Genomic DNA, 461,373 nt, shown 5'->3' with positions numbered 1-461,373 from the left:
CGGCCACCTTCGATAGTCTGATCCATGGAGCAGGAGAAGAACATGATTGTTGGCGTACCCAAGGAAGTCAAAGATCACGAAAGCCGTGTAGGCATCACCCCCGCCGGAGTACGCGCACTGGTAGAGGCTGGACATAAGGTGCTGGTGCAGACTGGCGCAGGCGAACTTTCCGCGTTCCCCGATGATGAATATCAGAATGCTGGTGCAGAGATGGTTGGCAGCGCCTATGACACATGGCGACTGGCGGATATGGTCGTCAAGGTCAAGGAACCCGTCGAGAAGGAGTACCAGTACTTCCGGCCGGGTCTCGTGTTGTTCACGTACCTGCATCTCGCGCCGCTGCCCGCTTTGACAGAAGCGTTGATGGAGAAGCAGGTCACGGGAATAGCGTACGAGACCGTGCGTGATCGCGCTGGTTCGCTGCCGTTGTTGACGCCCATGAGCGAAGTCGCAGGCCGTCTGAGCGTTCAGGTGGGCGCGGAATATCTGCAGAAGACGAAGGGCGGACGTGGCCTGCTGCTGGGCGGCGTTCCGGGTGTACCTCCGGGCAACGTGGTTATCATCGGTGGCGGCATCGTCGGTATTAACGCTGCGAAGATGGCGCTCGGCCTCGGTGCGAAGGTCACGATTGTTGACCTCAGCCTGAATCGCCTGCGTGATCTGGATGACATCTTCAATGGTCGCGTCTTCACGCTGGCATCGAACAGCTACAACATCGCGAAGGCCTCTTCAGAAGCTGATCTGCTGGTGGGGGGCGTGCTCATCCCAGGTGCTGCCGCTCCGAAACTGGTGACGGCCGCCATGGTGAAAAAGATGAAGAAGGGCGCGGTCATTGTGGACGTGGCCATCGATCAGGGTGGCAGCATCGAGACGGCAAGGCCCACCACACACACGGATCCTGTGTACGAAGTGGATGGCGTGGTGCACTACTGCGTCACGAACATGCCTGCGGCTGTGCCAAACACTTCGACCCTCGCGCTGACCAACGCAACCTTTCCCTACGTACTCAAGCTGGCAAATGAGGGCGCGGAAGCCGCCATCAAGGCCGATGCAGGTCTAGCGGAGGGCGTGAACACCTACAAGGGAACACTCACGTATCAGGCGGTTGCAGAGTCGCAGGACAAATCCTGGAAAGCAGTCGCGGAACTGCTGTAGCCCGCAAATGGTTATGAGAACGGGAAAGCCTGTATCACTCCGCGTATAGCGAAAGGGTACAGGCTCTTTTCGTTTCTTTTTCTGTAACGCCTATAATCGCGAACACCGTCACAGGAGGCATGAACATGGGCACAACACGCCAGCGCAAGATTGTGATGATTGTGCTGGGTGTATTCCTTCTCCTCTTGTTTCTCGGTCTTGCCGCGCTCAATGCGTTCCGGCTGAGCTTTCTCACGCCGGATACGCTGGGCGGTATCTTTCTCTTTATCGCTGTCGCAGTTCTTGTTTTCCTGATCTTCCTTGCCATCCTCGTTTTGCTCATGCGCAACGTTCTGAAGTTGTACGCAGAGCAGCGCAGCCGTGTGTTGGGCGCACGTTTGCGAACGCGGATGCTGTTAGGTGCAGTGCTGCTCAGCTTGCTGCCGGTGGGCTGCATGTATGGCTTCAGCTACCTGTTGATGAACCGTGCTATCGAGCGCTGGTTTGCTCAGCCTTCGGACCATCTCCGGCAGGAGTCCATTGCTGTATCGCGTGATCTTTCCCGCTACATTGCTGCGAACGCACGGTCGGAGGCGGAAGAGATTGCCAGTGTCATCTCTGAAGCTGGACCTGATGTAACATCGGCGACGCTGCAACGCGCCATGCAAAGCCATGAGGTGTCGCTGCTCGGAGGATTCGCTCAGGTCTATAGCGGCGATGTGGTGGTGTCGCGTTTCCACACGCCACCCGATCCTGCGGTCCTGAGCGTGTTACAGCCACCCGATACGCTCCCTGCGGAAGACGAGGCGTTGAGTTCGCCTCTGCAGAAGCGTGACGGCGGTACGGTGAATGCCATGTTGCTGGCCGGTATCCGGCGCAACGATGAGCCAATTCTCACGGCAGGTGGCATTGATTACATCCTTGGCTCTGCGCACACGTCGTCGGGTCTCCTGGTGGTCTCAGGAGCGCCGCTGCCCAGCGGCATGACGGCGCATATCGCCACGTTGAATCGCGCGGGCCAGCAGTATTGGCAATTGTTCCGCATGCGTCAGCAGGTGCGCGCCACCTACATGATGTTGCTGATGATGATCACGGGCCTTGCGCTGTTCATCACCAGTTGGCTTGCGCTCCATCTCTCCAAGCAGGTAACGAAGCCCGTAGAAGCGCTGGCCGATGCTATGAGCGCCATTGCGCAGGGCAATTATCAGCAGCGCGTGGAAGCATCTGCCACCGAAGAGCTCGGCGACCTGGTACAGACCTTCAACACCATGGCCGACGATCTGGAGTCCAGCCGCCGCATGGTGGAGAAGACCACGCTGCAGATCTTTGAAGCCAACGTAGAAGTTGAGGCGAGGCGTCGCGAGCTGGAAACCATGCTGCAGACCATTCCTAACGGCGTGGTCATGCTGGATGTGGATCGTCGCATTCGCGTGGTGAATCGAGCCTTCAGCGAAATGCTGGACCCAGGCGGTCAACGCGCCTTCGTGGGATTGCTGCTGGACGAAGTGATTGCTCCAGAAAGTCTGGAAGTAATTGACCGCCTTTTGCGCCGCAGTCATCGCATGGGTTCTGCTTCGGCGGAGACGGAGATGCCCACGCACAACGGCATGTTGAACCTTGCCATAACCGCGGCAATCCTTGAAACCACCAGCGGAGGCACGCGTCTGCCCGCGGGCTACGTGTTGGTATTGGAAAACGCAACGGAACTTCTGCGCGCGCAGAAACAGTCTGCATGGAAAGAAGTGGCGCGCCGTGTTGCACACGAAATCAAAAACCCGCTCACTCCTATTTCATTGAATGCCGAACAGATTCGTCGCCACATCGTTCGTCTTGGCGATCTGTTGCAACAACATCAGTTGGAATCTCTTTCTGTCGGCACGATTCGCCGTTCCAGTGAAGTGATCAGCGCTTCGGTGGAGAGCATGCGCGGGCTTGTGGATCAGTTTTCATCGCTTGCCGAATTTCCCAATGCGCAACCGCGACCCGCGGACCTGAACACCATCCTTGAAAACACGCTCAGTCTGTTTGCGGGGCGACTTACCAACATCACAGTAGTGAAGTCATTACAGCCGCGTTTGCCACTCGTGATGGCCGATCCCGAAGCCATCAAGCGTGCGCTGTCCAACCTGATCGACAACGCTGCAGAAGCCATGACCGGCAGCCTGCTGCGTGAGATTCACATTGAGACGCGACGCAGTGAACAGTCGCAGGGTATGTTGGAGATTGTGGTAGCGGACACTGGTCCCGGCGTCACGGACGACATGCGCGAGCGGCTCTTCCTGCCGTATTTCTCCACCAAGCAGCGCGGCACAGGATTAGGTCTAACCATCGTGGCAAAGATCATGGCGGACCACCAGGGAACCATCCGCGCGGAAAAGAATTTGCCCACCGGAGCGCGTTTCCTGTTGGAACTTCCCATTGCCGCGCCCGTTGAGGGGAGTGGGCAGCACGACATTGCAACGACTTATGAATCCTCCGCATCGGAGTTCTCAAAGGCAGACACTAGGAATGCATCGGCATGACCCACATCCTTGTTGTTGATGATGAAGCGGAGATCCGCGAATCGCTCGAGACCATCCTGCGCGAGGAAGGCTACGTCGTCACTTCCAGCGGTACTGCCAAGGAATCGCTGGAACTGATCCGCGACGTGGAGTATGACGTGGTGTTGCTGGATATCTGGCTACCCGACGGCGATGGTTTGGAGGTGCTGGCGCGTATCCGCGAACTTGCACTCGCCGCGCCGCCGGAAGTGGTCATCATCTCCGGTCACGGAACCATTGAATCCGCAGTGCGAGCCACGAAGTTGGGCGCGTATGACTTTCTGGAAAAGCCGCTATCGCTCGATCGCACACTGCTCGTTCTGAAGAACGCAACCGAAGCACGCCGTCTTCGCCGGGACAACTCTGAGTTTCAGCAACAGCTTGCGCAGAAGGCGTATCTCACGGGCGAAAGCATTCCCATGAAGGCGCTGCGGCAGCAGATTCGCCTGATGGCTCCCACCAACGGTCGCGTGCTCATCTACGGTGAATCCGGCAGCGGTAAAGAGCGCATCGCACGCACCATGCATGCCGAGAGCTTGCGAGCGGACCGTCCCTTCATTGAACTGAATTGCGCAGCCATCCCAGAAGACTTCATTGAAAGTGAGCTCTTCGGCTATCGACACGGCGTTACTCCCGGCGGCCCTCCGGAGAAGCGCGGCACCTTCGAACGTGCGGATGGTGGCACGTTGTTTTTAGATGAAGTGGGTGACATGAGCCTGAAGACACAGGCGAAAGTGCTGCGAACACTGGATGAGCAGCGCTTCTATCCAGTGGGCGCATCGCAGCCCGTTCACGTCGATGTGCGTGTGATCGCCGCAACAAACAAGGATCTGGAAGACGAGATCGTGAAAGGAAATTTTCGCGAAGACCTTTTCTATCGTCTTAACGTCATCCCGTTTTATGTTCCTCCGCTTCGCGACCGCATGGAAGATATTCCATCGCTGGTGCAGGAATTCCTGAGCGAATTCGGCAGGGAGTATGGCCGTCCACGCATCGAGATTTCGCCCGACGCCATTGCTGCATTGAAGCAGTACGCGTGGCCGGGCAATGTTCGTGAACTGCGCAACGTGGTGGAGCGCGTGCTCATTCTAAATCCCAAGGCAATCCGCATCGAACGCAAGCATCTGCCTGCGCTGCTGTCGCGCGAGGGAACGGCGAAATCCAGAGTTGAAGATTTCGGCACACTGTTGCAGGCGCGTGAGGCTTATGAGCGTGACTACATCCTGAAAAAACTGGAAGAATGTCACGGCAACATAAGCCGCGCTGCGGAAGCACTCGGCCTGGAGCGCAGCCATCTCTATCGCAAGATGAAGGCGCTCGGCGTCACGATGAAGGAAGCGTAATGCGATAGCGAACGGTGCCTTCTTCCGCACCTTCGCCATCGAAGCGCATGCCACACTTCTCCATCACACGGATCGATTCCTGCATGGTTGGAAAGGTATGCGCAATGACGCTCTGCACGCCCTGCGCGGAAAATACCTGCAGCATCGCCAGCGTTGCTTCCGTGGCATAGCCATTGCGCTGCCACGGTTTCAGAATGGCGTACCCCGTCTCAGCTTCCTCTGCGCTGATCGGATATCCTCCCACTGTCCCAATCAAAGTCGGTTCAGGTAAGGGAAGCACTATGTAGCGACTCCATCCGATCGTTTCAGGGTGTTCCACAAACTGCTTGCGGAAGAAATCGAAGACGTGCGGTTCCCAGTTGCTGTCAGGCCACTCGGGCGGAACGCGTGCCTCAAGACGCGCAGCAAGATCGGCGTAGCTGGCAGTTTCCGCATCCAGTAGCTCGGGTGTAATAGCCACAAGGCGTAGCCGAGCCGTAAAAATGTCAGAGGTATTCAAGCGATTGTCTCCATCAAGATGGGTTGCAGACCAAGATCAGCGCATGCACCGCGAAGAAGCGGAGCGCGTGCGAAATCACTTAGCGGCAGGAGACAGTCATAGGCGCGGAGTCAGCATAGCAGAGAAGGAAGGTGCAGGGCGATGTTCAGCTAGCGGCATCGTAGGCTCTTCGTAGTCGCTCCAATGCCGTGCCCAGCTCTTTATCGTTGGTAACAGGGAAGAACTCCCATTTGTGGGTATTGCCAGCAATCGGTTTCTGCCGTCGCAGACCGATTGCGTTGGGGTTCTCAATAGCGCGTGTGGCCGGGAGCAAAGCGAAGATCGCGTCGTTGCGATACAGGCTCACCATGCCAAACATCTTGCCGCAACGCGTGCCCGGCCATGCCAGTACTTCGTTTTCCAGCATCACCGAACGGCGACGCATCTCATCGGAGACGCGCGGGAACTTAGGCCTCATTCTCTTTCTTAAGCGTCTGCGAAGCCTGCAACGATTCCAACTGACGCCGCCAATCCAACTCCTCTACAAAGCCCTTCTTTGAACGCCAGTCTTCCTTCACCTTCACAAACAGTTCCAGGAATACGCGAGTGCCCAGCAGGTCCTCGATCTCTTTGCGTGCTGCGGTGCCAATTTGCTTCAGCATGGCGCCCTGCTTGCCGATCAGGATCGCCTTCTGTCCGCTGCGCTCCACAAAGATGGCTGCCGCAATCTTCGTTACCGGCAGCTTCGGCTCTTCATCCTTCTTGGGCTTGCGCTGCGGCCCCGGCTCTTCCCACTTCTCCACTACAACAGCGGACGCGTAAGGCACTTCCTCGCCGGTGAAGAGCAGAATCTTTTCGCGGATTAGTTCCGCTGCCAGAAAGCGCATCGGCTGGTCGGTGAGCTGGTCTTCGGGGAAGTAGCGATTCGCTTCGGGTAGCTGCTCCACAATGCGACCCAGTAACGTATCCAGGCCATCCTTCTTCGCCGCTGAGATCAGTACTGTATCGGTGAAGGAAAACTTCGTAGTCCAGTGCGTGATGAGCGGAAGAAGGTCTTCACGCTTCACCAGGTCAATCTTGTTGAAGACAAGAATCACCGGGCATTCCACGTTGCGCAACATGCTCAACGCAAACGCATCTTCTGCCGCGCTCAGTGCTTTCTTGTCTTCAGAGGGAGTAGGAGACTTACCTTCCACACGCGGAGCCGGTTCATGAATGCGATGCGTCGCGTCCACCAGGAACAGCACCACGTCGCGGCTTTCCAACGCGTCGTGGACTTCCTGCATCATGCGGCGGTCAAGCTGTGTGCTGGGCTTGTGTACGCCCGGCGTATCCACCAGGACAATCTGTGCGGCGGGTAGAGCTGGGCGTGTCTTCGTTTTCGGCTGTGCCGGCTGTTCCAAAACCCCAAGAATACGTGTACGCGTGGTCTGCGCCTTATGTGTAACGATGGCCAGCTTCTCGCCAAGGAGAGCGTTGAGCAGCGTGGACTTGCCTGCGTTGGGGCGGCCGATGATGGAGACGAAACCTGCGCGAAATGCCATTCTGCTTAGTTTACGCGCTCTAGTTTTCGGTGGGGTCGTCAGGAGGCAGCAGGCTTACACGTACGCGCTTCACCAGCCGCGATGTCGCATTGACCACCTCCAGCCGCAAGCCATCCTCTTCCACCACTTCACCCGGATGCGGAATGTGTCCGGCCAGCTCCGAAACAAGGCCGCCCACGGTGCTGGCTTCCAAATCGGTGCGCAGGCGAAGTGGCTCGCGTTCGTCTTCCTCGGCATCTTTCTGCAGCAGATCGCGAAGCTTTGCAACATCCATGTTGCCGGGCACAATCCATGAGCCGTCTTCGTCCTCCAGCACCTCGGCATCTTCATCGTGCTCGTCTTCAATGTTGCCCACGATAGCTTCAATCAGGTCTTCAATGGTCACCAGGCCAGCGACTGAGCCGTATTCATCAATCACAATGCGCATGTGCTGTTTCTCGCTCTGCATCTCGCGCAACAGCTCGTTGACTTTCTTCGGCTCAGGCACAAACGCGGCAGGCCGCTGCATATCTCGCACCGTGCGGGTGTTCGCATCCACGTCGGTGATCTGCAACAGGTCATGCGCAAAGGCAATGCCAGTAATCTCATCGACGGTGTCGCGGTAGACCGGCACGCGCGAGAATGCATTTTCATTCAGCACAGCGGTGAACTCTGCCAGCGTCATGGTGTCCGGGACGGTGAACATCTCCGGTCGCGGCGTCATCACTTCGCGTACGACCAGGTCACCAAACTCCACCACACTGCGCACCAGCGCGCGGTCGCTCTCCTCCAGGATGCCTTCTTCCTCACCTGCTTCCAGCAGCGCATCCACGCCTTCGTCGGGATGGTCTTCCTCTTCCTCGTTATCCGGTTCTGCCAGTGCAACGATGGACTCCAGGAGCCCCAGCGTCAGCGTCAATGGCAGGATCAGGTAGAACAGCACCTGCAACGGAATGCGCGCAGTAGAAACCCATTCGCCACGCGTGCGCGCAAACAATACTTGCGGCAACATGCGATCAAACACGATGATGATCAGCGCAAGCTCTGCCACTGTCTCTGCATACGCAGGCCATCCTCCACCCACGCGCGCGCGATGCACACCAAGAATCAGCGCAAGCAGAGCCAGCGAACCCTGTCGAAGAATGGAAGCGGAGAGTGCAACCGAATCACGCGAAAGCCCCAACCGCGGTTCAATTCGTTCCGTCCATGCATCCAGATTTTCCTGGTATTCGCGCGCAAGGAACTTGCCCATCTCGCTGTACACGCGATCCGCGTACGACGACAGCGTAAGCACCGTCAGCAAAAGCAGGATGGAAAGCGTGAAAAGAAGTGGGCTCATCGCCACGTCCTCTTCGCTGGGCTCTTCTTTGGTGCAGCCTTCTTCGCCGTTGTCTTCTTCGCTTTTGCTGCGGTGCGTTTCTTCGGAGCAGACAGCGTGCGTTCAATCAATCCCGTGGGCAGTTTCAACTTCTCGCGCAATTCAGCTTCAAGCGCGCGCATCTCGCCCTTATCGGTTTCGTGGTCGTATCCGGCAAGATGCAGAACGCCATGCAGCATCAGCGTCCGCAGTTCATCTTCCAGCGAATGGCCATGTTCGTCGGCCTGCCGCTTCGCCGTCTCCAGCGAGATCGCGAGATCGCCAGCGTAGCCTTCTTCATTTTCAAAGGCGGGGAAGCTCAAAACGTCAGTGGGTTTGTTCTTGTGGCGGAAGCTGCGATTTAACTCTTTCAATCGCGCATCGTCCGCCAGCAGTACAGTCACTTCGCCATCCAGTTCGGCGGCTTTTTGTGCACGTTTCAGGAAACGTGAAAGTGTCGCCTTCTGCAGCGAAGGTTGTTTGCCATCAGTTCGACTCGGAGGTTCTGTAACGATCAATGCGCCTCGCGTACCTAGAGAAAAGAAACAGGAGAGGGAAGTCCCTCTCCTGTTTATGCTACCTGTTCTGATGCAAAGTTATTGCGTCTTGCGTACGGTCGGCTTCGTTTCTGTTGCCGGAACGTCGATGCCGCCTTCCAGGCCAAGCGAAAGCTGCTGCTCACGCTGATGTGTTTCGTATGCGCGAACAATGCGCTGCACAAGGTTGTGGCGCACCACATCCTTGTCTTCGAAGTGACAGAAGCCTACGCCCTCCACGCCTTCCAGCACGCCTAGAGCTTCCAGCAGACCGCTGCGTTTCGGATTCGGCAAGTCAATCTGCGTCAGGTCGCCCGTGATGACAGCCTTGCTGTTCATGCCCAGACGCGTTACGAACATCTTCATCTGTTCGTTGGTGGTGTTCTGCGCCTCGTCCATGATGATGAACGCGTTGGACAGCGTACGACCGCGCATGAAGGCTAGCGGAGCTACTTCAATGATGCCCTTCTCCAGCATCTTGTCCACGCGCTCTTTTTCCAGCAAGTCGTAGAGCGCGTCGTACAGCGGACGCAGGTACGGGTCGACTTTTTCCTGCAACGAACCGGGTAAGAAACCTAACCGTTCGCCTGCTTCCACTGCAGGACGCACCAGTACGATGCGTTCGACTTTCTTCGCCATCAACGCGCTTGCCGCCATCGCAACAGCGAGATACGTTTTACCCGTACCGGCAGGGCCAATGCCAAAGGTCATGTCGTTTTGTTCAATGGCCTCGACGTACTTCTTCTGATTGGCAGAACGCGGATTTACCATGCGCTTCACGCCATTGGCTGTACGTTGGCGGCCGCTATCCACAAGTTGTTTCAGTGTGGACGATGGATCAGCCACCGCAAGCTTTACCAGTGCATGGAGCTCAGGTCCGGCCAGCGTTACGCCGCTGCGGCGCAGAGCTTCAAAGTCCTTGAAGATGCGTTCCACCAGCGCCACGTGCTCGTCCGTTCCTTCCACAAGCAGGCCGTTCGATCGAAGGTCGATCGACACGCCCAGCTCCCTCTCCATCCACCGCAGGTTTTCGTCACGAAGCCCGAACAGGGCTTCCGTATGGGGCGTGATTTCGAGCAGGATCTTGGCCAATGTGCGCTATGCCTCCATAGGGCTGCTGTGCGTTGAATTTGCGTGCTGGAAATTAGATGCGGGAGAGACCTCGACGGACTGACTTCCACGCGCCACAGAGATGCGGCGTCGGGTGGAGCAGATCGAATTGGCGAGTATCACCAAATCAGTCGAAGTTGCGCTGAGAATAGCGCCGCGGAACAACATCGTCAAGCGAAGAAACGAGGAAAAAGAGGGCCGAAACCCGAAGGTTTCGGCCCGTCATAGTGAGGAGGTAGTGGTTTGTTAGAAGCTCAGGCGTCCTGAGAGCTGGATTTGACGTTGTGCTCCCAGACCGACCTGGTTGCCAACCGTGGAGGACAGCGTTCCGAAGTTGCTGCCTGCACCGTTTGCACCCGACAGGGCGAACGGTGTTCCAGGCTGCGCGCCGCCGGTTGCAGCGGACGGAATCACCTGTGCCAGACGAATGTTGCCGGGGTTGGCAAAGTTCGGGTGGTTCAGGATGTTGAAAGCATCCGCGACGAACTTGAACCGGAAGCGCTCCGTGAAGGCGAATTCCTTCTGGAGGCTCAGATCCAACTGCACCAGGCCGGGGCCGGTGACATCGTTACGGCGCTGATTACCGAAGCTGCCAGCAGCCGGCGTGGTGAAGGCTGCTGGGTTCAGGAACTGCGGACCCACCGTGGACACCTGATATGCACCGCGTCCGCCAACGTAGGGGTTCACGCCGGGTACGCGGTTCGGACGACGCACGTTACGGCTGTTACCGCCGCCCGGCACGTTCTGGACTGCCGTGGTCTGCACCACGTTGCCCACAAGGACGGGGTTCGCGAAGGTCTGGCCAGCATACGGCGTTCCGGCGTTGCCCACGTAGGCCACGTCAGGACGCGTGATTAGCACGTCGATCGGCACGCCCGTGCGGAAGTTGACGATGCTGCCAATCTGCCAGCCGCCAACAACCGTGTTACCGATGTTGCCCAGGTCGAACGTCTTACCCTTGCCTACCGGCACATCGAACAGCGCGGTTGCGTTCAGAGTGTCGCGGATGTCGTTGATGCCGCGGCCGTATTCAGGTGCCTGGCCATAGATCTGCAGAGGCGCCTGCGCAGTCGTGGCTTCGTTCGAACCCGACGACGTGCCCAGTTCCTTCGCCCAGGTGTACTGCAGGCCCAGCGACAGGCCGTTCGAGAAGCGGCGCTGCAGCGAGGTCTGCAACGAGTGGTACTGGTCCACACCGCCGCTGGTCTTGTAGTCGACTTCCGCAAAACGGTTGCCGAACTGACGGATTGCGGTACCCGCACCCGTTGTGGGGCTCGTCGTCACGCCGGTGATCAGGTTGGTGATGGAGCGTAGGAACAGGTTGCGTCCCGTCGATCCCACATAGCCAACCATGAACTGCATGTTGCCCGGCAGCTGCTGCTGAATGCTGGCCGTGTAGCTGGCCACCTTCTCCGGCACCTTGTAGGTGGGAGCATAGGCGCGCGGCTGATAACCCAGTGTCGGGCTGTTGATGTCGTAGTTCGCGTAGACGTCCGTCTGCGGATTGATCGGATAAACCTTGCCACTGGTCGCCGTACCGCCCGTGTTGGTAAACGTACGGGTCGCGCGGTCATTGGCTTCCGGCTGAATCTGATCTTCTGTCTGTCCGGGGCCGAAGTACCATCCACCACCAAGGCGAAGAACGGTCTTGTCATGCAGGCTGGCCGGAGCGTAGGTCAGGCCCAGGCGGGGCCCGAAGTTCTGCGTGCTGGAGTACCAATCGCCCTTGAAGCTGGGGTAGATGGTGCCTGCAACCATGTCGAAAACCACGTTCTTGTTGCGCACTTCATGCAACGGCGAATAGTACTCGTAGCGCAGACCATAGCTCAGCGTCAGGTTGGGCTTAATCTTCCACTCATCCTGTGCATAAGCGATGTAGTACGCCTGCTTCACCTGTGCGTTTCCGCTCAGGCCCGTGAACGGGCTCTTATCGCTCAGTGTGCCGTAGAACTGAATCTGATCCGGTACGTTGTTCGCGAAGTTCGTGAAGCTGTTGTAGGTGTACGTGGTGCCACCGATCTGGTCGTTGTACAGCGACAGCGGGCGGATCTCAAAACCAACCTTCGTGTTGTGGTTGCCGATCACGTAGCTGAAGTTGTCAATGTATGAGTAGCTCTGGCCCGTGTAGGGAGCGCCCGTGCCGTTAAACGACGACGACAGCGAAATCAGCGCGCCAACGTTGGTCAGACCGGCAATTGCGATACGCGAAGAGCTGAGATCCACACCACCGGTAGGACCGGCGACGCCCTTCACGCGCATCTTGATGCCGTTGTAGCCGAACTTGGTTTCGTTGAACATGCGCGGCGACAGCACCTGGTTCAACGCCAGCACGGCGTTCTGCGGTACTTCTACCTGGTTAAAGCGGCTCAGCGAAGCATCCTGCACCTGCGACGATACGCCCTGATCGCGGTTGTAGCGCGCATACAGGTTGAACCGGTCGTTGAAGTGATAGTCGAAGCGGATATGGCCGAAGTCTTCCTGGATGCGATTCTGGCCAATGCTGATAAGGCCGGATGCACCGTTGTTCGCGACGGGGAACGCGGCCAGCAGCGGCTGCAGTGCCGGGTTGGTTACCTGTGCACGCTGTGCAGCGCTCAGTGTCGTGGACGAATAGGGAACAGCCCAACCCTGACGCAGACCTTCGTAGACCGCCGCGAAGAACAGCTTGTCCTTGATGATGGGGCCGCCAACCGATCCGCCAAACTGGTTCAGGCGGAACTTCGGCGTGTTGTTGGCAGTGTTACGGCGGTTGAAGTAGTTACGCGCGTCGAAGAAGTCGTTACGCACATACTCAAACAAACTGCCGTGAAGAGCGTTGCCACCACTCTTGGTCACGAAGCTGATCTGGCCGCCCGTACCGGTACCCAGTTCCGCAGGGTAGTTCGACGAGTCAACGCGGAATTCCTGAACCGCTTCCAGTGACTGCTGCAGACGGAAGGTCGAGGTCAACTCGCCGTTCAGGTTGCCCGGAGACGTATCGATGATGCTCGTGGCTTCAATGCCGTCCAGACGGATGATGTTCTGTTCCACAGCGCGGCCGGAGAAGTGCATGTTGTCAAAGGTGCCGCTGCCCGTGTTGGTCGCACCCGGCGTCAACAGATACAGCTGCGAAATCTGGCGACCGTTGATCGGAAGGTTCTTGATTTCGCGCTCGGGAACGTTGCCGCCGATTTTCGCCGACGACGTATCCAGATCCACCACGCTGCCAGCGTTTACTGTGACAGACGTCTCTGCGCCAGCAACGCCTACGGAGAAGTTCTTCGTCACTTCCTGGCCCACGGCCAGAACCACGTTCTTCTGCTCATTGTTTGAGAAGCCGGCAGCCGTGATCAGGACGTCATAGGTTCCCGGTGGCAGGGATACTGCCACATACAGGCCGTCGCCGTTGGTGGTCACCAGGCGCTCTTGACCGGTACCAAGGTTGCGGATGCTTACCTGCGCATTGGAAACGGCAGCCCCGCTGGGATCGGTAACGGTACCTGTGAGCCTTGCCGTGGTGGTCTGTGCTCCAGCGGCTGCAGCGGAAAGACACGCAATCAGAGCGATGCGCGTGGGGACATGGAAAAACTTATCTGGCCTCATGCTTTCGAGGATTCTCTCCGCGCGTTGCCCAATGTTTACAGCAGGGTGAATGTACTGTTACAACCCGCGGATTATTGGGGAAATTTGAGCCAAATGTTCGTTCGGTAACAAAGTTTCCGCTAACTGAAACTCTGTCATTCGAACAGTCCGGAACCGGATGCGAACATAAAGATATGAGGGTCTTCCTGTTCGTCCTGATGGCCACGGTCTTTGAAGCGGTCGGCGACGCGGTCATCCGGATCGCGATTGCGGCGCCCAGGCCGTACATGCGCATTGGCTTTTATCTGCTTGGGACGGCGCTGCTGGCGCTTTATGGCACGTCGCTCAATTTGGCCCCGGTAGAGTTCGCCACCGTTACGGGTTTGTACATCGCGACTCTGTTCGTGGTCTTCCAGATTACGAATTACGTCCTGCTGCACACCGCGCCCACCCTGCCGGTAGTGGTGGGTGGATCGTTGATCGTGGCCGGTGGCTTGACGGTCTATTTATGGAAATAAGAGGGGAACCTCTTGCGTCAACGCCCAGAATCCGGTACCGTAGAAGGGTTGGAGAAACTGCGGCAGACCCGTGCTGTGGAGGCTCCCATCTTGCAGCCGGCCTGAAATGGTGACGGCGCGACCAGATTTCAGCCCTGACAAGCGGCAAACGGAAGAGAAAAGAATTCGATGGCAAATCACGTATCGTCCCTGAAGCGCTCCAAGCAGACCATTGCAAAGACTGCAGTCAATCGCTCCAACAAGACCAAGCTGCGCGGTTCGCTGCGCCAGCTGCGCGAGGCCCTCGTAAAGGGTGATGTCGAAGCTGTGAAGACACAGTACCGCGCAACCGTCTCCATCCTGGACAAGAGCGTCCAGAAGGGCGTGCTGCACGACAACACTGCATCGCGCTACAAGAGCCGCCTCAACGCTCGCGTGAAGGCTCTGGCCACCAAGGCTGCTTAAGCTCACACGAAAGTTTTCATCTCTCGCAAAAGGCACGGATGCTATCCGTGCCTTTTGCTTTTACACTCGTCCATAAGAGTGCTTCCGCATGCTTCCAACTGACGTAAACAACCAGACCTTCTCCCAGCGCGGCGAAAAAATCGCGCCGGGCAAGCTGGCTGCTGCTCAGTATGTGATCGCGTTCATTCTTCTGGTGTTGTTTGCCGGACTGTGGCGACTGCAGGTGTTGGGCGCGGAAAACTATCGCCTGCTGGCAGAGGCCAATCGAGTCCGCAAGGTTCCGATTCTCGCGCCGCGTGGCCGTCTTTTCGATCGTGAAGGCCGCCTGCTGGTCGACAACTACTCCTCCGTCACCTGTTTCCTGTTGCGCGAACAGATGCGCGATGCCGACCTGCCGCTGATCGCCGAGGGGCTGCACCTGCCCATGGACCAGCTCCAGTACATCCTGCACCACTATCAGTACGCGCCAAAATACCAGCCCATTCCGCTGAAGCAGGACATCACGCCGGACGAACAGGCTTTCATCTCCGCTCATTTCAATGAGTTACCGGAGCTGGAAACCCTGGAAGAACAGCGCCGGCTGTACCCGCGCGACGGTTTCGCTGCCCACCTGATCGGCTACGTCGGCGAAATCAGCGAAAACGACCTCAAGAATCCCAAGTACGACTTCTACGAACCCGGCGACGTAGTAGGAAAATTCGGCGTGGAAGAGGCGTATGACGCCATCCTGCGCGGCACCGACGGCTCGCGCGATGTGATTGTGAACAGTCACGGTCGCGAAATCGGCAAGCTGGGCGAAGAACTCGCCGTCCCCGGCAAAGACCTGAAGCTCACCATCGATCTGGATCTGCAGATGGTCGCGGAAAAGGTGATGGAAGGCAAAAATGGCGGCCTCGTCGCCATGGACCCGCACACCGGCGAGATCCTTGCAATGGTGTCAAGACCCACCTTCGACCCGAACCAGTTCGCGGTGCGCCTCTCCCGTTCGTACTGGAACGGCATCATCACAGACGCGAATCATCCGCTGATGAACAAGGCCATTCAGGCGCAGCTTGCGCCGGGTTCCACGTTCAAAGTCATCATGACTCTCGCAGGCCTGCAGGAGAATGCTGCGCAGGATCTGCGCGTCGTGTGCAACGGCGGCGCCACGTTCTTTGGCCACTTCTTTGGCTGCGATCGCCACCACGGTTCGGTAGACATCCGCAACGCTCTGCCGTACTCGTGCGACACGTATTACTACACGCTCGCGAACAAGCTCGGCATCGACACGATTGCGAAATACGGTCATGAAGTCGGCATCGGTCAGAAGACCGGCGTCGATCTCCCCGGCGAGGCCTCCGGCATCATGCCTTCGCCGGAATGGAAGCTGAAAGCTCAGCGCGACAAGTGGTACGCGGGCGAGACGATCTCGGTCGGCATCGGTCAGGGTGCCACCCAGGCCAGCCCCATTCAGTTGGCACGCGCACTCAGCGGCATCGCGTCCGGTGGCGTCTTCATCCGGCCCCACTCGGTCATGGCAGACCAGATCGATCCCCAGATGCAACAGGCGCTTGAAGAGACCTATCCCGGCACCGGAAAGAAGCGCATCGACATCACACCGGAGAACTGGGAAGCCATCACCGACGCCATGGCGAACGTGACGCAAAGCAGCATCGGCACCGCGGCGGAAGCACATTTGGAAGGCATCGACTTCGCCGGCAAGACTGGCACAGCCGACGTCATTAGCGGACGCAAGAAGGGAACCGCAGACAAGGCCACCTTGCCCAACGCGTGGTTCGTCGGCATGACGCCACGCCGCAACCCGGACATCGTCGTAGCCGTTCTCTGGGAGCATGGCTACTGGGGCAACAACTCGGCCAAGCTAGCCGCGCAGGTCGTCAACGCGTTCGTTGAAAAACAGCGTAAGAAGGTCGGAAACCTGCGGTTGGTGCAGGCAGCCTTACCGCAGCCACCAAATCAGGACACTGGCACGAAGGACGACAAGCCCACACAACCTTCCGCCAGCGCGAAGCCGATTGCGCCTGCTGACAAGGACAACGCAAAGCCTTCCTCGCAGCCCGTGGCGCTGAAGCCGAAAGAACAGAAGCCCGCCGCTTAGCGACTGGCCTGATCGTCGGTGCCACTTATACTGAACTCAGCCGCAGATGACCCGTTTTTCCGCTTATCGTGACTTTGACTGGACGCTCTTCGGCTTCGTGATGCTGATGAGCCTCATCAGCGTTCTGGAAATCTACTCCGCCACAATGCACACCAAATTCCACGGCTTCCACACGAAGCAGATGGTCTTTTTGGCCATCGCCGTGCCATTGATGTTCATCGTCTCGTTGATCGACTACCACCGCTTGCTCGAGATTGCACACTGGGCCTACGGTATCAGCATCGCGTCGCTGCTCGCCGTGCTTGTCGTGGGCAAAAAAGTGCTGGGAGCACGACGGTGGATTGCCCTTCCCGGCGGCATTCACTTCCAGCCATCGGAGTGGGTGAAGCTCGTGCTCATTGTGGCGGCAGCGCGTTATTTCTGGGGTCTGTCGGGCAAGGATGATCTGGACTGGAAAGACATCGGCAAAGCCTTTGCGCTCATCGGCATTCCCATGCTGCTGGTGCTCAAGCAGCCCGATCTCGGCACAACAATGACATACTCGCCCATCCTTGTGGCGGGTCTGTTCTTCGGCGGCATCTCGTGGAAAAAGGCCACCGTTCTCATCGTTACCTTCGTCGTGATGGTGGCCGGGATATGGACAAGCGGCAAGGTTCTCAAGCCGTATCAGAAGGCGCGTCTCACCAGCTTCCAGCACCCCGAAAACGATCCCAAGGGAAGCGGCTACCAGGTACGGCAATCACTCATCGCCGTGGGTTCCGGCGGCATCTGGGGCAAAGGTGCAACCAAGGGAACGCAGACCCAGGGCGACTTCCTTCCCATCCCCTACACCGACTTCATCTTCGCGGCGCTCTGCGAAGAACACGGATTTGTCGGCGCTGCGCTGGTGTTGATTCTCTACTTCCTCATCCTCATCCGCCTCGTGCAAAACGCGCAGACGGCGAAGGACCCGCCAGGAACTCTACTAGTTATGGGCGTCGCAGCGGTCATGATCTTTCAGATCGCCATCAACATCGGCATGGTCCTGGGAATGATGCCGGTCACTGGTATCCCTCTGCCGCTGCTCAGCTACGGCGGGTCCAGCATCATCTTCACGTTCCTTGCACTGGGCATCGTGATGAATGTGCGCATGACCCGCTTTGTTAACTAGAACAGTTTAGAGGGCCGGTGAACCCGCTCCCGACAACACCACCGGCACCCGCACCCACTGCATTCCCGCGGCCTTCGCTGCGGCGATGCCGGCATCGGCATCTTCAAATACCAGGCAGTCTTCCGGGGCAATCTTCAGAAGTTCCGCGGCCTTCAGGAACGGTTCAGGATCGGGCTTGCCTTTGCTGTAATCTTCCGCACCCACCAGCACATCGAAGCGATCCAGAATCCCAAGTGCGGTGAGCGTCTTCACGATGTTTTCGCGCGGCGATCCTGACACCACGGCCAGCGGAATCTTTCCGTATTGCGCGGTGATGTGTGCCAGGACTGAGGCGATCGGCTTGATGTTCGCCACGCCCAGCAGATATTGCGCTTCCTTGTCGGCAACGATGGCTTCGGGGTCCATGGTGTAACCAAAGCGTTCGTTCAGCAACTTCACCACGCCCACGGGCGGAACGCCTGCCCACTCGTAGAACAGATTTTCCGGAAACGTGCCGCCATGGGCGCGAATCGTATCCGTCCACGCTATGAAGTGTGCGGGCATGGAGTCCGCAATCGTTCCATCCAAATCGAACAGGTACGCCTTGAAATTGCCCGAGGGAAGGGCCAGTGATTCACCGGACAAATCGTTTCTCCTGCTCTTATGATATCGATGTTGTTGGCGGACCAGCTTTGCGGAGGTTGAATGACTGCCGGTGTGTTGATGCTTCTGTTATTTCAATCTGCGACACCACGGCCTTCGCCCATCACTCCACCGAAGCTGCTTAAGATCCAGAAGCCCGATTGTGGCAAGGGAGCGGCCTGCTACGGGATACATGGCGACATCACCGTTGTTGCTGATGTCCTTGAAGATGGCACGGTGGGTAAGACGGAAGCAACGGGCAGCGACCCTGTTCTTGTCGAAGCCGCGGTAGCCGCAGCGAAGACCGCGGTATTTGAGCCAGGCAAGTTCCTCAACAAACCAAAGAGCATGAACTTCGATCTGAAGTTCCACTTCTGAGGGCATGCAGATCCCTCCGCCTCGCTGTGGATGTCAACGGTGGATAGTGCCGAGGCTTGATAAACTCGGCTGTAGATGATCGACCTTGCGTTTTCCATTCTTGCGGCTGACTTCGCCAACCTTGGTGAGGACATTGCCACGGCCGAACGTGCCGGTGGCACCGTTTGCCATGTAGATGTGATGGATGGCCACTTTGTGCCCAACATCACCTTCGGACCACCCGTTGTGGCCGCTGTACGCCGTTGCACCAACCTGCCGTTGGACGTCCACCTCATGATCGAAGACCCGGATCGCTACATCCCGGATTTTGCCAAGGCGGGTGCGGATTGGATCATCGTCCATCAGGAAGTTTGCCGCCATCTGCATCGCACGCTCTCGCAGATCCGCGAACACGGCATGCAGCCCGCAGTCGTCATCAACCCAGCCACGCCGGTAGAGACGCTCATTGAAGTGCTGCCCATGGTGCATCACGTGCTGGTCATGACGGTGAATCCCGGCTTTGGCGGCCAGAGCTTCATCCCGCGCTGCGTGGAGAAGGTGCGGCATCTTGCGTCGTTGCGTGAGGAGATGAACCTCAACTTCCGCATTGAAGTCGATGGCGGTATCGCCGTCGATACCGTGGGAGAGGTCGTTCGAGCCGGTGCTGACCTGCTGGTGGCGGGTTCCGCAATCTTCGCAGGCCCCGGAAATCAGGAGCAAACGGCAAGGAACGCCGAGGAATTCCTCCGCGTGGCGCGTTCAGCGGGTGAAATCCTGGTGTAGCAACATCCCGCGGATTTCCTCGTCCAACAGGGAAACCGTCCCAACGGCGCCCGCGTGATTCGTCAGTGGGCTTTAGAATGAATTGAGCTTTATTCCGGCAGCAAGATCGGCCGCCGGACCCAGGGGTTTCAGGCATGGTTTCACTCTTCGGGAAGTCGGCATTGCCGCGTTCCTTCTTCATTCGCCGCGGCGTTGCGGTCGCTCTCTTAATGGGCGGTATCGCAGCTTCGGCATGCGCGCAGCAGTCGCTTCCTCCGGGAACCACCACTGCCACACCCGACGACCAGACGCCCACCGCTGTCCTCAGCAACAACTCCGGTAAGAAGACGCGTAAGTCCACACAGGATAAGAAGGACGAGAAGGTCGTCCAGTCCAAGGACACCGTCAAGAGCGAGAAGGCCCGCAAGCAGCAGATGAAGGTGAATCCGCTGGGCGACGTCAAGAGCTCACAGCCGGACAAGCTGCTGTATGACAAGGCGATGGTCGCTATCAATAAGGGCCGCTTTGAAGTCGCACGTCTCGATCTGCAGACACTGCTTTCCACCTACCCTGACTCGGAATACCAGATGCGCTCGAAGTTGGCGTTCGCCGACAGCTGGTATCGCGAAGGCGGCAGCGCCGCGTTAGCACAGGCGGAAACGGAATATCACGACTTCATCATCTTCTTCCCGAATGCTCCGGAAGCCGCGGAAGCTCAGATGCGCATCGGTGACATCTACTTCAAGCAGATGGACCGCCCCGACCGCGATTACACCAAGGGCATCCACGCGCAGGAAGAGTATCGCAACATGCTTGCCCAGTATCCGGATTCCTCTCTGGTTCCGGAGGCAAAGCAGCATCTTCGCGAAGTGCAGGAAGTGCTCGCTCAGCGCGAACACTCCATCGGCGAGTTCTACGCTAGCCACGAGAACTGGGTCGCCAGCATTGCGCGTCTGCAGACCGTGGTCGATACGTATCCGCTCTACAGCCACATTGACCAGGTACTCATCAGCCTCGGCGATGCCTATGAGGCACAGTCGCGCTTCATCCGCACACTGCAGCTGCCGGAAGACGCAAAGGCTCGCCTCCTGAGGACCTACGACGATCAGGCTGCCGCTGCATATTCCCGCGTGGCCACACAGTATGCAGCATCGGCCCACGTCGAAGATGCGCGCGACCGCCTCGACGCCATGAACCGGCCCATTCCTGAGCCAACGCCAGAGCAGCTTGCTGCCAGCCAGGCCCTGGAAGACAGCCGTCAGACGTACACCCTGGCCAACCGTGCCAAGGGCCTGATCTTCCGCGGACCAGACACCGTGCAGACCGCCCGCATCGGCGATCCGGCTCTGGCTGATCCCAAGGCAACGCTTGCACCGGAAGTGGCACATCGCAGCGAAGAGGCCTACAAGGCCGCGCTTGATCCCAAGGCAACCGTGCCCGCTGTTGGCGCAAATGCTCCTGGGGACAATGCAGCGCCTGCTGCGGATGCTTCCGCTACTGGAACCACTGCGGCTGGAGCAGGAAGCGCTCCGGCATCGTTGCAGGACATTCCCGCTGAGAACGCAGCGCCCACCACTGCAGGAAGCAGCTTTACCGATACCCCAACGGGCGTCGCCACACCGACCTCTACCGGTAGCCGCAGCACGGGCGTGACGATTCTCTCGCCCGGAGCCACGGACAGCACCGGCAATTCGTCCACACCTCCGGCAGCAGGCAGCGTCCCTGCAGGCACCATCTCCGGTGTAGGTCCGCGCAACAACACGGACCTTCCCGCAGTGGAGAAGGCTGCCGAGGCTCCCGATGCGGTGAATGATGTCGCAGGACAGAAGACACCCGCTGGTCAGGCTCCTGTGCTGGACAAGAACGGCAAGCCCAAGAAGGTGAAGCCGGGGATCGACAGGGACGAAGAGTCCTCCAGCACGAACAAGAAAAAGAAGGGCCTCAAGAAGCTCAATCCCTTCTAAACACCAGCGAGTCATCGCAACGAAAGAGGCAGCCTTCGGGCTGCCTCTTTTCATGCACTACACGGGTTTATCGCAACGCGCTACACTTGCAATCCATGCGACCCATTAGCCTGTTCGCCGCCGCTTGTTTTGCTGTTCTACCCCTTGCTCACGCACAGACCGCTTCCTCTCCTGCCTCCGCGCAGGGCATGGTCGCTCCTCCGCAGATCGTCTCGCCTGACGTTGCAACGGACGGCACAGTGACCTTCCGTGTCGAAGCGCCTAATGCGAAGAAAGTCACGGTCACGGTTGAAGGCATGGCCAAAGCCGTGGACATGCAGCAGAACCAGAACAACGGTGTGTGGGAAGCTTCCGTAGGCCCGCTGCGACCCGATTACTACGGCTACACCTTCGCCATTGATGGCAAGCGCACACTCGACCCGCGCAACGCTGCCATCCGCCCGAACCTTATCAGCCCCACCACAGTCGTTCACATTCCCGGAGCAACGCCGCTCCCGTGGGAGATGCAGGACATCCCGCATGGCGAAGTCACACACCTCTTCTACCGCTCAAAACTCGTCACGCCCGATGCCGATGACGACGGCTACCGCAACATCTGGGTCTACACACCGCCAGGTTACGACCCGAAGCGCAAAGAGAAGTATCCCGTCCTCTACCTGAACCACGGCTACTCCGATGACTCCAACGGATGGACGCAGGCAGGCCAGGCGAACCTCATCATGGACACACTGCTCCACGACGGCAAGATCAAGCCAATGGTTGTTGTTATGCCGCTCGGTTACGGCACCATGAGCATCGTCCACGCGGGCTGGAACCGCGTCGGTAGCATGATTTTTAAGAACCAGCAGCTCTTTGAAGACCAGCTTCTGCACGAAGTCATCCCCATGGCTGAAGCGCGTTACAACATCGCGAAAGACCGCAATCACCGCGCCATCGCAGGCCTTTCGATGGGCGGCGGCCACAGCATCTACACCGGCCTGAACCACCCGGAGACGTTTGCTTACGTGGGCGCATTCTCATCTGCCGTCGTCTCACCCGCGCTGGCAAATGAGGGCTGGCGCAGCGCGGCGAATGAAGAGGCATGGGCCAAAGGCTTCGAAGCCATCGTTCCCAACTTCAAAACGCAGCAGCCGCTGAAGCTGTATTGGGAAAGCTGCGGCACAGAAGACTCTCTCATTACCGCCAACCGCGCCTTCGGCAAGTGGGCGAAAGCCAACATCCGCACAGAGAAACCAGATGGCATCCAGGTCCGCGAAACCCCCGGCATGCACACCTGGATGGTCTGGCGCGACGACCTGGTCGACTTCACACCGCTGTTGTTCCGGTAACCTCAAGTCGCGACAAATGTGAGCCGTGGATCGGAAAGATACACGGCATCGCATAATTCAAATATTTCTGGGGCTACATCGGTTCCAATGACATCTTCACGGTGAAGAGCCTTACCCACAAGAGGGCTCTTTGCCACTGGACGGTCAGATGCATTGCCAACCATGAAACCCGGACCTGCCTCTTGGTCATTGCGGAACAAAACTGTCGCGGCTCGTCGGTTATTGGGATGGGAGTTTTCTCCCCAGTCTCCGAAGATGAAATCGAAGACCGCCTCGCCATTGTGGCTCGGGTTCCATTCAACGAAATAAGCTGCTCGAGTTCTGTCTGGGGATTGAACGTAACCCCATACTCGGGTTGTATTCTCACCGCAACATTCGCATGGGCCGAATTCTTTTCGATGTTCCTCGCTGAATTCAATGCTGAGTTCGCTGTTTGGAGCCTGAATTACTGGCATTTACAGATCCTACTCGAGCGCGACATTTGAGAACCCGGTATCCTGAAAGGAGCGCACAACAGCGCTCCTTTTCTTATGCCGAACGAACTTCCCAAAGCCTACGACCCCGCCGCCATCGAACAGAAATGGGCGGACTTCTGGGTCGCCGAAAAACTTTTCGACACCCCGCTGAACCAGCCCTCCGATGGCCGCAAGCCATTCGTCATGCTGCTGCCGCCGCCCAACGTCACGGGCCGTCTGCACATGGGCCACATGCTCAACCAGACGGAGATGGACATTCTCGCCCGCTGGCACCGCATGCTGGGCGAAGAAAGCGTCTGGGTACCCGGCACCGACCACGCCGGCATCGCCACGCAGATGATGGTTGAAAAGCAGCTCAAGGCCGAAGGCACCAACCGTAAAGAACTCGGCCGCGACGCGTTCCTCGATCGCGTGTGGCAGTGGAAGTCGCAGTACGGCGGCGCCATCACCACACAGATGAAGCGCCTCGGCGCGTCGGTCGACTGGGGACGCGAATACTTCACCATGGACGAGAACCTGTCCAACGCGGTGACAGAAGCTTTCGTGCGCCTGCATGAACAGGGCCTCATCTATCGCGGCAGCTACATCGTCAACTGGGACCCCATCCAGCAGACCGCCGTGTCCGACCTCGAAGTCGAACACAAGGAAACCGTCGGCAAGATTTATCACATCCGCTATCCCTTCGCAGACGGCAGCGGCTCCATCGTCATCGCAACCACGCGCCCTGAAACGATGCTGGGCGACGTTGCTGTTGTCGTGAATCCGGAAGACGAACGTTACAAGGCGCTCCTCGGTAAGACCATCAAGCTGCCGCTCGTAGGCCGTGAAATCCCGTTGCTCGCAGACGAATGGGCCAAGCCTGAATTCGGCACCGGCGCTGTTAAGGTAACGCCTGCGCACGATCCGAATGACTACGAGATCGGCAAGCGTCATCAGTTAGCTGAGTTAACCATCATGGACGAGACCGCGCACATCGACCTGCCCGGCTCGCCCTATCACGGCCTCGATCGTTACGAAGCGCGCAAGAAGATTCTCGAAGACCTGGAAGCACAGGGCCTGCTCGTCGAAATCAAGGACCACACACTTGCGATTGCAACATCGCAGCGCAGTGGCGCAGTCATTGAGCCGCGTTTGTCGATGCAGTGGTTCATCAAGATTCAACCGCTTGCTGACAAGGCCATCGCAGCCGTCGAAGAAGGCCACATCAAGTTCACGCCACCCATGTACGCCAAGACGTACTTCGAGTGGATGCGCAACATTCATGACTGGTGCATCTCGCGTCAGCTCTGGTGGGGCCACCGCATCCCGGCGTATCACTGCCCACAGTGCGGCACCACCTGCGTTGCACGCACACGTCCGGAACGTTGCGGCTCCTGCGATCACGCAGAACTGCAGCAGGAAACTGACGTGCTCGACACATGGTTCTCCAGCGGTCTTCTGCCGTTCACGGTCTTTGGCTGGCCGGAACCAACGGAAGACTCCGCGAAGTTCTATCCGACAGATCTTCTCGTCACTGGCTTTGACATCCTCTTCTTCTGGGTCGCCCGCATGATCATGCTGGGCACACACTTTATGCTCGACGTGCCCATGCCCGACGGCAGCAAGCGTGAACTGAAAGATGCCGTGCCCTTCCGCGATGTCTACATCCACGCACTCGTGCGCGATGCCGATCGTCAGAAGATGTCCAAGACCAAGGGCAACGTGATCGACCCCATTGAGATCATCGAGCGCTTCGGTACTGATGCGGTGCGCTTCACACTCGCATCGCAGGCATCGCCCGGTACGGACATCGCATTCAGCGAAGCGCGCACCGAAGGCTATCGCGCCTTCGCCAACAAGATCTGGAACGCTGCACGCTTCCTCTTCCTGCAGATCGACCGCGCACGCGCCGCTGGTTACAAGATGACCATGGGCGCAGCGAACCCGGTCGGCGCTCTGCCAGAGATCACGCCCATTGAAACGCGCTGGATCTTCGCGTGCCTCAATGCAGTGACCGTTGAAGTGGATAAGGCACTGAAGGACTATCGTTTCGACGAAGCCTCCAACGCCGTCTACCAGTTCTTCTGGGGCGAGTTCTGCGACTGGTATCTCGAACTCGTAAAGCTGCGTCTCGATTTCCCGGAACTAAAGGAAGGCGAACAGCCTATCCAGAACCCGGAGACAGCCATCTCGCTCGCAGGACTCGTCGGCGTCTTCGAAGCGTCGCTGCGCCTGTTGTCGCCATTCATGCCCTTCCTCACAGAAGAACTGTGGCACGCGCTGTACGAAGGCAAGCCCTACGCAAAGAGCATCGCACTCACACGCTTCCCGCAGCCCAGCGACTTCCCGGCAGACGACACCGCAGTCTCCGCCATTAGCACGCTGCAGGAACTTATCAACACCATCCGCGGCCTGCGCAAGGATTTGGGCGTTCCTGAAAAAGAAGCTGCTCCCATCCTCATCCACGGCGACCACCGCACTCTTGCACTCGCCGACGCGCATCGTGACATGCTGGCAAAACTGGCACGTGTCAGCGATGTCGACTTCGCATCAGAAACTCTCACCGGAACCGACGCACGTTCCGGCGTGGGTTTCGATGTGCGGGTCGTCTACGAACGCCAGATCGACGTCCCCGCAGAGCGCGAACGCCTTACCAAGGAAATCGCCAAGCTGACCAAGGGCCTCGAAGCAGCCAACCGCCAGTTGGGTAACGAAGGCTTCATGGCCAAGGCACCGGCAAACGTCATTGAGGGCCTGAAGAAACAACAGTCTGAAACGCAGTTGCTCTACGACAAGGCAAAGGCCGCACTCGAAGCGCTACCCGCGTAAAAGCTGTAAGTACATAGCAAGCCAATGGAATGCCGGACTTAACAATAAGTCCGGCATTCCCGTTTTATCGTTACAAAACTTAACCGAACAATTTCCATTGCGTATAGAAAACTACATAGGTATGATGGCCACGTTTGATCGCCGTCCATGTTCTCGTCGTGAAGTGTTCAAAGAGGAAAAGCAACAACTAAATCTTTAGGAAGAAACCGGTTGCCGGATAGAGACAAGTCAAAATCGACCCGACATCTGAATTTTTCGAAAACGATTGCAATTTTTCCCCAACCAAACTCACGCTGCCGCGTATATCTAGGTGCAGCCTCTTTAATCTGGTTCCTTCGGGAGTAGCCTCATGCGCTTTGGTGTAAGTGCCCGCGTCGCTTTTATCGCAGTTATGTTCGCTACCGCTCCTTGTACGGTTGTGTCTGCTCGAGCAGCATTGGCACAAACTGCCGTTGCGAAAACGGACATTGCGGACACCTGGCAGGGAACTCTCAATGTGGGAAGAGACCTGCGCACCGTCATCAAAATCAGCAAGATGGCAGACGGCAAGCTCAAGGCGCAGTTCTTCAGCATTGACCAGAACCCACGCCCCATCGATGTTACGGACGCTATCTTTCACGATGGCGAACTAACGCTCAAGGTGGACATGATCGGCGGTGTCTACACCGGAAAGATGTCGCCGGATGGCAACACCATCACAGGTGATTGGAAGCAGGGCGACAAGCCTCTGCCGCTCATCCTGACTCGCGCCACCAAGGAAACAGCATGGGCCATTCCGGAGCCGCCCAAGCCTATGCCACCTATGGCTGCAGATGCCGATCCGAACTGGGATGTCGCCACGGTGAAACCCGCTCCGCCGGATGAAAGAGGCAAAGGCTTCGGTGGTCCACCACGCCACTTCCGCACGGGCAACACCACCCTGAATGACCTCGTGATGTTTGCGTACCAGGTCAACACCAAGCAAATCATCAATGGTCCCGCCTGGATGGAGTCCGATAAGTTCGATATCACCACCGGCGAACCAGATGTTCCCGGCGCGCCGAGTGACGATCAGGTGCGCTCCATGATGCGCAAGCTGTTGGCAGATCGCTTTGGCTTGAAGTTCCACAAAGGCCAGCAACAAATGTCGGCGTATGTCATCAGTGTGGCCAAAGGCGGCCCGAAACTCACAGCCAGCAAGTCCGATCCACATGATCCCACAGCGTTCTTTTTCCCCAAGCTGGGTAGTCTGATCTTCCGCAATATCAGCATGGACGGCTTTGCTTCATGGATGCAGAACGGTGTCTTTGATCGCCCCGTGGTGAACCATACGGACATCCCGGGTCGTTTTGACGGCACACTCAAGTGGACACCGGATGAGACGCAATTCCAGATCTTCGGCGTCAAGATCGTTCCGGATGAATCGGCGGACGCGCCTCCGCCCATCACACCTGCCATGGACCAGCAGTTGGGCTTAAAGCTTAGTGCGGAAAAGACGGCGGTCGATGTAATGATCCTCGATCACGTGGAAAAGCCCGGCGACAACTAAGTCCTTCACAGTCCGCCGGAAAGGGAGTCAATGGAATCTAAAGAAAGTGTGGAACGGATCGGCTTTCTTTACGTATATCCCTGTGCAGCCTTGTAACCTAAACCTTTAGGAGTTCGTCCATGCGTCCCCTTGCTTTTGCCTTGCTTGCCTTCAGTGTGGTCAGCCTCCCGCCTGCGCGGCTACGTGCCGCCGCCGTACAGGCTGCTGCGGCAAAGACCAACATTGACGACACCTGGCAGGGCACGCTGCACGCGGAAAAAGACCTCCGCACCGTCGTCAAGATCAGCAAAGATGCAGACGGCAAGTTGAAGACGCAGTTCTTCAGCATTGACCAGGGCGGACGCCCCATTCCCGTGGACGGCACGACGTTTCAGGACGGTCAACTTGTTCTAAAGATCGATGCGATTGATGGCCTATACACCGGCACTCTGTCGCCGGACGGAACCACCATCACCGGCCAGTGGAAGCAAGGCGATAAGCCTCTGCCGTTGATTCTCGTGCGCGTTACTTCGGACACAGCATGGGCTATCCCTGAACCACCCAAGCCCGTAGCGCCCATGGCTGCAGACGCGAATCCGTCGTGGGATGTCGCTACGATTAAGCCCGCTCCGCCGGACGAAAAAGGCAAAGGCTTCGGCGGTCCGCCGCGTCACTTCCGGACCTTTAACACCACGCTCAACGACATGATCGCCTTCGCCTACAACGTGAACCCGAAGCAGATCGTGGGCGGTCCCGCATGGATGGAGACCGACAAATTCGACATCGTTACCGGTGAGCCAGATGTCCCCGGTGCTCCCACCGGAACGCAGGTAAAAGCCATGCTGCAAAAGCTGATGGCGCAACGCTTCGGCCTGAAGTTCCATGAAGGCAAGCAGCAGATGTCAGCCTACGTCCTCACCGTCGCAAAAGACGGCGTCAAGATGACGAAGACCGACGGTGATGAACATAGCGGTGGCGGTTTCCAGTTCACCAAGCTTGGTCATCTCATCATGCGCAATCAAACCATGGACGACATCTGCCACGGCTTCCAGGGTGCGGTGTTTGATCGCCCCGTGGTGAACCACACAGGATTGCAGGGCCGTTACAACGGCACGCTCACATGGACGCCCGACGAAACGCAGTTCGCTGTCTTCAATGTAAAAATTGTGCCGGACGAATCTCCGGATGCGCCGCCGCCTATCTTCACTGCTATCCAGCAGCAGAGCGGCTTGAAGCTCGACGCGGAAAAGACCGCCGTTGATGTCATGATCCTCGACCACGTCGAAAAACCAAGCGAGAACTGATTGATCCGAGCATTGTCCATTCAATCGAAGGCGCGCCCTTCCGCAGCAGCGCTGCTATTTCTCTCCGCAGTGACGGCCTCTGCCGCAGAGCATCACGGACGCGTACTCACCAACGGCCTGCCGTTGCCCGGTGTCACGGTCACGGCCACGCAGGGCGACAAGAAGCTCGTCGCCACCACCGACGCACAGGGCATCTTCCAATTCCCAACGATTGATTCGGGACAGTGGCACCTCCACATGGAGATGCAGGGCTTCCGCGCTGTCGACGCGACCGTGACCATCCCGGAGATAACGCCTGCTGCGCCGGTGGAGTTGCAGATGATGCCGCTTGCAGAAGTGCTTGCTTCCGCAAAGGCCATGCTGCCCAACGCGCCTGCGCCGGTCGTTACCGCCACAGTGGAAAAGCCCGTAGCGAAAGGAAAGGCGAAGGACGCTGGTGATACCTCGGCTCCGCCGCCACCGCCATCTGACTCGGCCGCTTCGGCAGAGCCAGATAAGAGTGCCGACGGCATGCTCATCAACGGCAGCGAGAACAACGCCGCCACCAGCAAGTATTCGCTTGCACAGGCCTTCGGTTCGCGTCGCGCCGGCAGCAAGAAGCTATATACCGGCAGCGCTGGCTTCCAGCTCAGTGCATCGCCTTTCGATGCCAAGCAGTACTCCGTGACCGGCCTACAACTGCCCAAGCCGTCGTACACGCAGTTCACCGGCCTCGCTGCCATTGGCGGCCCCATCCGCATCCCGCATCTCTTCTACAACGGGCCAAACTTCTTCGTCCTCTATCAGTGGACGCGCGATAACAACGCCAGCACCATTCCCGGTCTTGTACCCACAACGGATCAACGCAATGGCATCGTTGCCGGTACCATCGTGAATCCAGCCACTGGTCTTCCCGTCGTTGGGCCGGTGCCCATCAGCCAGCAGGCTGCGGCACTGCTCGCGCTGTATCCGTTACCCAACATCACCGGCAACACCAGTTACAACTACCAGACACAGGTCGTAAACGGCACGCACGCGGACGCAATGCAAATGCGCCTGGATAAATCCATCGGTCGCCGAGATTCGTTCTTTGGTGGATTTGCCTTCCGCAATCTGCGTTCGGACACTGCAAATCTCTTCCAGTTCCGTGACACCACCAAGACCTTTGGCATCGACACCAACGTGCACTGGCAGCATCGCTTCCCGCACCAGTTGTTCGTCGATACCAGCTATCGCTTCTCGCGTCTGCGCACGGACATCACGCCGTTCTTCGCGAACCGCGTCAACATCAGCGGCAACGCAGGCATCACGGGCAACAATCAGGACCCCACGAACTGGGGCCCGCCAGCGCTTAGCTTCTCCAGCGGCATCGCCGGGCTTACCGACGGCATCAGCGCTTTTGACCGCAATCGAACCGATGCCGTCTCCGTCGAAGCGACGTGGACGCATCGCCGTCACACCGTCACTTTCGGTGGCGACTACCGCCGGCAGCAGTTCAACCAGCTCGCACAGTCCAACCCGCGCGGCAACTTCACCTTCACCGGCGCCGCATCCGGCAATGACTTCGCAGATTTCCTCCTCGGTGTGCCCTCTGCCAGCAGAGTCGCTTACGGCAACGCGGACAAGTACTTCCGTCAGTCCGTCACTGGTCTCTTCGTCACGGACGACTGGCGCATCAAGCCGGAACTCACGCTCACCACTGGCATTCGCTGGGACTACGGCTCACCCAATACCGAGTTGAAAGGCCGCCTGGTCAATCTCGACGTCCTGCCAGGATTCACCAATGCCCAGCCCGTGCTTGGCTATAGCCCCGTTGGTCCACTCACCGGCGAACACTATCCGTCTTCGCTTGTACGTCCGGACTTCCGCAAATTCCAGCCGCGCTTTGCTTTCGCATGGCGTCCTCTGCCCGCGCAGCCACTTGTTATCCGAGGTGGCTACGGTATTTACGCGGACACGTCTGTCTATCTCAATGCGGCAGAGTCCATGTCGCAACAGTCGCCGCTGTCCACCAGCCTCAACGTCTCCCGCAGCGCCACCTGCCCGCTCACCATGGCGAATGGCTTCATTAACTGCGCCGGAACAACCTCGAACACCTTCGCCATCGATCCCAACTTCCGCACCGGCTATGCGCAGATATGGAAACTGAGTGTGCAGCAGGACCTGCCCGGCTCCATCGTGCTCACCGGAACGTATCTCGGTTCCAAGGGAACGCACGTGCCGCAGGAATTTCTGCCCAACACCTACGCGCCCGGCGGCACCGCTACATGCGCCTCCTGCCCGCGTGGCTTCGTCTACCGTACTTCGTACGCCAACGCCATCCGTCACTCGGGTGAAGTGCAGTTGCGCCGTCGTCTGCGCAGCGGATTCACCGCAACGCTGGATTACGTCTTTGCCCACTCCATCGACAACGCCGCATTCCTCGGCGGTGGCGGCACAAACGCTACGGCAGTCTCATCGGCTCTCACGGCTTACAACACGCCGCCTGAATCCGTTGCGCAGGACTGGTTGAACCTCCGTGCAGAGCGCAGCCGTTCTTCCTTCGATCAGCGTCATCTGTTGAAGTTCACGCTGCAATACACCAGCGGCATGGGCATGGGCGGCGGAACACTCATGACGGGCTGGCGCGGCAAACTGCTCAAGCAGTGGACCATCGCATCCGAGTTCGCTGCGGGCAGCGGCCTGCCACAAACGCCCATCGTTGTGTCCACGATTCCCGGCACAGGCTTTACCAACATCCTTCGCCCGAATCGCACGGGTGCAGATGTTTACGCAGCGCCCACCGGCTACCATCTCAACTCCGCCGCATACGCAACGCCGTCGAACGGCCAGTTCGGCAACGCGGGTCGCTACTCCATCGAAGGCCCCAACTCCGTCACATTGGATACCTCATTGGCACGTGTCTTCAAGTTCCGCGACCCGTACAGCTTCGAACTCCGTGTCGACAGCACCAATATCCTGAACCACGTCGTCTACACGGGCTGGGTCACCACCCTTCCCGCAACCACCTTCGGCCTGCCTGCGGCAGCGAGGGACATGCGACAATTCCAACTCAGCGGGAGGCTTCGCTTCTAACCATGAAATCTCTCGTACTCATCGCAACCCTCGCGCTCGCAACCTCGGCCGTATCGCAGCAGATTGGCACCAATCAGCCGCAGGGACAGGACGGCTCATACACGCTTAGCGTCAAGTCACAACTCGTGACTGAAGCTGTCGTTATCAAGGACAAGAGCGGCAAGTTCATCCCCAACCTCACCGCCAACGACTTCACCGTAACGGAAGACGGCACACCGCAGAAGATCCGCGTCTTCGAGCATGAATCGTTGCCCGTCGACGCCGAGCCGCTGCCCAAGCAGGACCCCAACGACGAACAGGTCAAGATCTACAAAAAGCTCGCGCGCACGTCGTTTCAGCAGTCTGCGCAGTACAAGGACAAGCGCCTCATCGCCATGTATTTCGACATGACGGCCATGCGTCCTGACGATCAGTTACGCGCATTGCAGTCTGCGGAAAAATTCATCCGCACCCAGATGACCTCTGCCGATCTCGTCTCCATCCTGCGTTATCAGGGCGGCTCCGTCGACGTTCTGCAGGACTTCTCGCAGGATCGCAACAAGATGCTCTCCATCCTCGAAACCATGATCGTGGGCGAAGGGCAGGGCAATGACGAATCCGTCAGCGACGACAGCAGCGCAGACACAGGCGCAGCCTTCGGTCAGGACTCCGGCGAGTTCAACATCTTCAACACCGACCGTCAGCTCTCCGCGTTGCAAACAGCAGCCACCATGCTCGGCGCCATGAACGAGAAGAAGATTCTTCTCTACTTCGCCAGCGGCCTTCGTCTCAATGGCAACGACAATCAGGCGCAGCTCCACGCAACCGTTGAAACTGCCGTGAAATCCGGTGTTTCCTTCTGGCCCATCGACGCACGTGGTCTCGTCGCCAGCGCACCGCTCGGTGATGCATCGCAAGCCTCACCCGGCGGTCAGGGCATGTATAGCGGCGCATCTGCAACCGCCGTCAACGATCGCTTCCAGCAGTCGCAGGACACGCTCTACGCGCTCGCTGCAGACACCGGCGGCAAATCCTTCTTTGACAACAACGATCTCAACGCAGGCATCGTTCGCGCGCAGAAGGCCATCACCGACTACTACCTCATCGGCTACTACACAACGAACACCTCGCTCAACGGCGCATTCCGCAAGATCAAGATCACCGTTGCCGATTCGCTCAATGCCTCGCTCGACTATCGCAAAGGCTACTACGCGAACAAGGAATTCGGTAAGTTCAACGGCACCGAAAAAGAGCGTCAGTTAGAAGACGCGCTCATGCTCGGCGACCCCATCACCGAACTCACCATCGCGATGGAGTTGAATTACTTCCAGCTCAATCGTGCAGAGTACTTCGTTCCGCTCACGGTCAAGATCCCCGGCCGCGAGCTCGCACTCGCAAAGAAGTTCGGCAGTGAACACACCGTCATCGACTTCGTCTGCGAAATCAAAGATGAAATCGGCGGCAACACTGTCACCAATCTGCGCGACAACGTCGACGTAAAGATCAGTGACGCTACCGCTGCAGAACTCGCCAAGCGTCCCATTGAATACAGCACTGGCTTCACGCTGCTGCCGGGTCGCTACAGCATCAAGTTCCTCGCACGCGACGACGAAACGGGCCGCATTGGCACCTACCAGAGCAGCTTCATCATTCCGAACCTGAACAAGGAAACGAAGAAGCTGCCCATCAGCTCTGTCATCCTCAGCAACCAGCGCGTCGACACCAAATCCGCACTCTTCAACACCATGAAGGGTAAGGATCAGGCCAAGGCCGACGCGGTGAATCCGCTGATGAGCGCCGAAGGCAAACTCATCCCATCGGTCACACGCGTCTTCCGCACAGACCGCGACCTTGAGATCCTGCTGCAGGCGTATCAGGGCGCACCGGCAGCACCTGCAACGGCTCCAGCCACACCCGGCGCTGCGGCTCCTGCAGCTTCAGCTCGCGGACCCCTGGTGGCATACGTCTCCATCTTCCGCGATGGCAAGAAAGCAATGGAAACGCAGGCAGTCAAGGCCGAACCCATCGCCGAAAGCCGCCTCGGAACCACACCCATCCGCATGAAGGTGCCGCTCACAAACCTTACCGCAGGCGAGTACGACATCCAGGTCACCGTCCTCGACCCTGCAGGCAACCGCATCGCCACATGGCGAGGCCCCATGGCCATCGCACGCTAAGCGAAACTGCAAACAACACAAAGGGCACGGAGACATCCGTGCCCTTTGTGTATTTCAGTGACCACAACTAGCGAAGCATCACACGGTGATGCTGAGGGAAGTGGATAAGTTAAGTAGTAAAACTAACTCTTAACAATCACCGCTTCCGGCCGCGAAGCATACTCCGCCCACGAACCGTCATACAAACTCAACTTCTCAGCCCCGGCTAACTCCAGCGCCAGCGAAACCACCGCCGCCGTCACACCCGAACCACACGTCGTCGTGCAAGGCTGCGAAAGATCAACACCCTTAGCCGCAAAGTACTCCCGCAGTTCCTCCGGCGACTTGATCTTCCCATTCACCGCCAGCTCCATAAACGGAGCATTCACAGCACCCGGCATATGCCCCGACGACAAGCCAGCACGGGGCTCCGGTGCCGTGCCATCAAACCGACCCTGCGCTCTCGCATCCAGAATCTGCTCGACGCCAGCAATCTTTCCTTGCAACTCCGCAAACGTAGTCATCACTCCCGGCTTCAACTCCGCCGCAAACGACGCACGCTCCCGCGCGACCTCACCGCTCTCCGTGGGCAAAGCGGCAGCCTTCCAGGCGTCCAGACCGCCATCCAGCAGGTGCACATCCGTCGCGCCGAAGCTGCGCAGCATCCACATCGCACGCGGGGCAGAGAACACCCCCACCTGCTCGTAGACAACGATGGTGTCGTCCTTCCCAATGCCCAGCGCCTGCATGCTCGCGCCAAAGCTCTCGGCGGAGGGCAGAGTATGCGGTAGCGCCGAGGAATGGTCGCTAAGGTCATCAATCGAAAAGAAAACAGCACCCGGCAGATGCTCCGCCACATAGCGCCCACGCGTGTCTACCGGAGGCGTCACACCCACCGGAGGCATCGTCGCATCCACCAGAACCAGCTTCTTGTCGCCCAGCCGATCCGCTACCCACTGCGTATTCACAATCAGGTTCATAAATCTCAGGTTAGCAGCCACCGGGTTGACCTTCAGCGCCATTCGGAGTCTCATAGAAACAAGGACATGGTCTCCATCCGGGCAAAAGCGCGCTGCTTCTGGTTCCTGCTGGCACTCACAGGCCTGTTCGGCATGTTCACGGTCCAATCCACCTACACGCTCAAGTTCAACCACATCCCCGGCAGGCTGAATGCCCGTGCCGGTGGCACAGTGGCGTCCATGTCGCAGCGTGAGCGCGTGGAGAAGGTCGCTGCGGAAGTCGCGCAGGCAGAGGAATCTCCTGCTCTCGACCTGACCATCGCAATGGAGGCTCCCCAGCCCCATATAACGCCGCTTCGGCAGCGCACAGATTCAGTCCCACCCGCATCACCGGGCCTCTGGCCTCCACCACTTCTCTTCCGACCACCGCCAGCACTCTCCGTCGCCTGAAGCCCTCGCGCAGCTTTGTTTGCGCGCAGTTCCTTCTTGTTTGGCACCCAACGGAGAGTTTCGCCATGACATCTGCCTGCCCCACCACATCAGAGCGCCAGCAGCGCCTCCTGCAACTCGTCGTGGATCATCGCAATTACTTTCTGCGCATCGCCCACCGCATCCTGCACAACGAGCACGACGCGGAAGACGTCCTGCAGAACGCCTTTTATTCCGCATGGAAAGCGCTCGACGGCTTCCGTGAAGACGCCCAGTGGAAGACATGGTTCACCAGCATCGTCATCAACAAAGCGCTGGCCCTACTGCGTTCGCAGAAGGTGCGTCTCGCCGCGTCCATTGATGAAGACCCGCTGCTGCTCTCGGAGTTTGAAATGCAGCGCGCCGACCACATGGAAACCCCGGAACGCGCACTCCTTCGCAACGAAGACCACAGCATCCTGCTACTGCGCATGGAGCGTCTGCCCGCAGGAACCCAGGCGGTCCTCCGCATGCGCTACTTTGACGAACTCTCGGTCGAAACCATCGCAGCCCGTCGCGGAGCCACGCCACGTAGCGTGGAAGGCCACCTGATGCGCGGCAAGAAACTTCTCCGCCGCGATGCCCACAAAACACCGCGCCAACTCCTGCGTCCCACACCCCGCGCATACGCCGCAACCGCCGCATAAAACCCACAGCCGCGTCGGTGTGGAGTAGAAACACCGGCGCGGCCTACAATAAAAGGTGCATGTCTTCCGAACAGATCGTCGAACAGACCACCGCGCCCGAAGAGCCGAAGCGCTACCAGCCCAACGAGATTGAGCCGCGCCTGCAGGCCGTCTGGGATGCTGACCCATCGCTGTACGCCGCAGACCCCATCGCCACCAGCAAAAAACCGAAGTATTACGTGCTGGAAATGCTCCCGTACCCTTCCGGCAAGCTGCACATGGGCCACGTCCGCAACTACTCCATCGGCGACGCCCTCGCACGCTACCAGTGGATGAACGGCTTCAACGTCCTGCACCCCATGGGCTGGGACAGCTTCGGTCTGCCTGCTGAAAACGCAGCCATCAAGAACAACACAGCCCCGCGCGAATGGACGCTGAGCAACATCGCGGAAATGCGCAAGCAGATGCAGCGCATGGGCCTGTCGTATGACTGGTCGCGCGAAGTCACCACCTGCCTGCCCGAGTACTATCGCTGGAACCAGTGGCTCTTCCTGGAAATGCTGAAGCGCGACCTCGCCTTCCGCCGCAAGAGCAAGGTCAACTGGTGCCCCAACTGCAACACCGTGCTCGCCAACGAGCAGGTCATCGCAGGCTGCTGCTGGCGCCATGAAGACACGCTGGTTGAACAGCGCGACCTCACGCAGTGGTTCTTCCGCATCACCAACTATGCAGACGAACTGCTCGACGGCCTCGACAATCTCGAAGGCTGGCCGGAGAAGGTGCGCGTTATGCAGCGCAACTGGATCGGCCGCAGCGAAGGTGCTGAAGTCACGTTTGCCGTCGATCAATGCACGGACAACATGACCATAACGGTCTTCACCACGCGCATTGACACCATCTTCGGCGCGTCATCCTTGCAGCTTGCACCGGATCATCCCATCGTCCAGCACTGGGCTGGTGGGGACGCGGAGCTGTCCGTCGAAGTCGACAAGATGCTCGCCGAGCAGAAGACCGCACGCGACACCGACATGCTGGGCGAACTGCCAAAGCACGGCGTCCCCACAGGCCGTTTCGTCATCAACCCCTTCACGGGCGAGAAGCTGCCGGTGTGGATCGCCAACTACGTGCTCTCCGGTTACGGCACCGGCGCAGTCATGAGCGTGCCCGCGCACGACGAACGCGACTTCGAGTTCGCAACGAAGTACGGCCTGCCCATTAAGCGAGTCATCGCGCCCAACCTCGACACCGACGACCTGCCTTTGCCCTACACCGACAAGGCAGAATCTGTGTTGATCGACAGCGGCGAATGGACCGGCGAAGCCGTGCTCGAAGCGCAGGACAAGATGTCGTCCTTCGCAGAGAAGAACGGCTTCGGCAAAAAGACCACCACCTATCGCCTGAAGGACTGGGGCGTCTCGCGCCAGCGTTACTGGGGCACACCCATCCCTGTCGTCTACTGCGACAAGTGCGGCATGCAGCCAGTGCCGGAAAATCAGTTGCCCGTACTGTTGCCAGAGAACGTTGACCTCGCAGTCGTCGATGGCTCACCGCTCTCGCGTGCAGAAGACTTCGTCAATACGACGTGTCCGAACTGCGACGGTCCCGCGCGTCGCGAGACAGACACCATGGACACCTTCGTCGATTCGTCCTGGTACTTCTATCGCTATACCGACGCGCGCAACAACACCGCGCCCTTCGCTAGCGAAGCCGCAAATTACTGGTTCCCCATCGACCAGTACATCGGCGGCGTCGAACACGCGATCCTGCACCTGATCTACTCGCGCTACTGGACGAAGGTCATGCGCGACATCGGTCTCATCAAGAACAGCGAGCCCGCAACGCGCCTGTTCACGCAGGGCATGGTCATCAAGAACGGCGCGAAGATGTCCAAGTCCAAGGGCAACGTCGTCTCGCCCGACGACATGATCGCGAAGTACGGCGCAGACGCAACGCGTATGTACGCCTTGTTCGCTGCACCGCCAGACCGCGATCTGGAGTGGCAGGAAGAAGGTGTCGCTGGCGTCTATCGCTTCCTCTCGCGCGTGCATCGCCTCACCACCAAGTACGCCGCGCTGCATCGCGCAACAGAACACACGCAGACCCTCGAAGGCCTGAGCGTCGACGGTCAGCACCTCCTGCGCACATTGCACCAAACCATCGCGAAGATCACGTTGGACTTCAGCGGTCGCTGGCACTTCAACACCTGCATCGCTTCCGTGATGATGCTGGTGAATGAAATCTCCGCCAGCGAAGCGAAGATGGACAACGGCGACATCTCGCCCGCAACCATCCGCGAAGTCTTCCGCGGCCTCGTGCTGTTGCTCGCACCGTTCGCTCCGTTCCTCTCGCAGGAACTGTGGACAGAGCTCGGTCACACCGGCATCGTCTTCCGTCAGCCCTGGCCCATCGCAGATGCAGAGCTCGCGCGCGAAGATGAAATCGAAATCCCCGTGCAGGTCAACGGCAAACTCGTCAACGTCATCAAGGTTGACGCAGCCGCTGACGCAGACACTATCAAGGCCGCGGCAAAGGCCGATGAGAAGGTGGCAGCACGCATTGCAGGCAAGACCATCGTCAAGGAGATCTTTGTCCCCGGCAAGATGGTCAACCTCGTTGTGAAGGGATAGTTCGTTTGGTTAAGGAACAGCAGCGCGCCACGCAGGGATTCGTCGCCACACTCACACAGGTGCGCAACCATCCCTCGTGGGTGCTGCTGGAAATTGCATGGCGATGGCTCTTCGGCATCCCCGCCGTCGCCATCGTCTACATACAAGCCTCCAAAGTCTTCGCGTCGGTGCCGTGGCAAGCCACCAACATTGAAGCCCTTACGGTGAACCAGCTCCTCACCGACCCCATGAAGGCTTCCGCCACCATTGCTGATTTTGTAGCAATCGTTCTGCCCGGTCTGCTGCACGTTGCATCGTGGCTCGCACCGGTGTTGCTTGTTATATGGGCCATCGTCTCCGGCATCGGACGCACCCTCGTCCTCCGTCGCATGGACTCCACGTTGCAGCCGCGCATCGGCACCATGATCGCGTTGCAACTCCTGCGCATCCTGCCGCTGGCCGCATTGTTCACCGTGTGGTTCTTCGGCGTGCAGGCGCTCGGTCGCTGGACCATCGTGAACCCCATCGCCAGTGGCGGCGAACCAATCATCATGGCCTACGTGGGCGGCGTTATCGTCCTCACGCTCGGCCTCTTTGTCGTCTCCGCACTCATCGGCTGGATCTTCAGCCTCGCACCGCTGCTTTCTGTGCTCAACGGCAGCGGCGTGGGCAGCAGCATTTCGGAGGCGATCCGCACCGGCGGCCTGCGCAGCGGACTGATCGAAATCAACCTCGTCCTCGGCATCGTGAAGATCGCGCTGATGATCCTCGGAGTCGTCTTCTCCGCCTGCCCTCTGCCATTCCAGACCGAACTCACCGACCAGTTCCTCTTTGACTGGAACTGTGCCGTAGCCGTCTGGTATTTCATCGCATCTGACTACTTCCACGTAGCGCGCCTCGCAGGCTACCTCCAGCTCATCCGCCCGCAATCCACTCAGATTTCCGAGTAACACTCCCGACATTCCGCGCATCACAGCTTCCGTCACGTTTTGTGGAGGAATTACGGCTATGTCCTTTGGTCTTTACGTCTTCGGCTACATCGTCATCATCATTGGCGCAGCCTATCTGCTGCACCTGGCGCACGTTCCGCAGCACTGGATCGCCGGCCTGGTCATCGTCCTTCTCGGCGCAGGCATCGTTACCGGCGTCGCAAATACCCGGCAGAAGGACAAATCCGAATAGCGAACTCCCGGCGAACATTCACAGGCGCGTCTGTAACCCGCGGAAGTTACAATCAGGCTTGTGGACAGTTCAACCATTGTCATTCTGGATTTTGGAGCGCAGTACACGCAGCTCATCGCCCGCCGTGTACGTGAATTTAATGTGTTCTCCGTCGTTCTGCCTTGCACCGCCTCGCTTGAGAGCATCCGCGCGCAGAATCCCATCGGCATCATCCTCTCCGGCGGCCCCAGCTCCGTGTACGACGCGGACGCGCCCAAGGCCGACGCCGCAGTCCTCAAGCTCGGCCTTCCCACGCTCGGCATCTGCTACGGCATGCAGTTCATGGCGCACCATCTCGGTGGTAAGGTAACGCCCGCAGACAAGCGTGAATACGGCGACGCCGTTGTCGACGTGAAGAAGAGCAACAAGCTCTTCGCGGGTCTTCCTGCAAAGCTCGATGTCTGGATGAGCCACGGCGACAGCGTCGTCGAACTCCCCGCGGGCTTCGTCATCGCAGGCGAAACGCACAACGCCATCTCCTCCATCGCGGACGAGAAGCGCAACATGTACGCGGTGCAGTGGCACCCGGAAGTCGCACACTCCAAGCAGGGAACTGAGCTGCTGAAGAACTTCGTGCTCAACATCTGCGGCGCAAAGGCAGACTGGACGCCGGCACACTTCATCACCTCCACCGTCGAAGCCATCAAGAAGCAAGTCGGCGACGGCCATGCCATCTGTGCGCTCTCCGGCGGTGTTGATTCCGCTGTTGCAGCCGTGCTCGTCTCGCGCGCCATCGGCGACCGCCTCACCTGCATCTTCGTCAACAACGGCGTCCTCCGCAAAAACGAGTTCGAGCAGGTGCAGAACAACATGCGCAAGAAGCTCGGCCTCAAGGTTGTTGCGGTCGACGCATCCAAGCGCTTCCTCTCGCAGCTCGGCGGCATCACCGATCCTGAAACCAAGCGCAAGATCATCGGCCGCGAATTCATCACCGTATTCGACGATGAAGCGGCACGCATCCTCGCCGACCAGGAAAAGCACGGCGAGCTGCAGCACGACGCCGCAGGCAACGAGATTGCATGGCTCGTGCAGGGTACGCTCTACCCCGACGTCATCGAATCCTCCAGCGTCAAAGGCCCGTCGCAGACCATCAAGAGCCACCACAACGTTGGTGGCCTGCCCGAGAACATGAAGCTCAAACTCATTGAGCCTCTGCGCGACCTCTTCAAAGACGAAGTGCGCCGCGTCGGTCGCGATCTAGGCATGCCTGAGGAAGTACTCGAACGTCAGCCCTTCCCCGGCCCCGGCCTCGCCGTCCGCATCGTCGGCGAAATCACACCAGAGCGCGTTGAGATCCTGCAGAACGCTGACGACATCGTCGTCAGCGAAATCAAGAAGGCTGGCCTCTACAAGCAGATCTGGCAAAGCTTCGCCGTCCTGCTGCCGGTCAAGTCCGTCGGCGTCATGGGCGACCAGCGCACCTACGCCTACACCTGCGCTGTCCGCGCTGTACACAGCGACGACGGCATGACCGCCGACTGGGTGCCGCTGCCCTACGAAGTCCTCAAGACCATCAGCAGCCGCATCGTCAACGAAGTCCGCGGCATCAACCGCGTCGTCTACGACATCACCTCAAAGCCACCCGGCACCATCGAGTGGGAATAATAGGTCGTACTCTTAAGTGTGTGTGTCCCGTCCGTGACAATGTCGCGGGCGGGATTTTCATTTGGTCGCAACCGTATTCGAGTGATGTGTTTTCACTGGACTTGCCATCCCTCGCTCGGTAGACTCCTGACTCATTCAGGAGTCCCTCCCATGAAATCTCTTGTGCTCGCAGCTGCCTTGCTCACGCCCCTCTGCGCCGCTGCTCAAACCGCGGCAAACGCCACACCCATGTCCACCATGAACACCTTCGTCAACGCCTTCAACAAGGGCGATATGGCAACCGTACATGCCGTTCATTCGGCTGACGGCGTCACCATCATCGACGAAGACGCGCCGTACATCTGGCAGGGCAAAGGGGCGCTCGACGCATGGCTCGCTATGCTGGACAACGTCGGCAAGGCAAAGAGCCAAAGCGAAAATGCAGTTGCATTGCGCAAGCCGCAGGTGCTCAACGTCTCCGGCAACCGCGCCTACGCAGTCGTTCCCGTCGAGTACACATGGAAGGAAAAGGGCGTGCCCATGCATGAACCCGCAACCATGACCATCGTCCTCCACCGCGGACCCGCAGGCTGGAAGATCGACGCATGGTCATGGAACGGCACGCCACCACAGCGCGTTGGTAAATAGCCGTTAGCGTTCCAGAACGACATGTGTGGCGGCCTCGGTCGCCACATGTTCTTTCACGCTGAATCCCAGCGAAGGCAGATCCAGTCCCGCCAACAGGTTCTCGCCACGCCCCAGCATCACAGGAGCCATCGCCAGGTGGACACTGTCCACCAGCCCCGCCTGCAGATACTGGCGAGCAGTCGAAACACCACCGCCAATGCGAACATGTTTGTCGCCTGCGGCCCGCTTCGCCTTCTCCAGCGCCGATTCAATACCATCCGTCACAAAGTAGAAGGTCGTCCCACCCTTCATCACAATCGGATCGCGCGCATGATGCGTCAGCACAAACGTAGGCACATGGTAAGGCGGCTCTTCACCCCACCAACCCTTCCAGCTATCGTCAGGCCAGGGTCCACGTACGGGGCCAAACATGTTGCGGCCCAGTATCCACGCACCATTTCCTTCCATCGCACGACGAGCAAAGATGTCATCCGCAGTATCCTCGCCGCTGACCTCTTGCCCCTGCATGGCACGAAACACCTTCGTAGGAAAGAACCACTGCATCAACTCCGGCCCACGCTTGCCCAGCGGATCATTCAAACTCTGCTCAGCACCCGCACCAAACCCATCCAGCGAAACCGAAAACCCCGCAATCCGAACTTTCCCCATGTGGCCTCTACTTGTTATTTGCGAAAAAAGTAATCGTCACATTCACCGTGTGTGTCTCCGGATGCGCAACAGAATCAAACTTTGCCGTGTACGGATCCAATGATCGCAGCGCGGAATTGTTCTGCAGGAACTTCTCTGCATAGATGGAATCCCACACAGCTCCTGCTTTCAGCTTCCAGTTTGCGTCAAAGTCTTTCCGCGCCTGTCCCGACAAACCCGTAATGTGAACACTGTCCACATGATAAACCTGACCAGGTGAAATCGTCAGCTCGTAAGCCACCGTATGATTCGCCGTGTCGGCTTTTAACGCAGGCACTATCGCGGCATCCACATACCCCTGCCGATGGTAAGCATCAAGAATCGGCTGATAACTCTCTCGCAACGCAGCAACCGATACCGTATCTCCTGCATGCACCTTGTTGCCCTTCGCAAAATCATCCGCAGAGAACAGTGCAGTTCCAGGCCATGTAATCGAAGCCACACGGTACGGTTCTCCTGGAACAACCTGCGCCGCAACAGTAACGTTCGCCGAACCAGTCGCGCCATCTGCAACAGTGCGACTTACATTGTCCAACTTCGCATCCACATAACCCGCATTGCGATAAGCGCTTAACAGTGTGTCGGAAAGATGGCTATCAATGCCTTCATTAAAAAGCGTGCCCACCAGTTGACCAATCGATTTCCGTTCACCGGGAGCCAACTCAGCGCTCACCCCAGCCAGCTTCACATTGCTCAGCACCAGTCGCGGTTCCGTCACGCGAAAGGCCACGGCTGCTGTTGGACGTTCCGGCGTAGAAGGTTTCTGAAATCCCTCTACCTTGGCATTCACACTCTTAGCTTTCAGCATCTCCTGCAGCGCATCCTGCACCTGTTGTTGCAGGTATCCTGCAGCGGGCAGTTTGTCTGCATAGAGAGGCACGCGCTGTTTCAACCCGGCTTCACGTTCTTCCGGTGTCAACCACGCAATGTTTTCGAATGAAACGGGCAGCATCGTCGCAGGATCGGCTGGCTTCAGTTTGAAGATCACATCAATGCCGCTGGCCGCCCCATTCAACGACATTTCAATATCGCCAAACGCGCCACTGTCCATAATGTGCTGCGCGGCATCGCTCATCTCTTTCTGGCCAATCTTCTGTCCAGGAGCCAAACCGCTAGCAGCCTCAAGCTGCTTCTGCGTATAGGGCGCGCCACCCTGAAATACCATGCGCTTTACGGTGTACTGGGCAGAAAGGGAAGCAGCAGCCATCAGCATGGCCGCAGGAACAGCAAATCGAAGCGAAAGCATAGCGCCGAGTCTAACTGCACCTACTGCAAAAGGAAAAGGCCATCGCCTGCGCGATGACCTCTCGTTTCCGTATTTGGGAAACCTACAATTCAGCCAACGACGAAGCACCATACTTCAGGTACCACGGCGAAGCCGCCTTCAGCGCCTCATTCACATTCTGAATGTTTTCCACGCCCGTGGTGTCCAGCCATGCTTCAAAGGCCGCCGCACCCTGCTGTGCGTAGATCTTGATGCCGTCGTACCACGTAGCACGACCGCACAGAACGCCATTGAACTTCGTGCCGCTTTCACCTGCCAGCGCCAGCGTTTCAATGAAGATCGGATTGGTCACACCCGCCGAAAGATAGATGAACGGCTTGTCCGTCACAGTCTCCGCATCGCGGAAGTACTGCAACGCCTGTGCACGCGTGTAGGCCGACTCGCCCTTGAACGCCTTCGTGCCTTCTACGAAAGTCATCTCAACCGGCACTTCCACCTTCAGCACGTCCACACCGTAGCGATCCTTGGTGAACTCTTCCATCGTCTTGGTCACAACGGACGGCTTCTTGCGCGCATACTCCAGCGTCTTCTCGCCCTTGCCGCCTTCGTCATAACCCACCGGCTCCAGGAAGAAGGGGATGTCGTGCCAGCGGCACTCATCGCCAATACGCTCAATCCACGCCTGCTTCAGGTTGTTGACGGTCGCATCTTCGTACGGCGTGTAGTACAGCAGAATCTTCACGCAGTCCGCGCCCGCTTCCTTCAAGCGACGAACACTCCACAGGTCCAGCAGATCCGGCAGACGTCCCGGTGTGGTCGCATCGTAGCCGGTCTTTTCGTATGCCAGCAGCAGACCCGCATCGTTACGCTGGCGTGCCGCAGGCAGACCATACTCCGGATCCAGCAGAATCGCCGACGCATACTTCGTCAGCGTCTTCGTTACCAGTTCCTTGAAGATGACCAGATCATCGCCCGATGCCGCCGAACCGCGTGCCGCGCCAATGGACTTCTGCAGCGATCCGCGCTGGTCCATCGCCGCTGCAGCAATCACGCCGCGTGCATCGGACACAGCCTTCAATCCCTTGATCTTTCCCGGTGTTGGCTTCGTTGCCACTGTCATCCTCCCTGTTTTGAATCGCTTCATTATTCTATCGATGCGCGAACACCGCATGAAAGGTGCAACACGGCTGCATCGCATCACGCACCGATAAACGCGCGAATACCTTAGCTCTGCAGCAGTTCTTCCTGCAACCGGATAAGTTGCCGGATGCCGTTTTCCGCAAAGTCAAGCATCTCGCCCAGTTGCGCCCGCGAATACGGCACCTTCTCCGCCGTCGCCTGCGTTTCCACCAGACCGCCCGAAGCCGTCATCACCACGTTCATATCCACTTCGGCCTGCGAGTCTTCCTCGTAAGCCAGATCCAGCAGAACCTGCCCGTCGACGATTCCTACAGACGTCGCCGCCACCAGTTCCCGCATGGGCGACTTTGTCAGCGTTCCGGCCTTCACCAGCCGGTTCAGCGCCAACGCCAGTGCCGCGCACGCTCCGGTGATCGCTGCAGTGCGCGTACCGCCGTCGGCCTGGATCACGTCGCAATCCAGCACAATCGACCGCTCACCTAGCGCCTTTAGATCCACCACGCTGCGCAGCGAACGCCCAATCAGCCGCTGAATCTCGTGCGTCCTGCCGCCAATCTTGCCGCGTTCGCTTTCGCGGGGCGTCCGGGTCAGCGTCGCCCTCGGTAACATGCTGTACTCCGCGGTAACCCAGCCCTTGCCGCTGTTCCGGAGCCATCCCGGCACGGTCGGTTCCACGGTGGCGTTACACAGAACGCGGGTGTTCCCAACCTCAATCAGCACGGAACCTTCGGCCGTGGCCACAAAATCCCCTATCAGACGCGTCGGGCGAAGCTCACCCGCCGCGCGGCCGTTGCTCCGAAAAATCACTTCGTTATTTGTACTCATCTCTTTAAGTATCGCCGATCAGCGTAATCGGAAAATTTCTTGGCTGATTCGTTCCATTTTGGGAAACGTTTCTCTCAGCGAACCACAAATAATACGTGTCCTCCGTGTACCTTTTCGGTTACTTTTCGAGCATTACTTAGGTCGCAAAGAGTACGTTAGTTGAGTAACCCAAGAACGATGCCCGAAACATTGATGCCCCTGAATACCTTCATGAGTCCCAGTCTTCCCTGCGAAGGGCAGGCCGATCCGCGAGACCTGGTCCCGGAAAAATCCCGTGGCGGAAACGTCCACAGGATCGTCTTGCCCAATCCCAATTCCTTGCCCGAAGGGGCGGACGATTCGCAGTCTTCTCCTTTTGGGTCGGACCGCAAGCTTGAGCTCCTCGTTGTCGATGATGATCTGCCCGTATTAAAGGCCTGTTGCGAAATCGCGTCAGGTATGGATTTCGTGGTTCATGCGGCAAACACGTCGGAGCAGGCGCGTGAGGTCATCCGTTTCTATCCCATTGACGTCGTGCTTATGGATTTGCGCATGCCGGGCGGGGGCCTGTCGTTACTGGAAGAGATCCGTCGAGCCCGTCCCCGCACTTCCGTCGTCATCATGACGGCATTCGCTACCGTGTCATCGGCGGTCGAAGCGATGCGCATGGGCGCCACGGATTACCTCACCAAGCCCTTCGCCATGGACGAACTGACCAGCATTCTCGACCGCGCCGGCCAGCGGCGGACATTCGAGATTGAAGGGCAGCGCGTAAAAGGCAGCCTCCGCGCCCAGGCCGGATTCGGCAATCTCGTCGGTCGTTCGCAGGAGATGGAAAAGCTCTACCGCATCATCTCCAAGGTAGCCACCGCAAACCATCCTGTTCTCATTCTTGGAGAGAGCGGCTCTGGCAAAGAGACGGTCGCGCGCGCCATCCATGCCAGCGGCCCATCGGCCACCCGCGGATTCCACGTTCTGGAGTGTGGCCAGCTGGCCCCGGCAGTGCTGGAAAGTGAACTCTTTGGTTTTGCCCGCGGCGCCTACACAGGGTTTGACCGTTCCCAGGAACCGCTGCTCGCGTCGCCTGACGGCGGCACTGTCTTTCTCGACGGCATCAGCGAAATGCCCCTGGACCTGCAATCGCGCCTCATGCGTGTCCTGCAGGATCGGCAGATCACACCTCCGGGTGCGTCCCAGCCCATCCCTCTAACGGCGCGTGTACTTGCTGGTTCCAGCCGCGATCTGGCAGCCCTCGTCGCGCAGGGCCAGTTCCGCAAAGATCTGTATTACCGGCTCAATGTCGTCGGTCTGCGTATTCCGGCCTTGCGTGAGCGCCGCGAGGACATTCCGCTGCTTTTGGAATATTTCCTCGAACGCATGCGTCGCGAACGTGCCACAACGTACCGTTTCTCGCCGGAAGCCATGGCAGTCCTCACTTCTTACGATTGGCCCGGTAATGTTCGCGAACTGGAAAGCGCAATCGAGCGTGCCTGCGCGCTCTCCAGCGGTCCTGTTCTTTACATGGGCGATCTACCCACGCAGATGCATCAGATGTCCCCGGACACTGCTGCGGCTCTCACGCGTGTGGACGAACGCCCATCAAACCCTTCGGTTCCGGTTGCGGACCGTCCCTCGAATCCCATCGTCTCCATTGCGGAGCTCGAACGGGAGGCAATCCTCCACACCATTCGCCAGCTGCACGGCGACAAACTCATGGCTGCAAAGTTACTCGGTATCGGGAAAACAACCCTGTATCGCAAACTCAAGGAATACGGCATCTCGGATATTTAGTCGGGCTCGATCGGAGGGATACTCTCCGACGTGCACTGTTGCAGATGTCGTCAACGAAACATTGTTTTTCTGTAAGAAGTTTTTAGCTGCTTTGGAATTGCTTTGCTTTTCTTGCTTCCCGCTTTCGTAACACCGTCGAGATGTGAGGCGGAAATATGGAGAAGACCGTACTGATCGTCACCGCCATGGAGGGCGCCGAGAACCTGGCTCGCGCCATATCCCGTGAAGCGGATGCAATCGTTGAAATCGCCAGGAGTCGGCGTGCCGCGTTGGCACGTCTGCGTCGAGGGCCAGTCACGGCATTGCTGTTGGATTCCGTCTTGTCCGACGCTGAGGTCGTCACTTCGGACATCGTGTGGCAGAACGCGGATGGCGCTGTGCCACTTGAGATCCCGCTCGCCAGTCTGGGAGCTATGGGAGTCGTGCGTCTTCTGCAAAGCGTTCTGGAAGGACGTCGACATGCGGAAACCGTCGGCCGAAGGCAGGCTGCGGTAGCCGTCGCAGAAGAACTCCAGTCCACCGTCACCAGCATCCTGCTGGAAAGTGACCTGCTCCTGCGTGACAAGGCGCTCTCTCCCAATCTCGCGGAGAAAGCCCGCGTTGTAAGGGAACTCGCAGACTCGCTTCGGATGAGGCTGGTAACAGGGTGCCCGGATTCCTCGCCGAGCTTGAGCTCTGCCATGTTCGCGCAGACAGCTGAATCCGTGTACGCAAGGTAGCGTTTCCCAGGTTCGCGTAAGCGAGCCTGGGCACCGCGACAAAGCGTCATCCTTACGCCTCTGCTATGCTGCCCAAGGCATCTGCACCCGCGGGGCCATCGAAACCCCGTATCCGCAGACAAAGCTTCAAGGAGAACCACCCATGTCCGAACAGGCCCCAGTTACCATCACCGTCCGCCCCAACGGCCCGCTCCGCGTGGAAGGCCACATCCGCCTCATCGACGCCGACGGCGCCGAATGGGACCTCACCGGCAAGCCCGCCGTCTCCCTCTGCCGTTGTGGCGCCAGCGAAAAGCGCCCCTTCTGCGACGGAGCCCACAACCGCGTTGGCTTCCAGTGCATGACCTCGCCCGGTAATCTCACCGGCAAGTAACCAACAAAGAAACAAGAAAATGCCCCGGACTGAGCAATCAGTCCGGGGCATTGTCATTTCCACACGACGCTTACTTTTCGGAGTACCACTTCTCCAGGTCGTCGTGCATTGACTTCAGCGCATCCACATTCAGATACACCATGTGTCCCGCCGGATAGTAGCCATACTTCACGTTGCCAAGCTGAGACTTCGGCAGCATCATCTGCGCCAGGTCATGCTCCGTGCCAAAGAACGGAGTCGCCAGGTCATACCAGCCATTCGCAGAGAACACCTTCAGGCTCGGGTTCTTACGCATCGCGTCTGACAGATCGGTCACAGTGTTCGGCTCTGCAGGAGCCTGTCCACCACCACCGCCGCCACGCAAACCAGAGGGACGGTGATGCCAATCCCAGTTACCACCCGGCGCGCGCAGATCGTACGTCGTGTCAGGGTTGTACTTCAACTCCTTCTGCATGTACTCGTGGAACGCACCCACATAAGCACCGGAAATGCCCGTGTCCGAAGGATCATAACCCGGCGTCTCACCAGCATCATCCGTGTCCGTGCCTTCAAAGCGAGCATCGTAACGGCCCAGCGTCAGACCCTTGTCGCGCAGCAGTTCCTTGCGGAAGCGCGAAGGATCAATGCGCAGCTTCACCTGCTTGCAGTACGCCACAGAGAGTCCCGTAAATCCTGCCAGCTTCGTGGCCACAGCATCGAACTCAGCCGCAGGCAGCATGTCACCCTGATCCAGCGCGGTCGCATACTCGCCACGTGTAAACTCGCGTGCCTTCTGCACGAAGTCCTGCATCGTGCCCGTGTGTGGAACCTTGTTGTGATACCAGGCAATCGCCGCAAAGCTCGGGATGTAGCGCTTCGTATCCAGGTCATAGCCCGGCGAGTTCACAAAGTAGTTCAGCACCGACGACAGCAGCGTCACGCCATTGAAAGCAATGCCGTCATTGTTCAGCGAAGCCACCAGCGCAGCCGAACGCGGCGTGCCGTAGCTCTCGCCAAACAGATACTTCGGCGAAGCCCAGCGCTGATTCACAGTGATGTAGCGCGTAATGAACTTGTTGAACGCGCGAACGTCCTGATCTACACCCTGGAAGTCCGTGGCCTTACCCTTGCCCGCTAGGCGCGAGTAGCCAGTCAAAGGCGCGTCAATAAAGACCAGATCCGACTTATCAATCAGGCTGTACTGGTTCTGCACCCACTCATACGGCGGCGCGCCCGAAGCCTCAGGGCTCTTGGTGATCACGCGGATCGGTCCCATCGAACCCATGTGCAGCCAGATCGTCGCCGAACCCGGTCCACCGTTGTAGAAGAACGTCACTGGACGCGACTTCGCCGGCACACCATCCTCGGTGTAGGCCACATACGACATCGTGCCAATCGGCTTCGAATCCTGCCCCTCACCATTGATCAGCAGAACGCCAACTGTAGCGGTGTAGTGCACAGCACGTCCGCCCGCAGTCCAATCATGATGCGTAACGGAGGTCGTCTCCGCCGGAATCGGCAACTCACCTTCAGCAGCATTGCCAGCAGGTGCAGCAGCATTCCCCGTACGAGCACGCTGCGGAGTAGCCGTAGCATTCGCAGCAGGTGCGTCAGGCTTCGGTGCAGCTGAGGCTTCCTGCGCGCAGAGCGAGAAGGGGAGCAGCAAAAACGAAAGCGCGGATAAAGCAATAAGGCGAGCGCGCGGGTCCAAAGAGAAGGTCCTCCGTTACAGAAACTGTTTATCGATAATCAGAGAGTAGACGACAACTCACGCATCCGTCGCGACAAATTCCGCAACATGCAAAAAGCGCACATGGGCGAAGCGTACAGCTCCACCCATGTGGCCCTCGGACACTGTGTCTATAAGCTGAAGACCCTACTGCGCCAGACTCGCAAGATAAGCGGAGATATCGACGATATCCTCGTCGGTCAGCTTTGCAACCACCGGTTGCATCATGCCCGAGTTCTTGCCATGCCGGGCACCCGTCTTGAAGTCATACAACTGCCGCCCTGTAGCACTCGGGCTACGTCCCGCAAGTGGCGGAATCGTATCGCCTCCACCATGCAGATCAGCACCGTGGCACGCAACGCAAGCCATCGTTCGCCCGCCCGCGCCCGTTTTCACCAGCACCTCACCCTTCTTAATGCTGCCCACTGGTACATAAGCCACAAAGCCTGACGTTGGATCACGCAACATGGTGCGATCAAAGCTTTCAGGCAATTCAATAATGCGATTGCCGATTGGTTCCTTTGCGCCACTCGGGTCAACGGCCGTCAACCGATGTGGTCCCGGCATCGTCTTGGGCACCGTATCGGTCTCAACCACCCGTACCCACTTTGCAGGACCGATGGAGTGAAAGTACTCCAATGCCTCTTTGGCATCGTCCGCAGGCAGCGCCTTTGCCACCGGAATCATTGTGATCACGCCCATGTTCACCACGGACGCATGCCGTAAGTCGCCCTTCATGTCCTCAAGCTGCTGTTGCATGTAGGCAACCGGCATCCCGTTGAGATTTTCCGTATCGGACTTGCCATAACCGTTGATCAAATGGCAGGTGCCGCACGCCCGGTACACACCAGGCTTGCCGTCAATGACTGACGTCGGAGCTTTCGGGTGCAGATCGGGGAACCAGTCCACTGCGCTCACGCCGTCGATCTCTTTCGTGGTGAATGCCTTTGTGCTGCCGGGCAGATGATGGGCTTCGCCATCATCAGGCGGAACGACAGCTGTTCCCTTCGGCGGCGTAGGCGTATAAGGCCACTGCGGCAAATCCGTGTGCTGCAACTCAGGCGGAGCCTCATAGCTCACGCGTGGAGTGCGCTGTGAACCTGCCTGGAACGCCGCAGCGGAAACACCAATCGTGAGCACTGCGAACGCAGAAAAAGTGAAGAGCCGATTTGCCATACTAGGTTGATACCATCCAGAAGTGTTCGGGGAGCTGCATCGGAATCTTCTCACACTGATCTACCTCGGCGGCCAGAGCGGGGAGACTCTGCGAATTACATCGCCCTACGCTCTTGTCCTCGCCACCATCGGCGTTCGCATATCCAGCTCATCATCGACTTGACCTTAATATCGCTAACATGGACTTCTCTGCTCGCGCTGTTCGAACTCGTCTCATCAGCGCCGCTCCTGTCATCACAGCGATCAGCTTGATGGCCGGTAACACCGGTCTTCTCTTAAGACGAGGCCTCCATCCGAACCTCGAAACCGCAGTGGGCTTTCTGTGGATTGCGTCCGACTACGCGCTTCGACAAAAATCGCGTCATCCAATCGCCGCGCCAAGATTCAACGCCGCAGGAGTCATCCTCGGAAGTCTCCTGCTCTCAGCAAGCGGCTTCCACGCAGACTATGTCGACTGGAACCGAGTAAGGACACCTCTCGGCTACATCCCCGCCGCAGCCATCGTAGGTTTCCAGAACGAATTGCGGCGCCTGGGCCAACGCCTCTCAGCATCCCGCTCCGGCATCGCCAAGTTAGTAGGAACAGCGCTGAAACATCCATACGCACTGTCCGCACTCATGTCTGCATACGGCGTCACAGAACTGATGAAGAGCGCCCTGCACGCACACGACCGTGGACTCATCGCCATCAGCGCCGCATACGGAGTAGGAACATTGTTCCTCTCATTGTTTGACTATGGGACCAAAGGCAGCAGGCTGGATGAAGCTTCCGATGAGTCGCTCACAACGCAAAGCACCAAAGCCGCGACTACATAGCAGCCAAGTCCCAGCACGAACAAAGCGCTTCTCAGTCTTTCTGACGCAAGGCAGACCATTGGCCATCAGCGCGGCCTTCGGCCTTCATGCGGCCGCCAGCTTTGTCGTCGTCGATCCATCCCGCCAACGCAGCCACAACAGGAACCGGTGTTGCCTTAGGATCGTCCTGCCAGCCACCCGCGAAGTTAAGTTCCACATAGCCATCACGCCACGTCCCACTCACTGCCAGTTCTTTTCCGAACGCGCCACTCCATGTGCCGGTGATCTTATTGGCCTCGCGATGCAGGTCCATCACGCCTTCAAAGCGCCCATAGTCGCTAGCGAACACAACGTTCCATTTCCCGGTAGCTTCGCCGCCATTCTTAATCGGAAGCGGGCTCGAGGGAGAAATGTGCAGATTCGAAAAGTAGGATTCCTCGCCGGGATAGCCCCACAGCCCAACACCGCCCCGCAGATCCTCACCTTTGAGTCCGTTGACGACAAGGCTTGGAGAGCTCGACCCATTCACAAATAACTGTGCGACCCGTCCGTGGATTTCAACCTTCACATGTGTCCATGTCTCCGGTTTCATATCGGCCCACGATTCGTAAACCCACGGCCACTGGCGACGCAGAGGATACCAATCGTAGCCGGGCTTGGCCACATACTGTACCGAGTGATTGCGCATCGCCTGGTCGTCCGATTGGGCGTTCTTGGGGCGAAGGTAAAACATGTCATATTTCGATCCGTCAGGGCGTGAACGGAAGGTGAGACCGGTGAAGCCCGGCATGCGAACACCAGGAGGCGTGGTGATCTTCACCGCAATATCGACCTCAATAACGCCGTCCTGAATCGATGAGCCATTCACGTAGGCGGAAATAACGTTGTTTTCCTGCGTCGTCAGGCGAACGGCTTTTCGACCAAGGTATTCAACCGCTTCTGCTTTGCCACCCATAACGGAAAGTCCAGCGGTATCAGCCAGCGCAAAATTCTGCGGGGCAAGCGAACCAACGCCAGAGGAATCCTGGGCACGGCAGGTGCACGTTGCAAAAACAAGTGACAAAAGAGAAAGCGTAAGAGCAAACCGGCTCTTAATACGGCGGTAAGACATAGAACCCAAAACCATGCGATGGGGTTTCATTGTTGCCTCTAAACTGACGGTAAGTGGCCTTAAACCGATGCAGGCAGGCAAGGTGCCATTGCATGTCGAAGATAAGTGACTGATTTAGAGCAGCATTACGCAACCGGAACGCAAGCGAGAGCACGCGAAGTGTGCGATCACGCACAAGCGCTGTTCAGTATCGGACAAACGTGAAGGGACTCGGCCCGCATCGGGCCGAAAGCTCCGGCTGTTTTTAACTAGAGCTTGGGGCCAACGTCGACCTTTTCGACGTTTACCTTTTGCATTTGTTTAATGAGCCCTGTGATCGCCGAGATAGATTTGGTCGCGGCCTGCGTCTGCGCCTCGACCGCTTTCAATTGCTCCTGAATTGAGCCGCCGCGTTCGATCGGCACCCACCGTGGAATCGACAGGTTACCGTTTCTGAACTTGGCCAGTCGGCACGCAAGTTCAGCCTCAAGCTGCTTGATGCTCAACCGTTGTGAAACAGTCTGAAATGTGTAGGTGCCCTTGGCGCTCAGTCCTTGTGGATTGGTCACAGTGAGATTGATCGTCACGTTGGTCCCTGCCGCTGGCAGCGCCGTGATCGTAAGGGTTGGCGTATTGGTTGCAACGGGTGTTGCTCCCATAACCGACCACGCAAATGTCAACCCATTCTGATCGGGAAACACATTCAGGTTCGTAACTGCGAGAGTCAGTTCTGTACTAGCAACAACTGCGATCATGCACGGGTCCGCAGCCGGATACGGTTGAATGTCGAGTGGCCCAAATGTCGTTGCGCCAAGCGCCTTCACGGTAACGTTGCGCGTCAGCGTCCTGCCTGCGTAACTAACAGTCAGTGTCACCGTGGTTGTTGGGAATGTATCCAGCTGCGGCAACACGACCAGCGGCACAGAAGCGCTCGTCATTCCTGCACCAATCGTGAGCATTGAATTCGGAATGATCGTTGTGTCGCTGCTTGTGATCGTAAGCGGAATCGGCATGACAGCCGGATGATCCACGGTAACAACAAGGGGGACCGGTGCAGTCGCAAGCCATGTCGCCACGACTGGGGCGGCAAAGAAGATCAGGTCCGAGAGGGGGAAAATAGTGTCCAGAGGTGGAAAATAAGTGTTTATGCCAGGCGTAACCGGGTAATGGCCATTTACCAGCGCGCTGAACTTCGGCCACGCATTTGTCCAACTGTCGTGCGTAAGGTTCTCGTAGACATTGGAGAGATGGTTCGCGCCTGCGTTCACAATGTCTACGACCGAGTAACCAAGCTGGTCGTGCAGATACATCAGGAACAGCGTGGCGCAGCCTACTTCCGGGCTGTCCAGACTAATGTCTTCATCGTTAATTTCAAGAAAATTGACCCGCGGACTGTTCAGCCAGTTCTTCGTGCAGTTCCAAGTGGCCGTGGTTAACGAAGGGAGTGCCGAGACGCCGGGAAATTCCTTGAGCAGGAATTGTTCGGCCATGAATAAAGACAAGCCTTCGCCCTTGTTGCCGGCGTTACGCAAGCGAAACCAGGGAGTGTTGGAACCATACGTTCCGAACGCCCGCATGAACATGTTGCTTACAACCGAAACGAGCAGGTACCTCGCCAGCATGATCAGGCTGCCTGCCCCGATCACGAGTTCGCCGATATTGATCGTCGCCTGGAGTGGGATAAGAAATCCCCCTTCCCAATTACCACCAACAAAGTCAGTTTGTGTTCCCGTCGCGTCCGTTGACACTGTATGGAGGATCACATTGATGGGAAAGGCCATATCAAGCGAGTGCCCTGAAAACCACGCCTGCACTATGTCGAAGTCGGCATCGCAGGTTTGCATCATCGCGGTCGCGAGATCTAGTCCGCGAGGTTCAGTGAGTAACGAGTCGTATGCAAAGTTGAAATACTGCGTCCGACCACCGTTGTTCAATCCATTGCTGATGTATGAGGACATCGAACACCTCTGTGCTACGCAGGACCTGAACTGTAGTGCATGTTTTCTTGAAAGAGCAACAAATTCTTTGGGCTAAAAATCTCTGCAGCGGAACTTGTGCACAGTCATACCCCCGCCGAATTTCAGACTCAACACTTAGCAACCAGCATGCCCGCTCAACCCTGTTGTCGGGTTGGCTTGCGGTCAACCCGGTAATACGACCGTCGCCAATTTTGGGATACCTCGCTTCACCCTCGCCATAGGGTCTCGGGCAGTGAAGCTTCTTCCCCCAGGCCGTGAGAACCGCACAGATTTCTGTCAAGCCCCTGGAGCGCTCAACCCTAACAAAGCAAAAGAAATAGAGTTGGCATGTTATTTCTGCCAAATCCATAAAATAGAAATAGGCACTGGGTTAGGGATTTCCGGGCCGATAGTTAACTCCTTTAGAAAGATGATTTTGCCTCTAACCCCAATGGGAACACGATTTTAGAGCCACCTGCGAAGTTAACCCCAATAGAAAGAAGGTTTTAGAAAAACAGGGGGGGAGGGGGTACCCTAGGGCATATGCAGGAAAAGCCAATCCGCACGCTCGAGAGTCGCATCGTTTACCAGAACAAATGGTCCCGTGTCCGAGAGGACATCATCGAGCGAGCCGATGGTCAGCGCGGCATCTACGGCGTCCTGGACAAGGATCCAGCCTGCATCGTCATCCCGTTGGAGCACACACCCGAAGGCGACTTCCTCACGCTCGTGCATCAGTACCGCTACACGGTGGAGGCCAGCTACTACGAGTTCCCGCAGGGCGGTTGGGAACAGGGTGAAGACGTGGATATCGAAGCCCTCGCTCGCGGCGAACTCCGTGAGGAGACCGGCCTCACAGCAGGGAAGATGACCCGCCTCGCCGCCAACTGGATCGCCTACGGAGCTATGCGCCAGCGCCACCACGTCTGGCTGGCACAGGACTTGACACAGGGTGAGGCGCAACTGGAGGCCGAGGAACACGGCCTGACCGTACACCGGGTCAGCGTCGACGAGTTCGAACAAATGATCTTCGACGGCCGCGTGGAAGACAACTGCACACTCGCCGCATGGGCAACGTATCTCGTGTGGAAACGCCGCAGCTAGTGGATCGTCTTCATCCGCCGTGTCATGAAGTCCTGCAACACATAACTACCTAAGCGATCCGGGCTGGTGAAGTAAGCCTTGCCCTTGCACATCGCACTTACCTTCTGCACGAACTGCATCAGGGCATAGTCCTGCGCCAGCATGAAGGTGTTGATCACGATGTTGCTACGCTTGCAGCGGTTCACCTCTTCCAGCGTCTCGGCAATCACCATGGGATCAAGGCCGAACGCGTTGCGGTAGATGCGGCCATCATCCAGCGTCAGCGCGGATGGTTTGCCATCCGTAATCATCACGATCTGCTTCATGTCCTTATTACTGCGTGCGAGGATGCGTCGCGCCAACCGCAGACCCTCGCGTGTGTTGGTGTAGTAAGGCCCAACCTTCACACGCGCCACAGCCTGTATCGGCAGCTCCTCCGCGGAGTCATGGAACAGCACCAGGTGCAGTGAGTCTCCAGGGAACTGCGTGCGGATCAGGTGCGACAACGCCATCGCAACACGCTTGGCCGGTGTGAACCGATCCTCACCATACAGGATCATGGAGTGCGAGCAATCCAGCATCACCACCGTCGCGCATGACGACTGGTACTCGCTCTGGTGGATCACCAGGTCGCTGTACTCCACATTCAGCGGTACAGACAGACCCTCACGCTGCAGGGCATTGGATAGCGTAGCGTTGACGTCCAGGTTCATCACATCCCCGAACTCATACGGCTTGGAGGAGCCACTCGACTCAATCCCGCTGGCTTCATACCGAGTGTCATGCCGACCACTGATAGAGCGTCCCATCCCACCCAGCAGGTCCCGCAGGGACTTGTAGCTGAGGAAGTCCATGCTCTTGTCGGTGACGTTGAAGCGGACCTCTCCCTGTGGCGGCGCAGGCTGCGCAATCTCCCCCGGCCCCGCCTGCCCCTGCATCTCCGTAGCCTCCCCACCCTCCCGCTGGATGTAATCCCCCTGCTGCATCCGCTCCACGAGTGAATCCAGCATTTCTTCGCGCTGTTCTTGATTCATTTCGTCGTACTGCTGCTGCATCTCTTCGTCGAGGAAGTCGCCGGTTTCCATTACCTGCTTGATGGCTTCGCGGAGATTCTCCATCGTGTGATCGCCATTGAGTTCCTGGAACTCTGACCACGGATCATGGAATCCGCTATCCAGCAGAAAGTCACCGAGAGCTTCCATCAGGTCATCCAGCCCGATGCCTCCGGCAAAGTCGCCCTGGAACTTCGTGTAGCGCGTGCGCTTCATGGACTTCGTGCCGTTCTCGACGCGCTCCGCGCGTGTGGGTGAGGTTATCCATCGGTCGCCTGCATCAGGCGGATATCGCTGCCGGTCTAGTTGAAGCCGCGCTTGCTGCGGTTGCGGTTCTGCCAGTCATCGCGCTCACGCTCGCGAACCTCTTCGTGGAAGTTCTGCGCGCGTTCCTTGCGTGCCTGCTTCTCTGCAGCGGTGAAGCTACGTTCTTCCGTACGGCTGATCCGCTTGTGCGCGGTCATGCCTTCCAGCAGGAACTCTGCAGCAGACACAAGCACTTCCGCAGACGCACGACTCGCTAGCGACAACGGCTTCAGCTTGTCGAAGAGTCCCTGAATCTGCTGCAACTCCTTCAGCGAGTCTTCTGCTGCCACTGCATCGGAGAGTTGTACCGTTCCACCAAGGTTGAACCACTGTTCAATCTGCTGTGTGTTCGCCTCTGCGAAGTAACCATCGAAGGTGCGTTGCACAGCGGTGTGAATGACATCGTGCACCACGATATCCGCGCCACGCATCTCGCCTTCGTATTCCAGCTCGATCTTCCCGGTGATGCCAGGCATTGCGGTGTAGATGTCACCAATACGCGGCACCGCAACACTTTCGCCATGCTGCAACGCGCGGCGTTCCGCATTGGACAGCGCAAGCTCCATCACGGAGATAGGAAGTCGCTGCGACACACCACTACGCTTGTCCACGCGCTTGTCCTCACGGGCAACGAACGCAATCTGCTCAACCACTTCGCGGATGTAGCGCGGGATGTGCAGGTCCAAGGCAGCACGCTTACTCCAGGCTTCCTGTTCGGTCACTGAGATGGCTTGTTCCAGCGAGTCCAGATAATGCGTGCGAATCTCGGAGCCAATGCGATCCTTCAGAGGTGTCACGATCTTGCCGCGCGCCGTGTAGTCTTCAGGATTGGCGGAGAAGGTCAGTGCAACATCCAACTGCAGACGTACGGGGTAACCCTTGATCTGCACATCACCTTCCTGCATGATGTTGAACAATGCAACCTGGATTTTTCCTGCGAGATCCGGGAGTTCATTCACCGCAAAGATGCCTCGGTTGGCGCGCGGCAGCAAGCCGTAATGCATAGTGAGTTCGCTACTCAGTAGTTCGCCCGACTTTGCGGCTTTGATGGGATCAACATCACCAATAAGGTCGGCTACCGTAACATCCGGCGTCGCTAGCTTCTCAACATAACGCTCATCAGGAGTAAGCCACGCGATCGGAGTTGCATCGCCCTTCTCGGCAATGAGGAGCTTTGCATATGCTGACAACGGAACATACGGGTTGTCGCGAATCTCCGATCCGGCAACGTAAGGCACAACAGGATCGAGAAGCGTGGTGAGCCCGCGCAGAATGCGGCTCTTCGCTTGTCCACGTAAGCCCAGAAGAATGAAGTTATGCCGTGACAACACCGCATTCACAATCTGCGGCAGCACAGTGTCTTCATAACCGACGATGCCAGGGAAGATGCTTTCCTTGGCACGCAGTTTGGCGATCAGGTTGTCGCGTAGTTCGTCTTTGACGGAGCGCGATACGCGGTCGACGGTCCACTCGCTGTTGCGAAGTTCGCCAAGTGTCTGCGGAAGATGTGACGGGATCGTGTGCTGTATGGCCATCGGAGTAAGTATAGGACTCCGATACGCGTCATTTGGTCGCAGCGATTATCTCTGCCATCGGTTAGCGATAACTACGGCGCGATGTACAACGTATTCAGACTAGCTGGATGATGTACTCATCACGATTGATCCCGAATCAGCTTATCTCTGCCAGCGGAAGCCCATGACTCCAGGGATGGTACGCAGAGTATCGAGGCCGATAGGGCGATGGATGTTGCCCGTATTTGGAGAACGCCACGTCAGCTCAACGCGCACCTGCGCCAGGTGAGTGGGTGAATCGTATTCTGAAGCCCAACTGATGACATGACACTGCGCTGCCTCTATAGCAGAACGTAATTGCTCCTCGGAGGGGCCGTCTTCCGTGCAGATCAGCGTGAGGATGCCGGTGTGGTTGCGAGGGATAGAGGCTTCAAGAGGGCGCAACGCAATCAGAATGAAAGCGGCAAGGATGGTTCCCACACTGCCCAGCACAAGCTGACCACCCCCGAAGAGAAGTCCGAGTATAGTGCTGTACCAGAGTGTGGCCGCAGTGGTAACGCCGATGGCGGTGTTCTCTTTCTTCAGGATCGCGCCCGCGCCAATGAAGCCAATGCCCGAGAGAACGCCAAGCGGAAGGCGCATCAGGTCTAGCCCAATGTAAGAGGTCGCTGAGCGATTCTCCATGGGCAGTAACAGATTGACCTGCAACATCATCAGCGTAGCCGCAATCGTGACCAACATCGTGGTGCGCATGCCAGCGGGTCGGCTGTGCTCATCGCGGTTCAGGCCGATCAGCATGCTGGCCACGGTGGCCAGTAGCAATCGGAGAGCAATCTGAGAAGGTGTGATGTGGAGTGGCATCGTGATCACGAAAGTTTAGTGCAGGGACAGATCAGTAGCCCAGCTCTAATTCATCCAACAGAGCACCCATTTCCGATGAGGCATGACGGTTGCCGGTGCGTTGGGCTGCGGCAAGGCCTTCCTGCAAGCGTTGTTTTGCTTCGTCGTTGCGATGGAGCTTGGCCAGCGTTTGGCCGCTCATCTGATATGCAGGGACATAATCCGGGTTGTGTTGAATGGTGGCGGCGAACTCTTCCAGCGCTTTTTCTGAATCATTTTGCGAAAGATGCTCCATGGCCAGGCCGTAACGGGCGAAGCTGTCGGCTGGGTTGGCTGCCAGGATTTCGGTGAGCATTGCAATCTTGTCCATGTGCCTATTGGACGCTGGAACAGCGCCGTACGGCAAGCGGTCGTACACTGATAGACGATGGAAGACAGGCACAGAACGGTAGCTGAGTCCCAAGCGGAACGCAGCGAGGTCATCTTTCCCGGTGACTCGAACTCGCTAGGCAATCTGTTTGGCGGCAGATTGATGCAGTTCATCGACCTTGTCGGTGCGGTGGCCGCGTATCGTCATGCGCGTTCCACGGCTGTGGTTACGGCGAGTATGGATCATCTGGATTTCGTAGCGCCGGTACACATTGGCGATCTGCTTATCCTGAAGGCCAGCGTGAATCGGGCGTTCAAGAGCAGTATGGAAGTGGGCGTGAAGGCGATGGTGGAAGACCCGAAGACTCGACTTCTTCGTCATGTATCCACTGCATATGTCACTTACGTCGCCGTGGATCAGACAGGAACGCCGGTTATGGTTGATCCGGTGATACCGGAGACAGAGCACCAGAAGCGGCGCTATGAAGATGCTTTACGTCGCCGCGAAAGCCGTGCGGAAGAGACGCAACGAAAGCGCGATCTGCGCAAAATTCTTACCAGCGACTGGCACGTTTAGTCAGAACAATTTTCAGACAGGAAGAATAATGGGACACATGGGACAGGGCGCGCCGCAGGGGCCGCAGGCTTTGCCAGGAATCGGCGCGGTGGTGGCAGTAGGCAGCGGCAAGGGCGGCGTGGGTAAAACCACCGTCAGTGTGAATCTGGCAATTGCGTTGGCCAAGTTGGGCAAGCGCGTCGGCTTGATTGATGCGGACATCTACGGTCCCAACGTGCCCACGATGATGGGTCAGACTCGCCAGCCATCCGTCACGGAAGATTCCATGATGGAGCCGCTGGAGAGCTTTGGTGTGAAGTTCATCTCTGTGGGACTTATCTCGCCTGGTGACAAGCCGTTGGTGATGCGCGGACCCATGCTGCATCAGATCATCCGTCAGTTTCTCCAGCAGGTGAAGTGGGGCGAACTGGATTACCTCATTGTCGATCTACCTCCCGGCACGGGGGATGTCGTCATCTCGCTGGTTCAGACAGTTCCGCTGACGGGCGCGGTCGTTGTATCGACGGGCTCAGGCGTGGCGTTGCAGGATGCACGTAAGGCATTGGAGATGTTCCATCAGGTGAACGTGGAAGTCCTTGGCCTGGTTGAGAACATGTCGCAGATGCGCCTGCCGAATGGTGAAATCATCGATGTCTTTGGTGCAGGTGGCACAGCGAGCACTGCGCGTCAGTACAACCTGCCGTTCCTCGGTTCGGTTGATCTGGATCCGGCGATTCGCGCTGGCGGTGATCGCGGCCTGCCCGTGTCACTTGGTGGTGAGGATGACGCGAAGGCCAAGGCATACTTCGACATCGCTCGCGAGGTGATGGAACGCGTTGAAGAAGTGCAGGAAGAGTCGCAGGACGTGCTGGAGATCAACTAGACACGCTGCGTTATTTGGGGCCACGAAAGAGAGTTTGGACATCCGCTTTGTGGTGAATATTCAACTCGCGAGCTCGCAGCAGCCGATACTTGGCCCGAGTTATCAAGAAGATAAGGGCTATCCCGCCGGTTTTTTTGAGCATGATCCAAAGCGCGCCCGATACTCTCTGAGCCCCATATGTGAGTGCAAGAAACTCATATATGGAGCCGGGTCGCGATAGAATAAAAAGCAATGGCGGATCTGCGCGAAACCGGCTGGGGTTTGCATGCGCGGCAGCAGGCGATTCTGGCTGCCGCCATTGAACTGTATGTGCAAACCGGAGAACCGGTAGCATCGCAGGCCCTCGCGAATATCAGCGGTTTAAGTTCGGCCACTGTACGCAATGTGATGGTGGAACTTGCTGATGCGGGCATGCTCGAACAGCCGCATACTTCCGCGGGCCGCATCCCTACTGCGCGTGCATTTCGTTTGCATGTGGAACAGATTCGCGGAGCGAATCGCATTGCGCCTCGCTGGTTGCCCGTGGAGTCGCGCACGCAGATCGATGCGCAGTTGCAGGGACTCGGCGGCATTGGTGCGTTCTTTGAACGCACACCGCAGGTGCTTGCTGCGTTGTCCAGCGGTGTGGGATTGGCACTGGCAACGGCGCAGCCCGGTGACTTGTTGGAGCATGTTCACTTTCAGCGGTTGGCGTTGAAGAAGGTGCTTGCAGTTGTTGTTACGCGCAGTGGAGCTGTGCGTGATCGCGTGTTGTTACTGGAGCGCGACCTTTCCATGAACGATCTGGAAACTGCATCGCGTTATCTGAATGAGAACTTTCGCGGTTGGGATGTAGAGCGTGTCCGTGCGGAGATTGCCGCACGTGCCGAACGTGAACGTAGCGAGTATCAGCGCTTGTTGCAGGCAGCAGAAGAACTGTGGTCGCGTGCTGTGCCGGACGACCGTTCCCTGGAACAGAGCGTCTATGTGGAAGGTGTCTCAAACCTGCTGGGCGCTGCCGATAAAGACAGTGCAAGCCTGCGTGAGATGCTGGCAGCGCTGGAAGCAAAGGAACGAGTTGTCGCGCTGCTGACGGCGTATGTGACTTCGGAAGAGCGCAGTGTGCGCGTGATCTTCAATATGGAAGAGCGCGTGCCAGAGATGCAGGGCATGGTGCTGGTGGCAGCGCCTGCAGTGGTGGATGGAACGGTACGCGGTACCGTAGGTGTGTTGGCAACGCAGCGCATGCATTACGAGAACACCATCAACGCCGTGGGGTACGTGGCGCAGATGTTCGCGCAGGCCGGAAACGACACCGGCGATCGCTCATAACGAACGCATTGCGCACCGTAAAGTCAGGCTTTGAGATGTTTTCAGATCGATATAGGAAGTGGATGGGCATGAAGGGAACAGAAGAGACAACTGCAGCAACGGATCAGGAGATGGTGAGCGCGGCGGAAGCGGAAGAGAGCAACACCGCCGTAGGAACCGAGGCTGCTAGCGTATTGCAGAGTGAATTTGATCAGATCAAGGGCGAGCGCGATCAGTATGCCGATCGCCTGGCGCGTCTGCAGGCAGAATTCGAGAATGCTCGGAAGCGCGAAGCCAAAGAGCGTGCTGAGTTTCGCGACTATGCCGTGGGCAACGCGGCAGAAGGATTTCTTGGTGTGTTGGATAACTTCCAGCTTGCCCTGAAGTCGACGGGATCGCCGGAACAGTTTCGCGCTGGTATTGAACTGATCGCCAAGCAGTTGGATGACGCCGTGCGCAACCTTGGTGTGACAGCGGTTGAAACCGTTGGCCAGCAGTTTGATCCGCGCACGATGGAAGCGCTCGGTTCCGTGGAAACGGCTGAACACCCAGATGACGCCGTGGTGGACGAAATCCGCAAGGGCTACCGCATCAAGGAGCGCCTATTGCGCCCCGCACTGGTGCGTGTGGCAAAGAATACACAGACGCATCAGGCGTAAGCATTGCTGTTGTTGCAGTAAAGGATTGAGAGGAAACTTTGGCAGGAGCCACGGTGAAAGCTGACTACTACGAGGTATTGCAGGTCACAAGGACGGCAACGGATCAGGAAATTAAAACCTCCTATCGCAAGCTGGCTATGCAGTTCCACCCAGACCGCAACCCCGGCGATAAGTCGGCGGAAGAAAAGTTCAAGGAATGCAGTGAGGCTTACGGCATCCTGAGTGATCCGCAGAAGCGCGCTGCGTATGACCGCTATGGTCACGCGGGCTTTGGCGGCGCGGCGTCGCAGGGCGGCGGATTCCCCGGTGGCTTTAGTGGCTTCGGCGGCGATCCGCAGGACCTCGGCGATATCTTCGGCGATATCTTTGGTGAGATGTTCGGCGGTGGTGGTGGCGGACGTCGTCAGTCGCGTGCGCAACGTGGCCGCGATCTGAAGTATGACCTGACCATGGAGTTTGAAGAATCAGTCTTCGGCAAAGAGCAGGAGATCAAGATCAAGCGCCAGGAAACCTGCGAAGGTTGCAGTGGCACCGGTTCTGCCAATGGCAAGCAGCCTGTGACGTGTTCGCAGTGCCGTGGCGCGGGGCAGGTGCGCTACCAGCAGGGCTTCTTCTCCGTGGCGCGTCCATGCCCCAAGTGCGAAGGCAGTGGCGTGAACGTGACCGATCCTTGCCAGACATGCCACGGCGAAAGCCGCGTCATGCGCGAGCACACCATCAACGTGAAGGTGCCCGCAGGCGTGGAAGATGGCACGCGCATTCGTTATCAGGGTGAAGGCGAAGCCGGAAAGCTTGGTGGTCCTGCAGGTGACCTGTACGTGGAACTTCGCGTGAAGGCACACAAGTTCTTCCAGCGCGATGGCGACGATCTACATTGCGTGGTGCCGGTCAGCTTTCCTCAGGCTGCGTTGGGTGACGAGCTTGAGATTGAAACGCTGGAAGGTGTTGCTGTACTGAAGGTTCCGGAAGGAACGCAGAGCGGCAAGAGCTTCCGCATCAAGGGCAAAGGCGTGCCCCACCTGAACAGCCACGGTAAGGGCGACCTGATCGTGGAAGTGCGAGTACAAACGCCAGCCAAGCTGACCAAGAAGCAAAAGGAACTGCTGAAGGAACTCAGTGAAACCATGAAGACGGACAATGCACCGCAGTCGCACGGCTTCATGGATCGTATGAAGGAGATGTTCAGCTAACCATGTTGCTGCGCGTGGGACAAATGGCGGTTGCAGTACTCGGCATGGCGCTGATCCTACACTTCGGCATCACGCGCGATCCGGGCTGGGGCGAAACCAGCATGATGCATCCCGTCATCTGGACCATCCATTGGCCGGCACTTGGGGCAGGCATTTTCTGCCTGCTCGTCACCTTCGTTCTTATGGCCTTGCTCGGGCGCGAATAACCAGTTTTTCAGGAACGTAGTGCTACAGCGATCGCGAGACCCGCGATCGCTGCTGTTTCTGCGCGCAGAATACGCGGCCCCAGCGTCACATGCTGCCATCCGCTGTCGCGAAAGAGTTGCATCTCATCGGCTGTCCATCCGCCTTCGGGACCAATCGCCAATGCGATGCTTCCGTTTGCTGGAGCGGATTCGAGAGCGACACGAATCGTGTTTTCTTCTTCTGTCTCTGCCAACAACAGTTTCACAGTAGCGTCCACTGTCGGAAGAAACAGTTTCAGCGTTACGGGATCATCGACTTCGGGGACATCGGTGCGACGTGATTGCTGTGATGCTTCACGAACGATGCGCCGCCAGCGCTCCACACGTTTTGCTGCAGCCTGTGCTAGATGCTTTTCAGTGCGTCGGGCAAGAACAGGTGTAATGCGAGCCGCACCAAGTTCCGTCGCCTTTTCAATTGCCCATTCCAGGTGATCGAACTTGAAGACGGCAAGCAGTAGATGGACAGGCAGAGCTATTTCCGCTTCCTGTTCTTCATGGAGCGTGAAAGTAACTTCGTCCTCGCGAACGCTTTTTACTTCCGCGCGGTGCAGAAAACCATCGGCAACGACATCAAAAATCTGTCCGGGCTGCGCACGCAGCACACGCGCAAGATGCGCGGCCTGATCGCGCGTGAGTGCGGCTTCTGTGCGTTCTTTGTTCCATGTATCGGCAATCCAACGGCGGCGAGTCATAACTGTTTCAGTGTAGCGAGTGATGCAGAATCTTGCGCAAACGCAAGGCGGGGAGCGCTTTCGCGCTCCCCGACTGAAGTTGCTTTGCCTTGTTGCGTTGCGGCCTTTGCCACCGCTTCGCATTGTCTTGCCGTCTTGCCTACTCTCCCTGAGTGAGAAGACTGCGCGCTGCATTCAAATGTTGCAGCTAACGAATGTATAGAAGCACGTGCGAAGAGTGTCAACAAAAAAGTTTTAAAGGTTGTAACGGGCAAGTTCCTTCGCAGCGTCTCGTGTGCATGCGTTAGACAAAATTAAGGTGGCCAATCGCAACCCGGAAGTCCCGTTGAGATGCTTCGCATCGCTCACGAAGTTGACGCGTGTTCGAATGTAACGACGTTACATGACGAGATGATGCATCGTGAAGGATTCTCGTTTTAGCCAATATCCATGCTGGTTTTGTCAGCACTCGATGACATTCAATGCAAGTCCGGCGAGAGAAGTTTCCTTGTAGCGCGACTGCATGTCGAGACCGGTTTGGTACATGGTACGGATCACCTGATCGAGAGAAACTTTGTGTTCGTCGAGTTCGTTCATGGACATACGCGCCGCGTTCACCGCCTTCACCGCTCCCATGCCGTTCCTCTCAATGCACGGGATTTGCACAAGGCCACCGATGGGATCACAGGTCATGCCGAGGTTATGTTCCATCGCAATCTCGGCGGCGTGTTCCACCTGTGCGTTGGTTCCGTTTAGCGCTGCGACGAGTCCTCCTGCTGCCATGCTGCAAGCTACACCAACTTCACCCTGGCACCCCACTTCAGCGCCTGAGATGGATGCATTTTCCTTGTACAAAATGCCAATCGCTGCGGCAGTCAGGAAGTAGCGCAAGAGCCCTTCTTCATTAGCTCCGGGGATGAAGTCCAGATAGTAGCGAGCCACGGCTGGCACCACGCCCGCCGCTCCGTTCGTTGGAGCTGTTACCACGCGTCCGCCAGCAGCATTCTCTTCATTTACTGCCATCGCGAACACGGTGACCCAATCCAAAGGTGCGAGAGGATCGGATGAACCTTTCTCACGCAGACGCACGGAAAGGCGTGGCGCACGTCGGCGTACCTGAAGGCCTCCGGGTAACGTGCCTTCGTTCACGACACCGCGTTGAATGGTGTCGTCCATGACGGCCCACAGGGCGAGAATGCCGTTGCGTACATCGGCGCTGGCATCACCGGTGCTTTCCACGCGTGGCCGCAGAATCTTCCGGTCCTCGATCATCGCGACTTCATTCGCGAAGACCAGCTCTGCAATAGTGATGTTCGCTGCGGCTGCTGACGCGAGCAGTTCTGCCGCGCTACGAAAGTTGTAGGGAATGTCTCGTGACGACTCGGGAGTAGCAGCGCCACTCGCAGAGAATCGTTCCGCCGTCACGATGAAGCCACCGCCGATGGAATAGAAAACTTCGTCGGCGAGCTTTACGCCCGCTCCGTCAAACGCACTGAAACGCACGCCGTTCGGATGCGTGACAACATTCGCATCGGGATACATCTGATCTTTGTGAAAGATCAGATCCCGCTCCCGCTGAAACGCAATGCGTCTCGTTCCACCAAACAGCAAGGCGCCTTCTGCAGCTTCTTTCAGAATGGTGATGTGGCGTTCCGGTTCGATGGTGTCCGGCATTTCGCCTGCAAGTCCGGTCAATACTGCGGCGTCGGTTCCGTGTCCAATGCCAGTCAGAGCCAATGAGCCGTACAGATCAATCTGTACGCGTTGCACGCGGTCAAACACATCCGCTCGCTGCAAGCCGCGGAGAAATGCCTGTGCTGCACGCATGGGGGCAACGGTGTGCGAACTGGAAGGGCCGATACCGATCTTGAAAAGTTCAAAGAGACTAGTCACAGCGCTATTCTAGGCGCTGCGGCTAGTCTCTTTGTGTTGCTCCGGTAGGTTGGGATTTATTTCTTGCGCTTTGTCAGTGATGTCGCGCCGGGCGTAGTGGTCTGACGGATGTAAGCAGCGTTCGCGGAGAAGCGCACGTTGTCTTTGTCATCGGTCATCAATTGGCGCAATGCAGCGGTGACATCGTCGCCAGGATAATTACTGAGGATTTCCGCGGCGGTCAGACGTGCCACTGGATCTTTGGTCTTGGTGGCTTCAATCAACGCGATCTTGGCGGGGTTGGTGCGTTCTTTGCCGATCTGGTTGATGGCAGTGATTTGAGGCGAGACCCCACCGGAACCCCTGAGGTAGTTATAGGCTCCCATTCCAATGCCAACTGGCGGCACCAGGATGGTGATGCTTTGTTGTGCCGCAATCTTCATCAGCGCCACTGGGCTATGCAGAGTCCGATTTGCCTGATGCGTGCTGCCTTTCCAGAAGTTGTAGTTGCCAGAGCGCTCGCCTTCAGCCACTGCAAGGAGTATGTCTTCCCCTGAAGGATCGTTCAGCTTCCACAGCGTGCTGGCCGTTGTGAAGACAACCTTCGGGTCCTGATCATTTAACTGGCTGCGCAGTTCATTGGAAAATACGTTCGCGCTGCCGTTCTTCATCAACTCGCCGGCTGCCACGATCGCAGCGAGTCGAACATCAATGTCGGGATCGTGCAGACAATTACCGACCAGCTTCTCCGCGCGTTGCTGACCGCCGAGCATGGAGAGTGCGGAGATAGCCGCAATGCGTGTGTCGGTGTTCTTTGTGCCGGTGACGCCGTCTTCCAACCGCGACCATGCAGCATCGCGCAGCATCTGCGGGCGGGTTTCATCGGCGGCTCCTACAACCGTGCCGTCTGCGGAGGATGATTGGGCGTGGAGCGGCTGTGTGGCAGATAGCAGTGTGAATGCAAGTAGGGCAGGAATATAAAACCTAGGCATGGAATCCTTCCGTCATTCATGGATGCGAAAACGACCATATTGGCCGCTTCGGAGACACCTAAGATGGTGTGCCGTCAGGCACGTGACCCAACAGGAAAAACATTCGTGGATTCCTTCTTCTTAAGAAAGCGCTCCACGAAACGACGCATCACCTTCACCATGGGTTTTTCCAGATAGATGTGGCTTAGCAAGCCCATGACCGTGGCTAGCAATATACCTGTCAAAACATAGAGCACGCAGGCCGTTGTGCCGAATTGTGGAAACGGCTTCCAGATCATCCGCAATGCACCGAGCGCAAAGAGATGGCAGAGGTAGAGGGAATAGGATGCGTCTCCCAACAACTCCAGCAAACGCAGGTTCCAGGTAACGCGGGTGCCGTATTCCGCGCTCAGGATTCCGTAGACCAGCAATGCCGCTTGAGGCCCCCATGCGAGTGGTCGATAGACGCTGTCCACGAACTTCGTCATCGGATACATCCAGATGAGAGCCACGATGGCAATGGCAATTCCTACCAAGGGCGACACCAGACGACGTTTCTCATAGAGCGCGCCAATCACCATGCCCGCGCCAAACTCCAGCAGCGGAAGGTCGGTGTACACGTGCAGTGGAGGACTGTTGAAGTGAATCAGTCTTCCAAGCACTACGAGCGCAATCAAGGCTGCAAGGTTCCCCAGCAGGCGCTTGGAAGGTGGCAGTAGCAATAGAACCGCGAACAGCAGATAGAAGAACACTTCGTACTGAAGCGTCCAGCCAATCGGCAGTACCGGGTTGATGTTGTGCAAGATGGGATGCCACGCCGGAAACAGAAGCAATGACTTTACAACGAACAGTGGCTTCACATATGCGAAGCGAAACGCCTTCGGCAAAACAATCGCCGTGGCGACCATGGCCAGCGTGAAGAACCAGTACGGAGGATAGATACGCGTGATGCGGTTCAGCAGAAAAGGGAACGGACGCGGACGCGACTGCGCAGAGATGTACCAGAGGATGAAGCCGGAGATGACAAAGAAGATGTCGACGCCAAACTCGCCGGAACGCGTGAGGTAATTGCGCGAGATGACCTCATCAGGGAAATGGCCAAGTGTGTGGCGCATCACCACCAGCGTGGCAGCAAACCAACGTAGGTGCTGGATGGAATAGATTTTCTGCTTCGTTTCCTGTGGGCCGATAGAAGGAGCCACAATCTCCGCGGTACTGTTTGAAACCGATAGGTCTGACAACAATTTCTCCTTCGTGTCCCAATCTGGGAAACGGCCCGACGCTATCTCGTTGCGCGTGTTCTTTCACTATAGGAATAAATGCAAACGGGATACAACTGAATAAAACGCCCCTGACGTGATGCCTCTGCGGATGCCCGTTGAGGTTTCCTTCATCGGCATCGTGCCACCGCGAGTACACTGCCAGTCGGAGACTTCCCCACACAATCATGTTGTTCAAATCGCGTAGCGCAGCCGTGTATGGCATTGATGCTCATCCCATTGATGTAGAAGTGGACTTTTCCGGTGTGATGAGCATGAAGGACGCTACCTTCAGCACGGTCGGATTGCCGGATGCTGCCGTGCGTGAGAGCCGTGATCGCGTACGTGCTGCTATCAAAAACTCCGGATTCGATCTTCCACCCACTCGCATCACGATCAATCTGGCACCGGCCGACCTGAAGAAGGAAGGTTCGGGATTTGATCTTCCCATCGCCATCGGGATTCTCGGTGCGTACGGTTCGTTGCAGATGAAGGAACTGTCCGACTTCTTATTAGTTGGCGAACTCGGGTTGGAGGGAAATCTCCGTGCTGTACCGGGTGTTCTGCCCATGGCGGTGATGGCGCGCGAACTTGGCATTCGCAACGTAATTCTGCCGGAAGCAAACGCGCGTGAAGCCGCAGTGGTGGATGGTGTGGACGTCTATCCCGTACGAACACTTGCCGAGGTCCGCGAACTGCTGAACAGCTTCGCTTTTGGCGGTCAACATGCTAAGCCGTTGAAGATTCAGCCCGCAGAAGTCCTGGACGAACTGCAGCATTTCCCCTTGGACTTCAAAGACGTTCGCGGTCAGCACACTGCGAAGCGTGCCATGGAAGTGGCTGCCGCTGGTGGACACAATCTGCTCATGATTGGGCCTCCGGGCAGCGGCAAGACCATGCTGGCGAAGCGCCTGCCATCCATTCTGGCGCCACTTACCTTTAACGAGGCGCTGGAGACCACAAAGATTCATTCGGTCGCGGGTGTACTCGAACCCAGCGAGGGTTTGGTGGCGCATCGTCCCTTCCGTTCGCCGCACCACACCATTAGCGACGCCGGATTGATCGGTGGTGGCATGGTGCCCCGTCCCGGTGAAGTTTCGCTTGCGCACAACGGCCTGCTCTTTTTAGATGAGCTGCCGGAGTTTCCGCGCAACGTGCTGGAAGTACTTCGCCAGCCGCTCGAAGACGGCACGGTGACCATCTCGCGTGCCGCCATGAGTCTCAGCTTCCCAGCGCGGTTTATGCTGCTGGCGGCGATGAATCCCTGTCCCTGCGGCTTCTTCAACGATAAGAGCCGCGAGTGTACCTGTACGCCACCCATGATTCAGAGGTATGTCAGTAAGGTCAGCGGACCTCTGCTGGACCGTATCGATATCCATATTGAGGTGCCTGCGGTGCAGTACAAGGAGCTTCGGCAGGGAAGTGAGGGGGAGACCTCAGCCCAGATCCGCGACCGCGTTCTGGCCGCCCGGGAGCGTCAGGCGGCTCGCTTTGGAAAACTGGGGGACCAGCAGACCACGAAGCGTCATCGCCCCGTCTATAGCAACGCGCAGATGTCCAGCCAGCAGATTCGGGTGTTCTGCGAGCTGTCCAGCGACGCGGAGCGGCTGCTGGAGAGGGCGATGCAGCAGCAGGGATTGAGTGCGCGTGCCCATGACCGCATCCTCAAGACCGCCCGAACCATCGCCGATCTGGAAGGAGCCCAGGACATCGCTGTAAAACATATCGCAGAAGCGATCCAATACCGGACCCTGGACCGTAGTCACTGGGCATAAGACTGACTCATCAGGACTTACAAGGAGGGACTAGCTTTTCTCCACAATTTGGAAACTTTGGCGTGATTTCTTCCGAAAATAAGTATTGATAATAAGGGTTGAAGCAATTATGGTGCTTTTGGAGCTGATTTTGACGGGTCCAGAATGGAACCCCTCGAATCTTCCTCCTGCCGACGCATCCAGGCCGGGCGTTGGTGAATCCCATACACTGGGACATGCGATTCTCAAAGCTGCGCGGATGGCCGGCGCAACGATCCCGAATCGTCCCTGAGATTCAAGCAGTGAAGGCAACGGAGCCTGAAGCGCCGCCAGAAGAGCTGCGCGGTTCTGTGCCGGAACACCTGCGGTGTGCACCTCGTCTTTTTGAAGGGGACATGCTGCACAAAATGTAAAGCTGCGGCAGCGTGCCGCGATCCATCCGTCAGCGGATCCTGAAGGACCGCGAGACTTGATTGAAGAAGGAGAATCATGCGCTCTGATCTGATTTTTGGCGCTCTTACCCACGTCCAGAACCGTTACCAGCTCTGTCAGCTCGCCAGCAAGGCGACGCGCAAGCTGCACAAGCCGAACACCCGTCTGCAGGACACCACGAACGAAGTGTTGGATCGCTTTCGCGAGACTGCCCCCAGCGATCTGAAGACTGGCCCTGAGCCGGCAGCAGTGTTGGAGACCATCGAGGAGCGCCGCGCGGCCTAACCGGCCGTGCGGTTCCCCCGCACCTTGTTTTCTCGCTCCTGCAATACAATCGCTGTACCGTAGAACTTGCAGTCCTGAACAATTACTGCACTCAAGCTTTACCCGTACCAGCCCGCATCACCCTTCCGCACCGCAACCCCCGCCTTAGATTCACCGCTTCCATACATCACGGAACGAACGTACACAGGTACCCATGACCATTACCGAACTCAAAGAAAAGAGCATTGCCGAACTCGGCAAACTCGCACGCGGCCTAGAAATTCCAGGCACCAGCGCCCTGCGCAAGCAGGACCTCATCTTCAAGATTCTCCAGGCTCAGAGCGAAAAAGAGGGCCACATCTTTGCCGAGGGCGTGCTTGAAATCCTGCCCGACGGCTACGGCTTCCTCCGCTCGCCGGATTACAACTACCTCCCAGGTCCAGACGATATCTACGTCTCTCCTTCGCAGATCCGCAAGTTCGACCTGAAGACCGGCGACACCATCTCCGGTAATGTGCGCCCCCCGCACGAGGGCGAAAAGTACTTTGCGCTGGTCAAGATCGAAGCGATCAACTTTGAGTCGCCTGAAGAAACCCGTAACAAGATTCTGTTCGACAACCTGACGCCGCTCTATGCTGATGAGCGCCTGAAGATGGAAACCGTCCGCGACAACATCAGTGGCCGCGTGATGGACCTGCTCACTCCCGTGGGCAAGGGCCAGCGTGGTCTGATCGTCGCTCCGCCGCGTACCGGTAAGACGGTGCTGTTGCAGTCCATCGCGAACTCCATCACTGCGAACCACCCGGAAGTTGTGCTCATCGTTCTGCTGATCGACGAGCGTCCGGAAGAAGTTACGGACATGCAGCGCTCCGTGAAGGGCGAGGTTATTTCCTCCACCTTCGACGAGCCAGCCGCACGCCACGTACAGGTCGCCGAGATGGTGATTGAAAAGGCCAAGCGTCTGGTCGAGCACAAGCGCGACGTGGTCATCCTGCTGGATTCCATTACGCGTCTTGCACGTGCTTACAACACCATCGTGCCGCCTTCGGGCAAGGTGCTCTCCGGTGGCGTGGACTCCAACGCTCTGCAGCGCCCCAAGCGCTTCTTCGGTGCGGCCCGCAACATTGAAGAGGGTGGTTCGCTCACCATCATGGCGACGGCCCTCGTCGATACCGGATCGCGTATGGACGAAGTCATCTTCGAAGAGTTCAAGGGTACAGGCAACATGGAAGTCATTCTCGATCGCAAGTTGGTCGACAAGCGTGTCTTCCCGGCAATCGACATCCAGCGCAGCGGAACGCGTAAGGAAGAGCTGCTCATCCCCAAGGAAGATCTGCAGCGCACGTGGATTCTGCGCAAGGTGCTGAATCCGCTGTCGCCGGTGGAAGCCATGGAATTGCTCACGGATAAGCTGGGCAAGACCCGTAACAACCAGGAGTTCCTGCACAACATGAGTTCACTGTAAGAGCCCTGAGTATGTAAGAAAGCCCGCGAGATTCGCGGGCTTTTCTTTTGTCCGCAGATTCTGAAGAACGTCTGTGCGATCCCTCAGCTCCCGTATCCTATTCATGCAACAGCCGATTGCAGTGTGGCGTCCTATACGCAGGAATGATAACTTCTTCAACTTCGCGGCACGGCTTCTTTGTTTTGTTTGTAAGTCTCCTCCCCCTCCCGTGTAGCGCACAGCGCAGCATGCCGCAGGATCACGCATTTGTCGAGGTCGACACGCTTGCATCCCTTCCGGACTCTCCGGGTTTCAGTAGCTCGCAGGTACAGGAGCCTTCATTCGTTTCGGTGGACGATATCGCCGAATGGCAAGCGTCTACTGCTGCACCAACGGTTGCAAGAAAGTATGCGCATACCATCAAGCCCGGATATACCGCGGTTCCGTGGGGTGCAAAGGAAAAGATCACTGCTTCGGTTCTGAAGATGGGAACTGTTGGTGCGGTCTTTTCCGCTGCATTCACTGGCGGACGGCAACAGTTGCTCGATGCTCGACCCCACTACGGCACTGACAGTGGAGCCTATGGTGAACGTGTGGGGGCTGACTTCGCTCGCCAGAGCACGCAGGCAATCATGAACGGCGGTATGTCGGCGATCCTGCGAGATGACCCGCGTTACTACGTTCTGGGTTCGGGACATCCTTTCAAGTCGCGCGTGATCTACGCGGCTGAGCGAGTGCTGATCACGCACAAGGATAGTGGTGGTGATACGGTGAACATCCCGCTGTTCACCGGCATTGTTGCCAGCCAGGCCCTTGCCAATGGTATTTATCCTGACCAGGATCGTGAATGGACTCGCGTGGCGACAGGTTCATTAGGCAGTATTGCAAGCCGCATGGCGACGCAGCAGTTCAAAGAATTTGGTGACGACATCCGGCAGTATCTGCGACACAAGTTCAAGAAGGATTAAATGCAGCTTGGAGAAAAGGCCGCGATGGCAACGGATAAAGAGAAGCAGTCGGACCGGCAGTTGAAGATCAAGGATCTCCTGCGTCCCCATCGACGCGCTCTCATTCTTGGACTCGCGGCGATCGCGGGCGAGAGTATTGCCGATGTTGCTCAGCCGTGGCCGTTGAAGATCGTTCTCGACAACGTGATTGCGAAAAAGCAGTCACATGGCTGGCTCTTTGCTCTCATTAAGCGCACCGTTGGAACGGAGCCACACCAAATACTTCTTTTCGTATGCGGCGCTGTCGTACTCATCGCTCTGGTGGATGCATTCTGCTCGTATTGGGAGAAGTACACCACCACCAGTGTTGGGCAATGGGTTACGCATGACCTGCGCCGCAAACTGTACGCACAAGTGCAGCGTCTTTCGCTCTCGTATCACGACACCAGCAAGACGGGCGATCTCATTAGTCGCGTCACCACAGATATCGATTCCATTCAGAGCTTCATCGTTTCTGGACTACTCAGCATTCTTGTCGATATTGCAACCATTCTTGGCATGATTGGAGTGCTGTTTTATCTAAGTTGGCAGTTAACCCTGATTGCACTCGCGGTCGTGCCAATCCTCTTTGCGATCGTCTACACCTATACGCGTCGGGTGAAGAAGGCATCACGCGAAGTGCGTAAGCAGGAAGGCAAGATGATCTCCGTAGTGCAGGAGGTGCTCGGTTCCATCCGCGTCGTGAAGGCGTTCTCGCGTGAGGAATATGAGGTGCAGCGACTGGAAGGGGAGAGCCTGGAGACGGTCGAAGCGGCGTTACGGGCACGCACTCTCAAGGCAAAACTGGTTCCCATCGTCAACATCGTAACTGCCATCGGTACCTGTCTCGTTTTGTACTTCGGTGGCAATCTTGCGTTGAATTCTGACATGACGGGTGGCAAGATCTACATCTTTATTGCTTACATCGCCAGCATGTACAAACCCATGCAGGACATCTCCAAAATTATGGATTCGTACTCCAAAGCAGACATTGGCTACGAACGGATTAAGGAGATCATTGGCAATAACAATGAGATGCGCGATGTTCCGGGAGCAAGGCCGCTGCGTGTGGTTGAAGGCCGCATCAGCCTCGACAATGTGTGTTTCTCCTATGACGGCGAACGTGAGATTTTGCACGACATTACGTTGCATGCTGATCCGGGTTGCGTCATCGCGTTGGTGGGGCCGACCGGCTCAGGCAAGACCACCATCATCAACCTGATTGCACGCTTTTACGAGGCGCAGAGCGGCACCATCCGCATTGACGGCCAGGACGTGACGAAGGTGCAACAAAGTTCACTTCGTGAACAGTTAAGTTTCGTATTGCAGGACACGGTGCTCTTCAGCGGTAGCATCTGGGACAACATCGCTTATGGGCGTCCGGAAGCTTCACATGCAGAGATCGTTGCAGCAGCAGAAGCTGCGAATGCTACGGAATTCATCGACAACCTTCCGCACAAGTACGACACCGTAGTGGGTGAGCGAGGGATTCTGCTTTCAGGGGGCCAGCGACAGCGCATCGCCATCGCCCGCGCCATGGTGCGCAACAGTCGCATTCTCATACTCGATGAACCCACTTCGGCTCTGGACGCCAATACTGAACAATTGGTATTTGAGGCGCTGGATCGCCTCATGCAAGACAAGACTGTCATCGTGATCGCGCATCGTCTGGCAACGGTCCGCAAAGCAAATAACATTTATGTCATTCAGGACGGACGCGTTGTAGAGGACGGAACACACGAACAACTTATCAAGGCGGGCGGTCTGTATCAGGAATTGAATGATCTTCAGAACAGCGAAGAACAGCAATCCGCTTTGCTCACTTAAGCATTTAGCAAAAGAAGGCCGGGCATCTCGCCCGGCTTTCTACTTAGATTTCATTACCGCGTCAAAGCTTCTTTAGTTCCGTGATGCGGCTTTCCACTAGTTCTACATACGCCTGAACTTCGTCTTCAGAAAAGTTTGCTGCACGGAAGGCATCTGTCAGTTGCTTATGCGAGAGTTGACCGAGCAGGCCACCCATCCAGCGCACATCCTGAATCGGAATATCGTTTCCAATCCAATCCATATCTTTGCGCATTGCAAATGACTTGGCAGTCGCACCCATGGTTGCCAATAGCATTCCCGTGGGCTTCTTCGGCGTTGAGAAGCTCACAGTGGAATTGGTTTTGCTTTGGATAAACCCTGATGAGCGGAAGCTGTCGACATTTCCTTTGGAACGCGAACGTGTCCACGAGACGCCATTCGATCCAAAGCTTGCTCCGATGTCGCTTACCAGGAAGATCTGCCGATTGTTCTTGGAATCCATGTAGACGGCATTGTTCACGTCTTTCAAGTCCCAGTTATTAATTACAGCCATCATTACGCGAAGGCCGTTGAACTCGCGTGAGCCATAAAAAGGAGATGTCTTCCATTCCCAGATACCAATCTTTTTCTGGCCATCTGGCTTACGTGCGAAGCGAACGTTTACGAGTGTGCCGCGATCCTTTAGGTCCTGCGAGCCGCGCTTCATCTTGATGTTCTGCACCTGCCCACCCGGAACCAGGTAGTCTTCGTTGGCGTAGTATCCCATCGCCCACAGCAGGCGCGAAGCGGCCACTTCGGGCTGTGCCTCCTCGCCTTCTTTCACACGCCACTTGGTCCCGTTGGCATCACGGACGTCTAATTTGGCATTGGTTCCATTCGAGTCCTCGCTCAGGAACACAAAGGGCGATTTTGGCTGATTGGTTTTTCCTCCAGCACCCCAATAAAGATCCAGTGCAGCAATATTGCCGGGTTCATGCCAAAGAACCGGGTTCTGAACCTTCGCCCACAGGGCGGCGTTCGATCGAACATCGCGATCATTATCTTTGTCATCGTCTTTCGTCTTGCTGTGGGCACTCTGGGCAGCAGCATCGTCCTGTGCGTGCGCCGCGAAGCCCACGGGAACGACAGAAAGGGTACAGATCAGCGCCCAATGTGAAAGGCGGTTTAAATGCATGAGAGTTCTCCCATCGGGTTTAGTAACCGGATGTACAGAAGTTAAGATGCGCGAACTGTGAGAAAAACATCTTCCCGTGCCACATTTGCATCCTCATCATGTAAGAGACTTACATCCGGTGACAGCCGGCAGGAGAGCGACTGCAACGTGAAGCTGATGGTACAGCCGGACGATGGGATCGAACCGATCCTAAACGCATTGCGCAAAGCGAAGAAGAGCATCCAGATACTCATCTTTCGCTTTGACCGCAGCGAGATTGAACGTGCGCTCGTGGAGGCCGTGGAACGCGGTGTCTCCGTGCAGGCACTCATCGCATTCACAAACCGAGGCGAAGAGAAGAACCTCCGCAAATTGGAGATGCGCCTGCTTGAAAAGGGCATCACGGTCACGCGAACTGCTGACGATCTTGTCCGTTATCACGGCAAAATGTTCATCATTGATCGCAAAGAACTCTACCTGCTTGCGTTCAACTACACGCACCTCGACATCACGTTAAGCCGTTCCTTTGCTGTTGCCATCACCACGCCGACAATTGTGGCTGAGGCAATCAAATTGTTCGAATGCGATGCGCACCGCAAGGAATATGTCTCCACTTCCAGGCACCTCGTCGTGAGTCCGGTGAATGCGCGCAAGGAACTGATGGATTTCATCAAAGGCGCGAAGAAGCAGATATTGATGTACGAGATGAAGATCAGTGATCCAGACTTCATCACGCTTCTGCAAGACAAGGTAACGCAGGGAGTTGAGGTGCGAATAATCGGCCGCGTCTCGCCGAAGGCGTATTCGCTTCCGTTCCGTCTGCTGCCCACGCGTCTCCATTCGCGACTCATCATTCGCGACGGAAAATCCGCATTTCTGGGTAGTCAGAGCCTTCGCAAGCTGGAACTCGAGGCGCGCCGTGAAATTGGCGTCATCTTTGAAAATGGTCCGGCCGTTCGGAAGATGATGCACGTGTTCGAGCAGGACTGGGCCCTGTCACAACCCATGCAGGATGCCGTGCAACCGGCCCTCGAGCTACCCGTGCGACGAGTGGCGAAAATCGTTGCCAAACACATTCATATGAAACCTGTGGTGGAACAGGTGCTGGAGAAAGTGTTGGATCGCTCCAACAGCGATGTCCCGTTTGAGCCCGATGAGGTGGTTCAAACGGTTCGTGACGCATTCCGTGAAGAGATTCACGATGCTGTTTTGCTCGCTCTTCGCGACATGGCGCAACAGGCGGCGCAATTGCAAACGGACAAGGAAAGCAAAGTACCCTAATTCGACTGCTCGACGTATCTCCATAGCGTCAGAGAAAGTCGCGCCAAGGGAAAGGTTTCTCCACCTGCGTGTGTTGCCTCAATCGTTTCGAACTGCTCCGTGGACAGTACAAGCTTCCATTGGCCTTCATGCTCCACGTGTGGAAGTGTGAACTGCACGCTCGCCTGGTGGTCGTTCACTACGCATAACAGAGTCTCGGCGCCGCCTTTTTCCGGAAGCCCGGAACGACGTGCCTGTCCGTCGATCAGCATGCCGAAGGTTTCCGGGAAATCGAGATTCCAATCCTCGCGGTGACTTTCATTTCCATCAGCGCCGATCCATACCAGTTCACGAATGCCCAGTTCGCTATCGACTCCTTCATGCAGATAACGTCCGCGGTGCAACAGTGGAGTTGCTCTCCGTAGGGCGAGGAGGCGCTGCGTAAATGCAAGCATTGGCGCGTTCTTTTCAGCGAGTGTCCAGTCAACCCAACTGATTTCATTGTCCTGGCAATAGGCGTTGTTATTGCCCTGCTGCGTGCGCGCGAATTCATCACCTGCCAGCAGCATCGGTGTCCCCTGCGCCAGCAACAGTGTCGCCATCAGGTTGCGCATCTGGCGCTGTCTGAGAGCATTCACATCGCTGTTCTGCGATGGCCCCTCTTCACCGCAATTCCACGAGAGGTTATGGTTGCTGCCGTCTCGATTATCTTCACCGTTGGCCAGATTGTGTTTGTCGTTATAGCTGACCAGATCGTTGAGCGTGAACCCATCGTGTGCGGTGATAAAGTTCACGCTGGTCCAGGGCCGCCTGCCCAAATGATCGAAAATCTCCGGCGAGCCCATCAGAGCTTTGGCAAAATCACCTGCGCCCGTGCGCCCTGTCCAGAAGGCGCGAGAGCGATCGCGAAAAGTGTCATTCCACTCTATCCATCCTGGAGGAAATTCACCCACACGATAACCGCCGGGCCCAATGTCCCACGGCTCGGCAATCAGCTTCACGGAACTGAGAACCGGATCCTGCATGACGGCTTTCAGAAAGCCTGCACCTTTGTCGAAGCCGCCCAGCTCCCTCGCAAGAATCGTGCTCAGATCGAAGCGGAACCCATCAACGTGGGTCTCTTCTACCCAATAGCGAAGGGAATCGCAGATCATTTGTAAGACCCGCGGGTGGTTCACGTTGACAGTATTTCCTGTGCCCGTGTCGTTCACGTAATAACGGGGATTTTCTGCGTGAAGGCGATAGTAGTTCGCGTTATCAATGCCCTTGAAAGAGAGCGTGGGCCCGCGTTCGTTGCCCTCCGCTGTGTGGTTATAGACCACGTCCATAATCACTTCCATGCAGCGCTCGTGATACTGCGCCACCATCGACTTGAACTCTTGAAGCGCAAAGCGTGGACGCGCGGCATAGCGCGGGTCAGGCGCGAAGAAGCCTATCGTGTTGTAGCCCCAATAATTCGTCAGGCGCAGATCGTGCAGGTGCGCCTCATTCATGAAGGTTTGGATGGGTAACAACTCGATTGAGGTCACACCCAGCGATTCAATGTAATCTGCAACCACTTGGTGGCCCAGGCCTTCGTAGGTCCCGCGTAATTCCGGAGGCAACGATGGATGCAGCTTTGTGAAACCACGTACATGCATCTCATACAGGATCGTGTCCTGCATGGCGACACGACAGGAACGAGGCTTTAACGGCGCATCGTGCCATGGAAATCGTGGATCTGTGACGAGGCACTTTGGGACAAATGCTGCACTGTCGCGTGTGTCAAAAGTCGTGTCGTCGCCGGTCTCCATGATGTAGCCGAAGATCTCCGGCCCCCATTTCAACTCGCCCAGATGAGCCGTGGCATATGGGTCCAGAAGTAGCTTGTTCGGATTGAATCGATGTCCTTCGCCCGGCGAGTAAGGTCCGAATACGCGATATCCATAGGCTGTTCCCGGACCAACGTCAGGAATATATCCATGCCATATGCCGTCGGTATATTCCGGCAGCGTGATCCGCTGCAATTCCTGTTGTCCGCTTTCATCAAAGAGGCAAAGCTCTACGCGTGTGGCGTTTTCACTGAATAGGGCGAAGTTTGTTCCACGACCGTCCCACGTGGCGCCGCGCGGCGAGGGTGAACCTTCTTGAACGCGATATGTCGTCTCTGCCAACGTCTGCTGCTTTCTCGTTCTGAACCGCTGCTCTCACAGCGTCTCTTCAGTGTAGTGGGCTTCGCGCATCCTTGTGAGCAAAGAACGAACCGCCAGTATGTCCCGGCGGTTCGCGTCTTGCTTGCAAGAGTATTAGTGCTGCGGCGGGAGAAAGCTGATGCCGTAAGGGTCAGATACCTGCACGACCTCTTCTATCACCGGCGGCATGGAGAGCCGGGAAAGTCTTTCCAGGTACTCGTCTAATCCGCCCGGGATGACGGTTGCTTGGATGCAACCCATCGCGCTGCCGCGATTTCGAAAAGTGTGGGGATTGTTGCGCAGAGTGTAGGCAGTCTCGCCTTTATCGATTGGGTGCCACGTCGCTCCATCGAAGATTTCGAATTCACCATCAATGACGGTAAAGAACTCGTCTTCCTTGGCGTGAATGTGAGGTGGCGGGCCGCCGCCAGGATTTGAATACTGGCGAATGACGCAGAATGTTCCGTTGGTTTCCTTACTGCTCACAACGACTTCGACCAATTCTCCGAAGACATAAAACTGCTTCTTTGCTGTGGACATGATGTATCGATTCACTTTCAATGCAGAGAAATTCGCACTGCAATCGCGTGCGATCATGCTTTCTTCTTTGCTGCTCTTTTTGCTGCAGGCTTCGCGTGGCTTTGGCCCTCGCGTGCCGAAATTTTCTGATCTCGATAAAGCTGTGCCAACAGCGTGCGCATTGCCCATTCCGTGGCGCGTGCCGGTTCGCCTTCTTGAAGATGTGCGCGATCGCGCATTGTTTCCCACGCGCGGCCGCTGAAGATGGATTGGAAAATGCCAAGAACGGCACGTTTTCCTGCGGCATCCAGATGCGTTGTCGCCGACCCAAGAGCACGCTCCATTGCAACGCGACGGCGTTCGTTGTCCCGCCTGCGCATCTCCTGTCCGGCATTCGATCGCAAAAGGCCGCGCATTAACGGCGCATTAGCGTCCATGCGCGCATAGACTGGCCCAATTGCGGCGAGCATGTCCGCTTCCGTGTTCGGATAGTGGCTCAGTTCCAATCGGCTGTCACTTGTCTGCCAGACGGCGTCCAGTAACTCTGGTCGCGAAGGAAAATGCCGATAGACCGTGCGTAACGCAATGCCTGCACGCCGTGCAATTTCTTCGTGCGAGAAGGCCTCTTGCGGCTGTTCCGAGATCAGGGCAAGCGCCGCTTCCACAATGCGCTGACGCGTGTCTTCCATTTGCTGTTGACGCAATGGACTGGAATAGCTGCGCGGCTCTGTATTCATGGCATTAGATTGCCATGAATACATGATTAGTGTCAATTAAATGTCGCGAATACAAAAACGATGTGCCAAATAAAAGAAGGACATGGTATTTGCCATGTCCTTCCCGTGAGCGAGATTCGTGTGCCGTTATGGTTTGGGGAGTTGCGAAGTGTTCCATCCACCGCCCAACGCTTTGACCAATAAGACCGTTGAATCCAATTGGCGGCGTTGCAGATCGATGTCGTTGCGCTGGTTCTGCAGCAACGCGGTCTGCCAGGTGATCACTTGCAGATAGGTGTCCACGCCGCCTTCGTAGCGGACATTAAACAGATCCAGTGATTGTTGTGCCGAAGCGGTGGCATCGTGCTGCTGCACGGCTTCTTTCTGCAACTCGCGTAATGCGGCAAGGTTGTCTTCTACCTGTGCAAACGCAGTCAGCGTGGTCTGTTGGTAGTCGGCCACGGTGTTGTCGTACTGAGCGCGAGCCACATCGGTAAGGGACCGTCTGCGGCCGTGGTCATAGAGTGTCTGGGCGAACGTGGGACCCACTGAAAAGAATCGCGAAGGCCACGTAAACCAGTTCACAGCGGATGTGCCTGTGAAACCAGCTACCGCAGAGATGGAAAGCGTGGGATAGAACGCGGCCTGCGCAATCCCAATTTGTTCGTTCGCTGCTGCCGTGCGACGTTCGGCAGCAGCAATGTCCGGCCTGCGTTCCAGGAGCTGCGACGGCAGCATTCCAGGTACAACGGGGAATACCGGGGGAGCAATCGTTAACGGTGTGCGGGGGATCGTCAGGTTGGCAGGCGCCTCGCCCGTCAGCACAGCAATGGCATGTTCCAGGCGTGTGCGTTGTACTTCGACATCTGTTTCCTGTACCTGTGCAGTCTGCAACTGAGTACGCGCCTGCGATACGTCACTGAGTGGCGCAGCTCCGCCTTCATAGCGGTCCTGTGTCAGTTGTAGGGCCTGCTGGAAGGCCTGCACTGTTTCGCTTAGCAATTTCTGCTGTGCATCCGCTGCGCGCAGATCCATGTAGTCCTGTGCAAGTTCTGCATGGAGAGACAACCGGAGATTCTCACGGTCTGCAGCGGTGGCCTGCGCCTGATCCCCAGCGGACTCAATCGAGCGTCGGATACGTCCCCATAGATCCACTTCGTAGTTCAACGAGAAGGGGAGTGAAAAGTTGCCGACGGCGTCGGCACCGGCGAGACTGCTGGATTGGTTGAAATAAGGCTGGTTCGTCGATTGACGTGTTGCACCGACAAAGGGCGCAACACCGACAGTGGGTGCCCTGTTCGCGCGGTAGAAGCCGACGTAAGCCTGAGCCGCGCGATAGTTTGCGTCGGCGGCCTTCAGTGATTGGTTCGCTCCATCGACTTTTGCTTCCAGCGCATCGAGTTGAGAATCGCCAAACATCGTCCACCAGTCGCCGCGCAGTTGTGCATCGGCGGGCTGTGCCACCTTCCATCCTTCCGCTTCACCAAACGAGGCGGGAGGCGTTTCCTTGAAGGCAGGGGGAGCCATGGATACCGGCTTCTGATACGTGGGACCAACGCGGCAGCCAGTCAACGTCAGCGCCGCAAGTCCAAGGCTGAGCAGTGGCAGTTTCTTCATTACTCAAGCCCCTTTGGCGCAACCGTGCTGGTTACGCGCACTTGCGCTCCGTTTACCAGTGAGTCCGCCGGGCTGAGTATGATCGCATCTTGCGCCGTGACGCCGGAAAGCACTTCTACCGTGTCGCCATAGTCGTGACCGATCTTGATGTGCTTCAGTTCTACGTGGTCATCCTTCACCACGGCCACCTGTGCTCCCTGCGCGCGGAAGAGCATCGTATTGCTTGGAATGGTGAAAGTTCCCGCGGCTCCCGGAAGATCAAAATGAACGAAGACATAGGCGCCCGGACGTAAGAGGTTGTCGCGGTTATCGATGTCGATTTCAACGTTCAGTGTGCGGCTGGTACGGTCAATCGCGCTGGAGTTGCGGACGATATTGCCTTTAATGACCTGTCCCGGGCTGCTGTCCTGCGTGATGGTTGCAACTCCGCCGTTTCGAATGCGGTCGGCATAGAGCTCAGGCACCGCTGCATACACACGCATCCTGCTCGTATCCGCCAGATGAAACAACTCACGAGGATTTGCCGAGCCGGATCCTGCGTTGATCAAGTCACCAATGTCCGTATTACGTGCCGTAATGACGCCGCTGAACGGAGCGATGATTTTCTCGTAGTTCTGGAGTTCTTCCAGTCGCTTCACGTTCGCCTTGCTAGCGTCCACCGCCGCTTGCGCTGCAATGTAGTTGCTGCGGGCCTGGTCTGCTTCCTGTTGCGAGACGGCATGTTTGGCCAGCAGGCTTTGCCAGCGGTCGCTAGTGGTTCCAGCAAGCTGCGCATTGGCTTCCTGGCGCTCCAGCTCTGCGCGCGATTGAATCAACTGCTGGTCTACTTCCGGTGTTTCAACTACAGCGAGCAAACTCCCTTGTTTCACATGCGCGCCAATGTCGAAATACCACTTTTTCAGATAGCCGTTGGTACGCGAATAGATGGGCGTTTCAATGTAGGCAGAAACGCTACCGGGAAGCGTTAGCTGGCCGCTCTTTGAGCCTGTGGATGCATGCGTCACGATCACATGCGGAATCGACTCCTGCGCTGTGGTTTCCTGCAGCTTCGATTCATGTGAGCGACGCGAATAAATGCCGTAGCCAATGGCTGCCAGAACGACCACGGCAAAAAGGATGCCGATGGAGCGCATGCTGCCAGGAGTGTCGATGTGGTGTTCCGCATGAGCTTCCGCATGCGCGCGAACCACATCAGTTTGAATATTGTTCACATCGCTGTGTGCATCGTTCTCGGTTTCTGCGTCGACGATGTGGGGTTGCTCACTCATGCATGCACCTCTGCCAGCTGCTCCTGGTTGCGATTGGGATTAGATTTCTTGCGTCCGTGAATCAATGCGAAAACGGTCGGAACAAAGACCAGAGTGGCGCAGGTAGCGCACAGCAGACCGCCGATCACGGCGCGTCCGAGCGGTGCGTTTTGTTCACCACCATCGCCCATTCCCATGGCCATGGGAACCATGCCAATGATCATGGCCAGTGCCGTCATCAATACGGGGCGGAAGCGTGTTGCACCAGCTTCAATGGCAGCGCGTAAGGCGTCGCCGTGTTCTTCCAGTTGTTGCTTGGCGAATGAAACCACGAGGATCGAGTTCGCCGTTGCCACACCCATACACATAATGGCACCCATCAGTGCAGGAACACTCAGTCGTGTATGCGTGAGGAACAGGAAGAGGATGATGCCAGCCAGTGCAGCCGGTAACGCCGTGATAATGATGAATGGATCCACCCAGCTCTGGAAGTTCACCACGATCAACAGATAGACCAACACGATGGAGAAGATAAGTCCGCCTACCAGCCCAATGTAGGAGCTGCGCATCGTCTCTACTTGACCCTTCAGGGTGATGTAGGTGCCGCGGGGCAACTCTTTGCGATCTTTTGCAAGAATCCTCTCGATGTCTCGACTTACTGCTCCCAGGTCGCGATTCTGGACGCTGCCGTAAATATCCACCACGCGACGGATGTTGTAGTGGTTCACCACGGTCATCTCAGTGCCGCGCGATACCGTGGCCATGTCACTGAGGATCGTAGGCTGTCCATTTCCTGTGCCCGCTGCGATGGAAGTGCTGCGATTGATCGGCACATTCTGCAAATCCTGTACGGTATCCATCTTGTATTGCGGAGTCTGCGCGGCCATGTTGTAGTTCACACCGTTCTTCCAGTTCAGAAAGAACATAGGTGTTACCTGGAACGAGCCGCTCAGGGTATTCAGCAAGCTTTGCGAAACGTCCCGCGGTGTGAAGCCGCCTTGCAATGCCTTGGTGCGGTCCACATTAATGTTCAGCGTGGGGCCGTTAAAAGGCTGCTGAATGCGAAGGTCTGTCATGCCCGGGACCTCACGCAGTTGCGCCAAGATCTTATCGGCTTGCAGCTTGCTCGCGGCAATGTCATTGCCTTCAATCTGAATGTCGATTGGCGCAGGAATACCAAAGTTCAAAATCTGCGTCGTGATGTCGGCGGGCAACATGTAGAACGTTGCTTGCGGGAACATCTTCGGAAGATCACGACGCAGAGCTTCAACGTACTTTGCCGTGGGGTGGTGATCTTCTTTCAGCGTGACGAAGATGTCTCCATCGCCTGCGCTGATCGTGCCGTTCGTCAAGTGCTGCGTATTCATGGACGAATACGGCATACCGATGTTGTCAAGAACACCGGACATTTCATCGGCTGGAATGGTCTTGCGAATCTGGTTCTCTACCTGATCAAACAGGTTCGCAACTTCTTCAATACGCGTACCCGTTGGGGCGCGCACGTGCAGGGTGAACTGACCGCTATCGGTATCCGGGAAGAAATCCTGCCCCAGGAAAGGAATCAGCAGCATGCAGCAGACGCAGAGACCAAGAAACGCAGGGACAAATGCTTTGCGTGCTGCAATCAGGCGACGCAACAGGCCGTCGTAGGCGTCACGAACTTTGTCAAAGCGTGCATTGAAGCCCCTCTGAAAGCGCGCGAAGAAGCCATTTGCATGTTCGCCATGCGCATGTGCCTTCAGCAGATACATCGCAAGCGTAGGAACCAGCGTACGGCTAAGGATGTAGCTGGCCAGCATGGCGAACACTACAGCTTCCGCCAGCGGTACGAACAGGAATCGCGACACGCCGCTTAGGAAGAACATCGGCAGAAACACGATGCAGATACACAACGTGGAGACAAGCGCCGGAACGGAAATCTGCGCGGCGCCCTGTTCAATTGCTTCCAGAAGCGGATAGCCGTCTTCCAGATAGCGCTCAATGTTCTCAATGGTGACAGTGGCGTCATCCACCAGAATGCCGACGGCGAGTGCCAATCCGCCCAGCGTCATCGTATTGATGGTTTCGCCAATCAGTCCCAGCACAATGACCGATGTAAGAATCGACAGCGGAATGGAAATGGCGATGATGACCGTAGACCGCCAGCTTCCCAGGAACACCAGGATCATGATGGCAGTAAGAACCGCAGCGATGATCGCTTCCCGGATTACGCCTTCCACGGCGGCGCGCACAAATACGGACTGATCGCCAAGCGGTGTTAGCTGCAGCTGCGGCGGCAGCGTGCTCTTCGCGCGTGGCAACGTTCCACGAATACCCTTTACGACATCCAGCGTGGACGAGTTGCCATTCTTCAACACGCTGATCAGAACGCCGCGCTTGCCATCCTGACGCACAACATTCGTTTGGAATTGGAAACCTTCCGCTACCGTGGCCACATCGCGGAGAAAGATAGTGTTGCCATTCGCCTGCTTGATCGGCAGGCCCTGCAGGTCTTCGGTGGTGCGGGGTGCTCCGTTCGGACGCACGTCATATTCGGTGGAACCAATCTTGATGGTTCCCGAAGGTGTTACGACATTCTGTTGCGCAAGTGCAGCCAGCAGATCACCCGGCGCAATGCCTTTGGATTGCATGGCCGACTGATCCATCGAAATCGTTATCTGACGCAGTTTGCCACCGTAGGGCAATGGCACAACGGAACCCGGCACAGTGACAAACTGCGTACGCACAAAGTTCGTAGCGTAGTCGTTCAGTTGCGCTTCGGACATGCCCTCGCCGGAAACACCAATTTGAACGATGGGAACGCTGGACGCAGAAAAGTTAATAACCTGAGGCGGCAGGATGCCCGGAGGCAATTGGCGAAGCTCATACTGCGACGCCGCTGTGACCTGTGCATTGGCAGTGTCAAGGGACGCTCCCGGCTGCAGGAAGACGCGGATGACCGAATATCCGTTGTAGCTGGTGGATTCCGTGTGCTGAATGTTGTCCACCAGCGTGGTCAACGCCTTCTCATACGGCGTGGTCAGCCGACCTTCCACTTCTTCCGGATTCAGTCCGGTATACGTGAAACCAATCGAGATCACCGGGATATTGATGTTCGGAAAAATATCCGTAGGCGTGCGCAGGATCATGATGGGCGCCGCCAGCAAAATCAGCAGCGCCAGCACGATAAAGGTGTAGGGGCGTGTTAGCGCAACCTTGACGATCCACATCCGGTGGTTATCCTCGCGGGCCGCAGATGCGGCCTTTGTACTATCAGATTCCCCGCCCACCTGATTTGCACGTGGTTTCTTCCGTGCGTAGTTATCGGAAAAACCGATAGCATGAGGCATGGAACTCCGACACCTGCGTTATCTTGTGGCCGTTGCGGAACAGCAGAGCTTCAGCCGTGCAGCGACCCACCTGCATGTTTCCCAATCCGCCATTAGCGAGCAAATGGCCGATCTGGAGGACGAGATTGGCGTTCGCCTGCTGGAACGCGGTCATCGACGGACGGATCTTACAGAACCCGGCAAGATTTTTCTGGAACACGCGCGACGGGTGCTGGAGATGAGTCGTACCGCTGTTCTTGAGGCTCAGCGTGCTGAACGCGGGCAGGTTGGGACACTGCGCATCGGGTTTTTCGCCGGCGGTGTGGGCGATGGCTTCCCAGCGCTCATTCGGAATTTCCGCGATACACATCCCGGTGTGGAACTGACTCTCATGGAGATGCACGTCACAGAGCAGTGGCGTGCCTTGCAGGACGGCCGCATTGACCTCGCCTTTACACGCGTCCCGGAGCCGCAGATGCGCCGGGAAATTCGTTTTGAAGTGATTCAACATGACCCCATGGTGGCGATTCTTCCGCTTAGCCATCCGCGCGCTTCATCAAAGCGACTGGATGTGAAGGATCTTGCCAGCGAACGCTTTGTCGTCTCGTCCCGCAGTACGTCACCCAGCGTTTACGACAAGGTCATCGAGCTTTGTATGACAGCGGGGTTCACGCCCGAGATCGCGAGCGTTTCCACGGTATGGAGCAGTGTCATTCTCATGGTGCAATCGGGTGAGGGAGTCTCAATCCTGCCGTATAACCGGCAGCAGATCGGGTTTCGGGACCTGGCGTTTGTGCCGCTCAAGGCGAAAAACGCGTTTGTGGAGCTTTGTGTCTGCTGGACCGCACGGCGCGATCGCATATTGCTCCGCAACTTCCGCGAGATGGCAAAGGAACATGTCCGCACGGGTCGCTTGTAGGCTGCGGGGTAACTGGCGTGATTCTGCGGTGCGCATGTGGGCCTCTCGTGGCGTCTACATACATAAGCTCTTTAAAGAGAGGACTTCCCCCATGCGCCTTCGTCATATTGCCACCACGGTTGCACTTTCCATGCTTTCCATCATCTGCGGCGCGAATACTCATGCGCAGACGGCAATTTACGCCCAGGCCACGGGCCAGTCGAACAACCTGACGAGCGGCGATGGCTATTTCTGGGGTCCGACCTTCGGCATCTACCACGACAGTCACAGCCTGGCGCTGGTGCACATCGGATACGACGTGCGCGGTTCCATCCTGAAGAATGGAAGCGCGCAGTTCTCCAGCGGCCTGGGCGGCATCCGCGCCTCAGTCGTCCCGCACGTCATTCCCATCAAGATTTATGGCGAGGTGCTTGGCGGAGTGGGTTTTATCAGCAATGGCTCCAGTTCCACAAACTTCCAATACCAGATCAATGGTGGTCTTGAGTACACCTTGCTGCCGCACATCGACTGGCGTGCAGTGGAAGTTGCGTATAACGGCTACTCCGGAAATTCTGTTGGTAATCCCGTCGCACTCTCCACGGGCATTGTCTTTCGGCTCTAAATCCCTGTGCGCCTTGAGGAAGCTGGCATGAGCCAGACACGAAGCGTTTTCGGAATGCCTGTGCCGGAGCTTCCCGTGATGGATGTGCCCCGCGCGCAGCGGTATTACCGGGATGTGCTTGGCTTTGAGATCGGGTGGCTCTATCCGGGCGAAGAGATTGGTGCGGTGTCACGCGATAACGTAACCATCTTCTTTCGCAAGAGACAGCCGCCGTTTGAGGCCGCGATTCATTGGATCCACGCTCTAGACATTGAAGCGTCCTATCGTGAACTGACGAACCTGGGTGCGAACATCGTCGATCCCCTCGAAGAGAAGCCCTGGGGCTTGCGGCAATTCACGGTGCAGGATCTGGATGGCAACTTCTTTCACTTTCACCAGGGGTAAGTCGTTGCAAACGCGGACTGAAGTGGTCGGCATGGTAACCTATAAGTCACCACGATGAGCACTGAGACGCAGAAATACACACGCAATAGCCCTTACGAATCGAAGATGCTGGTCAACTATGTGTTGACCGACCGGGACTCAGAGAAGGAGACCCGCCACATCGAACTGGCGTTAGAAGAGGGCATGGCCTACACGCCCGGCGACGCAGTCGGCATCCAGCCCACCAACCGCGACAGCGAAGTGGAAGCAGTTCTAAAGGTACTCAATTTCAAGGGCGACGAGAAGGTCCTCGACTTCTTCAAGAAAGAAGACACGCTGGACAATGCGCTGCGTACCAAGTTGCACATCGGCAAGCTGACGCGCGGTAGCGTGAACAGCTACGCCAAGATTGCTCCGGAATCCGTTCCGGGCCTGGACTTCCTGAAGTCGCTCGCCGGACAGGACAACAAGTCCCGCGCAGAAGAGTACGTCTGGGGTCGCGAGTTCCTCGATCTGATCACGGAGCATCCCGGCGGAATCACCGATCCGCAGCAGCTTTTCACCGTGCTGCAGCGCCTGACGCCCCGCATGTATTCCATCGCTTCTTCGCAGGCGAAGCATCCGGATGCGGTGCACACTACAGTGCGCGTGGTGCGTTATCACACGCATAGCAAGGATCGTCAGGGCTTGTGCTCCGGTCACCTCGGTGAGCGCGCCGATGAGGGCAGCACCATGCCCATCTTCCTGCATGCCAATGCAAACTTCCGTCTGCCGGAAGACACGGAAACCCCCGTCATCATGGTGGGACCCGGCACAGGTGTGGCTCCGTTCCGTTCGTTCCTGCAGCATCGCCAGGCGCACGGCCAGAAGGGCAACAACTGGCTCTTCTTCGGCGAGCAGCGTTCGGCCTCGGACTTCCTCTATAAGCAGGAGTTTGAAGGCATGCTGAAGGATGGCACGCTTACACGTCTGGATACTGCCTTCTCGCGCGATCAGACCAAGAAAATCTACGTGCAGGACCGCATGCGCGAGAACCACAAAGAACTGTGGGCATGGCTGGAGCGCGGTGCGTACTTCTACGTTTGCGGCGATGCGTCGCGCATGGCAAAGGACGTGGAACAGACCCTGCTCGACACCATTGCTGACGGCAAGGACTGCAGTCCGGAACACGCGCAGGAGTACCTGAACGACCTCAAGAAACAGAAGCGTTATCAGCTCGACGTGTACTAAGTTCGAGCATGAACACAAGAGAAGGCACCCTGTAGAGGGTGCCTTCTCTATTTCACAGCAAGAAACTAAGCAAATTAAACCAGAGATATTCGAACACACACGGCAGCCAACGACGCATCCAACGGAATCGTGAAATGTATGGGACTGCTTGTCCTTCTTCTTTCGTTAGGGGTGAATTCCAGCATGACTCAACTGCCGCTGAAGACCGTCGATCATGTTGATCTCAATCGCTATCTCGGCAAGTGGTATGAGATTGCGCGTCTGCCGAATCGCTTTGAAAAGAAATGCCAGCGTGATGTCATTGCTGAATACTCCAAAGATGGCAAGAAAATTCTCGTGCACAATTGCTGCATTCAGCAGGATGGCTCGCCAAAGGTCGCTGAAGGCAGGGCAAAAGTGGCTGATTCTGTGACGAATGCGAAGCTCAAAGTAACGTTCTTCTGGCCGTTTTATGGAAATTACTGGATCATTGGCCTCGATCCGGAGTATCGATGGGCCATCGTCGGCGAACCTACTCGCAAATACATGTGGATACTGTCACGCACGCCACACGTTGCTGATGCAGACCGCACCCACATCCTGAACCTTGTGCAGCAGGCCGGGTACGACCCCGGCCAACTGATCTATCCGCAACAGACAGGCACGCGTTAGAGGCGAACGATTAAACGCGCTCGTAATCCGCGCGCCAGTTCACAATCGCCTGTTTGATCTGCTTGCCCGAAAGTTTTTCGGCACGTGCACGTTCCGTCAGCGCAGGCAATTCCGCATCGGATGCGAAACGCAGTGCCACAAACTGGCGAATGGTTAATCCAGCAGACGACATGCCCAGCCGCTCCATGCGCAGCGATTCTTCCAATCGGATCACGCGATCCTGGACCTGCAGCGCGTACCCGCGTGCAATGCCGGCCACCATGAAAAGCACGAATGTAACGGGCACTAGCAAAATGTTTGGCGGAGTGGGCTGCTTCCACACATGAAAGATCGAAGCTATGAAGCAAAACAGGGCCAACGGAATTGTGAAGAAGTGGAACTTCGGATCAAAGCGTCCGTGGTTCTGGAAGTTCTGCGGTGCTGACATAGCTCATTCCCTTCGGGTCTGGTTGAGAACCACACACAGTCTCGCACGCAGTCTGCTCTCCGCTACCATCAAAGTGTGGCTTCTTTGAACTCTCCCCGACGCATCGGCATTCACCTCTCCACCAGCGGTGGCACCTGGACCGCGGTGCAGCGAGCAGTTGACTGCGGTGCTAACTGCTTCCAGATATTTTCTTCCTCGCCGCGTCAGTGGAAGCCTTCTGTCGTGAGCGCTGCAGATGCGGAAAAGATGCGTACGCTGCGTGTGCAACACGACATCTCTCCGTTGACGATCCATGCGTCGTACCTGATTAATCTCTGTTCGCAGAGTGAAGAGGTGCGCAAGAACTCGACTGCCGCGTTTCGTGGTGAAGTGGAGCGCGCACTCGCACTTGGTGCAGACTTCCTCGTCTTTCATCCTGGTTCGTGGAAGGGACTGACACGCGCCGAAGCGCTGCAACACGCAGCAGAGAACATCGAACGCGCTGTGGATGGTCTTAATTGCCAGAGCTCACAACTCCGCATACTCATTGAAAACACCGCGGGCAGCGAGTTCAGCATGGGTGGCAAATTGGATCAGGTAGCGGATTTGCTCCACATGCTGGACCGCTGCGCTCCAGTCGATGTTTGCCTGGACACCTGCCACATTCACGTCGCGGGATACGACATTGTGACGGCTGAAGGCTATGAAGAGACAGTCGCGCTCATTGAAGAAAGCTTCGGCACAAGGCGAGTGAAGGTGTGGCACTGCAACGACGCGAAGGCGCCGCAGGGCAGCAAGCTTGACCGCCACGAACACATTGGCGACGGCACCATTGGCCCGGAACCCTTCCGCCGCATCCTGCGCGATCCGCGTTTTGCTCATTGTGCCTTCATTGCGGAAACTCCTGTAGACGAACCCGGTGATACCCTTCGCAACGTCAGCATTCTGCGTACGCTGGCAGCGGTTTAATCTGCGTAAATTGGCGTTGCGGATTTTTCAGGGCCCTGCTTAGAATCGCCTCACTGCAAGAGAAAGGCGTGTTCGGATGCTGGCCCGATGGTCTGTGGTTGCGTTCCTTGTTTCTACTGCTGTGGTTACTGTTTCCGCTCAACGCCAACCAGGCACTTTTACTTACAGTCACACGATCCAACAGACGCTTGCGGACGGCACGCACATTACGCGTACCACGCATAGCGTGATGATTCGTGATGCGTATGGCCGCACTCGGAATGAGAACGAGATACAGATGCCGGGCCGTTCCACCCTTATGCGCAGCGTGAACATTGTGGACCCAATCACCGGAGTGACGTACTTCTACCAGGAAGGCGAGGGGCAGAGTGTGCCTCACACATACATCCGGGTTGAAATGCACCGACCTGCGCAGAATCCTGGTCTGCGAACGCTGCCTGCTACCCCGTCATCATCGGGTGTTGTCACCGGGGCTGGTGCTTTAGGGGCCGAGACTGTTAAAGCCATAATTGCGTCGGCAGGTTCCGGCGCCGCTGTTCTATCGAATCAGCCAGGAGGATCGGCAGAGATGCGCCCGGAGATCAAGAGCGAAGACCTCGGCTTCGATACCGTGCAGGGGATTTCCTGCAAGTCGCGTCGGACAAAGGAAACTTATCCGGTGAATTTCTTTGGCAACGATCGGCCCATTGTCGTTACGCGAGAGAACTGCATGTCCGTAGAAGGCGGTGGCATCCTGGTGCGGAATGTGAATGACGACCCGCGCATGGGAACCCAGACCATGCTGCTGGAGTCTGCCAGCTTTGCGGACCCTGCTGCAATCCTCTTTCAGCCGCCTCCAGGCTATACGGAACGCAAGCAAAATCAGCCGCAGTAGGCAGAATGAAAAATTTCTTCCTTCCGTGTGCCACTTTCTCTAGAAATCCCCGTCTTTAGTTATCAGACCGTCCTTCTACAGGAGTTCGAACCATGAAATTGCATCTGCTTTCCGCCTCGGTTTTGCTGGCCGCGCTTCCGGTCCTGGCTCAGGGACCCGCCGGGCCGGGCGCTCACCCATTTGCCCCCGGAGGCCCCGGTCCCATGGGGTTCGGCTTCGGACATCAGCCTGTAACCAACGCGCCGTATTCCGCTACCTTCACCACCACGGCGACTGAAAAGCTGCAGGATGGCACCACGCTTACGCACACCGCCACGCGCACGGTCTCGCGCGATTCGTTGGGTCGCACTCGTGAAGAGGTTACGTTTCCCGCGCATGGCACTGATACCCAGCCGCACACGATGATCACAATCTTTGATCCTGTCGCGAAGACCATTACGACGCTTCGTACGGAAAAGAAAATTGCCGTTGTGCGCGCCATTCCTGAGCCTCGCGGCGCAGGACGTCGCGGCCCTGGGGGACCTCCGCCAGCCGGTGACAATGCGCAGGCCCAGCCGGAAGGCGCTCCACATCGTGGACCCCGTGAGGACAAGAACGTTGCCACTACCGATCTGGGCAGCAAGACGATTGCCGGTGTCGTTGCTACGGGCAAGCGCATCACGCGCACCATTCCCGCAAACACCATGGGGAACACGGCTCCGATTGTCACCACGCATGAGGAATGGTTCTCGCAGGACCTGAAGGTGGAACTCAGCCGCTCGGACGTGAACCCATTCCGCGGATCAGACACCATGACGGTTAGCGGCCTCACCAAAGCGGAACCCGTTGCCACTTTGTTCCAGGTACCGACGGGATACACCGTGCAGGCTGCTCAGGATCATGGCTTCGGACGTCGCGGTTTCGGTGGGCCGGAAGGACAACGCCGTGGCGGCGACAATCCTCCCCCGCCGCCTCCGGCAGGGATGTAAACACTTCAACAGCAATACAAAAGGGGAGGGGCAACCGTCCCCTTTCTATTTGCCATCGGCAGTTTAAATCAGCGGCCGCCTAATGCGCCGCCTGCCCGTTTCATTACCTGCCGGACAATTGCGGAGTAGGTTTCTGCAATCTTCAGTTTCACGTCAAACTGCCGGTTATACGGTTGACGCTGAATCGGCATGTACGGTTCCAGCTTCTTCGTAATCTGATCGATGTTCAGGCCGGTGTTGCTCTGGATCACGGCGAAGATGCCTTTGTCGTCCGGCGAGAAATGCTTTGCAGCATCCCACTTCTGCAGGTTCTCGCCGCCCGTACCTGCGCGCCAGATGCTTTGACTGGTGTGCAACTCCACACCGCCTGGTTGCGGGAAGGCGTGGAACTGATCGATCAATCCTTGTTGTTCCGCATTCAGCCAGTACAGTGTGTACTCGGTCCAATCCATGGCGTAGCGCTGTAGAAGGACCTCCATCCACGGAATGCTGAACATGCCTTCCAGGCGCTTGTGTAGGGCACGGCATAGCGTGGCGGACATGGTCACAGGCGTAAGCCAGATGCCGTCCTTTTCCAGATGTGGGTCCTGCTTCAACAGCTCTGCGGAGTTACTCCAGAAGACCTTTTCGATTTCGCGCGACTGCATATGTGTCAGCGCTTTGCCGCCGGGCAACAGCGTGTCAATGGTGAAGGGGTGCGTGGCGAACGTGTCTGGATCGAAGACCAGGAAGTATTCGGTGTCAATTAGTTCGGAGCCGTACAGCTTAATGATCTGCTGCCGGTGCCAGTTACGAATCTGGTGGCGCTGGTTGTACTTCTGGAAGACACCGAAGTGTTCGCTCTCATCGACAATCTCGATGGGGAAGTCGTTCCATGCGCGCGAATACTTCTTTGCAGCTTCCACTTCGTCATGCGGAACGACGATCAGGAAGCGGTCAAAGATATCCGGCGTGGAGAAATGGCGCAGGGAAGAGAAGAGAATATCGCAGCGGGGAATATTGTCGGCGTAGTGCCGTCCCGTGGTCTTCAGCGGCATTACGGCGCTCAGCTTCATGCTGTTCCTCGTCCCAGCAGCATGCGGTACAGCCAGCCGGGTATGTAGTATTTGCGGCCTGTCATCACCAGGCCATCCACGTTGCCGCCAATGTAGCTGGCCTGTGTCAAGATCGTTTCAACCACCGGCCTGCGTGTTTTTTCCGCGGCAAGGATGAGTACGGTCAGGTCGGCGACGGTGGTCAGTTCCACACTTTCAAACCACTGATAGGCAGGCGGTGCTGTCACTACGACGTAGTCGTAGGTGGAGCGTAGTTCGTGGAAGAGATTGATCAGTCGTGACCGCGTCATGGTCATGCCAACCGTGACAACCGCATCTTTCGTCAGCGGGCGAAGCGCCAGCAAGGAACCTTCTACAGGTGTCTCGCCTTCTTCTTCCATGTGCACTAACGCTACGCGTCCCGGCGAGCGTGGTTCCAGTGCCTCCACCAGGCCGCGTGCCACCATGCCCATGCCCCCTTCGTTCTGCCCGGTTAGCAACAGGATTGTCTTGCCCTGACCGCCAGTGGGAACGGAATCTGCTGCGGCAATCAGTCGGCCGAAGGCGCGTCGCGCTGTCTGTTCTGGAGCACCGCGTCGCGCGATATCTGAAAGCACAGGCAGGTGCAGGCTACGTTCCGCTTCGTCCGGCGAGAGGAAGGTTTCGCGCATGCTGGATGCCACGATGACCACCACGATCGTGATCAGAACAGAAGCCACGACAGCCGCGGCAATGAATAGCAAACGGGAGTTAGTGCGTTTGCGCGGCACCGTGGGCGTTTCGATCACGCGTACATTCGTGGTGCCGGAGGTCATCGTCTGGTTCTGTTCGACGCGCGCCTTCTCCACCTGCTCTGCATAGTTCTTTGCGGTTTCTGCCAACAGATCGCGCTGTGACGTCAGGCGTGCCAGAGTGTCATTAACACTGATCAGATCCTTCAGCTTGCCCTGCGATTCGGCGACTTGTGTCTGCAACACGTTGTAACGGCCCTGCGCTCCGGCAAGCGTGGCCTGTGCCTGCGAAAGCTGTCCGTTGACCTGATCTTTAAAGCTGTTGTAGCCCACTCGCGTCGACACAGAAACCTGTTTCTTTTGCTGTTCAATCGACGTTTCCAACTGAGCAATCTGCGCATCCACCTGTGCAACAAAGGGGGAAGTAGGCAGATAGCGCGACATTAGGTCTGCACGCTTTGCCTGCAGTTTGAACAGGTCCGATTCCATGGTGCCGATGGTGTGTGCGGCTTCCGTATTGTCGCGGAACAGCTCCACTTCCTGCGGCACATGGGATGCGTTGTTCTGCAACACATCCACGCTACGTCGCGCATCAGCAACCGATGTCTCAGCCTCAGCCATGCGCTGTCGCAACTGGCCGTCCAACTGTACGGCGGAATCGATCTGACCCTTCACGTCCACCACGCCGTGCTGCTTTTCGTAGGCTTCAATCTGCCCGTTTGCGGCGTCGAGCTGGGCACGAATGTTGTCTCTTTGCTGGGTCAGGAACGCCACTCGGCCCGAAGTGAGAATTTCGGACCGTTCTTCGAAATACACCGCCAGCAGCGTTTTCAATACAGCGGCCGCTCGTTGTGGATCGCGATCGCGATAGGTGATTTCAATCACATCGCCGGTTTCCAGCTTCGAGACCTTCAGATGGTTTTCAAACTGGACCAGTCGCTTTTCAAAATCTTCTGGAGAGACACGATTGCCCAGTTCGCGTCGAAGCACATCGCGATGCAGTTCGGCACTTTCCAAAAGCTGCTGTTCCACATCGGCCGCGGGAGGTGCAGTGAGTGAACGCGCATTCGGAACACCACCGGACTGCAGGTCATACACGCCCCCGTTCAGTGCCAACAGTCGCGCTCGAGCCATGTAGGAGGGCGGCAGCAGTAACGCCACCAGAACGCCGATCAACAGCAGCACCGTCGCCAGCAGAAATGCGAGGCGGCGATAGTAGAACGCAATGTTCAGGAGATCGCGCAGCGATGGGGAACGCAGCCCAAGCCTGGGGGGCGGGACGCTAACCGTAGGAGTGGGGTTAAGAATTGTCGTCACTCAAAACCGCTTCGTAATTTCACCGGAAAAGCATCGAGGCAAATGGCGTCATCTCGGTTGGTAGATCCAACCTGTGCTTCTCTCGTGACCCCGCACCATTATTTAGGCAATAATAACATTTGATACCACTTTGAATGAGAGACGCGGGGGGAGACATGGTTCCGGTTTATCCACGGAAAAACAGGTGCATCCTCTTCCCTTTGGCGGCGTTGTTACTGGCTGCGTCTTCGACTTTGTGGATGCCGTTCACAGCGTTCGGTCAGACTCCGGCCCAGCCCGCCGCGGTACCTCCCGCTCATTACACGCTGGAGGAATATCGCCTCGCCCCAGGCGATGAACTTTCAATCAACTTCCCCAACAATGCGGAATTGAACCACGTTGGCCCGATCGGTCCTGATGGCCGTGTCTCCATTCCGTTGATGGGTAATGTCCTGCTCGCTGGTGACACGTCGACGCAGGCCGCTTCCGTCATTACCAACGCGCTCCGTGACGCGGGCATCGCTGCCAATGCCGTACCCGACATCACGATCATGCGCTATGGCACCACAGTCTATGTGGGAGGCCAGGTGAAGTCTCCGGGTGCCATCCAGCTAGTGTCAGGTATGGACGTTCTGCAGGCCATCATCGCTGCCGGTGGCATGACTGATATGGCTCGCACTGCTCAGGTGGCGATCATCCGCCGCACGTCGGACAATCATGCGAATGTCTTCTACGTCAGCGTAAGGAACTACACCAAAGGGCACCCGAATGGCGTCATCGCCACGTTGGAACCGCGTGATGTGGTCTTCGTCCCCCGCAGCAAGATCACGGAAGTGGACATGTGGATCGACCAATACATCAATAAGACGATCCCCTTCAGCCGCAACTTCAGCTATAGCTACGGCAACTATCCTGTGACCACGGTGACTAAGTGATCCAGCAGCAACGGGTACCTGCGTTCGTTCTACAACGCACGCAGAAGGCATTTCGCGCTCCCGTTGTTACCATCGATTCGCCGGATGAACTACCTATCCGCTGGCCGTATTTCCTAACGTTGTTCGCTGTTCTGCCACTGTTCGGCGAGGTATTTCATTACCTGAAGGTTCTGCCGCCCATGTGGGCGTTGTCGAAGGCGTTCCCGATACTCACGCTTCCGCTGTGCTTCTTCGCCATGAAGGATGGACCGGCACCGCGAGGATCACGGCAGATTCTGCTTTCGCTGCTGTATTTGTTTCTTGTTCCCAGCTTCACAGCCGTCTTCTCTTTCCAGCAAAATTTCTTCCTGGGTCTCACCTCGCAGGTGAAGCTGCTGCCCATCCTGTATTTTTTCTCCTTCACGGGATTTCTGCGGCTATTGAAACCAACATCCAGCGAGATCGCGAAGAGCTTTCTTTACTGGGGGCTGGTGCTTTTCGTAGTGTTGATCCTGCTGTGGATCTTTGTGCCGCAATCGGTTTATGAGGTGCTCCATAAGGCTGGAGACGCACCCATGTTCAGCCACGATAGTCGCGGCAACCGTATTCGTATGCCGTTTCTCTTCGGCACCATCGGTATCTTCTATTGCTTTCGCCGCTTCTTCGCAGAGAAGAAAGTTTGGTGGCTGCTTGGTACTGTTGCAGGGTTCGCTGCAGTGATGGGACTGATCCGTATGCGCGCGGCGGTATTGGGATTGTCCATGGTCTTTGCGATAAACACGCTACGCTTCTCCAAGCCGAAGACCCGCATCCTCATTCTTGCACTGCTGCCTTTTGCCGCTGCTGCGCTGTTATCGGTACCGTATGTGGCATCCACGTTCGATACCGGATCGCAAGCAGGGTTCGACATTCGTCGCGGCACGATTGAAGGAGCCATCGCTTTTCTTGGCAACGATCCCTTGCGTTGGCTGATCGGTGTGGGCACCATCACGCCGCTGGATCCCATGGGCCTTATCCGCTATTTCAACCACTCGTTCTTTCTTGCGGATATTACGTGGCTCGGCATCACATTTGAGTTTGGACTTATCGGAGCGGTACTTCTGCTGATGATCCCTGTGCGTGGCCTATGGGAATCACGCTACGTCCGCGCGTCTCGCCAAGGGGCATTTCTCGGATCGCTGCAGGATTACCTCATCTATTCCATCCTCATATCCACTGGCTATCCGCTCACCATGGCACCTGGCGAGTTCGCCATGATTCTCGCAATTGTGGTGCATGAACGTGCACGTTACGGCGCGAACGATCCAAGGTTCAGCTATCCATGAAGACTTTGTCTTTTGTGCTCTGCTCCGTTCTAGGCGCTGCTTGCTACGGGCAGCAGAGCGCGCCGCGCGTGACCAACATCACGGTGGACGCGAATAGGAATCGCCACCCGATCAGCCCGCTCATCTATGGCGTGAACTTCGGAACAACGAAACAACTGCAACTTCTGCGCGCGCCTGTGAACCGCCTCGGCGGTGAAGCAGCAGACGTCTATGACTACCAGTCTGGAGCACGAAACTCAGGCAGCCGCTGGTTCTACGAAAGCTATCCATCGAACAAAGCGGACATTCTCGCGCCGTACGGTGAAGACTTCATCGCGCTCACGCAACGTGCCGGCGCGGACAGCATGATCACCATCCCCATGATGGGATGGGTGGCAAGGCTGGGACCTAATCACACGCGTTTGTCCAGTTACTCCATTGCGAAGTACGGTCTGCAAAAATCCACGGACACACAGGGGATGACTGAGGCCGGCAACGGCATTCGTCTTGACGGTAGCGCTATACATAACGACCCCAACGACGCGATGCAGCCCGATACACCCGCGCGTGAAGCCGTATGGGTACGCTCTCTGTTGAAGAACCGCCGCCCCGGCGAAACGCGCTACTACCTCCTCGGCAACGAGCCCTCACTCTGGCATGAGAGTCATCGTGATGTACATCCCGAGGGTGTACATGCGTCGGAATTGCTCGCGAAAACATTAGCTCTGGCTGCGGCGATTCATAAGGCCGATCCCACTGCGAAAGTCGTCGGGCCGGAAGAATGGTCGCCCATCGGAACGCTCAATAGCGGTTTCGACAATCAACTTCAGTCCACAAAGGGAAGCGCTCCTAGTGATCGTGTTCGTGAAACCGGTGGTGTGAACTTACTACCGTGGCTGCTTCGTAAGTGGAAGGCCGCAGGCCACCCTGTGGATGTGGTAAGTGTGCATTACTATCCGCAGAGCAATCAGTACAGTGACGACGTAAGCGAACCCATGCAGCTACTGCGCAACCGTTCCACGCGTGGACTGTGGGACCCGAATTATCACGATGTGCCATGGATTCCCGTAAACACGGCGTTGATTCCATCGTTGCGCGCCATGGTCGATCGCGATTATTTTCGCGATACGCCTATTGCCATCACCGAATATAGCTGGGGGGCGGACAAGCACATGAATGGTGCTACTGCGCAGGCGGATGTATTGGGCATCTTCGGTCGCGAAAGCCTCTCTCTGGCTACGCGCTGGATTGCACCACCCGACGGTTCACCTACGTGCCTCGCCATGCAGATGTATCGCAACTACGACGGGCACGGTGGCAGCTTTGGCGACATCAGCATCTCTGCATTCGCACCTGATTCGGATAACGTTAGCGCATTCGCTGCAGAGCGTACCGCTGACCATGCCGTGACGATCATGGTCGTCAACAAGCAACTCCACGAAGCTGTAAGCGCCCACCTAACGTTGCGTGGCTTGTCAGCCTCGGGCTCTGTGGAGACGCACACGCTTTCGTTGGGTAAATTTTCGACTTCTTTGCCGACCGGTTACAGCAACGGTGTAATTTCATTCGTTATTCCTGCGCAAAGCATTACTCTGTTCGTTGTACATGGACATGGCAGTTAATACCCGCGAAGCTTCTAACTCCTCCGCGTCGCGCGCCGGTGCGCTTGCTCGCACGCTGGCCACGGCAAGCACGCGCCTGCTTGACCTGCCCACGCGCTACGGCTTGCATCTGCTTATCGCGCTGCGGCTAGGCATTGAAGATGTAGGGGCGTTCTACATCGTGTTCAGCGTCATGACCATGGCATCGGGATTGGGGCGGCTTGGCGTGGATCGCGCCATGACGCGGGAAGTAGCTGCTGCGTTGGGACGCGATCTCCCTGGCACTGCACGCCGGATCGCATGGCGCGGTATGCGTCTCACGCTGGTGAACTCCGCAGCAATTACTGCAGCGCTTGTGCTCCTCTCAAAGCCGATTGCTCTTTATGTTCTGCATAAGCCGGCAATGGCGATTCCGTTGGCCATTGGCGCAATCTCGATCTTCCCGCAGAACATCGCCAACGCGGCAGCCGGTGTATTGGCAGGGCTTGGCCGCGTGGCCACCAGCCAGATGATCTATCAATGGTTGTGGCCCGCGCTTTTCTGTGCCGGTGCACTCGCGCTACACCTAGATGTCGATCGCACGCTGCTCTTGATTATTGCCGCCATGCTGATAAACGCTATCTTCGGCGTGGTCCTGATGTTGCGTGTGTTGCCGGTGCGCCATGCGGAAAATCAAACGCTGGAGGTACCATCGCTCTCGCGTCTCGGCGTGCAGCTGTTCAGCGCAGAACTTCTGCAGCTTGCGATTTCATCAGCGCCACCATTCATTCTCGGCATCGCCGCGTCCACAACGGAAGTTGCTCGCTATGCTGTGGTCTGGCGCATCGTTCTTTTGTTGAACCTGTTGGTTTCCGCCATGGCTGCTGTTGCGTCGCCGCAGTTTGCAGCTGCGTCGGCCCGGGGTGATCGCGCAACGCTGCGTCGCGTCGCACAGCAGACCGTAGGCATAACGGCCGTTCTCTCAGCGCTGCCCACGTTGCTCCTTGCGATCAACCCGGTGTTCTTCCTCAGCCGTTTCGGAGCGGGATATGCGCCGGCCGCACCGGCCATGCGCATCCTTCTCTTCGGGCAGCTTTCGCTCATCCTCTGCACGGCTGTTCCGGAACTGCTTGGCATGACAGGCCATGCACGCGCCCTGTTGAAGATCAACGCCGTCTCCATCGCTGTTCTTCTAGTCGGACTAGGCACTCTCACGCCCCGTTTCACTGACGCGGGTGCTGCCGCAGGAACTGCGCTTGCCATGCTGGTGAATGCTATTGGAGTTAGCTTCTCTGCGAAGCGTGACCTCGGCCTTATGCCGCTCTGGGGCTTCCTTCAGGACAGTCGTTCGCAGATTCGGCGTCGCCTTAGCCCCGCCACTCCCGAGGATGCCCCGGTCGATGAAGAGATCGCTGGAGCCAGCAATCTATAACTAGTTCCGCTTTGGGAATACCGTGTTTACGAACTGTTTCGCACGTTGCAATCACGAGGAGTAGCAGATTTTCTAGTGCTATACTTCGTGTATCTAACACATAAGGCCTAAGTCCCTTACATGTCGGCAGAAACACCATTATCAGTGAGAAATCTGCCGTATCAGCCGGGCACCATCGACGAAGTTGCGATGCGTGTCGTACAGTATGCGGAGACAAAGGGTCCTACCCATCTGGTGATTGCTGTGAATGGGCAAGTGTTTGTGGCTGCTCATCAGCAGCCACTCTTCGCCGACGTGATTCGTCGCGCAGAAGAAGTTGTCCTGGACGGCATCTCCGTTTTTCTTGCCACGCGCGCACTGCGCGATTCTCATGCGCATCGCGTTCAGGGCGTGGAGTTGGTGACACGTATCTGCAAATGCGCCGATGCTTATTCGCAACGCGTGATGCTGCTTGGTGGTCGCCCCGGCGCAGGTGAAAAGACGAAGGCGCTCCTCGCAAAAACATGCCCCAACCTTATCGTTGATGTTCACTGCCCGCCGTTTGGCTTTGAGCGTACAGAAGAAGGTTTGGAAACTGTGCGTGAGTCGATTCGCGATTTCGCACCGGACATCCTCTTCGTCGCTTTTGGTGCGCCCAAGCAGGAGCTTTTCATGGATCAGCACATTCGCCCCATGAACGTTCCTGTTGCGATGGCAGTGGGCGGTAGCTTTGAGATGATCAGCGGTATGGTCCGTCGGGCTCCAGCGTGGATGCAGGCGATCGGGATGGAATGGCTCTTCCGCGCCATTCTGGAGCCCCGCCGCTTGTTGTGGCGTTACGTTTATACGAACACGGTCTTTATCTGGCTGTTCCTGTGCGAACGATTCTCGCGCCCTACTAACGCATAAGTCGAACGTTCATCCTTTCGGAAAGGGATTGCCAAACGCCATGCCACTCTATCGCGCACGTGCCCCACTTCGTCTCGGCCTTGCCGGTGGTGGTACAGACGTTTCGCCTTATTGCGATCTCTTCGGCGGAGCCGTTCTCAACGCCACCATCAGCCTCTTTGCGCATACTACGCTTCAGACGAACGCGGACAACTGCATCCGTTTCATCGCGCAGGATCTTGGCATTGTGGAAGAGTTTCCTGTGGATGCTCCTATTCCGGAGAACAACAAGCTCTCGCTCCATCGTGGTGTTTACAACCGTATGATCGCCGACTATCGCAATGGCCAGCGCGAGCCGCTTACGCTCATCACGCATTGCGATGCGCCTGCGGGTAGCGGTCTTGGATCGTCATCCACGATGGTGGTTTCCATGCTGCGTGCATTTGATGAAGCATGGAGCCTCGCGCTCGGCGAATACGACCTTGCGCAGCTTGCGTTTGCGATTGAGCGTATCGATATTGGTCTGCATGGCGGTCGCCAGGATCAGTACGCCGCAGCCTTTGGTGGATTCAATTTCATGGAGTTTCATGACACAACACAGGTGTTGGTTAATCCACTGCGTGTGCGTCCGGATATCATCTCGGAACTCGAAGCATCGTTGATCCTCTTCTACACAGGCAAATCGCGTTCTTCCGCGGCCATCATTGAAGAGGAATCGAAGAATGTCCGCGACAAGAATGAAGATGCCATGGACGCGATGCATCGTACGAAGCAGGAAGCCTTCCATATGAAGGCCGCGCTGCTTCGGGGGGAAGTGCACGGCATGGGCGACATCATGAAAGAAGCGTGGCGGCAGAAGAAGCGTCTCGCATCCAGCATTTCCAATGCGACTATCGACGCGCTCTATGACACGGCGCTGCGTGAAGGCGCATACTGCGGCAAGGTATCCGGTGCGGGTGGTGGCGGTTTCATGATGTTCCTTGTCGATCCTGCGCGTCGCTTGCGAGTGGAGGCTGCACTGAACGCAACCGAAGCGGGCCGCACCATGGCATGCAGTTTCATGGTCGAAGGCGCCACAGCATGGCGTGCACGCTAAAAGAACGGAGCAACGCGTGATGGAAGCCATCATCCTCGCAGGTGGAAAGGGAACGCGCCTCGCTGGTGTCGTACCTAATCTCCCCAAGCCCATGGCTCCCATCGCTGGGCATCCGTTTCTTCGCTATGTTCTCCAATCGCTGCAGCAGCAGGGATTTAGTCGCGTCATCCTCTCGATCGGTCATCTGGCTTCAGAGATCCGCAATGGCTTCGCACATTGGGACGGTGCACTGGAGATTGTTTTCTGTGAAGAACACGAACCGCTCGGCACAGGCGGAGCAATCCGCGCTGCGATGCACATGGCGCACAGTGAGTCCGTTTTCGTCCTCAACGGCGATACCTTTGCTACTGTCGATTACGCCTCGATGCAGCGACAACATCTTGCCGCGGTAAGCACGCTCAGCCTTGCACTGATGCCGGTTCCTGACACCGCACGTTATGGCTCAGTCGAAGTGGAGCAAACACGCATACTGGGATTTTCAGAGAAGGGACGTACGGGCCCGGGATATATCAACGCGGGCGTCTATCTCATGCAGCGCAATTTACTGGAAACTCTTCAACTGCCGGAGCGTTTTTCTTTTGAAGAGCAGGTGCTGATGGAGCATCTTTCTGACCTGCATCCAACAGCATTTCTTGCGAGTGGGTACTTCATCGACATTGGTATACCAGAGGACTATGCACGTGCGCAGGAAGAGCTGCCGCGTCAAATTCCACTTGGCTGACCTGTAATACAGGTCTTTTGTTATTGCGGTTCCCATGTGTCACGTAAATCCCACATAATGGATGCCATGTCCGATGGCACACAGCGCCAGTCCATGGCGGATCGCGTCAAGCACGAGTTATTGAGTCGCATTATGGATGGTCGTATGGCGCCCGGTCAGCGCATCGTCGAACTCCACATTGCCGACGAGATGAAGACCAGCCAGGGGCCCGTGCGCGAAGCACTGCGCGAACTGGAAGCGATGGATCTCATCATCACCGAACCCTACAAGGGAACGCGCGTTCGCGAGATCACTCCGAAACAGGTGGAGGATGCCTATGATGTGCGCGCGGTATTGGAACGGCTTGCCGCGGTTGCTGCTGCAAAACATTTCAAAGGCAATGTCGCGGCACTGCGTAAGCAGGCGAACGCCGTGGAATCGGCCGCGCGGCACAAGGATCAAAGTTCATACGGTCACCACGACGTACAGTTCCACCGCATGATCGTGGCTGCAGCAAACAACCGTGCGTTGTTGCGAAGCTGGGAGGCGCTGGCGTATGAAGTTCGCATCGCCACACGTCTTGGCAAGGCGCAGGTTGATCTCCTGGACGCGCAGGCCATTCATTGGCAGGTGATCGACGCCTTGGAAAAAGGCAATGGTGCCGCCGCAGGCCGTATGCTTGCGGCAAACGTCGTCACAGCCTTCCATCCTCACGATTGATTCCGCTTCAAGGATTAGCGCAATGAAACTAGGTCTTCTCACAGCCGTCTTCGGGCAACTGAACTTCGATCAGCTTTTGGAAGAGTTGAAGAAGTATCCGCAAGTGCGGACTCTCGAATTTGGCACAGGCAACTTTACGACCGACAGCCATGTTGGCCTGGATGATCTGCTTGCCTCGCCGCAACGCGCAATGGATTTCCGGCGCCGCGTGGAAGACACCGGACGCATCATTAGCGCACTCTCTTGCCACGGCAATTCCATTCATCCAGATACTGCAGTAGCTGCGCGTGAAGATAAGGTATTTCGCAAAACGGTCCAGCTTGCGCAACTGCTGGAAGTCCCCGTGGTGAATACCTTCAGCGGCTGTCCGGGCGCAGGTCCCGATGACAAAATCCCGAACTGGATCACCACTCCCTGGCCGCCGGAATACTCTGATGCACTCGATTGGCAGTGGAACGAACGCGTGATTCCTTACTGGAAAGAAGCAGCCACTTTTGCGGCGGATCGCGGCATACGTGTTGCGCTCGAAGCGCATCCGGGGTTTGTTGTGTACAACCCTGAAACGGCGTTGCGTTTGCGTGAAGCTGCAGGGAAGAGCATCGGTGTGAACTTTGATCCGAGCCATTTCTGGTGGCAGGGCATCGATATCCCCACGGCGATTGCAGACCTAGGCGAGGCCATCTTCCACTTCCATGCGAAGGACGTCTTCATCTCCCCGAACAATCGCGCCAGAAATGGTGTGCTGGACACGAAGAGCTATCGCCACATGGCGCAGCGTTCGTGGCTTTTCCGTTCAGTCGGTTGGGGGCATAGCGAACTCGAATGGAAAGCTGTTGCGTCTGCTCTACGCCTCGCGGGCTATGACTACGTGCTTTCCATCGAGCATGAGGACGCACTCGTCAGCATCCACGAAGGTCTAAGCTCCGCGATCAATATGCTCAGCCGCGTGCTACTGACAGAACCGCAGGTAGAACCGTGGTGGACGTAGAAGCTGCGGCTGTGTGAACAAAAGAGGAGGGGATGCGAAGAACCCGCATCCCCTTTCTGCTTCTGTTGTGTTTCTTTAGACCGTGCCTTCTGCCACAGCAGTCCCTTCCACTACTAGGGGCGTAGTGCCCAGTGTGGAGTCTGCCTTGTCTTCGTTGTCTTTGAAGACGGCGGTGAATAGCACAAGAACCACCAGCGACAGGCCTGCCGCCACAATCCAGATCGCATGCCAGTTGTGCGCTGTGGTGCCGTCGGCCAGTGTGGTGGCGTACTTGTCCACCACAACGCCGCTGAGCCATGCACCCACCAGCATGCCCACACCGTAGGTGATCAGCGTGATCAGGCCCTGTGCGGCGCTGCGGTAGGCCAATGGAGCCTTTCGGTCGGTGTAGATCTGGCCCGTGACGAAGAAGAAGTCATAGCAGATGCCGTGCAGCAGAATGCCAAGCCACAGCATCCACACGCCCGAACCGGGGTTACCGTAAGCGAAGGCAGCGTAGCGGAGCACCCATGCCAGCATGCCGCTCACCAGCATCCACTTTACGCCCAGGCGGCGGAAGAACCATGGAATGAGCAGCATGCATCCCAGTTCGCTCATCTGGCCGCCGGTCATAATGCCGGCTGCGTTGTGCACCTGCAGCTGGTTCAGGAAGGGGTTGGTGAAAGCGTAATAAAACTGCAGCGGAATGCAGATGAGGAAGGACGCTATCGCGAAGATCAGGAAGCTTTTATCGCGGAACATGCGGCGCACTTCCACCGGGAACAGGTTGCCCACGGAGAAGGGTTCGGTGGCCTGCGGTGGTGTGGAGGGCAGCGTTAGCGCGTAGAAGGCCATCACTACGGAGGCAACCGCGGAGATGCGCAGAGGCAGGGCAGTGGCGTCGGCGTGGAAGTAGCTGATTAGCAGGCCAGCACAGATCCAGCCAATGGTGCCCAGAACGCGGATGGGTGCGAACTCCGTCTTGGGATTGTTGATGTGGCGGAATGCGACCGTATTCGCCAGCCCCAGCGTGGGCATGAAGAGAACCGCGTAGGTCAGGATGATGCCGTACAGCGGGCCGTAGTGTGTCTGATTCGACGCCAGATACAGCAGCACGGCGCCAATGAGGTGGAGCAGTGCCAGCATGTATTGCGCGGGCATCAGGTTATCCGCAACCCATCCTGCAAGAAACGGTGAGACGAGCGCCCCAATGGCAGTGCTGCCTACAATCCACCCGGTTTGCACACCGGTGAAGTGCAGCGTCTGGCTCACCCAGGTGCTGACAGTTACGTACCATCCGCCCCAGATGAAGAACTCCAGGAACATCATTGCTGCAAGTTTTACTTTGGTCATTCGACAGATGGTCCTTGAAATGTCTTGTGAAGGTGTATGTGTCAGCTTACTGTTAAGCCGCGTTTCTGCGCTAGAGTCTTACTTGACTCCGTTGGCCGGATTCCAGGAACCCTGCAGCTTGCGTACGTACAGAATCTGGCCGGTATGGTACGCGTTATGCGTTCCGACGTGTGCGAGTGTGCTGGCGGCCTTGGCCAGGTCCGCATCGGAGGCGTGCTCCGTCCACTCCTCGAATCCGGTCATCACCTTATCCAGCCGGGAAACCATGTCTGCCCAGCTCTTGGCATCGAATTTGTTAAACGTTTCATCGTTATTGCCGCTGAATTGGGCCGGTTTCTCGCCGCGAAGCTGCTGGAGAGACCGTTCATTCCAGAAGACAAGATGCGCGGTTAGCATCCCCACGGAGTGGTTATTTTCCGGGTCGACCTTGCCAGCCGCATTTTTAGGAATCCAGCTTGCCTGTTCTGGAGACATGCCCGCTACGGCCGTGTTCACCGGAGTGAACCACTCTGCTTTGTTATGCGACGAGCGCAACTGCTCCAACAGAATGGAGCGTAGGGTGGCGGGCGCGGCGGGTGACTGCGCAGGAAGTGCGGTCGCGACCAACAGCGATGCTGCGAAAACGACGGAACGAAGCATGGAGGGCAGTATACGCAGGGCGGAACAGACTTCGATAGGTGTGTTAGCTGGTGTTTCCAGCGGCGCGCCAAACCGTAACTTCCGGGCGTAAACTGCGTCTAACAGCATAGGGCTTCGTGCGCCCGGGAGCTTCCTCTATGAAACTGAAGAATCTGGTTCTCCTTACCACTCTTGCCGCCGTTCCGGTCGTGCCCGTGGTTGCGCAAACCTCCGGTCAGCAAACGCCCACTTCCACGCAGACACCTACGTCTTCTAACCCTAGCAATACGCCGCAATCGAAGGCGCCCACGAACGGCGGCCCCACCGGCGACGGCCCAGTGACGGCAACCAAAGACGATATGGACAAGGCGCGTGCGGAAGCCGCGAAGAATAATAATCAGCCCATTCCGGAGCCGGGCGACGAACTGAAGAAAGACATCAAGAAGGGTTCGGAAGAAGATGTCAGTGCCACAGGTACGCGCGACATCGGCGGCCGCGGACTGGGTAACTGGTTTTCGACCGACTGGGAAGTTCGCAATGGCAAGTCTTACGCCGTTGAGATTGAGCGTTCCTCGCACCTCATCACAGACCCCGTCATCGTTGAGTATGTGAACCGCGTTGGCCAGAACATCGTGAAGAACTCCGATGCGAAGGTGCCGTTCACCATCAAGGTCATCGACTCCGACGAGATTAACGCCATGGCTTTGCCTGGTGGCTTTTTCTACGTGAACAGTGGCCTCATCCTCGCCGCTGACAATGAGAGCGAACTTGCTGGTGTGATGGCGCATGAGATTGCGCATGTCTGCGCCCACCATGCCGCCCGCCAGATGACGCGTCTGGAGTACATGCAGCTTTCCACGGTGCCGCTGATCTTCATGGGTGGTTATACGGCGTACGGCATCTACGAAGCATCGCAGCTTGCCATTCCGCTTGGCTTTCTGAAGTTCTCGCGTAACTTCGAGGCGGAAGCTGACTATCTCGGTATTCAGTATGCCTATCGTTCCGGCTACGATCCGCAGGGTCTCATTACCATGTTTGAAAAGCTGGACGCGTTAGAGAAGCGCAAGCCGGGCGTTTTGGCGCGGGCATTCTCTGATCATCCGCAGACGCCGGATCGTATCGACCGTTCCGAGCAGGAGATCGCAACAATTCTCCCCGCGCGTCCTGATTATCTGGTCACATCGTCGGAGTTTGACGACATCAAGGCACGCCTGGCGCGCCTCCAGAACAAGCGCAAGGTCGACGGTGGCAAGGACGGCAACAAGCCCACGCTTCGCCGTACCTCCGCCAGTAACACCGACCCAGCCAGCACGCAGGACAGCGGCAACAGTAATGACAACCGTCCGGTGCTCAATCGCCGTGATTAAAACATCTTCAATCAAACGAAAAGGCCCGCAAATCGCGGGCCTTTTCGTGGTTTAGAGGGAGCCGCAGAATGGTACCCTTATAAAGGAAACGCAAAATCTAACCTATCGATTTTCGATCCGGACGAGACGCGCCGTACCCGGTAAGGACAAGACGACGCAGCGGAGCGTCTCTTTATGTCGAACCCCTGGGTTCTTATCTTTGTCGCGGGTCTTCTTGAAACCACGTGGGCCGTTGGCTTGAAATACACACACGGTTTCACCCGCTTGTTTCCTAGCATCTTTACCCTCATCGCTCTCGCGGGCAGCATGTATCTGTTGGCACGCGCCGCGCAGACGCTTCCCATCGGGACTGCTTACGCAGTGTGGGTGGGCATTGGTGCTGTGGGTGCAGCCATTCTGGGTATCGCACTCTTTGATGAACCGGCAACAGCGCCGCGTCTGCTCTTTCTGACGATGCTGATCGGTTCCATCCTCGGCCTGAAGTACACATCGCACTAAGGACGCCGTCTCCTGCGTTTCTTCCGATAGGGCTGGATCGCCGCACGGGTGCGGTCCTGTTCTCTGCTTTTGCGCTTGTTTGTGTGGGCGATGCTCGTTGCCGGTCTACAATCAACCCCGATGCGTATTCGATCCCTTCTTGCCACGCTTCTTTTCGCGGCCATCTCCTTGGCGCAGTCCACTTTCACGAATCCCGTGCTCGATCATGGCCCCGATCCGTGGGTGATTCGTTACAAGGGTTCGTATTTCTACATGAACACCACGGGCAAGGATCTGCAGATTCGCAAGACTGCGGATACGGCTGCTTTGGACAAGGCTGCGCCTGTCGTCGTGTGGACACCCGAGCCCGGCCACGAGTGGTCGAAGGAACTGTGGGCACCGGAGCTGCATCGTTGGGGAAACAAGTGGTACATCTACTTTGCCGCGGACGCGGGGAAGAATGAAGGACATCGCATTTACGTTGTCGAAAATCCATCAGACGATCCCACGCAGGGTACATGGACGCTGAAGGGGAAGGTTGCTGACAGCACAGACAAGTGGGCCATTGATGCATCTGTCTTCGAGCATCACGGTCAGCATTACATCATCTGGTCAGGTTGGCAGGGTGATCACGACGGCGAGCAGGATATCTTCATCGCTCACATGAGTAGCCCTTGGACTATCGACAGTCCACGTACGCTCATCGGTAAACCCACATACGAATGGGAATTGCACGGAGATCTGCCGGGGCGTCACGTTAGTGTCAATGAAGGTCCGGAGTTTCTGCCGCATGGCGATAAGGTCTTCGTCACATTCTCAGCCAATGGGTGCTGGACGGACTTCTATTCGCTCGGCGAGTTGGAAGCAAAGACGAACGCAAATCTGCTGGACGCAAAGAGCTGGACGAAGATCGATCATCCTTTCTTCACAACAGACGCATCGGCACATGCGTACAGCCCAGGCCACAACGGATTCTTCAATGCGCCTAACGGTCAGAATTGGATTGTTTATCACGCCAATCCAGAACCGGGACAAGGCTGCGGTAATCATCGTTCGCCTCGCATTCAGCCCTTTACGTGGAGTGCAGACGGCACGCCGAACTTCGGCAAGCCAGCGCCCATCAACGAGCCCATGACTTCACCGAGGTGATAATCGGATGCATGTCAGTCTCACACGTCTGCGTATTCGTTCCCTGCGATTCCTCCCGGGATTCATGGTGTATGCACTACGGTCGGAGTCGCAGGTGCGCAGCGCCGCAGGCTTTCGAAAGGGTTCGCTGTTGCCGGACCGCAAGCGGACTTTCTGGACGATGACGTTGTGGGATAGTCCAGGAAGCATGCGTGCTTACATGACTTCCGGAGCGCACAAGGCAGCCATGCCAAAGTTATTGCATTGGTGCGATCAGGCTAGCGTAACGCATTGGGAGACGGATGAAGACGCATTGCCGTCATGGGAGGATGCCGTCTCTCGTATGCGAAGCCAGGGACGTCCATCCAAGGTGCTTCATCCAGCACCAGGTCACGCTGACCTTACTTTCGATACGCCACGTCTGAGTCCGTTCAAACCCATCGCGCCACGCTAGGCGAAAATCTTTGTTCTTTCGAACCAGACTGGAATCCAAATCATCATGAGCGATCTTGTTCTTGTTACCGGTGGCACTGGCTTTGTCGGTATCCACTGCATCGTTGCATTGTTGCGTCAGGGCTACCAGGTTCGCACCACGGTGCGCTCGCTCGATCGTAGTCATGAGGTCTGCGATATGTTGATACGCGCCGGTCTGGGTGATAGCCGCGTTGAATTCAGCACGGCTGACCTGACATCAGACGCTGGATGGCCTGAGGCTGTTGCAGGTTGTCGTTATGTGTTGCACGTCGCGTCGCCGTTCTTCTTCGGCAAAGATGAGAAGACGATGGATCTGACCACGCCCGCGCGCGAAGGCACACTGCGTGTACTTCGAGCAGCGCGCGATGCAGGCGTGGAGCGTGTCGTTCTTACCAGTTCTTTTGCAGCCATCGGCTACGGGCATGCGGATCGTGCCACGCCGTTTACAGAAGAAGACTGGACGAACGTAGATGGTGATGACGTCAGTCCATACATTCGAAGCAAAGCCATCGCCGAACGCGCCGCATGGGACTTCCTTGCGCGCGAAGGCGGCAATCTTCAACTTGCATCGGTTAATCCAGTCGGCATTTTTGGTCCCGCATTAGGCCCGAAACTTTCCGCATCTGTGCAGATTCTGCAACGCATGTTGAGAGGCGAATTTCCCGGTGTCCCTCGGATTGCGTTTGGTGCCGTGGATGTTCGTGACGTTGCTGACCTTGAACTGCTTGCGATGACGCGACCTGAGGCGAATGGGCAGCGTTTTCTTGCCATCAGCGGCAACGCCGTCCCGTTTATTGAATACGCAAACATCCTGCGCAAACACCTTGGAGAGCGTGGTGCCAAGCTGCCGAAACGAGAGGTGGCGGATTGGATGATTCGACTCTTTGCTCTCATCAAGCCCGACGCAAAAGACCTGATTCCGCAGCTTGGCAAACGCCGACAGGCAACGTCAGCAAGAGCACAGCAACTCCTTGGCTGGCAACCGCGTTCCATTGAAGAAGCTCTCAACTCCAGCGCAGACAGCCTCTTCGACCTCGGCCTCGTCTGACGAGTTGCGATAGGCTGGATGCGATATGCGAATGCTCGTAAGTCTGATCGCAATGCTCGCGCTCGCGCTTCCTATGGCGGCGCAACAGAAACTTGCTTTCGATGTCGCTTCCGTTCGCGAGAATAAGTCCGTTGAGGGACCGGGTGGTGAAGCCCCGCAGACAAATGTCCCGCTCGGACCTGGAAATGTTTATTCACCCACCGGTGGCCAGCTCAACATCCGCGACATGGGATTTTTGTTGCTTGTCTCTTTCGCGTATCGCATGAGCATCCCTCAACAAGATGCGTTCCGCGACATGGCTCCCAAATGGGTAACTGAAGCGCGGTTCGACATCCAGGCGCGCACTGACAAGACCGATGTCACCAAGGATGAACTTCGCCTCATGATGCGTTCGCTGCTCGCGGACCGATTCGGCCTTGTTGTCCATAATGAAATGCGCACGGCGCCAGTGTATTCAATGCAACTGGTAAAGCCCGACGCCCTTGGGCCACACTTCCGCAAACATACCGGGGCTTGTTCCAAAGACTTTGAGGGCAAGACTACCGTTGACGCCGACGCAGACGGTTATCCCGAAGTATGTGGCGGGCTGCTGCTTCTCTCCGGCAGCGCCAGCACTCATTTCCGCATCGGCGCGCGCGACATGCCGATCAATGTTTTCGCTACTTCATTAACGGGTTGGGGCGACCTTGGCCGCCCGGTTATCAACGACACCGGCGTTACCGGCAACATTGATTTCGTTCTTGACTTCGTACCGCCCTACGCACAGGCAGCCGCTGGAGCAGACGCGGATGGACAGGGCTTTCAGGAAGCGCTGCGCAAACAACTTGGCTTGAAGTTGGAATCACTGAAACAGCCCGTGGAGATAATCGTGCTCGATCATCTCGACCATCTTTCAGAGAACTAACCCCGGCAAAGTATCATGCTGCCGTGCTCATACGGACAGCATTTCTCGCAGCAGGATTCATCGCGGCCACACTGCCCGCGCTCTCGCAAACCACGCTCAAAGCCATTTCAACCGACGCATCGCTGGTTACCGGTGGCGATGTTCTTGTGGAATTGCACACACTTGCAGCGAAGCCAGCCGTTACGCTCAATGGCACAGACGTGAGCCGTGCCTTCCACTTTGAAGGGCAGGGTAATTACCTTGCACTCATCACCGGCCTGCGCAACGGCGCGAACACACTGCGTAGCGGAACCACATCGCTCACGCTGACGAACTATCCCATCGAAGGCCCAGTTTTCTCGGGCCCGCGCATGGCACCGTTCATCTGCCAGACCAACGATTTCAAACTTCCTGATGGGACGACGTTGGGGAAACCGCTGGATGAAAACTGCTCCGCGCGCACGGTTGTTCAGTACGTCTATCTGCCGAAGAACTCGCTGCAATTCAAGTCGCTGAAGGACTTCACCAAAGTCCCGCGTGATGTTGCGATTACCACCACAGCATCCGGCAACACGGTTAACTTCATCGTCCGGGTGGAGACAGGAACGATGGATCGCGGCATTTACCAGAACGCCGTTCTTCACGATCCCACCAGCGAACCGCAACCTACGCCCTTTGCTCCGCCGCGCGGATGGAATCATCATCTTGTCGCATTGCAGGGCTCAGGATGCCCGGCCGGATGGTACGTCCAAGGTTCAGCGCTCGGTGTCTCCACGCTGGATCGCGAACGGCTCGCACAGGGCGACGCGCTCTTCTCCAACACGCTGAATCACACCAGCAACTCCTGCAACGCCATCCTTGCCGGTGAAGCCACGGCTATGGGCAAGGAACACTTCATCGAAACATTCGGAGTGCCGGATTGGACGATATCCATCGGCGGCTCTGGTGGTGCATACACGTCCTTGCAAATCGCCGACGCCTTCCCTGGGTTGATCGATGGCGTGATGATTCGCGCAACGTTTCCTGACGCACTCGCCATTGCGCTTGCTGGGCTCGATGCGCATCTGCTCATGCACTACTTCCAGTCCACTGCGCCGCTCGCACTCACGGGTGTGCAGCAGGCGGCCATAGGCGGCTATCCCTCCGTTGACGCGATGATGGACGCGGCGAATCAGGCGCAACGCACTGACCCGGTTCCGCACCGCGACGACATCAAGGGCTATTTCTCTGCCATGTGGAAGGACGCAGTCCCACGGCCACTTCGCTACGACCCGGATAAGAATCCCACGGGAGCACGCCCCACCATCTTTGATTGGGCACGCAATGCCTACGGCGTCGATCCTCAGACTGGTTTCGCTCTTCGTCCTTTCGACAACACTGGTGTGCAATACGGTTTCAGCGCGCTGAATCGCGGCGTCATCACTCCTACTCAGTTCCTTGATCTCAATGAAAAGGTCGGCGGAGTCGACAACGATTCGAACTACGTCTCATCGCGGACCCAGGGCAATCTCGACGCGATCCGTCGCACCTATCAGTCGGGCCTGATGCTCAGTGGGGGGGTGGCCTTGCTTCTATCCCTATCGTGGACGACGGCACATCGAAAGAGACTGGCGGTTACCACTACGGCTGGTTTCACTTCGCTCTACGAGACCGTGTCCGTCAGGCCAACGGCAGTTCCGCGAACATGGTTTTTTGGCGCAACATCGTCACCGACGCAGCATCGGAGGACCTGCTCAATCACTGGATCACGGCATACAAAGGCGACGCGCGCCCCGGTACACAGCGCGACAAAGTCCTCCGCAACAAACCCTCTACTGGCGTCGACGGCTGCTTCACGGAGGGCCGTTTCACCCGCGACGAGCTCGTCTTTCAGGACGCTACCAGCCCCTGCCAGCGTGACTATCCTGTTTATTCCAACGCGCGCCACGAGGCCGGTGGACCGCTTGCCGGAAACGTCCTGAAATGTACGCTCAAGCCCGTTGATCTCACTGATTACAAAGCGCCATTCAGCGCAGACGACCTCGCTCGACTCAAAACCATCTTCCCCAATGGTGTCTGTGACTGGTCAAAACCCGGCATCAACCAGGTGCCGCTCATCCCGTGGCCGTCGTTCGGGCCATCTCCCAGGAACCTCGTCTACCAGCCGCCTGCCATCGAAAATCCAGCAAAAACGCTAAAATAGAGGGCAGGGAATAACAAAATTATGATGACCAACACCAGCCCGCTCTACACCGACGAGCACGCCGCCGCCGGTACCAAAGAGCCCATGCCCGCCATCGAGACGTGGCAGAACCAGTTCCGCTCCTACGAGATCCTCATCGACGACCCGGAGTTCACCAGCGTGTGCCCCCGCACCGGTCTGCCGGACTTCGGCCACATCATCATCCGCTACATGCCAAAGGACAAATGTCTGGAGCTGAAGAGTCTGAAGGAATATCTCTTCTGCTATCGCAACCTAGGCATCTTCCAGGAAAACATCTGCAACCGCATTCTTGACGATATGGTCGCGGCGTGCGAACCCATCTGGGCTGAAGTAAAGGGTGACTTCCGTCCTCGCGGTGGTATCAGCACTGTGGTCACGGCGACGTATCCGCGTCCGCATCACCAGACCACACCGTCAAAGTAGGCCATCGGGCAGTCGAAGCAACATGGCACGCATCACAACGTGTCATGAAAAAGCTAACCCTCTCCCTTGTCTTTCTTGCTGGTATCGCCACCATGATGGTGAATGCCGATGCTCAATATCATCACCGTCACGGATGCCGTGAGTGGCGCTATCACCACCATCATCGCTACTGCGCGCGCTAATGCGAGCGAGTGAAAAGAAAAATGGGCCCGCTTGTGCGGGCCCATTTCTTCTTGAACTCTTGTTGTGTGTATGGCAGGTAAGCCTTCACCTGCCGTTGCGAGTCCACACATTGGCGCAGAATGCCAGCCGTGTTCGAAATCCCAGACTCTCATAGAGAGTCTTTGCGGCAGTGTTTGCTTCAGTCACGGTGAGCGTAATTGCTTGCGTACCCTTTTGTGCCAGTTGTGTCGCCACATGCCTTAGTAGCATTTTGCCCATTCCATAGCCGCGTCGCCTTGGCGACACACAAAGCTGTGTAATGTGCGCCACGCCAACGTCCACTTTGGATACCAGCGCGATTGCCTCAAGCTGACTGCTACGCTCATCCCGAACTACAAAGCTGTTCTCTGCATCGAACACACCGCAGCCGGGAAAGCGAACGATGTTGTGGAGAAACCGCAGTGAGCCCTGCACCGTGCGGTACTGATCATTGATGTTGGAGTCTCCGTGGGCCTCGTACGCGCGATGGATCAGGTCGCCAGCAGGTTGATAGTACGGCGCTGTCCATCGCACCAGCTTCAGGTGTTGCGGCAGTTTCGGCAGTACTTCATCTTCCCGTCGAACGAGACTTCCTTCCGGGATCAGCTCTCGCAGGTCGGGCAGTTCGGCTTCCATAAACAACCGTGCATGTGCACGGAACTCATGTTCCTGAAATGGCTCCTGCAGTTCGCTGCTTTCCAACAATAGTTGCGATTCAACCCTGTCCACACCAGGCGTATGTTGCAACATGGGCAGCAAGTGATGGAGCAAAGTAACCTCCAAATCGCGAGCATCTTCACCGATGGCAAACACGTCGCCCACTACGGCCTTCTGCGTTTCATATACAGAGAAGCAATAGCCGTGTACCGCGCCGGTCGTGCGTTCTACCGCTACAAAACCCGGCAGAATGCGCGAATCCAGATAGCCCAGCAGTAGAGCGATGGACTCGGAATAATCCCACCGCAACCGTTCGTGCCACAGTCTTCCTTCTTCCGCCAGCAATTCGCGGAGGTCGCGGCCCGTGTACAGCCGCAAATCACGTATGTCGTATCGTTCCAGCACGTCTTCTCATCGCTGAGAGTAGACGGTTTTGTCTTTGTTTTGCGGGGTTTATCTGATTGGGGAACCTCTTTGGTTCCTATTGCAGGGCATCCACGCGATATACGGCCAGCCCCTGCCACACATTCACAAACATCAGCTTGTAATGTCGCCAGGGAAGCAGTTTCTGCAACGAAGCAGTATCGTCCGATCGGATCACCAGGATGTGCTCCTCATTCGGAATCCCTGTGATCACGCTCTGCTTCTCTGTCGCAGATTCTTCCTGCAGATAATGCCGCAACGGCTGATTCCGATAAAAGCACAAGCCGTAATCTGTATCGCGTCGGATATGGTGAGTCACCAGCAGTCTCACATCTGGCGCCATCTGCTGAATCTGCCGTGCCATGGGCCGTGCAGAATAGTTCTCGTCCAGCAGCCATCCATTGCGTTGTAGCAGGAAGAACAGCAGGCACAAGAGCGGTACGAGCGTTAACGGTCTCAGCCACTGCAGACCAAAGCGACGCGTCAGCAGCACAATAGCGACACCGGCCACCAGCGCAATCGAACCCGCCGACAGCAACGTCCGTGTTGCCGGAATCATGCGCTGATACACCATGTACTGCGGGCAAAGCAGCAGCACGAACGTGAGAAGGCCACACATCACACCGTGCGAAACCAGCAGCCAGCGCGGCAATCCTGTGCGGCGCACACGATACAGATAGTCGCCGGTCAGAATCGTGATCGGAGGAATCGCAGGCAGGATGTACCCCGGCAACTTTGATCCGGAGAACGAAAAGAACAGCACAGGAAAGATGGCCCACAACACGAGAAACTCGGGAAATGCATCGCCTGCACGGGTGTGTCCCAGGTAGCGTGCAGGCTTATGCCGTACGCGCCATTCTGACCACGCAATGTCAACGGAATCCCACAGTGCTCGCAGTGCCACGATCGTCCACGGCATCAGTGCCAGGACCAGCACAATCAGGTAATAAAACGGGTTCTGGTGATGCTGATAACGGTCCGACGCGAATCGCTGGAGGTTTTGCTCAAAGAGGAAGAACTTATAGAACGTAGGATTGCGTAACTGCACCGCGATGAACCATGGCAACACGATGGCCAGGAACAGACAAATGCCCGGCATCCAGATCATCCGACGCAGCACCTGCCATTCGCGTCTTAATCCAACAAACAGCAGGATGATGCTGACTGAGAGAAAGATCGCCACCGGACCCTTTGCCAGAGTGGCAATGGCGCCAAAGAAGTACAGATCAAACAGCCAGAATTTTTTCCCGGTTTCATACCATGCGTACCAACCCAGCATGCCGATACAGAACGGTGCTGCAAGCTGCATGTCGGTACTTGCACCGCGCGCAAAGGCAACAATTGCTACGGCAGATGCTGTGATCAGTGCGGCATCGAGGTGTCCGCCAGGGCGGAATCTTCGCATATGCAGGAAGATGAGGAACACCAGCGCAAACGCGCCTGTTGCGCTCGACAAACGCGCCGACCAATCGCTCTTACCGAATTCCTTGTAGAAGCTCATGGTGCGCCAGTAATACAGCGCAGGCTTCTCCAGCCACGGATGTCCGTACAGAATGGGCGTAATCGTTCCGCCCTCGGCGCACGCGAAACTCGCTTTGATATCGGGCCAACGCAGCGACCGCGGAATCACTTTCGCGTTTAATGTGTGGCAAACGGCGGAATGTTCTTCCAACATCTCCACGGCAATCTGCGCGTACCGCGGCTCATCCGCGCCTACCAGGCCGATGGCTGGCTGTGAGATGACAGCTGGTCCTATGCGAAATGGCACAAGTCCAAAGAACAACAGCAGCGCTGTCACAACGCATAGCACCACCAATTCGCGCAGCGTGCATGCAGCTTCCGTCTGCATCCATGCGCGCCAACCGAGTGGCTGCGTGGAAACATCATCCGGCGGAGTTGCCGATTCGTTCTGTATGGGTGCGTTCACCGTTTGGGATGCCGAATCTGAGGCTAACAGACAGTCCCGGCTGATGTGGCACGTTCGATCTCTTCATACATGGCAGCCAGGACACGCGCCACGGAAGCGTCGAACGATCCCTCCAGCGTGCAACCCGCGGCGTTCCTGTGGCCGCCACCGCCAAGTCGACTGGCTACAGCAGAAACATCCACGCTTGATTTCGATCGCAACGAGGTTCTGAACCCCGTAATTTCACCGTTTGTTTCCCGAAGAAATACGGCGGCTTCCACGCCCGCGATGGAGATCAGATAGTTCACGGTGCCCTCGGAATCCTCATCGGTTGCCTGGAACTCTGCCAGGTCATCCTGCGTGATCCACGACCAGGCCACACCCTGCTCGATCCGTATCCGTGACAGCGCGCGACCCAGTAACTGAATACGACACGCCGGAACGCTGTACAGCACATCTCGGGCCACGCTGTCTGCTTTCGCGCCCAGATCGATGAGCGCATGGGCCAGCGTAAAGGTATCCGCGGAAGTTCCGGGATATGTGAACGACCCCGTATCTGTCATCAGTGCTGTGTAAAGGCAGGTGGCAATCGCCGGGGTCACATCCACACCCAGTGCTATTGCCACTTCAAACACCATTGCTGCTACTGCCGACGCTTCCGGATCAATCCAGTTCAACGTACCGAAGTCGACGCCTGTCAGGTGATGATCGATGTTGAGGAGACGCATGTCATCCAGGCCGGTCAGACCAGTACGCAATGTCCCATCGCATTCCAAAATGATGGCAACGTCGTAGGCGGATGCGTCCACCTCACGCGACTGCCGAATCCGCGCAATGCCCGGTAGCGTCCGATACACCTGCGGGACTGGATCGGCCAGGACCATGTCTACGTCCTTGCCCATGCGATGCAGGATGCTTCCCATGGCTAGGGTCGATCCCACCGCGTCGCCATCCGGGCGAGCATGTGAGGTCACCAGGAAACGGCGATGCTGCCGAATCTCCTCTGCAATCTGCTGTAGAGGAGTCTCCGCCGGTCCAGGCTGCGGATCAAAGTCCTGCGACATATCATTGGAATAGCGCAACGGTGACGCCATCAGGATGGATTTGCCTCCGTGGCTCCGGCCCGTCGCCGTCCTTCACGTTTCTTCATCCGTGTCAGCAGGGTATCCATCCGGGCATTAATTTTCTCGGATCGATCAATCTGAAACGACAGGTGCGGTATATGCCGTGTCCCCATGCGGTCCAGCAACTCAGCGCGGATGTATCCATTGGCAGCGCGCAGGCCATCCAGCGCGCGCTGTTCATCCCCGTCGTCGCCGTTCACCGCCACATACACATGGCCGCTCTTACCGCCTGGTTCCAGCGTTACCTCTGTCACCGTCACCGACCCGATCCGCGGATCGGAAAGCTCGCCGTCAATGATGACGCCAATCTCTTCCCGTAGCGTCTCCTGGACGCGGTTCCGATGATGTTCTCTTGCGCGATGTTCCGGCATGGCAACCTTCCCTATTTCTGACAGTTCAGGATACCAAAGCAGGGTTGTGGAAACCTTGGCTGATAAAAAACTTGTAGCTACCGTTAACTTCCTGCATTCGCCCCGGCCATGTAGGACGTATTGAAGAGTGAGCAGGCTGTTCGAGGAGTAAGGAAAAAATCGGGTGACGGCAACCGGAGACGAGTTTCGCGCCATCGTTGAGAGCCACAGCTCCATGGTCTTTTCCGTGGCGCTGCGCCTTGTCGGCGACCGCGGTCTGGCGGAGGAAGTGGCGCAGGATGTCTTCCTGGAGCTGCATAACTGGCTTCCTCGGCTGGAAAGCGCGGACCACGTGCGCCACTGGCTTCGTCGCGTCGCTACCCACCGCTCGACAGACGCTCTCCGGCGCCGCAAGGTTCGGCCAGAGGGGCAGTCCGACGAGTGGGAAGACAAGCATGACCGACCCGGCGATTCCGGCGGATCAGATTGCGGTTCCATGGGGGTTGCTATGGAACGCATGCTGCTCAGCCTGCCCGAGGCACAACGTACCGTGCTGGTTCTTCGCTATGGCGAAGACCTAACACCGGAAGAGATCGCCCGTACCACCGGCGACCCCGTGGCCACCGTAAAGAGCCATTTGCAGCGCGGCTTGCAACTTTTACGCCGCAAAGGATCAGTTGTTTTGAAGGAGTATGTTCGTGGATAAATTCGAGCAGAACGAACAGATCGAAGTTGAGGAGCTGGAGCACGACCTGCGCGCATGCATGCGCCACGTGCCCGCACCGGAGGGATTTACGGATCGCGTCATGCAGCGTGTCGCGACCCGCGAAGCTGCGCGAAATCAGAAGAGTCGCCTAACCGTTTTTGCCTCGGCGCACAAGCGTGCCGGATGGTGGACCGCCATTGCCGCAACGCTTCTCTTTGCCATCGGTGGCGACATGGTGCATCTGCACCACGTCCGAGAAGCGCGACGCGCAGCGGAAGCACAGCAGCAGCTTGATCTTGCTTTGCAGTTGACCAACCACGCTCTGGATCAGGTGGACACCAGCATGGGGCGCACCCAGGCAGCCCGCTTTACCCAGATCGCACTGGAACTGGCGAAATAGCTTTTTAGAACTCAGGTTTTGAGGATAGGCACGATGAACGAAATTCTTTCTCCCCGGCGACTCGCGACAGCAGCTCTACTGGCGGTTTGTACTGCGGTGGCCCACGCACAGACTGCCACCACGCCTTCTCCTAAACAGCCGTATCTGTTGGCGATGCGTAGCGGATCGGGCACAACGACTCTGACGGCTTCTTTTACTGGCGAAGCCGCCCATACGTATTCCGTCACAACACACGACGACGGGTCGACGGTGGTTACAGAGCAACCTGCCACGGTCGGGTTTGATCCGCAGACGAAAGATGACCTGATGGATGGTCTTGATCGTCTGGGTGCAAATGCGAAGGAGCGCAACGAGGTCAATCTCGACAAGAACATGATGGCTCTTGCTGGCAACAATGGCCGTTACGCCGATCTCTCTTCCAAGATCGACCTCATCACCGTTCGTAACTACGAGTTTGCGCAGAAGGGCCAGTATCAGAGGAGTGATCTGGACGGTCTGCGTCGCAAGCTCGAGGGGAACGGATGGTCTCATGTCATTCGCAACGAAAGCGACGGCGAGAGTAATGACATCGTCATCAAGAGTGGTGGCGATGGTTTTATCAGCGATATGGTCATCCTCAACGCGGAATCGCGCGAAGTGAATGTTGTTCATATTCGCGGCCACTTCCGCATGGAAGACGTTAATGGCGCAATGGGCCGAGTGATGGGCATTTCGCACGGAGCAGGCGCGAGCGCGATGGGACCGCTCATGGGTATCACTGGCGGCAGCAGCCACAGCTATTCCCGCAATAAAGCTACTCCCGCCACACCGGCTACGCCGCCGACACCCGCAACTCCGGCTACACCAGCCACACCGGCAAGTCCTGCTTCGCCTCGATAAGGGTGCATTCAAGTGCAGGGTCAATAACGATGCCCAGGCTCATCCGGTGAGCCTGGGCATCGCATTTGTGTGAATGTCTTCGTGAAGCCGCAGCTAGTCTCTGAAGGAGTCTTCCGGCCGCAGGTCCGAGTGTCGCACCGCGATCCGTTCATCAAAGATGTAGCAATCACCCTTCCACTGGCTTTGTTCTGCCGGCGTCTCTTCCAGGTAACGCAGAATGCCGCCACGCAGGTGATACACCTCCGGAAAGCCTTGCTGCAGCATGTAAGCGGAAGCCTTCTCGCAACGTATTCCGCCCGTGCAGAACATCGCCACCTTCGTATGCCGCGCTGGATCAAGATGCTCCTGCACCCACTGCGCGAAATCCGAAAACTTCTCCAGCGGGGGCATGACGGCACCCTCGAAGGTACCAATCTCGGTCTCATACGTGTTGCGTGTATCCAATACAAGCACATCGGGGCTGGAGATCAATTCATTCCAACCTTCGGGCTCAACATACTTGCCGGGTCGTGCAGGATCCACTAGCTCATCCGTGCGAAAGGTGATGATCTCGCGCTTGCGCTTGAACTTCAGACGACGAAAGGGTGGCTTTTCGCTGTAAGAAAATTTCACCTCGGCGCTGTCTAAACCGGCACGCTCTGCCAACAGATTCAGAAACTTCTCCATCGTCTCTGCAGAGCCGGCCATCGTGCCGTTGATTCCTTCGGGAGCCAACAGTGTGGTGCCGCGCAGATCAGTGAGGGCAAACGTCTCATGCAGTTCGTCGCGCAGGTTCTGCGGATCGGCGAGGGCGAAGAATCGATAGAAGGCTGCGACCGTGTACATCTTGTTTCCAGTGTAAAAGCCGAGCAAGGCCATCCGGTGGCTCGCTCGAGCAAATTGCTGGGGCGGTAGGGCTATCTCCATGAAAAGTATGGGTTAAAAGAGAAGCGGATGGTGGCCGGACAGGCGAAGAGATCGCGCCGCGGCCATTGAGTACGTCGAGAAGGGCGCGCACATTGCCGCGCGCGGGCGTAAAGCCCCCTTAGGTTGTCAGCGCGCTGTGCCGCACGGGGGCGATGGTTGTGTTGTACGTTGCCACGTTTCGGTGCGTCCGAACAATTTGACCCCGACGTATCCTCTCAGTTCCAGGCGGTCGCCATCAGCCTTCATTGAGCCTCGATACGTTTTGCCTGACTTCGGATCGTAGAGAAAGCCGCCTTCCGCATGGTCTGTATCAGTGGGTTGGAATCCTCGTCCGATGAGTAGCCCGCAGAGTGGCGTCGTGCGCTTTGTGGGATCAGGATTGTTGATGTCCACGTCGGTCGGAGCTGCTTTGCTGATTGCGATCAGGCGAGCGCAAAGATCGTGTCCGCATGAGTCGATCTGGATGACGGAACCGGTTGGTTCCTTCCATGTTCCGGCAATGCCTTGAGCTATTGCCCCGAGAGCAAATAGCGGTGCGAGGAGTGGCGCCATTCGGGCGATCATTCGTGCGAGAGACATGAGAACCTTCGTGATATCAGCAATCGTGTAAGAGTTCCGAATACTTGCGATAGCGCTGTGGGATACGGGTGGATCGGGCGAGGTAGGTGATCAGGCTCGGCCATCGGCCCACGATCTCGACGAGTCTCGGTACGTTGATAACGCTTCGCGACAGATACGTTGCCAACGTGATCGGATAGCGGAGTTGAGAAGCCAACTCGTGTTGGTACTGGTCGGCGCTCTTGCCGTCAGCGTAGCTCTCAGTGGCAAGAAACGCCGAGTGGAGAGCGATGGAAATACCGTCTCCAGTAAAGGATGGGATGACTGCAGCCTGGTCTCCAACCGCCCACAATCCGTCGTTGCTTCCTGCTCGTTGATAGCCGTAGGGAAGGGCAGAAAGTGCAAGCGGGCGCTCGAAGATGATCCGCGACGCAGACAGTCTGCGTTCGAGATGGTCTGAGGACTTGAGGAGATAAGGTAGCACCCGGTTCCACTGCGGACCATGTTGGTGAAGCGTCTTCTTATTGATGAGAATTGCAAGGGTTGCGAGGTCTCCATCGACCAGTTGCAGACCGGCGTAGCCTCCGTGGAAGGTGATCAACTCGATGCACTCTCTCAGATCTTCGGTTTGTTCGGGAGAAAGCTGCAGATGAACTTTGAATGCAACTAGATCGTTCTGTTTGCCTTTTCCTCGTGCTCGACCGCGTAAATCATTCTTACCTGTCGCGAGAAAGGCTTCATTACAGGCGAGTACGCGGCCATCGGAGAGCCGAACTGCCCAGCCTGCCGGTTGTTGGAGCAGCTCTTCGACAGAAGTGCCTCGAACGACGGTCACCCCTGCAGCAGCAGCGGTTTCGCGCAAAGCTTCATCCAGCACTGAGCGACGCAACGACCACGAAGCAAAGGGCAGGGGCTGCTCTGCGATACACGTGTTCGCGGCAATTCGCAATGTATGAATGGGGCGAGCAGCAAGCTCTTTCACGCATACTCCAAGCGCGTGGAGATAGGCACAACTTTCACCACTGAGAAACTCACCGCATACCGTCTCGTGGGCCGATGCTGATTTTTCTACGAGTGTCACAGCATGCCCTGAGCGTGCCAATAGAGTCGCCGTCGCAGACCCTGCAGGGCCACCTCCAACGACGACGATCGATGCGCGATTCATGTTTTGATCCTGGAAACACAGAGCCGTCCTGGGCCATCGTTGCGGATTCGAATCGAGTCTTGTGAAATCCCTGCAGCCGTGCACATGCGTATCCAGTCTTCAGGGAGGAAACCGCGTCGTATCGAGACCGGGCCATCATGCTGGACGAAACGATGCCACCGCATGGCCCACGCGAGTGCGCGGAAACTGTAGAAGGAGAATGCGCTGCGGCGAAGATCGTTAATAAACCAACCGTCTCGTGCTTGATTCTCCATCCACTGGATGAACCGCACGATCTCATCCTCAGTCAGATGATGCGTGAAGAGGGAGCTCACAACGAGATCGATATTGTGCGGTGGTCGATAGGTGAATACGTCACCCGTGAACCATTCCACGCTTGAGTCAGTCCCTGTCTCCTCATTGCAGAAGCGCGCTGCCCGTGGGTTTAGATCAATGCCCGTCAGGCTGGCGAATTGTCCGCGAAAGGCCCTATCATTTTCGATGTGGCGCAGTAGCCCTCCGCCACCAGAGCCGACGTCAACCAAATGCAACGGGCGATCCTGTTTCCCGAAGTGTGTCCTGAGCCATTCGAGAGTGGGCTGGTAGCCATGAAGTAACTGGTTCACATCTTCGAGGCTTTGCAGGCATGATCGATAGTCTTCGTAAGTACAGGGGCCATCCATCAACTCATCGAGATCGACGCGTGTTGATAGATCTACTAAGTTAAACCGCATGGAATCTCATTGTCTCAGCAGTCAGGCCGGGCCCAAACGCCATAGCAACTCCACGATCTCCTGACCGCGCACACTGCATGAGATCTTTGAGCACGAACATGACTGTGGACGATGACATGTTGCCAAATCGACGCAGCACCTCGCGCGAGGCTGCGAGAGACTCAGGCGTTAACGATAGACCGCGTTCGACGGCGTCAAGCACCGTTTTGCCGCCGGGGTGAATCGCCCATAGCGCAATCTCATCCGCTTCAGGTAACGCGTTTCTTTCCTCGCGAAGGAAGGACTCAATCGCAGGTGGCACCTTTCCAGACAGATGCATGAGAAAGCCATTGTTACCAACTCTCCACGTGATCAGGTCGCGGCTGTCAGGGATAGAAAGTGATCGGAAGGAGTCGATGGCGAAGCCAGCTTTCTGAGAGGAGATCAAGGTCGCCGCGCATCCATCCGCAAATATCAGAAAAGCAAGCATCTCCCCAAGGTCTTTGGTCTCTTGCAGATGCAACGAACAAAGTTCAAGGTTGACCAAAAGCACGCTCTCATCTGGCGCGGATCGCACGATGCTCTGAGCCTGGCGGAGGCCATTGACCGCGGCATAGCAGCCCATAAAACCGATCATCGTTCTTGAGGCTTCGCAATCAAGTCCCAAATGTTCGATGACTGTGAAGTCGAGTCCAGGAGCATAGTGACCTGTGCAGCACGTCACGATCACGTGTTTGATGCTCTGGCGCTCGGAGGATGTCAAGTTCAAGTTGTCGAGAGCACGGCGCAACAGAATGGGAGCGCTTTGCTCGAACAGTTGCATGCGTTCGGCAGTTGAAGGGAAAGCACGTTCCCGATACCACTCGTAGGCGCTCACATCATCCGTGTGTTCACGTGCCTGAACAGAGAGCACAGAGTAACGGCTATCGATGCCTGAGCGCTCTGCCATGCGTTTGAACAGAGCCTGTTCGCGGCTCTCACGTAGGGCCTCTCCAGCGAAGGAGACAAACGCATGGTGAACGTTATGGTCTGGGACGGCTGTGGCGACGCGTTGGATATATGCGGCTCTCATGACACTGATGTATGAGACGCCACACCGGTGAAGCTTTATGTTTCTGGAATGTCATAAGTTTGTCGCTCAGCAATGATGGCAGATAAGAGCATGACTATGAATGTATGTACGAGCTGCCAGCTCCGGCTGCCGAACGCCCCGCTCACTCAACGGAGTGTGCGGGGCGCATGCGATCCTCGCGCGATCTGAAGCGATCGAGAATCTGTTTGAGGTTTGCGGCGGACTTCTTTAGGCGCGTGTCGTTTCGAAGAGGAACCAGGCGCGACGCTGGGATTGATCGATCCAGTTTTCGAGGAGGCTCGCCGTTGCAACGTCTTGCGCCTCGCCACAGAGATCGTGAACTGCTAACATCCGCGCGGCGAGTTCACGCTCATCGCCACCCAGCTCCGCGAGCATGTCCTGGGGGGTGACATACTCCGCATCGTTGTCGAGCACCCGCTGCAGACGTGCGATCTGACCGATCGACCGCACCGTGGTTCCGCCGATCTTGCGAACCCGTTCCGCAATATCGTCTGTCATGGCAAACAACTGGTCACCGTGCTCATCGAGGAGCAGGTGGTAGTCCCGAAAATGCGGTCCACTCATGTGCCAATGGAAATTCTTAGTTTTGAGATAGAGCGCAAATACGTCTGCCAGCAGAACATTCAGCGCTCCTGCGATCTCTTTCACACTTTCCGGCGCGATGCCAGACGGTGTGTGCAGGGATGCGGCTTGACGGCTCTTCAACTCATCGACGGTGGACATAGTCTCTCCTTGGTTGGATGGAACGTTTGTGTGGAAGGCAAGTTTATACCTACCGCTGTTCGAAGGCGAGTCGCTCCAGCTTGCGACTTCGGCGGCGCGGACATACTGCACGGGCCAGGAGATCTCATGTTTCAAAGTTGCGGCAGCTTGGAGAGGCCAATGCGGCTGACGCAGTGCTTCGAAGGGAGATGGGCGCGAGCAGATGAGGCTGCATGGTTCGACCTTAACGTACGAGGTTGAACGACGCGTCACTCTTTCGGGTAGCGGCACGCGCTTCAATCGGAGTAAGACACCGGCTTAGCTACAAAGCCGACTTATCGAGACCGGCGCACACCTATCAGAAAGTGAACAACCTACGATTTAGCCATCTCGTTCATTCAGTACCTCAGGCCTTCGTTGGGCTTCTCGACCGTCTTCACTGTGTAACCCTGCGGAGATCGAAATAGCGCCGCATTTGGCTCCTTACGGATCAACTCCGCCAGACCCACTGTTCGTAACGCCGCGCGTGGATCCTGCCACTGCTCCATCATGACCAGCTTGAGGTCATCCGAGATCCACGCAGTGTGTATCTTGGTGATCGGACGGTCGTTGCCACTACGCCCTGCCGGCACTACCGTTGTCACTTTTACCACCCGTACCGGAACGTTATCCAGCATCTGGACCGGGTCTTCAGACACTGTGCTGACCGGCTGCGGTCTCGCGCTGTCCCCAACTGATTGGCGCATCAGCTTTGCCGCAGAGCGCTGTGCCTCAACCGACTCCGGTGTCTTCGCCTCCCATTTCGTGACCTTGGCCACCTGGGGTTCGCCGGCACCCTGTCGCCAGGTCGTCATCGTGCCAGCAACCGGATCCATCACATAAATCTCGACTTTTTGGTCGTGGTCCGGCGCGCAACCGCACGGCTGCTCGACGCGCACACGCCCTTCGGAGTCGCGATAGATCGCATGATGGCCGAAGTGCTCAATGTTTGTGCCATCCTGGAGCGTTTTGCCTGTCTTGGCGACCTGCTGCGCGGAGAAGGGCTGTCCCTGCACCACGAAAGCCGTCAACGAGTGGTTAAGGCCACCATTCGACAGGTGCGAATATGGTTCGGGATCGCCCTGCACCTGCTGCTGCGCCCCTATGCTCACGGCACTGGCCATGCACACTGCCACCGTTCCCAGCCGCCAAGTCCGCATATGTCTATCACCCTCGGTACAGATAGTACTCGTGTGCATGGCACTTGGGTGATACTTCGGTAATGGCTGTTATGACGTCAGCATTGTGCCAAGCGGCTCTATGAAGCAATGCATTGACTGTGTAACAACTGGGTGAATTAAAAGCGCGGTCATCCAAAGGACAGCCGCGTTGTTGAAGTCGCGGCTGAGCTGTTTTGCTGGCTTGGGCGCGGTACCGCTGTCAGTCATTTACGGATAGTACGAGGGAGAATCATGCCTGATCTTCACGCGGCCCAATGGTCTTTGAAGCCTCTGCTTCGAGGCGCTACAGCGGCCTTAATCTTTGCCCTGACACTACGTTGTGGTTCCGCTCAAGAGCCTCTGCGGACATTGATTGTTGGCGTCGATCATCGACATACACAATCCTTAAATGGCGACTGGCATTACCTGGTGGAGCAGCCGCCCGCACGGGAACTGTACGACGACAAAGGCAATGTGCGTGATGGTGGTTATGCGCAAAATACTCATCCGAATATCACGTCAGGTCCTCACAACTCGGAGTATGACTTCAGCACAGCTCCGACGCTGAAGGTTCCGGGCGATTGGAACACGCAGGATCCGACACTGTTCCGTTTTGAAGGCGTTGTCTGGTACGAGCGCGATGTTCCGATGGAGCCGAAACCGGGAACGCGCACCTTTCTGCATGTTGGCGCAGCGAATTACAGATCGTTCGTCTGGGTCAATGGCAAACGCATCTGCCAGCATGAAGGCGGCTTCACGCCGTTCGATTGCGAGGTGACCGGAGCGGCGCATGCCGGCTCCAATGCCGTGGTGATTGCCGTGGATTCAACTCGCCACAGAGACGACATCCCCAGCGTGTCCTATGACTGGTTCAACTACGGCGGTATCACACGCGATGTTTCTCTGGTGACGGTGCCGGCTCACTTCATCGACGACTATGACGTTCATCTGCAACATGGCGCGACGTTCTCACCGAAGGATGCGCATACGCTCACCGGCTACGTTCATGTGCAGGATGCGCCTGCCGGAACATCCGTAACGTTGCGGATTCCTGAGGCAGGCGTGGAGAAAACACTCACAACCAACGCGGACGAACGGGCGGAGTTCACGGTCAATGCCACCGACCTAAGCTTGTGGTCACCCGCATCACCCAAACTGTATCGGGTTGTCCTTGTGTCGGGTACGGATGAGGTGACCGATGACATAGGTTTCCGCGACGTTCGCGCGGATGGTACGAAGATTCTGCTCAATGGCAAAGCGGTTTTCCTCCAGGGAGCGAATGTGCACGCGGAGGCTCCGATCCGGGGTGGACGCGTTACGACGGATGAGGACGTGAAGAACCTGTTCAGCATGCTCCAACAGATAAATGCCAACTTTGCGCGTCTCTGTCACTATCCCCACGATGAACGGATGGAACGATACGCGGATAGGGCAGGGGTTATGCTGTGGTCCGAAATTCCTCTGTGGCAGCGCATCTCTTTCGACAAGAGCGATGTGTATGACAAGGCGGTGATCATGCTGCACGAGATGATTCGACGCGATCGCAACAAGGCATCGGTCATACTCTGGTCCGTATCGAATGAAACACCGAATAATCCGGTGCGCACGAAGTTTCTCACCGATCTGGCAAACGAGGCACGCCGCACAGACCCGACTCGCCTGATTACCTCGGCATTGATCGGGCCTAAAGTGAGTGAGGATCAGGTCCGTCAGGATGATCAGTTGATGCAGGCGTTGGATGTGGTCGGTCAGAACGAATACATCGGATGGTACGAGGGACAGCCGGAAGACGCGGATCGCAAGGCGTGGACCTTCTCGGTAAACAAGCCGCTGATATTTTCAGAGTTTGGCGCAGAGGCCAAGTACGGGAATCACGGAGGCGAGCATGATCGCTGGACGGAAGAACAAGAGGCCAATGTCCTGGAACATCAGTTCAAGATGATGCAGAAGATTCCGCAGGTGAGGGGCGTCACGCCATGGGTTTTGATGGATTTCAGGTCCACCACCCGCAACATTCCGAAGCTGCAGGATGGATATAACCGCAAAGGTTTGTTCTCGGAACGCATGGAAAAGAAGAAGGCAGCCGACGTAGTTCGAAAGGCGTACACAGAACACAGCATCGGCAAAGCAGAATAGCGGTCCATGCAAAAGGGGAGCGGCTGAAGAGCCGCTCCCCTTTTGAGTTTCTTCTGTTTGGTTAGAACAGAATTCGTGCACCAAGCTGCATCTGCCGCGGGGGAAATGCAGACGAAATGGTGCCGTAGTTACTGCTGCTGGTGTTCAGATTCAGTCCGTTGAAGTTTGTCCGGTTCAGAACGTTGAACATGTCAGCCTGCAACTTGAGCCGTGCGATCTCGCCAAACGGGAACGTCTTGGAGAGGGTCGCGTCTGTCTGTGCCAGCCCCGGACCGACGACCCCACCCACGGGCGCATTGCCGTAGTGACTAGCCTGAGCCTTCGGGGTGGTCACGTAGGGTTTTGCGCTGTCGTTGCAGGTACCACCGCCGCCATTGTTCAGATAGCCGCAAAGGCCCGCGTGGGGGTTGTAGACACGTCCTTGCCCTGGCGTGTAATCAGCACGGGTTGTACCGAGCTGAATAGTGGATGTTTGCTGGATGGTGTAGTATGCGCCGCTTTGAAGTCGTGCGACACCGCTGAGTTGCCAACCACCTGCGATCTCGCGCAGCAGGAAGTTTCGGCCTTTCAACTCCGGAGCCTGCAGCGTGAAGCTTGCGACGAACGCTTGACGGCGGTCGTTTGAAAGCGGGCCGTAGTTGTATTGGAGATCACGCCATTTTTCCAGCGTGATGTTGTTGCCCGAGGAGTCTCCCAACGCCTTGGAATACGTGTAGGAGAGTGTCGTTGTGAGCGCCCCGCTACGCTTGGAAGCAAACAACTGCAGAGAGTTGTAGTTGTAATTGGAGTCGAAGCGGTTGGAGCTGATTGCATTGAATCCGAGGTAAGGATTGAACGCGGCGATCGACGAATTTGGTGACGCGGAATTTTGATTGGCAAAGACTGGCGCCAAGTCAGGAATGTTGATGTTTGGCTGGCGCAACTGGTGATGTGCCACGCTTCCTACGTAGCTTGCTTCGATCAGAACCTTGGCCGGCAATTGCCGTTGAACACCCAGGCTGTACTGCCATGTGTAGGGAGACTTGCCCTTGGGATCTACGGCACTGATGCCCGCCTGCAATCCCGTACTGCTTGCGGAAAGCGAGTTCAGTGTTGCGAGGTTGCCAACGCCGAATTGCGTGTTCTGGAGGAATGGCGGCAGGTTGAGCTGGCTAAAAACCAGGTTGCCTTGTGGACGATAGAAGAAGAGGCCAGCGCCGCCTCGGATTGATGTCTTGTCATCCGCAGCATAGGCAAAGCCGAAGCGCGGTCCGACGGCTCCATTCATCTTGTAGAATCCGCGAGGCGCACCTGCTGGAATCAGACCGAAAAGAGAAGTGTTTACATTTGGCACCCGCTTCTGCTGATCCTGGGGTACGCCATCGCCGACGCGGATAAGACCGTTGTATGGATTGCCTACGCCGGGGTTGGCCAGCGTACCGCCGGGAGTCACTGCTACGGCGTTCGCGGTGTTATATACCGCAGGATCAAAGTTGGTCAGGTTGTTTCCCTGAGCGTAGAAGGGCTGGAGCCACTGGTATCGAAGCCCAAGGTCAAGGCTCAGATTCCTCGTGACGCGCCATTGATCCTGTACGTAGCCTTCAATCTGATTGAAGCGGAAATGGCCCACCGGATCTGCACTGTTCTCTGAATACGATTGGAAGTTACCCAGGAAGGCATCAGACAGGGAATAGCAGGTCGTGTTGAAGGCCGCCTGGCCGCAGTTGCTGGAACGGGCGGCGGCGGTTCCGTTCTGGTTGAAGGTTACTGTTCCGGTGTAGTTGGAGCGGCCATTCTGATCCACGCGGTCGCGGATATAGACGACACCGAACTTCATATTGTGATCGCCCTTCACATACGTGACATTGTCTGCAACCTGAATGTCAGTGGATGGTGACATGAGCGAGAAGTTGGGGCCCTGGAAACCCGCATAGTTGGTGATGTTCCCGATCGGAATACCGTTTGGATACGGGCCCACTCCCGGATAAAGCTTGTTGAAGGCGAACCCATAGGTCTCTCGCTTCCAGTTATCGCCATATGGCGGGATGCGCTGCGCAGCCCAACTGGCGTTCGCCTGCACCTGATTGATCAGGTTCTGGCGAATGGTCCAAGTTTCGCTGATGAGGTAGCTCTGTCCCGGGCGGTTACGCGTCGTTGGAGTGGTGTTGAGAATGCCACCATTGGCAAACGTGCCAAAGGGATCGATCAGGGTGTTCTGATCATGAATCCAGCGGGCAAACAATGAGTGCTTCTGGTTGATGACGTAGTCCAGCCGCACAAGGTCCTGGTGGAAGTTCAGAGGGTTGGAAGGGGCCAGCGTCAGATTGTTCGATGGAATGCCACCATCACGATAGCTCAACCCGCCTGCAGTGATCGTTTTGTATATATTCGCAATCGCTTTGCCGTCGACCGTCATCAGCGACGAGATGTTGTTGTTCGGTATCGGCGTAGTTGTACCTGGGTAATACAACTGGCCAAAGCTACCGCTGACGGCCGAACAGACGCCTGCACCATTGAACGCTCCGGGATTTCCAGCGGCGTCCTTAGATGCAGAGCAGAGAGCACTGAAATCTCCGTTCAACATTGCCGTTGTTGGCACTGTAAAGGTGCTCGCGGTGGCTTGCGCGCGTAGCCGCTTCCATTCTTCTCCTACGAAGAAGAAAAGCTTGTCTCGAAGGATAGGGCCGCCGACGAAGAAGCCGAAGTCGTTGTAGATCAGCTGCGTTTTCTTGCGAGCAATATAGTTCGTGGCGTCCAGGTAGTTGTTGCGATGGAACTCAAAAGCGCCACCATGAAACGCGTTCGTTCCGCTCTTTGTGACGATGTTGAACGTCGGTCCCTGGGTTCGACCGTATTCCGCAGACGAATTCGAGGTATTGATCTTAACTTCGCTGATGAAATCGGCGCCCACATTGTTCATGAGCGAGCCGTTGGATCCTGCCACCTGGTTATAGGCTCCATCAACAGTAAGGTTGTTGGAGTCAGACCGGTTTCCGTTGATCGTCTGATTGTTTGAAGCGAGTGATGTTGTAACCGCAAAGATGTCAGGATTGGTCACGACCGCGCCGGGCACAAGTGTGAGCAACTGGGTGTAGTTGCGTCCGTTCAGCGCCAGATTCTCAACTTGCTTGGCGTCGATGACTCGGGATACCTCACCAGAGGTGGTGTTCAGTGTTTCAATCGCGCCACCTTGAACTTCAACTACTTCGGAAAGCTGACCGAGCTGCAGGGAAAAGTTTGAGGTCACCTTCGCGTCGGCGGTGATGGTGACATTGGACTGCTTCGCTTCGCGAAAGCCGGACTGCTTGACGGAGATGACATATTCCCCGATGGGAAGGTTTGTGACGATGTAGCTCCCGCCGGAATCGGAAATTGCCGTGCGCGTTACCTGAGTTGTGACCGAAGTGATGGAGATATTTGCGTTAGGAATATCGGCACCGGTCTGGTCAGTGATAACGCCTGAAATTTGACCGAAGCTGCTTTGAGCGTGCACTGATGCACTTATCAGAAGTAGAGGGCTTACCAGTGCTACCGTGCACCATAGACCGCGTGGTGTGTTCATAGATGGTTCTCCTGAAAATGGGCGCAGAAAATTGAAACGTTTTTTTGCCTCGCCAATTTACGCTCACGAAGGAAAGACTGCAAACACCGATAAGCGACGTGTTGACTGTGTAACAACAGGGCCAATAAAAAGGCGGCCATCCAGAGGACGGCCGCCGAGGGAAGTTGGAGGTATCTGTTTAGAACCGTATCTTGCCAGCAAGTTCGACGGTACGGTTACCCGATGCGCCGCCGCTTGAGGCGTTGATCTGTCCGAAGTCAGAGTTCGTTATGATGCTGCTGGGGTTTCCATACTGCGGCGTATTGGTGAGGCTGAAGGCTTCTGCACGGAATTCCAGGATGACTCGCTCCGTCATAGCGAAGGAACGGAACAGCGATGCATCCAGGTTGAAGAAGCCAGGTCCGACAAACGCATTCTGTCCCGTGTTGCCGTAGGCTGCGGTCAAAGGCTGGCTGAACACCGAGGTATCAAACCATGTTGTGCTTGTGCCAATGCCGTGCGTCTTGCGGAACTTGCCATTGATGTTTGCCACCTGTGTATTGCTCGGTGCATTCAGAGTGGTGCCGCTGGCAGTTACAGAAAACGGAGTGCCTGTCTCAATCGACATCACGCCCGTAACCTGCCAGCCGCCTGCGACGTGACTGGCAAAACCCGAGTTCACCCACTTCTTCCCTTTACCGAAGGGGAGCTGATAGATGAAGCTCTGGACGATTGTGTGGGTTCTGTCGTTCGCCAGGCGCGAGTAGTTGCGGTTGAAGTTGATGTAGAAGTTCGTGCTGCCGACACCCGTGCTGTTAGACGTTACGTAACCAAGACCCTTCTGATACGTGTAAGAGGTTGTTGCTGAAAGGCCATTGTTAAATCTGTGGTCCAGCTTTACCTGCAGCGAATTGTAGTTGGAAGTTGCCTGCGCGAAGGTTGTGGTGGATTGCGTTCTGCCGAAGGGAGCGTACTCCGGCTGGCCCGCAGCACCGGCCCCAGCAACGAAGCCTGCGTTCAGGTTGTAGTACTGCGGCTGACGAATGCCTACGTTGCCAACGTATGCAATATCCAACACGAATCCAGCGGGCAACGCGCGTTGAACTGCGGCATTGAAGGACTGTGTGTACGGGGCATTCCACTTTGTGTTGATCGCGTAGTACGCTGCCAATGGCGCGTTGGTGATGATGCCGTTGCTCGGTACGTTTGCCAGCAACGGAGCAGGGAAGCCACCAGCCATGGAGGCCGGTGTGCCATCAGCGCGGAGTGCCGGCGTATAGCTGTTCAACGGGTTGTACGCGTTGTTCTGCTTCAGCGGGAAGTTCGTCGCGTACGTGTTCAGGTTATCTGGCCACGACTGGTAGCTGATGCCGTAACCCGCACGGATAACAGTCTTGGCATCCGTACGATATGCAACACCGAGGCGGGGTGCGAAATACCGGTAACGTGTCGCCAAGCCAATGTTCATAGGATTGGAGCCGATGCCAGCCACAATGAGTGAGTTGGTGTTCGGATCGTAGTTGGAGTAATCGCCAGCCTTTCGCGGAGTCGGCGGATCATAGAACTCCCAGCGCACGCCGTAGTTCAACGTCAACTTTGGCGACGCCTGCCATGTGTCCTGTACATAGGCAAAGACCTGGTTCTCTCTCCACGACGCATCCTTTACGCCTACGTCACGGCCGGTTCCGCTGCCCGGGATATCCAACAGGAAGCTTGCCATGTAATTGGCAATACCTGTCTTCGGTCCACCATTCAACGCAGTCTGGCCGTCGGTAAACGCGAACACGCCTCGTTGTCCGTAAACCTGTCCCTGGAACAAATCATCGCGAACGCGGCGATATTCAATGCCGAACTTGATGCCATGGTTTCCAACCACTCTGCTCCAGTTATTTACGAGATCGATGTTCGTTTCGCCACGATCCCACGGATACGAAGCGCCCGTACCGACCAGGTTGCTGGGCAGACCGCCACCAAGGTTAATACTGGTGAGACCGCTGGTGTTGGCATCCACATTGACGCCTGGAATGCCAATAGCTGAAGAAGCGGTCGTACCGTAATCCACCTGCCGTGCCTTGTTGCGATAGTGATTCAAACCGAGTCGAACTTCAGCCAACAAGCGAGGTGAGAACACGCGCGTGTAGTTCAACGCTGTGTTGTAAGCCGTCTGCGTACCGCTGGCGTTATTTGCGCCCTGTGCCGGTCCGCCGGCGAGTCCGAAGATCGGTTCCTGATTCTGATCTACCTTCTGCCAGCTATAGCGATAGGAGAGGTGATCTTCGTTGTGGATGTTGGCGTCTGCCTTCACGTCGAACGAATTAGATGTGCGAACGAAGTGTGTGTTCTTGCTGTAGTTATTCGTCAGGCTCGTGCCGTTGATGTTCGGCAACGGCACCATGGCGAGGATGCGTGTTGCGATCGGGCTGATACGTGCCGGGTCGATGACGTTTGGGCGCCCCTGATAGTTGAACTGCGTACGTCCTGTACCGGTGGCTTGATTGCCGGTGGCAGGATCGTAGACGTTGGTTCCACCGGCTGACAGATCGCCTGCGCGGAAGGCGGCAGTCGGCACCGATACGGTGTTGAACTGGCCCTGATGATCGGCGATGTGAAGATAGTCACCGAATAGGAAGATCTTGTTCTTGATGATGGGGCCGCCGATGTTTCCACCGGTGTAGTTGTAGACCGAAGGCGCCATTGCCGTCGTCTGAAAGCGGGTCTTCGCAGCCAACGCGCTGATGCGATTGAACTCATACGCCTGACCGTGAATCGAGTTCGTACCCGACTTCAGGATCATGTCCATGACGGCGCCGCCCACGCGACCAAACTCGGCCTGATAGTTCGCGGTGGAGACGTTCACGCTTTCGATTGCTTCGCTCGGCGGGATGAGCACCTGAAGCAGGCCGGAACGTTCGTTGTCGTCCACACCTTCAATTTCAAGGTTGTTCGCGAGTCGGGACTGGCCATTGACTTCCGTGGAAAGCGAGGCCTGCGCGTTGAAAAAGTTGGAGTGAACCAAGTGCGGCTTGGTGGCGCCGGGTGCCAGGGCAACCAGTCCCTGCACATTGCGGTTGGTTCCCAGCGGCAAGTCTTCCGCCTGTTGTGAGGTGATGTCCACCGCTACGTCGGCACGGTCAGTCTTCAAAATTTCACTGGCTGCGCTTACTGTGATCGATTCGTCCGTTGAGCCCACCGCCATGGAGAGATCGACACGTCTCGTGGTGTTCACAACGACTGCTACGTTTTCAACCTTTGCTGCCTTGAAACCGGACTGTACGGCAGACACCTGGTAGGTACCGGGCTGGAGCGCTTCGAAGTCATATACACCACTCTCGTTGGTCTTGGTGGTCTTAGTAGCGCCGCTCTTAACTTCGGTGATGGTGACGGTTGCGCCGGGAACGACTGCATTGCTTTGATCGGTGATGGTTCCAAGCAATGATCCGTTGACTGCTTGCGCCATCATCATGCCTGGAAGCATCACGGGAGCGGTCGCGCCTGCCAGCAGCATCAGGCGCACTGCATTCTGCGCCAGACCTTTCCGCACGCACGAAGGGAATTGGATGGGTCTCACGATGTGGTCCTCCGAAAGGGCTAACTATCCGTTGCATGTGGTCTCTGCTTCATCACGAGGTAGGACCACTTTCTTAAAGCGGCCAATTCTAGGCATTGGTCAGACCATTGAGCAAGCACGGAATTTCTGGGAGGGAGATGTGGTGCTTTTGGCTTATACCTTTTAGATTCTTATTTTTAAGGGGGGCTTTAGTGCATGTACTGAGAGGCCGTCGCTGCATGAACAGGCTTGCAACAGCACTCTGCAAGAGGGCAGAGTGCACTTGTCACAATTCCTCCGGGCAGCTCTTAAAGGGCTGCCCTTCCTTTTTGTGCGCATTGTGGCGCGGAAGAATGAGGTCGCAATACCCTTCCATCAGCCGGCGGAGTCCCGACTCTCTCTTGCACAACGGTGACCTGAGAACACAGGAGGATTGGCACCAGGACCAGGGCGCTCTCCTCATTCCGGAGCTTCAACGATTCGCTCAGCGGGATTACAGCGACTGACTGGAAACGTGATCTACCGATCAGAGCGACCTCAAAGGTCAACAGCCCCGAATGCCGATCGCAGCATGCCTGTCGGCTACCGCATCTAACATATTTTAAGAGGTTTAATGGTGACCCGGGCAGGAGTCCAACCTGCGACCTTCGCCTTAGGAGTTTTCTCAGGGACTGAATTTCAGCTATTTAGCCCTTTGAAATCATAGGTTAGACCCGCTAAGACTATCCGTTGCTAGGCACCCTGGACCCACGTCTGGACCGAAGGTGGCCCCAGATTTTTGAATCACACGCTGACCGACTGCAACCGCAGCACGACCTGCATCAGCGTGGCTCTTTTCAATTTCCCACCGGAGGACGTACTGCCTGGATAAAGTTGACACCGTATTGAGAGAGGGCATATCTAGTCATTGTGCCGCTGCGACCGGGAATCGAGACCTTCTCGCCAGCAATCTCGTGAATAGATGGGCTATCAGCGCCAAATTTCACAACCTTTTCCAGAAGGGCCAGTCGTTCAAGATCGTTGATAATCAGTTCGAAATTGGTCATCTCTTCAAACGCTTCGATCTGCTCGGCGGTCATGCGGCTCTTAAGAACTCTCATCTCGGCGGGGCTAGGCGCATTGAGTTGAGGCCTGTAGAGGTCACGAAGGTCTAGGAGGGTGAGTTCGTCTCTCCCGAATCTCTTGCCGGAGTTGTAAGGATTTGGAGCCGTTACATGTTTCCAAATCCGATCTAAGAAACGCGCTTCTTCCGGTGTCAGTTGCGAAAGCGTTTGACCGAAAGACGGGAGCACACCATCTCGGCTTTCACTCGTAGCTTGGAGTAAACGCGCCCAACTATCGTGCATCTCGTCGTCAATAGCGAACGCAACCGAAGGGAGCAAGGGCAAAACACGCTTGTACTCCTCCTTCGTGACGGGCCGCCCCTTACGGTTCTCGCTCCACTTGGTGAAAATCTTCTCAGCGGCATCATTGGCATAGAAGCGTGCGATCTCTGCTACTTGGCCCATCATCTTCCCAACTTCTTGTGCAGCGGGAAGGAGCAGGTTACGGGATACCTCCGTCTCCAAGACCTTTGCAGTCGTCTCTGAGATGGTTCCCGTGATGAGGTCTTTGGCTAATTCTTGCGTCTCATCCATTCAGAAACCGTCTCCTCAAAGTCAGCTATATGAGTGCGAAGCAAATTACCTAGTAGGGGATACGGAAACATGTAGTTCTTTATTCACGTCTTCGGTTACATCAACTCCCGGCCATAGCTTTGGATTCGAATGGAAAGGCGACGGTGGGTCGCTACAAACTCCACCCCACCGGTCAACCATTCCATTGGAATGCTCAGACATCGAGCCGAACACTCCTCCCTCATCGAACCAGTGTTCTTTACCTTTTGCATACATGACCGCTATACGCGCTGGAGTGTATCCTCCGAATCCATTTTGTGCGCTTACTTGGAGGCAGACCGTGAGGTCATCGTCACCGCAGCCACGACAGCGGGCTTTCTCGACGTACGCCGTCTGAACTTGCAAGCTGTCAGTGTTTTTCAACCGCACGCGATAGGCCTTGACAGCCTTAAGCGCCGCTGCCGCCTCTGGAGTCAATGCGTGGCTATCTGCCACTTTGAGCTGCCGATAGACCTCAGCGGAGCAACGCTCCGCCGGAATGTAGTGGGCATAGCAAGTTTTGTATTGCGCTTCCAGAGCCGTGGCGTCTTCCGGTTGCGGTGACACTTGTGTTTGAGCATTTAGCTTGCTAATGGCAACGAGAAAAAGCAATAGGGCGAGGAGTGAAGGCCGATTCATCGGAAGTAGGCTAACAGCACTGTGAGGCTGCTTCCACCTACTTTTGCTCCAACCTCACTGGAACCTTTCGGAAGACGCGGTTGTATATCTCGTGGGCAAGGTCCACGGATTCGTCAATTGCATTACTCGTCGGAATCACGCGAACGTTGACCTGCTTCTCCCGCGCTAAGCGAATTCCGGCAATGAGACATGCACCCAGATAGACCATCCCTCGATTCAGTTTTGGGAGGTGCGCATCGGGGTCAAACATGTTGCTAATATAGGCGAAGAAAAGGAGAATATAAAGCTCGTTGATGTGGATAATCGATAGGGAAGGAATGGGGCATGTGCGGACGCTACAAACGCAAGGGTGACAAGCAGCGCATCGCTGAGGAATTCCATGTCCAGCACGGCATCGAAGACATCGCCATGCCCCCCGAAGACCTGAATGTCACCCCGTATAGTACGCAACCAATCGTCCGTGACAACCGTGACGACGGCCAGCGTGAGATGGTGATGATGCGGTGGGGGATGGTGCCGTTCCATACCAAGATGCTCGAATCCCTCAAGGGCCGGAATATGTTCAACGCCCGCGCTGGAAGCATCACGACCACAGGCTCATGGCGAGAGGCGTTCAAGAAGCGCCGATGCTTGGTTCCCGCGTCGGCTTTCTACGAGTGGGACAAGATCGGCACCGCTCAAGGCAAGCCCTTCACGTTGACGCTCTCCGACGCCTCCATGTTCGCCTTCGCAGGCATCTGGGATGCCTGGCGGGACAGCCGTGGCGACTGGCTACAGTCCTTTGCCATCGTGACCACTGAACCGAACGAGATGATGGCGCAGATACACCCACGAATGCCGGTCATCCTTCACCGGCGCGACTATGACCGTTGGTTATCGCGTGACGAGACGGAACGCCCACCGGCGGACCTACTTCGACCATTTGAGTCTGAAGGTATGGAGATGGTGCCCGGCGGCCCAACCGTATCGGATACGCGCCGCAAGGGGCCGATGGCCTTCCATACAACGACGACGGCGATGCTCCCGAACATCGAGGAGTAAACTCGTCTTCCACTCAATCAAAACCCAGCACGCCTGGGCTAGTTTTCAGAGGCATCGTGACTTTAGAACAAGCACTCAGCATGGCAGATCGGATTTTGCGACAAGAGCGTATGTCGCCATCTGTGACATACACAACCACGAAGCCCATCTTCATGCCGCCAATCGACAATCGCTTTGGTCAACAAGCCGCCGTCATCGAGCGTAGTCGGCACTATCTACAAGTCAGAGAGGATTCTGATTTCGTAACGCTCGCCTCGGAAAACTATGGACTTCTCCAAGCTCTCTTGGGACGCCTAGGGTCTACGCTTCATGAATCTTTCTTCGAGGCGATAGCAGCTCGCCTCGGGGATACAGAGGCCTTCGGTAGGCGCAACGTACCCGTACTTAGAGCGGGATTTTCAGATGCTTGCACCTCTGAGACTCCACTGATTGCAGAGTTTCTCGTGCGCAACCATCAGGCGTCACTGTTAGTCAGTGCGATCAGCCAGATGCCATTCACTCCCGCACTAACACTTCTTTTGCTGCACCTTCTGCGGATGATCGCGTTCAATTTTCGAGTCTTGAATGAGCAAGAGTTGAATGACCTTGGTGTGGTAGCTACAGATATGCCGGAACGATTGCTCTCTTGGTCCAAGGGCCTCAAGGCATCGCGCTTGAACGCGCCACCTTTGATAATCAATACTGATGCACACGTATTACAAGAAATTCCGTCCATCGCGGGCGCTGTCGCAGAGGAATGTCGGGAGGCCGCGTTCCTTTACCTGAAAGGTGCCCTGGTCGATGACGTCAATCTTGAAGTGAATCAAGATAAAGAGAGAGTGCGTACATTCCTAGAAGACTTGGGATTTTCGCAGACTCTCATCGACTCGCTCGATGAGGTAGAACGTCTCTACCGAGGCGCAGCTAGCCAGCACGATTACAAGAGCAGCATGGGCCACCTACGAAGCTTCTTGGAGAATCTACACATCCAAGCATGTGAGAGGCTTCATGTGGTTTACGGCGGCACATCCCCCAGCAGATGGGGAGAAACTACAAACTATCTCGTGGACCACAAAATCATCACCATCAAAGAGTCTCAGTTTGTCATACCTCTCTTCACCCTCCTCAGCGACGAGGCAATACATCCCTTGCAGACCACGCGGGTACATGCCCGTCTGCTTCGCAACATCTGCATTGAGTGGGGACTTCTTCTGTTGACGAAGATGAACACTTTGAACGCCAATCTAAGTAGGACGCCTTGAAGGAATCTCCCGCCCTACTATGCCATTGAGATTCCTCAACTCCGCGCCGCGCATGGCATCAGAATCATTCAGTTCCCTGAAGCAGCGAGTGTCCGCTGCCCCCTAGCTATTCGATGCCGACGCTCCCAATCCAGCCGACGGCGATTCTCCGTCATCACTGAGCCAGTCCGCTGCGTTCAGCGCTTCGCTCTGGACAAACTCATCGTCAGCTTCGTATCGTTCTGCGGCTTCTTCCGAAGTGAGCCGCAGACGTAACACGACTATCTGAGCACGTATCGCATCGGCAACTGGTTCTCCATAGACATCGTGTAATGGAGCGCGACGTAGCAGGCTGTAGAGCCGGAACAACTCTGCGTCGATCTCGCGGTCTGTGCGAGTGAGCAAGGCAGGGGGAATAGTAAGTGACATCATTGAACCTCGGCATCAACGAATCGACTACAGGTGGCAAATTAGCACCACTTTTCCGAAGCGCAAAAATGAAAATAATTTGGTAACGATAGCCGCCATCTCATCAACTATTTGGCGCCGCACTGGGCCGAGTTCGTTTTTGGCAAAGATCGCCGTTTCCCTCGTCCGCGTATCCGATACGCTGGAGGCCGTCGCCACGCCTGGTGAGATGATGGTATTACCGAATCGGAGGTTCTGAGTGAGTGCGTCGGGCAAGGTGTTGCGAGTCATATTGACTGTGGTTAGCTTGTGCCTTCTAGGGTATGGCTTGGTGCTTGCTCTGTGGGTATCCCCTCCAGATGCGGACCAAGGAAACATGATTCGGGCCTTCTACTACCACTTTCCCAACTGGATAGGCGCGGGTGTGTTTCTTCCTCTCAATCTTCTGGCGTCCGTGACCTATCTCTATCTGCGTTCAAAAGACGATCTGCTCGCTATGAAAGCTGACTCCCTCGCTCTCGCGACTGCCGAGATGGGGGTACTCTATTGCACTTTGGGAATGGTCACTGGTTCACTCTGGGGACGAGTAGCGTGGGGCATTTGGTGGGCGTGGGACGCGAGGCTGACGACGACACTAATGCTCTGGTTGATTTACGTGAGCTATTTGATGATTAGGCGCACGACTGCTTCGTCAGGGCGCGGAGTCATCTGCGCAGTGTTAGCTATCTTCGGTTTTGTGGACATCCCAATCGTGTATATGTCTACGCGGTGGTGGCGTACACAGCACCCTGCGCCGGTCTTTGGTGGAGAAGAAGGTTCTGGCGTCGCTCCAACGATGCAGAGCGCTGTGTGGTTCAATGTTCTCGCGTGGGTCGCATGGGGAGCGTTGATTGTCTCCTTCCGTTATGCCACGGAGTACAGACGACAGAAGCAGGAACATGAGAGGGCGCTGCGTTCGATCAGTTCTACAGAAGGGATGGCATATGGTGACTAAGGCATTAATACTCGTGCGACTTTTCCCATTCGACCCATCTATCGACACGCCTCTCGGACATAGAAACTTGGTGCTGGTTTACTCCGCAGTTTGGGGACTGCACTTGGCATACTTGCTCTATGCTCTACTTCAATGGAAGGCGCTCACCCGAGATTCAAACAAGAAGTAGTCCCGGGCCGAAATCGGCATTACACCCCTCGCCACTGCCCTACGTATCGTGGTAGTCCTAACGCTCGTAGATTTGTACAGGGGTAACATGAATCACTTTGCCGCCGCCTGCCAATTTGAAGGAAGCTCAATCCGGTATCTGTTCACTTCGTCGAGGAAGACGAAACCATCTTTGGAAGATTTGAGACGCCTGCCCGCGAAGTCCGTCAGGCCTTTGCTGATGCCCTCGCCACTGGCAGACGATCCGTCGAGTTCTGCGGCGGTAGTGTTGTATTCAGAGAATGGGTATGTCACGTCGAACCTGACAGTCACAGTTTGATAGGCCGGGACCATGACATCCGGCCACATAACATTCTCGACTTTTGCTACTGAGCCAGTTTCCTTAATGACGCGCATGAGGTTGCCAGTCGGCGCCGAAGGTAGGCGGTAGTCGTACCTGGTATTGTTCTTCAATGCATACTCGAAGTCTAGGTGCAATTCCTCGCCCCGTCGTTGCATCGTCAGTTCGCCTATCTTTGAAGTGATTGCCTTCGACGACCACGGCTTCGGTCTTTCATTCCACCAAAAGACTGAGACGAAGACTATCGCTGCTGCGACAGCGAAGCCAGCGCCGAAGCCTGCACCGCGTATCAAGGTACATTTCCAGGTTTGCATGATCTGATTAAGGATTCGGACCCATAATACAGGCTCACGGGCTATCGGCTAGGCCATACCCCACACTCCGCCCCTCCCACACGCAACGAACAGGAAACCGTTTCCCAATTCCGTCTTACGCCACTCAACCCTCACGCCATCAGACATCTACCCGCGAACAGGCAATGAAAAGCCCCCGAATGGCGGGGGCAGATTGTGTGGATGGTGAGGAGGAGGTTACGCGGTGGCCGGATTCAGCACGCGCATCACCTGGACAGCAGACCATTGACCGCCTCGTCTGGTTGTCTCGCCGCGTTCATTCAGCGCCGACGCGATGCCGCTGAGAGTCGTGATGCCGGATGTTTGAATCTCTCCGATGATGGGGAGGATTTCATCGCGGTAGGATGCCGCGTTCCTACTCCGCACTGCCGCCGCGATCTTGCGGCCCTCCACTGCGATCTTCGCGAATTTGGCCACAGACACGCGCCTGCCTCCTAGCCTTGTGCCGCGTTCCTTCGCGGCTTGTAGTGCTGCCTTGGTGCGCTTGGAGATGGCCTCTGCTTCTTGTTCGGCAACTGCGGCCATGATGTGAATTGTGAACTTCGTTGCTTGTGGCATATCCACGGCGATGAACTCAACGCCGCTCTCCATGAGGTTCGCGATGAATGCGACGTTTCTCGCGAGCCTGTCCAGTTTCGCGATGATGAGGGTTGCCTTGTGGCGCTTGCAGAGCTTCAGCGCCTCTGCGAGAGCAGGGCGGTCGTTTCGCTTGCCGCTCTCTACTTCCAACGACTCCTTCAATAGTGACCATTTGCCGCCATTGAGATAGCTCGTCACGGCGCTGCGTTGCGCCTCCAGGCCCAAACCACTATCGCCTTGCTTCACTGTGCTGACTCTCAGATAGGAGACAAACTTGCCTGATGCCATCGTTCAGATCGTCCTTTACGTTTCAATCAACGAGCGCAGATAGAAATGTAAAGCAAGCGTCCAGGCAGTGCAAGCCTGAAATCGCGGCCTTCAGGATTACTTTCGTTGTGGCACATCTCGCTTATCCAATCGTCCGAGCATTCAGGGAGAGGTCTATGTTCTCCGCGTGCCAATATCGGCACGGAGACACTAACGTCCCTGGGAGGCGTAGGAGTCCCAGAAGCATGCTTCCCGAAGGGGTGGCCGGGGGAGTCCGCCGGGGTATCGACTGCATCGTTCGAGCTGGTGCGGCCAACATCCAACCATCCCCTGTCCGTAACGTCCCTACGTGGTCCCGCGTATCTGATAGGCATTCACAAAAGGGGACCCTATGATTCCGAGCCTCTTTGCACACTTCACCTCTAGAAAGACACTCCTGTACAGATAAATGCCCATTGTGGGTACATGGCTACGGCCACATAAGGCCCCCTTATGGTTCCATTTTTCGTCGTTCTCTAGTTGTGTAGGAGAACAACAATCAGATGCAAGTAAGAGCACGATTGAACAGGCGTCGATACCGAGAAGTGGTTTCCTGCCTTAAGCAGATAATCGCGGACGAGAAGGCACCCCAGCAGCGGCGGCTACGTGCCGTTGAATTGCTACTCGGTGTCTTCGAGCGGCACGACAAGAATGAATTGCGTAAGGGCTCGCTGCGCCGGTCAGAAGATAAACGGGACGAGGACGACCAAGCATCACCCGACACGCTAGGCGGACACGAAGAGTCGCGCGAAACCGTTGCGGCGTTCCTTGCGCGTGTCGCTGGCAGCACGAACGAAGGAGACGAATGAACAACCCCAGCAACATTGACCAGCTACGCGAAATCGTTCGCGACGACGCTCGTCCAGGAACGGAACGCGAGGTAGCAGCAGAATTGCTCATCACGGAACTCGTCGATGCCGTACAGATGCCGAGTGACGATGATGATGAAGTGGTCGCGCATACTCAACCGTGGCTTGACGGCGCCATAAAAAATCTCTTCAACACCGGCCCTGCCGCGAGCATTGTGAATGGCAAGTCATTGACTGCGGCACGAACGAAGGTACATGAGGACCGCAGATTGCGTGCAGTTCTCGCCATTGTGGTCGACGACAGCACCGAGCGTTTAGAACGTTTGGCAGCCTGTAGATGGCTTCTGAAAACCTACAGCTTTATTCGTAGGTGGGCGGTCAACCACTACACGCCGGAGCGTTTGTTAGAGACTGTGCTAACGGCTGACGCGCACAAATGGACGAGTCAGGGCAAACGTCGGGTCGACCGACCAGCAAAGAGTCTTCAGGACGTCTGGAGTTTGTAGAAAAGATTTCCTCAGCCGTTAGGTGTAAGTTGAAGATTCGGCTTGACTTTTCGGCCAACCTGTGATATGATGTAGTTAGTTAGTGAGACGGGTAGAGCCTCAAGCAGTGAGGCTCCCTGACTCTGCCCCGCCTTCCTATGGCGGGTTTTTTATGCACGCTCCATCTGGAGCACCCAAACAGAGGAACTGTAGATACCAGTTAATACTTACTGGTTCGTCACGCCTTTTCGTTCCCATCCGTCGTTCTGTTTCGCTGACGGATAGACATAAGGTTGCGCGTCCACACCCCCTCACGTGCGTGGGAAAGGGAAAGGGAAAGAGACAAAGCAATAGGAGAATGGTTCTCTCTCTCTCTCTCTTTCTATGTATGTCTTTCCCTTTCCCTCTTTCCCTTCGTTTGTGGGGGAACGCGAGTGTGCGTCAGTCCGTTGTTCAGGTCTTCAGAACGACGGGCAGATAACAGATAAGGACGTAAACACGTATGAATCATGAAGCCGTACCCAGTACACCTTTCAGTCTCACCATGCAATCTGCCTTCAGCACCTTCACTAACGGCCAACCTAAACCCATCCCGTACCTCATTGACGGATTGCTTCCGTCCGGGGCATTCAGCGTTCTTGCCGGTAAACCAAAACGCGGTAAAAGTTCTTTGTCTCGTTACGAAGCGGTATGTGTCCTGAAGGGAAAACCCTTTCTCGGACGTGAAACGAAACAAGGCGAAGTTATGCTCATCTCTCTGGAAGACCCTCTTGCACACGTTGACAACTGTCTTGGTGCCTTGGGTTATGACACCAGAACCGATGCTCACATTCACATCGTCACCAAGTTGTCGCCTCACATAGATGAGTCCATCGCTGCTATCGACGATGCCGTCACGAAGAACCCCGCGATCAAATTGGTGATAGTTGACACGTTGGCGAAGTTGCTCAGGTCCGATGACCTCAACGACTACAGCAAAGTGATGCATGGCGTCGAGAAAGTCAGTGCTCTCGCTCGCAAGCATCCTCACCTTCACATTCAAGGTCTCGCTCACGCGAAGAAGCTCAAGACTGATGACCCATTCGATTCATTGTTAGGAAGCACTGCACTGCGTGGTGAGCCTGATACTACCGTTGCCCTGTATGACGACCGAGGTCAGCGCATCATTGCTTCTGAGACTCGGATTGGACGTTCCATTCCACCGACGATCTTGGACACCATGATTGTTGAGAGCGCCGGAGCGAACGTCGTTGCCGACTACAGCCTGGGAACGCCGTTTGAAGCATGGCAAAAGACCCAGGGTGATAAGGCCCAGCGCCAACGTGAAGTGACTCACGCAGAGCGCATAGTTTCCTTCCTGCAACAACGCTGGGACCAGAGTGCCCGTCAAGCGGACGTGCTCGCGGAAGTCAAAGGTAAGACTGAACTGAAGTTGGAAGCAATCGCGGGCCTTATCACGCAGGGCGTTATCACCACGACCGGAACGAAAAAGTCCAAGACTGACCCACTCGTGCTTCATCTCAACGAGTCCGTTCTTCAAACGAACGACTTCCTCAATAAGTATTCCCCGACAGATGGAGGTCTTGATGACGCTGCTTGAAAAACACGAGCGCTTTATCACGCTGTGGCGCATTGCATTGCCGCATGTGACAGAACCTACGATTCAGGACACGGCACGTTGGAGCGCTTATCCGCCTGAGAGTGTCGAACGCGCAATCATGAGAACCGCGCGGCGATTCGCTGCCAATCGTCTCCCACCAAGATTCGAGCCGTTGGAGGCGTTCAAATACGTCTCGTCGGTCGCACGCGGCGACAGTGCCACGGCGCAGATGAAAGAGGTTGCATGATCCACATCAATAACGAACTCTCAGCGACTAGGCCCACACAAACCCAGGCAAACGAGAGCAAGGTCGACAAAAACTTGAGGCGGGCCAGGAACCGTTACGACGCGCTCAAGAAATCACAAAAACTCAGGAACGCCGTCATGGCCGTGCCTGGAGCTACGCTGACCGATGCCGAGCGCATTGAGGGACAGTTGTTCGATCAGCTTCGCGATTATAGATATCCCAAGGGAATCAAGTATGTCCAACGGTTCAATGCCGAAGCAATCGCGTGGGCGAAGTTACAGGCCCAGCTCAGTGTCATGCTCACGGAAGTATTGCCTCAGGTGATAGCGATTCTTTCCGCAGATGGTGTTCTCTTCAACGACACAGCACGTATATGTGCTCTCGTCCTCAACCGTCTGCCCAAGTATAAGGGCGAGGTAGACTCCACAGCCATCGTCGCGTGGGCAACAGGTGAGGCAATCGACATAGCGCGTAAGACCGTTGGGGTTTGGCAGCGATATGCGAAAGTGGAACGTGCTGTCTATGGGAGTATTAACAAAATCTTAGATCAATGCCGTGATCTGGAAACCCGAATCGGCTTGCAAATTGTCGCAAACAATCTGGCATTCGACGTGATGCTCTACTTCATTTACAACAGCCATGAATTCACTACCGATGACACGATTCTTGCAAGACAACTCGCACACCGTGGTGAGCTTGCTGCCCACGCCTGGAAGAAGGCGACTCTGGCAAGGGTGCGCAAATGGGAAATCGGAAAGCCAGTCGAATCCTTGGTCCCCGAACAGGCACAAGTCTTCCAGATGAAAGTCAAAGCGGGACGCGATCAAGTCATCTCGAAAGGCCGCCCAATTAGACTCGGTCCCAACGACATAGGACAACGCGAGGTCTATGGCAAACGCACTCTGAGGCTCGAAGCGCATGACGTGCCGCTGGGGTATTTGGAACCCCACTGGGTTTCGACCGAAATGAAGATCGCTGCCTAAATCTGGTCGTTCTCTAGATGAGTAGGCAGGCTATGCAACACAATGGATTCATCGGACGTGAGCCCGCTTTAACTGCCACACTTCCCGGTAGCAGCGACCATGACAGAGCCGCCGATGGCCGAGCGTAAAAATACGCTCACGTCTCTGGTCCGGGCAGCTTCAAATCATCCTGCTACGCACTGCCAAGATCGATGGCCGCAAAGACGGTCGCAGCAGTGCGTTCTCGATTTTCCCTGTTGCTGAGCAGTAGCAAATCTAATCAGAGGAGAATTGAAACACTCACAACTTACAGATGCGGCACAGGCCGAGTCTGAAGCGTTCACCAAGCGTGAACGTTTCGCTCATTACGAAGACATCACCAACGCGGTCATCCGCGAGTATGTCCGCATTAAGAGCTTGCACCCGGTGATCGCACAATCGTTCGATCCAAACCCGGTGACTGCCTCACAAAAGCTAACTCTCGATCTCATCGGATACAAGATCGACATCGAGAAGGCCACCGAATACGCCCTAAAGGATCGACTCGATCTGCAAGTAACGTGGTTCTCACTTGCATTGGATAAGCCGGTATCGCCAGAACTCAGGGAAGAAGTCATCTGGAAATGCGGCAGGATTTACGGCGCCCGCAATCTCGCACCTTGGCGCTATTGGCGTCGAGGAAGCGACTGCGCGGTGACGACGCGATGAATGTGTACAGAACCCGAAATCAGGGCGTCTGTGCTCTCATGCGCTATGTCTATGGCCCTGGTGTCCACATCGCAACCTTCATCGAACAGCCCAAAGGCGCAACGTTCTTGATTGAGGATGTGGAGGGCCGGTGTGCAGAAATTGCCCGGACCTACCATCGCGACGACGGTGGCCTAGGCTTCGCAATAGAGGACCCGAAGGTGTTGTTGGACGAGTTCATTAAGACTCGCCAAACCCTATCGGCTGCCATTCAAGATGGCAAGCAGTGGAGAAATGAATCATGCCAACAACCCGTGTGATGGAAGGTCTCGCAGACATGACCGGCCAGCAATGCAACACGCTCGATATCGTCCGCCTTGTTGCTCGCCGTCCAGAGCCGACCTACGAGGTGAGATGCACTCGATGCCAAAGTACATCGACGGCACCTCACTCACGTCTTCGCAGTGGCGCCGCTCGTTGCCTTGCATCGGGCTGTGGCAAAGTCCAACAGCGTCAACGCGGTCGCGACCTAGAGGAAGAGCAGCGTAAGCAGGCAGAGGAACGCGAAAAACAGCGCATCGCCGATGTCCAGGCAGCGTCGTTGCGACGCATGGAAGCAGAGGTCGAGGGCTACGTACTGCCCACCAAACGACGCCCTGCTGCCGAGCACGTTGTGCTTACGGAGCGCGACCGCATCGCTATTCGTCAACGCCGCGAGGAGCTGGAAGCTGAAGCCCGAACGGAGCGTGAGACCCGCGAAAAACCCGTGCGGGAACTGACGCAGAAGATCAACGAGACCTCTCGCCAGATTGCGGCATTGGAGCGCAAGGTTCTTCTAGACCCCAATGTCAAAGACTTAGACTTCTGGCACGATCCAGAACTCGTTGGCCTGCACTTAACAGTCGAGGGTGCGACTGAATGGAACTACGCGATGCTGAAAGGCTTCGCCGATAGCCACCCTGAGTTTGTGGTCAACGACCATAACTTGCAAATCCTCAACAACTACTTCAGCAAGCATTCCGTCTTGATGTTCACCACTGAACAACTCAACCGTGTGTACAAACGAATGCTGGCTTGTGGCATCCCATTCGACGCGCCGGAGCAAGCGAATACGGACGTGATTGCAAACGACACGCCAAGCGATACAAAGCGCCCGGATGCAAATCTCACCATCGCACCAGCGAAGGAACCAGACAAGCCTAAGGCACCGACATACGAAGGCTTCGACCTTCAGACGGGCGAACCGCGAACTTTTACCGAACGCGAAGTTGCACGCATGAGTTCTGAGGAGTTCAAGAAGGCGATGCAGATGGTGGCACGTGGCGAAATGGGGTTGCCGCGCATCGGTCCAGGCCCGAACGGGCGTGGCTACCGAGCATAGCCCCCTCACACAAACACGCTTCAACCGACCATGTGATGACTGCACAGTGGAGAACCCGCCGCTGCGTCTGGTTAACATTACATCGCGCTCCCTCCTCTAACGGAGCGGGCCGCCTGCGACTCGAACACGTAGGCGTCAGTAACCGGGGCGTTGCTGGTCCCAATGGTCCCGGTGAAGTTTGAAACACTGTATATGGACGACGGCATAGGCTCAAGACTGGTGTCACGCATTATGATTCACCAATGCCCATCGAACGTGACCCGATTGCACTGGCGATTGCCGGATATGCTGCGGTTGTTTCCACTGCTGTTTTTGCATGGACCGTCTACAGCTACAAGAAAGACTCGCCTAGGGTGGTATTGAGCGCGAAGATTCTGGTTGATAAACAAGAAAGGTCCGGGCAAGTCATTCAGAACTCTTATGCGCTTGATGAGTTTTATCCCAATTCCGAGACTGGTTCGGAGTGGAAGCTCGAGATTCACTTCGCCAATGCTGGACGTAGGCCCGTGACGATAACGGGATGGGCGGCCATTCGGACCAGCAAATTCGACTACCCTCCGAGTGAGACCTTTTACAATCCTGTGACTCTTCAGGAAAGCGAAACATCGCTGTTTTATCTACAGAATTTCGATGTGTTCAGAAAGAACACCAGCAGAGTAGTGGTTAAAGATTCGCAGGGAAGGTCTTGGTCTCTTCCCACCAAACAAGTGAAGCAGATTCAGAAACTCATGCTCGATCATAAGCTCTGATTGCTTACGAACGTCCCCGTTCAGGCTCGCATGCCCGTACGGGGAACCTTTCTTGTTTGCGCGGCAGTACTCACTTGACCAGAGCTTTTATAGTGATTGTTATGTCCGATCCAGTGCTAAGTTCCGTCATCGCAGCGAGCGTAGCGATCATCGGTCTCATCGTCTCCAAAGAAGGCAAAACCTCCGAATTTAGACAGCAATGGATCGATAGCCTGCGGCAAGACCTCTCAACCCTCATTGCAAATACGCTCCATCGTGCAGAGGACGAGATTCAAGATGAAGCCGACGCAGTGAAGGTATGTAATGAGGCGGTCGCTCGCATCCGCCTCCGATTGAACCCTAGGGAAAAGAATAGTCAGCAGCTGCTTGGTTGTGTAACAAAGATGGCGGCTCTCAACGGCGTCTCGACAGCATCCCATGAGGAGCTGAGAAGAGCTGCGAATGGCGTTGTGGCTGCGTCACAAGTTGTTCTCAAGCAGGAGTGGAGTAGAGTCAAGCGCGGCGAATGGCGGTACGTGACAGTTCTCATCATTGCTGTCTCTTCGCTAGGCATTGGCTTGTGGAAAATGTTTGTTCCTGCTCTTCCTTTCCTTCATCGCTGAGCATCCCAGAGATCAACGATCTAGTTTCATCGTTCTTTTCCCTGAGGCTTCTCCTCGAACATCAGTTTTCCCGTCTTTGGCCTTCACGCCGTGACGGGGACCTTTCTTGATTGGCGGTCCCTCTTGCGTGACAGGTCCGCCACAGTGAGAGGGTGGATACGAGGGCGGAGGTCGCCTCGCGAGTCCTCGCGATCCTCCCAGGCAGTCATCGAACGCAACTACTTGTGTTAGCGTTTCAGAACATCGATTCACTGCTATTGGATGTCTTTTGAAAGCCTATGGGTACGAATCCTCTTCCTGCTGCGGGTAACGAAGAAACCATTCCACCGTTCACATCGTCGGGTGTGCTGCCTCCGTATATAGGTGGAAACCCAACAATTCCAGCAAACATGTCGCCGTATCGCGTCACGCTCTTGGAAGTAGTACAGCGTTTTTCACACAGCTCAGAAAGAAGGACAATTCTCGCTGGTTTTTTGGCGCACAGGGCACATCTAATCGGAATAGGCATTACTGGCGTGCAATGGCTTGACGGGAGTTTCCTAGAAGATATTGAGAATACGGAAGAAAGATCACCAGGCGATATTGACGTCGTCAGCTTCATAGTCAGGCCACCTGCCTATCAAGCAGATAATGATGCATGGAACACATTCTGGATGGGACATTCAACAGCCTTTGACCCTGAGCAAGCAAAAGTCTCTTACCAAACGGACGCATATTTCGTGGATGTGATGTGGGGACCGGCCTACGTAATCAAACAGACCGCGTACTGGTTTGGTCTTTTCTCGCACAAGCGGTCCACCGGCTTGTGGAAAGGCATGTTAGAAGTTGTGCTGGATTCGCAACAGGATGACGCGGCAGCATCACAGTTGCTCGCGACTTTTGGGTAAGGGATGGCTAGTTTCTTAGACAGATCGGGGATTGTCGCAGAGCTTTCGGGGATCGAGCATCTGCTCAGCGCTCTTCCGGTGGAGGATGCGCTTGGTCGAATGAGCTTGAATTCGCGTCGGCGCCAGCTCCAGGAACAGCTCTCACAACTAGGAGAGAAAAGAAACACGCTCGCCTCAACGGCTTTGTATTTTGGCGGCAGGCCGGTGATCGGTAGCCGTGGAATACAAGCAGAATTTGCCTCCAAAGTTCTTGATGACTACAGGGATTCCGTCGTCAACATGTGGGCATCGACCGATGGACATATCGCGTCGCGGGGACCTGTTCCAGACCAGGACTCGGCAAAACTTCATGTCACGGAACTGCTGCATGGTTCGGTCGGTTTCTTGATTGAGGAGATTGACCTCAAGGCGATGCCGCTGTTCCCCACCGCTTTGAAAAAAGCAGCCGATGCGGTAGACGGGCTGATCGTGTCCGTCGCAAAGCAAACAGATGATGAATTCGAGCGAGACATTGAAAAACTACATCCACGAGTGTTCCGTGCCGTAGAACGCCTGATAAAGAACCTTCATCAAGCTGAAGCGACAATCCGGCTTGTGGATGAATCCCGGGACGAGGTCCTAACCACTCAGGACGTCGGTGTGGCCTACACTCGCCTTGAGGCCACCAGCATCGAAGATGACCAATTCACCGAAGACGGACTGCTCATTGGCCTGCTGCCATATGGTGAACGCTTTGAATTCCGCCGTGCTGGTGGACAGTTAATTACAGGGAAGGTTTCGCCTTCTCTAAGCGAGTCTTATCTGAAGAGATTGCGTGAAGAACAGGCCATCAATAAGTGGTGGAGAGCCACCATCTCTAGACGTGAGGTGCGCCGTTTCGGTCGGTCCAACGAGAGATTTCTGCTCTTGGACCTTGAAGAGATCAAGCAGCCCGCTCTGGCTGACGCACCCCAGCAACCAGATTCGACTTCGTCCTGAAATAGCGATTAGAGTCGCACAGTCGAGACGGTGATGCAGGCCAAGACTTCATCAGGCCCACTCCGTAATTTACGAGCGCAAGCCTGTGACTCCCCAGGCGCCATAGGTCCACATTGGACAATCAAGCAATCGAAAAGCCGCTGACTGCCGAGCAACTAGCAGCGGTCCTCCAACTCAATCCCGAAACAATCCGAAGGTGGGCACGGGAAAGCAAGATTCCGTGCGTTCGGCTCAGTCCCCGGAAGATCGTCTTCCTTCCATCAAAGATTCGCGCATGGCTGGAAGCGCGAAATGGATACACTGATGACGCAGGTCGTGTTGCCTCAACCGAAACGGAGAAGGCTGCATGACTCAAACTCAACTGAACAATGTTCCATACGCGCTCAGGCGTGAACGCTTTCAAAACGGTTCATTGAAAATAGAGCAACGGAAGAAAGGCCCGAATGTCTGGGTCTTTCGCTGGCGTGAAGACTTCGGGAATGGTCAGACTGTAAGGCGCAAGAAGATCGTTGGCACTACCGACCAGCTTCGGAACAAGAGCGCCGCAGAGAAAGCAATTCTCGCTTTCAAGGTCGATCTCAACGCGACGAACGGGGCATTGCCAACCGTGATGACACTTGCCGAAGTGGTTGAACACTTCAAGCTAGTTGAGCTTCACGCTGGCAATCGAACCGCCCGGACACGCGAGACTTACGTGTCGTACTTGGACCGGTACATCCTACCGAAATGGGGTGAGTCTCGCCTCTCTGATGTAAAGACAGTGCAGGTCGAACGATGGCTCGGAAGTCTTGAAGGGGCACCGGCGACGAAATCCAAGATTCGGGCAGTCATGAGCATGGTGTTTCGACATGCCATGCGGTATGAGTTCACGAACGTCAACCCGATTGCGTTGGTACGGCAATCGAGCAAGAGAGTGAGCGAGCCGGAGATTCTGGAGGTGTCGGAAGTACGCGACCTTCTCCAGGAGCTGAAGGGGCAGCCGGAACCCGGTTACACACTGGTATTCACAGCGGTAGTCACCGGTCTAAGGCGTGGTGAACTGTTTGGGCTGAGGTGGAGTGATATTGATTTCGTTAAACGGCGGATCAATGTCACGCGCTCACTAGTGAATGGTGTCATTGGAGAGCCGAAGACCTCGTACTCCCGTCGCCCAATACCGCTGTCGGACGAACTCGCAGACGTTCTGTTGGCTTGGAAGTCTGTAACCGCCTACACAGCGGACGGCGACTGGGTGTTTGCAAGCCCTCATTCGTTTGGTCAGCAACCCTATTGGCCGGACTCGATGCTTTATAAACGCATTAGACCGGCAGCCAGGGCGGCTGGCATAACGAAGGAACTGGGCTGGCACTCTTTCCGTCGAACGACCGCCTCATTGCTGTTATCTTCTGGGGCAAGCATTCGTACCACCCAAGAGATTCTGCGGCACGCTTCGCCGACGATGACCTTAGGGACGTATGCCCAATCCGTTCCAGCAGAACGCTTGGCAGCTCAGCAGGGAATAGCCACCTTGCTGTAGCTGTTGGACCCATCTGGACCCACATTGGACCCAGACGGAGAATTTTGCAAAGTTAAGTCGTTTGAAATGTGGTGACCCGGGCAGGAGTCCAACCTGCGACCTTCGCCTTAGGAGTGCGCCGCTCTATGCAACTGAGCTACCGGGCCACGTTTCGCTAGTGTAGCTGAATCATTCCAGTAATTTAGTGACCCTGGGAACGGAAGACGACGTAAATTGCGCCCAGTAGATCATCCGTTATCAGGTAACGGCCGTTATCAAGTCGCAACACCCCGCATGGTCGCCCCACGACTCGCGGTCGTCCTGCGCTGGTTTCCAGGAAGCCTGTCACAAAATCCTTTGGTTTCCAATCGGTTTCTGCGACAGAAACTACGCGGTAGCCTGTGCCAATTCGCGGATGACCAGCGCCGTGCAGTGCGATGAGATACTGACCGCCCGCAATCTTCTCGATGCCAAGTGGTGAACTGTGGGCGACAAAGCCGGTGAGAGGAACTTTCACTCCGTCGCAAACTCCCGGCGTCTTGCCTAACTCCGGATCTGGATGAATCTTGCCGCCCTCGACGTAGCAAGCGGGCCATCCCACATCGATTGGTTTGCCTGACGTATACGCTGCAACGATCTCCGCTGCTGAGAAGCGCAACAGTGTGTCTTCAGGAGCCTTATCGCCTAATTGGTCATCTCCCATGTTGGTGGCCAGCAGGCTGGAGGAAGTCTCATCCCAAAGGAGCCCCACGGCGTTTCGCACATTCTTCACCACGATCTTGCTATGGCTGCCGTCTGGCTCCATCACGCTGATGGTGGCTCGCACAGCCTCTTTTTCCGCGCATGCGTTGCAGGACGAACCGACGGATACAAACATGTGGGGCTTGCCCGCAATGGTGCCAAACACAACGGTACGAGTGAGATGCCAGCCGCCGTATTTATAGTCCAGCCCATAGTCCGGATAGTGCGCCAGCACCTCCGGCTCGGCCACCGGCTTCATATCGCCAGCTTTGTACTTGTAGCGCACCAACCTGTCCGTCAACGCCACATAGAGCCACGTTTGCCCTCCAGCGTCCGTGAAAAAGGCAATGCTATTGGGATTCCTCAAATTTTGCAGGTAGGGGATTGCGCGAGCAAAGCGATTCTCAGAAGGGCTCCATCCATCGAGGATCAGCACCTGTCCACGCTTGTTGTCGGTGCGGTTGAACATATCTGTTGCGAAGATGCGACCATCAGGCGACTTCTCAAGAAAGCGAACCCTCTTCAATCCGTCCAATGCAACTCGCACATCGTACCCGGCAGGCAGATTTAGGGTTATTGCCTTGCCGTTGGCTTGCAATCGGTGTGAAACCATCTGGCTTTTTGCTTGAATGATCGACAACAGGAGAAGGACAACCGTTACGCTCCGATTCATATGGGAAAGGGACTCCATTAAGCGGGCACGGGTTGCCGCTTTGGTAAACTTAATGCTGAGGTTCCCATGCCCGAGATCACCCGCCGGAAGGCCGTCACGGTTAAGATTGGCAACGTTCGCGTCGGCTCTGACGCCCCGGTTGTCGTGCAGTCGATGACCAACACCGACACCGCCGACATTGAAAGCTCTATTCAGCAGATTGCCGCTCTCGCACGCGCCGGCAGCGAGATGGTGCGCGTTACCGTCAATAACGATGACGCTGCGAAGGCACTGCCGTACATCGTGGAAGGCATCCGCAAGAAGGGATGGGAGACACCCATCATCGGCGACTTCCATTACAACGGTCATCTGCTGCTTGCCAAGTATCCTGACTGCGCCGAAGCGTTGGCGAAGTACCGCATCAATCCCGGCAACTGCTCCATCGGCCGTAAGGACGACGACAACTTCCGCACGATGATCGAAGTTGCCGTAAAGCATCAGAAGCCTGTGCGCATCGGTGTCAACTGGGGGTCACTGGACCAGGCATTGCTGACAAAGATGATGGACGAGAACAACCATTTGGCTAATCCACTGCCCGCACGCGAGGTCATGTTGGAGACGATGGTGCGTTCTGCGTTAGACAACGCAGCCGCAGCTGAACGTTACGGACTGCGCCGCGACCAGATCATCCTCTCGGCTAAGGTCAGCGGTGTTCGTGACCTCATTGATGTTTACAACGAACTCGCCTCGCGCACCGACCATGCGCTGCACCTCGGCCTCACGGAAGCTGGCATGGGCATGAAGGGTACGGTGGCCTCCACGGCTGGACTTGCTCCGCTGCTGTTGAAGGGCATTGGCGACACGATCCGTGTATCGCTCACACCGACGCCTGGTGGTGACCGTAGCGAGGAAGTGCGTTGCGCGCAGCAGATACTGCAGGCTCTCTCTATCCGCAGCTTCGCACCACAGGTTACGAGCTGCCCTGGTTGCGGACGCACCACGTCGACCTACTTCCAGATGCTGGCAGAGCAGGTACAGAACTACATCACCTCATCGATGCCGGAGTGGAAGGTTCAGTATCCCGGTGTGGAGGAGATGAAGTTGGCCGTGATGGGCTGCATCGTAAACGGACCGGGCGAGTCGAAGCACGCTAACATCGGCATCTCGTTGCCGGGTACGTTTGAGGAGCCCAAGGCGCCTGTGTACATCGACGGTAAGTTGGCTATGACTCTCAAGGGCGATCACATCGTGGATGAGTTCAAGGTCATCCTGGACGACTACGTGAAGAGCCACTACGGTAAGGCGCAGATCGAGGAACTGGTCTCCGCTTAGTTCACTTACCTACACACATACACAAAGGCGCATGCTCTCTGCATGCGCCTTTGTTATTGCTGCTGATCCTAGGAAGGCAGCGTGATTTCCTTCGCTACATCCGCGAGTATCTCGTAGGAGCGAAGACGATCGGCTTGTTCGTAGGTGTCGGTTACAGCGAAGATCTCATCCACGCCAAGCCAATCGACAGTGCGCTGCAGCCGTTGTTTTACGGAATCGCGATCGCCCACAACAGCGAGTGCAAGTCGCGCTGCGACAGCGTCAGCTTCGGCGGAGGTCCATAGGCCTTCCATGGAGTCCACCGGGGGGCGTACCTCTATGGGCTGGTTGCGTACCAGAGACAGGAAGCGCTGCTGCGGCGTAGTGAGTAGCCGCTTGGCGTGTGCTTCGGTGTCGGCGGCGATGACTGGCAGGCCGACCATGGCGTATGGCTTGTCCAGCACATCCGACGGTGTAAAGTGGCGGCGGTAGAGCCCCATCGCTGGTTCCACGTACTGTGGTGCGAAGTGGGCGGCGAAGGCGAAGGGCAGACCGAGATGTCCTGCTAACTGGGCGGAGTAGCCACTGCTGCCTAGCAGGGTGATGGGTACGTGCGTGCCTTCGCCGGGGACTGCGTGGACGATCTGGCCGGGTTTGGGGTCGCCGAGATACTGGCGCAGTTCCGCTACCAGTTCGGGGAAGTCGTCGCCGCTGCTGGTGCGGCGAAGGGCTCGCATGGTGGGCATGTCAGAACCCGGTGCGCGGCCGAGGCCGAGGTCGATGCGGTTGGGATACATCGATGCCAGTGTGCCGAACTGCTCCGCGACTACCAATGGCGCGTGGTTCGGTAGCATGATGCCTCCGCTGCCGACCCGGATGGTGGATGTCTTATCTGCCACGTGACCGATGAGAACGGCGGTGGCCGAACAGGCGAGTCCGCGGATGCTGTGGTGTTCCGCCAACCAGAAGCGCTTGTAGCCAAGGCGCTCTACGTGCTGCGCTGTCTCCACGCTGCGGGCGATGGCGTCGCCAGTGGATTCGCCGGGACGCATACCAACCAGATCGAGTACAGAAACCTGTAATTGCCTGCTCATGGATATTGGATGATGCTTCGATGGACATCGAACCATGGCTTGTATTGCGGCGATAATGGAGCGATATGACACGCACGAAAGCCTTCCTGACCCGACCTTTGCCTGCAACCGTTGAAGCTGCCATTGCGACACACTTCGATGTGGTTCGCGGGGAAGGGGATCGGATTCTTTCAGCGGTGGAAGTGACGGAGGGGGCGCGGGGTTGCCGGGCGGTGTTCGTGTCGGCCATGCAGCCAATGGGGCGTGAGGTGATCGCGGCGTTGCAGCCGGAGCTGAAGGCTATCGGTACGGTATCCGTTGGGTATAACCATGTGGACCTGGAGGCTTGCCGCGAGTATGGCGTGAGCGTGTTCTACTCGCCCGGTGTGCTGTCCGATGCGTGCGCCGATTTGGCTGTGATGCTGGTGCTGAACGCCGCGCGTCGTGGACATGAGGCTGAGGCGCTGGTGCGCAGTGGTAAGTGGCCGGGTTATAGCAATGTGCAGTTGCTTGGTATTGGGTTGACGGGGCGTCGTGCGGGCATTCTTGGTATGGGTCGCATTGGACAGGCGATTGCAGCACGTCTACGTGGCTTTGGCACGGAGATTCACTACCACAATCGCCGTCAGCTCTCTGCCGAGGAAGAGCTTGGTGCGACGTACCATGCGACGGCGGAGGAACTGTTGCGTGTGAGTGACTTCCTTGTGTTGTGCGCGCCGGGAACGCCGGAACTGCATCGCTTCCTGAACCGCGAGCGGATCGCTCTGCTGCCCGAGAATGCTGTGGTGGTGAATGTGTCGCGCGGCGACACGGTGGATGATGATGCGTTGATTGAGGCGTTGAAGTCTGGTCGTGTGTTTGCTGCAGGTCTGGATGTGTATGCGAATGAGCCTGCGCTCGATCCGCGATATATCGAACTGGAGAACGTCTTCCTGACGCCACATATTGCGAGCGCTACGACGGATACTCGTCATGCGATGGGAATGCTGGTTCTGAACGGCATCCTTGCGCATGATGCTGGGGAAGCGCCTGAAAATCAGCTTTGCTAGTACTTCGTACCGTTCTCAACTGTTCGGTATGTTGTGAGGTCCTGTAGGTGTGGGGTGGGTACCCTCCCCCTCCCCCCACTTTTCTAAAATCGTCTTTCTATTGGGGTTACGATTTGAGCGGCTGTAAAATCGTCTTCCCATTGGGTTTAGAGGCAAAATCGTCTTTCTACAAGAGTTAGGGCCGCGCTCAGCGCGGCCCTTTCCTCTTCTATTTCTATTTTAGTTGTTTGGTAGAAATACCATGCCAACTCTATTTCTTTTGGTTTGTTGCGATTAGGTGGTTCGAGGGCTTGACAGGTTTTCGGATGGTCCGGAAGCCCTTACTGCGTGAGGTTAAAGCTTCGTACTGCGATGACCTGCAGTATGCGGCTGAAGCCTATCGCTTTGGCTTTGGCGCCCACCATTCAGGAAGCAACTTGGGAACGCGAAGTTTGGCCGCCACAGGACCCCAGACGGGTTGAAATTCACTGAGGAGGTTTGAAATTACCTTGCCTTCGATTCCTATGGCCATGCGTTGCTCAGCGTGCGTGACGTCGTTATAGCCGTCCGGAAGATATGCCATGCCGACAAAGCCACCTGCCGCAGAACTCGTGAAGGTACTCAGTGCGAACATCCGATGACCAGAGTCGGACTTATCGACCACTGTCCATGCCAAGGCATGGCTGATACGCACTACCGGGTTCTTGCTCTCGGAACGTTTGTATCGAGGGTCTTCGTGGAACAGTACTTGTGTGGCGAAATCCGCCGTACTCCGAGCCGTACGTTGTGCGATCTCATTGCCGTAGTTCCGCCCGAAGGCTCCCATTCCGTCCTGCCATTCTCGCGGGTATTCCTTCTTCGGGTTTGCCATCTTCATGCCTGCGCCAAAGAGTGGGTAGATCACAGCGGCTGGTGAATACGTCTTGTGATAGTAGATCTCCCACTTATCGTGTGCTGTGAGCATAGTTCCGGAAACAAGCTTGGGAGGTAACAGAGGAATCGTGTTGATCTTCGTCTGGCCCTGATGCGGCATCTCTTGATCTTGCGTATCCATTTCGTTCTGAGGGGCGGGTGCATCAGGCAGCGCATCGACTGCGGTGAGTGATGAGGATGTATCTTTCGCGATCGGGTTACTGCTTGCGATGGAGGTCTCTGTGAAGAGTACGCTCTGAGAGTTTGCGGCTTTGGCGATACCAAGCGAGGCTACGGTGATCGCAATTGTGGCAAACAGCTGATTCAGTTTTTTCGAGGCGAAGCAGTCCTTCATAATCTCCCGGGAACTCTTGATGATTTGTTGTTGCGAACATTCGCTTCGGCCTGCAGCACGTTCTTGTTGCCAGTGCGGCCCAGCGTTGTATCGAGTGGCTCTTTCCCGATTAGAGCGGCTCAAGTTGCTTTCGTTAGGTCGAGAAACTACTTCTCGACACTTCACGACAAATCTCTTTCGCAGCGAAGCAGTAAGAGATTCATCCTGTGTTGAGAAGTGTCGACTAACGCATCTTCCTGCCAGAGCTCCCGTCTAGCAGACAGGAGTCAGCATGTTTCATAACCGCAGGATCAGCCTTACTCAGCGCACAGCCGAGATATCCGTTCCGGCCTCTTCCTTTGAGTACGCGTGCAGATCAAGAGGAGAACGGCACAGCACATTGTTGAGCGTTGCGCTCACACATTTAGCAACAAGCATCCAGTGGGTCTCGCCTATCGTTGGCGCATTGGTCCCGGAAAAGGCTCTTTTGATGTGTTGTCTCGCCACGGGCATTCGCGCACTGGCCGGACGGATAGCGGGGATCACTACGTCACAACCAACGAGAGATTGAGCTGTGTGGCTATGAGGGATTTGAAATGATGATGACGCTTTCCGAATATATGGCGGCAGTTCTCGACGTTCCGATGATCAGGATGAGTGAGAATACGGTAATGACACGTCAAGTAGTAACGGATGCGGGACAATCGATTCCCCTGCTGCTAATTGACGACGATCGCTCTCTCGCGTCTCTGCTTATGGAGTACTGCACCCCAGCAGGCTTTTCTATTCATTCGGCACTGAGTGGCGAAGAGGGACTTCTTCAATCACGTCAGAGATGTTTTTCTCTCATCATCCTCGATGTGAGCATGCCTGGCATCGACGGTTTCGAAGTGCTCAAGCGCTTACGCGAATTCACAGACACGCCGATTCTTATGCTGACTACGCGGGATGCGTCCGTGGATCGAGTACGTGGACTAGAGAGCGGCGCTGATGACTATCTAGCCAAGCCATTCCAACCAGAAGAACTGGTTGCTCGCATCAAGTCCATACTGCGACGCGTACATCGCAAAGAGAGGAGTGGTCAGATTGTGGTGGGCGACCTTGCCATGTATGAAGCAGAACGATCCCTCTTGTTATCCGGTCAGCGGCTTGACCTGACTGGAGCGGAATATGGCTTACTTCGTTTATTGTTGCTGAGTCCCGGAGAGCCTCTTACTCGAGAAGAATTGATTCCCAGCATCTTCGGACGTGAGCCCAATAGCTTCGATCGCAGTATCGACAATCTTGTAAACAATCTTCGGCGAAAGCTGGGACCACACCCGGATAGTTCGGAGCGAATCAAGTCTATTCGCAATGTGGGGTATTGTTACGTGCAGATGAGCGGCGAGAGTGGCGCATGAAGTTGTTCTTTCGCACCATGCTCATCACCTGGGCCGTGATGTCGCTCGTTGCATTATTGGCGTTATCCCTGCCATCTATCTTCAAACCATTTGGAGCAAGGGCCGTTCCGTTTCACACGCTGGAACGATGTGCCGAACGAGCAGTGCTGCAACATCAGAGTGGTCAACCGCAACTTCACGAAGATGACTCTGCTTGCGCGAATGGCCGACTCGTGGCCGCCAACGATACTGCCGGGACTGACCTTACGGGCCGTTCTCTCTCCGCCGATCAAATACAGATGGTGCAGAACGCGGAGCACAGTGGTGGCTTCGTGGTGAAGTTTTCGCCAGAGGGCACAGATGTGGCGCTCCGCATCGATTCTGCTCCACAGCCGAATGTCTATCTAGCAACCATTCCCTCTGCAGAGCCGCACTTTTTATTTCGCCATCTCAGCACACTGTCGCCGATCTTCATCGCGGGCTTTCTCTCTCTGTTTGTAGCGGCTTATGTTGTGCGTCCACTGACCGGCCTGAATACCGCGACGGAGAAGTTTGGAGGCGGAGATCTGAAGGTGAGAGTCCAGCCGCCGCTTGCAACACGCAAGGATGAGTTGGGGGACCTGGCTCGTACGTTCAATGGGATGGCTGGACGAATTGAGTCTCTGGTTATTGGATACAAAGATTTTTTGGCGCACGCATCGCATGAACTCGGCTCTCCTCTTACGCGCCTGAATATCGCGCTGGCATTGGCACGAAGGAAAGCTGGTCAGGATCTCGAACAGGAACTGGAGCGCATAAGCCAAGAGTCGTATCGCCTCAACAGCCTGGTACACGAGATGTTGTTGCTCGCGAGAATTGAGAGCGGGAACGAAGTGAATAAAGAACCAACTCTTTTCGATATGCGAATAATCATCGAAGAGGCGCACCGTGATGCAATGTTCGAGGCCGAGCAACATCAGAAAACTGTTGAGATTGCGGTGGTCGAGAGCTTCGTGGTTCGTGGTTATCCTGTTCTTCTTCAACGAGCCGTAGACAACGTTCTTCGTAATGCAGTTCGATTTGCGCGGCAACACGTCACGATCGAAGTCTCGCTCTCACGAGTTGAAACGCTGCCCAAGGGGCTCATCGTTATTCGAGATGATGGACCTGGTATTAAGCCCGGACAAGAGGAAGCAATTTTTGAACCGTTCGTAACATTGTCAGGATCCGAACCAACTGGCATAAGCGGAGGATCGGGACTCGGACTCGCTATTGCGCGACAGGCCGTCCTTGCGAATGGCGGTTCCATCTCCGCTCAGCCGGCACGCAACGGTGGCCTGGTTATTGCGATTGAGTTGCCTGCGGAATCATAGGCCCTCATCTGTGTAAGTTCCTGATGTGGGACTGAAATGTACGCCATCGATATTTTGCCTTCTGAGCTGTGGCGATCGACGTATTTCTTATCGGTGCTGCTTTGCGGCCTGAACGCCTGTTCGTTTCAGGAGAGTTATGAGGTTTGTGTCGGCGGTTTTTCTGATGACTTGTTTGCCGATGTGCGGGCAGAAGGCGATAGCTGGAGCTGATCGCGCTTCTGGGAAATCGCTCTTACCGCAGCGGGTGCTTGAGGAGGCGAAGGCGCGTGTGGATGCCAGGTGGTATCCGACTTTGGTGATTGCGTATGTGGATGGTGATCGTAGTGAGGTGGAAGCATTTGGGCGGCTTACCAATGGAGCGAAGCCAAATGGAGACACCGTCTATGAAATTGGCTCGATCACTAAGACATTCACGGGGGCGTTGTTGGCAGATGCTTTCCGGTCAGGACGTGTGAAGTCTGATACGCCGGTGGCGGCTTTGCTACCGGATTACAAGGTTCCGGCTCGCAATGGTTCTTCGATCACGCTGGCGGATCTTGCAACGCAGTCTTCTGGATTGCCTTATATGCCGGATAATCTGAGGCCTGCGGATGCGGCGAATCCTTACGCTGATTATGGTGCGGTGAAGTTGAAGGCCTTTCTTGCTGGCTATGTATTGAAGCGCAATCCCGGTGAAGCTTATGAGTATTCGAACCTTGGTTTTGGATTGTTGGGTGTCGCTTTAACGCAGCCTCAGCACTATGGTGACGCCTTGCGAGCGAAGATTTTTCAGCCGCTTGGAATGACGATGACCTCGGTGGGGATTACAGATGCTATGAAGATGCATCTCGCGAAGGGGCATAACAATCACAACCGGGAGACGGAGAATTGGCAGTTTGATGATGCTCTTGCGGGGTGCGGGAGCATTGATAGTACGGTCAACGATATGCTGCGCTATTTGAAGGCAAACATGGGGATTGGCGGGACAGCGACGACGACGTCGTTTCAGTTAGCGCAGCAGCCTCTTCGTGACGTGAATAAGACAGAGCGCATTGGTATGGCGTGGATGACGCGTGCATCGCAGCCTGAGGATGTTATCTGGCATAACGGCACGACCTTTGGTTATGCGAGTTTTATCGGGATTACGGCAGATAGGAAACGTGGCGTCGTCATTCTGACGAATATTGGTGGGAGTGTTGACGATCTTGGTTTTGCAGCACTATCGGATGCGTCGCTGCGTTCCTATAAAACGGTGGCGTTGGATCGATCGATTCTCAGTAGCGATGTAGGCGTGTTCAAGAATGCTGATGGCGGCTTGATCAAAATCTATCTTCAGGATGGCCAGCTGTATGCCCAGGCTAAGGGAGAGGATGGGATTCCACTGTTTCCGCTGTCTTCAGAAGAATTCTTCACGCGTATTGATGGATTCCATTTGATCTTTCATCGCAATGGCGACGGGCGCAACGACAGTGTTGTTCTTCGTCAGCAGGGCGGTGCTGATCGCGTTGCTCTTAGGCTTGAGGGTGCGGACGCTCGTGCGGCGCTTTCCACGTTTTAGGAGCAGAACATGGGCTGAGGAGTTAGATGACTTCCTTATGCTTTGTTTGCGAGCGCCAGTGAAACTGCGAGTTGATCGCCTTGCGGAGTGACGGATACTGCGCGGAAGTCTTGCACTAACAGATCGTGTTGCAGTTGCTCTGCTGGCATGGTCGTCAGCAAGCCTACTACCTGCATGCCTGCGCTGAGCGCTGCGTCGATGCCGGGGCGTGTGTCTTCGAATACGAGGCAGTCTTTGGGCTGCACGCCTAGTATTTCTGCGGCTTTCAGGAAGCCTTCTGGATTTGGTTTGCCCTTGCTGATCTCATCCACTGGAACGAGGACTTCTGGCATTGGTAGTCCTGCAGCATTTACGCGGATGGTGGCCAACGTTCTCCAAGCTGATGTGACGATTGCCCACGGATGGCCTTGTATTGCTTTTACAAATTCCATTGCGCCCGGAATGGCAACGATGCCTTCCAGCGTGGTTTCTTCGTGCACTGCGAGTTCTGCGACGTCTGCAGCGTGATCGTGCCCGGGGCGGAAGTGCTCCATCGTTGCAGATCCGGGACGCCCGTGCGAGAACTTGAGGATGGACTCGAGGTGAAGTCCATGACGTGAAGCCCATTTGGCCCAGCCTTGTTCAACGACCGCAGTTGAGTCGACAAGTGTGCCATCCATGTCAAACAGGATGGCTTTGCACCAAATGGTTACGGACTGATCCATGCTTCTGTTGCTCCTCACAAAGGCTTCAAGCGGAAGGCTCTCTACCAGCGTGAGCGATGCAAGGCGTTCTGTCCAATCGTCTCTATAAATGCGAGAGCTACTCTTCGAGTTCGCTCTCTTCGGGAGCGTCTGTGGGACTGGAGAATTCCATGCGGTAGCCGTCAGGATCGACAACTGGAACCACCCATAACCGGTTTCCTACAAATGGACGATTGCGGGTTTGTATTCCACGTGATTTGAATTCGCGATAGAGAGCCAGCGCATCCTCGCACTGAAAGCAGATGTTGACTCCTGATCCCAGCGGTTCTTTCGGTTTGCGTTCCGGGATGTACTCCTGCAGCATGATCGCGGCCTCGCCTAGCTCAAGCCAGCACCAGCGGATCTTGCCGTTGGGCTTGTCATGCTCTTGATCGCTGTCTGGAATCCAGCAGCGCTTCATGGTGAAACCGAGACCGTCCACATAGAATCGCAGCGACGCTTCCATGTTGGCTACGTTGAAGAACGGAACTGCTTGTCTTACGTTCATGCTTGTCATGGATTCGTCCTGCATCTTCCACCTCCCTGCCATTATGAATAACCGAGGCATCGCTTCATGCGGGCAATTGCAGTCATGGGATGAGCGTAGTAAGCAGGCATTCCCGTCTCTAAGCGGACGGTATGGCCGGTTTCAGTCCATGACGGTGCATGATTTCAACCATCTTTGCGCGGTCAGGCGGGCCTCCGGCCGCGGCTTTAAGTACCGCTGCTATCTCGCGGAAGTACTCCGGCCCAATGGCCGCAGGTGTGATGATGCAAAGCACCTTTGCGTCGTCCGTGGTGTTGTTGCGGAAGCTATGCACGGCTCCGCGGGGAACACAGGCTGCTTGTCCCGGACCTATTTCGAATGTTTTCCCTTCGACCGTCACGGTCAGCACACCGGATAGGCCGTAGGCCGTCTCCTCGTAGCCGTTGTGGCTATGGGGTGGCGCAGGGAGCCCCTCGGTGGGCGGGACGGTCATCTCAAAAGTGGCAACGCTGCCCGATGAGTTTTCTCCCGTAAGAAGAAAGCGAATACCAAGCGGGCCGACGAAAATGGTTTCCTCTGCAGGGTTAACTTCCAGACCGACAGCGTGAAGTTGAGTCATGAATTCTCCATTGGAGTAAACTATATTTACCCGTGAGGTAAACATAGTTTACAGGGAGTGTCAATGGCCGTTTCGCCGAAAAAATCCCCCCTTAAGCCCGGTGAAATCCTGATAGGCGCGTTGCTGCGCGTTCCCACTGAGGCAATCTTTAGGCGCATCGTGAGGGAACTGAACGAGGCAGGCTTTGAAGGACTTGCCCTTCCTCACATCGCGGTGATGCGGTATCCCGGGCCGGATGGGGAGCGCCCGGGAGTTCTGGCAGAACGCGCCGGCATCAGTAAGCAGGCTATGAACCGGTTGCTGGGCAGCCTGGAAGAGCTTGGGTATCTGAAGCGGATGGACGCATCAACCAATGGCTCCGCGCGGATTGTGCGCTTTACCCGGCGCGGCCATGCGGCATGGGCCAGGATCGTTGAGAGCCTGCGCGAGATCGAGCGCGAATGGAGCGCGGAGCTTGGGGAAAAGGACTTTGCTCAATTGAAGAAGCTGCTGGTCCGTGTCAGGGAAAGCCCGCTCGTCAGATAAGGAAACCCCACGACTCAAGATCGAGACGTGGGGTACTGGTTGCATCTTGGTTGTCGGCTATTGCGCTTCTGATGGTTTTAAAAGCTGTAGCGGAGGCCGCCTTCTATGCGTCGGCCGTTATCGCCTTGTGTAGCGCGACCGAAGGTGGGGGAACCTACTACGCTGCCTACGTTGGTGACGTTGAGGTGGTTCAGCACGTTGGAGCTGCGGATGTTTGCTGTTAGCGATTGCGGGTGTTCTGCCTTCGCGTTGTGCGTCAGCTTGAAGGTGCGCTGCAGGTTGGTGTCGAGATAGAAGGTCCAGGGCTGGGTGCCTGCGTTGCGACCGATTGTGGCTCCTGTGCCTGAGGTGGCGAGCAGGCCGTACTGCGTCTGGTAGGCGCAGTTGGATGCGATGGTCGCTGTGCAGATGGGCGTGCCGGTGGAGGCGATGAAGGGACGGTCGTTGAAGTTGCCGTCGCCGTTGTTATCAAAGCCGGTGGTGAGGTTGAACGGCGTGTCGCCCTGCGAGTTGAGACTGGTGCTGAGTTGCATGGCGTAGGGCAGCTTTGCAGTGGCGTTGCCGAAGATTTCCCATAGAGCGTTGCCAGTGCGGCGTGAGAATTCGCCGACGGTGGAGCCGGTGCGCTGGGGTGTGTAGAACGGGTCGTCGTTGGTGTTGTCGATCACGTTCACGCGTACGGCGCCGGAAGAGAACTGAATGTACTTCAGGCTTTGATTGGACAGCCCCATGAAGATGACGTTGCCGTAGCCGCGGCCATTCGATTGCCACTGAAGAATGTTGAGGTTCTGCTGCAGCGGACGCGGGCCGAGCGGTTGACCGTTGAGGGGCGAGTTGATGTTCTGCGAGTGTGTGTAGTGCCACAGTTGCGCGATGTAGTAGTCCGCAGAGACGCTCCAGTTCTTGCCCATGGTGTGGCTGAAGCCCAGGTTCTGAATGCTGAAGAACAGGTTGGGCAGGTGCGGTTCGACGTTGCGGATGGATTGCAGGGGTGTGGCGCCGACAAACGGATTACAGCTGTTGGGATTGAAGACGCCAGAGCAGGTGGGCGAATAGATGAGGCTTGTTTTGCGCTGGACGCCGTCATTGTCGAGCAGCTGTGCCCAGCTATGCGCAGAGAAGCGGCCGGAGAACATGCCTGCGTGGGCATGCAGTGTCCATTTGGAATCTTTGTCCGGCGCCCATGAGAGGCCGAAGCGTGGATTGAAATTGTTGTGCACCATGGGCTTGTTTTGCGTGTAGTAGCGCAGGCCCCATGCGAAGTGAAGACGCTGTGTGACCTTCCAATCGTCCTGAAAGAAGAGCGCGAAGCGGTATTGCGTGAGGTTGATGGTGGGGTCGCCGGCGATGTTGGAGTACTGCGTGGGCGAGCCGCCAGCCCAACCGTTGAGCGCGCGTACGTACTGCTCGACGCCGGTGATGGTTTGCGTTTGGCCGGTGGGGAGGTGATTGGCGTCGAGAACGGGTGCGGTGCCGCCACCGAAGAGCCATGTGCCATTGAAGTTGGTGGTGTAACGGAAGCGCTCGCGCAGCAGCTCGGACTGGATGCCGAATTTGAGGAGATGCTTGTCGAGATTGATGATGGCGTCGTCGTCGAATTCGACATCGACTTCATGGTCGCGGAAGGCACCGCTGGTGTTGCCGCCGCCGGTGAATGCGCCGGCGACTGAAAGCTGAGGCGCGAGGGAGTTGGGGGTCTGGTCCTTGCCGTCGAACTCGAAGCCGAGGCGGGCCTCATGCATGATCTTCGGCGAGACGACGGTCACGTTGGTGATGTGAAGTGTGTGATCGTAAGACTTCCTGGCGTAGGCATTTTCAGGGAGCGTGGTGCCGCCTGCGCCGACGTTCTGCTGGTCGTTCTGCCAGGCGTTGAAGCTGACGATGAATGTGTTCTTGTCGTTGAGCTGCCAGTCGACTTTTGCCATGCCGATCCAGCGGCTTTGCGTGGTGGGCACGTTGCCGAGGACGGGTGTCAGGTTGCCGGAGGGGTCGACGGCGATGGCGTTGATGGCTGCGAAGTTGTTGACGGTGCGGTGCTCGAGATTGAGAACGAAGTCCGAACCTTTTTTGCGAATGGGGCCGGTGAGTTCAAAGCCGTAGCGCTGCTTGCCGAGTGCTGCGCGGCTGACAGAGAAGGGATCGCGCGCGTTCATCCATGCGCTGGAATTGGTGGCGAAGAGAGCGCCATGATACGAGGGCTGGCCGGGCTTGGTGTAGATCTGGACCTGTCCGCCGCCGAAGGGCGGGTTGCGGTATTCCGCAGAGAAGAGATCGGGGTTGACCTTGATGTAGGCGATGGATGATTTCGGTGGGATGGTGGAGTTGTTGTCGCCACTGACGAAACCATCGATGGAGATGGTTGTGTTGCCGGGTGCGCCGCCTGCGGCTGCAGCCATCTGCTGGAGTTGGCGCAGGAGGTCATCGGGATCATCGGCAAGGGTTTGCAGGCGCTTGCCGGAGATGGTGGTGGATGGGCCCGTGGCTGTGGCGGAATTTACTGCAGCGGGATTCTCGTCATCGGTGTCTGCGACGTCGATGGAGGTCTGTACTTCTTCAGGCTGCAGTGTGATGGAGAGTTCGCTGGCGTGGGGGAGCGAGACGGGCATCATCAGTGGGGCGAAGCCGCTGAAGGTGACTTGCAGCGTGTGGCGACCTGCGGGCACGCAAGCAATATGGAAGCGGCCTGCGGCGTCGCCGATTACGGGCGTGGTGTCGTCGATTTGTACGGATGCGCCGGGGATGATTGCGGCGGTGGAGTCGTGCACCAGGCCGGTGAGCGGCGTGCATTTCGACTGCGCGCCTGCAGCAGAAAGTGCAAGCGCAGGTGTTACCGCCGTAATCAGGGCGAACAAATTCAGTTTCACAGTAATTCTCTCGAAAATCGTTGGTTTTACAGGGGACAACTACCGGCTCACGCATCCGGCTTCAAAAAAGCGATGAAGCGTTATACGGAAGCTGAGTGGGATTGGTTCCTGTAGATGAGTACGAAATTTGAGAGGTGGGAGAAGTAAAAATTTTTGTTGCGGATTAAGAATGTTGCGGGACAGCGGATGTTGCGGAGGTATCGCGTGGAGCGAAGCGCGCTCCACCCCATTGCAGGATGGACGATGCTACCAACGCAATGACGGAGACACCGAGGCCGATGTGCAGGTTGGTGTGATCGCTGACAAATCCGATGATGCGTGGCGATGGGACGTCGCCAAAGAGATGGATGAGGAAGAGTTGACCTGCGAGCGCGGTGGAACGGACGCGTGCGCTGACCGAGTTCACGATGGCTGCATTGACCGGACCGCTGCCGAGGAAGAGTGCCAGCTCTGCGATGGCCAATGATGGCAGCATGAATTGCTTCGGTCCGAAGAAGCAGAACAATGCAAACGGGATGCATAGTGCCGGGCCGATGGCGCAGACCCAGTAGAGGGCGCGATGGTCGGTCTTGAGCCATCGTTGCGCCCACCATCCACCGATGGCGGTGCCGAGGATGCCGGTGACTGCAGTGATGGCACCGACGGAGAAGCCTGCGGATGTGGCGGACATGCCTGCTTCGCGCTGAAGGAAGCTGGGAATCCATGCGCTGATGCCGCCGATGGTGAAGGTGGTCATGGCGTAACCCATGGTGGCGGTGAGGTAGGCAGGGTTCTTCAGAAGGTCGAGTACTGCGGCTGACTTCTTCTTTTCGCCGCGGGTGTCGGATTCGCCGCGTTCCGGCTCGCGCAGGAAAAACAGAATGACAAATGCGATGAGTACGCCGGGTACGGCGGAGATGTAAAACGCTGAACGCCAGCCGTGATTTTGTCCGACCCATCCACCGAAGCTGTAGCCGAGCGCCGCGCCGACGGGGATGGCGACGTTGAAGATGGTGAGGGCGCGGTTACGTTGCGAGGGCGGGTAGTAGTCGCTGAGGAGCGCGGGGCCGTAGATGCCGAAGCTGGCTTCGCCGATGCCGAGCGCGGCGTGACGGAAGAGCAGGCCGTCGAAGTTGTGCACCATGGCGGTGAAGAGATTGACGCTGCTCCAGAGTAGAGCGCCGATGACGATGAGGGGCTTGCGGGGGAAGCGGTCGCCGAGCCAGCCGGTGAGCGGCGCCGCAATGATGTAGGTGAGGAAGAAGTATGTGGTGAGTGCGCCGATGCGCTCGTCAGAGACGTGGAACTCTGACTTGATCATCTCCTGCACGCCGGGCAGGATGTAGCGGTCAATGTAGTTGACGAGGTTGAGTGAGGTGAGCAGCACCAAAGCTACGGTGGCGGCTTTCGCGTTGGCTTTGGTCTCTGCGGTCATCGCGAGGAGGATAGCAGGTCTGCTGCGACCTTGAAGAGTCCCACGTCTCTTGGTGAGGCGTGGGACTCATTCGTTTCTTTACGCAGTCTTCAGGCGCTTGCCGAGGACTTCCGCGATACCGATCGACGCGATGCCGATGATGAGGTGCGTGATCTGGATGTAGGGCAGGCCCGGGCGGCCGATGTGGGTGAGCTGCATGATGCCGATGACGGGCAGCAAGATGGCCATGAGGATGGTGCCGGCGGCGAGGCCAACTGCGCGTCCGAGACCCATGAGGCCAAGCACGAGCATCAGCAGCGCGATGGCGAAACCGATGTACATGTGTACGCTGATGGGCCACGCAACCACGTGGAAGTAAAACGCAACGCCCGTGATGAGGTTCACAAGCCACAGCAGGCGGATGGTCATGAGTGTGCCTTTAAGCATGTGAGTATCGTACCGCGCCGGGGCTGGGCTTCGTGGCTAAATGTCGTGGTCAGTCGAGGATATCGGTCTGGGTGTCCAAGACAGTTGCTCCAATACCTACAGCGAGGCGGTTGACTTCATCTTCCACTTCGTGGAGTTGGCCCTGGAGGTAATCGCGACTGCTGTGGATGGCCGCGATGCCGATGGTGGCGCGGTTCCACATGGGCGTTTCGTCGAGTTCGGCTACGGAGATGTTGAAGCCGTGACGGAGTTTGTCTTTGAGCGAACGCACGACCTGGCGGCGATCCTTGAGGGATTGCGCGTGTTCGATGGCGAGGTCGATGGTGAGCGTGGCGATGGGCATGTTTTGCGCTTCCTGGAAGATTTTAGGCTTCGTCTACGAGAGACGCACCCCGGTGTTCATGGTGCGTTCATGGCGATGGGCTAGTGTTGGGGCAGGCGCTCCGTGTGAGACGATTGTTGGCAGGCGGCGCGGGTATGGTTTCTGCTGCTGGATTTCCGTTTTTCTCAGGGGTGGTTTTGCTTCGTCGGGTCGCAGGGATGTGCGCTCTGCTGTTGGGTATTGGCTGTGGCGCGGCGGCCGCGGCACAGCAGATGACGCTGACCGGAGCGGGTTCGACCTTTGCCTATCCTCTTTATTCCAAATGGGCTGCCGAATATCTGAAGACGCATCCGCGGATTCAGGTGAATTACCAGAGCATTGGATCGGGCGGCGGTATCCGGCAGGTGAGCATTGGCACCGTGGATTTTGGCGGCACCGATGGGCCGATGACGGATTCGCAGCTGGCCGAGGCACGGACCAAGCTGAACGGCGCGAACATCCTGCACTTTCCTACGGCGCTGGGTGCGGCGGTTCCGGTTTATAACCTGCCCAGTGTTTCGGCAGAGTTGAACTTTACGCCGGCGGCGCTGGCGGGAATTTTTCTGGGCACGATTCAGAAGTGGAACGATCCGGAGATTGCGCGGGCGAATCCGGGGGTGAAGCTGCCGAATGAGTTCATCCTGGTGATCCATCGCGCGGATGGCAGTGGTACTTCGTTTTTGTGGGTGGATTACCTGGCGAAGGTGAATCCGGCGTTTGCGGCGAAGGTGCGGGTTTCGACTTCGCCGCATTGGCCGGTGGGGTTGGGCGGCAAGGGCAATGAGGGTGTTGCCGGGTTGGTGCGGCAGATGCCGAACTCGATTGGTTATGTGGAGTTGGTGTACGCGTTGAACAGCCACATGCTTTACGGGAGGATTCAGAACCGCGAGGGGCAGTTTGTGAAGGCGGATCTGAATTCTGTTTCGGCTGCGGCGACGGCGATGTCGAAGTTAATGCCAGCCGATTTCCGCGCGGACATTACGAACCCGCCGGGAGCGGGCAGCTATCCTGTGTGCAGCTTTACGTGGATGCTGGTGCCGACGAGGATGGCGGATCGCGCGAAGGGCGCGGCGCTGAAAGAGTTTTTGACGTGGGGCCTGACGGACGGGCAGAGATATGGTGCTGCACTGTCGTACGCGCCGCTGTCGAAGGATATTGTGGATCGCGAGTTACAGGCGCTGAAGCAGTTGCAGTACTGAAGAGATGGGAATGACGACCACAGAGACATCGCCGGAGATGGTTGCGCAGAAGCCTGCAGGGGCGACGAAGTTGTCGTTCATGGAGCGGCTGCGTAAGGGCGATGAGGCTGCTTATCTGATTACGCTTTGTGCGGCGTTACTCGTGGTGTTGATCACCGGGTTGCTGGCGCAGCATCTTTGGGTGAATTCGGTGTTGTCGCGGCATCAGTCAGGCTGGCGTTTTCTTTGGAGCAGTGAGTGGGACCCGGGTAGCGAGATTTTTGGCGCGTTGCCGTTTATCTACGGGACCCTTGTGACCAGTGTGCTTTCACTGGCGATTGCGATTCCCATTGGATTGGGCGCTGCGATTTTTCTGGCGGAGATGGCGCCGCGCAAGTTGAGCGATGTGCTGACGTTCCTGGTGGAATTGTTGGCGGCTGTGCCGAGCGTGATCTTTGGCTTGCTGGGTATCTTTGTACTGGTGCCGATCCTGAGCAACTATGTGGTGCCACCGCTGCGCGCACTGTTTGGTTGGCTACCTATATTTCAGGGCGCCTTCTATGGCGTGAGTTACTTCTCCGCTTCTGTGGTTCTGGCCATCATGATTGTGCCGTTCATTGTGTCGATCTCGCGCGAGGTGTTGTTGAGCGTGCCTGCTTCGCAGCGTGAAGCGATGATGGCGCTGGGCGCGACGAAGTGGGATGTGACGTGGCGTGCGGTGGTGCCGTATGCCAGCCGCGGCATTATGGGCAGCGTGTTTCTTGCGTTGGCGCGTGCGCTGGGCGAGACGATGGCTGTGACCATGGTGATTGGCAATGTGCCGGATGTGCATCTGTCATTGCTGGCGCCGGGATACACGATTGCATCTGTGATTGCTAATGAGTTCACCGAGGCGACGGGCGATCTTTATATCCACGCGTTGATTGAGCTTGGTCTGGTGCTTTTTGTGACGACCATGCTGATTAATGCAGCCGCACGACTACTGATGCTGCGTTTTAAGGTGCAGGAGGTGAATGCGTGATGAGACTCATGCTTTCTGCTGTTGCACCGTTGTTAATGGTTACGCTGCTGGGTTGTGACAATACGTTTGATGCGGCGGCGGCGAATCCATCTGCCGAAACCGTTCGGCAGTACGTGGAGAGCGGCTGGATGCCGCATGGCGTGCCGCAGAATCTGCGCGCTGTGAAGGTGAGCGGCGATACGGATACTGAGCGTTTCGTGGGGACATTCACCAGCGATGCCACGGATGCATTCCTGTCGAAGTGCAAGTTGGATAAGGATGGGTTTGTTATAGAAACCGGGTTGCCGAAGTGGTTTCCGGAGGAAGTGCGTGCGACGAATTCCTCTGACACGCTTCGCGCTGCAGGTTATGAGACCTATAACTGCGCAGACGATTTTGCCGTGATTCGCAAGGGAACGGATAAGACGGTTTGGTTCTGGTCGGACAGGGAGGATGACGACTGATGGCGTCGCCTGCGTATCCTCCGAAACGTCGCCGCGTGGTGAACGCGGTGATGCTCACGCTCACCGGGCTTTGCACGTTGCTGGTGGTGAGTGTGTTGTTCTTCATCCTGGGCTATCTTGCGTGGCACGGTGCGCGTTCGTTGAACTGGGACTTCTTCACGAAGTTGCCTGCGCCTGTGGGGCAAGAGGGCGGCGGCATGGCGAACGCCTTGGTGGGTTCGCTGAAGATGCTGTTGATCGCAAGTGCGATTGGTATTCCGATTGGAATGCTGGCAGGCATTTATCTTGCGGAGTTTGGACGCGGCTGGCTGTCGGGCCTGGTGCGTTACATGACGGATTTGTTGAATGGTGTGCCGTCGATTGTGATGGGCATCTTTGTGTACACGCTGGTGGTGTTGCCGATGCGGCATTTCTCCACGTTGGCGGGCGGTATTGCGCTGGGCATCATGATGATCCCGATTGCGCTGCGGTCGACGGAAGAGTTTCTGCGCGGTGTGCCGAACAGTATGCGTGAGAGCGGACTGGCGTTGGGTGCGAGCAAGGCGCAGACCGTGTTCACGGTGATTGTGCCTTCGGCGATTACGGGTATCGTTACGGGCATCATGCTGAACCTGGCGCGCGTGGCGGGTGAGACGGCCCCACTGTTGTTTACGGCGTTTGGCAACCAGTTCTGGAGCAAGGGCGTGAACGAGCCCACTGCTTCGTTGCCGGTGATGATTTTCAATTACGCAATTTCGCCGTATGAGGATTGGCACCGGCAGGCCTGGGCTGCGGGTTTTGTGTTGCTGATGGCGGTGCTGGCGATCAACATTGTGGCGCGCGTGATTCTGCAACGCGGACGGCGGGTGAGCCGATGAGTTCGCTGGCGAGTGTGTTTGCACCGCAGGGTGCAGTGGCGGAAGACTTTGCGAACCCACAGTTCACTGCGCGCGAGGTGAATTTTTATTACGGTGGCTTTCATGCGTTGCACGATATTTCGATTGTGCTGCCTTCGCGAAAAGTTACTGCGCTGATTGGGCCTTCGGGCTGTGGCAAGTCGACGTTTCTGCGCATTCTGAATCGCATGTATGAGACGGTGCCGCATACGCGCCTCTCTGGCGATGTGTTGCTGGGCGAGCAAAATCTGTTTGACTTTGATTCGATTGTGCTGAGACGCAAGGTGGGCATGGTGTTTCAGAAGCCCATGCCGTTCTTCAAGTCGATCTATGACAACGTGGCGTATGGGCTGCGGGTGAACCACATTGTGGGTCGTGGCGAAATTGACGAACGTGTCGAGAAGAGCTTGCAGCGTGCGGCGCTGTGGAATGAAGTGAAGGATCGGTTGCACTCGTCGGCGCTTGGATTGAGCGGCGGTCAGCAACAACGACTTTGCATTGCGCGTGCGTTGGCGATTGATCCGGAAGTGCTGCTGATGGATGAGCCGTGTTCCGCGCTTGATCCGATTGCGACGGCGAAGATTGAAGAGTTGATGGTGGAGTTGAAAGAGCAGTGCACCATCATCACCGTGACCCACAACATGTTGCAGGCGGCGCGTGTGGCGGACTATACGGGTTTCTTCATGGCGGGACGGCTGATGGAATTTGATGCTTCGCGCGTGATCTTCCAGCGGCCTGCACGGCGCGAGACGGAAGAGTATGTGACCGGGCGGTTTGGCTGAGATTACGCCGCGTCGTTTCATGACGTGAGCGTGCTTCTTCTGTTGTGTGGAAGAATGCTGCGGTGAAATCCCTTGGATGGTTTGCTGTTGCCAGTGTGGTTGCAGGTTCTCTGCTGCCTCTGTCTCTTCGTGTTCATGCGCAGAAGAATGCGGGGGAGTCGTTGCCGGTTTGGGCTTGGCCGTTATTGCCGCCGGGTACGCCTGCTGCACCTGCGGCAAAGCCTACTGGCGAAGTGATGCATGTGCCGGGAAGCTCGGCTTCCTATACGGATAAAGAGATTCCGGGTTTATTTCTGGTGCCGGATTGGTTTCCGAATGAGCATCCGAAGATGCCTCAGGTGGTTGCGGTGGGGCGTGCGCCGGGTGTGAATGCGTGCGGGCATTGTCATTTGCCTACGGGTATGGGGCGACCGGAGAACATGAGCGTTGCCGGGTTGCCGAAGGGCTACATGATGCAGCAGATGGCGGATTTTCGCGATGGTCTGCGTAAGTCGTCGGAGCCTCGCTTTGGATCGACTCGGGCCATGATTCACACGGCTCAGCAGGCTACGCCGGAAGAGGTAGAGGCGGGTGTGGACTACTTCGCTTCTTTGAAGCCGGTGAAGTGGATTCGTGTGGTGGAGACGGATCGTGTGCCGTTGACTAAGGTGGGCGCGTTGATGATGGTTGTCGCGGATGCGAAGACAGAGCCAATTGGTGATCGTGTAATCGAAGTGCCGGAGGATCTGGAGCAGACAGAGTTGCGGAATCCGCATTCGGGATTTGTGGCGTATGTGCCGGTGGGGTCGTTGAAGAAGGGCAATGCGCTGACTCGGACTTGTGTGGCGTGCCATGGGAAAGACTTGCGCGGTGTGGGCGATGTGCCGTCGATCGTTGGTAGGTCGCCGAGCCAGATGACGCGGCAATTGATTGATTTTCAGACAGGTGCGCGCAATGGAACGCATGCCGCGATGATGAAGCCGGTGGTGCAGAACATGACACTGCCGCAGATGGTGGCGATTACGGGATACCTAGCTTCGCTGCGGCCCTGAAATCTCCTTGATTGGCCGTGAATATCCGGTGTTAGGATGAAATCTTCCAAACATCGCATTTCGGTTGGGCTGAGGCCCACAAGGAGTTACGCATGGCCAGATTTCTGGTTCATATGCTTACTGCCAGTTGCCTGGCTGTAGTCCCGGCAATGGCGCAGGCACCCGCTGTTTCTGACGTGAACACGCAGCTGCGTGCGCAGGAGACGAAGGATTCGCAGCTGATGTGGTGGCTGCATGAAGTCACCGATGTGTATGGTCCTCGGCTGACAGGTTCGCCGGGATTGAAGGCTGCGCAGGACTTTGCTGTGAAGCAGATGAAGGCCTGGGGATTCCAGAATGTTCACCTGGAGCCGTGGAACTTTAACCATCCGGGATGGCAGAACTACGAGACGGTGGCGAATGTTACCGCTCCGTTCCAGCAACCGTTGAATGTGCGCGCTGTGTCGTGGACGCCGGGAACGAAGGGCATGGTCGAGGGGAAGGTGCTGGTGGTGGAACCGCCGCTGCCTCCGCCGGTTGCGCTTGGTCGTGGTGGTGCGTTTGGTCGGGGCGGTGGGCCTTCGCCTGAACAGCTGAAGGCGATGGAGCAGGCGGGAACATCTCCTGCGCCGATGCCAGCGGCCAAGCCCGAAGAGCATAAGCCTGTTACGCAGGCGGATCTGGACGCTTACCTGGCTTCGATCAAGGACAAGGTCAAGGGCTCGGTGATCTTCTACGGTCCGCATGTGGAAGTGCCGGAAAACTTTGCGCCGGCGACGCTGCGTCGTCCGGATGAGCAGTGGGAGCAGCAGGCTGGTCGTCGTGGTGGTTTCCCCACGCCGCCGACTCCTCCGAAGACAGAAGGATTGACGCTTGCCGAAGTAACGGGGCAGGTGAACAAGTTCCTGATTGCGAATGGTGCGCTGGCCAAGGTGACGGACTCGGGTCGTGCGTATGGCATTGTGCTGCAACAGTCGACTGCTGGTTACAACGAGAATCCTGATAGCCCGAATCTGCCGACGCTGGTGATGGGTAATGAGGATTATGGCCGCATCTATCGCACGACGAAGATCGACCATCTTCCTGTGACGATTCGGTTGAACGTGAAGAGCGAGTTCTATCCTGCAGGCAAGACTGTTTACAACGTAGTCGGCGAATTGCCGGGTACGGATAAGAGCGACGAAGTGGTGATGGCAGGCGGCCACTTTGATTCGTGGAATCCGGCGACGGGCGCTACGGATAATGCTGCAGGTAGCACGGTTGCCGTGGAAGCATTGCGATTGATTAAGGTACTTAACCTTCCGCATCGTCGTACGATTCGTGTGGCGCTGTGGAGTGGTGAAGAGCAGGGCCTGTATGGTTCGTTGGCGTATGTGGCTCAGCATTTTGGCAGCGCGGAAAATCCGAAGCCGGAGTGGTACAAGCTGGACGCCTATCTGAACTTGGATGACGGTACGAGCAAGCCGCGTGCAGCAAGCGTGTTTGGGCCTCCGGAAGCTGCGGCGATGGTGCAGGGCGCGATGGATAACTTCAAGGACTGGGGTTTCTATCACGTGAGTCCGACGGTTGGCCGACAGACTGGTGGAACTGACAGCACCTCGTTCAACAACGCAGGTCTGCCGGGCGTTGGTTATAGCCAGGATCCGTTTGACTACAACACGTATACGCATCACACCAGCTTCGATACGTACGAGCGCATCTATGAGCCGGATATGCGCGAAGCTGCGGTGGAGGAAGCGTTGACGCTGTATGCGTTGGCGAATGCAGACCAGATGGTGCCGCGCTGCTCAGTGGCAACGATGCCTGCGCCTCCTGTGCCGAATGCACGCGTGATTGCTGCTCGCAAGAGCACGCTGCCGCGCACGCCGGTGGAGGAGTTCATGTTGCCAGAAGGCGCAACGGCTCCTGAGCGTCCTAATCCATGCACTGCGGTGCAACCGAAAGAAGCTGCTCCGGTTTCGTGGAAGTAGTTTTCATTCTTAACAAATGAAGAGGTCAGCCGATGATCCGGCTGGCCTCTTCGTTTGTTGGTTTGCCTCTTTGAGATGCAATGGTGGTACCTTGCTTGGTAGCTAAAGTCAGGATCGGCTGTACGGCCGATGGCGCCTCGACGATTGGGCTCATCTGTCCGCACTCCCCCGAATGACAGGAGGTCCTCCTTGTACTACAGTGCTGGAAACTACGAGGCATTTGCACGTCCGCGTAAGCCTGCGGGTGTGGACGATAAGTCTGCCTATCTTGTAGGTGGTGGTCTTTCTTCACTGGCCGCCGCAGCTTTCCTCATCCGCGATGGACAGATGAAGGGAGAGCGCATCACGATCCTGGAAGCGTCGAAGATTGGCGGTGGTGCACTGGATGGTGCTGGTGATGCGCAGACGGGGTGGCTGATCCGTGGCGGTCGCGAGATGGAAAACCACTTTGAATGTCTGTGGGATTTGTATCGTTCCATTCCGTCGCTTGAGATTGAGGGCGCTTCGGTACTGGATGAGTTCTATTGGCTGAATAAGGATGATCCCAATTTTTCGCTACAGCGCGCCACCATTGAGCAGGGTAAGGATGCGCAGACTGGCATGGACTTTACGCTGTCTGGCAAGGCTCGTAAGGAAATCATTGAGCTGGTTCTGGCATTGCCGGAACAGTTGTATGAGAAGCGGATCAATGACGTGTTTGGTAAAGATTTCTTTGCTTCGAACTTCTGGCTGTACTGGCGCACGATGTTTGCCTTTGAAGAGTGGCATAGTGCGCTGGAGATGAAGTTGTATGTACAACGATTTATCCATCACATTAACGGGCTGCCAGATTTCAGCGCGCTGAAGTTTACGAAGTACAACCAGTACGAATCGCTGGTGCTGCCGCTGATTACGTGGTTGCAGAAGCAGGGCGTGAAGGTGCAGTTCGACACGCAGGTGATGAATGTTGTCTTTGACATTGCGCCTACGGAGAAGGTGGCGCGACGCATCGAGTGGATTCATGAAGGTCGCGTTGGTGGAGTGGACATCACGGAGAATGAGCTTGTCTTTGTGACGAACGGATCACTGGTAGAGAACTCAGAGTGGGGCGATCACCATACGCCTGCGAAGTTTGATCCGATTGTGCATGACGGAGGAAGTTGGCATCTGTGGCGCAACATCGCTGCGCAGGATCCTTCTTTCGGCAGGCCGGATAAGTTCTGCATGCGGCCTGAGGAGTCGCAGTGGGCGTCTGCATCCATCACGACGCTGGATCAACGTATTCCTGCCTACATCGAGAAGATTGCGAAGCGGCCTACGCGTTCGGGCAAGGTGGTTACGGGTGGCATTGTCAGTGTGCGCGATTCTTCGTGGTTGATCAGTTGGACTGTGAATCGGCAGCCGCACTTCAAGAAGCAGCCTGAAGATCAGACCGTGGTTTGGTTCTATGCGCTGTTTACAGATCGGCCCGGTGATTATGTGAAGAAGGCGATGCGTGATTGCACCGGAGAAGAGATCACGAAGGAGTGGCTGTATCACCTGGGTGTTCCGCCGCAGGAGATTGAGGAGCTAGCGGCAAATGGAGCCATTACGCGTCCGTGCATGATGCCCTTTATCACGGCTTTCTTCCTGACGCGCAATGGAACGGATAGGCCACTGGTGGTTCCGGAGGGCGTAAAGAACTTCGCTTTCATCGGCCAATTTGCGGAATCGACGCGCGACTGCATCTTTACGACGGAGTACTCCGTGCGCACTGGCATGGAGGCCGTGTATCAGTTGTTGAAGATTGAGCGCGGTGTGCCGGAGGTCTTTGGGTCTATCTATGATGTGCGCGAATTGATTAAGTCCACCGCATTTCTGCGCGATCACGAGAAGATATCCATTCCGTTTTTTGTGCGGAAGTATGTGGACAAGACGATCATTGGCCGGATGCTGGAAGAGTATGGGGTTATCTGATCCCTCTAATCGAACCGTAACGAGAAAGGCCAGCCGATATTTTGGCTGGCCTTCTTAATTCGTTTGATTACTCTCCGATGAGATGGAGGATGATCTGTCTGCGATGCGGATGCGTGCGGTGTTCGAAGAGATAGATGCCTTGCCATGTGCCGAGTACCAAGCGGCCGTTCGCCATTGGTATGGAGAGTTGCACCTGGGTTAGCGCGGTTTTCAGATGTGCGGGCATGTCGTCTGGACCTTCGTCGGTGTGCTCGTATGGGCCGTTTTCCGGGGCAATGCGACTGAAGTAGGACTTAAGGTCGCGGCGGACGCTTGGGTCGGCGTTTTCCTGGATCAAGAGCGAAGCTGAGGTGTGGCGGCAGAAGACTGTGAGCAGGCCGGTCTGCATCTGCTGGTTTCTGATCCACGCTTCCACTTCGGATGTGAATTCGTAGAGGCCCTGGCCGCGGGTTGTGATTTCGAGTTTATGTATGGCTTGCTTCAATCGACTGCCTCTGGCTTTAAGGATATCTCCGTTGCGGGATGTGTTTGGAGTGGCGGAAAGTAGCTGTCCATACTGCTTCTTATATTTCTCATGCGACGGACTGTTTTGATTGCTGGATAATCTCTGCATCCATGAAAGCGCTCGGAGATGGGTGGCAAAAGGAGTGACCGTTTTGGACCGTCGTGAGTTTTTGGTGAAGTCTTCGCAGGCGATGATGGCTTCGTCGCTTGTTGGTGTGCGAGGTGAAGCGCAAGGGAAGCAGCCTGCCAAGAAGAGCAACATTCTTTGGCTGGTGGCGGACCAGATGCGGGCGCAGGCGTTGGGGATTAATGGCGATCCGAATGCGCATACTCCGAACATCGATCGACTAAGCCGTAGCGGTATCAATTTCCAGCAGGCGCGTTCCGGGTTTCCACTGTGCTGCCCGTTTCGCGGGACGATGCTGACGAGTCGTTATCCGCATCACATGGTGCCGGGGCATGAGTATCCGTTGCCTTCAGGGCAGAAGACAGTCGCGAACCTGTTCAATGATGCGGGCTATCACACGGGCTATTTCGGCAAGTGGCATCTGGGTGGCTTTCATGAATCGGAAGGCCGCGCCACCATGTATGTTGTTCCGCCGGAGCGGCGTGGTGGTTTTAAGACATGGATTGGGTATGAGAACAACAACAGCCCTTGGGATACGTGGGTGCATGGCGGCGAAGGGAAGGATGCGTTCCAGTATCGGTTGCCGGGGTATGAGTCTGACTCGTTGACAGACCTGCTCATCAAGTACATTCGTGAGCGCGCTGCGGAACAGAAGGCAGGGAAGGGGCAGCCGTTCTTTGGTGTGTTGTCCGTGGAGCCTTCGCATAATCCGTACATTGCCCCGCCGCAGTTTATGTCGCGGTATAACGCGGAGCAGATCAAGCTGCGGCCGAATGTGCCTGCGGATGAGACGATGCCCGGTAAAGGGCCGCGCGTGTTGGGCGGCCGGGAGACCATTGGTGAGAAGTCTCGCCAGGATCTGGCTGGATATTATGCGCAGATTGAGAACTGGGACTGGAATATTGGTCGCATTATCGAGACGTTGACTTCGCTGAACCTGCTGGATGATACGCACATTATGATCTTTGCGGATCATGGCGATACGCATGGATCGCATGGGCAGTTTTTGAAGACGAATCCTTACGAAGAGTCGGTTCGCATTCCGATGATCGTGAGTGGTAGCGAAGCCTTTTACGATGGCCACGAAACAGGCAAGCCGAATGTGCTGTTCAGTGCGATTGATATTGCTCCTACGGCGCTTGGCTTGTGCAACGTTGCGATTCCGGATTGGATGGAGGGCAATGATCTTTCGGGGCATCGTTTGCAGTCGCGCCCAAGGCCGAAGAATCCGGATTCGATGTATTTGCAGAACGTGATTCCGACGGGGCATGCGGATAGCGTGAACACGCCGTATCGTGGGATTGTGACGACGGATGGGTGGAAATATGTGTGTTTGCCGCGGCAGTCGTGGATGATGTTCAACCTGATTGATGATCCGTACGAGCAGGTGAATGTGGCGTTTAACGATGGTTACAAGGCGGATCGGAAGCGGCTGCTTGCTCGGTTGAAGCAGTGGGTTACCGATACGAGCGATACGTTTGAGTTGCCGGAGAGTTAGTTTATTTTCCTAATCAAATACAAAAGGCCAGCCTTTGCGGCTGGCCTTCTGTATCCTGTTTGCTTTCTGATTAGGAGAGGGACTTGAGGTACTTGTAGTCGACTTCGGCGGCCTGCATTGCGGGCATGCGGCTGTAGGGGCCTTCCTGCTCCACGAAGATGTGCTCGATGCCCTTGCCCTTAACGCTGGCAAAGATTTCCTTGTAGTTGACGACGCCTGTGCCGATCTCCGCGCCCTTGGGTGCGTTGGGGCCGGTTGCAGCGCCGGGTTCGATGGAAAGGAAGTCCTTGATGTGCAGCATGCGGATGCGGCCCGGATAACGGTTGATGTACTCAGATGGCTTGTGGCCTGCGACGGTGATCCAACCGCAATCGATTTCGAAGTAGACCTTGTCTTTGTCGGTGTTCGAGATCAGGTAGTCGTAGCCGGGCTTGCCGTTGTCGTCTGCGAATTCCATGGTGTGGTTATGTGCGGCGAAACGCAGGCCGCTGGTCTTGGCGGCGGCGCCTACCTTGTTCATGGCTTCGGCGAGCGCCTTGAATTCATCCGGTGTCATGGGCGCGAGCATGCCACGCATGGTCTTGGCCATGGCGGCGCGGCGGTCTTCCTGTGACATGCCGCTCATGTCGGGCATGGAAGCGGAGAGGAGAAGCTGCTTGGGCACGGACGATGTGGCGTAGGTGCAGCCGAGCGTATGCGCGTCGTCGAATGCCTTGTTCAGGTTGTTCATGTCGAACTGCAGATGCGCACTCGGACACTTGATGCCGTTGTCGTCGAAGATCTTGCGGAGGGCGGCGGCAGTCTTTGCGGAGCCGAAGCCTGCGGTTTCGACTTCCTTGTAGCCGATGGCGGCAAGCTGCTTGATAGTGGCTTCGGCGTCCTTGCCGAGGTCGGCGTTCACCACGTAAAGCTGGATGCCGATGGGCAGGCCGAGCGGTGTTGCCGAAGCAAAGCGGGGCATGGCGGCGGCCATGGCGGTGACGGCGGCGAGGCTGCCCGCGCGTCCAAGGAAGACTCTGCGTGTGATGTTGCTCATGGCTTGTGAACTCCAGCGGTTATTGATAATGCGTTGACCCCGCCAACTGTAGACGCTTGGCGGGGTGTGGGGCAAGAGCAAGTCGCTACTTTGCGTGGAATGTGAGGTTCGCTTCCGCTTTGCCGCTGGGCGCGATGGTGACCGAAGTCTCTATGGGGTCCATGTTTTCGTGCCACGCGGTGACGGTGTAGGTGCCCGGCGGCAGGTTGGGCAGTTTGAAGGTGCCGTCGTCGCCGGTGACTGCGAAGTAGGGGTGATCGACTACGCCGATGAAGGCGTGCATCCAGTCATGGATGTTGCACTTCACCGGGATCATGACTTCCGCTTTTGTGAATTTGCGGTGCATGGGCGGGTCGCCGGGGCCCTGCGAGTGGTTCCACTCGCGATTGTCGTGTGGCATGGGATGGATGTTGTGTGTGACGGGATCAGAGTTGATGATGTCCAGCGTTTGGCCGGTTTGCAGACCGAGCACGCGGGGCTTGAACCAGCAGCCGGACTGGTCGATCTTGATGGAGTCAGTGGGGGTGGCAAAGGCTTTGCCCTCGAGGCCCTTGGAGATGTAGACGAAGGCATTGGCTAGGTCGCCGGTTTTGTCGACGAGAAGCGATTCGTCCAATACCTTGCCGCCCTTGTGGGCTTTGGCACAGGCGGGGTCGCTGCTCATGTCGATGACTTTGGGTTTTGCTTTGGGGCCTTCGTACTTGATGGTGCCGGTGACGGTGCCTGCGGTGGCGGTGTCCACCTTGAAGTATGTGGGTTCGGCTGGCTTGGTTGCGGCAGAGGTGTCTGCGGTGCTTTGCGATTGTTTACAGCCGGTGGCGGTGAGCAGGAGGAGTGCGGCGGTGCAGAGCTTGCGGTTCATTGCGTTTGGTCCCTCGTTGGTTCAGACGCTTTTCGTTTTACTTGCTGTTGGATGGTGGGCCAAGGTTTGGTGTTACGTCGCCGGTTAGGGCGTTGAGGAATTCGAGGAGATCGGTGCGGTCCTGGCCGGTCATGTGAATCTTCTTCATCTCGGGGTCGAGGTATTGATTGCTGTTGCCCTGACCTGCGTAGAAGTCGATGACTTCTTTCAGCGTCTTCAAGCGGCCGTTGTGCATATACGGCGCGGTCTTTGCGACGTTGCGCAACGTGGGCGTTTTGAATGCGCCTTTGTCGGTGGCGACTTTGGTTTCGTGGAAGCGGCCGATGTCGCTGAAGTCGCCTTCGTCGTTCACGCCCTCGCCGATGTTGTGGAACTTGCCGTCGGTGAAGAGTGCGCCTTGCGGTGCGATGGTGTGGCACGAGGCGCAGTTGCCACCGTTGGGATTGAGGAAGACGCCGTAGCCGCGAAGCTGTGCGGGTGTGAGCGCGTTTTTGTTGCCTCCGAACTGGTATTGATCGAAGGGCGAGTTGCCGGTGAGCGCGGTGCGTTCGAACGATGCCAATGCTGCTTCGACGCGCGCGATGTTTACGTCTTCTGTGCCGAAGGCTTTCTTGAAGAGCGCGCGGTATTCGGGATCGTCGCCGAGTTTGCTGACGTCGGCGGCGTGGGGCTGACTCATCTCGACCGGGTTTGCTATGGGGAAGGCGGCTTGCTCTTCGAGCGTGATGGCGCGACCATCCCAGAATTGAAACGGCAGATAGGCAGCGTTGAGGATGGTGGGCGCGTTGCGTGTGCCGAGTGCGCCGCGCACGCCGGTGCTGACGTTTTTGCCGTCGGTGAAGTACGACTGCGGGTCGTGGCAACTGGCGCAGGAGAGTGTGTTGTCGACGCTGACGCGCTTGTCGTAGAAGAGTCGGCGACCAAGGGCGATGGTGTCGGCGGTGGGCGGGTTGTCCTTTGGAATGGGAACAGGCGGAAGGCCGAGCAGCGGCTGGATGTGGACCTCTGTGCCGATGGGACGCGCGCTGACCTCTTTCTTCTTGCAACCTGTGGAGAGAAGCAGCAAGGCAAGGCAGAGGAGGACGCGATGGTGCTGTGGGCGCTTCATCATTCTGTTAGACGCTCTGAGCCTCAATGCCCTTTGCCAGCCACTTTGAGAAGTAAAACGTCATGGGTGTGCCGCCGGTGTTGGTGATGCCGTGGAGCGTGTTGGCGGCGCAGTACATGATGGCTCCGGGGCCGACTTGCGTTGTAACACCATCGACTTCGATGATGCCGGTGCCGGTGGCGATGATCATGGTCTCTTCTTCAGGATGACGGTGTGGCGGATGTGGGCAGGCTCCGGGATCGAGTATGCACATGCCGGTGCAGAGCGTGCTGAGGTGGCCAGTGGGGCCGTTGTAATGCACGTATGCCGCGGTGCCGGGCGCTGCGCCGACGGCGGGAAGGCTTTCGTAGGCGATGACACCGTCGGCAAGAAGCGGCGCGTCGGTTATGGTGTCAATGTGCGTGATGGCGGCTTCGCTCATGATTTGCTCCGGGTGGCCAGTATAGCTGTGCGATTTCGCAACCGTGGAGAGATGAAATACGTCAGAGTGTGACAGATGCCGGTTGAGTTATCCCATGTGCTGTTGATTGCGATTGTTGCGGCGAGCATTTTGCTAATGCTGGTGCGGCCTAAAAACCTGCCCGAGGTTTGGTGGGTGGGGCCCGGCGCGCTGCTGCTGGTCGTGCTGCGGCTGGTGCCATTGAAGACTGCAGGTAAGGCCGTTGCGGAAGGCAGCGATGTTTATCTGTTTCTGATTGGCATGATGTTGCTGAGCGAGCTGGCGAAAGATAATGGCGTGTTTGAGTGGCTTTCAACGCATGCTGTGCTGGGTGCGCATGGGAAGCGGTCGCGGCTGTTTGCGTTGATGTATGCGGTGGGAACGGTTGTGACCATCTGCATGAGTAATGATGCGACTGCCGTGGTGCTGACGCCCGCGGTGTTGGCTGCAGTGAAGAAGGCAAAGGTGCCGCCGCTGCCTTACCTGTTTGCGTGCGCCATGATTGCGAATGCGGCGTCGTTTGTGTTGCCGATTTCGAATCCTGCAAACCTGGTGGTGTTTGGCGCGCACATGCCACCGTTGGCAAGCTGGTTGGCTTCGTTTGGTGTGCCTTCGGTGTTGTCGATTGCAACGACTTACTTTGTTCTGCGTTGGTACTTTCGCGAGGAGTTGCGCGACGGCATTGAGTGCGAGCCGGAAGCGACGCCGTTGGAATGGAATGCGAAGGTGGTGCTGGCTGGATTGCTGCTGGTGATTGTGGTGTTGCTGGTGGCGTCGGGGTTGGGATGGCAGCTGGGTCTGCCTACGTGTATTGCGGCATGTGTTGTGGTGATGGCGGTGTCGGTGATTGCGAAGAAGAGTCCGCTGCCGATGCTGAAGGAGATTAGTTGGACGACGCTGCTGCTGGTGGCTGCGTTGTTTGTGATGGTGCGCGCGGTGGAAGCGATTGGCGCGCTGGACTATGCCGTTGCAGCGATGCGATGGGCCACGCATCTGCCTGTAGTTGCCGGCGCGTTTGTGGTGAGTTTTGTTGTGGGTGTTGGGAACAACATCGTTAACAATTTGCCGTTGGGTTTGATTGCAGGAGCTATTGTGCAGACGGCGCAGGTGCAGGGAGTGCTATCGCACTCGGTGTTGATTGGTGTGGACCTGGGGCCGAATCTTTCTGTGACAGGATCACTGGCTACGATTCTTTGGCTGCTGGCCATTCGCAAGGAAGACATGCATGTCAGCGCATGGGATTTTTTGAAGGCTGGTGCGATTGCCATGCCTGTTGCGATGGTGGCTGCGATATGTGGAGTGTTGTTGATGCACTGGATATAAAAGAACGAACGCGGCGAGTGCCGCGTTCGTTCTTGTTGGACTTCTTAGAGACGGCAGATGAGGAGTTCGCGCTCGTAGATCATCTCTGGTGGAAGGTGATCGTGGAGTAGAAGGAAGACTTCCTCGTGGCCCATGACTTCGCGTTTCCATGTGGCGCGGTCGACTGTCTCCAGTTCATTGAACTTGTCTTCGGGGAAGTCGAGGCCGTTCCAGTTGATGTCGTTGTATTTGGGAATCCAGCCGATGGGTGTTTCCTGTCCGCGTACGCGGCCCCGCACGCGATCGACGATCCACTTGAGCACGCGCATGTTTTCGCCGTAGCCGGGCCACAGGAATTTGCCGTTCTCATCTTTGCGGAACCAATTCACGTGGAAGATGCGCGGTGTGGTGGTGAGTTCGCGTTGCATCTTGAGCCAGTGACGGAAGTAGTCGCCCATGTGATAGCCGCAGAAGGGCAGCATGGCCATGGGATCGCGACGCACGATGCCGACTGCGCCACCGGCTGCTGCGGTTTGCTCGCTGCCCATGGTTGCGCCGACGTAGACGCCGCTGGACCAGTTGAATGCCTGGTAGACGAGCGGCATGGTGGTGGCGCGACGGCCGCCGAAGATGATGGCGTTGAGCGGCACACCTTCGGGGTTTTCCCAGTCGGGATCAATGGTGGGGCATTGTGATGCAGGCGCGGTGAAGCGGCCATTGGGATGTGCTGCGGGTGTCTTTGATGCAGGCGTCCAGGCATCACCGCGCCAATCGAGCGCTTCGGCGGGGGGCTTGTCTGTCATGCCTTCCCACCAGATGTCGCCGTTGGGAACACCGTTCTTTGTAACGAGCGCAACGTTGGTGAAGATGCTGTTCTTGCGCAACGTCGCCATGGCGTTGTGATTGGTCTTGTCGCTGGTGCCGGGTGCGACGCCGAAGAAACCTGTCTCAGGATTCATGGCGCGTAGCTGGCCTGTGGCGTCGGGCTTGATCCATGCGATGTCGTCGCCGACTGTCCATACTTTCCAGCCTTCAAAGCCTGCAGGCGGGATCAGCATGGCGAAGTTGGTTTTGCCACATGCTGATGGGAAGGCTGCGGCGACATAGGTCTTTTCTGTCTTGCCGTTTTCATCCGCAGGCGATTCCACGCCGACGATGAGCATGTGTTCGGCCATCCATCCTTCATCGCGACCGATGGCAGAGGCGATGCGGAGTGCGAAGCACTTTTTGCCGAGCAGAGCGTTGCCGCCGTAGCCAGAACCGTAGCTCCAGATCTCGCGTGTTTCGGGATAGTGGACGATGTACTTCGTGTCGTTCTGCGGCCAGGGGACGTCTTGTTGCCCCGGCGCGAGCGGTGCGCCAACGGAGTGAACGCAGGGGACGACGCGCTTGTAGTCTTTATCGATTTCAGCGTAGACGGGCAGGCCGATGCGGGCCATGATGCGCATGTTCACGACGGCGTATGCGGAGTCAGTAAGCTGCACGCCGATCTGGCTCATGGGCGAGCCGACGGGACCCATGCTGAAGGGCATGACGTACATGGTGCGGCCCTTCATGCTGCCTTTGAAGAGTGCCTTCAACTTGCGGCGCATGACGAAGGGATCTTCCCAGTTGTTGGTGGGGCCGGCGGCGTCCTTTGAGAGCGAGCAGATGAAGGTGCGGTCTTCCACGCGGGCTACATCGTTCGGCGAGGAACGTGCGTAGAAACATCCGGGCCACTTCACCGGATCGAGGCGTGTGAAGGTTCCGGCTTCCACAAGTTCATTGCAGAGCTGTTCGTTCTCTGCATCGGAGCCATCGAGCCAGTGAATGCGATCGGGCTGGCAGAGGTCCGCTGTTTTTTCCACCCACTTAATGAGGTGTCGATTTGTTGTTGGGGGAGTATTGCTGGGAATTGATGCCATCCAAGGGCCTCCGGAGCGTCTGCGATAGACGTTTGACGCGCCGGTCATCATTGTCCTCCTTACAGGACGACAGGCAAAGTATCGATGCGCGTTAATCGCACGCGCGTGCGAAATCAATCTTGATTAGGATTCGAAACGGTTTCTTAAGCAGCCTCATTGTTCGGTGCGGTTTCGGCCCGCATGCTTTGCGCGATAGAGGGCGTTGTCTGCGGCGCGCAGCAGATCAGAGGGAGCGCCGATGTGCTGACCTTCATGTGTGGCTACGCCTATGCTGATGGTGATGTAACCGAGTTCGGTCTGAGTGTGAGGGAGTTTCAACGCTTCGACATTGGTGCGGATCCGTTCCGCTGTTTGCCATGCGCTTTCAGCATTGGTTTCGGGCAGAAGGACTGTGAACTCTTCACCGCCGAGACGCGCGGCAATATCGGTAGCTTGCCGCAACGATCTTTGAAGCGAGGCAGAGATGAGACGCAGGCATTCGTCTCCGTGGGCGTGGCCGTAGTGATCGTTCAGCAACTTGAAGTGATCGATGTCGATCATGAGCAGACTGAACGAAGTGTGAGCTTCATTATTTTTGCGCCACTCGTGATCGAGTGAAAGGTCGAGGCTGCGTCGGTTGGCAAGACCTGTAAGTGCGTCAGTGAGTGAGAGCGTTTCGAGCTGATCTCGAGCTTCCTGAAGGTTTCGTTGGGAATGCATATAGCGTAGCTGCAAGACAGTGACGCGGGTGCCATAGATGAGTGCCGCAAGAACGATGGCGCCAGAGCCGATGTAGAAATGCGTGCGGATGACTGCCAGGCCAAGTGCTATGAGGATGAGCGTGAAGAACACGGGGCTGGCATGGCGAATGAACTGTCCTAAAGGTTGTTGGTCATCCGAAGCGCGCTCTTTTGCTGCTGGCTGTTGGACCGTGAGGACAAGAATAAGAACGAGAAACGGTACGTCGCTGAGGAGAGCAACGTAATCCATAACGCCTTGTAGGATCAGGTCGAGCTGGTTATAGAGGATGGCGAAAAAGCCGTATGTCCAAAGGAAGATGTTCAGCGTGCGGAAGAAGCCACGCATGTCTTCTTTCGAGATGGAGATAAGGCGCAGTGCTGCCGCCAATGCCAGCACTACATTTTCTGTTGCGTAGGCGAATGCAAGAACAGAGTCCGAGATGGGATGTACTGGCTTACCCCAAAAAGGGAATGTAGTGAAGATAAGAAGGTAAGTAAGGGTTGCCGCTACTGAGATCTGAACTGTGTCGAGCCAGACGAAGAGTGGTACGCGTTCCTTTCGCTCCGGTATCGAGATGGCAAGGACGATGGGAACTCCATACAGAAAGTATGGGAGATCCGCATACGATGCTTGTGAAATATCGGAATGCAGAACGACTTCTTCCCACGCTGCGCGCGCGGAACCGCATTCCCACAGAAAGATGGCAGCGCTGAAGAGTTGCCAGTAGAGTCGAGTGTCTGGCGTCGCGCTGCGTGTGCGTGCAATGCAGAAGATGAGTGCAATTGCGACAACGACGATAGAGAAGACATGAGAGATGACCGTGCGTTGCGCGGGGAACAGGGCCAGGGAAACCCCGTGGATCACAAGAAAGCCAAGAGCGAAGGCCAGTCCATGTGATCGCGAAAGATATTCCTGCGTTTCGTTCTTCGTGCTCACTCGATGTCTTCCGCCTCTCGATGAGACGAACAGGTTAGCACTGCCTTCCCAAGGAAACGAATGACACAAAAGAGGATGTAGTCAGCTTACGAATGTGATATCAGATCTCACATCGCAGCCGGATGCTGGGCCTTTCGGCGAGACTTTCTTTGACGCGAGTTCGCGTGTGGCATGGTCTCTGCGCTTCTGTCAGGGGAAGATAGAGATGTGTCAACGCTACGCGGGAAGGAAGAGGCAGGTTTACAAGCAATGACGAAACGCGGCAAGCAAAGCGCAGGCCTCCTTATGTATCGCACGAAGGCGGGTGGTTTCGAGGTCTTCCTTGTTCATCCCGGCGGTCCGTTCTGGGCCAAGAAGGATGCTGGCGCATGGACTGTGCCCAAGGGCGAGATTGAAAATGGTGAGGAGCCACTCGCAACTGCCCAACGAGAGTTTGTGGAAGAGACAGGCTTCACTGCGCAGGGTACTTTCTTTGAACTTGGTTCGGTTACCCAGAAGTCCGGAAAGGTTGTGTTTTCGTGGGCCTTTGAAGGGGATTGCGATCCTGCAGAGCTGAGAAGCAACACGTGCGAGATCGAGTGGCCTCCGCGTTCGAAGCGTCTTGTGAGAATCCCGGAGGTGGATCGTGGTGAATGGTTCACACCATCTGCTGCCAGAACGTATCTCCGTGCGGAACAGCATGCATTTCTATCGCGCCTAGAGGAGAAGCTACGCGAGTAGAGGAAAAGAATCTTCGGTGTTTTCGTCTGCCGTGTCCTCACGTTCGAAATTGCTAAGACCCACACCGACCAGCCGATAAAGTTGCTTCTCCGGCAATTCAACTCTTGCACAAAGTGAGAGTGCGGTGTCTGTTAGCGCTTCGCAACTTGTGATTCGTTCGCGGGACGTGAGGCTTCGTGTGAGCGATTGAAACTCTTTCGTTTTCAGTTTCAGTACTACCGTCTTCGCGCCGCGGGCGTTGGCATTCGACACCTTCCATATCTTTTCGGCAAGACGTTGGATATGAACCTTGCAGGCTTCGAGAGGGATGTCATCGGGGAAGGTATCTTCTGCGGAGATTTGTTTGCGCACGCGATTCGAGACGACAAGGTTGTGATCAATGCCTCGTGCAAGTTCATAAAGGCGTTGCGCATAGCTGCCGAAGGCTTGTTCCAGTGTCGCGATATCCATGGCGTGGATGTCGCCCACGAGCTTAATGCCGACCTCAGCCATACGGGCCTCGGTGACCTTTCCAACACCGGGGATGCGGCCTACAGGCAACGTGAGCAGGAACGATTGTGCTTCGTGTGGTTGAATGACGAACTGGCCGTTCGGCTTTCGCCAGTCGGATGCGATCTTTGCCAGAAACTTGTTGGGTGCGATGCCGGCTGAAGCAGTCAGGTGCAGTTCGTCCCATATCTCCTGACGAATCTTCTTTGCCACCAGCGTTGCTGTTGGCAGTCCTTGCTTGTTCTGCGTTACGTCAAGATAGGCTTCGTCGAGCGAGAGTGGCTCAATGTGGTCTGTGTGTCGCGTGAAGATTTCTCGAACACCTTGAGATGCCGCTTTGTATCGCGTGAAGTCAGGTGGGATAAAGATTGCATGGGGGCATAGCCGTTCGGCACTTACTGCGGGCATTGCGGATCGAACGCCGAACTTTCTAGCTTCATACGACGCAGCGCAAACGACGGAACGTTTTCCCTTCCATGCAACCACAACGGGACGGCCACGCAGATTCGGATCATCACGCTGCTCGACGGATGCATAGAACGCGTCCATGTCCACATGAACGATCTTGCGGTGTCCGAGCAAGGTGATCTGTTCGTCAATCATGACAATGCCTGTGTGTGCCGTCGCCAATGGTAAAGATGCGGTATCTCAATGCTTTGCCAGCTGTGTGCGTCCTGGTGGAAGCCCTGAGGGTATTCTTCCATATTCGCCGTGTGTTCGCCTAGTAGTATTCGGGCTTCGTCGCGTTGATGCGCTTTTTCGAACCCATTCATAGTCGTGCAGAACCACATAGTCAATGCATGTAGTGCCACCATCGGTTGCTGTGTGGTGACCACTATAGGTTTTGACTTTCTTTCTTCATAGGCTTGCGAAGCGACGTTTAGTTAGCAAATACACGCGACGCAAAAGTGAGGTTGCACCTATGAAATCTTTGAGAAAGTTATGTACGCTAGCCGCGCTTGTGTCGTCAGTCGGAGTATTTGCTCAGACTGCACAGGTCGCTGGCGTTACGCCAACCGCCAATGTCCGGAACCGTGCGACGGTTTCGTTTCCGTCCGCAACTCCGGGCTCCAATCTGCAATCGGCGACTATCCAGTTTCCACAGGGGACACGCACAGAAACAGTAAAGGTAAAACTCAACGGCAAGGATGTTAGTGCGAAATTTTCTGCGACTCCTTGTTCCGGTAAGTTGTGCCTGACCGCGCAGCTTGGTTCGGACGATGGTGTTATCGACGGAAATAACACGCTCTTTGCTACCGCAAAGAATCAGGACGGAACTGCTTCCAGTACACGTACGCATTTTGTTAGTGGTGCAGCGTCAGCCACGTCGCAAGGGTTGCACGCGTTGGCTGTCAGTGCTGATGTCACGGCATCGAGCCTGCCTACCTATAGCAGCTTCCTTCCGCCTTCGATTACGTTCTATACACTCGTATCGGGTGGTCCTGGGGCCAGCCAGAACTGGTTCCAGCTTGGTACCAAGTCCAGCTCCGTTCTGGCTTCGGGAAGCTGCGCTAGTTCGAGCATGTACAGCGTCATTCTGGTGGATCGCCGGACGCTTACGCAGTCAGGCTCGTCGCAGTGCTACAACGATGGCGTTTCACTGTCTTCGGCACTCGAGAATCTGGCAAGCCAGACTCCGGTTGCAAACGACCTGGTGATTGTGGGTACGAACTACGGTCAGAACACGGATGCGGCGAACGGTATGGCCCAACTCAACACCAGCGCAATTGGCGGACGCGCTTACAACTGCGCTCCCTCCAACTCGGGTAGCACCTGTACAGGTGGTCCGCTCGGGACTTCCAATGATGTGCCCCAGGGATATCTAGCCATCGGCGTGCTGAATGGTAAGCCTGGATCGGCTTTCGAGTACTACAAGACCAATGGCAGTCCAATACCGAATACGTTTGCCACTGGCATGTTGATGCAGGACGCGAATGGAAACTACAACTTCCAGTCGTCGAACAACGTGGAATACACGGTCCAGCCGGGAACAGCGCAGCAGAGCGCGCAGATCAAGATCATCAATGCGCCCAGCCTGCCGGGACAGACTGCTGTCTATACTCCGCCCACAGGCACCAATGGCTTTTGGGTCCTGGTTATGGATCGTGGGAGCTTGTCGACTTCCACCGCGTGTTCGGGCAGCGGCAGTGGACAAAACGTTACCTTCGCGAACTGCGGTATTTTCTATCCACTCGGTGCGAATGGCGGAAACGCCACCATGATTAACGCCATGGCGCAAACACTTCAGTCTGTGCGGAGCGATCAAGTCGTGTTTCTGACAACTGTAGGAACCGCTGGCTGGGGCGATGCGACGACCATGGCGAGCGATAACAACACACCAAACAACACGATTGAACTAGCGAATGCGTTGGGATCACTGGGCATTCCGGATAAGTCCATCCTCTATACCGGCGCGACCAATTCGACTTATACGTTTGTCGCCAGCCCTGCCTTTGGCAATCCGATCTCTGGACATGATGTGCTGTCCTCTTCCTACTTCACACAACAGGGACACAGTGGCTATGTACACGGCACGCTTGCGCGCGATAGCTATGGTTTGTATGAACCGGCACATACGGAACAGCAGCAGGCCACTACTGATACAGCGGATCTGCAGTTGGGTTTGATCAACTCGCAACAGCCGCAGGAATGGCCTGAGTTTGTTACTGCGCTTGCGACAGGAAACACCCTGACAGGTCAGACGCAGGCATACCAGTACCTGAGCTATTACCTGCTGAATCAGTGGTACGTGGCAGGGCAGTTGAACAGCAGCGGCGCTCCTCAGCCGGGTGTAACTGGAACCTATGCGTATGACATTCACTACTTCTTCACGGGATCGTTGAACACCCTTTTGGACTATCACACTTACGACCCAACGAATGCTGTATACCCAGGTGCATCGTGGACCTCTCCGGATGGAACCACGCTGAGCTTCACACAGCAGGAATTCAATTCGGTGAAGTATCAGCTTCACAACGAGATTGTTGACCTGACGAACGTACTGACTTACTTCGTGACTGGTTCCACCAATCTGAAGGACCTTGTCGCCGCAGGCAATGCGAACGCTGCGCTGAGCCTGATTCAGGCGTCCAGCGATATTCAGGCAAATCTGGAAGCAAGCCAGATTCAAGCGCAGACCACCACACCGGCGACGCTGAGCCCGTGGCACATCATGCACATGGTCGCCTCAGATGTGAGTCCTTATGTTTCATTCGCGACCGATGGGGTTGTGAACCCGGACGACATTGCCTTAGCAAACAAGGCAATTGGTTTCGTGAGTGATCTATTCTCTGCAGCCGGTAGCACTGGCGGCGGACTCAGCAGCGGCGATACCTCCGCACAAAAGGAAATCCCTCGGCTGGACTATCGTTTGGATACAACGATCGGCAATATCGCGGGGGCGGATCTGCAGGGCCAGTTCCTGGCGGGATTTGATTCCACGCTGGATTCCATTACCGGCGACTGGGGCAAGCTGAACGCATTGGGCGGTCAAAGCATCACTCAGTCTCCGCTCTTTGCACCCACGCAGGCGACACAGAACCAAGTGATTCAGATGATCACAAAGGCTTCACAGAAGAGCCTGTATGTCTCGCTTATTCCGCAGATTTATCAGGCGCAGAAGTGGGGCATGTATGGCCAGACATCGACTGCTGATATGGGATACACCGCAAACGGCGATACGAATTCTTGCAAGGCGTTCTACGACAACACAACAACACCGTGGGTGGCCGTGTGGTATCCCACCTATGGTGGCACGTCCTACTGGGAGTCCTGGAAGACAGCGAACAACAACCCGGACTTCCCCTTCAAATACGTCTACAACGCGCCTTTCTACGATTGGTATGTTCTTTCGCTTCCGTTCACCAGTCAGGGGGGTAGTGGTGCACGAGCAACAGCAATGGACGCGAATATGTCGAACATCCTCTTCGGCAACAGTTCAAACTCTGTGAACTTTGTACGCGACGAGTTTGTGGCCGGAGGCGGTCCGATGAACGTCCGCATCACCGACGGTGGAAACTCCGAGTTTGATCTAGCGTTCGAGTGGGACAGCGATAATCCGATCAATAAGAACTTTTCCCCCGATACGAATGCCATCGGTATTCATACCGCAAACGTTTGCTCTGTCTCGCAGTTCAATGGCGTGAGCGCAACGGCACCGACGTCGCAGGATACGGTGACGACACTCACGGTTCCGGGAAGCTCCGTGCTGGGCATAGACGTAACCTACAGCGCGAAGATCACAAAGACGATTGGCACTGGAGTCCCGGCTGGCTTTGTGGAGTTTCGCGACAACGACAAGACTGTGGCAAACGTTGCGTTGGATGGAACCGGTAATGCCAGCTATACAGCGAAAGGTTTGTCGCTGGGCACCCATGGCATTTCGGCCTATTACCTTCCGAGCGACGGTAGTCAGCCTTCCAATTCAGCGGCAAGCTCGCTGATGGTTTATGCCAACACACCGGACATGATCCTTGGGCTGTCGCAGTCCTCGCTGAATGTGACCTACGGCACAACCTCTTCAGCGGTCACCCTGAAGCTGCTGTCATTGTCCGGTATGGCAGGAACTGTGAACTATGCCTGCTCAGGGTTGCCTGCAGGTATGACGTGCAGCTTCTCGCCTGCGAGCAACACGGTCACTGACGGCGGGACGGCAAGCACAACGTTCACTATCTCGGGAAGCGTTCTCACGACCACTTCCGGATTTAGCTCGGTGAAAGGATGGGCGATTGTGTTGATGTCAGTGCCGCTCTTGCTTGTGGCGACGCAGCGCAAAACAGCAACCCGAGGACGGCTGTTGTGCTCGCTGCTTCTGATGATGGTTGCCGCGGGTAGCCTGACGGGATGCGGTGGTAATTCGACTCCTGGTTCGCCCACGCTGAAAGATACGGGAACAAAGACCGTGTTGATCACTGCAACGGCGGGTAGCGTGACGAGAGCTGTACCGTTAACCGTTACCGTCCAGTAGCCTGAGGAACTCTGTCAGCCAGTAGAGAGATGAAGAATCTCTTTACTGGCTACGACAGGGAATCGGGGTCAGCTTCTGAATCTTATGCAGTTCGTTGATGCGTGGCTGTGCTGTTGACCTGGTTTTGCTCTGCGTAGCGGTGCGCACAAGAAGGGCAAGCATGCAGATGGTGGTTGTAAGCAAGAAATTCCGGGCTTACACCAATTGGTGAAAGGCTGGCCTTGTGAAGAGCGGCTGAAGCGCGGCTAGCAAGATAGAGTGCTTTGCCTTCCTCGCAGACTGCGGCGTAGTGAACGGTCGAAAACATGTTGAGCAGCATGCACCTTACCTGTGGCAATTGGGAATAGCATCGGGTTGCACATCTTGATTCAGCGTGACGCAAAACAGGAACGCATCTGCGTTTGATATGCAGGACAGGAGTCGTATGCGCAGAATTACGTGCGCATCGAAAAGATGACGCAAGCCTTATGCGTGTGCCGCCATTTCGCGATTCTGCGCAGCGCCAAGGCCCAGCGGAATGCGTGTGCTTTTCAGTTGGTACTGGTCAATTTTGTAGAGAAGCGCGCGATAACTGATGCGCAAGGCCAGTGCCGCCTGGCGACGATTCCACCGTGCGTCTTCGAGAGCCCGTTGAATCAGGCGGCTCTCTGTCTGATCCTTGAAGTCCCGGACAATCGACCGCATCTCATTTACGTTGCTTGTCCGTTGCGGTGCGGTGGCAGGAGGTACAGGGGCACAGGAGACTCGGCCGAGTATCTTGCTTTCGATGTCCGCGATGGACGATTCATGCCCCTTCAAGACCTGCATGCGGGTCACGGCGTTTCCAAGTTCGCGCAGATTGCCCGGCCATTGATACTCCTGCAGCACAGACATCATGTGAGGCGAGACATAGACAGGCTCCTGGTGTAAAGCAGCCGACTGCCGCTTGATCATCTCTTCCACCAGGTAGGGGATTTCTTCGAGTCGCTCCCGGAGCGGTGGGACCTCGATGGTGAAAGCGTTGATGCGGTAGTACAGATCTTCCCGGAAGAGCTTGTCTGCGATCGCGCTCTCAATGTTGACGTTCGTCGCTGCGATCACGCGGACATCGGCCTGGGAGACGCTTCTGGCTCCAAGACGGGAGTACCGACCGTCCTGCAGCACATGCAACAGTTTTGCCTGCATCGCTGCGCTCATCTCACCAATTTCGTCCAGCAGGATCGTGCCCTTGTCCGCCTGTTCGAACTTTCCGGGCTTGGCCTTTACCGCACCCGTAAACGCTCCAGCCTCATAGCCGAACAGCTCACTTTCGAGCAAGTCCGACGGCAGCGCCGCGCAGTTGACTGAGCAAAACGGCTGGGCTGCTCGCCGCGAACGCTTATGCAGCAGATTGGCAATCACGTCTTTGCCGACGCCGCTTTCACCCAGGATGAGTACGGGTACATTCACCGCAGCCAGAAGACAGACGTTTTCATAGATACGCCACATTGCCGGACTCGCCGTCAGGAAGTACCGATTGTTCGCAATGTCTTCGATATGGAAGTGTGTGGGCTTGGCACTGTATGGCGTTTCGTCTCGAGACAGAGCGAATCCTTCCGGCAACTCTTGAATATCTGTCAGAAACTCTTCAAGTTCGGGGGGCTGAACTGGAGTCTTCAGTGTCTGGTGGATGCCTAAGCGTTCAGCGACCTCTTTCCAGGGGCTCATGCCCATGGGCAAAGCCATCCAGATCCTGTCTTTTCCGACAAGTCGTACCAGTTTCGAGAGAGACGCTTCGTCACACGGTGGCCGCGAAGAAACGTCGACGACGACTGCGTCTGGCGTTTCATTCGCGGCCACCACCCGGGGGAGGGTCCCGAAGGTCACAGCTTCATGGCCTTCAAAAGTGAGTGCAGCAACCACAGCATGGAGGAAGGGAGTAGAGGAGCTAATAACGGCAACTGTACGTGTCTTTGGCATACTGAATCCTTGGCTTAACCTTGTGCAGGAAATCAACGATTTAGAGCAAACGGACCCCGTTACCCGATGGGAAAGGGAATCAGGAAATCAATGTCACAGAAAGCGCAGTCGTACAGGTGAAGCGGTTACTTGCGATCTGGGCGATCGTTGGTAACAGCTACAACGTCGGCACCATATTGGCCAGACGTGTTCAGCACAGAAGCGGCGGCAGAAGCCATTGGAATCGTGGCGAATGCGTTCGACCGCGTCTGGGCAAGCAGAGAGAACGGCAGGAACACTAACACTTTCAAGAGGAAGAGGCCTACTCGAAGGACTGTCTTTCGGCGAATGTGAACAGACTGCAAGAACACGGCTGACTCCTGGGATACTTGAGGGACCTTTCTTCCGCCCTCACCCCCTAATGCGGGAATCGTGCACAGATCGTGCCAATGTTTTTTGGATAATCTGATATATCAGTGGAGAGCGCTAAGCGAGACCGGTTATACTCGGGCCATTCGACACTGAAGTGACTTTCCTGGGGACTTCGTATGTTGGGTTCACTCAATCCGATCTCTGAGCCACAACGCGTTACGCAGTTATTGCGGCGCGCTCAGGCAGGCGACGCAGAAGCTGCTTCAGCTCTGATGCCGCTTGTCTACCGTGAGCTCCATGCGCTTGCGGAGCGCAAGATGAGGTTTGAGCGCCCCAATCACACGCTTCAACCTACCGTTCTGGTGAACGAGGCCTATTTACAGCTTCTGAAGCTGGATAACGTCGATTGCCAGAACAGGGCCCATTTCTTCGCCCTAGCATCCAACATCATGCGCCGTGTGCTGGTCGATCACGCACGGTCTGCAAATGCGGCGAAGCGGCCAGGCGCCCATCAGCAGGTCACGCTGACTTCGCAGGTGCGAGTGGCAGCGCAGCCGATTGACATCCTGGCGCTGAACAATGCCCTGGAGGAGCTTGCTGCCTTCGATAAGCGACAGGCGCAAGTTGTAGAGATGCGTTTTTTCGCCGGACTCTCGTTTGAAGAGATCGCGGAGTCGCTTGATATTTCCGTCCGGACCGCGAAACGTGATTGGTCCATCGCAAGAGCGTGGTTGCACGGAGAACTCGTGCCAAGACGCAACGCGCCCTATGGATGCTGAACGCTGGGGACGTGTTAAGCAGGTTTTTGATCTAGCGGCGGACGCTCCCCCAGCGCAGCAGCGTTCCATCGTGGAAAGTTCGTGCTCTGGAGACCCCGATCTTATTGCCGAAGTCTTGCGTCTGTTGGAATCGAACGCTTCCGCCGGCGATTTTCTTGAAGACGCCGCGGGTGATCTCCATGCTTACCTTCAACCTGAGAATCGTCTCCCACGCTTCGACGAGGGAGATGTCCTGGCGCGCCGATTTGAGATCAGGCGATTCATTAACTCCGGCGGCATGGGCGAGGTGTATGAGGCCTGGGACCGGGAGTTGAATCAGGAAGTGGCCGTCAAAACTATCCTGCCTTACATCGCGGTCCATGCTGAGGTCATCGAGCGGTTCAAGCAGGAAGTACGTCACACACGCGAAATCTCCCACCCCAATATCTGCCGTGTCCACGAACTCTTTCTGCATGACGAAGCGGGCGAGGGGCCGACCTGGTTCCTGAGTATGGAGCTGCTCCAGGGGCCCACGCTGCTCGAGAAAATTCGATTGGACGGACGGCTTGCCCCTGAGCTGGGTGTACTTGTTGCATCACAGCTCCTCTCGGGAATTGAAGCTGCGCACGCGCAAGGGCTTACCCACCGGGATTTCAAAAGCAGCAATGTGATTCTGGTCGACGCGGAAAACGGGCATACCCGTGCCGTGATCACGGATTTCGGTTTATCCCTCCGCATCCCGCCGGGAGAAGCCTCGGTGGACGCGGTGCGCGGTATGGGCACACCCGGGTACATGGCGCCGGAGCAGGAGGAGCAGGGACGGGTAAGCCCTCTCGCAGACCAATATGCTCTGGGCGTTGTCCTGTACGAGATGATGGCCGGTTCGCTTCCGCAGCCGACAACAATCGGAGGAGCCGCTCGAAGTAAAGCCGCGAAACAGGGTTACCCTGCCCGCTGGGACGGAGTCATTCGACGCTGCATGCAGCGCAATCCGGAGGACCGGTTCGAGGATATCGCTGCGGTACGGAAAGCACTCCTGCTACCCGCCTGGAGAAGGCATCCGCGCTTACTTGCAATTGCCTCGATTGCGCTGGTTACGGTTGGAGGCGTGTTCCTGCTGCGGGCGGTACGCGCACCCAAGGCGGAACCTTGCCAGATCTGCGAGGTGAGGCAACTCACTCCTGACACCGATGAGTCGGAGAGTCCCTCGCTCTCGCGCGACGGGAAGTACCTTGCGTATTCGTCCGATCAGGCGGAGAGTGGGAATCTTGACATCTTCGTCCAGCCACTACCATCGGGGACTCTTCGCCGCATCACCCATGATCGCTCGCGTGAGGGTGATCCCAGCATTTCTCCGGACGGAAGTATCGTCGCCTATCGTTCCGAGCGGAACGGAGGAGGCATCTATATCGCAAGCGTGCAGGACCCCGAGGAGGCCACGCTGCTCGTACCGCGCGGGAGGAATCCAGCAATCTCTCCCGATGGCCAACGGTTGTTGTATTGGACCGGAGACCCGGATCAGAGCAATCTTTCCGGAAAGCTGTACGTGATGTCTCTCACAGGCGGAGTACCAGTGCAGCTTGCTCCCATGTTTCTCGATGCGCGATTCCCTGTTTGGAGCACAGACGGCACTTCTGTCTTATTTGGTGGCTGCGCAGGACACGATCAGTCGCCGCAAGGCTGCTACGACTGGTGGACCATGAAGATCGACAATGGTGTGCCTCACGCCACCAATGCTTTCGCAAAATTACGGTCGGTCAAAATTCTTCCCAGCAGGCTCAACTCCGTCAATTGGATTGGAGACAGCCTAATCTTCAGCGCCGTCGGTGACTCGCGTCGTTCAAGCCTCTTCTCGCTTAAGTTGGATACAAACTCACTGGAAGCGACTGATCAGATGAAATGGCTGCTCAATGAAAACGCAGCAGATCTGGATCCCTCGGTTTCCTCTCATGAAGATATTGCGTTTACGAGAACATCAGGTGCACTGCATATCTGGCGTATCACGGGCGCAGGAAAAGGACAGAGACACGAGCTCGAAAAAATAACGCAGGATGCTGATGTGGACGGTACCCCTTTTGTAGCTGAAGGGGGCCGTGTCGTTGTCTACGAAAGGGGACGAAAGAGGGAACGGCAAATTCTGCTACGAGATATGACGAGCGGCAAAGAGACGACGCTTATTGATTCCGGAACATCGGTATTGTCCCCGATCATAGATAGCGCACAAAAGTGGATCGCCTACTGGCAAATCGAAAATGACGGCAGAAGCGCTATCTACGCGGGACAGCTTGGTGGAACCATGAAGCGAGTCTGCGTGAATTGCATGGAGCCGATGGGATGGTTTCAACACGATAAAAAGTTCTTTTTTCGTGATGAGGCGCACGGTACGGTCAATATGATGGATGTTCTCAGCGGCACTCAAAAGATCATCTTGCAGGCCTCTGATCGATCGATTGGAGACGTAAGTTGGTCTTCGGAGAGCGGTCTCCTTCTGTTCACGGAGTCGCGAAGTGATCGCAAGCAGATATATGCGGTCCACTTGAACCCACAAACGGGAGAGGCTGACCCCACGTGGCTTCTCATCCCCACCGGCGCCGGTACACCATGGCATCCTCGCTGGTCCGGAGATGGCAAGACGATTTTCTATGTTTCTAATAGTGACGGATTTTCTTGTGTGTACGGTCTTTCATTTATTGCTTCCACGAGAAAGTTTGGTGTTCCCTTTGACGTCGCACACTTCCACAAGCAACGAGCCTCTATCGATAATGTCCTGCCTCGTGCGTTCAATATGTCGGTTGCAGGCGAAACAATTTATTTGAACCTTGGTGAACAGAGTTCTACAATCCAACTCGGAAAGCTAGTAAATCACCCATAACCGATCTCGCCGGAGCGGTCTCCAATGGTTGTTCCGGGCAGAAGTCGGGAAGATAACGAGGCAACATGGCACGTGTTCCTGGTTCGTCCCCCTCTCCGAAAAAGGCTCCCAAGGTAAGCAAGGCTTCCTCAGCATCTTCGCCTACGAAAAGTTCAGCGTCAGCGAAAGCCACGAAGCCTCAACCCAGCCGAACACATGGGCCATCGCCCACAGTCTTGAAGCAGGAATCCCTGCAAGTGAAAATTCCCTATACAGAAGAGGGAAAGGCTTTTCTCGCGAAACTTCACGAACTGCTGAAAACGAGCGAACTTCCGTTCAAACAGGTATGCCCGCCAACCAAGTCAAAGTCAAAGTCAAAAACTGACCTAAAGGCTTCCGAAAGTGGTGGCACCACGTACGCTCTCGAAATGCGCATTGAACAGGAAGGATTTCCCCCGTTTTAGCGCGATTCCCATTCGGGAGGTGGAGACGCGCCAATGCACTTCGCACTTGTTACGGCACCCACGATCACTGAGTTTCGAACACAGGAAGAGATTGCGAGCAGGGCAGTGCAGCAGGCTGCTCTGCAGCCGCAACTTGGCATTCTGAGTGTTGCGGCGGTTCTTGAAGCAGAGGGCGATTGCCCTCACGTCTTTGACGTCAACGCAGAATACCTTCGCTTCGCCACTGCCGTGGGTACGGGCCGGATTGATGAGTTCGCTCATCATCTGGCCGACACAGTCGTGCGTGCCAACGCTGATGTCTACGGCTTCAGTTCGATCTGCAGCACATTCCCGCTGAGCCTGAGAGTCGCTCGTGCGATCAAAGAGATTCGTCCCTACTCGACCATCCTGTTTGGTGGCCCACAGGCTTCTGTTGTCGATGAGAAGGTCATTGGCAGCTTTCCATTCGTTGACTTCATTCTTCGCGGCGAAGCAGAAAAATCTCTTCCCATCCTGCTACGGGAACTGCAGGGTGATTATCAATTCGCACAAGTGCCCGGACTCACATTCCGCGACGGGCAAACAGTGCGGCGAACACCCAACGCGCCTGTTATCGAGGATCTGGACTCCCTGCCACCGCCGTCGTATCACCTCAGCAGCTATCTGCATGGTGCAAAATCCGCGTCGATTGAGCTTGGACGGGGATGCCCTTTCTCGTGCACATTTTGTTCCACGAATGATTTCTTTCGGAGACGCTTTCGGCTTCGGTCGCCAGATCGCGTGCTAGCAGAGATGCGTTCCATCGCTACGACCTACGGCATCCGTCACTTCGAACTTGTTCACGACATGTTCACAGTGGATCGAAAGCGGGTGGTCGCATTCTGCGAAGCGATGCAGGCTTCAGGAGAAGACTTTACGTGGGATTGCAGCGCGCGCACCGATTGCATTGATGAGGAACTGCTGCAGCAAATGAGTGCGAGCGGATGCCGCGGCCTCTTCTTCGGCATCGAATCCGGCTCAGTACGCATGCAGCGCATCATCGACAAGGATCTTGATCCGACCCGCGCGCAGGAGATGCTCAGGGTTAGCGAACAACTTGGGATTCGCACAACGGCCTCGCTCATCACCGGCTTTCCGGAAGAAGAGTGGAGCGATGTTCGAGACACGCTGAAGATCTATATGCAGTCGGCACGTTGTTCGCTGTCGCACCCACAGATCAACCTGCTCGCCCCGCTTGCGGGTACGCCACTTCATACCAATCACGCACACGAACTCGTACTCGAAGATCACTGCTCAGACATGTCCCATCAAGGACTCGGAAGCTCGGAGCAGGATCTCGAATTGATCCGGGCATATCCGCAAATCTTCCCCAATTTTTATATGATTCCGTCTCCCGCTCTCGATCGGGAAATCCTGTTTGAACTGCGCGAATTTCTGGGAATGTCCGTGGAGCATTTCCGTTGGTTGTTATGCGCAATCGCACAGGTGGAAGATATCTTGAAGTTCCACGAGTCATGGCAAGCGTGGCGTCTGTCACATTGTGGCCCCATGACAAAGTCTGATTTACGTCGCTACTACGCCAGCCACAACTGCCGCTCAGACTTCCTCGAATTCGTCAGTACATCCTTTGCGCACCGCAACGATGTGATCATGACGCTGGTGCAAGTGCAGCAAGCGCTGAGTCTCTCAAGCGCAACGGACGCAGATGCAGCCACGCCATTCGCCCCATCCTCATCCGACAAAGAGCCTGAAGCCGCGTACCTGGCACCAGGAGTTACGTTGCTTGACCTGGGCTTTGATCTGGATGCGTTGATTCGGAGTCTGAGGGAAGGTTCTCCATCGCATCCTGAGTGCGGCCGCTCTTACTACGCGACTCGAATAAGCTCCGGGGGCGGCGCCAAATTGGTGCGCATATCGCCGTTTCTTTCCGATGCCCTTCGCGTGGGAATGGCAGGCAGCGATCTCGACTTGCAGCGCTATGTCGCAAGGGCACTCCAAATCTCAGATGAAGAAGCGGTTGAAGGCACCACGCGGGCGCTGAAGAGTTCCTTACTGCAGGATCGATGGATCGTAGCCGGCACCGTCACTGGCTGAGCCGGCTGCTCTTGGCAGCCTGAGATACGAATGACCTTATAGGACGCGGCAACCGTGTCGCTCCGGTGTGTCCCACAAGATTCTTCACAATCGCTTCATTTTTTGGAACCAGACAGCCTCCCACATGCGTATTCACATGCGAACCCATCGCTGAGAGGCCCCATGTTCCAAGATTTGCGCGACGCGCTACGCCAGCTTCGGAAGGCTCCAGGATTCACTACGACCGTTATCTTGACGCTCGCCCTGGGGATTGGGGCCACGACCGCGATCTTCACCCTCGTTCACCAAGTCATGCTCAAGTCGCTCCCCGTGACCAAACCGGAGGAGCTTTGGCGTATTGGCGACAAGATCCGCTGCTGCAACTGGGGTGGCTATACCCAGGGCGACGACAATAATTTCTCGCTCTTTTCCTGGGAAGCTTATAACTACTTCCGCGGCCACAGCCCGGAGTTCTCAGACCTTGCCGCATTGCAAGCCGGGAACGCCCAGCTCGGTGTCCGGCGCGCGGGAGCCCACACTCCTGTCGACACGCGCAATGGCCAGTACGTCTCTGGAAACTTCTTCCGGACCTTCGGTATCCAGCCCTGGATCGGCCGCCTCCTTACCGATTCCGATGACAAAGAGGGTGCACCGCTTGTCGCGGTCATGAGTTATCGCGTCTGGCAGCAGAAATATGGTGCTGATCCGTCCGTTGTTGGATCCACCTTCCAGGTCAACGGCTACGCCTTCACCATCATTGGCGTGGCCCCGCCTGGTTTCTATGGCGCGCGACTCTCCGGCTGGGGTATGCCCGATTTCTGGCTGCCAATCGCTTCGGAACAGGCGCTTCCCGGGACTCAGGCACGTATGAAGAAACCGCGGGCTGCCTATCTGGACATCATCGGGCGTGTTCGACCCGGTGTTGATTCGCATCAACTGGAAGCCAGACTCCGCGTTGAACTCCATGAATGGCTCGCCAGCCATGTGCCCGAGATGGAACCGGGTGAGTTGCAGCTTTGGCAGAAGCAGACAGTTCATCTCATTCCGGGTGGAGATGGCGTTACCTCCATGCGAGCCGATTACAAAGATGGTCTCAAGCTTCTCTTTATTGCTGCGAGCTGCGTGCTTCTTGTGGCTTGTGGCAACCTCGCCAATCTCATGCTTGCCCGCGGCCTGAAGGATCGTGCGCAGATCGCTATCCGCATTGCCATGGGAGCTTCTCGCGCACGCCTCATTCGTAAGGCTCTCGTTGAGACTGTGACACTCGCCGTCATCGGCGGAGTGTGCGGCATCGCCGTCGCCATCTGGGGTGCGCGACTGATCCTCTATCTCGCTGTTCAAATCGGCGGCAGGGACAACTATGTTCCGATCAGCGCTACGCCTTCCTGGCCCGTTCTACTTTTTGCGCTCGGTGTCTCTGTGTTCACGGGGCTACTCTTCGGCGTTGCACCCGCTTGGCTGACATCGCACGCCGATCCCGCCGAAGCACTACGCGGGGCCAACCGTTCTGTTGGGAGCAACCGCTCGGTGACGCAGAAGACGCTTGTTATCGGTCAAGTGGCCATGTCGATTGTCCTGCTTTCCGCCGCCGCGCTGCTCGGTCGAAGCCTGAGCAATCTCAAGAACCAGGATTTTGGATTTGAGCACCGCGGCCGCTACGTCGCGTGGATTAATCCCACGCTTTCCAACCTTAAGCCGGAGCAGATGGAGCCGCTTTATCGGCAGATCAACGAGCGACTCCTTGCTATTCCCGGCGTGCGCTCCGTTGCGCCCGCACTTTACGCGCCTATGACGGGCGACAGTTGGAACGAAGGCATTCGCGTGCAGGGGCAACCCGAGCCTGATCCCAAATCAGACTCCAGCGCCGGCTGGGCTCGTATCACTCCCAGCTTCTTTGACACTCTCGGCGCAAAGATGGCTCTTGGCCGCGCTTTCACAGAGGAGGATACCGCTACTACCCGCCACGTTGCCGTCGTCAACCAGGCCTTTGCCAACCGCTTTCTCAAGGGGCAAAACCCTATTGGCCAGCACTTCGGCGAGGACCGCCTTAAATACTCCGGGACATTCGAGATCGTTGGCGTTGCCCGCGATATCCGTTACATGACGTGGGGCTATAAAGAGCCAGTCCGTCCCATGTTCTGGGTTCCAGAGGCGCAGGCCGTGCAATACGACGATCCCAACTTCACCGATGGCGACCGCTGGTCTCATTACCTCTACAACATAGTTCTCTGGGCGCCCAACAATCCGCCCGCCCTGGAAGAGAACGTCCGCAAAGCTCTTGCCAGCGTGAATTCTGAACTCGTGCTCAACGGAGTCGATCCTTATACCTCGGTCGTCAACGCCGACTTTCAGCAACAGAACATGATCGCCACACTCACCACACTGTTCGGCATTCTCGGCCTACTACTCGCCGCCATTGGACTGTACGGAGTGATGTCCTACATCGTGGAACAACGTACCAGCGAAATTGGTCTTCGTATGGCTGTTGGTGCGAACCGTTCCGACATTGTTCGCATGATTCTGCGCGGCTCCATGTGGCAGATCATCATCGGCCTGGGGATTGGTATCCCTCTTGCCATCCTTGCCGGCAAACTCCTCAAGGATCAGCTTTTCAACGTCCATCCCTGGGACCCGATCATGCTTGCCTCGGCGGCTCTCCTTCTATCCGTTTCTGCATTCTTAGCTTCAGCTCTTCCCGCGCGCCGAGCTGCAGGGGTTGATCCGATGATTGCCCTCCGCAACGAAGGCTAGTCTGCAGAGCTATAAGAATGGCAGCGATGCTCTCATTCAAGAGTGAGAGCATCGCTGTGCACTATCTGGACGTGTGGAGAAACTTGAAACTCTCAGGGGAGAAGGAATCGGTGCCCTGTGTAGTCTCAATCTGGAAGCCTCCGTCCGCTGTCGTTCTTAACTTCGCCGCCGGATTGCCCGCGGATGATGTCTGGCCTGATGTGGTCAGAAGCGTGGCAAATGTAACGGAAGTACCGACTCTGCGGGCAATCACGAAAGGCACAGATCCTGACTCTCTGCTTGGAGCAGAGCCGGTGAAGACTTCGGTTGCGGGGGCACCGAGCATCTGCAATGTGAGTTGTGCGTGAGCTATCTCAGTCGATGGATGCCGCGGTGCGGAGTCATAGGTGGCGGGAGTGCTGTTTGATTCACCGTTGGCTGCTGATGGCTGGCGTTCGGCGACGAAGCGCAGGCCGATATCGGCCGCTGTTTCGCCATGCATCACGTTCAGGAGCCGCTGATAGCCGTTGGTTGTGCTGAAGCTGTATGGCTTCATCTCCACTGAGCTGGTCATGGTTTCAGTGCCAACGTTGTGATACGCCCAATCGAAGGTGTGAGGCTTGCCATCCTTTGATTGGCAACGATCGATGATGAGGATGTAGCCAGAAGTGAGAAGGATCGTTCGTTGCAGACTCGCTTCGGTGTATACCGGGCCTGCATCTGCGCGAACGGCAGTCCAGCCATCTCCAACGTGCCAGTCCATCAGCTTGCCGGTGGCTTGTGCCTGTCGCTGTCCGTCGACGGAGATGGTGTTGTGCGCGATGGTCATCGCATCCCATTCCTTGTGAATAGGCAAACCGTAGAAGTGCGTGCCGGGATCTTCGGCGAGCGTAATGCCGTGAGAGAACAACACGAAGTTCAGCTTGTCGTAGTGGCCGTGTCCTCCGCCGTGCGGACCGAACTTCATGATGGCTGTCAGATCGCTTGTCGATGAGCGCAAGGTTGCATAACCAGCTTCTGGGAAGACTGCGCTTGTGAGCCGAGGAGCTGCTGCTTTTGGAAGTTGCGGTGCACCGAAGAAGAAGGCCTCGCGATCACCGCGCGCGCCGTGCTCAATGACGTTGAGAAGAATGGGATCGCGTGTTGCAGCATATGCAACTTCGTAGAGAAACGACTGGCCGTACAGGTCCGGTGAGCCGCTGTCGTTGAAGGCGGGTAAGCTTCCATCTGGTAGAAGCACACCCAATGGGGAATGGAAGAGTGCGAGTAGATTCGGCTCCTGCTTCCACAGATCCATGCCTTTGCGTGATGCCATCTGCGCGGTCATCGTGAGTGCGCGCATGGCATAGAACTGATAGCCCCAGGCACCCTCGGCCCAAAAGCCTTCGTGGACGAAGTGCTGCATCTGATAGCGGAAGCCGATGGGGCCGTCGATGGCCTCGGTGATGAGCGGCTGATCATTCAGCGTGAAGCCGACTGCTGCGGCGCCTGCGTTGATCCACGACTGAATGTTCATCGTGGGTTCCTTGTGAGCTTTCAATACGACAGCGGCAGAGGCACGCAGGACATCGTGTTCGATGCTTTGCTGCTGGGCAACAGTGAGTACGTTCGCATCGCGGATGAGGTCGTATGTCCACGCAATCTTGATGAGCCAGATAGATTCATCGAGCGTTTGCGCATAAGCCATGCCGCCGTTCGGGCCGGGCTTGTTGTTGATGTCATGCAGCGTGTACTTGGGATACACACGCGCGTAATCTTTCAAAATGTTCGCAGCGTTCTGCGCGTACACAGATTTCTTTGTGAACTGGTAGGCGAGCGCAGAAGCTACTGCGGCTTCAGCCAGCGCATCGTTGCGTAGCTGGTAGACGACGTGATCGTACGGGTAGCCGGTAAAGTTCTTGCCAGTATCTGGGCAGATGTTTTGATCGGGTGGGCGAAACTGCAATGGCCGACCGCTTTCAGGACAGGCATACCAATGCAGCCATGCTCCACCTTCAGGCGGTGGTGCAGCGTCGGGCGTCCCAAAGCGCTTCTCGTATGACGAGGGGAAGTCGTCCGCCTCTTTCAGAAGTAGATCCAGACTTGCCTTGGCCCAGGGTTGTTGTTGCGCAAGCTGCTTGCGTGCTGCGATGTCGGATGGGGAGAGGAAGAGGGACTGTGCCTGCGCAATGTGAGACGCACACAAGAGGAATGCAGCGAGAGCAGCGGGCTTGAAGATGCGATGCATGGCAGGACAACCTTACAGCGATAGTTGGGGATGTGGCAGCGTGTGACGGAGATTTCTCTCCGCCACACGCTGGCGATTAGAAGTTGATGCGTGTAACGATCTGCAGGAACCGGTTGGAGACGGAGCCTGTGATGAGACCGAAGGAAGGCGCATTGAAGTATGCGTGTGTCGCGTCCGTGGTCAGGCCGAGAGATGTTCCCGGATTGCCAAGGCTGTTGTGGTTCAACACATTGAAGGCATCCACACGGAAGACGAAGGCAACCTGCTTGTAGACGGGGAAGCTACGCGATACGGACATATCGAGATCGACTTCGCCCGGAGCACGAACGCTGTAACGGCCTACCGTGCCAAGACCCGTTGCCACCACCTGCGTCCGCGCAGCACCCGTGCCAACGAAGACAGGGCCGCTTGGCGTGAGGGGGAAGTCCGATGCGCTTGTCGGCTTGAAGTACTGGATACCCGCGCCATTGCGATACGGTGTGACCTTCAGACGAGTGTCGTCGCCGTTGGGACGCTGGCTGTTGACGCCGGGGAATACGTTCGACTGTGTAATGGTCAATGGCAGGCCAGTGCGACCCGTGAAGATGGGGCTGATCTCGATGTTGCGCGTAAACCACGGGCCGCGTGTCTTATACGAAATCGCCAGCGTGTAGTTGTTGCGCACATCGAAGGATGAGCTGCTGCGTTCCTGCGTGCGGCGGATGGTTGAGTCCGACGGATACTGTCCGGCGTTCAGACCGTTCGCCTGCGAGAAGTTGAAGATACCTGAGCCGTCGTCAATGGTGTGTGACCAGGTGTAGGAGCTTTGCATGGAAAAGCCGCTGCCAAAGCGGCGGCGCGCTGTTACCTGCAAGCTGTTGTAGCTGGAACTGCCAACGTTGTACGAACCGGACAGAGTGCCGAGATTAGGGAACTGGCGCGCATTCTGCGTGGCCACCGTGGTGTTGGCGAAGGCCACTGCCGTTGCCTGGTTGAACGCCGGTAGATTGTCATTCAGATAGAGCGGAAGGTGCACTGCATGGCTTCCGACGTATCCAATTTCAACAACAGTCTCAGCTCCAATCGATTGCTGCACGCTGGCATTCCATTGCTGATTAAGGCTAAGAGGATTGATGCTCTGGTAGCTGATACCGGGCGAGAAGGGATTGGACGGGGATGCTGATGCCAACGCCGCTGCGGGATTGTTGAGATCCTGCACACCGATAAGGGGCATTCCCTGGTTGAGCGTGAAGGGCTGTGCGACACGCGTTCCGAGATTGTTGAACGAGACGGGTACGTCATATCCGGGGAAGGAAACCTGTCCGCCGAGGTTTGACATGATCTGGCCGTAGAAGGTGCCGAAGCCCGCACGCATCACCATCTTGTTGGTGGGTGCGAACGACAGGCCGATACGCGGAGAGAAGTTCAACTTGGCGCTGTTGATATTCAGCGTGCGAGAGGCATTCTTGTTTGCCACAAGCAACACGCCGGTGTGGTTATCAAACCGGCTGTAGCGATCCGTGGCAATGTACATGGGCGATTCGTAGTCATAGCGCACGCCAATGTTGGCTGTGAGCTTTGGCGTAATGCGGAAGTCGTCCTGAACGTATACGCCTATGTTGAAGTTGCGGCGACCCAGCAGTGGCTGCGGGATGGCGTAGTTGGAGGTCTTCACCGAACCCAGAAGGAAGTCTGCCAGGCCGTTGGTCGCCTTACCGCCGGAGCCGGTGATGTCCGTGATGGCTCCGGTAAAGCTGTAGGAGCCCTGGAACGCTGAACCCGTATTGAAGACGTTCACCTGATCCTTACGGAGCAGCGCACCAGCCTTAATGGTGTGCTGACCAATGACCTTGGTGATGGAGCCGTACGGGGTAAAGGTGTTGCTGTAGGTCTGGCTTGTGGAGCCGTTGCCAGCGCCCATGTTGCTGAAGCCGGAGATGCTGACATTGGGCGTTTCCTTGAAGGAATACCGCTGAATAGCGACTGTCTGGGACGGGTCAGTACCGTAGCTGGCGGCTGTGCGCTCTTCCACCCAGCGGTTAAAGCCGAAGCGGATATCCACCACAGTGGTTGGATTGACGGTTGCCGTACCACCCACCACTGCCTGCCAACCCTGATCGCAATTGCAACCGTAGGACGTGGCAAGAATGGGGTTGTTGTATGCCAACTGCGCGATGGTGGCGGCGATCCAGCGGTTTACGCTGCCAAAGAGGCGAACATTATCGCCAATGGAGTGATCGATGCGGGCGGAGTAACGCGGTGCAGTATAAGGCAGTGAGTTCTGGAACGTGTAGTTGTTGGTATAGCGATTGCTGACGCTGTCAAAGGTACCGGTGGTGTTCGGCAGTGGGAGCAGTGATAGATACGCTGCAGCCGTCTTGTCGATGCGGCCTGCTGGAATGATGTTGCCAGCAAATGGCAGGTTGGTGAGCGGGTCGTACACGGTCACAGGCGATGCGGAAAAGTCACCCGAGCGGAAGGCAGCCGAAGGCACGCTCTGCGTTTGCGAAGCGGCAGCTCGCTGCAACGTCTGGTCATAGTTCAGGTAGAAGAACGTCTTGTTCTTGCCGTCGTAGATCTTCGGGATCCAGACGGGTCCGTTGATCACGACACCGAACTGGTTGTAGTTGTTGGCCGGGCGCTTCTGCACGGGGGTCTGCAGCTTATTGCCGAAGGTGTTCGCGTTGAGCACGGCGTTGCGGAACAGCTCGTACACGCTCGCATGGAAACGGCTGGTACCGCTGCGGGTCAGCATGGTGACCACGCCGCCGGAGGTGCGGCCGTATTCGGCTGGGGCGTTCGAGGTGATGACGCGGAACTCGCCGATCATGTCGGGGGAGGGGAGGCGGCTGATCTGGCCAGTGACGCCCTCTACGACCGAATTGCCGTCCAGCAGTGTCTCAGAGTTCAGCGTTCGGCTGCCGTTGATGGAAAGCTGCGCTGAGTTCACATTGGTGGCGCTGCCGCCGTGGACCACGCCGGGCGCAAGCGCGATCAGGTTCGTGATCTCGCGGTTCGGCAGAGGAAGGTTCTGCACATCGCTTGGGCTAATCAGTGTGGAGATCGTCGCATCGCTGCGGTTCAGCTCCTCTGCCTTGGTGGTGACGATGACAGTTTCGCCGACATTGCCCAGAGCGAGGGTGATGGGCAGGTCGACGCGCGAGGCCACGGATAGCTGCACCTGGGTTTCGGTGCGCTGAAAGCCAGGCGCTTCCACCGAAAGGGTGTAGGTTCCCGGAGGCAGCTGGAGGGCGTTATAGACGCCGCGTTCGTCGCTGGTAGCGTGGGCGACTTCTGCCTTGGTCGCTGGATTCGTCAGCGTCAGCTTGGCTCCTGGGACGAAGGCGCCGCTAGGATCGCTGACAGTACCGGAGAGACGGGCAGAGGTATCCTGCGCTACAAGTGACGCGGTAGGAAGAGCAAGAACGGCGGCAATGGCCAAATGCCGGGGACGAAACATATAGGGCGACTCCTTCTGTTGTTCCACGCCTGCTCTGAAGCAGCAGAGTTTGCTACGGCGGCAAGGCTACTTTGGGAACACCGAATACAGTGGAGAGGCCGATCTGCGACTGCCAAGGGCTTAGCCCCGGAAAACATTGTTAATGCAATGTGAAACGTTCACAATAAAGAGGTTATGCATCATGAGCAGGCGTCTGTGTTGGCGTGAAACGGGTTAGAAAATGGGCTTACTGTTGCGGCTGCAGCGTTGCATTCGGTACCGTTGGCTAGCGGCAGAAAAAGCTTCCAGACAGAATGGCGACCGTCCCTCCCCCAATCCGTGACAACAATGACGTTCCTGCGTCCACCTCCATCGTCCCTGTTCAGGGCAGCGAACATCTCCTGCTGGTGGAACGGATTGCGCATAGCGAGGCGTTTCAAAAGTCGCTACGGCTGCCCGCGCTGCTACGGTATCTTGCTGCTTGTACGCTGCAGGGGGACCGTGCGGGCCTGACAGAACAGGCGATTGGGCGCGCGGTATTTGATAAGACCGAGGACTTTAATCCGACCGAGGATAGTTCGGTCCGGGTGTACGTCAGGCAGTTGCGGCTGCGTCTCTACGAGTATTTCCAGTCTGTTGGTGTGAACGAGAGCGCCCTGATCGAGATTCCCAAAGGTGGATACGCTCTCGCATTCCATCCGCGTCACGTACCGTCGGCACTACCGGAGACGGAGGCTGAGCTTCCTGCGGCACTGGCCCTTCCAGCAACCGAGACTGCATCGGATAGCCCGATTGTGAAGCGAAGTCTGCCAGCGTGGTTTCCGTGGGCGCTGGTTGCGGTCCTGGCTGTTGTGGCAATTGCAGGGTGGTTGCGGTCGTATCGTTCTGCGGCTCTCTCTTTGCCGCCGTGGCCTCTGAATCGAGTCGTGGAATCGCAGCGCCCAACCACGGTCGTGCTGGCGGATGCCAGCTATGTGTTGCGCTTGTTGGGGGATCGCCAGTTCACACTGGATGAATATGTCGATCACAAGTACACCAAGGGCCTCATTCCGGAGGATGCCACTCGTGGTGAGATGACGCTGTTCAATTACCTGCAGAATTCGCAGATCACGTCCATGGCGGACGCACGCGCCGCTGCTACCTTCACACTCCTTGCCGGATCGCTGCATGACAAGTTGGTATTCCGGTCCGCCAAGGAAGTGAAGGGCGACACGATGCTGACAGGCAATTTCATCCTGGTGGGCGCGAAGAACTCGAACCCCTGGGTGGAGTTATATGAGCCACGCATGAACTTTCGATTCTTTGAGAGTGGCATTCACGGATCAAGGTACATTGATAACCGCAACCCGAGGCCGGGCGAGCAGCCATTTTACGCTGTGCATGAATCCACGGGCTACTCCGGCGACGATTACGCCACGATTTCTTTGGTGCCGAGTCTGAACGATCAGGGCGCGACCCTGCTGGTGCAAGGGCTCAGACGCGAAGGCACGGAAGCTGCTATCCAGTTTTTGAGCAGTGCAAGTCGTCGCGATCAACTTGAGGCGAAGCTGCGTGCGGCGAACGGCAGCAGGCTGCCCAAGTATTTCGAGGCATTGATTCAATCGCACGCGGTTGCCGGTTCCGCCACCTCGATCGACTGCATCGCTGTTCATCCGCTGCAGCCATAAAAATCTGATTTGCGGAACTGTTATAAGGTTCGGCGACCAAGCTGAATTGCGTTAGCACTGGGCCACGTTAGAAATAAAGGGCGCTCCAGCCGGAGCGCCCTTCGTGGTAAGTGAACGATGTTACTTCACGGTGAGCGTCACGTTCTGCGAACGGCTAATAGAGCCAGTCGTGGCAGTCACAGCGACGGAGTAAGTTCCTGCTGGAGTCATGTTGACTGTAGTTCCTCCACCGGTTCCACCACCGCTGCCGCCGGTTCCACCACCGCTGCCGCCTGTTCCACCTCCGCTGCCGCCGGTTCCTCCGCCACTACCGCCTGTACCACCGCCACTGCTGCCGCTACCACCATTGCTGGAAGATCCACTTCCCGCACCGGCGCATCCAGCGGTGAATATCAGCCCGACGCTGAGGAGGACCAGGCCAATTTGTAGAAGCCTTTCCAAACCTGATCTCCGTCGGGCAGCCGCCCAGAGTCCCCACCCGCCCAAAAGGGCTAGCGATAGGGCTACGCGCAGGCCATTGAGAGGGATCGCGCTGGAGGTTGCTGTCTGCTGAGTGCTGATAGACAGGTTCACAACCGTTGGAGCCGACCCGAGAGTAAAGGACGGTGGAGTGAAGGTACACGTGGCATATTGCGGAAGATTGCCGCATGACATCGTCACGATGTCTTGAGAGCCCACCGACTGGGAAACGGACAAGGAATAAGCTGCAGGTTGCCCAGCAGTAACAGTTGCCGCTGGCGTTCCTGCGGATCCCCCCGAACCTCCCGAACCGCCAGAGATATTGAAATCACTGCCTGTTCCCGTGAGCATTATGACCCGCGGCAACGGGGCAATGAGCCCAAACGGATAGGTTGTCTGTGGCGATGAGCGCTGCGGAACCAACGTTAATATTGCAGTCTTTGCTCCTACTGTCGTTGGAGTGAACTTGATGTGCAGTGTGCAACTGGTGGCTGCGGTGATCGAAGTGGGGCAGTCATTGCTGTAGTTGAACTCCGAAGCGTCTGTTCCAGACAACGTGCCATTCAAGCCGAACGCGAAACCGTTTGCGGCGATCAGAGAGATTGTCTTTTCCGACGAGCCTTGTCCCGCGATGACGTTCCCTGAGTCCACGGATGTGGCGCCCAGGCCAAATGCGTCGATTCCATTCATGGTGTAGGTGATGCGTTGACGCATCGGCGCCTGAATTGCTGGCATGCTGCCGTCGCCCGTTTGCATTATCACTCCGAACGTCAACGCATTCGATAAGGCACCGAGGCGCGACGGAGCAAGAATCAGTGTGAACGTGCAGCTTTGGCCCGGCGCCAGGCTCCAGTAACTGGAGTTACTGCTCTGGGCACAAGTCGTGTTGTAAGAGAACTGCGATGCAGAGCGGTCTAACGAGTCGAAAACCACCTGAAGCATATCCAGCGTCGCTTCGCCGGTGTTTGTAAACGTAGTCGTTGCTGACCTGGTATCTCCTACAACGATGTCCCCGAACGCGAACGTTGTGGCGGAGGTACTTAGGCCCGTACGTACACCAGTACCGGTAAGTGTAAGTTGCTGCGAGGCTGCGCCGTCTGCCGAGATTGTCAATGTGGCGGTACGGGCACCGATGGCCTGAGGCTGGAAGGAGACAAAGGCCAGGCATTGGAGACCTACTCCCAAGCTGACGTCATAGCAACTTGTTGAACCAGTGAAGTCAGCACTATTGGTGCCCGAAATGCTGGCCTTGACGTTGGTGATCGGAATTTCGCCGGTGTTCGTGATGTAAGCCACCACGATCTGTTTGTACAAACCTACGCCAAAGGTGTCGAAATTAGTGACCGTCTTCGAAAGAGTGAATCCTGGTGTGCTTCCCTTACCGGACAAAGCTGCCGTTGCAGGAAGTGCCACACCGGCCTGGTTGACGATCAACGAAGCGGATTTTGTACCTGTGCTGCTGGAGGTAAAGGTGACACTCGCGGTGCAACTTGCTCCGGAAATCAGCGTGGCCAGGCAATTGTTTTTTTGTTTAAACAGAGTGGCATCCGTCCCCGTAACAGCCAATGTCAGATCGTGAATGTCTGCGCCGCTGGTGTTGGTAAGCGTGATGGCCTGTTGTGCTGAGGTGGAGTTCACAGCCTGCGCCGGGAAAGTAAGCGAGGCGGGAGAGAACGTGATCGGAGCGCCGATCATCTGGAAGTTAAAGTTGGCTCCCGTAAGTCCGGTGCCAGCATTCTTCACGCTGAGTTTGCCAATGCCAGCGGTATTCAGATCGTCGGCGGTAAGTTGTACCTGCAGTGAGGTCGCGCTGGTGTAGGTTGTAACGCGAGGGCTGCCGTTCCATGAGACGACTGCATCTGCATCAAACCCGCTTCCCGTAAGCGTGACCGTGGTGGCAGGAGAGCTTGCGGGCAGGTTCGAAGGCGAGGTGCTTACGATCGTTGGCCCTGTAGGTGTTCCTGGAGCGCCCAGACTGCTGCGGAACAGGATCAGATTTGTGGTGTAAGAAGGATCAGTGAACGAACCGCCCGTGAGGTTATTGCCAAAAGCGAAATAGTCACCTGTGGAATGCATTAACCAATAGCCACCTCCCACGGAACCAAAGGAGAGAGAGCCTGCACTCTGCAATGTAGACGAGTCATAGCTCAGCATTGTTGTGCCCGAAACGTTCGGGACAAAATTGCTCATAAAGAATGTCCGCTTGATGACCGCATCGGCATAAAAACTATTAGGGTAAACGGGCACGGAGTAAGTGCCTATCAGTCTGCTGGTCCGCGGATCCCACACTTGACCTGTGCTGGTATACAACTGCGAACCATCGGTTGTGACAGAACCGGTGGCGCCCGTGCAGCAGGAGGGTGGATTCAGGCTAACGAAACCGGTGGGAAGTACTGCGTAGTTCGAGAAACCGCCGCCGTAGGGTGCGTAGAAAGTTTGTCCGACGAACTGGAATGAATCGAGCGACCAGCCAGGTGAGCCATATCCATTTGAGTGGTACTCGACAAGTCCGGCATCGTTGAAAAGAGCCACTCCGTTTTCAGAAGGAGAAGCATTGATCGTCAACGTTGCAACGAGTAGTTCTGGATATCCCGGCACCACATGCATCTCCCGAATGCCAGTGGATGATCCGGGCAGAGTAAAGGTCCGATCGACTGAGCCTGTTGTCAGATCGATGCGTTGCAACTGTCCTGTGACTCCGTTTTGCGCGAAAGGCGACACGTACAAGTAGCGACCATCGTCAGACACGGCGAGGTTGGTGGGATTATTCAAAACAGGGATGGGAGTCCCTGTGCTGCCAGTTGCGGGATCAATCGGCAGGATCGTGTTCGGATTTGTGGTGGAAAGGTTTGGAACTGCAGCGAAGATTTTCTTCGATGTTGCGTCGTAAACCATGTTGCTGAGCGTTAATGGAATAACACTGTAGGGCGTGATGGCCACAGTGCTACTTGTGCCTCCAGGAGCAGGATTTACTACGGTGAGGCCCTGTTCTCCCAAGGCTGTAATGGCACCGACAGGTATGGTTACCTGCAATAGCGTATTGCTCAAAAACTTAGTAGTGACCGGTGCACCGTTGAGTTGAACCACGGATTGCGGATAGAAGTTTGCGCCTGTCAGGTTCTCGGTGACCGCTGTGTTTACAAGTGTGGTTGGGACGCTGATGGAGGACAGTGTTGGGGTTGCATAAACGGCGTCTCCCGTGCCGGTAATATCAACCACAAGCTGTGGTGTTTGCGGATCATTCGATGCGACCGTAACGGTCCCAGAAAGTACACCCGCGGTTGGCGGTGTGAATGAGAGAGCGACGCTGCAATAAGAGTTTGCTGCGATGGATCGCCCAGTACAGGTCTGGCTCGCCACCGCGAAGGCAGAACCAGATACGCTCACGCTGCTAATTATGAGGGCGACTTGTCCCTTGTTTTGCAGAAGAAGACCACCGTTGGTCGACAGCGTCCCGACTAGATAATGGCCAAATGAAACAGGATTAGTCACCGGAAAGATGCTGGGGGCAATACCCTGGCCGTTGAATGTAACCTTCTGCGGAAGGGTAGCAGCGTTGGTCGAAAACGTCAGGGTACCTGAAGTGCCGGCGCTGCTGACGGGAGTGAAGGTAACCTGTATCGGGCATACCGCTCCAGGAGCAACAGGACTACAGCTTTGGGTGGCAGTTACGGTTGGAGCATCCGAAATGATTGCATTGATATTCAGTGGTGCATTTCCGCAGTTAGTTACTTGAACACTTATGCTGCTGGACGTGTTTGCGTTGACGCTTCCGAAACCGATGCCTCGCTTGTCAAAGCAAACCGCAGGCGCAGCTATCGACATATCGATTTTTGCAACGAAGCTGTGCAAATAGGATGTATAGGGACTGGCGGGCGTTGGAGGTGTTGGCTGAACGCTGCCTGTGGTCGTCGGGAAATCTGTGGCGAAGGTGGTTCCTGCGGCGATCAGGTTGTCCTGTGCATCGAGTGTCATGGCGCCGAAGTTTGAACCTTCATAGCTGGATGGCCCTGTCGCATTCAGAAATGATCCGAATTTCAATGTGCTAAGGTCTGGGCTCATTTCTGCCAGGACCATTCCCCAAATGGTGCCAGCAGTCGAGAGGACAGTGGCGAAAGGATTCTTCATGGGGAAATCCGGTGAACTGGTAGTGCCACCTACAAATACGTTCGACTGACTGTCCAAGCTAATGGCTGAGAAGGAACTCGACTCATAGTTCTGGCCGACACCTGTGCCATCGAGATATGTTGCTGCGAGTATGCTGGTGGCTCCAGGCGCGAGCTCCATGATGTAACCAGAACCGTTTGCAGTATTGGAGACGGCGCCAACACTAAGTGTCTTTTGATATGCATTCGTGCTTACCGGAAGGTTCGTCTCGTTTGTTGTTCCGGCGATCCAGAGGTTGCCGTTGGAGTCAATTGCCAAGCCGCCAGCTTGATCTGTTCCAGGCAAATAGCTGGCAAAGTCGAGTGCAGTAGCTGTTGCATTCAATCGCAACACAACACCAGCAGATGAATCTGAAACATTCGGGTAAGAGTTGGGAAACTGAGCTCCTACAACTCCAGGAGTCGTGGGCAAACCTGGCCCACCCCAGGCAAGCACAGTCGCTCTGCCGGAGCTATCTACAGAGATACCCGTTGGAAGGAACGCGTTGGTAAACGGCTGACTTGGAGAAGTTGCAGCATTGCCAGGAACGATCGTGGAGTACACGACGTTGCCGGTCGGGTTCACCTTCATGACGAACATCTGACTGGAGGGATAGCCAACCGGACTTCCCCCGAACGTGCCGGGAGTGACGTAGAAGCCAATGTCGTCAGTTAGTCCCGCAAGATAAGCATTGCCGGAAGCATCGACTGCGACTCGGCCATTCACGCCGTTTGTATAGTTGCCCTGAAGGCCGCCGATTCTGCCCGAGTAATTCAGTGCGGAGCCATCGGGCTTAAGTGATGCTATGAAATAGCAGGAGCTGGTGTATTGGCAGGTGCTTACGGGTGGAACTGAACCCACGTGTGGGAAGTCACTGGACGAAGAAGTGCCCGCGACAATTGCGTTGCCTGCTGAGTCGATGGCGATTGCACCACCGAAGTCACCTTGAGTCGGTGAAGAACCGCCAAGATAGGTTGAATAGATTAATGTCTTCCCAGTTGGGTCCAGCTTCGTGACGAAGGCATTCTTTACGCCGCTACCGCCAACCCCCGATTGCAGTGGGTTTTTGGTAGGGAAGTCTGTTGAGTTTGTATAACCCGTGACGATGATGTTGCCGCCAGCATCCGTGGCGACCGCCGTTACGGTGTCTGCACCAGTCCCAGCAAGGTAAGTTGCAAGAGTGATGACCGGATCAATCACCAGCGGCTGGGAATGGTCATAGCTGCCGACCGAGAAGCGGACGTTGTCACCGGAGAGAGCGAACTGTACTGGGATGTCGCTTCGTACACCGTCGCGCGATTGATAGGCGACAGGCTTATGGAGAGTGACAGCGCTCTTGTCCAGGGATAGAAGCAGGTCGCCGTTCGGCAGGAGGTGGGCCTTGCGGCTTCCTCGGAAGCGCATGTCGATCGTGGCCGGATCTGCTCCTGGCTGCACGATGAAGTCATGTTCCAGGCGAGAGCCGTTGCCATAGTAAGTGAGATCAATGCCGGAGTAGACGTTCGCGTAAGTCAGTCTTCCGTAACGAGACACATGGGTTCGCCATTCCGACATGTTGCCGATCAGATAGTTCGCGTCGCCGCTCTGCTTTTCCGAGACGGTGGGTTCGGCCTTTGCGCTGGCGTTTCCAAGTTGGACGGACAGCAGCTCTGATGTGCCTTTCGCGGCAGGGAGAGCAATCTGTAGCTCGGTAGGCCCAACTTTTGCGATCATGGCGCCGGAACGAATCAAATATTCGTTCCGGGCAGAGATGGAAGATTCAAATGTCAGTGGGAGACTCTGCAACTGCGACGTTCCAGCCGTGACGACGGTGGGGGACTGCGCAAAGGCTAAAGGTACGGTCAGGGCAGGGATCAAGACAGCAGAAAGACAAAATGGCCGAAGCAGCGCGAGCAAGGGTTCCTCCGGAGAACCAATGGGAAGTTGTAAAAGGATGTGCGGGGAAGTCTATCACTTCGAAGGTGAAACGTTCTTCAATGCAGAAATGGAATTCTGCACGCGACGCTACCATTGGATTAACCCAATGTTCACAGCTGGAGTCCATACCCGCGCACCTTCGCATGGCGCTATAGGGCGAGGGACTCCTTCACATGGTCATCCACTCCGCTTAGCTCTTCCAGCAGGCCTTTGTCGGATAAATCCATCGACTTAGAGTTGGCCCAGTCGTGATGAAGAACGGATTCGATACGTGTGATCAGCGGTTTATCGTCAAGGGCGATGGCGAGTTCGCGACGGCTGTCAAAGCTGCCTGGCGCGAGATTGATGGATCCAATGATGGCTCGTTTGCCGTCGGCGAGTAACAGCTTGGCATGCAGCTTCAGGTGATGCATCCGATGAACTTTTACGCCGACATCGTTCAGAATGCGCAGTCCGCTCACGCCCTCAATCAACTTGTCTTTCTTGAGCGTGTGTGGAGGGCGCGCCATCAGATGAATCTTTACGCCACGCTGCACGGCGCGTACGAGATGCTCGATGATAACGGGGTCCTGGTAGCGTTCGTTTTGCAACCATAAGGAGTGCTTTGAGTCATCGATCAGTTGCGCAAGGCGCTCGCGACCATTGCCCACGCACCAGATCAAGCGTGAGCGATCCCCTGCAAGAAATGACGTCCGATGCCAGTCTGCTTCAAAGCATTCGATGATCTCTGCGACCTCGTGCCGGTGGCGCGTTACAACGGCGTAGTCGCGCGTGACGGTGAGATTCTTCGTCTGCCAATTCAATGACTCCACAAAGGCAACGTCATCGTCGATGACCATGGACTTCTCATGAGTCAGGTCGTAGGCGGGGTTGCTATCGATGACATCCACGCCAGCATCAACGAGCATCTTTCGGGAAGCTTCGTTCTCCTTTTGTCCGTCGCGGCGCGAGGGGTTGAGCATGATGCGTACCTTTATTCCACGACGATGCGCGGCGATCGTGCTGGCGAGCAGCTGCGGATCGGAAAAGATAAACATCTTGATGCGGATAGAACTGCGGGCACCTGCGATGGCATCAAGGATCGGCTGGGCTGAATCATCGGGCAGAACAACTAAGGTACGGGACATTCGATATTCCTCGTGTGATCGAGAGGAGATGATATCTCCGTTGGGGTCTCAGACGCTGCATTGAACTGTACGTGATACAGGCCGGCATAGATGCCGTTACGTGACATCAATTCTTCGTGTGTGCCGCTTTCTGCGATAACACCATCTGCTAGCACAAGGATTAGGTTCGCGTTGCGGATCGTGCTGAGGCGGTGTGCGATGGCGATGACGGTCTTGCCGTGCATGAGTGTTTCCAGCCCGTCGATGACAAGCTTTTCCGATTCGCTATCGAGCGCTGCTGTAGGTTCATCGAGCAACAGAATCGGGTTCTTGCGGATCATGACACGTGCGATACCGATGCGTTGACGCTGCCCACCGGAGAGTGTCGATCCGCGCTCGCCGACGACGGTATCGTAGCCAAGTGGCATGCGTGTGATGAACTCATCCGCGTTGGCAAGCTTCGCAGCTTGGATAGCATCGTCACGCGTCGCTCCGGGGTGACCGAAGAGGATGTTGTCGAGAATCGTTCCGCGAAAGAGAATGGTCTCCTGCATGACGTAGCCGATTTGATTGCGGAGCCAGGCGAGCTTGTACTTGCGCACGTCTTCGCCATCAAGGAGCAATTCGCCCGAGCTAACGTCGTAAAAGCGTGGCAGCAGGCTCATGAGTGTGGACTTGCCGCTGCCCGTCATGCCGACAACGCCGACGAAATCGCCCGGCTTGATTGTCACCGAAACATCTGACAGTACCTGTGTTGTTGTGTCATAGCCGAATGCAACATGACGCAACTCAATCTCGCCGCGTAACGATTCAAGCTCAATGCCATTGGGGTCATCGGGGATGGAGCCGTCTGCATCCAGGATGGCGCGCACACGCTCTGTCCCGACGGAGACTTGCGCGATGGCATTTGTGGTTGTTGCGAGATCTTTCACCGGCTTAAAGAAGCGGCTGAGATAGGCAAGGTAGACGGTGAGCGAGCCGATGCTCATGGTACCCGCAAGAATGAGGGCTGCACCGCGCCACAGAACAAGCGCTGTGCAAGCCGCAACAGTGATGCTTACCACCGGCGACAGGAGCGACTTTACGCTGCGAGCTTTTAATGCCGCATTGACCGCGGATTGGCTAACGTCGGCAAGCATGCGTTCCTCGGTCTTCTCTTGGCCGAAGGCCTCCACCACTACCATGGATTGAAGACCCTCCTGCACAACGGAGACGATTTCGCTTTGCTGCTTGCGAACCTCGTGCGTAGCAGCCTTCACCGCCTTCTTGAAGCGCGAGACGAACAGCAGAAGGAACGGCGTGACTGCCAGCGCAATGAGGGTGAAATCCCAGTTGAGCCAGAACATAAGTCCGAGCATGCATACGATCGTGAGCATGTCGACGAGGATGTTCAGCGTTTGAGAGGATGCAAACCCCTGGATCGTCTGGATGTCGGTGGTGAGTGTGCTGAGGATGGAGCCGGTCTCGTGCGTGCTGTAATAGCCGAGCGAAAGTCGCTGTAGGTGCGTATATACCTTCAACCGAAGGTCATACGCGACCCACTGTCCAACGCTCTCGGTGTAGTAGTTGTCGATGTAAGAAGCGACGCTGCCGAGGATCGCGATCAGAACAAACAACACTGCGATTACACCAGCGAAATGAACTGGATCGCTATGAGCGAAATGCTCGTACATGAACTTAGAGACTCCCGATGGCTGGCCATGCTTCTTCACCACATCATCGAGGATGATTTTCAACGGCCACGGCGCAGCCAGGCTCATGGCCGCTTCTACCAGCATGGCGAGGAAGATGACACATAGCGTGCGGCGGTAGGGTTGGATCAGGGCTCGGATGAACTTCAGCATGGTGCTCTCGGTTCTGGATGGCGTTATTGTGAGGCAATTCGAGGCAATTCATTGTCCCCCACCTTGCAGAAGAAAGCCATTGCGGATTTTATAAATGTTGTCGGGGTGATGAAGGTCGTTGTTAGTGACCTTCTTCGTTCGAGACATTTGCTGCCTGGCGCAGCTCATAGTCCGCCTGCGAGAGCAACTGCTTCGCGCGTGCAGCGTGCCCACCGAGCTGGCCGTCGTTGGCCTGCTGTGCCTGATTGACCATCTGGTAGGCCTGCACAATGTAATTCTGAGCTGCTGCGAGGTTGCCGTGGCGGTAGGAGCTGATATTGACAACCGGAGGCCCCTGAGCAAACAGGAGGGTAACGGAGACGAGGCTGATTGCTGTAACAAGGGCGGCGGCGATTTTGTTTTTCATGGTCTCTCTATGAAGCGAAGATGGGGAAGCGCTTTCATGAGAGTAGGTTGTCGGTAACAATGAATCTATGGAGGGGACTACACGGGAAACTATGTGGTTCTACACAACACACCTTCATTGCCTTCGCAACGAAGGCAATAACTGCGCTGTCGCCCTCGCGGGCCTTAATTAGGCAGCAAAGGTGAGGTCGAGCCCGACTTACAGCGCTTTCCAGGTAACGTTTTCGCCCGGTGCAAGCATGAGCGTATAGGTTCCGTCCTTATCGGCTGTGGTGCGTAAGCCGACGAGATGAAACTTCCGCTGCTCGTTACCCAACCCGCGTAGATTCACTTGGAAGCTCTGTGATCGCGAAGACAGATTTGTCACGGAAAATCCGTTGGGCGTGGAGTCATAGCGGAGAGCATATTGTGGTGTGGTGAATTCGGCATGGGCGAAGGCGTTCAGATTCGGCGTCAACGCAATACCTCCATTGGAGCGATTGATACCGAGTAGGCGTTCCATCAGCACATTGGCGAAGACGTTTGGATACTCGAAGTACTTCACTGCGCCGTGGGCGTTTTTGCCATCGACATAGTAGACGTGGTCCATGTCGTATCGTTCGCCCATGAAGTAATTGTCCTTCGCGGCCTCTGCAGCAACCGTGTTGAGTTGCTGTAACAGTGTTGCGCTGTCTCGGATGCCAGCACGGTAAGCGGCGTCCCAAAACCAATAACGTCCAGCGGCACTGAGATCGTAAGGGCCGGCGACACCCATCTCTGATTTGCTATAGGCTTCGACGTGTGCGGCAACGAAGGTTGGAAAGCGCTCAAACTCCGCATCATTCGCTTGCACCATGCGTTGTACTGCTGCGGCTTGTGCGGCGGTTGCATAGCCGAAGCTGACCGGTGTTGTGTTGGCTGCGAGATGAATATGATCGTGAGCAACGCCAAGCCGATCCACCCAATCGGTGAAGCGCTCCTGTTTTGCATCCCAGAAGCCGTCCGGTAGTGGTCGAACCAATGCCGCCGCCAGCTTTTGTTCCGTCGCGGCGTATTGTTGTGCCTTCGCCTGTCGCCCAAGCCTCGCTTCCATCTTTGACAGCAGATGAAACGAGTGCGCAGCAAACGCCTGTGCTTCGGTCTCTCGCCCGTCCTTGATCACCTGGTCCTCGTAGTAGACATCCGACCAGAGACGGCCATAGGGATCGATATGCGCGAGTGTCCAACCCGCGGCGTGCTCCAGATCCTCGATGTGGGCACGCAACCACGGCAGGTCATTGGACATGGCATAGTACTGCCAGGCTTCGCCCATGACCTCGATATCTCCCGTGAGTGGAAACATCGTCGCATTCTCCTTGTTGTCCACACTGTTCCGGCGGATGTAATACTCGGCGTGACCATCTTGCTGCAGAGAACAGGGTGCGCGATACAAGTGCTCCGGATCTTCTCGCATAAGTCGAAACTGTAGCTCGATCATGCGGCGCACAATATCCAGGTCGAGCGGAGATCCCATTGCAAGGCGACCGGCAATCTGGAACTCGTGATCGACAGCAGGATAGGTTCCAGAGTATTTACTGAGCATCAATGTGCTCAGGACATAGCCATCGCTGTGCTCGAAATTTGCGGCCATGGTGCGCTCCACTACGAGCGGCAACATTGTGCCCCAGTAAAACCCTGCCAGAGCATTTTCCAGATCATGCTTTCCGTCAACGACGACCGAAAAGCGATGTGCGAAGACATCGCTGTGGGGCCGCGCTTCAAATGCATCGACCGCAGCGCGATCCAGGTCTGCATCGACCTTAACCTCGCCTCCATTCTGGGATACGCGCACGTGGCCGCCGTGTAGCTGCAAGTACCAGGCCTGCGCTTGTGAGCTTGCACTGGCCGGCAAGATCCAGACGCCGTCGTTCACTATGATTTCAGGCGTCTTTTCTGAAAGGGGCAATACCCACCACTGCTGCTTATCGCGATCGATTCCGAGGGCCTGCACATTCGAAAACGCGAGATGTATTGGCTGCGCTGCGTTTGTGCGTTTCAACTCGATGTGGCCGCCCTTACGGGTTGAATCAGCATTGAGCAGGGCCTGAAGAGTCCCATGTTGCTCCAGCGACCACTGTGACCATGCATCCTGTGTCGGCGCTTGAGACAGTGCGCACACCCACGATGCAAAGAGGAAGATTACAGCGAGAATACAGGGGGTGTGGCGTTTGATCGGCATGCAGGAACTCTCGATGGCGGAAATGTCTATGGGATATGGCGTGCGTGAGGAAAGCAGTTTCGATGTCGTCTTTACGGGGCGGTTGGTACGCGCTTGATGACCACAGCCGTTAGATCGTCTATCTGTTCTGTGCCTCCGGCAAAGTGTTTCACCGCGTGATAAAGCTCAGCGATGATCTCTTCTGGTGCGAGGTCACGAGCTTTGCGAACTGCCTGCTCCAGGCGTTCCAACCCGAACTGCTCGCCTGATGCATCTTCCCACTCGAAGAAACCATCCGTGGCGAGCACTACCAAATCCCCTTCATCAAGATGTAGAACCAACGGCTCAGCAGGATTCAGCTCTGGCAGCAGACCGAGCGGAATCGCCTGCGCACCGAATTGCGCAAAGGTATCTTGTGCCGACGTATAAACGAACAACGGCCCATGCCCCGCCGACAGCAGTTCAACTTTTGCGCCCTCACTCGAGCACACGGCCGCAACAAACGTCGCAAACTTTCCTGACGGAAGATCCTCGCCGAAGAATCGATTGATGTGCTGCATCGCTAGCGTCACGTCCGCGTGCGTGTCGAAACATGATCGCGCATAGGCTCGGCATAGTGAAGCGAGTAGCGCAGGTCCGATACCGTGGCCGGTCACATCTGCCAGTGTGACCACGACCCGCCCATCGGGTAGCACCCTCCAGTCGAAGTAGTCGCCGCCGGTCGCATCCGCTGGCAGGTTCCATCCGCTGATCTCCAGTCCATTCACGGTCGGTCGCATCCGTGGCAACAACGACTGTTGAATCGATCGCGCGATTTCCAGATCGTGTTCTACTTGCTTCAACTGCCTCTCGATCTCGGCTTCGTGCAGTGCTGCATCTACATATCTGCGCACTTCACTGCTCACTATGCCGGCAATAAAGCCACTCGCCAGGAGCAGAGCCGCATAGAAAATTACGGCGGTCTCGGCGGCTGTATGCGCACGTAGTTCATGCAGGTTAAGCCGCCATCCCAGATAATAGGCGCTCGCTAAAAAGCCGCATGCAGCTACCAGGCCAAGTATCCGCGAGACCAGCGGATTGAGGCGCAATACAGACAGCATGATCAGCGGGAACAGTGCGAGTACCCATGGCGTTGCCACAGCCCGATAGCCAACTGCGAGTGACGGACTGGAGAAGTAGGCGACACCCAGGACCGGCACAGTAACTTCCGCCAGTATGTTGAACCACAACAACCAGCCCGGAAGGTCGTGGCCCGTTTCGAGTGCCACGCTTACCTTGTGCAGCGTCCACAGCTCATATGCCACGACTGCAAATAGAAACGCGGCTCCCCATGGGCTCATGTGCGAGCCAAAGACGATGCCCCTGACGATGATGGCACTTGCGAATATCAACAAAAAGGCGGTTACACCGAAGATGCGGCGACGCTCGCTGGTAAGAAGCGCCGTGCGAAAAGCCCTGGAGGCGATCTGCAGATCGTTCATGATCCCACTTATCTTCTTGATGGACTGTAAAGATATTCTCCAGAGGAAGATAAATCGCCGACTGGGCGCAGTAAAGGACAAAACCCGATTGTCCTTTTGATTTCTTGAGTTCCACGACTTCAGGCGGACGTCACGCGATTGCTGCAGCAATCGGGGGCGCTTGATTTCTGCCGAATCTAATAAGCCGCTGCCGTGTGCTAACGATGAAGTCGGCACATAGCAGCGGCTTACCTTGCAGAGTCGCGTTGGAGGACGCGTTCTACTTCACGGTTCCGTTCATCGCCGCCGGGAAGAAGGCTCCGCCTTTACCCGCGGCGCCCCCTCCATAGACGATGTTCAGAACCTGGGTTGTGGTGCGAGCATAGGTCATCCCGTTGCTATCGCAGTCCACAATGGTGGATGCACTTCCGTTGACGCCAACACCGATGTCGTCATTGTTTGTGCCGTCCAGCTTGGCGCGTGTTGCGGCGATGGCTTGAGAAATGGTCTGGGCCGTGCTGCCAGCTTGGAAGATACGCGTGCGAATACTGGCCGCATGGTAAGCCTCCACGTTATGAATGCCGACGGCCTTATCCAAATAGGTCTTGTTGGTGATGAGTCCGGCGGCACCCTGGTATGCAGTAACGCCGACATCCTCAAAGATAAATGCCCCTATGAGGAAGTTTGTTTCGTTTGCGAATGGATCAAAGGTGGAACCAAGTCCGGCCGCAGAGGCCAAGGCATTAAAGCTGTTCATTAAATCAATGTTGGGCATGGCAACCGCGTTGGAACCCAGCGCGGATTGAAGAAACTTCACGTGGTTCTGCTCGTCGGAAGCCACTTCCGCTGCAAACTGCTGCAGAAGTGTTGTGGTGAATGCGACCTTCGGATTTGCCTTCACGGTAACCGTGCCGCCTGCCGCACCGCCACCGCCTTTGATCGAGAGTCCCGCTTGGTCGATGGTTGTGCCGGTCACAGCCAGCGTGTAGAACTGCGCCTCAAGGAACTCAAGGTTCAGTGCGAAATTAAGAATGTCGTTGTCGGTTACGCCTGAGGATTGCGCGAATGCCTTGCTGCCCAGCGCCATGCCGGCAAGTGCTGCACCGCCAAGCATGAGAGCCGAACGACGCGAGCGCGCTTCCGGAGACGGCTGATCGCGAAGATTGTTTTCCAATATGTTTTCCATGTCTCCTCCTTAGGACTTTGAAGCGGTGATGGTGCCGTTCATGCCATTGGGATAGAAGCCACCCTTGCTGACGACGCCCGCTGCGGCACTGAGGTAGACGATGTGCAGGACCTGGTCGGTCGTGCGGTCGTAGGAGATGGAGTTGGAATCTGCTGCAACAATGTGGCTTCCATCCAGTGTGGTTTCCGCACCGCCGCCAGCGGTAGCACGAAGCATGGATATCTTGTTTGCGGTGGTGAGATACGGATCACCAAGCTGTGCAATCAAAGAACGAATGGTGCCTGCATGGTAGGCCTCGGTCGCAAGAATGCCTGCCGCCGCCGCGAGATTCGTTGTACTGGTAAGAAGACTCGCTGCACCGTGATACGCGGTCACACCCACGTCTTCAAAGACAAACGCGCCAAGTAAAAAGCTGTTTTCATCCTGAAACGGATTAAAGGTGGAGCCAATGCCTGCCGCAGATGCAGCAGCATTGAAGCTTGCTGTGAGATCGATTGCTGGGCGATTCACTGCGGCAGAGCCGAGCGCCTTCCGCAAGAAGCGAACGTGCGCCAGTTCATGGTTTGCAATTTCATTCGCGTACTGCTGAATGGCGGGAGTCTTGAATGCAACCATCGATCCGCCAGTCACAGCACCTGCACTGGATCCAGCGTCAGTGCTCGAAAGACCTGAGCCGGTCGCGGCACGCAGATAGAACTCTGCTTCCAGATACTCCAGGTTGAGCGCAAAGTTCAGAATGTCTGTATCTGTAACAGCCGGAGTGGTGGGGGGAGTAGTTGGAGGAGTCGTTGTTGACGAGTTATTGTTGCCGCCGCAGCCAGCCGCAGCCAATGCGGTCACTGCTATGCCTGCGGCCGCTAGAAACTTGCGCCGCGAAAGATCTTCCGTGATGAGCCGACTGAGCTTGTTCACGCTCCGCCTCCTTGGGGGAATGTTCACTACAAATCTTTTCTGTTCAGAGACCGCGCGTACACACCAAGTACGCCGCCGCAAAGCAAAGTGGATTTAACTCGGCCGTAATTTTTTGGAACAAATGTTTCCTTCCAATTGGAGAGGGAAATTTCATCTGTACGAAATCCAATCGCATCGCTCTCGGCGTAATTGCAGTTGAAGAGACAACTCTTCCGAGAGGAAACAACAACGATGAAGAATCGATTGCTGGCGATGTGTTCGATGATGCTTCTGCTGGTTGCCCCTTCACTGGTGGCTCAACAGGATCCCATGGTGGGTGGCGCTGCGATGTATCCCACAAAGAACATCGTGGAGAACGCGGCGAACTCAAAGGACCACACAACGCTTGTCGCAGCGGTCAAGGCTGCGGGCTTGGTGGATACGCTGGAAGGCTCCGGGCCGTTTACCGTTTTTGCCCCTACCAACGAGGCATTCGCGAAGCTTCCTGCCGGAACCGTAGACACGCTGTTGAAGCCCGAAAACAAACCTATGCTCACAAAAGTGCTGACCTATCACGTGGTCTCCGGCAAGCTGGACAGCGCAGCCATCAAGAAGATGTTGAAGGAAGGCCATGGCAAAGCAGAACTGAACACGGTGAGCGGAGGCAAGCTATGGGTAATGGACCATAGCGGCAAGATCATGCTGAAGGATGAAAAGGGCGGAATGTCGACCGTCACCATTGCAGATGTCTATCAATCGAACGGTGTCATCCACGTGATTGACGCTGTACTTATGCCGAACTGATCGCTCTCTCTCCCAGGAAGGCGCGATGTAGTGAACAAAATCTGCATCGCGCCGAACTTTTATCAACAAACATGCGATTTCATCGCTTGCCTGTTTTCCGATGCAACGTAAACAGGCGTTCGTGCAACGGAAGAAAGGATGGCTTGCTATAGTGTCTGAGCGCCATACGCGGTATCGACGGGCTCTCAAGGACCTAGATTGCAAGACATCCACCCAATGATGGATTACGACGGAGAGGACGCCACGCTCATGCGGAGCATTGCAGCTCACGATGAGTCTGCGCTTGCAGAACTGTATGATCGCCACGCGGCCCCCCTATATTCATTGATCCGACGCATCGTTCACGATGAAGCCGCTGCGGAAGAGATTCTGCAGGATGTATTTCTACATGTCTGGAAGGTAGCACCACGCTTTGACCAGGCCCGAGGAAAGTTGCGCGGATGGCTCCTGGTGATGGCCCGCAATCGTGCGTTGTCTCATCTGCGGAAACGCCAGGACGTACAAGTAGATGATTTGGACGTTTACGCGATTCCTACAACGGGCACGCAGGAGACGATCGCTGAGCAGAACGAACTAACGGCAAAGATCCATGCCGCGCTTGAAGAAATGCCACCCGAACTATCTCAGTTGTTTGAACTCGCGTATTTCGAAGGGATGACGCACAGCGAAATTGCACAACGAACCGGGCAGCCTTTAGGTACAGTCAAAACAAGACTGCGATCAGGGCTAATCAGTCTGCGCAGAGTGTTTCAACTATGAACGAGCACCTACAATTCGACGAAGATCTCGAGCTGTATGCTCTTGGCGTTCTTGACGCAGAAGAACGGCGTGCGTTTGAAACGCACCTTGCCGGGTGTGCTCTTTGTAAGAGCCAGCTTTCAGAGGCGCAGCAACGTGTTGGTCTTTTAGGAAGCAGTGTCGCGCAGACGCAGCCTGCGCCGCACGTGAAGCAAGCGCTCATGGAACGTGTTCGCCTGGAATCACCAGCTCGCGTGGTTTCGCCAAGAACATCTGAACGAAAGTCCTTCTGGAGTGTGTTTTCGCAACCCGTGCTTGCGTGGGGCTGTGCCGCAGTGATCGCGTTGGTTGCGCTTATTTTCGCCAGTCAGGCGCGAACATTAAAGAGTCATCTGAACTCGTTGCAGGCGGAGATGCAGACGCAGCGAGACGCAGCCGCCAAAGACCGCAGAGTTGCCGAGCTTCTAACGTCGCCGCAGACCCAACGTGTGGCGCTGAAACAGCCGACTGACGCGGCGCGTCCTGAAGGCAGAGTGTATTACCAGCCACAACAGGGCCTGCTGTTCTACGCAGCCAATCTACCCGCTGCTCCAAGCGATCACGTGTATCAGCTGTGGTTGGTTCCAGCGGAGGGGGCACCCATCTCGGCCGGCATCTTTCAAACTGATGGCAAAGGTGAAGCATCCGTGCTTCTACCCGAACTGCCCGCAGGAGCTGTGGCAAAAGCGTTCGCTGTGACCGTGGAACCCGCAGGTGGGGTACCGCAGCCCACAGGTCCGAAAGTTTTAATTGGTCTCGTGTAGGGCCTCGAGCGAGAGCATACGGGTTGGCTCATTGCCTCAACCCAAACGTCGCGTTTCCTCGTTCCCTTTGGATTCAGGATGTGCATCTTCCACGGACGCGCATCGATCTGCATGCCGCTAGCTTTCCCAACAGTACAAATACTTCCGTTCTCGAACCCGATACCCCACAGGTACAGCCATCCGGCGCAGGGATGTGGATGGGCGTTTTTTGACGTCCGTGGAGCATCTTGTCCTTAATTTATTGGGTCTTTTGATGTGCCCGGTGACTACATCGGACTTGCTTGGAGAACCTTGGACAGGTTGATGGCGGGAGGGAGGGATTGGTATTATCTTGTAAGCCTATATTTACCAGGTATTTGAATTGTAATTGCGCTGCTGTACCCCCAGAACTACCCCCATTTTAATTAACCTACTCATTTGGGATGGGCTAAGGGCTTCTATCGAAGTTAGGTTCACACCGGAATCCGATTATCCCGCGTGTTTTCGCGATAGGTTCGATGGTGGCAAAGATGGATATCGGCAATGTTGGGCCTGATGACCTGCCAATCCGCGCGGATCAATCCCTTTAGAGGCCTAGAACTCTCTGTATGCCGATTCTGATGGCCTCAAGAGCGTCAGGCGTGAGATGAGCCCATAACTGATGTAAGCGTTCACGCGTGCAAGCGGTTATCTGATCGCATAGAGCGATAGAATCTCTGGGAATTGGCGGAGCAGTGGAAACCGGTTTTATCTCCGACGCGGGTATGCGAACGTTCCAAGACGGCAACGTTCTGTCATGCTTTGATTTTTGTGAAGTGAGAGGAACGCAAACAATGATCTCCCCGCCATTCGCTTTTTCGATCGAGACTACCGCCATCGGCCGAGGGTATTTCTGCTCATGGCCGGTTGCATCCCGGGATTCGCCGCGATAGACCTCTCCTGGCTTAAGACGTGCAAGGGCAGTGGACATGGTGTCAATACTCGTCGTCTATACCTACGCCACAGGCCACAAGGTCTTCTGCATCACCGGTCTCAAATAGAGAAGCCTCATCGAGATCCGGGGCACTATCTTCTTGCCTCAGCTGTGCAGCTAGGCGAATTGCGGCGTGCCCGTTTACGATTGCGCGCAAGCCATTGCTGATCTCATCTTGGATGTCTTCTACTTGTGTACGCTCAGTGGATACTGCGTACGTCAATAAGTCCAGATGCATACGGCCAAAGAGCACATTCGTGATGCATTTGCGGAGAAGCTCCATGTCCTCCGCCATTCTTGCCGATGGAAGACCTGGACGAGAGTTGATGAAGTCTGCCAGATCGACAATCTTTTCCAATTCCCAAAAAGCAAAGTCTGCCTGCTCCTTCAGGAAGGAAGGGCAGTACCTTTCATCGGCGGACTCGAGAAACGACGCGCTATCAGACAGGCGTCTTTTCATGAGGTCCGTCAGTTCACGCTGGTCCGTTAGAGCACGAACAATACGGCCCAGTCCTAGATTCAAATCTACATAGCGTGCAAATAGACGCTGGCGTCGAGCTATGAACTCATCGGCACTCGAACTCGCTGCAAGCTCCCGAATGAGATCACGCAGTGCTAAGGAAGCTTTGTCTTCTTCCGAAAGTTCAACGCGCTTAGGTTCCGCGCAACGCGTAAAGTTGCGCGACATATGATGACCGGACTGCTCCATGCGGTCGAGATCGCTCCCCGACAAAGTCAGGAATGCGAGGGACTCACTACGCGAGGGCAGCGCGTGCGTGAAGTCGAAGTTCATTCGTATCTCCCGTTCGGCATAGTGTGCAACAAATTACAAGGACACCATAGTCTCAAGTATCGGCACATCTGAGCCTTTCCATTAGGACTCGCTTCAAGCTTGGACGGTTGCAGATGGGAATCGGCTCCGTCTCTTGGAGTCCTCTTGGACAGATACACACTATCAGACGACAGCGCAAAAATCGTTATTTTTGAGACGAACATCGAGAAACATGCGTCGAAGTGGATGTTTTGAGGGTTAAGAGGGGATCTCGAGGGCTTTCGTGCCCTTAGAAACCGCTAGCCATCTTTAAAGTGCCTCCTTACTGGATATGCCGTACGTTTTCAATAGCTTAAAGTCTCAGACCGCCGCCAACCCTCGACGTCTCCTCCGCTCGGGCGGGCAGGTCTGCGGGCTGCACAGGCGGCAAAGACGCAGATGGACTCTGAGAGACAAGTATGGATTTCCGTGGATAGTGGTGGGTATATCTATCTAGGACTTCTTCGGTTTTTGGGGATATATGCGGCGAAACTCGTCGGGCACGCCTTCTTCCGTATGCCTCACTCTCTGCGCGATGATGGCGGCATCCGGTTTCTTAAGGTGAGCATTCCATCCTGCCTCATTCTGAGTGTCGCCGGTAGCGACACCTCGACCATTTTGCGTTGCTTTGTAGGTTCCGTCCTTCTGTTTAGCCACGATCACATCTACAGCGCTTGCCATTGTTTTCTCCTGTGCCGGGTTTATCAGCATGCTGCACCTGTTTCAAGCACTAAGAACTGCAAATTCACGTTCATTTCTGAACGAACACGTCTTGTATCGTTTGGTATGGCTTTTGAGGCAAAGGACGGTATGACTTTGGCACTCGCGACTCTCGGTGCAGTGCTGGGCGTAATCAACACCTGGAACGCGATAAATCAGCGCCGTGTAAAGCTCCGTGTCGTACCGAAGACCGCATGCTTGACGCGGGACGGCAAAGCCTATCTCGTTCACCGTGATGGCATGGATACAGGTGATATGGGATGTATCGAAGTTATCAACCTGAGCAGCTTTCCTGTTCCCATTCAAGAGATAGGATTCACGATCAATGGCAAGATCGGAAAGAACCCAAGGCAGGCGGTCCTCCAGCCGATTACCACCGATCATCAACCGTTTGCTCGTATCCTACAGCCGCATCAGAGCGTTACGGGGTATTTCGACTTCGGAAGGCTCAGTGCCAACCTTGGTAAGGCTTACGCGCGGACCGACAGCGATGAGGTCGTATACGGGAGCAGCCCTGCGCTCCACTATTTGCGTCAGCGGGCTGGAAGCTAACCTCTGACAAAGGCATTACAAGCAACGGACCTTGCTCCGCCCCGACATTGCTTCGGCCCCCTCGAAAATATTGAGTCATCCGCGGCGCTCTTGAAGAGCGGAGAGAGATATTAAAATCCCGAAACCAATTGCTCCAGAACGAAACCGCTAGCATCAAAAAAACGGCGGAATTCTGAGTGTTAGGCTTCCGACATGGCGAGACGTGGATTATGCAAACTCTGCGGAACCGAAGGACCACTTCAAAGGTCGCACGTGCGCTTACCTGCGTTCGTCTACAAACGTCTGCGCCAGCAAGGAGCGGATAATGAGAATCCTGTACAAATCTCGGGTTTGGGCATGGTTCAGACCTCCCGACAAGACACTCGATACCTGTTGTGCGGCAACTGCGAGAATCGATTTAGTCGCCTGGGTGAACGATGGGTTTCTCAAGTGTGCCTGCAGGACAACAACACATCCTTTCCGCTTCTAGATCTACTCAGGCAATGCGAGCATGACGTGCTCGCTGGCGACACAGCCGCCTTCTATGCAGCCCACAATACCGCCATCAACTACGGAGCTCTCGAATACTTCGCGGCGTCAATGGTCTGGAGAGCGCAGTACGACGCAGAGCACGGTGAGAAGGCCTTCTCACTGCACCGATATGAGAATCAATTTCGACGGTTCCTGCTCGGCGTGGGAACGTTTCCGCGTTTCGTCTCATTGCAGGTCTTTATCCGCTATCGCTCAAACATGACCCAGCTGAGTCATGGTGTGCATCCGCGCTACGGAGCCACCGCTAGCTACTTCACGTTCAGTATTCCGGGACTGACTTTCACTCTCATCGTTGGTGAGTTTCGGGAGGTCGGCATTATCCAAACAAGCTTCGTCGAAAACGTTCTTCGCCCGGTATTTGACATGGATATCATCGACGAGGTGAACCATGAGCAGATGACCCGAGTCTTGGACCATGCGCGCAAAAACGGACGTAGATCGCGCCTGAAAGAGTGAGAACCGCCCCGCTGCTCAAATCTCTTGATTATTTCCCTAGTGGGCACCGGCATTAACCTTGTTGCGTTGATGTCCGCTCACTACGACGTTCTACTTGGTCACGCGCACTTTGTGGTAATGACTCATAAAAGCGACGTGCTTGTGCGGGAAGTGAAATGCGATTTTCTACGATCAGATTTATCAAGCGAAAGAGGAGCCCACTCCTCCTCGGAGATGCCGTCGCCATGGGAGCGTTCGATCAACTCGATTAGTGCAGCATGCATCTGCGGAGTCATTTCACACCTCGAATCGCCGTAAATGGTCATGAGGAGAAATCGCTACTCAGCGGCACTCAATCCCATTGTGTTAGCAGGCTGGTTTAGCAACTCGCTTAAGTCAGACAAGTTTGATGGACCGGCCCATAGGCACTATTGAGACGTCGGGTTCTGCGAGGTGCCCTTGGCTGTGTTAACAGTGTGTTCGGGAAAGCGCGAGTTGATCGTGATGAAGAGAGACATTAAGAAAACACCCCCCGCGAAGAGGAGGCGTACCTTCGCGGCTTGCCCCGTCTCTCTATTAGCGGCTCCCACGAGAAATCGGGTGATCACCTCGATATGACTGACGACTACACCCGTCCAGAACGATGCGAAAGCTGAGGCGAGGGCAGCGGCACTCTTCACTTGGCTCCCAATCGGGGAGAGAAATATCCCGATGCCCCATCCGAGCATTCCGGAAGCCAGGCCGATAAGCATTAGAACGCCTAGATTAAACCAGGGATGCGCCCGCAACGAGGGTGTTGTGAACGGTAGATATACCGTCAGCAGGGCATAGGCCAACCCTACCGAGAGTCCAACAGTGATCGAGATGTTCGCTTGAATTTTGAAGATATCCCAAGCAATATTTCTCTTTACCCGCGGCTCTGCCATCAAAGCTCACCTCGTTGAGGTTTAGGGGGATGTCGGCTCTATCATGCTACGTGCAGGCGAAATGTTACAAGACTTTTATGCAATCAATCAGCGGAGATGTCTTCAGCTTGCCCAAGCTGGGATTTATGCCGAGCAAAGTCTTTGAGTTGGCCTTGGGCATTCGCATTATGGCAATCGCCGCGTTCCCTTGTACTTCTTGGGATTCAGGATGTGCATCTTCCATCTGCGCACATCGATTCAACAATCTCAAAGTTGTACGGGATTGGTCTCTTTAGGGACTGACAAAACTCACCGAAGTCGTCCTCGCGCGCGTATTGCTCCGAAAACTCCCCTGCTGATTTAAGGCACGGAGATCTTTATCGCTTTTGCTCATAGGCCGCCGCACGCTGAAAAAGTGAGCGCTCAAATCGAGCGTTCTTTTTTTGCTTGCCTTTAGGGAGTAAAGAAACTCGTCGTGGAGCGCCTTCCAGTTCTCTACCGCCTTACATTCTTCGCTGTTTTGCCGCTGTTCTCAGTGGAAGCCATCCGGTGTTTTCTACGGTGTTCTGACCGGACCTACCTCGCGCGTACACATGCACGACGCGCGTACTGGTCACGAAATTCAATTTCCTTTTATGGACTCTAGAAATTGCATATAGCGTGTTACTCTCGCGCGCGAGCGCTACACGCCTGCGTGTTTAGGGACGGAAATAATTCGTTTCAGGGCATTTTCTCTCAGTATTCTGACGGCACTCTCGGCTGGCAAAAACTATCGTTTGATTTCTTGTTTTCGCCGCTAGCATTCGTTTCCTCTAAGGCACAGAATGTGGGCTAATTGAGTCCGGTCGCTGGTTTGATTTCGGTTTGATTCGTGGATATATCAAGTACGCCTGAAATTGCTGTCGATTTTGTGATCAGGGCGGTCACATCTTCACCGAAGGTCAAACACCTGCAGCGATACTGGGCGGATTTCTTGCGAGGCTTCAGAAACCATCGCGCAGCGAGGTGCGGATCGCCGAATGCACACAGAAAATTCCACGGCGCACTCGACCGAGCTCGCTTCTCAATCACGTAGACGGCTGGGCCCGCTTCCAGCACCAGCGCATCGCCTTTTCGCAGTTCGTCCATATTCACCCTTTCGACCTACGACAGAGGGCGCTGGCAGCTGCAGTACTGGAAACCATGGATCGCCCCTTTAGCGTGCAGGAACGAATCGACTGTGTATGCCTCGCCAACACCCATATTCGGCAGCCCGACATAAAAAGGGGCCATCTGTCTCAAAGCAGTTTCGCTCTGAGCAGTGAGCAGACCACGGCGGGACAAGTCCGATATCGCCTCTGCGGCGCTGTAGATTTTAATCCACATGTGCTCCTGATTCGGCATGGTCGAAATGACCGCGAGGGCTTTACATTCGCCAATATTGGTTAGCGAGAGGGTGACGCGCTGACCGCCTGGGGGCAGGACTTCGAATACGTTTAAGGGGTTGAAATCTGCCACCGTGCTATCTCCTCAAGTGTTGTTCTCAACGGCCTCTCGAGCGAATTTCCGTTGCGCTACCCGCCCCCGTTACTTATCGTGGTGAAACCGTTCCAAAGGGGGACGAATGTTCGGATTGGGAATGCTGGTCGAAATCGTCCTTACCGCTGTTGTCGCGTCTGTTCTCGGAACCATCGTAATCAAGGCTGCTCACCAAGTTGAGTGGTGGCGGTATCGTCGGTGGAAGCGGAATGGTGGGCCTCAGCGAGATAACCAAGCGATGATAGATAGGCTCCGACGCGAGCGCGAGCAGACGCAAGCGGAATCTTCCCACCCTTACTAACTGCGATTGCCAGCCGGGATTTAACCATCGGGTCTTCAAGTGCCTGCTTCAGAACTCCGATTGCTACCGCCATCTTGTTACTACCGCCCAGCGCCTTAACGACTCCAGTGGTCGCCGCCGTTCCAATTTGCAGCAAACCTCTATTGCCTCGCTGTGCAACCGCCCGCTCTAGCGGGCCCTGCAGGTCTAGCAGCCGACCAGACGCCCCGTTGAGATCCTTCAATTCAGGGAACGCATTCGCGAGCTCGTCTTTTAGTCCGCGCGCAATCGCTTTCTGCGCCTCAATCTCCGCGCTGCTCAATTGCCCGTATTTGCCAGCGTTCACGCTGTAGGTGCCTCTTTTGATCGCCTGCGCTTGCGTGGCATCCATCAAGGGGGCCGGGGTCGCCGGCTGCGCGGGAGTGCCTGGCCGCATGATGGGATGACCGCTGGCGTTGAACAATCCCGTAGCTTGCGGCTGAACCGCAGGTGTGCCCGGACGTGCGCCACGCTCTTCGAGAAACTGCTGCTTGACGCGATCGATAGCCGCGAGATCACCGGCGGCGTTTACCTGGTTGGCGAAGCGCGCCTTTGTCTGGTCGGCATAGCTAGCCGCTCTGTTCGGGTCAATCTGCACTCCCGGCTTAATCGCCTGCTCAATCTGGATGCCGAGATTGTTGAGGCGGTCTTCGAGTTGCGTCACCCCCGGCTTGCCGACCACGATTCCCTCATCGAGCCCTGTTCGCGCCATCGCTGCACGCTCATCCGGCGAATACGAAACCGATGGCCGCAAGGCTTGTTCATAAGCCGCCTCAGGGGTCTTGCCCATGAGTCCAATTCTCGGCGCGGTGTCCGTTGCTGCCCGCTTGCCCCTCAATCCCGCCGTTGCGCCGCCTGTAATCGCCGAAAGATCGCCGCCGATGCGCTGCAGATAATCGCTGTCATTCTCACCGGGGTTCTGGTGAGGGTCTGCGATTAGGTCTGTCGCGCCATGCGCTGCAAAGCCGACGCCTGCGGCGCCCGTTGCAGTCTTTGCGACGGCACTAGCCGTCTTGATCGCGGGTTCTGCCGCTTTCACCGTAGTCGCCAATTTCCCTAAGACAGGTGCGGACGCCTTCGCGTCAGCGAGCAACGCATCTGCTCCCTCGCCGATGCCTCCTGTTGCTGCAAGAGCGACACCTACAGGGGTAAGGAACGCTTTTGCAGCATCAGCCCCCACGCCATTAACAAACGTCTTCAGAGCCGCAATGTGAGGGTGATCGCTGCGCCATTGAGCGTCCGCTAGCGTGTACGGGCCGGAAGAATTGCGCTCTGCTTCGGCGATGCTTTCACGCAGGTTCCCGATGTTGACGGGAGTGTTCGCACGCTCCCATAGGTTCGGTTTGTTCGCGGCCTCGAAGTCCTTCGCGTAACGCTCATGATCGCCACCGGCAAGCCACATATAGCCCTGCTGGCGAGCCGATTCCACGTTGCTGTACGGAATTTGAACAGGTCCTCCCTTGCCGCCAATCTTGACGAGGCGATATGTACCCTCGCCGTTCGGATTTGCGGTAATGTCGCTGGGTACCAAACCCGTAGAGAGGTCGATTGCACTAGCACCGCCTGCCTTGGCCTTAGGGACGAGGCCCGCAGAGAGATCGATCGGAGTCGTCGCCATTTACTGGACCACCGTGAAGCCCTGCGCTTCTGCTGCGGCCTTCGCTGCATTCGCATCACCGCGAGGGTTCGCCGCTTTCCACGCAGAGAGTGAGAACGTGTGTGTCTGCGGACTAGCATTGCCGCCGCCACCGCGTGCCGATCCTCCAGCACCACCACCCACCGCCGCCGCCAACGGCGTAATGTTCCCGTCGCGGTCAAACACCGTGACCTTGTCCGGGTCGAGGCCGGTATTTGCAGCAACGGCACGCACACCCTGCAGATAGGCGCTGTGACGGTTGGAGATGAGGCTGTCCACGATGCTCGAAGCCTCGCGCAACTGCGCATCAGACGGCTTGCCGGTGCCTATGCGGTTAATCAGGTTATCGAGTTTGCGAAACTCCGAACCCACTGCGGGACCGGCACGATTGATTTCAGCGTCGTTGATGCGATGCACGCCCGCGAAGCTCGATACGCCAAGCGCGAGCATCATGGGCTCGAGCGAGGCCGCGAGTTGGTTTCCGTTCTTCGCCTGCTGAATTGCCGATTTGACCGCGCCCGCCTGAGAGACGAACTGCCCGTAGCCGTGTTGCGGGTCCGCGGTGTACTGATCGATCTGGTTCATGCCGTGAAGCATGCGCGAGTTTTCGAAGGTCGTCTGACGCCCCAACTGCGCGCGGTGATTCTCCTGCGCTTGGGTGAATTTCGCGAGACGCTCCTTTTGCTGAAAGTCGGCCAATTCGTTGGCGGTCATACCAACGTTGAGAACGGCTTGCGGGTTGCGCTGGTCGAACTGCCGCGGGAAGCGGCCTGCGAGGTCAGGGTGAAGGGTTTCAAAGGCCTGCAACTTGGTCGCATAGTCCTGGGCACTAGAAGACTGCGCCAATGCTGGAGCGTACTGCTTCAGCAGCGAGCCCGAGGCAGTTGCTCCTGCTTGGTCGGCCTGTGAATCGTTCTTGCGCGTCTCCGATTTCTTGAGCGCATCGGATATTAGCTGCGAATGCATTCCAAGCGATGCCTCGATCACACCGAGGTAGTTATCGTCCGGGGCCTGCTGCGGGAGTTTGGATGGATCAATGCCAAGCGCTTTCGCATTCTTACTTGCCCACTGAAGTGCGGAATCCCAAAGTTGCTGACGCTGCTCCGGGTTCTGCGAGGCACGCAAGCCTTCGAGATGACTGAATGCCTCGTTGTTAAGATTCGTGTGGTTTTCGATATCGAGCTTCGCATTTTCCAAGCCCGTTTTTTTTACATTCGCTGCAGTCAACGCCCCTTCGTTAAAACTCTTCTGCAGAGCCGCCACAGTCTCAGGCCTCACACCAGAGGATGCCGCCGCATTGAGGTATCCGTCGAAGTCATAACCGACCTTGCCGCTTTCGTCTTTCACGATGAATTTCGGTGAAAGGGAACGCAGCGTTTGCTGGTCCTGCATCTGTTGCCTCTGCTGGTTGAGTTGCAACTGCCCACCTTCAACCTGCTGCTGCAAAGCCTGCTGCTGAAGCGGCGCGTTCTGCAGCAGGTTCTTCAACTGCAGCAGGCGACCGTACCGCTCAAGCGGATCTTGCTGCTGCTGCGGAGGACTCACACTCAGAGCCGGAAGCGGAAAAGTTGCCATACCCTTATCCCCTCTCCGATGCCAGCGGGCCGACGCTGTAGGCGCTTACGAATTGATCGATCTCCGAAGGCCTGTAGCGATATCCCCTCGTGCACGGCATAGACACTGCGGGTAAAACCCCCTCCGCAGCCCATTGCCGAATCGTGCGAGCGCTCTTGCCTAACATTCGTGCCACTGTTTCGGTCGTCACGAGATTTTCAGGAAAACTCGCTTCAGCGATTTGCATTTATGCTTCCTCTCCAGCCACCGCAATGGGCCTTACTTCGCCGCATGCGGTATGCAAGTACCGTTTCACGTGGGGCATTTTGATTCAATGATTTGCACCCGTTTGGGTGCGTGCCTCCGGTTGCGCGCGAAAGATCATTCGCCAGAGGCTCACATCCAATGCCTTCGAGATGCGCTCCAAGTCATCAAGGCCGGGGATCCGCTCACCCGATTCGAACCGGCGAATGCTGTTGCGATGCAGGCCGCTGGCTTTGGCAAGATCACAAACTTGCATTTCGCGCTTCTGCCGCGCGCTCTCTATCACTCTGCCAATTCGAAGGCCAATCACGCGGCTCTCCTGTCGAGGAAATTAACTTTCACCCGCCGCGCTAAGGCCTTGGCGGTATCATCGGCTGCACTGTATGCCTGTCTATAGGCGTCCGCGTCTGCCGTAAGGCATATCCCCGCAGTGAGGCCGCAATGAATGGAAAACTCACCCTCAAGCCACTTGGCGAAGTCTTCTTCAGCGTATCCGCTATGTTCATGTGTGAAGGCGAACCAGAGGTGCTTCGCGCTGGAAGCCACGCGGGTTGAAATCAAACACCGCTCTGCAGCCCATTCATAGAAACGAGTGTTCATGCTGTCGCCCTCACCATGGAAATGCCCGATTGCTTAAGGTCTGGTGACTGCCAATACTTCATGTGCCTGGGCTGCGGATTGCTGCTGGCTTTTGTTCGTACGTACAGCGTCTTTAGCGTTTCTTCCTGAGCGTCTGACTCGATTCGGAAGATGTAATCCGCCCAGCCTTCGATAGAGGAAGATCCTCGCGCGCCGCCGCCTTTGTTCGTGTGGTGGATAACGCATATGTGCGCCCCAGATAGACGAGAGAGTTCGTCAAACTTGCTCATCACTTTCGTCATGTCGTTCGCTGAGTTCTCTTCGCCGCTGTGCAGCCTGTTCAGCACATCCAGAACGCAGAATTCAATCTGCTCGGCGTTCAGCCATTCGGCCATTTCCTTGAGGTCGTGATCGTTGTCGATACGGAACGTCTGCGACTGCTCCACAGTGTTTACGCGGATATTGCGGTCGACATCGAACCATTCCAGTCCGCGTCCCTTGGCGAGCGCCCGAAGACGTTCACTCACGAGCTGCGGTCCGTCTTCACGGCTTACAATCGCAACACGCACGGGCCGTCCGAGCGGTGGCAGGTTCAGCACCTTCCCGTTCGTTCCAAGCGCTAGTGCGAGGTCTAGAAAGAAGAATGATTTGCCGGTCTTTGGTGGCGCGATGACGAGGCCGCGACCATTCCGGGGAATAAGTCTATCCACAAGCCAATCACCGCCCTCATGGTCATTACGTGCGAGCTCTGAGGGCTTCACCAGCAGCGTGCGCGGTGCAAGGTCGTGCTTTACAAGGATCGTCTTAAGCTCTGGTGTATCCCAGGGCTGCAGGTTCTTGAACATGTGCGCGAAGAATTGCTCGACCGTATGCGTTTCTAGGTAGTCGGAAATGTCTTCCCCTTCACCAACCGGCAGAGGGAGACGAAACACCTTCGAGGCATACTGCGCTACATCAGCGCACACATCCTCATCGTGCTTACGCCCCTGCGCGTCGTTGTCGCCGAGCTTGATGACAACCTTCCCGAGGAAATACTTTCCGAAGCCGAATTCTCGCTTCCAGGCCATTGCTCCGCCCGGATTGGTAGTTACCCCTATCCGGTCTACCGTCAACGCGCCCAGCGTGAAGCCACGCACCTTCTTGAGGTGCGTCCCGAGCGCGCGGGATAGATCATTGACGTTCTTTTCGCCTTCGACCACGAACACGATGAGCGATTGCATGACATCTGGCAGGCGGTACAGTGTGCGGCGCACGCCCTTGGATCCCCAAACCCTGCGCCCTAGATCCGTCTGCTCGCATTTATCGCATTCGCTGTCGGGGGAGCAACCGCACGGGTAATCAGGTGGAGTAACCTTGTTTCCGTCGCGATCCACGAAGCGCCATACCGACAGTAGTTCTTTGCCAACCTCGTCGGTGTATACATACCGATCCCGTGCCTGCTTCCGGTTCCATCCCTTTTTCTTGCCCTGCGCGAGGGGTTCTTGATAAACCCGCTTAACGAACGGCGTCCCGATGATCTGCTCCACCTTTTCGCGTGCAATCTCGAACGGTAGATTTGCGCCGCCCTCAGCTTCGCTCATCGATTGCTCGAACGTTATGGGGCCTTTTCCTTTGGCGTTACAGGCAAAACAGAAATATTTGCCGTCTTCCAAGTCAACGGCAAGCGCAGAGCCGTTGTTGCCGCCATGGAACGGGCAACGGCTGCGGTACTCGGTGCCTTTGCTGTGCCGGATGGCGTATGGGTCCAGGCGTTGCAGGAAGTACGTTTCGATCTGTTCGGGTGTAATGCTCATTGCACCATCCCCCTCAGCCACGCTTCGCTGTCTTCATCGCTTTCAGGAATGAATGTCATCGCCCGCTTTGGCGCCTTGGCCGGGTATACGTCAGTCCAGTTGTTTTTCACTGATTCCCGTAGAGCCCAAATCGCATCGTTGCCCGCCGCGTAGCACTTTTGGAGACTGTCGAGAATCAGCCCTGCCGCATATGCGGTCATGGGCTTCTTCTTCGCGACTCGCATCTGGTGAAAGGCGATCCATAGATCGCGAGGAAGCCATTGCGGAAGCTCTAGCTCATCGGAGTTTGCAGAAATCTCTACACGACGCTTTTGGGTGCGTTTACGCGTAGCGCCTTCTTGTTCTTCTTTCTTGTTCTTCTTTCTTGTTACCGTGTCACCCTGAGATAGCGTGAGTGTCTGTGTGACACAGCGTGAGTCTCCCTGTGAGACGGCGGAAAATTCGCTGTCTCTGTCTGACACTGCGGAATTATCGCTATCTCTCTGCGACACAGCGGAAAACGCTAGGGTGTAGTGGGTGTGCAGTTGTAATCCCTGGTCCCCCATGCTCCGCGTGTGCGTGCGCTTTACAAGGCCTCGTCCGGCCAGCGCCGTCAACGCCCGGCAAACGGAACTCCGACTCAGCCCGGTGTCGGCAGAAATCGTCTCCAGCGACGGATTGCACTGGCCCGTTTCGCCGTTGTGACGCCAACCAAGTTGGACGACGACATTCTTTTCGTTTGCTGGAAGCTCGCCAATCCCACAGGCCCACCGCACTGCTCTCCAACTCATGCTGCTGGCCTTTCCTCCGCGCGCAAGATTCGCGGATCTGGCCATGTGGGTACTTGTGTTGCGGGAAAGCAGGGAACAAATGGCATCGCGGGGAAAGGATCATCTCCGCCCTGCAAGACAATTTGTGCACGTAGATCATTCAGGAAGCAGTGCGAGCGCTCGGCTCCGCTACATCCCGGCACCACCATGCTTTGCACCATGACATCGCGATACAAGACCAGCGCCAAGGCATCTGCGAAGTTCTGATCCATCTCCCAAGTGATTCGCCGAGGCTCGCTCATCGAACACCCCTTCTAATCTCGATTGCTTCATAGGGGAGCGGATAGAGGGAGCTCGAACGCTGTAGTCTTTGCAGTGCTTCGTTTGCCTCATCCTCGCTGAACCGCTTGGCATGTTCTGCCGTTGATACGCGAGAAGTGACATTGTTGCCGACGTAGTATTTCCCGCACTTCAGGACGTAAACCGGCTCTATGTGTGCGGATTCCTGTAGCGCCGTCGCGCCTGGTGCTGCTAAATTTGAGTTACCCAAAACAGTCTCCTGATGAGCCGCCCCGCTAAGGCGGCTTTTCTTATGCCGCGCGGCTGGCGGCGATCTGGCTCTGCAAGAACGCTTCGATCTCTCCCTCAACCCAGCCCTTTGAGCGACCACCCAGAAGCGCAATACTCTTCGGGAAATCTCCCCGGCTCATCGCTTCATACACAGCGGTTTTGCCCAGGCCGGTTCGCTTGAGAACTTCAGGTAGGCGCAGAATGCGTGTCTCCATGTGCATCTCCTACGCCGCCGTCATCAGTCGATCAATTTCCGTCGCCGGAACCATGATGAACTTGCCAATACGGAAGGTCTCAATCTTTCCTTCACGCATCCATTGACGTGCCAGTGATTCGGAAATGTCCATCGCCTCAGCGAATGAACGCAGCCTTAATGCTCGCTTTGGTCCTGTCCCAGTCGCATCGCGCATAGTTGATATCTCCTGTTTGGATTGTTCTGCTAACAGAAATAATTCATGCCGCGGAGCGATTTTGAAATAAATGTTGCAATAGACAGCAAACATCTGCTATCAGATATCAATGCGGTCGATAAGCCTACCCCTCCATCTCGAAACAACAGCCGAAGACGAGTACGAATTGCTCGATTTTCTTAACGGCCCTGATGCGTTTACGGGGTATCATCCGCCCAAGAACAACCTCGAGCTACTTCAAGAACTCATTGGCGGTGGTCAGGTGAAGCCCGGCAACACGGGGCGAGATTCGTTGCGCGTTGCTGTCGATGAATGGATTGCCACCGGGAGAGACGCAAACGGTGTCGAAGACCCACACTCGCGCACATGGTCCACTCGTACCGTCGGCAGTCTTTGGAAGCAAGTTCTCAGCATCTCCAGCGAGACACAATTGTGGATGCCTGGTAACGGGCTCGAATTGTCGCTTTGGGGAACGCATGCCCCGATGAAGGAAATTCCGCCCACGAGCGATGAGATCGCAAAGCGTCTTCTATTTTTCCTGATGGTTAGCGATCTGCGGTTTCGGGTTGCCCACTGCCTTGGGTGTGGAATCTACTTCCTTCTCCCGAATCGGCGCTATGTGCATAAGCGAGGGACGCGCTGCGGTGAATGCTATTCGCGTTTTCGCGATGAGGATTCTGTGGAGACGACGAAGGCCCAGAGAAGTCAAAAGCGGCAAGCGGTATGCCAAGCTATCGCGGCAAAATTCGGAAAGCGTATTGCTGCAAATGAAGCATGGCACAGGGATAAGAAGATCGTGCAACAAATAGTTGCACACGTAAACACAAGCATAGATAAAGGAAAGATTGACCACTCTCCCATTTCCAGCAAATGGGTGCTTCGCCAATCGGCCCCCAATAATCGGGCGGCCATTTTTGCCGAGGCTCAACGATCCGTTAGTTGAGGTGAGATATGGCCTCCTTTTAGCGAATCTAGGTGATCAGCTCGCACCGTCATCGTCGTGTATTCAGCGCGGGCCGCATCATCTGGCGGCACGGAGCGAGTCACATCGCCGGGCACTGTGCGTCGAAATCTTGACGCGCTTCTACGCCTGAACCTATGGCTTTATCCCCTTTGCCGAGATACTGCTTAGTGCTCACATCGAGAAAAACCAGATTGATCAGTGCGTAACTACAGTTCCGAGTATCTGTATATGTCTGGTCGATCTGTGAAAATTCAATCGCCGCTTTTGGGTTGGTGACATAGCTGTCAGAAGCGGCAGTAATCAGCCTGTCGAGAGAATGAAACCGTGGACTCGCTCTGCTGTCGTATAGGGTTTCGAATGAAGAATATTGTGGCTGCTGAAGAGCCTCACGTATGAGTAGTTCTTTTCCCAGCAGAGTGCCTTCTTGGGCAACTACAGACTCGTCGTAAAGCTTTTTTCTGCTCAATACTTCATCAACTGGGGCATGTCGCTTGAGCGCAGAAATCAGGAAGTTGGCTCGTACATATCGGACGTAGATTGCATCCGAGAACGACGCGATGGATGTGGTGGATGCTTGGTAATCCTTGGCGAATCGGTCGGCCTCAGCATTCCGGCTCTGGATCTGGTAGCTGATGAATGATCCGATAAGGCCAGTCAGAACGAAACTGGCTAGAGTGATGACCAGCGGGTGCTCGGAAAGGGATTTAGGGCCGCCGGGCTTGGCGGGGACGACTTCGATCTGAACGCGTTGTGGTTGGAAGTCATCTGCCATTTGCAGTTTGTCCTTTCACTTCGTACCGAGTGTAAGGGCAAATGGGGAAAATGCAGCCGACCATGAATAAATCTTTAGTCGGCTGCTCATTTGCCTTCACCATCACACCGAAATCGCAATGCGTCTTTCCGCGAATGCGTTCGGTACACTTCCGTCCAGCTTTCGCACATAGCGGTCCCGCTTGATCTGCCGGTTATTAAGTTGGGCCTCATTCAGAACCGTCACCGTCTGTTTCCCATAGACCCCATCCAGGCGGATCAGCCCCTCTTTCGAGAGAGCCCACAGCTTGCGCCGTGTGATCTCATACGGGAGTGCGGTGCAGGCAGCCAGGCCAGCAACCGCATTGGCAGGAAGGCGGAACTGCAAGTGATGGTCGGTGTGGCCTACAGACGCCTTGCGTGCGCATTCCAACAGTACGTTGGCCACGCGTTGAAATGGCCCCTCCGAATCGGCCAAGCGCATCTTGCTGGTCACTGAGGCGTTGCATTCCTGCGTGGTGGCGCGTAGCAGCCACTCGCGTGTCTTGTCACAATCACCAACAGCCTGCATGAGGTCATGTTCATCGATGATTGCAGCGTCTGTTTCATCGAAGGCCAATGCTGTGAGTTTGCAGGGCAGGTTGTGCAGCAAGGACGAAAGCCCCACAACGTCCCCAGGGCCTGCGATGCAAAGGAAGTGTTCGGCATTTTCTCCAGAGAAGACGGCCAACATACCGCTGCGGAGAAACACCATCTGGTTGCGATCGATCTCTCGGATGACCATAGTTGCGCTTGAACGAATCCATTGCCGTGTGGCAACGCTCTCCAAACGATGCGGCAGCTTCTGTTCAAGGCAGGTTGTGCGCGTGTTGTGGGCGGATACAGTCTGCATTTCCATTCCTCAATCTCTTTCGTCTCTTTGTTGTCGTTTCGTTATCGAGTGCTGGCCGTGAAGCCCCATGCTGTGCGGACAGCTTGAACGGTTTGCACCGGCACGGCAGGAGTGACCAGCTTCTGAGGCGGCACCACGACAGGAGCGATTGGAATGGCGGATTTGAGAGGAGACGTCGCCGCAGGCTGTGCTTTCGCTTTGCGGGCGGCAGCGCGCTCTTCATAGACGGGCGCCATATGGTTTCCGCCGTCGACCGCAGAGAGATACTTGTGCGTGACTTCCAGGCGGCAATGCGTGTAATGCCGCATCATCTGTTCGGAAACATGTCCGGCAACGGAGCGGATCACCTCAGAAGGCACTCCTTGCTCGGCCATCATTGTGATCGCTTGGTGACGAAGGCAATGAGGGGTCAGCCAAGGTACGTCGGCAGCTTCCCTCAGCTCGTACCAGGTGCGCCGAAGCCACGAAGACGAAGTAGGGCGTTTGGGATCGTAGAGGTGTGTGGCTACTCGGTACGGGAAGATGAAATCGTCTGGTCCCGTGGAACCTAAGGCTTCGGCTCTATCAAGAATTTTCTTGAGTGCGAAGACCGCCGTGTCGTTGAGGGGAATGACGCGAAGGCGATAGCGGTTTTTGCCCAATGGAATGCGAACTGCTGGCGGATTCGCATTGAGCATGACATGCTTGTGCTGCAGATTTCGCAATTCCGTGCCGCTAGCAGTGGTATTCGCCGTAAGCATCGCCACTAGCCCCGCCAATTCCCAGTCGGGTTTGCTGGCAGCGACCGCGTAGAAGTGTGCCTCTTGTTCTGAAGTCATCACCTTGGGCGGTTGCCATTGATCTGCAGGAATGCGCTCGTAATGGTCAGAGAACTTATTCCAAAGACCCGCACGCCGTAGGATCATCTGCAGCACACTCAGTTCATGGTTGATGATGCTATGCCCACTCGGCTTCGTCCAAAGACCCTTCTCGCATCCTTCCTTGCACCCCTTTGCCTCGGGATGGCCATGGATGCAGCAATTCTTTGCTCGCAGGCGCTGATAAAGAGCGACATGGCCCAGATGAATCTTCTCTAGGTCGTCCATTTCGCCGAAGTAGCGGTTGAGCGCTCTAATCTGTGCTGTGAATCCATAGAAGGTGCGACTTCTGACACGCCCACGGCGTGACTCAAGCCAAAGGGCCGCGGCCTCAGCAAAGGCGCGGCCACGAAGGGCACTCGGATCAAGCATGTCGGCAGGCACGTGAAGGGTTTCCGCGCACAGGTCGTTAATATCTACACGAACGGTAGTCATTTAATTTCACCATTTGGTTTCGGCTGGCGGCACACGACGAGTGATAGTGCACTCGTCCGGCCACGATGGCGTTAGCACGCATGCCTGTAGAACCAGGCGAGAGCGAGTGGTCCTCTCCTGCGGATCAATGTCGCAGAATGTCCAGTCCATATTCAGAGAATGGTGGGTGGAGAGTGTGATCTGTTCCGCCAGCTTGCCGCTTCTGCCATGCGTAAGCGTCCTGCAGTTGTTGTCTTTGGATGGGCTCCGCGATGCGGCAGTAGTGCTCATGCATCTCCTGCGACAGATGTCCCATTCGGGCTCTGATGACAGAGATGTTCACGCCCGCTTCTGCGAGCCTAGTTCCTCCGGTATGGCGCGTGTCGTAGATCCGGAAGCGCTTCAATCCCGTCGCTTCACGCACCTCTTCCCACTGTTTCTTAAACCCGGAATTGGTCATCGGCTTTGTGGGATCCCATGCCGCGTTCGGACCCCGGTGACGCATTGGAAATACATAGTCCAAGGGATTAGCTGCCCCGCAACGACGTGCCCGTTCCAAGAGACATTCCGCGGACCATAGTTCCTGGGCAGTGACCAAGGAGATGATGCGCTGTCGTCCCTTGCATTTCGCTGCCACACGCGAGACGGTGATCGTCTGGTGTTCGAGGTTTATATCTGCGAGCCTCAATAGGCGCAGTTCGTTCGAACTCATCGTGGTCCCGAAAGCGAGAAGCGAATACCAATAGACAAGCTGCCAGCGGGGAGAGCTAGCGGCTACGGCCAACCAATGTTCTTGCTCCTGACGAGTGAGAGCGCGTTGTATTTCGTCCTCGTGCTCTTCCAGCAAAGGTGCGTAGTATGCGTCGTCGATCTCTTGCCAGCAGCCAGCCTTGGCGAGAATGCGCCTCAACAAACAGATCTCCTGATTTACCTTCTTCGGTCCGGCGGGACATTCTTTGATCGGCGCTTTAGGGCGGCGAGGACGCATGAAACATCCAATTCCTGCGACCCGATACTCTTGGAATTTTCGGATCATGGGAGGGGTGATCCTATTGAGTCTCGTATCGCCAAAGAACAGGGAGAGGCTGGTAAGGTACTGCCGGTAGCTGCGCAGCGTGTTCTCTCGTATGAAACGCGCTACCCGCTGTCTCGTTCGAATAGCCGCGACGTTGTCTAAGAAAATGTCTGCAGCTTCTGAGAAAGGCATCTCGGGATGCAGCGTAACCATGCCGACACGATGATCCTCCGATGAGGAAGCGCCAGCGGTGTGCAGGCTGAATGGGAAAGGCCGTGTTTCGGGACGCAGGGCCGCGGGGACTACACTAGTGGAAGCCATTTGATTTCTCCAGCGAGGAATTTTGGTTAGCCTCCGGCGAGTGTTAGAGCACTCTCCGGGGGCGGTTGTGTTTTACGGGGACCAGCCCCGCAGGATCGTTCAGGCCACCTCTGTTCGCATCTTCAGCACTTTGCCGCGCTGCTGTGCTTCGAGGTAGTTGCTCCACCACTGCATCATCTTGGCGCGTGGTGAAAGGTAGAGCGCATGGTTATACGCGGCGCTGACAGCGTTCCGCGGCGAATGCGCAAGCTGAAGTTCAATGTGTGCATGTTCGAAACCCTGCTCATGGAGGACGGTTGAGGCGAGTCCACGGAAACCGTGTCCAGTCATAACGCCCTGGTATCCCATCCTCTTCAACGCAACAAGAATCGTGCCGTTCGACATCGACTTCTTAGGGCTACGGTCTCCAGGAAAGAGAAGAGTGCCATCACCGGTCAAGTTCTTAAGCAGTTCAAGAATCTCGATCGCTTGAGTCGAGAGCGGAATGATATGCGGCGTCCGCATCTTCATGCGCTCTGCCGGAATGTTCCAGCGCTTTTCCTCGAAATCAATCTCACTCCAACAAGCACCGATCAATTCGCCGGTGCGTACGAAGGTGTGAGCAAGCAACTTGATCGCTAAACGGGTAACTGGCGTCCCCTGATATAGCTCCACAGCGCGCAGTAGGGCAGGAAGCTCTTTCGCGTCGATCCGCGCATAGTTGGTCTTCTGAACGGACTTCAGAACGTCAGCAGGCTTGAAATCAGCGGATGGGTTGCGAGTAACGTAACCATGCGCAATGGCATATCGGAAGACCTGGCCCGTCGTTTCTAGAGCACGCTTGGCGATATCGTGTGCGCCACGCTCTTCAATAGCTTTGACCATCGCAACAATCGTCGGTGCTTCGATCGCAGAAATTGCCTTGGCCCCGATAGCAGGGAAGACATCAGCCTGCAGCCGACGCAGTACCGCATCTGCGTGACGTTCGCTCTTTCCGACCTTCCAATGCTTGTGCCACTGCTCTGCGATTTTCTGGAAGGCGTGCTTCTCGGCGGCGATCTCAGCCACACGAACGGCTTTGCGTTGAGCCATCGGATCGGTGCCATCTTTTAACAACTTCCGAGCCGCGCTGTGCTTCTCCCTGGCAGCAGCGAGAGACACCTCGGGGTAGCCTCCGAAGCTCATCAGCTTTTCTTTGCCCTCAAAGCGATATTTCCAGCGCCAGAGCTTGCCCCCGGCAGGAGTCACGAGGAGATAGAGGCCACCGCCGTCCGCAAGACGGGTGTTCTTCGACGGAAGCTTTACGTTCCTGATGCGCGTGTCTGTGAGCTTCATAGACGGCCAACGGGATAGATACCCCCGTTCTCAAAATCCGATACCCCCACATCTACACCCATCTGAGGCAGGATGTCAACGGAAGAACGCGAACGTCAGCGAAGAGTTGTTAAGGATTTATTAGGGATTTTTGAATAGTCGAGCGACGGTGTCGGACTTGTACGGACAACCTTGGACGGGTTGATGGCGGAGAGGGAGGGATTCGAACCCCCGTTCGGCTTTCACCGAAAGCTGTTTTCAAGACAGCCTGTTTCAACCACTCACACACCTCTCCGCGGGTGGGGTTGTTCCTACTCCAATCGTAGCAGGAACGTCGGTCTGCATCGTGTTTTGTGGCTCATGCGTCCAATGTTCGGGAGTAGCATGAAAGTATGCCGGTAGCTGTCCGCCAGAAGTCGTTCGAGAGCACTCTTCGTTCCGCGAAGAGTACGCTGGTGTTCCGCGAGACCATGCACCTTGCCCTGGACAGCTTCCGCGCCAGTAAGGTGCGTTTTCTGCTTACCATGCTGGGCATGATCATCGGATCGGCTTCGATTGTGCTGGTAGTGACGGTCGGTATGACGGGCCGGCAATACGCGCTGGATACGTTGTCCAGTATCGGCCCGAACATGGTGGAGATGCAGTACAACGGCGGCGCTACGGTGGGCGCGGATGGTGCATCCACCCCGGACTACATGACCAAGGAAGACGAGGCGGCAGTGCTGTCGCAGGTGCCCGGTATTGCACAGAGCTCGCCCATGCTGGAAGTGCATGCACCAATTTCGATTGGCGAAGGCAAGACCCGCGATGTGATGCTGCTGGGCGTTTCGCCGCGCTATAAGGATGTGCGCAATCTCGGCGTGTTGAGCGGCCGCTTCTTTGACGATCAGGACACCATCGCGCATGAGAAGGTTGGCATGATCGTGGAGCCCCTGGCGAAGACCCTCTTCGGCTCAGATGATGCGGCTGTGGGCAAGGTCCTGAACCTGAGTGGCATCCCCATCACGATTGTTGGCGTTTTCAAGCAGCGCGTGGATACCTTCGGCCAGTCTGAAATCAGCGATGACACGGTGCTGCTGCCGTATCCGGTGGCACGCTACATGACGGGAACCGACACGGTGAAGGAAATTTTCTTCACGATGAAGGACCCTGCCGACGTGCCTCGTGGCGCGACCAGAATTCTGGACCTGATCCAGTCGAGGCATCGTAAGGGCAGCAAATACACCGCGTTTACGATGGTGGCCATTCTGGACACTATGAAAAAGGTCGCTGACTCGTTGACCTACGTGCTGACAGCGGCTGCGTTCATCACGCTGGTTGTTTCGGGCGTGGGCATCATGAACAGCATGCTGGCAAATGTGACGGCGCGTTATCGCGAGATTGGTATCCGCAAGGCGCTTGGCGCAACGCGGCGCGAGATCCGTCTGCAGTTCCTGACCGAGGCGGTTTTTCTGTCGCTGAGCGGTGGTGTGGTGGGTACGCTGTTAGGGCTTGCGCTTCCAATCACGGTGAACCTACTGACACCGGTGCATATCCCAATGTCCGGATTGTCGGCCGTGGTGGCGCTGTTGACCAGCGTGCTGGTTGGCGTAATTTTCGGAACGCTGCCGGCGAATCGGGCGGCGGCGCTGGATCCGGTGGAAATGCTCAAGTACGAGTAGAGGCTGGATTCCTCAAAAAACGAAAACTACATAGGAAGTGCGAGCATTTCCAGCTCGCGCTGCATGTTTTCCAGGGAAAGATGCGTGGAGTCCAAGTGGCAGGCGACGTGACGGGCACCTTCCGTAGACACGCCATAACCGCGTGCTGCGAGAAAGCTGGCGATCAGTTCCGCTGCTTGCCAATTGTCCAGACCGGAACTGAGCAGTTCACTGCGCAGGTCGGCAACGTCGTCCTGCGAGAACTTGCCATCGTTGGGGGCTATTTCCATCCAGATGCTCCTTCGCGCCGGTTCTCCCGGTAATTTGAAAGTTTAGACGTCATGTGTGCTGTGGGGTTGCGCCTACTACAAATTCTTATGGGATCTGATGTCATTTTGCCGAATTTGTGCGAACACATCACAATGCATGTTCACGGTATCCTCAAATAGACATGAGCACACGCATTCTGGACGGAACCGCCATTGCCGCGGAGATCAAAGCTGAGTTGAAGTCGCAGGTGGAAGCGCTGGGATATACGCCAGGATTGACGGTGATCCTGATTGGCGAAGATCCTGCCTCCGCCATTTACGTTCGCAATAAGGTGAAGGCTTGCGAGGAACTGGGCATTCGGAGCGTGGAAATACGTCCGGAACCGACCATTACCACGGAAGAACTGCTGGCGATGATTGGCGAATTGAACGAGGATGACAGCGTCGACGGCATCCTGGTGCAGTTGCCGCTGCCGAAGCATGTGGATACCAAGAAGGTTCTGGACGCCGTCTCCCCCGAAAAGGATGTGGATGGGTTTCACCCTGTGAATGTGGGCCGTTTGAGCACCGGACAGGATTGCCTGACTCCCTGCACGCCGACGGGTGTAATTGAGATTTTGAAGCGCAGCGGTATTGCGACAGAAGGAGCCGAGGCGGTTGTTATTGGCCGTAGCGACATTGTGGGCAAGCCTGTGGCGATGATGCTGACAGCGGCGAATGCAACTGTGACCATCTGCCACGGACGCACGAAGAACCTGGCGGAGCATACGCGTCGCGCGGACATCCTGGTGGTTGCCATCGGCAGGGGGGGATTTGTGACCGCCGATATGGTGAAGCCAGGTGCAGTTCTGATCGACGTGGGCATCAACCGCGTGAGCGATGCCGCAGAGGTAAACCGCTTCTTTGGCGATGATGCGAAGCGCATGGAGACCTATGCGAAGCGCGGCTCGGTGGTGATGGGTGATATCGCGCCGCAGGCGTTTGCGGTTTCGTCGGCTTATACCCCGGTTCCGGGTGGCGTTGGTGCGCTGACGATTGCGATGCTGATGCACAACACGGTGAAGGCTGCGAAGCTGCGGCGGGCTGCGAAGTAAACACGATGTTGCGCGTCGCGCTGACGGGCGGAGTGGGTAGCGGTAAGAGTACCGCTGCGGCCATGCTGCGTGAGCGCGGCGCGTATCTCTTTCAGTCCGATGAGGTGGGCCGCGCGTTGATGCAGCAGGGCGGTGCCGCGTTTGCGCCGATTGTGCAGCAGTTCGGTGCGGGCGTGGTGAAGGCGGATGGATCGCTGGACCGTGGGGCGCTGGCGCGAATTGCGTTTGATGAAGGCCGTGTTGAGGAGCTGAACGCCATCATTCATCCCCTTGTGATTTCGCAGCAGGCGCGATGGGCGGCGGAGATTGCCGCGAAGGATCCGCTGGCGGTGGCGGTGGTGGAGTCGGCCCTGGTGTTTGAGACAAAACATGCTGCTAGCGCGGATGATTCTGCCCCATGGCGTACACGTTTTGATCGCATCGTGGTGGTGACTGCGCCTGAGGAACAGCGACGGTGGCGCTACATCCAGCGTGTTTCCGGGTTGAATGAAGCAGCGGCTTCGGCGGATTTTGAACGTCGCAATGCAGCGCAGTGGAACGATGAACGCAAGGCCGCGATGGCGGACTTTGTGATTGCAAATGACGATTCTTTGCAAGAGCTTAGTGACGAAGTGCAGACCTTGTGGGAAGAGTTGAAGACCGAGTCGATGGAGCGCGCGGGGCAAGCGAAGTAGCAGCGCGGATACACTGTAAGGGCCTGTCTTTGGTGCGCTCCGGAGGGCGCCTGGATGAAGTTGCGTAGAGTTCTGTTGGTTGTTTTGTTGTTGGTGGGTTTTTATCTTCTGACGCAGCATCTGTGGCCCACGGGCACGGTCGCTGCGCTGATGCAGCGCTATGTTCCGTCGATGAACGGTAGCCGCATGGAGCACCTGAGTGGCCCGTTGGGCGCGTTTGACCTGAACGTGGCCAATGCACAGCCTGCGTATGACTCGGAAGAGCAGAACAACATTGCCGTCTACAAGCGGGTGACTCCGAGCGTGGTGAATATCACCAGCACCACCATTGCGATCGACTTTTTCTATGGCGCGGTGCCTCAGCAGGGACAGGGCTCAGGGTTCGTCCTGGATAAGCAAGGACACATTCTGACGAACAACCACGTGATTGGCGAGAATTATCAGCGCGTGGAAGTACAGCTTGCAGACAAGCACAAGTACAAGGCGCAGGTGGTAACCGTAGATAAGGCTCACGACCTTGCGTTGCTGCAGATCAACGCGCCGAATCTGCAACCGGTGGAGCTTGCGGATTCGCGCAATCTGCAGGTGGGGCAGAAGGTGTTTGCCATTGGCAATCCGTTTGGCTTATCTGGCACCATGACGCGAGGCATCATCTCTGCTATCCGCAGTGTGCGCGGACCGAACGGCAATGCGATTGACAACGCGATCCAGACGGACGCGGCTATTAATCCGGGTAACAGCGGTGGTCCGTTGATGAACTCGCATGGGCAGGTCATCGGCATCAATACGATGATTGCCAGCAACAACGGTGCCGACCAAAGTGCTGGCATCGGCTTTGCGATTCCGATCAATACGGCGCGTGCGGTGCTGGACGACTTCTCAAAGTACGGGCATGTGCGTCGTCCGTCGCTGGCAATTTCACCGCTGGAAATTGGTCCCGATCTTGCCGACCAGATTGGCCTGCCGGCGGATTACGGTGTGCTGGTTCAGCGTGTGCTGCCGGGTGGTGCTGCGGAACGAGCGGGACTGAAGGGCGGAACACAACGCGCTGCTCTGGGGAATACGCCGGTGATGCTGGGTGGCGATTTCATCGTGGCCATCGATGGTGAAGAGATCACCAACGTTCAGGACATTTCCAGCGTGATGAACTCGCACAAGACGGGCGACGTGGTTACTGTCACAGCCTTCCGCGGACGACGCAGGATGGATGTGAAAGTGACGCTTGGTGAAGCAGAGAACGATCGCCAGATTTGAGCCGTATTTCCCAACGACTTCGTATCGACAAAGGCACGGCGAACGCCGTGCCGTTGCGATTTGAACTGGGTTCAACTGTTTGTTTAACGATTGACGGCGTCGTAGGGGAGCGCGATGGTGAAGACCGTGCCCTTGCCTTCGCGGCTACGGACGCGCAGTTTTCCGTGGTGACGGTCAACGATTTCCTGGCTGATCCACAGACCCAAACCAGTGCCGACGATTCCCTTGGTGGTGTAGAAGGGGCGAAAGATTTTCTCCCGCACCTCTTTGGGAATGCCGCTGCCGTTGTCCGCTACGGTCAACACCAGCATAGGGGCACCTGTTTGAGGATCGTGGGCCTTACGGCTGCGCAACAGGAGGTCGCCTCCACCGGGAGGCATGGCATCGAGTGCATTGCCCACCAGGTTGCTGATGACCTGACGTATCTCACCTTCGAAACAACGTACCGGTGGGACATCCTGATGACGCTCCTTCACTGTGGCGGACGCGTTGACCAGCTTGCCGTGAAAGACAGATCGGACACTCTCCATCAGTGCTTTGCCTGAAATTTCCTGAGGGCTGCTGGCCTGCTTATGAAAGCGAAGGGTCTGGCTGGTGATGTGCGCTACTCTCTGTAGCTCGGTTTCTGCTTGCAGTATGAATTCCTGCGCGTCTTCGATGCGGGTGCTGTGCCGTGCGAGATAGAGAAGGTTGGTGACAGATTCCAGTGGGTTGTTAATCTCGTGCGCAATGGAGGCAGCCAGCCGACCCACGGCGGCGAGCTTTTCGCTCTCCATGAGTGCCTGCTCGGCCTTTTTCTGTTGGGTGATTTCAAGTGAAGCGGCGGTAATGCCCTGGATGGTTCCATCCTGTCCGGTCACGGGGAAGTAGCTGACGGTCCAGTAACGGTAGTTGTCGGGGTCTGTCACGACTGTGCCTTCCAGCGGAAAATTGACGACAGGTGTTCCGGCTGCGACCTGGTCGAAGAGTTCGCGTAAGCCTTCGATGGGTGCCATCTCCGTCAACGTGCGGCCAACGATCTCTTCCGGCTTCAGGCCGAAGAAAGCTGCCTGCCGATCATTCAGGCGGACGTAGTGGTAGTCATCGAGATCAAAGAGCGCCAGGCCGATGGGTGCGGTGCGATAGAGCGATGCAATCTCCGCAAGCTGTTGTTCCACCTCGCGCGACTTGAGCTCCAGGGCTTCACGGTTGGCGCGGCCGCGGGTGACGTCGCGGAAGAAGAGGATGACGCCGTCGTCTGAGGGAAGTGCGTGGACATCGAACCACAGGTTGAGCGGGTCGCCGTAGAAGGCCTCAAAGCGCGTGGCCACGCCTTCGTTCATGGACCGATGGTAGTTGACCCAGTAAGGCGAATCGGGAACGGCTGCAGAGGGGAAAGCCTCCCACAGGCTTATGCCCAGAATGTGTCCGCGCGGCGCAAGAATCTCTTTGGCGCGGAGATTCATGAAGGTGATGACGAAGTCGCGGTTCAAGAACAGGATCGCATCGGAGGTGGCGTCGAAGAATTGCGACATCATCCGGCGTATCGAATCCTGATCACTCGGTAGAACGTTGGCCGGAAGCTTCAAAGCAAATGGATCCGTCGAGGCAAAAATTGAACAGCAAAGATTGTGATGCAGCGAACCGGCCTTACGACAGCCGGTAACGTCTATCGTCTGCCTGATATCGCCCGCTGATCACACGAGCGATGGCCTCTGGATAGGCCTGATGTTCCTGTTCGAGAATGCGCGCGGAGAGCGCGGCTTCATCGTCGCTGTCCTCAACCGGGACAACTCGTTGAAGAATGATCACGCCGTGGTCGACGGCCTCGTCCACAAAGTGCACGGTGCATCCCGCGACCTTTGCACCGTAATCCAGCGCCTGTTTCTGCGCGTGAAGTCCGGGGAAGGACGGCAGCAGTGACGGATGGATGTTCAGGATGCGGTCCGGAAAGGCACGGATGAACTCCGGCGAAAGCACACGCATGTAACCGGCGAGGATGACCAGGTCAATCTCGTGCGTATTCAGAGCGGCGATCATCTTTGCGTCATGCTCAGCGCGCGGCACGCCCTTGGAGACGTAAGCCTCGGTAGCAATGCCACGTTGCTGCGCCACAGCTAGGCCGGGTGCGTCTGCAATGTTCGAGAGCACCGCGGCAATCTCGCAACCCGTCAGGGAGCCATTGGCGATGGCATCGGCGATGGCAATGAAGTTCGAACCGCGGCCGCTGAGCAGAACTCCGAGCCGCGCCTTGCGAGCCTCGCTCATACGTAGTTCACGCGGCGTTCGCCACGTGCAATGCGACCGATGACGTGAAACCGTTCGTTCGCGCGGTTCAGGATGGCCTTCGCCTTCTTCGCAGCTTCCGCAGGGACAACCACGATCATGCCGATGCCCATGTTGAAGGTGCGCATCATCTCGTCCTGATCCACCTGTCCGAGTGTCTGCAGGTGCTGAAAGAGAGGCGGAACCTCCCACGAGCTGAGTTCGACCTGCGCCGCAAGTCCCTTGGGCAGAATGCGTGGCAGGTTTTCCGTGATGCCGCCGCCGGTGATGTGCGCCATGCCGGTCACAACGCCCGCAGAGGTGAGCTTCTTCAGGATGCTGAGATAGCTGCGGTGCTGGCGCATTAAGGCTGCGCCGGTTTTGTCCTTCAGTTCGTTGATGTACTGGTCCGCGCCGTACTTTGCCACTTCAAAGAGCAGCTTGCGGGCGAGGGAATAGCCGTTGGTGTGCAGGCCGTTGGAGGGCAAGCCGAAGAGCACGTCGCCCGCCTGAATCTTGTCGCCGGTGATGATCTGGTCGCGATTGACCACGCCAACAATGAAGCCAGCGAGATCGTATTCGCCTTCAGAGTAGAAGCCGGGCATCTGCGCGGTTTCGCCGCCGATAAGCGCACAACCGTTCGCACGGCAGGCTTCGCTGAGGCCTTCCACGACCTTCTCCAGAACGCCGCCTTCGAGCTTGCCGGTGGCAAGGTAATCGAGGAAAAAGAGAGGCGTGGCGCCCTGCACGGCGATGTCGTTGACGCAGTGGTTGACCAGGTCGCAGCCTACCGTGTGGTGGATACCGAGTTCGAAGGCAACCTTCAGCTTGGTGCCCACGCCGTCCGCACTGGAGACCAGAACGGGGTCAGGGTACTTGGCCACGTCGAGGCCGAAGAGGCCGCCGAAGCCGCCGATTTCGCTGAGGACGCCTTTGTTGAACGTCTTGCGCGCCAGCATCTTGATGCGTTGCTTGGTGCGGTCGCCTTCAGAGATGTCAACGCCCGCGTCAGCATAGGTGACGGGCTTGGTCTTTACGGCGGTTTTGGTGTTCTTGGTGCCTGCGTTCACGTTCTGGTCCCTTGCGTGGTTTGGTCGAGGTGAGAAGTGGCTGCGGTTGTTGCTATGAGACTTCGAGAATATCAGGCGGAGATTGCGCAGCGTAACTCTCAGGCCGAGGACTCGTTGCAATAAGGCGAAATGGCCCTCAAACTACAACGTTTGCGCCGACTCGGGATAGTACACTGCCTCTCGGCATCACTCTTTCGCTCACTCAAAGGAGACTCTCATGACTCACCGTCGCAGGTTGAGCCTGATCCTGGGGATTATCGCATTTTATCTTTTGCTTTCCTTATTGTGGCAGGACATCTATTTCGCCGATGAGTCAATGTATCTCCAGGCAGGAGTGCGCTTTCGCCTCGCGATGTTTGTGAATGAGCTTTCATTCGCACCGCTGTACAGCATGTGGTATCACGCCCTCCAGACAATCTGTCCCGAGCCTACGGTGCGATACTTTTTGAGCTGGGCACTTCTCGTCATCGCAACTGCGTCGGTTCCAGTCATCTTCGGCTTGGAATACTCAGTTTTGTTTGCTTCTGTGTTGCTGGCGTTGCCATATTTTTCCATATGGCCCTATGTATCGCTCTTTGCGTGCATTCCACTGCTTGCATTTGCTGGTTTCTCTTTGAAACGGGAACTTACTCTCTCAACCGTTTCGATGATTGCCTGCATGGCTTGTTTCCTCGTCGCCTTTTCGCGCCCGGAATTTGCTTACGGTGTTTTCGCGGGTGCTTGCGCCTGCATCGTCTTCGCACTCGTCGAACGAACGAGGGCGGCGCTAGCGGCAGTTGCTGTTGCCCTTGCACTCTCTGCAGCAATGTCTTACCCGCTGAAGCATTCCTCTAGTGCCAGATCCGGTATTGCATTCGTACAGCATTTCAATCTCCGCGCGCAGCAACGGCACGAACTTCCTGACGCGGATCCCAACACCTCTTTGTATGCCTACCGAGCTTTTGGGATTGATGTACAAAGCAACGGTAGCGAAAATCAGGTCACTGCCATGGATTTCTATCGGGCGAACAGGCGACTCTTTGCTCGTCATCTGTTCAGAAACCTTATTGATCCACGCACGCTTCTTTTACTTGGTGTGCTCTTGGGGGCACTCGCATGGGCTTGGCGTACACAGCGAGGTAGCGCATTCCGGCCTCCTATAGTCTTTCTGGCGCTCTGTAGTCTTCCTATTTTTGCTGCCTATATTGTGGTTTATCCGAACATGCATTACCTCACAATCATCTTTCCTCCACTGCTAATCGTGGGCCTCGAAGCTTGGAATCCTATGGCGGGTCTCCACCTTGCCCCATGGAAAATAGTCGGATGTAGTGTGTTTATGATGCTGGCATTCGCGGCTGCCAAATGCATGCGATCGCACAAATTTCCACGTCCCCGGCCGAACCTAGCCATGATCCGCTGTATGCGTTCGCTGGATATTGTCCGGCCGTCACCAGGTGCGACGGTATTGGATCCATTGGTAGTTCCTGACACGTATTTCAAGTTGAACAAAGTGATCACGCCAGCCTATCTCATGCCATCCTGGGGCCAGTATTCCCAGTATGTGCAGGCCAACAGGCCGGACTGGATCCTTGTTCCGGATTCGCTCAGCCAACAATACGGTGTAACAACAGATCAGATAACTGATCTGCTCGCAACAGAGAAGTACACACGCTATGCGTGCCCGGCGGAAGCCACTCTTAACATCTTTGTCGCTCACCGATAGTTTTAGATAGAACTTATACTCAGAATCAGTATGTTTCGTTCGCTCGACCGCTCCCGTGAACTGCAGCAGCGCGCTGAGGCGCTCATCCCCGGAGGCGTGGACTCGCCCGTGCGGGCCTTTCGCTCCGTCGGCGGCGACCCGCCATTTGTGGAGCGCGCGGAGGGCGCGTATCTGTTCGATGCTGACGGTAACCACTACATTGACTACTTTGGCTCGTGGGGGCCGATGATTCTGGGCCATGCTGAGCCCACGGTGACGGCTGCGGTGCAGGCGGCTGCAACGAAGGGCACGAGTTTTGGTGCGTCGACCGCGGCTGAGGCGGAACTGGCCGCCATGGTGATGCAGTGTGTGCCATCCATCGAGAAGCTACGCTTTGTTTCCAGCGGTACAGAAGCTGTGATGAGCGCGATTCGCGTGGCGCGTGCGTTCACCCATCGCAACCGGATTCTGAAGTTTGAGGGCTGCTATCACGGTCACTCGGACGCTCTGCTGGTGAAGGCTGGCAGCGGCGTGGCAACGCTCGGTATCCCAGGTTCCGCCGGCATTCCCATGGAGACGACGCAGTTCACCACCGCCATTCGATACAACGATCTGGCTGAGGTGGAAGCTGTGTTCGCGAAGCATCCCGGCGAGATTGCATGCGTGATCCTGGAGCCGGTGGTGGGCAACGCAGGAACGATTCTGCCGCAGCCGGATTTTCTGGAAGGTCTCCGCGAAATTTGCACGCGCGAAGGCACACTGCTGATCTTTGACGAGGTAATGACAGGTTTTCGCGTGTCGCTGGGCGGGGTGCAGTCGCTTTATGGCATTACGCCGGATTTGACGACGCTGGGCAAGATTATTGGCGGTGGATTGCCCGTGGGTGCGTTTGGCGGACGTGCGGAGATTATGAATCTGCTTGCACCGTTGGGCCCTGTGTATCAGGCGGGAACGCTTAGCGGCAATCCACTGGCCATGGCGGCTGGCATTGCGACATTGCGGCAGTTAATCGACGGTGGTGATGCGCTGTATGACCAGCTTGCCGAGATCACCAGCCTTGTTGCGCATGGTGTAGCGCGTGAGGCGAAGAAGGCTGGCATCGATCTTTGCATTGCGGGAACAGGTTCGATGTTTACATGGTTCTTCCAGCAGGGGCCGGTGCGGAACTTTGAGGATGCTGCGAAGAGCGATACGGAGCGATTTGGCAAGTTTCATCGCGGCATGTTGGAGCGCGGCGTGTGGCTGCCGCCCTCGCAGTTTGAGGCTGCATTTGTGTCGTTGCAGCATGGCGAAGCAGAGGTGGAAGCGACGATTGCCGCTGCTCGTGAAGTATTTGCTTCGCTTTAAGGCTGCCGCGACAGTTTGAGGAAGTCCACCTCGCCTGTTGTAACGAAGCAGAGTGCTTTGTAGATTGCAATGGCGCGTGCATTGGTGCTGACGCTGTGCAGGTAAGGGAGATCTCCTGATCCATCGGCTAACAAACGCTGGATGAGGTGTTGCGCATAGCCCTTCCCAGTGTGGCCGGGGCGTGTGCAGACACCGCTGATTTCGCGTAGACCGGGCATACGTGTGCGATGTCCCGCCATGGCGACTAATTTCCCGTTCTCACGAATGCCGATATAGCGACCAAGGCGATACGTTTCTGCACGGAAATAGCCGGGAAAGGCTGCCTGCGTGAGTTCGACCATCTCATGTGCTTCTTCAGCTCCAAGCTCACATTCGTTTGGTAGAGAAGCAGGCGTTGTGAAGTGTTTTCGTGGTTGCCACGCCATTTGCACGCAGGCGGCGTGGATCGCATCCGGCATCTCTGCTGCCATGCGTGGGATGACACCGATGAAGTTGGTGTCGGTGTCGCGCCGCAGACGTACGGGATCGATTTTTGTTTCGGGCGTTGCGACTGCAGTAAAAGGAAGTATCTCTGGGCGATAGCGCAGTGCCCCGCCAACGTGCTCTCCGAAAGCGCTTTGGGCTGTGGTGAGCGCGCTGTAGAACGGGTTCGCGAGATATGCCTGTTGTGCTTCGCTGAGAAGAGGCATGGGAATATTGTGCGCCTTTTGTCGGTGCATAACGAAGGGCCACGATCACTCGTGGCCCTAAACATTATTGGTTAACGAAGCGAACTAGTAGTTCTTCGCCTTTTCGAAACGCTTGTTGACCTCTTCCCAGTTCACGGTGTTCCACCATGCAGCCAGGTAGTCGGGGCGACGGTTCTGGTAGTTCAGGTAGTAGGCGTGCTCCCAAACGTCGTTGCCCAGGATGGGATAGCTGCCGGTGGAGATGGGGCTGTCCTGGTTCGGCGTGGTCACAATGGTGAGCTTGCCGCCCTTGAAGATGAGCCATCCCCAGCCGCTGCCGAACTGCTTCGCGGTGGTTTCGTTGAAGGTCTTCTTGAAGGCTTCGAAGTCGCCGAAGTCGGCCTTAATTTGGTCAGCGATTGCGCCCGTGGGAGCGCCGCCACCGTTGGGCTTCATGATCTCCCAGAACATGGTGTGGTTGGAGTGTCCGCCACCGTTGTTGCGGACTACACCGCGCACATCTTCGGGGATGGCGTTCAGATCCTTCAACAGATCGTCCACGGACTTGGTTCCGAGTTCGGGGTGCTTCTCCACCGCGCCGTTCAGATTGTTCACGTAGGTGGCGTGGTGCTTGTCGTGGTGAAGCTTCATGGTCGCTTCATCAATGTGCGGCTCCAAGCCGTTGTACGCGTAGGGAAGTGGCGGAAGTTCGAAAGGCACGGTGTTCTTCTCCTTGGGTGCTGCTCTGTCTTGGGGGAACTTGTTGGTGCGTCCATTATGAAACACAAGGGTTTCATTGTGACAACGCACATCTTGCCGTAGCACCAAGGTTGGATGCCAGTGTGCTCGCAGTGGATGCGCGGTTGTGTTGTGGATTGCGGAAAGCGGCGCAACTGTCGATATTTCCTGTTTCAGAGTGGTTCCCGCCGTGTACATGCCGCGCCGGGTAGGGTGTAATGGAAACAGCATGAATGCATTGACCGCTGCTTACCGGTGGCTGAACGATCAGGGCCCGGCTTTTGGCGCACCCGGACTGGAGGCGCGTTGGACTTCCAGCAAGAAGGACGCCGTGTGCACTGCGTACGCTGCGTCCAGTCGCGTCTGGTACACCATCTCCCACGGCATTCTGAACGAGATTTATTACCCCACCATTGATCGCCCGCAGACGCGCGACATGGAGCTGATTTTCACGGACGGCGAGACGTTTGTTCATGAAGAAAAGCGCGATTTCGAGTTTGATTTTCATTACATTGACCCCGATGCACTCGCGGTACGCGTTGTGGCCAGTGATCTGGGCGGACGCTACACGGTGACGAAGGAATTCGTCTGCGATCCGCATCATCCCGTTGTACTGATCCACGTGAAAATCGAAGGCGAAGAGAGCGTTCTCTCACGTCTGAAGTGTTATGCGCTGTTAGCTCCGCACTTGAACGGTGGCGGCGCGGGAAATAGTGCACGATCCATTGAAGTGGCGGGGCAGCGTTCGATCCTGGCATGGAAAGACAACGCGTCGCTGGCCATGGGAGTGGACTGCGGTTTTACGCGCACTTCATGCGGTTATGTCGGGTCAAGCGACGGTTACCAGGATCTTTCCGGCAATATGCGGATGGATTGGGAGTTTGGGCAGGCGCTGGACGGGAACATTGCCGTAACAGGTGAAATTGATGTCGCGCGCAACCGTGAATTCACACTTGCGATTGCCTTCGGAGATGGTTACCACGCAGCTTTGGCAGGCATGATGCAGTCCCTTTCCGTGCCTTACGAACTGCATATCAAGCGGTTTGTGGAGCAGTGGCATCGCGCGGCTTCGCCGGAGCGATTGGCGGCAGCGTCACATGACAACGGCCGCCTGATGCGCATCAGTCATAACACGATCCTCGCGCACGAAGATAAGACATACTCGGGTGCATTCATTGCATCGGCCTCCATCCCGTGGGGCAATGCGAAGGGCGATGACGATCTGGGTGGATACCACCTTGTGTGGACGCGCGACATGATCCAGTCGGCCACGGCTCTGCTCGCATGTGGGCGCATTGATACGGCGCGGCGTGCGCTGGTGTATCTGGCGTGTACGCAGCGTCCGGATGGATCGTTTGCGCAGAATTTCTGGATTGATGGAACGCCCTACTGGACCGGAATTCAGTTGGACGAAGTGGCGTTTCCCATCATGCTGGCGTGGCGTTTGTGGAAGCTGGATGGACTGGGAAACTTTGATGTCTTCCCGTTTATCGAGCACGCTGCAGCATTCCTTGTGCGTTATGCGCCGATCACGCAGCAAGAGCGGTGGGAAGAGGCATCGGGCTACTCGCCTTCGACGCTTGCGACGGTTATTTCTGCTCTGGTGTGCGCGGCGGATGTGGCGCGTGCACATCATTCGCCGGAGCTGGCCAACTTCCTGGAAAGTTACGCAGACTGGATCGAAGACCACCTGGATGAGTGGACCGTTACAAACGACGGTGTGCTGCATCCCGACATCAAGCGGCACTATGTGCGCATTCAGCCGCCAAAACCAGGCGAGAGTTTCTACAACCCTGACTTTGGCGAAGGCCGCTACAACATTGCCAATCGTGCGCCCGGCGAACGTTACAACTTTGCCGCGAATGAGATTGTGGACGGCGGCTTTCTGGAGCTGGTTCGCTATGGCGTGCGGCGCGCGGACGATCCTCTCATTGTCGATTCACTGAAGGTGATCGATAAGGTGTTGAAGATCGACACGCCCTATGGCGCATGCTGGCGGCGTTACAACCACGACGGCTACGGGCAGCAGAAAGATGGCGAGCCGTTCATCCACTACGGTCAGGGGCGAGCATGGCCGATTCTGACTGGCGAACGGGCACATTATGAGTTGGCCGGCTCCGGCGATTATGCGCAGTACGTGAAGGCGATTGAACGGTTCAGCTCCTTTGGTGGCATGTTGCCGGAGCAAGTTTGGGACTACGCGGACATGCCGGAGCAGGGGTTGTACTTCGGGAGAAGCGCAGGTTCGGCGCAACCGTTGGTGTGGGCCCATGCCGAGTACATCAAACTGTTGCGTTCAGTGGTGGATGGGCGTGTGTTTGACCGCATTTCTGTCGTAGAGGAACGCTATGGAGTTCGGCGCGAAGAGCGCACTTTCCGGAGCGAAGTAGAGTTTTTCCAGATCACGCGACCAATCACCGAACTACCGGCCGGAAAGCGGCTGCAGGTGCTTGATCCGACGCGATTTCGCGTGGTGTGGACGGTGGATGACTGGGCCAACACCCACAATACCGATGCAAAACTGGTCGGCTATCCGGGATTTGCGGCAGAACTGCCGGTTCCTGCAGGGACGAGCGGAACACTGGTCATGACGCTGTTCTGGCCGCTGGAAAACCGGTGGCTGGGCCATAACTTCTCGGTGAATCTGTCAGGAGCGTGAGACGGTTCTCGCACACCGCCTGTACACTGATGGCTAAGCCCTGTTGATGTAAATGTACGGTTACACGGGGCTGAAGCGTTTTGATAACTGAAGATGCGGCGTGCTGTCGCAAACGTTGATCCGGCGCCCATGAGAGGCGACCAACAACCCAGAGGAACGAATGACCGATCTCGAGAAGCTGTCAATTGACACACTCCGCCTGCTCGCCGTAGATGCGATTGAAAAGGCGGCCAATGGGCACCCTGGAGCGCCGATTGCGCTTTCGCCGCTGACGTACCTGCTGTACGCGCGCAACATGAAGCACAACCCAACGGACCCGTTGTGGATTGATCGCGACCGCTTTGTGCTGTCGAACGGCCATGCGTCGATGCTGCAGTACGGTGCATTGCACCTGTCTGGCTATGACCTTTCGCTAGATGACCTGAAGCAGTTCCGCCAGTGGCATTCGAAGGCTCCTGGACATCCGGAATATGGCTTCACTCCGGGCGTGGAAGTCACCACCGGACCTCTCGGTCAGGGGCTCGCCATGGCTGTTGGTCTGGCGATTGCAGAAAAGCACCAGGCTGCTATTTACAACCAGCCAGGCATGACCATCGTCGATCACCACACCTACTGCATTGTGGGTGATGGTTGCCTGATGGAAGGCATCTCGCATGAGGCCTCCTCGCTGGCTGGAACGCTGAAGCTGGGCAAGCTGATCGTGTTCTACGACGACAACCTGATCTCGCTCGATGGTCCCACTGAGCTGAGCTATACGGAGAATGTGGATGAGCGCTTCAACGCGTACCACTGGCACGTGCAGTACGTTGACGATGGCAATGACCTTGCGAAGATTCAGCAGGCGATCAACATTGCAAAGCTGGAGACGGAGAAGCCGTCGCTGATCCGCATCCGCACCATCATTGGCTACGGTTCGCCGAAGGCTGGCACCAAGCACGTGCACGGTGAAGCTCTGGGCAAGGAAGCCACGCGCAAGACGAAGGAATTCTTCGGATTTGATCCGGATGTTGATTTCGCTGAGCCGCAGGCTGCTCTCGACGACTGGCGCTCCGCTGTTCCCAAGGGACAGAAGGAGCAGGCAGGCTGGAACGAACTGTTTGCCAAGTACAAGGCGGCTCACCCCGAGCTGGCTGCGCAGTTTACGCGCACCATCAAGCCGGAACTGCCCGTTGACTACAACAAGAACATCAAGCCTTTCCCCGCAGAGAAGGCCATTGCAACGCGTTCCGCTGGACAGGTAGTTCTGCAGGCGCTGGGCGATGCTCTGCCGGAACTGATCGGCGGCGCAGCTGACCTTACCTCGTCGACGAAGACGATCTTCAATAACTCGCCTTCGTTCCACGATGACCCGAAGGGCCGCAACATCTTCTTCGGCGTGCGCGAATTTGGCATGTGCGCAGCGGTCAACGGCATGGCGGCACACGGTGGCCTGATCCCGTTCGGATCGACCTTCTTCGTGTTCAGCGACTATGCACGTAACGCGATGCGTATGGCTGCGCTGATGAGCGTTCACTCGCTGTTCGTATTCACGCACGATTCGATCGCGCTGGGTGCTGATGGTCCGACGCACCAGCCGGTGGAACACCTGATGAGCCTCCGCGCCATTCCGCAGCTGACGGACTTCCGTCCGGCCGACGCGAACGAAACCGCGGTTTGCTACCAGTTGATGGTGGAGCGCAAGGCCGCTTCGTTCATGGCGCTGTCGCGTCAGGACCTGCCGGTGCTGGACGTTGCGAAGTACCCCACACTGTGGGACGGCGTTCGCAAGGGCGCTTATGTGCTGGTTGATGTCGAGAACCCGGACGTCATCGTGGTGGCTACTGGTTCGGAGATCTCGCTGGTGCTGAAGACCCTGCCGGAACTGGAGAAGGCTGGCATCAAGGCTCGCGTGGTTTCCATGCCCAGCTTCCACCTGTTCGAAGAACAGACGGAAGAGTACAAGAACAGCATCTTCCCGCACGGTGTGGCGAAGGTGGCAGTCGAGGCCGGTGCAACACAGGGCTGGTGGAAGTATGTAGGCCGCGACGGTTCTGTTGTCGGACTGGATCACTTCGGCGGTTCGGCGCCTGGACCGGAAGTGCTGGCGCACTTCGGATTCACGCCGGAAAACATCGTCAAGGCTGCACAGGCAGCCATCGCGAAGTAACACTTCGCGCAGAACTACAGGAAGGGCCGGAGCAATCCGGCTCTTTCCCCTATTTCAAGAGATTCAGCTTCAACCGATTTTGAGAGGAAGTACAACATGGAAATTGGTCTGATTGGCCTTGGCAAAATGGGCGGCAACATGGCGGAGCGTCTCCGCCAGGGTGGCCACAAGGTTGTGGGTTTTGACTTCAACAAGGAAGCCACTGCGAAGCTGACCGCTGCTGGTTCTGTTGGTGTGGATTCGGTCGAAGACCTGGTGAAGAACCTGCAAGCACCCCGCGCGGTGTGGATCATGGTTCCGGACGGCAAGCCCGTGGACGACACCATTGCCAAGCTGAAGCCCCTGATGCAGAAGGGCGACATCTTCATCGATGGCGGCAACTCGAACTACAAAGAGTCGATCCGCCGTCACGGCGAGCTGAAGGCAGAAGGCTTTGAGTTTGTCGACGTAGGTACGTCCGGCGGCGTGTGGGGCCTGAAGGAAGGCTACTCGATGATGATCGGTGGCGACGAAGACGTGGTTGAGAAGCTCCGCCCCATCTTCGAGACGCTGGCTCCTGCTCCTGATAAGGGCTGGGGACGCACTGGACCGAGCGGCGCAGGCCACTTCGTGAAGATGGTGCATAACGGTATTGAGTACGGCATGATGCAGGCTTTCGCAGAAGGTTTTGCGATCTTCGAAGCGAAGAAGGAATTGAACCTGGACAATGCTCAGATCGCAGAGATCTGGCAGCATGGTTCGGTCGTTCGTTCGTGGCTGCTGGACCTGACTGCAGAGGCTCTGAAGGCGAACCCCGAACTGAAGGGCATTGCGCCGTTCGTTCCGGATTCCGGCGAAGGCCGCTGGACCGTCTTTGAGGCAATCGACCTGAACGTTTCCGCGCCGATCATCACGGAGTCGCTGATCCGCCGCATTCGTTCGCGTGAGACAGACAACCTGACGGACAAGATGCTGTCCGTTATGCGTAATGCCTTCGGCGGTCACGCCATGAAGAAGGAGTAGTTCGTCTACTGGAGCAGTATTTGAGCGCATTCCCATGAATCCGGCGAGGCCGCCATGCGCTCTAAACAACAAAAGAAGACTGCGGCGGCCTTTCGCAGCAAGAATTGAAGAAGGATTGAACCCATGGCAACAACCGGTATCAATGTTTCCCCGGAGCAGGTGGAAGCGAACAAGTGCAAGGAAAGCATTCCGGAGCCTTGCATCGTTGTGATTTTTGGCGCTTCGGGCGACTTGACGAAGCGTAAGCTGCTGCCCGCGCTCTATCACCTGGAGCAGGCAAATCTTCTGCCTGAAAATTTTGCGGTTGTCGGCGTGGCTCGTCGCGACCTCTCTGCCACCTTTGCGCCGGACATGAAGGACGGCATCCTGAAGGGCGGCGGCGTCGATGAAAAGGAAGAGAAGCTCGGCAAGTTCATTGACCGAGTGAAGTACTTCGCGACCGAGTTCGACAACGACGAAGGCTTTGAGAAGCTGAAAGCGTATCTCGCCGACCTGGACAAGCAGTTTGGCACCAAGGGCAACCGCCTGTTCTACCTTGCAGTTGCTCCTGAGTTCTTCGCGGACATTACGCACCGTCTGGGCAACCACGGCATGACCGGTGAAGACGGTGACCACTGGGTTCGCGTCATCATCGAGAAGCCCTTCGGTACCGATCTGGAAAGCGCGAAGAAGCTCAACTCTGAGATTAACCAGGTGCTCAAGGAAGACCAGATCTTCCGCATCGATCATTACCTGGGCAAGGAGACGGTGCAGAACATCCTCGTCTTCCGTTTCGGCAATGGAATCTTTGAGCCTATCTGGAACCGCAACTACATCGACCACATCCAGATCACGGCCGCGGAATCTATCGGCATTGAAGGCCGCGGACCGTTCTACGAGGCAGCCGGCGCACTGCGTGACGTTCTTCAGAACCACGTAATGGAAGTGCTCAGTTTCGTTGCCATGGAACCGCCAGACGTCTTTGAGTCGGCTCCTGTGCGTATCGAGAAGCTCAAGGTCTGGAAGGCGATCAGCCCCATCCCGGTAGAGAACACGGCACGCGGCCAGTACGGCCCGGGCACCGTAGACGGCCAGGCGGTCAAGGGTTATCGCGAAGAAGATCGCGTGAGCCCCGAATCGCAGACGGAAACACTGGCTGCCATGAAGCTGGAGATCGACAACTGGCGCTGGGCTGGCGTTCCGTTTTACATTCGCGCAGGCAAGCGCCTGAAGACGCGTGTGACGGAAGTGGTTATCACCTTCAAGCGTCCTCCGCTGCATATCTTCCAGGGATCTGGTGCTGGCGCGGAACAGCTTGAGCCGAACGTGCTGACCCTGCGCATCCAGCCGGATGACGGCATCAAGCTGAAGTTCGGTGCGAAGATTCCGGGACCGACGACGAACATTGCACAGGTGAACATGAACTTCTCCTATGCCGATGCCTTCGGCAAGTCCTCGGCCAACGGCTATGAGCGTCTGCTTCTCGACGCCATGCTGGGCGATGGAACCCTGTTCGCCGAGCGTGAAGGCGTGGAGACCACATGGGCTCTGATGACGCCGATCCTCGAGGCATGGAAGGCGCAGAAGAAGGATTTCCCGAACTACGATGCTGGTTCGTGGGGACCGAAGGAAGCCGACGAGCTGCTGGAGCGCGACGGACGCGTTTGGCAGTCCTAACTTACGGAACGGGAGCGGGCGCTGATGAGATTTCATCAGCGCCCGTTTTCTTTGTGCGGAGCTTGAGGCGATCGTGTCGTCATTCTGTTTTGCTCAGGATGAAGGCCTAGACTATCTCGCAGCGTAGCCTCGCATCCGAAGAACAGAAGGAACAAGAAATGCCAAGAAAAACGATTGCCGATTATCTTGTCTACGACACGCCACAACGGCTGGCACACGCAGCAGCGGAGGTTTTTGCGAAGTATGCCGCAGATGGCGTCGCAGCGCGTGGCGTGGCGCGTATCGCTATCAGTGGAGGCAGCACACCCAAGCGTATGCTCGCCCTGCTGGCGGAGGAGCCGTTCCGTTCGCAGATTGACTGGGAAAAGCTGCGTCTCTATTGGGTGGATGAGCGCTGCGTTCCGGCGGATCACGCCGACTCAAACTACCGCATGACGCATGAACAGTTGCTGAGCAAGGTGCCGCTGGCAGAAGAGAACGTCTTCCGCATGGAAGGCGAGCTGAATCCTGAGGATGCGGCTTCGCGTTACGAAGCCACGCTGCGCAACAGCTTCCGACTGGAAGGCGCCGAGGCCCCTGCATTTGATCTTGTGCTGCTGGGTATGGGCGACGACGGTCATACCGCTTCGATCTTCCCGAACACCTCGGCAATTGACGCGATGGGAACGCTGGTGGCCGCGAATCACGTGCCGCAGAAGGATTCCTGGCGCATCACGCTGACGTGGCCGGTGATCAATCATGGCCGTCGCGTGGTGTTCCTGGTTGAGGGAGCGGCTAAGGCAGAGGTGCTGCGCGAGGTTCTTTTGGGCGGTTATGATCCAGATCGACTTCCCGCGCAACTCATTCGGCCTGAAAATGGACAGATTGGACTCTTGCTGGATGCCGAGGCCGCAAGGCGGCTGCCGAAGTCGGGCAAACACGGCGATGCGGAGACAGGAACTCTGGAGCTGACACGATGATTCTTGCAGGTGATGTAGGTGGCACTAAGGTTGATCTTGCTTTGTATAGCTTCACGGGCGGCAAGGTGCAGATGGTTTGCAATAAGAAATATCCCGCCGCGGGTTATGCCGGTTTACAGGATGTAGTGAAGGAGTTTCTTAGCGACCCGGGAATTGCTCCGGGCGTGGAGAAAGAGGTCATGGCTGCGTGCTTTGGCTGTCCTGGCCCGGTAAAGGATGGCCACCTGAAGTTGACCAACCTGCCCTGGGAACTGGATGCGCGAGAGTTGTCCAAGGGGCTGGGCATTGAGCATATCTTCCTGATCAACGATCTTGAAGCGAATGGTTTCGGTGTTGCGGAGCTTGGTCCAGATCAGATTTTTGAGTTGGAGGCAGGCGATAAGTCTGCGTTGGGCCATCGTGCGCTTGTCTCCCCCGGCACAGGTCTTGGAGAGGCGCTGCTCATCTGGAACCCTCTGGCAAGGCGGCATATGCCACTGCCTTCCGAAGGTGGTCATGTGGATTGGGCGCCGCGTAACGCGCTTGAGATTGAACTGCTGGAATACCTGTTGGAGCGGATGCAAGGGCGGATCTCTACGGAGCGTGTAGTGAGCGGTCTTGGCTTGAAGAACATCTATGAATTTCTGCGCGACGCAAAGAAGATGGAAGAGCCGAAGTGGCTGTGCGAACGCATGGAGACCGAAGATCCGAACTTCGTGATCGGCACCACGGGCGAGGATGGTTCGTGCGAACTGACCGCGAAGGTGCTGGAGATGTTCAGCGCGTCTCTCGGTGCAGAGTGCGGGAACATGGGACTGAAGCTACTGGCGGCGGGTGGCATCTATCTTGGTGGCGGTATTCCGCCGAAGATTCTGAAGACGCTGCAATCCGGTCCGTTTCGCGAGGCGCTGTTGGATAAGGGACGTCTGTCTCCGTTGCTTCACACGATGCCGGTGCGCGTCATTCTTGAAGACAAGTGTGCGCTTATTGGTGCGGCGGCGTTCGCGGAAGCTCGTGCTGCAGAGATCAGTGGGCACAGTGAGCGTGCGGCTTCGCAGCCGTAGGTGTTCAGTAAATAGTTTCATGCAATATACAAGGCCGGTGCGTCTCCGCACCGGCCTGAACCTTTTTTTCAGTTGAGATAGTTAATCTAGCGAACTACCGGCGATAGTAGCCGCCGCGACCGCCATAGTAAGGGCGCGCATAGGGACGACCGTAGTAGGGGCGCGGTCCATAGTAAGAGTAAGGACGCGGTCCATAGTATGCCGGGCCGTAATAGGGATAACCAGCGTAAGGATAAGGGCGAACGTAACGCGGGCCATAGTATCCGCTGTAATACCCGCCATACACCGGGCCGGTGCCAATGCTTACGCCGAAACCGACGCGCTGCGCCTCTGCCTTATGCGGTGCTGCGAATAACAGCGCACCAGCAAGGGCCGCGCCCGTAATCATTTTTGCAATCGTCGTCTTCAAGCTCATCACGTCACCTCTCTCGCGTCATCGTCACGCTTGATTCGCGTGTTCTCTGCGCACGTTGGTAAGAACACAGGTGCTGCAAAAGTGTTGCGCTCGCGATGTGGAAATCGCGAGCGCAGGATGTCCATGAGGTTGTAAGTGGTTTTATGTGTGGCTCTTCTGCGTATCTTCTACTGCCTGAGCAACTCGTAGAAGTTTGCCTTCCTGGAAGTGTCCCGCAAGTAATTGCACGCCGATGGGCAACCCATTCTTCGTCTCGCCGCAGGGAACACTGATGCCGCAGATGCCAGCGAGCGATGCAGCCACTGTATAGATGTCTGCGAGATACATGCTGATGGGATCGTCGGCCTTCTCGCCCAGCTTCCATGCAGGAGTGGGTGTCATGGGGGCGACGATGGCATCCACATCGGCGAAGGCCTTGACGAAGTCCTGCGCGATGAGTGTGCGCACCTGCTGCGCCTTGCGATAGTACGCATCGTAGTAGCCCGCCGAAAGCGAGTACGTGCCGAGAAGGATACGGCGCTTTACCTCTGCACCGAAGCCTTCTTCACGGCTCTCGCGGTATAGCGACGCGAGGTTCTTTGCGTTCTCCGTGCGATGTCCATAACGCACACCGTCAAAACGCGAGAGATTGCTGCTGGCTTCTGCTGTTGCCAACACGTAGTAGGTAGGCACAGCGTATTCGGTGTGCGGCAGGCTGATCTGCTTGATGGTGCAGCCCTGCGCCTTCAGGTCTTCGATGACCTTCTCCACTGCCCCTCGAATCTCTGCATCGAGACCCTCTGCGAAGTATTCCTTGGGAACACCAATCCTCATGCCTGCAACAGGCTTCTTCGATTCCGCAACGTAGTCGCTCAGAGGTTCCTGCGAGCTAGTGGCATCCATCGTATCCGGGCCTGCGAGAACGCCGAGTACTGTGGCAATGTCCTGCACGGAATGAGCCATAGGGCCAACGCGATCCAGTGAGCTGGCGAAGGCGATCAGTCCGTAGCGCGAGATACGTCCATAGGTCGGAAGCAGGCCGACAACTCCGCAGAAAGCCGCGGGCTGACGCACCGAACCGCCCGTATCTGTACCGAGCGAGATGGAGCAGAAATCTGCAGCGACTGCTGCAGCAGAACCACCCGATGATCCACCGGGTACGCGATCCAGGGCGCGCGGATTGCGCACAACGCCATAGGCACTGTTTTCGTTGCTGCCGCCCATCGCGAATTCGTCGCAGTTCAGTTTGCCCAGCAGCAGTGCGCCTGCTGCGTCGAGCCTGGCAACTGCGGTGGCGTCGTACGGCGGGTGATAGTCCTTCAGGATGGCCGAGCTTGCAGTTGCGGGTGCGCCCACCATGGTGAGGACATCTTTGATGCCGATGGGAATGCCAGCGAGCGGCGGTAGTTCCGCACCAGTCTTCACCAGTTCGTCAATGTGTTCGGCCTGGCGCAGCGCACGCTCTTCTGCCAGCGAAAGGAAGCTGTTGATCTCCTGCCCGGCAATCTGGTCGCCGGTGCGAATGCGCGAGAGGTAGTCCGCTGCAATGGCGGAGGCTGTGGTGTCGCCGTTCAGGATGGCGGCGCGAATCTCTGGGATGGTCTTCATGTAGCTTGTAGCCTTTACGCTTTCGCTCTTAGCTTGTTGGTTGCAGCGATGGAACCTGATTTGATCGGCATACGGCAGGCAGCGAGAACTCGCTTTCCTATCGCTCAATCACCTTGGGCACCTTGAAGAAGCGGCCATCGGTGTCCGGTGCTTCGTCCATCACCACGGTGCGATCCACGGAGGGCTTCACGGCATCCGGGCGCAGCGAACTGCCGCCCAGCGCAGGAGCCTTTTGCAGCAGTTGTCCTACCTGCGCCATGGGCTCTACGCCATCCGTGTTCACCTTCTGCAACTGGGCTACGTGCTCCAGGATGGCATTCAGGTCGCGCTGCATGCGCGGCTCTTCTTCTGCGGTCAGTTGCAGGTTGGCCAGCGCGGCCACGTGGCGCACATCGTCCAGCGTGACGGTTGCGGTTTCAGGATGCGGCACGGCTTCGGGCGCTTCGTTCGGATCGAATGTCTCGGTCATCGTTTCTTTCTGGCGGGCCTTGGTACTGCCGGGCGCTGTGGTGCGGCGGCGTTTTCAGGCAACACAAAAAGTATATCGGTCACGGGGATGCGGCTGATGCTGGCCAGGTCGCCGCGCAGTTGTCCGTGGATCATTTCAAGTTGGCGTTGCCATGCTGTGTCGGGCACGGTGACAGTTGCAACGCCGTCGTGGAACGAAGATACGGAAGTGCGGCTGGCCGTGGCATGCCCTGCGGCAACGGCCCACGCGGCTCCCAGGCGATCCAGAGGCGTGAGGGTATTCAGCGACTTTGCCAGGGAAGTTCGCAGAATGTCGCGCATGGCCTGCATGGTGTGTCTCCTCTCAGCAGCTTACCCGTAGGATGAAGAGGATGGCTGCTTCCTCTCGAGTCTCTCTTCCGATAAACCGTTCGCTGATGAAGATGGGCGAGCGTATTGCTGTTGCTGTGAGCGGTGGCGCTGATTCCACTGCGCTGCTGCTGGCGTTACAGGAAGAAGCGGCTGTGTTGGGTATCGGGCTTTCCGCTGCGCATTTGCACCATGGCATTCGTGATGCTGAGGCAGATGCTGACCTGAAGTTTCTGCGCGAACTCTGCGCACGGCTGGATATTCCTCTGCATGTGGATCATGCAGATGTTCCGGCGCAGGCCGCAACTCAGGGGGAGACGATTGAGGAAGCTGCCCGCCATGCGCGTTTGGCATTTTTCGATCGGTTGATGCAGCAGGGAACCGTCCGCTCTGTTGCTACGGCACATACGCAGGACGATCAGGCCGAAACTGTGATCATGAAGCTGATCCGTGGTGCCTGGACGGAAGGGCTGGGCGGGGTTTCTCCGGTGATGGAGCGGGCGTCCGGGAAACTCATCCGGCCGCTGCTGCCTGCGTCTCGGCAGGATGTGCTGGCGTTTCTGAAAAGTCGCAATCAGACCTGGTGTGAGGATTCGACTAATGCCTCCGCTGCGTACACGCGAAACCGTGTCCGAGGGACCCTGATGCCCTTGCTGCGGGAGTTCAACCCGTCCATCGATGCGACACTTTCTGCCACCGCTGAATTGGCCCGTGAGGAACATGCCCGGTGGCAACCGGAGATTGCCCGATTGCTCCAGCAGCTTGCGATGCCTGGAAAGCCAGTTCGTGGCGGTGGGCGCGCCGTTGCGACCTCGCCCGAGGAGCAGGGTGTGGCCTTCGAATTGGAGCGCCTGCGCACGCTGGACCTGCCGACGCGCCGACGCTTGATTCGCGCTGCAGTGGAGCGAATGGGCGTGCGTCTAGGGGCTGCCGAGACTCTGCGCATCCTTCTGCTGGCTGGGCTGGCTCCCCCTGAGACGCCCCCCGATCCAACGGTTCCCACAAAGCCGAACAGCCGGCTCCAACTGGCTCATGGGGTGCGGGCTGAGAGGTCGGTCCGGGAGCTCCGGCTGGTCCGGACGGTCGAGGGCAGCCCAAAGCGGTAAAAGCACTGTTGGAGTTGTCACAAAAACTATGCTTTCCTTCCACGTGCGTTACGGCAGGGGAGTAGAATCGTAGCGATTACGGTGTTATCGTCGCCGGACTAATCCGAACCCTGCCGCTACCCCATGCGTCTAATCAAGTGGGCCACGTATCAGGCAAGGGAGCCGGCCGCGACGAGCTTCACAACTCATCGCGCCGTGGCCGAAAAGAAGGGAACCTAACGTTGAATTCCACTGTAAAGACCGTCCTGATCTGGGTGTTGATGATCGCTTGTGTCATCTCCGTCTGGCAGTTCGTAATGCACAGCGCCACAGGCGGTCATGATTCGGCCATCAGCCTTACGCAGTTGCAGGACTACGCCGATAAGGGCCGCGTCGCTGAAGTTACGGTCAACGGAACTGACGTCACCGGCAAGTTCAAGGATTCGAAAGAGTCCTTCCACACGACAATCCCGGCAAATTATCCGGACCTGTACACCAACCTGCATGACAAGGGCGTCAACGTCACCATTAAGGACCAGTCGAACTCGTTCTGGTTTGCAGCATTGGTGCAGTTCCTGCCCATGATGCTCATTCTGGGCGTCTTCCTGTTCTTCCTGCGCCAGATGCAGTCGGGTGGCAACAAGGCCCTCAGCTTCGGCAAGAGCCGTGCACGCCTGCTTTCGTTGCAGCAGAAGAAGGTCACGTTCAAGGACGTGGCTGGCGTCGACGAAGCCAAGGAAGAGCTGAAGGAAATCATTGAGTTCCTGCGCGAGGCGCAGAAGTTCCAGAAGCTCGGCGGCCGCATCCCCAAGGGTGTATTGCTCGTCGGACCTCCGGGAACAGGTAAGACCCTGCTGGCTCGTGCCGTGGCAGGCGAAGCGAACGTGCCGTTCTTCTCCATCTCCGGTTCGGACTTTGTGGAGATGTTCGTCGGCGTGGGCGCATCGCGTGTGCGCGATCTGTTTGAGCAGGGCAAGAAGAATGCTCCGTGCATTATCTTCATCGACGAAATCGATGCAGTGGGCCGTCACCGTGGCGCTGGCCTCGGCGGTGGACACGATGAGCGCGAACAGACGTTGAACCAGTTGCTGGTTGAGATGGATGGCTTCGAATCGAACGAAGGCGTCATCCTGATCGCTGCGACGAACCGTCCTGATGTTCTGGATCCAGCGCTGCTGCGTCCCGGCCGTTTCGACCGCCGCGTCATCGTGGATCGTCCTGACATCCGTGGCCGTGAGGAAGTCCTCAAGGTCCACGCGAAGAAGGTTCCCATGGCCGACGATGTGAACCTGAACATCCTCGCCCGTGGCACACCGGGTTTCAGCGGCGCTGACCTGGCGAACATGGTGAACGAGGCTGCTCTTACCGCTGCCCGCCACAATCGCAAGGCTGTCCACATGTTCGACTTCGAAGTCGCCAAGGACAAGGTCCTGATGGGTGCTGAACGCAAGAGCATGCTGCTCTCTGACCAGGAGAAGAAGGTGACGGCGTACCACGAAGCCGGTCACACCCTCGTCTCTGCTCTGACTGAGAACAGCGATCCGCTTCACAAGGTCACCATCATTCCGCGCGGTATGGCGCTGGGTGTCACGGTGTATCTGCCGGAAGAGGATCAGCACACGGTCACCAAGGGCTACCTGCAGGCTCGTCTGGCCATGATGATGGGCGGACGCTGCGCCGAGGAAATCTTCCTGAAGGAGATGACCACAGGTGCAGGCAACGACATTGAGCGTGCGACTGATCTGGCCCGCAAGATGGTCTGCGAGTATGGCATGTCCAAGATGGGCCCCATGACCTACGGCAAGAAGGAAGGTGGCGAAATCTTCCTGGGTCGCGAGATCCAGCAGCACCGCGACTTTTCCGATTCGACGGCGCAGGCCATTGATGCTGAGGTCAAACGGTTCATGGATGAGGCTTACAGCCACGCCTATAACGTGCTGGATAGCAACCACGACATCATGCACCGCATGAGCCAGCTTTTGCTGGAGCGTGAGACGCTGGATGCCGAGGAGATCAAGCTGATCATCGCAGGCAAGGATCTGCCGCCGATGAAGTCTGCTCTCGCCTACGCCGAACCCGGCGGCGGCGACACGCAGAAGGTCATCAAGCCGGAATCTGGCCGCTCGCCGGGCTTCGGTGAAGGTCGTCCTTCTCCGGCGTAGTCTCAACATCACGAAACATAAGAAAGCCCACTCTTCGGAGTGGGCTTTCTGTTTTGTGCAAATTGCTACGGATCAGATCCTCAGGAAAAGCTTTCGCTGGAACATCCAGTAGAGAATCAGCCAGTACGTAATCATTACGGCGATCCCCATCATGAGTGGCTCAAGTCCGGCGCCAAAGATCATGAAGGGCCGAAGGCCAAGGTTGATCTGAAAGCTGCTGACGATGAACCTGCCCCACAGTTCTGCAATCAGGTAAGCCGCGATGGAGTTCATGCCAACTACCGTGAGCGGGAAAGCCCAACGACGGATTTGCTTCACTTCAATGATCCATGTGAACGCGGCGAGGAAAAGGAAGCAGACGCCTCCACTGAACAACGTCCATGCCGGTGTCCAGATGCGTTTTACGATCGGGCAGATGTGGCTGAAGTGAAGCAGTAGCGCTGCGGCGATCATGATGCCAGCGGCCTGCAACATACGGCGGAGGGGAACCCCCGGTTCAGCAGCCTTAATCCAGCGTCCGCAGGCAAGGCCGAGCAGCATGGTTCCGAGAGTTGGAATGAAGCTGAGTGTGAGATAGCCGCCACCGTTGTAAAGAAACTGATGCTCGCGCGGGAACAGGTTCAGGAACCAGACATCGAAGGCCTGTCCCAAATTACTGTTCTTATTCCAATGAGCCAGGAAGCCAGTGAAGTTGTGATACCAGTCCACAGGGACACCAACGGCAGCGTAGTTGAAGTCTGCCCCGGGAAGCGGATACAGCGCCCATGCTGCCCAATAGCCGACGAGAATTACACCCAGTGCCGTCCATTGCCATCGTGGTCGCGCGAAGGCCAGCAGGAAGGCGATCGGATATCCGAGGCCGATCTGCGTGAGTGTGTCTTCGAAGGTGAAGTTCGTCATCACACTATGGGTGGAACGCAGAAAGATGCCGAGAGCGATGAGCAGAATGGCGCGCCACAGCGTGTGCAGCATCATGCGAGGGAAGCCTTCACCTCGACGTAAGCGGCTGGCAATGGAGTAGGGAAGTGCGACACCGACGAGGAATGTAAAGCCAGGTTGAATGGTGTCGTGCAGCGACATGCCTGCCCATTCCACGTGGCTTTGGTTGAAGGCGAGAATGTGCCAGAAGCGGCTGTCGGGATATGCGCGGGAAACAGCGCCGAAACGCAACACCTCGCCCATCATGAGTAACATCACGAAGCCGCGATAGGCGTCCACTGCGATGTTTCGCCGCGGCGCGCTCTTTGCAGGTTCTGTGCTCGTCGGCTGTTGTGTTGTTTCCAATGTCAGAGAAGCCATCGGGTTCCTTCGTTTGTTCGCGATTTATGAAAGCGTCGGTGCGTTTGTGTCTTTGCGAAACGCCAGCAAAACCAGTGCGGTGCCAATGAGCAATGCTGCTGCTGTGCAGGAGAGTCCTACAGCGTAGCTGTGTGTGCGGTCGAGCAGCCATCCGGTGGCATACGGGCCAATGAAGCCGCCAATGTTGCCGATGGAATTGATCAATGCAATCGCAAACGCCACAGCAACGGGCGATATCCGCTGACTGACTGCTGCCCAGAAGACCGGCATGGAGACGTACACGCCAAAGGACGCGATGGAGATGGCAATCAACAGCATCGGCAGCGATGGCGCGAATGCTGTCAGCAGAAAGCCCGCGCAGCCGGAGAGAAACGATGCTGCGAGTATCCAGCGGCGATTACCACCGCGTGAAGCGATGCGGTCAGACCAGCGACACCACGGCAGCAGAAAAATAGCTCCTACGGCATAAGGCAGTGCGTTCAACCAACCCAGCCACCGCAGGCTTACTCCGTGACTGGCAATCAATCGCGGTGTCCAGAAGCCGAGTTCATAGAGACCGATCATCAGCATGAAGTAAGTGGCCGCGAGCATTGCCAGCAGACCCACGGGTGCGCGTCCTGAGCCTGTTGCATGGATGGTGGCAGAGGCCTCTTCTTCGATGCTCTGTTGCAGCATCCGCTTGTCTTCTTCGCTGAGCCATGTGGCTGTATCAGGGCCTGCATCCAGCAGCCACGGCACTGCGCACCCAAGAACGATGGCTGGTATCGCTTCCAGCAAAAACAACCACTGCCATCCATGCAGGCCGCCTACACCATTCATACGCAGGAGTGCTGCGGAAATGGGAGAACCGATCACACTGGATAGCGGAATCGCGAGATACAGCAACGCAAGTATTCCTGCACGAGCTTTTCCGGGGAGCCATCGTGTCAGGTAATACACAATGCCGGGCAGAAAGCCGGATTCCGCTGCACCGAGCAGGAAGCGCAACGTGATGTATTCGGGTGCGCCATGAACGAATGCGGTAGCGCAGCCAACGACGCCCCACGTAATCATCAACACCGCGACCCAGCGCGGCGCGCCGACCTTCACGATCATGTAGTTGCTGGGGATCGCCAGCACCATGTAGCCCAGGAAGAAGACGCCCGCGGCAAGCCCATAGGTGGCGTCCGACAGGCCAAGATCGTGATTCATGGTGAGTGAGGCAAAGCTCACGTTTACGCGGTCAAGAAACGCTACCAGGTACAGCAGCAGTGCCAGTGGCGCCACACGCAGAGAGATGCGGCGATAGAGCGCAAGTTGTTCGGTGGAATAGGCCACGGCGCAAGCCTACAGGAACATATGCAAGAAGCGCATTGCGTAAGAGCAATGCGCTTCGGAGGATAGAGGAAAACCTGTATTTACTTCGCGGTGTACGGCTGCTCGATGGGGAGCTTCTTCGGCGGGTAGCAGGCAGCGTGATCGCAGGCCTGGTAATACAGTTCGGCTTTGAGTGTGTGCTGGCCGGGCTTTGCCTTCAGGTGTGCAGTCAGAACGACGTCGCCCTGATACACATCCAGCTTCTGCTTGGGTTCAAAGGCGAAGGAGAATGGCTCGCCGGCCGGGAAGTCCACGTTCGTTACTTCCGGGTCACCGGGCAGCATTGCAACCGTGAGCCGCGTGGGGATCAGGACGTCGCTCTTCGGGCTATGCGAATTGATGTGAAAACCGGGGTCTACGCGAAAGTGCAGCTTTACGGTCGCAGGCTGATTGGCTGCGATGGACTGGCCGTCCGCGATGAAGTCGACATGGCCCTTCTTTGTCGCAGTGGGCTGGCCCACGTTCATGCTCTGTGCATGGGCGACGACGGTGCGAATGAGGACGACGACGACAAGCAAACCAACCCAAACAAGGACAGTGCGAAGCGTGGATGCCTTTGTGGTCGGTCTCTGTAGTTCGTTCATGACTAGCTTCCCGACACAATCTTCTGGATGTTGGCTTCAGCCTCTTCCTTCGGAGCCAGACCGATGGCTTGTGCCACGATCTTGCCGTTACGGTCGATGTAGAAGGTCGCGGGCAGAACATCCAGACCGCCGTAGGCGTTGCCCACTTTCTGGTCACTCATCAGGATGGTGTAATCCACGCCTGTGTTTTCCAGCACCTTCTTGATCTGCGCCTTAATCTCGGGGCTCTTGGCGTCTTCATCTTCGTTGATGCCGACCACCTGCAGGCCCTGCGCGGCGTACTTCTTCTGGAACTCCTCAAACCAGGGCATCTCTACCTTGCAGGGAGTGCACCAGGTGGCCCAGAAGTTCAGCAGAACGGGCTTGCCCTTGTAGTCGTTCAGGGAGACGCGTTTGCCGGTATTGCTGGTCAGGGTGAAGACGGCGGCAGGTTTACCACGGAGATCTGCGACCGGCGAATCCATGGACGCAGAAGCGCCGGGCTTGTCCACGGAGATGGTCATTTGGCGATTTTTCGCGTCAGCTTCCGCGGCGCGGCGCGCCTTCACATTGTGAATGCCGGCCCATGCCAGCACAGCTACGACCACAACAATGATTCCACCGACCAGGGCGTTTCGCATTTCGACAGAGACCTCAGCAATTACAGATGATCTCTACCAGTGTACCGATGCAGAGGATTATTGGGTGGCGCGAATACGGCAGACCGAGCCGGTAGAATAGACGGACACTTTGCCGCGCACTTTTTGCGGCCCAGAAAGCACACAAAAGCAATGCAACGCTGGTCCAAACTGTTTATTCCCACGCTCCGCGAAGCTCCCGCGGACGCCGAGGTGGCAAGCCACCAGATTCTGCTTCGCGCAGGTTACGTTCGCCAGCTTGGCGCTGGCATTTACAGCTACCTGCCGCTGGCTACGCGCTCCATTAACAAGATCAACGCCATTGTGCGTGAGGAGATGGACAAGATTGGGCAGGAGTTCTTCCTGCCGGCGCTGAACCCGCGTGAGATTTGGGAAGAAAGCGGTCGCTGGACGGGCATGGGCGACAACATGTTCCGCCTGAAGGACCGCAAGGGCGCGGACCTGTGCCTGGGCATGACGCACGAGGAGATTATGACGTCCATCGCGCGCAATGAGATTCGTAGCTACAAGCAGTTACCGCAAATCTGGTACCAGATCCAGACGAAGTTCCGCGACGAACCCCGCCCCAAGAGCGGACTGTTGCGTGTACGTCAGTTCACCATGAAGGACGCGTATTCGTTCGACATTGATCAGGCGGGGCTGGATCACAGCTACGACCTGCATGACGCGGCGTATCGCAGCATCTTTACGCGTTGCGGACTTGAGTTTGTCGGCGTTGAAGCAGATTCGGGCGCTATGGGCGGATCGCAATCGCAGGAATTCATGGTCTACACCGAAGCGGGTGAGGACTGGATTGCTTCTGCTCGCAATGAAGCTGGCGAAGTCGTTTACGCCGCCAACATTGAGAAGGCAACGTCGAAGTTGGAAGCTGTTGCTGATCTGGAAGCAACGGCAGGTGCGCCGGAGTTGGTGCACACGCCGGGACAGCGCACGATTGATGAGGTGGGCGAATTCCTGAAGGTGGAGAAGATTCACCAGATCAAGACGATGGCCTACATGGCCACGTGGCCTGCAGACGCAAAGGGTGTTGTGAAGACGCGTTCGCTCGTTGTCTTCCTGCGTGGCGATCACCAGTTGAACGAAGCCAAGCTGGGCGCTTTGGTGGCGGGTGCAGAGCTGCGTCCCATGGTTCCTGAAGAGATTGAGGCAGCATTCAATGCTCCTGCTGGTTACCTGGGGCCAATCGGTGTGGTTGCGGCGAAGGCTGGCGACGACAAGGGCATCATGGTGGTTCTGGATGCTGCGCTCGAAGGCCGTGCAAACCTGATCGCAGGTGCGAACAAAGAGGAATACCACCTTCGCAACGTGACGCCGGGCCGCGACTTTACGGCCACTGTTATCGCTGATGTTCGCAACATCAACGAGGGCGAGGCTGATCCCGTTGCAGGCATCGCGCTGCGTTTGGGCAAAGCAGTTGAGATTGGTCACATCTTCAAGCTGGGCTACAAGTACAGCGAGAGCATGGGGTCGCGCGTTCTGGATAAGAATGGCAAGGAAACCACGCCCATCATGGGTTCCTACGGCATCGGTATTGAGCGCATTCTGACGGCTGCGATTGAGCAGTCCGCGGCGAAGAACGGCAAGAACGACAAGGGTGAATGGAGCTACGTTCTGCCTGCTTCGATTGCGCCGTTTGAAGTGGTGGTTACGGTGACGAAGCAGACGGATGCGGCGTTGGCAGAGGCAGGCGAGAAGATCGCCACCGATCTGGAAGCGGCTGGCTTTGATGTTCTGCTGGATGACCGTGACGGTTCTGCGGGTGTGAAGTTCAAGGATGCGGACCTGATCGGTGTTCCGTATCGCGTGACCATCGGCAAGCGTCTTGCAGAGGGTTTCGTGGAGTTGGTGGATCGCCTGCAGGGACGAACGGAAGATGTTGCGGTTGCCAATGTCGTTACCGCTTTAAAGACAGCACGCCAGCAAGCCTAAGCGGGACGAAATACGTCCAAGAGCAGGGAAGAAGTAGGAGGACGATTGGCGGTCAAGCTTAAGCTCGGTGGCAGGCGCTACGACCACGAGGGGATTCCGGTGCATCATGGCACGGATCGTCCTTTGTGGAAGCGCGCCGTAATGGCGCTTCTGATTGTGGCGCTGGTGTGCCTCCTACTTGGCGCCATGATCTTCGGTTATTACTACAACCACTATCAGAAGGTTGTGGATGATCGGCTGAACAACGGGCCGCTGTTCTCCTCCACTGCACAGATCTTCGCAGCTCCGCGCGAGATTCGCCCGGGGCAGGATATGACTGCGGCCTCCATTGCACAGGACTTGCGGCGCGCGGGATACAACACAAATACGCAGCTTGGCACCTTTAGGGTTTCTGGCGACAGCATCTCCATCAAGCCGGGACAGGCATCGTTCCACAACACGGACGGCGCCACAATTAATACCAGCGGCGGCACGGTGCAGAGTATTACTGCTGAGAATGGTGTGGCGTTGCGTGCGTATGAGTTGGAGCCGCAACTCATCACTGGCCTGAGCGAAGATAAGAACCGCATCAAGCGCAGGCTGGTGACCTACAACCAGATTCCGAAACAGCTGGTGCAGGCTGTTACTGCGATTGAAGATCGCAGGTTTTTCGAACACAACGGTCTGAACTTTGGGCGTCTCATAAAGTGCGGCGTGCAGGATGTTTTATCGCAGCATGCGGTGTGCGGCGGTTCCACGCTGACACAGCAGTTAGCGCGCGGCTTCTTCCTATCGCCTGAAAAGCACGTAAAGCGCAAGCTGATTGAAATCATGATCACGCTGCAGTTGGAATCGCGCTTCAATAAGCAGCAGATCTTTGAGATGTATGCGAACCAGATCAACCTTGGGCAGCGTGGTTCGTTCGCGGTCAATGGTTTTGGCGAGGCTTCGCAGGCGTACTTCGGTAAGGATCTTCGCCAGTTGGATGTGGCGGAATGCGCGCTGTTGGCGGGCATTATTCAGCGGCCCAACTACTTCAATCCGTTTCGTCATCCGGAGCGTGCTCTGGAGCGTCGCAACATTGTTTTGCGTTCCATGATTGAAACGGGTGCATTGACACCGCAGGAAGAAGAGCGTGCGGAAGCGGAGCCGATTCGTCTTGCTACACAGAATGTGGATGCGAGCGAAGCGCCTTACTTTGTTGACCTGGTGCACGATCAGTTGCAGCAGCGTCTAGGCGATCAGGCGAATGGTGGAACGCTTCGTATCTACACATCGCTTGATCCAGAGTTGCAGAAGGCCGCGGCGGAAGCCGTGGCGGAGATGATGCCGCGCATTGATGAAATGATTCGCAAGCGCCATAAGGGCGATGCGCCAATCAAATATCCGCAGGTGTCACTTGTTGCATTGGATCCGCACACAGGACAGGTGCTTGCTCTGGTGGGTGGACGTAACTACGGATCCTCGCAGTTGAACCATGCGTTGTCGAGCCGGCCTACGGGATCAATCTTTAAGCCGCTGGTTTATGCAACTGCTTTTTCGCAAAGCGTGAATGGACAGCCGCTGGGGGACACTGGAACATTTACCGCGCTGACGCAGCTGAATGACGATCCGCAGGATTTTGGTACAGGTGGTCGTTCCTACACCCCCGGCAACTTCGAACGTGGTGAATATCCCGGCATGGTGACCGCGGCAACAGCCTTGTATCACTCGCTGAACATTGCAACCATCTCACTCGCGCAACGTGTGGGCTATGAGAATGTGGCAGCGATGGCGCGTTCCGCCGGCATCAATTCTGCACGTCCCACGCCTTCTGTCGCGATCGGAACTTACAGTGCAACGCCTATGGATATGGCGGGTGTGTACACCGTGTTTGCGAATGGTGGCGTCCATCTGAATCCGTGGCTGCTGGCCAGCGTGCGCAATGACAAGGGCGATATCGTAGCCGACTTCACGCCCGAAGCGCGGCAGGTGATGGACCCGAAAGCCGCCTACCTGACGCAATCGCTGATGGAAGGCGTGGTGACTTACGGCACTGCATCAACTGTTCGCGCATTGGGCTTCAAGGCACCGGCTGCTGGTAAGACGGGTACATCGCATGATGTGTGGTTTGCCGGTTATTCGTCGAACCTGCTGTGCATCGTGTGGATTGGCAATGATGACTACACGGATATCTCTGACAACCTGAGCAAGAAGGTGCAGGGTGCAGACACCGCTGCGCCCATCTGGGCAGAGTTCATGAAGCGTGCGATCCAACTGCCGCAGTACAGCGATATGAAACAGTTCGCCGCGCCGCCCGCAGGCGTGACGAATTACCCCATCGATCTCAGCTCCGGACAGATTGCTGATGGCAGCTGCTCTGGAAAGACTGCGACGATGGCATTTCTGGACGGAACACAACCGCATAACACGTGCAGTCACATGGGCGATGGCTCAGGCCTGATGGACAGCCTCTTTGGCACAAATAGCGATACCGCAGGAACCAGTGTGAATGGTGGCGGCATCAATAGCGGGGCGCAACCCGCCAATGGTTCGCAGCCTGCTGTTGGGCCTGACGGACAACCACAGCAGCATCGGAACTTCTTCCAGAAGATGTTTGGTCTCGGCAAACACAACGACGAAAATAATCAGCCGCAGCAACCTGCCCCACAGCCTGCGCCTACTACTCCACATTGAGACCACGAGTGAATGCAGCATTACGCTGAGTTACTTCATCCTGACGGCACACAATTTCCTCCGGACCTCACCGCGCTGAAGCTAGGTGTGGCGCTGGCTATTGGGCTGCTTATCGGGTTTGAACGTCAGTGGTCGAACAAGGAGTTTGGTGTTCGCACCTTCAGCCTCAGCGCCATGCTGGGTGTGCTGACTTCGTTCCTGTCGCCTGCGATGCAGGTTACGGGCATGGTCGGCGTGATCATGCTGGCCATCATGCTCAATGTGCGTGACATCCTGGAAACAAAGTCTGTTGAGGGAACAACCTCCGCAGCCCTGATGGTCACATTTGTGCTGGGCGTGCTTTCAGGACAGGGGCACATATTCACGGCAATTGCCGGGGCCATTCTGACAACCTGGCTGCTCTCTCTGAAACCGCAATTTCGCGCTCTAACGGGCGGTGTCACGACAGAAGAGATGCGCAGCGCTCTGCTGCTGGGATTGTTCGGGTTCATCATCTGGCCGTTGTTGCCCAACCACTTTGTCGACCCGTGGCATCTGTTGCAGCCGCGACAGGCATGGCTGACGGTACTCGTCGTCGCCAGCATTGGTTTTCTGAATTACATTCTGCTGCGACTGTATGGATCGAAGGGCGTGACGCTGTCCGCCGTTTTGGGTGGATTGGTGAACTCTACGGCGTCCGTTGTGGAGCTGGCGACGACTCTGCCTGCAGCCGGAATGTTGCGAGAGACTGGGGTTGCCGTAACGTTCACCACGATTGCCATGCTGTTGCGGAACCTTGCGCTGCTAACAATCTTTGGTGGCAATGCTGCGGCGCAACAGGCTTTCTTGCCGATGGCAGGAATGTTAGCGGTAGCAGCGGTGTACATCTGGCTGCAACGGCGTGCCGCGGATGATCAGAAGGATGTTGCGCTGAATCTGGATTCGCCGATCTCGATTTCAAAAGTAAGCCGCTTTGGCCTGCTGTTTCTACTGATTCAGATCGTAGGGACGCTGGCTACGCGTTGGCTCGGCAGCGAGGGTTTGCTGGTGGTCAGCTTCATCGGCGGCGCTGTTTCCAGTGCAAGCAGCACTGCCGCTGCTGCGAATCTTGTGGCACACGGCGACGCAAGCGCGTCGCAGGGCGCTATGGCGGCTATCGTCACCTCAATGGTCAGTGCCGCGGCCAATCTTCCGTTGCTTTATCGCCAAGATCAGGCGCGCCCTATCGTTCGCAGCATTGCTATTTGGACAGCATTAGAGGTTGGTGTTGGCACCACGTTGCTGCTACTTCAGGTTCATCTGCAGCATGCAGGTTTGTTGCAGATGAGATAAGTCGCGCTAGGACTCACCTGCCAGATACGCCTTTGAGTTAAGCAAAGGGCGCTCCATGGAACGCGAGAAGTCTGTGACTTCATCGGGCTGCTTGCCGCTTTCCACTGCCTTGGCAAACTCGGCTCGCATATTTTGCATTTTCGCTTCCAGATCATCGATGGCGCTGAAGACGAGTGCTTCTGGCGTCATGGGGAGCTTCGGTGAACCGAATTCAAACTTGCCGTGATGCGACAGGATCATGTGTTCCACAAGAATGCGCAGGCGATCCGGAAAGCCAGGAATGGCTGCGATTTTTTCCTGCAACATACGGATAGCGATGGTGATATGACCCAGCAACTGGCCTTCGGTGGTGTACGAGAAGCTGGACTTCCAGGCGAGTTCGCGCACCTTGCCAAAGTCATGCAGGATGGCGCCGGCCATCAGTAGATCAGGGTCGACTTCATCGGCATATTGCGGTGCAACGCGCGCGCAGAGACGAAGGAGAAAGACTACGTGCTCCAACAATCCGCCAATCCATGCGTGGTGCAGTACCTTTGCGGCAGGCGCAGAACGAAAGGCTGGTCCAAGTTCGGGGTCGTCCAGAAAGCTACGGACCAATTGTTGCAGCCACGGGTTGCGGAAGCCTGCGACATAGCCGTTTAGCTCTGTCCACAGAGCGTCCACATCATACTGCGTGGCTGGCTGGAAGTCAGTGATGTCGACTTCTTCTTCGGTGGCTGGGCGCATCTTTTGAAGGTTGATCTGGAATCGGCCGTTGTAGCGTTCGATACGCCCCATAGCTTTCACGTAGCAGCCTGCGGTGCAGGTGGTGAGCGATTCTGCGATCTCGTCCCACATGCGTGCATCGAAGTTGCCGGTTCGATCGCTCAGCGTGAGCGCAAGATATTGCCCGCCTCCCTTTTTGTCTCGCGCAGACATCTGCGACATCAAAAAGTAAGAGGTGACAACGGCGTTTTCATACGTCGCCGCATCGGCAATATAGAAGTCCTTCATGCATTCAGAATACTTGCGGCAGCCGTGAATGCCAGTGGCCTACAGGAAAATGGTTCCGCACAGGATTCCCTATTTCGGAAGTCCTATGCGGAACCGGTTTGGCGTAAGTTACTGAGGCAGAGAGAGCACCGCTTTTTCGCTACGCAGAGTGCCCTGCAGCTGCTTTACGGGAACCCGTGCTACCGGGAGCTTGTCGTGTACGGCAATGGCAGCAGCTACGCCTGCGGCTTGCCCAAGAATCATGTATTGCGGTTCCATGCGAATGGTGGAGTATGCAACGTGGCTCGCGGAGAAGCACACCGGCACCAGCAGATTCTTCACCTGCGTTGCATTGGGCAGCATTACGCGATACGGAATTTCGTAAGGCTTGGTGACGACGTACTGTTCACCTTCATTCTCCACATACCCGTCCGGCGTAGGAATGCGGCGCACATGATGCGAGTCGCTCTGGTAGGAGCCCATACCAATGGAGTCGGGTTTTCCAACGTTGGTGGTGATGTCCTTCTGCGTCATGACATATTCGCCCAACATCCGACGGCCTTCGCGAACGTAAAGCTGAAAGGGCCAGCCGTGTTCGTCGAGAAACTCATCCTTCGCCAGGCCGTAGCCGTTCACTTCATCGTGCAGTGCTTTCGGAACGCTTGCGTCGTTGGCGAGGAAGTAGAAGAAACCTGCGTCGTAGTTATAGTGGTCCTGCCAGATTTCTTTCTGTCGAGCGTAGCTTCCAGAGGGGTAGTCCCAGTTTGCTCCAATGTGATCCGTGGAGAATCCGCCGAAACTATTGATGTCGAATTTGCCGTTCGGAAGTGGAGACATGATCATCAGCTCACGTATATGTGGCGGATGACCTTCCGCCTTTTCGAGTGCTGCAAGATAGCGTTTCAGCAGCTCGTAACGGTATGCGTCATAGCCCGGCGGCTTCGGGAAGGGGATCATGTTCTCCTTCACGTTCGTGAGACACATGCGAAAGCCATAGGCTTGCACGTATTTGTCGCCTGAACCCATAGGGCCACGCGGCAGGTTCTGTACCTCCGGCAAAAGTTTTCCTGGAGCGGCCCATGGTGACACTGGAACGTTGAAGTGATGGTCTGGACGCTGTCTTCCACGAACGCCGGCAATGGATTCGTTGTATTCGCTCTCCGGTTCGCGTCCCCACGTGTATTTCACACCGGCTTCGTTCATCAGGTCGCCTTCATAGCTTGTATCCATGAAGACCTTGGCGCGCAGAACGTCTCCGTTCGTAAGTGCAATGGAGGTGATGTCGCCTTTACTCATGGTTACGCCGCCATGTTCTTTCAGGCGTGCGCGCGGAATGTATACGACCTTGGTCTCGTTGAGCATTTCATGGAACACCTGCTCCGCAACACGTGGTTCAAAATTCCATTCGAGCGTTTCGTTATAGTGCTTGCCAACGCGTTCGAAGAACTCACGAGACATGCCACCGATCACGGCGTCCTTTCCGCGGTCGGAATGGCTGAGGCCTCCGGTGACCATACCACCTAAATGTTGATCGACACCTACCAGCGCGACGTTCATGCCATGTCTTGCTGCAGAGATGGCTGCGATGACTCCGCTTGCCGTTGTGCCGTAGACGACCACGTCAAACTGTCGTGGCGTGGCGCCCCAGCCCATGGTGCTGATGCTCAGTGTTGCAAGGATTGCAGTTGCAAATTGCTTCCAGCGCACGTTCTTTTCTCCTAAGTTTCGTTTGTGTATCAATGCGTTCTAGCGGCTAAGGTGGACGCCGATCTGGAAGACGCGAGGATCCATGGCGCTGGTGATCGTTCCAAAGAGAGCATTGGTGTTGACCCCCGTGCTATCTGGAGTGAACGACGTGTTGGGGTTGTTGAGATTGGGATGATTGAAGAGATTGAAGGCCTCTGCGCGCAGTTCCAGTTTCCATTTCTCCATGATGATGTTCTTGATCAGTGAAGAGTTCACGTTGGTGAACGCAGGACCGCGAGTTGCGGGCAAAGTGCGTGGCGCGTTGCCAATGGTGTACGCCGCAGGGTTCGCAAAGGCAGCGGTGTTAAACCATTTGCTGATGCTTCGCTGACTGCCTGACAGCGTGGGATTGCCGACGAGATTTGGGAATGGTGTTCCGGTGAAGTTGTTCGATCCCGTCACTGTCAGCGGTGTGCCCGTCTGCCATTGAAGGATGCCCTGTATCTGCCAACCGCCGGTGAGCACGTTCAGCGCACGATGCGATGGTGTTCCGATGGGAAGCTCCCACACGCCCGAAGCAGAAAGGTTCTGCGACGTATCATTCGGATCAAGGGAGCGCTCCAGATAGGGGCGATAGATGGGATCGCGGTAGACGCCATCTGCGCTCTCACCGGAATCCGATGACGTGGAGTCGTTAATTAACTTACTTTTCGAGTAGGCCAGTAGCAGCGTGAGGCCGTGCGAGTAACGATGTTCTGCGGTAGCCTGCAGCGCGTGATAAATGCTCATGGCCCCATGGCGTGCCAACGTAGTGACGCTGAGGTAATCGGGTAAAGGCAGCAGCGCTTGCGACTGCGAGATGGTTGTACCGGAGAGAGTTCCGGTCGTGATCTTGCCGTAGAACGGATTGGTCACCTGATTCTGCAATCTGGTGCCGTACTGTGCGTAGTACGCGGGGTTCAGCGTGTTGATGTTGTAGTTGCCGCCCAACAGATGCGTTCCCTTGTTGCCCACGTATGCCGCGGATGCAGTCCAGCCGCCCGGGAGCTGACGCTGCACAGCGAAGTTCCATTGCAGGGAATAGGGCGTGGGAGCATGAGGATTCTGAAAGAAAACGCTCTGTCCGCGATAGGCAGTTGGACCGCCGGCTGCTCCAGTAGGTGCAATGAGTGCGGAGGGTCCCTTGGAAAGTTGGAACGCCGAATAAGGTCCGTTGCCGCTGAAGGTGGTCTGTGAAGAGAAGCCTAGTCCCGTGTTCGTTACCTGGTGAATGTCCGCGGATTCTACGGGGTTGTAGATCATTGCTATACCGCCTCGAATCACTGTCTTGTCGTCTGCGGAGTAGGCAAAGCCAAAGCGTGGAGCGATGTTGTTTGCGTCGTAGCGGACGAACAGGCGCGAGCCGTTCACACCTGCGTATTGCATTACTCCAGGCAGGCCTGTCTGCGAGTTGACGAGATAGGGATTAAAGGTGGAGGACCATCCATGACGTTCCACTGGCGGACCTGAAATGTCATATCGAATGCCGACGTTGAAGGTCAGCCTTGATGTGACTTTGTAATCGTCCTGCGCGAAAATGCCACCTGCCCATGACTTCGTTGCGAAGGCGGGGTTGATGGTGAGTTGGCCGCCCGCAACCTGTCCCAGAAGATAGTCAGCAAAGGCGACGCCGGTTCCTGCGGGCGATTGCGGATTGTTCGTGTATGCACCTGTGAAACTGAAGTTGCCGGAAGGATAGATCTGGCCAAGCTGGTTGTAGCGCGTGATGTGGTCCTCTACACCGAATTTGAAGCTGTGGCGTCCGCGAATCCAGGAGACGCTATCTGCAAACTGAATCACCGTGCCAATGCGGTTTCCAGCCGTGAACGTTCCGGTCGTTGGGCCAACGGCAATCAGACCGCTGACGGCTACGGAGGGAAACAGTGTCTGCGGAATGATGGAAGGGAAGCCAAGTGTCTGCGGATAGTTTTTGTTGTATGAGGGGGCGAGGAAGGTCAGCTTCTGGCGAACAAAGCTGGCACGAAATTCATTCAACAAAGTTGGTGCGAACGTGTGCGTCTCGCCCACGGCGAAGTTGTAATTCTTACGTGTGTCGTTACGGGCAAGTGGATCAGAGTCACCCAGCCCGTAACCCACCGTGTGTGTCGTATTCAGGTTTCCGGCGTAACGGGCGAAGATACTGTCTGAATCGCTGATGCGGTGATCGCCTCGAATGGCAATGATGTCCTGATCGATTCCGCCTGTGGCTTCCGAATAGAAGTTGTTGGCGTTGGTCCTGGGGTCCACCGGAGCGATGTTTGGTTGGGGATAGTACTTAAGAACCGCCTGCGCTACAGGGTCGAACGTGGTGATCTTATTCCCTGCAAACCGCGTGCGTATAAAGCCGTTTCCTGCGGGATTCGCCACTGTGGTTGAGGGATCGTAAATAGGAATCGGAGTTGTTGAGGTGGCAGTAGCGTAGGTCTGGGAGAAATCGCCCGAACGCTGCAGGGCAGTGGGCACTGTAGAACGTTGCAGCGAAGCGCTGCGCTGATGCCACTGCTCATAGCCGAAGAAGAAGAAGGTGCGGTCATGGCCGTTGTAAAGCCAGGGAATGCGCACTGGTGCACCGACTGTGCCACCAAATTGGTTGTAGCGCAGGATCGGTTTTAGGCGGCCGGTGACGGGGTCTTTGGTGGCGAATCGGTTTACGGAATTGAGTATGTCGTTCCGTACGAATTCATATGCCGTCAGGTGGATGGCGTTGGTGCCGGTCTTGGTGGCCAGATTCACATATCCACCGGAACTCATACCGAACTCTGCGGCTGGTGTGTTGGTGATGACGCGAAATTCGGCGATGGAATCCACCATGGGGACAACGGACACCTCATTGATTGTCGGAATCGTGTCCATGGCGCCGTCGAGCAGGAATTGATTGCCGAGTGTCGAGCCGCCATTGATGCGCAGGCGGGAGAAGCCCTGGTTGCTGGCATCGGCAAAGCCGTTGGAGGCGCGGGATGTAGTTTGGACGCCCGGCACGAGCAGCACCAGGGTGAACGGCTGGCGTCCGTTCAATGGCAGCTCCTGGATGGCTCGGCCCTCGATGACATTGCCGACGGAGGATTCGTCCGTTTGCAACGGTGCGGTGGTCGACGTGACCGTGATCGTCTCTGACGATCCGCCAGTCTTCAACGAGGCATCAGCGCGGAAACGTTGCCCCACATCAAGGGTGATCCCGGTTTGTTTGAAGCCGGAGAAGCCTGCGGCCGCAATTGTGATGTCGTAGCTGCCGACGGGCAAGAGAGGCACAGTGTAGCTGCCATCCGAGGAACTCGCGGCCTGGTAGGTAAGACCTGTCCCGTGCGCGACGACGGTGACCTGCGCGCCCGGCACGACGGCCCCGGTGGCATCAGTGACAGTGCCGGTGATGGTCGCGGTCGCAGTCTGAGCCATCATCGCAGCCGGTACAGAGAGCGCGGCAGCAGCTGTTAGGAGGATTCTGGGAGCGAATCTCTGAGAGGAAATCAACATATGGGTGGTGCCTCCTGAAACGCGGCACACAGAAATGCTGTGTCGCTGAACGGCAGGAAGAATTCCACCCCACGAGCAGCGTTGGGGAGTTCCAGGTCGTAAATGTAACGTTGTTACTTAATGTTTTGTTTAACTTGCAGTAGCTTTGCCATCGTTTCGGGTGATCGCTCCACGAAAGCGCGAACGGTTCCCAGGCGGCTTTGCAGCGGGGCTCCGCGGTTTACTTCAGACAACAGCACCGCTTCGAAGTAGGGTGTCTTCATTCCTGCGAGCGCCTGACCCATCTCCTTCATACCTTCCTCGGAAGTCAGGTAGGAGATGATGGCTCGGGTCTGGGCTCCCTGCACCAGCATGATTCTTCCGCCTGCGTCCCCATGGGGAAGCACGGCAACGATGCCGGGAACGATGTCGCGGTCCGTCCCTTCGTGGGTTGCCAGAAACTCCTGCGGGTGATCCGCGGGGCTGAGTAAATCTGTCACTTTCACCTCATGGGGCGCTAACCGGAAGCTGAGGCGATCCACGTCGGCTTGGAAGGATGCAAGCGAGCTCGACGTGCCGAAGGCGATGATGTTCTCGTGGTCAAGAATTTCCCGGGGTGGGTCGGCGGAGCTGGAAAAGCTGGTGTGGACGCCGTAGCGATCCAGAAAACGCGCCAGTTGCAGTGAGGCGAAGGTGTCCGAAGCCACGGTATATCCCTGCCATATTTTGGGGTTTTCCGTTTTTCCAAACACCTCTGTCAGCACCTGTGAACGATTCCACTCCGAAGGTGAATTCACGAAGATGTCGCGCAGCATCACCGTGTGCCCCGGCGTCGCTTGTACGGAAAAGAAAATGGGCGCAGGCAGAACGAAACGAGTGCTTTTGCCATTGTTCAGGAATGTTTTCCAGAACTGTGGGGTGTCCATGCGTTCGGCTGAAGGTGAATTCGAGGTGCGCCGAAGCAGATCTGCGGCTAGCAAGGCGGTACACACCAGCACACAGGCGAGCAGCACATAGCCTATGGGAGCGGAAATCCACGGGCGTGGAGATTCCACGAGGGGCGTCACCGATGGTGCCAGACTGGCGCTCGTATCGATGAATGAAGCGGTTTGTAGCTCCGCTTCAGAGGCTGGTACAAAACGGAGTTCGTGTGAACCCACGGGGATCGTCAGTCGCCAAACGTGGTGAGGGCCCTCTTCACTGTAGAAGCGGTAGAGATTTCGCCGAAGACGTCCAATTTGGACGCGAACTGTTGCATCAATCTTTGAATCGAAATCGGAGGCACGGCTTAACGCCTCCGTTGCAATGGCGTATTCATTGATTTCTTCGCTCCGATGCACCCATAGGTATTCCAGCAAACGTCGCAGGGATGTAGTGCGTTCGAAGCTCTTGCTGCCCAGTACTTCCTGCACAAGCAGTCGATCCTGCCCGTCAGCAAGAGGCGCAACTGGTTCTGAAACTTCCACGCCAAAAAGCTACCACCCACATTCCACCACTGACAATGTGAGATCCGTCGGCAACGCCTGATTTCGATTGGGCACGTTTTGTGCTTGTTCCGGGAATTGAGGCGGGTGTAGCATCGCGGCAACAGCACCGATCCCCGCAAGTGCCAGGTGAAAGACGATGTCTTCCACGAACGCTCTAGCCCCACTCACATCCTCGTCTCGTGCTCGGATTGATGCGTTATTCCTGCGCATGAATCACAGGGAAATACCGTGGGTGGTGAAGCTGGTGCGGCTCTCAGAACCTAGGCCAATCCGTCTGCTTGCAGACGTTACCAATCAGGTGTGCAACGGCTGGATCTATGCACCGCTGGCGCTGTGGGTGATCGTGCTGCATGAGTGGAAGCTACTATTCGCACTCGCGATGGGCGTTTCTGTAGCACATCTGTTGTACGGTTCCACCAAGCCACGCATTGCTCGCGAACGGCCCTTTCAATTCGCTACAGACATCCCGTACCGCGGCCGCTGTCTGGATCAGTACTCGTTTCCCAGCGGTCACTGCATGACCTTATCTGTGGTCGGCCTATTGCTCTGTTGGCGGCATCATGGAGCTATCCCGGAGCTGGTGCTCGGGTTGTTGCTGCTGTGCTGGGCTCGTGTCGCAAGTGGCCAGCACTATCCTTCGGATCTCGTTGCAGGGATTGGCGTCGGATCGTTTGTTGCTACATCCCTCGCGCTCTGCCTCTTCTAGCGCCAGAGCGGATCAGCCCGGTGGGGCATCTTCAACCACAACGTCCCGTTCACCCATGCTGCGAACATGCAGGCCGATGCTTAAAGAAGGTAAGCCGGGTGCGGAAAGCACTGCTCGGTGGTCCTGCATTGGCGTAAGAGAGGCAGGGATCGTCACCGCGCACGTCACTACGTTCTCTTCATTGGTGCCAAGAGAAAATGTTTGTGGCGTGACGTTGACCTGAACCGAAGCGCCTTCTGTATCGGGCGTGAAGCTCGAGATCTCGAGAGCAACGCTGACCGGTTGTGGTGATTTGTTCGACACAAGAAATCTCTTGCTAAGTGTTTCCTCTGCGTACCCCTCAAAGATGAATTCTGAGGGCGCAACTGGCTCCGCGACGCGTGCAGCTACCGTCTCTGCGGTTGTCGCAGCTGCAGTTGCTGCTTTGGTCACGTCCTGTGCGGTGCGCGTGTAGAGTTCGCTGGCAAGCTGGCCGCCGGATTGCACAAGAGCCCCGTACACCCGCGCACCAGCCTGAAAAGTTTTCGAGACATTTCCCGGTACTGTCTGAACCACGTGGTTCAGATATTCCTTTTGTGCTGCCTGCAACGACGATGGATCGCGCGCAACGTCGGTCACAAGCTTCCAATAGCTCTTCCAGCCGTCAACATACGACTCAACGACCTGACCTTCAAGAGCTTTCAAAGCGTCTGCAAGCGTTTGAGAGCTATTCGTCAAGACTTCACTCCGGCAACGTCCGTCCCATTGACGCCTGTCGTGGTGCGCCCCGGCTGGATCGCTTCAAAGCACGGCTCACTGCACTGGAAGTGTTTGTACCAGTTGTCCGGGCGCACGTGGTAGGGGATGTCGCCCTGGTCGAAGCTGCATGCATCGTCGCAGCCACAGGCCACGCTTAGCTTGATCTTGATGCAGCGCTCATACTTGCCGCGCACCAGAACTTCTGACTGGTACGCGACGCCGCTCTGGAATTGTTCGCTCACTGTGACGCCGATCGTCACACTTACTGTCTCGCCCGGCGCAGCAGTGACGGACTGGGTGTTGATCTCAGGAATCAGATCGAGTGTCTTATCGCAATGTGTAAAGGGCTTGCCAACAAAGGTGTATTCAATCGTGTCTTTGGAGGTGTTCCTGATCTTCACAGTCGTTTTACGGGTTTCGCCGGGGTAGGCTGACCACTCAATATCGCATGCGCACTTAGGAGGACAGACCGTGGATGGAATGTCGCACATGGCTGATTTCGCCATGGACATCAGTGTGTCGCTCGTTGACTTGGTGAGGTCGCTCAACTGCGAAGGCAGCAGCGACTGATACCAACTCATCCAGGCAGACATCACCGGCGTCAGCATCTGCGACGCAGTTTGCGCCATCTGGAGGTTCATCTTTGTGTAATCAGTGAACCACTGCATGCCCTGCTGGCTGGCCTGAGTCATTGGATTGGAGACACTGGATTCGCTACACGCCATCTTCATTCCCCCGTTTCTTCTTACTGGATGCGTTCACGTTGCGCGTTGTGTAGACCGTCACGGTAAGAAATGCGTTGTAAAGCTGCAAATTTGCCGTGTAGCAACGGAATGGCTGCAAAGTATCCGGCAGTTGGAACGTCGCCGTTGCAGTCATTTTGTTGCCAGGGCTCAGTACGATCGGGTCGCGAAGGACAACGAGCATGCCGGGCATGCGCTCGCCCCAGTCCTTCAACCATGCATTCACTTTCTCTTTCACTTCCGCATCGCCGGCATTGCTAAGGCCATGCAGCATGGATGTCTTAAGGTCGATCGAATCGGTCAATGGCGCTTCACACCGCTCGCCGAGCGGCAGCGGAACATTGCCTGCATTCTCAATGACGAAGGTCCGTTCGAACGAGTTCTCCGATCCAGCGAGCAGTGTCACGGCTGCCGGCTCGATGCGGAAGTCGACGACCTCCGTGACATGTGCTGTCACCGGAACGGATGTGCCGGAGACATCGACGCTGAAAGAGTACGTTCCGGGAGCGGTCTGCGGGTCCAATTGAATTGTGCTGCGCACCGCAGCCTGTTCCCCAGGCATGAGCCGTACACCTACAGCGATGGTTTGCAACGGCAGTGATGCAGGTCCACGCAATGTATCTGTGGTGACAGCCAGCGACTGCATCTTCAATTTCTGATCGGTAGGATTGACCAACGGTAACGTGCCACGCAGCATCTTTGGCGGGCCGTAAAAGACGACGCCTTTCGGGTCAACATTGGCGTACTGAATCACTGACTCGGCCATTGGAACTCCTGCTCTAACGGCAAATCTCGGTTCTACGCGGAACGTACTTTTCGTTGATGACCTGTGCCTCACCGCAGAGCGAGAGGCCCCAAATCTCCATGCCCAGGAGACTGAACCCAAGCTGGTAGTGAGCCGGATAGTGAATGCGCTGCTCCGGTATCTCGGTGACAGCGATATTCAGATTCGTCGTGATGGGCGGAATTTCTGTAATTGCCACACTCGACGTCGTATTCACTGTGGACAGGGTCGTCACGGTAGAAACGATGGGAGGCAGCTCTTTAATCGCGATGTTTGCGTTGCCCGTAACCTCAGGGAACGCGGTCACGCCAACTTCCAGCGTGGGCAGTTCTTTCACATGGATGTTGTCCAGCCCGTAATCGACAGACAGAGTAGTTCCAGTGCCGCCAATGGAATACGTGTAGTCGTTGGGAATTGTGGGGGTGCCGCCCTTAGACATAGAATCCGCCTTTTCAGTGCGTCTTGATTCTGCCCGGAGTATATGCGCACTCATCCCACGACAACAACAGATTTCACAATTTACTTTTAGGGCCCGAAATTGGTGATAATCTTGGCCCCCACAGCACATTTTCCCCTGCAAGAGGCTTTACATTGGCCGTGGCAGAACCTATCACCGGAATACTTGATGCGCGCAGCCGTGGACGCTACCGCGACGTGCTCGCAATTCTGGTGCGGTATGGCCTCTCTGAGATGTTTGAGAACCTTGCCCGTGGTAGATTCTCGCCACGCGTTTCACCAAAAACTGTGCGTGACGCGCTCTGTGAACTTGGACCCGCGTTTATCAAGTTCGGCCAGCTACTTTCCACGCGCGATGAAATTCTAAGTAAACCGTTCCGCGACGAACTGGCCAAGCTACAGGACGAAACCACGCCATTTCCCTTTGCAGTTGCCCAAGCTGTCATCGAGGAGGAACTCAAAGGCACGATTACTACACTCTTTGAGCGCATTGAGAGCGCACCCATCGCCTCAGGCTCTATCGGACAGGTGCATCGTGCGTGGTTGAAGGATGGCATGGAAGTCGCAGTGAAAGTGCAGGGAAAAGGCCTTGAAGAGCTGCTGCACTGCGATACAGCGATCATCCAACAATTGATTCTTCGTATGAAGCACGGCAACGACGGTGATTCCGCGGCCCGACTCGTCTCCGACTTTATGAACGACGTCCAGTCTGAGTTGGATTATGAACTGGAGGCAAACAATCTTGACCGGTTTGCCTGGCAATTCGAACATGACTCCAGCATCCGTGTTCCGCGCGTCATTCGTTCCCATTCTGCGCGCCACGTTCTTACAACAACGTATGAACCGGGGACGAAGTTAGCGGATCTTAAGGGCTATACGCCCTTCAATAAGGCAGCGGCGCAGGCCTTCGCGAGAACGTTACTGCGGCAGATATTCTGCTTCGGGTTCTTTCACGGCGATCCACATGCGGATAATGTGATCGTCTCGAAGGACGGCACGATCGGGTTCTATGACCTTGGCCTGGTAGGAGAGCTTGGCCCTCAGGAACGTGGGTGCGTGAACACGCTGCTGTACAGCTTGTTGCAACAGGATGCGGAATCAGCGACGGCATCCGTCCTCGCGCTTGCGGATTCGACCGGAAGCATTGATGTTGCTGCGCTGCGTGAGGACATGCGGCGTTTTCTTGCGAGTCATCGAACCACGCATGCTGTTGCCGTACCCCGGCTGCTCGCGGATATTTTGGCAATCACGGGGAAATACCGACTTATCTTGCCGCGCGGTTTCTATCTGGCCTTTAAGGTGTTGGCAACGGCAGACAGTGTTGGCAAGAATCTCGATCCTGCTTTTGATCTGATTCCCATTGCAATGCCATTGCTTCGTCAAAACCAGCCGGCTGTATTGCCACAGGATGCGAACGCTCATCAGGACTACGGGATTGGTCTGGGAACTCTCCTGCGGTTTCAGGATTTTTCTGCAACGCTGCGGACCACGTTCACGCAACTTGCGCAGGGGCAACTCAAAATACAGCTTGATCACCTGGGCCTTGAAGACGCTTCGCGGTGCTATGACCGGGCCAATGCGCGACTCGCGTTGGTCCTGTTTGTTGGTCTGCTTGTGCTCGGTGGTTGCGGCATTATTTGCAGTTTAGTTCTGGCCAAGTTACTAACGGCTCGACAGGCAATCATCGCGGTCACAGCACTTGCTGTCGTTTCAAGCGTCATCGTAGCTTTGATTCATCGCGGATTTCGATACAAAAACGCTTCTGCGAGGCAAGAACGATGAGCGACTCCACTCAAGGCGTCGTCGTAGCTCTCGTTACAGACCCGCAGGATAAATTCGCCTGTTTCGACGCGGCTGTTTCGCAGGCGGGCTTGTTGCAGGCACTAAACCTTCGGTGCGAGCAAACAAGTGCTTCGGCCGCCAAGTTAGCTATCTTCATCAAGCCCGACCTGAACTTCTATTTCAAACCTGCCACGTGCATCACCGATCCTGCACTGGTGGAGCATCTGGTCGATTGGCTGCACGCCGCTGGATATACCAATGTGACCATTGGCACAGCGCAGAACAGCTCAGCCTTCTGGTTAGAGAACCGCGACCCACTTATCCTGGCCGATCTCGCGGGCTATCGTTTCGAAACCACGCAACAGAACGCGTACGATTTCTCAGACCTTAGCGAAGATCTTTGCGATGCGGAGTTTCCTGCAACCAGCATCCTCAGTGGTTCGTCCCTCAATGCTTCGTGGAAGAATGCGGACTTTCGCATCAGCTTTGCGAAGGCGAAGACCGATGATGAGTTCAGCTTTGCCGGCACAGCGCAAAACCTGATTGGCGTGCTGCCGTTGCAGGACACAGAGTTGCAGTACTACCACCGGCTCCGCCCGGAAGATGTGTGCAATGAGTTGTTGCAACACACGCCTGTACATTTCGCCATGGTGGATGCGTACTTGGCCAACCACGGCAGTGCAGGCTCGCGATGCGCCATGCCGCTCGCTGTCTCAACGATCATCGCAAGCAGCAGCGTCACGTTGGCGGACTGGACGCTCGCCAATAAGTTTGGCGTCGATCCGTACGCGTCTCTTATCGTGGCAAAACTATTGCGCGAACAGGGGCTGCCGTCTCAGTATTCGGTCAGTGGAGACCTGAGCCCATTCCCCGCAGTAAAGAATGTTCATCCCATGGTTGCCGATGCTGTAGCCAAGCGTAATGGATCGCTTGAAGTGCAGCGCACTGCCATTGCGTGGCTGCAGAGTGTAGATCGGCTGCTCTTTCCATTCAAGGACGCGATGACGGACAGGATCAACAGCACACTGGCTGCACAGTTCGGCAGCCTGGATGCAGATCCGCTCTCGTTCGCCGCATTTCTTAGCCTGAATTACACCCTGGGCAATGCAAACCAGCTCAATGATGCGTCGAAGGTGATGTTTGCGAAGGATAAGTTGAAGTGGATGGAGCGTCCGCTCAACATCTCTTTGCAGGATTTAACGGCCGCCGATTATGAAGCGTCGCAGGAATACATGGAACCGCTGGAACAACTGGTGCTGCAGTTCCCGCCGGACGCCAATGGAATGCGGCTTCACACCATCGATCATTCCATCTTGTTCCATGTCTCGCGCGAAATCCCGATCCCATTCGATGATTTTGTGGCGAAGGTGGATATTACTCGTTCCATTCGCATGATGAACGATTACATTGGGGGCTCGTGCGTTCCTGTTCTTCGCGATGAGGCTGGTCGTGTGACGCATCAGGCTGAACGCAACATCTATCTGCCGCAGCCCAATTACACGGCGCCCAGTGGAGGCCAGCCGATCGATGTTTCCAAACTTGAGTTTGCGCGATACACGGAGAATGAGCAGAAAATCTGGTGGCGCACCATCAAGAGTGAAAACAACTCTGCAAGGTTCGACGATGGCATCGTTATTTTCAAACGAACCCCCGCGAATGAAGTTGAAATCACCATCGTGGGGCGACAGGAGTTTTCTCTTCCTGTGTTCTGGCAGATGATGCAACTCGACCTGAATCCCGCGCTCAAGAACTACCTCGTAGCGGACGCGTATAAGAACTTCTTCACGAAGACAATCGCAAACTTTACTGCGCAATTTGAGCAACGAGAGTACCGCGTTGGCCAGCCGTGGACTGCTGCAGACACACAACCCAAGACTGCTTCCGCGAAGCTTTCCAACTCACTCAGTGAGCTTACTGATAGCGCACGCGTTGCGGTCGACCGTCTTACATCGAAGCTCTCATTGCGTACGACTCCTACTCCACCCATCTATGTGGATGCAGACGGCTTCTCGCACTTCGCGCCTCCGTCCAATACGCCGGACCCTACAACGAGCGCGATACCTTCGTGGGTCGATAAGGCTCAACTGCAATCTGTTACGGATGGCGCAGTCGATTTTTTGAAAGATTTAGCCAGGGCTATTCAGCGAGACGTCGCGCCGAGCCGCACACAGAATCCGGAGAGTTGAATGGTAGCTCTTGTCACAGGCGCAAATGGTCTCATCGGCGCAAACCTTTGTCGTGCTTTGCTCAAGGATGGGTATGAGGTGCGCGCCTTCGTGCGCACCAGTAGCGATCTCAGTGCGATCAAGGATCTATCGCTCGCTATCGTCTACGGAGATGTACTGCAGCCGGAGACACTGCTTCCTGCTGTCGCCGGTTGCGATGTTGTCTTCCATGTGGCTTCGGTGTTTTCGTACTGGGGCATTACCGATGCCGATCTGGAGAAGACTGCCGTTGATGGCGTGTCCAATGTATTGATTGCAGCACGCACCGCAAGCGTAAAGCGTGTAGTACTTACATCTTCGTCGGTGGTGTTCGGCTCCTCGGACTATACCGCGGTGCGGTCAGAGACGGACGCGCCCGATGAAACATCGTCACCTGCATATTGCCTCAGCAAACTGCATCAGGAACGCACAGCACTAAAACTCGCTGCAGACCTCGACCTTGATCTTGTGGTCGTCAATCCGTGCATGACGGTGGGCCCGCACGACACCAAGCTAAGTCCAAGCAACGGCATCATCATTGCCTATCTCTCCGATCCATTTCGCACGACGTTTCCGGGTGGTTGCAACATCGTATCCGCGGCCGACGTTGCTCGGGGTCATATTCTTGCGGCGGAGAAGGGAAGACGTGGGGAGTGCTACCTGCTTGGCTCCGAGAACATGGAGTGGTCGCTGATTCATCGCACCGTCGGTGAACTCTGCGGTGTCTCTGGCCCTCAGTTCTACGCAAACCACACAGTCAGCTTTCTGGCCGCAACCGCGCACGAGATGTGGGCACAATTTTCAGGCACACGCCCAACCACGACGCGCGAACAAGCGAAGATGGTCGGACAGTTCTACTGGTACAGCCATGCGAAGGCGGCAGATGAGCTGGGCTATGCGCCAGGACCCGCGCGTCCAGCACTTGCCACTGCCATCGCCTCGCTGGTATCCGGCAAACATGTTTCCATTCCGCTGCGGCAAACACTCTCGCTCGGCCGCGAAGTCTACGACGCGCGTGCAGCACTCATGAAGGAAACACCGTGAAAACATTCAAGTCCATTCAAATCGTAAAAATCCCAGTGGAAGACGCATGGTTAGCCATTCGTGACCGGCTCGGGGAACTTGTGCCTCATCTTGATGAAATTGAGAGCGTCGCCGTCCAGGAACGAACCGTGCAGCCGGATGGCGACATCTTTCTCGTCAACTTGTGGCAGGCAAAGGCTAAGTTTCCCGCGGTGCTTTCCTCGGTCATCAAGTCCGATATGTTGGCATGGACAGACCGCGCAATGTGGCACGAGAAGAATCACGAATGCGCATGGCAAATTGAGCTGCACTTCGCTCCAGATCGCACGCGTTGCACGGGGCTTACAACGTTTGAGCCAGCCCTAGGCGGACGCGGCACACGTATCATTTTCGCGGGCGAGTTCAGCCTGAACGCCAGGGGACTACCGGGTGTGCCTTCCATCCTTGAATCGACTGTCGCCGCCGCAGCCGAAAGCTTTGTGACATCCCTCATCCCCGGTAACTTTCGCAAGCTCGCCATGGCCGCAGAGACGATCGCGAATGCTGCGGCCATGGTCACACCTGCGGGCTGATCAGGTAGCTATGATGGAAGCCCAGCCGTGGGTCGGCAATCGTCGTGAGCGACGGCATGAACTCATGTAGATCGGGCATCTGGACTCTTAGTCGAATGGTGGCCTCAGGATAGTTGTAAACGGTGATGTGATTCAGGCCGCGATTCGCCGTGAAAAGCAGTGATTGATCCTTCGACAACTGACAGGCATAGATCGAATCCAAAAAAGTAAACCGGCTCACGCGCATGGCATCCAGCAGGTGTTTCGAACTGCTGAAGAGGCCGCCACGTGCGAGCACATCGTAAATCTGCGTGCCCACCTGACGAGGATTTTTCATCTGCGTGAGAAAGCTGGGGCGCTCATCGATCACGCGATACTTTGAGAATGTCTCAAGGTCTACGCAGACGATCGTCTGACTGCCGCCATTGCAAAACATTAGCTCCGTGTCGGAGATCGTGATGTCGGAATTGATATGTGCGGGTGTCTCACGGCTGGTCGACCAGTGACGTGAAATCCGCTTTTCTGCTGGATCAATCTCGTAGGCATACTCCTTCAGAAACGCCATCGCCCACTCGTGATAGTTCACGTTGTCCTGCGGAAGCACGCGAAACGAGACTGCGTAGAAGAGATCCTTCTTGGGATGCGCGACGATATGCCAACACGTCGTGGGCATGGGCAAATGCGTGACCTCGCCTGAGACTAAGTCGAGTATGCCAATTTCCCGCGCTTCGCCCTTGGCGCCAAAAGCTGGGTTGTCCATCGAGCCGTAGGCTAAGTATCGGCCGGACGCACTTACCTTCATCCCATGTGGCAGCTTTACGTTGTGCGGCATCAACCGCTCACCCTTGTCCAGGCTGTCCACTGAAAAGCGATAAAAGTAATCGCCCACAGCGGTTAACACTTCTTTATCGTTCAGCCAAACAACGTGCGTGCTGCCTCGAATGGTAGAGTCGTTCGCTTCATACCGCAGTGTGGAGATGCGCTGTTGCTCCTCGATCGTAGCCGCGTCATAGAACAGCAAGTGCTGGCCTGCATTGCCCAGATAACCATGTTTGCCATCCGGGCTGACCATGCAAGCGTGGCCAGCGGACGCGCCGTCGTAATACTTCACCTTGTAGGCGTAGCTGTTGTCTGCTGGATCGAAGTGGAAAAGGCACATCCCCGCCATGCCTTCAAGACCGTTGATGCCGTTACCATCCAGCGCAATGTGAAAGGAGTAAGGGTACGTCTTCATGGCCTTGCCTAGTGAGTGAGGGATGTAGGTTTAAGAGGGCTGAGGATCTTTCGATCCTTCGTTGCCGCTCTTTTCAGAGGGTTTAACAGTAGAACGGACGACCATGAACTGGTTCAACAGATCGAACCAGAAGGGAGCACCGAGTGTCACAGCAAATCCGGTAAGAGTCCACCCCAGGATTGTCATGGCGAAGTTCAGAATTAACTGGCTTCCTGTGAACTGGGTGCCGTTGGAGTTCTTTGGCCAGGGATACCAACCGTTGTTCCAGCCAAGAGGCAATGCGAGGTCGCCAAGCGCAGCGATTTGCTCCGAGGCTGTTACCGGCAGGTTCTTCATCTTCGACACAGGCGCGTTGGCTGTGGATATTGGCGTGACAGCTTCTTGTGGAGGTTGAGAGTAGCTTTCGGCAGCTTTGATGGCATATGCACGTGCCGCCGGACTTGCCCAGAACGTCTTGGCCACAGCAATCGTGTTGATATTCAGCAGGATTGCTATGGAGATTCCAAGGGAGAAGAGCACCAGCTGCGTGCGGCGTTTATACCAGCCGGAGACACGATCCATACCATCGTTAAACCAGCCCTCAATCGCCTTTCGTGTTGCGTCAACATCGCCTCCGGCCTCTCGCACCAGCAGCAATAGCGCTTCCTTAGCCTTGCTGTCAGGCAATTGGTTGAGAGAGTCGATCATGTTCCTGAGGCTTGCTGCTGGCGAAGTATCTCGTAACGCTTGAGTAGGCGCGTTGAACAGTACGTCGTAAAGCGTACTCGCAAAAATCCGCGACGGGATGTATGAGGGAAGTGCACGTGGATGGATCAGCGAAGCAGGGGTAAACGTCTGGGAAGGACTGCCCTTGTACAGGCCTTGCACAAGCCCGTGGTTGTATACAACATCTGAAAGACTGCGCAGTGTCGCAACATTGTTCGCATCCAGCACGGTGATCTGGCCGCCACTGAACAGACTTTGGATACCCCTCTCCAGGGTCTTGGCTCTCCAACCGAGAACAGCCGCAATGGACTCATTGATCGTGGTGCAGAACAGACTCAGCAGGAGGAAGACCAGCGCCAACCCAATCGCTACTTCAAGGGCTGTGGAGTTCAGCATGGGAGATCTCCTGCAGAAACGGTCCTGTGAGTTTTGGCGACGCAACGCAATGCGCTGTCGCTGAGACCACTAAGACTAGCGAATGCAGAGGCGATGTCAAGGAGATTCGCTCCCATTCCGCCGACACCTTGCTTGGTCAGGTAGTCGATAGAGCTCGTTCGTTGCGCATGATTGGGCTTATCCCGATCGTCGTCTAATATGAGACGAGAAACGATCACTTGCTCCTCTCAACAGCTCCATCCGACCACCTGGTTGAACTAGCGATTGCCTGAACACGTATGCCCATGCGCTAAGGTTTAGAGTTCGCCCTTCTTCATTTGCGTCACAGCATAGTCGCAGGCTCGCGCCGTCATCGCCATATAAGTGAGTGACGGATTCTGACAGGCTGACGAGGCCATGAATGAGCCGTCGGTCACGAATAGATTGAGAACATCATGTGCCTGGTTGTGCGAATTGAGCACAGAGGTTTTCGGATCGTGTCCCATGCGGGCGCTGCCCATCTCGTGAATACATTCGCCCGGTATTGAGGGCACGGTACTCATCACGATGTCCTTTACCCCGGTTGCTTCCAGCATTTCGGCGGCTGTGACTTGCGCATCTTTAAAGATTGCAAGTTCATTGGGGCCCCATCTGTGGTTGACCTTGATGGTTGGAATACCCCATGCGTCTACCTTGTCGTGGTTGAGCTCCATATAGTTGCTGTGGTTGGGAAGGCATTCTCCCCAGGCACCGATGTTGATATGCCACGGGCCTGGATCCCGCAGTGCGTTTTTAAACTCGACGCCGAAGCCAGGCATGTCTGCGCCGCGCGACCATGTTTCGCGGGCGGCGCGTCCTTGGAAGCCATACCCGCGCACAAAGTCTGGGTGCTTGTCGTGGATGTTTCGAAAGCGTGGGATATAGATCCCATTTGGCCGGTTGCCCAACTGCACGTGATCTTCAAAGCCAGGCAGCCTTCCACTCGCGCCGCTGTGGAAGATGTGGTCCATCAGGTTGTGTCCTAGCTCACCGCTTGAATTTGCCAGTCCATTTGGAAATTCGGAGGTAGCCGAGTTCATGAGGATGCGTGCCGATTCGAGCGTGGATGCGCATAGGAAGATCAGCTTCGCATGGAACTCCATCGTCTGGCGAGTGTCTGCATCGATGATGCGAACACCGGTGACGCGGCGCGTTGCAGGATCAAAGATCAGGCTGTGCACCACGCTCATGGGTCGCAACGTCAGCTTGCCGGTGGCTTGTGCCGCGGGCAATGTGGAGTTGATGCTGCTGAAGTAGGACCGTGTAATACAGCCGTGATCGCACGGGCCACATTGGTGGCATGCGTAGCGGCCACGATGGTCAACAGTCAGGATCGCGGTCCGGCCAATCGTCACTTTGCGTTGTGGGAACTTCGCCTCGACCGCGTGCTTCATTGCAATCTCACCGCAGTTCATTTCAAAGGGAGGAAGAAACTTGCCGTCAGGAAGTTGCGGTAAGCCTTCGGCCTGTCCGCTGACTCCGATGAAATCTTCCACGTAGTCGTACCAGGGTTCAATATCCTTGTAGCGTATTGGCCAATCGACTCCGTGCCCGTCCTTGCTGTTGGCTTCGAAGTCGATGTCACTCCAGCGGTATGACTGCCGACCCCACATCACGGAACGACCGCCTACATGGCGCCCACGCAGAAAGAGATAGGGGGCGTCCGCTGGTGTGGTGTATGGGTTGTCCACGTCGTTGACGAAGAACTTGGAGTTCCACTCGTCACCGATGTGGCGCTGCATCGGTTGGTAGACCTCTTCGTATTTACGATCTCGTAGTCCGCGAAACTTTACTTCCCACACAGGCAGATGGTCGACATAGTCGCGCTCAGGGATGATGGTCTGTCCTGCTTCGAGCACAAGCGTCTGCATGCCCTTTTCGGTAAGTTCTTTCGCAGCCCAGCCGCCGCTCATGCCGGAACCGATCACGATTGCGTCAAAGGTATTCGTCTTCAAAGTGACAATGTTCACGAGCGGGCCTCCGAAAGTGGTGCGCATCCCGCGTGCTTTGGCGGGATGATTGAGGCTCCAAGTTCTTTTAAGAAGCCAATCTCAGATGTGTAATAACCCACGATCGTGAGGCGTTTCACGGTGTAGAAGAAGTTTGCGGGAGGTTGGGCAGACTTGGTCTTTTGCGCAAGTTTCGAAGTCCGCACGTACGCCATGGCTTCGTTGTCCCAGCCCTTCATCAGTTGCGTCTGTTGTGCGGCGGAGCATTGCACGAACGTTTTTCCGAACTGCTTCTGGCTTGCGGCATCCGCGTCGGCGATGCCCTGCAGAAACCGTTCGGTATCCGGCTTGTCATACCACTCGGTGAGCAACAGATCGATGAACTCATTCACCTTTGCGCCCTTTGCGCCTGGTGTGGCCGTTTCCGGGATGATCAAGTCGCTGATGGTTGTGATGGTTTCATTCTGATGCGCATTCAATGTTCTCAAGCCCACAGTGGGGCCGACTTCCGCCCGGGCTTGTTGAAGAGACTGGAGCATCTCCAATGGCAGTGAAGATACGACTGCTGCCGAGGTCAGCAGGCGGAGAACATCTCGTCGTTGCATGGATCGACTCCTTTTGATTTTGCGTGGTAGCTCAAAGCCGCACTGCTGCTACACATCGCAACGGTTGACCGCTTGCAGCAGGGCTGCGTACGGATCGCCAAGTGGTTTGAATTCGTGCGCAACGTAACCATTGAATCCGGTGGCTGCGATGCCGCGCATCACGCCATCCCACTGCACTTCCTGCATGTCATTGAGGTCGTTCCGGCCGGGAACGCCGCCGGTATGAAAGTGACCGATCCACTTGATGTTCTTTGTGATGGTGGCGATCAGATCACCTTCCATGATTTGCATGTGATAGATGTCGTAGAGCAATTTGCAGCTGGGGGAGTTGACCTGCTCCATGACCTGCGCTCCCCACTCTGTATGGTCCGCCATGTAGTCTTTGTGGTTGACCTTACTGTTCAGAAGCTCCAGGCACAGGGTGATGTTGGCGTCTTCCATCATGTGTTTGACTCGGTTGAGACCGATGATGGTGTTCTTTGCGCCTTCTTCATCAGACATACCGTTTCTGTTGCCGGAGAACGTGATGAGATTCGGTACGCCCGCTTTGACCGCGAGCGGGATGGTCTGGCGAAGTGCTGCTTCGATTGGCGCGTGATTTTCAATCCTGTTCAGGCCATCCTTAATGGTTCCTGCGCCCGCGTATCCCATGGCGCAGGTGAGCCCGTACTTCTTCGGGACCTCAAAATCTGCCGGCTGCAAAAGGTCTATACCCTTCAAGCCGATGTGAGCGCCATAGCGGCAGAGTTCATCGACGGTAAGTCCGGGATAGGGTCCTTTACAAACCGATTGCCTGATTCGCCCCTTGCGAACAATGGGAGCATCCTTATCCTCGACCTTCTGGCCTGACGACGAAGATGGGCTGGCGGCAAATGCTGCCGCAGCCAAGCCACTCTGGAGCATGGCCCGACGAGATACCAATGCCATAAAAACAACCTCGTTATTCGGTGTGGAAGATGCGTTCGTGTGCTGGCAACTTACCGGTGCCTGTTTGCGGCAACTCGACACCTCTTTGAGCTAAAAGACGGATTCGTCGTGTGGCGAACATCTTATCTGTCATTCAGCAAAACCGGCAAGAACCCGGATGCGCCGGCGAGTTTTGGGTCGTATGATGGCTCGTGATCGCGATGAGACCTATCAGGCTGGCAAAACTTTTCATCTCACTGACAGCGTTGTTTATGGGCGTTTCTCTTCTGTACGGCCAGAATCCGCTGGAACAGCGGACGCAGAAATCGCAAGAGGGCGCGCAGTCTCCCGCTCAGGGTGGTTCGAACACTGCAGGAGCCCACCCGCCTGTGCTCGGCGCAGACAACCGGCCGATCACTCTCGGTGGCGCGGTTCGCACCGGTCCTGTTCCTTACACGGATGTGACTGCGGCTGCGGGGCTTTCTGTGTGGAAGCATGTTTCAGGGCAGGACGAAAAGCGATACATCCTGGAGGTGGTCGGCTCTGGTGTCGCTCTATTCGACTACGACAACGATGGCTGGCTCGACATTTACTTGCCTAATGGCTCGACGCGAGCCGCGATGGAAGGGAAGGCGGAGGCTCCCCGCGCCGCACTGTTCCACAACAATCATGACGGCACCTTCGAAGATGTAACGGAAAAGGCCGGAGTCGCCAACGGACGGTGGGCCTTCGGCGCAGTTGCCGGAGATTTTGATAACGATGGCTGGCCGGACCTGTACGTTACAAACTTTGGCAAGAACCGGCTGTATCGCAATAATCACGACGGCACGTTCGTCGATGTTGCAGAGAAGGCCGGAGTGGCCCTGGGCGGCTGGTCAACAGGAGCGACCTGGGGCGACTATGACGGCGACGGCAAGCTGGACCTGTTCGTGCCGGGCTATGTGAAAGTCGATCTGAAGAACCTGCCGGAAGCCGCGCCGGGTGCAGCCAGTCTCGCCTACTGTTCGTTTCGCGGAGTTCCTGAATACTGCGGCCCGAGGGGCCTTCCGGGAGAGTCTGACCATCTGTTTCACAACAAGGGCGATGGCACTTTCGAAGACGTCAGCGTCAAGGCAGGGGTAGCCGACAACCCGGGATACTACGGCCTGGCCTCCGCATTCGTCGACGTAAACAATGACGGCAAGCTTGACCTGCTAGTGGCGAACGACTCCACGCCAAACTATCTTTACCTGAATAAAGGGAACGGCACTTTTGAAGATGTGAGTTATGCGTCTGGTTACGCACTCAATAAAGATGGAAGAGAAACAGCTTCCATGGGGATAGGGATTGGCGACTACCGCAACAATGGACTGGTCGATATCTTCAACACGACCTTCTCCGATGACTACAAGCCCCTCTATCGAAACGATGGTGATGCGAACTTCACCGACGTGAGCTACGAGTTGCATATCGCGGAGGGCACCATTCCGTTCCTTGGTTGGGGTACCGCGTTTCTCGACTACGACAATGACGGCTGGAAAGACCTGGCCTTCGTCAATGGCCACGTGTACCGCGATGCAGATAAACAGCCCTGGGGAACAAGCTGGGCGGAGCGCATGCTCCTGTTTCGGAACGTGCAGGGCAAGCTGGAACCCGTTCCTGCTGTGGAAGGCACGGCGCTTGCGATGCCTCGCGCCTCGCGTGGACTGGCTGTTGGCGACTTGTTCAATACAGGACGGCTCGACTTGGTAATCAACAATATGGATGAGTCTCCAACGCTGTTGCGCAGCGCTTCCAAGGGGCAGAATCACTGGGTCGGTTTCCACCTTGTCGGCGGCCCGAAGAGCCCACGCGATGCCACGGGCGCGGTCGTCTACCTGCAGGCTGGTGGCATGCGCCAACGCGCCGATGTGGTAGCAGGTGGAAGCTTTGCTTCGAGTTCGGACCCACGTCCGCACTTTGGTTTGGGGACTGTCAGTCGCATCGATTCCGTTGAGGTGCACTGGTCCAGCGGAGCTGTCGAGAAGTTGAGAGTGCCCGGTCCGGACCGTATGTATACGGTTGTGGAAGGCCATGGTGTTCAATAGTGCTGTTTGTAATTAGATGCTTGGCAGACTGACAGTTTGCATTCGTCTGGCATACCATGTTGTGCACGTCAGGACGTCTATGTCTTCCTATCGTTTCACGCGTGTCTCGATCGGCTTTGTTCTGCTTTCCATGGCGCTTGCCGTGGGCAGCTTCGTTGTACGAAATGCTGTTCACGCGGCAACAGACGATGACACGCACAAGGCGGCACGCACGGCTTACAACGATAAGATTGCGGCGACATACAACTATCGTTATGGCAAGGATCATCCGTTCACGCCGTCGAACATGACCACGGATAACGGCGAATTCATCGATCCCAAGGACTTTCCCACGGCACAGTACTGTGGCCATTGTCACCAGGCCGCGCATCAGCAGTGGCGTGAGTCGGCCCACTCCAATTCCAACCGTGTGCCCTGGTATCTGAAGAACGTTGGGCTACTGAACGAGGAAAAGGGAATCGAGTTTTCGCGACACTGCGAGGGTTGCCATGATCCAATCGCCATGGTCGCGGGAGCACTGACGCAGGCCGGGCCGAAGAAGCGGCCTTATGACGCCGACGGTATCACCTGCTCCGTCTGTCACAGCATGCAGAAGAATGATCTGCGCGGAACGGGCAGTTACGTTCTGGCCGTGCCTGCAGTACTGGTCGATGAAACTGGTGCACCCATTCATCGCAAGGTTTCCGACCTGGAGATTCTTTCGCATCTCGACCGCCATTCCGCTGCCGTGATGAAGCCGTTCTATAGGACCAGCGAGTTTTGTGCGAGCTGTCACAAGGCCGCGCTGCCGCATGAGTTGAACGACTACAAATGGCAGCGCGCGATGACGCCATATGACGAATGGCAAAACTCGAGCTTTGCGAAACAGTCTCCCTTGCCGTTCTATGTAAAACCGGCGGTTTCCACCTGCGAGACGTGTCACATGCCTCGCGAGACGCTAACGGGTAAGGGGGATCCCGGCGCGAAGAACGGCCAGCTTGCTAGTCACCGCTGGCTCGGAGCGAACTCGCTGATCCCTGCCTATTACGGATATGAGGACCAGGCAAAACGCGTGCGCGAGTTCCTTGCGAACAGTGTCTTCAATGTCGATATCTTTTCCCTCGAGCGCGATGGCGAAAACGGCCAGCCCAACAGGATCATCGCGCCCCTGGGCACTGTGTCCTACGCAGTAGCTCCGGGTGAAAAGCTAACAGTCACGGTTGTGATTCAGAACAAGGGTGCCGCACATTCCCACGTTCCCGAACAGCGCGACATGTACGAAAGCTGGACGGCGTTCACGGTGAAGGACAGCAATGGTAAGTTGATCGGTCAGAGTGGCAACCTGCAGCCTTCCGGTGATCTTGATCCTGCGGCGCACAGTTTCACGAACCGGCTGATCAACAAGGAAGGAACGCTCAATGGGCAGCATGAGGTCTGGAACAATCGAGTTGTTGCTTACAACAACACGATACAGAGCGGCCGATCGCAACTTGTGCGTTACAGCTTCACCATTCCCAAGGACTGCACTGGATCGATCACCATTACGGCCGCGGTCAGGTATCGCCGCTTCGATCAGCAATTCATCAATTTCGCACTGAAGCCGAACTACCAGCAGCCGGTACTCGACATGGTGACGGCAACACGAACCATCAACATCGGCAAAACATTGCCATCTACACCCGACGCTGCCGAGAATCCTGTCTGGATGCGCTGGAACAACTACGGCATCGGCCTGCTGGATGCACAACAGTACGCAGCGAGCGTCAGCGCGTTCGAGCAAGTGGCGAAACTACGGCCGGACTATGCAGACGCGTATACGAATGTGGCCATTGCAGACATCCAGTGGGAAAGATACGCGGACGCTCTTCCGAGCTTGAACAAAGCTCTCGCGCTGTCTCCTGACAATGCTCGCGCGCTCTACTACCTTGCGCTGATCCAGCGGAATGAAGGGCAGGTCGATGAAGCTATTGTCAATCTGCGGAAGGTGGCGCAACAGTTTCCACGATCCCGCGATGCCCATCGTGAGCTTGGCTTCAGCCTTTACCAGAAGCAGCGTTACGCGGAGGCACGGACCGAGTATGAGGCGGTTCAGTCCATCGATCCAGACGATCTTGCGGCTCACTACAACCTATCGATCATCTATCGCCGACTTGGATTGAAGGAAGAGGCCAACAGGCAGGCCGCCTATTTTGCGGATCAGAAGGACGACCCCACTGCGAGTACCTTTGCGCTGGAGTACCTACGGAAGCACGGCGACATTGCGCAGGAATCCGTGCTGTGGCACACGCACGACCTGGATGCACACGGCAAACCCACTGCGGGTGAACTTACAACGAGCATGCTGCCGTCGCAGCAACAGCCTTGATGGTTGAGGATCAATGACACGCCACAGATTTACTCCTCAGCTTGCCTTCATACTGCTTCTCGCCATGTTTCTTTTGACGGCGCAACGGTCGTTCGCCCTCGATCCTCAAAGTGAAGCCGTGAAGGCGGGTGCTGTGCTGTTTGGCAAATCGGGCTGTACGTACTGTCACGGCCCTGCCGGAGCGGGGACCGAACGAGCGCCCTCGCTACGCGGTGTGTCGAGCCGACGCAGTGATGAGCAGATTCGGCACCAGATCCACGATGGCGGCCAGATGATGCCGCCCTTTGGTGAAGCGCTCACCGAAGATGAGATTGCGCAGCTCTCGGCGTTTCTGCAAGCGAAAGACGCATGGGACTTGGTCCCTCCGCCGAAGTGACTGCGGAAGGCATCTCAGTGCGTCGCGATCGCTACGGAAATGCTGATCCAACTACGTCCCAGGTAGAGCTTCAGCCCACCCGCAGGACCGCTCAACAGTTGTAGGGGACGAGGTCGCGGCATGCTTTGGTCCAGATTGGTATCTGCCTGCAGCAGTGTGTGGCCTCCCACATCGGTGACGATGAACTTGCCGTTGACCACTCCGGCGCCGTAAGCGCCCGGACCCAGAGGCCTGCCACCGATCATCAGAGTGCTTTCCGTGATCAGGTACATCTGATAAATCTCCTGCACGCTGCTGGCATAGCCACTGGTGTCAACCATTCCCATGAGCAGATATCCGTCTGGAATGAGCCTCGCACCGGCAGAGTTGCGCAGTTGAATGGGGGCACTCTGGCCTCGGTAATAGACAGTCGCGGGCATCAAGTGCTCCACCTGTGCATGCGTCAGCAACACCGGTGCCTGGTCGCCCTGTGCTGGGGACGTGGTGGAGTTCTGTGATTGGTTGGCAGCTGAGCCAGAGGTTGCATGGATTGCAGGCGCGACAGCCAACGTGAAAGCGACGGTAGCGACGGAAACCGCATTTGCCAGATAACCCATTGCCATCCTTTATCGCATGGAGAGGGTCTTGTTTGCTCTGATGGCTCGCACTCTTTGTTGCGCGAGTTAGGTGTGCGGCCTAATCTACTTCGTATGCCCGGCAGAATCACGCTGTTGCGCGCAACCCGCCAAGTTGCAAGCCAACTCCTACCGGCTTGTCTTGTTGCGGTGCTGTTGAGCATGCTGGCCGCAGCGCAGGACCTAAGGTATCTGCGACACGGCAGTTGGTCTACGGAAAATGGGCTTCCGCAGAATAGCGTTCATCAGATTCTGCAAACGAAGGACGGCTTCCTCTGGATTGCTACGGAAGACGGTATCGCGCGTTTTGATGGCGTAGCGTTCAAAACTTTCAAGCACGATAACGAGCCGACGTTTGCAAGCAATGATGCTTGCTGCCTTGCTGAGGAACCCTCGGGCGATCTCTGGGTAGGAACAAATGACGGCTTGTTGCGGTTGCGACGGGGTGTTTTCCAGCGCTTCAGTGAGAAAGACGGCCTTCCGTCGGCCGAAATCCTTGGACTGCAGGTAAATGCTTCCGGCGATCTGCTGGTACAGACGACGTCCGGCATAGCCGCACAGAGCGGCGAACGTTTTCTGCCGCGCGTTCACAAAATCTCTGATGACGCGGGCACGGTTTCTCCAGTTGTGAGAGGCCTTGGTGAAGAAGTCTGGGCTATGTCCGGTACGGGCGTAAAGGTGACGAAGCCTACGGCGACTCGCGAATGGACCATATCAACGGGCCTACCGGGTACACGCGTTGTGTCCCTCTTTGTGGATCGTCAGGGCAATGCATGGGTAGGCACCAACGATGGTCTCGCCGTCATCAGGCATGGAGGAGATCACACGGAAAGTATTGCGGCACTACGTGGAAACTCGGTTCTGCAAACCTACCAGGATCGCGAAGGGAACTACTGGACTGGGACAGAGTCCACAGGCCTGCATCTGCTGCACGCCGAAGTTTTTCGTGAGGCCGCGGGACTTGCCGACCAGACGCTGACATCCATTGTTCAGGGAAGCGATGGAGATATATGGGTAGGGACCCGGAACGATGGTCTTCGGCGTATCCGTGATGGACGGGTTGAAAATCCGGTTCGCGCGGACGCTCTCACCAGCCGCTTCATTCTTGCGCTGGCGCCGGGGCGCTACGGTGATGTCTGGGCGGGAACTCCGGATGGGTTGAATCACATTGATTCCACCGGCAAGGTACAGCGTTTCACATCGGCGGACATGCTACCGGATGACTACATCCGCGCCTTAACAGCGGGATCGGATGGAGCCATCTGGGTTGGCACGCGCAAAGGCCTCATCCGCCTGAAGGGAACCAACGCAAAGGTCTTTACGAGTGCTGACGGATTAGGGGCAGACCTGATTGGATCATTGCTCTCTGCAAGCAGTGGTGACTTATGGGTAGGCACCTCCGGCGGTCTTTCAAAGCTGACTTCAGATGGTCGATTGGTCACCTACACGACCAAAGACGGCTTACGATCTCCGCTTGTGTCAGCGCTTGCAGAGTCGCCCGCTGGAACCGTGTGGGCAGGTACCACTGATGGAACCATAAGCCGCGTGAAGGACAACCACATCTCAACCGTCCGAAGCTCATCGTTGCTCGTGGGCAAGATCTCAGCTTTGCTTGCCGATCGGGCAGGGTTTATGTGGATACGTGGCGAACACTCTCTATTGCGTGTTGCCGTTGCAGACCTGAACAGCTGCATTGACAAAGGGGAGCGCTGTGTTCTGCCGCTGCAGCGGTACACCAAGGCGGACGGTCTCCCAGACTCGGAAATTGTCGCAGGCGGATCACCGTTACTTTGGCAGATGCAGGATGGGGAGGTCTGGTCGGCAACGCAGAAAGGCGCGGCAATCGCCTCAGGCCAACCCATTCCAGTCACTCAATCGTTCCCTGTCGTCATCGACCGGATGTTGGTGGACGGCACCGAGCAGAGTCTGCAACGCGGTCCGTTAACCCTCGGCCCTGGCGATTCGCGTGTCGACATTGAATATGCGGGACTAAGTCTTGCTTCCGCGCTCCGTGTCGAGTATCGCTATCGGCTCGACGGATTTGATCGGGACTGGACGGTCGCTGGCACGCGACGAACAGCAACCTACACCAATCTGCCACCACGGATGTATACGTTTTACGTGGAAGCCAGGGCCAGTGATGGCACATGGCTCCAGCCGCCAGCGGCACTAGCGTTCCGTGTCACGCCACCTGCGTACAGGCGATGGTGGTTCATACTTTCGGCCTTTCTGCTCGCCACGGCCGCCGCCGTTGCACTGTACCGGCTAAGGCTTCGAAGACTACGGCGGGAGTTCGAGGTTGTGCTGGGTGAACGCAACCGGATCGCCCGTGAAATACACGACACCCTGGCGCAGGATTTTGTCGGTATCGCACTGCAGCTTGACCTCGCTTCGCAGTTCCTTGCAGGCGGAGAAGCTGAGTCTGCTCAGCGGCAGGTACAGTCAACCCGGAAACTCGTGATGGAGGGGCTTGCAGAAGCACGGCGAAGCATCTGGGATTTACGCGCAATCAGCAGCAAGGATAGTTTGCCGACACGTCTGGCTGCGCTGGTCGATCGATATTCGGGGCCGTCCCTCGCTATCAAGCTTCAGGTGGGTGGTGCCTATCGCCAACTTCCTGCTCGTGTTGAAGAGGAAGTCTTACGCATCGCGCAGGAGGCGCTGTCGAACATCCAACGGCATTCTGGTGTCGAAACCGCACACGTTCAATTGCATTTCGGGACGAATATCCTGATGATGACTGTCAGAGATCAGGGCTGTGGTTTCAGCGTCGATGAGCAACAGGCATTCCTGCAAGGGCATTTTGGTGTAAGCGGCATGCGCGAACGAGCAGCGGCTATAGGAGCGAAACTCCTTATCGAAAGCGAAGTTGGCCAAGGGACAACCGTAACGCTACGCGCGAACATTGCTGGGGAAGAGGGGAGACAGTCATGAACACAAAGATTAGGCTCATGGTTGTCGAGGATCATCATGTCGTACGCGAAGGTCTCGTCGCACTTTTGTCTTCCGTCAAAGAGATCGAAGTGGTTGCTTCCGTCAGCGACGGTGATAAGGCCGTAACAAGCTTCTCCTCGCTGCATCCGGACGTAACCCTGATGGATCTGCAACTGCCGGGTATGGGTGGTGCAGAGGCGACGCGGAAGATTCGTGAACAAGCACCTGACGCGCGTGTCATCGTGCTGACCACTTACGATGGCGATGAAGATATCTTCCGGGCGCTGCAGGCTGGCGCGTGCGGCTATCTTCTGAAAGGCATGCCGTTTGATGAGTTGGTGCAAGCCATTTATGCCGTACATCGTGGCGAGTCGCGCATCCCTTCTCAGATCGCCGACAAACTGGCTGAACGCAGCAAGAGCGAACAACTCACGCCGCGCGAGATTCATGTTCTGGAGCGTATTGTCGCTGGCAGGGCGAACAAAGACATCGCATCCGACTTGTCCATTTCGGAGGCAACCGTGAAGACCCACGTGAACAACCTGCTTGCCAAGCTCGGCGTAGTCGATAGAACGCAAGCGGCAACGGCTGCATTACAACGCGGTTTCGCCCGTTTAAGGTAAAACGATGTTCGCATGCCGTGCCTGGATCTGTTCTCTGATACTTGTGCTTGTGATGCCGTTCAATCGTGCTGAACCCAAGCCTGTCTGGCGCGCTGCAAGTCCGTCCGAACTCGAGGCATTTCTGCCCGCACGCGCTCCTGTGGACAAGGAGCACATTGAGACGGAACTGCGAACCGCAACCGGTATAAGGGACGACCAAGGCCGTACCGTGGCCGCTGTCGTCTTGATCACCGCCGGTTATGCCGCAGAAGGACGCTATTCGCATTACCTGCTCACCCAGACCACACTGCGTGTGGGAGACACGCTCGTATTGAAGCCAGGAGCCTATGTGCTGGGCTGGACGCGGGTGGCGGAGGGATTAAATGTGCGCGTGTACGACGCACGAACCGGAGCGGAGTTGGGAGCCGTAATAGCTCACCCATATAAAACCAGGGTTCGCGTTGAACCGATTCATATCTGGCCGCCTACCGAGAACAGCGTCATCCAGATTGGCCGCTACTTTCTGACTTACCATCTTTGAACGTTGACGGCCCAACCGGATGGTAAGTTCTGCTTCGACACTCTTCTGCAACATGCGTAACATCTGCGAGTAAGGTTTCTTGTCATCCACGTCATGCGGTCAAAGCCGATAGCTCGAAGCATCTCCGTTCTGTCGTATGCCGGCGCGTTGCTGGGTTTTCTGTCCCTTGGACTCTGCGTAAGTCTGCCGCCGGCGAGCGCCTGGGCGCAGATTCAACAATCGCAGGACAACGCCGTGCTTTCCGGACGCGTTGTTGATGCGACGGGAAAACCGCAACCCGGCGCACGGGTATATGCAGAACCACGCGATGGCATGAAAGTCGTGCAGACAGAGGCAGACACTTCCGGAGAGTTTCTGATCCGCTCCTTGAAGTCCGGCAGCTACACAATTCACGCGTCCAGCCACGGTTTTGAGAGCAACCGGTCAACGCTTGCTGTAGCGAAGGACTCTCGGCAGAACATCACGATTGTGCTGAACTCTACAGTTGCGCCAGATACAAGCGTCGCCGGTTCGGCCGAGCCCAGCGACAGCATCAGTCTCCTGGATAAGCCAAGCTTCGCCGTGGCGGGTGTGACCGATTGGACTGCGGTCGGCGGCCATGGTTCTGACGCCACTCTGCGCACAAGTGAAGAACTGAATCGGGAAGCGCTGGCGCTGCGAACCCAAACGCTTTCGGCTGGTGTGGGCGCGGCCAAAGCGGAAGAGGAAAATAAGCTGCGTGCCACGGTTTCTGCGTCCCCTTCAAGTTACGAAGCAAACCGTGATCTCGGTTCGTTTTATGTGAAGCAAGCGCAGTTCCAGAAGGCAGTTCCAATCCTTGAAAAAGCTGCGCGCCTAAACGGTGACCAGCCTGTGGACGAATACAACCTCGCCCTGGCGTGCAATGGTGTCGGTGATTTTGCCGCAGCGCAACTTCACATCCAACGGGCCCTGGCGCAAAGCGATGCGGCAGATTTTCACCGGCTATCGGGAGAGATCGAGGAGAAACTCGGGAACCCACTGGCTGCGGTCCAACAGTATCAACGTGCCACGCAACTCGATTCCAATGAGGCGAATTACTTCGCATGGGGGACCGAACTTTTGCTTCATCGCGCCATCTGGCAGGCGGCAGATGTCTTTGCGAGCGGCTCAAAAAAGTATCCCACTTCTGTGCGAATGAAGACTGCCTGGGGCGCGGCACTTTTTGCTGGTGCTCTGTATGACGAGGCAGCAGAGAAGATCTGCGAAGCCTCCGACATGGAAGCGGCCGCTCGCGAGCCTTACCTGTTCGCTGGACAGATCGTGTTGACGTCATCGTCCGTCAACAAATGTGTGGGACCACTGCTTGAACGGTTTGTTCACCAGCATCCAGATGACGCGAAGGCGAACTACTTCTACGCCATGTTTCTTCTGAAACCGAGCGGAACAGGCGCAGTGGACCGGGTTCGTCAATTGCTGCTGCGAACGGTTGCAGTGGATCCAAAATTCAGCGATGGCTATCTGCAACTCGGCATCATGCTGGCCGGACAGAAGGACTACGGCGGAGCGATCGCTTATTACCGGAAAGCGCTGGAAGCAGATCCGCAGAACAGCGAAGCGCACTATCGTCTTGGCGTTGCGTATGACCGCACAGGCGAACCCGCCCAGGCAAAAGCGGAGTATCAGCAGCATGAGCAGATCGACGCAGCAAATGCGGCGCGAATGGAAACAGAGCGACGCGCGGTGAAGCAATTCTCGATCGTTCCAAATGCCTCGTCAGCGCCTGCCACGCATCAGTAGCCAAATGTATTTCCCGGCATCGCTCGTTGCACAATTCCATGTCCTTCCCGAATGGTGAGAATTCGATTCGCACCTACCCGGGTAAAGCGCTCTACCCGTTGCGTCGTGGGCCACTTTACCTCCACCACGTCTGCAACGGTGGCCGTGCCCAGACCAAAGTGGAGGCGCAGGTCGCTTTGTGACATAACACTGGTGCCACTGTGTACTTCGTCCATCTGGGTATGTTTTCCCGTCGTTACTCTCACCCGCGCGCCAATCGCCGTGCGGTTGCACTTTGTGCCAACCAGCTTGATCTTGATCCAGTTTCCACGATGATGGCTGACATTCTGTAGAAGGGATGGAGGGTCGTTCATGTTGAGTATGAGCGCGTCTATGCCTCCATCATTGTCGTAATCTCCGAAGGCCGCGCCGCGGCTTGAAAACTTCTCCGCGATCCCTGGTCCCATGCGGGATGAGACATCCTGAAAGCTTCCATTGCCGAGATTGCGGTACACGGTGCGAGGATTCTTGTAACTCTGCGAAAAATGGTAGTTATCGATTTCGGGATAGACATGCCCGTTGATCTGCATAACATCAAGCCAGCCGTTGTTATCGTAGTCAAGGAAGCCGCAACCCCAGGCGACATACTGGTTGTTGCCGCCTACGCCAGCGGTGAAGCTTACATCTGTGTAAGTTCCATCGCCGTTGCAGTGATACAGGTTTGAGCTATCATCCGCGAAGTTCGTTTTAAAGATATCGAACCATCCATCGCAGTCGTAGTCCCCGACGGCAACGCCCATGCCTGCCTGCTCGTGACCGCCGTCACTGTAAGCGCAGCCCGCACCCACGGCCACATCGGTGAATGTGCCGTCATGATTGTTCTTAAACAGGATGCTGGGCTGTGAATCAACAGCCACATAGATATCGGGCCAGCCGTCATTGTCGAAATCGTAGGAGACAGCGGTGATGGAATAACGTGGCCCCGGCTTCAAGATGCCTGACTGATCGGAGACATCGGTGAAAGTCCCGTCGCCGTTGTTATGGAACAGGAGATTTGTATCGGGCGGCAGACCACGTGGTCCGCACATGACCGGTACTCCCTTCCACTGGCAGAAGTGACTATCGTCGGACGTGTTCATGTGCTGCGGATCAAGCTTCAGATAGTTACAGACGAATAAGTCAAGGAACCCGTCCCGATCGTAATCCAGGAAGGTGCAGCCAGCTCCCCAACGCACCTCCTCCCGATACAGCCCCGCCTTTCGCGTCACATCGGTGAAGGTGCCATTTCCATTGTTGTGGAAGAGGATGTTGTGGCCCCAGAAGCAGCAGAACAGATCGTCCCAGCCGTCGTTGTTGTAATCGCCGACACAGACACCCGTCTGCCATCCTGTGATACCCAGCCCGGAACCCTCCGTTACATCGGTAAAGGTGCCGTCGCGGTTGTTTTTATATAAGTGCGATGTGGGCGCCTTACCCTTCGGCCACTGCGTATCGAGACGGTCACCGTTCGTGAGATAAATGTCGAGCCAGCCATCGTGATCGTAATCAAAAAAGGCCAGTCCGCTGCCTTTCGCCTCAATGATCGATCGTTTGTGATCAACTCCGCCCCAGACTCCAGGCGATGTGAGGCCAGCTTTCGCCGCGACGTCCACGAACTGCACTGGAGATATACCTGTGGCTGACGACGGCGTCGTAGTCGTTGTGCTCGACTTGGCCATTTGCAAAAGCGACGGGTCGGTCCACTTCCACAGGGGCGTTGCAAGTGCTTCCGTTAATGCGCCGCTGAGCATGAACGCGGATGTGCCAAGGAATCTCCGCCTGGGTAAAAGCATGACGGCAATTATAGGTGCGAGTGGCGAGGCTTCACTACGGTTGTGCGTCGAGTACTGCGATGCCTTGCTTGGCTGCAGTGTTATCAGGTTTGAGCGTTAGTAACCCTTGCAACGCCTCTCGCGCCTTTGCCCTTTGCCCTTCCAATACGTAGAGCCGGGCCAGGTTCAAATACGACTCATCAAAGGTGGGAACAAGGCGGACGCAGGTCTGGAACTGCCGTTCCGCCTCGGCATAATCCTTGTCGTGAACGGCGAGCACTCCAAGATTATTCAGGGCCTCAGGATAGTCGGGTCGCAGGACGAGCGCCTTACGTAGATAGTCCGTGGCAATCTTCGATTGATTCTGTTGTGCGTACAGCATGCCCACACTGTAGTTAATTTCCGGATCATCAGGCTGAAGCGCAAGTGCCTGTGTCAGGTAGTCTTCCGCTTCGTGGAAGGACCGATTTCGACGATATACGTTCCCCAGATTCACCAGTGCGGTTGCGTAACCCGGTCGCAGCACGAGGGATTGGCGGAAGTTCTGTATCGCTTCTTCCATCTGTCCCAGCTGTCCGGCAAGCATACCCAGGTTGTTCCATGCTTCCGGATAGTCCGGCTTCAAACTTAGTGTTTTTTGTAGATATTGCTTTGCCTCTTCAAAGCGGTTCCGGCGCAGACTGAGCGTGCCGAGATTGTAGTAACCTTCCGCGTCATTCGGCCGCGCGGCAACTACCTGCTGGAAGGATGCGGCAGCCTGTTCCAGGTACCCATGCTGGAACATGGCTACGCCATAGGTAAAGTCATTGCGAACAAACTGAGCCTCGTGCAGTGTGCCGGGGAAGGGAAGTGCTTTCGCGAATCGCTGCTGCTGCGTTGCCGGAATGGATCGTGCGTCGGCAACCACTTGTTGCACGCTTACTGTGCCCTGGTACACCTTCACGATCATTCCCTGGCTATCAAGCAGGAACCATCCAGGCAAAGGCAGGTTACGGCGACGATCGTACAGGTACCGAAAGATGATGTTGTAGATCCCCGCAATATCTTGGGTTGCGAAGAGTACGGGGAAGTTGAATTTCTGCCTTGCGGCATACTCGCGCGCTTTTTGTAGGCTTTCCGCTCGGTCGACGTTGACTGTCAGGAGTTCCACTCCAGCCGCTTGCATGGCTCGCTGGTCCCTTTGCAATCGCACTAGTTGATCGCTGCAAGCGGGTGAGTCGATCGACCAGAAGTGGAGAAGTGTCACTTTCCCCTCCGTGGAGGACAACGTTCGCATCGACCCGGCAAGATCGGGCAGGCTGAACCCAGGCGCTTTCAAGGGATCCAACAACCACGTGTGCACAGGCTCCGCCGGAGAAGTATGTGAGTCGTGTGCGGATTCCGCTGACTCGTGTATAGCTGGACTGCTGCTGAACGGCTTTGCCGTGAAGGTAGCTTTTCCCTCGGTCAGTTCGATCTGGTGATTTGCTGGCAGTTCCTTGAACTGCTGCACCAGACCGCTGGGCCAATGTACTGTCGCATCGATCGACGTTTGCGCATGGCCAATCCCAAAGAACAGGTTTTTGGAATGTTGTGCGAGAAAGCCCGAACCAGCCTGCACATAACGCGTCTGCTTTAGATCCCCCACCGTAAGTGTGATCGCAGTGCCGATCGCATCACGATTGCTGGTGGTTCCCCGCAGGCGAAATGGGATGGAACCGCCGATGTCTTTCAGCGTGTTGCGAAGGATGCGGATTTGCGGAGCATTGCGATTCTTCAGAATGATTTCGAGACGGCCGTCATGGTCAAGGTCCGCTAGAGCAAAGGAGCGGCCATCCTCCAGAAAGTCCAATCCCGCTGGTCCGGAAACTTCGGAGAAAGTGCCATCACGGTTATTCGCAAGTAAGACGTTACGTTCGTTGCCGCTCCATGAGTTATCGGTACGGATCAATTCGTTGAGTGCGTTCCAACCGTGCTCGTACGCCAGCGAGGGTGTTGCTGCGTCGGATGATTTTCCCACCACCTGACGCCAGAAGAAGCTGCCGAGGTCGATATCCTTGACGACTTGGTTTCTGACGTTCCGCTTTCCTTCAGTGGCTGCCGTCCCGTCTTGCACTGGAGAGGTGATGTAGCCGTTTGTCACATAGATGTCTTGGAAACCATCATGGTCAAAATCAAGGAAGTCGGAGCACCATGCCCAGCGGCCAACCTCAACGTCTGCTGATGCGCTGACGTTTTGAAAAGTACCGTCACCCTGATTGCGGTAGAGCGCGTTGCCACGGGCATGCGTGCGGTACAGTGCGCGGATCGCCTCTGGGCTCTTCTCGTGAAATAGCTTCTGCTGCGAGACGCGCTGTCCAGCCGCAGACCACATGTTGGCGGCATACAAGTCAGCATTTCCATCGTTGTTGATGTCTGCCCAAGCCGCGCTCATCCCGGCTCCTACGTCTTGAACGTGGGCCTGGGTCGAAACTGCCTTGAACGTTCCGTTTCCCTGATTGCGATAAAGATTGTTCCGGCCGAAATCGTTGACCACATATAGGTCCGGAGATCCGCTCTTTACAGATTCTCCCCATGCGCATGCAAAGCTGTAGCGGTCATTCTCTGCAGTGAGTCCAGATGCTTCCGTTCGATCCACAAAGGCGGCATCGCCTTCATTGTGAAATAGGAAGTTCGGTGGTCCGTTCCGCGCATCGAAGTAGGGCATTGGATAGTGGTATTGATCCAATCCCAAGTAATAGCTATAGACGCAGAAGTAGATGTCGAGCCGTCCATCGCCATCGTAGTCGGCGACAGCGGCATGGGTGAAGGTGCCCTCCGGTGGACGGGAAAACCGGAAGGCGTCATGCTTGCGTTCGAACGTACCGTCGCCGCGATTGAGAAAGAGCAATGGCCCGGTGCCACAGACCACCAGGAGATCCTGCCGGCCGATGTTGCGAAAGTCAGCAAAGATGGCGCATGCAGTGTTGTCCAGCACGGCAACGCCAGCCTTCTCGGTCACATCTTCGAATGTGCCATCGCCACGGTTGCGGTACAACCGGTTCGGCAGCCCAGCGGGCTGACAGATGTAGAGGTCATCGAAGCCATCCCCGTCATAATCACCGGCGGCTACGCCATTGTTGCCGTAGACATCAATGCCGCTCGCTCCGTCCAACTGCGTGCGCCACTCATCTGCACCTCGAAGCAACTGTTCTCTGTACGATGGAACATTTCCGAGCGACCGCGGGGTGATGTCCACAAACGCGGGGCCCTGCAGTACGGTCCGCTTCTCCAATGTTGGTTGCCAGCGGCGCAGGTTCCAAGACTCGGCATCGGTTCCGGAAGAGGAGCGGCTCCAATCCATCTGCCACAATCCAATCCGCTGTTCTCTTTCGTCTTTCGGCGACGTTGCGACGATGCTGTATCGAACGTTCGTTCTCACACTAAGCGGTTCGCCGGGTAATACATCAATTGCTGTTATCTCTAACTCAGCAACTCGAATGTGCAGATCTGACGGCAGCCAACGTTCCAACTCCCGCACGAGTCGTTCACCCGGTTGCGTAAGCGCAGGGTTGAATTCGCGCGTGAAACTGTGAATGCCGCCTTCCTGGCGTAGTGCCACCTCGCGCGTCGGAACAAACGATGACGCTTCAAGCGAGTCATGGAAAGAAGTTCGGAGCCTGGCGAAGTCTCGTTCTTTCAGGCAAACGGTCCAGCTGTCGAGAATCAGCCCGATCTCGTGAGCGTAGCCCTCAGTGACAAATTCATCTGAACCCGGGCGCAGTCTGCGCAGTACGTCCTCAAGCGGTGACCTAGCCGGATAACTTGGATCATAGCGCAGGTCGACGAGTGACAACGGGGGCGGGGAAGACGCCTGGCTCAGGGTGGACTTCCACTCACCAATGAGGGGCGATGCACGAAGAAGGAGCGGCGTCAGACCCAATCCCTTCAGGAGACTGCGTCGGCTCAACTGCTGGAAACCGGTAGGTGGAAGCGCCATGATCCGTGTGCATCAGCTTGCGCCTGTGCGCCTGCTGCCTTCCAGCAAACGTAGCATACGCGCAGCCCGACGTCAGGGGACCGGAAGCCGTTGGTGAGGTATCTCGAGCCGAGTTTCCAGCCTAAAAATTATCTCAACCAAAAGGTTGACACGTTCAGAAAAGGGAACTTAGTATGGGCACCTCACACGAGCGGACCCACCGTCGGTTCTCTCTCTGCAAGACTTTTGATTTGCCCTTAAAGGGGGTTTCGGATGGCTTTTGCGCGCAGAATACTCGGTGGAATTCAGCATCTTCATCTAACCGCTCCTGTCGTCGGCTTGGTTCTGATGCTTGTGATGGGGGCAGCCCATGCGCAGGTCGACCAGGGTGCCATCACGGGCGTGGTACAGGATTCAACCGGCGCGGTGGTCCCGAACGCCGACGTGAAATTGCTGAACACGGATCAGGGAATCAGCCTTGAATCCAAGACCGGCGATGGCGGCATTTACACTTTCTCACCGGTCCGTATTGGGCATTACACCATCACTGTTTCAGCGCCGGGTTTTTCTGCGACAACACAGCAGAATCTGACTGTGACGGTCGGTCAGAATCTCAAAGTAAACATTGCTCTCAAAACTGGTTCCACGTCCGATACCGTGACTGTTTCTACGGCTCCTCCGCAATTGCAGGCGGACGAAGCTTCCGTCGGCCAGATTGTGGATCAGCACACCATTAATTCTCTTCCACTGAACGGTCGTAACTTCACGTTTCTGGCGCAGCTAAGCGCGGGCGTTAATAGTTCTCAGGCAGACACGCGCGGTAATGCCGCTTCCGGTGCGTTTACTGCAAACGGACTGCAACCAGCCCAGAACAACTACCTGCTCGATGGAATCGATAACAATTCCAACGCCGCCGACTTTCTGAACGGTACGAATTTCGTCATCCTGCCGCCAGTGGACGCTATCCAGGAATTCAAGGTGCAAACGGCAGATTTCAGTGCAGAGCTTGGTCGCTCTGCTGGTGCCGTACTGAATGCAACCATCAAGTCAGGTACAAATGCTTTCCACGGCGCAGTCTGGGAATTCTTCCGCAACGATAAGCTGGACGCGGCGGACTGGTTTGAGAACAACAATGGTCGTCCAAAGGGAAGGCTTCGGCAGAACCAGTTTGGCGCCTCAATAGGCGGGCCGATCTTTAAGAACAAGGCCTTCTTCTTTGGGGATTACGAGGGGCTTCGGCGCGTGCAGGGCACGGTGCTGCCCGGCTCGGTTCCCACCGCGCTGGAACGCAACAGTGGCTACACGAACCTTACCGACATGATCACGCTGCAGACAGGCGGAAATCGCACGGATTACCTGGGACGCAGCATCCCTTTTGGAACCGTTATGGATCCGGCAACCACCAGGGCAGTGACTGCGGGTGTCGTGGATCCTGTCTCTGGCAGAGCGGCGACAACTACCGGTTTCGCGCGCGACCCGTTCGGCACCTGCTCCCCAAGCACGCCGGCGTTCACGTTGGCCGCTTGTAATCTGAACCAGATTCCGGCGGGCCGTATTGACCAAAACTCCGTCAAGTTGTTGAATCTCTATCCCGCACCGACCTCGTCGGGATATTCGAACAATTTTGCCAACAGCCCTCGGCTATTTGAGCACCGCAATGCGTTCGACGTGCGTCTGGATTTCAACCCCAGCGACAAGGATCAGATCTTCGGCCGGTTCAGCTATGTGGACGATCCGCAATTCGTTCCCAGCATCTTCGGCGGAGTCGCGGACGGCGGAGCCTTCCAGCAGGGTATTCAGACAGCGAAATCAAATCAGGCTGTGTTGGCCTACACGCACGTATTCACACCAAGCACCATCAACGTGGCTCGCGTCGGCTTCAACCACCTGCACACCACGCGCGCGGGTCCGAACAGCAGTGTGAGTGGCATCCCCGCGCAGTACGGTATCCAGGGAATCCCGCAGGGTGGCCTTAACGGCGGCCTGCCGGCAATCTTAATATCTGGTCTCAGCAACCTTGGCACCAGCGATTACCTGCCCTCCGATGAAGTCAGCCAGACACTGCAATTCGTCGACGATTTCACCAAGGTGTATGGCAAGAACAGCTTCAAGGCAGGTTTCGAATACCAGGATGTGCACTTCAACACTCTGCAACCACCGTTCGGCAAGGGTGAGTTCAGCTTCACCGGCAACTTTACCGGCGTGCCTAACCAGGCGGGTGATTTGACCGGTCGCGCTGCATTCCTGCTGACACCCACGGCGGCCACGGTTCCCAATGGGGTCGGCTACGTCGGTGGCTCCAACCAGGTACAGGCTTCCGCCATCAGCAAGACCTATGACGCACGCGGTTACTATGCCGCTTACTTCCAGGATGACATCAAGCTAACCCCCTCGTTTACCTTGAATGTCGGTCTGCGTTGGGACTACTTCACCCCTATCGCGGAAACAAATGGCGCTCAGGCGAACTTTGTGCAGGGCGGTCCGCCGAATGGCGCGCCTACGTTCATCGTGCCCGCCAGTGGCAAGGCGCCTCGGCAGTTCTCATCCACGGCCAATAATCCATCTCTGAACGGTGCGGGATTCCTTGATCTGTTGGCGAAAGATGGCATCAACCTTCTGGTGACGGACCAGTACGGCAAGGGAGTCCTTCAAACGCAGAAGAATAACTTTGCGCCGCGCTTCGGATTCGCTTGGACTGCAACTCCCAAGCTTGTGATCCGCTCGGGCATTGGACTGTTCTTCAACGCATTTGAGAATGCGGGGTATGGACCGAACATCGGACGTAACTACCCGTTCTCATACTCATATAACTTCCAGAACAACGGATCGGACTCGGCATCGTTCGGCACGGGGGCAAACCCGTACGGAACATGTTCGACAGCCGGACCGGGCGGCAGCGCAACCATGGAATCTGGCCTTACATGCGCGGCGTTCACGCCTCTGGCAGTGCGTGCGTCTGGCATCGGACTCTCGGGATTGCAGTTTGATTTCAAGACGCCGAATACGGTCAGCAGCAACCTCAGCATCCAGTACGCGCTCACCAATAACATGTCGTTCACCGCGGCCTATGTGTACACGCATGCCAGCCATCTACAGGCGAGCATCGGAAACAATCGCGTGTCGCAACTGATTCCCAATGGCACGCCGTTGGTGCGTAACGTCAATAATCCTGATACTCCGACCAACCATAACTACATCCCGTTCCCCGACTTCGCGACTAATGGCAGTTATCAACGGACACTGGGTGCAAGTGTGTACAACGGATTGCAAACCAAGCTTGAGCAGAGGCTCTCGCACGGTTTCACCTATCTGTTGACGTACACCTATTCCAAGACCATGACTAACTCCGGAGACCTTCTGAACGGTGGCAGCGTGAGCGGATTCCGGGCGCCTTACATTCCGGCATTCGGTACGGGTGCAGACTGGAGCCTGGCGGCATTCGATATCCGCAATGTGTTCCACGGCAGTGGCGGATACGAACTGCCCTTCGGCACAAACAAGAAGTTCCTTGCCAATTCCGGCAAGGTGACCAATATGCTTGTCGGCGACTGGAGCCTGCAGTACATCGTTACGCTTCAAAATGGCCAGCCAATCACCATCGGCTGCCCGACCGCAGTCACAGCCGGTTCTAGCTGCTACTCGGTGCATGCCCCGGGACAAGATCAGAAGCGGGGTATTCGCCGTGCGGTTGTGGGGAACACCTCCAACCTGTACTGGTTTAACAACCCGGCGGCCTTCCAGCAGCCCTGCCCTTACACCTTCAACGGGCCTACGCCGACCATTGCGAATTGCCAGATGCTTACGGGACAGCAGGCACTTGGCGCAACCTCTGCCACTACCTACGGACCACCGTTCAAGCGTTTTGATTTCTCTGTGTTCAAGAACTTCAAATTCAATGAGCGGGTGTCGATGCAGTTCCGCTCTGAGTTCTTCAACATCCTGAACCATCCGAACTTCAACGCACCGGGCTTCGGCGGAAATGGTGTAGTGGCCATCGGCAACTCACTTAACTTCAACGACACAACGAACTTTGGACGAATCGGTTCAACACGCGACGCTCCGAACGATCCGCGTCAGATCCAGTTCGCCCTCAAGCTGTATTACTAGTAAGCGGCCCGGGCTTTTGGGTTGACCGAAGGGTCAATTCCGAAGCACCGGGCCTGACTGTTTCACCCGGCTTGCTTACTTCGCGAAGGAAATGGCTATTCACGGTCGTTCATCTTTTGACCTCTTCGATCCACGCCTCTTGAGCCTCAACAGGCGTGATTTTCTTCGCGATGTTGCCGGCATGGCGCTCGGTTCGGCTTTGGTTGGTGGCAGTCCTTTCCTGCACGGTCAGACGATTCGCCAGAAGCGCAAGGTGATCGTAGTGACCTTTGGAGGAGGAGCGCGGGATCAGGAAACGTTTGCGCCTCAGGGCCAGGCGAACATTCCTCACCTGCTGCAGGAATTGGCTCCTCAGTCCAGCTTCTTTACGCACATGACGAACCAGGGCATCCTGGGTCATTACGTCGCGACGGCTAGCCTGATCACGGGCGTCTATGAAACGTTTAATAACTTTTCTGCCGTTCCACCGGCAAACCCCACCGCGTTTGAATATTTCCGCAAAGACCTACGTCGGCCAGCATCGAACACATGGGTCGTGGCGCCCAGCAATGGGTTCAATCGCATTGGCGAAAGCGACTATCGCTCCTACGGCCCAGGTTTCGGAGCAGGTGTCATTCTTCCCAAGCACTTGTTGAGTGCAGCCACTCGCGGAAAAGCTGGCAACCTGGACCATATTCTGCGCGATAACTATGAGACTCCACTCTTTACTCCGGTACTAGGAGGCGGCGAGGTCGAACTACAGCAGCTTGAGAATGTCCTGAAGCTGTCCGTGGAAGACTTCATGTCGCATGCGCGGACGTTATCGAGTCCAGACGAGCTATCGCTCTACGTCGTCAAGCAGTTGATGCGTCAGCAATCTCCTAGCTTTCTGTGGCTCACAATGCATGACATTGATGTTGCGCATACCGGCGCGTACTCACTGTATGTTGAGGCGATCCAGCGCACCGACCGACTGTGCGCCGATCTCTGGAAGGCTGTTCAAAGCGACCCGGAGTATGCAGGAAACACCACGATGTTCATCCTTCCGGATTTTGGGCGGGACGCCGACTTTGTGGCAGGCGGCAATGGATTTCAGCATCACAGAACGGGCGATGCGGCCTCTCGTACCACCTGGATGATGGCCCTGGGTGCTGGTGTTCGCCAGGGCGTGGTCTACGATCGCGTCGTGCAACCCATTGATCTGGTTCCCACACTGGGTTCTCTGATGGGTTTTACCGCAGGCCGCGCGCAAGGGTCGCCTATTCGAGAGTTGCTATAGTCATGCTCCCCACATCACTGGTTGCCGGTAACTTTCTGCAGTATCAGCCCGAAGCACGCGGCATCGCTGTGTCACACCTAGAGCTCTTCCGGCGTATGCCGCTGAGCTTTCTTCCCAGCTTGCTCCAGGAACTAATTGAGTACGACCACAATTTTCCGGCAGAGCGCGATGCTTTGGGCAGCGAATTGAACTACCTGAGCAATCTTTCGCAGACGCAGCTGGAACGCGTGTTCAAAGAGTTTGCACAGATCCAGGTATCCGGGGAACAAAGCAAGCTTGATTGGGTCAATCAGCCCCTAACGTTCACTGAGGCTTTCTCCGCTAACTTATGGAGTACGCATCAGATGATCGCTTTTCAGAAAGCGGCCGCCACGTATAGCGAGGGATTGCACGCGGCCATCCCGGCTCGATTGCCGGTCGTGCCCAGGTTGGGCATCGCGGTTATCGGTGCAGGGGTAGATTCTTACTCCAACATTCTCTTTGCGCAGCTGCGGCCGCACGGTACTTATTTCAGCAATATTCAGCCCGAAGGTGGTATGGAAAAGCTGTTGGCGGCAACTGTGTCCCGCGCCAAAAGCCACCCCATTCCTTTTGGGCATTGGTACGTCGATGGCGGCAAATCAGCGGGCGCCAATCCAAGTCTCGCCTGTGTGTCTTACGATGCTCTCTTGCCGGCGCGCAGAGCTCTTCTGGACAAAATTCAAAACGAGGTAGGCAAGCCCGGTACTGGGCCGGAAAGCCTGCGGAACTACATTGCGCACCTGCAGCCAGAACAGTTGGGACTTGGCGGAGGAACACTGGATCGATTCCAGATGAAGCTGCTGACTGACGGTTCCGGCACGCAGATATTCAGCACCACCTTTGCTCAATGGACAGCGCGCGAGGTGCTGCGACGGGCCTCAGCGACGACCCTGCTCGTACGGTTTGCGCCTAGACAACGGCAAAGACCCATGAACGAGTTGCTTTCAAATGTCCAGCGAGAGGTTGAGCTTGATCCGGTTGGCTCGCTGATCGATGCGGACATGGCTGCGTACTACCAGTGGATCAATCAGCAACGGTTGCCGGGACACGATCGGTCAGTGTTCCTCGTCTGGTTCGAAGGCCACCGCCAGGCGCTTGCAATTGGTCCTACACTTCCGCGCGGAGTTGAGTCCAAGTCTGCGCTGGACCTGGGGGCATTGCTTGCTGTTGCGATGGGAACCTGAGGCTTGTCGGGAGCAGGGCTATGCAGACGAAAGATATCAAGAGTTCCGCCGGGACCGCTGTACTGATGTGAGAGCAATGTTTTCGGGAAGTGAGTGAATTTTGAGCAAGCATTTGCGGTTCATTTTAGGTTTCGCCCTGTCGATATGCGCTGCTGCGTCGGCGCAGTTTCCCAAGGCGGTGGTCGATCCTGTATCGGCGGAGCGCGGTGCAAAACTGTTCAGCAGCAACTGTGCGCGGTGCCACGGTGACGATGCCCGCGGTACGCCAGCAGGTCCGGACATGATCCGTTCTGAAGCCGTCCTGCGCGATCGCCGTGAGGCACTGCACGGTCGCGACCTTGGGCCTTTGCTCCGAACGATTCCGCAGCACAATTTCAAGTTCAGCGACAAGGAGAATGCGGACCTGTCGCAGTTTTTGACTCTTTCCATCAACAAGATTCTGCGCAGCGGCTACAACGACCAGCCCACGAATCTGTTGAGCGGCGACGCGAAAGCCGGCGAAGCATACTTCAACGGCGCAGGCGGATGCAGCAAGTGTCACTCGCCCACGGGAAATCTGGCGGGAGTGGGTAAGAAGTACACCACTGCGGCGTTACAGCAGAAGTTCCTGTTTCCCGGTAGCGGCATTCGCGGCGCTACCAAGTTGCTGGTCACCGTGAAGTTGCACAATGGCAAAACGTATAGCGGAGATGTGGTTCGTATTGACGACTTCAACGTGACGCTGCGAAGCGCCGACGGGGTTTCGCATACCTTCAGCCGCACGCCCGGAACAGTCGTTACCGTGGTTCATCCGTTTGCGGCGCACGAGGCCCTGCTCGATCAATACACCGATGCCGACATCCACAACCTGACTGCTTATCTGGACACGCTAAAATGACCGGCCTCGCGATGAAGTTTCGTAACCTGCCACTGTTCCTGCTTGCCGTCTGCATGCCGCTTCTGGCGCAGACGCCCGTAAATCAGAACAATCCGCACGACACCACTAAGCGCGATCCTAGAGAAGTTCGCACCGCGGCAACGCAGAAGGCACCCTCGGATGCAGGCGCGCCCAGCCTTGCCGACGGAGATTGGCCAACCTATAACGGAGACCTGTCCGGCCGTCGTTACAGCCCTCTGACGAAGATCAACACGACCAACGTCAGGCAACTGGAGCTGGCATGGACCTTCCGCGTCAACGAGACGTCGGGCGGTGGCCGTCGCATTTCATCCACTCCGCTTGAGGTTGACGGCGTGTTGTACTTCACTGTTCCCAGCCATGTGTGGGCGGTGGATGCTCGCACCGGCGTCAAGCTCTGGCAGTTCGATTGGAAGAGCAAGGGCGGAGAGGCTATCGGCAACCGCGGTGTGGCCGTTCGTGGCAATACGGTCTACTTTGAGACGGAAGACGATTACCTCGTCGCGATTGACCGATCCACCGGCCAGGAGAAGTGGCATGCGGAGATCGGCGAGGCTGAAGCGAATCGCGCGAAGTTCAATTTCGGCAGTGTTCCGCCCACCATCGTTAAGAACCATGTGATGGTAGGTGTCTCCGGGGATGACTTTGATGTGCCCGGCTTTGTCGAAGCACACGATCCAGAGACGGGGGCACTGCAGTGGCGTTGGTATACGCATCCCAACCCTGGGGAGCCGGAGGCGAAAAGCTGGCCCAACGACGAAGCCATGTTGCACGGCGGTGGCATGACGTGGGTGCCCGGAACATACGATCCGGAGTTGAACCTCTACTACTTTGGAACAGGCAATGCGCAGCCCGTCATTAACGGTGAAGCACGGCCGGGGGACAACCTCTACACCGGCACCATATGTGCACTGAACCCGGATACAGGCAAGCTGGTGTGGTACTTCCAACCCAATCCTCACGACACGCATGACTGGGATGCCGTGCAGACGCCGGTGCTCATCGATGGCGTGATTAATGGCCAGAAGCGCAAGCTGTTGGCGCAGGCGAGCCGTAACGGTTGGTTCTTCGTACTGGATCGCACGAATGGCAAGGCGTTGGTCAGCACACCGTTCGCTCACCAGAGCTGGACGCTCGGTCTCAACAGCAAGGGCCAGCCCATCCCAAACCTAGAGAAGATGCCTAAGCCAAATGGCTCGTTGGTGTCGCCCAACCAGTCAGGCGCGGCGAACTGGCATCCGCCTTCTTACGATCCGCAGACCGGACTGTTCTACGTCGCCGCATCCGACGCCTATAGCGTGTACTACGTCTTCGACAACAACAAGAAGCCTGAAGGATGGGCGGGCAATGATCGAGGCGGCTACTCGAGATTTGCGTTGCGCGCGCTGGACTACAAGACGGGCAAGCTGAAATGGGAACACCCGTGGATTGCCGGTAGCGCACGTTCCGGCATGCTGACCACGGCGGGCGGCCTGCTGTTCACGGGCGACACCGTCTCAAGCTTCGTTGCGTTCAATGCCGCGACAGGTGCAATCCTGTGGCACGCGGGGCTGGGCAACCCGGTCACCAACGGCCCAACGACGTTCGTGCTTGATGGGCAGCAGTACGTTACGGCTGCAGCCGGTGACACCTTGTATGCCTTCGTGTTGCGATAGCGACGGGCGGTGCCCTTATGGCGTGACCCGCAGGAGAACCACGCCGTGGACCGGCACGTTTGCCTGATACGTGGCGCCGCTTACGTTGACTGGTTCGTGTTTCCAGAGATCACGCACTTTGAATCCGGGGCGAGTGGAGAGGGCAGTCCAATCCAGGCTGGCGGGTGCGGGTGCGTTGCCACGGTTGAAGAGGCCGACGATGGTCGATCCATCTGACATCAAGCGGGTGAGTACTTCTACGCTTCCTTGCTTCGCCTGTCGTTGTACGGGATGGACAGCGGGGTCCTGATCGATGGCGATGACATCTCCGTTCATAAGAATCGATTTCGTTTCTTCAGTCATGTTGCTCAGATCATTGCCTGCGATAAGCGGCGCGGACAGCAGTGACCACAGACTCATGTGCGTGCGGTACTCGTCAGCGCTCATGCCGCCATTACCCACTTCGAGCATGTCAGGGTCGTTCCAGCGGCCCGGGCGGTTGTAGGTTGCGATGTCAATCTGCGAGAAGCCGATCCTGTCCATGGATTCCCACTGATCGCGAATGTCCCCCGTGGTTCGCCACAGGTTTCCACCGGCCTTATAACCCCACTTCCACGGATCGTTCTCGCCGTACTGGCAAAGGCTGAAGACGATTGGACGGCCAGTACTCTGAAGGGCCTCTCCCATTTTCTGATAGAGGGCCTGATGGATCTCGGGCGTGGATTTGTAGATATTGCGCGCGCTGCAAAGGTCGTACTTTAGGTAATCGATACCCCAGGACGCGTATGTCTTCGCGTCCTGCGCTTCATGGCCAAAACTGCCTGTGTATCCGGCACAGTTCTTGGGTCCTGGCGAAGAGTAGATTCCAAGCTTCAAACCTTTGGAATGGACATAGTCAGCCAGCGCCTTCATGTCGTGAAACTTCTGGTTCAACTGGATGTTGCCGTTGGCGTCGCGGCCACCCTCCCACGTGTCATCAATGTTCACGTAGATGTAGCCCATCTTGCTCATACCGGTGGATACAAGTGCGTCCGCAGCGGCACGCACATCTGCTTCTGTAACGCGACCTGCGAACTTGTTCCAGGAGTTCCATCCCATTGGCGGCGTACGCACCAGGCCGTTGTCTGGCAGGTCGCGTAGTGCGGGAAGCGGAAGTGGCGCGGGTGGCATGGCTGCCTCACGCGTGCTGCGCACTGCATCGCCCGTCATGGTTTGGCCGCGAAAGCCGGTGGAGGTAAGCGTGATGGTTTCGCCATTCAGGGTGCCGTCGTATACCGTGGGCCGCCCTCCAAAACCGCCGGGAGCTGCATTGGGCGGTGGAGGAGGGGGAACGGTAGCGAGGTGAACCTTGCCGGCCTCGATGCTGCCTTGCATGGGAATTCCATTTGGGTCGCGGCCGTACCACTTGCCCGTCAGGGTATTGCCGTTCTGAGTAAGTTCGAAGAAGGTTTCGCGAAAGGTACCATCCCCGTTCGGTACGCGGAGATCCCAATACCCGGTCAGATTTCCCTGTGCATGGGCAGCCGCAGCCGTAAGCAGCACTCCAGCGGCAAAACACACAAACTTACGATCCATGCGGACGCGAATGCTCATGAACATTCCTCGAAACAGCGTGATCAGTGGCAGCCGTACTGTCTCACGACGGCTGCACTGGCCCACTAATGTAACTGAAGGAATGTGACAAAACGCAAGGAATCAATTGCATGAATGCGAACCGGGCGAGAGATGGCGTGTTATCCCACAGACATCTGGTCGGAGCGGTTAGTTCAGGATGAACTGGCCACCGAAGGAAGATACTCCTTGCTCATCTCCACATATCCCTCACGTGCAGTCTTCTTACCGCGTTCGAGGTAAAGAGCCTCATCACGAGGTTGCCACGTGTCCAGCCCGTCGACGTATCGGTTGTACATGCAAAAGGCCGCAGCGATAAGTATTGTGTCGTGGATCTCCACGTCGGTAGCGCCTTGCGCACGGGCGGCAGCAATGTTGGTGGAGGTAACGTTTTTGCCGCCGGTCTGCACCCTGGCTGCGATGACAAGGAGTGTCTTGAGCTTTTCTGAAATCTCTGCAGACATAAAATCTGCCTTCACGCGCTTTACCAGATCGTAGTCGTCGTCCAGGCACGCTGCCGCGATGGACCCGTGCACCGTCTGGCAGAAGTAGCAGTCATTCAGATAGGAGACATAAGTGGCAATCAACTCGCGATCCGCCTGTGGCAGGGAGTTTGGCGCGTGCAGCAAAACCTCCACCAGTTCATTCAGAGGCTTTGCTGTTTCAGGCCGAAACGCCATGGCGCTTCGGATGCCTTGTAGACCTTCAGGGAGTTGAATGTGTGGCACCGATCTCTCCTGGTTACGTGATTGCGAGAAAGCATAAACCGGTATCGCACGAAGAGGATAGATCTAAACCGCATATCCAACTTTAGATTGAAGACAAGATCGCGTTCCGCTGCCTACTATTCGCATGGATCAGCAAACAACTTTGGATTGTGCCCATAGAAGGACATCGGAACGAATGCCTGATCCAAGCACCTCTGAAATAAACGACGAACGCTCGATTCGGTATCCGGGCTGGGGCATAACGGCAGCGGCGTTCGTGGGTGTGATGACGAGTTTCTCGCCTATCGTCCCTTACACCTTTAGCCTTTTCCTAAATCCTCTTCATACTGCCTTTGGCTGGAAGCGCGAAGCGTTGGATGGCTCGTTTGCAATAGCCGCCATCACGGTAGCCGTGGTTTCTCCCTTCCTTGGAATGCTGCTGGACCGTTTCCCGCCACGCCGCGTCATTCTTCCTTCGATCGTTGTCTTCGCATTGGCACTGGCATCGCTCAGCCGCTTGAATGGTGACATCCACCGCTTCTACCTGACGTTTTTCGTCCTAGGGTTAGTCGCAAACGGCACCGCGCAGTTTGCTTATGCGCGAACGGCGCTTACTTGGTTTCAGAAACGACGCGGCCTGGCACTCGCTTTGATTCTGACCGGCAGCGGCGTTGGGTCAATTCTTATACCGCCTTTGACTCAGTGGACAATTACACATCAAGGATGGCGAAGCGCTTACACCCTTCTGGGTGGCATCGCCCTGATTGGTCTGCCGCTCACTGCCTTGCTGGTTCGAAACCGTCCCATCCCCAATCTCGATCTAAGCAGCGCAATGCCCGCTGGCATGTCCGTCAAAGCATCTCTGGCAAGTACTGCGTTCTGGGTTCTTTGTGCGATCACAATATTGTCTGCATTCAGCGAGAACGGCCTTGTCACCAATCTTGCCGCCATCCTCACGGGCCATGGCCTTAGCGCAGAAAGCGCGGCACTCGCTCTGTCTGTGCGGGGCGGAGCGGGGATCTTAGGCAGGCTATGTGTCGGTCTTCTGATCGACCGCTATTCGCCACAGCGCATCCAGACGATCATCCTGTTGCTCTCTGCGCTGGGCACGCTTGTACTCGCCTTTGCCGGTTCCTCCCTCATGGCATTGCTCGGAGCTGCACTACTCGGAGTGGGCCTGGGAAGCGAAGCAGATGTTCTTCCGTATCTCCTTGCGCACTACTTCGGCCGCAAGCATTTCTCAGTGCTGTACGGTCTCACCTGGACGGCCTATGCAGTGGGAGGCGGCACAGGGCCCGTATTTATTGGCCATCTGTATGACACCGCTGGCTTCTACCATTCGCGCTTTATCGTCTACCTGGCAGGAGTTGCTGTCGCCGCTGCAGCAGTGAGCCTGGCACTTCGAAGCGAACGCAACGGAGCGTTGCACGCTTCCAACCTGAATTTTGCAAACCCTGATTTATCGGAGGAGTAGCTATGCCGCACATCGATCTGCCCGAAGGTATGCCCGGAATTACTGCCGGCTTCAGCTTCCGCCCCGAGACTGCCAAACCTATGCGCGAACTCGCTCATGTACTTCTGCACACATCGGGCAATGAAGGCTTAAGTTCTGCCGACCGCGAACTCATCGCATCGTTCGTCTCGTCACGTAACGACTGTTTCTTTTGCCAGACGAGTCACAGTTTCGCGGCGGCCCACCTCCACCCGGAAGGGATCGATGCCATCGACGCCGTGTGCAGAGACTACCTTTCAGCGCCCATTCCAAATAAGCTCAAGGCTCTCCTTGCAATCGCTGAAGCAGTTCAAATCGACGGAAAACGCGTCACGAAGGAACTGGTCGAAAAAGCGAAAGAGGCAGGCGCGACTGACACCGATATTCACGACACGGTTCTGATCGCCGCTGCCTTCTGCATGTACAACCGCTACGTTGACGGCTTGGATACCTGGCAGCCGCGTGACACTATGGCTTATGTAGCGATGGGAAAACGCATGGCCGAACAGGGGTACTCCGGGGAGCCTGGACCACAGAAATGAGACGGGAGCTGGAAACGAATCGAGTCATCTTTACCCTGTATCGCTGTACACAAAGGAGGTTTCTCCGTAGGCATCGAGCTTGAGTGTCATGCGAACAAGATCAGCAAAGGAGGCGGCGCTCATTTTTTGCATTGCTCGCCCACGGTGCACTTGAACAGTGTTTTCAGCAATATTCATTTCAGCGGCCGTCTGTTTGTTCAAGAAGCCACGGACCGCATAACGCACTACTTCGGCTTCACGACGGCTTAGGGATCGCCAGCGATTGAGAAGGGCTTCCTGTTCCAGGCGGACGATTCGGCTGAATTTGTCTTTTTGAAATGCACCCTCCAGCGCGTCTAGCAATCTCAATGAATCGAGCGGCATCGTCAGAAAATCCTGTGCGCCTTTCTTGATAGCCTGCACACAATCAGGAATCTCTCGACTGTTAGAAAGGAAGACGATAGGTGGTGACGTAGTTTTAAGCATGGATTCAAGATCCATTCCAGACAGGTCCGACAAACTCCGATTGATGAGCACGCAACTTGTGACCGGTGGCCGTTGATAAGCGAGATAATTGCTCGCGGATCGGAAAAATTTCGTCAATATCCGGTGTTGATCTAATAATTCTGAAATGTGGTCGACAAGGTCGTCATTGTCTGTGATGACATATGCAACCTTCGCAGTGTCACGAAGCATGCTCGTGCGATGCATTGCTGAATTGATTCCGATTCCCAAGTGCGTATCTTTAAGTCGTCCGCGTGCCCATCCATCTTGATCTGTTTCCGGAACGGTTCTTGTCTGGTATGGAATGGAGGTCGTCATTGTTCCCTCACTGCAACTCAATTTGCTTTGCGGCCAATCGATTTCGCTGATCGGATCGGGAGATCATCTTCAACGAAATGGCATCGTTGTTGTTCAGTATGTTTCACTCTTGGGGATTCGCAACACCCTAAAGGGTGAGATAACCATTGAGCGGCGATGAGAGAAACGGGCGGCGGATTCGCCAGCGTTGGCACTCACTGCTTTGAAGGTTGCGATGCTCGATCAGGACGACGTACTTAGAACAGAATTGGCTGCCGTAAGCCGCCGCGCTCAGGGTATTTCGAGGAAGCCCCGGCTTAGAGCAATCAAAACTGCGTGAGTGCGATCATTCGCGGATAGCTTCGCCATCACGTTTTTCATATGGCTTTTGACAGTCTCTTCGGATATTGAAAGCAGTCGCCCGGCATCTCTGTTGGAATTGCCGCTGGCAACCAGTCGTAGTATTTCGATTTCGCGCGGGGTGAGATCATCAGCTTGAAATCGCTCCGTTAGAATTTCGGAGACTTCTGGAATGATTCGGCGTAGACCTTTATGCACTTCTTTAATCGTCCGCACGAGTTCGGTGCGAAGTGAGCTTTTAAGAAGGTATCCAACTGCGCCCCCGGAGATGGCGCGCGCGGCATGCACGTCTCCGCGATAAGTGGTCAATATCACGATCCTGGCGTTGGGAAATTCGTTCCGAATAACTTCTAGAGCATCGAGCCCACTCATCCCCTTCATCTGCAAGTCCATGAGAGTTACATCGGGTCGAAGTCTTCTAAACGCCTCAATTGCTTCTTTTCCACTGGAGGCACACCCTACAAGCTCCATGTCATCACGAAGCTGGAGCGCAAAAGAGATCCCATCATGAACGAGTGGATGATCGTCAACGCATAGAACGCGAATTTTTGCTTCGCTCGACATACTGACGCCGGAATGGAAACGGGCAGGCCAAACGTAGAACAACAAGAACCGAAAGGCATCACCCAAAAGAGTGTGTCACTCTCGAATTCTCGTGTCCATAATTCAAGCGTGGAGACTTTATACCGTTATCCCCGAGGCGCTGGAGCAGTAGGGCGCCTGCTCGTCAGAATTTCCAGTTGTATCCTCTTGTTTTCAAACGGAGTTCCTTTTGCTCTCACGGGAAACTCATTTACCGACTTTGGGGTTTCCATCGTGGCTGGAGTCGGTATATGCCTTGGGACCTTCACCTCGGTGATCGGAATCGTCGCTGCGAGCCTCACACTTTGGTCCTTCGTAACCGAGCATTCAAGCTACCTGCTCGTTCATCTGGCGACCTTGATCCTGAACATCGCTATCGCTATTTTGGGCCCTGGGGCGTTCTCCATTGACGCTCTCCTTTTCGGTCGGCGACGTGTGATTCGTTGACCTTTCACAATCTGATCGCCGTTAATTCTCATGTGATGTTGGACAGAAAATCATCCTCCTATTCGTCCGTTGAGAACTGTTAGGGGGAGTGTTAACATGCTTCACCGATGCGGTGATCATTAAAGGCAATGGCTAGGTCACTCAGTCCGAACTGTCTAAGAGCAACGCTCTTCGTCGCAGTTATTTGGGCTTTGATGATGTCGTGTAGGCCCTCGTTTTCTCTCGAGTCCGATCGCAACGTAAAGCAGCTTTACCACACCGCGTGGACCGCAAAAGATGGCGCTCCTTCACAGATGTCCGGCATCACAAGAACGACCGATGGCTATCTGTGGCTCGGAAGTCAGCTGGGTCTTTTTCGTTTCAACGGTCTGCGCTTTGAGGCCTATAAACCACCTCCTGGCGTGACCTTTCCTTCCTCCAGCATCCTGAACGTGCTCGGTACTCGGGATGGTGGTCTGTGGGTATCCTTTTCTTCTTTCGGTGCGGCGTACATAAAGGAGAGTAAGGTTCAACTCTTCGAGGCTCCCGATCTCAAATTGCACTCTTTTACCGAGGACCTTAACGGTCGAGTCTGGGCCACCAGCCTGGACCACGTCCGTTATTTTGACGGGATCGCATGGAGGGAATATGTCGATCCTGTACTGTCTGGGCGACGGATCTGGAGCCTCTTCTGCGACCGATCCGGAGGTTTATGGGGTGCCACCGATAAGGGCCTCATTTTTCTTCCTCGCGGGAAGCAGTCGTTCCATCAAGTCGGTCCATCCAGAACAGTGACGCAGGTTGGACAATCGCCGGATGGAGAGCTGTGGATGGCCGATTGGTCCGGCCACATTCGCACTGTTTTCGGCACTACCGGCTCGGGTCGTCTTCAACCCCTCGACCTCGGAGTGAGCGCGAGTTTTCTGTTCGATCGTGATGGAAGCATCTGGGGCTTAACCGGAGGCAAAGGCGTCGTGAGGCAGCGACTCCACAACGACGGTAGCCATGACATCGGTGACGGAGCTGCTCCCGGTGTGGAATGGTTCGCTTCGAAAGACGGCTTGAGCGACAACTTTATCGCCAATGCAATTGAAGATCCGGAAGGCAGCATTTGGATCGCTACACTCCGTGGTTTGGATAGGTTCCGATATAGCGCCTTTGCTCCGATGGAAATGAATTTTCCGGCGAAAGACTTTACTTTGCTGGCATCACAGCAAGGCGGCATATGGGCAGGGAGTAGTGCATCGGCTGCGATCTCTCTACTTCATATAGAGACTGCTGAAGCTAAGGGGCCGAGGACACGAGTTGCCAGCGTTTGCCGTGATTCAAAAGGTATTGTTTGGTGGGGCGCGCAAGGAGGTATCTGGAGACAGGAGGGAGATCGTTTTTCGTTCTATCCGCAACCGAAACAGTTGCCTATTGATTTTGTCTGGCAAGTGATCCCAGCGAATGAGACCGGCGGATTGTGGGTACGCATGGGAGACGTCGGCTTGATGCATTTCAAGAATGGCATTTGGTCGGGTACGGAAGGATTTCCAGGCTTACCCAGCACTTCGCCAAGCGCGGCTTTTCATGAGAACGAGTTGCGTTCCTGGTTCGGCTATCGGGATAACCGGGTTCTCTCGTTGGATCGAGGAAAAGTTAAGGTCTATACCGCGGAGGACGGCGTCGATGTGGGACGCGTTCGAACCATTCAAGGGAACAAAGGTCTGGTCTGGATCGGTGGGGATGTGGGACTAGAACTGCTGTTGAGAGATCGGTTTATCCACATTCGTGCAACCGATGCGACACCGATTGGACAAGTCAATGGAATCGTTGAAGCATCGGATGGATCGCTATGGCTCAACGAGATACACGGCCTATTGAGAATTTCCTCGGCTGACATCAAGGCAGTCTTAAACAATCCCGGTCATGTGGTCGCACCGCGTAAGTTTGATTCCTTGGATGGGTTGCCTGGTGCTGGCCAATCCTCGGGAAGCTCTACGATTCTGGAGGCAAACGACGGTAGAATCTGGATCGCAACAGACGGTGGCATTGCATGGGCCGATTTCAATCGCCCGCACGTGAATACATTTAAGCCTCCTGTGTTTGTCACGGGAGTCCACACAAATACTGAAAATTACTCGTACGACAGGAATGTGAAGCTCGCCGCCGGTACCACGACTGTGCGCTTTACGTACGAAGCGATGAGCCTTTCTATGCCGGAGCGAGTGCGATTCAGATACATCCTCCACGGCGTGAACGATTATTGGCATGATGCGGTATCTTCTCGCGATGCGACTTACAACAACCTGTCTCCTGGTCAGTATCAGTTTGTAGTTATCGCTAGCAATAGTGACGGAATCTGGAGCCCAACGAGCGCCTCTATCGATTTTTCGATCCTGCCGCTGTTCTATCAAACCTTATGGTTTCGGTTGCTTGTGCTGGTTGTCTCTGTCATGTTGCTGTGGATACTTTTCCTGGTACGTCTTCATCAATCAAACGAGCGGATCGAAGCGAAACTTAGCGAGCGCATGATGGAACGCGATCGCATCGCGCGCGAACTTCACGACACGCTCCTTCAAGGCTTCCAGATGCTCGTTCTCAGGTTTCAAGTAATCGCAGACACAATCGCGCCAGAAAATCATCTCAGAAGCATGATGGAGGATAGCCTGTCTCGTGCGGAACACTCATTGCAGGAAGGACGCGATAAGGTAGGTGCTCTCAGATCGGAAAGCGAGCCGGGAGATGACCTGGCAGCGGACCTTGCTCGTTTCGGCCACGAAGCGACCGCGGAAAGTGAGTCAAAGTTTCGCTTGACCATTGAGGGAGGGGCAAGGCCGATTCACTCTGTTGTGTATGAGGACATTCAGATGATTGCTCGTGAGGCAATCACGAACGCATCCCGGCATGCAGGAGCGACAATCATTGAATGTGTCATCCAGTTCGCTCCACGGCACTTCTTGTTCGTGTGCCGAGATAATGGCTGCGGCATTTCCAAAGATATGCTCGAAGGCAAGGGGCGGCGCGGGCACTGGGGTTTGATCGGAATGCAAGAGCGCGCGGCGAACATCGGAGGTTCTCTTCGAGTCACGCCAGTCGAAACTGGAGGCACTCAAGTTGAGCTGAGATTGAAATCTGGAATCGCGTATGCCTCGGAGATTCCACCTGATCCTCTCCATGCAGTTTGATGCGTAGGCATCGAGGCTTGCGGGTTCGGCGATTCGCTGTATTTCAGTGTCTGCCGGATGATTCTAGGAAGAACGTCGCTTGCTTCCATGGCGACTATGCGAAACTGGTCGTGGTGTAGGTGCACCGAATCACACTACGTATGTACTCGGCGCACCATCCGTTCAACATCTCTACGTGCAGTGACATATACCTGCCCATAATCCATTAGGAAGCGATGGATTAGACGGTATAGGCCTTGGCTCCAGTTCCTGCGAGTTTGCCGCCATCAACAATCACATACTCTTCTCGAAGAGGCCGCTTTTCGAACCAGGATTCAAGAATTTCTCTTGTGCCTGCGGCGTATCGTACCTGAGCCGACAACGACGTTCCCGACATATGCGGTGTCATGCCCTGATAAGGCATGGTTCGCCAAGGATGATCTTTCGGGGCGGGTTGTGGGAACCATACATCTCCGGCATATCCCGCAAGATGACCATTTTGAAGATTCCGCACAATGCCATCGCGGCTGCAGATCTCTGCTCGTGCAGTGTTCACGATGTATGCGCCCCGTTTCATCTTCGCGAGCATCGCATCGTTGAACATATTGAGCGTTCCGGGATGAAGCGGCGCGTTGATGGTGATGATGTCGCAAACCTCGGCCATGTCTTCCACCGTAGGATGAAATGTAAGACCAAGTTCCTTCTCCACAGCTTCGGGAAGACGATGACGCTGGTAGTAATGCAGATGAGTCTGAAAAGGTTTGAGCCGACGAAGAACTGCAAGACCAATCCTCCCGGCTGCAACTGTACCCACATGCATGCCCTCGAGATCATAGGAACGTTCGACACAGTCGGCGATGTTCCATCCGCCTTTCTCTACCCACTCATGGGCGGGAAGGTAGTTACGAACGAGTGCAAGAATCATCATCACCGCATGTTCGGCTACGCTGATGCTGTTCGATCCTGTGACCTCGGCCACAGTCACGCCATGCTTGATTGCGGATTCTAGATCGACATGATCTGATCCGATACCAGCAGTAAGTGCGAGCTTCAGCTTCTTCGCCTTTTCGAAGCGTGCTGGAGTCAGGTACGCGGGCCAGAAAGGCTGAGAGATAACGATGTCTGCATCTGGCAGTTCCTGCTCAAAAACGGAATCCGGGCCGTCTTTATCTGAAGTCACGACAAACGTGTGACCTTGATCCTCAAGGAATTTCCTTAGCCCCAACCCTCCGGTTACGCTTCCCAAAAGATGTCCGGGAACGAAATCGATAGCTTTGGGAGTAGGGGCTCTTTGGCCATCTTCGTAAACCTTGATCTCCGGAACTGCATCCCGGGCATATGAGGTCGGATAACCGTTAACCGGATCGTCGTATAGAACGCACAGTATCTTAGCCATGTCTTTAATCTCCAAAAGGAATTCGTGATTGTGAGACAAAATGGTCTCGTGACGGCAGCTACGCTGCCTCTTGTTTATCCAGGCGGGCTCCTGATGAGCCCGCCTGAAACAATCGCTATTGCTTGGCGGAATAGTGAGAGGCCAAGGCTTTCAAGCCATCCGAAAAGATTCCTTGGAAGAGCTTGTGTGCCTCTTCATCGGTAACGCCCTTCGGCGTGAAATGTCCCGACCACTCCACACGCGATCCTTTGTCGCCGTCGTTCGGTGTAACTGTGATGGTCGCGAGATATCCCGTAACAGGGAAGGGCGCCTGCACAATCGAATAGCTGTAAGTTCTTGCATGAAGGTCGTAGTTCTCTAACCGCTCTACAATCGTTTGGCCATTCGGATTGTTTAGGTGACGGACGCGTCCTCCATCCGTGACTTTGCTGTTGGGGATATAGGGAAGCCAATCCGGCAACGAATCGAAGCCGCCTATCAGCGCCCACACTTCGTCTGCCGGTACCTTGAGGTCAATCGTTGCTTTTGCTGTAGCCATGGAGAACTCCTTATTTGCCGTCGATGGGGAGGGGAGCGTCTGGCGATACCAGTTCCTCTTTGCGAAGGTTGTGCCAGAAATCATCCGGTACCACTGTGTTTAGGGCCGCGTGATCTTCTGCAATTCGCTCCGGTTTACTTGCGCCTGGAATCACTGCGGCGGATGCCGGATGACTCAGAGAGAAGTGCAACGCCGCAGCCTTGATGGGGATATTGAATGTGTCGCAAAGTTGTTTGATCTTTTGGACTTTGGCCAAGATCTCTGGAGATGCCGGAAGATATTCGAAGTGTGTTCCACCAGCAAGGACACCGGACGAATAAGGTCCACCGACAACGATGTCTACTTTCTTTGCTGCGCAAGCGGGCATCAAGCGCTGAAGAGCCTGCTTATGATCGAGGATGGAATATCGACCCGCCAAGAGAAATGCATCAGGATGGATTTGCTCCATTTCGATCGTCAACTCACAGGGTTCGACGTTGTTCACTCCAAGACCCCAAGCTTTGATGACTTTTTGATCGCGTAACTTGCTCAACGCAACCATGGCACCGCGATGGGCCGTCTCAAACTGCGCGATCCAATTGTCCCCGTGAAAATCTCGAGCGATATCGTGAATCCATACGAAGTCAAGATGATCCACGCCCATACGTTTGAGGCTGTCTTCGATCGACTTCATTGCGCCTTTTTCGGTGTAGTCGTAGGAGATCTTGTTCTTTCGTCCATATTTGAAGAGATCGCCCTTCTCGCCAAAGGTTTGGACTCCCTCTTCGAGTTCGTTGGAAATAATGCGGCCAACCTTCGAGCTAAGAATGTATTCGGACCGCTTATATTTCGAGAGTGCTTTCCCTAAGCGAATCTCAGATAAACCAGCCCCGTAAAAGGGGGCGGTATCGAAATAACGCGTCCCCGCATTCCATGCCGCATCGACAGTTGCTTCAGCTTCGGAGTCACTGATGTTTCGATACATGTTTCCTAAGGGTGCCCCTCCGAATCCTAGCGGCCCGTTCAGCAAGTAATTTCTGATGCCCATGATGTTTCCTACCTCTCACAGATTGCGAAATGAATTGAGTTTCACTGTTATCGATCGAGACTCTTGATAGAGTTGTCGATCCAGTGAATCCTTGTGAGTAGTCTTCGCCGGTTCGTCCCGCGGAACAATTCCATGATTAGTGAAAGTGACCGCCATCAATCATGCATCGTTCTTTCACTCGAAAGGGGGTTGCCGACATCAATCTCAGCCGTCGTTTCGATATAAGCTTGTGTTGCTGAAAATCGGCGCGCGAGATTGCGAAGATACTATTCGTATCGCATGTGAGAGAACGACCAAGAAGACCGTCGTTCGACATATTGAATGGAGAATTAGCTGAGAGAACGGATCTCGAGTACCGCCACAGTGTAGGGAGGCAGTGGAAGGGAAAGATTTTTCGTATATTCCAGTCTGGTAGTCATCGCATTGAACGCATCAGGATGGTCGATTGATGCTGTTGTTGTTATTCCCCTACTGATGCGATGAAGTGTGGCCGTTGCAGATGTGGGGATATTCTTGCCTTTCAATCGCACAAGGACTGTATTCTCGCGTCCTTCGTAGTTAACAGCCTTCACAACGATTCGTTTCCAGTCTGTGCTTGCAGTCACTACCGTATCGATGGAGTCAGGATTCCAGCCTTTTGGAATCGCTGTAGAGACTTTGTCGATCAATAACGCAGGATCGTCGACGGGTTGGAAGCTTCCTTTCGCGGAAGCAACGAGACGTTCCGCATAGTGCTCCCGAAACAATTGCGAGACCGGGTAGCTGCCGCCGGGAAACCAGGTGACATGATCGTGGTAAATCGCGGCTGTCCAGGTTGGATCGTCAGTAGTATTGCGCATGAGAAGGGCAGGGCACGTCATCGTGAGTCCCGGGCCAAGTTCCTCATACATCATGAGGCTACCCGCAGCATGGAGGCCGGCACGCCAGTCATACGTGTGTTGCAGGCTCCACTCCAGCACGCCTATTTCAAGGTGTGAGTGTCTTGAATTGCGAATGTAATCGCGTAGTTTTTCGAGATAGTTGCGGATGCGACCGATACCAGTCTCAAAGTTGGCCGGCTCGTATTCGTAGTTGTGACAACCCAACAGGTCAAAGTTGGCACCTGCCAGATCGATGACCGTTTCACTCCAGTCCATATCGTTGGAACGTTTTTGGCCGCAGGCGATAATCTTCGCGTTTGGCGCGACCTCCCGTAATCGCGGGCCAAATACATTGACGATCCCGGCATAGGCCTCTGCGGTAAAGCCGTTGTTCATCGGCTCGTTGTCAATCTGTAAGAGTCGAACGTTGTAAGGTTCAACATGCCCGTTTGCTGCACGGAGGTTCCCCCACTTCGTTGTCGGTGGATCATTCAGATAGTGCACCCACTCCAGCGCGTACTGAACTTCTTCTTCCGAGGTGTTCTGTGCTTTCAATGTGATGAGTGGTTCTGCTCCTACTGTCTTGCATAGGTTTAGAAATTCATCCGTGCCGAAACCGTAATAATCGGAATACCCGCCCCAAAAGACATTAGGGTGATATCCCCTCGTTTCGTATGGGCCGATGCCTTCTTTCCACCGATAAGTAGATGCGAAGGATCCACCAGGCCAGCGGATGAAAGCAGGCTTCAAATCTTGCAAAGCTTTCAGCAGATCAGGCCGAAACATTCCGCTTTCTCTTACGTCTGCACGCGCAAGAGAGACAAAGTCAAGTAAAAGGGAACCGCGGTCCGTCGCGGTAAGTTCAATCGAGGCTTGTGGGTCGCGAACCGTGCTCGTGAAGTGAAACGACACGCGATGCCATTCCCCTTGCTTCAAGTTCAGCGGTACGGTCGCGATTGGTTTGTTCTCTGAGCTAAGGACGTGCAAAGACAGACGCGGATTGCCTTCTTCCTGTTTCACCCAAAGGAATCCGTCGTAGTCTATGCCTTGCTCCACGAAGATGCGCTTCTGAGAAATCGAAACGCGTCCATTCTGAACGTTCATGCGGACCGCTTTCGTACTGTTCTGAAAGCGCGAGTCTACGAGCTCGACATGGCCGTTGTTGGAGATCAAAGTCGTCCAGAACACCTCAAAATCTTTGCCTTCGAAACCGGCGCCACGGATCTGTTCTGCAAACAAACCATCTTCCACGGAGTGGTTGATGTGTTCGAGAAATTGCCCATAGATGCCACGATCGATCGTTCTGGTGGTTCTGTCGGTATCAACCAACAGAACGGTAATGGGATCGGTGGATCCTTCGTTCGCTTGTAGGAACGGCATACCTATAGAGGAGAAGGGCATGGTCGTTGTGAATGCGACCGTGCCACGGAGGAAGTGTCTTCTGTCCATTGAATGAGTTCCAGATCTAGAGAAGAGATTGTGGTCTAAGGAGCGGCTGCATCGCTCTCGGGTCATCGGCTTATTAGGTATTAGCTCAGAAGGGCGCGTCGCACTTCTCCATCCGGATCGTTTTCCATACGGCAGGCATTGTCGAACACCATTGTCTGGCAGTGCTTAGGATCACTTGGTGCCCACACCAGGCCCGGCTGACTGGGATTTCCTGTGCGTGCAAAATTCGCCCACGCCGTACTCATCTTTTTCGCCAAAGCCTGAGCCTGTGGGGTATTGCCTGTGCCTTGTTCACAATGCTTTGCGTTATCGAAACAGAATTGAAGTTCGGAGGTATGCCAGGCACCCGGTACGCCGTCGAGGATAGGCGTTTGCCAAGTGAAGTAATAAGCGTATGCGGGGGCAGCATGGAGGTCATGTTTTAACCCAGCCATCTTCGCAACGTTGTTGCGGACGGCGAGTCCATTCAGACCGGGATTCCCGCTGCACATATATGCCAGTGTCTGAATTTTCTTTTGCGGGTAGTTCTTTTTAAGACCCGCGATGATCGTATCGGCCTTCGTATCGCCGTAGGTCTTGGCCAAGCCCGCACGCCATTCGTCTTCGCTGGGCCGATAGCTCATACGATTTCCCTCCTCACTGACTGAGCCAATGAGCATGGGTATCATCTTCGAGATTTCCGGAGCCGCGTCGAAGAACGAACGCATGGTGATGTTCTTTCCGTCCACACACGGAGACCAGCCCACACGTGGCTTGCCAGTCGCACCAGGACCGCCTGTAGGAGGTCCCGATGGATTGATCTTTGCCACAGCAGCGTTGCCTGCTGCAATCAGCTTGCTCCACTCCATCTTTTGCAGCGATTGAATATCATTGGCGGCTAAGCCGAGGTCTTTCATGACCAGTTGAGTGACTTCCTTCTGCTGCTCTCGCGTGGGAATGTTCCCACCGCCTCCAGATTGAACAGAAGCCCTATGAAATAGACCGGATGCAGAAGGCATTCCCATCAGCGTTGTGACTTTTGAGCCGCCACCGGACTGTCCGTAGATCATGACGCGGTCGGGATCGCCACCGAAGTGTTCGATATTCTCGTGAACCCACTTGAGTGCGGCCACGAGATCGGTCATGCCAACATTGACGGAGTCTTCATACGCCGCCCCGCCCACCTCAGAGACATCAAAGAAGCCGAGCATATTGAGACGGTGGTTCACGGATACCTGGACGACTTCGTGATTGCGAGCCATCTGCGCTCCGTCATGCGCCGAAAGCTCATACGATGATCCGAAGCTGTAGCCTCCGCCGTGGATATAGAACATAACGGGCAATCGCGCATTCAGATCGGGAGTCCAGATGTTGAGCTTGAGCATGTCTTCGCTCAACCAGCCATCATTCCAATCCAACAAGAAGGATTGCTCGATCGCGGTCCATGCATGAAGGGTCTGAGGGCAGTTCGCTCCGTAGACCAGGCACGGCAATTCGTCACTCCAAGGTTTGGGAGCCTTCGCTGGCAACCAACGATTATCTCCACCGGTATGCTCGCCGTATGGAACGCCTTTGAAGGTGTATACGCCGTCGCTGAGATAACCCCGTACCTTGCCGTATGTCGTCTTGGCCACAGCACTTCGAGGAGTAGAGCAGGTTCCGGATTGCGGATGCGAACTCGGTTTGGTGGCTTCTGCTGCGTCTGCACTCGATACTGACAGGCCTAAGCCAGCGGAAGCCGAAAGTAGAATCGCTTCTCTGCGGCTCAAAAATCCGTTCTGACCAAGCCTGCTCATATTTCTCTCCCAATCGTCGATGTCGCAAGAATCGACCAAGCTTTATGAGGCTTGGACGCGCAACAAAAGTAGGGATGAGAGAGGTATGGTGTCAAGATAATTTCTCGACACGAAGTAAATAATCATCGGGCAGCGAGATCGAAGCGTTTCGACCGCCATGTCATGTTTACCCATCAAATTTCTAGAAATAATGCCATCTCGGCCGCCGGTCACGGTGAATCTAGCCGACGCCAATCGATAGCGTATGTGTTTAGTTTGTGAAGGAAAGAATGAGGCGAGAAATCTATGCGAAGAGTTTTGTGGCGAAACATCAGAACGTTCCGTTTGTATTGGCTGAGCACGCAGAGGTGGTTTTTTGAGGAGGCCGTTCTCATTCGAGGAATCTGGGGTACTGAAATAAATTTCACTGTGGGGCGTAAGAATCCTCACCTTCGCCGGGCCTAATAAAGCGGAGGTCATAGGCTATGACTCAATCGGCAATAACAGCGGATCGCAATCACGCGCTTACCACGAACACGACCCTTCTTCGCGCTGCGGAGTTGGCAGAGCACATTCTGCTTCGCTACGGACTCGCGCTGATTCTTCTATGGCTTGGCTGCATGAAATTTACTTCGTATGAAGCGCACGGCATCATGGGCCTGGAGGCGAACAGCCCGTTCCTGCGGCCGTTGCTTGCGGCGCTCGGTGTGCAGGGAATCGCGAATCTTCTCGGAGTTACAGAGATTGCGACAGCGCTTCTTCTCATTGTCGGGCGCTTTTTCCCACGGATCGGGCTCATCGGCAGTTCTATTGCCACCGTGATGTTCCTCACCACGCTGACCTTTCTTGTAACCACGCCCGGATGGGAGCCGAGCTTGGGTGGCTTTCCTGCATTGTCGAGTGCAGTTGGCCAATTTCTGGTCAAGGACTTCGTTCTGCTAGGAGCTGCCGTGTACACGGCACGCGAGAGCCTTATGCTTTTGCAAGACAACAAGTAGAGTGGGACGATGGTTGTCCGAAGCAGCTCGTCATGGTCCAACGAACAATGGCTCAGCGGTCTTCGCAGCGCAGGGTCTCATGGAGCCGAGGCTCATGAGGCTCTGCTCGGGTTGTTGTGCCAGGGACTACGTCGCGCCCTACGTGACAGGCCGGAGGCGATTTCGTGGGTGGAGGATTTTGCTCAGGACGCGGCAGTGCGGATCCTGATAGACCTCCATCAGTTTCGGGGCGAAAGTCAGTTTGCGACGTGGGCACTAGCGATTGCGATGCGTGTCGCGTTCGACGAGCTACGACGGAAGCGGTGGAAAGATGTGTCTCTCGATGCTCTGCTTGATTCTGGTGACGCGCATCATCCGTCCATGTGGCAGCGCCAGGACGCCAGTTTCGATCAACAAAGAATCTTCAAAGCTTTACGCCATGCGATTGAGACGCAATTGACTGTAAGGCAACGCACTGCACTCATTGCAGAGTTCAAAGAAATGCCTCAGACGGAGATTGCCCGTCATTTGGGTGTGACCCGCAATGCGCTATACAAGCTCACCCATGATGCGCGTAAGAATCTAAAACGTTGCCTATCGGAATCGGGGATCACAATGGAGACTGTGCGATGGGCGCTCTCAAACCAAGGAGACTTTGATGAAGCTTGATGAACGCCAACTGAGTGACCTACTCCGCACGTTGACGCTCACCGAGAACGCGGAGCTCAATTGTGAAGAGTGTCTTGCGGCCGTGGCCGCATATGCCGAAAGTGAGCTTGCAGGAAAGACCCCGACCGAGGCTTTCCATCAGGTGCAGCAGCATCTGAAAGTTTGCGCGGATTGCAACGAGGAGTACCGCGCCCTGCTCGAAGCGATTCAGGGTATCTCCTGACGGACGGACGGAGTAGGGATACTGTTTCTACACGTTCCCTTGTTTTGGCAGAGGTCCATCAAGAGAGAGCTTGAGAGTTTGTTCCTGGGAGATCCTTCCCTTATCGATAAATTGCCCATTACCGTACCGGAGAAGAGATGACTGACAATACCAATCCCGATGACGTCAGAACTGCAGTAGGAGAGAGTGATCCCGGTCCGGAAAACACGGTACTTCTGAACGAAAACCCTGATTCCAACCTGCCACCCGCGACCGATCACGGTAACCCCGGTCCTCTCTGGTACTCGTTCGATCTGGCGCCAAAGCGTGTCCAGCCCGGTGGATGGACGCACCAGGTAACACAAAGAGAATTGCCATCGTCGACCGAAATCGCGGGTGTCAACATGCGCCTTACGGAAGGCTCGTTCCGAGAATTGCATTGGCATCACGCGAATGAGTGGGCGCTCATGCTTAAAGGAAAAGCTCGAGTGAGTCTCTTCCAATCTGATGGGAAGATGTTCATAGACGATCTCGAAGAGGGCGATCTTTGGTATTTTCCTGCGGGACTGCCGCACTCGATCCAGGGGATCGGAGGAGATGGTTGCGAATTTCTGCTGGTTTTTGACCAGGGAGATTTCTCTGAAGACGACACATTCTTAATCTCCGAGTTTATGGCTCATACACCTCCGGAGCTTGTGAGGAAGAACACGGGATGGAGTACAGATCAGGTAAAGCAGTTGCCCACGAAAGAACTGTATATATTTCCTGGCACTGCGCCTGGTCCACTTGAATCTGATCGAGAGTTCCTTGGGAAAAATCTAGAAGCCGTGAACCGCTATACATTCAAGCGATCGGAGATGGAGGCTGCCGAGAATACCTCAACGGGTAGTGTGTACATCATCGATTCGAAGAACTTCCCGGTATCGACTGGCATCTCGGCGGCTATCGTCACCATCAAGCCCGGCGCCATGCGAGAGATGCATTGGCACCCGAATACAAGCGAGTGGCAGTACTGGATTCAGGGCAAAGGCCGGATGACCGTAGTGACGACCGGAGGTACTGCTCGCACACTGGACTTCAACGCGAACGATGTCGGATTTGTACCGAGTATGGCTGGGCATTGCATCGAAAATACCGGCACAGAGGACCTCATCTTCCTGGAGACATTTAAGAGTCCTCGTTACGCAGATGTATCGCTGAACCAGTGGATTGCCCGCATGCCCGATGAGATGGCCCAGGCACACCTCAAGCTCGATGTCGCTTCTATTCGATCAGCCCCGCAAGAGAGGCAAGCGACGATCTCAAAACTACCTTTGTAGATTCCGAGAAAAGAAGCCTACTTGTTGGCTGTGGTGCGCAGCCCCAGTCTTGGAGATTTATCTGCGGTTCGTTAACGCTATAGACGTGCGTTCCAGGATCCGCCCTATTTGTGCGGAAAAAGTCCCGTTCTTGGTTGTTTTCGCCTAGATGCTATCGGGTGTCAAAATTACGATCCATACAACAAACGATGGTTCTCTCGAACGACGGTAAAGATGCATCGTCGTTAACATGCGCACTCCTTCAAAGGCACGTCTTCCGTCAACAACCGCTCGGGCAGATGGCCATGATCGAAACGCCGTTAAAGGATATGCACCTTTCGTCCTTCTTGATCCGCGTGCAAATTTATCCTCTTCGACTCGATCTGATTCGGACACGAGCATCATGCTCTATTTGAGATCTGTCCCTTCGGCAGCCAAGCCTGAGGCTTCCGTGCAAGAGACCGCCCCAAGCCGAGTCACGTATGCATTCGCGCTACAAGCGCTCAGGAGATCAATATGGACACAAAAAGCGAAGTGCTCAAGCCCGCGGATTCCGACGCGCTGAACTACAACACAACACCCAATCAGTACGTCACGGTTCACGGAATAAAGCTGGCATACCGAATGATCGGGAACCGCTCCGATGCACCGACGCTCGTTCTCTTTCAGCACTTCACTGGGACTATGGATGATTGGGATCAAGACTTGGTTGAAAAATTGGCCGCCACACGCCCCGTTCTCATTTTTGAAAATGCTGGCATCGGTGCCTCACAAGGTGAACCGCCCGACTCGGTATCTCTTATGGCGCACTACGCGGAGGGATTTCTCGATGCACTCCAGTTGAGCAAGATTGATGCGCTCGGTTTTTCACTAGGGGGTGCTGTCGTGCAACAACTTCTAGCCGATCGTCCCGAACTAGTTCGAAAAGCGATTCTTGTAGGAACGGGCCCTCAGGGAGCGGAAGGCTTCGATAAACTCCCCAGCGTGATTGCAGATAAATCGAAGGAAAGCGCTGAGAAGAATGTGCCGTTGAAAGCGCTCCTGTTCTTCACAGATACACGCGAAGGGCGTCAGGCAGGTCTTGATTTTGTGAAGCGCATTAACAATCACACGATCGATCCAGAACCGATTGCTACACCGGCGGCGGTTCAAGCGCAGGCAAAGGCCTATGTCACTTGGGGGCTTACACCCGCAAACTACAGGCTCCTAGAGGCAATCAAGCAGCCCGTTCTTATCGTGAATGGGAATAACGATCTCATCGCCCCCACGATCAACTCATATGTCTTGTATCAACACATCCCCAAGGCGTACCTCAGCCTCTATCCCGACTCCGGACACGGCTCATTCTTTCAATACTCCACACTCTTCGTCTCGCAGGCGAACGCCTTTCTCGCCAAAGAGGGCGTATCTCAAGACGATGGACAAGTGACGCGTTGATGTCCCGTAGATGGAGAGTTATGCCTTACATGGTCCTTGCGATGAGCGTTGGCATGTTGGGCCAGACAACAAGTAGAAAAGAGATAAGACACATGAGCATTCGAAAAATTAAAGTGCAACGAATCACTGTCATTTCCCACGACACCTTTGATAGCGTCGTAGCTCGGCTTGACGCGCAGCTCGGTCATCCAGATATGGCGGCATTTCGCAAAAAGCTCTCGGAGGCACATGACGAATCCGAAATGAAAGCGATTGTCGATCCAGCGGCTCAACCAAATGGCATCATGGAGTTCGCGCGTTTTGATCTTGGAGATATCATTCGAAAAGAGAATGGGACGGATACTCCAAGAGTTCTTCGTATCGTTGCGGGCAATCCGCTCATTATGAAGGAAATGGTGAAACATGTACCCGACGCTGGCTCCTACGCACCTGTGACCATTCTGATTGACGAACGTGCAGATGGAATCCATATCTCGTACGACACGATGGTTTCGCATCTTGCTCCGTACGGTAACAGCGAGGCTCTCCAAGTAGCGAAAGACCTTGACATCAAAATCGAGACAATCATGGATGCCGCGAAATAGTATCGCTCGCAAGCGAGTGGTAGAGAGTCATGGCCCGTCTTCTCTGGGAGAGTCGAGGGCCACATTACGCTCTAGCTTTTACAGATGCCTCGAATTGTCTCCATCTTGTAAAACAAAAGTCTGTTCTTCGCCAACAGACTACTGCAACGGCCTAACTAGTCCATAATCCCTAGTAAGTATCGGTTAACGGAGCAGAGATACGAAGGATATGCAGGCGCCTAATCCAAATAAAGCCTTCTGGGAACGATTTGCAGAAGACTTATATATCCGGGAGATGCCCACAGCGGAACTCTGCGTTTCCCAACTTGCCCCCTCTACGTTTGGGAGAGTCCGGAGCAGGGAAGGTTTACCGGAGGTCACGGAGGGCCACGGAGCCGCACATGACTATCTGCTCGCGCTTCAACTGGCGGAAATACCCTTTATCGAGCAGCTCCTGGCGGCCAAAAAAGTATCGGAAGGATGTTATCCAGCTGGCGGTGTGAGTGTGATTCCATTTGAAGAGCGGCCTAGAATTTTCCTGCCTGGCTCATTCGATACCTTGATAGTGCGGATCACGCAGGCCTCACTTGATGAGATAGCCTACTCTCACCGGATACCTCGAGTGGATCGATTAATCCAGACGTTCGGACGTATGGATTCCGTCGTATACAACCTGGGTCAAGTTCTCGCTTCAACGTTACAGCAGCCAAATCATGCATCTAAATTTTTTGTCGACCACGTTTTGCACGCGCTGAACTGCCACCTCGCTTTCTCCTATGGTGGCATTCCGCCACTGGCAGCGCATGTGCGAGGCGGGCTCACTGCGCGACAGGTTAAGAGAGCAGCGGAGTTCCTCGATGCTCATTTAGATGGAGACATTGACCTCCGACAGGTTGCGGAAACATGCTCACTTTCAGTGAGCCATTTCACGCGAGCCTTCAAACAGACCTTCGGGAAGCCACCCTATCGCTGGTTGATCGAACGTCGGATTGATAAGGCGACAGTTCTGATGGCAAACTCTCGCCTCCCGATCGCGGATATCGCCATGCAATGCGGATTCGCAGATCAATCGGGGTTCAATCGTTCCTTCAAGCGCATTCATGGAGTTACTCCGGGAATATGGCGTCGAATGGTCGTTAACTAAAGGTCGGGGTTGATATCTCGCGCTGAAAGATTCTTGTTATCTCTGACGTGCTGTTGCGGCAGCGCCGCGTCCTTTGGGCATAGGATGCGATGGCGAGTCTGCGGATGTGCCCTTAACAATGGGCATCACAACAAGAGAGGTTAGACGCATGAAGCAGCATCGCCTTGAGGAGGTCATCCACCTGACATGGCCCGCTCGAGAAAGGGTATTCGAGATTGTAGCGAACTGGACTGAGGACCAGTTGTCGTTCAGGCCTGACGATGGTGGGTGGACGGTAGGCGAGATTCTGGAGCACCTACACCTCGTAGAGTTCATGACGTTACAACGGATTTGGGGATCGCCAGAGGAACGCGAGACGCATCGGTCGATTCCTATGATGCAAACCGATAAACCTCGGTCTTTCTCCGAACTTGTCCGCGACCCGAATGAGGCTCTTAAAGTTAAGGCACCGGTCGTGTGGTGGCCGCAGGGAAAATCGTCCGGCTTGTTTTGGCTTGAAGCGCTCAAATCCAATCAGCTCTTAATAGAAAAGCTTCCACTGGTTCTAGACGATGAGCTTGCGTCAAGAATTGTGTCGCCACATTTTCTTTTTGGGCCTCTCAATGCCTTGCAGTGGCTTGAGTTCCTTCCATTCCACTTAGATCGCCACGTGAAGCAGATAGCGCGGCTTGAGCAGAGGGAAGACTTCCCGCACGCATAGATGCAATCATGCTTACCACCACGTGAACCGCGACGTATTGGTTGGTCTCTTGTGCTCTAGTTCAGTGCGTTGGAATCCGCTCACTTGAAAGGTGCGCTATCTCTTTTCATGCCGATCTCCTGAGCCCTCTGGTGAGATTTGCACGACTATGAGAGGCACGCTTACCTCGGATTCGCGGAGGGCGAATAGCCGGAAAATTCAACTCCGAAAAGATTGTTAGTTTGCTCCCGTGCCATCGATTGTTAAGGACGCGGAGAGATGTCAATTTTCATAAGGATCTTGGCCCGCTTTTGATGCTTTTTACCTATACCCCTCCGCGTGATGATGGCTAAGCTCACCCCAATAGGACAGCAAATCTTGGTACCGCTACACAGCTACGTCGTGGTCGCCTACGCGTTATTCGTGCAGACGACCAAGACCGTCGAGCCTGTGAGCCGGTCCCTGTCCAAGGAGTATGACAATGCAGATATCCAAGTCTGTTCGCAACATGATGGCGCCATGCGCCTTTCTTCTCGCAATCCTTCCCACTGCCAACATGACGGCGCAAACTTCTCCAACAGGGGGAGCGAAAAACGTACTACTCGTCCATGGCGCGTGGGCAGACGGTTCCAGCTGGTCCAAAGTCATTCCTTCGTTAGAGGCCAAGGGACTGCATGTTGTCTCTGTCCAGATCCCGCTTACGTCGTTTGCGGACGACGTTTCAGCGACCCAGCGTGCCATCGCGCTTGAAGATGGTCCAGTCTTGTTAGTCGGCCATTCGTATGGTGGTGCGGTTGTTACGGAAGCCGGAAATGATCCCAAGGTCGTCGGAATCGTCTACGTAGCTGCGGTAGCACCGGACAAAGGAGAATCCGCATTTGGATTGATTACCAGCGTTCCCACTCCCGTCGGTACTGAGCTGCGACCGGATAAGAGTGGCTTCATAAAGTTGACACCTAAGGGAATTTCAGAAGATTTGGCGCAGGACCTCTCGGCGAAAGAGATCTCGGTTCTAACGGCAACGCAAGTGCCTACAAGTGTCGGTGCAATGAAGGGAGAGATCACGACCCCAGCGTGGAAGTCGAAGGCCTCGTGGTACATCATCGCCGCAAACGACCGCACTATTTCTCCGCAACTTGAAGCCGCCGAAGCAAAGAAGATCGGTGCAGCAACAACTACGGTTGCCTCAAGCCACGTCGTTATGCTGGCTCAACCGTCGCAGGTCGCAAATGTAATTTTGGACGCGGCTTCGAAAGCCACCTCGAAGTAACGCCTCCGGGGGCAAGTCTTTCGGGTGGAAGTTCTCCTTCTGAAAAGGCTTGCCTCTTGAGCTGCAGCTTTGGTTTCAGCCGCAGCCCAGCCCGCTCCTTCCGAGGTCGATGGCGCCGAGCAATAGCCTCAACAAAACGCAAAGACAAAGGACGAACTCATGCTCCACAACTTCTACGTGAAGGGCGCTATCCGCCTTCTGATTCCAACAATCTCTCTGGCGCTAGCGGGATGTTCTTCCAATAGTGGCGGAGGGCTTCCACCAGTGCAGGCGGCCGGTCCAACAGGTGTTAAAAACGTCCTGTTGGTGCACGGAGCCTGGGCGGATGGCTCGTCATGGAATCCTGTCATTACAAATCTCAACGCCGATGGATATAGCGTAACGGCCGTCCAGCTTCCGCTCACGTCTCTTGCTGACGACGTTGCGACAGTCCAGCGCGCTCTTGCACGAGTCACCGGCAAGACGTTGTTGGTGGCACACTCCTATGCGGGTGTTGTCATCACTCAAGTGGGCAACGATCCGAAGGTTGCCGGTCTGGTGTATGTGGCAGCGTACGCACCTGACAATGGAGAGTCTGTCATGGACCTCAACGGCCAGGTGGCGGCGACGCCGATCATGAATGATTTGATACTCGATACGAATGGCTACCTTACACTCACCGTTTCTGGCATTGCGGCTGACTTCGCGCCAGACCTTTCGCCCGAACAGCAGACAACCATTGCTGTCACGCAAGGACCTGTTTCCGCTCCGAATGCGTTTGGCGTAAAGGTGTCTCAGGTGGCATGGAAGAGCCTTCCGTCCTGGTATGTGGTGTCTAGCAATGACCACGTCATATCGCCGACTCTCGAAATGAATATGGCAAAGCGAATGAACGCGACGACAACGACGCTGACATCCGGCCATCTCGCGATGTTGAGCCATTCCGCAGACGTAACGAAGGTTGTGGAAACGGCTGCAACTTCGCTGAAGCCCTAGCGGTTTCCCAATAGAGTGAAACATTGAGGAATGGGGATGGCGTTTCTGATCGATTGAGGTTAACGACGGCCACATCTGGATAAGTCTCAAAGGCGCGATTCCTGGTTAACTCCACGCCCTAGAGAGTTGAATGAGTGCTTTCCAAATTAGAGTCTCGTTACGGGCAGTAAAAGCCCATTGGTGGGATATCACTCACGTCAAGCGAAGAAGGCGTCTGCGGGGAGGGGGAACCGAGGGAAAAACGTTCTGTCTAAACCCTGCTTGGCTAGGCTGTCGATGAGGATAGTGCCAGTCTGAGGTTTACCGTTGATCTCGAGTACTGGGACGAAACGACACGCCAGGCCTACCTTGATATACTTTTTCAAATTGACGGAAGCCATGCTTCTTATCCACTGCATAAATCGACACTGTCATCTAGCTGTGTCGGTGGATTGCGTTAGCATTTTGGATAGTAAAGGTGGGCTTTCGCTGCAAAGTGCTGATAATAATGTGCGGGAGTAGTTCAGTGGCAGAACGTCAGCTTCCCAAGCTGAATGTCGCCGGTTCGATCCCGGTCTCCCGCTCCAGCCTTCGATAGCGCTCCTTTTGCAGCCGCTCCGCCTTGCGCTGCATCCATGACATTGTTGCCATTGTGAGAAACGAAAGAATGCATCCTAGTAGAGTCTCTGAGACACGAGAGGCCAGCAAACTGACGGATCGTTCGCCGCTGGCAATCATGGTCAGCATCAGCACAAAGGCATACGCTCCACAGGCAATGTCATAACGCTTGGGCAGGCTGAGTGCGTACAACATCATGCCCATCGCTGTTGCGCCCCAAAGGAGAAGATGATCCTCGGCCCCCAGGACGAGGAAAGCCAAGCCGATGGGAACGCCAATCGAAGTACCGATGATTCGACGACGAATCCGATCTGTGGTGCCGGGCGTTTGGGTGGAAACCACATAGGCCGCGGCTGTGATTGCCCATGCTGGTTCGTGCAATCGAAAGATCGGCGTCAATACAAGTATTAGGACTGCGGGAATGGCTGCCTGAAGCCCTAGGAGAAGCGCTCTTATCCACGCCGGCTTCGTCTCGTTGTCCGGCCCTTGTGGCGTAAGTCGTGGCGTAGCCTCCATCTCTCCATGCAGTAGTAGCTGCGGAAGTGTGGCGGCGGTGAGTGCGATTAAGAAAATCAGTGGGCCGTCGGTTGTCCAGGAAATACTTGCATGAGTTGTTAGTGCAAGCAGAAAACCGATGTAGATCTGCGAACCGATGCCGGTAGCGAGATCGCCATACACGCGAAGTCCAGAAACGAAGAATGCGCCGAATACAAGCAATATTTCGGTAAAGGAATGTCGGCCGTACTGGAGATACCTGGCGGTCGAAAACAGCAAGGTTGCTGTAGCGGTGCCGGTGGTTTCAAGCAGCGCCGCGTGGCGGATAGATGTTCTTCTGGAAGCGGCGCTTTCGCTTACACAGGCCCACAAAGCCAACCCGCTGCATAGGCTGAGCGCAGCAGGCGAGGCTAGAGAACGATGGATATAGTGCGCGGAGAGAAGAGACAGTCCTATTGCCAATGCGTAGGCAAGGATAAGTCGCGCGCCTTTCCGCACGCCATCTCTATGAAGGGTCGCAGCATTCCGAATTCGTTGCGGTAATCTCGCTGCAATCTTCATCCGATGTCTGGTGGCCCGCGGTGAGATGCAGTGGCCGGCTTGATCTCACAGTACGGCGGCTGGCCCGTTGATGCGATAGCGGTCTCCACACGGGAACACCGTGTAGGACTACACGCAACTGAGGGAAGTCTGAGACGTGTAAGAAAAAGACGTGGCATGGTGATGGACGAGGTGCGGTATACCTTCTTCATGCGTATTCCGCTTTCTCTGATTGCTGTCGTGTCAATAGCTGTGTCTCCCTGCATTTCAGCGCAGATGGCCGTGATGGATACCTCGATGGGACGCGTGACTTGTCATCTGTTCGCGGATCGAAAACCCGCAACCACCGCGATGTTTGTTGGATTGGCGAATGGGACTATCGCATGGGATGGTGGCACTGCTAAACCCTTCTATGACGGCACGGTGTTTCGTGGAAGTTCCGGCGCCATCTCTGGAGGATTGCGTTCCGGCGTCGTAGTGAAGGCGCTTGCGGATACGCCTTTGGAGGAGCCGGGAGATCGCAACTTCGATGCACCGGGGCTGCTGGCGATGATTGGAGAGAAGGGAAAGATGGCTCCCCGCTTCACGATTCTGGATCATGCGAATGCAGAATCGGATTCGCCAAATCGTTCCATCTTCGGGTTGTGCGATGCGGCGTCGGTAAAGGTGGTTCAGGAGATTTCACACCTGCTTACGTCGGCAGATAACGATCCTTCCGCAGCGGTGAAGCTGCTTCGGGTGTCGATTGTGGAGGATGCCGCCTCTGCGCCGCCACCGTTGACCCCAGTTCCACTGCCGCCTGTTGTGCAGGCAAAGTTACAGGGGCCAGAACCCACGGGGCGCGTGGCGGTCTTCCATACTTCCATGGGAAATCTGACCTGTCGTTTGTTTGAAAAGGAATCGCCTATTGCTGCGCAGATCTTTGTGAGTTTGGCAGATGGAACAAAGGATTGGACGAATCCGAAAACGCATTCCCTGGAGCATGGTGTGCGCTTTTACGACGGCATGATCTTCGATCGGGTCCTACCGGATTTCGTTATTCAGACCGGAGACATCACGAACGATCCCAGCGGCGCGACCGACATCGGCTTTCGCTTTAAGAATGAAGACACGCCGGGGCTTACGTACGATCGGCCAGGGCGTCTCGCCTTTGGAAACAACGGCAAAGACACCAATAACAGTGAACTGTTTTTCTCAGAGCATCCCATGCATCGCCTGGATGGTGGGTTCACCATCATTGGACAGTGTGACGATACCTCGGTGAAACGCATTGAGGCAATCGCTCGTGTGCCGCGTGATGAACACAACCGACCTCTGACGCCGGTTATTATCCGTAGCGTGACGATTCATAAGTAAGACGCAATGAAAAAGGCCGCCAATGCTGGCGACCTTTTTCATTGATGATGTTGATGAGGAATTACTTGATGCTGGCCGTCTTCGTCTCGCGCGACTTATCGCTGCGCTCTTCCAGTGCCAATGCTTCCGGCATGAAAGTAAGTGCCTTCGCGAGAGCTGGATCCTCATCGCGAGCGACTTTGAAACCAGCGTTTGCGCCAAACTGCGAGATGAAGAGCTGGCTGCGGATGTTGGTCTTCAGCCATGTCTGATTCGTGTTGAAGTCGGCGTCGGTATAGTCGATCTTCTCTGACTTCAGGTAGGTCTTGAAGTCGGCCAGAACCGCGTCGTCTACGGCGAAGTCCTTCGATACAGTGTGATGGCCCAGATAGCGCTTCATGTATTCAAAGAAGACGCCATGCGACAGCATCGTTCCCTGGAAGGAGTTCGCACGAGGCGACTCAATCTTCTCGTCGGGCGTGATGCCGCCACCGCCGTAAACCGTACGACCGCTGTCCGTCTGCTTCACTTCAAGATTCGACTTGTCGGCTGGCTTGGCGTCGTTGCGAACGTAGTAATAGTCGTACAGCGAAACACCGTTGTAATCACGCTGGATCAGGCGGCCGCTGGGCGTGTAGTAGTGATAGGTCGTCAGTGCGAGCCCGGTGTTTTCTGCAATCTGGAACACGGTTTGCACCAGGCCCTTGCCGAAGGTGGTTTCGCCAACGATCAGAGCGCGGTCATGATCTTGCAGAGCTCCCGATACGATTTCAGCAGCGGACGCCGTGTTGCGGTTCACCAGGACGATGATGGGGTAACGCTTGCCCTGCTCGCCATGGTTGGCGCGATAGACGACATCCTGGAAGCTGCGTCCCTTCTGGCTGACGACGATATCACCCTTATTCAGGAACTTGTCGCTCATGGCGACGGCTTCATTCAGCAGGCCACCGGGGTTGCCGCGCAGGTCGATGATCAGACCCTGGAGATCGGGGCCGAACTTGGCCAGAGCGTCGCCAACCTCATGCGAAGTGGTTTCCATGAATTGCGTGACATGAATATAGCCAATGCCTGGACGGATGAAATCCGCGAGATCGACTGACGGGCGGGGAATTTCATCGCGCACCAGATCAAAGCTGATAGGCTTGTCCTGCCCTTCGCGCAGCATCTGGACGGTGACGTGCGTGCCCTTGGCACCCTTGAGCAGATTGCTGACCGCGAGGGAATCCATGCCGTCGGCATTTTTGCCGTCGATGGTCAGAATCGCGTCGCCGGGGCGGATGCCGGATTTGAAAGCAGGCGATCCGTCAAAAGTATCAATTACGACCACACGCTGCACGCCGTCCTTATTAAGCTGCGGCTGGATATGCATGCCCACGCCATAGTAGCGGCCATGCTGATCTTCGCGCATTTGCGCGTAAGCCTTTGGATCGTAGAAGTTGGAGTGCGGGTCAAGCACGTGCAGCATGCTGGGAATCGCGCCGTCGTAGATGATCTTGTCGACGTGGTCCTGATCCAGTTTGTCCGCGTAATTCTGCTCCACCAGGGAATACACGTCAGTGAACTGGTGCAGGCTGTCACGAACAGCACTCTCGTCCGTGGTGGACTGGGCATTTACGCTGTTGTTCACCAGCGAGCCGCCGACCGCGCACGTGGCGAAGAACAGCGAGAGAGAAACTACGGCGCGGCGGGTGCGTGTGGACATGCGGTATCGGTACCTCAGCTTGCTGCTTCGACCACTCCTCCAGACCGCAAAGAGCGCTCCAGAGTATGACGGAGTATAGCACCGGTATGTCACCCGGCGCGGGCCAGAGCCTCCGGCGATTTCTATCCCGCGAAACGCTCTGGCTTCCCCTTTATCTGCCCAGAGACTTGTAGAATGGGAAGATGGTTTGGCCGATGACGATGGTTTACCTTCGCTCGTCTAACACCGTGCGGGTCAGTGTGCCCGTTTTCAAGTCTCTCCGCAGGTACGCATGACCGAATTGAACAGGCTGTTCCGCGCCGGTATTTTTGCCGGAGTTCTTCTCTCCACCGCTGCCGTGGCCGTAGGCCAGAGCGCGCCGCAGAACATGCCGCGTCCGCGTTACCAGTCGCCGGGTGTGCCGCAGGCGCAGCAAATTGCCGAACCCACGCCGCAGTTCTCGCTGCCGGTCACGCCTTCCATTACGCCGAATGCGACGGTAGTGGAAGACATTGTGGTCCGCGTAAATGACCAGATCATTTCGCGTTCCGACGTGCAGCGCGCTGAGGAGCAGTTGCAGCAGGAGCTGGCATCCAGCCGCGGCAACGGGGGCGATCCCGTCGAACGGCAGAAGAACCTTCTTCGCGACCTCATCGATCAGCAATTGTTGCTGTCGAAGGGCAAGGAGCTCGGCCTGAATCCGGATGCCGAAGTTGTCCGTCGCATGGATGAAATCCGTAAGCAGAACAACTTCCCGTCCATGGAGGCGCTGGAAGCAGCCATCCGCCAACAGGGTCTGTCCCTGGAAGACTTTAAAGCCAATATCCGCAACAACATCGTCACCAGCGAAGTGATTCGCGACGAAGTGGGTCGCAGCCTGAGTGGCAAGATCTCGGGTCCGGCTCTTCGCGAATATTACGAGCAGCACAAAGCCGACTTTGCCCAGCCGGAGCAGGTGCGGTTGTCGGAAATTCTTGTTCCCACAGCGGCAAACGCAGACGATACACAGATTGAAGCAGCGCAGAAGTCGGCGCAGGGCATTTACGACAAACTGAAGGGCGGCGCGGATTTTGCGGCTACCGCTAAGTCTTCGTCGGGTGGTCCGACGGCTGCCCAGGGTGGCGATCTTGGCCAGTTCAAGCATGGCGCACTCGCGCAGGTGCTGGAAGACAAGACGTTTCCGCTGCCTGTCGGCGGTTTTACGGAGCCCATCCGTACCCGCCAGGGCTACGTCATTCTTAAGGTGACAGAGCATCAGCAGGCAGGCTCGCCGCCGTTGGAACAGGTTGAAGGCGATGTGCAGAACGCGATGTATCAGGAAGCGATTCAGCCTGCTCTGCGCGCGTACCTGACGAAGTTGCGTGAAGATGCTTACCTGGACGTGCGCCAGGGATTTGTGGACAGTGGCGCCAGCACGAAGCAGACGAAGCCTGTGTTCGCGGCGTATGTGCCGCCGGCACCGAAGAAGAAGCAGGTCGAAAAGCAGCGTATGGATGAGCGTAAGCGTGCGCAGGTAGTTGCTGCTGCTACGCCCGCCACGCAGGAGCTGGGCAAGAACGGCAAGCCGAAGAAAGTTAAGCGCGAAAAGATTCGCTATGGTCAGGCGCCACGTACTGCATTGCCGGAAGGTACTGCAGATGGCGATGCAGTAAACACAGCCACCAGCGCTGCTGCGCCGGGGCAAGCCATTAGCCCGCTGCAGGAATCTTCGAACACCGTTGCTGCGAACGCACCGGATGAGACAGATCCGACGGCTCCGAAGGCAGAAAAGCAGAAGAAGACCCGTTACGGTAGCCGCGAAGTGGAAGTGAAGCAGAAGAAGCAAAACGCTCAGAACGCGAAGGTAATGGAAAAGGTCAAGGCAACACCTATTGCTGCGACGTCTGGAGAAAAGCAGGACAAGACTACCCAGTCCAGTGCGCTCGGTCTTAATGGCAGCACAGCGGACAAGAAGAAAAAGCCGAAACGTCAGAAGGGTGAAGCGAAGGAACGCATGCAGCAGAAGGCGGTTGAGAAGCCGGCGCCGCTGGATGACAACGGCCTTCCTGATCGTCTGCATCAGGTCAACGGTCCGGCTAAGCCTGCGGCTGACGGCAGCACTGCGGCGGGCACTTCCACTAAGCCAACCGGAGACGCGACACAACCGGCTCCTACCGACAAACAGTAGGTACGCAGAAAAGCAAATGGGACAGACAATCGTCTGTCCCATTTGCTTTGTGCTGGAAACTGCCTTCGTTGTTACGGTTTCACTGATGCACTATCGCTTTACGAGTTGCGTCAGATACTCCAGCGCGCGGGGATCATTAGACTGGCCCAGCCAAAAGACAGCCTGTTTACGGACGGCAGCATCTTTATTGTTCTGTGCCAGTTCAATAAGGCGCGGAGTGCCTTCGTCGTTTGGCAATCTCGACAGTGCAAATACTGCGGATTTGCGAACCCCCTCGTCGGGATCGTTTTGTGCTGCATCACTCAGGCTGCCGGCCACTCGTTTGCCAACAATGTTTGCCATCCAGAACTGTGCTTGTTTCCGTACTTTTGGCGATGCATCCTGATGCGCGGTGCGGATCAGAATATCTGCGGCGGATGGTTCTCGGGTTAGCGTAAGGTCAAAGGTCAGTTTCTCGCGAAAACGATCATCCTTATCGTCGCGTAGCCAAGTATCGAGAGTCGGCATGGCTTCTTTACCGTGCTGTGTGCTGAGCCAGAAAGCTGCTTTTTCGCGCACTGCAAGATCATGGTTCGCAGAGGCAAGGGCTATGAGTACAGGTACCGTCGCTGTCGAACTGTGAATGCTGATGGCGAAGATCGAGCTATCGCGCAGCTTGTTCGATGTAGCGCTCTCTGCCAGCGATTGAAGCGTTGCGATGCTCTGAGCAGGATCAACCGTTGGCAAAAACTCTACCTTCGTCCCGCCTGCGTCCAATTGGCGTTCCGGGTCTTCCACGCGAATGGTTTGCACGGCGTGGTTGGCGATACGAAGCAGAAGCAAGGCGCGATAGGATTCGTGAGTGCTGTCGCTTTGATCGTTTCTATCGCGGTCGTGATCGCCTTCAAGATAGGCCACGCTATCGGAGTTCCAGCCGTTCTGAATTTTGCGCGAAGTTGGAATGGTATAGGCCAGCCACGAAACTGAACTGCCCGCTTTCAGTGTGTTGATTTCATTCGTCAGGTTCGACGTGGATGCGACGCTGAACTGCCCATTCTGAATCTTCGGCTGCTGTGCTGCGAGCGGAAGAGCAAGCATGGAAATCAGGATCATCTTGCGCATGGTGCCTCCTTCAAGGCGTAGAAGGTCCAGGACATGCGAGCGGCATGTCTGGAGTGTTATTCGCTGTGGGTGAATTACTTCAGAAGTTCCATCATGTAATCGGTTGCCGCCTTATCCTTCATCAGGGCAAGCTGGGCAACGATGTCATGTTTCAGACTCAGATCTTTCTCGTTGCGCGCAAGGTCGACCATCCGCGGCGCGTCGCCGGAGATGAACAGCGAGGAGATTACTGTCCGCTTGATGGAGCGGTCATTCGAAGAGCGATAGATCTCTGCAAGAGTGTCATTGGCTCGCTTGCCTTGAAAAACACCCATCATGCGGATGGCTTGTTTCTGTTCTTCCGGAGCGACCTTGCCTGTCGCTACATCCCGTACCAGCGCCTGTGCGTCGGGTGAAGAGTTTTGCGCGAGCATCGTGAGGGCCCTTTGTTTCAACTCTGGTGAGTTATTGCCGGTAAGGATATTGCGAACGAGAGGGAGCGCCTGCGCGGGATCGCGGTTCAGCAGGGAGTTCAATGCAAGGGCTTTCAGATCTGCGTCAGACCCGACGGTGCTACGCCGTGAGTCGCGGTCAGCCCTTGCTTCTGCGGTGGAAGCACCGCGTGCAACAGTAAGCGCAGCGCAGTCCTTGTTCCAGCTGCTGCTGGCAAAACTCGTTTGCAATTGTGAGCATGTGCTGCTTACCAGCTCATCGCGACCAAGTTTGTTTAATGCATATGCCTTCCAATACAGCGCGGCATCTGCCTTCTTGCCCTTGGCTTCCACCACACGATCAAAACTAGTAATGGCGTCCTGCCACCGTTGCTGATCTAGCGCTTGTGTACCGCGTGTGTAGTCGTCTTCCGCAGGTACCGCGAGAGAGACTTCAACAGCGGCTGCATGCATAAGTGGTGTCGTGCAGCACGCAATCAAAAGACATGCAGTGCGAAGGCTTAGTTTCATTGGGGTTCTCCAGTCAGATGGCTGTGGTTCTGGCGCAGTATGCGCAGGTCAAACAAAAGGCCGTCGGTATTCATCTCCACCCGCAGTTGCATTCCGCCTTCAGCCGGATTGTGGGCTGAGGTGAGCACGCGACCCAGGCGTTCCAGCGCAAATGCGTCGGGCAGATCGCCATCTCTCCGCGCCTCACGCAGATAGACCGCATTGCTGGTGAGCAATCGCTCACCTTCCGCCTGCGTTTGTTCATCCAAGGGAGCGGTTGCGTGGTTTACAACGGTGAGCCAGCGCTCGGCGCGGTCCAGATGCTCCGAGACACTTTGTGTTCCAACATTCTCCGCAGGTTGTCGAAGCTGGATTACTCCTGCTTCACTTGGTTCTGCATGTTTGCGTAGAAGGCGCGGCACAAAGAAGGCTGCGATCACCAACAGAGCAGCGATGATGCCTGCGGGAACAAGTACGAATTGTTGCCAGAAGCGCGTCTTTTGGGGGCGCTCAAGGACGGGAAGACTATTGCGCAGATGTTGCCATGCAGCCTGCGTATCGGGCGCCGGTACAGGTTCCGCGGAAAAGACGCGAAGCGTGCGCTGGATTGATTCAGAAAGCGCAGCATAGGCATCATCCGTTTGCAGGCGAGCGCGTATAGCCTTCTCGTCGCACGGCTCACCCAAGTGGTAGGCGATCAGTTCCTGCTCATCATTTTGCAGGTTGTCTTGCCAATGCTGATTGCTCATCGCGTCCCTCCTGCAAGCGAAGCTAACGATCCGCGTAATTTACTGACGGCGCGAAACACCGCCTGCTTTGCGGAGTTCGGGGGTACCCGCAAAGCTTCTGCAATCTCGGCAATGGGAAGGTCTTCCATGTGTCGCATGGTGAATGCGGTGCGCTCCATCGGTGTGAGCGCTTCCATCGCTTTCTGCCGCAACCGCGCCGACTCGGCATCCAGAAGTTGTCTCTCCGGTCCTGCGTGACTATCGGCAACCTGTAATGGAAGTGTTCCGGGTGCAGCCGGTTCATCCAGTTGCTGCGCTCCATGACTGATGTCTCGCATTCGGCGTTCCACGAGATTGAGTGCAGAATTCATCGCGATGCGGTTCACCCAGGTTGAGAAGTTGCTGTCTTGCCGAAAGCTTTCCAGCTTGCGGTAGGCGCGAAGGAATGCGTCCTGCGTGGCCTCTTCCGCATCCTCGGCGTTGCCGGTGATACGAAAAGCCATGCGATACGCGACGGGATAGTGCCGCTCCATGAGCAGGCGATAGCTGTCGCGATCACCGCGAAGCACACGCTGGATGGCTGCTGACTCGTCCCGTTCCATTCGCTCGATTAGACAATGAGTTTTGGCAATGGTTAGGAAGAATTTTCTGGCGGAAAGCGGTTAAATCACAGCGCCGTTTAGAGTAGGCACGTCAATCGCTCAGAGACGGTTCCGAAGCTGAAGGGAACGTCCTGCCGCTGGGTGAAATCGATAGATCACACGCGACCGTTTTTGAACGGCTACGCATCCCCAAGAATGCGTCATCATCATCGGTGATGGATCACAGTGAGTAGAAGCGAGGATAGACCATTCCAAAGAATCTGGACGCCGATGCAAAGCAGTATGAAAGCGACCACTCGCAAGATGCCATGCGCGGTCGACGGCGCAATCGCCTTGGTGATGATGGGCGCATTCGCATAGCAATAATAGACAGCCACGCTCAGCACAAAGATTGCAATGAAAAGCCCTAAATGTCCGAACACCACGGAACTACGGGTTCCATCGGAGAAACGTGCGCTCAAGGTCAGCAACACGACAAGTGTTCCTGGCCCCGCTGTGACAGGAAACGTGAAGGGATAAAAGGCTTTGTCTTGAAGGCTATCGAATCTTCGAAGAGAACTGAGCTGCGCCTCTTCCCGCTTGTCATTAGCGGATGCTTCGGAATCCTTAGCATTCAGAACCGACCAGCCGATGGCAGCAATGACGATGCCGCCCGCTACCTGGACAATCGGAAGAGATATCCCGAAAAAGTTGAGAATGGCTGAACCAAGCAGCTCAAAGACTGCGAGGAAACAGACTGTATTGATCGCGATCTTCCGGGCAAGCGCGCGATAGACAGACGGCGGTGCCTCTCCGACGAGTCCGAGGAACACAAGGGCTGAGCTGAGCGGATTGACGAGCGGCAACAACGCGCTGAACGCGATCAGAAACGAACTCCAAACGATCAAGAAGCCCCCTTAGAAATGTTCCGTCTTCGAATAGTACAGAAGCGCTTCGGGTTTCCGTTCGATTGCGGAGCACTGCACAACCCTCGGTCACTTCGTATTGAACAAAAATCGGTGAACCTGGGTGGATCAAACCGGCGATGCTTGCATTCTGAAGCACTGACGGCTTATAGATAATGGCCAGTCGGTTTTTGGGGCGACGCTCGTGCGCACAAAATTCTACGTTTTCCTTTTTATTCTGTTCGGTTCCCTGGCGGTTTCGTGGCTGTCTGCAGCGGCAAGGCTATTGACGCCCGGTCAGCCACTGCCGTCATTCAAGCTGACCGGGACAGACGGTGTCGTCTACACACCTGAAGATTGGAAACAGAGCAAAGTACTCGTCGTCGCCTTCCTATGCAACCACTGCACGGCTTCACAGGTGTACGAAGCGCGGCTGAATGGGATGGCGCAGCGATTTAACTCTGCGGGAGTTGCGGTCATCGCGATTCAATCCAGCAATCCAGCGGCGGTTACGGAGAGGGATCTTGCCTGGTCTGACGTGGGCGACAGTCTTGAGGATATGAAGGAGCGTGCGGAGTTTCGTAAGTTCCGCTTTCCTTATCTCTATGATGGCGATACAGGTAGCACTGCGCAGGCTTTTGGTGCGACCGTGGCTCCATACATCTTCATCTTCGACGCAGCTCGCAAACTGCGATATGAGGGTAGGATCGATAGCGATCCGTCCGATGGGCAAAGCACAGTGCACAACGCATCCGATGCGATTGAAGCATTGCTTGCGGACAAACCGGTCAAGTTGTCGACGACGACAGCGGTTGGATGCAAGTTACATCTGGGAGCGACGACGAACGCAAAGTCGATGCCGGAGTCGAGGCCAATCGACGTGACCCTTGCCAGCGCGGAGATGCTGACGGCGCTTCGCCGGAATCCCACCGGGAAGTTACTGTTGATCAACTTCTATGCCACCTGGTGTGGCCCGTGTGTCACAGAGTTTCCGGACCTTATGGCGACCAACCGGATGTATCGCGACCGGGGACTCGCGTTCACCACGGTATCTTCCAATGTCCCTGCGGAGAAGCCTGAGGTTCTTGCCTTCCTGCGTAAGATGAATGCCACGACGACGAACCTGCTCTACGGTTCCGATGATACCTATGCCATGCAGGACGCGTTTGATCCTAACGCTGGTTCCGCAGTACCCGTGACCGTGCTCCTGTCCCCGCGCGGGGATGTTCTCTTTCATGAACAAGGCGAAATTGACTTGATGGAAATTCGTCGTGCGATACTCGCTAACCTTCCTGACGATCCGGATCACGTGGGGGCGCAAGCCTACTGGGCGGCGAAATAGCCCCCTCCACGTCAACGAACTTATTGCTTTCGAGCTAACAAGGGGAGCAGATTTATGCGTCGCAATCTAATTCTTATACAGGCAGCGCTCGCCACCGCCTCGTCCCTGGCCTTTGCTCAAACTGCGCCTGCCCCTCCAGCGGCACCTGGTGCCACCAAGACCGTTCCGATGAGCGCTAACCTCGAGCATCCGCTGATGCCCATTGGGACTGACGCGCCGGATTTTGCATTGACGGGAACGGACGACAAGATTCACACACTATCGGAGTTCAGCAAAGGCAAAGTGCTCGTGGTGATGTTCGAGTCGGTTCATTGTCCAGTCTCTGAGAACTACGAAGGACGTATGCGCGCCTTGTACGACACGTATCACGGCAAAGGCGTGGAGTTTATTGCCATCAATCCGAACAATCCAAAGGCGGTGCGTTTGGATGAGCTTGGCTATACGGATCTGACGGACGCACCGGACGATATGAAGATTCGGGTGCGAGATCGCCAGATTCCCTGGCCATATGTCTCAGACGGACAAACACAAACCACAGCGCAAAAGTTCGGAGCTGTGGCGACACCTCATGTCTTCATCTTTGATCAGGATCGTAAGCTTCGCTATGAAGGCCGAATCGATGACAACCAGAACCAAAGCCTGGTGAAGGTGCACGATGCAAACGATGCTATCGAAGCCTTGCTCTCAGGGGGCACCGTCGCGGTTCCGCATAGACCTGCCTTCGGATGTTCGACCAAGTGGTTGTCAAAAACAGGCGACGTCGACCGTGAGATGGCGAAGATTCACGCGGAGCCGGTTGCGTTGACGCCGACTTCTGCCGCCGAGATGACGGCGCTTCGCGCAAACAATACCGATAAGGTCACCGTGGTGCACTTCTGGAGCACAACGGTTCCAAACGGCGAGAAGGATTTTGCAGCTCTGCAAACCACCTATCGCATGTACCGAGGACGAGCCTACGACTTCGTGACTGTGAATACCGATGGGTCGGCAAAGACGACTCAAGCAACCGACTTCCTGCATGCGCAATATGCCTCCAGCCGCAACTTGCAGTTAGCTGCCACAGACATGAAGGCGGTGAGCGATGCTTTCGGCACGACGTTGAGTGCTAACGAAGAGTTCACCGCGGTAATCGCGCCGGGTGGCAAGGTCGTTTACACACATAAAGGCCCCTTGGATGTTCTTGAGCTGCGTCATGCAGTTTTGGCGAACTTTACAGACAACCCTCACTATCCCGGCCAGGCGGAGTACTGGGCGTCGCGCACAAAGTAGAGGGGCAGCGCAACATCATCTTCCATAAGGACTCACCTCATGAAGAAGCGACAAAGCCTTCTCGGATGCCTCTTTCTACTGCTTGCTCTCACGACGCTTCTTAATGGTCAGAAGCCTTACGAAATCGTGAAGTGGAATGCGGCGGTAACAAAGTCCACCACCACTTCTGTAACGGTAGCGCTCTCGGCAACGATTCAGGATGGCTGGCATGTGTATGCCCTCTCGCAGCCAGCGGGTGGTCCCATGGCGCTGAAGATCACCATTCCTACGGGGGCGCCGTTTGCCTTGCAAGCTCCCGTACCCGAAACGAGCGTGATCCGTCACGAAGATCCCACTTTTAAAATGGAGACCGCCTACTATCTCACCGCTGTGAAGCTGGCCTTCGATGTGAAGAAGGAGGCGAAGGCCGGAACTGCTTCGATACCTCTCGATGTCCGTTTCCAGGCATGTAATGACAGGCTTTGCCTGCCACCCTACACAGCCCATCTTTTGGCTCCTCTGGAGAGCAAGTGAAGGGCTATTGCCACCGTGGGATCGGCTGATCCCTTAAGTGGTCAGTGCATGTCTTCGTTCCAAGGGTTTAAGATTACCCTCCGTGGAACGGCTGCTCAGATTTTTGATGACGAAATCCTCCGTCTGTGGGCGATGGCTAGTGGTATGCCTTCTGGTCGCCGGGCTGTCCGGCTGTAAGAGCAAATCTGAACATGCGGCTGTCGATGGCGGGGGACACCTCGATTTCAACCGGGATGTGCAACCCATCCTTGCCAGCAATTGTTTCAGCTGCCACGGGCCCGACCCTGGGAATCGCAAGGCTGGACTCCGACTTGATCTTGAGGAATCGGCGTTTCGGAAGCGGCCGGGACATCCGGATGCGATCGTCCCCCATCATCCGGAACTGAGTGAACTCGTCAAGCGGATCGAATCCAAGAATCCGCACTACCTGATGCCTCAGTCCGCGCAAGGCGACGCCAAGCCCATGAAGCCGGAAGAGATTGCTGTGCTGAAGGAGTGGGTGAAAGAAGGGGCGATCTACCGTCCGCATTGGGCTTTTGAGGCTCCAGTCAAAGCGCAACTGCCGCAAGTAAACAATGCGGCATGGGCCAAGAATCCCATCGACCACTTCGTCCTTGCGAGTCTCCAGAAGCAGGGGCTGACACCATCTCCCGAGGCGGACAAACGCTCTCTCATCCGTCGTGTCACGCTCGACCTGACCGGCCTGCTGCCCGACCCGAAAGAGGTCGAGGCGTTTGTGAAGGATACGTCGCCTGACGCGTATGAGCATTTGGTGGACAGCCTACTGGCGCGACCGGCCTACGGCGAGGCGCGCACGCGGTACTGGCTGGACTACACGCGCTATGCGGACACCTACGGGATTCACTTCGATAACAATCGCTATATCTCGCCGTATCGTGATTACCTGATCCGTTCCTTTAACTTGAACAAGCCCTATGACCAGTTTGCGATGGAGCAGATTGCCGGGGACATGATGTCGGCAAAGACGCTGGACGCGGTCATCGCCAGCGCCTATGTGCGCTCGGGTATCAGCAGTAATGAGGGGGGCGCGATTCCTGAAGAGTTGCGCGTGAACATTGCCCGCGAACGGACAGAAGCTTATGGTGCCGCGTTCCTTGGGCTCACCGTTGGCTGCGCCGTATGTCACGACCATAAGTACGACCCCACCACGCAGAAAGACTTCTATGCGTTGAGCGCTTTCTTCAACAATATGGAAGAGCTGCCTTTCAACGGCGACGCTCCGAATTGGGCTCCTGTGGTACGGATGCCGAAGCCGCAGAATGAAGCAGCATATGACCGCGTGTGGGCTCGGCGAACGGAGCTGCAGAGCAGCATGAATCAAGCTCGCGCAGATGAACGCAGCATGGTCACCGCGTGGCTTGCATCGCAGAAGGATCTGCCGACTCCTGTGTCGACGGATGACATGCAACTTCGCCTGCGCTTGGATGAGGGAGGTGGCAAGGTGCTTAAGAACTCGGCGCCTCATGCGAGCCCCGCAGAATTTTCCATTGGTAAAAACAAGCCGCAGTGGAGAGAGAACACATTCCTATGGCCTGACTTCCGCCTGGACACGACCACTCGCATAGGCCTCGGTCAGACCGGTGACATCGAGTGGAACCAGCCGCTCTCCGCAGGCGGTTGGATCATGCTTCGCGCCGCACCCAGTTTCAGGAACGCAGGCGGGACGTTGATTTCCAAGGTGGATAGCAATAACCATATGCGCGGATGGGATCTCTTCGTGAATCGCGGCGTGCTCAACCTGCAACTGGCAGACGAAGGGCCGACTGGCCTTGTGGTGAAGGATCCCGCGCCGGTGAAGGCAGCACAGCAGGCCTTTCACTATGACGACCCTCATCCTCGTCCCAAGCCAGCTCCCAAGAAGCCTGATCCAAAGAAGGCTGATCCCAAAAAGATGGCAGCGGCGCCACCTCCTGAGGAGAAGAAACCGGGGCGTGCGATTCGTGTCGCCGCAGTAGTACCCATTCCTTCTGATGGTTCCTGGAAACACATCCTCTTTACCTACGATGGTTCGGGTAAGGCTGCGGGCATCAAACTTTACGTCGATGGCAAGTCGATAGCGACAACAGTCGTCGTGGACAATCTTCGCCCGAACGACAAGGCGCAGCCACCTACTATTCGGACGCAAGCGCCGATGATGATTGGCTGGCGTTATCCCGAGGGCAACCCCGCGCATGACACGCGATATCAGGATCTTCGACTGTACAAGCGCGCTCTGACGCCGGACGAGATGGCTCTGCTGCCTTATGAAGACTATGCCGCAGAGCTGGTGGCCAAGCAGACCACGCACTGGAACGCAGACCAATGGCACGCAATGGGCGAGTTCTATCTGAACCACGTCAACGCGGATACGATGGCAAAGCAGGCTGAGATCGCAAAGCTCGACGGCGAACTTGCCAAGCTATCGGAGGGCGGAGAACTCTCCATGGTCTCCTCTGAAAAGCCTTCGATCCCATATGCCGATGTTCTGACACGAGGTGTCTACACCGCACGTGCTGAGCGTGTCGCTGCCAACACGCCGCACTACCTCCCGGCATTGCCTGCGAACATGCTGCATAATCGCCTCGCACTGGCGAAGTGGACAGTCAGTCCTCAGAATCCGCTGACCGCTCGAGTTACTGTCAATCGCATGTGGTACGAAGTCTTCGGCACGGGTCTTGTGGAGACCACAGAAGACTTCGGCATCATGGGCGGTCGTCCTTCGCATCCCGAATTGCTTGACTGGCTTGCCGTCGAGTTTCGTGAGAGCGGATGGGACATGAAACACATGTACAAGTTGATGGTGATGTCGGAGGCGTATCGCCAAAGCGCGGTGACTCGGCCCGATCAACTAAAGAGAGATCCTCGAAATCTACTGCTGGCGCATGGTCCGCGATTCCGCATGGATGCAGAGATGCTGCGTGATGTCGCGCTTCAGAGCAGCGGCTTGCTTGTGAACAAGATCGGTGGCCCGAGTGTGAAGCCGTATCAACCTGCGAACGTTTGGGAGCAGGTGAGCCACCCCCGGGCCGATACGGCAAAGTATGAGCAGGACCATGGTGACGCACTCTATCGCCGCAGCATGTACACCTACTGGAAGCGCATGGCTGTCGCGCCAGATATGGATGCGTTCGATGCACCGATGCGTGACGGGGCATGCACACGCAGACAGCGCACGGACACGCCTCTGCAGGCGCTGGTCACCATGGACGATGTGCAGTGGGTGGAGGCATCGCGAGCGCTTGCGCAGCGCGTGATCAAACAGGGGGGACGGCAACCAGAGCAGCGAATTCGCTTTTTGAGCAATATTCTCCTTGCCCGTGATCCATCGCCAAAAACAACGGCAGTATTAATGGCTTCGCTCGACAAGATGCAGAAGCATTATGCGACCGACGCGAAGGCTGCAACCCAGCTTGTCTCAGTCGGCGAAATGAAGCGTGATACGTCCATCTCCGCATCGGAGCTCGCGGCATGGACTATGGTTGCCAGCGAAATGTTGAACCTGGACGAGACGTTGACGAAGTAATGAGGGACAGGACATGAAACAGCATCCTCTCTGCACGGATAACGAACACGAACTGGACGTCTCGCGCCTTGCGCTTCCTGCAGAGGTTCGGCGAGAGTGGGCATCGCTACAGACACGCCGTCACTTCCTGGGCCGTGCCGGCAAGGTGATGGGATGGGCCGCCATGGCAAGCCTCGTTGGCGAACGTGCCTTACAAACACATGCGTCCAGCCCAAAGACACCCGCAGGCGCACCCGGCCCCGATGAACTGAAACTGCCGCATTTTGCACCCAAGGCCAAGCGCGCCATCTATCTGTTCATGTCCGGCGGCCCGCCACAGCTCGATATGTGGGATTACAAGCCGAATCTTGCTGCGCAGTATGACAAGGACATCCCCGATTCTGTTCGAGGAGCGCAGCAGGTGACCGGAATGACCGCAGGCCAGGCCCGTTTCCCCGTTGCACCTTCTCATTGGGATTTCAAGCGCTATGGTCAAACGGGAACCTATGTCAGCGATCTGTTGCCATACACCAGCAAGCTGGTGGACGACCTCACGATCATCAAGTCGACCAACACCGACGCCATCAATCATGAACCCGCAATCATGCTGATGAACACAGGCAACATGAATGCGGGCAAGCCGTGTCTGGGTTCATGGCTCTCCTATGGGCTTGGCAGCATGAACGATAATCTGCCGACCTTCCTTGTGCTCCAGACCAAGCTGAATCCCAAACAGGACAATCAGCCGGTATCGTCTCGCTTGTGGGGCAGTGGCTTTCTTTCGTCGGAGTACGCAGGCGTAAGTCTGCGCTCGGGGGGTGAGCCGGTTTTGTACATCGACAATCCCGATGGTGTTGATAGCACGACGCGCCGCCAAATGCTCGATGCTGTGAATCAGATTAATCGTGAGACATACGAAGAGGTCGGGGATCCGGAGACCAACTCGCGCATTGCTCAGTATGAGATGGCGTATCGCATGCAGACATCCGTGCCGGAATTGGCCGACCTGAGCAAGGAACCACAGACGACGTGGGACTTGTATGGCGAAGAGGCAAAGGAACCCGGTACGTTCGCATACAACTGCCTTATGGCGCGGCGCATGGCGGAGCGTGGTGTGCGCTTTACGCAGGTTTACAAGCGTGGCTGGGATGTACACGGCAACGTAGTGGGAACACTGCCGACGCTATGCGAAGAAGTGGATCGTGGCTGCTATGCGTTGGTGACCGACCTGAAGCAGCGTGGGCTCTTGGACGACACGCTGGTGATCTGGGGCGGCGAGTTTGGCCGCACGGTGTATAGCCAGGGTGGCTTGTCGCGCGAGAACTATGGTCGAGATCATCATCCGCGCTGTTTCACTACGTGGATGACTGGTGGCGGTGTGCGTCCCGGTATCTCCTACGGCGAGACAGACGATTACAGCTACAACGTTGTGAAAGACCCGGTGCCGGTGCGCGATTTCAATGCCACCATCCTTCATTGCCTTGGCATTGATCACAACAAGTTGACGTACAAGTTCCAGGGGCTCGATCAGAAGCTGACGGGAACCACACCCGCAAACGTGGTGCAGGGGCTTCTGGCATGAGGGTGTGTGTTCGCTAACAAAATTCTTTGGAAGGACGACACCTCACGCAGACGATGGACAGCCGCAATCGTGCTGTCGCTGTTGCTGCTCAGTCTGCCATGGATCGTTCGACTGAACGGCCAGCCCCATGCGGACTGGCAGCAGTTCCTGGGACGCTTTCATCCGCTTGCGGTACATCTGCCGGTCACGCTCATACTGCTGGTGCCGTTGCTTGAACTTGGTGGCAGACGGAAGCCCGCGCTGCGCGAGGCTGCAGGCTTTGTACTCGGCCTGGCGTTCGTGGGTTGCATCGCATCGGTAATTCTGGGTTATCTGCTTGCCTTTGGAAGTGGTGCGGCTGGTCCAGGAGTCACCCGCCATATGTGGGGCGGCATCCTGCTCACCGTATGCACCATGCTGTGTTTGCTGACGCGTCCTTTATGGTCAGCGTTTCCGACCGAGAAGGTCTATCCGGCATTGCTGGCGATCACACTGATGGTGATGATGTGGGCAGCGCACCAGGGCGGCTCCCTAACGCATGGCAGCAATTACCTCACCGTGTATGCGCCACGTCCGATTAAAACGATCGTCTCCTTGGGCAGTTCGAAGGCAAAGAGCGACTCGTTTTACGTACAGCACATCGACCCCATCTGGGATAAGAAGTGCATGTCCTGTCATGGCGACGGCCAGGTCAAAGGAAAACTACGCATGGACACCTTCGAGGCACTCATGCTGGGCGGTAAAGACGGCCCCGTAATCGTGCCCAACAAGCCGGACGATAGTCTGCTGCTCAAGCGGGTCACGCTTCCGGAAGGTCACAAGCAGTTCATGCCAGCGGAGGGAAAACCACCACTCAGCCAGGAAGAGATTGCATGGATCAGGGCATGGATTCAGCAGGGTGCGTCGCCCACAGCTACACATCTTGCAGGCATCTCGATTCGAGAGCCGAGTAACGTTCCTCTTGAGCCGGTGGGAGACTACAGCGCGTTACAGCCTGCGATTGACCGCATGAAGAGTGTGCCCGGAGCAAAGCTACTGACCGTTTCCGCAAAGCCGTCTGACGGCTTGATACTCAACACACTCGACGTTGCAAGCAGCTTTGGCGATACGCAACTCGCGCAGTTCGAGAAATACGCTCCGTACATCGTCGAGGTCGATCTCGCTAGAACTGCAGTCACCGACGCTAGTTTTACAACGCTCGCCAAATTCACACATCTGCGCGCGATTCATCTGGACAACACAAGTGTTGCCGGGAACGGGATCGAGAAGCTTGCAGGGTTGAAGCAACTGACTTATCTCAACCTGAGCGGGACGAAGATTACGAGCGAAAGCGCCGCGCGGTTGAAATCGCTGCCCAGCCTGCAGCATATATACCTTTTCAACACACCTGCACAGCCTTTGACGCAAGCAGCAGAGGTGAGGAAGACATCATGAGCGGTGCATTCACTTGGACACGTCGCAGCTTCCTAGCCAGTTCGGCTGCGGTAGCAGTTGTAAGCAGTTTGAATCAGGCAACGACGGCACATGCACAGGCGGCTTCGCCGATGACCTCAATTACCGGCAATGGTGAATGGACTTACCGCACTGTGAGCAACTGGGGCGCGCTGCCCGCTGGAACCATCTACGGTGGTACACACGGCGCGATTTCTACCGACGTCGCAGGCAACATCTACGTCGCCACGCAAAGCAGTACCGGCGTCCTCGTGTACTCACACGATGGCACGCTGCTACGCAGCATCCTTAAGGACTACCCAGAAGTACACTCCATGGTGCATCAACAGGACTCCGACGGAGAGCGCTTCCATGTGACAGTGCAGAAAGGGACGCCAGAAGCGAACTGGCTCTACCTGACCGTCAAACCAGACGGCACGATATTGAGAAAGATCACAGCGCCGCGTGACGCGGGCTTTGCAACACCGAATGCATGGCGTCTGACTGCAGCAGTGTCCGCGCCCGATGGAGACCTCTGGATCGCAAACGGATACGGCGACTCGCGTCTGTTTCGTTTCGACAAGAATGGCAACTACAAAGCGGCGTATGCGGGCAAGGGAATTACAGACGGGATGTTCCAGTGCAGTCATGGACTCGCCGTAGACACACGGTATGACCAGCCGCTGCTGCTGGTCTGCGATCGCGAAAACCGCAGGCTCGTACACATGGACTTCGATGGAAAGTTCGTTCGCAACATTGCCACGCACATGCGTCGCCCGTGTCAGGTCAGCTTTTACGGCGAGCACGCAGTCGTCTCCGAACTCGAAGGCCGTGTCACGATCCTCGATAAAGACAACGCTATCGTGGCATTTCTCGGTGATAATCCGGATCGCACGATGTGGGCGAAATACGATCTAAATCCTGCAACGGTTGCGCCCGCACTCTTCAGCGCCGCGCACGGCTGTCTCGTAGACTCACGGGGTCGCATCTACATCTCCGATTGGAATAAGACCGGCCGCGTTTCCAAGTTCGAACGTATCACTGCATGAGTAACAACGAGCGCATAAGGAACTGACTTTCGACCTGGTCAGTCTTGATCCAGCGTTGCATTCTAAGAAGTAGCTACAACCAGCCGCGCGTGCGGGCGATGCGCGCTGCGTCTGTGCGGTTGGCGGCGCCCAGTTTGGCGATAGCTTCCGACAGGTAGTTGCGCACAGTGCCTTCTGAAAGATGCAGCTCTGCTGCGATATCGGCGGAACTACGGCCATCGCCTGCTCGTTGCAGTATCTGGCGTTCGCGATCGGAGAGCGGGTCTGCATCTGCGGACCATGCTTCGGCGGCAAGCGCGGGATCAACCGCACGCAGACCAGATTGGACGCGGCGGATGGCTTCAGCGAGTTCCGACGCGGGACGGTCTTTGAGCAGGTAGCCTCGCGCACCGGCGTCGAGCGCGCGGCGAAGATAACCGGGGCGCGCGAAGGTGGTGAGGATGATGACGCGGGATTGCGAACCAGTGTCTTTCAGGTGTGCCGCAAGTTCAAGGCCCGTCATCTGTGGCATCTCAATGTCGGTGACGACGATGTCGGGATGGTGCTCGCGTTCGAGGCGTTGCGCTTCGCGACCATCGGCTGCTTGCGCGACGACGTGAATGTCGCCTTCCAGTTCGAGCAGAGCCGCAAGCGCTCCGCGGAGCATCGTTTGATCTTCGGCGAGCAGGACGCGGATGGTATTTTGAGTCTTCATTTGGGGAGTTGTAGTTCCAGTCGGGTGCCTGTGTCGCGGGTGAGGAGCAGGTGTCCACCGAGTGACTCAACGCGTTCGCGCATGCCACGTAAGCCGTTGCCTTCACGGACTTCGGTGTGTTGCCCGTCGTCTTCAATGATGAAGCGGCGTTGGCCATTTGCTGTTACGAAACGAAGCTTACACGTGTTCGCGTGGGCGTGGCGCACGATATTGGTCACGGCTTCACGCAGAGCCAATGCAAGCACACTTTCTTCCGTCGCTGTGAGTTTGCCTTCGGCGGAGTCTGCAGCTTCTACATGCAGCGTTACACCGGCGGTGTTGAGTGTTTTGCGTGCTGCTTCAATTTCTGCCGCGAGGCCGCGGGCGCGATAGCCTCCGATAGCTTCGCGTACTTCTGCAAGTGCGGTACGGGCGGTGCGTTCAACTTCGGCGATCTCTTCAGTGGCGCGCTGCGGGTTGCTCGCGACGAGGCGTCCGGCGAGTTCACTCTTCAACACAATGAGTGAGAGCGTGTGGCCAAGGACATCGTGCAGATCGCGCGCAATGCGTTCGCGTTCTGCGACGGCGGCGAGTGCCTCGATCTCTTCCTGGGCCATGCGGAGCTTCGCATTGGATTTGCCCTGCTTGGCGAAGAAGAAGTTGCTGCCGCCAACGATGAGCGTGAGGAATGAGCCCATCCAGCCGCTAATGGGAGATACATGCCAGCCTCGGTTGTGCAGGATGTAAGTCTCAGCAAGCATCGTGGCGGATTCGAGAGCGATGAAGCCGATGATGAGATAGGCGTCGTCGCGGATGAACGGCAGGAAGCTGGCCGCGTAGATGAAGAAGGTGATGCCACCGGAGTTCCACGGCAACGTGATGGCGCCGAGGAGGAAAGTGATAGCCACCATCCAGTAGCGGAGCTTCCTGTCGCAGGAGATAGCGTAGAGGTAGTAGACGACGAGGAAGACTGCGAAGACAGCGAGTGTTCCCAGCCAGAGACGCATACTCGGGTTGAAGACCGGGTCGATGAAGAGGAAGGCTGTGTACGCGAGCCAGATGAGGGTGGCCCCTTTGTTGTCCATCTTCCGTCTCGCGTTTTTCAGGTCTTCAATTGGGAGCGACATGGCTTTTCCGGTTATGCGTTTTCTGAACGGCTCTGGTAGGCGAGCCAGGTGATGCCAAGCATGATGAACGTGAAGCCGACGAGCCCGAAGAGGTGGCTTGTGAGCGTGCCTTCAGATGGTGCGCCGAGGGTCGAGTACATCATCTGAGCAAGATGATACGTGGGGAAGACGGGTGCGATCACCTGGAGGGCGTGTGGCAGGAATTTGAGCGGCACCCACAGACCGGAGAGAAAGCTCATGGGCAGGTAGATAAGGTTGGCAATGCCGCCTGCGGCCGTAGGAGGCACGAGGAATGCCATGGCGAGGCCGAGGCAGGAGAACGGGATTGCCGCGAGCGCGGCGATGCCGAAGATATGCAGGTACTCCAACAGCGTAATGTGAACGTGGCCGAAGGCGATGCCGAGCACGGTGAGGATGGACACAATGATGAGCGAGAAGACAACGGCCATGCAGGCCTTGGAAAGCACGTAGGCGAGCGGCGGCATGGGGCTTGCCTGCTTCAATTCCATCCATCCAGCCGAGCGATCGAGAGCGACGCCAACACCGATGCCGAAGATGGCCGCGCCGAGTGATCCGAAGATGGCGTAGCCGCCGAGGAGGTACTTGGTGACGTCGACTGCGCCGATGGTCTGGTTGCGATTCATCATGAGGCCGAAGAGGCAATAGAACATGACGGGGAAGCCGATGGCTGAAAGAGAGAATGCACGCGTACGGAGCGCACGGATGACTTCGTAGCGCATCTCCGTGAGGAAGATACGGAAGGCACTGGGCGCGGCTGCGGAGACGATGGGCAGGGTAGCGGTGGTAGACATGGTTGGCTCCGTTAGTTCTGCGAGGTGAGGGCGAGGAAAGCGTCTTCCAGTGCGGGACTTTCCACTTCAAGCGCGCCGAGTGACTGGTCGAGTGCGAGCATTTCGCGCAGGGTAGATTCGGGCTGCTCACTAGTGATTTCAATGAGTGCACCGACGCTGACTACGGCGACTACGCTAGGCATCGCCTGCAGATGATCGGCGGTGAGGGTGGTGGCGCAGCGGATGATCTTGATGCTCTTTGCTGTAGCGGAGCGGTTGCCGCTGCCCATCGACTTTACTTCTGCCGGTGTGCCTTCACAAATGACCTTGCCCTTGTTGATGACGATGATGCGATGCGCAAGGGCATCTGCCTCTTCCAGGTAATGCGTGGTGAGTAGTACGGTTTTGCCGCGTGCAGCAAGGGCGCGAATCTCGGCCCACATGGTACGGCGTGATTCGATGTCAAGGCCGACGGTAGGTTCGTCGAGGAATACCAGGTCTGGGTCACCCGCGAGCGCAATCGCGAAGAGGACGCGCTGCTTCTGTCCGCCGGAGAGTTGGCCGAAGAAACGGTCTTCGATGCCTTCGAGTCCGGCTGCCTTCACCAGGTCGGCGTAAGGCACGGGGTGGGGGTAGTACCCGCGAAAGATGTTGACATGCTCGCGAACGCGCAGCATCTCTGGCGCACGACCTACTTGCAGCATGACGCCGGTGCGGAGGCGTGTGTGTGGATCGCGCGGGTCTGCACCGAAGATGCCTACGGTGCCGGAGGTGGGCGCGATCAGGCCCATCATGAGTTTGACTGCGGTGGACTTGCCCGCGCCATTGGGGCCGAGCAGGGCGATGATCTCTCCTCTGTGAAGATCGAGCGAGAGGCCATCGAGCGCCGTGACGCCGTTCTTGTAGCGCTTGGTGATATTGGTTAGGGATGCGACGGTTTCCACTGCGACGGGCATCGGGGACTCCTCAGAAACGTCCTGACTACGAGACTGAGTATGGAAGCCTTGCGGCGGTGATTTGAGTGCAGTGTGTCAGGAATCGGCTATGACGTTTGTCATGCGGTGAAAGTTCAGATCATGAGATGACTGAACCGGTACTGAATACTCTCGATGCCCCGGCTCGCGGCTTCCTACGAGACGGCAGTAGGCTACGACATGATCAGCGACACAAAAGTTTACTTCTGATCCAGCAACTGTTCACCCGTAGACGGATTGATTGTTGCGAACGTTGTCGCATTCATTTCATCTCCTCGCTGGTCGATTCACGCTATCGATAGGTGTAGGTCGTCGACCTTGCTCAACGGGATCAGTGGGTGTGCCGTTTTCATGGCTTTGCACCGTTAGCTGCAGCCATAATCACCTCAGCAACCTTCTGGGGCTGCTGCAGCATAGCCACATGGCACGCAGGGATCTTGAAGGCTTTACCACCTGCCTTGATGGCTTGTGTCTCTTCCATGGTGGGAAACAACATGAGATCCTCTGTGGCAATAACATGCCACGATGGTTTTGACTTCCACGCGGCCCGGGTGATCTTCTCGTCAAACATCGGACCGTAAGTTTGTCCCTGTACCGCGAGCACTGTGCGGCGCTCAGTCATCGGGAGTCCCTGTGCGAAATACTTGATCGCGCCTTCTGAAGAGACCCGTGCATAGTGCTTGTCATCTAACTGGATACTCTTCTGTCCAGGTGTTGGCCCGTACGGACCACTCGTGTCATTGGCTGACTTGCCTTGATCCGGCATATAGGCGGCGACATAGACAAGCCCCTTCACCTTAGGATCGTTACCGGCTTGGGTAATGACCACCCCACCCCATGAATGCCCTACGAGAATTGTCGGCCCGTCCTGAAGCGCTATGATCCGTAGCGCTGCGTTCACATCATCTGTCAACGATGTCAGCGGGTTCTGCACAACTGTGACGTGATAGCCCTTTGACTCCAGAATCGGAATAACCTTTGCCCAGCTTGAGCCATCTGCGAAAGCTCCGTGTACTAGGACGATGTTCTTTATTCGGGGCTTTGATTGCGCAAACGAGCTCATGCTCGCGGCTAACAAAAGCGAGAGCGAAACAACAACACCAGACCATCTAAAAAATCTCATCGCATTCCTCCTTGTTGACATAGCGTTCCAACAATACGTCGCTCAGAATTAATCGACGTCGAATACTACGACTGCGCGTCCCACAATCTCTCGAGCCCGTAAGTGCATTCTGGCGGCAAGCATCTTCATGCACTTACTTCTTATTGGGGGATTCGTTGTGCGCTGTTGCTACTGACTGCTTCGCGGTCCCGGAATCTCTGACACTCAAAAGTGTGAAAGCAACGAAGAGACATCCAACAAAGAACAAGTCGATGACTCCCATCGCTTACCTCCCTACGGCTTTCATCCAGACTGTTAGTAGGTTGAACATACTCTTGACTTGAAAGGGACGGAGACGTAGTTCGTCAGGACGGTTACTCCTTTGCGTCGAACCGTGCAGCCTATCGCAGAAGAGTTAGCTCGAAAGCCTGACTGACATGAGCACCAGCTCCGCCAACGACGTTGCATGCATCTTGCGCATCACGCGCCCGCGGTGTACCTGGACGGTATTTTCAGTAATCTTGAGCTCTGCTGCAGTCTGCTTATTCAGGAATCCTCTGACCGCATAGTGCATAATCTCGGCTTCTCTGGTTGTGAGCGATGCCCAACGGCTTCTCAACTCCGCGGTCTCCTGCAGTTCTGCGCGCAACCTTCGGTCCGCGTCAAATGCAGACTCTATGGCCTGAAAGAGACGAGGCGCCATCAGCGGCACAGTGAGGTAGTCATGTGCTCCTTTCCTGAGAGCGCGAACACAGGATGGGACATCGCCATTCACCGAGATGATGATGATCGGTGGTGAGTTTCTCTCGCGCAAATAGGGAAGAGAACCGCAGTCCATGCCTGCCAATCCTTCACTGAGTAGAAGACACGACGCTACGTGACGATTTTCATGACTCAGGCACTCGCTGGAGGAGTGTAACGAGATAACAGCGACACCGTTCGCCGCCAACGCCGTATGCAGAGTGTGACTCAATCTCAGGTCTTCAACAACGGTATAGACGATCTTCATCGGTGACGGCGCTTCCTTGTGAGCAGCCGGCCTGCAGCTTATATGCAGGTTTGTGAGGCCGTGGCTTTGTACTGTGCTATCCATGCCGAGCCACCGTCAGAATCAGCGTCTCTAAACGGAATTCTAGGACCTACGCGCAAGAAGCCGAAGTGGGAGTTCACTATCCCTGGCCAACGTCCGTTCGGGATGGCTGCGGTCTGGAAGCTCTGGAAGAATCCAACGACCGAACATTGGGAGAAGACCTTCGCGGTACTCACTGGTGAGCCGAACGAACTCATGGCGCCGATACATGATCGAATGACAACTTTTCTGGAGCCCAAGGACTACGAAGAATACCTCAGTCCATCAGAACGAGCTCCGGTTCATTTGCTTCGTATCCTTTCGGCGGACAGGATGAAAGCTGAACTCGTGGATGCATCTCCTATTAGCAATGCGCAGGTCAGTCTCTTCGAGAGCCAATGATGGAGTATCCTGCCCCGCATTTCCGGCTGATGAAACTAAGATGGTCAGTCAGTTTGTGGAAGTGACGTCCGCTTTCTAATCATTCCCAAAATCGAAGCCTGTCATGGACCGTCGAGAACGCGGCGGCTCTGAGTTCTGTAATTCACTAGCCGGATTTGTGGCTCTATTTGATATGCTTGGGTTCCCCAAAAGTAACTAATGCTCCTCTGAGCCTCGGAGATGAACGCATGCCAGCACCACCGACTCAAGCCGTCGCGTCTAAAATTTCAGTCTCGCCGCGGCGAAATTGGAAGAAGCGCTTTTACCTTTCGGCAAGCATTCTGCTGGTATTAGCCTCTACTCCCTTCGCTGTTATGCAAGTGTTGGGTTTTCGATCATTTATGGGTTTTGGTTCCCGCGTCGACCACCCACATCTGTTTCTGTCGACGATTAACCTTCCAAGATACGAGATTTATTCGGATGTAAATACTGAGGCTACGATGCTTCCATTCATCGATGAAAATATTCGGGCCGTAGCCGTCGCAGATGACGCAATTTGGATCGGTGGGGACGCTGGTCTTCTCGCTCGACAACGCGAGACGGAACCTATCTCGCAGTGGGATTGTTTTTCCTTGTCGCAGGAAGTCTGGAGGCAGAGGTCCTGCGACATTGTCTCGTCGCGAGCCGCTCCGGCAGTGCTTGCTATCGAATGGTTCTCTCAAAAGGAGGCCGTATTGGTCGCGAGCAACTCCGCGATTTATCACACAATTGATGGGGGCGTGTCATGGCCAAGAGAACTAAACTTGGCGAAATTCTTTTCGTGGCTGCGAAGTGAGCAGCAAGGATCGGCTCCAACAATTGCATCTGTTCCCCTTGAAGAAGCCAGTGCTGGAGAACTCTCATTCACTCCGCCTGTTGCGATCACCGATTGTTTTCAGCTTCCTCAACAAAATAAGCATCAGCCCTCTCCTTTCTGTTCCAGAGATAGGCATGAAGGCCGTTCGCCATACTTTTTCTTGAAACCGAGTGATCGACACTCCCTCTGGGTCATGGGAACAGACTCCGATCCGATACGAATCACAGCTCCATCACGTCCACTCGTTCCCTTCATCCGCCTTCCCGCGCCGTGGTATCTCATTGTTCTTTTAGTGGCTGGCGATCTCCTCTATCGAGCTTCAAAGGCGAAGGCACAGTCCGCACTCATGGACGATACCATCGCGAACCTCGGCGTCTCGGACCGGCCCCTCAATTGGGGAGACGACGACGCAATGGGTTTTCATGCCATGGCGCGTGGCATTTCGCTCTTTCTCCGTAACGCCAACACAGGCTTGCCGCTTGTCCTGGCGATCAACGGTGCGTGGGGAAGCGGTAAGAGTTCACTAATGAATTTGATCTGCGCGAACATGGAAACTTCTACCAGCATGGTCTGGTTTAATGCCTGGCACCATCAGTCGGAGGAGCAAATGCTCGCAGCACTCTTGCAGGCGGTGCGCGTGCAGTCGCTCGAAGCTCTCTGGTCGCGTCGCGGTATCACTCGTCGATTCCAGTTACTCCTTGCGCAACTCGGCAAGAACTGGCCTATCACTACGTTGCTTAGCTTTGTCGGCATCGTCCTACTGATGCTCATCTTCCACATTGTTGACAAACTGATTTCAGATACTAGAGACGCAGCTCATCTCACCACTCAGATCAAACTCTGGGCTGCTCTAATCTCAAGCTGTGTCGCTTTCGTGGGAACCCTCAAGAAGCTGAAAACAAGTGTGGGCTCGCTGATTGCAAACCCTGCTTCTTTGCTCGCATCGTACTCGGGCTCGGTGACGATGGAAGATCTGAGCGCCCAAACAACCTTCCGTCAACGTTTCAGCAATGATTTCAAAAAACTGATCAACGTCCTTGGAGATCGCCGACTTGTCATTGTGGTTGATGATCTGGATAGGTGCAGGCCTGAGAAAATCCGCGAAATATTGGAGGCCGTTAACTTCCTCGTCACCTCTGGAGAATGCGCCATCATTCTTGGTCTGGCTCGCCCTTACGTCGAACATTTCCTCGGTGTCGCCTTCAAAGACTTTGTCGAAGGCATACCCCCCGAGCTTCTTGGCCTCGACCGCGAGTCCGATTGGACGGCTGCCCAGCTTGATCGATCCTACGCTGGTCTGTATCTCGAGAAGCTCATTCAAATTGACATCACCATTCCCAAACCCACAGATGTGCAAGCCGGAGATATCATCGTTCCCCGGTCACAGATTGCCATGCCGACTCTTGAGGATTGGATCCGGACCCGGATCCTCGAGCGCAAAGCCAGAGAAGTATCCCTTCGTTCTTTCTTCCGAATCTTGGAAAAGTGGATGGGCCCTATACTCGGCACTGTTTTTCTCGTGAGCATCTTTTCATACACGATTGCGATATGGAGATCTCCCATCTATGAGCGTATCGATCGAGCATTTTCTACTCCGGAAATCAAAGCGGATACTTCACGAGTTTCTACTACCCTCGGCGGTATCAAGGTGCAACTTGCACCCAAGAGCCTTGTCTTGTCGGACAGCCAGAACGAACAAGAACACTTGCCGAGCTCTGCGGAGACGACGACTCCATTGACCAATAGCAATCGATTTAAGGTTTTTTCATCTAGTCGTGATGTCTCCGAGAAGGCGGACGTACCGACACCGATGCGGCTCGTCGTCACACCCGCTACTCTTTCCACCCCGTCTGACAGGTACGTGATGCTTCCGAGTCCTGGTTCCACCGGGCTCATCGTTGCAGGCATTGCAGCGCTTCTATTGAGCGTTCTGCCGCTCCTCTTACGCATTTTGCTGACTATGGATGAGTCGCTCACAGTAAGTGATTCGGCCGCGTTTCAGGAGGCGCTCATCAGCTGGATTCCGCTCATTCACGGCATCTTTCACAGTCCGCGATCATTGAAGCGATATATGAATAAGGTTCGGTTTCTCGCGATGCGACAACGGGGGCTCACGGAAATGGATCCTATGCCCGCTCTCGATCGCTTAGCGAGCAGAATAGCGCGGCTTCTTTATCCGAGGTTGAAGGGGGAGCCAGACATCGATGCTGTCGGAACTTTGGTCGCAAGTGACGTCATCCCGGATGACATTCTCATCGTCCTAGTTGCCATACAAGGCGACGAAACTTTGTGGGAGATGCTCAAGACCGAGAATCGTCTGCGCGAGGAGGAACTTTCGAGAAGCTCTGCGCTGACACACTTACGGTCCGGTGCTCGCACTATGATCATTTCCTTGAGGGAGGTTTGGCCACAGCTGCGAGAACATCTTCCGAAATATGTTGAACTCGCTGGAGGAGTCGTTGCGAATTGAGCTACATTTCGCTGTCAATGCTGTTTTGACATTCGATCTGAATTTCTCTTGGTTTCCCCATTTCCATCTGTGACGAGGTGCGTATGTTCGAATCCGAGGCGACTCGCAACATTTCGGGCGCTGTAGAGCCTGAGCCAGTGAAACAGGCAGAGTTGCACATGTCTTCTGAAGATGTTCAAGCTGAACAGGGTAAATGGACGGACTCTGAGAAGTTCTGGGCGGAGACTTGGAGAACTTTGACTTTGGGTCTATTGGGAGCCGTCGCAACTGCATTCATCTTGGGTCAGATGACCGACAAGCTAAAGCTTCAACGTGAGCAAAAGTCGCAAGCACTAGCAATGTTCTTAGAAAAATCGCACGCTTACACTGCACAAGTTTCAGACTTCTGCAAACACAATGATCGGGTAAACGAAGACGTGTTTAAGTCGAAGACGATTGACGACTATCGACTGTCTATGGACCTAGTGGAGCTGTACTTCTTGCGCTCGCCGGTCCAACCCCTCCTTTCTGCTGCGCGAAGTGATACCAACCTCCTATTCGGAATGTGCAATAAGTGGAAAGAGCTACCAGATGGCACGGGACACTGGGAGTCTTCGGACCCAGAATGGGAGGACAGAAGAGAGCTCTTAATCAAAGAAAACAGAGCCATTGAAGAGGAGGGAGAAAGCCTTCTCTAGGACATTGACGCCCTGGAAAATTTCTCCGACTATTCAAGTTCGGCCGCCAAAAAAGAGAATGCACCTCAATCGCGAATGTGAAAGAATCCGCATGTCGGTCGCCTAGCAACTAGTAGAACAGTGAGTTGTTCACGACAGGGTGCAAAGCTATGCATGCCCGTAGCAGATTTCTCGAGAAATTTTGCCATTCAGTTCTCGCGCTGCTCACATACGACTTTGCATTGACTGTAGCGGATAGAGAATTGCGATGTTCACAAGACCAGACAAATGATGGTCAGACATTGGGCTCAGGAATCGGTTACTGATAACGCGGGAAAAGCAAGATAAGCTAATTGCACAGAAATTCTTAAGTCGTCCGGAATATGAGCTTGGTTTCAGTTGCAGCAGCATTGCCAAACCGTAGGTATTAGCTTCAGCTCGGAGTGAACTCACATGAATAAAGACGATGAGATCGTAGCCTCTCTGGATCAAAAAGGTGACAGCGATTTACAAATATTGGTTCAGCAAAACATGCGTCTATCGCGCGCGATTTTTGCCGATATGCCAGCACTCGCCATCGACGCAGGCTACGAGCCCTTTTCAAAAGACTGGATGAATTCTTATTGGCGCAGTTTATTGATCCAGATATCAGGCAAGCCTGTCGACAAAATTTTCGAGTGGGCTCTCAAGACGGGTGCTGCTAGCATAGCCGCTCTACTGCTTCAGCGGTTTGGCCTCGACCTCGCCGAGTATTCGGCGGCGATCGCCCTAGCTATTCTCCTGCTGCGTGCCGCGTCAGCCGCGAACAAAGAGCAAACGCCGTCGAGTGGTACTCAAGAAGGTGAATCCGCTTTGGATAGATAGTGTTTTCAAAAGGATCGCGATGGACCCGATATACGACTTTCTCAGTGGAACACTGTTCGTACCGCATACCGCCGCTGAATACCTTAGGGCGATTGGTGACTGGAAACTCGGGCCTCATATCTATGCTGATGCGGGAGGTTCAATAGATTCAAAGATCAAGTTTCGCCATGAGCACGCCCACTTTTCCTCTTACATGGCCTCCGGCCTTGTAGATTTACACACGTTTTTCAAGAATCAACGGCTTATCATCGCCAGAGTGTTAATCGATCACTTTGCAAATCACTCTGATGGAGTACTCGAAGTGCCGCTTGTTGTAAGCGAGGACCTTTCCGAAATCGCTCGTTGCGGACAACAAGTTATAGACCAGCTCCGATCGCTGGAAGCCCTTTTTTTGGGATACGGCACCAACAAAACCCCGCGACAGCTATTCAACTCTGAATACATCGAATCACTGTTCAGACTCCTAGCCCCGGATGACGATTCTTCATCCTGGATGAACATCACCCTTAATACGCTCTATTATCGGCGATTTCTCCGGCAACTCTATTACACAACGGATGTTAGCGTGCTCGATAATGCCGAGATACTAACTCCGATCGTTAGTTTTAGTCCGAGCGAGATTGGGATCCCGGTGACGTCGCGTTCTGTTATGGAGGCATACGCAATTACGATCGAAGTTATCGCCGAATTTGTGAAAGCGATCACGACTTCTATCGACATCAAGCGGACACATCCAAAGCGACTGCCAGCGGCTTTGGATCAACCTGCCTTGCTCCTCGCGATTGAGCAGCTCTCCTCGGCGCCTGTGTCACTCGACGAGTATGTCAGTGGCGCACACGTGTTTAAGCAAGGCTTCGAGCTCTATAAGAGCGTCGCGCTTGTAGCCTTCGCGAGTATGCAGGTTCCGGTACTAGAAGAAATCAACGCCGATACCTTGGCGCTCGGGTCGGCCAAACAGCTCTGTCCCGCCTTACGCTTCATGCACATTATCGACAATATAAACAGAGGTGCAATTCCGCATCCGCGCGGTGTTCTGGACAAAGATAGAAGTGGAATTTTAGAGTGGATTGATAAGGCGCATAAAGGACTGGGAGATCCCTGGTCTCTAAAAATTTGTGCGCATCTTTTCGACGAGCACCGGGCCGACCCGCGGAAGTATGATCTCGAAAAGCAGGTAGGGGATCTGACACTGACTGGCCATGCTGGTCGCGTGAATTTCTTTGTCAATCCCGCGGAGATGATCGGGGATGCTGGAATCTGGCTTAATGCTGCGCCATGTTGGGTGCGATACGTTGGCACCGCGGACGGGAAATATCTTAGTTGGATAAATCCGACCGACACCGAATCGGTTCGGCTCTTGAGGCTAATGGATATCAATACCCAGATGGTTGAAGCGATCGTTTTCGGGGACGTCTGGCATTCGACTTGGGGGAGAATGGCAGCCTATAACGACATTAGTAAAAATACCATCATGTCGGCCGCAATCCGTGAGTTGTACTCCGAGAAGCCAAACATTCGCTTTAAAGTTCGCCAAAGTTACGCCACAATTTGACTCCATCGGATACTCTCCTCCAAGCGGCCACTCATATCGCGATCCGCTCGTTTACCTAGATCGCACGCTAGATCAAATCGAACTTTATCATCGGCTATCGAGGGATGTGATTTCCGACAGCGGGGGTGGTTCTGTGGCATGTCTTTGGGATGCCACATGATGGAAATCATCAATGCGCTCATCGACGGGATTAGTATCGACAGGCTCATAGGTGCGATCCCCCTGACGAACGAGTTTGGCGGTATGGAAAGTTGCCCTGCTGGCTCTCCATACCGCTATTCTTTTCACAGAAATTCATGCCAGTCTCTGCAAGCGAAACTAGCGAATCCCTGAAGAACGCGCCATCGTTCCAGAAAGTGGACCGACGTTGAATTTCGCAAGGAGAAGTTCATTGCACAGGATGATCGCAGAATGAGGTTTCGATCGCGGGTCTAAGGATAGCGTTCTTTTCGGCTAGAAAGAATTCCATACGGTGATCGCGGAAGTTTGCAGCCAATCCGATATCGCTTCGTTCAATGATTCGAGCAGCGATGCTCCAGTGAGATCGCAATACGCCTGGACTTCTGCGATTAGAGCGCTGTCGGCGTTGATAGCTGTGAGAAGAGGCTTTTGTTTGTAGCACGCGCGACGGGGCTTTGAAGGATTGGGGTAGCGGACTGAGGGAATTGAATTCGCAAGCGTGCGACAGAGCAGGCGTCGGGCGCAACAGCCAGAGATTCTTGAACCCGCGGAGATCGCAGAAATCCTCCGCGAACTTCGTGGGATTGAGCCTGTAAGGACAGCATTCCTCATCGCCGCAGTTATGGGGATGAGGAGGGGAGAAATCTTCGGCCTCCAGTGGGGAGACGTAGACTTCGACCGTGGTATCTTGCACGTTCGTCGATCCTATGTGGATGGTGTTAAGGGCTTACCTAAAACTGAGTCTTCACGTCGACCGTTGCCAATTCCAGAACCGGCCTTGGAAGCACTCAAGGAATGGAAGGAAAAGGCTTCATACACGGGTGCTAACGATTGGGTGTTTGCTTCCGGTGTTTCTTTCGGAAAGCAACCCTATTGGCCCGGAACACTGTGGCGGAGGAACGTGGCTCCGGCCATTGAACGCGCCAAGATTGTGAAGCCCAAACTCGGTTGGCACACGCTTCGTCGAAGCTATGCCAGTCTGCTTTTATCCAGTGGCGTCAGCTTGCGTGTGTCCATGGAGTTGATGAGGCACAGTACCGCAGAGATGACGTTAGCAACATATGCGCAGACGGTGGGAAGCGAGAAGCGTGACGCCGGCAGCATGATCGCTTCACTTGTATTGGGAAACGAAGTTGCTACATCGTGACCCATTCGTGACCCACGAGACGTATACGGCTGTTTCGTGACCCAGATATTCAAGTTAAATGCTTGATTTATTTGGTGGACCTGAGCGGGATCGAACCGCTGACCTCCTCGTTGCGAAAACGCTGTGGAACGCATTTTCAACAACTTAGCAAAACAGAACAACACCCTTTTACGCGAAAAGAAGCGGGTCGAAATCCTTATTGGCCCCTTAATGGCCCCAGATTGGCCCCACGCTGGCACTTAATCCGCATCCATGCGGCATGACCGACAAGCCAGCCCCACTGTTCGGTTCAATGAACTGAACGTCTCTTCAGACGAAAGAACCCACCTCCCCTTATGCCATTTGACCAATCGATAGATTCCTCCTCCCCCTACATCCCTCCGAGCCCTCTGATGGGTACTGCTTCGATACCCGACCTGACCCCGTCCCGGCCGCAGCCTGTCGAAGTTGCCCAGGAGCAGCCCGTAGCACCTGATACTTCGCACAACGATGTATTTCGCCAAGTGGCCAAAGCATTGATGGGACATCAGGCGACCTACTCCGTTGACGACAACGGCAACACTGTTGCCACTGAATCACCAACGAGTCCCGGCCACTTCTTTCGGAACGTAGTGACCGCTGCGCTTTTGGGCGGTGCCGCTGGAGCTAATGGCAATCCCGCCCAAGGTTTCGTCGGTGGGCTTGCCCGTGGCGGCGCCGCAGCCGTGAACGATGCTCGTCAACAGGACCTGTTGAAGCGTCAACAGGCCGAGCAGGACTTTCAGAACAACCAACACTCCCAACAAATGCAGTTGGAGAAGAACCGCGACCAACGAGAACAGGATGCCTTCGCCACGCATGAGACTCTACGCAAGGCACAGGTTGCGCAGGCCAATTCCGAGACACTTCGCTTGAATATGATGACCCAAGGCGCGGACTTCGAACAACACGAGAAATTGGCCGAACAAGGCAAGCAGCACTTCGCTGACTTCGACGCCGCCGGTCTCGCCCCCGTCTTCAAGGGAATCCCCGAAGTGGAGATGCAGAATCTTATCCAGAATCGCCCAGGCGCTTCCTCCTTTGATTGGGAAGCCACCGGTGTGAAACTGGCTACCGGAGCCGACGGCAAACCGACGTATCAATACACCTATTCCGCCTACGACCCCAAGGGTAAAGTGCCAGTCTCCCAAGGCACCATCGACCAATGGAAGAAGGACGGGATGGACAAGTCCTATCCCGAGGTCTTCAACATTCTGAAGCCCGGCAAGGAGATCGACGCTACCCATTACATCGAGTTGAAGCGTCTCGACTCCAAGCTGTTCGGTGACAACCTTGTCCGCCAAAAAGCTGACGAGCAAACGCAAGAGTTCAAGTCCAAACAGGCTCTTGCTGCGGCGCAGACCGCCCATGCGTGGGCGGAAACCGGTGCGGCCAGGAAGCAGATGGAGATGGCTGGGCTTGCTCTGAAGCAACAGCAGATGTTGCCGAAAGCACTGAAGGACTTGACTGACTCCGGCGGTGACTTCCAGAAACTGGACGCCGGTGACAAGGTCGTGATTGGTGAGTCGCTCGGCAAGCTGATTGAAGGTGCCGAGAAGACTGTTCATGACGTACTGACTGCCGATCCTTCTGACAAAAGCAATTACGCAGCAGACGCAATGAGACAGATTGGCCAGTGGCGTGGTCTGGTAAACCAAGCGTTCGCGGTGCAGCAAAACCGGCAAGACCGGTTTGACATGAGTCTGATAGACAGAGGTCTCGGCGTCTTAGGGAGTATGTCGGAGGCAGACGCTCTGGCGGCAATCAGCTCCTCCACGTCCTACACAAATTCAGAGAAGATGGTGCTTCGAAGCGTTATCAAGAAGACACCCGCGACATTTACTTTCAATCGCCAAACATACGCGAACATTCCTCCAGATAAGGTCGCGCTGTTCATCCAAACACATCCAGGTGCAGAACAAGTCTCTGCGTCAGAGGCAGAAGACGGGCCACAACCCGGCGACAACAGCAGTTCGCAGTTCTATCGTGGTATCAGTAAAGCTCTCCCAGCAGCACCGGACATATCCGGTGCTGCCGCCGCCGGAGCATTCGGAGGTTAACCCCTCGCAAGATGATCGACAATGTTTGACAAAACGATAGCTGGGAGTAAATCCCGGCTATTCCGCGAACGGGTGATCAACGAGCAGCAAATACAAGCCCAGCTAAGATAGCTGGGTTTTTCTGTCATCGGGAAACTGTTTGATCTAGGGGACAACGAGATAAAGACGAGATTTTCACAACGATTGGTTTACGTCGCATTCCTCATGACATATATTGGCCAAACTCCTTAGTTTGGCCGCCCACGGCGGTAGTCAGAGACGAGAGATGCCAACAAAGGCATTCAGGATCTCTGCGGCTGTTACGTGCTACTTATCCTGATCGGGTTGCACGATGTCGAAACTGCGAAATGTTTTCCTCTATGCCTTGGCCCTGTTGTCTCTCACTAGTGCTCGTTCTCAGGTTGGGATCCAACCGTTAGGAACCTACAACGCTGGCGTTGACAACATCAGCATCGCCACGCTTTCGGTGCACTATGACATTCCGCTCTTCACCCGCAAGGAACGTGGAGCCGGAACGGACATTCTCGTACACCTCGTCTACGACGGTGGCGCCCTCGACGATGGTTTCGGATCGACGATCGTCAACCCTGGAAGCCACGCTTGGCGGCTGGCACTTGACACTTCGGCATCCGCGAGCGGACATTCGACGGCCGAGATGGATGGCAACCCCAGTTGCCCGTTGATAGAGAACGCGCAAGATCGTTATTTCGACTACACCGTCACGGATAACTCTGGGTACATCCACTATTTTCCATTCCGCGCTCATTATGACGGGTGCACGGGTAACTTCACCGACCTCACAAGTCCGGTCGCAGCGACGGATGGTTCGGGTTATCTGCTGATCTCTACGTCGTACGGAACGCACTACGTTATAGGGACTCCTTCAGGAGCGCGAATATCATGCACTCAATCTTCTGATGGAAACGATATTTGCTCGACCACGGATAGCAATGGCAACAGCAGTCAAATCTACCTCGATACCTACGGCCTGCATTTTAGTGATCCTGCCGGAAGCTATCTGAACATTTCAGGTACTAGCAGTGGGATATACCTTTCGAGCAGTCCGGTGACAGTCTCGTATAAGGACACTTCGGGCAACACACAGACAGTCACGATCAATACGCAGGGCTACCCTGTTTACAGTCCGGCGTTGTTGCAGGCAACTGGAAGTGCGACGGTATATCTACCTTCCTCAATTCAATTCCCCGACGGGACCGGCTACGCGTTCAGTTACGAGCCATCTGTCCGATACAGCGGCAAGTATACGGGCCGTCTAGCTTCTGTAACCTTGCCGACAGGCGGAACGATTAGCTATTCGTATACCGATGGCCCAGACAGGGACTCCGACGGCAATTTCAATCCCTATATCTCGTCTTTGGCCCGAACGACCTCTGATGGTGCCGTCACCTATGACAATTCCAGAAACGGTGTTTGGGTTAATGACCAATCTGGATTTGCTTGGCGTCAAACGACGGTCAGTGAGCAGCTTCGGACGACCACATACAACTTCGTTGGAGGACTCGCTGGATTTCTGGAGACTAGCCGGGCTGTCTACGAAGGAAATTCTGCGTCTGGAACGGCCATCCAAACGATGACCCATTGTTACAACGGTGCAACGAGCAATTGTGGAGGTTCGAACGTCAACGGCGTTGTCTCTCAGATCGACACAACCACCACTCGTGGTAGTGCCACGTCGAGAACCGTCGAGTTCCTCAATTCAGTTTCTCTACCCACTGAACTCGACGAGTATGACTTCGGTGCGTCTACTCCAACCAAAAAGACACTTACGTCCTACGAAAGCCTCAGCAACTACATTTCGGATCGCGTTCATAGTGTCACCGTTAAGAACGGAAGCGATCAGATCGTTAGCCAGGTGTCTTATGCATATGACACAAAGGGAAATCGCACGGATCAACACGTGTGGCTCAACACTACCGGAGGCACCATTGACACCGGCTGGCAGTATGACGGCGCTGGTCAAGTGACCGGACAGAAAGATGGGTTGGGAAACTGGACGTACTTTGATTACGATCCATCCACCGACTCTTGTCTCTGGAAGCGCAGGTACGCGTACACCGTACCAGGCGCATCTGCACCGCTATCAGAGTCATCGACTTGCAATGCATACACAGGAGCTCAAGAAACAGCCACCGATCTGAATGGGGTGGTAACGACTTACCACTACGATTCCATGTTGCGATCTTCTGGGTCGACCTCACGAGACTCTGCTAACAATCTTCAGGCAGACCAAACTACGACCTATGCCGTTTCCGGTGGACATGTTGTCGTTACCAGCACAACCAAGGCGGACCCCAATCCCTCAATCACAACGACAAGGACGCTTGACGGATACGGAAGGCTCTATTCACAGACGCTTGCAAACAACGCAACAGTGGATACTCGCTATGACTCCTTAGGGCGGGTCCATACCGTCTCGAACCCATACTTTTCAACTTCAGATTCGACATACGGCGTAACTACCTATGGATACGACTCGCTGAATCGACAGAACTCAGTATTGGAGAGCGATGGTGTCTCAAGTACATCCACAACGTATTCGGGAAAGACTGTAACTAGTACAGATGAACTTCAGAACTCGTACGTACGCGATTACAACATTTGGGGTAACGTAACGCAGGTTCAAGAGCCTGGAGGAGCCTATACAAACTACACCTACGATCTTCTGGGCAACCTTACGAGTGTCAACCAAAGTGGTCGAACCCGATCATTCGCCTATGATTCTGCTTCACGATTGCTCGCTTCATACAATCTAGAAACTGGGAGCGGTCGCACTTGTTCCGGAGTACCGGGAAATTCGTGGAGTATGTGCTATCTCTACGACAGCAACGGCAACCTCCTTCAAAGGACTGATGCGCGTGGAATCACGGCAATCTCGCAGTACGATGTGTTAAATCGCGTTACGTTGAGGTCATACTCAGATGGCACACGAGCGCAGTATTACTCTTACGACGGGACAGCGATCCAAGGCTACACTCTTCCAGCACCCTATAGCATCAATGCCGCAGGAAGGCTTTCCCAAACATCCGACTATACCTCAGTCGGTTATTTGTTCGCGTACGACGCAATGGGACGTATTCAGACAAAGCAAAACGCGAATAGTGGAATCACTTATACGAGTGCGCTTTACGATCTCGCTGGCAACATGACCTCGTTGACATACCCCAGCGGTCGTCAAATTACCAAGACATACGATTCCGCTGGTAGATTGTCGAGCATTACAGGAGGGCCATCAAACCCCGGATATGCCTTCGTATCCTCAATCTCCTACCATCCTGATGGAAGTCCGGAAACGTATGTGTATGGTAATGGAACGTCAGAAACGATCAGAGAGAATAGTCGTCTTCAGACCTGCGAGAGCCGCGTGTACAACTCGTCAACTACGTTTAATCATCGACAGTATTTCTACGGGACCAGCAATGTCTCAGGACAACAATGCAACGCGGTTGCCGGTAACAATGGCAATATTTGGAATATCAATGACGCCTTGGGAGGTTTTTATAGTCAGAATTTTAGCTATGATGCGTTGAACCGATTAACTGCATGGACTGCCCCCAACATGGCTAGTCACTATCGGCATCTCGACTACAGCTATGACTCGCTTGGCAATCTCCTGCAGCTTGCGCCGGGAGGTCCAGCATCCGCCTCCCAAGCCTATGACTCAAACAACCGTCTGTTGGCCAATCAATTCAATTGCTATGGGAAGAATGGCGAAACAGGCGGATATGACGCTGCCGGAAACGTGCTGTGTACCGGCAACCAAAACACGGATGCAAAAGCGTTCGTCTGGGATGCGGAAAGTCGCATCTCTCAAGTCTGGACACAGCAGAACAACAACACTTACTACCAGGCAGCGGCATACACCTATGATGCGTTGGGACAACGCACTCGTTCCGACACAACTGGTGGCAACTGGCGTGAATACTATACTTTCGATGGCCAGGTTCTCGAAGAGCGTGAGCAGGACACGAGCTATTCTGACTATATTTATGCGGGGACGAAGCGCATTGCTCGTGCCGATTCCTACGATCAGCGCATCCATCTTCACGGTACCCAATGTTCAGGGTGCGGCTGGCAATCGGCGGCTTGGGTGCTTCCACTCAGTGGTTATACAGTTCAGGCTGGTGACACCATTTCTTGGCGGCAATACCAGTATGGAACTGGAATCGGTGGGCTTACCCTCAACTTTACCGACGGATCGAACACGAACTGGGGAACTTCCGACACTAGCGGTCAGGTTATGAACAATCTGACAACCCACAATCAGTGGGTGAACCGAACAGTCGATCTGAGTGCTTTCGCGGGAAAGACTGTGTACGACAGTTGGATAGGGGTGGAGGGGCAGACTCAGCCTGGCGACTGGGATGAATGGTTTGCTGAGATCGCCATTGTAAGTTTGAAAGGGACGGTGACACCAATCTATAACCGTCTTCCGACGATTTCTCTGTCGCCTTTTGGTACAGGAGGTATGACGAATCTCAGTGCCAATGTCGAGCACTCCAACAGTGCGGGCGACGCAGCGCTGGTTCAGCTTAATACTACGTACTATGTCGGCGATCATCTCGGAACAACTCAGCTCCACTTCGCGGCTGGAGGTTGGCCGGTGTGGCAAGGAGAGTTCGATCCGTTCGGCCAAGAAGTTGACAACCAGCCAACTGACAATCACTACAAGTTCACCGGCAAAGAAAGAGACGCAGAATCGGGGCTGGATTACTTCGGGGCAAGGTATCTGAGTAGCAATATGGGACGCTTCATGTCGCCCGACTGGAGCAGCGATCCCGATGCGGTTCCGTATGCGAGTCTAGAGAACCCACAAAGCCTCAATCTTTATTCCTACGCTGGCAACAATCCTGTTAACGCAAGCGACGCAGATGGACACATGGCCGAATGGGGAGCGAGTGGCAGGGGAGCTTGCAGCGATGGCACCGTTGCTGGCGCATGCCCCGTTGCTAAAATGACCGACCAGATCACCGTCGTCGCTAAAGAGGATGGTCCTTTCCAGATAAATCCAGTAACGCTAATGCAAATAACGATGGCGACATTCAACCAACTCGCTATGGCGGCGGAGGCGGTTAAGAGCTATATCCAACGACCAGTTGACCCAGGTTGTATGGCTCGCCAAACTGGCACAGGGGCCGCAATCGGTACTGGGGGAGCCGTTGTGGTTAGTGCGTTTGGCCTTGCGACGGGACCGGGTGACGCCGCGATTGCACCTGCCGCCTTCGGAACGTTTTCTTCTGGCGGTGCACTTGCAGGTAACCTTGCAGGGCTGGCTATATGTAGGGGGAGTGGCTCGGGCGGGGGCTCAGGAGGTGGTGGCTCAAGTACAGGACGATCAAATACAATTCATCATCTCTTCGCCAAGAGTGGACACAACCTAGAAGTATTGCTCCGACGTTTCGGCGGAAATGAAGAAGCCGCTTACAGTGCCTTAGAACAGGCGACGAAAGAACAGGTGACCGCTACCGGGCAATTCGAACAACAAGTCTCAGTCGGTGGGCTCAACGTCACAGTTCGCGGCAATGTAATCAATGGCATGCCACGCATTGGCACCGCCTTTATCAAAGCAGGAACGACATTCTAATGACTATAAACTCGATTTCAGACATTAATCAGTTGTCTCAGGAAACCGTGGAGATCCAAGCTCATCGGGCAGAGGATGCCTGGATAAAATTGCTATCCGACAAGCATCTAAAGCTTAAGCACCTCTCACTGAGTGGATCGGACTCATTAACGGATCACTCGATCGCTCTTCTCAGCAATCTAACGACTCTAGAATCAATCGATATCAGTTATTGCAATCAGATCACAGATGCGGCCCTGAATACATTTAGCTCCCTGCCACAGCTTCGCAGCCTAGTACTTGATTCTTGTTATCAAATAACAGATGTTGGGCTCCAGATTCTGTCCGGTTCCAGATCACTCTCAAAGCTATCTCTTCGAAACTGTGAGGAAATAACAGACGAGGGTGTACTCGCCCTGGCCCGTCTTCCCCATTTAGAAGAGCTGATCTTACCTGAATTTGCGAATTTATCAGACGCGAGCTTGCGAAGCCTAGCAATGAGTGCCTTACATCTCAAGGTCCTTCGCCTAAGCATGTTGAACGCAATTACCGATGATGGCCTTTCCTACCTCTACAAGATCAAGGGATTAACATCGCTCTCCATTGATAACTGTCCCAATATTTCTCCCGAGGCAGTCTCCGCATTGCAGCTAGAACTCCCGAATTGCCTAGTCAGCTATGATCGTGTGATTTGATCACGGATTGAAGCCTGTTAGTCCTATCATCATTGGTGACCGGAGGATGCACTGCATTCTCGTAGGATCTGGTGCCTTAGAAGGCGATGAACATCGAAAAGAAACGAAGACCGCAACAGGACGCCCTGAAATAGCACGGCATCCATATGGGAGATTAGTCCGTCTGGAAACAGAAAAGGCCCCGCACCCGTCTCCCAGTTGAGAGATCGAGCGCGGGGCCGATGTGCTTTTGAGTTTTATCGTGATGCTGTAGCCGGTTTGCGTCGATCGCGCTCAGACATGGCTTGCACGGCATCTCCATCAGCTTGTCTGCGAATCTGAGGAATCAATTGCCACTTCGTGATGAAACTGTTCGGGCGTCGAGCTTGGGGATAGTGTCTCTACTATGAGTCGAGCGCGATCTCAACGTTGCATCGAGGCCCCATCCTCGTAGTCTCTGCATATCGCAGATGCTTTGAGCGCGATTGTTTCACTTTGGACAGATTTCGTCTGTAGCGACGTACCAGGGTACCTTTTTTGATTGGAATAGATCAGGGTATCGGGAGACCAGAAAGCCTAGCATCCGCTTCGCCACTCTTGCGCTGTGTTCGACCTCCTTTTCCCATTCTTCTCCTGCAAGCCCATCGCTGTGTGTGGCTTCCCATCGGATTGTTCTCATCCCAAGAATGAGACCTGCGGTTATGACCAAAGCTGGCCCGAGCTTTTGTTGATCGACCTCATTCCGATATCCACCGACACGTGAACCATCGTTAGTGGAAGTCATGGGAAGTCACCTGAAGAGTTCCTGTGGCGTTATCGAGTGAGAGTTCTTTGAAGGAACTCGCCATGACATGAATGATCGGTCCTTCTTTCTGAAGAGGACCTTCGACCGCGATAAACTTGGCCGTTGTGATCACCTGTCGGTGTTGCTCAAAGAACCCAGGGCCAACGAAGACGTTGAAGACGCCTGTCTCATCGGCGACTGAGAGAAACACAACTCCAGATGCAGTGCCTGGTCGTTGCTTGGCGATCGCCAGGCCAGCAGTTCTGACATAGGAGCCGTCGGGGCGATGAGCGAGATCCACCGCCCTCAGATAGCCCTTGAGTTGAAGTTCTTGACGACGAAACCACATCGGGTGTGGTCCCGTCGTTACGCTGCTGACGGCGTAGTCGGCGACCAATCGTTCTTCTGCGGTCATGGGAAGCAACGGTGACTCGGAGGATTCCTCCCTGAGCCATTGGCTTTGCTGCATGAGCAGCGGGCCTTCCAAACGGCCTGCTCGTTCAATCTGCCACAATGCATCCCTTCGATGCTCCACCCCATCCAGTCTGTTCAAAGCCCCGACATTTGCTAGTAGTGATAGTTCCTTCCGATTCAATTGTGGAACTCGAAGGACAAGATCATCCACCGACGTGAACCGTGCCTGCATTCGCGCATGCACGATAGCGTCTGCACATTGACTCCGTAGCCCGCGGACGTATCCGAGACCAAGGCGTAGCGATAAGGAATAATCCTCCTCATGCTCGACAGAGCATGGCCAATCGGAGACTTGGATATCGATGGGCTTCACTCTTAGTCCGTGACGCCTCGCATCTTCCACGATTACTGACGGACTGTAGAAACCCATCGGCTGGTTGTTGAGCATGGCGCATGTGAATGCAGCCAGATACTTCACTTTGATGAAGGCCGAAGCATACGCAATCAGTGCGAAGCTGGCGGCGTGGCTCTCCGGAAAGCCATACAGCGCAAAAGAACTGATGTTTTGAATAATCGTTTCTTGGGTCTCGGTATCGAGCTCGTTTGCCGTCATCCCTTCGCGTAAGCGACCTTCGAGATTCTTCATCCGCTCCCAGGAGCGGCGCATGCCGACGGCACGACGCAACTCTTCCGCCTCTGAGCCAGTGAAGTTCGCAACGACCATCGCCATGCGCAGTAGTTGTTCCTGAAAGAGAGGCACACCGAGTGTTCGCTTCAATGTGGATTCCAGCGAAGGATGTGGATAGCTGACCTCTTCCTGCTTCTGTCGACGCCGCATGTAGGGATGCATCATCTTCCCGACGATTGGACCTGGGCGAATGATGGCGACCTGAACTACCAAGTCATAAAACTTCTCAGGGCGATTGCGCGGCAACGAGGACATTTGCGCTCGGCTTTCAACCTGAAACATCCCGATCGTGTCCGCCCGTTGAAGTGTGCGATACACCTCTTCGTCTTCTGGAAGCTGCGCAAGATCGAGTGTTTCTCCATAGTGTTGCGGTACCAGCGTCAGGCAGTCTTTTAGAACAGCCATCATCCCCAGTCCTAAGAGATCGACTTTGATGATGCCGAGGTTCGCGCAGTCTTCCTTGTCCCATTGCACAACGGTTCGTCCCGGCATTGATGCTCGTTCGAGAGGAACGACCTTGTCCAGCGCTCCCTGACAGACCACCATACCGCCGGAGTGTTGTCCGAGATGTCGCGGAAGATCCTGCACTCGCATGCAGAGCTCCAGGTACTTCGCAATACGAGGATGCTGCACATCGAAGCCTGCGTTCTGAAACGAACGAGTCATCGTGTCGTTTGGACCCTTCCATTCGTAATTGGCTACCAGCCCTGAAAGACGTTGGAGAGATTCGGGATCAAAGCCGAGAGCTTTACCAACCTCACGTGCTGCAGATTTGCCACGATACGTGATGACATTCGCAGTCATGGCCGCACCAAGTTGTCCATATCTCTCGTATACGTACTGGATGGCTTGTTCGCGTTTCTCCTCAGAAGGCAGATCGAGGTCAATGTCTGGCCACTCTCCGCGGCTCTCCGATAGAAAGCGTTCAAAGAGGAGCTCCATCCCGACAGGATCAATTGCTGTGATCTCAAGCGCATAACAAACGGCAGAGTTGGCGGCGCTCCCTCGTCCCTGAATGAGAATGCCGTGCTTCTTACAGAACTCCACGATGTCCCACACGATGAGGAAGTAGCCTGCAAAGCCTAATTTCGCAATCAGCTTCAGTTCATGTGCGACCTGCTTCTTTGCGCGTTCGAGAAGTCCTGTGTTGCGCTTCGATCCATATCTCCGTGCAACGCCTTCATCAACGCGTTTCTCCAGGAAGCTGTCCATCGTCTCGCTATCGGGGACTGGATAGCGCGGAAACTCATAACCCAGATCCGAGAGCTGGAACTGAAGCCGCGATGAGAGTTCGGCTGTGTTTTCAATCGCTCCAGGTACATCGCGAAAGAGAGCCGCCATACGACTCGCTGGACGAAGATGCCGTTGATTGTTCAAAGCTAAAAGACGTCCGGCATCATCGAGACGTAGGTGATTACGCACCGCAGTAAAGAGGTCGACAATTTCGCGATCATACTTGGTTGCATAGCGTACTCCATTGGTCGCGAGCGCCGGAAGTCGGAGTGATTCCGCGATCCGTAGTGCTGCCTGATTTCGCCACTCTTCCGCACGCTCGCGATGACGCTGCAGTTCGACGTAAACGTTGTTCGGACCGAAAAGTCGAACGAGTTGTTCCACTGTTTCGCGTCCAGCGGATTCTCCACCTCGCATGAGCGCAGCGGCCAGCGGTCCTTCATCGCCACCCGTGAGGCAGATAAGTCCTCGCTTAAAGTCTTCCATGTCCGCAAGTCTTGCGGAGCCCTCCTGCTTTGTGCTCTCCCGCATCTTGAAGCGCGTGATGAGTTGGCAAAGATTTTGATAGCCCTCTCGTGTTTCGCAAAGCAATGGAAGACGCACTGGTTCCGATAGATGTTGATGCGGAAGCCAAACAGGCGGGACAAGACGATGACCAAAGCCGGTGATCGCAACTTCTGATCCGACATGAGCGATGATCTTGTTCTCGGAAGCGGCCTTGTGAAACCTTGCTGAGCCATAGAAGCCGTTGCGATCCATCAGCGCCATCGCAGGCATGTCGAGTGCGCAGGCGCGTTCGGCCAATGCCTCAGGTTGAGAACCGCCTTCGAGGAACGAGAAGGCGCTTGCTGCGTGCAGTTCGATGTAGCGATTAGTCATAAAGACCTGCCACACGCCAGTCGTTTTGAATGAAGTCGTGCGCCAAGCGACAAGCAAGGAAGCCGCTATCGCTTGTTCTTCCGATCACATCCCACTGCTCATTGCCCCAGATTGCTTCGTCCCACCAATCCCCACCACTCAACCAGGGACCGTACACCTCTTCCACCATGTATCGGCGTTGCCGAAAGTAGACTTCGCGCGGTCTGCCTGACCGTAGCTGTACGGTTGTGCGCTCCGCTGGTCGCAAGACGCGGAGGCATAGCCGCGATGGCATCTCGGTTTGCTCTGGCTCGGTCGAAGGAATGCAGAACGCTTCTACATGAAAGTCTCCGGCCCGTCGCGTATCATCCAGCACGGCTTGCCCAACATTGCCTTCTCCAACAATCGCAGTGATTCTCGCAAGCGTGACATCGAGTCGGCCTGGCTCAGGCAGTTGCGGAGAGAAAAGGCCGAGTTGCATCTTGCTCGTCTCTCCCGGTTCAGCATGGAGATCGACTGCAAGAATCGCTGACTGTGGAGGGTGGTTCTGAAGTTCGAGGTGGAGGAGCTTGAGCCAGAGCTGCTTATCGTTCGTGGGGACACGAGGGTTTACAACTCGTTCGTGTGTTCCACCGCCATCCAGACAGAGAGTGATTCTCACCGATGCAAGAGCATATACACGCGACTTCGCCCTGAGAATCAGTTGCTCCAGCATCGTTGAGAGGCCGAATAACAGAGACTCCAGATCATCCAACGGCATATCCAACCCCGCTCGTTCTTCCAATACGAACGGCACGTCGATGGGTTGAAGAAGATGCGGGTGTTGCCCCTTCGCAAGTTGAAGCAAACGTTTTGCGTTCTGTCCAAGTCGCGAGATCAGCGACTTCTCCGGCAACGCAGCAAGGGCGCCTACTGTTCGTATGCCCCATGCTTGAAATGTTTCTTGCTGAGCTTCAGTCACATCCAGGACGGTCAAAGGCAGTATGGAGAGAGCCTTCGCTTCATCGCCTCGCCGAACAATCTGAATAGGAATGCCTCCGGTAATCCCTTTAGCAAGACAGATCGACGTGTGCAAGTTTGCTGATACCGTCACGACGACGGAGATGCCTATTGACCTCAACCGCTGGCGGAGCTGTTTCGCCAGCATCAATGGCGGTCCAAAGAGGGCTTCAGTGCCCGCGATATCAAGAGCACACAAGAAAGCACCATCGAAGCTGCGATCCTCGACACGCGGCGTGAAACACCCTGCGCACTCAAGAAGAATCCTCGTCACAGCATCTTCCGTGCGCTGTGACCGCAAAAGAACGATGACACCTTCGAACGTGTCTACTTCGACCTTCGTCATGCCGCGACGCAGCCCAACCAGACGGGCTCGCATGTTCAATGAGCAGACAGTTTGTAATGGTGGTTCGCCTTCAATCACCACGCACGGTTTGTCATGGAGTTCTGGCCGCAAACGCACCAGAGCTTGGGCGGGAAGCTCGCGGGCATAAATGCAGGCATAGAGTTCCGGGACACTCATCGCGGCCCCACCCAGGTCGTTCTTTGACTCCAGCAAGCCTCACGAACACGTTGAGGAGGCTTACGCATCGGAACGACCTTCGCCGGCGTTTCGGCGAATCTCTGACGTAGTATCTCCACTCGCGCGGTTAGCCCAGTGAAGACCGTTCTTTCCTCGCGCGTGTTGTCCATCGGCAAGAGTTGGAGTTGCAGTTCCGAACTGCTCTTTGCACATGGATACTGCGAGAGAAGCACAATGCTCGATTGTGTCTGCTCTGCGGCAACACGGTAGCGATGCCAGGCGGATAGCTCGATGCGAGAAACCACCTCTGGCTTTATGCCGCCGAGATCGAGAATGATGGCGCTAAAGCCGCCAGTCTGAACCAGGAGGTCTGCGCTCTTCAAAGCCTGTTCGACGGCATCGTAAACACGAGCGCGACGATCTGACCGCATCGGTTTTGTTGCAGGGACAAGACTCGATTCGTACTGCTGCGGTATCGGCCTTTGCTTCGCAATCGGCTCTGCACAACGGGCAGCAATCGCCTCGTTACTCAAAAAACGGTCTACAGCCGCCGACAGCCCTTTGACCTCCGAACGAGGGTGCGTCCCATGGCCGCCACCATGCAAACCCTTCATCACTGCCTTCGGCGCAAAACAAGCTCCCGGCAATGTGAACTTCCGCGTCTCCTGCGCAACAACACTCTCCTGGACGCCACAACGAATCCATAAGAGCCGTTTCAGATCGACGCCCACGGCAGCCGCCGAACTTGGATTGAAGGTGTTGGAAGCATCGAGCCACGCACAGACTTTGCCTGTTGAAGTGACATGTGCGAGGAAGGATAGAGCCACTGACGTTCTTCCAGAGCATTCGCTACCGACCAACTCCGTGACCGCGCCAACCGGCAGGCCGCCTTGAATCAATTCATCGAGTTCACCAATGCCTGTCGAAACGACGGGGCGTACCTGCCGCTGCGGGGGCGTTAAGGCAGACGGAATCCTCTGCGAAAGAGCGGATTCAATCTGGTGGCGAACTGTAGCGCTTGAATGCATCGTATTCGCCTTATATTCGCCTATTGCCTAGGCTGTGCGTCAAGACGCAGATTGCCCTGCGAACTGTGCAAAATCGCGCAAGTGACTGATTCTGTGTGGCGAATGTCTGGCGAAAATCTATAATGGGACCGATGTATTACTCCGCACGGGTCAAACAACACTTCGATCACCTCTCCAAGCGTTATGGCGCTGAAGTGGACTGGGAAGCGTTTGAAGACGCCTACAGGCGACGCGCCGAAGGCGAAGACATCAAGATTTCTCGTGACGTACAGCGCAACTTCTAGAGCCCAGTCACGGATATTCAGAAGTGCACCGGGGATACATCGCGCAATACCTCAAAGGAAAACGAGCAGAGTGGGGGAGTTTCCTCCCGCGTCTTGGCGCTCAGCTCTGCGGTTTGCGCCTGCACGCCAATAGGAAAGAAGGTCTCCCTGATGGGGAGCAGGACATGTTCTGTTATTGATCGGAAACATCCGTTAGAAGCTCTTGATGGCGGCTTCGCGATTGGAGCCACCGCGGAGGAGACTGTTAGCCTGAGAAATAAGTGTTCTTAGGAGGCAGTGTGTTTAATCTTCTCGTTAAGTATGGCCCGTGGGGAGATGGTCGTGATTCGCTGCCTGCCGGCAGGGTTTTGCAATATACGGAAGACTCGCTCGAGCAACGCTTCGCGCCAGATTCGAAAGCCGACCTGGACGCTTTGATAAAGCTTCCAGCGCTCTTTGTCGAAGAGACGGATAGACAGAAAAGCCAGATAGCACGAGTAGGAATAATCACCGATGCGAGGCTCGACGGCAGGTACATAACGCTTGAGTACAACTACGAACCGAATGTTCCGCCTGTTTCGCAGGGAGTACTACAGGAGTTTGCAAGAGATCTCGATATCAAGGAATTCGAGTTTTCAACTACACATTGGTCAGTAAAGAGAGTTGATCTGTACCGCTTCCTGCTCAAGAGGGCCAATCGCCGCAGACAGCTACCCAAGGTGTTCCCTTTGCCTGAAGTGGAGACAATTGATCCGAATCTGATGTCTGCAATGATGCCTTTCGATATGAAGTTCGATAAAGTTTACGAAACGCTTAAGAGAGCAGGCGAGGCGGTTGGCTTCCACTGCCGTCGTGCGGATGACATCTGGGAAAACGCATCCATCATTCAGGATGTTGTTTCGCTCATAGACCGTTCCAAGGTGATCGTGTGCGATTGCAGCGGCCGAAACGCCAATGTGTTTTATGAAATAGGCGTTGCTCATACATTGGGGCGGGACGTCATCTTGATCACACAGGCCGAATCAGACATTCCATTTGATCTACGCCATCTACGCTTCTTGAAATACCTGAACAATAGCGAGGGCCTGAACCATCTTCAAGCCCACTTGAAGGCGAAGCTGTCCGATATTGCTGGCATTGCGCAGCCATAGCCAAAGAATTGGTTATGAGCTCACGCACGGCGGGGGACGAGTGCATCGGCCTGACATCGTCAATTGAAGACCGAGTTAGTCGGATCACTGCAATCTGTTTCATGCATACAGATGCCAACGTATTTTGCCCCACAGTCGTAGCTTCTCGCCGGCTAGGTTTACATACGGCCACGCAGGTCGTCCGCAGAACCGCTTGGAGGCTGACTAGTCGCATCGTACGCTGCCCGACAGAACTGTCGATGCCGAACTCGACTGGCCGGTGAGTGTGGAATGTAGAGGACAGATTGATGTGCTCTTACGCTAAATGCAGTAGGCCACGTTATTTCATGGCACCTGCGGGCACTTGGACGACTGAAAGTAGCGCTCACACTCGTCAGGAGTGAGAGCGCGGGTGACACGTTTGCGTGCTAGATCGAGTAACTCGCGGACATCGGTCACATAAATCTGTACCGTCTGATCCTCACTTGCTGTTGCTAGTCGTCTGCCGTCGGGACTCCAAGACACGCTATTCACTGGCTCAGTGCGCTCCGTCAGAGTGACTAGCTCCTTTCCAATGGCCGCATCCCACACTTTCGCAGTCCCGTCCGCGCTCGCCGTGGCTAGCCGCTTGCCGTCTGGGCTCCAGGAGACACTGAACACGGCATCGTTGTGTCCTCTGAGGGTGAGCAGTTCCTTCCCGCTAACTGCATCCCACACCTTAGCTGTCTTGTCAGAACTCGCCGTAGCCAACCGCCTACTATCAGGACTCCAGGCCACGCTATACACCGTCCCTCCTAAAATGCCGATATCCAAGTGACCCCTCAGGGTTAGCAACCTCTTCCCGCTGGCTGTATCCCACACCTTCGCAGTCAAGCTATCGCTCGCGGCGAGTCGCTTACCATCCGGGCTCCAAGCCAAATCCAATGCGGTCTCGGTGCTAGTGAACAATTCCTTTCCGCTGGTCGCATCCCAAACCTTCACCCCACTCCCACTAGCAGTGGCCAGGCGCTCGCCGTTCGGGCTCCAAGTTATGCCCAACAACTCATCTGTGTGGCCCTTCATGGTGGTCAGCTCTTTTCCGCTAGCCGTATCCCATACCTTGGCTGTCTCATCGCTACTCGCTGTGGCGAGCCGCTTGCCATCCGGGCTCCAGGCTGCGCCATGTATGTAGTTGGTGTGTCCCTTGAGGGTGAGCAGTTCTTTTCCGTTGGCCGCATCCCACACCTTAGCGGTCTTGTCCGCACTCGCCGTAGCCAGCCGCTTACTATCCGGGCTCCAAGCGACGCTATACACATTGTTTGTGTGTCCCTTCAGGGTGAGTAATTCTTGTCGGTTGGTGTCCCAGACTTTCGCGGTCTCGTCCCAACTTGCCGTGGCGAGCTGATGGCCGTCTGGGTTCCAAGCCACGCTCTCCACATGGTCGGTGTGGCCTTTTAGGATAAGCAGGTCCTGTCCGCTCACTGCATCCCAAACTCTTGCGGTTTTGTCATTACCCGCTGTGGCCAGCCGCTTGCCATCCGGGCTCCAACCGACGCTTAGCACGGCGCCTTCATGGCCCTTCAATGTGAGCAGTTCCTTCCCGCTGGCCGCATCCCACACCTTGGCGGTCTCATCGTCACTTGCTGTGGCCAACCGCTTGCTATCGGGGCTCCAAGCCACGCTCCACACAGGCTCGTCGTGAACCTTCGAGGTGAGCAACTCCTTCCCGCTAGCCGCATCCCATACCTTCGCGGTTTTGTCCGTACTCGCTGTGGCGAGCCGCTTGCCATCCGTGCTCCAGGCGACGCTTGTCACGGCGTTCAGGTGGCCTTTCAATGTGAGCAGTTCCTTCCCGCTGATCACGTCCCATACCTTAGCGGTCCTATCGTCACTTGCTGTGGCCAACCGCTTGCCATCGGGGTTCCAAGCCACGCTCCACACTTGTCCGCTGTGACCCTTGAGTGCGAGCAGTTCCTTCCCGCTTTCTCCATTCCAGACCTTCGTGGTTCGATCCCAACTCACGGTAGCCAACCGCTTACCATCCGGGCTCCAAGCCACGCTCGATAAACTACCGGTATGCCCCTCCAGGGTTATTAGTTGCCGTCCAGCGACCACATCCCACACTTTCGCGGTCATGTCTATACTCGCCGTGGCCAGTTTCTTACCATCGGGGCTCCAAGCCACACTATCCACGTGGCCGGTGTGCCCCCGCAAAGTCTCGCGTACTTGAGACGACAAGATTGCTCGGTGTAACACGTCTTCGGCGACAGCTACTGTAGGCTGGCCGAAACGTCGTGTGGCGTAGACCGCCTGCATGGCAAGGAGGATGCTCTTCTCAGGATCGTCATTGAGACTTTCCATCGAGAAGGCAGCCAGTGCTCTGGCGTTGGCCTCGTTTGCGTCGCGTTGGGCAGTGGCTTTCTCCGCTTCTGCGATGCCTTGCTGTCGTGTCGCTTCAGCGGCCTTGTCATCGGCAATACTTTCTTGCAGTCTCGCCTTGGTTTCGTTTGAGAGTGCTGCTTGTTTCTGTATGGCTGCTTCTGCTGCATTGTGATCGGCGACTTTTTTCTGTGTTTGTGCCTCTTTTGTTTGGGTCCGAGCAGAATGCCTTTGGATGAATGCGAAGATCGCCAGACCAATTGCGACTCCGAGTGCAACGGCGATAGCTGCGATGACCATCCTCAACGTGTTTGCTGTCGCCTGGCGGCCGGCCAAGACGTATTGTGAGTGGAGGCTAGTTGGCCGGGGATCTCTTGCTGTGCTGCTGACCACCCATTGCTCGGCCTCTTTCAAGTCCTTACCCCGGAGCAGAAAACTGTGGTCCTTCTCTCTCCGCTCCCACTCTTTGGCGCGAGTGAGCAGGCGGGTGTGTGTTCGCTTCCAATCGAGATCGGTATCGAGAGCCTTTGCGAGCGTGGCGAAGCTTGAATCAAAATCAGCCGCTGAGGTGAAGTCTATCCTGTGAAACCGGGCGACGGCCTGAGGGATGTCGGCGTCTGGAACAGGGCGGTAATAGACTGGAACGATCCGTTTGTTGTTGGCTGCAGCGTGATCGATCTCTTGCTGGGCGATGGCCGAGGCAATCGAGTCCGGGCTGATGATGAAGAGGAAATTGTCGGCAGATTCGATGTTGCTGAAGATCTCATTCAGCCAGTCCGATGTAACCTCGATTTCCTTCTCATCGAGCCAGACTTCGCGCCCCTCTACTTGGAAGGCGGCGAGCAGCTTGTGGGCAAACCCACGATCCCGACGGGAGTAAGAAATGAATACCTCTGCCACGAAAGCCCTTCTCGAAATTGGAATAGTAGGCTCAAAACACGAACAGGTTGTCTTAGGTTTGCGACGCCACCATTAAACCATTGCATTTGAAATAAATACTAAGGGGTTCTTATCTTCTCGGAAGTTTTCTGAGAAGTCGACTTTCTCGTTAGTGATCGGGTCCGGCGTAAAGATGCTCCCAGAAAAGAGAAATCTCGGCGGCGGCCTACCCGGCTCAATTTCCAAAATGCACGGTCCGCCGCCCGACTGCAAGGGAAAGGCGATCCTGACAGGAAGAGTGGGTGACCTAAGTGGAAGCCGATCGCGCGCGAACGGTAAAGCGATGACGGAGACGTATCGACTAATCGCCTGCACCTGAGTATCTGAAGCGGTGAGCCACTACTACGACGCAATTGATGTCCTAGAACTCTTTGTTAGTATGTCGGCATGGAAAATGTCGTCGGAGAGATTGATCCCACAATGGCTCGCTTGGAAGACCAGATCAACTGGTATGACCGGAAAAGCCTGCGAGATCAAGCAATGTTCAAGCGTATCAAGGTGACTGAAATCGCTGCTGCCGCCTTCATCCCTTTCCTCGCAACCTTATCCATTCCGCATGGGAATCAGATAGCAGCCCTGCTCGGCATATTGATCACATTACTCGAAGGCATGCTTCATTTGAACCAGTATCAGGCCAATTGGATTGCTTACCGATCAACGTGCGAAGCACTTCGGCACGAGAAATATGTCTATCTCGGTAAAGCATCCCCGTATTCGCAGGTAAGCGATCCCCATGCTCTGCTGGCCGAGCGTGTCGAGTCGCTTGTCTCTCAGGAGCACGCAAAGTGGGCTTCTACGGCACTCACCGCCGCGACCAAACGACCTTAATCTCTTGCTGCAGAACTTCAACAATAAGCGAACGATCTCGGTGTGTAGCGCTGGTTTAATCTCGTTCTCTGCCAGGCGCCGCCAAAGCACTAGCGGAGACCAAGCGAGTGAATTGGCGTTCAAGGCAACAATTGGTTCCAAGGCCATTGGTCCAGAAAGTCGATAATTCGGCTGCCTGTGTTTCTCAGCTTCGTCTATATTTGAATACGCTTAAGCTCAGCATATGGAGATCACGCCTGATTACGACATCGCGCTCTCATTTGCCGGCGAGGATAGGAAACACGCCGACGCGCTGAATCGTGCACTAACAGGACGCGGGGTCAGAGTCTTTTATGACGCTGACGTCGAGCACGATTTGTGGGGCCGAAATCTATACGACTACCTCGACGAGGTTTATCGTAAGCGCGCACGCTACTGCATTGTTTTTGTTTCCGCAGCGTACGCAAGAAAGAACTGGACCTCTCACGAACGACGGAGCGCGCAGGCGCGGGCTCTGCAAGAGAATGAGGCGTATATCCTTCCGGTTCGGATTGACGACACTGAAATTCCCGGTATTCTCCCAACCACTGCGTATTTGGATTTGCAAAGTCATTCCATAGTAGCGATTGCCGATCTAGTTGTTACGAAACTCGGCATATCGCCTCAGCAAGTGGCATTGGACTCACGCAAAGCAGATTTTCAATCTCCTGCGGAACTAACGTTTCGTTCGTTACTAGATCCTGACGTCGAGCATTTTACGAAAAGTCTGGGTCCGTTTCTCAGGTGGCAAGAATCTGCTCTTTTGAACGAGCTCCCGCTCAAGATCGAATGGCCAAGCATTGTAGCCAGTTGGATTTCAGAAAACTGTCGAATGATTCAAATGAATCAATGGCCAGCGGGTATTTCGGAGGAGGCTAAAGCACAAACCCGCGAATTATTTAGTGCACAGCTCTCAAAACCTGAGACGACTCGTCTTGCTTCCGGCATTAGAATTTGCGCAGCCATAATTCGGGATCTTGCAGACGATCGATATGCCAATGCAGGACTCAGTAGCTCCGAAATACGAATGTTCCTAACAGCCTACATTTCTGCTGAAATGGCCGCACACGTAACTCAGCTTGCCTCAATGCTGCTGATCAACATGGGGCATCCAGATTGGTTTATACCTTTCAACGAGTACATCCCAAATTACGGCTGCGACTTCATGCCTGGTCTTGTTCTGATCTCCAAAAACGCGGGGCGTGAACACGTTCTTTGGACTGACATGGATTTTTATCATGAGAGCCGGATAACGAAATATCTGTATTTTCCAGCATCAGTGTTGATTCGTTACGAAAAGCCTTTGGAGTCGAAAGAGGTTCTGCATACTATTCTGATGCCTCAGCTAGTTGCTATGGCTGCCGAAGGACGCATCGCTTGGAATTACGTTAGCCAAGTCGCAAAGTATCCTGATCGATTCCGAGTGGGAACGCGCGGGGAGTTGTTCTACGATGTGGAGACCCTAGGTCAACCTCAGCATGCCCAAGCTCAATTGAGTGAGAAACTCTTGACTTGGGTCGATCAGAAAATTCATCAGGGGGGCCTTGGCGAGATTGGACTTTCTCTAGACGCCAAGAATCTTGATCTCGGCACTCAACTCGAGTTCGCGCATTGGCAAGCGCTTTCAAGAACTAGGTTACGGTAAACCCCTTCCTGTAAGTTGGGATTGCTGACGAGAAGAGCGTTTACCGTGAGTGACCCACTTGAACGAGTGCCAATCGCTCAAGTAGTCCCGAAAAATTCCGAAATTCGACTAAATCTGCGATGGAACCGTTGGAGGGATGAAGTTAGGTTGGTTCTGCAGTAGAAAGCAATCGTTCGGAATGTCCGTCCCACCCAAGGGATGCATTCGGAGCATGCTGCTTTTCAAACGCGCTTTGCGGCTTCCAGTCAAAGATCTGTTGCGTGTTTAGATGTTGCTCTCCAACAGAAAAGAGACGTTGGAGGCGCTCTTGTTGAAGGTTAGGCGGAGACGCACACGGAATTAACTGTTTGTGGAGTGCGAGGAAGGAGCTAGACGCAGCGTTTCTAACTGACTGAAAATGAGAGGTCTTATCCTAGGCGTTGTTTGCGGCCAAGAAAATTCCATGGGGACAGGGTTCTTAAAGACCACGTAGGCTTCGATTTGGGGGTCTTCTCTCAGCCTTAATCGCTTGCGGATTATCTTGGCGTTGGTTTCCATGACGATAATCCTGTCTAGATGTTTTCGAAGGAGGTCTCGTGTCCCATCCTGTTTTATCTCGCCTCGGAAATCGCTTAATTGTTCTGCGACCTCACCAATTGTCTTGTGAAAGTGGAGGTGCTTGCATTCAATCGCCAGGACGCGACCGGACTGGGGATCCCAGGCCAACGCATCGACATCTCCGTAGTTTCGATCCAATGGGATTCCGAGAAGTCGAGATATCTTGTAGTCGGATGCGCTCTTCCAACCGAATTTCTCCAACTGAGACGCGACTGTCGCGTTGAACGCGGTGCGTGTCACATTGTTCGTATCGCCGAGCCATTTCAACATGGACCGCGAGGAGACCTGCCAGTCTGGCGTCTCGCCCGTGTGATGAGAGCGGACCAGGATGTGAAGGGCTTCTCGTACGACTGCAGGCGCAATGACGATGAGTGGATCTTCGGTGGTCTCAAGTGCGATAAGCGGGCGTCTCAAGAGCGAGAGTCGACGCCGAAATCTCCAGGGATGCCAATCCTTATCGCGAAATCCGGTTGGTGTTTCGCCCCAGTGAGTCCGAACCGGCAGAGTCAGGCGATCAAGAGTTGCTGCCACGTCTTCCACTGGCTGCTCGGCGCACTTGGATAACATTTCGAGCAGCTCCGAACGTCGAAGCTCGAACCAGAGTTTCTGCTGATCAATTCCATGATTCTCCAAGGTGTCCGTAAATTTCCGCAACACGTCGAGCGGAACTCCGAACTCATCCTCCCAGGCCTCGAGGAAGCGCTCGTCAAAAGCACTTGCGACTGATTTTACTGGCGGCAGCTCACCGTAGGCTTCGCCGTAGGAATCGACCGCTTCAAATACTTCACGCCTCGTGCCGCCGGAAGCGAATGGAACATATACCGTGTCAATGAACCTGTGATCGACATGTATGTCCCCGACGGGCGCGATACGCACTTGGGGTGCGATTGCTCCCCAGTGAATAGCATCGGACCATCCTCCAACGTGAAATGCAAAGATTACGCGAGCCATGACCTTGGATAAGTCAAGATCGCCCGGTGTGAACCCACCCTCAGCAGGGCACTCAGAATTGGCTGCCTCGATTAGTACACGGGTCGAAATCGAGCATGCCGTCATCTCTGCCATGTGTTCCGCGATGGCCTGTTCTGCTGCATCGCCGTGGAGTGCGATGTTGGCATGCGCGGTTCGCAACCAGTGATGACGGGATATCGCCGCCTCTTCGTGGCACTGCAGAAGTGCATTGATGAATTGGCGTCGATTGAACAGGCGCAGTTGGGCACAAATCTCTCGCTGGGTCAATTTCACTGCTTCGTTCAGAAAGGCAGTGCATTCTCGCTTTCCCAGAATCTCGGCACCCACATCCGACTGGACGCGGAACGCGATTCCAATGCGTGCGATTGCATCGTCCATCTTGTGGATGTGTACTGGTTTCCCGGCCATGGTGTGCAGCATATCGCGGAACGTTTGGGCTGGCATGATGTGCCTACTCCGTGCGAGGTTCGAACCGCATATCTGTCCGACGACACCGCAATCGGCCTCTGGATGAGAGGATTCCTCTACCATCGTCCTCAAGCCTCGAAGCATTGCTGCTACCAGTGCCTTCTCCGCGATATTTTCGGGACTGGCAAGAGCAAGATCAAACGCCCTACCAACATGAATTTCAACTTCCGATTTGGTCGCGTCGGTTCGAATACGAAAAGCGGCTTCGAGCTCGTCTGTGCTGGGAATCGTGATGGAGTGGGGATCGATGTCAATGACCGATTCAAAGTGGATGTGAAATTTGACAGCCTCTGGAATCGGTTTCGTGGTTGAGGCTTCGACCGGAGGTACGAACCGAATGAGCCAGGTACATAGCATCCGCCAATGTTCGTACAGCTGGCCCATGTTGGTTGATCCAGATGCGATAGATATCCACCAGAAGCTAACGTCTGAGATATACACAGTTGAAAACGAACCGCCTTTGAACCCGACTGAGTCCGCATAGAGAGGCGATTCCATGTCGTCATCGTAGAGAGCTTCCGTGACGCGACGAACCGTAATCCAGTTGCCGTCCGGCCGCATCGCCATGCGAGTGTGGTGTCTAAGGTAGTTCTCTTGCCGGAGGGTGAGGAGACCATTCTGTCTCACAGCGATCAGGCGTGGGGTTTCTGTCCCTCGGAAATCTTCGGGAAGATCCCCGTGCGGTATGAGGTGACCGTTCAGGTCATTCGCCCAGGCCCATAGGTTCAGCAGCCCATTGGTGTTCACGAGCCGGATTCCGGCCGCTGCTACGGCATTCTTGGAATGCGCCATACGGAAGAGATCGATGGGACTGAAGTTTTCCATCGAAGCCATGCTGACCACATCGTGGATGGGGAGAACTTCCACCTCCCATTGCGCGGGCATCGCTTCTCCGACGAAAAAGGAGGCTCGTCCGAGACTGCAGTTCACGACGAGCGAGATACCTTCCCGAAAACCTACCTGCGCCGCCGCCAGTTGCGAGGAGCGCCGAATCGACTCCATCGCGAACTGGGAGAGTTCCATTGAGGCTGCGTACAGGGAGCTTCCATCATCGTCCTCTGGTAAATCAAGCGGAGGTGCCAAGACCACAAGGTGGATATACCTGCCTGGCTCGGTTTCGCGAAGTGTGGAACCGATCCAAAGCTGATTCTCTCCTTGCTTCTGAAAGGGAGGAGGAGCGTCGGACTCGGCAAAGGGGGTCCAACAGAGTTGTTCCCAGTACTTCGTCACCAGCCCCGTCTCAAGCACCTTTATGTTGCCCGAAGCTCGGACGGTCTGAAGGACATACCGTGTGATGGCTGCACCCACGTGCGTTGGAAGAGCCAAACACACGACACCATCCACCAAGAGAACTGGATGGTGTTCTAACGCGCTGTCGAGCAGAGGGCTGTCTTCAAGGCCGAGGTGATCCGAAGGGAGGACAAATGGAGCGAGATCCCGAACGGACAGACCCATCTCATCGAAGTCGCGAGGTTCGAATTGAACCCACCGCCGCATCGCATTGAGCCGTCCAAGGAGTTTCTTTGGAAGATCGGATTGTGGCAGAATCGTCCCGATGATGCCGGCAGGAATGCCGATTCTAATCGCAATCGCATGCGACAAGGTGAGTAGCGCCAGAACTGATCGGCGCATCGCGATAAATCGCCCTTGCTGGGGTATCTCGTCCACTACATCGAGGATTCGCTGAAGATAGAACCCATTGCCCTCACGCAATCCTTCGAACACGATGAAATTGCCATCGCGGCAATGAACGGCAGTGGTGAAGAGATCCTCCGCTGGATCCTCAAGACGGCCACAGATTCCGCTACCGAATCGTTTGAAAACCTTTCGTATGAACTCAGAACCAGGATGTTGTCTTCCAGAAGAACGTGAAACTGCGATGTGAACGAGTGCTTCGATGCGAAACGCGTTTGCTTGTAGTTCCGGAGTTACCAAGAGTGAGGCCAATGTGGAAACAGTGGTCAGCTTGTCCATCTTAGAAAGCTGTGTCACGTCATTCCGGTGGCCATCTTCGATGTCCCTGATGGTGATATTGGTAGAGGCGAACATCGCCTCCAGACCAAGGAAATCCTCGTCGTGCATCATGCGTACGATAGTACGGTAGCTTGCAGTGGCTTGCGCAGACTGCTACTAAAGAACTGATCGGTGCTTGTGAAGTGCCGTTCGGGTAAGTAACGAGATGTTGCCTTCTGAAAAGGGACCAAATCTCGCGAATGACTTAGCGGCATGGAAGTTTGTTCGTTGGCTTTCCATACCGCTACTCCTTTCAGCTGCAGCTCAGGCAGTCGCTGCAAATGAAATCAACACATCACCCAGAACGGAATTGCGAGACCATTCCGGGAAATGGACTGACGTCACCTCTGACCAGAACAATCTACTGCAACGAATGACCGAGGAGAACCGTCTCCATCGACGGCATCGCGATAGCGTTCTTCTTGGCTACGAAGTATTCCAGACGAGAGAGGGCTGAGGTCTGGAGCCAGTCCGAAACGGCTTCATTGATCGAGTCTCTCAATGAAGCCTCTGTGACATGACAATACGCCTCAACCTCGGCGATCAAACTGCTGTCGATATCGACGGTGGCAAGAGAAGGTGTCAGCTTCTTCGATCTCCGACGGAGCTTCGAAGATTTAGAGTGGCGGTTCGAGGGAATTGAATTTAGGGTAGGAAAAGCCATGGCACGTCTCCTTAACAGACTGCTGAGGTTAGGGACTTGGTGATTGTTGACGCAATCATTGAGTCCCGTTTGATTTTCACTGACAATATCGCGAACTTTACCGGTATGGCAAGTAGGAAGATTGATACAGACGTTCTTGTCTTTTCTCCATGCTCAGGTGTCAACCCGAAGTTAAGCCCGCTTCGACTGTCCGGTAGTTACCACAACCTTCCAATGGCTACCACAGGCAACCGGTAGCTACAGTAACCAACCACTGGCTACTGCAAGCCTTCGATAGCAACAGGTAGTCTCTGGTGGCTACCACAAGCAACCGGTAGTCACTGATAGCAACATGAAGCAACCGATGGGTACCGAAGACTTCATGTAGCAACAACAACCAATCATGGGGCAACAACACCAATCATGTAGCGACTTGGAGTGTTCGACTGTGGATATGCATCGAGTCGGGATCGCAGGCAGGTCCCTTGACACAGCTAGAAATTGCCAGCCGACCTCTCGCCTCTAATGGAAATTACCGAACGGTCGTTCGTTTCTAGAGCTTTCTGCCGCTCAACCTCCCCACTGTCTTCCTCATAGAGAGGTCGGCTGGCAGAGTACGCGCCGGCTGCGGTATTTCGCGAGTGCATGTGCGATTCGACATTGATGTAGACGCGGAGTCGACGCGGTCCTTCTCGAAGCCTTTCGAGTGTCGGCAATGGAGGCCACTGAGTTTATTTCACAGGCAAAGGTTCAGCATCTTGGACGTTGGAAGCGTGTGGATGTTGCGTGAGAACATGCTTGATCTTTCAACGTCCAAATGATTGAAGCCTGGACAAAGGGCGACACTAAAGAGCCCGACCAACTTTATGGCCGCTGTACAGAAATGGAGAAAGCCATGACGAATGCTTGCATTCGCCGCGTCAAACGCACTCTGATCAACATTGCTGAAGCCGAAAGAGTTCCGATCGCGATTCGATTAAAGGCATGCAATGCCTTAGCTGACATTCTTCGGACAGAGAAGAAGGCGCGCGTTCGTTCTTCTCCATCGTCTCCTCGACGCTGATCGAACTATTGTTTGTCGGGATGTACGCTCATTTCAGCGAAGCAGTCGCCTGATGGCGAGAAACTCGCGACGCGCGCAACAATCATCTGAACTCACCGTCATATAAACGACGAATATTTTAGCGTTATCAGCTGGAGTGCAGATCGATGGATACACAGCGTCAAGTCGCAAGAATCAACCGCATTCTTCGAACGAAGGGATGGACGACTCGTGTGCGCCCCTCGCGGATTGTTGAGGGATTCTGTGTGGTTGATCTCAGCAATAAGCGAACCATCAATCCAGAGATTGACCTCGAATACTTCGAGAGAGCATTGCTTGCATCCCAATAGCGGTTAGCTCCGAGTTATAAGTTCTACTCTCGAAATCATCTTGGTCAGCAATGGCCAAGCGCATGGCCTAGAGAACCATGCGCCGGTAGTCGGGCCCTCGTTGGTTCGCACCAGCCCTTGCGTGTTTTCCCGGCACGCAAGGGCTTCACTCTCACCGGGACAGGGAGATGTCTTTTGAAGAGTCCAGCCTTTCGTTTTTACCCTTCCGACTTTGTGGCATCGCCGGGTGTTCAAGCGATGGATCTCGAAGAGGTTGGTGCTTACGTGTTTCTTCTATGCAACGCATGGCTTTCCGATAAGCACGGCTACCTTCCAGATAATGATGACCGACTACGTCGTCTTGCTCACATGACTCCTGAGCAATGGGACCGAAGTAAGGTTTTGCTTTTGTCTAAATTTCCGCCCGTCGAAGAAGGGTGGCGGGCAAACATACGTATGGTTCACGAAGCAGAGAAACAAGTTAAGTACAGCGAGTCCCAGTCCGAAAAAGGAAAGTTGGGAGGCCGAGGAAATAAAGCCACCCGAAAGCTGGAGCTTTCGGGCGAGAAAACCGGAGTCTCACAAAACGAAAGCCCAGAAAAGCCTTCTGCTTCTGTTTTCGATTCTGCTTCTGTTTCTGGGTCCGATACTGTTTTTGATACTAGAGAGGAAGGAGAAGGAGCCCACCTTCCTCACTCCCTCCCCCTCTCTTTTGAAAAGACAGACGGACAAGAGCGAGTGAAACGGTCCTTGAGCCGTGGAGCGAAAACCAGGCTAGGCCAGGCCAAGACCGTCGCGATGGAACTCGCATACGTTTCGAACAACACGGTGGCCTTCACGGACCGCGAGAAGCGTCGGATTGCTACACTGCTGGCAGACGGCTACACGCAAGCCGAGATCGTGTCCGCTCTCCGGACATTCCTCGAAGGCAAGGATACGGACAATTTGAAAGACATGGGCTTCGCTGCCAGGAACTTCGTGGAGACCGCAGACCAGTTGATCAACACCGCGCGCCGCAAGAAGCAGGAGCGTGCAGAGGAACAGGCCCGTGTAGCAGCAGGTAAGTTGAGGATAGTCGAGATTGCGGAGCGGGAGATGGAAGAGCAGCAGAGACTCCGCGCGGCAGAAGAGGCACAGGTAGAAGAGGCGCTGAGTGCCGACTGAATGCGATGTCTTACTTGAATTGTCAATGGCCGCATAGCCCGATACACTGCTCGCAGTCCAGCGAGTGATTCCCACACTCGTCGGGTTGGTTACCGCGTTACCTCAGCGACGTCGGCACACCACAACCAGCCATCGCAACTTCGCGGTGATTGAAAGGTGGACTTGCAGCGTGAACTGCATTCTTCCCCCGTGTTGTCAGTAGACCGTAACCCTTGCTCTTAACAGGGCTACGTGTCGCCTCAGCGGCAGGGCTGACAACTGAATGCCACGACGGTGGCGACTTCCGCATCAGAGGCACGTTCTGGATGTGGAGTCGCATCGGACTAAGAATTATTTAATTGTCAGTAGTGAATCCCAGGAGATTGCCGATTATGAGGGCATAAAGGGAACATTGCGGCACACTGCGGCCCAACCCTAGAAATCCAATGGCCAAACTCTACCCCACCCGCGTGCAGTTCACCCGCGAAACGCTTGATCTCCTTGATCGCATTTCTCAGTCCGTGGGATGTTCCCGCAGCGAGGCTGTGCGCAGGCTTATCTCGATCGGCATCGAGTGCTGCGGTACTGAGCTCAATCCATTTTCTGGACAGACCGTCACCAACTCTTAAAAGTTCTGGACCACGTGGGTGTGCCGGTCTTTTCTCCTTGGCGTTCCCGGCACGCCCACCCAGACAACATCCCCCGGTACACATGCGAAAACTTCTTCTTCTCCTCATCCTTCTCGGCTTCGGTCCCAATTGTTTGATCCATGCCCAAGGCACACCATTCACGCTTTCTGGTCCGAACGGTGTACCGGTGCCAACCAACTCCACAGACGGGCTTCGTTCTGAACCAGCGACCACAATCAACCTTCGTTGCCGAGTCGCTGGCTCATTCGACTATGGTCCTTGCGATGTGAGTTCTCTTGCTGGCGCTGGCCGCGGTCTCGAATTACTTGCAGTGGGCGACAACTCGTTGGGGACAAACCAATTGAGCACATCGAAACAGTCTGTTGCTTCTCAGTTAGCAGCCGCACGCGGTTGGAGTCTGACTAATAGAGTGGATGACACCGGGCCTCTCGATCGTGGTTATCACGCGTTAGGGGCGAACTGGGATTGGAGCCGTAACTTGGGGCTCGGAACGGTAGTTCTGTTGTCGGGCGCAAATCAGCTTTCGACGGATCTGTGTCAGACAGAAGGCGGCGGAGCTTGCGCTACGCTTACCTCGGTACACCTGAATTTGATTTCCGCCGAAGAGATGGCGTGGCTTACCTGGGCAGGTTCGCTTGAGGCTCGGAAAACTTTGGCAGCGGACTGTGTCCCTGCTGTGGGCGCGTGGTCACCGCAGTCGAGTCGCTGGCTGCCGTCTTTCGCGCGATACGCTTCGACCGCAGGTGCTTCTTTGACATGTAAGTGCCCTCAGGCAAGCACATGCTTTGTGATTACAACGGTTAGTAACGGTACGGCGGGTGTATTCGGTATCAGCGTAGACGGAACATCTGTATCCTGCGGCTTTCCAAGCGGATCGACATCCTGCTCAAACAAAACTGATGATGCCGTTGGTGACCCGTCCGGTACGGTTCCCGTTGGGATTGTGGCAACCAGAATCGGTGGGCTAAGTCTAGGAGATCACTCCGTTTCGATCACGGTTTCTGCGGGTAGCGCTGGAAGCATCGGCGTACTTGGCGTGGTCGCATCAACTCCTACGGACGCCCGTCCTGTAGTGCTTAGTAACTATGCGACCAGAATCGCGCACACCAGCCCTTCGTACTCTTTTCGGACAGACGCGCTCGTTTCGGTAGTCAATGCGGGGCAAGATCAAGACACTTCGACCCTCCAGAGAGATGGGTTTCAGGTCGTGCCCGTGCGCCTAACGTGCGGAACGCCTGTGACGGAGAGTACCTCATGTTGGGAACCCAACTCCGCCACTCAGACCTCTGCGGACGGCACAACCCCCAATCAGACAGGTGGCCAGTATGCGACTAACGCCATCCTTGCTGCGTTGAAGGCCGCCGGGCGCTGATGACTGACAAATCCAGAAAGTGGACACGGCGACACACCGACGTGGCGCCATCAGAAGCGATCCTTATCTCCACTCAACCGACGCGCCTCGGCAAATTCACCGCCGTCAACGATTTTGTGTCCTTCCGAATTGAGAATGAGGAAGCGGTAAGTGCTCACTACCTTGTGATCTGCTCTACCTCTGGAACCTTGATTCGAGCTGTTCCTGCTCTTCAGGCAAGCATGGACGGTGGCCAAACATGGATAGGTCTTTCGGTCGATCCCACCTCGGGCCTAACGTCCGAAGTCTCTGATGACGTGACACCCGCGGCAGGAGTAGCCCGCTATGACATAGGCGCATTGAGGCACGCTCTGTTCCGCTTCGGGTTTGTGTCTGCTGGAGTCATACGGGACGTAGAAACCTTCGCGAGCGTTGGCTGACGTACCGGGCTTTTTCCGGTAATGGACATGCGGCTCTCAGGAAAATCCTGCACTCCGCACACCCAAGCCCGCACACCGAAAGAGGCTCCGATAGGGGAGACAGAGAGTCAATTCTTCTCTCAGAAGAGCACAGGGGGGAATGTCGGGAGAGGCGGTAGAGGGTAGAGAAGAACGATGTTGCCAGTCAGACTACCGGATCGATTCTGCTTCTTCGCAAGCGAGGGTTACTTGGCTGAATGCTTGGTGTTCTGTCCGAAATTTCGTGAATTCCGGATTGCGAATACCAAATCCATTGAGAAGGCTGTGCCAAATTCGACTACCCAATGACCTTGATGAGTTTTTGGACAGTGGTCGGTGAGATATCCAGCTTGCTTGCTATTTGCCGAACGGAATGCCCATCCTTCCTAAGACGTTTGAACGACTTCACGACCTTGGGATCATCGTCAACTTTGGGACGCCCGCCGATTCGACCTTGTGTGCGTGCTCTCGCTAGTCCGGCTAACGTTCTTTCAGAGATACGTGCTCGCTCCAAGCTTGCGAATGTCGCAAAAGCCGAGATCATGAACTCCTTAAAAGGTCCGGCGCTGTCGAAGAACGGTTCCTGGTAGCTTCGGAATCCAATGCGGTAGCTCGTCAACTGCCTGATGTATGCGAGCGTTGCTTCGATCCCTTCGCGTGAGAAGCGATCCATTGCCCAAAAGAGGACGTTGTCGAATTTGCGCTTGGACGCGTCTGTCATCATCCTCTTGAAGTTCACGCGATCGCTGCGTTTGCCACTGGCGTGATCTACATAAACTTCCACGAGATCCCACCTTTGCTTCTGGCAGAAGGCCTTCAATTCCCGGAGTTGGTTCTCTGGGTCCTGTCTGCCATCACTCCTGCTCACTCGCACGTAGATAGCGGTCTTCATTAGGTTTTGCTCCTGTCCGGTATGTACCACATAACGACCGTTATATGGAACACCCTCTAGACAACGAAAACCCCACGCCAATGCGCGGTTTAATTGAGACCGTTTTATGGCACAGATTTCTTTTCGACTCACTAAGGCGGCAAAGACCGCATGAGTCGATACACCAGAGGAGAGCGAATTGCTCACCATCTCTGGGCGCCAGTGAACGGTGGATGCATACGCAGAATGTTCACTCGATCCAACGCATACGGACCGATGTTCTGCACATTGGTTGTCGCGACGCGAAGTGACACCAATACGCCTCAGACTGGGGAGGCGATCAACCCGGACGGCTCAGATATGTACACCGTCTTTCACCGTGCGGCCTCTCGGGCAAGAGGCCCGCACTTCCACTCCACGCACAGCCGCGAGAAACTGCGCGGTCGCCCATTACACAAGCGCCCCGTTCGTAGCTGAGTGAGAACTACACTCAGTACTATTGCGCAAAGCCTGGACAAAGAACACAAACGCACCGATAGTGAGATCGTTGTTGCCCGACGCGAACATATCGGTGTTGAAGGGAAGGTTCCTGGAGGCTCAATGCCATACCCCGGCCTGTCCCCTCGGCGCTGCTCTACGACCCCTTCCATCACCTAGAAACCCACCCACCCTTTCCAAAGCACTTTCCCGTCCTGTAAGTGGGCAAGCTTCCGATCAACGAGCACCCCCTTAGCAAATTTTAAAAATCTGAAACTGAGAAGATCTTGTTCAATTTCGGGTCCGACTCGGACTCGGACTGAACCGTACTTGCACTTTCTCTAGGAAACCGCTTCGTGCCCCCCACTAACGTCTCTCGCATTATGCGAAAGCTCGCTCTTAACCCGCGCGCCGCGCAGTCCGCTCGGCTCCACGCATTAAAGTTTCTCGGGACGAGAATGTCGTTTCGATGCCTGGAGGCAATCGTGTCAGACAAAACCACATCCGGCAGGGTTGCTGCATACGCCGCTCGCCTTTACTCGCTCAAGGCCGCCCAACTTCAAATGAAAGAACTACCGACATGCCCGAACAATTAACACCAGAACAACTAGCAGTTGTCCTGGGAACTTCTTCTCCTCCCGCCAAGAAGAAGCAGACTTCTCTCACGCCACCCAACGACGTCTTCGCTCTGGCGCCAGGGGAGCAGTACAGTTCACGACTCGACAACGAAGTCGTCTTCTATCTCGATAAAACGAATCAACCGCAGGAATCGAAATACGTTAATGGACCTGCTTGGCCGCCTGTAGAGGGTGTTGGGTTGTGGGCTCGTGTCCTATCCTCGGTGTTCCTTATGAATGGCGAAGAAGGTCCGTCAGAAGTGGAACGGTACATATCCATTCTCGAGAACACGGGATCGGGCGAATTGAAGAGTCTCGCCATCGACGCTCTGCAGGGCGTCGCTCGGTTCAATCAGAAAATATCTGCCGAACTGATGCTGCGCGTTGAAGACACTTTGGCTAGTGCTTTCAGTCCGGAAAGTCAGCAGATCACTGCTTCGGAGAAATCGCTGTGAACCAAGAAATCACTGATCTCATACTTGGCCCTTCCCAAAGTGTTGAAGAGACTCAAAACCTCCTAAGCATCTTGGAGAATCCCTCGACTCCCTCGGAACAAGTCAGCCTCGTTCTCGCGATTTTCGCCGATCGCTCTAGCGGCATTGCGAGTATGGCTGATGCAGAGCGAACTCGCTTGAAGCGTGTGCTTTCACGTCTGTTGAGCCGCGTCGACAATAACTTTTTGAAACACAAGAAAGAATAGATATGTCTCAGTCTGAGTTGAATAATCTGTGGTTGGCCGGTGATGCCAATGTAGACCTTACCGGCTTTCGTCGCCCCGAAGAGTCAGAAGAAAACACCACCGACCTCTGGCGGCAATCCAAACACGGCTTTGAGCCACGGCTAGCAGATCAGACCATCGCACCGAAGATCAGCTTCGCAGAAGCGCTGGCGCAAGACCCAGGTTTGGCTGAAGAGGCCGCGCGGCGTGATCCGAAGGCGTTCCGTGAGTACGCCGACTCGGAGAGCGAACGCATAGCTCTCGCTTTTCGAAAGGCCCATCCTACCTACATGAACACTGAGAAGAATTCCGCGGCGATGCTGCGGCACCTCTGTGAACGATTTCTTAATGGTGTCGATCACTTGAAAGACGAAGAAGTGATATTCGAGCTCTTCCGATCCGGGGATTTTACGGAAGTCAATCTGAGGGCCGCATTTGAGGCTTTGCTTCGTAGAGGCGCTCTGGATGTCGGCGAGGGACACGTAAAACAATTGAGCCGGGAAGAACTTCTGACTGTGATTGCCGATCTTCGCACGCACGGAGCGGCGCAGGCGATCGCGACCTACTTGAAGTTCTCATTGGGTACCCGCACGGTCGACGTGCGGAAAGTCATGGTCACCAACGCGGATCTGTTGAAGAAGGCTTGCTCGACGGTATGGTTTCACAGCAAAGCGGGAAGCGTAACGGCTGATCAGTTCAAAGAATTCGCCGTACGACGGCTCTCCGCTATCCAGCTTCCGACGATTGAACAGATCGAAGCGGCTTGGTTCGCCCACCAATTGGAAGCGCATGAGGAGACCGACCAACCGGCACAACCCAAACCGGCAACTGATGAAGAGATCAATCGCCTCTCAGACGAGGATCTGGAGAGTGCAATGGTTGCTGCCAGGGAAGAATTTTCTGCGCAGCGCCGCCGCCGTCGAACAGGGGTGGCCATCTCAACGTCTCAGTAACAGAAGCCATGAAGCCGTCTGTCGAACAGCACACATCCAGCCATCAACAAGCCCTCCTGTTGTCCCACCAGGCTATTGAACGCCCTCTGACTGCCCAAGAGCTAGCTGAAATCGTGCCGTTGCATCCTGTGACGCTCCTTCGCTGGGCTCGTGAAAACAAAATTCCACACCGTCGTCTGAGCGCCCGAAGAATTGTTTTCATACCTTCTCAGATCAACCACTGGCTCGCTTCCGAGTATTCTGAAAGCGTCGGTCATGTCGCCCAGCCCGAAAGGACGGCAACATGAACCTCATCCACAAACGTACGCGCTTTCAGCTTGGCTCTTTGACAACAGAGGGACGGACCAATGGCCCAGCAGTTTGGGTTTATCGTTGGCGCGAGAAGAGTGGCAACCTTACTGTTAAACGCAAGGTTGTTCTCGGTACCACCAAAGAGCTGAACAAGTCACAGGCTCAGAAGAAGGCCGACGGATATCGCCAGCTTGCTAATACTCCTCAACACGAACGAGGTTCTGATTTAACAGTGAACCAACTGGTGGATCACTACAGCGAACATGAGTTGGGAGTCGGTTCAGGAAAAGCAGAGAAGCCTCGCAAGGCGTATCTCTATATCTTCAAGAACTACATCTTGCCGACCTGGGGCGAACTACCGCTTGAAGGTGTTAAGGCGGTTGCCGTTGAACACTGGCTCAAGACGTTGCCGCTAGCTAATGGTTCCAAGGCAAAGGTCAGGGAAGTGTTCGGCGCCGCCTTCCGTCATGCAATGCGTCACGAGTTGCACCCGGTCAACCCGATAGCCAATGTTCGACAGGTGAGGAAGAGGGCGGTAGAGCCAGAGATTCTCGAACCCGCCGAAACGGCTGCAATCCTTCGGGAGCTTGAAGGAGTTGAACCGGTTCGAACAGCATTTCTTATAGCTGCTGTTATGGGTATGAGGCGGGGAGAAATCTTCGGCCTCAAGTGGGCAGACGTGGATTTCGAACGTGCGATTTTGCATGTTCGACGGTCATACGTCGATGGTGTCGAAGGTCTACCGAAAACTGAGTCCTCACGTCGCCCATTGCCAATTCCTGCTCAAGCGTTGGAAGCTTTCACAGCTTGGAAGACGAAGGCCACCTATACCAAACCCGGTGATTGGGTGTTCGCATCTGATGTGGCTTTCGGCAAGCATCCGTTCTGGCCGGGTACTCTCTGGCGTAGGAACATTGCTCCAGCGATTGAACGTGCCGGTATCACTAAGCCCAAGCTCGGATGGCATACCCTTCGTCGCAGCTACGCGAGTTTGCTGCTATCGAGTGGTGTGAGTCTGAGAGTGAGCATGGAGCTGATGCGACATTCCACACCGGATATGACGCTAGGCACGTACGCGCAAACCGTAGGCAATGAGAAAAGGGACGCAGGCAGGAAGATCGCTTCTCTCTTGTTGGGAAGTGAACAAGCAGCCTAGTGGACCCTTAATGGCCCCACGCGTTGAAAAGCCCAGCTTATTGGCCCCACGTTTTCAAGTTAAATGCTTGATTTATTTGGTGGACCTGAGCGGGATCGAACCGCTGACCTCCTCGTTGCGAACGAGGCGCTCTCCCAGCTGAGCTACAGGCCCTTTGAGGGGCAGGCGTTTGGCCTACTTGCCGCTCCAGCGTCGCATCCTGCGACGCGAGCAACATCCAGAGTGTAACAGGAAGCGTCTCCGCGCTCAAAGCGTCACGGAGATGCTTCCTGGGCGCACTGAACGTAGGGATGTGCTTTAGGGAAGTAAGGGACGCAACGCGTTCAATAACGATTCCGCCTGTTCCAGCGGGACCGCTCCCTGCGCCATTTCCGCACTTCCACCGCCCCGAGCCCCAAGCGTGTTGAGGGCGGTTCGCAGAGTGGTTCCGCAGTCGAGTACCCCGGACTTAGCGGCCAAAACGGCATTGGCTCGCGCTTCCTCGTAAGCGACGATGTAAGCAACGGGCGCAGTTGTTTCGCGGACCACTTTGGACGCCAGCAATTTTGCATAGGCAGCGTCGCGATCCGAGGGCAGGGAATAGATGACGCTCCCGTGCGCCACGGAGGCCAGCTTAGCTGCTTCGAGCGATGCCAATTCTTCCAGAAGATTGACACGTTCCTTTTGCAGAGAGCGGTTTTCTGCGCGGAGACGCTCAATACTAGTGATGATTTCAGGCGTCGCCGTTGTGAGCAGTGATGCCGCTTCTTGCAATCGATGGAAATCAGCGTTCGCAACGGCAAGAGCACGATTCCCGCAGATAAACGAGAGCCGCAGATTGCCACGAACTTTTTCGGTTCTGCGCAATAGCAGCGGACCAATCTCGGCGGTAGTTGCTACATGTGTGCCGCCGCAGGCGTTCGTATCGATGCCTGGAATCTCAACGATGCGGATGTTACCGGAGCGAGGAGGCAGCTTGCGCAGCAATCCCTGTTCCTTCATGGTGGCGGCTTCTTCGCTGGTGACATCGCGGACACCGAATGGAAGTGCTGCGGCAATGATGCGATTCGCTTCGTCTGCTACGGCTTTCAACTGCGCGTCGGTCGGCGCCGGGCCTTCCAAATCAATGGTGGAAACGTCGTCTCCCAAGTGGAAGGAAACTGTGCGTGCAGCGAAGTCACGGTCCAGAATTGCTGAGAGCAGATGCTGGCCGCTGTGTTGTTGCATATGATCGCGACGGCGCGTCGCGTCAATGCGCCCAGAAACCACCGTACCTTCCTGCAACGGTTTGCAGGTGGTGTGCCACACCTCACCAGCTTCATCTTCTTCGACGTTCGTAATCGGCACTTCCAGCGAAGCCCCCGAGCGCGCGGTTGCTACCAGCACGCCCGTGTCGTATGGCTGTCCGCCGCTTGTCGGGTAGAAAGCGGTGCGATCCAGCGCGATCTGCCATACCTGCTGGCCGTCCACTCTTGCCAGTTCACGTATGGCGGTGACTTCGGCTGTAAACTCCAGCGTTGCAGGCTCGTCGTAGTAAATGCGGTTGGCTGACTGAACTTCCGTCACACTACTCCCTTGGTGAGATGGAAATCAGTCCGCCGATCGCAGCCACTTCCGACTGACTGCCGATGATCAAAGGCGTACGCACGTGCGGCTCGGTGGGCACAATTTCCAGAATGCGATAGCGTCCGTTGCTGGCGGCGCCTCCGGCTTGTTCCGCGATGAAGCTCAAGGGATTTGCTTCATACAACAGGCGGAGTTTGCCGTTGGGAGCTTTCTTGGTCGGCGGATAGAGAAATACGCCGCCCTTCAGTAGTGTGCGATGGAAGTCCGCAATGAACGATCCCACATAGCGCGAGCTGTACTTCTTGCCACCCACCAGGGTGCCATCGCGAAAACGCGAAATGGCCTTGCCGTACACCATTTGTGATTCGGCAATGTTGCCTTCGTTCATGGAGTAGTACGGTCCCTGCTCCGGCATCTTCAAGTCTTCTGCGCTCAGCAGGAACTCGCCTTCTGAGAGCGTGAACGCGTGGACGCCATCGCCTGCGGTATAAACCAGGATCGTCGATGGGCCATAGTTCACATAAAGCGCCGCAATCTGTTCTGTGCCGGGCTGCACGATGGATTCTTTGACACTGAGGCCAGGCTTCACCGGCTGGATGGAGACAATCGTTCCTACGTTGACATTGACGTCAATGTTGGACGAGCCGTCGAGCGGATCAAAGATCGCGATGAACTTGGCATTCGGCCGACCCTCAAAGATCAGGGGTTCATCATCTTCTTCGCTAACCACAGCGGCCACCGAAGGGAGAGCCTTCATCACTTCGATGAGCGTATTGTCAGCCAGAACGTCCAGCTTCTGCTGCGCTTCGCCTTGCACATTTTCGCTGCCAGCGGCGCCAAGAATATCGTCCAGACCCGCAGTGCGAATTCTGCGTTCAATGGTGGTCGCGCCATCGGCAATTGCGGTGATCAGCGCCGCCAGTTCCGGCGTGTGGCGCTGGCGCACGTGTTGGGAAAGGGTCATCGCCATGGCATTAAGCGTAGCATCCGTGAGGGTTAACCGTTTTGTCATGGGCGGATGTGAAGACTAAGCGCGTTGCGCTCCTCCAGGGAAAATGGTCAGACGTGATGATGATGGTGAAGTGGGCGCACAGCACACACGATTTCTTCCTTCCTGTTTTGCCCGGTACATCGCAGCGTCAGCGTCGGCGATAAGTTGTGCGGGATCGCTGCCGGGATGCGACGGCCACAGGGTGGCTACGCCACAACTCACGGTGGTCCACACTTCGTGGTGTAGCGTCGTATCGCGCTGCAGCGCTGGCGAGCCGGCCACCTGAACCAGGGTGCGGATACGTTCGGCCACCTTGGTTGCGGAAGCGGAGTCGGTGTGAGGCAGCAGAACGACGAATTCCTCGCCTCCCACCCGAGCCACAAAATCGTCCTCCTCGCGGAGGGCCTGTTGCAACAGTGAGGCGACACGCTGCAGAACGCGGTCGCCATATGGGTGACCATACGTATCATTCACCAGCTTGAAATGATCGACATCCACCATCACCGCGCTCAGGGGTGTCCGGCTCTCACGAGTCATCTTCCATATATGTCCAAGTCGAGAATCGTAGGCCAGACGATTCGGCAGTCCAGTCAGGCGATCGGTGGACGAAAGTGCCACCAGTTCTGCATTCGCATCGGCCAACATGCCTCGCTGCAGCCTTCCGTGAAGTTGAAGCAGATAGGAAAAGCGGCGATCGCGCGCGATTGCGTAGTTGGCAGCGAGAGTTAGAAGAACAGACCAGGCCATCATGCCGCCGAGTACCAACTTGTGGGTTACTGGGAGAAAGCCGTCGTTCTTCAGCCACAGCACATCCGCTACAGCTAGCAGAAATGTCGTCACAGTCGCATACACAAGCTCAAGGCGGATCAGGCAATTCATACCCAACAACATGAGGATCAATCCCAACTGCGCCTCGATGGAGACCGTTGTGTTTATCTCGTTGTGCAGGTAAAGGATGCCCAAGGCGCCTGTAAGGCAGGCGAAAGCGACGCTGATCTCACGCAAAGCTACATTCTGCTGGTAGCGGACGATCGTCGCGGCCAGGAGCATGATGGGCGTGAAGATCAGGAGGCGTACAAGTACGGCGCGTAGGATATGGTCGGGCGCCATGAAGTAGTCGCTAAGCAGAAAAAAGTCGTACACAATGCCCGCGAACAGGCCATGGGTCAGCAGCGTGCTTGCCCGGGATGCGGCTGTGTCGCGCAGGTAGCGCGTCTCAACCTCCGGAGTGAAATGCAGCCACGCAACGCGGCCCGTCTCGAAGCGACGGATCTCTTCATTCAGCAGCGGCGTGATATCAGCTTGATTCTGAGTTTCCATAGGTTTACCGAAATCAGCCTAGTCCTCACCCGCAGTGTTCGCTATGCCACTGCGGAGCCAAACCGACCCCACCTTTCGGGGGAGGAACTGTCGCGTCTTCACACAAATTTGCGATCGCTTCCAGAGTCCCTCTCCCACAATTCGCGCTGAAACACCCGGTGGCCACTTGTTACAATCAAGTTTTGATCAGGGTGGAAGATGCTTCAATTCTCTACAGCCGGTGAAAGCCACGGAGAGGCTCTTGTGGCCATGCTCAGCGGCCTCCCCGCCGGGGTTCCGGTGGACAGCGCATTCCTTGCACGTGAACTATGGCGGCGCCAGCAGGGCTTTGGCCGCGGCGGCCGCATGCGGATTGAGACAGATACAGCGCATATCCTCTCGGGCGTTCGTCATGGCAAGACGATTGGTTCGCCGATTGCTATGACCATCGCCAACCGCGACTGGAAGAACTGGGAAGAGATTCTCCCGGTAGAAGAGGGCGATCCCTCACGACATAAGGCAGTTGCTTCGCCTCGCCCCGGTCATGCAGACCTGGCAGGCGCGTTGAAGTACAACTTCGCCGATGCCCGCTACATCCTGGAACGTGCCTCCGCCCGCGAATCCACGGCGCGCGTTGCCGCTGGTGCCATTGCGAAGATGTTCCTCCGGTCGCTGGGGATTGAGGTGCTTTCGCACGTCGTCCGCGTGGGCGCTGTGGAACTGAAACGGCCCTATCAGTGGGATGAGATTGTTGCCAGCACCGCCCGTGAGACAGTCTTGCTGAACTGCATTGACCCTGAGGTAGAGCAGCAGATGAAGGGTGAGGTGGATAAGGCTCTTCGCACGGGCGATACCGTGGGTGGGGTGTTTGAGGTGGTGGCACACGGTGTGCCCGCGGGCATTGGTAGCCATGTGACCTGGGAAGGTCGTCTGGATGGCTTGTTGGCACAGGCTGTGATGAGCCTGCAGGCGGTGAAGGCGGTCGAGATCGGCCGCGGCGTTACCGCGGCGGAGTCCATGGGATCGACCGTTCATGACGCCATCCACTACGCCACAGAAGAGGAAGCTGCCGCAGCACACACGCGCTTTACCCGCGAGAGCAATAACGCTGGCGGTATTGAAGGTGGCATCTCCAATGGTCAGGACGTGACTGTACGTGGCTACCTGAAACCCATCAGCACACTGCGCCGTCCGCTGGCGTCGGTGAACTTCGATACCCGTGAGCCGGTAAAGGCAGCGTATGAACGCAGCGACGTCTGCGTGGTCCCCGCTGCTGGTGTTGCTGCCGAAGCGATGGTTGCCATTGCACTGGCGAAGCTGGTGCTGGAGAAGTTCGGCGGTGACAGCCTGGTGGAAACGCAGCGCAACCTCAACGGTTATCTTGAGCAGATCCGGAAGTTCTAAGGCAATGATTTATCCCATCGTTAAGTATCCGGAGCAGGTGCTGCTAAAGAAGGCCGAGCCTGTTACCGAGTTCAATGCCGACCTGAAGAAGTTGGCGGACGACATGTTTGAGAGCATGTATGCCGCCGAGGGCATTGGCCTGGCTGCGCCGCAGATCGGTATCAGCAAGCGTATGTACGTGGTTGACCTTTCGGTAGGCAAGAACCCGGAAGAACGCCTTGTCCTTATCAACCCGGAGATCATCGAGAAGGAAGGGAAGCAGATCGAGGAAGAGGGCTGCCTCTCGTTGCCGGACATCCGTGACAAGGTGAGCCGCCACTTCCACGTGCGTATGCGCGCGCAGGATGTGAACGGCAAGTGGTTCGAGATCGACGGCGAGGAGCTGTTGTCTCGCGCCTTCCAACATGAGTTGGATCACCTCGACGGCATTCTGTTTATCGATCGCCTTTCTCGCTTGAAGAAGGACCTGATTCTTCGGCGTATTCGGAAGCTCATCAAGAATGGTGAGTGGTAGGGGCGGTATGAGGCTGGTCTTCTGCGGGACACCGCACTTCGCCGTGCCTACGCTGGAGGCGCTCATTGCCGCCGGGCACGAGGTGGCTCTGGTGCTGTCGCAGCCGGATAAGCCGGTGGGTCGCAGTGGCGAGGTGAATCCTACGCCGGTTAAGGTGGCGGCGACGGCGCACGGTATTCCTGTGCTGCAGCCGGAGAAGCTCAAGACTAACCAGGAGCTTCGCTCCACGCTGGAAGCCAGTGCGCCCGATGCCATCATCGTGGTTGCCTACGGCCGCATCATTCCACAGTGGATGCTGGACCTGCCAAAGCATGGCTGCCTGAACGGGCATGGTTCGTTGTTGCCGCGTTGGCGTGGCGCCGCACCCATTCAGTGGGCGATTGCGGCGGGTGACGCGGAGACTGGCGTGACTACGATGCGGCTGAATGCGGGGCTCGATACCGGACCGATGCTGCTGAAGCGGTCTGTTCCCATTACTGATACGACCACTTCGCCGGAGCTGTTTGTGTCGCTCGCCCAGATTGGTGCGGAGTTGATGGCGGAGACGCTTGCCAAGCTGGAAGCGGGCACCATTACGCCGGAAGAGCAGGATGAGTCGCTGATGACGCTTGCTCCTATCCTGACGCGGGATGATGCTCGCATCGACTTCGGACTCACCGCGCGCGAGATCGACCAGCGCTTCCGTGGCTTTCAGCCCTGGCCAGGAGCGTTTACCGCTCTCCGCGGGAAGAAGCTGATCGTTCATGGATTGCATGTTGCTTCCCAGCAAAGTGCCGCTGCTGTTGGAACGCTCACGATTCGCGATGGAGCGATGGAAGTGGCTTGCGGTTCTGGATCGGCAGTTGTCTTCGACGAAGTGCAGCTTGAAGGGAAGAAGCGGATGGCCGCTGCGGAATTTCTGCGCGGATTTCAGTTGAAGAGCGGCGAAGTCTTCGGTTAGCCAGGCAGGCCGTCCCACCCCCTCCCCCCCCCCGTTTCTCTAAAATCTTCTTTCTATTGGGTTTACGTCGTGGGTGGCTGTAAAATCGTCTGCCCATTGGGGTTAGAGGCAAAATCGTCTTTCTAAAAGAGTTAGGGCCGCGCATAACGCGGCCCTAACTGTCTATTTCTTATTGTAGCTGTTTGAGCTAAATACCATGCCAGCTGTAACCATCCTGTTTTGTGGCGGTTGTGCGATTCAGGGCTTGACAGCATTTGGATCGGGTTCGGTCCCACCATGTCCCCGGCCAGGTTAGCTGCTGGTTTCTGTCCGATATGGAGAGAGTCAGATCCTTCGACGCTTCTGGCGAGCGTCTCCCCATTTCGCGTCTCTTTGAGCCGAGAACCTGCTTCTGATCGGGTCGACTCCCTCGTGGCAGAAGTTCGTTTTTATCTCGCTATCATCTGGTGAAAAAAGATGAGGTTATTGTGCGGTTAATTAATCCCAAGGGTTGCTTCGGGACGAGCGGTTATGTGTTCACGTGATCGACATACTCGCTAATGGATAAGATCGCATTTTTTGCGACAAATTTTGTTCACACTTAATTATTGAGTTTTCGGGGTCAGATTTTGATGTTTTATCCCCCGCGCGGCAAGTTGACTTATCGGTAAAAACCTTAATTAGGCAGGATTCTCCGGAAGAAGTTACCGATAACTGAGCAGAATTTTTCTGTGCCTTCTCTTTGATGCTTCTAAGTTGCTCATACCACACACAAAATATTCAGGTCATTTGCGGCCACCGAAATGCAATTACCCGGGCAAGTAATGTATCTCCCCCTGGAGTAATTCAGTTTGATAGTTCACAGAAGTCGTCTCGCAGCTTTATGCATCGGTGCGTCTATACTCGTTGGCGGCGGCCAGGGTATATCTGCACAGCGCCATTCAGGACATGGGTCCTATGTATCGGCGAGTATTAGTGCCTCACCTACCTCTATTACGTCGGGCAAAAGCTCAACTCTTACCTGGAGTACGACATCGGCTACGTCTGTGACACTTAATGGTGCTACGGTCGCTTCGTCAGGTTCGAAAACAGTTTCCCCTACATCGACTACGACATATTCGCTCGTTGCCAAGAACGGAAGCACGAGCAAGACGGCTACAACTTCTGTGGCAGTCACGGCGGCCGCAACAACTCCGACGGCAACTATTACAGCTTCGCCAACTTCGATCACTTCAGGTCAGAAATCAACTCTTACCTGGAGCACGACATCGGCGACCTCCGTAACGCTTAACGGTACGGCAGTAGCTACTTCTGGTTCGATGAGTGTTTCGCCAACAGCGACGACTTCGTATTCGCTGGTTGCAAAGAACGCAAGCACAAGCAAGACCGCGACAACATCTGTTGCAGTGACTTCAGCAGCAACTCCGACGGCAACGATTACCGCTTCGCCAACTTCGATCACTGCAGGTCAGAGCACAACGCTTACCTGGAGCTCGACTTCGGCAACATCTGTAACGCTTAACGGTGCGGCTGTTGCTACTTCAGGCTCGATGAGTGTTTCGCCAACAGCGACGACTTCGTACTCGTTGGTTGCAAGCAACGGCAGCACGAGCAAGACTGCATCGACCTCTGTTGCAGTGACTGCCACGCCGCCATCTGGCGGTAGCTCCACAACTGGCGCACCCCACATCAATTACACGGATCTTAATGTTGGTTCCGGTACGGGCGGCGACAACGGAAACGGCGTTTACGTTCGCATCTTCGGTAGCCATTTCGGAGCATCGCAGGGATCAAGCACCCTCACGCTGGGTGGCTACCTTGTAACCAACTGCAGCCTCTGCTCCTGGTCTGACACCATGATTATTGCTCAGCTTGGATCGGCAGCAACCACGGGCAATATTGTTGTGAACGCCAATGGACTTGCTTCCAACGGCTCTCCATTTACTGTCACGCCGACGACGATCGTCTTCGTATCGCCTAACGGCGTTGATACAAACAATGGAACCTTCGCAGCTCCGTTTAAGACGTGGCGCGCAGCCTTCAACTCCGTAACATCGAAGGACTCGGCTTCACCTTCGCAGAACACCGTGATCTATCTGATGCCGGGAGCGAACGTCAGCATGGATGATGGTCGCGGATACAACGCTGCCATTTCAACGGATCTTGGCGGTAAGTCTGCAACCAGCCAGCTCTCAATCGTCGGCTACCCCGGCGGTACCGTGAATGTTGGCAGCACCAGCATTTCGAATGGCGTAAAGGGATGGGGCAAGAACATCACCATCGCTAACCTCAACATTGTTGGTCAGAGCTCTGCTATCGATGCAGAGGCTGGCAACATCCGCATCATCAACAACAGCCTTTCCTGCCCCGCTCCTCCTTCGGGTCTTGGCGGAACTGCATGTGTTCTTGCTGAAACCACCACCACTTCTGATACCTGGGCATTCCAGGGAAACAATGTTCACGACACCGGCGGAAACGTAGACAAGACCTACCATGCTGTCTACTTCTCTTCGAACGCGAACCACGCAGATGTGGGCTGGAACACGATCGGTCAGAACTTTAAGGGCTACTGCCGCAGCATCATGTTCCACGCGACGACAGGCGGCAACCAGTATGACCTGCACGTGCACGACAACAACATCACGGGTGGATACTGCGATGGTATTCAGCTTGCATCGGTTGATCCTTCACTGGGAACGGTCGAGATCTACAACAACGTTGTAGCTCACGTTGCGACCGCCGCGAATCCTTACGGTGTTGCAAACGAAGCTGGCATTGCTATCAACTCTGATCCTCCGGCTTCAACCAGCGGCACGGTGCAGATCTACAACAACACCGTCGTGGATGCAGGCGCCTACACGACTGGAAACCAGAATGGATGCTTCGGTGTGGTCTACGCTGGAGCAGGCATCAACCTAACCAACAACATCTGCGTTCAGCCATCAGCGGCGCAGCCTTACATTCAGCCGAAGAGCGCGGGTGTAACGGGTACGAATAACCTGTGGTCCGGTGCCGGAGCAGCTCCGTCATTCGACTCACGTCCGGTTACAACGGCACCCAGCTTTACCTCGAGCACTAACTTCGCACTGCAGTCGAGCTCTGCTGGTAAGTCGGCAGGAACTTCCTCCAAGATGTCTCCAGTTGACATTATTGGAAATCAGCGTGGTACGACTCCGTCGATGGGAGCTTACCAATAAACCCAGGTTGGGCCGCCATAGAAATGTGGCGGCCCAATTTACATTGAGCGTGAGGCTAGCCTGTAATTGGGTAGTTACTTATCTCACGCATGCGAGTTTCAGGATTAACGATAGTTAGTAAGTAAAGTACGGAAAATGTTATGCGGCCACTTATGTCCATAAGGGAACTTATGGGTGTGAGTGGCCGTTCACTTTCTTGGGTATAGACGCACCCAATCGAAGGTCTCTTCTTGACAGACAGTTTCCGTGGAAATCATAATGGTTTCCATGGAAAGTGAAGCGAGCCAAATCGACAGCGTTCCGGGCCTTGAAAGCCATCTCGGGTTTTGGCTTCGGCGCGTGTCGAACGCTGTTTCGGCCGGTTTTAGCCGAGCTTTAGGGGAACAACAGACTTCCGTGGCCGAGTGGGTGGTACTACGTGAGCTTTACTCGCGCGGTGAAGCGGCGCCGGCCGAGCTGGCGGATGCTCTCGGGCTGACTCGCGGGGCGGTATCCAAGATCGTCGACAAGCTTGAAGCGAAAAAGTGGATCCGGGTGGAAGCGAATCGTGCGGACGGCCGGTTCCGGCTGCTTTCCGTTACGCAAGCCGGGAAGCGGAACCTGCCTGTTCTGGCTGAATTGGCCGATCAGAATGAAGCGCAGTTCTTTGATTGTCTCACTGAAAACGAGCGCGAAGTTCTGCTTCAGGTCCTGGTCAAACTGGCGCAGCAGAACCAGATCCGTGATGTTCCAACCGAGTGAGGGGTGAGCTATGAGCAAGGCGATCGACAATTTGATGGGTGCGATGGGGCGGGCGCAGGCGAATCGTCCGCGCGTGGGTGGCTTTCCCTACTTGGCCGAGGTCTTGCGGCAGGCCGGAGTGAAACGGAATGTGTGGTCTCTTCCGTCGTCGCAGAGCTTGTATCTCACGGACGATGGTCCGGTGGTGATGCAGGGTTCGCCGCTGGTGTCGGGGGCGGTGGATGTTCCGGACTTTGATCGGGAGGCACTGATCAGAGCGCTGCGGACCGATCAGGCTGGCGAGAGTACCTTCCCCGAGTTTCTGGAGGCTACGTGGCGAGCCGGAGTTGTTCGTTATGAGGTGGACCTGGAGGGGCGAACGGTGACCTACACCGGCAGCGACGACCAGGAATATGTGGAGGCGTACCCTGCGGTTACGGTGAGCTAGGGGTGGCTTCCAGCAGGGCGGCGAAGAAGCCGTCACAGGGTTGGGTGCCGGGCAGGGTTCGGAGTGTGCCGCCGATGGCTGCGGATGAGACGGACTCTGGGAGTAGGGATGAGAGGTCGATGGAGCGGTAGGTTCCGGCGACGGTTGCCGCGGTTACGACTTCCAGATTTTCCTCGGGTTCGAGCGAGCACGTGGAGTAGATCAAGCGTCCCCCGGGTGCGAGTAGTTGGAGCGCTTGTCTCAGAAGCGCTTTTTGACGATCGACTTGTCGGGGTAGATCGCTTGGTCGTAAGCGATGACGAATCTCTGGGTTGCGGGAAAGAGTTCCAGTTCCACTACAAGGTGCGTCGCAGAGGATGAGGTCGAATTTTTCGGCTTGCAAGTCGGCGGGAGGGGCGGTCATGTCGGCCAGGAGCGTCTTCACATGCTTGGTGGATTCGGAGCGATCCATTCGTTTCCGCATGGCTTCCAGGCGTTTGGGGCTGACGTCGCATGCAATGATTTCTGCCTGCGGATGACGTATGGCGAGGATGGCTGTTTTGCCGCCGGGAGCGGCGCAGCAGTCGAGGATCCGCTTGGGATTGGGGACGGCGGCGGCGGTGACTTCGGCGATGAGGCGTGAGCCGTCGTCGATCTGGGGCAGACCCTCTTCCGGGGTGTAGAGCTGGCCGGAGGGCGGTTCCTGCTGGTCGTAGGCGGCGATGCGGCGGGTGGTAGCGTTGCCGAAGTTCTTGCGCCAGCGGGTGATCAGCCACTCGGGGTGGGCCTGTTCTTCGGGCGTCATGGCGACGACCAGCGGGGTCCGCTGGGGTGTTTCCTTTTCGCGCTGGACGCGGCGAAGGATGGCGTTGACCATGCCAGCGGCGTGGGCGGCTCCGTTGGCGCGGGCCATTTCAACGCTTTCGTTGATGGCGGCGTGCGGCGGGATGCGGTCCATGTGGAGCAATTGGAAGATGCCGAGGCGCAGGGCTAGCAGGGCGGCGTCGTGGAGTTCGGCGTCGGGTCGCTGCAGCATGGGGCGCATCACGGCGTCGAGCTGCAACTGCCAGCGGAGGACGCCGAGAACGAGGGCGGTGGTCAGGTTGCGGTCTTCCGGGGAGAGGCGGCTGACGGCGGGGGAGTGCACCAGGTCGTCAGAGTGGGCGGCGCTGGACATGACGCGATAGAGGATCTGGATGGCGGCTTCGCGCGCGGGGGAGATGGCGGGTTGGTTGTTCGATTTCACGCTGGTTTCAGGATACGGGGTTTGGCTCGCCGAGGTTGGAGGTGACGGGGTTTGCTGCGGGCTCCGATGGCTCTTCCGTCGAGAATTTTGTGAAGCGTGGGCCGGCGGCGACGATGAGGCCGGCGGTGATGATGAGTACGAGAGCGAACCGCAGGGTGGTTGCGTGCGCTACCCAGCCGATGAGCGGTGGGCCGGCTAGCAGTCCGAAATAGCCGACGGTTGAGACCATGGAGATGGCTGCGCCTGCGCTCATGCGGGTGGATCGTTCCGACGCCTTAATGACGATGGGGACGATGTTGGCCATGCCCACGCCTGTGAGTCCCAGACCGGCAAAGCCGAGTGGCCACGTTGGGGCGAGCAGGAAGGTGCTGAAGCCGATCGCGACGAGAACGCCGCTGCCGAAGAGCACGTTGGCCTCAGAAAAGCGCGCGAGGAGCCATCCGCCGGTGAAGCGCGAGGCGGCCATGCAGATGGCATATCCGGCGTAGCCCGCGGCGGCCCACGAGAGTGTTGTGCCGACGTTCAGGTGGAGATAAACCGCGGCCCAGTCGCCCACGGAGCCCTCGGCAAAGAGGCCGAAGAAGGCGAGTATGGCGAGTTTGATGAGATAGGGATCAAAGTGTGAGCCGCCGGATTCCTGCTTTTGAGCGAAGGGATCCGCGACGAGGCCTCCTTTGAAGGATGGGAGGCATACGAGGAAGAGGACACCGGCGCACAGGAAGAGGTCGGTGCTGGCTGTGAAGTGATGATGCAGCAGGACGCTGGAGATTCCGGAACCGAAGAGGCCGCCGACGCTCCAGCAGCCCTGGCAAAAGTTGATGCATGAGCGTTGTTCGTGCGCTTCCACTGCAAGTGCCTGTGCGTTTACGGAAACGTCGAGCGCGCCTTTGGATGCGCCAAACAAACCCGCTCCCAGCATGAAAGTCCAATGCGATTTAAAGGCTGCCAGTAGTGCGATGGCGAGGATGTAGCAGGCGGCTGCGACTCGCACGGTGGAGCGGCTGCTGAACTTTGTGATGAAGAATCCGGCGAGCGGCATGGACAGGATGGACCCGGCGACAAGGCTCAGCAGGATGAACGATAGTCCTGCGGTATCCAGGTGCAGGTTCGTCTGAATCACTGGAACATGTGCTGCCCAAACGCCGAATCCAATGCCATCGGCAAGGAAGAGGGAAGCGATTGCCCATTTTGCGGTACGGCTCATGCTTTTATTAGAGGGGCAACAGGGCTCGTTCTGATGATGAATTATTCGTCACATCTTGATAGCTTTTGGGAATGAGCGTGAATCTGGATGCACTGCGATCGTTCGTTGTTTTGGCAGAGGAGCTGCATTTTGGCAGGGCAGCAAAGCGTCTCTATGTTGCGCAACCAACTCTGACGAAACAGATACAGCGACTTGAGAGTGAGCTTGCTGCCTCGCTGTTTACGAGGACTACCGGGCAGGTGAGCCTTACTTCTGCGGGAACGGTTTTGCTGGAAAGGGCAGCAGAGCTTGTTCGTGCAGGGGCGAGTTTTGAAAGCTTTGCGCGTGAGGCAAGTACGGGTGAGGTTGGCACGCTTCGCATTGGGTTTGGGATTGCGACGTTGAGTGATCTGTTGCCGCAGTCGGTGATTGCGTATCGCGCTGCGTTCCCGAAGATGCGTTTGGAGATGCAGGACATGAGTAGCCGTGCGCAGATGGATGCTCTGCTGGAAGGCTCAATTGACTTGGGGTTTGTTCGGATGCCAGTCCGACACAGCAAGCTGAAGACGCTTGTAGTGCTTCGAGAAGAATTGCTTATTGCAGTCGCTGCTTCTGGCAAGCATGCCGCCACAGCCTCGTTACGTGACCTACGTGATGAGCCGTTTGTGTTGATTGGCAGATCAACTTCAGCAACATATCACAGTCATGCGTTGAGCCTGTGTGCGCTGGCTGGCTTTCAGCCGAATGTGGTCCAGGAGGCGAAAGAACTATTCACAGTGCTGAGCCTGGTGCGTGCGGGACTTGGTGTGAGTCTTGTTCCTTCGACTGCTCGACGTATGCGGGTTCCGGGTGTGGCCTTTCATTCCGTTCGTAAGACGGAGGCTCGTTGGGATATTGCGATGGCCTGGAGACGCGATCGAGAGCGCATTGTTGAGCCGTTCGCCAAGTTGGTGCGTGACACTGCGAAGTCGGCGAAGTGAGTTGTCAAATTGGTATTAAAAAGTTGACTCTAACGAATACTACATAGCCATGTCCTCTTTGCGTATGCTATTTTTTCGCCAGCTAATGATTCGCCATCTTCATGCAGGTGAAGTTCGATGAGAATAGCGTCACGCGCAGCTCTTGTTCCCTTACTTGCGGGAGTTCTTTGTTTTTCCATGGGGACCACTGCTGTGTCCCAAGTGAATAGTGGAGTCGATGACGCCAAATCTCTGAAGTTTGATGTGGTCTCGATTCGACCGAGTGGCAGTTCGTCGGGAAGAGGTATGAAGGTACCGCCGGATGGCTATGAGGCGATTGGACTCCCATTAGTAGACACGCTTTTAGTCGCCTATTTTCCGGCACCCCTTTTTAATCATTTTGACGATTTGAAGAGCGCCCCTTCGTGGCTCGGCAGTGAGAACTATGACCTACAGGCGAAGGTGGCTCCAGCGGATGTTGCCCATTGGAGCAGCCTGAAACAGAACTTCGCTCAAACATCTCCGGTGTTGCAGCAGATGCTTCGACAGGTTTTGGAAGAGCGCTGTAAGTTACGCATCCACAGTGAGCCAACGAAGACTACCGGCTACGCCTTGCGCATTGGGGCCAAGGCGACCGCGTTGGTGGAGGATTCAAGCTTGCCTGAGGGAGGGGCGGGACAGCCCTTCTCGGATGGCGCCATGTTTGTTTTTGCGATGCAGAATGGCGAGCGAACTTACACCTTTTACAACACTTCCATGTCTTCTCTGGCGAGCTATCTCACCTTCACGTCGCAACATACGGTGGAAGACCAGACCGGTTTAAAAGGCAGATACAAGTTTGTATTGCGCCGTTTGCCAGCCGATGAGGACTCCGCTCCGCCTGTACCTTACGATTTGCGCGCGTTGGGTCTGAAGGCTGATAAGGAAGAAGTGTCGTCGATGATTTGGGTTGTCGATAGTATTGAGCGACCGAGCCCGAACTAGGGGTTTCCTTTGTACAGGATGACGATTCTTACGAATCGTATGAGCTTCGCTTTGCGAAGCTGGTCCCACATCTCAAAGTCGAGATGTGGGACCCGTTTCTGTGGCCGAAGGGGCGGGCTGTGTAGGAGATGCGATGGTTCATTCGGGATTCTTCGCTTCGCTCAGAATGACCAGCTTCGATGTTTGTGGCTTTTAGGCTTTGCTGCGTTTACTTGCGGGGAGTAGTGGTTCGAGGTAGCGGAGAACTGCGTCGTGCATTGCCTGTTGAAGGCGTGGCCGTGTGGCGCGTGTGGCTGTGGTGAGTTCATCGAGGATGCCGCGGAAGATGAGTAGCGCGACCTGACCGTGGTGGGTGCGTTCGGCGCGTGAGAGGTTGGGTTGTGCGCGGTGCAGGCGCTCTGCGATGAAGTCTACGAAGACCTGGCCTAGCTGGTGTTTTTCGTGGCGTGCGTCATCGGAGAGTGGTGCGTTGAGGACCAGCGTGTGGAACTCCGGCTTCTCGCGGTTGTAGCGCATGCAGAGGTCGAGCAGGGCGTGGATGGCTTCGTGGAAGTCTAAGGAAAATTCCGGGTCGAGTGCGCGTTCTGCGTCGGCCATTTCGCGCGCGTATGACGCAGTGAGCGCGCTGGCGATGGCGTCTTTATTGGGAAAGAACTGATAGAGCGTGGCGGGGGACACGCCTGCTTCCGCAGCGATGGCGTTGGTGGTGGTCTCGTGATAACCAAGGCGTGCGAAGACGGTGGCGGCTGCATGTAGCAGTTCCTGCTGACGTTGTTCGCCGCGTGCGTTTCGTTTCCGGTTGGGGTCAAAGACTGCCACGTTGTGATTTTCGCAGAATTTACAAACATAAGTAAAAACTTGCATCCATTTCCAGAATACAAGTATCTACTTGCATAGGAGGTGAGCGGATATGTTCACGGTGATGGGAATTACGGGCAGGGTTGGCGGAGCGGTTGCGGAGAACCTGTTGGCAGCGGGTAAGAAGGTGCGCGGTGTTGTTCGCAACGTGGAAAAGGCGAAGGCGTGGGCTGAGAAGGGTGTGGAGTTGG

Annotated in this window: 371 protein-coding genes, 4 tRNA genes, 2 pseudogenes and 1 riboswitch (1 of these 378 cut by a window edge); of the genes and pseudogenes, 205 read left to right on the top strand and 172 right to left on the bottom strand. The window is 56.0% G+C overall.

The genetic code is table 11. The annotated features are described in order from the left end of the window. Window positions 1–42 precede the first annotated feature (42 nt). From ald to M504_RS17025, 3 genes are all read left to right on the top strand, one after another. Complete coding sequence (ald, locus tag M504_RS17035; protein WP_047496845.1) at window positions 43–1,155, top strand: alanine dehydrogenase; 1,113 nt, start codon at window positions 43–45, stop codon at window positions 1,153–1,155. A gap of 125 nt (window positions 1,156–1,280) precedes the next feature. Continuing rightward, window positions 1,281–3,656, top strand: coding sequence for a PAS domain-containing sensor histidine kinase (locus tag M504_RS17030; RefSeq protein WP_047496841.1), 2,376 nt, complete (start codon window positions 1,281–1,283; stop codon window positions 3,654–3,656). Then, window positions 3,653–5,017: a sigma-54 dependent transcriptional regulator gene (locus M504_RS17025; protein WP_047496160.1), complete on the top strand. Its 1,365-nt coding sequence runs from the start codon at window positions 3,653–3,655 to the stop codon at window positions 5,015–5,017. The genes M504_RS17030 and M504_RS17025 overlap by 4 nt, the downstream gene beginning before the upstream one ends. On the opposite strand, the gene M504_RS17020 is transcribed toward M504_RS17025, so the two are convergent. From M504_RS17020 to M504_RS16990, 7 genes are all read right to left on the bottom strand, one after another. Beyond that, window positions 4,998–5,516: a GNAT family N-acetyltransferase gene (locus M504_RS17020; protein WP_052200969.1), complete on the bottom strand. Its 519-nt coding sequence runs from the start codon at window positions 5,514–5,516 to the stop codon at window positions 4,998–5,000. The two genes, M504_RS17025 and M504_RS17020, sit on opposite strands and share 20 nt — an antisense overlap. Before the next feature lie 145 nt (window positions 5,517–5,661). Next, the gene (locus tag M504_RS17015; protein ID WP_047496157.1) at window positions 5,662–5,973 is read right to left on the bottom strand and encodes a hypothetical protein; all 312 of its coding nucleotides are present in this window, start codon (window positions 5,971–5,973) and stop codon (window positions 5,662–5,664) included. Next, window positions 5,963–7,039, bottom strand: coding sequence for a GTPase Era (gene era / locus M504_RS17010; RefSeq protein ID WP_047496154.1), 1,077 nt, complete (start codon window positions 7,037–7,039; stop codon window positions 5,963–5,965). The genes M504_RS17015 and era overlap by 11 nt, the downstream gene beginning before the upstream one ends. A 19-nt stretch (window positions 7,040–7,058) precedes the next feature. Continuing rightward, on the bottom strand, window positions 7,059–8,357 hold the full coding sequence (locus M504_RS17005) for a hemolysin family protein (protein WP_047496151.1): 1,299 nt from the start codon (window positions 8,355–8,357) through the stop codon (window positions 7,059–7,061). Beyond that, window positions 8,354–8,893 carry an rRNA maturation RNase YbeY gene (gene ybeY / locus M504_RS17000; protein ID WP_052200968.1) on the bottom strand — a complete coding sequence of 180 codons (540 nt, stop codon included), beginning with the start codon at window positions 8,891–8,893 and terminating at the stop codon, window positions 8,354–8,356. The genes M504_RS17005 and ybeY overlap by 4 nt, the downstream gene beginning before the upstream one ends. Window positions 8,894–8,971: 78 nt before the next feature. Next, window positions 8,972–10,003: a PhoH family protein gene (locus M504_RS16995; RefSeq protein WP_047496148.1), complete on the bottom strand. Its 1,032-nt coding sequence runs from the start codon at window positions 10,001–10,003 to the stop codon at window positions 8,972–8,974. 264 nt (window positions 10,004–10,267) lie between these two features. Beyond that, window positions 10,268–13,603: a carboxypeptidase regulatory-like domain-containing protein gene (locus M504_RS16990; RefSeq protein WP_047496146.1), complete on the bottom strand. Its 3,336-nt coding sequence runs from the start codon at window positions 13,601–13,603 to the stop codon at window positions 10,268–10,270. Between the two features lie 173 nt (window positions 13,604–13,776). On the opposite strand from M504_RS16990, the gene M504_RS16985 reads away from it, so the two are divergent. From M504_RS16985 to rodA, 4 genes are all read left to right on the top strand, one after another. Continuing rightward, window positions 13,777–14,100 carry a hypothetical protein gene (locus M504_RS16985; RefSeq protein ID WP_047496832.1) on the top strand — a complete coding sequence of 108 codons (324 nt, stop codon included), beginning with the start codon at window positions 13,777–13,779 and terminating at the stop codon, window positions 14,098–14,100. Window positions 14,101–14,268: 168 nt separating this feature from the next. Beyond that, window positions 14,269–14,544 carry a 30S ribosomal protein S20 gene (rpsT, locus tag M504_RS16980; RefSeq protein ID WP_047496143.1) on the top strand — a complete coding sequence of 92 codons (276 nt, stop codon included), beginning with the start codon at window positions 14,269–14,271 and terminating at the stop codon, window positions 14,542–14,544. A gap of 88 nt (window positions 14,545–14,632) precedes the next feature. Continuing rightward, on the top strand, window positions 14,633–16,642 hold the full coding sequence (mrdA, locus tag M504_RS16975; protein ID WP_052200967.1) for a penicillin-binding protein 2: 2,010 nt from the start codon (window positions 14,633–14,635) through the stop codon (window positions 16,640–16,642). Between the two features lie 46 nt (window positions 16,643–16,688). Then, a complete protein-coding gene (gene rodA / locus M504_RS16970) occupies window positions 16,689–17,792 on the top strand; it encodes a rod shape-determining protein RodA (protein ID WP_047496138.1) in 1,104 nt (367 codons plus the stop codon). A gap of 6 nt (window positions 17,793–17,798) precedes the next feature. Here the strand turns inward: rodA and M504_RS16965 are convergent, their stop codons facing one another. Beyond that, entirely contained in the window at window positions 17,799–18,416 is a 618-nt protein-coding gene (locus M504_RS16965) for an HAD family phosphatase (protein ID WP_047496135.1), read from the bottom strand. Between the two features lie 60 nt (window positions 18,417–18,476). Here M504_RS16965 and M504_RS16960 point away from each other — a divergent pair, with 60 nt between their 5' ends. The 4 genes from M504_RS16960 to M504_RS16945 all read left to right on the top strand — a co-directional run bounded on the left by M504_RS16960 (window position 18,477) and on the right by M504_RS16945 (window position 22,824). Further along, window positions 18,477–18,791: an energy transducer TonB gene (locus M504_RS16960; protein WP_047496132.1), complete on the top strand. Its 315-nt coding sequence runs from the start codon at window positions 18,477–18,479 to the stop codon at window positions 18,789–18,791. Between the two features lie 75 nt (window positions 18,792–18,866). Further along, on the top strand, window positions 18,867–19,553 hold the full coding sequence (gene rpe, locus M504_RS16955; protein WP_047496129.1) for a ribulose-phosphate 3-epimerase: 687 nt from the start codon (window positions 18,867–18,869) through the stop codon (window positions 19,551–19,553). Window positions 19,554–19,687: 134 nt separating this feature from the next. Continuing rightward, the gene (locus tag M504_RS16950) at window positions 19,688–21,496 is read left to right on the top strand and encodes an outer membrane protein assembly factor BamD (RefSeq protein ID WP_047496126.1); all 1,809 of its coding nucleotides are present in this window, start codon (window positions 19,688–19,690) and stop codon (window positions 21,494–21,496) included. A 95-nt stretch (window positions 21,497–21,591) separates the two neighbouring features. Beyond that, complete coding sequence (locus tag M504_RS16945) at window positions 21,592–22,824, top strand: esterase (protein ID WP_047496123.1); 1,233 nt, start codon at window positions 21,592–21,594, stop codon at window positions 22,822–22,824. A gap of 2 nt (window positions 22,825–22,826) precedes the next feature. Here the strand turns inward: M504_RS16945 and M504_RS22150 are convergent, their stop codons facing one another. Next, on the bottom strand, window positions 22,827–23,279 hold the full coding sequence (locus M504_RS22150) for a hypothetical protein (protein WP_156993942.1): 453 nt from the start codon (window positions 23,277–23,279) through the stop codon (window positions 22,827–22,829). A 75-nt stretch (window positions 23,280–23,354) separates the two neighbouring features. Between M504_RS22150 and M504_RS16930 the strand changes: the two genes are divergently transcribed. The 5 genes from M504_RS16930 to M504_RS16910 all read left to right on the top strand — a co-directional run bounded on the left by M504_RS16930 (window position 23,355) and on the right by M504_RS16910 (window position 34,129). Continuing rightward, complete coding sequence (locus M504_RS16930; protein WP_047496116.1) at window positions 23,355–26,108, top strand: valine--tRNA ligase; 2,754 nt, start codon at window positions 23,355–23,357, stop codon at window positions 26,106–26,108. A 349-nt stretch (window positions 26,109–26,457) separates the two neighbouring features. Continuing rightward, a complete protein-coding gene (locus M504_RS16925) occupies window positions 26,458–27,636 on the top strand; it encodes a TIGR03435 family protein (protein ID WP_052200965.1) in 1,179 nt (392 codons plus the stop codon). Between the two features lie 119 nt (window positions 27,637–27,755). Next, window positions 27,756–28,919 (top strand): TIGR03435 family protein, encoded by a 1,164-nt coding sequence (locus M504_RS16920; protein WP_047496114.1) that lies wholly within the window; start codon window positions 27,756–27,758, stop codon window positions 28,917–28,919. Further along, window positions 28,920–31,973: a TonB-dependent receptor gene (locus M504_RS16915; protein ID WP_232296337.1), complete on the top strand. Its 3,054-nt coding sequence runs from the start codon at window positions 28,920–28,922 to the stop codon at window positions 31,971–31,973. It begins immediately after the preceding gene. A gap of 2 nt (window positions 31,974–31,975) precedes the next feature. Then, window positions 31,976–34,129 (top strand): VWA domain-containing protein, encoded by a 2,154-nt coding sequence (locus tag M504_RS16910; RefSeq protein WP_047496112.1) that lies wholly within the window; start codon window positions 31,976–31,978, stop codon window positions 34,127–34,129. A 122-nt stretch (window positions 34,130–34,251) separates the two neighbouring features. Here the strand turns inward: M504_RS16910 and sseA are convergent, their stop codons facing one another. Next, window positions 34,252–35,130, bottom strand: coding sequence for a 3-mercaptopyruvate sulfurtransferase (gene sseA, locus M504_RS16905; protein WP_232296336.1), 879 nt, complete (start codon window positions 35,128–35,130; stop codon window positions 34,252–34,254). Between the two features lie 24 nt (window positions 35,131–35,154). Here sseA and M504_RS16900 point away from each other — a divergent pair, with 24 nt between their 5' ends. From M504_RS16900 to M504_RS16875, 7 genes are all read left to right on the top strand, one after another. Then, complete coding sequence (locus M504_RS16900) at window positions 35,155–35,517, top strand: hypothetical protein (protein ID WP_047496109.1); 363 nt, start codon at window positions 35,155–35,157, stop codon at window positions 35,515–35,517. A gap of 65 nt (window positions 35,518–35,582) precedes the next feature. Continuing rightward, the gene (locus tag M504_RS16895; RefSeq protein ID WP_047496106.1) at window positions 35,583–36,182 is read left to right on the top strand and encodes an RNA polymerase sigma factor; all 600 of its coding nucleotides are present in this window, start codon (window positions 35,583–35,585) and stop codon (window positions 36,180–36,182) included. Window positions 36,183–36,241: 59 nt separating this feature from the next. Next, window positions 36,242–38,788 carry a leucine--tRNA ligase gene (gene leuS / locus M504_RS16890; protein ID WP_047496103.1) on the top strand — a complete coding sequence of 849 codons (2,547 nt, stop codon included), beginning with the start codon at window positions 36,242–36,244 and terminating at the stop codon, window positions 38,786–38,788. A gap of 5 nt (window positions 38,789–38,793) precedes the next feature. Next, the gene (locus tag M504_RS16885) at window positions 38,794–39,717 is read left to right on the top strand and encodes a hypothetical protein (RefSeq protein WP_156993940.1); all 924 of its coding nucleotides are present in this window, start codon (window positions 38,794–38,796) and stop codon (window positions 39,715–39,717) included. A gap of 58 nt (window positions 39,718–39,775) precedes the next feature. Continuing rightward, window positions 39,776–39,949 carry a hypothetical protein gene (locus M504_RS22375; RefSeq protein ID WP_172838110.1) on the top strand — a complete coding sequence of 58 codons (174 nt, stop codon included), beginning with the start codon at window positions 39,776–39,778 and terminating at the stop codon, window positions 39,947–39,949. A gap of 60 nt (window positions 39,950–40,009) precedes the next feature. Further along, window positions 40,010–41,593 carry a glutamine-hydrolyzing GMP synthase gene (gene guaA, locus M504_RS16880; protein ID WP_047496096.1) on the top strand — a complete coding sequence of 528 codons (1,584 nt, stop codon included), beginning with the start codon at window positions 40,010–40,012 and terminating at the stop codon, window positions 41,591–41,593. Between the two features lie 150 nt (window positions 41,594–41,743). Then, complete coding sequence (locus tag M504_RS16875) at window positions 41,744–42,220, top strand: nuclear transport factor 2 family protein (protein WP_047496093.1); 477 nt, start codon at window positions 41,744–41,746, stop codon at window positions 42,218–42,220. A gap of 3 nt (window positions 42,221–42,223) precedes the next feature. On the opposite strand, the gene M504_RS16870 is transcribed toward M504_RS16875, so the two are convergent. The 4 genes from M504_RS16870 to rph form a co-directional block, all read right to left on the bottom strand. Beyond that, window positions 42,224–42,868 carry a dihydrofolate reductase family protein gene (locus tag M504_RS16870; protein ID WP_047496090.1) on the bottom strand — a complete coding sequence of 215 codons (645 nt, stop codon included), beginning with the start codon at window positions 42,866–42,868 and terminating at the stop codon, window positions 42,224–42,226. A 7-nt stretch (window positions 42,869–42,875) separates the two neighbouring features. Beyond that, the gene (locus tag M504_RS16865; RefSeq protein WP_047496087.1) at window positions 42,876–44,153 is read right to left on the bottom strand and encodes a POTRA domain-containing protein; all 1,278 of its coding nucleotides are present in this window, start codon (window positions 44,151–44,153) and stop codon (window positions 42,876–42,878) included. An 82-nt stretch (window positions 44,154–44,235) separates the two neighbouring features. Further along, entirely contained in the window at window positions 44,236–45,246 is a 1,011-nt protein-coding gene (locus M504_RS16860; protein WP_369792914.1) for a tagatose 1,6-diphosphate aldolase, read from the bottom strand. Between the two features lie 110 nt (window positions 45,247–45,356). Continuing rightward, window positions 45,357–46,097: a ribonuclease PH gene (gene rph, locus M504_RS16855; RefSeq protein WP_047496081.1), complete on the bottom strand. Its 741-nt coding sequence runs from the start codon at window positions 46,095–46,097 to the stop codon at window positions 45,357–45,359. A 177-nt stretch (window positions 46,098–46,274) separates the two neighbouring features. Between rph and M504_RS16850 the strand changes: the two genes are divergently transcribed. The 3 genes from M504_RS16850 (at window position 46,275) to M504_RS21880 (ending at window position 48,959) form a co-directional block, all read left to right on the top strand. After that, window positions 46,275–47,867, top strand: a complete 1,593-nt coding sequence (locus M504_RS16850; RefSeq protein ID WP_084214485.1) for a sigma-54 dependent transcriptional regulator — start codon at window positions 46,275–46,277, stop codon at window positions 47,865–47,867. A gap of 155 nt (window positions 47,868–48,022) precedes the next feature. After that, on the top strand, window positions 48,023–48,586 hold the full coding sequence (locus M504_RS16845; protein WP_047496077.1) for a hypothetical protein: 564 nt from the start codon (window positions 48,023–48,025) through the stop codon (window positions 48,584–48,586). Between the two features lie 142 nt (window positions 48,587–48,728). Further along, window positions 48,729–48,959 (top strand): CDGSH iron-sulfur domain-containing protein, encoded by a 231-nt coding sequence (locus M504_RS21880; RefSeq protein ID WP_084214484.1) that lies wholly within the window; start codon window positions 48,729–48,731, stop codon window positions 48,957–48,959. Window positions 48,960–49,029: 70 nt separating this feature from the next. On the opposite strand, the gene M504_RS16835 is transcribed toward M504_RS21880, so the two are convergent. Further along, a complete protein-coding gene (locus tag M504_RS16835; RefSeq protein ID WP_232296335.1) occupies window positions 49,030–50,649 on the bottom strand; it encodes a S10 family peptidase in 1,620 nt (539 codons plus the stop codon). A gap of 165 nt (window positions 50,650–50,814) precedes the next feature. Beyond that, window positions 50,815–51,843: a c-type cytochrome gene (locus M504_RS16830; protein ID WP_052200964.1), complete on the bottom strand. Its 1,029-nt coding sequence runs from the start codon at window positions 51,841–51,843 to the stop codon at window positions 50,815–50,817. 179 nt (window positions 51,844–52,022) lie between these two features. Between M504_RS16830 and M504_RS16825 the strand changes: the two genes are divergently transcribed. Next, entirely contained in the window at window positions 52,023–52,658 is a 636-nt protein-coding gene (locus M504_RS16825) for a hypothetical protein (RefSeq protein ID WP_047496071.1), read from the top strand. Window positions 52,659–52,689: 31 nt separating this feature from the next. On the opposite strand, the gene M504_RS16820 is transcribed toward M504_RS16825, so the two are convergent. Together M504_RS16820 and M504_RS16815 are read right to left on the bottom strand one after the other, a co-directional pair. Continuing rightward, window positions 52,690–53,778, bottom strand: a complete 1,089-nt coding sequence (locus M504_RS16820) for a hypothetical protein (RefSeq protein ID WP_232296334.1) — start codon at window positions 53,776–53,778, stop codon at window positions 52,690–52,692. Window positions 53,779–53,996: 218 nt separating this feature from the next. Beyond that, window positions 53,997–55,685: a hypothetical protein gene (locus tag M504_RS16815; RefSeq protein ID WP_047496068.1), complete on the bottom strand. Its 1,689-nt coding sequence runs from the start codon at window positions 55,683–55,685 to the stop codon at window positions 53,997–53,999. A gap of 543 nt (window positions 55,686–56,228) precedes the next feature. Here M504_RS16815 and M504_RS16810 point away from each other — a divergent pair. Further along, window positions 56,229–56,789, top strand: coding sequence for an NUDIX hydrolase (locus tag M504_RS16810; protein ID WP_047496064.1), 561 nt, complete (start codon window positions 56,229–56,231; stop codon window positions 56,787–56,789). Here the strand turns inward: M504_RS16810 and M504_RS16805 are convergent. From M504_RS16805 to M504_RS16790, 4 genes are all read right to left on the bottom strand, one after another. Continuing rightward, window positions 56,786–58,036: a VWA domain-containing protein gene (locus M504_RS16805; RefSeq protein WP_047496061.1), complete on the bottom strand. Its 1,251-nt coding sequence runs from the start codon at window positions 58,034–58,036 to the stop codon at window positions 56,786–56,788. The two genes, M504_RS16810 and M504_RS16805, sit on opposite strands and share 4 nt — an antisense overlap. An 86-nt stretch (window positions 58,037–58,122) precedes the next feature. After that, window positions 58,123–59,661: a magnesium chelatase gene (locus M504_RS16800; protein ID WP_047496060.1), complete on the bottom strand. Its 1,539-nt coding sequence runs from the start codon at window positions 59,659–59,661 to the stop codon at window positions 58,123–58,125. Window positions 59,662–59,802: 141 nt separating this feature from the next. Then, window positions 59,803–60,501 (bottom strand): MgtC/SapB family protein, encoded by a 699-nt coding sequence (locus M504_RS16795; protein WP_047496804.1) that lies wholly within the window; start codon window positions 60,499–60,501, stop codon window positions 59,803–59,805. A 31-nt stretch (window positions 60,502–60,532) separates the two neighbouring features. After that, window positions 60,533–60,850, bottom strand: coding sequence for a tetratricopeptide repeat protein (locus M504_RS16790; RefSeq protein WP_047496057.1), 318 nt, complete (start codon window positions 60,848–60,850; stop codon window positions 60,533–60,535). Between the two features lie 57 nt (window positions 60,851–60,907). Between M504_RS16790 and M504_RS16785 the strand changes: the two genes are divergently transcribed. The 6 genes from M504_RS16785 (at window position 60,908) to M504_RS16755 (ending at window position 65,633) form a co-directional block, all read left to right on the top strand. Next, window positions 60,908–61,426 carry an acyl-CoA thioesterase gene (locus M504_RS16785; protein WP_047496055.1) on the top strand — a complete coding sequence of 173 codons (519 nt, stop codon included), beginning with the start codon at window positions 60,908–60,910 and terminating at the stop codon, window positions 61,424–61,426. A 28-nt stretch (window positions 61,427–61,454) separates the two neighbouring features. Continuing rightward, window positions 61,455–62,288 (top strand): Mrp/NBP35 family ATP-binding protein, encoded by an 834-nt coding sequence (locus M504_RS16780; protein ID WP_052200962.1) that lies wholly within the window; start codon window positions 61,455–61,457, stop codon window positions 62,286–62,288. Window positions 62,289–62,519: 231 nt separating this feature from the next. Continuing rightward, the gene (gene hrcA, locus M504_RS16770) at window positions 62,520–63,599 is read left to right on the top strand and encodes a heat-inducible transcriptional repressor HrcA (RefSeq protein ID WP_047496048.1); all 1,080 of its coding nucleotides are present in this window, start codon (window positions 62,520–62,522) and stop codon (window positions 63,597–63,599) included. Between the two features lie 68 nt (window positions 63,600–63,667). Then, on the top strand, window positions 63,668–64,237 hold the full coding sequence (locus M504_RS16765; protein WP_047496797.1) for a nucleotide exchange factor GrpE: 570 nt from the start codon (window positions 63,668–63,670) through the stop codon (window positions 64,235–64,237). Between the two features lie 38 nt (window positions 64,238–64,275). Then, the gene (gene dnaJ / locus M504_RS16760; RefSeq protein ID WP_052200960.1) at window positions 64,276–65,427 is read left to right on the top strand and encodes a molecular chaperone DnaJ; all 1,152 of its coding nucleotides are present in this window, start codon (window positions 64,276–64,278) and stop codon (window positions 65,425–65,427) included. 2 nt (window positions 65,428–65,429) lie between these two features. Continuing rightward, entirely contained in the window at window positions 65,430–65,633 is a 204-nt protein-coding gene (locus tag M504_RS16755; RefSeq protein ID WP_047496045.1) for a hypothetical protein, read from the top strand. A gap of 8 nt (window positions 65,634–65,641) precedes the next feature. Here the strand turns inward: M504_RS16755 and M504_RS16750 are convergent, their stop codons facing one another. The 4 genes from M504_RS16750 to M504_RS16735 all read right to left on the bottom strand — a co-directional run bounded on the left by M504_RS16750 (window position 65,642) and on the right by M504_RS16735 (window position 70,427). Then, window positions 65,642–66,364, bottom strand: a complete 723-nt coding sequence (locus tag M504_RS16750; protein WP_047496042.1) for a 16S rRNA (uracil(1498)-N(3))-methyltransferase — start codon at window positions 66,362–66,364, stop codon at window positions 65,642–65,644. Window positions 66,365–66,805: 441 nt separating this feature from the next. Then, entirely contained in the window at window positions 66,806–68,236 is a 1,431-nt protein-coding gene (locus M504_RS16745) for an L-serine ammonia-lyase (RefSeq protein ID WP_047496038.1), read from the bottom strand. Window positions 68,237–68,292: 56 nt separating this feature from the next. Continuing rightward, window positions 68,293–69,207: a HEAT repeat domain-containing protein gene (locus tag M504_RS16740; RefSeq protein ID WP_156993936.1), complete on the bottom strand. Its 915-nt coding sequence runs from the start codon at window positions 69,205–69,207 to the stop codon at window positions 68,293–68,295. Between the two features lie 74 nt (window positions 69,208–69,281). Further along, complete coding sequence (locus tag M504_RS16735) at window positions 69,282–70,427, bottom strand: acyltransferase (protein ID WP_047496034.1); 1,146 nt, start codon at window positions 70,425–70,427, stop codon at window positions 69,282–69,284. Window positions 70,428–70,633: 206 nt separating this feature from the next. Here M504_RS16735 and M504_RS16730 point away from each other — a divergent pair, with 206 nt between their 5' ends. The 5 genes from M504_RS16730 (at window position 70,634) to M504_RS16710 (ending at window position 77,152) form a co-directional block, all read left to right on the top strand. After that, window positions 70,634–72,220 carry a YifB family Mg chelatase-like AAA ATPase gene (locus tag M504_RS16730; protein WP_047496031.1) on the top strand — a complete coding sequence of 529 codons (1,587 nt, stop codon included), beginning with the start codon at window positions 70,634–70,636 and terminating at the stop codon, window positions 72,218–72,220. Between the two features lie 468 nt (window positions 72,221–72,688). Further along, on the top strand, window positions 72,689–72,916 hold the full coding sequence (locus M504_RS16725; RefSeq protein WP_047496028.1) for a hypothetical protein: 228 nt from the start codon (window positions 72,689–72,691) through the stop codon (window positions 72,914–72,916). Between the two features lie 193 nt (window positions 72,917–73,109). Continuing rightward, window positions 73,110–74,360, top strand: coding sequence for a transcription termination factor Rho (gene rho, locus M504_RS16720; RefSeq protein ID WP_047496024.1), 1,251 nt, complete (start codon window positions 73,110–73,112; stop codon window positions 74,358–74,360). Window positions 74,361–74,587: 227 nt separating this feature from the next. Continuing rightward, window positions 74,588–75,307 (top strand): hypothetical protein, encoded by a 720-nt coding sequence (locus M504_RS16715; protein WP_047496021.1) that lies wholly within the window; start codon window positions 74,588–74,590, stop codon window positions 75,305–75,307. Further along, complete coding sequence (locus M504_RS16710) at window positions 75,308–77,152, top strand: ABC transporter ATP-binding protein (RefSeq protein WP_232296333.1); 1,845 nt, start codon at window positions 75,308–75,310, stop codon at window positions 77,150–77,152. A 61-nt stretch (window positions 77,153–77,213) separates the two neighbouring features. Here the strand turns inward: M504_RS16710 and M504_RS16705 are convergent, their stop codons facing one another. Continuing rightward, entirely contained in the window at window positions 77,214–78,305 is a 1,092-nt protein-coding gene (locus M504_RS16705; RefSeq protein WP_047496019.1) for a hypothetical protein, read from the bottom strand. Between the two features lie 156 nt (window positions 78,306–78,461). Between M504_RS16705 and M504_RS16700 the strand changes: the two genes are divergently transcribed. Continuing rightward, the gene (locus tag M504_RS16700; RefSeq protein ID WP_052201006.1) at window positions 78,462–79,565 is read left to right on the top strand and encodes a phospholipase D-like domain-containing protein; all 1,104 of its coding nucleotides are present in this window, start codon (window positions 78,462–78,464) and stop codon (window positions 79,563–79,565) included. On the opposite strand, the gene glgX is transcribed toward M504_RS16700, so the two are convergent. The 6 genes from glgX to M504_RS16670 all read right to left on the bottom strand — a co-directional run bounded on the left by glgX (window position 79,562) and on the right by M504_RS16670 (window position 89,023). Next, window positions 79,562–81,697, bottom strand: a complete 2,136-nt coding sequence (gene glgX / locus M504_RS16695; RefSeq protein WP_047496016.1) for a glycogen debranching protein GlgX — start codon at window positions 81,695–81,697, stop codon at window positions 79,562–79,564. The two genes, M504_RS16700 and glgX, sit on opposite strands and share 4 nt — an antisense overlap. A gap of 132 nt (window positions 81,698–81,829) precedes the next feature. Then, complete coding sequence (locus M504_RS21500; protein WP_052200959.1) at window positions 81,830–82,312, bottom strand: cupin domain-containing protein; 483 nt, start codon at window positions 82,310–82,312, stop codon at window positions 81,830–81,832. Beyond that, window positions 82,309–82,971, bottom strand: a complete 663-nt coding sequence (locus M504_RS16685) for a TetR/AcrR family transcriptional regulator (RefSeq protein WP_198137669.1) — start codon at window positions 82,969–82,971, stop codon at window positions 82,309–82,311. The genes M504_RS21500 and M504_RS16685 overlap by 4 nt, the downstream gene beginning before the upstream one ends. Before the next feature lie 126 nt (window positions 82,972–83,097). After that, the gene (locus M504_RS16680) at window positions 83,098–84,567 is read right to left on the bottom strand and encodes an efflux transporter outer membrane subunit (protein WP_047496007.1); all 1,470 of its coding nucleotides are present in this window, start codon (window positions 84,565–84,567) and stop codon (window positions 83,098–83,100) included. Further along, on the bottom strand, window positions 84,567–85,835 hold the full coding sequence (locus M504_RS16675) for an efflux RND transporter periplasmic adaptor subunit (RefSeq protein ID WP_047496004.1): 1,269 nt from the start codon (window positions 85,833–85,835) through the stop codon (window positions 84,567–84,569). Before M504_RS16675 ends, M504_RS16680 begins: the two co-directional genes overlap by 1 nt. Beyond that, window positions 85,832–89,023 carry an efflux RND transporter permease subunit gene (locus tag M504_RS16670; protein WP_047496782.1) on the bottom strand — a complete coding sequence of 1,064 codons (3,192 nt, stop codon included), beginning with the start codon at window positions 89,021–89,023 and terminating at the stop codon, window positions 85,832–85,834. Before M504_RS16670 ends, M504_RS16675 begins: the two co-directional genes overlap by 4 nt. A 118-nt stretch (window positions 89,024–89,141) precedes the next feature. On the opposite strand from M504_RS16670, the gene M504_RS16665 reads away from it, so the two are divergent. From M504_RS16665 to M504_RS16645, 5 genes are all read left to right on the top strand, one after another. After that, window positions 89,142–90,041: a LysR substrate-binding domain-containing protein gene (locus M504_RS16665; RefSeq protein ID WP_047496000.1), complete on the top strand. Its 900-nt coding sequence runs from the start codon at window positions 89,142–89,144 to the stop codon at window positions 90,039–90,041. Window positions 90,042–90,132: 91 nt separating this feature from the next. Further along, the gene (locus tag M504_RS16660) at window positions 90,133–90,642 is read left to right on the top strand and encodes a hypothetical protein (RefSeq protein WP_047495997.1); all 510 of its coding nucleotides are present in this window, start codon (window positions 90,133–90,135) and stop codon (window positions 90,640–90,642) included. A gap of 27 nt (window positions 90,643–90,669) precedes the next feature. Continuing rightward, window positions 90,670–91,026: a VOC family protein gene (locus M504_RS16655; RefSeq protein ID WP_052200958.1), complete on the top strand. Its 357-nt coding sequence runs from the start codon at window positions 90,670–90,672 to the stop codon at window positions 91,024–91,026. A gap of 54 nt (window positions 91,027–91,080) precedes the next feature. After that, entirely contained in the window at window positions 91,081–92,235 is a 1,155-nt protein-coding gene (locus M504_RS16650) for a sulfite reductase flavoprotein subunit alpha (RefSeq protein WP_047495994.1), read from the top strand. 183 nt (window positions 92,236–92,418) lie between these two features. Beyond that, window positions 92,419–92,886: a lipocalin family protein gene (locus M504_RS16645; protein WP_232296332.1), complete on the top strand. Its 468-nt coding sequence runs from the start codon at window positions 92,419–92,421 to the stop codon at window positions 92,884–92,886. A 10-nt stretch (window positions 92,887–92,896) separates the two neighbouring features. Here M504_RS16645 and M504_RS16640 read toward each other — a convergent pair whose 3' ends face one another. After that, entirely contained in the window at window positions 92,897–93,313 is a 417-nt protein-coding gene (locus M504_RS16640) for a DUF6526 family protein (RefSeq protein WP_047495989.1), read from the bottom strand. Window positions 93,314–93,397: 84 nt separating this feature from the next. Between M504_RS16640 and M504_RS16635 the strand changes: the two genes are divergently transcribed. The 3 genes from M504_RS16635 (at window position 93,398) to M504_RS16625 (ending at window position 96,103) form a co-directional block, all read left to right on the top strand. Then, window positions 93,398–94,261: a deoxyribonuclease IV gene (locus M504_RS16635; RefSeq protein ID WP_369792913.1), complete on the top strand. Its 864-nt coding sequence runs from the start codon at window positions 93,398–93,400 to the stop codon at window positions 94,259–94,261. A 76-nt stretch (window positions 94,262–94,337) separates the two neighbouring features. Next, complete coding sequence (locus M504_RS16630) at window positions 94,338–95,135, top strand: hypothetical protein (protein WP_047495983.1); 798 nt, start codon at window positions 94,338–94,340, stop codon at window positions 95,133–95,135. A gap of 92 nt (window positions 95,136–95,227) precedes the next feature. Continuing rightward, entirely contained in the window at window positions 95,228–96,103 is an 876-nt protein-coding gene (locus M504_RS16625) for a hypothetical protein (protein WP_047495979.1), read from the top strand. 68 nt (window positions 96,104–96,171) lie between these two features. On the opposite strand, the gene M504_RS16620 is transcribed toward M504_RS16625, so the two are convergent. Continuing rightward, complete coding sequence (locus tag M504_RS16620) at window positions 96,172–97,158, bottom strand: DUF6492 family protein (RefSeq protein ID WP_047495975.1); 987 nt, start codon at window positions 97,156–97,158, stop codon at window positions 96,172–96,174. Further along, window positions 97,155–99,185: a hypothetical protein gene (locus M504_RS16615; protein WP_052200956.1), complete on the bottom strand. Its 2,031-nt coding sequence runs from the start codon at window positions 99,183–99,185 to the stop codon at window positions 97,155–97,157. Before M504_RS16615 ends, M504_RS16620 begins: the two co-directional genes overlap by 4 nt. Before the next feature lie 239 nt (window positions 99,186–99,424). Between M504_RS16615 and M504_RS16610 the strand changes: the two genes are divergently transcribed. From M504_RS16610 to M504_RS16570, 9 genes are all read left to right on the top strand, one after another. Next, a complete protein-coding gene (locus M504_RS16610) occupies window positions 99,425–100,099 on the top strand; it encodes a polysaccharide biosynthesis/export family protein (RefSeq protein ID WP_198137668.1) in 675 nt (224 codons plus the stop codon). Next, the gene (locus M504_RS16605) at window positions 100,096–101,403 is read left to right on the top strand and encodes a hypothetical protein (protein ID WP_052200954.1); all 1,308 of its coding nucleotides are present in this window, start codon (window positions 100,096–100,098) and stop codon (window positions 101,401–101,403) included. The genes M504_RS16610 and M504_RS16605 overlap by 4 nt, the downstream gene beginning before the upstream one ends. Continuing rightward, entirely contained in the window at window positions 101,400–103,004 is a 1,605-nt protein-coding gene (locus tag M504_RS16600; RefSeq protein WP_047495972.1) for a glycoside hydrolase family 44 protein, read from the top strand. Before M504_RS16605 ends, M504_RS16600 begins: the two co-directional genes overlap by 4 nt. Continuing rightward, window positions 102,994–104,394, top strand: a complete 1,401-nt coding sequence (locus M504_RS16595) for a lipopolysaccharide biosynthesis protein (RefSeq protein ID WP_198137667.1) — start codon at window positions 102,994–102,996, stop codon at window positions 104,392–104,394. Before M504_RS16600 ends, M504_RS16595 begins: the two co-directional genes overlap by 11 nt. Window positions 104,395–104,538: 144 nt before the next feature. Then, window positions 104,539–105,282, top strand: coding sequence for a WecB/TagA/CpsF family glycosyltransferase (locus M504_RS16590; protein ID WP_052200951.1), 744 nt, complete (start codon window positions 104,539–104,541; stop codon window positions 105,280–105,282). Window positions 105,283–105,322: 40 nt separating this feature from the next. Next, on the top strand, window positions 105,323–106,357 hold the full coding sequence (locus M504_RS16585) for a dehydrogenase (protein WP_047495966.1): 1,035 nt from the start codon (window positions 105,323–105,325) through the stop codon (window positions 106,355–106,357). Between the two features lie 19 nt (window positions 106,358–106,376). Further along, entirely contained in the window at window positions 106,377–107,078 is a 702-nt protein-coding gene (locus M504_RS16580) for a nucleotidyltransferase family protein (RefSeq protein WP_052200948.1), read from the top strand. Window positions 107,079–107,144: 66 nt separating this feature from the next. After that, the gene (locus M504_RS16575; protein ID WP_047496764.1) at window positions 107,145–107,777 is read left to right on the top strand and encodes a GntR family transcriptional regulator; all 633 of its coding nucleotides are present in this window, start codon (window positions 107,145–107,147) and stop codon (window positions 107,775–107,777) included. A gap of 22 nt (window positions 107,778–107,799) precedes the next feature. Continuing rightward, window positions 107,800–108,765, top strand: coding sequence for a sugar phosphate isomerase/epimerase (locus tag M504_RS16570; RefSeq protein WP_047495960.1), 966 nt, complete (start codon window positions 107,800–107,802; stop codon window positions 108,763–108,765). A 75-nt stretch (window positions 108,766–108,840) separates the two neighbouring features. Here the strand turns inward: M504_RS16570 and M504_RS16565 are convergent, their stop codons facing one another. Both M504_RS16565 and M504_RS16560 read right to left on the bottom strand, forming a co-directional pair. Further along, on the bottom strand, window positions 108,841–110,097 hold the full coding sequence (locus tag M504_RS16565) for a nucleoside permease (RefSeq protein WP_047495957.1): 1,257 nt from the start codon (window positions 110,095–110,097) through the stop codon (window positions 108,841–108,843). A 78-nt stretch (window positions 110,098–110,175) separates the two neighbouring features. Then, window positions 110,176–110,736 carry a DinB family protein gene (locus M504_RS16560; RefSeq protein ID WP_047495954.1) on the bottom strand — a complete coding sequence of 187 codons (561 nt, stop codon included), beginning with the start codon at window positions 110,734–110,736 and terminating at the stop codon, window positions 110,176–110,178. 137 nt (window positions 110,737–110,873) lie between these two features. Between M504_RS16560 and M504_RS16555 the strand changes: the two genes are divergently transcribed. From M504_RS16555 to queF, 9 genes and pseudogenes are all read left to right on the top strand, one after another. Continuing rightward, the gene (locus tag M504_RS16555; protein WP_047495951.1) at window positions 110,874–112,082 is read left to right on the top strand and encodes a M48 family metallopeptidase; all 1,209 of its coding nucleotides are present in this window, start codon (window positions 110,874–110,876) and stop codon (window positions 112,080–112,082) included. Window positions 112,083–112,181: 99 nt separating this feature from the next. Then, window positions 112,182–112,243, top strand: a riboswitch (guanidine-III (ykkC-III) riboswitch). Window positions 112,244–112,256: 13 nt separating this feature from the next. Next, window positions 112,257–112,580 (top strand): quaternary ammonium compound efflux SMR transporter SugE, encoded by a 324-nt coding sequence (sugE, locus tag M504_RS16550; protein ID WP_047495948.1) that lies wholly within the window; start codon window positions 112,257–112,259, stop codon window positions 112,578–112,580. Between the two features lie 120 nt (window positions 112,581–112,700). After that, the gene (locus tag M504_RS16545; RefSeq protein ID WP_047495943.1) at window positions 112,701–113,708 is read left to right on the top strand and encodes a family 43 glycosylhydrolase; all 1,008 of its coding nucleotides are present in this window, start codon (window positions 112,701–112,703) and stop codon (window positions 113,706–113,708) included. 7 nt (window positions 113,709–113,715) lie between these two features. Continuing rightward, window positions 113,716–114,141 (top strand): DUF3291 domain-containing protein, encoded by a 426-nt coding sequence (locus M504_RS16540; protein WP_047495940.1) that lies wholly within the window; start codon window positions 113,716–113,718, stop codon window positions 114,139–114,141. Between the two features lie 45 nt (window positions 114,142–114,186). Next, entirely contained in the window at window positions 114,187–115,209 is a 1,023-nt protein-coding gene (locus tag M504_RS16535) for an aldehyde reductase (protein WP_047495937.1), read from the top strand. A 31-nt stretch (window positions 115,210–115,240) separates the two neighbouring features. Then, a complete protein-coding gene (locus M504_RS16530) occupies window positions 115,241–116,113 on the top strand; it encodes a TIGR03435 family protein (protein WP_047495932.1) in 873 nt (290 codons plus the stop codon). 23 nt (window positions 116,114–116,136) lie between these two features. Next, window positions 116,137–117,639, top strand: a pseudogene (locus M504_RS16525) (DUF6351 family protein); the annotation flags it as partial. Window positions 117,640–117,674: 35 nt separating this feature from the next. After that, entirely contained in the window at window positions 117,675–118,274 is a 600-nt protein-coding gene (locus M504_RS22790; protein ID WP_369792919.1) for a DUF6351 family protein, read from the top strand. A gap of 21 nt (window positions 118,275–118,295) precedes the next feature. After that, window positions 118,296–118,718 carry a preQ(1) synthase gene (gene queF / locus M504_RS16520; RefSeq protein ID WP_232296331.1) on the top strand — a complete coding sequence of 141 codons (423 nt, stop codon included), beginning with the start codon at window positions 118,296–118,298 and terminating at the stop codon, window positions 118,716–118,718. Between the two features lie 267 nt (window positions 118,719–118,985). Here queF and M504_RS16515 read toward each other — a convergent pair whose 3' ends face one another. The 4 genes from M504_RS16515 to rbfA all read right to left on the bottom strand — a co-directional run bounded on the left by M504_RS16515 (window position 118,986) and on the right by rbfA (window position 123,400). Beyond that, window positions 118,986–119,981, bottom strand: coding sequence for an N-acetyltransferase (locus tag M504_RS16515; RefSeq protein ID WP_052200943.1), 996 nt, complete (start codon window positions 119,979–119,981; stop codon window positions 118,986–118,988). A 76-nt stretch (window positions 119,982–120,057) separates the two neighbouring features. After that, the gene (locus tag M504_RS16510; RefSeq protein WP_156993934.1) at window positions 120,058–121,926 is read right to left on the bottom strand and encodes a glycosyltransferase family 39 protein; all 1,869 of its coding nucleotides are present in this window, start codon (window positions 121,924–121,926) and stop codon (window positions 120,058–120,060) included. Window positions 121,927–121,949: 23 nt separating this feature from the next. Beyond that, window positions 121,950–122,999: a bifunctional oligoribonuclease/PAP phosphatase NrnA gene (locus M504_RS16505; RefSeq protein WP_052200942.1), complete on the bottom strand. Its 1,050-nt coding sequence runs from the start codon at window positions 122,997–122,999 to the stop codon at window positions 121,950–121,952. Beyond that, the gene (gene rbfA, locus M504_RS16500; RefSeq protein ID WP_047495929.1) at window positions 122,999–123,400 is read right to left on the bottom strand and encodes a 30S ribosome-binding factor RbfA; all 402 of its coding nucleotides are present in this window, start codon (window positions 123,398–123,400) and stop codon (window positions 122,999–123,001) included. Before rbfA ends, M504_RS16505 begins: the two co-directional genes overlap by 1 nt. Before the next feature lie 163 nt (window positions 123,401–123,563). Between rbfA and M504_RS16495 the strand changes: the two genes are divergently transcribed. Genes M504_RS16495 through M504_RS16485 form a run of 3 tightly spaced genes read left to right on the top strand, consistent with a single transcriptional unit; the run spans window position 123,564 to window position 125,364 of the window. Beyond that, window positions 123,564–124,085, top strand: coding sequence for an RNA polymerase sigma factor (locus M504_RS16495; RefSeq protein WP_047495926.1), 522 nt, complete (start codon window positions 123,564–123,566; stop codon window positions 124,083–124,085). Continuing rightward, window positions 124,078–124,485 (top strand): hypothetical protein, encoded by a 408-nt coding sequence (locus M504_RS16490; RefSeq protein ID WP_156993932.1) that lies wholly within the window; start codon window positions 124,078–124,080, stop codon window positions 124,483–124,485. Before M504_RS16495 ends, M504_RS16490 begins: the two co-directional genes overlap by 8 nt. Before the next feature lie 33 nt (window positions 124,486–124,518). Beyond that, window positions 124,519–125,364, top strand: a complete 846-nt coding sequence (locus M504_RS16485) for a DUF4252 domain-containing protein (RefSeq protein WP_084214510.1) — start codon at window positions 124,519–124,521, stop codon at window positions 125,362–125,364. 93 nt (window positions 125,365–125,457) lie between these two features. On the opposite strand, the gene M504_RS16480 is transcribed toward M504_RS16485, so the two are convergent. From M504_RS16480 to M504_RS16450, 7 genes are all read right to left on the bottom strand, one after another. Next, window positions 125,458–126,189 (bottom strand): rhodanese-related sulfurtransferase, encoded by a 732-nt coding sequence (locus M504_RS16480; RefSeq protein WP_084214509.1) that lies wholly within the window; start codon window positions 126,187–126,189, stop codon window positions 125,458–125,460. Between the two features lie 207 nt (window positions 126,190–126,396). Further along, window positions 126,397–126,849 (bottom strand): DUF2147 domain-containing protein, encoded by a 453-nt coding sequence (locus M504_RS16475; RefSeq protein ID WP_084214479.1) that lies wholly within the window; start codon window positions 126,847–126,849, stop codon window positions 126,397–126,399. Window positions 126,850–126,865: 16 nt separating this feature from the next. Further along, on the bottom strand, window positions 126,866–127,993 hold the full coding sequence (locus tag M504_RS16470; RefSeq protein ID WP_084214478.1) for an NAD(P)/FAD-dependent oxidoreductase: 1,128 nt from the start codon (window positions 127,991–127,993) through the stop codon (window positions 126,866–126,868). Further along, window positions 127,990–128,706 (bottom strand): methyltransferase, encoded by a 717-nt coding sequence (locus tag M504_RS16465; RefSeq protein ID WP_047495916.1) that lies wholly within the window; start codon window positions 128,704–128,706, stop codon window positions 127,990–127,992. The genes M504_RS16470 and M504_RS16465 overlap by 4 nt, the downstream gene beginning before the upstream one ends. After that, window positions 128,696–129,757, bottom strand: coding sequence for a type III polyketide synthase (locus M504_RS16460; protein WP_047495914.1), 1,062 nt, complete (start codon window positions 129,755–129,757; stop codon window positions 128,696–128,698). Before M504_RS16460 ends, M504_RS16465 begins: the two co-directional genes overlap by 11 nt. 228 nt (window positions 129,758–129,985) lie before the next feature. Continuing rightward, window positions 129,986–130,501 carry a Dps family protein gene (locus tag M504_RS16455; protein WP_047495911.1) on the bottom strand — a complete coding sequence of 172 codons (516 nt, stop codon included), beginning with the start codon at window positions 130,499–130,501 and terminating at the stop codon, window positions 129,986–129,988. A gap of 377 nt (window positions 130,502–130,878) precedes the next feature. After that, window positions 130,879–131,643: a hypothetical protein gene (locus tag M504_RS16450; protein ID WP_047495908.1), complete on the bottom strand. Its 765-nt coding sequence runs from the start codon at window positions 131,641–131,643 to the stop codon at window positions 130,879–130,881. 288 nt (window positions 131,644–131,931) lie between these two features. On the opposite strand from M504_RS16450, the gene M504_RS16445 reads away from it, so the two are divergent. Next, window positions 131,932–133,815, top strand: coding sequence for a glycoside hydrolase family 2 protein (locus tag M504_RS16445; protein WP_052200934.1), 1,884 nt, complete (start codon window positions 131,932–131,934; stop codon window positions 133,813–133,815). Between the two features lie 61 nt (window positions 133,816–133,876). Here the strand turns inward: M504_RS16445 and M504_RS16440 are convergent, their stop codons facing one another. The 4 genes from M504_RS16440 to M504_RS16425 all read right to left on the bottom strand — a co-directional run bounded on the left by M504_RS16440 (window position 133,877) and on the right by M504_RS16425 (window position 143,176). Next, window positions 133,877–137,356 (bottom strand): carboxypeptidase regulatory-like domain-containing protein, encoded by a 3,480-nt coding sequence (locus tag M504_RS16440; RefSeq protein WP_047495904.1) that lies wholly within the window; start codon window positions 137,354–137,356, stop codon window positions 133,877–133,879. 178 nt (window positions 137,357–137,534) lie between these two features. Then, a complete protein-coding gene (locus M504_RS16435; RefSeq protein ID WP_198137664.1) occupies window positions 137,535–140,903 on the bottom strand; it encodes a TonB-dependent receptor in 3,369 nt (1,122 codons plus the stop codon). Between the two features lie 815 nt (window positions 140,904–141,718). Further along, the gene (locus tag M504_RS16430) at window positions 141,719–142,519 is read right to left on the bottom strand and encodes an Abi-alpha family protein (RefSeq protein WP_047495898.1); all 801 of its coding nucleotides are present in this window, start codon (window positions 142,517–142,519) and stop codon (window positions 141,719–141,721) included. A gap of 45 nt (window positions 142,520–142,564) precedes the next feature. After that, window positions 142,565–143,176 carry a hypothetical protein gene (locus M504_RS16425; protein ID WP_047495896.1) on the bottom strand — a complete coding sequence of 204 codons (612 nt, stop codon included), beginning with the start codon at window positions 143,174–143,176 and terminating at the stop codon, window positions 142,565–142,567. A gap of 324 nt (window positions 143,177–143,500) precedes the next feature. Between M504_RS16425 and M504_RS16415 the strand changes: the two genes are divergently transcribed. Together M504_RS16415 and M504_RS16410 are read left to right on the top strand one after the other, a co-directional pair. Beyond that, window positions 143,501–144,217: an SOS response-associated peptidase gene (locus tag M504_RS16415; RefSeq protein ID WP_084214477.1), complete on the top strand. Its 717-nt coding sequence runs from the start codon at window positions 143,501–143,503 to the stop codon at window positions 144,215–144,217. A 152-nt stretch (window positions 144,218–144,369) separates the two neighbouring features. Next, entirely contained in the window at window positions 144,370–145,458 is a 1,089-nt protein-coding gene (locus M504_RS16410) for a hypothetical protein (protein WP_047495891.1), read from the top strand. A 102-nt stretch (window positions 145,459–145,560) separates the two neighbouring features. Here the strand turns inward: M504_RS16410 and M504_RS16405 are convergent, their stop codons facing one another. Next, window positions 145,561–145,869: a hypothetical protein gene (locus M504_RS16405; RefSeq protein WP_156993926.1), complete on the bottom strand. Its 309-nt coding sequence runs from the start codon at window positions 145,867–145,869 to the stop codon at window positions 145,561–145,563. 235 nt (window positions 145,870–146,104) lie between these two features. On the opposite strand from M504_RS16405, the gene ccsA reads away from it, so the two are divergent. Further along, window positions 146,105–146,839 (top strand): cytochrome c biogenesis protein CcsA, encoded by a 735-nt coding sequence (gene ccsA, locus M504_RS16395; protein ID WP_052200932.1) that lies wholly within the window; start codon window positions 146,105–146,107, stop codon window positions 146,837–146,839. A gap of 261 nt (window positions 146,840–147,100) precedes the next feature. Here the strand turns inward: ccsA and M504_RS16390 are convergent, their stop codons facing one another. Both M504_RS16390 and M504_RS16385 read right to left on the bottom strand, forming a co-directional pair. Further along, a complete protein-coding gene (locus M504_RS16390; protein WP_156993924.1) occupies window positions 147,101–147,661 on the bottom strand; it encodes a hypothetical protein in 561 nt (186 codons plus the stop codon). Window positions 147,662–147,877: 216 nt separating this feature from the next. Next, window positions 147,878–148,567 (bottom strand): recombinase family protein, encoded by a 690-nt coding sequence (locus M504_RS16385; protein ID WP_047495876.1) that lies wholly within the window; start codon window positions 148,565–148,567, stop codon window positions 147,878–147,880. A 521-nt stretch (window positions 148,568–149,088) separates the two neighbouring features. Between M504_RS16385 and M504_RS16380 the strand changes: the two genes are divergently transcribed. From M504_RS16380 to M504_RS16315, 13 genes are all read left to right on the top strand, one after another. After that, window positions 149,089–149,394, top strand: a complete 306-nt coding sequence (locus M504_RS16380; protein WP_047495874.1) for a hypothetical protein — start codon at window positions 149,089–149,091, stop codon at window positions 149,392–149,394. Continuing rightward, on the top strand, window positions 149,391–149,900 hold the full coding sequence (locus tag M504_RS16375; RefSeq protein ID WP_047495871.1) for a hypothetical protein: 510 nt from the start codon (window positions 149,391–149,393) through the stop codon (window positions 149,898–149,900). The genes M504_RS16380 and M504_RS16375 overlap by 4 nt, the downstream gene beginning before the upstream one ends. A 481-nt stretch (window positions 149,901–150,381) precedes the next feature. Beyond that, entirely contained in the window at window positions 150,382–151,479 is a 1,098-nt protein-coding gene (locus M504_RS16370; RefSeq protein WP_084214476.1) for an AAA family ATPase, read from the top strand. Then, the gene (locus tag M504_RS16365) at window positions 151,466–151,726 is read left to right on the top strand and encodes a hypothetical protein (RefSeq protein ID WP_047495864.1); all 261 of its coding nucleotides are present in this window, start codon (window positions 151,466–151,468) and stop codon (window positions 151,724–151,726) included. Before M504_RS16370 ends, M504_RS16365 begins: the two co-directional genes overlap by 14 nt. Then, the gene (locus tag M504_RS16360) at window positions 151,723–152,709 is read left to right on the top strand and encodes a hypothetical protein (protein ID WP_047495861.1); all 987 of its coding nucleotides are present in this window, start codon (window positions 151,723–151,725) and stop codon (window positions 152,707–152,709) included. The genes M504_RS16365 and M504_RS16360 overlap by 4 nt, the downstream gene beginning before the upstream one ends. Before the next feature lie 270 nt (window positions 152,710–152,979). Then, window positions 152,980–153,396 carry a hypothetical protein gene (locus M504_RS16355; RefSeq protein ID WP_047495858.1) on the top strand — a complete coding sequence of 139 codons (417 nt, stop codon included), beginning with the start codon at window positions 152,980–152,982 and terminating at the stop codon, window positions 153,394–153,396. Window positions 153,397–153,676: 280 nt separating this feature from the next. Next, on the top strand, window positions 153,677–154,756 hold the full coding sequence (locus M504_RS16345) for a hypothetical protein (protein WP_156993922.1): 1,080 nt from the start codon (window positions 153,677–153,679) through the stop codon (window positions 154,754–154,756). A gap of 242 nt (window positions 154,757–154,998) precedes the next feature. Further along, the gene (locus M504_RS16340; RefSeq protein ID WP_047495848.1) at window positions 154,999–155,505 is read left to right on the top strand and encodes a hypothetical protein; all 507 of its coding nucleotides are present in this window, start codon (window positions 154,999–155,001) and stop codon (window positions 155,503–155,505) included. A 101-nt stretch (window positions 155,506–155,606) separates the two neighbouring features. Beyond that, entirely contained in the window at window positions 155,607–156,107 is a 501-nt protein-coding gene (locus tag M504_RS16335) for a hypothetical protein (RefSeq protein ID WP_156993920.1), read from the top strand. 278 nt (window positions 156,108–156,385) lie between these two features. Then, complete coding sequence (locus M504_RS16330; RefSeq protein ID WP_052200929.1) at window positions 156,386–156,994, top strand: hypothetical protein; 609 nt, start codon at window positions 156,386–156,388, stop codon at window positions 156,992–156,994. A gap of 99 nt (window positions 156,995–157,093) precedes the next feature. Beyond that, the gene (locus tag M504_RS16325) at window positions 157,094–157,972 is read left to right on the top strand and encodes a hypothetical protein (RefSeq protein WP_156993918.1); all 879 of its coding nucleotides are present in this window, start codon (window positions 157,094–157,096) and stop codon (window positions 157,970–157,972) included. 113 nt (window positions 157,973–158,085) lie between these two features. Then, complete coding sequence (locus M504_RS22785; RefSeq protein WP_047495839.1) at window positions 158,086–158,322, top strand: helix-turn-helix domain-containing protein; 237 nt, start codon at window positions 158,086–158,088, stop codon at window positions 158,320–158,322. Next, window positions 158,319–159,488 carry a site-specific integrase gene (locus tag M504_RS16315; protein WP_052200927.1) on the top strand — a complete coding sequence of 390 codons (1,170 nt, stop codon included), beginning with the start codon at window positions 158,319–158,321 and terminating at the stop codon, window positions 159,486–159,488. Before M504_RS22785 ends, M504_RS16315 begins: the two co-directional genes overlap by 4 nt. Before the next feature lie 69 nt (window positions 159,489–159,557). Here M504_RS16315 and M504_RS16310 read toward each other — a convergent pair. Further along, window positions 159,558–159,634: transfer RNA gene (locus tag M504_RS16310), tRNA-Arg, on the bottom strand. A gap of 35 nt (window positions 159,635–159,669) precedes the next feature. Continuing rightward, entirely contained in the window at window positions 159,670–160,881 is a 1,212-nt protein-coding gene (locus M504_RS16305; protein ID WP_047495837.1) for a sorbosone dehydrogenase family protein, read from the bottom strand. 66 nt (window positions 160,882–160,947) lie between these two features. Here M504_RS16305 and ispG point away from each other — a divergent pair, with 66 nt between their 5' ends. Next, window positions 160,948–162,192 (top strand): flavodoxin-dependent (E)-4-hydroxy-3-methylbut-2-enyl-diphosphate synthase, encoded by a 1,245-nt coding sequence (ispG, locus tag M504_RS16300; RefSeq protein WP_047495834.1) that lies wholly within the window; start codon window positions 160,948–160,950, stop codon window positions 162,190–162,192. 68 nt (window positions 162,193–162,260) lie between these two features. Here the strand turns inward: ispG and M504_RS16295 are convergent, their stop codons facing one another. Beyond that, window positions 162,261–163,265 (bottom strand): LLM class flavin-dependent oxidoreductase, encoded by a 1,005-nt coding sequence (locus M504_RS16295; RefSeq protein WP_047495830.1) that lies wholly within the window; start codon window positions 163,263–163,265, stop codon window positions 162,261–162,263. 65 nt (window positions 163,266–163,330) lie between these two features. Between M504_RS16295 and M504_RS16290 the strand changes: the two genes are divergently transcribed. Further along, window positions 163,331–164,293, top strand: coding sequence for a D-glycerate dehydrogenase (locus M504_RS16290; RefSeq protein ID WP_047495827.1), 963 nt, complete (start codon window positions 163,331–163,333; stop codon window positions 164,291–164,293). Window positions 164,294–164,669: 376 nt separating this feature from the next. Here the strand turns inward: M504_RS16290 and M504_RS16285 are convergent, their stop codons facing one another. Then, window positions 164,670–165,539 (bottom strand): hypothetical protein, encoded by an 870-nt coding sequence (locus M504_RS16285; protein ID WP_047495824.1) that lies wholly within the window; start codon window positions 165,537–165,539, stop codon window positions 164,670–164,672. Window positions 165,540–166,189: 650 nt separating this feature from the next. On the opposite strand from M504_RS16285, the gene M504_RS16280 reads away from it, so the two are divergent. The 4 genes from M504_RS16280 to M504_RS16270 are packed head-to-tail and all read left to right on the top strand — an operon-like array spanning window position 166,190 to window position 169,786. Then, window positions 166,190–166,918 carry a response regulator transcription factor gene (locus tag M504_RS16280; protein WP_052201004.1) on the top strand — a complete coding sequence of 243 codons (729 nt, stop codon included), beginning with the start codon at window positions 166,190–166,192 and terminating at the stop codon, window positions 166,916–166,918. Continuing rightward, window positions 166,915–168,249 carry a HAMP domain-containing sensor histidine kinase gene (locus M504_RS16275; protein WP_052200926.1) on the top strand — a complete coding sequence of 445 codons (1,335 nt, stop codon included), beginning with the start codon at window positions 166,915–166,917 and terminating at the stop codon, window positions 168,247–168,249. Before M504_RS16280 ends, M504_RS16275 begins: the two co-directional genes overlap by 4 nt. Window positions 168,250–168,285: 36 nt before the next feature. Continuing rightward, window positions 168,286–168,459, top strand: a complete 174-nt coding sequence (locus tag M504_RS22370) for a hypothetical protein (RefSeq protein WP_198137662.1) — start codon at window positions 168,286–168,288, stop codon at window positions 168,457–168,459. 58 nt (window positions 168,460–168,517) lie between these two features. Next, window positions 168,518–169,786, top strand: coding sequence for a serine hydrolase (locus M504_RS16270; protein WP_198137661.1), 1,269 nt, complete (start codon window positions 168,518–168,520; stop codon window positions 169,784–169,786). Window positions 169,787–169,821: 35 nt separating this feature from the next. Here M504_RS16270 and M504_RS16265 read toward each other — a convergent pair whose 3' ends face one another. The 3 genes from M504_RS16265 to M504_RS16255 form a co-directional block, all read right to left on the bottom strand. After that, window positions 169,822–170,490, bottom strand: a complete 669-nt coding sequence (locus tag M504_RS16265; protein WP_047495815.1) for an HAD-IA family hydrolase — start codon at window positions 170,488–170,490, stop codon at window positions 169,822–169,824. A 97-nt stretch (window positions 170,491–170,587) separates the two neighbouring features. Next, a complete protein-coding gene (locus M504_RS16260; protein WP_047495811.1) occupies window positions 170,588–171,040 on the bottom strand; it encodes a VOC family protein in 453 nt (150 codons plus the stop codon). A 94-nt stretch (window positions 171,041–171,134) separates the two neighbouring features. Beyond that, on the bottom strand, window positions 171,135–171,614 hold the full coding sequence (locus M504_RS16255; protein WP_047495808.1) for a cupin domain-containing protein: 480 nt from the start codon (window positions 171,612–171,614) through the stop codon (window positions 171,135–171,137). Window positions 171,615–171,677: 63 nt separating this feature from the next. Between M504_RS16255 and M504_RS16250 the strand changes: the two genes are divergently transcribed. After that, window positions 171,678–172,139 carry a MarR family winged helix-turn-helix transcriptional regulator gene (locus M504_RS16250; RefSeq protein ID WP_047495805.1) on the top strand — a complete coding sequence of 154 codons (462 nt, stop codon included), beginning with the start codon at window positions 171,678–171,680 and terminating at the stop codon, window positions 172,137–172,139. A 77-nt stretch (window positions 172,140–172,216) separates the two neighbouring features. Here M504_RS16250 and M504_RS16245 read toward each other — a convergent pair whose 3' ends face one another. The 4 genes from M504_RS16245 to M504_RS16230 all read right to left on the bottom strand — a co-directional run bounded on the left by M504_RS16245 (window position 172,217) and on the right by M504_RS16230 (window position 177,186). Further along, window positions 172,217–175,003, bottom strand: a complete 2,787-nt coding sequence (locus M504_RS16245; RefSeq protein WP_047495802.1) for a TonB-dependent receptor — start codon at window positions 175,001–175,003, stop codon at window positions 172,217–172,219. A gap of 163 nt (window positions 175,004–175,166) precedes the next feature. Continuing rightward, entirely contained in the window at window positions 175,167–176,417 is a 1,251-nt protein-coding gene (locus M504_RS16240) for an MFS transporter (RefSeq protein WP_047495799.1), read from the bottom strand. A 78-nt stretch (window positions 176,418–176,495) separates the two neighbouring features. Beyond that, window positions 176,496–176,843, bottom strand: coding sequence for a hypothetical protein (locus tag M504_RS16235; protein WP_047495797.1), 348 nt, complete (start codon window positions 176,841–176,843; stop codon window positions 176,496–176,498). Between the two features lie 49 nt (window positions 176,844–176,892). Continuing rightward, complete coding sequence (locus M504_RS16230) at window positions 176,893–177,186, bottom strand: DUF503 domain-containing protein (protein ID WP_047495794.1); 294 nt, start codon at window positions 177,184–177,186, stop codon at window positions 176,893–176,895. 104 nt (window positions 177,187–177,290) lie between these two features. On the opposite strand from M504_RS16230, the gene pstS reads away from it, so the two are divergent. From pstS to M504_RS16190, 8 genes are all read left to right on the top strand, one after another. Next, on the top strand, window positions 177,291–178,403 hold the full coding sequence (pstS, locus tag M504_RS16225; RefSeq protein WP_232296330.1) for a phosphate ABC transporter substrate-binding protein PstS: 1,113 nt from the start codon (window positions 177,291–177,293) through the stop codon (window positions 178,401–178,403). A 10-nt stretch (window positions 178,404–178,413) separates the two neighbouring features. Next, window positions 178,414–179,403, top strand: a complete 990-nt coding sequence (gene pstC, locus M504_RS16220) for a phosphate ABC transporter permease subunit PstC (RefSeq protein WP_198137660.1) — start codon at window positions 178,414–178,416, stop codon at window positions 179,401–179,403. Continuing rightward, the gene (locus tag M504_RS16215) at window positions 179,403–179,846 is read left to right on the top strand and encodes a hypothetical protein (RefSeq protein WP_047495790.1); all 444 of its coding nucleotides are present in this window, start codon (window positions 179,403–179,405) and stop codon (window positions 179,844–179,846) included. Before pstC ends, M504_RS16215 begins: the two co-directional genes overlap by 1 nt. Next, a complete protein-coding gene (pstA, locus tag M504_RS16210; RefSeq protein WP_047495788.1) occupies window positions 179,846–180,703 on the top strand; it encodes a phosphate ABC transporter permease PstA in 858 nt (285 codons plus the stop codon). Before M504_RS16215 ends, pstA begins: the two co-directional genes overlap by 1 nt. Next, entirely contained in the window at window positions 180,700–181,503 is an 804-nt protein-coding gene (gene pstB, locus M504_RS16205; protein ID WP_084214474.1) for a phosphate ABC transporter ATP-binding protein PstB, read from the top strand. Before pstA ends, pstB begins: the two co-directional genes overlap by 4 nt. 62 nt (window positions 181,504–181,565) lie before the next feature. Then, window positions 181,566–182,534 carry a hypothetical protein gene (locus tag M504_RS16200; protein ID WP_047495785.1) on the top strand — a complete coding sequence of 323 codons (969 nt, stop codon included), beginning with the start codon at window positions 181,566–181,568 and terminating at the stop codon, window positions 182,532–182,534. A gap of 92 nt (window positions 182,535–182,626) precedes the next feature. Beyond that, window positions 182,627–184,483 carry a M20/M25/M40 family metallo-hydrolase gene (locus tag M504_RS16195; protein ID WP_047495783.1) on the top strand — a complete coding sequence of 619 codons (1,857 nt, stop codon included), beginning with the start codon at window positions 182,627–182,629 and terminating at the stop codon, window positions 184,481–184,483. Between the two features lie 189 nt (window positions 184,484–184,672). Further along, the gene (locus M504_RS16190; protein WP_047495780.1) at window positions 184,673–186,418 is read left to right on the top strand and encodes an oleate hydratase; all 1,746 of its coding nucleotides are present in this window, start codon (window positions 184,673–184,675) and stop codon (window positions 186,416–186,418) included. A gap of 67 nt (window positions 186,419–186,485) precedes the next feature. Here the strand turns inward: M504_RS16190 and M504_RS16185 are convergent, their stop codons facing one another. Next, window positions 186,486–186,902 carry a secondary thiamine-phosphate synthase enzyme YjbQ gene (locus tag M504_RS16185; protein ID WP_047495778.1) on the bottom strand — a complete coding sequence of 139 codons (417 nt, stop codon included), beginning with the start codon at window positions 186,900–186,902 and terminating at the stop codon, window positions 186,486–186,488. Between the two features lie 163 nt (window positions 186,903–187,065). Here M504_RS16185 and M504_RS16180 point away from each other — a divergent pair, with 163 nt between their 5' ends. Continuing rightward, complete coding sequence (locus M504_RS16180) at window positions 187,066–188,547, top strand: sulfatase (RefSeq protein ID WP_232296329.1); 1,482 nt, start codon at window positions 187,066–187,068, stop codon at window positions 188,545–188,547. A gap of 70 nt (window positions 188,548–188,617) precedes the next feature. Here the strand turns inward: M504_RS16180 and M504_RS16175 are convergent, their stop codons facing one another. The 4 genes from M504_RS16175 to M504_RS16160 form a co-directional block, all read right to left on the bottom strand. Beyond that, window positions 188,618–189,583: a sugar phosphate isomerase/epimerase gene (locus tag M504_RS16175; protein WP_047495772.1), complete on the bottom strand. Its 966-nt coding sequence runs from the start codon at window positions 189,581–189,583 to the stop codon at window positions 188,618–188,620. A gap of 85 nt (window positions 189,584–189,668) precedes the next feature. Continuing rightward, the gene (locus M504_RS16170; protein ID WP_047495770.1) at window positions 189,669–190,445 is read right to left on the bottom strand and encodes a carboxypeptidase regulatory-like domain-containing protein; all 777 of its coding nucleotides are present in this window, start codon (window positions 190,443–190,445) and stop codon (window positions 189,669–189,671) included. A gap of 37 nt (window positions 190,446–190,482) precedes the next feature. Further along, a complete protein-coding gene (locus M504_RS16165; protein ID WP_232296328.1) occupies window positions 190,483–191,556 on the bottom strand; it encodes a cytochrome-c peroxidase in 1,074 nt (357 codons plus the stop codon). Window positions 191,557–191,560: 4 nt separating this feature from the next. Further along, window positions 191,561–191,974, bottom strand: coding sequence for a cupin domain-containing protein (locus M504_RS16160; protein WP_047495767.1), 414 nt, complete (start codon window positions 191,972–191,974; stop codon window positions 191,561–191,563). Between the two features lie 75 nt (window positions 191,975–192,049). Here M504_RS16160 and M504_RS16155 point away from each other — a divergent pair, with 75 nt between their 5' ends. Next, a complete protein-coding gene (locus M504_RS16155; RefSeq protein WP_047495764.1) occupies window positions 192,050–193,315 on the top strand; it encodes an SLC13 family permease in 1,266 nt (421 codons plus the stop codon). Window positions 193,316–193,359: 44 nt separating this feature from the next. Here M504_RS16155 and M504_RS16150 read toward each other — a convergent pair whose 3' ends face one another. Together M504_RS16150 and M504_RS16145 are read right to left on the bottom strand one after the other, a co-directional pair. Continuing rightward, window positions 193,360–195,198, bottom strand: coding sequence for a phosphoenolpyruvate carboxykinase (GTP) (locus tag M504_RS16150; RefSeq protein ID WP_047495761.1), 1,839 nt, complete (start codon window positions 195,196–195,198; stop codon window positions 193,360–193,362). Between the two features lie 153 nt (window positions 195,199–195,351). Continuing rightward, entirely contained in the window at window positions 195,352–196,854 is a 1,503-nt protein-coding gene (locus M504_RS16145) for a diguanylate cyclase (RefSeq protein WP_047495758.1), read from the bottom strand. Between the two features lie 249 nt (window positions 196,855–197,103). On the opposite strand from M504_RS16145, the gene M504_RS16140 reads away from it, so the two are divergent. Next, window positions 197,104–197,574: an NUDIX domain-containing protein gene (locus M504_RS16140; protein WP_047495754.1), complete on the top strand. Its 471-nt coding sequence runs from the start codon at window positions 197,104–197,106 to the stop codon at window positions 197,572–197,574. Here the strand turns inward: M504_RS16140 and dinB are convergent. After that, window positions 197,563–198,666, bottom strand: a complete 1,104-nt coding sequence (gene dinB, locus M504_RS16135; RefSeq protein WP_047496707.1) for a DNA polymerase IV — start codon at window positions 198,664–198,666, stop codon at window positions 197,563–197,565. The two genes, M504_RS16140 and dinB, sit on opposite strands and share 12 nt — an antisense overlap. Before the next feature lie 319 nt (window positions 198,667–198,985). Between dinB and M504_RS16130 the strand changes: the two genes are divergently transcribed. Next, window positions 198,986–203,029 (top strand): Ig-like domain-containing protein, encoded by a 4,044-nt coding sequence (locus tag M504_RS16130; protein ID WP_156993916.1) that lies wholly within the window; start codon window positions 198,986–198,988, stop codon window positions 203,027–203,029. A 465-nt stretch (window positions 203,030–203,494) separates the two neighbouring features. Here M504_RS16130 and M504_RS16120 read toward each other — a convergent pair whose 3' ends face one another. Continuing rightward, window positions 203,495–204,967 (bottom strand): sigma-54-dependent Fis family transcriptional regulator, encoded by a 1,473-nt coding sequence (locus M504_RS16120; protein WP_052200921.1) that lies wholly within the window; start codon window positions 204,965–204,967, stop codon window positions 203,495–203,497. A 527-nt stretch (window positions 204,968–205,494) separates the two neighbouring features. Here M504_RS16120 and M504_RS16110 point away from each other — a divergent pair. From M504_RS16110 to M504_RS16090, 4 genes are all read left to right on the top strand, one after another. After that, entirely contained in the window at window positions 205,495–206,097 is a 603-nt protein-coding gene (locus tag M504_RS16110; RefSeq protein ID WP_052200920.1) for a sigma-70 family RNA polymerase sigma factor, read from the top strand. Further along, window positions 206,087–208,948: a protein kinase gene (locus M504_RS16105; RefSeq protein ID WP_047495743.1), complete on the top strand. Its 2,862-nt coding sequence runs from the start codon at window positions 206,087–206,089 to the stop codon at window positions 208,946–208,948. Before M504_RS16110 ends, M504_RS16105 begins: the two co-directional genes overlap by 11 nt. Before the next feature lie 476 nt (window positions 208,949–209,424). Further along, window positions 209,425–211,464 carry a radical SAM protein gene (locus tag M504_RS16095; protein ID WP_047495736.1) on the top strand — a complete coding sequence of 680 codons (2,040 nt, stop codon included), beginning with the start codon at window positions 209,425–209,427 and terminating at the stop codon, window positions 211,462–211,464. 162 nt (window positions 211,465–211,626) lie between these two features. Then, window positions 211,627–214,194, top strand: coding sequence for an ABC transporter permease (locus M504_RS16090; protein ID WP_047495734.1), 2,568 nt, complete (start codon window positions 211,627–211,629; stop codon window positions 214,192–214,194). A gap of 61 nt (window positions 214,195–214,255) precedes the next feature. Here M504_RS16090 and M504_RS16085 read toward each other — a convergent pair whose 3' ends face one another. Together M504_RS16085 and M504_RS16080 are read right to left on the bottom strand one after the other, a co-directional pair. Next, entirely contained in the window at window positions 214,256–216,400 is a 2,145-nt protein-coding gene (locus M504_RS16085) for a heparinase II/III family protein (protein ID WP_047495731.1), read from the bottom strand. Between the two features lie 76 nt (window positions 216,401–216,476). Beyond that, the gene (locus M504_RS16080; RefSeq protein WP_052200919.1) at window positions 216,477–219,839 is read right to left on the bottom strand and encodes a TonB-dependent receptor; all 3,363 of its coding nucleotides are present in this window, start codon (window positions 219,837–219,839) and stop codon (window positions 216,477–216,479) included. Between the two features lie 293 nt (window positions 219,840–220,132). Between M504_RS16080 and M504_RS16075 the strand changes: the two genes are divergently transcribed. Then, window positions 220,133–221,485: a hypothetical protein gene (locus M504_RS16075; protein WP_047495728.1), complete on the top strand. Its 1,353-nt coding sequence runs from the start codon at window positions 220,133–220,135 to the stop codon at window positions 221,483–221,485. A 120-nt stretch (window positions 221,486–221,605) separates the two neighbouring features. Here the strand turns inward: M504_RS16075 and M504_RS16070 are convergent, their stop codons facing one another. The 8 genes from M504_RS16070 to M504_RS16035 form a co-directional block, all read right to left on the bottom strand. Beyond that, window positions 221,606–227,986: a choice-of-anchor D domain-containing protein gene (locus tag M504_RS16070; RefSeq protein ID WP_047495725.1), complete on the bottom strand. Its 6,381-nt coding sequence runs from the start codon at window positions 227,984–227,986 to the stop codon at window positions 221,606–221,608. Between the two features lie 170 nt (window positions 227,987–228,156). Then, the gene (locus tag M504_RS16065) at window positions 228,157–229,134 is read right to left on the bottom strand and encodes a phospholipase D-like domain-containing protein (RefSeq protein ID WP_047495722.1); all 978 of its coding nucleotides are present in this window, start codon (window positions 229,132–229,134) and stop codon (window positions 228,157–228,159) included. Next, complete coding sequence (locus M504_RS16060) at window positions 229,119–230,957, bottom strand: ABC transporter ATP-binding protein (protein WP_084214473.1); 1,839 nt, start codon at window positions 230,955–230,957, stop codon at window positions 229,119–229,121. The genes M504_RS16065 and M504_RS16060 overlap by 16 nt, the downstream gene beginning before the upstream one ends. Window positions 230,958–231,078: 121 nt before the next feature. Continuing rightward, window positions 231,079–231,363 (bottom strand): hypothetical protein, encoded by a 285-nt coding sequence (locus M504_RS16055; protein ID WP_047495719.1) that lies wholly within the window; start codon window positions 231,361–231,363, stop codon window positions 231,079–231,081. Window positions 231,364–231,561: 198 nt separating this feature from the next. Continuing rightward, window positions 231,562–233,559: a hypothetical protein gene (locus tag M504_RS16050; RefSeq protein WP_052200918.1), complete on the bottom strand. Its 1,998-nt coding sequence runs from the start codon at window positions 233,557–233,559 to the stop codon at window positions 231,562–231,564. Window positions 233,560–233,630: 71 nt separating this feature from the next. Then, window positions 233,631–235,019: a PP2C family protein-serine/threonine phosphatase gene (locus M504_RS16045; protein WP_047495716.1), complete on the bottom strand. Its 1,389-nt coding sequence runs from the start codon at window positions 235,017–235,019 to the stop codon at window positions 233,631–233,633. 259 nt (window positions 235,020–235,278) lie between these two features. Beyond that, window positions 235,279–236,184 (bottom strand): ferritin-like domain-containing protein, encoded by a 906-nt coding sequence (locus M504_RS16040; protein ID WP_047495712.1) that lies wholly within the window; start codon window positions 236,182–236,184, stop codon window positions 235,279–235,281. A 9-nt stretch (window positions 236,185–236,193) separates the two neighbouring features. Next, window positions 236,194–237,096 carry a ferritin-like domain-containing protein gene (locus tag M504_RS16035; RefSeq protein WP_047495709.1) on the bottom strand — a complete coding sequence of 301 codons (903 nt, stop codon included), beginning with the start codon at window positions 237,094–237,096 and terminating at the stop codon, window positions 236,194–236,196. Window positions 237,097–237,327: 231 nt separating this feature from the next. On the opposite strand from M504_RS16035, the gene M504_RS16030 reads away from it, so the two are divergent. The 3 genes from M504_RS16030 (at window position 237,328) to M504_RS16020 (ending at window position 239,420) form a co-directional block, all read left to right on the top strand. Then, the gene (locus M504_RS16030) at window positions 237,328–237,879 is read left to right on the top strand and encodes a fasciclin domain-containing protein (protein ID WP_047495706.1); all 552 of its coding nucleotides are present in this window, start codon (window positions 237,328–237,330) and stop codon (window positions 237,877–237,879) included. Window positions 237,880–238,128: 249 nt separating this feature from the next. Further along, window positions 238,129–238,638, top strand: a complete 510-nt coding sequence (locus tag M504_RS16025) for an RNA polymerase sigma factor (protein WP_047496686.1) — start codon at window positions 238,129–238,131, stop codon at window positions 238,636–238,638. Beyond that, window positions 238,635–239,420, top strand: coding sequence for an anti-sigma factor domain-containing protein (locus M504_RS16020; RefSeq protein ID WP_047495703.1), 786 nt, complete (start codon window positions 238,635–238,637; stop codon window positions 239,418–239,420). The genes M504_RS16025 and M504_RS16020 overlap by 4 nt, the downstream gene beginning before the upstream one ends. A gap of 565 nt (window positions 239,421–239,985) precedes the next feature. Here the strand turns inward: M504_RS16020 and M504_RS22780 are convergent. Then, window positions 239,986–240,369, bottom strand: coding sequence for a type II toxin-antitoxin system PemK/MazF family toxin (locus M504_RS22780; protein ID WP_084214471.1), 384 nt, complete (start codon window positions 240,367–240,369; stop codon window positions 239,986–239,988). Window positions 240,370–240,373: 4 nt separating this feature from the next. Further along, a complete protein-coding gene (locus tag M504_RS16015) occupies window positions 240,374–241,165 on the bottom strand; it encodes a hypothetical protein (RefSeq protein WP_047495700.1) in 792 nt (263 codons plus the stop codon). 417 nt (window positions 241,166–241,582) lie between these two features. Here M504_RS16015 and M504_RS22145 point away from each other — a divergent pair, with 417 nt between their 5' ends. Continuing rightward, on the top strand, window positions 241,583–242,455 hold the full coding sequence (locus M504_RS22145; protein WP_156993914.1) for a hypothetical protein: 873 nt from the start codon (window positions 241,583–241,585) through the stop codon (window positions 242,453–242,455). A 252-nt stretch (window positions 242,456–242,707) separates the two neighbouring features. Further along, complete coding sequence (locus M504_RS16000; RefSeq protein ID WP_047495691.1) at window positions 242,708–243,442, top strand: hypothetical protein; 735 nt, start codon at window positions 242,708–242,710, stop codon at window positions 243,440–243,442. A gap of 407 nt (window positions 243,443–243,849) precedes the next feature. Here the strand turns inward: M504_RS16000 and M504_RS15995 are convergent, their stop codons facing one another. The 12 genes from M504_RS15995 to M504_RS15935 form a co-directional block, all read right to left on the bottom strand. Next, on the bottom strand, window positions 243,850–244,347 hold the full coding sequence (locus tag M504_RS15995; RefSeq protein WP_047495688.1) for a hypothetical protein: 498 nt from the start codon (window positions 244,345–244,347) through the stop codon (window positions 243,850–243,852). A gap of 810 nt (window positions 244,348–245,157) precedes the next feature. Next, window positions 245,158–245,454, bottom strand: a complete 297-nt coding sequence (locus tag M504_RS15990) for a hypothetical protein (protein WP_047495685.1) — start codon at window positions 245,452–245,454, stop codon at window positions 245,158–245,160. 15 nt (window positions 245,455–245,469) lie between these two features. Continuing rightward, entirely contained in the window at window positions 245,470–245,823 is a 354-nt protein-coding gene (locus M504_RS15985) for a hypothetical protein (protein ID WP_047495682.1), read from the bottom strand. Window positions 245,824–246,002: 179 nt separating this feature from the next. Beyond that, window positions 246,003–247,781: a hypothetical protein gene (locus tag M504_RS15980; protein ID WP_047495678.1), complete on the bottom strand. Its 1,779-nt coding sequence runs from the start codon at window positions 247,779–247,781 to the stop codon at window positions 246,003–246,005. Further along, window positions 247,782–249,374: a hypothetical protein gene (locus tag M504_RS15975; RefSeq protein WP_047495675.1), complete on the bottom strand. Its 1,593-nt coding sequence runs from the start codon at window positions 249,372–249,374 to the stop codon at window positions 247,782–247,784. A 4-nt stretch (window positions 249,375–249,378) separates the two neighbouring features. Further along, window positions 249,379–249,600 (bottom strand): helix-turn-helix domain-containing protein, encoded by a 222-nt coding sequence (locus M504_RS22775; protein WP_047495673.1) that lies wholly within the window; start codon window positions 249,598–249,600, stop codon window positions 249,379–249,381. Between the two features lie 84 nt (window positions 249,601–249,684). Then, window positions 249,685–249,903: a multiprotein-bridging factor 1 family protein gene (locus M504_RS22770; RefSeq protein ID WP_369792918.1), complete on the bottom strand. Its 219-nt coding sequence runs from the start codon at window positions 249,901–249,903 to the stop codon at window positions 249,685–249,687. Between the two features lie 20 nt (window positions 249,904–249,923). Beyond that, a complete protein-coding gene (locus tag M504_RS15960) occupies window positions 249,924–250,217 on the bottom strand; it encodes a hypothetical protein (protein ID WP_047495667.1) in 294 nt (97 codons plus the stop codon). Beyond that, window positions 250,214–251,989, bottom strand: coding sequence for an AAA family ATPase (locus tag M504_RS15955; RefSeq protein ID WP_047495665.1), 1,776 nt, complete (start codon window positions 251,987–251,989; stop codon window positions 250,214–250,216). The genes M504_RS15960 and M504_RS15955 overlap by 4 nt, the downstream gene beginning before the upstream one ends. Then, complete coding sequence (locus M504_RS21495) at window positions 251,986–252,759, bottom strand: helix-turn-helix domain-containing protein (protein ID WP_052200917.1); 774 nt, start codon at window positions 252,757–252,759, stop codon at window positions 251,986–251,988. Before M504_RS21495 ends, M504_RS15955 begins: the two co-directional genes overlap by 4 nt. Window positions 252,760–253,328: 569 nt before the next feature. Then, window positions 253,329–253,523, bottom strand: a complete 195-nt coding sequence (locus M504_RS15940) for an AlpA family transcriptional regulator (RefSeq protein WP_047496680.1) — start codon at window positions 253,521–253,523, stop codon at window positions 253,329–253,331. Window positions 253,524–253,532: 9 nt separating this feature from the next. After that, window positions 253,533–253,655 (bottom strand): helix-turn-helix domain-containing protein, encoded by a 123-nt coding sequence (locus M504_RS15935; protein ID WP_232296326.1) that lies wholly within the window; start codon window positions 253,653–253,655, stop codon window positions 253,533–253,535. A gap of 229 nt (window positions 253,656–253,884) precedes the next feature. Here M504_RS15935 and M504_RS15930 point away from each other — a divergent pair, with 229 nt between their 5' ends. Beyond that, on the top strand, window positions 253,885–254,661 hold the full coding sequence (locus tag M504_RS15930) for a hypothetical protein (RefSeq protein WP_156993912.1): 777 nt from the start codon (window positions 253,885–253,887) through the stop codon (window positions 254,659–254,661). A gap of 100 nt (window positions 254,662–254,761) precedes the next feature. Here M504_RS15930 and M504_RS15925 read toward each other — a convergent pair whose 3' ends face one another. From M504_RS15925 to M504_RS15900, 6 genes are all read right to left on the bottom strand, one after another. After that, window positions 254,762–255,454 (bottom strand): hypothetical protein, encoded by a 693-nt coding sequence (locus tag M504_RS15925; protein ID WP_047495655.1) that lies wholly within the window; start codon window positions 255,452–255,454, stop codon window positions 254,762–254,764. A gap of 102 nt (window positions 255,455–255,556) precedes the next feature. Then, window positions 255,557–256,324 carry a Crp/Fnr family transcriptional regulator gene (locus M504_RS15920; protein ID WP_198137657.1) on the bottom strand — a complete coding sequence of 256 codons (768 nt, stop codon included), beginning with the start codon at window positions 256,322–256,324 and terminating at the stop codon, window positions 255,557–255,559. A gap of 41 nt (window positions 256,325–256,365) precedes the next feature. After that, a complete protein-coding gene (locus M504_RS15915; RefSeq protein WP_047495651.1) occupies window positions 256,366–257,616 on the bottom strand; it encodes a site-specific integrase in 1,251 nt (416 codons plus the stop codon). Window positions 257,617–257,740: 124 nt separating this feature from the next. Beyond that, entirely contained in the window at window positions 257,741–258,505 is a 765-nt protein-coding gene (locus M504_RS22545) for a tyrosine-type recombinase/integrase (RefSeq protein WP_232296325.1), read from the bottom strand. Between the two features lie 525 nt (window positions 258,506–259,030). After that, entirely contained in the window at window positions 259,031–260,245 is a 1,215-nt protein-coding gene (locus M504_RS15905; RefSeq protein WP_047495645.1) for an integrase arm-type DNA-binding domain-containing protein, read from the bottom strand. A 184-nt stretch (window positions 260,246–260,429) separates the two neighbouring features. After that, window positions 260,430–260,519: transfer RNA gene (locus tag M504_RS15900), tRNA-Ser, on the bottom strand. A gap of 97 nt (window positions 260,520–260,616) precedes the next feature. On the opposite strand from M504_RS15900, the gene M504_RS15895 reads away from it, so the two are divergent. Next, window positions 260,617–261,885 carry an ABC transporter permease gene (locus M504_RS15895; protein WP_047495642.1) on the top strand — a complete coding sequence of 423 codons (1,269 nt, stop codon included), beginning with the start codon at window positions 260,617–260,619 and terminating at the stop codon, window positions 261,883–261,885. 26 nt (window positions 261,886–261,911) lie between these two features. On the opposite strand, the gene M504_RS15890 is transcribed toward M504_RS15895, so the two are convergent. Continuing rightward, window positions 261,912–262,154 (bottom strand): hypothetical protein, encoded by a 243-nt coding sequence (locus M504_RS15890; protein ID WP_047495639.1) that lies wholly within the window; start codon window positions 262,152–262,154, stop codon window positions 261,912–261,914. A gap of 161 nt (window positions 262,155–262,315) precedes the next feature. Here M504_RS15890 and M504_RS15885 point away from each other — a divergent pair, with 161 nt between their 5' ends. Genes M504_RS15885 through M504_RS15875 form a run of 3 tightly spaced genes read left to right on the top strand, consistent with a single transcriptional unit; the run spans window position 262,316 to window position 265,155 of the window. Next, the gene (locus M504_RS15885) at window positions 262,316–263,227 is read left to right on the top strand and encodes a bifunctional 5,10-methylenetetrahydrofolate dehydrogenase/5,10-methenyltetrahydrofolate cyclohydrolase (protein ID WP_047495636.1); all 912 of its coding nucleotides are present in this window, start codon (window positions 262,316–262,318) and stop codon (window positions 263,225–263,227) included. A 5-nt stretch (window positions 263,228–263,232) separates the two neighbouring features. Beyond that, window positions 263,233–263,901: a dephospho-CoA kinase gene (gene coaE, locus M504_RS15880; RefSeq protein WP_047495633.1), complete on the top strand. Its 669-nt coding sequence runs from the start codon at window positions 263,233–263,235 to the stop codon at window positions 263,899–263,901. 54 nt (window positions 263,902–263,955) lie between these two features. After that, window positions 263,956–265,155 (top strand): S1C family serine protease, encoded by a 1,200-nt coding sequence (locus M504_RS15875; protein ID WP_047495630.1) that lies wholly within the window; start codon window positions 263,956–263,958, stop codon window positions 265,153–265,155. An 83-nt stretch (window positions 265,156–265,238) separates the two neighbouring features. On the opposite strand, the gene M504_RS15870 is transcribed toward M504_RS15875, so the two are convergent. The 3 genes from M504_RS15870 to purM all read right to left on the bottom strand — a co-directional run bounded on the left by M504_RS15870 (window position 265,239) and on the right by purM (window position 268,469). Next, on the bottom strand, window positions 265,239–266,672 hold the full coding sequence (locus M504_RS15870) for a PAS domain-containing sensor histidine kinase (protein WP_232296324.1): 1,434 nt from the start codon (window positions 266,670–266,672) through the stop codon (window positions 265,239–265,241). A gap of 112 nt (window positions 266,673–266,784) precedes the next feature. Continuing rightward, window positions 266,785–267,402, bottom strand: a complete 618-nt coding sequence (gene purN, locus M504_RS15865) for a phosphoribosylglycinamide formyltransferase (protein ID WP_047495627.1) — start codon at window positions 267,400–267,402, stop codon at window positions 266,785–266,787. Further along, window positions 267,399–268,469: a phosphoribosylformylglycinamidine cyclo-ligase gene (gene purM, locus M504_RS15860; RefSeq protein WP_047495624.1), complete on the bottom strand. Its 1,071-nt coding sequence runs from the start codon at window positions 268,467–268,469 to the stop codon at window positions 267,399–267,401. Before purM ends, purN begins: the two co-directional genes overlap by 4 nt. A gap of 217 nt (window positions 268,470–268,686) precedes the next feature. Here purM and M504_RS15855 point away from each other — a divergent pair, with 217 nt between their 5' ends. Together M504_RS15855 and hemL are read left to right on the top strand one after the other, a co-directional pair. Then, window positions 268,687–270,171, top strand: a complete 1,485-nt coding sequence (locus M504_RS15855; RefSeq protein ID WP_047495621.1) for a hypothetical protein — start codon at window positions 268,687–268,689, stop codon at window positions 270,169–270,171. Between the two features lie 30 nt (window positions 270,172–270,201). Beyond that, window positions 270,202–271,497, top strand: a complete 1,296-nt coding sequence (gene hemL, locus M504_RS15850) for a glutamate-1-semialdehyde 2,1-aminomutase (protein WP_047495619.1) — start codon at window positions 270,202–270,204, stop codon at window positions 271,495–271,497. On the opposite strand, the gene M504_RS15845 is transcribed toward hemL, so the two are convergent. Next, window positions 271,494–272,186 (bottom strand): GNAT family N-acetyltransferase, encoded by a 693-nt coding sequence (locus M504_RS15845; RefSeq protein ID WP_052200916.1) that lies wholly within the window; start codon window positions 272,184–272,186, stop codon window positions 271,494–271,496. The genes hemL and M504_RS15845 overlap by 4 nt on opposite strands. Before the next feature lie 84 nt (window positions 272,187–272,270). Further along, window positions 272,271–272,885: a superoxide dismutase gene (locus tag M504_RS15840; protein ID WP_047496672.1), complete on the bottom strand. Its 615-nt coding sequence runs from the start codon at window positions 272,883–272,885 to the stop codon at window positions 272,271–272,273. A 247-nt stretch (window positions 272,886–273,132) separates the two neighbouring features. On the opposite strand from M504_RS15840, the gene M504_RS15835 reads away from it, so the two are divergent. The 6 genes from M504_RS15835 (at window position 273,133) to glk (ending at window position 282,368) form a co-directional block, all read left to right on the top strand. Beyond that, window positions 273,133–275,562: a glycoside hydrolase family 15 protein gene (locus M504_RS15835; RefSeq protein ID WP_047495615.1), complete on the top strand. Its 2,430-nt coding sequence runs from the start codon at window positions 273,133–273,135 to the stop codon at window positions 275,560–275,562. Window positions 275,563–275,722: 160 nt separating this feature from the next. Next, on the top strand, window positions 275,723–277,708 hold the full coding sequence (gene tkt, locus M504_RS15830) for a transketolase (protein ID WP_047495612.1): 1,986 nt from the start codon (window positions 275,723–275,725) through the stop codon (window positions 277,706–277,708). Between the two features lie 96 nt (window positions 277,709–277,804). Then, on the top strand, window positions 277,805–278,710 hold the full coding sequence (gene gnd, locus M504_RS15825) for a phosphogluconate dehydrogenase (NAD(+)-dependent, decarboxylating) (RefSeq protein ID WP_047495610.1): 906 nt from the start codon (window positions 277,805–277,807) through the stop codon (window positions 278,708–278,710). 123 nt (window positions 278,711–278,833) lie between these two features. After that, the gene (gene zwf / locus M504_RS15820; protein WP_084214467.1) at window positions 278,834–280,366 is read left to right on the top strand and encodes a glucose-6-phosphate dehydrogenase; all 1,533 of its coding nucleotides are present in this window, start codon (window positions 278,834–278,836) and stop codon (window positions 280,364–280,366) included. Between the two features lie 158 nt (window positions 280,367–280,524). Further along, window positions 280,525–281,325, top strand: a complete 801-nt coding sequence (pgl, locus tag M504_RS15815) for a 6-phosphogluconolactonase (protein ID WP_047495608.1) — start codon at window positions 280,525–280,527, stop codon at window positions 281,323–281,325. Continuing rightward, window positions 281,322–282,368 carry a glucokinase gene (gene glk, locus M504_RS15810; protein WP_047495605.1) on the top strand — a complete coding sequence of 349 codons (1,047 nt, stop codon included), beginning with the start codon at window positions 281,322–281,324 and terminating at the stop codon, window positions 282,366–282,368. Before pgl ends, glk begins: the two co-directional genes overlap by 4 nt. Before the next feature lie 94 nt (window positions 282,369–282,462). Here the strand turns inward: glk and M504_RS15805 are convergent, their stop codons facing one another. From M504_RS15805 to M504_RS15790, 4 genes are all read right to left on the bottom strand, one after another. Next, on the bottom strand, window positions 282,463–282,783 hold the full coding sequence (locus tag M504_RS15805; RefSeq protein ID WP_052200915.1) for a hypothetical protein: 321 nt from the start codon (window positions 282,781–282,783) through the stop codon (window positions 282,463–282,465). Window positions 282,784–282,924: 141 nt separating this feature from the next. Next, window positions 282,925–284,370 carry an Asp-tRNA(Asn)/Glu-tRNA(Gln) amidotransferase subunit GatA gene (gene gatA, locus M504_RS15800; RefSeq protein WP_047495602.1) on the bottom strand — a complete coding sequence of 482 codons (1,446 nt, stop codon included), beginning with the start codon at window positions 284,368–284,370 and terminating at the stop codon, window positions 282,925–282,927. A 97-nt stretch (window positions 284,371–284,467) separates the two neighbouring features. Then, window positions 284,468–284,839: an Asp-tRNA(Asn)/Glu-tRNA(Gln) amidotransferase subunit GatC gene (gene gatC / locus M504_RS15795; protein WP_052200914.1), complete on the bottom strand. Its 372-nt coding sequence runs from the start codon at window positions 284,837–284,839 to the stop codon at window positions 284,468–284,470. Next, window positions 284,836–285,168 (bottom strand): DciA family protein, encoded by a 333-nt coding sequence (locus tag M504_RS15790; protein ID WP_047495599.1) that lies wholly within the window; start codon window positions 285,166–285,168, stop codon window positions 284,836–284,838. Before M504_RS15790 ends, gatC begins: the two co-directional genes overlap by 4 nt. Before the next feature lie 41 nt (window positions 285,169–285,209). Here M504_RS15790 and tilS point away from each other — a divergent pair, with 41 nt between their 5' ends. After that, window positions 285,210–286,292 (top strand): tRNA lysidine(34) synthetase TilS, encoded by a 1,083-nt coding sequence (gene tilS, locus M504_RS15785; protein ID WP_232296323.1) that lies wholly within the window; start codon window positions 285,210–285,212, stop codon window positions 286,290–286,292. 221 nt (window positions 286,293–286,513) lie between these two features. Further along, on the top strand, window positions 286,514–288,433 hold the full coding sequence (ftsH, locus tag M504_RS15780; RefSeq protein WP_047495594.1) for an ATP-dependent zinc metalloprotease FtsH: 1,920 nt from the start codon (window positions 286,514–286,516) through the stop codon (window positions 288,431–288,433). Between the two features lie 72 nt (window positions 288,434–288,505). Here the strand turns inward: ftsH and M504_RS15775 are convergent, their stop codons facing one another. The 4 genes from M504_RS15775 to M504_RS15760 all read right to left on the bottom strand — a co-directional run bounded on the left by M504_RS15775 (window position 288,506) and on the right by M504_RS15760 (window position 292,292). After that, on the bottom strand, window positions 288,506–289,732 hold the full coding sequence (locus M504_RS15775; RefSeq protein WP_232296322.1) for an acyltransferase family protein: 1,227 nt from the start codon (window positions 289,730–289,732) through the stop codon (window positions 288,506–288,508). A 24-nt stretch (window positions 289,733–289,756) separates the two neighbouring features. Further along, complete coding sequence (locus tag M504_RS15770) at window positions 289,757–291,049, bottom strand: MFS transporter (protein WP_047495591.1); 1,293 nt, start codon at window positions 291,047–291,049, stop codon at window positions 289,757–289,759. 80 nt (window positions 291,050–291,129) lie between these two features. Further along, complete coding sequence (locus M504_RS15765) at window positions 291,130–291,672, bottom strand: protein-disulfide reductase DsbD N-terminal domain-containing protein (RefSeq protein WP_084214466.1); 543 nt, start codon at window positions 291,670–291,672, stop codon at window positions 291,130–291,132. Between the two features lie 2 nt (window positions 291,673–291,674). Further along, on the bottom strand, window positions 291,675–292,292 hold the full coding sequence (locus M504_RS15760) for a TlpA disulfide reductase family protein (RefSeq protein ID WP_047495588.1): 618 nt from the start codon (window positions 292,290–292,292) through the stop codon (window positions 291,675–291,677). A 150-nt stretch (window positions 292,293–292,442) separates the two neighbouring features. Between M504_RS15760 and M504_RS15755 the strand changes: the two genes are divergently transcribed. Genes M504_RS15755 through M504_RS15745 form a run of 3 tightly spaced genes read left to right on the top strand, consistent with a single transcriptional unit; the run spans window position 292,443 to window position 298,205 of the window. Then, window positions 292,443–294,239, top strand: coding sequence for a proline--tRNA ligase (locus tag M504_RS15755; RefSeq protein WP_047495585.1), 1,797 nt, complete (start codon window positions 292,443–292,445; stop codon window positions 294,237–294,239). A gap of 45 nt (window positions 294,240–294,284) precedes the next feature. Next, entirely contained in the window at window positions 294,285–296,894 is a 2,610-nt protein-coding gene (locus M504_RS15750; protein ID WP_047495582.1) for a PBP1A family penicillin-binding protein, read from the top strand. Between the two features lie 12 nt (window positions 296,895–296,906). Further along, window positions 296,907–298,205: a DUF4010 domain-containing protein gene (locus M504_RS15745; RefSeq protein ID WP_052200913.1), complete on the top strand. Its 1,299-nt coding sequence runs from the start codon at window positions 296,907–296,909 to the stop codon at window positions 298,203–298,205. Between the two features lie 6 nt (window positions 298,206–298,211). On the opposite strand, the gene M504_RS15740 is transcribed toward M504_RS15745, so the two are convergent. From M504_RS15740 to M504_RS15725, 4 genes are all read right to left on the bottom strand, one after another. Continuing rightward, complete coding sequence (locus M504_RS15740; RefSeq protein ID WP_047495580.1) at window positions 298,212–299,198, bottom strand: 3'-5' exoribonuclease YhaM family protein; 987 nt, start codon at window positions 299,196–299,198, stop codon at window positions 298,212–298,214. 108 nt (window positions 299,199–299,306) lie between these two features. After that, complete coding sequence (locus M504_RS15735) at window positions 299,307–300,884, bottom strand: FAD-dependent oxidoreductase (protein WP_047495577.1); 1,578 nt, start codon at window positions 300,882–300,884, stop codon at window positions 299,307–299,309. Between the two features lie 39 nt (window positions 300,885–300,923). After that, window positions 300,924–304,373 carry a TonB-dependent receptor gene (locus M504_RS15730; RefSeq protein WP_047495575.1) on the bottom strand — a complete coding sequence of 1,150 codons (3,450 nt, stop codon included), beginning with the start codon at window positions 304,371–304,373 and terminating at the stop codon, window positions 300,924–300,926. A 113-nt stretch (window positions 304,374–304,486) separates the two neighbouring features. Further along, window positions 304,487–305,818 (bottom strand): hypothetical protein, encoded by a 1,332-nt coding sequence (locus tag M504_RS15725; protein ID WP_047495573.1) that lies wholly within the window; start codon window positions 305,816–305,818, stop codon window positions 304,487–304,489. A 157-nt stretch (window positions 305,819–305,975) separates the two neighbouring features. On the opposite strand from M504_RS15725, the gene M504_RS15720 reads away from it, so the two are divergent. After that, on the top strand, window positions 305,976–306,545 hold the full coding sequence (locus tag M504_RS15720) for a phosphatase PAP2 family protein (RefSeq protein ID WP_084214465.1): 570 nt from the start codon (window positions 305,976–305,978) through the stop codon (window positions 306,543–306,545). Between the two features lie 12 nt (window positions 306,546–306,557). On the opposite strand, the gene M504_RS15715 is transcribed toward M504_RS15720, so the two are convergent. From M504_RS15715 to M504_RS15700, 4 genes are read right to left on the bottom strand one after another with little or no spacing between them, the layout of a single operon-like run. Further along, complete coding sequence (locus M504_RS15715; protein WP_047495568.1) at window positions 306,558–307,262, bottom strand: hypothetical protein; 705 nt, start codon at window positions 307,260–307,262, stop codon at window positions 306,558–306,560. Continuing rightward, the gene (locus M504_RS15710; RefSeq protein WP_156993910.1) at window positions 307,259–308,014 is read right to left on the bottom strand and encodes a hypothetical protein; all 756 of its coding nucleotides are present in this window, start codon (window positions 308,012–308,014) and stop codon (window positions 307,259–307,261) included. The genes M504_RS15715 and M504_RS15710 overlap by 4 nt, the downstream gene beginning before the upstream one ends. Then, entirely contained in the window at window positions 307,998–308,792 is a 795-nt protein-coding gene (locus tag M504_RS15705; RefSeq protein ID WP_047495563.1) for a hypothetical protein, read from the bottom strand. Before M504_RS15705 ends, M504_RS15710 begins: the two co-directional genes overlap by 17 nt. A 13-nt stretch (window positions 308,793–308,805) precedes the next feature. Continuing rightward, entirely contained in the window at window positions 308,806–309,249 is a 444-nt protein-coding gene (locus tag M504_RS15700; protein ID WP_047495560.1) for a hypothetical protein, read from the bottom strand. A gap of 158 nt (window positions 309,250–309,407) precedes the next feature. Between M504_RS15700 and M504_RS15695 the strand changes: the two genes are divergently transcribed. Genes M504_RS15695 through M504_RS15680 form a run of 4 tightly spaced genes read left to right on the top strand, consistent with a single transcriptional unit; the run spans window position 309,408 to window position 314,847 of the window. Next, window positions 309,408–311,048, top strand: coding sequence for an AarF/ABC1/UbiB kinase family protein (locus M504_RS15695; protein WP_156993908.1), 1,641 nt, complete (start codon window positions 309,408–309,410; stop codon window positions 311,046–311,048). Then, entirely contained in the window at window positions 311,045–313,234 is a 2,190-nt protein-coding gene (locus M504_RS15690) for a DUF362 domain-containing protein (RefSeq protein ID WP_047495554.1), read from the top strand. The genes M504_RS15695 and M504_RS15690 overlap by 4 nt, the downstream gene beginning before the upstream one ends. Further along, complete coding sequence (locus M504_RS15685; RefSeq protein WP_047495551.1) at window positions 313,235–314,296, top strand: NAD-dependent epimerase/dehydratase family protein; 1,062 nt, start codon at window positions 313,235–313,237, stop codon at window positions 314,294–314,296. It begins immediately after the preceding gene. Continuing rightward, window positions 314,293–314,847 carry a hypothetical protein gene (locus tag M504_RS15680; protein ID WP_047495548.1) on the top strand — a complete coding sequence of 185 codons (555 nt, stop codon included), beginning with the start codon at window positions 314,293–314,295 and terminating at the stop codon, window positions 314,845–314,847. The genes M504_RS15685 and M504_RS15680 overlap by 4 nt, the downstream gene beginning before the upstream one ends. On the opposite strand, the gene M504_RS15675 is transcribed toward M504_RS15680, so the two are convergent. The 5 genes from M504_RS15675 to M504_RS15655 form a co-directional block, all read right to left on the bottom strand. Next, window positions 314,831–316,060 carry a hypothetical protein gene (locus tag M504_RS15675; protein ID WP_052200912.1) on the bottom strand — a complete coding sequence of 410 codons (1,230 nt, stop codon included), beginning with the start codon at window positions 316,058–316,060 and terminating at the stop codon, window positions 314,831–314,833. The genes M504_RS15680 and M504_RS15675 overlap by 17 nt on opposite strands. 30 nt (window positions 316,061–316,090) lie before the next feature. After that, the gene (locus tag M504_RS15670) at window positions 316,091–317,161 is read right to left on the bottom strand and encodes a hypothetical protein (protein ID WP_047495545.1); all 1,071 of its coding nucleotides are present in this window, start codon (window positions 317,159–317,161) and stop codon (window positions 316,091–316,093) included. Window positions 317,162–317,457: 296 nt separating this feature from the next. After that, window positions 317,458–319,149 (bottom strand): GMC oxidoreductase, encoded by a 1,692-nt coding sequence (locus tag M504_RS15665; RefSeq protein WP_198137656.1) that lies wholly within the window; start codon window positions 319,147–319,149, stop codon window positions 317,458–317,460. After that, window positions 319,146–319,733 (bottom strand): gluconate 2-dehydrogenase subunit 3 family protein, encoded by a 588-nt coding sequence (locus tag M504_RS15660; RefSeq protein WP_047495540.1) that lies wholly within the window; start codon window positions 319,731–319,733, stop codon window positions 319,146–319,148. The genes M504_RS15665 and M504_RS15660 overlap by 4 nt, the downstream gene beginning before the upstream one ends. A 48-nt stretch (window positions 319,734–319,781) precedes the next feature. Next, window positions 319,782–320,660, bottom strand: a complete 879-nt coding sequence (locus tag M504_RS15655; protein ID WP_047495537.1) for a hydroxypyruvate isomerase family protein — start codon at window positions 320,658–320,660, stop codon at window positions 319,782–319,784. A gap of 200 nt (window positions 320,661–320,860) precedes the next feature. Here M504_RS15655 and M504_RS15650 point away from each other — a divergent pair, with 200 nt between their 5' ends. From M504_RS15650 to M504_RS21490, 3 genes are all read left to right on the top strand, one after another. Continuing rightward, on the top strand, window positions 320,861–322,705 hold the full coding sequence (locus M504_RS15650) for a CRTAC1 family protein (RefSeq protein ID WP_052200999.1): 1,845 nt from the start codon (window positions 320,861–320,863) through the stop codon (window positions 322,703–322,705). A 79-nt stretch (window positions 322,706–322,784) separates the two neighbouring features. Next, the gene (locus M504_RS15645) at window positions 322,785–325,049 is read left to right on the top strand and encodes a tetratricopeptide repeat protein (protein WP_232296321.1); all 2,265 of its coding nucleotides are present in this window, start codon (window positions 322,785–322,787) and stop codon (window positions 325,047–325,049) included. Between the two features lie 13 nt (window positions 325,050–325,062). Then, window positions 325,063–325,425, top strand: a complete 363-nt coding sequence (locus M504_RS21490; RefSeq protein ID WP_052200911.1) for a cytochrome c — start codon at window positions 325,063–325,065, stop codon at window positions 325,423–325,425. A gap of 14 nt (window positions 325,426–325,439) precedes the next feature. On the opposite strand, the gene M504_RS15635 is transcribed toward M504_RS21490, so the two are convergent. Next, window positions 325,440–326,021 (bottom strand): hypothetical protein, encoded by a 582-nt coding sequence (locus M504_RS15635; RefSeq protein WP_047495528.1) that lies wholly within the window; start codon window positions 326,019–326,021, stop codon window positions 325,440–325,442. A gap of 114 nt (window positions 326,022–326,135) precedes the next feature. Here M504_RS15635 and M504_RS15630 point away from each other — a divergent pair, with 114 nt between their 5' ends. The 4 genes from M504_RS15630 (at window position 326,136) to M504_RS15615 (ending at window position 331,874) form a co-directional block, all read left to right on the top strand. After that, entirely contained in the window at window positions 326,136–328,973 is a 2,838-nt protein-coding gene (locus M504_RS15630; protein ID WP_232296320.1) for a sensor histidine kinase, read from the top strand. After that, the gene (locus tag M504_RS15625) at window positions 328,970–329,596 is read left to right on the top strand and encodes a response regulator transcription factor (RefSeq protein ID WP_047495522.1); all 627 of its coding nucleotides are present in this window, start codon (window positions 328,970–328,972) and stop codon (window positions 329,594–329,596) included. Before M504_RS15630 ends, M504_RS15625 begins: the two co-directional genes overlap by 4 nt. A 52-nt stretch (window positions 329,597–329,648) precedes the next feature. Continuing rightward, a complete protein-coding gene (locus tag M504_RS15620) occupies window positions 329,649–330,116 on the top strand; it encodes a hypothetical protein (protein WP_232296319.1) in 468 nt (155 codons plus the stop codon). Window positions 330,117–330,209: 93 nt separating this feature from the next. Further along, window positions 330,210–331,874, top strand: coding sequence for a carboxypeptidase regulatory-like domain-containing protein (locus tag M504_RS15615; RefSeq protein ID WP_052200910.1), 1,665 nt, complete (start codon window positions 330,210–330,212; stop codon window positions 331,872–331,874). Here the strand turns inward: M504_RS15615 and M504_RS15610 are convergent. Together M504_RS15610 and M504_RS15605 are read right to left on the bottom strand one after the other, a co-directional pair. After that, complete coding sequence (locus tag M504_RS15610) at window positions 331,868–333,643, bottom strand: CRTAC1 family protein (protein WP_232296318.1); 1,776 nt, start codon at window positions 333,641–333,643, stop codon at window positions 331,868–331,870. The genes M504_RS15615 and M504_RS15610 overlap by 7 nt on opposite strands. A gap of 76 nt (window positions 333,644–333,719) precedes the next feature. Further along, complete coding sequence (locus tag M504_RS15605) at window positions 333,720–337,622, bottom strand: FG-GAP-like repeat-containing protein (RefSeq protein ID WP_047495514.1); 3,903 nt, start codon at window positions 337,620–337,622, stop codon at window positions 333,720–333,722. Between the two features lie 252 nt (window positions 337,623–337,874). On the opposite strand from M504_RS15605, the gene M504_RS15600 reads away from it, so the two are divergent. From M504_RS15600 to M504_RS15580, 5 genes are all read left to right on the top strand, one after another. Further along, entirely contained in the window at window positions 337,875–341,708 is a 3,834-nt protein-coding gene (locus M504_RS15600) for a carboxypeptidase regulatory-like domain-containing protein (RefSeq protein ID WP_084214462.1), read from the top strand. A gap of 91 nt (window positions 341,709–341,799) precedes the next feature. Continuing rightward, entirely contained in the window at window positions 341,800–342,966 is a 1,167-nt protein-coding gene (locus M504_RS15595) for a hypothetical protein (protein WP_052200909.1), read from the top strand. A 2-nt stretch (window positions 342,967–342,968) separates the two neighbouring features. Beyond that, a complete protein-coding gene (locus tag M504_RS15590) occupies window positions 342,969–344,171 on the top strand; it encodes a hypothetical protein (protein ID WP_047495512.1) in 1,203 nt (400 codons plus the stop codon). Window positions 344,172–344,283: 112 nt separating this feature from the next. Then, window positions 344,284–345,048, top strand: coding sequence for a c-type cytochrome (locus tag M504_RS15585; RefSeq protein ID WP_052200908.1), 765 nt, complete (start codon window positions 344,284–344,286; stop codon window positions 345,046–345,048). After that, window positions 345,045–346,721 carry an acido-empty-quinoprotein group A gene (locus M504_RS15580; protein WP_232296317.1) on the top strand — a complete coding sequence of 559 codons (1,677 nt, stop codon included), beginning with the start codon at window positions 345,045–345,047 and terminating at the stop codon, window positions 346,719–346,721. The genes M504_RS15585 and M504_RS15580 overlap by 4 nt, the downstream gene beginning before the upstream one ends. Window positions 346,722–346,736: 15 nt before the next feature. Here M504_RS15580 and M504_RS15575 read toward each other — a convergent pair whose 3' ends face one another. Together M504_RS15575 and M504_RS15570 are read right to left on the bottom strand one after the other, a co-directional pair. After that, on the bottom strand, window positions 346,737–348,293 hold the full coding sequence (locus tag M504_RS15575) for a glycoside hydrolase family 27 protein (protein WP_047495509.1): 1,557 nt from the start codon (window positions 348,291–348,293) through the stop codon (window positions 346,737–346,739). Between the two features lie 173 nt (window positions 348,294–348,466). Further along, a complete protein-coding gene (locus M504_RS15570; protein ID WP_047495505.1) occupies window positions 348,467–349,039 on the bottom strand; it encodes a carboxymuconolactone decarboxylase family protein in 573 nt (190 codons plus the stop codon). A gap of 175 nt (window positions 349,040–349,214) precedes the next feature. Between M504_RS15570 and M504_RS15565 the strand changes: the two genes are divergently transcribed. Beyond that, window positions 349,215–350,492 carry an MFS transporter gene (locus tag M504_RS15565; RefSeq protein WP_052200907.1) on the top strand — a complete coding sequence of 426 codons (1,278 nt, stop codon included), beginning with the start codon at window positions 349,215–349,217 and terminating at the stop codon, window positions 350,490–350,492. A gap of 2 nt (window positions 350,493–350,494) precedes the next feature. Further along, the gene (locus M504_RS15560; RefSeq protein ID WP_047495502.1) at window positions 350,495–351,052 is read left to right on the top strand and encodes a carboxymuconolactone decarboxylase family protein; all 558 of its coding nucleotides are present in this window, start codon (window positions 350,495–350,497) and stop codon (window positions 351,050–351,052) included. A gap of 30 nt (window positions 351,053–351,082) precedes the next feature. Here the strand turns inward: M504_RS15560 and M504_RS15555 are convergent, their stop codons facing one another. Beyond that, window positions 351,083–351,853, bottom strand: a complete 771-nt coding sequence (locus tag M504_RS15555) for a response regulator transcription factor (RefSeq protein ID WP_052200906.1) — start codon at window positions 351,851–351,853, stop codon at window positions 351,083–351,085. A gap of 270 nt (window positions 351,854–352,123) precedes the next feature. After that, window positions 352,124–352,756 (bottom strand): response regulator transcription factor, encoded by a 633-nt coding sequence (locus M504_RS15550; RefSeq protein WP_047496617.1) that lies wholly within the window; start codon window positions 352,754–352,756, stop codon window positions 352,124–352,126. A 758-nt stretch (window positions 352,757–353,514) separates the two neighbouring features. Here M504_RS15550 and M504_RS15545 point away from each other — a divergent pair. Beyond that, the gene (locus tag M504_RS15545) at window positions 353,515–356,370 is read left to right on the top strand and encodes a sensor histidine kinase (RefSeq protein WP_047495498.1); all 2,856 of its coding nucleotides are present in this window, start codon (window positions 353,515–353,517) and stop codon (window positions 356,368–356,370) included. 220 nt (window positions 356,371–356,590) lie between these two features. On the opposite strand, the gene M504_RS15540 is transcribed toward M504_RS15545, so the two are convergent. The 5 genes from M504_RS15540 to M504_RS15520 all read right to left on the bottom strand — a co-directional run bounded on the left by M504_RS15540 (window position 356,591) and on the right by M504_RS15520 (window position 363,394). Beyond that, window positions 356,591–357,745 carry an NAD-dependent formate dehydrogenase gene (locus M504_RS15540; protein ID WP_047495492.1) on the bottom strand — a complete coding sequence of 385 codons (1,155 nt, stop codon included), beginning with the start codon at window positions 357,743–357,745 and terminating at the stop codon, window positions 356,591–356,593. Between the two features lie 115 nt (window positions 357,746–357,860). Continuing rightward, on the bottom strand, window positions 357,861–358,283 hold the full coding sequence (locus M504_RS15535; protein ID WP_047495487.1) for an SRPBCC family protein: 423 nt from the start codon (window positions 358,281–358,283) through the stop codon (window positions 357,861–357,863). 10 nt (window positions 358,284–358,293) lie between these two features. Next, the gene (locus M504_RS15530) at window positions 358,294–359,310 is read right to left on the bottom strand and encodes an aldo/keto reductase (protein WP_047495484.1); all 1,017 of its coding nucleotides are present in this window, start codon (window positions 359,308–359,310) and stop codon (window positions 358,294–358,296) included. 329 nt (window positions 359,311–359,639) lie between these two features. After that, window positions 359,640–361,619 carry an alpha-N-arabinofuranosidase gene (locus M504_RS15525; RefSeq protein WP_047495480.1) on the bottom strand — a complete coding sequence of 660 codons (1,980 nt, stop codon included), beginning with the start codon at window positions 361,617–361,619 and terminating at the stop codon, window positions 359,640–359,642. Between the two features lie 80 nt (window positions 361,620–361,699). Then, the gene (locus tag M504_RS15520) at window positions 361,700–363,394 is read right to left on the bottom strand and encodes a carboxylesterase/lipase family protein (RefSeq protein WP_047495477.1); all 1,695 of its coding nucleotides are present in this window, start codon (window positions 363,392–363,394) and stop codon (window positions 361,700–361,702) included. A gap of 464 nt (window positions 363,395–363,858) precedes the next feature. On the opposite strand from M504_RS15520, the gene M504_RS15515 reads away from it, so the two are divergent. The 11 genes from M504_RS15515 to M504_RS15460 all read left to right on the top strand — a co-directional run bounded on the left by M504_RS15515 (window position 363,859) and on the right by M504_RS15460 (window position 373,153). Beyond that, on the top strand, window positions 363,859–364,371 hold the full coding sequence (locus M504_RS15515) for a YkgB family protein (RefSeq protein WP_084214458.1): 513 nt from the start codon (window positions 363,859–363,861) through the stop codon (window positions 364,369–364,371). 9 nt (window positions 364,372–364,380) lie between these two features. Next, window positions 364,381–365,019, top strand: a complete 639-nt coding sequence (locus tag M504_RS15510; RefSeq protein WP_052200905.1) for an RNA polymerase sigma factor — start codon at window positions 364,381–364,383, stop codon at window positions 365,017–365,019. Further along, window positions 365,009–365,242 (top strand): hypothetical protein, encoded by a 234-nt coding sequence (locus M504_RS15505; RefSeq protein WP_047495474.1) that lies wholly within the window; start codon window positions 365,009–365,011, stop codon window positions 365,240–365,242. The genes M504_RS15510 and M504_RS15505 overlap by 11 nt, the downstream gene beginning before the upstream one ends. A 137-nt stretch (window positions 365,243–365,379) precedes the next feature. After that, window positions 365,380–366,540, top strand: coding sequence for a cupin domain-containing protein (locus tag M504_RS15500; RefSeq protein WP_052200904.1), 1,161 nt, complete (start codon window positions 365,380–365,382; stop codon window positions 366,538–366,540). A 495-nt stretch (window positions 366,541–367,035) separates the two neighbouring features. Continuing rightward, window positions 367,036–367,956, top strand: a complete 921-nt coding sequence (locus M504_RS15495) for an alpha/beta fold hydrolase (protein ID WP_052200903.1) — start codon at window positions 367,036–367,038, stop codon at window positions 367,954–367,956. Between the two features lie 92 nt (window positions 367,957–368,048). Continuing rightward, on the top strand, window positions 368,049–368,540 hold the full coding sequence (locus tag M504_RS15490) for a DUF302 domain-containing protein (RefSeq protein ID WP_047495471.1): 492 nt from the start codon (window positions 368,049–368,051) through the stop codon (window positions 368,538–368,540). A 208-nt stretch (window positions 368,541–368,748) separates the two neighbouring features. Beyond that, complete coding sequence (locus M504_RS15485; RefSeq protein WP_047495468.1) at window positions 368,749–369,663, top strand: helix-turn-helix transcriptional regulator; 915 nt, start codon at window positions 368,749–368,751, stop codon at window positions 369,661–369,663. Between the two features lie 148 nt (window positions 369,664–369,811). After that, window positions 369,812–370,363, top strand: a complete 552-nt coding sequence (locus M504_RS15480; RefSeq protein ID WP_047495466.1) for a DinB family protein — start codon at window positions 369,812–369,814, stop codon at window positions 370,361–370,363. 460 nt (window positions 370,364–370,823) lie between these two features. Beyond that, window positions 370,824–371,612, top strand: coding sequence for an alpha/beta hydrolase (locus M504_RS15475; RefSeq protein WP_047495463.1), 789 nt, complete (start codon window positions 370,824–370,826; stop codon window positions 371,610–371,612). 159 nt (window positions 371,613–371,771) lie between these two features. Then, window positions 371,772–372,587: an alpha/beta hydrolase gene (locus tag M504_RS15470; RefSeq protein ID WP_047495460.1), complete on the top strand. Its 816-nt coding sequence runs from the start codon at window positions 371,772–371,774 to the stop codon at window positions 372,585–372,587. Window positions 372,588–373,078: 491 nt separating this feature from the next. Next, window positions 373,079–373,153 (top strand) — tRNA-Gly (locus M504_RS15460). Here M504_RS15460 and M504_RS22765 read toward each other — a convergent pair. After that, on the bottom strand, window positions 373,104–373,700 hold the full coding sequence (locus M504_RS22765; RefSeq protein WP_369792917.1) for an FUSC family protein: 597 nt from the start codon (window positions 373,698–373,700) through the stop codon (window positions 373,104–373,106). The genes M504_RS15460 and M504_RS22765 overlap by 50 nt on opposite strands. A 696-nt stretch (window positions 373,701–374,396) precedes the next feature. Between M504_RS22765 and M504_RS21485 the strand changes: the two genes are divergently transcribed. Beyond that, window positions 374,397–375,575 carry a peptidylprolyl isomerase gene (locus tag M504_RS21485; RefSeq protein ID WP_052200902.1) on the top strand — a complete coding sequence of 393 codons (1,179 nt, stop codon included), beginning with the start codon at window positions 374,397–374,399 and terminating at the stop codon, window positions 375,573–375,575. A gap of 61 nt (window positions 375,576–375,636) precedes the next feature. On the opposite strand, the gene M504_RS15450 is transcribed toward M504_RS21485, so the two are convergent. Continuing rightward, window positions 375,637–377,256, bottom strand: coding sequence for a S41 family peptidase (locus tag M504_RS15450; protein ID WP_047495454.1), 1,620 nt, complete (start codon window positions 377,254–377,256; stop codon window positions 375,637–375,639). A 271-nt stretch (window positions 377,257–377,527) separates the two neighbouring features. Here M504_RS15450 and M504_RS15445 point away from each other — a divergent pair, with 271 nt between their 5' ends. Continuing rightward, window positions 377,528–379,402: a peptidyl-prolyl cis-trans isomerase gene (locus tag M504_RS15445; RefSeq protein ID WP_052200901.1), complete on the top strand. Its 1,875-nt coding sequence runs from the start codon at window positions 377,528–377,530 to the stop codon at window positions 379,400–379,402. 90 nt (window positions 379,403–379,492) lie between these two features. On the opposite strand, the gene M504_RS15440 is transcribed toward M504_RS15445, so the two are convergent. The 5 genes from M504_RS15440 to M504_RS15420 all read right to left on the bottom strand — a co-directional run bounded on the left by M504_RS15440 (window position 379,493) and on the right by M504_RS15420 (window position 383,640). Next, window positions 379,493–380,503 (bottom strand): HEAT repeat domain-containing protein, encoded by a 1,011-nt coding sequence (locus M504_RS15440; protein ID WP_047495451.1) that lies wholly within the window; start codon window positions 380,501–380,503, stop codon window positions 379,493–379,495. Window positions 380,504–380,577: 74 nt separating this feature from the next. Continuing rightward, a complete protein-coding gene (locus M504_RS15435; RefSeq protein WP_047495449.1) occupies window positions 380,578–381,444 on the bottom strand; it encodes a HEAT repeat domain-containing protein in 867 nt (288 codons plus the stop codon). Continuing rightward, complete coding sequence (locus M504_RS15430) at window positions 381,441–382,172, bottom strand: hypothetical protein (protein ID WP_052200900.1); 732 nt, start codon at window positions 382,170–382,172, stop codon at window positions 381,441–381,443. The genes M504_RS15435 and M504_RS15430 overlap by 4 nt, the downstream gene beginning before the upstream one ends. Then, window positions 382,169–382,753, bottom strand: a complete 585-nt coding sequence (locus tag M504_RS15425; protein WP_047495446.1) for an RNA polymerase sigma factor — start codon at window positions 382,751–382,753, stop codon at window positions 382,169–382,171. The genes M504_RS15430 and M504_RS15425 overlap by 4 nt, the downstream gene beginning before the upstream one ends. A 206-nt stretch (window positions 382,754–382,959) precedes the next feature. Next, a complete protein-coding gene (locus tag M504_RS15420) occupies window positions 382,960–383,640 on the bottom strand; it encodes a MarC family protein (RefSeq protein WP_047495443.1) in 681 nt (226 codons plus the stop codon). A gap of 202 nt (window positions 383,641–383,842) precedes the next feature. Here M504_RS15420 and M504_RS15415 point away from each other — a divergent pair, with 202 nt between their 5' ends. The 8 genes and pseudogenes from M504_RS15415 to M504_RS15385 all read left to right on the top strand — a co-directional run bounded on the left by M504_RS15415 (window position 383,843) and on the right by M504_RS15385 (window position 394,304). Beyond that, window positions 383,843–384,979 carry a redoxin domain-containing protein gene (locus M504_RS15415; protein WP_084214456.1) on the top strand — a complete coding sequence of 379 codons (1,137 nt, stop codon included), beginning with the start codon at window positions 383,843–383,845 and terminating at the stop codon, window positions 384,977–384,979. Between the two features lie 54 nt (window positions 384,980–385,033). Further along, window positions 385,034–386,248: a redoxin domain-containing protein gene (locus tag M504_RS15410; RefSeq protein WP_052200899.1), complete on the top strand. Its 1,215-nt coding sequence runs from the start codon at window positions 385,034–385,036 to the stop codon at window positions 386,246–386,248. Between the two features lie 39 nt (window positions 386,249–386,287). Beyond that, window positions 386,288–386,761 (top strand): protein-disulfide reductase DsbD domain-containing protein, encoded by a 474-nt coding sequence (locus M504_RS15405; protein ID WP_047495440.1) that lies wholly within the window; start codon window positions 386,288–386,290, stop codon window positions 386,759–386,761. 106 nt (window positions 386,762–386,867) lie between these two features. Further along, window positions 386,868–387,137: pseudogene (locus M504_RS22760) on the top strand (c-type cytochrome domain-containing protein); the annotation flags it as partial. Between the two features lie 54 nt (window positions 387,138–387,191). Next, on the top strand, window positions 387,192–390,284 hold the full coding sequence (locus M504_RS15400; RefSeq protein WP_052200897.1) for a DUF1553 domain-containing protein: 3,093 nt from the start codon (window positions 387,192–387,194) through the stop codon (window positions 390,282–390,284). A gap of 13 nt (window positions 390,285–390,297) precedes the next feature. Then, window positions 390,298–391,845 carry a DUF1501 domain-containing protein gene (locus M504_RS15395; protein WP_084214455.1) on the top strand — a complete coding sequence of 516 codons (1,548 nt, stop codon included), beginning with the start codon at window positions 390,298–390,300 and terminating at the stop codon, window positions 391,843–391,845. A 6-nt stretch (window positions 391,846–391,851) separates the two neighbouring features. Beyond that, the gene (locus M504_RS15390; RefSeq protein WP_047495434.1) at window positions 391,852–393,258 is read left to right on the top strand and encodes a c-type cytochrome domain-containing protein; all 1,407 of its coding nucleotides are present in this window, start codon (window positions 391,852–391,854) and stop codon (window positions 393,256–393,258) included. Then, window positions 393,255–394,304, top strand: a complete 1,050-nt coding sequence (locus tag M504_RS15385) for a hypothetical protein (RefSeq protein ID WP_047495431.1) — start codon at window positions 393,255–393,257, stop codon at window positions 394,302–394,304. The genes M504_RS15390 and M504_RS15385 overlap by 4 nt, the downstream gene beginning before the upstream one ends. Window positions 394,305–394,377: 73 nt before the next feature. On the opposite strand, the gene M504_RS15380 is transcribed toward M504_RS15385, so the two are convergent. From M504_RS15380 to M504_RS22140, 6 genes are all read right to left on the bottom strand, one after another. Then, entirely contained in the window at window positions 394,378–394,998 is a 621-nt protein-coding gene (locus M504_RS15380; protein ID WP_047495428.1) for a response regulator transcription factor, read from the bottom strand. Beyond that, window positions 394,995–396,104: a sensor histidine kinase gene (locus M504_RS15375; RefSeq protein ID WP_047495423.1), complete on the bottom strand. Its 1,110-nt coding sequence runs from the start codon at window positions 396,102–396,104 to the stop codon at window positions 394,995–394,997. The genes M504_RS15380 and M504_RS15375 overlap by 4 nt, the downstream gene beginning before the upstream one ends. 11 nt (window positions 396,105–396,115) lie before the next feature. Next, the gene (locus M504_RS15370; RefSeq protein WP_047495420.1) at window positions 396,116–396,916 is read right to left on the bottom strand and encodes an ABC transporter permease; all 801 of its coding nucleotides are present in this window, start codon (window positions 396,914–396,916) and stop codon (window positions 396,116–396,118) included. Window positions 396,917–396,927: 11 nt separating this feature from the next. Then, window positions 396,928–397,851 (bottom strand): ABC transporter ATP-binding protein, encoded by a 924-nt coding sequence (locus tag M504_RS15365; RefSeq protein WP_047495417.1) that lies wholly within the window; start codon window positions 397,849–397,851, stop codon window positions 396,928–396,930. A gap of 367 nt (window positions 397,852–398,218) precedes the next feature. Further along, window positions 398,219–398,992, bottom strand: coding sequence for an alpha/beta hydrolase (locus M504_RS15360; RefSeq protein WP_052200896.1), 774 nt, complete (start codon window positions 398,990–398,992; stop codon window positions 398,219–398,221). 394 nt (window positions 398,993–399,386) lie between these two features. Then, window positions 399,387–399,980: a response regulator transcription factor gene (locus M504_RS22140; RefSeq protein ID WP_047495411.1), complete on the bottom strand. Its 594-nt coding sequence runs from the start codon at window positions 399,978–399,980 to the stop codon at window positions 399,387–399,389. A gap of 42 nt (window positions 399,981–400,022) precedes the next feature. Between M504_RS22140 and M504_RS15350 the strand changes: the two genes are divergently transcribed. From M504_RS15350 to M504_RS22755, 9 genes are all read left to right on the top strand, one after another. Then, entirely contained in the window at window positions 400,023–400,442 is a 420-nt protein-coding gene (locus M504_RS15350) for an SOS response-associated peptidase family protein (RefSeq protein WP_084214454.1), read from the top strand. A 227-nt stretch (window positions 400,443–400,669) separates the two neighbouring features. Further along, window positions 400,670–403,747 (top strand): P-loop NTPase fold protein, encoded by a 3,078-nt coding sequence (locus tag M504_RS15345; protein WP_084214453.1) that lies wholly within the window; start codon window positions 400,670–400,672, stop codon window positions 403,745–403,747. 83 nt (window positions 403,748–403,830) lie between these two features. Then, a complete protein-coding gene (locus M504_RS15340) occupies window positions 403,831–404,424 on the top strand; it encodes a hypothetical protein (protein ID WP_047495405.1) in 594 nt (197 codons plus the stop codon). Window positions 404,425–404,856: 432 nt separating this feature from the next. Then, entirely contained in the window at window positions 404,857–405,267 is a 411-nt protein-coding gene (locus M504_RS15335) for a hypothetical protein (protein WP_047495402.1), read from the top strand. Between the two features lie 19 nt (window positions 405,268–405,286). Next, window positions 405,287–406,819, top strand: a complete 1,533-nt coding sequence (locus M504_RS15330) for a hypothetical protein (protein ID WP_156993904.1) — start codon at window positions 405,287–405,289, stop codon at window positions 406,817–406,819. A gap of 679 nt (window positions 406,820–407,498) precedes the next feature. Next, entirely contained in the window at window positions 407,499–408,146 is a 648-nt protein-coding gene (locus tag M504_RS21860; RefSeq protein ID WP_198137653.1) for a site-specific integrase, read from the top strand. 392 nt (window positions 408,147–408,538) lie between these two features. Beyond that, complete coding sequence (locus M504_RS15320; protein WP_156993902.1) at window positions 408,539–410,224, top strand: hypothetical protein; 1,686 nt, start codon at window positions 408,539–408,541, stop codon at window positions 410,222–410,224. A gap of 331 nt (window positions 410,225–410,555) precedes the next feature. Further along, window positions 410,556–415,826 (top strand): RHS repeat-associated core domain-containing protein, encoded by a 5,271-nt coding sequence (locus M504_RS15315; RefSeq protein ID WP_047495389.1) that lies wholly within the window; start codon window positions 410,556–410,558, stop codon window positions 415,824–415,826. Then, window positions 415,826–416,500, top strand: coding sequence for a hypothetical protein (locus tag M504_RS22755; protein WP_047495387.1), 675 nt, complete (start codon window positions 415,826–415,828; stop codon window positions 416,498–416,500). Before M504_RS15315 ends, M504_RS22755 begins: the two co-directional genes overlap by 1 nt. Before the next feature lie 749 nt (window positions 416,501–417,249). On the opposite strand, the gene M504_RS15300 is transcribed toward M504_RS22755, so the two are convergent. Genes M504_RS15300 through M504_RS15290 form a run of 3 tightly spaced genes read right to left on the bottom strand, consistent with a single transcriptional unit; the run spans window position 417,250 to window position 423,006 of the window. Then, window positions 417,250–420,477, bottom strand: coding sequence for an error-prone DNA polymerase (locus tag M504_RS15300; protein WP_047495381.1), 3,228 nt, complete (start codon window positions 420,475–420,477; stop codon window positions 417,250–417,252). Further along, window positions 420,470–422,014: a DNA polymerase Y family protein gene (locus tag M504_RS15295; RefSeq protein WP_232296314.1), complete on the bottom strand. Its 1,545-nt coding sequence runs from the start codon at window positions 422,012–422,014 to the stop codon at window positions 420,470–420,472. Before M504_RS15295 ends, M504_RS15300 begins: the two co-directional genes overlap by 8 nt. Beyond that, window positions 421,975–423,006, bottom strand: a complete 1,032-nt coding sequence (locus tag M504_RS15290; protein ID WP_047495375.1) for an ATPase domain-containing protein — start codon at window positions 423,004–423,006, stop codon at window positions 421,975–421,977. The genes M504_RS15295 and M504_RS15290 overlap by 40 nt, the downstream gene beginning before the upstream one ends. 122 nt (window positions 423,007–423,128) lie before the next feature. Here M504_RS15290 and M504_RS22135 point away from each other — a divergent pair, with 122 nt between their 5' ends. Continuing rightward, window positions 423,129–423,290, top strand: a complete 162-nt coding sequence (locus M504_RS22135) for a hypothetical protein (RefSeq protein ID WP_156993900.1) — start codon at window positions 423,129–423,131, stop codon at window positions 423,288–423,290. 278 nt (window positions 423,291–423,568) lie between these two features. Then, window positions 423,569–424,420: a hypothetical protein gene (locus M504_RS15285; RefSeq protein WP_047495372.1), complete on the top strand. Its 852-nt coding sequence runs from the start codon at window positions 423,569–423,571 to the stop codon at window positions 424,418–424,420. Between the two features lie 324 nt (window positions 424,421–424,744). On the opposite strand, the gene M504_RS21470 is transcribed toward M504_RS15285, so the two are convergent. Continuing rightward, the gene (locus M504_RS21470; protein ID WP_052200894.1) at window positions 424,745–427,657 is read right to left on the bottom strand and encodes a TIR domain-containing protein; all 2,913 of its coding nucleotides are present in this window, start codon (window positions 427,655–427,657) and stop codon (window positions 424,745–424,747) included. 426 nt (window positions 427,658–428,083) lie between these two features. Here M504_RS21470 and M504_RS15275 point away from each other — a divergent pair, with 426 nt between their 5' ends. Continuing rightward, window positions 428,084–428,524 carry a DUF4231 domain-containing protein gene (locus M504_RS15275; protein ID WP_052200893.1) on the top strand — a complete coding sequence of 147 codons (441 nt, stop codon included), beginning with the start codon at window positions 428,084–428,086 and terminating at the stop codon, window positions 428,522–428,524. Window positions 428,525–428,747: 223 nt separating this feature from the next. Continuing rightward, window positions 428,748–430,187 (top strand): toll/interleukin-1 receptor domain-containing protein, encoded by a 1,440-nt coding sequence (locus M504_RS21465; protein WP_052200892.1) that lies wholly within the window; start codon window positions 428,748–428,750, stop codon window positions 430,185–430,187. Between the two features lie 339 nt (window positions 430,188–430,526). Here the strand turns inward: M504_RS21465 and M504_RS15265 are convergent, their stop codons facing one another. Further along, window positions 430,527–433,058, bottom strand: a complete 2,532-nt coding sequence (locus M504_RS15265; protein ID WP_156993898.1) for a hypothetical protein — start codon at window positions 433,056–433,058, stop codon at window positions 430,527–430,529. A gap of 1,540 nt (window positions 433,059–434,598) precedes the next feature. After that, entirely contained in the window at window positions 434,599–434,901 is a 303-nt protein-coding gene (locus M504_RS15260) for a hypothetical protein (protein ID WP_047495366.1), read from the bottom strand. Between the two features lie 1,545 nt (window positions 434,902–436,446). Between M504_RS15260 and M504_RS15245 the strand changes: the two genes are divergently transcribed. The 4 genes from M504_RS15245 to M504_RS15235 all read left to right on the top strand — a co-directional run bounded on the left by M504_RS15245 (window position 436,447) and on the right by M504_RS15235 (window position 439,835). Beyond that, complete coding sequence (locus M504_RS15245; protein ID WP_198137652.1) at window positions 436,447–437,415, top strand: DUF1376 domain-containing protein; 969 nt, start codon at window positions 436,447–436,449, stop codon at window positions 437,413–437,415. Window positions 437,416–437,840: 425 nt separating this feature from the next. After that, window positions 437,841–438,023, top strand: a complete 183-nt coding sequence (locus M504_RS15240; RefSeq protein WP_047495354.1) for a hypothetical protein — start codon at window positions 437,841–437,843, stop codon at window positions 438,021–438,023. A gap of 82 nt (window positions 438,024–438,105) precedes the next feature. After that, window positions 438,106–439,416 (top strand): hypothetical protein, encoded by a 1,311-nt coding sequence (locus M504_RS22130; RefSeq protein ID WP_156993896.1) that lies wholly within the window; start codon window positions 438,106–438,108, stop codon window positions 439,414–439,416. Next, the gene (locus tag M504_RS15235; RefSeq protein ID WP_047495351.1) at window positions 439,416–439,835 is read left to right on the top strand and encodes a hypothetical protein; all 420 of its coding nucleotides are present in this window, start codon (window positions 439,416–439,418) and stop codon (window positions 439,833–439,835) included. Before M504_RS22130 ends, M504_RS15235 begins: the two co-directional genes overlap by 1 nt. A gap of 316 nt (window positions 439,836–440,151) precedes the next feature. Here the strand turns inward: M504_RS15235 and M504_RS15230 are convergent, their stop codons facing one another. Further along, on the bottom strand, window positions 440,152–440,745 hold the full coding sequence (locus M504_RS15230) for a recombinase family protein (RefSeq protein ID WP_047495348.1): 594 nt from the start codon (window positions 440,743–440,745) through the stop codon (window positions 440,152–440,154). Window positions 440,746–441,781: 1,036 nt separating this feature from the next. Between M504_RS15230 and M504_RS15225 the strand changes: the two genes are divergently transcribed. The 5 genes from M504_RS15225 (at window position 441,782) to M504_RS15210 (ending at window position 444,936) form a co-directional block, all read left to right on the top strand. Further along, window positions 441,782–442,273, top strand: a complete 492-nt coding sequence (locus M504_RS15225) for a hypothetical protein (RefSeq protein ID WP_047495345.1) — start codon at window positions 441,782–441,784, stop codon at window positions 442,271–442,273. After that, complete coding sequence (locus tag M504_RS22365) at window positions 442,270–442,518, top strand: hypothetical protein (RefSeq protein ID WP_047495342.1); 249 nt, start codon at window positions 442,270–442,272, stop codon at window positions 442,516–442,518. Before M504_RS15225 ends, M504_RS22365 begins: the two co-directional genes overlap by 4 nt. A gap of 203 nt (window positions 442,519–442,721) precedes the next feature. After that, the gene (locus M504_RS15215; RefSeq protein ID WP_198137651.1) at window positions 442,722–443,489 is read left to right on the top strand and encodes a hypothetical protein; all 768 of its coding nucleotides are present in this window, start codon (window positions 442,722–442,724) and stop codon (window positions 443,487–443,489) included. An 8-nt stretch (window positions 443,490–443,497) separates the two neighbouring features. Beyond that, window positions 443,498–443,776: a helix-turn-helix domain-containing protein gene (locus M504_RS22750; RefSeq protein WP_084214450.1), complete on the top strand. Its 279-nt coding sequence runs from the start codon at window positions 443,498–443,500 to the stop codon at window positions 443,774–443,776. Next, entirely contained in the window at window positions 443,773–444,936 is a 1,164-nt protein-coding gene (locus M504_RS15210; RefSeq protein ID WP_047495338.1) for a site-specific integrase, read from the top strand. Before M504_RS22750 ends, M504_RS15210 begins: the two co-directional genes overlap by 4 nt. Window positions 444,937–445,013: 77 nt before the next feature. Here M504_RS15210 and M504_RS15205 read toward each other — a convergent pair. From M504_RS15205 to M504_RS15190, 4 genes are all read right to left on the bottom strand, one after another. After that, window positions 445,014–445,089: transfer RNA gene (locus M504_RS15205), tRNA-Ala, on the bottom strand. 144 nt (window positions 445,090–445,233) lie between these two features. Continuing rightward, window positions 445,234–446,481 (bottom strand): alanyl-tRNA editing protein, encoded by a 1,248-nt coding sequence (locus tag M504_RS15200; protein ID WP_047495333.1) that lies wholly within the window; start codon window positions 446,479–446,481, stop codon window positions 445,234–445,236. A gap of 1 nt (window position 446,482) precedes the next feature. After that, entirely contained in the window at window positions 446,483–447,451 is a 969-nt protein-coding gene (gene fbp / locus M504_RS15195) for a class 1 fructose-bisphosphatase (RefSeq protein WP_052200995.1), read from the bottom strand. 57 nt (window positions 447,452–447,508) lie between these two features. Further along, window positions 447,509–448,792: a diguanylate cyclase gene (locus M504_RS15190; protein WP_047495331.1), complete on the bottom strand. Its 1,284-nt coding sequence runs from the start codon at window positions 448,790–448,792 to the stop codon at window positions 447,509–447,511. 198 nt (window positions 448,793–448,990) lie between these two features. Here M504_RS15190 and aroC point away from each other — a divergent pair, with 198 nt between their 5' ends. The 6 genes from aroC (at window position 448,991) to M504_RS15150 (ending at window position 455,973) form a co-directional block, all read left to right on the top strand. Then, on the top strand, window positions 448,991–450,175 hold the full coding sequence (gene aroC / locus M504_RS15185) for a chorismate synthase (protein ID WP_047495329.1): 1,185 nt from the start codon (window positions 448,991–448,993) through the stop codon (window positions 450,173–450,175). A gap of 4 nt (window positions 450,176–450,179) precedes the next feature. After that, a complete protein-coding gene (def, locus tag M504_RS15180; protein WP_047495326.1) occupies window positions 450,180–450,689 on the top strand; it encodes a peptide deformylase in 510 nt (169 codons plus the stop codon). 7 nt (window positions 450,690–450,696) lie between these two features. After that, entirely contained in the window at window positions 450,697–451,629 is a 933-nt protein-coding gene (gene fmt, locus M504_RS15175) for a methionyl-tRNA formyltransferase (RefSeq protein ID WP_047495323.1), read from the top strand. Window positions 451,630–452,774: 1,145 nt separating this feature from the next. Then, complete coding sequence (locus tag M504_RS15160; protein WP_198137650.1) at window positions 452,775–454,805, top strand: hypothetical protein; 2,031 nt, start codon at window positions 452,775–452,777, stop codon at window positions 454,803–454,805. A 258-nt stretch (window positions 454,806–455,063) separates the two neighbouring features. Then, window positions 455,064–455,546 (top strand): MarR family winged helix-turn-helix transcriptional regulator, encoded by a 483-nt coding sequence (locus tag M504_RS15155; protein WP_052200891.1) that lies wholly within the window; start codon window positions 455,064–455,066, stop codon window positions 455,544–455,546. Between the two features lie 10 nt (window positions 455,547–455,556). Beyond that, complete coding sequence (locus tag M504_RS15150) at window positions 455,557–455,973, top strand: DUF1398 domain-containing protein (protein WP_047495311.1); 417 nt, start codon at window positions 455,557–455,559, stop codon at window positions 455,971–455,973. Here M504_RS15150 and M504_RS15145 read toward each other — a convergent pair. Next, window positions 455,960–457,198, bottom strand: a complete 1,239-nt coding sequence (locus M504_RS15145) for an RsmB/NOP family class I SAM-dependent RNA methyltransferase (protein WP_047495308.1) — start codon at window positions 457,196–457,198, stop codon at window positions 455,960–455,962. The genes M504_RS15150 and M504_RS15145 overlap by 14 nt on opposite strands. Before the next feature lie 7 nt (window positions 457,199–457,205). Then, window positions 457,206–458,402 carry an MFS transporter gene (locus M504_RS15140; protein WP_052200890.1) on the bottom strand — a complete coding sequence of 399 codons (1,197 nt, stop codon included), beginning with the start codon at window positions 458,400–458,402 and terminating at the stop codon, window positions 457,206–457,208. A gap of 71 nt (window positions 458,403–458,473) precedes the next feature. On the opposite strand from M504_RS15140, the gene M504_RS15135 reads away from it, so the two are divergent. Continuing rightward, the gene (locus M504_RS15135; protein ID WP_047495305.1) at window positions 458,474–459,361 is read left to right on the top strand and encodes a LysR family transcriptional regulator; all 888 of its coding nucleotides are present in this window, start codon (window positions 458,474–458,476) and stop codon (window positions 459,359–459,361) included. Window positions 459,362–459,478: 117 nt separating this feature from the next. Beyond that, the gene (locus tag M504_RS15130; protein ID WP_084214449.1) at window positions 459,479–460,324 is read left to right on the top strand and encodes a TIGR03435 family protein; all 846 of its coding nucleotides are present in this window, start codon (window positions 459,479–459,481) and stop codon (window positions 460,322–460,324) included. A 192-nt stretch (window positions 460,325–460,516) separates the two neighbouring features. On the opposite strand, the gene M504_RS15125 is transcribed toward M504_RS15130, so the two are convergent. Further along, window positions 460,517–461,143, bottom strand: a complete 627-nt coding sequence (locus tag M504_RS15125) for a TetR/AcrR family transcriptional regulator (RefSeq protein ID WP_047495297.1) — start codon at window positions 461,141–461,143, stop codon at window positions 460,517–460,519. 91 nt (window positions 461,144–461,234) lie between these two features. On the opposite strand from M504_RS15125, the gene M504_RS15120 reads away from it, so the two are divergent. Next, window positions 461,235–461,373, top strand: partial view of an NmrA family NAD(P)-binding protein gene (locus M504_RS15120; protein ID WP_047495296.1) — the start only. 728 nt of this gene lie beyond the right edge of the window; 139 of the gene's 867 nt are visible here — the first part of the coding sequence; its start codon is at window positions 461,235–461,237; its stop codon lies beyond the right edge, outside the window.

Source organism: Terriglobus sp. TAA 43 (genome assembly GCF_000800015.1).
Lineage (GTDB): Bacteria > Acidobacteriota > Terriglobia > Terriglobales > Acidobacteriaceae > Terriglobus.
The sequence above is the reverse complement of the archived record's forward strand: the minus strand, read 5'-3'. Positions and strand labels throughout refer to the sequence as shown.

Coding starts and splice junctions, on each gene's coding strand:
- ald (WP_047496845.1), top strand. CDS start 43: ATGATTGTTGGCGTACCCAAGGAAGTCAAAGATCACGAAAGCCGTGTA.
- M504_RS17030 (WP_047496841.1), top strand. CDS start 1,281: ATGGGCACAACACGCCAGCGCAAGATTGTGATGATTGTGCTGGGTGTA.
- M504_RS17025 (WP_047496160.1), top strand. CDS start 3,653: ATGACCCACATCCTTGTTGTTGATGATGAAGCGGAGATCCGCGAATCG.
- M504_RS17015 (WP_047496157.1), bottom strand. CDS start 5,973: ATGAGGCCTAAGTTCCCGCGCGTCTCCGATGAGATGCGTCGCCGTTCG.
- era (WP_047496154.1), bottom strand. CDS start 7,039: ATGGCATTTCGCGCAGGTTTCGTCTCCATCATCGGCCGCCCCAACGCA.
- M504_RS17005 (WP_047496151.1), bottom strand. CDS start 8,357: ATGAGCCCACTTCTTTTCACGCTTTCCATCCTGCTTTTGCTGACGGTG.
- M504_RS16990 (WP_047496146.1), bottom strand. CDS start 13,603: ATGAGGCCAGATAAGTTTTTCCATGTCCCCACGCGCATCGCTCTGATT.
- M504_RS16985 (WP_047496832.1), top strand. CDS start 13,777: ATGAGGGTCTTCCTGTTCGTCCTGATGGCCACGGTCTTTGAAGCGGTC.
- rpsT (WP_047496143.1), top strand. CDS start 14,269: ATGGCAAATCACGTATCGTCCCTGAAGCGCTCCAAGCAGACCATTGCA.
- mrdA (WP_052200967.1), top strand. CDS start 14,633: ATGCTTCCAACTGACGTAAACAACCAGACCTTCTCCCAGCGCGGCGAA.
- rodA (WP_047496138.1), top strand. CDS start 16,689: ATGACCCGTTTTTCCGCTTATCGTGACTTTGACTGGACGCTCTTCGGC.
- M504_RS16960 (WP_047496132.1), top strand. CDS start 18,477: ATGACTGCCGGTGTGTTGATGCTTCTGTTATTTCAATCTGCGACACCA.
- rpe (WP_047496129.1), top strand. CDS start 18,867: ATGATCGACCTTGCGTTTTCCATTCTTGCGGCTGACTTCGCCAACCTT.
- M504_RS16950 (WP_047496126.1), top strand. CDS start 19,688: ATGGTTTCACTCTTCGGGAAGTCGGCATTGCCGCGTTCCTTCTTCATT.
- M504_RS16945 (WP_047496123.1), top strand. CDS start 21,592: ATGCGACCCATTAGCCTGTTCGCCGCCGCTTGTTTTGCTGTTCTACCC.
- M504_RS22150 (WP_156993942.1), bottom strand. CDS start 23,279: ATGCCAGTAATTCAGGCTCCAAACAGCGAACTCAGCATTGAATTCAGC.
- M504_RS16930 (WP_047496116.1), top strand. CDS start 23,355: ATGCCGAACGAACTTCCCAAAGCCTACGACCCCGCCGCCATCGAACAG.
- M504_RS16925 (WP_052200965.1), top strand. CDS start 26,458: ATGCGCTTTGGTGTAAGTGCCCGCGTCGCTTTTATCGCAGTTATGTTC.
- M504_RS16920 (WP_047496114.1), top strand. CDS start 27,756: ATGCGTCCCCTTGCTTTTGCCTTGCTTGCCTTCAGTGTGGTCAGCCTC.
- M504_RS16910 (WP_047496112.1), top strand. CDS start 31,976: ATGAAATCTCTCGTACTCATCGCAACCCTCGCGCTCGCAACCTCGGCC.
- sseA (WP_232296336.1), bottom strand. CDS start 35,130: ATGGCGCTGAAGGTCAACCCGGTGGCTGCTAACCTGAGATTTATGAAC.
- M504_RS16900 (WP_047496109.1), top strand. CDS start 35,155: ATGGTCTCCATCCGGGCAAAAGCGCGCTGCTTCTGGTTCCTGCTGGCA.
- M504_RS16895 (WP_047496106.1), top strand. CDS start 35,583: ATGACATCTGCCTGCCCCACCACATCAGAGCGCCAGCAGCGCCTCCTG.
- leuS (WP_047496103.1), top strand. CDS start 36,242: ATGTCTTCCGAACAGATCGTCGAACAGACCACCGCGCCCGAAGAGCCG.
- M504_RS22375 (WP_172838110.1), top strand. CDS start 39,776: ATGTCCTTTGGTCTTTACGTCTTCGGCTACATCGTCATCATCATTGGC.
- M504_RS16875 (WP_047496093.1), top strand. CDS start 41,744: ATGAAATCTCTTGTGCTCGCAGCTGCCTTGCTCACGCCCCTCTGCGCC.
- M504_RS16870 (WP_047496090.1), bottom strand. CDS start 42,868: ATGGGGAAAGTTCGGATTGCGGGGTTTTCGGTTTCGCTGGATGGGTTT.
- M504_RS16865 (WP_047496087.1), bottom strand. CDS start 44,153: ATGCTTTCGCTTCGATTTGCTGTTCCTGCGGCCATGCTGATGGCTGCT.
- rph (WP_047496081.1), bottom strand. CDS start 46,097: ATGAGTACAAATAACGAAGTGATTTTTCGGAGCAACGGCCGCGCGGCG.
- M504_RS16850 (WP_084214485.1), top strand. CDS start 46,275: ATGCCCGAAACATTGATGCCCCTGAATACCTTCATGAGTCCCAGTCTT.
- M504_RS16845 (WP_047496077.1), top strand. CDS start 48,023: ATGGAGAAGACCGTACTGATCGTCACCGCCATGGAGGGCGCCGAGAAC.
- M504_RS21880 (WP_084214484.1), top strand. CDS start 48,729: ATGTCCGAACAGGCCCCAGTTACCATCACCGTCCGCCCCAACGGCCCG.
- M504_RS16830 (WP_052200964.1), bottom strand. CDS start 51,843: ATGGCAAATCGGCTCTTCACTTTTTCTGCGTTCGCAGTGCTCACGATT.
- M504_RS16825 (WP_047496071.1), top strand. CDS start 52,023: ATGGACTTCTCTGCTCGCGCTGTTCGAACTCGTCTCATCAGCGCCGCT.
- M504_RS16820 (WP_232296334.1), bottom strand. CDS start 53,778: ATGAAACCCCATCGCATGGTTTTGGGTTCTATGTCTTACCGCCGTATT.
- M504_RS16815 (WP_047496068.1), bottom strand. CDS start 55,685: ATGTCCTCATACATCAGCAATGGATTGAACAACGGTGGTCGGACGCAG.
- M504_RS16810 (WP_047496064.1), top strand. CDS start 56,229: ATGCAGGAAAAGCCAATCCGCACGCTCGAGAGTCGCATCGTTTACCAG.
- M504_RS16805 (WP_047496061.1), bottom strand. CDS start 58,036: ATGAAGCGCACGCGCTACACGAAGTTCCAGGGCGACTTTGCCGGAGGC.
- M504_RS16800 (WP_047496060.1), bottom strand. CDS start 59,661: ATGGCCATACAGCACACGATCCCGTCACATCTTCCGCAGACACTTGGC.
- M504_RS16795 (WP_047496804.1), bottom strand. CDS start 60,501: ATGCCACTCCACATCACACCTTCTCAGATTGCTCTCCGATTGCTACTG.
- M504_RS16790 (WP_047496057.1), bottom strand. CDS start 60,850: ATGGACAAGATTGCAATGCTCACCGAAATCCTGGCAGCCAACCCAGCC.
- M504_RS16785 (WP_047496055.1), top strand. CDS start 60,908: ATGGAAGACAGGCACAGAACGGTAGCTGAGTCCCAAGCGGAACGCAGC.
- M504_RS16780 (WP_052200962.1), top strand. CDS start 61,455: ATGGGACACATGGGACAGGGCGCGCCGCAGGGGCCGCAGGCTTTGCCA.
- hrcA (WP_047496048.1), top strand. CDS start 62,520: ATGGCGGATCTGCGCGAAACCGGCTGGGGTTTGCATGCGCGGCAGCAG.
- M504_RS16765 (WP_047496797.1), top strand. CDS start 63,668: ATGAAGGGAACAGAAGAGACAACTGCAGCAACGGATCAGGAGATGGTG.
- M504_RS16755 (WP_047496045.1), top strand. CDS start 65,430: ATGTTGCTGCGCGTGGGACAAATGGCGGTTGCAGTACTCGGCATGGCG.
- M504_RS16750 (WP_047496042.1), bottom strand. CDS start 66,364: ATGACTCGCCGCCGTTGGATTGCCGATACATGGAACAAAGAACGCACA.
- M504_RS16740 (WP_156993936.1), bottom strand. CDS start 69,207: ATGCCTAGGTTTTATATTCCTGCCCTACTTGCATTCACACTGCTATCT.
- M504_RS16730 (WP_047496031.1), top strand. CDS start 70,634: ATGTTGTTCAAATCGCGTAGCGCAGCCGTGTATGGCATTGATGCTCAT.
- M504_RS16725 (WP_047496028.1), top strand. CDS start 72,689: ATGCGCTCTGATCTGATTTTTGGCGCTCTTACCCACGTCCAGAACCGT.
- rho (WP_047496024.1), top strand. CDS start 73,110: ATGACCATTACCGAACTCAAAGAAAAGAGCATTGCCGAACTCGGCAAA.
- M504_RS16715 (WP_047496021.1), top strand. CDS start 74,588: ATGCCGCAGGATCACGCATTTGTCGAGGTCGACACGCTTGCATCCCTT.
- M504_RS16710 (WP_232296333.1), top strand. CDS start 75,308: ATGCAGCTTGGAGAAAAGGCCGCGATGGCAACGGATAAAGAGAAGCAG.
- M504_RS16705 (WP_047496019.1), bottom strand. CDS start 78,305: ATGCATTTAAACCGCCTTTCACATTGGGCGCTGATCTGTACCCTTTCT.
- M504_RS16700 (WP_052201006.1), top strand. CDS start 78,462: ATGGTACAGCCGGACGATGGGATCGAACCGATCCTAAACGCATTGCGC.
- M504_RS21500 (WP_052200959.1), bottom strand. CDS start 82,312: ATGATCGCACGCGATTGCAGTGCGAATTTCTCTGCATTGAAAGTGAAT.
- M504_RS16685 (WP_198137669.1), bottom strand. CDS start 82,971: ATGAATACAGAGCCGCGCAGCTATTCCAGTCCATTGCGTCAACAGCAA.
- M504_RS16680 (WP_047496007.1), bottom strand. CDS start 84,567: ATGAAGAAACTGCCACTGCTCAGCCTTGGACTTGCGGCGCTGACGTTG.
- M504_RS16675 (WP_047496004.1), bottom strand. CDS start 85,835: ATGAGTGAGCAACCCCACATCGTCGACGCAGAAACCGAGAACGATGCA.
- M504_RS16670 (WP_047496782.1), bottom strand. CDS start 89,023: ATGTGGATCGTCAAGGTTGCGCTAACACGCCCCTACACCTTTATCGTG.
- M504_RS16665 (WP_047496000.1), top strand. CDS start 89,142: ATGGAACTCCGACACCTGCGTTATCTTGTGGCCGTTGCGGAACAGCAG.
- M504_RS16660 (WP_047495997.1), top strand. CDS start 90,133: ATGCGCCTTCGTCATATTGCCACCACGGTTGCACTTTCCATGCTTTCC.
- M504_RS16655 (WP_052200958.1), top strand. CDS start 90,670: ATGAGCCAGACACGAAGCGTTTTCGGAATGCCTGTGCCGGAGCTTCCC.
- M504_RS16650 (WP_047495994.1), top strand. CDS start 91,081: ATGAGCACTGAGACGCAGAAATACACACGCAATAGCCCTTACGAATCG.
- M504_RS16645 (WP_232296332.1), top strand. CDS start 92,419: ATGACTCAACTGCCGCTGAAGACCGTCGATCATGTTGATCTCAATCGC.
- M504_RS16640 (WP_047495989.1), bottom strand. CDS start 93,313: ATGTCAGCACCGCAGAACTTCCAGAACCACGGACGCTTTGATCCGAAG.
- M504_RS16630 (WP_047495983.1), top strand. CDS start 94,338: ATGCTGGCCCGATGGTCTGTGGTTGCGTTCCTTGTTTCTACTGCTGTG.
- M504_RS16625 (WP_047495979.1), top strand. CDS start 95,228: ATGAAATTGCATCTGCTTTCCGCCTCGGTTTTGCTGGCCGCGCTTCCG.
- M504_RS16620 (WP_047495975.1), bottom strand. CDS start 97,158: ATGAAGCTGAGCGCCGTAATGCCGCTGAAGACCACGGGACGGCACTAC.
- M504_RS16610 (WP_198137668.1), top strand. CDS start 99,425: ATGCCGTTCACAGCGTTCGGTCAGACTCCGGCCCAGCCCGCCGCGGTA.
- M504_RS16600 (WP_047495972.1), top strand. CDS start 101,400: ATGAAGACTTTGTCTTTTGTGCTCTGCTCCGTTCTAGGCGCTGCTTGC.
- M504_RS16595 (WP_198137667.1), top strand. CDS start 102,994: ATGGCAGTTAATACCCGCGAAGCTTCTAACTCCTCCGCGTCGCGCGCC.
- M504_RS16585 (WP_047495966.1), top strand. CDS start 105,323: ATGCCACTCTATCGCGCACGTGCCCCACTTCGTCTCGGCCTTGCCGGT.
- M504_RS16580 (WP_052200948.1), top strand. CDS start 106,377: ATGGAAGCCATCATCCTCGCAGGTGGAAAGGGAACGCGCCTCGCTGGT.
- M504_RS16575 (WP_047496764.1), top strand. CDS start 107,145: ATGTCCGATGGCACACAGCGCCAGTCCATGGCGGATCGCGTCAAGCAC.
- M504_RS16570 (WP_047495960.1), top strand. CDS start 107,800: ATGAAACTAGGTCTTCTCACAGCCGTCTTCGGGCAACTGAACTTCGAT.
- M504_RS16565 (WP_047495957.1), bottom strand. CDS start 110,097: ATGACCAAAGTAAAACTTGCAGCAATGATGTTCCTGGAGTTCTTCATC.
- M504_RS16560 (WP_047495954.1), bottom strand. CDS start 110,736: ATGCTTCGTTCCGTCGTTTTCGCAGCATCGCTGTTGGTCGCGACCGCA.
- M504_RS16555 (WP_047495951.1), top strand. CDS start 110,874: ATGAAACTGAAGAATCTGGTTCTCCTTACCACTCTTGCCGCCGTTCCG.
- sugE (WP_047495948.1), top strand. CDS start 112,257: ATGTCGAACCCCTGGGTTCTTATCTTTGTCGCGGGTCTTCTTGAAACC.
- M504_RS16545 (WP_047495943.1), top strand. CDS start 112,701: ATGCGTATTCGATCCCTTCTTGCCACGCTTCTTTTCGCGGCCATCTCC.
- M504_RS16540 (WP_047495940.1), top strand. CDS start 113,716: ATGCATGTCAGTCTCACACGTCTGCGTATTCGTTCCCTGCGATTCCTC.
- M504_RS16535 (WP_047495937.1), top strand. CDS start 114,187: ATGAGCGATCTTGTTCTTGTTACCGGTGGCACTGGCTTTGTCGGTATC.
- M504_RS16530 (WP_047495932.1), top strand. CDS start 115,241: ATGCTCGTAAGTCTGATCGCAATGCTCGCGCTCGCGCTTCCTATGGCG.
- queF (WP_232296331.1), top strand. CDS start 118,296: ATGATGACCAACACCAGCCCGCTCTACACCGACGAGCACGCCGCCGCC.
- M504_RS16505 (WP_052200942.1), bottom strand. CDS start 122,999: ATGGCGTCACCGTTGCGCTATTCCAATGATATGTCGCAGGACTTTGAT.
- rbfA (WP_047495929.1), bottom strand. CDS start 123,400: ATGCCGGAACATCGCGCAAGAGAACATCATCGGAACCGCGTCCAGGAG.
- M504_RS16485 (WP_084214510.1), top strand. CDS start 124,519: ATGAACGAAATTCTTTCTCCCCGGCGACTCGCGACAGCAGCTCTACTG.
- M504_RS16480 (WP_084214509.1), bottom strand. CDS start 126,189: ATGTACACGGTCGCAGCCTTCTATCGATTCTTCGCCCTCGCCGATCCG.
- M504_RS16475 (WP_084214479.1), bottom strand. CDS start 126,849: ATGTCTCTCGCACGAATGATCGCCCGAATGGCGCCACTCCTCGCACCG.
- M504_RS16470 (WP_084214478.1), bottom strand. CDS start 127,993: ATGAATCGCGCATCGATCGTCGTCGTTGGAGGTGGCCCTGCAGGGTCT.
- M504_RS16465 (WP_047495916.1), bottom strand. CDS start 128,706: ATGCGGTTTAACTTAGTAGATCTATCAACACGCGTCGATCTCGATGAG.
- M504_RS16460 (WP_047495914.1), bottom strand. CDS start 129,757: ATGAGAGCCGCATATATCCAACGCGTCGCCACAGCCGTCCCAGACCAT.
- M504_RS16455 (WP_047495911.1), bottom strand. CDS start 130,501: ATGTCCACCGTCGATGAGTTGAAGAGCCGTCAAGCCGCATCCCTGCAC.
- M504_RS16450 (WP_047495908.1), bottom strand. CDS start 131,643: ATGGCCAGTGCCGTGAGCATAGGGGCGCAGCAGCAGGTGCAGGGCGAT.
- M504_RS16445 (WP_052200934.1), top strand. CDS start 131,932: ATGCCTGATCTTCACGCGGCCCAATGGTCTTTGAAGCCTCTGCTTCGA.
- M504_RS16440 (WP_047495904.1), bottom strand. CDS start 137,356: ATGAACACACCACGCGGTCTATGGTGCACGGTAGCACTGGTAAGCCCT.
- M504_RS16430 (WP_047495898.1), bottom strand. CDS start 142,519: ATGGATGAGACGCAAGAATTAGCCAAAGACCTCATCACGGGAACCATC.
- M504_RS16425 (WP_047495896.1), bottom strand. CDS start 143,176: ATGAATCGGCCTTCACTCCTCGCCCTATTGCTTTTTCTCGTTGCCATT.
- M504_RS16415 (WP_084214477.1), top strand. CDS start 143,501: ATGTGCGGACGCTACAAACGCAAGGGTGACAAGCAGCGCATCGCTGAG.
- M504_RS16410 (WP_047495891.1), top strand. CDS start 144,370: ATGCCGCCAATCGACAATCGCTTTGGTCAACAAGCCGCCGTCATCGAG.
- M504_RS16405 (WP_156993926.1), bottom strand. CDS start 145,869: ATGATGTCACTTACTATTCCCCCTGCCTTGCTCACTCGCACAGACCGC.
- M504_RS16390 (WP_156993924.1), bottom strand. CDS start 147,661: ATGCAAACCTGGAAATGTACCTTGATACGCGGTGCAGGCTTCGGCGCT.
- M504_RS16385 (WP_047495876.1), bottom strand. CDS start 148,567: ATGGCATCAGGCAAGTTTGTCTCCTATCTGAGAGTCAGCACAGTGAAG.
- M504_RS16380 (WP_047495874.1), top strand. CDS start 149,089: ATGCAAGTAAGAGCACGATTGAACAGGCGTCGATACCGAGAAGTGGTT.
- M504_RS16375 (WP_047495871.1), top strand. CDS start 149,391: ATGAACAACCCCAGCAACATTGACCAGCTACGCGAAATCGTTCGCGAC.
- M504_RS16370 (WP_084214476.1), top strand. CDS start 150,382: ATGAATCATGAAGCCGTACCCAGTACACCTTTCAGTCTCACCATGCAA.
- M504_RS16365 (WP_047495864.1), top strand. CDS start 151,466: ATGACGCTGCTTGAAAAACACGAGCGCTTTATCACGCTGTGGCGCATT.
- M504_RS16360 (WP_047495861.1), top strand. CDS start 151,723: ATGATCCACATCAATAACGAACTCTCAGCGACTAGGCCCACACAAACC.
- M504_RS16345 (WP_156993922.1), top strand. CDS start 153,677: ATGCCAACAACCCGTGTGATGGAAGGTCTCGCAGACATGACCGGCCAG.
- M504_RS16340 (WP_047495848.1), top strand. CDS start 154,999: ATGCCCATCGAACGTGACCCGATTGCACTGGCGATTGCCGGATATGCT.
- M504_RS16335 (WP_156993920.1), top strand. CDS start 155,607: ATGTCCGATCCAGTGCTAAGTTCCGTCATCGCAGCGAGCGTAGCGATC.
- M504_RS16330 (WP_052200929.1), top strand. CDS start 156,386: ATGGGTACGAATCCTCTTCCTGCTGCGGGTAACGAAGAAACCATTCCA.
- M504_RS16325 (WP_156993918.1), top strand. CDS start 157,094: ATGAGCTTGAATTCGCGTCGGCGCCAGCTCCAGGAACAGCTCTCACAA.
- M504_RS16315 (WP_052200927.1), top strand. CDS start 158,319: ATGACTCAAACTCAACTGAACAATGTTCCATACGCGCTCAGGCGTGAA.
- M504_RS16305 (WP_047495837.1), bottom strand. CDS start 160,881: ATGAATCGGAGCGTAACGGTTGTCCTTCTCCTGTTGTCGATCATTCAA.
- ispG (WP_047495834.1), top strand. CDS start 160,948: ATGCCCGAGATCACCCGCCGGAAGGCCGTCACGGTTAAGATTGGCAAC.
- M504_RS16295 (WP_047495830.1), bottom strand. CDS start 163,265: ATGAGCAGGCAATTACAGGTTTCTGTACTCGATCTGGTTGGTATGCGT.
- M504_RS16290 (WP_047495827.1), top strand. CDS start 163,331: ATGACACGCACGAAAGCCTTCCTGACCCGACCTTTGCCTGCAACCGTT.
- M504_RS16285 (WP_047495824.1), bottom strand. CDS start 165,539: ATGAAGGACTGCTTCGCCTCGAAAAAACTGAATCAGCTGTTTGCCACA.
- M504_RS16280 (WP_052201004.1), top strand. CDS start 166,190: ATGACACGTCAAGTAGTAACGGATGCGGGACAATCGATTCCCCTGCTG.
- M504_RS16275 (WP_052200926.1), top strand. CDS start 166,915: ATGAAGTTGTTCTTTCGCACCATGCTCATCACCTGGGCCGTGATGTCG.
- M504_RS22370 (WP_198137662.1), top strand. CDS start 168,286: ATGTACGCCATCGATATTTTGCCTTCTGAGCTGTGGCGATCGACGTAT.
- M504_RS16265 (WP_047495815.1), bottom strand. CDS start 170,490: ATGGATCAGTCCGTAACCATTTGGTGCAAAGCCATCCTGTTTGACATG.
- M504_RS16260 (WP_047495811.1), bottom strand. CDS start 171,040: ATGCAGGACGAATCCATGACAAGCATGAACGTAAGACAAGCAGTTCCG.
- M504_RS16255 (WP_047495808.1), bottom strand. CDS start 171,614: ATGACTCAACTTCACGCTGTCGGTCTGGAAGTTAACCCTGCAGAGGAA.
- M504_RS16250 (WP_047495805.1), top strand. CDS start 171,678: ATGGCCGTTTCGCCGAAAAAATCCCCCCTTAAGCCCGGTGAAATCCTG.
- M504_RS16240 (WP_047495799.1), bottom strand. CDS start 176,417: ATGACCGCAGAGACCAAAGCCAACGCGAAAGCCGCCACCGTAGCTTTG.
- M504_RS16235 (WP_047495797.1), bottom strand. CDS start 176,843: ATGCTTAAAGGCACACTCATGACCATCCGCCTGCTGTGGCTTGTGAAC.
- M504_RS16230 (WP_047495794.1), bottom strand. CDS start 177,186: ATGCCCATCGCCACGCTCACCATCGACCTCGCCATCGAACACGCGCAA.
- pstC (WP_198137660.1), top strand. CDS start 178,414: ATGACGACCACAGAGACATCGCCGGAGATGGTTGCGCAGAAGCCTGCA.
- M504_RS16215 (WP_047495790.1), top strand. CDS start 179,403: ATGAGACTCATGCTTTCTGCTGTTGCACCGTTGTTAATGGTTACGCTG.
- pstA (WP_047495788.1), top strand. CDS start 179,846: ATGGCGTCGCCTGCGTATCCTCCGAAACGTCGCCGCGTGGTGAACGCG.
- pstB (WP_084214474.1), top strand. CDS start 180,700: ATGAGTTCGCTGGCGAGTGTGTTTGCACCGCAGGGTGCAGTGGCGGAA.
- M504_RS16195 (WP_047495783.1), top strand. CDS start 182,627: ATGGCCAGATTTCTGGTTCATATGCTTACTGCCAGTTGCCTGGCTGTA.
- M504_RS16175 (WP_047495772.1), bottom strand. CDS start 189,583: ATGAGCAACATCACACGCAGAGTCTTCCTTGGACGCGCGGGCAGCCTC.
- M504_RS16170 (WP_047495770.1), bottom strand. CDS start 190,445: ATGAACCGCAAGCTCTGCACCGCCGCACTCCTCCTGCTCACCGCCACC.
- M504_RS16165 (WP_232296328.1), bottom strand. CDS start 191,556: ATGATGAAGCGCCCACAGCACCATCGCGTCCTCCTCTGCCTTGCCTTG.
- M504_RS16160 (WP_047495767.1), bottom strand. CDS start 191,974: ATGAGCGAAGCCGCCATCACGCACATTGACACCATAACCGACGCGCCG.
- M504_RS16155 (WP_047495764.1), top strand. CDS start 192,050: ATGCCGGTTGAGTTATCCCATGTGCTGTTGATTGCGATTGTTGCGGCG.
- M504_RS16150 (WP_047495761.1), bottom strand. CDS start 195,198: ATGGCATCAATTCCCAGCAATACTCCCCCAACAACAAATCGACACCTC.
- M504_RS16140 (WP_047495754.1), top strand. CDS start 197,104: ATGACGAAACGCGGCAAGCAAAGCGCAGGCCTCCTTATGTATCGCACG.
- dinB (WP_047496707.1), bottom strand. CDS start 198,666: ATGATTGACGAACAGATCACCTTGCTCGGACACCGCAAGATCGTTCAT.
- M504_RS16130 (WP_156993916.1), top strand. CDS start 198,986: ATGAAATCTTTGAGAAAGTTATGTACGCTAGCCGCGCTTGTGTCGTCA.
- M504_RS16120 (WP_052200921.1), bottom strand. CDS start 204,967: ATGCCAAAGACACGTACAGTTGCCGTTATTAGCTCCTCTACTCCCTTC.
- M504_RS16110 (WP_052200920.1), top strand. CDS start 205,495: ATGTTGGGTTCACTCAATCCGATCTCTGAGCCACAACGCGTTACGCAG.
- M504_RS16105 (WP_047495743.1), top strand. CDS start 206,087: ATGGATGCTGAACGCTGGGGACGTGTTAAGCAGGTTTTTGATCTAGCG.
- M504_RS16095 (WP_047495736.1), top strand. CDS start 209,425: ATGCACTTCGCACTTGTTACGGCACCCACGATCACTGAGTTTCGAACA.
- M504_RS16090 (WP_047495734.1), top strand. CDS start 211,627: ATGTTCCAAGATTTGCGCGACGCGCTACGCCAGCTTCGGAAGGCTCCA.
- M504_RS16085 (WP_047495731.1), bottom strand. CDS start 216,400: ATGCATCGCATCTTCAAGCCCGCTGCTCTCGCTGCATTCCTCTTGTGT.
- M504_RS16080 (WP_052200919.1), bottom strand. CDS start 219,839: ATGTTTCGTCCCCGGCATTTGGCCATTGCCGCCGTTCTTGCTCTTCCT.
- M504_RS16075 (WP_047495728.1), top strand. CDS start 220,133: ATGGCGACCGTCCCTCCCCCAATCCGTGACAACAATGACGTTCCTGCG.
- M504_RS16065 (WP_047495722.1), bottom strand. CDS start 229,134: ATGTCCCGTACCTTAGTTGTTCTGCCCGATGATTCAGCCCAGCCGATC.
- M504_RS16060 (WP_084214473.1), bottom strand. CDS start 230,957: ATGCTGAAGTTCATCCGAGCCCTGATCCAACCCTACCGCCGCACGCTA.
- M504_RS16055 (WP_047495719.1), bottom strand. CDS start 231,363: ATGAAAAACAAAATCGCCGCCGCCCTTGTTACAGCAATCAGCCTCGTC.
- M504_RS16050 (WP_052200918.1), bottom strand. CDS start 233,559: ATGCCGATCAAACGCCACACCCCCTGTATTCTCGCTGTAATCTTCCTC.
- M504_RS16045 (WP_047495716.1), bottom strand. CDS start 235,019: ATGAACGATCTGCAGATCGCCTCCAGGGCTTTTCGCACGGCGCTTCTT.
- M504_RS16040 (WP_047495712.1), bottom strand. CDS start 236,184: ATGGAAAACATATTGGAAAACAATCTTCGCGATCAGCCGTCTCCGGAA.
- M504_RS16030 (WP_047495706.1), top strand. CDS start 237,328: ATGAAGAATCGATTGCTGGCGATGTGTTCGATGATGCTTCTGCTGGTT.
- M504_RS16025 (WP_047496686.1), top strand. CDS start 238,129: ATGCGGAGCATTGCAGCTCACGATGAGTCTGCGCTTGCAGAACTGTAT.
- M504_RS16020 (WP_047495703.1), top strand. CDS start 238,635: ATGAACGAGCACCTACAATTCGACGAAGATCTCGAGCTGTATGCTCTT.
- M504_RS22780 (WP_084214471.1), bottom strand. CDS start 240,369: ATGTCCACTGCCCTTGCACGTCTTAAGCCAGGAGAGGTCTATCGCGGC.
- M504_RS16015 (WP_047495700.1), bottom strand. CDS start 241,165: ATGAACTTCGACTTCACGCACGCGCTGCCCTCGCGTAGTGAGTCCCTC.
- M504_RS22145 (WP_156993914.1), top strand. CDS start 241,583: ATGGACTCTGAGAGACAAGTATGGATTTCCGTGGATAGTGGTGGGTAT.
- M504_RS15995 (WP_047495688.1), bottom strand. CDS start 244,347: ATGGCAGAGCCGCGGGTAAAGAGAAATATTGCTTGGGATATCTTCAAA.
- M504_RS15990 (WP_047495685.1), bottom strand. CDS start 245,454: ATGGACGAACTGCGAAAAGGCGATGCGCTGGTGCTGGAAGCGGGCCCA.
- M504_RS15980 (WP_047495678.1), bottom strand. CDS start 247,781: ATGGCGACGACTCCGATCGATCTCTCTGCGGGCCTCGTCCCTAAGGCC.
- M504_RS15975 (WP_047495675.1), bottom strand. CDS start 249,374: ATGGCAACTTTTCCGCTTCCGGCTCTGAGTGTGAGTCCTCCGCAGCAG.
- M504_RS22775 (WP_047495673.1), bottom strand. CDS start 249,600: ATGCAAATCGCTGAAGCGAGTTTTCCTGAAAATCTCGTGACGACCGAA.
- M504_RS15960 (WP_047495667.1), bottom strand. CDS start 250,217: ATGAACACTCGTTTCTATGAATGGGCTGCAGAGCGGTGTTTGATTTCA.
- M504_RS15955 (WP_047495665.1), bottom strand. CDS start 251,989: ATGAGCATTACACCCGAACAGATCGAAACGTACTTCCTGCAACGCCTG.
- M504_RS21495 (WP_052200917.1), bottom strand. CDS start 252,759: ATGAGTTGGAGAGCAGTGCGGTGGGCCTGTGGGATTGGCGAGCTTCCA.
- M504_RS15940 (WP_047496680.1), bottom strand. CDS start 253,523: ATGGAGACACGCATTCTGCGCCTACCTGAAGTTCTCAAGCGAACCGGC.
- M504_RS15935 (WP_232296326.1), bottom strand. CDS start 253,655: ATGGACATTTCCGAATCACTGGCACGTCAATGGATGCGTGAAGGAAAG.
- M504_RS15925 (WP_047495655.1), bottom strand. CDS start 255,454: ATGGCAGATGACTTCCAACCACAACGCGTTCAGATCGAAGTCGTCCCC.
- M504_RS15920 (WP_198137657.1), bottom strand. CDS start 256,324: ATGCAGACTGTATCCGCCCACAACACGCGCACAACCTGCCTTGAACAG.
- M504_RS15915 (WP_047495651.1), bottom strand. CDS start 257,616: ATGACTACCGTTCGTGTAGATATTAACGACCTGTGCGCGGAAACCCTT.
- M504_RS15905 (WP_047495645.1), bottom strand. CDS start 260,245: ATGAAGCTCACAGACACGCGCATCAGGAACGTAAAGCTTCCGTCGAAG.
- M504_RS15895 (WP_047495642.1), top strand. CDS start 260,617: ATGCCGGTAGCTGTCCGCCAGAAGTCGTTCGAGAGCACTCTTCGTTCC.
- M504_RS15890 (WP_047495639.1), bottom strand. CDS start 262,154: ATGGAAATAGCCCCCAACGATGGCAAGTTCTCGCAGGACGACGTTGCC.
- M504_RS15885 (WP_047495636.1), top strand. CDS start 262,316: ATGAGCACACGCATTCTGGACGGAACCGCCATTGCCGCGGAGATCAAA.
- coaE (WP_047495633.1), top strand. CDS start 263,233: ATGTTGCGCGTCGCGCTGACGGGCGGAGTGGGTAGCGGTAAGAGTACC.
- M504_RS15875 (WP_047495630.1), top strand. CDS start 263,956: ATGAAGTTGCGTAGAGTTCTGTTGGTTGTTTTGTTGTTGGTGGGTTTT.
- M504_RS15870 (WP_232296324.1), bottom strand. CDS start 266,672: ATGATGTCGCAATTCTTCGACGCCACCTCCGATGCGATCCTGTTCTTG.
- purN (WP_047495627.1), bottom strand. CDS start 267,402: ATGAGCGAGGCTCGCAAGGCGCGGCTCGGAGTTCTGCTCAGCGGCCGC.
- M504_RS15855 (WP_047495621.1), top strand. CDS start 268,687: ATGACTCACCGTCGCAGGTTGAGCCTGATCCTGGGGATTATCGCATTT.
- hemL (WP_047495619.1), top strand. CDS start 270,202: ATGTTTCGTTCGCTCGACCGCTCCCGTGAACTGCAGCAGCGCGCTGAG.
- M504_RS15845 (WP_052200916.1), bottom strand. CDS start 272,186: ATGCCTCTTCTCAGCGAAGCACAACAGGCATATCTCGCGAACCCGTTC.
- M504_RS15835 (WP_047495615.1), top strand. CDS start 273,133: ATGAATGCATTGACCGCTGCTTACCGGTGGCTGAACGATCAGGGCCCG.
- tkt (WP_047495612.1), top strand. CDS start 275,723: ATGACCGATCTCGAGAAGCTGTCAATTGACACACTCCGCCTGCTCGCC.
- gnd (WP_047495610.1), top strand. CDS start 277,805: ATGGAAATTGGTCTGATTGGCCTTGGCAAAATGGGCGGCAACATGGCG.
- zwf (WP_084214467.1), top strand. CDS start 278,834: ATGGCAACAACCGGTATCAATGTTTCCCCGGAGCAGGTGGAAGCGAAC.
- pgl (WP_047495608.1), top strand. CDS start 280,525: ATGCCAAGAAAAACGATTGCCGATTATCTTGTCTACGACACGCCACAA.
- glk (WP_047495605.1), top strand. CDS start 281,322: ATGATTCTTGCAGGTGATGTAGGTGGCACTAAGGTTGATCTTGCTTTG.
- M504_RS15805 (WP_052200915.1), bottom strand. CDS start 282,783: ATGAGCTTGAAGACGACGATTGCAAAAATGATTACGGGCGCGGCCCTT.
- gatA (WP_047495602.1), bottom strand. CDS start 284,370: ATGAAGACCATCCCAGAGATTCGCGCCGCCATCCTGAACGGCGACACC.
- gatC (WP_052200914.1), bottom strand. CDS start 284,839: ATGACCGAGACATTCGATCCGAACGAAGCGCCCGAAGCCGTGCCGCAT.
- M504_RS15790 (WP_047495599.1), bottom strand. CDS start 285,168: ATGCAGGCCATGCGCGACATTCTGCGAACTTCCCTGGCAAAGTCGCTG.
- tilS (WP_232296323.1), top strand. CDS start 285,210: ATGGCTGCTTCCTCTCGAGTCTCTCTTCCGATAAACCGTTCGCTGATG.
- M504_RS15775 (WP_232296322.1), bottom strand. CDS start 289,732: ATGGCTTCTCTGACATTGGAAACAACACAACAGCCGACGAGCACAGAA.
- M504_RS15765 (WP_084214466.1), bottom strand. CDS start 291,672: ATGAACGAACTACAGAGACCGACCACAAAGGCATCCACGCTTCGCACT.
- M504_RS15760 (WP_047495588.1), bottom strand. CDS start 292,292: ATGCGAAACGCCCTGGTCGGTGGAATCATTGTTGTGGTCGTAGCTGTG.
- M504_RS15755 (WP_047495585.1), top strand. CDS start 292,443: ATGCAACGCTGGTCCAAACTGTTTATTCCCACGCTCCGCGAAGCTCCC.
- M504_RS15745 (WP_052200913.1), top strand. CDS start 296,907: ATGCAGCATTACGCTGAGTTACTTCATCCTGACGGCACACAATTTCCT.
- M504_RS15740 (WP_047495580.1), bottom strand. CDS start 299,198: ATGAAGGACTTCTATATTGCCGATGCGGCGACGTATGAAAACGCCGTT.
- M504_RS15730 (WP_047495575.1), bottom strand. CDS start 304,373: ATGTTGATTTCCTCTCAGAGATTCGCTCCCAGAATCCTCCTAACAGCT.
- M504_RS15720 (WP_084214465.1), top strand. CDS start 305,976: ATGTCTTCCACGAACGCTCTAGCCCCACTCACATCCTCGTCTCGTGCT.
- M504_RS15710 (WP_156993910.1), bottom strand. CDS start 308,014: ATGAAGATGGCGTGTAGCGAATCCAGTGTCTCCAATCCAATGACTCAG.
- M504_RS15705 (WP_047495563.1), bottom strand. CDS start 308,792: ATGGCCGAGTCAGTGATTCAGTACGCCAATGTTGACCCGAAAGGCGTC.
- M504_RS15700 (WP_047495560.1), bottom strand. CDS start 309,249: ATGTCTAAGGGCGGCACCCCCACAATTCCCAACGACTACACGTATTCC.
- M504_RS15690 (WP_047495554.1), top strand. CDS start 311,045: ATGAGCGACTCCACTCAAGGCGTCGTCGTAGCTCTCGTTACAGACCCG.
- M504_RS15685 (WP_047495551.1), top strand. CDS start 313,235: ATGGTAGCTCTTGTCACAGGCGCAAATGGTCTCATCGGCGCAAACCTT.
- M504_RS15675 (WP_052200912.1), bottom strand. CDS start 316,060: ATGAAGACGTACCCTTACTCCTTTCACATTGCGCTGGATGGTAACGGC.
- M504_RS15670 (WP_047495545.1), bottom strand. CDS start 317,161: ATGCTGAACTCCACAGCCCTTGAAGTAGCGATTGGGTTGGCGCTGGTC.
- M504_RS15660 (WP_047495540.1), bottom strand. CDS start 319,733: ATGCAACGACGAGATGTTCTCCGCCTGCTGACCTCGGCAGCAGTCGTA.
- M504_RS15655 (WP_047495537.1), bottom strand. CDS start 320,660: ATGGCATTGGTATCTCGTCGGGCCATGCTCCAGAGTGGCTTGGCTGCG.
- M504_RS15650 (WP_052200999.1), top strand. CDS start 320,861: ATGAGACCTATCAGGCTGGCAAAACTTTTCATCTCACTGACAGCGTTG.
- M504_RS15645 (WP_232296321.1), top strand. CDS start 322,785: ATGTCTTCCTATCGTTTCACGCGTGTCTCGATCGGCTTTGTTCTGCTT.
- M504_RS21490 (WP_052200911.1), top strand. CDS start 325,063: ATGACACGCCACAGATTTACTCCTCAGCTTGCCTTCATACTGCTTCTC.
- M504_RS15635 (WP_047495528.1), bottom strand. CDS start 326,021: ATGGGTTATCTGGCAAATGCGGTTTCCGTCGCTACCGTCGCTTTCACG.
- M504_RS15625 (WP_047495522.1), top strand. CDS start 328,970: ATGAACACAAAGATTAGGCTCATGGTTGTCGAGGATCATCATGTCGTA.
- M504_RS15620 (WP_232296319.1), top strand. CDS start 329,649: ATGCCGTTCAATCGTGCTGAACCCAAGCCTGTCTGGCGCGCTGCAAGT.
- M504_RS15615 (WP_052200910.1), top strand. CDS start 330,210: ATGCGGTCAAAGCCGATAGCTCGAAGCATCTCCGTTCTGTCGTATGCC.
- M504_RS15610 (WP_232296318.1), bottom strand. CDS start 333,643: ATGCTCAGCGGCGCATTAACGGAAGCACTTGCAACGCCCCTGTGGAAG.
- M504_RS15605 (WP_047495514.1), bottom strand. CDS start 337,622: ATGGCGCTTCCACCTACCGGTTTCCAGCAGTTGAGCCGACGCAGTCTC.
- M504_RS15600 (WP_084214462.1), top strand. CDS start 337,875: ATGGCTTTTGCGCGCAGAATACTCGGTGGAATTCAGCATCTTCATCTA.
- M504_RS15595 (WP_052200909.1), top strand. CDS start 341,800: ATGGCTATTCACGGTCGTTCATCTTTTGACCTCTTCGATCCACGCCTC.
- M504_RS15590 (WP_047495512.1), top strand. CDS start 342,969: ATGCTCCCCACATCACTGGTTGCCGGTAACTTTCTGCAGTATCAGCCC.
- M504_RS15580 (WP_232296317.1), top strand. CDS start 345,045: ATGACCGGCCTCGCGATGAAGTTTCGTAACCTGCCACTGTTCCTGCTT.
- M504_RS15575 (WP_047495509.1), bottom strand. CDS start 348,293: ATGAGCATTCGCGTCCGCATGGATCGTAAGTTTGTGTGTTTTGCCGCT.
- M504_RS15565 (WP_052200907.1), top strand. CDS start 349,215: ATGCCTGATCCAAGCACCTCTGAAATAAACGACGAACGCTCGATTCGG.
- M504_RS15560 (WP_047495502.1), top strand. CDS start 350,495: ATGCCGCACATCGATCTGCCCGAAGGTATGCCCGGAATTACTGCCGGC.
- M504_RS15555 (WP_052200906.1), bottom strand. CDS start 351,853: ATGACGACCTCCATTCCATACCAGACAAGAACCGTTCCGGAAACAGAT.
- M504_RS15550 (WP_047496617.1), bottom strand. CDS start 352,756: ATGTCGAGCGAAGCAAAAATTCGCGTTCTATGCGTTGACGATCATCCA.
- M504_RS15545 (WP_047495498.1), top strand. CDS start 353,515: ATGTCCGGCATCACAAGAACGACCGATGGCTATCTGTGGCTCGGAAGT.
- M504_RS15540 (WP_047495492.1), bottom strand. CDS start 357,745: ATGGCTAAGATACTGTGCGTTCTATACGACGATCCGGTTAACGGTTAT.
- M504_RS15535 (WP_047495487.1), bottom strand. CDS start 358,283: ATGGCTACAGCAAAAGCAACGATTGACCTCAAGGTACCGGCAGACGAA.
- M504_RS15530 (WP_047495484.1), bottom strand. CDS start 359,310: ATGGGCATCAGAAATTACTTGCTGAACGGGCCGCTAGGATTCGGAGGG.
- M504_RS15525 (WP_047495480.1), bottom strand. CDS start 361,619: ATGGACAGAAGACACTTCCTCCGTGGCACGGTCGCATTCACAACGACC.
- M504_RS15520 (WP_047495477.1), bottom strand. CDS start 363,394: ATGAGCAGGCTTGGTCAGAACGGATTTTTGAGCCGCAGAGAAGCGATT.
- M504_RS15515 (WP_084214458.1), top strand. CDS start 363,859: ATGACTCAATCGGCAATAACAGCGGATCGCAATCACGCGCTTACCACG.
- M504_RS15510 (WP_052200905.1), top strand. CDS start 364,381: ATGGTTGTCCGAAGCAGCTCGTCATGGTCCAACGAACAATGGCTCAGC.
- M504_RS15505 (WP_047495474.1), top strand. CDS start 365,009: ATGAAGCTTGATGAACGCCAACTGAGTGACCTACTCCGCACGTTGACG.
- M504_RS15500 (WP_052200904.1), top strand. CDS start 365,380: ATGACTGACAATACCAATCCCGATGACGTCAGAACTGCAGTAGGAGAG.
- M504_RS15495 (WP_052200903.1), top strand. CDS start 367,036: ATGGACACAAAAAGCGAAGTGCTCAAGCCCGCGGATTCCGACGCGCTG.
- M504_RS15490 (WP_047495471.1), top strand. CDS start 368,049: ATGAGCATTCGAAAAATTAAAGTGCAACGAATCACTGTCATTTCCCAC.
- M504_RS15485 (WP_047495468.1), top strand. CDS start 368,749: ATGCAGGCGCCTAATCCAAATAAAGCCTTCTGGGAACGATTTGCAGAA.
- M504_RS15480 (WP_047495466.1), top strand. CDS start 369,812: ATGAAGCAGCATCGCCTTGAGGAGGTCATCCACCTGACATGGCCCGCT.
- M504_RS15475 (WP_047495463.1), top strand. CDS start 370,824: ATGCAGATATCCAAGTCTGTTCGCAACATGATGGCGCCATGCGCCTTT.
- M504_RS15470 (WP_047495460.1), top strand. CDS start 371,772: ATGCTCCACAACTTCTACGTGAAGGGCGCTATCCGCCTTCTGATTCCA.
- M504_RS22765 (WP_369792917.1), bottom strand. CDS start 373,700: ATGGAGGCTACGCCACGACTTACGCCACAAGGGCCGGACAACGAGACG.
- M504_RS21485 (WP_052200902.1), top strand. CDS start 374,397: ATGGTGATGGACGAGGTGCGGTATACCTTCTTCATGCGTATTCCGCTT.
- M504_RS15450 (WP_047495454.1), bottom strand. CDS start 377,256: ATGTCCACACGCACCCGCCGCGCCGTAGTTTCTCTCTCGCTGTTCTTC.
- M504_RS15445 (WP_052200901.1), top strand. CDS start 377,528: ATGACCGAATTGAACAGGCTGTTCCGCGCCGGTATTTTTGCCGGAGTT.
- M504_RS15440 (WP_047495451.1), bottom strand. CDS start 380,503: ATGCGCAAGATGATCCTGATTTCCATGCTTGCTCTTCCGCTCGCAGCA.
- M504_RS15435 (WP_047495449.1), bottom strand. CDS start 381,444: ATGAAACTAAGCCTTCGCACTGCATGTCTTTTGATTGCGTGCTGCACG.
- M504_RS15430 (WP_052200900.1), bottom strand. CDS start 382,172: ATGAGCAATCAGCATTGGCAAGACAACCTGCAAAATGATGAGCAGGAA.
- M504_RS15425 (WP_047495446.1), bottom strand. CDS start 382,753: ATGGAACGGGACGAGTCAGCAGCCATCCAGCGTGTGCTTCGCGGTGAT.
- M504_RS15410 (WP_052200899.1), top strand. CDS start 385,034: ATGCGTCGCAATCTAATTCTTATACAGGCAGCGCTCGCCACCGCCTCG.
- M504_RS15405 (WP_047495440.1), top strand. CDS start 386,288: ATGAAGAAGCGACAAAGCCTTCTCGGATGCCTCTTTCTACTGCTTGCT.
- M504_RS15400 (WP_052200897.1), top strand. CDS start 387,192: ATGCCTCAGTCCGCGCAAGGCGACGCCAAGCCCATGAAGCCGGAAGAG.
- M504_RS15395 (WP_084214455.1), top strand. CDS start 390,298: ATGAAACAGCATCCTCTCTGCACGGATAACGAACACGAACTGGACGTC.
- M504_RS15385 (WP_047495431.1), top strand. CDS start 393,255: ATGAGCGGTGCATTCACTTGGACACGTCGCAGCTTCCTAGCCAGTTCG.
- M504_RS15380 (WP_047495428.1), bottom strand. CDS start 394,998: ATGAAGACTCAAAATACCATCCGCGTCCTGCTCGCCGAAGATCAAACG.
- M504_RS15375 (WP_047495423.1), bottom strand. CDS start 396,104: ATGTCGCTCCCAATTGAAGACCTGAAAAACGCGAGACGGAAGATGGAC.
- M504_RS15370 (WP_047495420.1), bottom strand. CDS start 396,916: ATGTCTACCACCGCTACCCTGCCCATCGTCTCCGCAGCCGCGCCCAGT.
- M504_RS15365 (WP_047495417.1), bottom strand. CDS start 397,851: ATGCCCGTCGCAGTGGAAACCGTCGCATCCCTAACCAATATCACCAAG.
- M504_RS15360 (WP_052200896.1), bottom strand. CDS start 398,992: ATGAGATTTTTTAGATGGTCTGGTGTTGTTGTTTCGCTCTCGCTTTTG.
- M504_RS22140 (WP_047495411.1), bottom strand. CDS start 399,980: ATGAAGATCGTCTATACCGTTGTTGAAGACCTGAGATTGAGTCACACT.
- M504_RS15350 (WP_084214454.1), top strand. CDS start 400,023: ATGCAGGTTTGTGAGGCCGTGGCTTTGTACTGTGCTATCCATGCCGAG.
- M504_RS15345 (WP_084214453.1), top strand. CDS start 400,670: ATGCCAGCACCACCGACTCAAGCCGTCGCGTCTAAAATTTCAGTCTCG.
- M504_RS15340 (WP_047495405.1), top strand. CDS start 403,831: ATGTTCGAATCCGAGGCGACTCGCAACATTTCGGGCGCTGTAGAGCCT.
- M504_RS15335 (WP_047495402.1), top strand. CDS start 404,857: ATGAATAAAGACGATGAGATCGTAGCCTCTCTGGATCAAAAAGGTGAC.
- M504_RS15330 (WP_156993904.1), top strand. CDS start 405,287: ATGGACCCGATATACGACTTTCTCAGTGGAACACTGTTCGTACCGCAT.
- M504_RS15320 (WP_156993902.1), top strand. CDS start 408,539: ATGGGTACTGCTTCGATACCCGACCTGACCCCGTCCCGGCCGCAGCCT.
- M504_RS15315 (WP_047495389.1), top strand. CDS start 410,556: ATGTCGAAACTGCGAAATGTTTTCCTCTATGCCTTGGCCCTGTTGTCT.
- M504_RS22755 (WP_047495387.1), top strand. CDS start 415,826: ATGACTATAAACTCGATTTCAGACATTAATCAGTTGTCTCAGGAAACC.
- M504_RS15300 (WP_047495381.1), bottom strand. CDS start 420,477: ATGACTAATCGCTACATCGAACTGCACGCAGCAAGCGCCTTCTCGTTC.
- M504_RS15290 (WP_047495375.1), bottom strand. CDS start 423,006: ATGCATTCAAGCGCTACAGTTCGCCACCAGATTGAATCCGCTCTTTCG.
- M504_RS22135 (WP_156993900.1), top strand. CDS start 423,129: ATGGGACCGATGTATTACTCCGCACGGGTCAAACAACACTTCGATCAC.
- M504_RS15275 (WP_052200893.1), top strand. CDS start 428,084: ATGGAAAATGTCGTCGGAGAGATTGATCCCACAATGGCTCGCTTGGAA.
- M504_RS21465 (WP_052200892.1), top strand. CDS start 428,748: ATGGAGATCACGCCTGATTACGACATCGCGCTCTCATTTGCCGGCGAG.
- M504_RS15265 (WP_156993898.1), bottom strand. CDS start 433,058: ATGGCTTCGATGGAAAACTTCAGTCCCATCGATCTCTTCCGTATGGCG.
- M504_RS15260 (WP_047495366.1), bottom strand. CDS start 434,901: ATGGCTTTTCCTACCCTAAATTCAATTCCCTCGAACCGCCACTCTAAA.
- M504_RS15240 (WP_047495354.1), top strand. CDS start 437,841: ATGGCCAAACTCTACCCCACCCGCGTGCAGTTCACCCGCGAAACGCTT.
- M504_RS22130 (WP_156993896.1), top strand. CDS start 438,106: ATGCGAAAACTTCTTCTTCTCCTCATCCTTCTCGGCTTCGGTCCCAAT.
- M504_RS15235 (WP_047495351.1), top strand. CDS start 439,416: ATGACTGACAAATCCAGAAAGTGGACACGGCGACACACCGACGTGGCG.
- M504_RS15230 (WP_047495348.1), bottom strand. CDS start 440,745: ATGAAGACCGCTATCTACGTGCGAGTGAGCAGGAGTGATGGCAGACAG.
- M504_RS15225 (WP_047495345.1), top strand. CDS start 441,782: ATGCCCGAACAATTAACACCAGAACAACTAGCAGTTGTCCTGGGAACT.
- M504_RS22750 (WP_084214450.1), top strand. CDS start 443,498: ATGAAGCCGTCTGTCGAACAGCACACATCCAGCCATCAACAAGCCCTC.
- M504_RS15210 (WP_047495338.1), top strand. CDS start 443,773: ATGAACCTCATCCACAAACGTACGCGCTTTCAGCTTGGCTCTTTGACA.
- fbp (WP_052200995.1), bottom strand. CDS start 447,451: ATGGCGATGACCCTTTCCCAACACGTGCGCCAGCGCCACACGCCGGAA.
- M504_RS15190 (WP_047495331.1), bottom strand. CDS start 448,792: ATGGAAACTCAGAATCAAGCTGATATCACGCCGCTGCTGAATGAAGAG.
- aroC (WP_047495329.1), top strand. CDS start 448,991: ATGCTTCAATTCTCTACAGCCGGTGAAAGCCACGGAGAGGCTCTTGTG.
- def (WP_047495326.1), top strand. CDS start 450,180: ATGATTTATCCCATCGTTAAGTATCCGGAGCAGGTGCTGCTAAAGAAG.
- fmt (WP_047495323.1), top strand. CDS start 450,697: ATGAGGCTGGTCTTCTGCGGGACACCGCACTTCGCCGTGCCTACGCTG.
- M504_RS15155 (WP_052200891.1), top strand. CDS start 455,064: ATGGTTTCCATGGAAAGTGAAGCGAGCCAAATCGACAGCGTTCCGGGC.
- M504_RS15150 (WP_047495311.1), top strand. CDS start 455,557: ATGAGCAAGGCGATCGACAATTTGATGGGTGCGATGGGGCGGGCGCAG.
- M504_RS15140 (WP_052200890.1), bottom strand. CDS start 458,402: ATGAGCCGTACCGCAAAATGGGCAATCGCTTCCCTCTTCCTTGCCGAT.
- M504_RS15135 (WP_047495305.1), top strand. CDS start 458,474: ATGAGCGTGAATCTGGATGCACTGCGATCGTTCGTTGTTTTGGCAGAG.
- M504_RS15130 (WP_084214449.1), top strand. CDS start 459,479: ATGAGAATAGCGTCACGCGCAGCTCTTGTTCCCTTACTTGCGGGAGTT.